This is a genomic window from Rhodococcus sp. MS13, assembly GCF_013277835.1.
In the GTDB taxonomy this organism is placed as follows: domain Bacteria; phylum Actinomycetota; class Actinomycetes; order Mycobacteriales; family Mycobacteriaceae; genus Rhodococcus_F; species Rhodococcus_F erythropolis.
In genome coordinates this window covers 1-461,373 of sequence record NZ_VBTL01000004.1, presented here as the reverse complement: position 1 = coordinate 461,373, position 461,373 = coordinate 1, and the positions used below count along the sequence as shown (strand labels likewise).

At 62.0% G+C, this 461,373-nt stretch carries 439 protein-coding genes, 4 tRNA genes, 2 pseudogenes and 2 riboswitches (1 of these 447 only partly in view); of the genes and pseudogenes, 247 read left to right on the top strand and 198 right to left on the bottom strand.

The window, feature by feature from the left end; translation table 11 throughout:
• Positions 1–620 carry the 5' portion of a TetR/AcrR family transcriptional regulator gene (locus tag FEZ59_RS10560; protein ID WP_070386443.1) on the bottom strand. The gene continues 67 nt to the left of window position 1, outside the view, so only the first 620 of its 687 coding nucleotides appear in the window; it begins with the start codon at positions 618–620; its stop codon lies off the left edge, out of view.
• Positions 621–843: 223 nt separating this feature from the next.
• On the opposite strand from FEZ59_RS10560, the gene FEZ59_RS10555 reads away from it, so the two are divergent.
• The 14 genes from FEZ59_RS10555 to FEZ59_RS10490 all read left to right on the top strand — a co-directional run bounded on the left by FEZ59_RS10555 (position 844) and on the right by FEZ59_RS10490 (position 14,219).
• Positions 844–1,647, top strand: coding sequence for an SDR family oxidoreductase (locus FEZ59_RS10555; RefSeq protein WP_019745372.1), 804 nt, complete (start codon positions 844–846; stop codon positions 1,645–1,647).
• 57 nt (positions 1,648–1,704) lie between these two features.
• Complete coding sequence (locus tag FEZ59_RS10550; RefSeq protein ID WP_042952971.1) at positions 1,705–2,826, top strand: DUF5938 domain-containing protein; 1,122 nt, start codon at positions 1,705–1,707, stop codon at positions 2,824–2,826.
• A 73-nt stretch (positions 2,827–2,899) separates the two neighbouring features.
• Entirely contained in the window at positions 2,900–4,420 is a 1,521-nt protein-coding gene (locus FEZ59_RS10545) for an AMP-binding protein (RefSeq protein ID WP_029256300.1), read from the top strand.
• A 205-nt stretch (positions 4,421–4,625) separates the two neighbouring features.
• On the top strand, positions 4,626–6,005 hold the full coding sequence (locus FEZ59_RS10540; protein WP_172932616.1) for an MFS transporter: 1,380 nt from the start codon (positions 4,626–4,628) through the stop codon (positions 6,003–6,005).
• 136 nt (positions 6,006–6,141) lie between these two features.
• On the top strand, positions 6,142–6,684 hold the full coding sequence (locus FEZ59_RS10535) for a VOC family protein (RefSeq protein WP_020909194.1): 543 nt from the start codon (positions 6,142–6,144) through the stop codon (positions 6,682–6,684).
• Positions 6,685–6,686: 2 nt separating this feature from the next.
• On the top strand, positions 6,687–7,451 hold the full coding sequence (locus FEZ59_RS10530) for an SDR family NAD(P)-dependent oxidoreductase (RefSeq protein ID WP_019745367.1): 765 nt from the start codon (positions 6,687–6,689) through the stop codon (positions 7,449–7,451).
• Positions 7,441–8,361, top strand: coding sequence for a 3-keto-5-aminohexanoate cleavage protein (locus FEZ59_RS10525; protein WP_019745366.1), 921 nt, complete (start codon positions 7,441–7,443; stop codon positions 8,359–8,361). Before FEZ59_RS10530 ends, FEZ59_RS10525 begins: the two co-directional genes overlap by 11 nt.
• Positions 8,362–8,419: 58 nt before the next feature.
• Entirely contained in the window at positions 8,420–8,776 is a 357-nt protein-coding gene (locus tag FEZ59_RS10520) for a hypothetical protein (RefSeq protein ID WP_127160019.1), read from the top strand.
• A complete protein-coding gene (locus tag FEZ59_RS10515; protein WP_020909192.1) occupies positions 8,776–9,210 on the top strand; it encodes a hypothetical protein in 435 nt (144 codons plus the stop codon). Before FEZ59_RS10520 ends, FEZ59_RS10515 begins: the two co-directional genes overlap by 1 nt.
• Complete coding sequence (locus FEZ59_RS30020) at positions 9,207–10,202, top strand: dihydroxyacetone kinase subunit DhaK (protein WP_029256297.1); 996 nt, start codon at positions 9,207–9,209, stop codon at positions 10,200–10,202. The genes FEZ59_RS10515 and FEZ59_RS30020 overlap by 4 nt, the downstream gene beginning before the upstream one ends.
• A gap of 29 nt (positions 10,203–10,231) precedes the next feature.
• A complete protein-coding gene (gene dhaL / locus FEZ59_RS30015) occupies positions 10,232–10,864 on the top strand; it encodes a dihydroxyacetone kinase subunit DhaL (RefSeq protein WP_020909190.1) in 633 nt (210 codons plus the stop codon).
• Complete coding sequence (locus tag FEZ59_RS10500) at positions 10,861–11,754, top strand: 3-keto-5-aminohexanoate cleavage protein (RefSeq protein ID WP_020909189.1); 894 nt, start codon at positions 10,861–10,863, stop codon at positions 11,752–11,754. Before dhaL ends, FEZ59_RS10500 begins: the two co-directional genes overlap by 4 nt.
• Complete coding sequence (locus FEZ59_RS10495) at positions 11,747–13,477, top strand: IlvD/Edd family dehydratase (RefSeq protein ID WP_029256295.1); 1,731 nt, start codon at positions 11,747–11,749, stop codon at positions 13,475–13,477. The genes FEZ59_RS10500 and FEZ59_RS10495 overlap by 8 nt, the downstream gene beginning before the upstream one ends.
• Positions 13,464–14,219 carry an SDR family oxidoreductase gene (locus FEZ59_RS10490; RefSeq protein WP_007732761.1) on the top strand — a complete coding sequence of 252 codons (756 nt, stop codon included), beginning with the start codon at positions 13,464–13,466 and terminating at the stop codon, positions 14,217–14,219. The genes FEZ59_RS10495 and FEZ59_RS10490 overlap by 14 nt, the downstream gene beginning before the upstream one ends.
• A gap of 5 nt (positions 14,220–14,224) precedes the next feature.
• On the opposite strand, the gene FEZ59_RS10485 is transcribed toward FEZ59_RS10490, so the two are convergent.
• From FEZ59_RS10485 to FEZ59_RS10475, 3 genes are all read right to left on the bottom strand, one after another.
• Positions 14,225–15,010 carry an IclR family transcriptional regulator gene (locus FEZ59_RS10485; protein WP_019745363.1) on the bottom strand — a complete coding sequence of 262 codons (786 nt, stop codon included), beginning with the start codon at positions 15,008–15,010 and terminating at the stop codon, positions 14,225–14,227.
• 92 nt (positions 15,011–15,102) lie between these two features.
• The gene (locus FEZ59_RS10480; RefSeq protein ID WP_242459771.1) at positions 15,103–16,644 is read right to left on the bottom strand and encodes an alpha/beta fold hydrolase; all 1,542 of its coding nucleotides are present in this window, start codon (positions 16,642–16,644) and stop codon (positions 15,103–15,105) included.
• Positions 16,645–16,743: 99 nt separating this feature from the next.
• The gene (locus FEZ59_RS10475) at positions 16,744–17,559 is read right to left on the bottom strand and encodes a MerR family transcriptional regulator (protein WP_019745361.1); all 816 of its coding nucleotides are present in this window, start codon (positions 17,557–17,559) and stop codon (positions 16,744–16,746) included.
• A 128-nt stretch (positions 17,560–17,687) separates the two neighbouring features.
• Between FEZ59_RS10475 and FEZ59_RS10470 the strand changes: the two genes are divergently transcribed.
• The 4 genes from FEZ59_RS10470 to FEZ59_RS10455 all read left to right on the top strand — a co-directional run bounded on the left by FEZ59_RS10470 (position 17,688) and on the right by FEZ59_RS10455 (position 21,174).
• Entirely contained in the window at positions 17,688–18,638 is a 951-nt protein-coding gene (locus FEZ59_RS10470) for a TauD/TfdA family dioxygenase (protein WP_172932614.1), read from the top strand.
• Between the two features lie 143 nt (positions 18,639–18,781).
• Positions 18,782–19,912, top strand: coding sequence for an ABC transporter permease (locus tag FEZ59_RS10465; protein ID WP_020909183.1), 1,131 nt, complete (start codon positions 18,782–18,784; stop codon positions 19,910–19,912).
• Complete coding sequence (locus FEZ59_RS10460) at positions 19,909–20,595, top strand: ABC transporter ATP-binding protein (RefSeq protein ID WP_172932613.1); 687 nt, start codon at positions 19,909–19,911, stop codon at positions 20,593–20,595. Before FEZ59_RS10465 ends, FEZ59_RS10460 begins: the two co-directional genes overlap by 4 nt.
• Positions 20,596–20,622: 27 nt before the next feature.
• On the top strand, positions 20,623–21,174 hold the full coding sequence (locus FEZ59_RS10455) for a TetR/AcrR family transcriptional regulator (protein ID WP_021331952.1): 552 nt from the start codon (positions 20,623–20,625) through the stop codon (positions 21,172–21,174).
• A gap of 9 nt (positions 21,175–21,183) precedes the next feature.
• On the opposite strand, the gene FEZ59_RS10450 is transcribed toward FEZ59_RS10455, so the two are convergent.
• Complete coding sequence (locus tag FEZ59_RS10450; protein ID WP_172932612.1) at positions 21,184–21,558, bottom strand: nitroreductase family deazaflavin-dependent oxidoreductase; 375 nt, start codon at positions 21,556–21,558, stop codon at positions 21,184–21,186.
• Positions 21,559–21,668: 110 nt separating this feature from the next.
• On the opposite strand from FEZ59_RS10450, the gene FEZ59_RS10445 reads away from it, so the two are divergent.
• Positions 21,669–22,322 carry a TetR/AcrR family transcriptional regulator gene (locus FEZ59_RS10445; RefSeq protein ID WP_172932611.1) on the top strand — a complete coding sequence of 218 codons (654 nt, stop codon included), beginning with the start codon at positions 21,669–21,671 and terminating at the stop codon, positions 22,320–22,322.
• Here the strand turns inward: FEZ59_RS10445 and hutG are convergent.
• The 11 genes from hutG to FEZ59_RS10390 all read right to left on the bottom strand — a co-directional run bounded on the left by hutG (position 22,319) and on the right by FEZ59_RS10390 (position 35,953).
• Positions 22,319–23,287: a formimidoylglutamase gene (gene hutG / locus FEZ59_RS10440; protein ID WP_172932610.1), complete on the bottom strand. Its 969-nt coding sequence runs from the start codon at positions 23,285–23,287 to the stop codon at positions 22,319–22,321. The genes FEZ59_RS10445 and hutG overlap by 4 nt on opposite strands.
• A gap of 23 nt (positions 23,288–23,310) precedes the next feature.
• Positions 23,311–24,504, bottom strand: a complete 1,194-nt coding sequence (gene hutI / locus FEZ59_RS10435; protein ID WP_172932609.1) for an imidazolonepropionase — start codon at positions 24,502–24,504, stop codon at positions 23,311–23,313.
• A gap of 37 nt (positions 24,505–24,541) precedes the next feature.
• The gene (gene hutU, locus FEZ59_RS10430; protein ID WP_172932608.1) at positions 24,542–26,215 is read right to left on the bottom strand and encodes a urocanate hydratase; all 1,674 of its coding nucleotides are present in this window, start codon (positions 26,213–26,215) and stop codon (positions 24,542–24,544) included.
• Positions 26,216–26,258: 43 nt separating this feature from the next.
• Entirely contained in the window at positions 26,259–27,695 is a 1,437-nt protein-coding gene (locus FEZ59_RS10425) for a cytosine permease (protein ID WP_020909179.1), read from the bottom strand.
• 202 nt (positions 27,696–27,897) lie between these two features.
• A complete protein-coding gene (locus tag FEZ59_RS10420; RefSeq protein ID WP_172932607.1) occupies positions 27,898–29,262 on the bottom strand; it encodes an FAD-linked oxidase C-terminal domain-containing protein in 1,365 nt (454 codons plus the stop codon).
• A 16-nt stretch (positions 29,263–29,278) separates the two neighbouring features.
• A complete protein-coding gene (locus FEZ59_RS10415; RefSeq protein WP_172932606.1) occupies positions 29,279–30,352 on the bottom strand; it encodes a histidinol-phosphate transaminase in 1,074 nt (357 codons plus the stop codon).
• Entirely contained in the window at positions 30,349–31,917 is a 1,569-nt protein-coding gene (hutH, locus tag FEZ59_RS10410) for a histidine ammonia-lyase (protein ID WP_172932605.1), read from the bottom strand. Before hutH ends, FEZ59_RS10415 begins: the two co-directional genes overlap by 4 nt.
• Before the next feature lie 109 nt (positions 31,918–32,026).
• Positions 32,027–32,818 carry an IclR family transcriptional regulator gene (locus FEZ59_RS10405; protein ID WP_047888945.1) on the bottom strand — a complete coding sequence of 264 codons (792 nt, stop codon included), beginning with the start codon at positions 32,816–32,818 and terminating at the stop codon, positions 32,027–32,029.
• 111 nt (positions 32,819–32,929) lie between these two features.
• A complete protein-coding gene (locus tag FEZ59_RS10400; RefSeq protein WP_020909174.1) occupies positions 32,930–33,592 on the bottom strand; it encodes an IclR family transcriptional regulator in 663 nt (220 codons plus the stop codon).
• 37 nt (positions 33,593–33,629) lie between these two features.
• Positions 33,630–34,772, bottom strand: coding sequence for a CoA transferase (locus tag FEZ59_RS10395; protein WP_092764119.1), 1,143 nt, complete (start codon positions 34,770–34,772; stop codon positions 33,630–33,632).
• A gap of 11 nt (positions 34,773–34,783) precedes the next feature.
• Positions 34,784–35,953 (bottom strand): acyl-CoA dehydrogenase family protein, encoded by a 1,170-nt coding sequence (locus FEZ59_RS10390; protein WP_019745344.1) that lies wholly within the window; start codon positions 35,951–35,953, stop codon positions 34,784–34,786.
• A gap of 234 nt (positions 35,954–36,187) precedes the next feature.
• Here FEZ59_RS10390 and FEZ59_RS10385 point away from each other — a divergent pair, with 234 nt between their 5' ends.
• The 6 genes from FEZ59_RS10385 to FEZ59_RS10360 all read left to right on the top strand — a co-directional run bounded on the left by FEZ59_RS10385 (position 36,188) and on the right by FEZ59_RS10360 (position 46,051).
• Positions 36,188–40,834, top strand: coding sequence for an NAD-glutamate dehydrogenase domain-containing protein (locus tag FEZ59_RS10385; RefSeq protein ID WP_242459770.1), 4,647 nt, complete (start codon positions 36,188–36,190; stop codon positions 40,832–40,834).
• A gap of 109 nt (positions 40,835–40,943) precedes the next feature.
• The gene (hutC, locus tag FEZ59_RS10380; protein ID WP_024487384.1) at positions 40,944–41,699 is read left to right on the top strand and encodes a histidine utilization repressor; all 756 of its coding nucleotides are present in this window, start codon (positions 40,944–40,946) and stop codon (positions 41,697–41,699) included.
• A 217-nt stretch (positions 41,700–41,916) separates the two neighbouring features.
• Entirely contained in the window at positions 41,917–43,311 is a 1,395-nt protein-coding gene (locus FEZ59_RS10375) for a serine hydrolase domain-containing protein (RefSeq protein ID WP_283568134.1), read from the top strand.
• 98 nt (positions 43,312–43,409) lie between these two features.
• Positions 43,410–44,489 carry a dipeptidase gene (locus tag FEZ59_RS10370; protein WP_019745341.1) on the top strand — a complete coding sequence of 360 codons (1,080 nt, stop codon included), beginning with the start codon at positions 43,410–43,412 and terminating at the stop codon, positions 44,487–44,489.
• A gap of 32 nt (positions 44,490–44,521) precedes the next feature.
• Positions 44,522–45,457: an alpha/beta hydrolase gene (locus tag FEZ59_RS10365; protein WP_029256278.1), complete on the top strand. Its 936-nt coding sequence runs from the start codon at positions 44,522–44,524 to the stop codon at positions 45,455–45,457.
• Positions 45,458–45,544: 87 nt separating this feature from the next.
• Positions 45,545–46,051 (top strand): ClbS/DfsB family four-helix bundle protein, encoded by a 507-nt coding sequence (locus FEZ59_RS10360; protein WP_029256277.1) that lies wholly within the window; start codon positions 45,545–45,547, stop codon positions 46,049–46,051.
• Here the strand turns inward: FEZ59_RS10360 and FEZ59_RS10355 are convergent.
• Positions 46,042–46,620 carry a GNAT family N-acetyltransferase gene (locus FEZ59_RS10355; protein ID WP_019745338.1) on the bottom strand — a complete coding sequence of 193 codons (579 nt, stop codon included), beginning with the start codon at positions 46,618–46,620 and terminating at the stop codon, positions 46,042–46,044. The two genes, FEZ59_RS10360 and FEZ59_RS10355, sit on opposite strands and share 10 nt — an antisense overlap.
• 214 nt (positions 46,621–46,834) lie before the next feature.
• Between FEZ59_RS10355 and FEZ59_RS10350 the strand changes: the two genes are divergently transcribed.
• Positions 46,835–47,629, top strand: a complete 795-nt coding sequence (locus tag FEZ59_RS10350; protein WP_134999021.1) for an SDR family NAD(P)-dependent oxidoreductase — start codon at positions 46,835–46,837, stop codon at positions 47,627–47,629.
• A 1-nt stretch (position 47,630) separates the two neighbouring features.
• Here the strand turns inward: FEZ59_RS10350 and FEZ59_RS10345 are convergent, their stop codons facing one another.
• The 4 genes from FEZ59_RS10345 to FEZ59_RS10330 are packed head-to-tail and all read right to left on the bottom strand — an operon-like array spanning position 47,631 to position 50,397.
• Positions 47,631–48,089 (bottom strand): nuclear transport factor 2 family protein, encoded by a 459-nt coding sequence (locus FEZ59_RS10345; RefSeq protein WP_021331968.1) that lies wholly within the window; start codon positions 48,087–48,089, stop codon positions 47,631–47,633.
• 51 nt (positions 48,090–48,140) lie between these two features.
• Positions 48,141–48,929: an SDR family NAD(P)-dependent oxidoreductase gene (locus tag FEZ59_RS10340; RefSeq protein WP_020909164.1), complete on the bottom strand. Its 789-nt coding sequence runs from the start codon at positions 48,927–48,929 to the stop codon at positions 48,141–48,143.
• A gap of 30 nt (positions 48,930–48,959) precedes the next feature.
• Entirely contained in the window at positions 48,960–49,256 is a 297-nt protein-coding gene (locus tag FEZ59_RS10335) for a hypothetical protein (protein WP_019745334.1), read from the bottom strand.
• Entirely contained in the window at positions 49,234–50,397 is a 1,164-nt protein-coding gene (locus tag FEZ59_RS10330; protein WP_172932603.1) for a Rieske 2Fe-2S domain-containing protein, read from the bottom strand. The genes FEZ59_RS10335 and FEZ59_RS10330 overlap by 23 nt, the downstream gene beginning before the upstream one ends.
• A gap of 237 nt (positions 50,398–50,634) precedes the next feature.
• Between FEZ59_RS10330 and hsaA the strand changes: the two genes are divergently transcribed.
• From hsaA to FEZ59_RS10295, 7 genes are all read left to right on the top strand, one after another.
• Entirely contained in the window at positions 50,635–51,801 is a 1,167-nt protein-coding gene (gene hsaA, locus FEZ59_RS10325) for a 3-hydroxy-9,10-secoandrosta-1,3,5(10)-triene-9,17-dione monooxygenase oxygenase subunit (protein ID WP_020970820.1), read from the top strand.
• 38 nt (positions 51,802–51,839) lie between these two features.
• Positions 51,840–53,132 carry a glutamine synthetase family protein gene (locus tag FEZ59_RS10320; RefSeq protein ID WP_172932602.1) on the top strand — a complete coding sequence of 431 codons (1,293 nt, stop codon included), beginning with the start codon at positions 51,840–51,842 and terminating at the stop codon, positions 53,130–53,132.
• Positions 53,133–53,197: 65 nt separating this feature from the next.
• Positions 53,198–53,557: a metalloregulator ArsR/SmtB family transcription factor gene (locus FEZ59_RS10315; protein ID WP_133727114.1), complete on the top strand. Its 360-nt coding sequence runs from the start codon at positions 53,198–53,200 to the stop codon at positions 53,555–53,557.
• Positions 53,550–54,011, top strand: coding sequence for an SRPBCC domain-containing protein (locus FEZ59_RS10310; protein ID WP_021345567.1), 462 nt, complete (start codon positions 53,550–53,552; stop codon positions 54,009–54,011). Before FEZ59_RS10315 ends, FEZ59_RS10310 begins: the two co-directional genes overlap by 8 nt.
• Before the next feature lie 82 nt (positions 54,012–54,093).
• On the top strand, positions 54,094–54,975 hold the full coding sequence (locus FEZ59_RS10305; protein ID WP_172932601.1) for an SMP-30/gluconolactonase/LRE family protein: 882 nt from the start codon (positions 54,094–54,096) through the stop codon (positions 54,973–54,975).
• A 1-nt stretch (position 54,976) separates the two neighbouring features.
• Positions 54,977–55,993: an LLM class flavin-dependent oxidoreductase gene (locus FEZ59_RS10300; protein WP_134999022.1), complete on the top strand. Its 1,017-nt coding sequence runs from the start codon at positions 54,977–54,979 to the stop codon at positions 55,991–55,993.
• Positions 55,994–56,023: 30 nt separating this feature from the next.
• A complete protein-coding gene (locus FEZ59_RS10295) occupies positions 56,024–56,575 on the top strand; it encodes a pyridoxamine 5'-phosphate oxidase family protein (RefSeq protein ID WP_172932600.1) in 552 nt (183 codons plus the stop codon).
• 79 nt (positions 56,576–56,654) lie between these two features.
• Here the strand turns inward: FEZ59_RS10295 and FEZ59_RS10290 are convergent, their stop codons facing one another.
• Positions 56,655–58,187, bottom strand: coding sequence for an FAD-dependent oxidoreductase (locus FEZ59_RS10290; protein ID WP_020909157.1), 1,533 nt, complete (start codon positions 58,185–58,187; stop codon positions 56,655–56,657).
• 153 nt (positions 58,188–58,340) lie between these two features.
• Here FEZ59_RS10290 and FEZ59_RS10285 point away from each other — a divergent pair, with 153 nt between their 5' ends.
• From FEZ59_RS10285 to FEZ59_RS10255, 7 genes are all read left to right on the top strand, one after another.
• Positions 58,341–58,967 carry a TetR family transcriptional regulator gene (locus FEZ59_RS10285; protein ID WP_019745323.1) on the top strand — a complete coding sequence of 209 codons (627 nt, stop codon included), beginning with the start codon at positions 58,341–58,343 and terminating at the stop codon, positions 58,965–58,967.
• Between the two features lie 193 nt (positions 58,968–59,160).
• Positions 59,161–60,324, top strand: a complete 1,164-nt coding sequence (locus tag FEZ59_RS10280; RefSeq protein WP_020970810.1) for a steroid 3-ketoacyl-CoA thiolase — start codon at positions 59,161–59,163, stop codon at positions 60,322–60,324.
• 34 nt (positions 60,325–60,358) lie between these two features.
• Positions 60,359–62,539 carry an acyl-CoA dehydrogenase gene (locus FEZ59_RS10275; RefSeq protein ID WP_172932599.1) on the top strand — a complete coding sequence of 727 codons (2,181 nt, stop codon included), beginning with the start codon at positions 60,359–60,361 and terminating at the stop codon, positions 62,537–62,539.
• A 7-nt stretch (positions 62,540–62,546) separates the two neighbouring features.
• On the top strand, positions 62,547–63,749 hold the full coding sequence (locus FEZ59_RS10270; protein ID WP_047889698.1) for a lipid-transfer protein: 1,203 nt from the start codon (positions 62,547–62,549) through the stop codon (positions 63,747–63,749).
• Entirely contained in the window at positions 63,749–64,618 is an 870-nt protein-coding gene (locus FEZ59_RS10265) for a MaoC/PaaZ C-terminal domain-containing protein (protein WP_021331978.1), read from the top strand. Before FEZ59_RS10270 ends, FEZ59_RS10265 begins: the two co-directional genes overlap by 1 nt.
• Positions 64,618–65,268 (top strand): PaaI family thioesterase, encoded by a 651-nt coding sequence (locus tag FEZ59_RS10260; RefSeq protein ID WP_021331979.1) that lies wholly within the window; start codon positions 64,618–64,620, stop codon positions 65,266–65,268. Before FEZ59_RS10265 ends, FEZ59_RS10260 begins: the two co-directional genes overlap by 1 nt.
• A 22-nt stretch (positions 65,269–65,290) precedes the next feature.
• Positions 65,291–66,079 (top strand): SDR family oxidoreductase, encoded by a 789-nt coding sequence (locus FEZ59_RS10255; RefSeq protein ID WP_021331980.1) that lies wholly within the window; start codon positions 65,291–65,293, stop codon positions 66,077–66,079.
• Positions 66,080–66,110: 31 nt separating this feature from the next.
• On the opposite strand, the gene FEZ59_RS10250 is transcribed toward FEZ59_RS10255, so the two are convergent.
• Positions 66,111–66,935, bottom strand: a complete 825-nt coding sequence (locus FEZ59_RS10250; protein WP_021331981.1) for a mycofactocin-coupled SDR family oxidoreductase — start codon at positions 66,933–66,935, stop codon at positions 66,111–66,113.
• A 135-nt stretch (positions 66,936–67,070) separates the two neighbouring features.
• Between FEZ59_RS10250 and FEZ59_RS10245 the strand changes: the two genes are divergently transcribed.
• Positions 67,071–67,229 (top strand): hypothetical protein, encoded by a 159-nt coding sequence (locus FEZ59_RS10245; RefSeq protein WP_021331982.1) that lies wholly within the window; start codon positions 67,071–67,073, stop codon positions 67,227–67,229.
• Between the two features lie 63 nt (positions 67,230–67,292).
• Here FEZ59_RS10245 and FEZ59_RS10240 read toward each other — a convergent pair whose 3' ends face one another.
• The 5 genes from FEZ59_RS10240 to FEZ59_RS10220 form a co-directional block, all read right to left on the bottom strand.
• Complete coding sequence (locus FEZ59_RS10240; protein ID WP_172932598.1) at positions 67,293–68,789, bottom strand: DUF222 domain-containing protein; 1,497 nt, start codon at positions 68,787–68,789, stop codon at positions 67,293–67,295.
• 78 nt (positions 68,790–68,867) lie between these two features.
• Positions 68,868–69,383 carry a nuclear transport factor 2 family protein gene (locus FEZ59_RS10235; RefSeq protein ID WP_021331984.1) on the bottom strand — a complete coding sequence of 172 codons (516 nt, stop codon included), beginning with the start codon at positions 69,381–69,383 and terminating at the stop codon, positions 68,868–68,870.
• Position 69,384: 1 nt separating this feature from the next.
• Entirely contained in the window at positions 69,385–70,281 is an 897-nt protein-coding gene (locus FEZ59_RS10230; protein ID WP_021345554.1) for a TIGR03619 family F420-dependent LLM class oxidoreductase, read from the bottom strand.
• Between the two features lie 10 nt (positions 70,282–70,291).
• Positions 70,292–70,762, bottom strand: coding sequence for a nuclear transport factor 2 family protein (locus FEZ59_RS10225; protein WP_020909146.1), 471 nt, complete (start codon positions 70,760–70,762; stop codon positions 70,292–70,294).
• Positions 70,759–72,420, bottom strand: coding sequence for a class I adenylate-forming enzyme family protein (locus FEZ59_RS10220; protein ID WP_007732670.1), 1,662 nt, complete (start codon positions 72,418–72,420; stop codon positions 70,759–70,761). The genes FEZ59_RS10225 and FEZ59_RS10220 overlap by 4 nt, the downstream gene beginning before the upstream one ends.
• A 182-nt stretch (positions 72,421–72,602) precedes the next feature.
• Here FEZ59_RS10220 and FEZ59_RS10215 point away from each other — a divergent pair, with 182 nt between their 5' ends.
• Genes FEZ59_RS10215 through FEZ59_RS10205 form a run of 3 tightly spaced genes read left to right on the top strand, consistent with a single transcriptional unit; the run spans position 72,603 to position 76,035 of the window.
• On the top strand, positions 72,603–74,306 hold the full coding sequence (locus FEZ59_RS10215; protein WP_051636507.1) for an AMP-binding protein: 1,704 nt from the start codon (positions 72,603–72,605) through the stop codon (positions 74,304–74,306).
• 20 nt (positions 74,307–74,326) lie between these two features.
• The gene (locus tag FEZ59_RS10210; protein WP_020909144.1) at positions 74,327–75,157 is read left to right on the top strand and encodes an SDR family oxidoreductase; all 831 of its coding nucleotides are present in this window, start codon (positions 74,327–74,329) and stop codon (positions 75,155–75,157) included.
• The gene (locus FEZ59_RS10205; protein ID WP_019745306.1) at positions 75,154–76,035 is read left to right on the top strand and encodes an LLM class F420-dependent oxidoreductase; all 882 of its coding nucleotides are present in this window, start codon (positions 75,154–75,156) and stop codon (positions 76,033–76,035) included. Before FEZ59_RS10210 ends, FEZ59_RS10205 begins: the two co-directional genes overlap by 4 nt.
• 12 nt (positions 76,036–76,047) lie before the next feature.
• Here the strand turns inward: FEZ59_RS10205 and FEZ59_RS10200 are convergent, their stop codons facing one another.
• Positions 76,048–77,310, bottom strand: coding sequence for a TetR/AcrR family transcriptional regulator (locus FEZ59_RS10200; RefSeq protein ID WP_134999027.1), 1,263 nt, complete (start codon positions 77,308–77,310; stop codon positions 76,048–76,050).
• 210 nt (positions 77,311–77,520) lie between these two features.
• Here FEZ59_RS10200 and FEZ59_RS10195 point away from each other — a divergent pair, with 210 nt between their 5' ends.
• Positions 77,521–77,760, top strand: coding sequence for a LuxR C-terminal-related transcriptional regulator (locus FEZ59_RS10195; protein ID WP_020909141.1), 240 nt, complete (start codon positions 77,521–77,523; stop codon positions 77,758–77,760).
• 37 nt (positions 77,761–77,797) lie between these two features.
• On the opposite strand, the gene FEZ59_RS10190 is transcribed toward FEZ59_RS10195, so the two are convergent.
• Both FEZ59_RS10190 and FEZ59_RS10185 read right to left on the bottom strand, forming a co-directional pair.
• Positions 77,798–78,361: a GtrA family protein gene (locus tag FEZ59_RS10190; protein WP_029256256.1), complete on the bottom strand. Its 564-nt coding sequence runs from the start codon at positions 78,359–78,361 to the stop codon at positions 77,798–77,800.
• 65 nt (positions 78,362–78,426) lie between these two features.
• Positions 78,427–79,782, bottom strand: coding sequence for an enhanced intracellular survival protein Eis (locus tag FEZ59_RS10185; protein WP_172932597.1), 1,356 nt, complete (start codon positions 79,780–79,782; stop codon positions 78,427–78,429).
• Between FEZ59_RS10185 and FEZ59_RS10180 the strand changes: the two genes are divergently transcribed.
• On the top strand, positions 79,766–80,986 hold the full coding sequence (locus FEZ59_RS10180) for a fatty acid desaturase (RefSeq protein WP_003939858.1): 1,221 nt from the start codon (positions 79,766–79,768) through the stop codon (positions 80,984–80,986). The genes FEZ59_RS10185 and FEZ59_RS10180 overlap by 17 nt on opposite strands.
• A 4-nt stretch (positions 80,987–80,990) precedes the next feature.
• Here FEZ59_RS10180 and FEZ59_RS10175 read toward each other — a convergent pair whose 3' ends face one another.
• The 4 genes from FEZ59_RS10175 to FEZ59_RS10160 form a co-directional block, all read right to left on the bottom strand.
• Positions 80,991–81,659 carry a methionine ABC transporter permease gene (locus tag FEZ59_RS10175; protein ID WP_007732650.1) on the bottom strand — a complete coding sequence of 223 codons (669 nt, stop codon included), beginning with the start codon at positions 81,657–81,659 and terminating at the stop codon, positions 80,991–80,993.
• Entirely contained in the window at positions 81,656–82,675 is a 1,020-nt protein-coding gene (locus FEZ59_RS10170) for an ATP-binding cassette domain-containing protein (protein WP_172932596.1), read from the bottom strand. The genes FEZ59_RS10175 and FEZ59_RS10170 overlap by 4 nt, the downstream gene beginning before the upstream one ends.
• 12 nt (positions 82,676–82,687) lie before the next feature.
• A complete protein-coding gene (locus FEZ59_RS10165) occupies positions 82,688–83,545 on the bottom strand; it encodes a MetQ/NlpA family ABC transporter substrate-binding protein (protein WP_172932595.1) in 858 nt (285 codons plus the stop codon).
• A 115-nt stretch (positions 83,546–83,660) separates the two neighbouring features.
• Positions 83,661–84,119, bottom strand: coding sequence for a nuclear transport factor 2 family protein (locus FEZ59_RS10160; RefSeq protein WP_141488376.1), 459 nt, complete (start codon positions 84,117–84,119; stop codon positions 83,661–83,663).
• Between the two features lie 130 nt (positions 84,120–84,249).
• Here FEZ59_RS10160 and FEZ59_RS10155 point away from each other — a divergent pair, with 130 nt between their 5' ends.
• The 6 genes from FEZ59_RS10155 to FEZ59_RS10130 are packed head-to-tail and all read left to right on the top strand — an operon-like array spanning position 84,250 to position 89,914.
• Positions 84,250–85,416, top strand: coding sequence for an acyl-CoA dehydrogenase family protein (locus tag FEZ59_RS10155; protein WP_172932594.1), 1,167 nt, complete (start codon positions 84,250–84,252; stop codon positions 85,414–85,416).
• Entirely contained in the window at positions 85,413–86,360 is a 948-nt protein-coding gene (locus tag FEZ59_RS10150) for a MaoC family dehydratase N-terminal domain-containing protein (protein ID WP_172932593.1), read from the top strand. The genes FEZ59_RS10155 and FEZ59_RS10150 overlap by 4 nt, the downstream gene beginning before the upstream one ends.
• Entirely contained in the window at positions 86,360–87,475 is a 1,116-nt protein-coding gene (locus FEZ59_RS10145; RefSeq protein WP_172932592.1) for an acyl-CoA dehydrogenase family protein, read from the top strand. Before FEZ59_RS10150 ends, FEZ59_RS10145 begins: the two co-directional genes overlap by 1 nt.
• On the top strand, positions 87,472–87,900 hold the full coding sequence (locus FEZ59_RS10140; RefSeq protein WP_172932591.1) for a MaoC family dehydratase: 429 nt from the start codon (positions 87,472–87,474) through the stop codon (positions 87,898–87,900). Before FEZ59_RS10145 ends, FEZ59_RS10140 begins: the two co-directional genes overlap by 4 nt.
• Complete coding sequence (locus FEZ59_RS10135) at positions 87,900–89,078, top strand: lipid-transfer protein (protein WP_020909132.1); 1,179 nt, start codon at positions 87,900–87,902, stop codon at positions 89,076–89,078. The genes FEZ59_RS10140 and FEZ59_RS10135 overlap by 1 nt, the downstream gene beginning before the upstream one ends.
• Before the next feature lie 14 nt (positions 89,079–89,092).
• Positions 89,093–89,914, top strand: a complete 822-nt coding sequence (locus FEZ59_RS10130; protein ID WP_020970788.1) for a MaoC/PaaZ C-terminal domain-containing protein — start codon at positions 89,093–89,095, stop codon at positions 89,912–89,914.
• 110 nt (positions 89,915–90,024) lie between these two features.
• Here the strand turns inward: FEZ59_RS10130 and FEZ59_RS10125 are convergent, their stop codons facing one another.
• A complete protein-coding gene (locus FEZ59_RS10125) occupies positions 90,025–90,801 on the bottom strand; it encodes an SDR family oxidoreductase (RefSeq protein WP_003940546.1) in 777 nt (258 codons plus the stop codon).
• 198 nt (positions 90,802–90,999) lie between these two features.
• On the opposite strand from FEZ59_RS10125, the gene FEZ59_RS10120 reads away from it, so the two are divergent.
• Complete coding sequence (locus FEZ59_RS10120; protein WP_020909130.1) at positions 91,000–91,761, top strand: SDR family oxidoreductase; 762 nt, start codon at positions 91,000–91,002, stop codon at positions 91,759–91,761.
• 15 nt (positions 91,762–91,776) lie between these two features.
• Here FEZ59_RS10120 and FEZ59_RS10115 read toward each other — a convergent pair whose 3' ends face one another.
• The 3 genes from FEZ59_RS10115 to FEZ59_RS10110 are packed head-to-tail and all read right to left on the bottom strand — an operon-like array spanning position 91,777 to position 92,937.
• Complete coding sequence (locus FEZ59_RS10115; RefSeq protein ID WP_019745294.1) at positions 91,777–92,121, bottom strand: SDR family oxidoreductase; 345 nt, start codon at positions 92,119–92,121, stop codon at positions 91,777–91,779.
• A gap of 1 nt (position 92,122) precedes the next feature.
• On the bottom strand, positions 92,123–92,302 hold the full coding sequence (locus FEZ59_RS30010; protein WP_020909129.1) for an SDR family NAD(P)-dependent oxidoreductase: 180 nt from the start codon (positions 92,300–92,302) through the stop codon (positions 92,123–92,125).
• Positions 92,299–92,937: a hypothetical protein gene (locus tag FEZ59_RS10110; RefSeq protein WP_172932589.1), complete on the bottom strand. Its 639-nt coding sequence runs from the start codon at positions 92,935–92,937 to the stop codon at positions 92,299–92,301. Before FEZ59_RS10110 ends, FEZ59_RS30010 begins: the two co-directional genes overlap by 4 nt.
• 188 nt (positions 92,938–93,125) lie before the next feature.
• On the opposite strand from FEZ59_RS10110, the gene FEZ59_RS10105 reads away from it, so the two are divergent.
• The 5 genes from FEZ59_RS10105 (at position 93,126) to FEZ59_RS10085 (ending at position 98,079) form a co-directional block, all read left to right on the top strand.
• Positions 93,126–94,025 (top strand): LysR family transcriptional regulator, encoded by a 900-nt coding sequence (locus tag FEZ59_RS10105; RefSeq protein WP_021345537.1) that lies wholly within the window; start codon positions 93,126–93,128, stop codon positions 94,023–94,025.
• A gap of 84 nt (positions 94,026–94,109) precedes the next feature.
• A complete protein-coding gene (locus tag FEZ59_RS10100; RefSeq protein WP_021345536.1) occupies positions 94,110–95,141 on the top strand; it encodes a hypothetical protein in 1,032 nt (343 codons plus the stop codon).
• 5 nt (positions 95,142–95,146) lie between these two features.
• Positions 95,147–96,133, top strand: a complete 987-nt coding sequence (locus tag FEZ59_RS10095; RefSeq protein WP_031333795.1) for a hypothetical protein — start codon at positions 95,147–95,149, stop codon at positions 96,131–96,133.
• 12 nt (positions 96,134–96,145) lie between these two features.
• Complete coding sequence (locus tag FEZ59_RS10090) at positions 96,146–97,432, top strand: adenylosuccinate synthetase (protein ID WP_021345534.1); 1,287 nt, start codon at positions 96,146–96,148, stop codon at positions 97,430–97,432.
• Positions 97,429–98,079, top strand: a complete 651-nt coding sequence (locus FEZ59_RS10085; protein ID WP_020909123.1) for an NUDIX hydrolase — start codon at positions 97,429–97,431, stop codon at positions 98,077–98,079. The genes FEZ59_RS10090 and FEZ59_RS10085 overlap by 4 nt, the downstream gene beginning before the upstream one ends.
• 6 nt (positions 98,080–98,085) lie before the next feature.
• On the opposite strand, the gene hppD is transcribed toward FEZ59_RS10085, so the two are convergent.
• Positions 98,086–99,291: a 4-hydroxyphenylpyruvate dioxygenase gene (gene hppD, locus FEZ59_RS10080; protein WP_007732631.1), complete on the bottom strand. Its 1,206-nt coding sequence runs from the start codon at positions 99,289–99,291 to the stop codon at positions 98,086–98,088.
• A gap of 195 nt (positions 99,292–99,486) precedes the next feature.
• On the opposite strand from hppD, the gene FEZ59_RS10075 reads away from it, so the two are divergent.
• A complete protein-coding gene (locus FEZ59_RS10075) occupies positions 99,487–99,999 on the top strand; it encodes an Lrp/AsnC family transcriptional regulator (RefSeq protein ID WP_003939810.1) in 513 nt (170 codons plus the stop codon).
• On the opposite strand, the gene FEZ59_RS10070 is transcribed toward FEZ59_RS10075, so the two are convergent.
• Positions 99,987–101,531: an MFS transporter gene (locus tag FEZ59_RS10070; protein WP_019745285.1), complete on the bottom strand. Its 1,545-nt coding sequence runs from the start codon at positions 101,529–101,531 to the stop codon at positions 99,987–99,989. The genes FEZ59_RS10075 and FEZ59_RS10070 overlap by 13 nt on opposite strands.
• A 56-nt stretch (positions 101,532–101,587) precedes the next feature.
• On the opposite strand from FEZ59_RS10070, the gene FEZ59_RS10065 reads away from it, so the two are divergent.
• Positions 101,588–102,238 (top strand): TetR/AcrR family transcriptional regulator, encoded by a 651-nt coding sequence (locus FEZ59_RS10065; protein ID WP_019745284.1) that lies wholly within the window; start codon positions 101,588–101,590, stop codon positions 102,236–102,238.
• Positions 102,239–102,242: 4 nt separating this feature from the next.
• Here FEZ59_RS10065 and FEZ59_RS10060 read toward each other — a convergent pair whose 3' ends face one another.
• On the bottom strand, positions 102,243–103,373 hold the full coding sequence (locus tag FEZ59_RS10060) for an adenylate/guanylate cyclase domain-containing protein (protein ID WP_081341447.1): 1,131 nt from the start codon (positions 103,371–103,373) through the stop codon (positions 102,243–102,245).
• A gap of 161 nt (positions 103,374–103,534) precedes the next feature.
• Here FEZ59_RS10060 and FEZ59_RS10055 point away from each other — a divergent pair, with 161 nt between their 5' ends.
• Positions 103,535–104,254, top strand: a complete 720-nt coding sequence (locus FEZ59_RS10055) for a DUF6319 family protein (protein ID WP_080909614.1) — start codon at positions 103,535–103,537, stop codon at positions 104,252–104,254.
• A gap of 74 nt (positions 104,255–104,328) precedes the next feature.
• Positions 104,329–104,985, top strand: coding sequence for a hypothetical protein (locus FEZ59_RS10050; RefSeq protein WP_020970777.1), 657 nt, complete (start codon positions 104,329–104,331; stop codon positions 104,983–104,985).
• Positions 104,986–104,998: 13 nt separating this feature from the next.
• Here the strand turns inward: FEZ59_RS10050 and ilvD are convergent, their stop codons facing one another.
• Positions 104,999–106,693 (bottom strand): dihydroxy-acid dehydratase, encoded by a 1,695-nt coding sequence (gene ilvD / locus FEZ59_RS10045; protein WP_003940201.1) that lies wholly within the window; start codon positions 106,691–106,693, stop codon positions 104,999–105,001.
• 142 nt (positions 106,694–106,835) lie between these two features.
• Here ilvD and FEZ59_RS10040 point away from each other — a divergent pair, with 142 nt between their 5' ends.
• From FEZ59_RS10040 to FEZ59_RS10030, 3 genes are all read left to right on the top strand, one after another.
• The gene (locus FEZ59_RS10040; protein ID WP_021345529.1) at positions 106,836–107,177 is read left to right on the top strand and encodes a hypothetical protein; all 342 of its coding nucleotides are present in this window, start codon (positions 106,836–106,838) and stop codon (positions 107,175–107,177) included.
• 103 nt (positions 107,178–107,280) lie between these two features.
• Positions 107,281–108,969 carry an alkaline phosphatase D family protein gene (locus FEZ59_RS10035; RefSeq protein ID WP_172932588.1) on the top strand — a complete coding sequence of 563 codons (1,689 nt, stop codon included), beginning with the start codon at positions 107,281–107,283 and terminating at the stop codon, positions 108,967–108,969.
• Positions 108,966–110,240 (top strand): alkaline phosphatase family protein, encoded by a 1,275-nt coding sequence (locus tag FEZ59_RS10030; RefSeq protein ID WP_172932587.1) that lies wholly within the window; start codon positions 108,966–108,968, stop codon positions 110,238–110,240. Before FEZ59_RS10035 ends, FEZ59_RS10030 begins: the two co-directional genes overlap by 4 nt.
• Here the strand turns inward: FEZ59_RS10030 and FEZ59_RS10025 are convergent.
• Positions 110,237–110,794 carry a TIGR03086 family metal-binding protein gene (locus FEZ59_RS10025; RefSeq protein ID WP_020970773.1) on the bottom strand — a complete coding sequence of 186 codons (558 nt, stop codon included), beginning with the start codon at positions 110,792–110,794 and terminating at the stop codon, positions 110,237–110,239. The genes FEZ59_RS10030 and FEZ59_RS10025 overlap by 4 nt on opposite strands.
• Before the next feature lie 101 nt (positions 110,795–110,895).
• Here FEZ59_RS10025 and FEZ59_RS10020 point away from each other — a divergent pair, with 101 nt between their 5' ends.
• From FEZ59_RS10020 to FEZ59_RS09995, 6 genes are all read left to right on the top strand, one after another.
• Positions 110,896–111,891, top strand: a complete 996-nt coding sequence (locus tag FEZ59_RS10020) for an aldo/keto reductase (RefSeq protein ID WP_020970772.1) — start codon at positions 110,896–110,898, stop codon at positions 111,889–111,891.
• A gap of 45 nt (positions 111,892–111,936) precedes the next feature.
• Positions 111,937–113,208 carry an MFS transporter gene (locus FEZ59_RS10015; RefSeq protein ID WP_021345525.1) on the top strand — a complete coding sequence of 424 codons (1,272 nt, stop codon included), beginning with the start codon at positions 111,937–111,939 and terminating at the stop codon, positions 113,206–113,208.
• A 70-nt stretch (positions 113,209–113,278) separates the two neighbouring features.
• Entirely contained in the window at positions 113,279–113,707 is a 429-nt protein-coding gene (locus tag FEZ59_RS10010) for a DUF6325 family protein (RefSeq protein WP_020909115.1), read from the top strand.
• Between the two features lie 24 nt (positions 113,708–113,731).
• Entirely contained in the window at positions 113,732–114,052 is a 321-nt protein-coding gene (locus FEZ59_RS10005; protein WP_019745273.1) for an SHOCT domain-containing protein, read from the top strand.
• A 68-nt stretch (positions 114,053–114,120) separates the two neighbouring features.
• Positions 114,121–116,028 (top strand): alkyl sulfatase dimerization domain-containing protein, encoded by a 1,908-nt coding sequence (locus FEZ59_RS10000; RefSeq protein ID WP_021345523.1) that lies wholly within the window; start codon positions 114,121–114,123, stop codon positions 116,026–116,028.
• A gap of 114 nt (positions 116,029–116,142) precedes the next feature.
• Positions 116,143–117,381, top strand: a complete 1,239-nt coding sequence (locus tag FEZ59_RS09995; protein ID WP_021345522.1) for an HNH endonuclease signature motif containing protein — start codon at positions 116,143–116,145, stop codon at positions 117,379–117,381.
• 70 nt (positions 117,382–117,451) lie between these two features.
• Here FEZ59_RS09995 and FEZ59_RS09990 read toward each other — a convergent pair whose 3' ends face one another.
• Both FEZ59_RS09990 and FEZ59_RS09985 read right to left on the bottom strand, forming a co-directional pair.
• Positions 117,452–118,447: an endonuclease/exonuclease/phosphatase family protein gene (locus tag FEZ59_RS09990; protein ID WP_051296084.1), complete on the bottom strand. Its 996-nt coding sequence runs from the start codon at positions 118,445–118,447 to the stop codon at positions 117,452–117,454.
• Positions 118,448–118,514: 67 nt separating this feature from the next.
• Positions 118,515–119,936 (bottom strand): short-chain fatty acyl-CoA regulator family protein, encoded by a 1,422-nt coding sequence (locus tag FEZ59_RS09985; protein WP_019745269.1) that lies wholly within the window; start codon positions 119,934–119,936, stop codon positions 118,515–118,517.
• 167 nt (positions 119,937–120,103) lie between these two features.
• On the opposite strand from FEZ59_RS09985, the gene prpD reads away from it, so the two are divergent.
• From prpD to FEZ59_RS09955, 6 genes and pseudogenes are all read left to right on the top strand, one after another.
• The gene (gene prpD, locus FEZ59_RS09980) at positions 120,104–121,606 is read left to right on the top strand and encodes a 2-methylcitrate dehydratase PrpD (protein ID WP_070795682.1); all 1,503 of its coding nucleotides are present in this window, start codon (positions 120,104–120,106) and stop codon (positions 121,604–121,606) included.
• On the top strand, positions 121,606–122,523 hold the full coding sequence (gene prpB, locus FEZ59_RS09975) for a methylisocitrate lyase (RefSeq protein WP_020909099.1): 918 nt from the start codon (positions 121,606–121,608) through the stop codon (positions 122,521–122,523). Before prpD ends, prpB begins: the two co-directional genes overlap by 1 nt.
• Positions 122,520–123,641: a bifunctional 2-methylcitrate synthase/citrate synthase gene (locus tag FEZ59_RS09970; RefSeq protein ID WP_021345519.1), complete on the top strand. Its 1,122-nt coding sequence runs from the start codon at positions 122,520–122,522 to the stop codon at positions 123,639–123,641. The genes prpB and FEZ59_RS09970 overlap by 4 nt, the downstream gene beginning before the upstream one ends.
• A 190-nt stretch (positions 123,642–123,831) precedes the next feature.
• Positions 123,832–124,614, top strand: a complete 783-nt coding sequence (locus tag FEZ59_RS09965) for an enoyl-CoA hydratase (RefSeq protein WP_021345518.1) — start codon at positions 123,832–123,834, stop codon at positions 124,612–124,614.
• Between the two features lie 60 nt (positions 124,615–124,674).
• Positions 124,675–125,535: pseudogene (locus FEZ59_RS09960) on the top strand (SDR family NAD(P)-dependent oxidoreductase).
• Positions 125,536–125,545: 10 nt separating this feature from the next.
• Positions 125,546–126,019 (top strand): MerR family transcriptional regulator, encoded by a 474-nt coding sequence (locus FEZ59_RS09955; protein WP_134999037.1) that lies wholly within the window; start codon positions 125,546–125,548, stop codon positions 126,017–126,019.
• 6 nt (positions 126,020–126,025) lie between these two features.
• Here the strand turns inward: FEZ59_RS09955 and FEZ59_RS09950 are convergent, their stop codons facing one another.
• On the bottom strand, positions 126,026–126,535 hold the full coding sequence (locus tag FEZ59_RS09950) for a MarR family transcriptional regulator (RefSeq protein WP_060937999.1): 510 nt from the start codon (positions 126,533–126,535) through the stop codon (positions 126,026–126,028).
• Positions 126,536–126,630: 95 nt separating this feature from the next.
• On the opposite strand from FEZ59_RS09950, the gene FEZ59_RS09945 reads away from it, so the two are divergent.
• Complete coding sequence (locus tag FEZ59_RS09945) at positions 126,631–127,599, top strand: NAD(P)/FAD-dependent oxidoreductase (protein WP_060938000.1); 969 nt, start codon at positions 126,631–126,633, stop codon at positions 127,597–127,599.
• Here the strand turns inward: FEZ59_RS09945 and FEZ59_RS09940 are convergent.
• Both FEZ59_RS09940 and FEZ59_RS09935 read right to left on the bottom strand, forming a co-directional pair.
• The gene (locus FEZ59_RS09940) at positions 127,557–128,477 is read right to left on the bottom strand and encodes a TIGR01777 family oxidoreductase (RefSeq protein WP_134999038.1); all 921 of its coding nucleotides are present in this window, start codon (positions 128,475–128,477) and stop codon (positions 127,557–127,559) included. The genes FEZ59_RS09945 and FEZ59_RS09940 overlap by 43 nt on opposite strands.
• Positions 128,474–129,151 (bottom strand): TetR family transcriptional regulator, encoded by a 678-nt coding sequence (locus tag FEZ59_RS09935; protein ID WP_095968852.1) that lies wholly within the window; start codon positions 129,149–129,151, stop codon positions 128,474–128,476. The genes FEZ59_RS09940 and FEZ59_RS09935 overlap by 4 nt, the downstream gene beginning before the upstream one ends.
• A gap of 145 nt (positions 129,152–129,296) precedes the next feature.
• Between FEZ59_RS09935 and FEZ59_RS09930 the strand changes: the two genes are divergently transcribed.
• Together FEZ59_RS09930 and FEZ59_RS09925 are read left to right on the top strand one after the other, a co-directional pair.
• A complete protein-coding gene (locus FEZ59_RS09930; protein ID WP_134999039.1) occupies positions 129,297–129,701 on the top strand; it encodes an EVE domain-containing protein in 405 nt (134 codons plus the stop codon).
• 12 nt (positions 129,702–129,713) lie between these two features.
• Entirely contained in the window at positions 129,714–130,160 is a 447-nt protein-coding gene (locus FEZ59_RS09925) for a MarR family transcriptional regulator (RefSeq protein WP_042952904.1), read from the top strand.
• 21 nt (positions 130,161–130,181) lie between these two features.
• Here FEZ59_RS09925 and FEZ59_RS09920 read toward each other — a convergent pair whose 3' ends face one another.
• Positions 130,182–130,820, bottom strand: coding sequence for a TetR/AcrR family transcriptional regulator C-terminal domain-containing protein (locus FEZ59_RS09920; RefSeq protein WP_134999040.1), 639 nt, complete (start codon positions 130,818–130,820; stop codon positions 130,182–130,184).
• Between the two features lie 93 nt (positions 130,821–130,913).
• Between FEZ59_RS09920 and FEZ59_RS09915 the strand changes: the two genes are divergently transcribed.
• From FEZ59_RS09915 to FEZ59_RS09875, 9 genes and pseudogenes are all read left to right on the top strand, one after another.
• Positions 130,914–131,375, top strand: a complete 462-nt coding sequence (locus FEZ59_RS09915) for a MaoC family dehydratase (protein ID WP_020909091.1) — start codon at positions 130,914–130,916, stop codon at positions 131,373–131,375.
• 28 nt (positions 131,376–131,403) lie between these two features.
• Positions 131,404–132,576, top strand: coding sequence for an acyl-CoA dehydrogenase family protein (locus FEZ59_RS09910; protein ID WP_134999041.1), 1,173 nt, complete (start codon positions 131,404–131,406; stop codon positions 132,574–132,576).
• A 9-nt stretch (positions 132,577–132,585) separates the two neighbouring features.
• Positions 132,586–133,719 (top strand): acyl-CoA dehydrogenase family protein, encoded by a 1,134-nt coding sequence (locus FEZ59_RS09905; RefSeq protein ID WP_070795688.1) that lies wholly within the window; start codon positions 132,586–132,588, stop codon positions 133,717–133,719.
• 131 nt (positions 133,720–133,850) lie between these two features.
• The gene (gene htpG, locus FEZ59_RS09900) at positions 133,851–135,779 is read left to right on the top strand and encodes a molecular chaperone HtpG (protein WP_019745254.1); all 1,929 of its coding nucleotides are present in this window, start codon (positions 133,851–133,853) and stop codon (positions 135,777–135,779) included.
• Between the two features lie 158 nt (positions 135,780–135,937).
• Complete coding sequence (locus tag FEZ59_RS09895) at positions 135,938–136,477, top strand: DinB family protein (protein ID WP_134999042.1); 540 nt, start codon at positions 135,938–135,940, stop codon at positions 136,475–136,477.
• A gap of 92 nt (positions 136,478–136,569) precedes the next feature.
• The gene (locus FEZ59_RS09890) at positions 136,570–138,150 is read left to right on the top strand and encodes an FAD-binding oxidoreductase (RefSeq protein ID WP_134999098.1); all 1,581 of its coding nucleotides are present in this window, start codon (positions 136,570–136,572) and stop codon (positions 138,148–138,150) included.
• Positions 138,147–139,064, top strand: coding sequence for a diacylglycerol kinase (locus FEZ59_RS09885; RefSeq protein WP_003940547.1), 918 nt, complete (start codon positions 138,147–138,149; stop codon positions 139,062–139,064). The genes FEZ59_RS09890 and FEZ59_RS09885 overlap by 4 nt, the downstream gene beginning before the upstream one ends.
• Before the next feature lie 46 nt (positions 139,065–139,110).
• A pseudogene (locus tag FEZ59_RS09880) lies at positions 139,111–139,939 on the top strand (ion channel).
• A gap of 47 nt (positions 139,940–139,986) precedes the next feature.
• On the top strand, positions 139,987–140,673 hold the full coding sequence (locus FEZ59_RS09875) for a TetR family transcriptional regulator (protein ID WP_134999043.1): 687 nt from the start codon (positions 139,987–139,989) through the stop codon (positions 140,671–140,673).
• A 6-nt stretch (positions 140,674–140,679) separates the two neighbouring features.
• On the opposite strand, the gene FEZ59_RS09870 is transcribed toward FEZ59_RS09875, so the two are convergent.
• Positions 140,680–141,864 carry a metallophosphoesterase gene (locus tag FEZ59_RS09870; RefSeq protein WP_029256218.1) on the bottom strand — a complete coding sequence of 395 codons (1,185 nt, stop codon included), beginning with the start codon at positions 141,862–141,864 and terminating at the stop codon, positions 140,680–140,682.
• 123 nt (positions 141,865–141,987) lie between these two features.
• Between FEZ59_RS09870 and FEZ59_RS09865 the strand changes: the two genes are divergently transcribed.
• Positions 141,988–142,620, top strand: coding sequence for a GyrI-like domain-containing protein (locus tag FEZ59_RS09865; protein WP_134999044.1), 633 nt, complete (start codon positions 141,988–141,990; stop codon positions 142,618–142,620).
• Between the two features lie 17 nt (positions 142,621–142,637).
• Here FEZ59_RS09865 and FEZ59_RS09860 read toward each other — a convergent pair whose 3' ends face one another.
• From FEZ59_RS09860 to FEZ59_RS09835, 6 genes are all read right to left on the bottom strand, one after another.
• Complete coding sequence (locus tag FEZ59_RS09860; RefSeq protein WP_029256216.1) at positions 142,638–143,030, bottom strand: S4 domain-containing protein; 393 nt, start codon at positions 143,028–143,030, stop codon at positions 142,638–142,640.
• Positions 143,031–143,054: 24 nt separating this feature from the next.
• Positions 143,055–143,930: an oxygenase MpaB family protein gene (locus FEZ59_RS09855; RefSeq protein ID WP_134999045.1), complete on the bottom strand. Its 876-nt coding sequence runs from the start codon at positions 143,928–143,930 to the stop codon at positions 143,055–143,057.
• Between the two features lie 164 nt (positions 143,931–144,094).
• Positions 144,095–144,943 (bottom strand): 3-hydroxybutyryl-CoA dehydrogenase, encoded by an 849-nt coding sequence (locus FEZ59_RS09850; RefSeq protein WP_020909078.1) that lies wholly within the window; start codon positions 144,941–144,943, stop codon positions 144,095–144,097.
• A gap of 92 nt (positions 144,944–145,035) precedes the next feature.
• On the bottom strand, positions 145,036–146,193 hold the full coding sequence (locus FEZ59_RS09845; RefSeq protein WP_003939784.1) for an acyl-CoA dehydrogenase: 1,158 nt from the start codon (positions 146,191–146,193) through the stop codon (positions 145,036–145,038).
• A gap of 159 nt (positions 146,194–146,352) precedes the next feature.
• Entirely contained in the window at positions 146,353–147,045 is a 693-nt protein-coding gene (locus FEZ59_RS09840) for a TetR family transcriptional regulator (protein WP_134999046.1), read from the bottom strand.
• 72 nt (positions 147,046–147,117) lie between these two features.
• Positions 147,118–147,738, bottom strand: coding sequence for a TetR/AcrR family transcriptional regulator (locus FEZ59_RS09835; protein WP_021345503.1), 621 nt, complete (start codon positions 147,736–147,738; stop codon positions 147,118–147,120).
• A gap of 91 nt (positions 147,739–147,829) precedes the next feature.
• Between FEZ59_RS09835 and FEZ59_RS09830 the strand changes: the two genes are divergently transcribed.
• Entirely contained in the window at positions 147,830–149,197 is a 1,368-nt protein-coding gene (locus FEZ59_RS09830; RefSeq protein WP_134999047.1) for a cytochrome P450, read from the top strand.
• A 15-nt stretch (positions 149,198–149,212) separates the two neighbouring features.
• Here FEZ59_RS09830 and FEZ59_RS09825 read toward each other — a convergent pair whose 3' ends face one another.
• Entirely contained in the window at positions 149,213–150,817 is a 1,605-nt protein-coding gene (locus FEZ59_RS09825) for an acyl--CoA ligase family protein (protein ID WP_080909594.1), read from the bottom strand.
• A gap of 131 nt (positions 150,818–150,948) precedes the next feature.
• Between FEZ59_RS09825 and FEZ59_RS09820 the strand changes: the two genes are divergently transcribed.
• The 4 genes from FEZ59_RS09820 to FEZ59_RS09805 all read left to right on the top strand — a co-directional run bounded on the left by FEZ59_RS09820 (position 150,949) and on the right by FEZ59_RS09805 (position 154,920).
• Positions 150,949–151,815, top strand: a complete 867-nt coding sequence (locus FEZ59_RS09820; protein ID WP_042952912.1) for a response regulator transcription factor — start codon at positions 150,949–150,951, stop codon at positions 151,813–151,815.
• A gap of 114 nt (positions 151,816–151,929) precedes the next feature.
• Entirely contained in the window at positions 151,930–153,357 is a 1,428-nt protein-coding gene (locus FEZ59_RS09815; RefSeq protein WP_172932586.1) for an amidase, read from the top strand.
• Between the two features lie 125 nt (positions 153,358–153,482).
• Positions 153,483–153,938, top strand: coding sequence for a DUF6069 family protein (locus tag FEZ59_RS09810; protein ID WP_020909071.1), 456 nt, complete (start codon positions 153,483–153,485; stop codon positions 153,936–153,938).
• 13 nt (positions 153,939–153,951) lie between these two features.
• Positions 153,952–154,920 carry a TIGR00341 family protein gene (locus FEZ59_RS09805; protein WP_020970736.1) on the top strand — a complete coding sequence of 323 codons (969 nt, stop codon included), beginning with the start codon at positions 153,952–153,954 and terminating at the stop codon, positions 154,918–154,920.
• A gap of 2 nt (positions 154,921–154,922) precedes the next feature.
• Here FEZ59_RS09805 and FEZ59_RS09800 read toward each other — a convergent pair whose 3' ends face one another.
• From FEZ59_RS09800 to FEZ59_RS09745, 12 genes are all read right to left on the bottom strand, one after another.
• Complete coding sequence (locus FEZ59_RS09800) at positions 154,923–155,603, bottom strand: 3'-5' exonuclease (RefSeq protein ID WP_019745237.1); 681 nt, start codon at positions 155,601–155,603, stop codon at positions 154,923–154,925.
• A gap of 122 nt (positions 155,604–155,725) precedes the next feature.
• The gene (menC, locus tag FEZ59_RS09795) at positions 155,726–156,859 is read right to left on the bottom strand and encodes an o-succinylbenzoate synthase (RefSeq protein ID WP_019745236.1); all 1,134 of its coding nucleotides are present in this window, start codon (positions 156,857–156,859) and stop codon (positions 155,726–155,728) included.
• Positions 156,849–157,670: a GNAT family N-acetyltransferase gene (locus FEZ59_RS09790; protein WP_029256203.1), complete on the bottom strand. Its 822-nt coding sequence runs from the start codon at positions 157,668–157,670 to the stop codon at positions 156,849–156,851. Before FEZ59_RS09790 ends, menC begins: the two co-directional genes overlap by 11 nt.
• Complete coding sequence (locus FEZ59_RS09785) at positions 157,648–158,811, bottom strand: M20/M25/M40 family metallo-hydrolase (protein WP_134999049.1); 1,164 nt, start codon at positions 158,809–158,811, stop codon at positions 157,648–157,650. Before FEZ59_RS09785 ends, FEZ59_RS09790 begins: the two co-directional genes overlap by 23 nt.
• Positions 158,808–162,167: a serine hydrolase gene (locus FEZ59_RS09780; RefSeq protein WP_172932585.1), complete on the bottom strand. Its 3,360-nt coding sequence runs from the start codon at positions 162,165–162,167 to the stop codon at positions 158,808–158,810. Before FEZ59_RS09780 ends, FEZ59_RS09785 begins: the two co-directional genes overlap by 4 nt.
• Positions 162,164–162,955, bottom strand: coding sequence for an ATP-binding cassette domain-containing protein (locus tag FEZ59_RS09775; RefSeq protein WP_020970730.1), 792 nt, complete (start codon positions 162,953–162,955; stop codon positions 162,164–162,166). The genes FEZ59_RS09780 and FEZ59_RS09775 overlap by 4 nt, the downstream gene beginning before the upstream one ends.
• Positions 162,952–164,832 carry a dipeptide/oligopeptide/nickel ABC transporter permease/ATP-binding protein gene (locus FEZ59_RS09770; protein WP_230091001.1) on the bottom strand — a complete coding sequence of 627 codons (1,881 nt, stop codon included), beginning with the start codon at positions 164,830–164,832 and terminating at the stop codon, positions 162,952–162,954. The genes FEZ59_RS09775 and FEZ59_RS09770 overlap by 4 nt, the downstream gene beginning before the upstream one ends.
• A 1-nt stretch (position 164,833) precedes the next feature.
• Positions 164,834–165,847 carry an ABC transporter permease gene (locus FEZ59_RS09765; RefSeq protein WP_019745232.1) on the bottom strand — a complete coding sequence of 338 codons (1,014 nt, stop codon included), beginning with the start codon at positions 165,845–165,847 and terminating at the stop codon, positions 164,834–164,836.
• Positions 165,848–165,907: 60 nt separating this feature from the next.
• Positions 165,908–167,512, bottom strand: coding sequence for an ABC transporter substrate-binding protein (locus FEZ59_RS09760; RefSeq protein WP_113682526.1), 1,605 nt, complete (start codon positions 167,510–167,512; stop codon positions 165,908–165,910).
• Positions 167,513–167,739: 227 nt separating this feature from the next.
• Positions 167,740–169,344, bottom strand: a complete 1,605-nt coding sequence (locus FEZ59_RS09755) for an ABC transporter substrate-binding protein (RefSeq protein ID WP_172932584.1) — start codon at positions 169,342–169,344, stop codon at positions 167,740–167,742.
• A gap of 144 nt (positions 169,345–169,488) precedes the next feature.
• On the bottom strand, positions 169,489–171,090 hold the full coding sequence (locus tag FEZ59_RS09750) for a helix-turn-helix domain-containing protein (protein ID WP_037120543.1): 1,602 nt from the start codon (positions 171,088–171,090) through the stop codon (positions 169,489–169,491).
• A gap of 49 nt (positions 171,091–171,139) precedes the next feature.
• Entirely contained in the window at positions 171,140–172,054 is a 915-nt protein-coding gene (locus tag FEZ59_RS09745; RefSeq protein WP_172932583.1) for an SDR family NAD(P)-dependent oxidoreductase, read from the bottom strand.
• A gap of 100 nt (positions 172,055–172,154) precedes the next feature.
• On the opposite strand from FEZ59_RS09745, the gene FEZ59_RS09740 reads away from it, so the two are divergent.
• Together FEZ59_RS09740 and FEZ59_RS09735 are read left to right on the top strand one after the other, a co-directional pair.
• Positions 172,155–172,772, top strand: a complete 618-nt coding sequence (locus tag FEZ59_RS09740) for a TetR/AcrR family transcriptional regulator (protein ID WP_172932582.1) — start codon at positions 172,155–172,157, stop codon at positions 172,770–172,772.
• A gap of 302 nt (positions 172,773–173,074) precedes the next feature.
• Positions 173,075–174,226, top strand: coding sequence for a magnesium and cobalt transport protein CorA (locus FEZ59_RS09735; RefSeq protein ID WP_007731382.1), 1,152 nt, complete (start codon positions 173,075–173,077; stop codon positions 174,224–174,226).
• Between the two features lie 120 nt (positions 174,227–174,346).
• On the opposite strand, the gene FEZ59_RS09730 is transcribed toward FEZ59_RS09735, so the two are convergent.
• Positions 174,347–174,964, bottom strand: coding sequence for a hypothetical protein (locus FEZ59_RS09730; protein WP_019745226.1), 618 nt, complete (start codon positions 174,962–174,964; stop codon positions 174,347–174,349).
• A gap of 109 nt (positions 174,965–175,073) precedes the next feature.
• Here FEZ59_RS09730 and FEZ59_RS09725 point away from each other — a divergent pair, with 109 nt between their 5' ends.
• The 13 genes from FEZ59_RS09725 to FEZ59_RS09665 all read left to right on the top strand — a co-directional run bounded on the left by FEZ59_RS09725 (position 175,074) and on the right by FEZ59_RS09665 (position 187,866).
• The gene (locus tag FEZ59_RS09725) at positions 175,074–176,120 is read left to right on the top strand and encodes an ATP-dependent DNA ligase (RefSeq protein ID WP_172932581.1); all 1,047 of its coding nucleotides are present in this window, start codon (positions 175,074–175,076) and stop codon (positions 176,118–176,120) included.
• Positions 176,120–177,160 carry a non-homologous end-joining DNA ligase gene (ligD, locus tag FEZ59_RS09720; protein ID WP_003940248.1) on the top strand — a complete coding sequence of 347 codons (1,041 nt, stop codon included), beginning with the start codon at positions 176,120–176,122 and terminating at the stop codon, positions 177,158–177,160. The genes FEZ59_RS09725 and ligD overlap by 1 nt, the downstream gene beginning before the upstream one ends.
• Before the next feature lie 93 nt (positions 177,161–177,253).
• Complete coding sequence (locus FEZ59_RS09715; protein WP_052740980.1) at positions 177,254–177,754, top strand: DUF6764 family protein; 501 nt, start codon at positions 177,254–177,256, stop codon at positions 177,752–177,754.
• 109 nt (positions 177,755–177,863) lie between these two features.
• Positions 177,864–179,075 (top strand): serine hydrolase domain-containing protein, encoded by a 1,212-nt coding sequence (locus FEZ59_RS09710; RefSeq protein ID WP_041815251.1) that lies wholly within the window; start codon positions 177,864–177,866, stop codon positions 179,073–179,075.
• A 15-nt stretch (positions 179,076–179,090) separates the two neighbouring features.
• Complete coding sequence (locus FEZ59_RS09705) at positions 179,091–179,309, top strand: dodecin (RefSeq protein WP_003939815.1); 219 nt, start codon at positions 179,091–179,093, stop codon at positions 179,307–179,309.
• Between the two features lie 10 nt (positions 179,310–179,319).
• Positions 179,320–180,201, top strand: coding sequence for a hypothetical protein (locus FEZ59_RS09700; protein WP_172932580.1), 882 nt, complete (start codon positions 179,320–179,322; stop codon positions 180,199–180,201).
• A gap of 81 nt (positions 180,202–180,282) precedes the next feature.
• Positions 180,283–181,965, top strand: a complete 1,683-nt coding sequence (locus tag FEZ59_RS09695; protein ID WP_019745220.1) for an FAD-dependent oxidoreductase — start codon at positions 180,283–180,285, stop codon at positions 181,963–181,965.
• Between the two features lie 216 nt (positions 181,966–182,181).
• The gene (locus FEZ59_RS09690) at positions 182,182–183,105 is read left to right on the top strand and encodes a L,D-transpeptidase (protein WP_019745219.1); all 924 of its coding nucleotides are present in this window, start codon (positions 182,182–182,184) and stop codon (positions 183,103–183,105) included.
• 74 nt (positions 183,106–183,179) lie between these two features.
• The gene (locus FEZ59_RS09685) at positions 183,180–184,154 is read left to right on the top strand and encodes a sugar ABC transporter permease (protein ID WP_019745218.1); all 975 of its coding nucleotides are present in this window, start codon (positions 183,180–183,182) and stop codon (positions 184,152–184,154) included.
• A complete protein-coding gene (locus FEZ59_RS09680) occupies positions 184,151–185,053 on the top strand; it encodes a carbohydrate ABC transporter permease (RefSeq protein ID WP_097386916.1) in 903 nt (300 codons plus the stop codon). The genes FEZ59_RS09685 and FEZ59_RS09680 overlap by 4 nt, the downstream gene beginning before the upstream one ends.
• A gap of 37 nt (positions 185,054–185,090) precedes the next feature.
• Entirely contained in the window at positions 185,091–186,422 is a 1,332-nt protein-coding gene (locus FEZ59_RS09675) for an ABC transporter substrate-binding protein (protein WP_172932579.1), read from the top strand.
• Between the two features lie 15 nt (positions 186,423–186,437).
• Positions 186,438–187,523, top strand: coding sequence for a sn-glycerol-3-phosphate ABC transporter ATP-binding protein UgpC (gene ugpC / locus FEZ59_RS09670; protein ID WP_019745216.1), 1,086 nt, complete (start codon positions 186,438–186,440; stop codon positions 187,521–187,523).
• A 16-nt stretch (positions 187,524–187,539) separates the two neighbouring features.
• On the top strand, positions 187,540–187,866 hold the full coding sequence (locus tag FEZ59_RS09665) for a YnfA family protein (protein WP_003940244.1): 327 nt from the start codon (positions 187,540–187,542) through the stop codon (positions 187,864–187,866).
• A gap of 68 nt (positions 187,867–187,934) precedes the next feature.
• Here the strand turns inward: FEZ59_RS09665 and FEZ59_RS09660 are convergent, their stop codons facing one another.
• Positions 187,935–189,893 carry a M13 family metallopeptidase gene (locus FEZ59_RS09660; protein WP_172932578.1) on the bottom strand — a complete coding sequence of 653 codons (1,959 nt, stop codon included), beginning with the start codon at positions 189,891–189,893 and terminating at the stop codon, positions 187,935–187,937.
• 113 nt (positions 189,894–190,006) lie between these two features.
• Here FEZ59_RS09660 and FEZ59_RS09655 point away from each other — a divergent pair, with 113 nt between their 5' ends.
• The 3 genes from FEZ59_RS09655 to FEZ59_RS09645 all read left to right on the top strand — a co-directional run bounded on the left by FEZ59_RS09655 (position 190,007) and on the right by FEZ59_RS09645 (position 193,303).
• Positions 190,007–190,456: a helix-turn-helix transcriptional regulator gene (locus tag FEZ59_RS09655; protein ID WP_019745214.1), complete on the top strand. Its 450-nt coding sequence runs from the start codon at positions 190,007–190,009 to the stop codon at positions 190,454–190,456.
• 5 nt (positions 190,457–190,461) lie between these two features.
• Positions 190,462–190,872 (top strand): VOC family protein, encoded by a 411-nt coding sequence (locus FEZ59_RS09650; protein ID WP_020909044.1) that lies wholly within the window; start codon positions 190,462–190,464, stop codon positions 190,870–190,872.
• A gap of 70 nt (positions 190,873–190,942) precedes the next feature.
• Positions 190,943–193,303, top strand: a complete 2,361-nt coding sequence (locus tag FEZ59_RS09645) for an excinuclease ABC subunit UvrA (RefSeq protein ID WP_172932577.1) — start codon at positions 190,943–190,945, stop codon at positions 193,301–193,303.
• Between the two features lie 13 nt (positions 193,304–193,316).
• Here FEZ59_RS09645 and FEZ59_RS09640 read toward each other — a convergent pair whose 3' ends face one another.
• From FEZ59_RS09640 to FEZ59_RS09615, 6 genes are all read right to left on the bottom strand, one after another.
• A complete protein-coding gene (locus FEZ59_RS09640) occupies positions 193,317–194,300 on the bottom strand; it encodes an intradiol ring-cleavage dioxygenase (RefSeq protein WP_007731412.1) in 984 nt (327 codons plus the stop codon).
• 66 nt (positions 194,301–194,366) lie between these two features.
• Positions 194,367–195,293 (bottom strand): hotdog fold thioesterase, encoded by a 927-nt coding sequence (locus FEZ59_RS09635; protein WP_029256191.1) that lies wholly within the window; start codon positions 195,291–195,293, stop codon positions 194,367–194,369.
• Between the two features lie 44 nt (positions 195,294–195,337).
• Positions 195,338–196,120 (bottom strand): pirin-like bicupin family protein, encoded by a 783-nt coding sequence (locus tag FEZ59_RS09630; RefSeq protein WP_020970714.1) that lies wholly within the window; start codon positions 196,118–196,120, stop codon positions 195,338–195,340.
• 114 nt (positions 196,121–196,234) lie between these two features.
• Positions 196,235–196,981 carry a pirin-like bicupin family protein gene (locus FEZ59_RS09625; RefSeq protein WP_020970713.1) on the bottom strand — a complete coding sequence of 249 codons (747 nt, stop codon included), beginning with the start codon at positions 196,979–196,981 and terminating at the stop codon, positions 196,235–196,237.
• 1 nt (position 196,982) lies between these two features.
• Complete coding sequence (locus FEZ59_RS09620) at positions 196,983–197,948, bottom strand: pirin family protein (RefSeq protein ID WP_020970712.1); 966 nt, start codon at positions 197,946–197,948, stop codon at positions 196,983–196,985.
• A gap of 131 nt (positions 197,949–198,079) precedes the next feature.
• Positions 198,080–198,802 (bottom strand): helix-turn-helix domain-containing protein, encoded by a 723-nt coding sequence (locus tag FEZ59_RS09615; RefSeq protein WP_029256190.1) that lies wholly within the window; start codon positions 198,800–198,802, stop codon positions 198,080–198,082.
• Positions 198,803–198,940: 138 nt separating this feature from the next.
• Between FEZ59_RS09615 and FEZ59_RS09610 the strand changes: the two genes are divergently transcribed.
• From FEZ59_RS09610 to FEZ59_RS09585, 6 genes are all read left to right on the top strand, one after another.
• Positions 198,941–199,390, top strand: a complete 450-nt coding sequence (locus FEZ59_RS09610; RefSeq protein ID WP_021345469.1) for a nuclear transport factor 2 family protein — start codon at positions 198,941–198,943, stop codon at positions 199,388–199,390.
• A 49-nt stretch (positions 199,391–199,439) separates the two neighbouring features.
• The gene (locus FEZ59_RS09605; protein WP_007731420.1) at positions 199,440–200,276 is read left to right on the top strand and encodes an SDR family oxidoreductase; all 837 of its coding nucleotides are present in this window, start codon (positions 199,440–199,442) and stop codon (positions 200,274–200,276) included.
• A complete protein-coding gene (locus tag FEZ59_RS09600; RefSeq protein ID WP_020909036.1) occupies positions 200,269–201,051 on the top strand; it encodes an SDR family oxidoreductase in 783 nt (260 codons plus the stop codon). The genes FEZ59_RS09605 and FEZ59_RS09600 overlap by 8 nt, the downstream gene beginning before the upstream one ends.
• Positions 201,048–202,505 carry an FAD-dependent oxidoreductase gene (locus FEZ59_RS09595; protein WP_020909035.1) on the top strand — a complete coding sequence of 486 codons (1,458 nt, stop codon included), beginning with the start codon at positions 201,048–201,050 and terminating at the stop codon, positions 202,503–202,505. Before FEZ59_RS09600 ends, FEZ59_RS09595 begins: the two co-directional genes overlap by 4 nt.
• Before the next feature lie 76 nt (positions 202,506–202,581).
• On the top strand, positions 202,582–203,895 hold the full coding sequence (locus tag FEZ59_RS09590; protein WP_007731424.1) for an MFS transporter: 1,314 nt from the start codon (positions 202,582–202,584) through the stop codon (positions 203,893–203,895).
• Positions 203,896–203,922: 27 nt separating this feature from the next.
• A complete protein-coding gene (locus FEZ59_RS09585; RefSeq protein ID WP_141488412.1) occupies positions 203,923–204,411 on the top strand; it encodes a nuclear transport factor 2 family protein in 489 nt (162 codons plus the stop codon).
• Between the two features lie 68 nt (positions 204,412–204,479).
• Here FEZ59_RS09585 and FEZ59_RS09580 read toward each other — a convergent pair whose 3' ends face one another.
• Together FEZ59_RS09580 and FEZ59_RS09575 are read right to left on the bottom strand one after the other, a co-directional pair.
• Positions 204,480–206,120 (bottom strand): ABC-F family ATP-binding cassette domain-containing protein, encoded by a 1,641-nt coding sequence (locus FEZ59_RS09580; RefSeq protein WP_172932576.1) that lies wholly within the window; start codon positions 206,118–206,120, stop codon positions 204,480–204,482.
• Between the two features lie 208 nt (positions 206,121–206,328).
• Positions 206,329–206,886 (bottom strand): TetR-like C-terminal domain-containing protein, encoded by a 558-nt coding sequence (locus tag FEZ59_RS09575; RefSeq protein ID WP_003940110.1) that lies wholly within the window; start codon positions 206,884–206,886, stop codon positions 206,329–206,331.
• A 51-nt stretch (positions 206,887–206,937) separates the two neighbouring features.
• Between FEZ59_RS09575 and FEZ59_RS09570 the strand changes: the two genes are divergently transcribed.
• The 11 genes from FEZ59_RS09570 (at position 206,938) to FEZ59_RS09520 (ending at position 218,444) form a co-directional block, all read left to right on the top strand.
• The gene (locus tag FEZ59_RS09570) at positions 206,938–207,897 is read left to right on the top strand and encodes a DMT family transporter (protein WP_172932575.1); all 960 of its coding nucleotides are present in this window, start codon (positions 206,938–206,940) and stop codon (positions 207,895–207,897) included.
• Positions 207,894–209,489: an amidohydrolase gene (locus FEZ59_RS09565; protein WP_019745199.1), complete on the top strand. Its 1,596-nt coding sequence runs from the start codon at positions 207,894–207,896 to the stop codon at positions 209,487–209,489. The genes FEZ59_RS09570 and FEZ59_RS09565 overlap by 4 nt, the downstream gene beginning before the upstream one ends.
• 728 nt (positions 209,490–210,217) lie before the next feature.
• Positions 210,218–211,159 (top strand): Ig-like domain-containing protein, encoded by a 942-nt coding sequence (locus FEZ59_RS09560; protein WP_037133753.1) that lies wholly within the window; start codon positions 210,218–210,220, stop codon positions 211,157–211,159.
• A gap of 218 nt (positions 211,160–211,377) precedes the next feature.
• A complete protein-coding gene (locus tag FEZ59_RS09555) occupies positions 211,378–211,887 on the top strand; it encodes an alternate-type signal peptide domain-containing protein (RefSeq protein ID WP_020909027.1) in 510 nt (169 codons plus the stop codon).
• A 15-nt stretch (positions 211,888–211,902) separates the two neighbouring features.
• Positions 211,903–212,445, top strand: a complete 543-nt coding sequence (locus FEZ59_RS09550) for a hypothetical protein (protein WP_019745195.1) — start codon at positions 211,903–211,905, stop codon at positions 212,443–212,445.
• A 65-nt stretch (positions 212,446–212,510) separates the two neighbouring features.
• Positions 212,511–213,182 carry a signal peptidase I gene (locus tag FEZ59_RS09545; protein ID WP_223257981.1) on the top strand — a complete coding sequence of 224 codons (672 nt, stop codon included), beginning with the start codon at positions 212,511–212,513 and terminating at the stop codon, positions 213,180–213,182.
• Between the two features lie 9 nt (positions 213,183–213,191).
• Positions 213,192–213,797, top strand: coding sequence for a SipW-dependent-type signal peptide-containing protein (locus FEZ59_RS09540; RefSeq protein ID WP_019745193.1), 606 nt, complete (start codon positions 213,192–213,194; stop codon positions 213,795–213,797).
• A gap of 8 nt (positions 213,798–213,805) precedes the next feature.
• Positions 213,806–214,405 (top strand): signal peptidase I, encoded by a 600-nt coding sequence (locus FEZ59_RS09535; RefSeq protein WP_020909024.1) that lies wholly within the window; start codon positions 213,806–213,808, stop codon positions 214,403–214,405.
• A 1-nt stretch (position 214,406) separates the two neighbouring features.
• Entirely contained in the window at positions 214,407–215,480 is a 1,074-nt protein-coding gene (locus FEZ59_RS09530) for a hypothetical protein (protein ID WP_242459768.1), read from the top strand.
• A gap of 295 nt (positions 215,481–215,775) precedes the next feature.
• Complete coding sequence (locus tag FEZ59_RS09525) at positions 215,776–217,059, top strand: hypothetical protein (RefSeq protein WP_019745190.1); 1,284 nt, start codon at positions 215,776–215,778, stop codon at positions 217,057–217,059.
• The gene (locus tag FEZ59_RS09520; RefSeq protein ID WP_019745189.1) at positions 217,056–218,444 is read left to right on the top strand and encodes a lipase family protein; all 1,389 of its coding nucleotides are present in this window, start codon (positions 217,056–217,058) and stop codon (positions 218,442–218,444) included. Before FEZ59_RS09525 ends, FEZ59_RS09520 begins: the two co-directional genes overlap by 4 nt.
• A 6-nt stretch (positions 218,445–218,450) precedes the next feature.
• Here FEZ59_RS09520 and FEZ59_RS09515 read toward each other — a convergent pair whose 3' ends face one another.
• On the bottom strand, positions 218,451–219,674 hold the full coding sequence (locus FEZ59_RS09515; RefSeq protein ID WP_172932574.1) for a cytochrome P450: 1,224 nt from the start codon (positions 219,672–219,674) through the stop codon (positions 218,451–218,453).
• Between the two features lie 185 nt (positions 219,675–219,859).
• Here FEZ59_RS09515 and FEZ59_RS09510 point away from each other — a divergent pair, with 185 nt between their 5' ends.
• Positions 219,860–220,414 carry a helix-turn-helix domain-containing protein gene (locus FEZ59_RS09510; protein WP_019745187.1) on the top strand — a complete coding sequence of 185 codons (555 nt, stop codon included), beginning with the start codon at positions 219,860–219,862 and terminating at the stop codon, positions 220,412–220,414.
• A 10-nt stretch (positions 220,415–220,424) separates the two neighbouring features.
• Here FEZ59_RS09510 and FEZ59_RS09505 read toward each other — a convergent pair whose 3' ends face one another.
• Positions 220,425–221,378, bottom strand: a complete 954-nt coding sequence (locus FEZ59_RS09505) for a TauD/TfdA family dioxygenase (protein ID WP_081098297.1) — start codon at positions 221,376–221,378, stop codon at positions 220,425–220,427.
• A gap of 184 nt (positions 221,379–221,562) precedes the next feature.
• Here FEZ59_RS09505 and FEZ59_RS09500 point away from each other — a divergent pair, with 184 nt between their 5' ends.
• Entirely contained in the window at positions 221,563–223,008 is a 1,446-nt protein-coding gene (locus FEZ59_RS09500) for an aldehyde dehydrogenase (RefSeq protein ID WP_172932573.1), read from the top strand.
• Between the two features lie 64 nt (positions 223,009–223,072).
• Here the strand turns inward: FEZ59_RS09500 and FEZ59_RS09495 are convergent, their stop codons facing one another.
• Positions 223,073–224,230, bottom strand: coding sequence for an acyl-CoA dehydrogenase family protein (locus tag FEZ59_RS09495; RefSeq protein ID WP_060938042.1), 1,158 nt, complete (start codon positions 224,228–224,230; stop codon positions 223,073–223,075).
• Positions 224,231–224,449: 219 nt separating this feature from the next.
• Here FEZ59_RS09495 and FEZ59_RS09490 point away from each other — a divergent pair, with 219 nt between their 5' ends.
• From FEZ59_RS09490 to FEZ59_RS09470, 5 genes are all read left to right on the top strand, one after another.
• Complete coding sequence (locus FEZ59_RS09490; RefSeq protein WP_242459767.1) at positions 224,450–225,598, top strand: TetR/AcrR family transcriptional regulator; 1,149 nt, start codon at positions 224,450–224,452, stop codon at positions 225,596–225,598.
• A 111-nt stretch (positions 225,599–225,709) separates the two neighbouring features.
• The gene (locus tag FEZ59_RS09485; protein ID WP_046379231.1) at positions 225,710–226,837 is read left to right on the top strand and encodes an acyl-CoA dehydrogenase family protein; all 1,128 of its coding nucleotides are present in this window, start codon (positions 225,710–225,712) and stop codon (positions 226,835–226,837) included.
• Complete coding sequence (locus tag FEZ59_RS09480) at positions 226,834–227,904, top strand: acyl-CoA dehydrogenase (RefSeq protein WP_020909014.1); 1,071 nt, start codon at positions 226,834–226,836, stop codon at positions 227,902–227,904. Before FEZ59_RS09485 ends, FEZ59_RS09480 begins: the two co-directional genes overlap by 4 nt.
• The gene (locus tag FEZ59_RS09475; protein ID WP_070386426.1) at positions 227,901–228,668 is read left to right on the top strand and encodes an enoyl-CoA hydratase/isomerase family protein; all 768 of its coding nucleotides are present in this window, start codon (positions 227,901–227,903) and stop codon (positions 228,666–228,668) included. The genes FEZ59_RS09480 and FEZ59_RS09475 overlap by 4 nt, the downstream gene beginning before the upstream one ends.
• Positions 228,669–228,696: 28 nt before the next feature.
• Positions 228,697–229,344 (top strand): GntR family transcriptional regulator, encoded by a 648-nt coding sequence (locus tag FEZ59_RS09470; RefSeq protein ID WP_172932572.1) that lies wholly within the window; start codon positions 228,697–228,699, stop codon positions 229,342–229,344.
• Between the two features lie 83 nt (positions 229,345–229,427).
• On the opposite strand, the gene FEZ59_RS09465 is transcribed toward FEZ59_RS09470, so the two are convergent.
• From FEZ59_RS09465 to FEZ59_RS09415, 11 genes are all read right to left on the bottom strand, one after another.
• Positions 229,428–231,098, bottom strand: a complete 1,671-nt coding sequence (locus FEZ59_RS09465) for a class I adenylate-forming enzyme family protein (RefSeq protein ID WP_134999071.1) — start codon at positions 231,096–231,098, stop codon at positions 229,428–229,430.
• Between the two features lie 31 nt (positions 231,099–231,129).
• Positions 231,130–232,296: a thiolase family protein gene (locus tag FEZ59_RS09460; RefSeq protein ID WP_172932571.1), complete on the bottom strand. Its 1,167-nt coding sequence runs from the start codon at positions 232,294–232,296 to the stop codon at positions 231,130–231,132.
• A 49-nt stretch (positions 232,297–232,345) separates the two neighbouring features.
• Complete coding sequence (locus tag FEZ59_RS09455) at positions 232,346–233,503, bottom strand: acyl-CoA dehydrogenase family protein (RefSeq protein WP_020909009.1); 1,158 nt, start codon at positions 233,501–233,503, stop codon at positions 232,346–232,348.
• A 24-nt stretch (positions 233,504–233,527) separates the two neighbouring features.
• Positions 233,528–233,908, bottom strand: a complete 381-nt coding sequence (locus FEZ59_RS09450; protein WP_042952859.1) for a MaoC/PaaZ C-terminal domain-containing protein — start codon at positions 233,906–233,908, stop codon at positions 233,528–233,530.
• 1 nt (position 233,909) lies between these two features.
• Positions 233,910–235,097, bottom strand: coding sequence for a lipid-transfer protein (locus FEZ59_RS09445; protein ID WP_172932570.1), 1,188 nt, complete (start codon positions 235,095–235,097; stop codon positions 233,910–233,912).
• Between the two features lie 30 nt (positions 235,098–235,127).
• A complete protein-coding gene (locus FEZ59_RS09440) occupies positions 235,128–235,931 on the bottom strand; it encodes an SDR family oxidoreductase (RefSeq protein ID WP_020909006.1) in 804 nt (267 codons plus the stop codon).
• A 19-nt stretch (positions 235,932–235,950) separates the two neighbouring features.
• The gene (locus FEZ59_RS09435; protein WP_019745172.1) at positions 235,951–237,078 is read right to left on the bottom strand and encodes a CaiB/BaiF CoA-transferase family protein; all 1,128 of its coding nucleotides are present in this window, start codon (positions 237,076–237,078) and stop codon (positions 235,951–235,953) included.
• Positions 237,079–237,108: 30 nt separating this feature from the next.
• Positions 237,109–237,912: an SDR family oxidoreductase gene (locus FEZ59_RS09430; protein ID WP_019745171.1), complete on the bottom strand. Its 804-nt coding sequence runs from the start codon at positions 237,910–237,912 to the stop codon at positions 237,109–237,111.
• 37 nt (positions 237,913–237,949) lie between these two features.
• Complete coding sequence (locus tag FEZ59_RS09425) at positions 237,950–238,402, bottom strand: MaoC family dehydratase N-terminal domain-containing protein (RefSeq protein ID WP_020970684.1); 453 nt, start codon at positions 238,400–238,402, stop codon at positions 237,950–237,952.
• A gap of 164 nt (positions 238,403–238,566) precedes the next feature.
• Entirely contained in the window at positions 238,567–240,099 is a 1,533-nt protein-coding gene (locus FEZ59_RS09420) for a long-chain fatty acid--CoA ligase (protein ID WP_020970683.1), read from the bottom strand.
• A 37-nt stretch (positions 240,100–240,136) separates the two neighbouring features.
• Complete coding sequence (locus FEZ59_RS09415) at positions 240,137–241,303, bottom strand: thiolase family protein (RefSeq protein WP_019745168.1); 1,167 nt, start codon at positions 241,301–241,303, stop codon at positions 240,137–240,139.
• A 280-nt stretch (positions 241,304–241,583) separates the two neighbouring features.
• Between FEZ59_RS09415 and FEZ59_RS09410 the strand changes: the two genes are divergently transcribed.
• From FEZ59_RS09410 to FEZ59_RS09390, 5 genes are all read left to right on the top strand, one after another.
• Positions 241,584–242,996: an MFS transporter gene (locus tag FEZ59_RS09410; protein WP_134999073.1), complete on the top strand. Its 1,413-nt coding sequence runs from the start codon at positions 241,584–241,586 to the stop codon at positions 242,994–242,996.
• 10 nt (positions 242,997–243,006) lie between these two features.
• Positions 243,007–243,888 carry an acyl-CoA thioesterase domain-containing protein gene (locus FEZ59_RS09405; protein WP_134999074.1) on the top strand — a complete coding sequence of 294 codons (882 nt, stop codon included), beginning with the start codon at positions 243,007–243,009 and terminating at the stop codon, positions 243,886–243,888.
• A 42-nt stretch (positions 243,889–243,930) separates the two neighbouring features.
• Positions 243,931–245,625 carry a class I adenylate-forming enzyme family protein gene (locus FEZ59_RS09400; RefSeq protein ID WP_172932569.1) on the top strand — a complete coding sequence of 565 codons (1,695 nt, stop codon included), beginning with the start codon at positions 243,931–243,933 and terminating at the stop codon, positions 245,623–245,625.
• Between the two features lie 67 nt (positions 245,626–245,692).
• A complete protein-coding gene (locus FEZ59_RS09395; RefSeq protein ID WP_202022750.1) occupies positions 245,693–246,739 on the top strand; it encodes a phosphatidylinositol-specific phospholipase C domain-containing protein in 1,047 nt (348 codons plus the stop codon).
• Positions 246,740–246,783: 44 nt separating this feature from the next.
• The gene (locus tag FEZ59_RS09390) at positions 246,784–247,560 is read left to right on the top strand and encodes a trans-aconitate 2-methyltransferase (protein WP_020908998.1); all 777 of its coding nucleotides are present in this window, start codon (positions 246,784–246,786) and stop codon (positions 247,558–247,560) included.
• A gap of 27 nt (positions 247,561–247,587) precedes the next feature.
• Here FEZ59_RS09390 and FEZ59_RS09385 read toward each other — a convergent pair whose 3' ends face one another.
• The 11 genes from FEZ59_RS09385 to FEZ59_RS09335 form a co-directional block, all read right to left on the bottom strand.
• Positions 247,588–248,583 carry a glycine betaine ABC transporter substrate-binding protein gene (locus FEZ59_RS09385; RefSeq protein WP_019745161.1) on the bottom strand — a complete coding sequence of 332 codons (996 nt, stop codon included), beginning with the start codon at positions 248,581–248,583 and terminating at the stop codon, positions 247,588–247,590.
• Positions 248,580–249,359, bottom strand: a complete 780-nt coding sequence (locus FEZ59_RS09380) for an ABC transporter permease (RefSeq protein WP_007731455.1) — start codon at positions 249,357–249,359, stop codon at positions 248,580–248,582. The genes FEZ59_RS09385 and FEZ59_RS09380 overlap by 4 nt, the downstream gene beginning before the upstream one ends.
• A gap of 41 nt (positions 249,360–249,400) precedes the next feature.
• On the bottom strand, positions 249,401–250,612 hold the full coding sequence (locus tag FEZ59_RS09375) for an ATP-binding cassette domain-containing protein (RefSeq protein WP_007731456.1): 1,212 nt from the start codon (positions 250,610–250,612) through the stop codon (positions 249,401–249,403).
• Complete coding sequence (locus tag FEZ59_RS09370; RefSeq protein WP_019745160.1) at positions 250,609–251,256, bottom strand: ABC transporter permease subunit; 648 nt, start codon at positions 251,254–251,256, stop codon at positions 250,609–250,611. The genes FEZ59_RS09375 and FEZ59_RS09370 overlap by 4 nt, the downstream gene beginning before the upstream one ends.
• A 315-nt stretch (positions 251,257–251,571) precedes the next feature.
• Positions 251,572–252,192, bottom strand: coding sequence for a malonic semialdehyde reductase (locus tag FEZ59_RS09365; protein WP_020908996.1), 621 nt, complete (start codon positions 252,190–252,192; stop codon positions 251,572–251,574).
• Between the two features lie 122 nt (positions 252,193–252,314).
• Positions 252,315–253,520 (bottom strand): TetR/AcrR family transcriptional regulator, encoded by a 1,206-nt coding sequence (locus FEZ59_RS09360; RefSeq protein WP_070795732.1) that lies wholly within the window; start codon positions 253,518–253,520, stop codon positions 252,315–252,317.
• 25 nt (positions 253,521–253,545) lie between these two features.
• The gene (locus FEZ59_RS09355; RefSeq protein ID WP_172932568.1) at positions 253,546–255,093 is read right to left on the bottom strand and encodes a long-chain-fatty-acid--CoA ligase; all 1,548 of its coding nucleotides are present in this window, start codon (positions 255,091–255,093) and stop codon (positions 253,546–253,548) included.
• 29 nt (positions 255,094–255,122) lie between these two features.
• Positions 255,123–255,926 (bottom strand): SDR family oxidoreductase, encoded by an 804-nt coding sequence (locus tag FEZ59_RS09350; protein WP_020908993.1) that lies wholly within the window; start codon positions 255,924–255,926, stop codon positions 255,123–255,125.
• Positions 255,927–255,955: 29 nt separating this feature from the next.
• Positions 255,956–256,336, bottom strand: coding sequence for a MaoC/PaaZ C-terminal domain-containing protein (locus FEZ59_RS09345; protein ID WP_020908992.1), 381 nt, complete (start codon positions 256,334–256,336; stop codon positions 255,956–255,958).
• Positions 256,333–256,788 (bottom strand): MaoC family dehydratase N-terminal domain-containing protein, encoded by a 456-nt coding sequence (locus FEZ59_RS09340; RefSeq protein WP_020970674.1) that lies wholly within the window; start codon positions 256,786–256,788, stop codon positions 256,333–256,335. The genes FEZ59_RS09345 and FEZ59_RS09340 overlap by 4 nt, the downstream gene beginning before the upstream one ends.
• 1 nt (position 256,789) lies before the next feature.
• Positions 256,790–257,974 (bottom strand): lipid-transfer protein, encoded by a 1,185-nt coding sequence (locus FEZ59_RS09335; RefSeq protein ID WP_172932567.1) that lies wholly within the window; start codon positions 257,972–257,974, stop codon positions 256,790–256,792.
• Between the two features lie 380 nt (positions 257,975–258,354).
• On the opposite strand from FEZ59_RS09335, the gene FEZ59_RS09330 reads away from it, so the two are divergent.
• From FEZ59_RS09330 to FEZ59_RS09295, 8 genes are read left to right on the top strand one after another with little or no spacing between them, the layout of a single operon-like run.
• Positions 258,355–259,677 (top strand): MFS transporter, encoded by a 1,323-nt coding sequence (locus FEZ59_RS09330; protein WP_202022749.1) that lies wholly within the window; start codon positions 258,355–258,357, stop codon positions 259,675–259,677.
• 39 nt (positions 259,678–259,716) lie between these two features.
• Complete coding sequence (locus tag FEZ59_RS09325; protein WP_020970671.1) at positions 259,717–260,874, top strand: acyl-CoA dehydrogenase family protein; 1,158 nt, start codon at positions 259,717–259,719, stop codon at positions 260,872–260,874.
• A 17-nt stretch (positions 260,875–260,891) separates the two neighbouring features.
• Positions 260,892–261,683: an enoyl-CoA hydratase-related protein gene (locus tag FEZ59_RS09320; protein WP_029256164.1), complete on the top strand. Its 792-nt coding sequence runs from the start codon at positions 260,892–260,894 to the stop codon at positions 261,681–261,683.
• Positions 261,684–261,729: 46 nt separating this feature from the next.
• Positions 261,730–263,262 carry a long-chain fatty acid--CoA ligase gene (locus FEZ59_RS09315; RefSeq protein WP_172932566.1) on the top strand — a complete coding sequence of 511 codons (1,533 nt, stop codon included), beginning with the start codon at positions 261,730–261,732 and terminating at the stop codon, positions 263,260–263,262.
• A gap of 38 nt (positions 263,263–263,300) precedes the next feature.
• Positions 263,301–264,446, top strand: coding sequence for an acyl-CoA dehydrogenase family protein (locus FEZ59_RS09310; protein WP_172932565.1), 1,146 nt, complete (start codon positions 263,301–263,303; stop codon positions 264,444–264,446).
• 51 nt (positions 264,447–264,497) lie between these two features.
• On the top strand, positions 264,498–265,592 hold the full coding sequence (locus FEZ59_RS09305; protein ID WP_113682500.1) for a CaiB/BaiF CoA-transferase family protein: 1,095 nt from the start codon (positions 264,498–264,500) through the stop codon (positions 265,590–265,592).
• Positions 265,589–266,482, top strand: coding sequence for an acyl-CoA thioesterase domain-containing protein (locus FEZ59_RS09300; RefSeq protein WP_172932564.1), 894 nt, complete (start codon positions 265,589–265,591; stop codon positions 266,480–266,482). Before FEZ59_RS09305 ends, FEZ59_RS09300 begins: the two co-directional genes overlap by 4 nt.
• A gap of 9 nt (positions 266,483–266,491) precedes the next feature.
• Positions 266,492–266,845 carry a helix-turn-helix domain-containing protein gene (locus FEZ59_RS09295; protein ID WP_019745158.1) on the top strand — a complete coding sequence of 118 codons (354 nt, stop codon included), beginning with the start codon at positions 266,492–266,494 and terminating at the stop codon, positions 266,843–266,845.
• Between the two features lies 1 nt (position 266,846).
• On the opposite strand, the gene FEZ59_RS09290 is transcribed toward FEZ59_RS09295, so the two are convergent.
• Complete coding sequence (locus FEZ59_RS09290) at positions 266,847–267,263, bottom strand: PPOX class F420-dependent oxidoreductase (RefSeq protein ID WP_019745157.1); 417 nt, start codon at positions 267,261–267,263, stop codon at positions 266,847–266,849.
• Positions 267,264–267,502: 239 nt separating this feature from the next.
• Here FEZ59_RS09290 and FEZ59_RS09285 point away from each other — a divergent pair, with 239 nt between their 5' ends.
• The gene (locus FEZ59_RS09285) at positions 267,503–268,351 is read left to right on the top strand and encodes an alpha/beta hydrolase (protein ID WP_069145660.1); all 849 of its coding nucleotides are present in this window, start codon (positions 267,503–267,505) and stop codon (positions 268,349–268,351) included.
• Between the two features lie 190 nt (positions 268,352–268,541).
• The gene (locus FEZ59_RS09280) at positions 268,542–268,745 is read left to right on the top strand and encodes a PspC domain-containing protein (RefSeq protein WP_019745155.1); all 204 of its coding nucleotides are present in this window, start codon (positions 268,542–268,544) and stop codon (positions 268,743–268,745) included.
• 9 nt (positions 268,746–268,754) lie between these two features.
• Here the strand turns inward: FEZ59_RS09280 and FEZ59_RS09275 are convergent, their stop codons facing one another.
• On the bottom strand, positions 268,755–269,414 hold the full coding sequence (locus FEZ59_RS09275; RefSeq protein ID WP_019745154.1) for a TetR/AcrR family transcriptional regulator: 660 nt from the start codon (positions 269,412–269,414) through the stop codon (positions 268,755–268,757).
• Positions 269,415–269,513: 99 nt separating this feature from the next.
• Here FEZ59_RS09275 and FEZ59_RS09270 point away from each other — a divergent pair, with 99 nt between their 5' ends.
• Positions 269,514–271,010, top strand: coding sequence for an MFS transporter (locus FEZ59_RS09270; protein WP_003940566.1), 1,497 nt, complete (start codon positions 269,514–269,516; stop codon positions 271,008–271,010).
• Positions 271,011–271,059: 49 nt separating this feature from the next.
• Here FEZ59_RS09270 and FEZ59_RS09265 read toward each other — a convergent pair whose 3' ends face one another.
• The gene (locus tag FEZ59_RS09265; protein WP_020970663.1) at positions 271,060–271,767 is read right to left on the bottom strand and encodes a TetR/AcrR family transcriptional regulator; all 708 of its coding nucleotides are present in this window, start codon (positions 271,765–271,767) and stop codon (positions 271,060–271,062) included.
• A 141-nt stretch (positions 271,768–271,908) separates the two neighbouring features.
• Here FEZ59_RS09265 and FEZ59_RS09260 point away from each other — a divergent pair, with 141 nt between their 5' ends.
• Together FEZ59_RS09260 and FEZ59_RS09255 are read left to right on the top strand one after the other, a co-directional pair.
• Positions 271,909–272,346, top strand: coding sequence for a GtrA family protein (locus FEZ59_RS09260; RefSeq protein WP_172932742.1), 438 nt, complete (start codon positions 271,909–271,911; stop codon positions 272,344–272,346).
• Positions 272,347–272,396: 50 nt separating this feature from the next.
• On the top strand, positions 272,397–273,167 hold the full coding sequence (locus FEZ59_RS09255; RefSeq protein WP_172932563.1) for an ABC transporter permease: 771 nt from the start codon (positions 272,397–272,399) through the stop codon (positions 273,165–273,167).
• Here FEZ59_RS09255 and FEZ59_RS09250 read toward each other — a convergent pair.
• The 3 genes from FEZ59_RS09250 to FEZ59_RS09240 all read right to left on the bottom strand — a co-directional run bounded on the left by FEZ59_RS09250 (position 273,145) and on the right by FEZ59_RS09240 (position 276,194).
• Complete coding sequence (locus tag FEZ59_RS09250; RefSeq protein ID WP_020908977.1) at positions 273,145–273,858, bottom strand: NAD(P)H-binding protein; 714 nt, start codon at positions 273,856–273,858, stop codon at positions 273,145–273,147. The genes FEZ59_RS09255 and FEZ59_RS09250 overlap by 23 nt on opposite strands.
• 320 nt (positions 273,859–274,178) lie before the next feature.
• Positions 274,179–275,660, bottom strand: coding sequence for an NAD(P)/FAD-dependent oxidoreductase (locus FEZ59_RS09245; RefSeq protein WP_172932562.1), 1,482 nt, complete (start codon positions 275,658–275,660; stop codon positions 274,179–274,181).
• A 75-nt stretch (positions 275,661–275,735) separates the two neighbouring features.
• Positions 275,736–276,194, bottom strand: a complete 459-nt coding sequence (locus tag FEZ59_RS09240; protein ID WP_172932561.1) for a DUF5990 family protein — start codon at positions 276,192–276,194, stop codon at positions 275,736–275,738.
• Positions 276,195–276,232: 38 nt separating this feature from the next.
• Between FEZ59_RS09240 and FEZ59_RS09235 the strand changes: the two genes are divergently transcribed.
• Positions 276,233–277,387, top strand: coding sequence for a lipase family protein (locus FEZ59_RS09235; protein ID WP_172932560.1), 1,155 nt, complete (start codon positions 276,233–276,235; stop codon positions 277,385–277,387).
• Between the two features lie 33 nt (positions 277,388–277,420).
• Here FEZ59_RS09235 and FEZ59_RS09230 read toward each other — a convergent pair whose 3' ends face one another.
• The 5 genes from FEZ59_RS09230 to FEZ59_RS09210 form a co-directional block, all read right to left on the bottom strand.
• Positions 277,421–277,753, bottom strand: coding sequence for a CD225/dispanin family protein (locus FEZ59_RS09230; protein WP_003940071.1), 333 nt, complete (start codon positions 277,751–277,753; stop codon positions 277,421–277,423).
• Positions 277,754–277,825: 72 nt separating this feature from the next.
• Positions 277,826–278,353 carry a hemerythrin domain-containing protein gene (locus FEZ59_RS09225; RefSeq protein ID WP_021345440.1) on the bottom strand — a complete coding sequence of 176 codons (528 nt, stop codon included), beginning with the start codon at positions 278,351–278,353 and terminating at the stop codon, positions 277,826–277,828.
• Entirely contained in the window at positions 278,350–278,916 is a 567-nt protein-coding gene (gene msuE, locus FEZ59_RS09220) for an FMN reductase (protein ID WP_019745144.1), read from the bottom strand. Before msuE ends, FEZ59_RS09225 begins: the two co-directional genes overlap by 4 nt.
• A gap of 8 nt (positions 278,917–278,924) precedes the next feature.
• Entirely contained in the window at positions 278,925–279,983 is a 1,059-nt protein-coding gene (locus tag FEZ59_RS09215) for an LLM class flavin-dependent oxidoreductase (protein WP_021332078.1), read from the bottom strand.
• An 11-nt stretch (positions 279,984–279,994) separates the two neighbouring features.
• A complete protein-coding gene (locus tag FEZ59_RS09210; RefSeq protein ID WP_134999081.1) occupies positions 279,995–280,498 on the bottom strand; it encodes a MarR family transcriptional regulator in 504 nt (167 codons plus the stop codon).
• 158 nt (positions 280,499–280,656) lie between these two features.
• Here FEZ59_RS09210 and FEZ59_RS09205 point away from each other — a divergent pair, with 158 nt between their 5' ends.
• Complete coding sequence (locus FEZ59_RS09205; RefSeq protein WP_172932559.1) at positions 280,657–281,961, top strand: HNH endonuclease signature motif containing protein; 1,305 nt, start codon at positions 280,657–280,659, stop codon at positions 281,959–281,961.
• Between the two features lie 88 nt (positions 281,962–282,049).
• On the opposite strand, the gene FEZ59_RS09200 is transcribed toward FEZ59_RS09205, so the two are convergent.
• Positions 282,050–283,012, bottom strand: coding sequence for a GGDEF domain-containing protein (locus FEZ59_RS09200; RefSeq protein WP_070385771.1), 963 nt, complete (start codon positions 283,010–283,012; stop codon positions 282,050–282,052).
• Positions 283,013–283,187: 175 nt separating this feature from the next.
• On the opposite strand from FEZ59_RS09200, the gene FEZ59_RS09195 reads away from it, so the two are divergent.
• Positions 283,188–284,456: a VWA domain-containing protein gene (locus FEZ59_RS09195; protein WP_172932558.1), complete on the top strand. Its 1,269-nt coding sequence runs from the start codon at positions 283,188–283,190 to the stop codon at positions 284,454–284,456.
• Position 284,457: 1 nt separating this feature from the next.
• Here FEZ59_RS09195 and FEZ59_RS09190 read toward each other — a convergent pair whose 3' ends face one another.
• The 4 genes from FEZ59_RS09190 to FEZ59_RS09175 form a co-directional block, all read right to left on the bottom strand.
• Positions 284,458–285,549, bottom strand: a complete 1,092-nt coding sequence (locus tag FEZ59_RS09190) for an alpha/beta fold hydrolase (protein WP_029256148.1) — start codon at positions 285,547–285,549, stop codon at positions 284,458–284,460.
• 184 nt (positions 285,550–285,733) lie between these two features.
• On the bottom strand, positions 285,734–286,360 hold the full coding sequence (locus FEZ59_RS09185; RefSeq protein ID WP_003940303.1) for a superoxide dismutase: 627 nt from the start codon (positions 286,358–286,360) through the stop codon (positions 285,734–285,736).
• A complete protein-coding gene (locus FEZ59_RS09180) occupies positions 286,353–286,925 on the bottom strand; it encodes a flavin reductase (RefSeq protein WP_021332083.1) in 573 nt (190 codons plus the stop codon). The genes FEZ59_RS09185 and FEZ59_RS09180 overlap by 8 nt, the downstream gene beginning before the upstream one ends.
• Positions 286,926–287,030: 105 nt before the next feature.
• Entirely contained in the window at positions 287,031–287,876 is an 846-nt protein-coding gene (locus FEZ59_RS09175) for an LLM class F420-dependent oxidoreductase (protein WP_020908963.1), read from the bottom strand.
• A gap of 88 nt (positions 287,877–287,964) precedes the next feature.
• Between FEZ59_RS09175 and FEZ59_RS09170 the strand changes: the two genes are divergently transcribed.
• The 5 genes from FEZ59_RS09170 (at position 287,965) to FEZ59_RS09150 (ending at position 292,210) form a co-directional block, all read left to right on the top strand.
• The gene (locus FEZ59_RS09170; RefSeq protein ID WP_134999084.1) at positions 287,965–288,876 is read left to right on the top strand and encodes a class I SAM-dependent methyltransferase; all 912 of its coding nucleotides are present in this window, start codon (positions 287,965–287,967) and stop codon (positions 288,874–288,876) included.
• Positions 288,877–289,120: 244 nt separating this feature from the next.
• Positions 289,121–289,978, top strand: a complete 858-nt coding sequence (locus FEZ59_RS09165) for an ABC transporter permease (protein ID WP_021332086.1) — start codon at positions 289,121–289,123, stop codon at positions 289,976–289,978.
• Positions 289,975–291,090 (top strand): aliphatic sulfonate ABC transporter substrate-binding protein, encoded by a 1,116-nt coding sequence (locus tag FEZ59_RS09160; RefSeq protein ID WP_172932557.1) that lies wholly within the window; start codon positions 289,975–289,977, stop codon positions 291,088–291,090. Before FEZ59_RS09165 ends, FEZ59_RS09160 begins: the two co-directional genes overlap by 4 nt.
• Positions 291,074–291,901 (top strand): ABC transporter ATP-binding protein, encoded by an 828-nt coding sequence (locus tag FEZ59_RS09155; RefSeq protein ID WP_019745131.1) that lies wholly within the window; start codon positions 291,074–291,076, stop codon positions 291,899–291,901. Before FEZ59_RS09160 ends, FEZ59_RS09155 begins: the two co-directional genes overlap by 17 nt.
• A gap of 81 nt (positions 291,902–291,982) precedes the next feature.
• Positions 291,983–292,210 carry a hypothetical protein gene (locus tag FEZ59_RS09150; protein ID WP_021345436.1) on the top strand — a complete coding sequence of 76 codons (228 nt, stop codon included), beginning with the start codon at positions 291,983–291,985 and terminating at the stop codon, positions 292,208–292,210.
• Between the two features lie 23 nt (positions 292,211–292,233).
• Here FEZ59_RS09150 and FEZ59_RS09145 read toward each other — a convergent pair whose 3' ends face one another.
• From FEZ59_RS09145 to FEZ59_RS09120, 6 genes are all read right to left on the bottom strand, one after another.
• Positions 292,234–292,422 (bottom strand): helix-turn-helix transcriptional regulator, encoded by a 189-nt coding sequence (locus FEZ59_RS09145; protein WP_019745129.1) that lies wholly within the window; start codon positions 292,420–292,422, stop codon positions 292,234–292,236.
• Complete coding sequence (locus FEZ59_RS09140; RefSeq protein ID WP_020970646.1) at positions 292,422–292,832, bottom strand: hypothetical protein; 411 nt, start codon at positions 292,830–292,832, stop codon at positions 292,422–292,424. The genes FEZ59_RS09145 and FEZ59_RS09140 overlap by 1 nt, the downstream gene beginning before the upstream one ends.
• Positions 292,833–292,922: 90 nt before the next feature.
• On the bottom strand, positions 292,923–293,441 hold the full coding sequence (locus tag FEZ59_RS09135) for an N-acetyltransferase (RefSeq protein ID WP_020970645.1): 519 nt from the start codon (positions 293,439–293,441) through the stop codon (positions 292,923–292,925).
• Between the two features lie 19 nt (positions 293,442–293,460).
• A complete protein-coding gene (locus FEZ59_RS09130; protein ID WP_134999085.1) occupies positions 293,461–294,339 on the bottom strand; it encodes an SDR family oxidoreductase in 879 nt (292 codons plus the stop codon).
• Positions 294,336–295,877: an NAD(P)/FAD-dependent oxidoreductase gene (locus tag FEZ59_RS09125; RefSeq protein WP_134999086.1), complete on the bottom strand. Its 1,542-nt coding sequence runs from the start codon at positions 295,875–295,877 to the stop codon at positions 294,336–294,338. The genes FEZ59_RS09130 and FEZ59_RS09125 overlap by 4 nt, the downstream gene beginning before the upstream one ends.
• A 13-nt stretch (positions 295,878–295,890) precedes the next feature.
• Entirely contained in the window at positions 295,891–296,886 is a 996-nt protein-coding gene (locus FEZ59_RS09120) for a patatin-like phospholipase family protein (RefSeq protein ID WP_172932556.1), read from the bottom strand.
• Positions 296,887–297,015: 129 nt separating this feature from the next.
• Between FEZ59_RS09120 and FEZ59_RS09115 the strand changes: the two genes are divergently transcribed.
• Positions 297,016–297,606: a TetR/AcrR family transcriptional regulator gene (locus FEZ59_RS09115; RefSeq protein ID WP_019745124.1), complete on the top strand. Its 591-nt coding sequence runs from the start codon at positions 297,016–297,018 to the stop codon at positions 297,604–297,606.
• Here the strand turns inward: FEZ59_RS09115 and FEZ59_RS09110 are convergent.
• Positions 297,542–298,666, bottom strand: a complete 1,125-nt coding sequence (locus FEZ59_RS09110) for an alpha/beta hydrolase (RefSeq protein WP_230090997.1) — start codon at positions 298,664–298,666, stop codon at positions 297,542–297,544. The two genes, FEZ59_RS09115 and FEZ59_RS09110, sit on opposite strands and share 65 nt — an antisense overlap.
• Positions 298,667–298,685: 19 nt before the next feature.
• Here FEZ59_RS09110 and FEZ59_RS09105 point away from each other — a divergent pair, with 19 nt between their 5' ends.
• The 3 genes from FEZ59_RS09105 to FEZ59_RS09095 are packed head-to-tail and all read left to right on the top strand — an operon-like array spanning position 298,686 to position 300,696.
• Complete coding sequence (locus FEZ59_RS09105) at positions 298,686–299,450, top strand: MBL fold metallo-hydrolase (RefSeq protein ID WP_080909541.1); 765 nt, start codon at positions 298,686–298,688, stop codon at positions 299,448–299,450.
• Positions 299,447–300,094, top strand: coding sequence for an alpha/beta fold hydrolase (locus tag FEZ59_RS09100; RefSeq protein WP_113682487.1), 648 nt, complete (start codon positions 299,447–299,449; stop codon positions 300,092–300,094). The genes FEZ59_RS09105 and FEZ59_RS09100 overlap by 4 nt, the downstream gene beginning before the upstream one ends.
• Positions 300,095–300,144: 50 nt before the next feature.
• Entirely contained in the window at positions 300,145–300,696 is a 552-nt protein-coding gene (locus FEZ59_RS09095; RefSeq protein WP_029256137.1) for an SRPBCC family protein, read from the top strand.
• Positions 300,697–300,700: 4 nt separating this feature from the next.
• Here FEZ59_RS09095 and FEZ59_RS09090 read toward each other — a convergent pair whose 3' ends face one another.
• The gene (locus FEZ59_RS09090; RefSeq protein ID WP_020970637.1) at positions 300,701–301,771 is read right to left on the bottom strand and encodes a LacI family DNA-binding transcriptional regulator; all 1,071 of its coding nucleotides are present in this window, start codon (positions 301,769–301,771) and stop codon (positions 300,701–300,703) included.
• Between the two features lie 159 nt (positions 301,772–301,930).
• Here FEZ59_RS09090 and FEZ59_RS09085 point away from each other — a divergent pair, with 159 nt between their 5' ends.
• On the top strand, positions 301,931–303,103 hold the full coding sequence (locus FEZ59_RS09085) for an acyl-CoA dehydrogenase family protein (protein ID WP_046380332.1): 1,173 nt from the start codon (positions 301,931–301,933) through the stop codon (positions 303,101–303,103).
• Positions 303,100–304,248: a CoA transferase gene (locus FEZ59_RS09080; protein WP_084324880.1), complete on the top strand. Its 1,149-nt coding sequence runs from the start codon at positions 303,100–303,102 to the stop codon at positions 304,246–304,248. The genes FEZ59_RS09085 and FEZ59_RS09080 overlap by 4 nt, the downstream gene beginning before the upstream one ends.
• A 54-nt stretch (positions 304,249–304,302) precedes the next feature.
• Here the strand turns inward: FEZ59_RS09080 and FEZ59_RS09075 are convergent, their stop codons facing one another.
• On the bottom strand, positions 304,303–305,304 hold the full coding sequence (locus tag FEZ59_RS09075; protein WP_020908948.1) for an NADP-dependent oxidoreductase: 1,002 nt from the start codon (positions 305,302–305,304) through the stop codon (positions 304,303–304,305).
• A 111-nt stretch (positions 305,305–305,415) separates the two neighbouring features.
• Here FEZ59_RS09075 and FEZ59_RS09070 point away from each other — a divergent pair, with 111 nt between their 5' ends.
• Complete coding sequence (locus FEZ59_RS09070; RefSeq protein ID WP_019745115.1) at positions 305,416–306,339, top strand: alpha/beta hydrolase; 924 nt, start codon at positions 305,416–305,418, stop codon at positions 306,337–306,339.
• The gene (locus FEZ59_RS09065) at positions 306,336–306,767 is read left to right on the top strand and encodes a nuclear transport factor 2 family protein (protein ID WP_046379194.1); all 432 of its coding nucleotides are present in this window, start codon (positions 306,336–306,338) and stop codon (positions 306,765–306,767) included. The genes FEZ59_RS09070 and FEZ59_RS09065 overlap by 4 nt, the downstream gene beginning before the upstream one ends.
• A 32-nt stretch (positions 306,768–306,799) precedes the next feature.
• Here FEZ59_RS09065 and FEZ59_RS09060 read toward each other — a convergent pair whose 3' ends face one another.
• Positions 306,800–307,573, bottom strand: a complete 774-nt coding sequence (locus tag FEZ59_RS09060) for an SDR family oxidoreductase (RefSeq protein WP_134999090.1) — start codon at positions 307,571–307,573, stop codon at positions 306,800–306,802.
• 213 nt (positions 307,574–307,786) lie between these two features.
• On the opposite strand from FEZ59_RS09060, the gene FEZ59_RS09055 reads away from it, so the two are divergent.
• Positions 307,787–308,713 (top strand): hypothetical protein, encoded by a 927-nt coding sequence (locus FEZ59_RS09055; RefSeq protein ID WP_134999091.1) that lies wholly within the window; start codon positions 307,787–307,789, stop codon positions 308,711–308,713.
• Here FEZ59_RS09055 and FEZ59_RS09050 read toward each other — a convergent pair.
• Positions 308,701–309,312 carry a phosphoribosylanthranilate isomerase gene (locus tag FEZ59_RS09050; RefSeq protein ID WP_134999092.1) on the bottom strand — a complete coding sequence of 204 codons (612 nt, stop codon included), beginning with the start codon at positions 309,310–309,312 and terminating at the stop codon, positions 308,701–308,703. The genes FEZ59_RS09055 and FEZ59_RS09050 overlap by 13 nt on opposite strands.
• 86 nt (positions 309,313–309,398) lie before the next feature.
• On the opposite strand from FEZ59_RS09050, the gene FEZ59_RS09045 reads away from it, so the two are divergent.
• The 3 genes from FEZ59_RS09045 (at position 309,399) to FEZ59_RS09035 (ending at position 312,744) form a co-directional block, all read left to right on the top strand.
• The gene (locus tag FEZ59_RS09045) at positions 309,399–310,700 is read left to right on the top strand and encodes an alpha/beta hydrolase-fold protein (protein ID WP_134999093.1); all 1,302 of its coding nucleotides are present in this window, start codon (positions 309,399–309,401) and stop codon (positions 310,698–310,700) included.
• Positions 310,701–310,791: 91 nt separating this feature from the next.
• A complete protein-coding gene (locus tag FEZ59_RS09040; protein ID WP_007733810.1) occupies positions 310,792–312,021 on the top strand; it encodes an acyl-CoA dehydrogenase family protein in 1,230 nt (409 codons plus the stop codon).
• Positions 312,022–312,147: 126 nt separating this feature from the next.
• Positions 312,148–312,744, top strand: coding sequence for a CatB-related O-acetyltransferase (locus tag FEZ59_RS09035; RefSeq protein WP_070796070.1), 597 nt, complete (start codon positions 312,148–312,150; stop codon positions 312,742–312,744).
• A 12-nt stretch (positions 312,745–312,756) separates the two neighbouring features.
• Here the strand turns inward: FEZ59_RS09035 and FEZ59_RS09030 are convergent, their stop codons facing one another.
• Complete coding sequence (locus FEZ59_RS09030) at positions 312,757–313,362, bottom strand: hypothetical protein (protein WP_047889833.1); 606 nt, start codon at positions 313,360–313,362, stop codon at positions 312,757–312,759.
• A 67-nt stretch (positions 313,363–313,429) separates the two neighbouring features.
• Here FEZ59_RS09030 and FEZ59_RS09025 point away from each other — a divergent pair, with 67 nt between their 5' ends.
• Positions 313,430–313,783 (top strand): VOC family protein, encoded by a 354-nt coding sequence (locus FEZ59_RS09025; RefSeq protein ID WP_020970627.1) that lies wholly within the window; start codon positions 313,430–313,432, stop codon positions 313,781–313,783.
• A gap of 88 nt (positions 313,784–313,871) precedes the next feature.
• Positions 313,872–315,164: a M18 family aminopeptidase gene (locus tag FEZ59_RS09020; RefSeq protein ID WP_029256132.1), complete on the top strand. Its 1,293-nt coding sequence runs from the start codon at positions 313,872–313,874 to the stop codon at positions 315,162–315,164.
• A gap of 11 nt (positions 315,165–315,175) precedes the next feature.
• Here the strand turns inward: FEZ59_RS09020 and FEZ59_RS09015 are convergent, their stop codons facing one another.
• A complete protein-coding gene (locus FEZ59_RS09015) occupies positions 315,176–316,153 on the bottom strand; it encodes a Dyp-type peroxidase (RefSeq protein ID WP_021332102.1) in 978 nt (325 codons plus the stop codon).
• 250 nt (positions 316,154–316,403) lie between these two features.
• On the opposite strand from FEZ59_RS09015, the gene purL reads away from it, so the two are divergent.
• The 9 genes from purL (at position 316,404) to purM (ending at position 326,716) form a co-directional block, all read left to right on the top strand.
• On the top strand, positions 316,404–318,692 hold the full coding sequence (gene purL / locus FEZ59_RS09010; protein ID WP_019745104.1) for a phosphoribosylformylglycinamidine synthase subunit PurL: 2,289 nt from the start codon (positions 316,404–316,406) through the stop codon (positions 318,690–318,692).
• Between the two features lie 3 nt (positions 318,693–318,695).
• On the top strand, positions 318,696–320,480 hold the full coding sequence (locus tag FEZ59_RS09005) for an alpha/beta hydrolase (RefSeq protein ID WP_134999095.1): 1,785 nt from the start codon (positions 318,696–318,698) through the stop codon (positions 320,478–320,480).
• Positions 320,477–321,133, top strand: a complete 657-nt coding sequence (locus FEZ59_RS09000) for a CPBP family intramembrane glutamic endopeptidase (protein ID WP_134999096.1) — start codon at positions 320,477–320,479, stop codon at positions 321,131–321,133. Before FEZ59_RS09005 ends, FEZ59_RS09000 begins: the two co-directional genes overlap by 4 nt.
• Complete coding sequence (locus FEZ59_RS08995; RefSeq protein WP_003939745.1) at positions 321,133–321,522, top strand: sterol carrier family protein; 390 nt, start codon at positions 321,133–321,135, stop codon at positions 321,520–321,522. The genes FEZ59_RS09000 and FEZ59_RS08995 overlap by 1 nt, the downstream gene beginning before the upstream one ends.
• A gap of 126 nt (positions 321,523–321,648) precedes the next feature.
• Positions 321,649–323,226, top strand: a complete 1,578-nt coding sequence (gene purF, locus FEZ59_RS08990) for an amidophosphoribosyltransferase (RefSeq protein WP_003940541.1) — start codon at positions 321,649–321,651, stop codon at positions 323,224–323,226.
• Between the two features lie 153 nt (positions 323,227–323,379).
• Complete coding sequence (locus FEZ59_RS08985) at positions 323,380–323,988, top strand: AIM24 family protein (RefSeq protein ID WP_020970622.1); 609 nt, start codon at positions 323,380–323,382, stop codon at positions 323,986–323,988.
• A 3-nt stretch (positions 323,989–323,991) separates the two neighbouring features.
• Positions 323,992–324,669 carry an AIM24 family protein gene (locus FEZ59_RS08980; RefSeq protein ID WP_047889835.1) on the top strand — a complete coding sequence of 226 codons (678 nt, stop codon included), beginning with the start codon at positions 323,992–323,994 and terminating at the stop codon, positions 324,667–324,669.
• 13 nt (positions 324,670–324,682) lie between these two features.
• Entirely contained in the window at positions 324,683–325,429 is a 747-nt protein-coding gene (locus FEZ59_RS08975) for an AIM24 family protein (RefSeq protein WP_019745100.1), read from the top strand.
• A 207-nt stretch (positions 325,430–325,636) separates the two neighbouring features.
• On the top strand, positions 325,637–326,716 hold the full coding sequence (gene purM / locus FEZ59_RS08970; RefSeq protein WP_003940225.1) for a phosphoribosylformylglycinamidine cyclo-ligase: 1,080 nt from the start codon (positions 325,637–325,639) through the stop codon (positions 326,714–326,716).
• Positions 326,717–326,866: 150 nt separating this feature from the next.
• Here purM and FEZ59_RS08965 read toward each other — a convergent pair whose 3' ends face one another.
• The 4 genes from FEZ59_RS08965 to FEZ59_RS08950 form a co-directional block, all read right to left on the bottom strand.
• Positions 326,867–327,070, bottom strand: coding sequence for a DUF3073 domain-containing protein (locus FEZ59_RS08965; RefSeq protein ID WP_003940337.1), 204 nt, complete (start codon positions 327,068–327,070; stop codon positions 326,867–326,869).
• 202 nt (positions 327,071–327,272) lie between these two features.
• On the bottom strand, positions 327,273–328,226 hold the full coding sequence (locus FEZ59_RS08960) for an asparaginase (protein ID WP_003940365.1): 954 nt from the start codon (positions 328,224–328,226) through the stop codon (positions 327,273–327,275).
• Positions 328,223–328,882, bottom strand: a complete 660-nt coding sequence (locus tag FEZ59_RS08955) for an MOSC domain-containing protein (protein ID WP_031330855.1) — start codon at positions 328,880–328,882, stop codon at positions 328,223–328,225. The genes FEZ59_RS08960 and FEZ59_RS08955 overlap by 4 nt, the downstream gene beginning before the upstream one ends.
• 5 nt (positions 328,883–328,887) lie before the next feature.
• Complete coding sequence (locus FEZ59_RS08950) at positions 328,888–330,009, bottom strand: folate-binding protein YgfZ (protein WP_020908934.1); 1,122 nt, start codon at positions 330,007–330,009, stop codon at positions 328,888–328,890.
• Between the two features lie 79 nt (positions 330,010–330,088).
• On the opposite strand from FEZ59_RS08950, the gene FEZ59_RS08945 reads away from it, so the two are divergent.
• The 5 genes from FEZ59_RS08945 to cydC all read left to right on the top strand — a co-directional run bounded on the left by FEZ59_RS08945 (position 330,089) and on the right by cydC (position 337,084).
• Positions 330,089–330,952, top strand: a complete 864-nt coding sequence (locus tag FEZ59_RS08945) for an aminodeoxychorismate lyase (RefSeq protein ID WP_019745097.1) — start codon at positions 330,089–330,091, stop codon at positions 330,950–330,952.
• Positions 330,953–331,106: 154 nt separating this feature from the next.
• Positions 331,107–332,606, top strand: a complete 1,500-nt coding sequence (locus FEZ59_RS08940; protein WP_021332106.1) for a cytochrome ubiquinol oxidase subunit I — start codon at positions 331,107–331,109, stop codon at positions 332,604–332,606.
• Between the two features lie 9 nt (positions 332,607–332,615).
• Positions 332,616–333,659, top strand: a complete 1,044-nt coding sequence (cydB, locus tag FEZ59_RS08935) for a cytochrome d ubiquinol oxidase subunit II (RefSeq protein WP_172932555.1) — start codon at positions 332,616–332,618, stop codon at positions 333,657–333,659.
• Between the two features lie 58 nt (positions 333,660–333,717).
• Positions 333,718–335,406 (top strand): thiol reductant ABC exporter subunit CydD, encoded by a 1,689-nt coding sequence (gene cydD, locus FEZ59_RS08930; RefSeq protein ID WP_172932554.1) that lies wholly within the window; start codon positions 333,718–333,720, stop codon positions 335,404–335,406.
• Positions 335,396–337,084, top strand: a complete 1,689-nt coding sequence (gene cydC / locus FEZ59_RS08925; protein WP_172932553.1) for a thiol reductant ABC exporter subunit CydC — start codon at positions 335,396–335,398, stop codon at positions 337,082–337,084. The genes cydD and cydC overlap by 11 nt, the downstream gene beginning before the upstream one ends.
• 233 nt (positions 337,085–337,317) lie before the next feature.
• Here the strand turns inward: cydC and FEZ59_RS08920 are convergent, their stop codons facing one another.
• From FEZ59_RS08920 to FEZ59_RS08890, 7 genes are all read right to left on the bottom strand, one after another.
• The gene (locus FEZ59_RS08920; RefSeq protein ID WP_172932552.1) at positions 337,318–338,358 is read right to left on the bottom strand and encodes a type IV toxin-antitoxin system AbiEi family antitoxin domain-containing protein; all 1,041 of its coding nucleotides are present in this window, start codon (positions 338,356–338,358) and stop codon (positions 337,318–337,320) included.
• Positions 338,359–338,492: 134 nt separating this feature from the next.
• Positions 338,493–339,131: an FABP family protein gene (locus FEZ59_RS08915; RefSeq protein ID WP_172932741.1), complete on the bottom strand. Its 639-nt coding sequence runs from the start codon at positions 339,129–339,131 to the stop codon at positions 338,493–338,495.
• 258 nt (positions 339,132–339,389) lie between these two features.
• The gene (locus FEZ59_RS08910) at positions 339,390–339,695 is read right to left on the bottom strand and encodes a DUF1416 domain-containing protein (RefSeq protein WP_003939797.1); all 306 of its coding nucleotides are present in this window, start codon (positions 339,693–339,695) and stop codon (positions 339,390–339,392) included.
• 2 nt (positions 339,696–339,697) lie between these two features.
• A complete protein-coding gene (locus FEZ59_RS08905) occupies positions 339,698–340,531 on the bottom strand; it encodes a sulfurtransferase (protein ID WP_020908929.1) in 834 nt (277 codons plus the stop codon).
• A gap of 74 nt (positions 340,532–340,605) precedes the next feature.
• Positions 340,606–341,076, bottom strand: coding sequence for a DUF4395 domain-containing protein (locus FEZ59_RS08900; RefSeq protein WP_134999855.1), 471 nt, complete (start codon positions 341,074–341,076; stop codon positions 340,606–340,608).
• 227 nt (positions 341,077–341,303) lie between these two features.
• Complete coding sequence (locus FEZ59_RS08895; RefSeq protein WP_020970612.1) at positions 341,304–341,780, bottom strand: thioredoxin family protein; 477 nt, start codon at positions 341,778–341,780, stop codon at positions 341,304–341,306.
• Entirely contained in the window at positions 341,777–342,556 is a 780-nt protein-coding gene (locus FEZ59_RS08890) for an LmeA family phospholipid-binding protein (RefSeq protein WP_003939847.1), read from the bottom strand. Before FEZ59_RS08890 ends, FEZ59_RS08895 begins: the two co-directional genes overlap by 4 nt.
• A gap of 141 nt (positions 342,557–342,697) precedes the next feature.
• Here FEZ59_RS08890 and FEZ59_RS08885 point away from each other — a divergent pair, with 141 nt between their 5' ends.
• From FEZ59_RS08885 to FEZ59_RS08825, 13 genes are all read left to right on the top strand, one after another.
• Positions 342,698–343,450: a response regulator transcription factor gene (locus tag FEZ59_RS08885; RefSeq protein ID WP_003939728.1), complete on the top strand. Its 753-nt coding sequence runs from the start codon at positions 342,698–342,700 to the stop codon at positions 343,448–343,450.
• A gap of 1 nt (position 343,451) precedes the next feature.
• Entirely contained in the window at positions 343,452–344,351 is a 900-nt protein-coding gene (mshD, locus tag FEZ59_RS08880; protein ID WP_021345410.1) for a mycothiol synthase, read from the top strand.
• A 193-nt stretch (positions 344,352–344,544) separates the two neighbouring features.
• Entirely contained in the window at positions 344,545–345,663 is a 1,119-nt protein-coding gene (pstS, locus tag FEZ59_RS08875; protein ID WP_019745088.1) for a phosphate ABC transporter substrate-binding protein PstS, read from the top strand.
• A 62-nt stretch (positions 345,664–345,725) separates the two neighbouring features.
• Positions 345,726–346,817, top strand: a complete 1,092-nt coding sequence (gene pstC, locus FEZ59_RS08870) for a phosphate ABC transporter permease subunit PstC (RefSeq protein WP_007733846.1) — start codon at positions 345,726–345,728, stop codon at positions 346,815–346,817.
• 3 nt (positions 346,818–346,820) lie between these two features.
• Positions 346,821–347,729, top strand: a complete 909-nt coding sequence (pstA, locus tag FEZ59_RS08865) for a phosphate ABC transporter permease PstA (protein WP_172932551.1) — start codon at positions 346,821–346,823, stop codon at positions 347,727–347,729.
• A 58-nt stretch (positions 347,730–347,787) separates the two neighbouring features.
• Positions 347,788–348,564: a phosphate ABC transporter ATP-binding protein PstB gene (pstB, locus tag FEZ59_RS08860; protein ID WP_019745087.1), complete on the top strand. Its 777-nt coding sequence runs from the start codon at positions 347,788–347,790 to the stop codon at positions 348,562–348,564.
• 281 nt (positions 348,565–348,845) lie between these two features.
• On the top strand, positions 348,846–349,148 hold the full coding sequence (gene ureA, locus FEZ59_RS08855; protein WP_003939800.1) for an urease subunit gamma: 303 nt from the start codon (positions 348,846–348,848) through the stop codon (positions 349,146–349,148).
• The gene (gene ureB / locus FEZ59_RS30405) at positions 349,145–349,615 is read left to right on the top strand and encodes an urease subunit beta (protein ID WP_020908924.1); all 471 of its coding nucleotides are present in this window, start codon (positions 349,145–349,147) and stop codon (positions 349,613–349,615) included. The genes ureA and ureB overlap by 4 nt, the downstream gene beginning before the upstream one ends.
• Positions 349,612–351,321, top strand: coding sequence for an urease subunit alpha (locus FEZ59_RS08845; RefSeq protein WP_019745084.1), 1,710 nt, complete (start codon positions 349,612–349,614; stop codon positions 351,319–351,321). The genes ureB and FEZ59_RS08845 overlap by 4 nt, the downstream gene beginning before the upstream one ends.
• 4 nt (positions 351,322–351,325) lie before the next feature.
• On the top strand, positions 351,326–352,015 hold the full coding sequence (locus FEZ59_RS08840; RefSeq protein ID WP_069145682.1) for an urease accessory UreF family protein: 690 nt from the start codon (positions 351,326–351,328) through the stop codon (positions 352,013–352,015).
• Positions 352,008–352,751: an urease accessory protein UreG gene (gene ureG / locus FEZ59_RS08835; protein WP_020908922.1), complete on the top strand. Its 744-nt coding sequence runs from the start codon at positions 352,008–352,010 to the stop codon at positions 352,749–352,751. Before FEZ59_RS08840 ends, ureG begins: the two co-directional genes overlap by 8 nt.
• Positions 352,751–353,488 (top strand): urease accessory protein UreD, encoded by a 738-nt coding sequence (locus tag FEZ59_RS08830; RefSeq protein WP_202022744.1) that lies wholly within the window; start codon positions 352,751–352,753, stop codon positions 353,486–353,488. Before ureG ends, FEZ59_RS08830 begins: the two co-directional genes overlap by 1 nt.
• A gap of 90 nt (positions 353,489–353,578) precedes the next feature.
• Positions 353,579–354,325, top strand: coding sequence for an SDR family oxidoreductase (locus tag FEZ59_RS08825; RefSeq protein ID WP_134999853.1), 747 nt, complete (start codon positions 353,579–353,581; stop codon positions 354,323–354,325).
• A gap of 58 nt (positions 354,326–354,383) precedes the next feature.
• Here FEZ59_RS08825 and phoU read toward each other — a convergent pair whose 3' ends face one another.
• The 5 genes from phoU to FEZ59_RS08800 all read right to left on the bottom strand — a co-directional run bounded on the left by phoU (position 354,384) and on the right by FEZ59_RS08800 (position 360,523).
• On the bottom strand, positions 354,384–355,079 hold the full coding sequence (gene phoU / locus FEZ59_RS08820; RefSeq protein ID WP_003940130.1) for a phosphate signaling complex protein PhoU: 696 nt from the start codon (positions 355,077–355,079) through the stop codon (positions 354,384–354,386).
• Between the two features lie 72 nt (positions 355,080–355,151).
• Complete coding sequence (locus FEZ59_RS08815) at positions 355,152–357,182, bottom strand: LCP family protein (protein ID WP_257237282.1); 2,031 nt, start codon at positions 357,180–357,182, stop codon at positions 355,152–355,154.
• 150 nt (positions 357,183–357,332) lie between these two features.
• Positions 357,333–358,475 carry a tRNA dihydrouridine synthase DusB gene (gene dusB, locus FEZ59_RS08810; RefSeq protein WP_003939756.1) on the bottom strand — a complete coding sequence of 381 codons (1,143 nt, stop codon included), beginning with the start codon at positions 358,473–358,475 and terminating at the stop codon, positions 357,333–357,335.
• An 81-nt stretch (positions 358,476–358,556) separates the two neighbouring features.
• Positions 358,557–359,516 carry an acyl-ACP desaturase gene (locus FEZ59_RS08805; protein WP_003940492.1) on the bottom strand — a complete coding sequence of 320 codons (960 nt, stop codon included), beginning with the start codon at positions 359,514–359,516 and terminating at the stop codon, positions 358,557–358,559.
• A gap of 128 nt (positions 359,517–359,644) precedes the next feature.
• On the bottom strand, positions 359,645–360,523 hold the full coding sequence (locus tag FEZ59_RS08800) for a LysR family transcriptional regulator (protein WP_134999851.1): 879 nt from the start codon (positions 360,521–360,523) through the stop codon (positions 359,645–359,647).
• Positions 360,524–360,637: 114 nt separating this feature from the next.
• Between FEZ59_RS08800 and FEZ59_RS08795 the strand changes: the two genes are divergently transcribed.
• Entirely contained in the window at positions 360,638–361,855 is a 1,218-nt protein-coding gene (locus FEZ59_RS08795; protein ID WP_172932550.1) for an MFS transporter, read from the top strand.
• Positions 361,856–361,911: 56 nt separating this feature from the next.
• On the opposite strand, the gene FEZ59_RS08790 is transcribed toward FEZ59_RS08795, so the two are convergent.
• Both FEZ59_RS08790 and FEZ59_RS08785 read right to left on the bottom strand, forming a co-directional pair.
• Complete coding sequence (locus tag FEZ59_RS08790) at positions 361,912–362,502, bottom strand: DUF937 domain-containing protein (protein WP_029256116.1); 591 nt, start codon at positions 362,500–362,502, stop codon at positions 361,912–361,914.
• A gap of 99 nt (positions 362,503–362,601) precedes the next feature.
• Positions 362,602–363,048: a hypothetical protein gene (locus FEZ59_RS08785; RefSeq protein WP_134999850.1), complete on the bottom strand. Its 447-nt coding sequence runs from the start codon at positions 363,046–363,048 to the stop codon at positions 362,602–362,604.
• Positions 363,049–363,147: 99 nt separating this feature from the next.
• Here FEZ59_RS08785 and FEZ59_RS08780 point away from each other — a divergent pair, with 99 nt between their 5' ends.
• Both FEZ59_RS08780 and FEZ59_RS08775 read left to right on the top strand, forming a co-directional pair.
• On the top strand, positions 363,148–363,525 hold the full coding sequence (locus FEZ59_RS08780; protein WP_007733864.1) for an MmcQ/YjbR family DNA-binding protein: 378 nt from the start codon (positions 363,148–363,150) through the stop codon (positions 363,523–363,525).
• A gap of 45 nt (positions 363,526–363,570) precedes the next feature.
• Positions 363,571–364,155, top strand: a complete 585-nt coding sequence (locus FEZ59_RS08775; protein ID WP_020908915.1) for a hypothetical protein — start codon at positions 363,571–363,573, stop codon at positions 364,153–364,155.
• A gap of 1 nt (position 364,156) precedes the next feature.
• On the opposite strand, the gene FEZ59_RS08770 is transcribed toward FEZ59_RS08775, so the two are convergent.
• From FEZ59_RS08770 to FEZ59_RS08760, 3 genes are all read right to left on the bottom strand, one after another.
• A complete protein-coding gene (locus tag FEZ59_RS08770; RefSeq protein ID WP_080572253.1) occupies positions 364,157–365,356 on the bottom strand; it encodes a low temperature requirement protein A in 1,200 nt (399 codons plus the stop codon).
• An 84-nt stretch (positions 365,357–365,440) separates the two neighbouring features.
• The gene (locus FEZ59_RS08765; protein WP_031333781.1) at positions 365,441–366,529 is read right to left on the bottom strand and encodes an NAD(P)-dependent alcohol dehydrogenase; all 1,089 of its coding nucleotides are present in this window, start codon (positions 366,527–366,529) and stop codon (positions 365,441–365,443) included.
• A gap of 29 nt (positions 366,530–366,558) precedes the next feature.
• The gene (locus tag FEZ59_RS08760) at positions 366,559–367,032 is read right to left on the bottom strand and encodes a DUF4334 domain-containing protein (protein WP_019745072.1); all 474 of its coding nucleotides are present in this window, start codon (positions 367,030–367,032) and stop codon (positions 366,559–366,561) included.
• 120 nt (positions 367,033–367,152) lie between these two features.
• Here FEZ59_RS08760 and FEZ59_RS08755 point away from each other — a divergent pair, with 120 nt between their 5' ends.
• The gene (locus FEZ59_RS08755; RefSeq protein ID WP_029256113.1) at positions 367,153–367,695 is read left to right on the top strand and encodes a TetR family transcriptional regulator; all 543 of its coding nucleotides are present in this window, start codon (positions 367,153–367,155) and stop codon (positions 367,693–367,695) included.
• A gap of 94 nt (positions 367,696–367,789) precedes the next feature.
• On the opposite strand, the gene FEZ59_RS08750 is transcribed toward FEZ59_RS08755, so the two are convergent.
• Together FEZ59_RS08750 and FEZ59_RS08745 are read right to left on the bottom strand one after the other, a co-directional pair.
• Positions 367,790–368,983 carry a PrsW family intramembrane metalloprotease gene (locus FEZ59_RS08750; RefSeq protein WP_134999849.1) on the bottom strand — a complete coding sequence of 398 codons (1,194 nt, stop codon included), beginning with the start codon at positions 368,981–368,983 and terminating at the stop codon, positions 367,790–367,792.
• On the bottom strand, positions 368,983–369,654 hold the full coding sequence (locus tag FEZ59_RS08745; RefSeq protein WP_046379179.1) for a hypothetical protein: 672 nt from the start codon (positions 369,652–369,654) through the stop codon (positions 368,983–368,985). The genes FEZ59_RS08750 and FEZ59_RS08745 overlap by 1 nt, the downstream gene beginning before the upstream one ends.
• Before the next feature lie 425 nt (positions 369,655–370,079).
• Between FEZ59_RS08745 and FEZ59_RS08740 the strand changes: the two genes are divergently transcribed.
• On the top strand, positions 370,080–370,346 hold the full coding sequence (locus FEZ59_RS08740) for a hypothetical protein (protein ID WP_134999848.1): 267 nt from the start codon (positions 370,080–370,082) through the stop codon (positions 370,344–370,346).
• Between the two features lie 62 nt (positions 370,347–370,408).
• Positions 370,409–371,260: an alpha/beta fold hydrolase gene (locus tag FEZ59_RS08735; RefSeq protein ID WP_134999847.1), complete on the top strand. Its 852-nt coding sequence runs from the start codon at positions 370,409–370,411 to the stop codon at positions 371,258–371,260.
• An 88-nt stretch (positions 371,261–371,348) separates the two neighbouring features.
• Here FEZ59_RS08735 and FEZ59_RS08730 read toward each other — a convergent pair.
• The 3 genes from FEZ59_RS08730 to FEZ59_RS08720 all read right to left on the bottom strand — a co-directional run bounded on the left by FEZ59_RS08730 (position 371,349) and on the right by FEZ59_RS08720 (position 373,313).
• Positions 371,349–371,421: transfer RNA gene (locus FEZ59_RS08730), tRNA-Lys, on the bottom strand.
• Positions 371,422–371,433: 12 nt separating this feature from the next.
• Positions 371,434–372,825: an MFS transporter gene (locus tag FEZ59_RS08725; protein WP_134999846.1), complete on the bottom strand. Its 1,392-nt coding sequence runs from the start codon at positions 372,823–372,825 to the stop codon at positions 371,434–371,436.
• Positions 372,822–373,313, bottom strand: a complete 492-nt coding sequence (locus FEZ59_RS08720) for a MarR family transcriptional regulator (protein ID WP_021345391.1) — start codon at positions 373,311–373,313, stop codon at positions 372,822–372,824. Before FEZ59_RS08720 ends, FEZ59_RS08725 begins: the two co-directional genes overlap by 4 nt.
• 406 nt (positions 373,314–373,719) lie before the next feature.
• On the opposite strand from FEZ59_RS08720, the gene FEZ59_RS08715 reads away from it, so the two are divergent.
• From FEZ59_RS08715 to FEZ59_RS08670, 10 genes are all read left to right on the top strand, one after another.
• Positions 373,720–374,373 (top strand): TetR family transcriptional regulator, encoded by a 654-nt coding sequence (locus FEZ59_RS08715; RefSeq protein WP_019745065.1) that lies wholly within the window; start codon positions 373,720–373,722, stop codon positions 374,371–374,373.
• A gap of 111 nt (positions 374,374–374,484) precedes the next feature.
• Positions 374,485–374,557: transfer RNA gene (locus FEZ59_RS08710), tRNA-Glu, on the top strand.
• Positions 374,558–374,692: 135 nt separating this feature from the next.
• Positions 374,693–374,766, top strand: a tRNA-Asp gene (locus tag FEZ59_RS08705).
• Positions 374,767–374,836: 70 nt separating this feature from the next.
• A tRNA-Phe gene (locus FEZ59_RS08700) sits at positions 374,837–374,913 on the top strand.
• Positions 374,914–375,154: 241 nt separating this feature from the next.
• Positions 375,155–376,783, top strand: a complete 1,629-nt coding sequence (locus FEZ59_RS08695; protein ID WP_019745064.1) for an ABC transporter substrate-binding protein — start codon at positions 375,155–375,157, stop codon at positions 376,781–376,783.
• A 179-nt stretch (positions 376,784–376,962) separates the two neighbouring features.
• Positions 376,963–377,058: riboswitch (SAM riboswitch) on the top strand.
• Positions 377,059–377,062: 4 nt separating this feature from the next.
• A complete protein-coding gene (locus tag FEZ59_RS08690; protein WP_134999845.1) occupies positions 377,063–378,142 on the top strand; it encodes an LLM class flavin-dependent oxidoreductase in 1,080 nt (359 codons plus the stop codon).
• 29 nt (positions 378,143–378,171) lie between these two features.
• Positions 378,172–379,566 carry an NtaA/DmoA family FMN-dependent monooxygenase gene (locus FEZ59_RS08685; protein ID WP_134999844.1) on the top strand — a complete coding sequence of 465 codons (1,395 nt, stop codon included), beginning with the start codon at positions 378,172–378,174 and terminating at the stop codon, positions 379,564–379,566.
• A gap of 69 nt (positions 379,567–379,635) precedes the next feature.
• Positions 379,636–380,997, top strand: a complete 1,362-nt coding sequence (locus FEZ59_RS08680; protein WP_164840885.1) for an MFS transporter — start codon at positions 379,636–379,638, stop codon at positions 380,995–380,997.
• Between the two features lie 224 nt (positions 380,998–381,221).
• Entirely contained in the window at positions 381,222–382,598 is a 1,377-nt protein-coding gene (gene ftsW / locus FEZ59_RS08675) for a putative lipid II flippase FtsW (RefSeq protein WP_042952802.1), read from the top strand.
• A gap of 108 nt (positions 382,599–382,706) precedes the next feature.
• Positions 382,707–383,345 (top strand): TetR family transcriptional regulator, encoded by a 639-nt coding sequence (locus FEZ59_RS08670; RefSeq protein WP_020723603.1) that lies wholly within the window; start codon positions 382,707–382,709, stop codon positions 383,343–383,345.
• A gap of 3 nt (positions 383,346–383,348) precedes the next feature.
• Here FEZ59_RS08670 and FEZ59_RS08665 read toward each other — a convergent pair whose 3' ends face one another.
• Positions 383,349–384,107, bottom strand: a complete 759-nt coding sequence (locus tag FEZ59_RS08665) for an SDR family oxidoreductase (protein ID WP_021332128.1) — start codon at positions 384,105–384,107, stop codon at positions 383,349–383,351.
• Positions 384,108–384,237: 130 nt separating this feature from the next.
• Here FEZ59_RS08665 and FEZ59_RS08660 point away from each other — a divergent pair, with 130 nt between their 5' ends.
• Entirely contained in the window at positions 384,238–384,978 is a 741-nt protein-coding gene (locus FEZ59_RS08660; RefSeq protein ID WP_021332129.1) for a VIT family protein, read from the top strand.
• 54 nt (positions 384,979–385,032) lie between these two features.
• Here the strand turns inward: FEZ59_RS08660 and FEZ59_RS08655 are convergent, their stop codons facing one another.
• The 3 genes from FEZ59_RS08655 to FEZ59_RS08645 form a co-directional block, all read right to left on the bottom strand.
• Positions 385,033–385,923: a universal stress protein gene (locus FEZ59_RS08655; protein ID WP_019745056.1), complete on the bottom strand. Its 891-nt coding sequence runs from the start codon at positions 385,921–385,923 to the stop codon at positions 385,033–385,035.
• A 48-nt stretch (positions 385,924–385,971) separates the two neighbouring features.
• Complete coding sequence (locus tag FEZ59_RS08650; protein WP_134999843.1) at positions 385,972–387,507, bottom strand: CYTH and CHAD domain-containing protein; 1,536 nt, start codon at positions 387,505–387,507, stop codon at positions 385,972–385,974.
• A 75-nt stretch (positions 387,508–387,582) separates the two neighbouring features.
• Positions 387,583–388,506, bottom strand: a complete 924-nt coding sequence (locus FEZ59_RS08645; RefSeq protein ID WP_021345384.1) for a pseudouridine synthase — start codon at positions 388,504–388,506, stop codon at positions 387,583–387,585.
• 140 nt (positions 388,507–388,646) lie between these two features.
• Here FEZ59_RS08645 and FEZ59_RS08640 point away from each other — a divergent pair, with 140 nt between their 5' ends.
• From FEZ59_RS08640 to puuE, 4 genes are all read left to right on the top strand, one after another.
• Positions 388,647–390,674 carry a CocE/NonD family hydrolase gene (locus tag FEZ59_RS08640; protein WP_021332131.1) on the top strand — a complete coding sequence of 676 codons (2,028 nt, stop codon included), beginning with the start codon at positions 388,647–388,649 and terminating at the stop codon, positions 390,672–390,674.
• Between the two features lie 62 nt (positions 390,675–390,736).
• The gene (locus FEZ59_RS08635; protein WP_021332132.1) at positions 390,737–391,981 is read left to right on the top strand and encodes an aldolase/citrate lyase family protein; all 1,245 of its coding nucleotides are present in this window, start codon (positions 390,737–390,739) and stop codon (positions 391,979–391,981) included.
• A gap of 3 nt (positions 391,982–391,984) precedes the next feature.
• Positions 391,985–392,971 carry an allantoicase gene (alc, locus tag FEZ59_RS08630; RefSeq protein ID WP_020970582.1) on the top strand — a complete coding sequence of 329 codons (987 nt, stop codon included), beginning with the start codon at positions 391,985–391,987 and terminating at the stop codon, positions 392,969–392,971.
• Between the two features lie 16 nt (positions 392,972–392,987).
• Positions 392,988–393,917, top strand: coding sequence for an allantoinase PuuE (gene puuE, locus FEZ59_RS08625; protein ID WP_021332133.1), 930 nt, complete (start codon positions 392,988–392,990; stop codon positions 393,915–393,917).
• Positions 393,918–393,924: 7 nt separating this feature from the next.
• Here the strand turns inward: puuE and FEZ59_RS08620 are convergent, their stop codons facing one another.
• Positions 393,925–394,701 (bottom strand): class I SAM-dependent methyltransferase, encoded by a 777-nt coding sequence (locus FEZ59_RS08620; RefSeq protein ID WP_019745049.1) that lies wholly within the window; start codon positions 394,699–394,701, stop codon positions 393,925–393,927.
• Between the two features lie 46 nt (positions 394,702–394,747).
• Positions 394,748–395,995, bottom strand: coding sequence for an MlaD family protein (locus FEZ59_RS08615; RefSeq protein WP_031330861.1), 1,248 nt, complete (start codon positions 395,993–395,995; stop codon positions 394,748–394,750).
• A 342-nt stretch (positions 395,996–396,337) separates the two neighbouring features.
• Here FEZ59_RS08615 and FEZ59_RS08610 point away from each other — a divergent pair, with 342 nt between their 5' ends.
• Positions 396,338–396,649, top strand: coding sequence for a metalloregulator ArsR/SmtB family transcription factor (locus tag FEZ59_RS08610; protein ID WP_021345375.1), 312 nt, complete (start codon positions 396,338–396,340; stop codon positions 396,647–396,649).
• Between the two features lie 99 nt (positions 396,650–396,748).
• Positions 396,749–397,924 carry an MFS transporter gene (locus FEZ59_RS08605; RefSeq protein ID WP_031330862.1) on the top strand — a complete coding sequence of 392 codons (1,176 nt, stop codon included), beginning with the start codon at positions 396,749–396,751 and terminating at the stop codon, positions 397,922–397,924.
• On the opposite strand, the gene FEZ59_RS08600 is transcribed toward FEZ59_RS08605, so the two are convergent.
• The 3 genes from FEZ59_RS08600 to FEZ59_RS08590 all read right to left on the bottom strand — a co-directional run bounded on the left by FEZ59_RS08600 (position 397,891) and on the right by FEZ59_RS08590 (position 401,032).
• On the bottom strand, positions 397,891–398,619 hold the full coding sequence (locus FEZ59_RS08600) for an aspartate/glutamate racemase family protein (RefSeq protein WP_021332136.1): 729 nt from the start codon (positions 398,617–398,619) through the stop codon (positions 397,891–397,893). The two genes, FEZ59_RS08605 and FEZ59_RS08600, sit on opposite strands and share 34 nt — an antisense overlap.
• A gap of 5 nt (positions 398,620–398,624) precedes the next feature.
• Entirely contained in the window at positions 398,625–400,199 is a 1,575-nt protein-coding gene (locus FEZ59_RS08595; RefSeq protein WP_021332137.1) for an NCS1 family nucleobase:cation symporter-1, read from the bottom strand.
• Between the two features lie 107 nt (positions 400,200–400,306).
• Positions 400,307–401,032, bottom strand: a complete 726-nt coding sequence (locus FEZ59_RS08590; RefSeq protein ID WP_020908886.1) for a GntR family transcriptional regulator — start codon at positions 401,030–401,032, stop codon at positions 400,307–400,309.
• A 197-nt stretch (positions 401,033–401,229) separates the two neighbouring features.
• On the opposite strand from FEZ59_RS08590, the gene FEZ59_RS08585 reads away from it, so the two are divergent.
• Positions 401,230–403,563: a LuxR C-terminal-related transcriptional regulator gene (locus FEZ59_RS08585; RefSeq protein WP_070795780.1), complete on the top strand. Its 2,334-nt coding sequence runs from the start codon at positions 401,230–401,232 to the stop codon at positions 403,561–403,563.
• An 88-nt stretch (positions 403,564–403,651) separates the two neighbouring features.
• Positions 403,652–406,012, top strand: coding sequence for a LuxR C-terminal-related transcriptional regulator (locus FEZ59_RS08580; protein ID WP_031330863.1), 2,361 nt, complete (start codon positions 403,652–403,654; stop codon positions 406,010–406,012).
• On the opposite strand, the gene FEZ59_RS08575 is transcribed toward FEZ59_RS08580, so the two are convergent.
• On the bottom strand, positions 405,987–406,223 hold the full coding sequence (locus FEZ59_RS08575) for a hypothetical protein (RefSeq protein ID WP_020970572.1): 237 nt from the start codon (positions 406,221–406,223) through the stop codon (positions 405,987–405,989). The two genes, FEZ59_RS08580 and FEZ59_RS08575, sit on opposite strands and share 26 nt — an antisense overlap.
• A 190-nt stretch (positions 406,224–406,413) precedes the next feature.
• Positions 406,414–406,953 carry a C40 family peptidase gene (locus FEZ59_RS08570; protein WP_021332140.1) on the bottom strand — a complete coding sequence of 180 codons (540 nt, stop codon included), beginning with the start codon at positions 406,951–406,953 and terminating at the stop codon, positions 406,414–406,416.
• A 299-nt stretch (positions 406,954–407,252) separates the two neighbouring features.
• Between FEZ59_RS08570 and FEZ59_RS08565 the strand changes: the two genes are divergently transcribed.
• Entirely contained in the window at positions 407,253–408,143 is an 891-nt protein-coding gene (locus tag FEZ59_RS08565) for an alpha/beta fold hydrolase (RefSeq protein ID WP_167548958.1), read from the top strand.
• Here FEZ59_RS08565 and FEZ59_RS08560 read toward each other — a convergent pair.
• A complete protein-coding gene (locus FEZ59_RS08560; protein ID WP_346343224.1) occupies positions 408,085–409,551 on the bottom strand; it encodes an MFS transporter in 1,467 nt (488 codons plus the stop codon). The genes FEZ59_RS08565 and FEZ59_RS08560 overlap by 59 nt on opposite strands.
• Positions 409,552–409,754: 203 nt before the next feature.
• Here FEZ59_RS08560 and FEZ59_RS08555 point away from each other — a divergent pair, with 203 nt between their 5' ends.
• The 4 genes from FEZ59_RS08555 (at position 409,755) to FEZ59_RS08540 (ending at position 412,988) form a co-directional block, all read left to right on the top strand.
• Positions 409,755–410,651: a LysR family transcriptional regulator gene (locus FEZ59_RS08555; RefSeq protein WP_021332143.1), complete on the top strand. Its 897-nt coding sequence runs from the start codon at positions 409,755–409,757 to the stop codon at positions 410,649–410,651.
• A gap of 34 nt (positions 410,652–410,685) precedes the next feature.
• Positions 410,686–410,991: a DUF6412 domain-containing protein gene (locus tag FEZ59_RS08550; RefSeq protein WP_021345368.1), complete on the top strand. Its 306-nt coding sequence runs from the start codon at positions 410,686–410,688 to the stop codon at positions 410,989–410,991.
• 113 nt (positions 410,992–411,104) lie between these two features.
• The gene (yidC, locus tag FEZ59_RS08545) at positions 411,105–412,061 is read left to right on the top strand and encodes a membrane protein insertase YidC (protein ID WP_020908879.1); all 957 of its coding nucleotides are present in this window, start codon (positions 411,105–411,107) and stop codon (positions 412,059–412,061) included.
• Positions 412,062–412,112: 51 nt separating this feature from the next.
• Entirely contained in the window at positions 412,113–412,988 is an 876-nt protein-coding gene (locus FEZ59_RS08540) for an oxidoreductase (RefSeq protein ID WP_020970568.1), read from the top strand.
• Between the two features lie 78 nt (positions 412,989–413,066).
• Here FEZ59_RS08540 and FEZ59_RS08535 read toward each other — a convergent pair whose 3' ends face one another.
• From FEZ59_RS08535 to FEZ59_RS08510, 6 genes are all read right to left on the bottom strand, one after another.
• Positions 413,067–414,074: a zinc-binding dehydrogenase gene (locus FEZ59_RS08535; RefSeq protein WP_019745038.1), complete on the bottom strand. Its 1,008-nt coding sequence runs from the start codon at positions 414,072–414,074 to the stop codon at positions 413,067–413,069.
• On the bottom strand, positions 414,071–414,499 hold the full coding sequence (locus FEZ59_RS08530) for an organic hydroperoxide resistance protein (RefSeq protein WP_003939720.1): 429 nt from the start codon (positions 414,497–414,499) through the stop codon (positions 414,071–414,073). Before FEZ59_RS08530 ends, FEZ59_RS08535 begins: the two co-directional genes overlap by 4 nt.
• Complete coding sequence (locus tag FEZ59_RS08525) at positions 414,496–414,957, bottom strand: MarR family transcriptional regulator (RefSeq protein WP_003940568.1); 462 nt, start codon at positions 414,955–414,957, stop codon at positions 414,496–414,498. The genes FEZ59_RS08530 and FEZ59_RS08525 overlap by 4 nt, the downstream gene beginning before the upstream one ends.
• Positions 414,958–415,035: 78 nt before the next feature.
• Positions 415,036–416,418: a condensation domain-containing protein gene (locus tag FEZ59_RS08520; RefSeq protein ID WP_021332145.1), complete on the bottom strand. Its 1,383-nt coding sequence runs from the start codon at positions 416,416–416,418 to the stop codon at positions 415,036–415,038.
• Entirely contained in the window at positions 416,418–417,890 is a 1,473-nt protein-coding gene (locus tag FEZ59_RS08515) for a condensation domain-containing protein (protein WP_031330866.1), read from the bottom strand. The genes FEZ59_RS08520 and FEZ59_RS08515 overlap by 1 nt, the downstream gene beginning before the upstream one ends.
• The gene (locus FEZ59_RS08510; RefSeq protein ID WP_172932549.1) at positions 417,823–419,337 is read right to left on the bottom strand and encodes a condensation domain-containing protein; all 1,515 of its coding nucleotides are present in this window, start codon (positions 419,335–419,337) and stop codon (positions 417,823–417,825) included. The genes FEZ59_RS08515 and FEZ59_RS08510 overlap by 68 nt, the downstream gene beginning before the upstream one ends.
• A gap of 471 nt (positions 419,338–419,808) precedes the next feature.
• On the opposite strand from FEZ59_RS08510, the gene sthA reads away from it, so the two are divergent.
• Positions 419,809–421,221, top strand: a complete 1,413-nt coding sequence (gene sthA / locus FEZ59_RS08505) for a Si-specific NAD(P)(+) transhydrogenase (protein WP_007733953.1) — start codon at positions 419,809–419,811, stop codon at positions 421,219–421,221.
• Positions 421,222–421,372: 151 nt separating this feature from the next.
• Entirely contained in the window at positions 421,373–422,275 is a 903-nt protein-coding gene (locus FEZ59_RS08500) for a hypothetical protein (RefSeq protein ID WP_019745033.1), read from the top strand.
• Between the two features lie 325 nt (positions 422,276–422,600).
• Here FEZ59_RS08500 and FEZ59_RS08495 read toward each other — a convergent pair whose 3' ends face one another.
• Together FEZ59_RS08495 and FEZ59_RS08490 are read right to left on the bottom strand one after the other, a co-directional pair.
• Positions 422,601–423,035, bottom strand: coding sequence for a hypothetical protein (locus FEZ59_RS08495; protein WP_134999105.1), 435 nt, complete (start codon positions 423,033–423,035; stop codon positions 422,601–422,603).
• Positions 423,036–423,085: 50 nt separating this feature from the next.
• On the bottom strand, positions 423,086–424,087 hold the full coding sequence (locus FEZ59_RS08490) for a helix-turn-helix domain-containing protein (RefSeq protein ID WP_021332148.1): 1,002 nt from the start codon (positions 424,085–424,087) through the stop codon (positions 423,086–423,088).
• A 364-nt stretch (positions 424,088–424,451) separates the two neighbouring features.
• Between FEZ59_RS08490 and FEZ59_RS08485 the strand changes: the two genes are divergently transcribed.
• Positions 424,452–426,971, top strand: a complete 2,520-nt coding sequence (locus tag FEZ59_RS08485) for a LuxR C-terminal-related transcriptional regulator (protein ID WP_021332149.1) — start codon at positions 424,452–424,454, stop codon at positions 426,969–426,971.
• Between the two features lie 6 nt (positions 426,972–426,977).
• Here FEZ59_RS08485 and FEZ59_RS08480 read toward each other — a convergent pair whose 3' ends face one another.
• Positions 426,978–427,733 (bottom strand): MerR family transcriptional regulator, encoded by a 756-nt coding sequence (locus FEZ59_RS08480; protein WP_021332150.1) that lies wholly within the window; start codon positions 427,731–427,733, stop codon positions 426,978–426,980.
• A 321-nt stretch (positions 427,734–428,054) separates the two neighbouring features.
• On the opposite strand from FEZ59_RS08480, the gene FEZ59_RS08475 reads away from it, so the two are divergent.
• The gene (locus FEZ59_RS08475; protein WP_134999106.1) at positions 428,055–431,510 is read left to right on the top strand and encodes an indolepyruvate ferredoxin oxidoreductase family protein; all 3,456 of its coding nucleotides are present in this window, start codon (positions 428,055–428,057) and stop codon (positions 431,508–431,510) included.
• A gap of 94 nt (positions 431,511–431,604) precedes the next feature.
• Here the strand turns inward: FEZ59_RS08475 and FEZ59_RS08470 are convergent, their stop codons facing one another.
• From FEZ59_RS08470 to FEZ59_RS08460, 3 genes are all read right to left on the bottom strand, one after another.
• A complete protein-coding gene (locus FEZ59_RS08470) occupies positions 431,605–432,264 on the bottom strand; it encodes an LppP/LprE family lipoprotein (RefSeq protein WP_021332151.1) in 660 nt (219 codons plus the stop codon).
• A gap of 97 nt (positions 432,265–432,361) precedes the next feature.
• Complete coding sequence (locus FEZ59_RS08465) at positions 432,362–434,026, bottom strand: amidohydrolase (RefSeq protein WP_134999107.1); 1,665 nt, start codon at positions 434,024–434,026, stop codon at positions 432,362–432,364.
• A 16-nt stretch (positions 434,027–434,042) separates the two neighbouring features.
• Positions 434,043–435,293 (bottom strand): MFS transporter, encoded by a 1,251-nt coding sequence (locus tag FEZ59_RS08460; protein WP_019745023.1) that lies wholly within the window; start codon positions 435,291–435,293, stop codon positions 434,043–434,045.
• A gap of 216 nt (positions 435,294–435,509) precedes the next feature.
• Here FEZ59_RS08460 and FEZ59_RS08455 point away from each other — a divergent pair, with 216 nt between their 5' ends.
• Positions 435,510–436,139 (top strand): TMEM175 family protein, encoded by a 630-nt coding sequence (locus FEZ59_RS08455; RefSeq protein ID WP_019745022.1) that lies wholly within the window; start codon positions 435,510–435,512, stop codon positions 436,137–436,139.
• On the opposite strand, the gene FEZ59_RS08450 is transcribed toward FEZ59_RS08455, so the two are convergent.
• On the bottom strand, positions 436,136–436,720 hold the full coding sequence (locus FEZ59_RS08450) for an ABATE domain-containing protein (RefSeq protein ID WP_021332152.1): 585 nt from the start codon (positions 436,718–436,720) through the stop codon (positions 436,136–436,138). The two genes, FEZ59_RS08455 and FEZ59_RS08450, sit on opposite strands and share 4 nt — an antisense overlap.
• Before the next feature lie 102 nt (positions 436,721–436,822).
• On the opposite strand from FEZ59_RS08450, the gene FEZ59_RS08445 reads away from it, so the two are divergent.
• From FEZ59_RS08445 to FEZ59_RS08430, 4 genes are all read left to right on the top strand, one after another.
• Positions 436,823–437,725, top strand: coding sequence for an NAD(P)-dependent oxidoreductase (locus FEZ59_RS08445; protein WP_021332153.1), 903 nt, complete (start codon positions 436,823–436,825; stop codon positions 437,723–437,725).
• The gene (locus FEZ59_RS08440) at positions 437,722–438,921 is read left to right on the top strand and encodes an MFS transporter (protein WP_021332154.1); all 1,200 of its coding nucleotides are present in this window, start codon (positions 437,722–437,724) and stop codon (positions 438,919–438,921) included. Before FEZ59_RS08445 ends, FEZ59_RS08440 begins: the two co-directional genes overlap by 4 nt.
• 12 nt (positions 438,922–438,933) lie before the next feature.
• Complete coding sequence (locus FEZ59_RS08435) at positions 438,934–439,449, top strand: hypothetical protein (protein ID WP_019745018.1); 516 nt, start codon at positions 438,934–438,936, stop codon at positions 439,447–439,449.
• A gap of 114 nt (positions 439,450–439,563) precedes the next feature.
• The gene (locus FEZ59_RS08430) at positions 439,564–441,987 is read left to right on the top strand and encodes an ATP-dependent Clp protease ATP-binding subunit (protein ID WP_021332155.1); all 2,424 of its coding nucleotides are present in this window, start codon (positions 439,564–439,566) and stop codon (positions 441,985–441,987) included.
• Positions 441,988–442,039: 52 nt separating this feature from the next.
• Here FEZ59_RS08430 and FEZ59_RS08425 read toward each other — a convergent pair whose 3' ends face one another.
• From FEZ59_RS08425 to FEZ59_RS08405, 5 genes are all read right to left on the bottom strand, one after another.
• Positions 442,040–443,932: an FAD/NAD(P)-binding protein gene (locus FEZ59_RS08425; protein WP_269576984.1), complete on the bottom strand. Its 1,893-nt coding sequence runs from the start codon at positions 443,930–443,932 to the stop codon at positions 442,040–442,042.
• Between the two features lie 176 nt (positions 443,933–444,108).
• The gene (gene fahA / locus FEZ59_RS08420; protein ID WP_134999109.1) at positions 444,109–445,299 is read right to left on the bottom strand and encodes a fumarylacetoacetase; all 1,191 of its coding nucleotides are present in this window, start codon (positions 445,297–445,299) and stop codon (positions 444,109–444,111) included.
• Positions 445,296–446,165 carry a hypothetical protein gene (locus FEZ59_RS08415; protein ID WP_019745014.1) on the bottom strand — a complete coding sequence of 290 codons (870 nt, stop codon included), beginning with the start codon at positions 446,163–446,165 and terminating at the stop codon, positions 445,296–445,298. Before FEZ59_RS08415 ends, fahA begins: the two co-directional genes overlap by 4 nt.
• Entirely contained in the window at positions 446,162–447,361 is a 1,200-nt protein-coding gene (locus tag FEZ59_RS08410; protein WP_134999110.1) for a homogentisate 1,2-dioxygenase, read from the bottom strand. The genes FEZ59_RS08415 and FEZ59_RS08410 overlap by 4 nt, the downstream gene beginning before the upstream one ends.
• Positions 447,362–447,470: 109 nt before the next feature.
• On the bottom strand, positions 447,471–448,022 hold the full coding sequence (locus tag FEZ59_RS08405) for a MarR family transcriptional regulator (RefSeq protein WP_021332159.1): 552 nt from the start codon (positions 448,020–448,022) through the stop codon (positions 447,471–447,473).
• A 104-nt stretch (positions 448,023–448,126) separates the two neighbouring features.
• Between FEZ59_RS08405 and FEZ59_RS08400 the strand changes: the two genes are divergently transcribed.
• The gene (locus tag FEZ59_RS08400; RefSeq protein ID WP_021345338.1) at positions 448,127–448,741 is read left to right on the top strand and encodes a TetR/AcrR family transcriptional regulator; all 615 of its coding nucleotides are present in this window, start codon (positions 448,127–448,129) and stop codon (positions 448,739–448,741) included.
• A gap of 174 nt (positions 448,742–448,915) precedes the next feature.
• Positions 448,916–450,514, top strand: a complete 1,599-nt coding sequence (locus FEZ59_RS08395; protein WP_021332161.1) for an ABC transporter substrate-binding protein — start codon at positions 448,916–448,918, stop codon at positions 450,512–450,514.
• Positions 450,515–450,573: 59 nt separating this feature from the next.
• Here FEZ59_RS08395 and metE read toward each other — a convergent pair whose 3' ends face one another.
• From metE to FEZ59_RS08360, 7 genes are all read right to left on the bottom strand, one after another.
• The gene (metE, locus tag FEZ59_RS08390) at positions 450,574–452,838 is read right to left on the bottom strand and encodes a 5-methyltetrahydropteroyltriglutamate--homocysteine S-methyltransferase (protein ID WP_031330868.1); all 2,265 of its coding nucleotides are present in this window, start codon (positions 452,836–452,838) and stop codon (positions 450,574–450,576) included.
• Positions 452,839–452,996: 158 nt separating this feature from the next.
• Positions 452,997–453,198, bottom strand: a riboswitch (cobalamin riboswitch).
• Positions 453,199–453,303: 105 nt separating this feature from the next.
• Positions 453,304–453,741, bottom strand: a complete 438-nt coding sequence (locus FEZ59_RS08385) for a helix-turn-helix transcriptional regulator (RefSeq protein ID WP_019745008.1) — start codon at positions 453,739–453,741, stop codon at positions 453,304–453,306.
• Between the two features lie 220 nt (positions 453,742–453,961).
• Entirely contained in the window at positions 453,962–454,591 is a 630-nt protein-coding gene (locus FEZ59_RS08380) for a response regulator transcription factor (RefSeq protein WP_019745007.1), read from the bottom strand.
• A complete protein-coding gene (locus FEZ59_RS08375; protein ID WP_021332163.1) occupies positions 454,588–455,712 on the bottom strand; it encodes a histidine kinase in 1,125 nt (374 codons plus the stop codon). The genes FEZ59_RS08380 and FEZ59_RS08375 overlap by 4 nt, the downstream gene beginning before the upstream one ends.
• The gene (locus FEZ59_RS08370; protein WP_019745005.1) at positions 455,713–456,507 is read right to left on the bottom strand and encodes an ABC transporter permease; all 795 of its coding nucleotides are present in this window, start codon (positions 456,505–456,507) and stop codon (positions 455,713–455,715) included. It lies immediately after the preceding gene.
• Positions 456,507–457,463: an ABC transporter ATP-binding protein gene (locus tag FEZ59_RS08365; protein WP_021332164.1), complete on the bottom strand. Its 957-nt coding sequence runs from the start codon at positions 457,461–457,463 to the stop codon at positions 456,507–456,509. Before FEZ59_RS08365 ends, FEZ59_RS08370 begins: the two co-directional genes overlap by 1 nt.
• A 45-nt stretch (positions 457,464–457,508) precedes the next feature.
• Positions 457,509–458,456, bottom strand: coding sequence for a DMT family transporter (locus FEZ59_RS08360; protein WP_097386986.1), 948 nt, complete (start codon positions 458,454–458,456; stop codon positions 457,509–457,511).
• Between the two features lie 68 nt (positions 458,457–458,524).
• Between FEZ59_RS08360 and FEZ59_RS08355 the strand changes: the two genes are divergently transcribed.
• Together FEZ59_RS08355 and FEZ59_RS08350 are read left to right on the top strand one after the other, a co-directional pair.
• A complete protein-coding gene (locus FEZ59_RS08355) occupies positions 458,525–459,070 on the top strand; it encodes a CGNR zinc finger domain-containing protein (protein WP_020908856.1) in 546 nt (181 codons plus the stop codon).
• Positions 459,071–459,183: 113 nt separating this feature from the next.
• Positions 459,184–460,482, top strand: coding sequence for an NtaA/DmoA family FMN-dependent monooxygenase (locus tag FEZ59_RS08350; protein WP_021332166.1), 1,299 nt, complete (start codon positions 459,184–459,186; stop codon positions 460,480–460,482).
• Here the strand turns inward: FEZ59_RS08350 and FEZ59_RS08345 are convergent.
• Positions 460,479–461,373 (bottom strand): proline dehydrogenase family protein (locus FEZ59_RS08345; protein ID WP_172932548.1); only part of this gene is annotated, 895 nt, incomplete at its 5' end. The two genes, FEZ59_RS08350 and FEZ59_RS08345, sit on opposite strands and share 4 nt — an antisense overlap.

The following is a 461,373-nucleotide window of genomic DNA, read 5'->3' as shown; positions in this document are numbered from 1 at the left end:
TGATCACCGGACAGATGGCGCAGCAGACTCTGCTGGAACAGGCCGTCGAAGATCGCGTACATCGCCGGCGAGGTGACCGAGGGCTCCACGTCGAGAAGCTCGGCATAGCGAGAAACGATGCGCCAGATCATGTTTTCGAGACTCTCGTCGATCGCGGCCACGTCGGTTCGGAACGACTCCTCGAACATCGACTGCGCGCGCAGGTCGTACCAGAGGCGGTGCATCGTCGGCTCGTCGATCATGGTCTCGGCGAGCAGCGCGCCGAAACCCGTTTTCAGTTCCTCCGGCGTCTGAGCGGTGGCGACGATGCCGTCGTAGCGGGTGACGCAGCGTGCCTTGTAGTGGCGCACGCAGTGGGTGATGAGATCGACCTTGTCGCTGAAGTAGTAGTGCAGGACGCCGTGGGAGAACTCCGAATTCTGGGCGATTTCGCGCAGGCTCGTGCGTGCGTAGCCCAGTTCGGCCAGCGTTTGCAGTGCGGCCTCGGCCAGTTGATCACGTCGCTCGGAGAATTTGTCGACCTGACGACGTGACACCTTGTCTGCGTTGGACCGCTTCTCCGAAGAGACAGGAACTGCCTTTTTTCCTGCCCCACTTGGCTTCTCGACTGTCGTGGTCACGATGGCACGTCCTGTTCCCTGCGGTTTCCACAGCGGCACGATCGCCGCGTCCGAATCAGTGTAACCCCTGGTCTTTGACGAGCGTGTAACAAAATCTTGACAGTCGTCAAGATTTCTCTTGACACTCGTCCAAAGTTGAATACTCTGTGACTCACACCACTTGGCAGCGTCGCTGTGAACGGTGGCATCGCGAGAGTCGTTTCAGTCATGGAGGCAGTCGAAAATGAGCGTGTTTGATCTCGAGGGACGAAAAGCACTGGTCACAGGTGGTGCCAAGGGGCTCGGAGCCGGAATGGCTGAGGCGTTGGCGAAGGCGGGGGCGTCGGTGATGATCGGCGATGTTCTCGAAGACGAAGGTCGTGCCACCGCAGAGGCCGTTGGTTCGGGCGGAGTCAAAACCGGCTTCGTAAAGCTGGACGTCACCGACGACGCCAACTGGGAAGAGGCAGTCGCCGCCACCGCGGAGACTCTCGGCGGCTTCGACATCCTCGTCAACAACGCAGGCATCGAGATTTCCTCGCTGGTGGTCGACCTCGATCCGGGCGACATCCGCCGTATGTGTGAGGTCAACATCCTCGGAACAGCGCTCGGAACCAAACACGGACTGCGCAGCATGCGTCCGGGTGGCGTAGCCGGAACCGGCGGCTCCATCATCAACATCTCTTCAGTGGCCGCAACCATTCCGTTTCCCGGGATCAGTGGATACTCCGCGACCAAGTCCGCGGTCGATCGCTTCACCAGAGTTGCCGCCGCCGAGTCGGGCAAGCTCGGATACGGAGTCCGCGTCAACTGCATCTATCCGGGCCTCGTCGCCACGGAGATGGGTCTCGGACTCGCGGCGGACATGGAGAAGCTCGGCCTGTGGCCCAGTGCCGAAGCGGCAGTCGGCGACGTCATCGGTCTCACCCCGCTCGGCCGCCTTGGTGAAGTGAACGACATGGCTGACGCCGTGGTGTTCTTGTCCTCCGACGCCGCGCGATTCATCACCGGAATCGGCCTACCGGTCGACGGTGGCATGGGCATGTAACTCGCCCTCCCCATTCGCACGTACACCCTCCTCACGTCTTCGAAAGGTTCCACGAACATGTCCGAAAAGAAGCCAGTCATCGTCTACGGCGTCTCCGGGTACACCGGCCGTCTGGTGTGTGAATACCTGCGCGAGTTCAACATCCCGTTCATCGCGGCCGGTCGCGACGCCGCTCGCATCCAAGAGGTCCTCGACAAGATCCCCGGTTTGGACACCGTCGATCACGAGGTCGTCGAGGTCGAGCACACCGTCGAGGCGCTCACTGAACTGTTCACCGGCGCAAAGGTTGTCAGCAACATGGTCGGGCCGTTCATCAAGCTTGGCGGCACCGTCGTCGAGGCTGCGTTGAATGCCGGTTGCCACTACATGGACACCACCGGTGAGCAGGACTGGGTACTCGACGTCCAGGAGAAATTCGGCGACAAGTACCAGGAGAAGGGTCTGCTTCTCTCGCCCGGTATCGCGCAGATGTACACCACCGGTGAGATCGCGGCCAACATCGCACTGGAAACGCCGGGTCTCGATACGCTCGACATTCTCGTGCTGTGGAAGGGATTTCCCACCTACGCCTCCACTCAGACGATCTTCACCATCCTCAAGGCGAACTGGTACTACCTCGAGCAGAACAAGTACGTGCAGTGGGCGCCCGGCCAGACTTTCGACGTCGTCGTTCCCGGCCAGCACGAAACTGCGCTTGCATTGCCGTGGGGCGGAACTTGCCACCCCGTGTGGTTCAAGAACGATCCGCGAGTTTCCAACGTCAAGGCTGCGGGCGGGGTGTTCGACCGCACCGTGATGGAAGGTGTTGTCGCGACACAGAAGATCGTGGAGGAGCAGATCAAGACCCTGCCCGCCGACGAGCAGGAAGCCGCCTTGGCCGAGATCGCCGGTTCGGTTCAGGCGGGTATGCCCCCTCGTGAAAATCCGCGCATCAACACCTCACTCGACTCCGTCTACGCGTCGGGACCGCTGGGTCGCTCGCACGTCGTGATCCACGGAAACTGCAACTACAAGCAGACGGGCCTCCTGCACGCTTATGCAGCGCATTCGTTGCTTCAGCAGGCGCCCAAGAGGACCGGGCTTGCCTCGGCCTGCCAGGCGTTCGGCCATCGCGAACTACTCGGCGCGCTGCGTAGTTTCGGGCTGGCTCTGGAGCCGGAAGTAACCATCAACGCCTAGCTCGTCGCCCTCGTCATCATGTTCACGGCTCCCGGCGTGCATCGCGCCGGGAGCCCCGCCCCGGAGGCTCCCCATGCGTTTGACCGACTATCTCGACAAGGGAGCCTCTCTTGGTTCCACCGCACCGTGTTTGACGATGGGGGAGCGCACTCTCTCCTACAGTGAGGTGCAACAGTTCAGCCGACGCTTCGCAGCTTCGCTCGCTGCTTCGGGCATCGCGGCGGGCGAGAAGGTCGCGATTCTGTCCGGCAATGACCCGATCTCGTTCTCCTGCGTATTCGGTATCAGTAGGGCTGGCGCGGTCTGGTGCCCGATTAACCCTCGCAACGAAGCTGCGGAAAACCGAGACCTGTTGGATCTGTTCGATTGTCGTGCTCTCTTCTTCCAGAAGTCCTATGCGCCGCTCGTCGACCAGATCAAGGACGCGCTTCCACAGTTGGTGACGCTCGTCTGTATCGACGGCGAATGGGATTCGGCACAGTCCCTCGAAAGCTGGCTCGGGGAAGAAGAACTCGACGCCGCGGCGCCCGGCGACGTCACCATGCTGGTCGGCACCGGTGGTACGACGGGCCGCCCCAAGGGCGTGATGTTGACCGGGCACAACATCGAGACGATGACCGCAATCACTTTGATGAGTTATCCATTCGAGGGGCGCCCGGTGTATCTGGCGTTGGCGCCGTTGACTCACGCCGCCGGTGTTTTGTGCTTCCCGATCATGGCCCTCGGCGGCGAAGTGGTGATCATGCCGAAGCCCGATCTCGGGTACTTCCTCGCGAACGTTCAGAAGCACAAGGTGACTCACACCTTCCTGCCGCCGACGCTCATCTACATGTTGCTCGAGCACGAGGACCTCGCGGTAACGGATCGTAGCTCGCTGCAGTGTTTCTGGTACGGCGCGGCACCGATCTCCCCGACCAGGCTAGAGGAGGCGATCGACAAGATTGGACCGGTCATGGCTCAGCTGTTCGGGCAGAGTGAAGCCCCCATGATGATCTCGACGATGTCACCGAAGGAGCATTTCGGCCCGGACGGCACTGTCGCAACGTCACGACTTTCGTCGGCGGGTCGACCTTCGCCGCTGGTGACCGTGGGGATCATGGATGACAAAGGCGCGCTGCTCGGACGTGGCGAGCGTGGTGAGGTGGTGATTCGCAGTTCATTGGTGATGGCGGGTTATTACAAGAACCCCGACGCAACCGCGGAAGCGTCAGCCCACGGCTGGCATCACACCGGCGACATCGGGTACCTGGACGAGGACAATTTCCTGTTCATCGTCGATCGTGCGAAGGACATGATCATCACCGGCGGTTTCAACGTCTATTCGGTCGAGGTGGAGCAGGCACTCATGGCGTATCCGGGGATTCAGGACTGCGGAGTGATCGGGTTGCCGGACGACAAGTGGGGCGAACGTGTTGTGGCAGTGGTGCAGCCACACCTCGGCGCAGACATCGACGGCGCCGAGGTGATGGCTTTCGTGAAGTCTCGCATCGGAAGTGTGAAGACTCCGAAGCAAGTCATCGTCTGGGACGATCTACCTCGCTCCAAGGTCGGCAAAGTTCTCAAGAACGAGATCAAGAGCGAGCTGACTGGCTGAATACCCCCGGAACGCCTATGTTTCACCGCGCGGAGTGCCTGTCGAAACCGACAGGCACTCCGCCTTCTTGTCACCGCGGCCGGTCGATTGCTCACGAATCGAGTACCGATCATCGGGAATCGTGTCTGTGAAGTTCGAATCGCGACCCGCATCGTCTCTGTGTCAGCCATCACAATGATGTGTTCGAATGAGTACGAGGTGAATCATGCGTCACGAAAGAACAGTCACCGAGCAACTTCCCCTTCCGGCCAGGACCGTCCGGAAGGTCATGCTCCGCTTCATGCCGGTCATCGGATTGGCATACATCGTCCTGTATCTCGACCGATTGAACATCGGCGTTGCAGCATTGACGATGAACAAAGAACTCGGAATATCGGCCTCGATGTTCGGGTTTGCGGCCGGAATCTATTTCTGGAGTTACACGATCTGCGAACCCCCCAGCAACTACATCCTCACAAAGGTCGGTGCGCGGCGCTGGATCACACGAATCATGATCACGTGGGGCGTGGTCACCATCGGAACCGCGTTCGTTCAGGGTGCCAGCGGATTGGTGGCAGCACGATTCCTGTTGGGTATTGCCGAAGCAGGCTTTTCGCCCGGCATGCTGTTCTTCGTCTCGAAGTGGTTCCCGAATCGGGATCGAGGCAAAGCAATGGCGTGGATCGTGACCTTCATCTGTATCTCCGGCCTGGGTACTCCGATCACCACACACCTGATGGCTATCGACGGCTTTCTCGGGCTTTCCGGATGGCGATGGGTATTCATTCTCACCGGCGTCCCCGCCGTGGTCATGGCGTTTGTGATCTACAAGGTTCTGCGGGACAAGCCTTCCGAGGCGGAGTTCCTCTCCGAGGAAGAACGCGGTTGGCTCGCCGATACGCTCGAGTCGGAGGCGCAAGAGCGCGAAGCGGTCGTCGGTAAGCACAGCTTCCTCCAGGGACTCGTGCACCCACGAGTACTGGTGTTGATCGCCGTGTTCATCTGTTTCACCTTCAGCCTCAACGGTTTCCAGATTTGGATGCCGCAGATTTACGCGCAATTCGGGATGAGCACCAATCAGATCGGATGGGTTGCCGCACTACCTGCACTGATTGCGATCGGACCGATGATCTGGTGGACGCGCCATTCGGACCGCGCCGGAGAGCGCCCCGTGCACTTCGCCATCGCCGCATCGGTCGCAGCACTCGGTTTTGCTATTGCTGCGCTGTTCTTCACCACACCGGTTGTCGCCATCGTCGGATTCTGCATCGCCGGGATCGGTCTCTACAGTTCGATGAGCATCTTCATCACCATGCCTTCGAGCTTCCTTACCGGCGCTGCCTTGGCGGCAGGTTTCGGTGTCATCAACGGAATGGGTAACCTCGGAGGCTATTTCGGTCCACAGGTCACCGGCTGGATCAAGGACGCGACCAACAGTTTCACACCGGCAATCGGGGTGTACTCCGCGGTGCTGGCGACGGCAGCATTGATCGTGCTGCTGCTCAAGGTGATCACCAGAAAGGCCGACAAGGCCAACGCCCAACTGACTCTGGATTACCGGGCGGAGCGCGACGCCGGAACCTTGGTTGCACCTGAGCAGGTTTGAGCCGAGTCTCGGCCCGGAAGATTCCCGATCAACGGGAATTCTTCATTCTTCAGGCGAGCATGCGCAGGACATCATCACTTATCAGGATCACAGTCGTCGACCGTGGTTTCGTCGGCAACGAACAAACGAGGACTTCGTGAGTAGATACTTCGGGCCTTTGCGCCAATTGGGTTTTGTGGTCAACGACATCGACAGTGCGCTGAAGCATTGGATCGACGTTGTCGGCGTTGGCCCCTTCTTCTTCGTGGAGGACCAACCGTTGAACGACTTCGTCTTCCGTGGCAAGTCGAGTGCGCCTCGATTCAGTGTGGCGCTCGCGCACAGCGGAAGCGTGCAGATCGAGCTGATTCAACAACACAACGATGAGCCGTCGGCATTTCGCGAGTTCGCCGATCGCGGGCTCGAAGGACTTCAACATGTTGCCTACTGGACAACGGATTTCGATCGATATATGGAGGAATCCAAGAACCGAGGGCTCGTCGAATTGCAGAGTGGTAGGTCCGGTAGTGGCGCTCCGGACGAGCGATTCGTGTACTACGAGGACGGCCCGTATCCGGGAACAGTCATCGAAATCTCGGAGGTCAGCGGAAGGAAGGGTGATCTGTTTCGCGCAGTCGAGGCTGCATCGAAGGAGTGGGACGGGTCGAATCCCATTCGCGACATGAGGAAGGTGCTGTAGTCGTGAGTAGGAAGGTAGCGATCGTCACTGGTGGCGCATCGGGGATCGGCCTGGCAACGTGCAAACGATTCGCCGACTTGGGTTGGAATGTCATCTCTGCCGACCTGTCGCATACATCCGGAGACACTGCGCCAGAACCAGATACACGGACAGTCGGCGTTCGAGTGGATGTCACCGATGAGGGGGATATCCGACGGCTTCGCGACGTCGCCGAAAAGCTGTTCGGTCGTGTCGACACGGTTGTGACCTCGGCGGGAACCGCGGACAACGCGCCGATCCGGCACACCACACCCGATCGATTCAGGCGAACCCTCGAGCTGAACCTCGTTTCCACGTTTGCGGTGGTCAGGGAGTTCGTGGATCTGCTCGCCGGAGATGGCGGCGGATCGGTGGTGACAATTGCCTCGGTTTCCGGCCTACGCGGCAGCGTAGACCGTGCCGCGTATTCCGCCTCGAAAGGTGGCGTGGTCGCGTTGACCACACAACTCGCGATCGAGCTCGCCGGCGAGGGGATCCGAGTCAATTGTGTTGCACCGGGTTCGACGCGGACACCGCTTGCAAGTCGGGCCCAGAGCCCTGAAATGCAGAGCGCCATCTTGCAGTCGATCCCGTTGAGCCGTTACGCGGAGCCGGCTGAGATTGCCGAAGTCGTGACCTTTGTCGCTGGTCCCGGCGCCGGTTTCGTGACGGGTCAGACGTGGACGGTCGACGGAGGTCAGTCGATGACAGCCGGTTGGAATCTTGCGAAGGAGCGACATGACTCTTGACGCAACGTCCAATACAACGGAGAAACCGGTAATCATCGGAGTGCACGTCAACGAGAACACCATGCGCGCACCCAATCCCCACATTCCGTGGACGCCCAGCGAAATAGCCGACACTGCTCGCGCTTGTGAGGATGCGGGGGCGTCGTTGATGCATTTTCACGGTCGAGCCGTGGACGGCGGCGTGGATCACTCGGCGGCGACCTACGGAGAGATCGTCGAGCGGGTTCGGGCGGTATCGAATCTGCTGCTTGCGCCGTCGATGGCCAATGTTCCCGGCTACACGATAGATGAGCGGCTGTCGAATCTTGCCCCGAACCAAAGTGATCCGAAACGACGTTCCGACTTCTTGGTCGTCGATATGGGCTGTGCGGCGATGGACTTGATCGATGCGACGACAGGCTTGTTCGCAACCGATTCCAGGGTCTTCGTCAACGACACTCGAACACAGATCGAGTTACTTTCGCGCGCTGGTGAATTGGGTCTGGTGCCGTATCAGACGTCATTCAACGTGAGTTGGACGCGCGCGATCTTCGCCCACGCAAGGGTGCGGAATCCGTCGTCACCATTGGTGATCGCTTTCATTCTCGGTGGTGACGAGTTTCCGGCTGCACATCCGGCGACAGCAGCAGGGCTACGTGCGCAACTGGACCTCCTGCCGACTGATCTTCCAGTGGAGTGGATCGTCTCGGCCTACCGAGGCAATGTTCTTGCAGCAGCGGAGGAGTCGATCAAGCGCGGGGGCCATGTAGCAATCGGTGCCGGTGACTACCACTACGAAGAACTGGGATACCCCTCCACACCTGATCTGGTCGCCGAAGTTGTTTCGATCGCTCGGCGGTACGGGCGTGAACCCGCAAGTCCTGATCAGGCACGTCGAATTCTAGGGGTGGATGTCCATGCGAGTAGTTGAAACCGAAGGTGCCGAACCTACTTTGGTTCATTCCTCTAACGGAAAGAGAGTGTGGATCATGGATTCGATTGCGTTTGCTTCCTCGGCTCAGGCCGGTGATGTGATCGTGACCGGATCACACGGAGGGACGAGTGCTGGAGAGTACGCCGTCGGGTTCGGGGTTCGTGTTGTGGTGTGCAATGACGCCGGCATAGGGAAGAACAAGGCAGGAATCGCAGGTTTGGCTGCGATCGACGCCCAGAAGATCGTCGGCATTGCAGTCGGACACGAGAGTTCGCGTATCGGAGATGGCAAGGACGTGTGGGAGTGCGGCATCGTGACGTATGCCAATCCGACTGCAGTCGCAGCGGGTGTGCGTGTGGGCAGCCGCGTTTCCGAAGAAGTGCTGGCACTGATAGAGAGGAGCGTCGACTGATGTTTCGGAACATTGTCGGTGTGGAGAACGGTAGACAGATTGTCGTCATGGACAGTATGTCGCAGATCGAACGGTCGGACCGCGACCGCATCGTCGTTGCGGCATCCAACGGCGGTCAAGAGTCAGGGCGGATGGCGATTGCGACGGGCTGTGCGTTGGCTGTGCTGAACGATGCCGGAATCGGCAAGGACAACGCGGGGATCATCGGAATCGTCCGCATGGGAGATTCGGGACTTGCCGGCGTAGCGGTCAGTCACGACTCTGCCGAGATCAGCAATGGAATGGATATGTGGCACAACGGAACTGTTTCGTATGTCAACGAGCCCGCAGCGGCGGCTGGGATACGGGTCGGTGACAACGTTCGCACGTGTGTGAGTGCGTTTGCGGTTCGCTTCCCTGTCGGCCCAATGTCGGCGTCCGAGAGTTCGTCATGATCGGCCATGTGGTCAACCGGCCCGAGGATGTAGTCCGCGAAGCGCTCGAAGGACTTCAGATCCTGCACCCGGAAATGCTCTCCTACCACCGAGATCCATTGTTTGTGACTCGCGCGGTTGTCGCCCGAGACAAAGTTGTGTTGGTCTCAGGTGGCGGGGCCGGGCATGAGCCGTTACACGCGGAGTTCGTCGGATCCGGCATGTTGGACGCCGCAGTTCCTGGGTCGGTCTTCGCCAGTCCCACAGCCTTTCAGATCCGTGCTGCGGTCAATGCTGTCGAGACCGGACGGGGTGCACTTCTCATCGTGAAGAACTACACCGGAGACAAACTGAATTTCTCGATCGCGGCCGAGTTACTCGGAACTGAGCGGCAAGTGGAGATCGTGATGGTCGACGACGACCTCGCGACGACGACTGCAGACGAGGGTGGACCTGGACGTCGTGGTACCGCTGCGGTAATCGCCGTGGAGAAGATTTGTGGGGCGGCCGCGGAACGGCACTGGGCGCTTTCCGAGATCGCTGACCTGGGGCGCCGGGTGGTGGCGGCGTCGGCGACGTTGGGTGCAGCTTTCCGCTCGTGCACGGCTCCCGGACAGGATCGTCCGTCCTTCGAACTGGCGCCGGGGGAGATGGAGTTCGGCATCGGAATCCATGGCGAGCGTGGACGTGAGACGCGTCCGACGGTTCCTGCCGCCGAACTCGTGGCGCAGTTGTCGGAGCCGATCCTCGATGCTGTCGGGGTGGAGCGCGGGGATGGTGTGATAGCGATAGTGAATGGGCTAGGGGCAACCCATGGACTCGAATTATCGATTGCCACTGCAGAATTGAAGTCTTTCCTCGGGGATGCCGGTATCGGTTTGGATCGGGTGATTGCAGGTTCTTTCGTCACTGCATTGGATATGCACGGGCTCTCTATCACCCTTCTCCGTTCGACCGAGGAGTTTCTGGATCTTTGGGATGCAACGGTACGCACTCCCGCACTCGCTTGGTAACTCGAATATGCACTACTGAAAAGAGTTTCATGATGACAACGTTGAGCGTTGGGGACACTCGGGCGTGGATCGATCGATTTGCCGACGCCGCCGAAGATCAATTCGATTCCCTCACAGATTTGGACCGGCTTGTCGGAGACGGCGATTTCGGAATGAATCTGCGGACGGGCCTGCGAAGTGCGGTGCAACGACTTCGTTCCGACCCGCCGACCAGTCCTGGTGAAGTGTTCGCCCGTACGTCGGATGCGTTTCTCGGCATCGGTGGGACAAGCGGACCACTTCTCGGTCTGTGGTTCGGCCGGATCGGAGCAGTCTCTGGAGTTGAAGTGACCGCAACAGACTTGGCTTCTGCCCTAGGTACGGCGACAGCTGCGGTGCAGCGTCTCGGCAATGCCCAGGTGGGTCACAAGACCATGGTCGACGCCATGGTCCCCGCAACCAGCGCATTGACCGAGGCGGCAGTCAGCGGGGCAACCTTGTCTGCTGCCTTGAGCTCTGCGGCCACGGCTGCGAGGCTCGGCGCCGAATCGACTCGCGCGATGCTCGCCCGCCGCGGACGCGCGACCTACGTGGGAGAACACGCCAGGGGCGTCGAGGACCCTGGGGCATCGGCGATTGCCATGTTCTTCGCCGCATCCAGCTACAAGAGCGTTCCGGCATGAGCGATCTGCGAGACAAGGTCATCGTCACAGTTGCCCCGACGGGTGGCTTCCTCACTGTTGCCGACAATCCGTTCATTCCGACTCAGCCTGAGCAGATTGCGGCGGATGTGGCACGCTGCCACAGCGCTGGAGCCAGCGTGGCAGCACTTCATGCTCGACGACCGGACGATCAAGCGACCTGTGATGCCGCAATCTATCGGCGGATGAATACGCTTGTCCGCCAAAGCTGCGACATCGTGATCAACAACTCGACCGGCGGCGGAGTCAACGGTGACATGGTGAGTGTTCGCAGTGACGGAACGCGCGTCGTGGACTGGGACGCGAGGCTGCAGGGCCTGCATGGCGGAGCAGACACATGCACGCTCGATGCCATCACGGCCTATGTGACATCACCGGTCGGTGAGGTACTGATGGACACGCCGCCCAGTCGTGCCGCCGAACTGGCAGCGTCAATGCGCGAACTAGGAATCAAACCTGAATGGGAGGCCTTCAGCCCGTCACATCTGCTCCAGGAGATACGTACGTTGACCGAAGAGCAGCCTGGCCCGCACCTCGTCAATCTTGTACTGGGACTTGATCGAACTTTTCAGAATGCGATGCCGTACTCCCCGCAGATCTTGCAGCAGATGGTGGAACACCTACCGGAGAAATCGGTCTTCTCCGTGAGCATCAGCGGGCCAGATCAACTGCGTGGTCTGACTCATGCACTCGTGCTCGGTGGGCACGTGCGTGTGGGAATCGAAGACTATCCGTTTCTCGCGAATGGGGAGCCGGCCGAGAACGTTCGTTTGGTGGAGAACATCGTCGACATCGTCCAGCGACTCGGAATGCAGCCTGCAACACCTGGGGAGGCAAGGGCAATCCTTGGTTTGGAGGGTTCGGATGAGTAGAACACCGACGAGTAGAACACTTCGCTCGCAGGATTGGTTCGGAGGCAATGATCTCAATGCATTCATCCACCGCTCGTGGATGAAGAACCAGGGTATCCCTGATCGGATGTTCGACGGCCGACCGGTTATCGGTATCTGCAACACGTATTCCGAGCTCACGCCGTGCAACGCTCACTTCAGAGATCTGGCCGAGCAGGTGCGACTGGGTGTCATCGAAGCGGGCGGATTTCCAGTTGAGTTTCCGGTGATGTCATTGGGTGAGACGATCATCCGCCCCACCACGATGCTCTATCGGAACCTCGTCAGCATGGACGTGGAGGAGTCGATTCGAGCCAATCCGATCGACGGCGTCGTACTGCTCTGCGGCTGCGACAAAACCACCCCGGCGCTGGTAATGGGCGCAGCCAGTTGTGACCTTCCCACCATTGTCGTATCCGGTGGGCCCATGTTGAACGGCCGCCATCAAGGTAAAACTGTCGGATCTGGAACCTCGGTGTTCGAGATGAGTGAAGCAGTGCGAGCGGGGTGCATGAGCGAATGTGAGTTCAGAGCAGCGGAATCGGCGATGTCTCGATCGCCTGGTCACTGCAACACTATGGGCACCGCGTCGACGATGGCTTCGATTGTCGAGACTTTGGGCCTCACGCTGCCCGGTAATGCTGCGATCCCGGCAGTGGATTCACGGCGACGTGTACTTGCACGCGACAGCGGCGTGAGAATCGTGGAGATGGTCGTCGAGAACCTGACGATGTCTTCGGTCGTCGACCGAAATTCATTCGAGAATGCGATCAAGGTGAACACGGCTATCGGTGGGTCCACCAACGCTGTGGTGCACTTGCTTGCCATCGCCGGGAGGCTGGAAATTCCCCTCGAACTCAGCGATTTCGGGGAGCAGAGTCGTGACGTTCCCCTGCTGGTCAACCTCATGCCTTCGGGTACCTATTTGATGGAAGATTTCTTCTACGCAGGCGGACTGCCCGCGGTGATCGCCGAGCTCGGAGACATCCTCCATCTGGATGCCGCCACGGTTACCGGAAAGACTCTCGGTGAGAACAACTCCGGCGAAACGATTTGGGATGACGACGTAATTCGTAGCACGGCGGCACCGTTGCTGGAGCAAGCCGGCATAGCGGTATTGACCGGCAATCTCGCGCCGAACGGTGCAGTGATCAAGCCGTCTGCGGCGTCGCCCGAGTTGCTCAGCCACGTGGGTCGTGCGGTCGTGTTTCACGGAATGGACGACTTCTCGGCGCGCGTCGACTCGCCGGATCTCGACATCGAAGCCGACGACGTCATCGTCCTCACCGGTGCTGGGCCGAAGGGGTTTCCGGGTATGCCAGAGGTAGGTAATCTGCCACTCCCTCGAAGGCTGCTCGAGCAGGGTGTGCGAGACATGGTCAGGATCTCGGATGCGCGAATGAGCGGAACAGCCTTCGGCACAGTCGTTTTGCACGTTGCGCCTGAAGCGGGAGCCGGTGGGCCTCTCGGCGCGGTCAGGGATGGTGATTTGATCGAGTTGGATGTTGCTCGTGGAGTCTTGCGTGTACTCGTCGACGACGACGAGCTGGCCAGGCGTCTCGAGGCGTTGCCGCCACGCGTACAAAAGAGTACGAGTGGGTATCAACGACTGTTCGTGGATCATGTGATGCAGGCCGACCGCGGAGTCGATTTCGATTTCCTGGTGGGCAGGCGTGGAACGGAGGTACACGGTGACAATCACTGAGCGTGTCGGCCGAGTCGTGGTCGTGACCGGTGCAGGGTCGGGACTCGGCCGCGCAATGGCCAGAGGTCTACTCGATGCAGGACACCACGTTGTATTGGCTGGTCGAAACAGCGTGAGCTTGGAAGCGACAGGTGGGGGTCACGAGCGTGCAGTGGTAATTCCCGCTGATGTTTCCTCGCCCGAATCGGTTCACCGGTTGTTCACATCCGTGACTGAGCGTTTCGGCAGACTCGATGTGCTTGTCAACAACGCAGGGACATTCGGGCCGTCGGGGAGTGTGGACGAGATCGATCCTGAAGCGTGGAACGCGACAGTCGCAGCCAATCTCACCGGCGTATTCCTTTGTGCGCGTGAAGCGATTCGTATCATGAAAACACAGGATCCGAGGGGAGGCCGGATCATCAACAACGGGTCGCTCTCCGCTCACACGCCCCGGCCTGACAGTGCCGCCTACACCGCGACCAAACACGGTGTGTCAGGTTTGACGAAGTCGATCTCTCTCGACGGCCGAGAATTCGACATCTGTTGCAGTCAAATCGACATCGGCAATGCGGCAACTGACATGACAGCCGGAATCGGCCACTCGGCACGACAAGCTGACGGCACCACCAGGCCCGAGCCGACATTCGATCCTCGTCATGTCGCGAACACCGTTGTGCAACTGATAGATCTACCACTCGACGTGAATGTCCCGACTCTGACGATCATGGCAAACCGGATGCCGTACGTCGGGCGCGGTTGACGGCGTCAGCGTCGTTGTAGGACAGGGCGGACGACGGACTGGGCGCTCGAGAGATCGCGTGAGATGGCGATTGCCGTCGTCCGCACCGCCGCGTCGATACGGGTCAGATTGATTCGGCCTGCCATACCGGAAATGGAGATGGCGCCGAGGACGTCTTCGTCCGGGCCGAATATTGGTGCTGCGGCGCCGACGATCCGGGGAAATGCTTCCTGGCGGTCGAAGGCGACACCACGCTTGCGAACACGATCCAGTTCTCGGTGGAAGAGTTCGGGGTCGGTGATGGTGTTCTCGGTGTGTGCTTCGAGGACAGTGGGCATCGTGAAATCCCGAGAGTTGGTGAACGCCAATACTGCTTTGCCGGAACAACTTGCGTGTGCAGGCCACCGACCACCGATTTGCTGCGGAAGGCGTGGTCCGTCGTCGCCACGGAAGACATCAAGGTAAACCACGTCGAAACCGTCCAATACAGCGAGTCCCACGTTGTGCCCCGTTGCTTCACGCAAGGCCGAAAGGTGGCGCCGCGCTGCTTCGCGGAGGTTTCGCTGCCGTGGAACAGATTCGCCGATCTCGAACAGGAGGAGACCCAAGCGGTAGTTGGTTCCTTGCCGTTCGAGCAACCCGACTCGGACGAGATCGTCGACCATTCGATACACCGTTGTTTTGGCCATGCCTGTCCGTCGAACAAGCGCGGCTGCGCTGAGAACGCCTGAGCTGTCACGAAAAGTCTTCAGGATCTCGGTGGAACGACCAATTGCGGAAACCTCGCCATCGGCCCGATGAATGGGACTCACCGAACTATTCTGTCTGCCTGATGCGCGATTGTCGAGGGGCAATCGCGCATCAGATCACGCAGGTCTTCCGGTGATGGGATCGCCGGATATCGTCACGACTCGCACACCACGTCTTCGGCGGGCAGTGAGCCGTCGAGCAGGTACGAGTTGACGGCGGCGTTTGCGCAAGTATTCGCGTAGCCCGGGAACACCGCATGAGTGCGGCCTGGAACTGTCACGAGCCGTGAGCCTTTCATCGCTTCATGCATGCCGAGGCCTTCGTCGTACGTCGTGCGGGTGTCACCGGTTGCCTGGATCTGCAATGCCGGAACGTTGTTGTCGATGTCGATCCGCTTCAGGGCCTCACTGCGCCAGAACGCGCAGGGCATGATCGTGTTGTGCGTGCCGGCGAAGATCGGCTGATCACCACGGTGCTCCTCCAACTTGTTGCGATACCACGCGGGATCGCTCGGCATCGACACGTCTCCGCAGACAATGGCGATCGTTCCGGCATAGTCAGGGCCGGTCCCCAATTCGGTCTGGAACCATGCCTGCATCAGTCCCGTCAGCTGGGGATGGATGTTCTCGACGGTCCTGCCGGCGGCGAGTTCGCGCAACTGAACCAATACCTGCGCGAATGCCTCGCTTTCCTTTTCGGTGTCCCCGGTTCCGTTGACGTACATCAGGAATGGAAGGACGTGATCGTCGACGGCGTAGTCACCGATCTGAATCGGAGTGGTGGCCGCGTCCGAGATCAGCTTCTCGATGAGGGCGCGAACTTCGGCGGGCGTCGATCCGAGTGCATAGGTGGAATTGCGTTCTGCTGCCCACTGCGAGAATTCGTCGATCGCTTTCTCGTTGGCCGGGCCCATGTCCTGGAACATCTCGTATCCGTATTTCTTCGGGTCCGGTGCACTGTCGAGAACCACACGGTCGATCCTGTCTGGGAACATTTGAGCATAGGTCGCACCAAGATATGTGCCGTACGACCACCCGAAGTACGACGCCTTCTCCTGGTCGAGGGCGCCACGAATCACGTCGAGGTCGCGGGCGATGTTCTGAGTATTGATGTGCGGCAGATAGTCCGGGTACTTGTCCCAGCATGTGTCAGCGGCCTCGCGTGCGAGCGCAACACTTTCGTTCCACCCTTCCTCTGTGGTACCCGGTGAACGCATCCATGTCATCTGCTCGACGCCGCAGTCGATCGGCGTGCTCTTGCCGAGCCCTCGGGTGTCCATGCCGATGACGTCGTATGCCGCTGCGACTTCCGGTGTCATCCCGGCATTCAGAATCTCGGGCAATCCCAGTCCTCGGCCGCCCGGGCCACCAGGGTTGGTGAGCAAGATCCCGCGTCGCTGTGCAGGGTCGGTGGACGCGACCCGCGAGATCGCCACTTCGATCGTCTTGCCGTCAGGGGCGGAATAGTCCAAAGGTACTGTGACCATGGCGCAGTCACTTGCCGTCGATGTTCCGGTGTCTGTGGCGCATGGCCCCCATTCGACATCCTGGTCGTAGAACGCGCTGAGATTCGATTGTGGATCTTCCTGCGGAGCAGCAGGATCCGAGCACGCCGCCAGTGCAGGTACTGCGAGTGCGGCGGCGGCGATTGTGGTAGCCAGCCACTTTCGTGGTCGAGGCGTGCGTGATCTGGGCATGATGGATCCAGTCATTGTCGTGTCGTGTCCTTGTTTCGAGCCCATTTTCGGGCAGCGTTGATCACCCCACTTCCGATGTGGGGATTCAGTGGCGGAGTTTCAGGGTCGAGACTGGCGGGCAGCGAACTCGGCCGCTACAGCCTTCGCGAATCTTTCCTGGGTCGGGGTTCTTCGATCTGCTTGGTGCTCGCGCAGCACCGCTACCAACCGGGTGGGTGAAGGGCGTTCCGGTGCGGCCTGTTCAGGAAGCACTCTCTCGGTGAAATCGCAGAACTGAATGGCAAGGGCCGCAATCGTGTCGGCGTCCGCCGGAGCGTCGGTGAGGGCGTACATGCGAGTAATCAATTCGATTGCCTGCTTGCGGTTCGGCTTCGCCAACGCCCGGCGGTGTGCGCTCAGGAGTGAATCGCAGACTTCGGGATCACCCCCGGAGACGGTGAGCGCGAGAATCAGGAGTTCGCGCTCGTTGTCGATCCACGCTGTCGGTGCACCGGCAACGACGTACTGTGCGAGCACTTCCGAAAACGCGTCGGGTAGTTCGGGATCGGCGTTGCGGCGTAGCGACTCGATGTGAGCACGTTGAACCGCGATCTGTTCGGCCTTGGCTGCCAGTTCCTTGTCGAGTGCGTCGAGTGCGGACCGGGTGTCGTGAGCGTCGCCGTCGAGCAGTTCGGCGATCTTGGCAACAGGAATCCCCAGATCGCGCAGGCGGCGGATGCGGCTCAGTCGTGCCAGGTCCACCGCCCGGTACATGCGGTAGCCGTTGGGTTGGCGTTGTGGTTCTTCGAGAAGCCCGTTCGAGTGGTAGTAGCGCACGGATCTGACGGTGGTGCCGGCCAGATTCGCCAGCTCGCCGATGGTCATCATCGCCTCGCCCTCCCGTTTGTCGATTCGGATTTCGTCTGTGGAAACCATTCTCCAACCCTGACGCGGCGTCAGGGTCAAGGTGCGCGCCGGAGAACGTGACCGTTGACATGTTAAGGACATAGCCTTAATCTAGATTTTGTCCGTTACGACATCGTCGATTCCGAGGAAGTGCCTTGATGGCTACCCTTTTGCCTGCGGCAACGATCTTTCCGATCCCCACCGATCCGCTTGCTGCCTATGGTCCACTTGTCGCTCGCCGGAATCCCGAGTCCGTAGTTCCGGTGCCGTACGAACACTGTGCGGTCAAGGCGGTCACGCCGACGATCGGAGCGGAAATCTCCGGCATTCGACTCGGTGGGGACCTGTCTGATGCCGTGATTGCGGAACTTCGCCGCGCTCTCCTCGAATGGAAAGTCCTCTTCTTTCGGGATCAGGACCTCGGCCGAGCAGAACATCGAGCTTTTGCCGAGCGTTGGGGCGATCTCGAACAGCATCCGTTCTTCAAGTACACGCAGCCAGGGCAGACGGACGTCGATGTCACGACGCTGGCCAAGGATGCAATGGTTGGCGGCGTCGAGAACAACTGGCACAACGACGTGACGTGGCACGAGTTTCCTTCATTTGCCGCCGTGCTTCGTGCAGTCGAGGTGCCAGAGGTGGGTGGTGACACGTTGTGGGCTGACACCGCTGCTGCCTACGATCTGCTTCCGGAAGACGTCAAGAAGCGTATCGACCCGCTTGTTGCAGAACATGATTGGATCAACTCGTTCGGCAGGTCGATGCCGGCGGATGCGGTCGAGATGTTGCGTCCGAAGTTCTCCGCGGTGCAGCATCCGGTGGTTCGGGTCATTCCGGAAAGCGGCAGGCGGGTGTTGTTCGTCAACATGACCTTCACGCAACGGATCTTGGGCGTATCCGAAGAGGAATCGAACGAACTTCTCACGATGCTGTATCGCCACGTCAATCGTCCGGAATTCCAGGTCCGACTGAAGTGGGAGCCGAATACTGTTGCCTTCTGGGACAATCGGACCTGCCAGCATTACGCGGCCAGTGACTACTTCCCGGCTCGTCGTGTGATGGATCGAATCTCGATTGTCGGCGATCGGCCAGTGGGCGTCGGGGACTGATACGACGCTCAGTGCCTCACGATGTCTACTACGAATAGTAGTAACGCACCTCACATAGTTTTTCGACGCCTTGTCGATATGATTTCGACAAGGCGTCGATAAAAGTCGGCGTAACTCGCACCGACGACTTTGGAGCTTCCCGAATGTTCCTCGCCCTGCGTGAACTGTGGTTTGCGCGAAACCGATTCCTCTTGATGGGCGCCGTGGTTGCCCTCATCTCGATCTTGATGGTGATCCTGTCCGGCCTCTCGTCCGGCCTGGTCAACGACGGTGTCTCCGCTTTGCAGCGGACGCCGATCCAGTCGTTTGCCTTCGCCCCGGACACCAAAGCCGACTCGGCGTTTTCGCGCTCGGTCGTCACCGAAGAGCAGGCGCAGGCATGGCGCATGCAACCCGATGTCCAAGACGCCGAGCTCTTCGGCAACATGATCGTCAATGCAAAAACTCGCAGTGGCACGCCTGTCGATCTCACGCTCTTCGGTATCGAACCTGGCTCCTTCCTCGAGCCCGTCACCGCCGACGGGAGGGGACTGCAAGCCGATACGGACATCATCGTCAGCTCTACCTTCCGTGATGATGGTGTTGCGATCGGTGACACGGTGATACTCGATCGACTCGGTACGGAACTGACAGTTGTCGGATTCACCGAAGACAAGCGCACTTTCGGGCACGTAGACGTCGCCTACCTGCCCCTGCGTACCTGGCAGGAGGTTCACGCCGGTGCCAAGATCGGCGAAACCGCCAACGCCAGTGCCTATTCCGAAGCGAGTGTCGTTGCGATTCGGGGCCTGGACGATGTAGTGCCGGACCTCGTGTCGGGAGATGCGGCGGCGGGAACGTCTGCAAAGACGCTCGAGGAATCTTTCGACTCCTCACCGGGCTTCTCCGCGGAAATGATGACAATGTCGATGATCAAGGCGTTTCTGTACGCGATCTCCGCACTGGTCGTCGGCGCATTCTTCAGTATCTGGACAGTTCAGCGTGGTCGCGAACTCGCAGTGTTGCGTGCGATGGGAGCCTCCACCGGCTTTCTGCTTCGCGACGGCATGGCACAGGCACTGGTAGTGCTGCTTGGTTCCATCGGCATCGGTGTGTTGCTGGGCTTGGGGCTCGGCTCGGGACTCGAAGGCGGTGGGATGCCGTTCGCTCTGGAGTCCGGCCCTGTCGTCAACGGCGCAGTGCTCTTGGCGGTACTCGGGCTGATCGGCGCAGCCGTTTCCATCGTCCGCGTTACTCGTGTCAACCCGCTCACCGCATTGGGAGAAAACCGATGACCACAGTCGAAAAAACCACTACCGGACTGGTATTGACCGCTGTCAGTCTTCACTTCGGTGACGGTGACTCCACCGTGCTCGCCCTCGACGACGTGGACCTCGAGGTCACGGGCGGTGAACTTGTCGCGATCGTCGGGCCGTCAGGCGCTGGAAAGTCGAGCTTGCTCGCTGTGGCCGGCGGACTCGGTCGGCCGTCGAGTGGAACGATTGTCATCGACGGCGTCGACGTGTCGGCGATGCCGGCCCGTGCATTGGCCAAACTGCGACGAGACAAGGTCGGCTTCGTCTTTCAATCGGGCAATCTGATTCCAGCGCTGACGGCGCGCGATCAGCTTCGGCTGATTCCCAAGCTCACGGGGCGGCCTGGTCGCGATCCCGAGGAATTGCTCGACTCGGTCGGTATGAGCCACCGTGCGGATCGTCGACCTGGTCAACTCTCCGGCGGTGAACGACAGCGCGTCGGTATCGCTCGGGCATTGATGAGCAATCCCTCGCTACTGCTCGTCGACGAGCCGACGGCTGCTCTCGACCGAAAACGTAGCCATGAGGTGGTTGAACTGCTCTCGCGCGAAACTCACGAGGCCGGCGTCGCTACGATCATGGTGACCCACGATCACGACGTGCTCGGGCACTGCGACCGCATCCTCGAAATGGTTGACGGTCGATTGCGTCAGAGCGAGTAAGCCCGCAAGGGGACTGGAGGAGATTCGGTGCCGAGGATCGATGCCCCCACTGTGGTCGAGCATCGTGCTGCTCAGCGCCGTGCCCTCCTCGACGCTGCACACGCTCTTCTGTCCGAGACCCCGGACCGGCCGCCAGGGCTCGGTGAGGTGGCAGCGAAGGCCGGGCTCGCCAGGTCGAGTGCCTACCACTACTTCCGGTCCCGAGAAGATCTCCTCAGTGCCGTCGTCGAAGACATGTTCCCGCGCTGGAACGACAAGATCGTCGAGGCGATGGCAGGCGCAGACGATCCGGTATGGGCGTACGTCGAGGCAAACCTCCAACTGGTTGCCGACGGGGAGCATGCGATAGTCGGAGCGCTGGCGACGCTGACCCCGCAAACGTTTCGAGATTCGCGGATCATGGAAATGCACGACAGTCTTGTGCTTCCGCTTGTCGAGGCCCTTCGCCTCCGTGGCGTGTCGGACCCGAAGCTCACCGCCAAGTTGATCAACTCGCTGGTGCATACGGGTACTGAACTGATCGAATCCGGTTGCAGCATGGACGAAGTCAGGTCCGCCGTGCGTGAGGTCCTCGCGTGACGGGCAGCCTCAGGCCGTAATCAGATCCATCCGAAGGTACTCGGTGATGCGGAGCAGCCTCGGGGGTTGGAACACGTCTGAGGAAAGTGCTTGAAATGCTTCGTCTTTCGCGACGAGGCGCGGGGCGCCGAGGCTCACCTCCGTCTCGTCGACCGACAGTCGAGCGCTCCCCGCTTTCAAGACGTTCTGCACCCAGTCCGAGCCTGATCCGTACACCAGAATGAAGACGTAGCCACCCTCGACCGGATAGGCGTCGAGAGGTGTCCGGTAGGTCGTGCCGGATGTGCGTCCGACGTGTGTCAGTACCGGCCATTTCCCGCTCGAGATCGCGCGAGGATTGAACACTCGCTTGTTGACGTGTCCCCACCATCTCGGCATCGGCATTGCGGTCTCCCTTCGCGAGCGCCTTACGAACGTAAGGCTGGCTTACACCTGTAAGGGTGACTTACGGATGTAAGGTTGTCAACGTATTCGTTCCTCGGAGGGGAGTCTGTGTGCCACGGCAGCCGCGACAGTCGCTGAACAGGACTCGCGTAATCGAGGGTGCGATCCGCGTTGCCGACGCGGGTGGTGTCGAGGCCGTCACGATGCGACGGGTGGCCCAGGAGTTGGGCATCGAGGCGATGTCGCTCTACCACCACGTGCCCAACAAAGATGCGATTCTCGACGGCCTCGTCGATGCGGTCTTCGAGGCGATCGACCTACCCGACGGCGAGTGTGCGGATTGGCGAGATGCAATCCGTGGACGCGCCTTTTCCGCTCGCACAGTCCTGTCGCAGCACCGTTGGGCTCTCGGTTTGCTGGATTCGCGACGCAACCCTGGCTCGGCGACCCTGCGTCATCTCGACGCTGTGCTCGGAGTCCTCCGGAAGGCCGGGTTCACGCTGCCGATGGCCGCCCACGGAGCCTCGCTGATCGACAGTTACATCGGCGGATATGTTCTCCAGGAGGCGAATCTGCCGATCAGCGGGCCCGTCGACGTCGAAGAAGTTGCGAGTGACATCCTCGAGCACCTTCCGGCTGGAGAGTTGCCCTTCCTTCACGAGATGATCGTCGATCACGGTCTGAGTCCGGCTTACGACCACACGAGTGAGTTCGCCTACGGTCTCGATCTCATTCTCGATGCGCTGGAGGCGCGCCGAGGCTAGCGCTGAACCGGCACGTGCTTCGTGACTATCCGGTGGATCAGGCGAGCAGCGGTCCGGGCAGTGCGATTGTCGATGTCGAGGCTCGGGTTCAGTTCGGCGACATCGAGAACCGCGAGCTTTCCGCTGGATGTGACTCGATCACATACGTATTGGATTGTTTCCAGGCTGACGCCGTAGGCCGCGGGTGCGCTGACGCCCGGCGCCACGGCGGCGGGAAGCACGTCGAGGTCGATGGTCAGGTAGACCAGATCGACGTCGTCGAGGAAGTCTGCGAGGAACTGATCCACGACGCCTCGACCGATCACTCCGCATTCTTCGTCGAGCAGATAGCGAACGCCAAGGCGGTGAGCCGTGTCGAACAGAGCAGTGGTGTTGCTCGGTTGGCTGATTCCGATCACGCTGTACTGATGTGAGGTGCCTGCCACGGCTTCGTCCTCGGCGATCTGACGAAAAGGCGTGCCGGAACTGGGGATCGGGTCGCCACGTAGATCGAAGTGCGCATCCAAGTTGAGGATTCCGAGTTTGGCTCCGGCTGTTCGCAACTCGGAGCCCGCGACGCCGAGGTATGTACCGTAGGCGATTTCGTGTCCTCCCCCGAGAACCACGGGGAAGTGTCCCGAATCGAGCGCGGCACTGACGGCGTTCCCGAGTGCGGACTGACCGGCCTCGAGTTCTTCACCCGACACGGCAACGGTTCCCGCGTCCTGAATCTGCAGTGGTTCGGCCAGCGCCATGGAAGCCAACCCGGCTCGCAACGCGTCCGGGCCATCCGCGGCGCCGCGGCGGCCCTTGTTGCGGCGGACTCCTTCGTCGCTGGAGAATCCGATCAGAACACAGTCGCCGGGAGCTGTTTCGGCTGAATACGGTTGCACGGCATGATGCCACCGCAGATGCTCGGCAGTGGTGCCGTCGGAGCGCCCGGTCCACGGCTTGGGTTCGATGTCGACTGCGATCTGATGTGCCACGACGGCCTCCCGGTGAGTGTATTTCAGTAGCTTGTGGCGAGTACGCCGTTTTTCCAGACCTCGCGCACCAGAGGGACGCCCGGGCGGTAGGCGAGGTGGAGGTACGACGGTGCATCGAGCGCGATGGCGTCGGCACGTGTTCCGAGAGAAAGGGTTCCGACGTCGGTGCGCTGTAGCGCCCGAGCGCCACCTGCAGTGGCTGCCCAGACTGCCTCAGCGGGCGTCATGTGCATGTCTCGCACCGCAATTGCGATGCAGAACGGAAGGCTCGTGGTGTAACAGGTACCGGGATTGCAGTCGGCGCCCAGAGCTACGGTGACTCCAGCGTCGAGCAGTGCGCGGGCGTCGGGGTACTTGTTGCGGGTGGAGAAGTCGGCGCCGGGCAACAGCGTTGCGACGGTAGAACTCTGAGCCAGGGCATCGATGTCCTCGGCGGTGACGTACGTGACGTGGTCGACGGACGCTGCTCCCATCTCGACGGCGAGCTGGACTCCTGGCCCTTCGCCGAGCTGATTGCCGTGGACGCGGGGGATCAGTCCGGCGGCGACGCCTGCGCTCAGGACTGCATGAGCCTGTTCGCGGTTGAATGCTCCTCGCTCGCAGAAGACATCGATCCACTTCGCGTGTGGCGCGCAGGCAGGGATCATCTCGTCGCACGCCATGGCGACGTAATCATCGGCGCGGCCGGCATATTCGGGTGGTGGAACATGGGCGGCCAGCAGTGTGACCTCGTCGGTGAACTGTCCGGCGATCAGTGCGCTGCGTAGTTCGCTCTCGGTGTTCTGCCCGTACCCGGTCTTGCATTCGACGGTTGTGCTGCCCGAGCGCAGGGATTCGTCGAGTAGGCGTCGAACATTGGCCTGCAATTGTTCGTCGGTGGCCGAGCGCGTCGCTTCGATGGTGTTGCGAATGCCGCCGGCGGCGTACTTCTCGCCCGCCATGCGAGCCGCGAATTCCTCAGCCCGCTCGCCACCGAACACCAGGTGTGAGTGACTCTCCACGAAGCCGGGGAGCAGGGCCCGACCGCCGATATCCTGACCGATATCGGCAGCCGGGGCGTCGGCGGAATCGCCGACCCAAGCAACAACGCCGTCGTCGTCGAAAACGATTGCCGCGTCGTGTCGTACGCCGAGCTTGCCCTCACCCAGAGTCGGGTCATTGGTGACGAGGGTTCCGATGTTGGTCAGAACTGTGGTTCGAGAACCATTCGTGGTCAATGTAATTCCTAACTCAGTGTGAGGTGGTGGAGCTGTTTCAGTTCTCGGTCATCGGGATACGGACGCCGCGCGTGGCCGCCGTGTCGATGGCGTGGTCGTATCCTGCATCCGCATGCCGGATGACGCCCATCCCGGGATCGTTGGTGAGAACCGCTTCGAGCTTCTTGGCCGCGAGTTCGGTGCCGTCGGCGATGCACACCTGTCCCGCGTGGATGGAGCGTCCCATACCGACGCCGCCGCCTTGGTGAAGTGAAACCCACGAAGCGCCGGACGCGGTGTTGACCAGGGCGTTGAGCAGCGGCCAGTCGGCGATCGCGTCGGACCCGTCGATCATCGATTCGGTTTCGCGGTACGGCGAGGCGACCGATCCCGAGTCGAGGTGATCGCGGCCGATGGCGATCGGCGCGGACAGTTCGCCCGAGGCGACCATCTCGTTGAACTTGAGGCCCGCGAGGTGGCGCTCACCGTATCCGAGCCAGCAGATGCGGGCCGGAAGGCCCTCGAAGGCAACCTTTTCGCCTGCCATGGTGATCCAGCGACGCAGGTGCTCGTTCTCGGGAAAGAGTTCGAGGATGGCCTTGTCGGTGGCCTCGATGTCCTTGGGATCACCGGAGAGAGCTGCCCAGCGGAAGGGGCCGAGACCTTCTTCGAAGAGCGGGCGGATGTAGGCGGGAACGAATCCGGGGAAGTCGAAAGCGCGGTCGTAGCCGGCCTTGCGGGCCTCGTCACGGATGGAGTTGCCGTAGTCGAACACCTCGGCGCCGGCGTCCATGAATCCGACCATGGCCTTGACGTGCGCGGCCATCGCGTTGCGGGAATCTTCGGTGAACTTCTGCGGATCCTTCTCCGACATGATCTTCATGTCGGGGAAGTCGATCCCGATCGGCAGGTAGGCGAGGGGATCGTGCGCCGAGGTCTGGTCGGTGACGATGTCGATGGGGGCCTTCATCTCCAGCAGAGCCGGGAAGATCTCTGCCGCATTGCCTTCGAGGCCGATGGAGAGCGGCTTCTTGGCGTCACGTGCCGCTGTCGCCAGTTCGAGCGCGTGCTCGATGCTGTCGGCCTTGGTGTCGAGGTACTTGTGGGCGATGCGACGGTCGATGCGGGTGATGTCGCAGTCGACGCAGATCGCGACGCCGTCGTTCATGGTGACGGCGAGAGGCTGGGCGCCGCCCATTCCGCCGAGACCTGCAGTGAGCGTGATCGTTCCGGCGAGCGATCCGTTGTAGCGCTTCTTCGCAATGGCGCCGAAGGTCTCGTAGGTGCCCTGCAGGATTCCCTGGGTGCCGATGTAAATCCAGGAGCCTGCGGTCATCTGGCCGTACATGGTCAGGCCGAGGTCTTCGAGACGGCGGAACTCTTCCCAGTTCGCCCAGTCACCGACGAGGTTGGAGTTGGCGATCAGCACTCGCGGTGCCCACTCGTTGGTGCGGAAGACACCGACCGGCTTGCCGGACTGCACGAGCATGGTCTCGTCGTTCTTCAGCGTCTTCAGCGTGGCGACCATGGCGTCGAATGCCGCCCAACTACGTGCTGCGCGACCGGTTCCGCCGTAGACGACGAGGCTGTTCGGGTGCTCGGCAACATCGGGGTCGAGGTTGTTCATGAGCATGCGCAGGGCGCCCTCCTGCTGCCAACCGAGCGTCGTGAGCTCGGGGCCGCGGGGAGCACGGACGGGGCGCGGCTCGTGGCCGGGGGTGCTGATTTCCATGGTGTTCTCCTTGCTTAACTGAAGTTCGAAAGATGTTGGGGGATCAGACGCGAGAGTCGGTCATCGCGGTGTGATCGGGGTAGATCATCGACGAAGGTGGATTGCTGGTGCGCTTGGCGAGCGGGTAGTAGATCAGGCCGGTGAACACGATGCCGACGATCCAGGAGATGTCGGCGCCGCCGAGCATGTCCGTGACGGGGCCGGTGTACATCTTCTGGGCGAGGAACGGGATCTGGGCGAGAACGCCGGCGGCGTAGCAAGCCAATGCGGTGAAGTTCCATGCTCCGTATCGACCGTTGACGTCGTAGAGCGCCGGAATGTCGATGCGCTCCTTGGAGATCAGGTAGTAGTCGATCAGATTGATCGCACTCCACGGCGTGAACACCATCAGCAACACCAGGACGAAGTTCTTGAAGTTGTCCAGGAAGTCGGCGCTGGCGGCGATGGCGATCAACACCGAGACAGCGGTGAAACCGAGAATGTAGAGGGTACGGGCGGTGCTCGAGATTCGTGACTGGCCGTTGAAGGCTGTGACGGTGGTCAGGATCGACATGAATCCGCCGTACGCGTTGAGCACGTTCACGGTCAGCTTGCCGACCAGGATGACGAAGTAGATCAGGAAGGCGATGGCAGCGGGTCCGGCCAGATCTCCCATGAAGCCGACCTGGTTACCCAGGAACGCGTCGCCGGCGCAGGCCGCGACGAGGGCGCCGAAGGTCATGGACCACTGTGATCCGATGACGCTACCGAGGAACGTCGACCAGAAGGTAGTGCTCTCGGAGGTGCTGCGCGGCAGGTAACGCGAGTAGTCGGCGACGTACGGGCCGAACGTGAGCTGCCAGCCGGCGCCCAGCGAGATCGCGAGCAGGAAGGTGACGATGTCGAAGCCCTTGATACCGACGTACGAGGCGACGTCGTACTCGAGGAACAGTCGAACGGCCAGGTAGGAGAATCCGACGATGCCCACGACGGTGGCGATCCTGCCGACGATGTGGATCAGCTTGTAGCCGGTGACCGCGACGAATGCGGTGAGGAGACCGAAGACGACGATGCCGACGGTGGGGCTGTCGATGTGCAGGATCTTGTTGACGGCTTGGCCGGCCAACACGGTGCCGGTGGCAGCGAAGCCGAGGTACATCAGGATGACGAGAACTAGCGGTACGACGGCTCCCTTGACGCCGAACTGGGCGCGACTCGAGATCATCTGGGGGAGGCCCATGCGCGGGCCCTGTGCGGAGTGAAGCGCCATGACAGCGCCACCGAAGATGTTGCCGATCAGAAGTCCGACGATTGCCCAGATGGCATCCGCGCCGAATACGACGGCGAGAGCACCGTCGACGATTGCCGTGATCTGCATGTTGGCGCCGAACCAGAGAGTGAACTGGCTGCGCGGGGTGCCGTGTCGTTCTGCATCCGGGACGACGTCGATAGTGCGTCGTTCCGGAGTGAGGATGACCTCGGCCGGTCCATCGTGAGTCATAGGCCTGTCTTTCTGCTGCGAGCCCGTCGAGCGACGGAATCGACGTCGGGGTATTGCCCACCTTCTTCGTGCTTGGTGCTTTGCGCCTGGTGCTCTGTGCGCTGGGTCACTGTCACTGCGGATAAATGTATATGCCTGTATATACAGGCGTCAATACCTGAAACCCGATTTCGCGTAAATGCTGTGTAACACCGCTCGAGAATCAGAAACCCTTACCAGGGTTGAGGATTCCGAGTGGATCGAACGCGGCCTTGATCGATCGGTGCAGTTGCATGCTGTCCTCACCGAGCTCGAGAGAGAGCCAGCGACGCTTCAGAACGCCGACGCCGTGCTCTCCGGTCAGAGTTCCGCCGAGTTCGAGAGCACGCCGGAAGACCTCGTCCGCGGCGGTCCACACGGCTTCGGGGGCCGAGCCGTCGGCAGTGCGGTCGAAGACGAAGGTCGGATGGACGTTGCCGTCACCCGCGTGCGCGACGGTCATGATCTTGACCGAGTGCTCGGCGGCAGCCCGGTCGATACTTTCGAGCATGTCGGGCAGTTTCGACCGCGGGACCCCGACGTCTTCCACCAGACATTGCCCGAGTCGTTCGGATGCAGGATAGGCGAGTCGGCGAATCTCGAGTAGCTGTGCGGCTTCTGCTGCGTCCTGTGAGACGGCGACAAAATCGGCGCCGGCCTGCTCGAAGTGCTTCTGCATCGCCGCGGCTGCTGCGTCGGCGTCGACCCCATCGGCCTGTGCGATCAGCATCGCGGCGGTGTTGTCTTCCAACCCGATTCGTTTCCAGTCGTCGACTGCGCGAAGGGTTGCTCGATCGATCAGCTCCAGCAGGCTCGGCCCGATCCCGTCGCGAACGACCGCGGCAACCGCGTCCGCTGCGGAGCGGAGAGAATCGAAACTGCCGACGACGGTGACCGGTGCTCTCTTGGGCTTGGGCTGCAACTTGAGCGTGGCACTCGTGACGACTCCGAGTGTTCCTTCCGAACCGACGAGAAGACTGGTCAAGTCGTATCCCGCAACACCTTTGACGGTCCTTCGGCCTGTCCGCACGATCCGACCGTCGGCGAGCACAACCTCGAGACCCAAGACTGAATCGCGGGTGACGCCGTACTTCACGCAACGAAGTCCACCGGCGTTGGTGGCGATGTTTCCGCCGATCGTGGAGATCTCGAAGCTGCTCGGATCGGGGGCGTACATCAGCCCGTACTCGTCTGCTGCTCGGCTGATGTCAGCGTTGATCACCCCGGCTTCCACGACAGCCAGCTGATCGTCCGGATTGACCTCGAGAATCGAGCGCATGCGAGTGGTCGAGATGACCAGGCAGCCCTCGACGGCTGCCCCGCCACCCGCCAAACCGGTTCCCGCACCGCGGGTTACCACCGGGACACGGTGAGCAGTAGCCCATTTCAGAGCCTCGGAAATGTCGGCCGCAGTTTCAGCGAGCATGACGGCTGCCGGATGGCCGGGTTCGGCGAGATGGGCCTCGTCGCGACGGTACGAGTCCGTTACCGCCGGGTCGGTGATCAGGCGACTCGAACCGATCGACCGAGCGAGTTCGTGGACGGACATTCTTATCTCCAGTCGGTCAAAGGTTTTGTGCGAGAGCGTCCACAGCTGAGATCACGGCGTCTTCTGCGGCCCGCTCGCCGACGGTGACCCGCACCCCCTCGCTAGGGAACATCCGGACCGAGACACCCTGGGTGACGCAAGCCGCTTCTAGTGCAGAAGCTCTCTCGCCGAGAGGGATCCACACGAAGTTGGCGCCGCTCGGGACCGTCTCGACGCCGCGCAGAGCCAATTGCTCACGTAGGTGAGCGCGACCCGCGGTTACCGTTTCGACTATCGAATCGGTGTGCGCCGGATCGGTCAACGCTGCGCAGGCCGCGGCCTCGGCAACGGCGCTGAGCCCGAAGGGCGGTGCCGCGCTGGAAAGATCCGCTGCGATCGCCGGATTGGTGATGGCATAGCCGGCCCGAAGGCCGGCCAATCCGTAAGCCTTGGAGAAGGTTCGGAATACGACGATGTTGGGAAAGGCTCGAAGCAGGTCGACGCCGTCGACATCGCTGGTCGCGAACTCCCGGTAAGCCTCGTCCAGAAGGATGAGGACGTCACCCGGGATCGAGCGGGCGAACGAGACGAACTCGGCGGTCGAGAACTCGCTTCCGGTCGGATTGTTGGGGTTGCAGACGAGTACCGCGCGGGTCTGCGGAGTCACGGCTGCCGCCATCGCACTCAGATCGTGCCGATGTTCGGAATCGAGTGCGACGGGTACACCGCTCGCCCCGGCGATTCCGATCAGAATCGGGTACGCCTCGTAGCTGCGCCACGGGTAGACGACTTCGGTGCCCGGGCCCGTGTATGCGGTCAATACCTGCTGGAGCAGCGCCAACGACCCGGCGCCGACCAGTACCTGGTCGTCGCCGACGCCGAGGCGGTCGCTCAACCGGGCGATCAGCGTGTCGCCGAACAGCGACGGATACAAGTGCGAGTGTGAGGCCGCGAGATTGACGGCCTCGAGAATTGCCGCGGAGGGTGCAACCGTCGACTCGTTGCTCGACGCACGCCACCGAACCTGCTCGAGGCCGGCGGCTTTGGAGTATCGAGGGAGTGCTTCGATTTCGGGTCGGGGGCGAGGCCGCAGCGCTCCGGGCGCGCTCATACCAGGACGCCGATCGCGTTCTCCGCGGCCGCAACGAGTGCACCCGATGCCGCCAAGTCCACCGCGGCCTCGATCTCGGGGGACAGGAAGCGATCGGTGCCCGGCCCCTGCACCTTCTCGCGGAGGGCCCGAAGGACGGCTCCGGTGGCTGGTGAGGGTTCGAGTGGGGAGCGCAAATCGATTCCTCGTGCTGCAGTGAGTATCTCGATCGCGAGAACCCGGGTAAGACCGTCGATGGACCGGCGGAGCTTACGTGCACCCGACCATCCCATGGAGACGTGATCTTCCTGCATGGCCGAGGAGGGAATCGAATCGACGCTGGCGGGGCTTGCGAGTCGCTTGAGTTCGGACACGACGGCAGCTTGTGTGTACTGCGCGATCATCAGTCCGCTGTCGACTCCGGGGTCGTCGGCAAGGAAGGGAGTCAGACCGTGGTTGCGTGCTACGTCGAGGAAGCGGTCGGTGCGGCGTTCGCTGATCCCCGCGACATCCGCGGTCACGATGGCGAGGAAGTCCAAGACGTAGGCCACGGGAGCTCCGTGGAAGTTTCCGTTGGATCGAACCCGTCCGTCGAGGGTGACAACGGGATTGTCGACAGCACTGGCCAATTCGCGCCCGGCGACGAGGCGGGCGTGATCGACGGTGTCGCGTGCGCCGCCGGCGACCTGCGGTGCGCACCGCAGTGAGTACGCGTCTTGAACCCTGGTGCAGTCAGGGCCCGCATGGCTGGCGACGATCGGGGAATCGGCAAGCAGACGCACCATGTTCGACGCGGCCGCGCCCTGGCCGGGGTGGGGGCGAAGCGTTTGGAGGTCCGCGGCGAACACCTGATCGGTGCCGAGCAAGCCCTCGACGCTCATGGAGGCAGCGATGTCGGCCAACTTGAGCAGATGATCGAGATCGGTGATCGCAAGGGCCAGTTGGCCGAGCATCCCGTCGGTACCGTTGATCAGTGCGAGGCCTTCTTTCTCGGCCAGAACCACCGGTTCGAGGCCATGGGCAGCCAATGCTGTTGCCGCATAGGTGAGTTCACCGTCGGCGGTGCGGACGGAACCTTCGCCGATGATTGCCATCGCCACATGAGCCAGTGGTGCCAGATCTCCCGAGCATCCGAGGCTGCCGTATTCGTGCACCACCGGGGTGATGCCTGCGGTGAGTAGGTCGGCGTACGCCTGTGCGACCACGGGGCGCACTCCGGTCCTTCCGGTGGCGAGCGTCGACAGGCGCAGAAGCATCAAGGCCCGGATCACTTCGCGTTCGACTTCCGGTCCCGAACCTGCCGCGTGTGAGCGGATCAGGCTGCGCTGCAACTGCGTCCGCAGATGCGCCGGAATGTGCCGGGTGGCAAGTGCGCCGAATCCGGTGGAAACCCCGTAGACCGGCGTGGGATCTGCGGCCAGGGCCTCGATGCGTGCACGACTTTCGGCGATCGCGGTCAGTGATTCCGCGGTCAATGCGACGCCGTAACCGTTGCGCGCGACGTCGACGACGTCGGCGATGGTGACAGCGCCGATTCCGACCTCAATGGTTCGGGTGGCTGTATGGGTGGCAGGGGTGGCGTTCATGGGACTCCAATGATGATGCGGCGGTGTTCCAGCAAGTCTTGTATACGAGACTCTAGTCTTGAATATGAGACGAAAACAAGGCCCGCAAAGTACGGAACGGAGAAATTGGCTACATGTCTGCGGGCGGGGTCTCCACCATTCGATCTCCGAGATCGGCGGAGAACTCGGCGCTGACGGCGCGCACTCGGTCGGCGATCAGGGCACTCTCCTCGGCCGATTTGGAGCCGGAGAGGAAGGTGACGCCGAGAGCTGCGACCGGACGACCGTCCCGCGTGATCACGGGGCTGGCGATGCAATTGATCCCGGATGTCGTCGCATTCTCTTCGACCGCATATCCGCTCTCTCGTGCTGCGGCGAGCAGTTCTCGCAGTTCGGCGAGCGTCGACGGTCCCGTTCCGGTCCGCGTCGGCCAGGTGTATCCCTCGTAGAGCGCGCTGATCTGTTCCACGTCCAGACGGCTCAGAATCGCGCGCCCGACTGCGGTGAGATGCGCTGGAAGGCGAGTCCCGATTTCGGTCACCAATCGCACGCCCGGCTTCAGTGGTTCACGTTTGTCGAGGTAGATGACGTCAGACCCCTGTAGTACCGCGAGATGGGACGTCTCATCCGTCGACTGAGTGAGTGCCAGCATGAATCGTTGGCCCTCACGGTGAAGTGGGCCCGAGCGCATGTACGACGCACCGACTTCGAACGCCGAGACACCCAGGGTCCAGGCGCGTTGATCAGCCCAGTACGAGACGAACCGTCGATCTCGCATGACATTGAGTAGATGATGCGTCGTACTCTTCGGCAGGTCGAGGGCGCTCGAGATTTCGGCCGTCGCCAGCGGCACACCCCGGCGGGCCAGGAGATCGAGCACGTCGAGCACGCGCTCAGCAGATTTCACGCGACTCGTCGTCATGTGGGGTGTGTCCTTACGAGTAGGTAGGAAATCCGGAGCGGGGAACCACATTGTCTCGGATACGAGACTGAATCGCCAAGCGCTCGGATACGAGACTGAATCGCCAAGTGCTCAGGGTGCCTGGCTGCCGAGTTCCGCGGACAACCGTGCGCAGTGCTCCACCAAGACGCGACCGTGGCTGGCGCAGACCTCGTCCGTCAGACGGAATGTCGGGCCGACGACGCTGAGCGCTCCGGCTATCTGACCGACTGCGTTGTAGATCGGCGCGGCAACTCCGGTCGAGTGATCCTCGATGGTGTCGTGCGCAATGGCGTACCCGCTCTCACCTACCTTGCCGCTCAACGCTGCGCCGACGGCGGTGCCGTCCAGGGGAACGCTCTGTCCCACCCACCCCATGTGGCGGATCGCGTGCGTGCCCTCGATCTGATCGAGATACAGCGCAGTGTCTTTCGGTCCCATCGTCGACAGGTAGGTCGATTCCCTCGTGGTTTCGGCGATGGCCTTCATCGCGGGCCGGGCTCTCGGCAACAGTTGATTGTCGCCGAGAGCGCGAGCTCCGATCTGCAGTAGCCGCGGGCCGACGCGATAGACGTTGTCCTCGCCGCGAACGACGAACTCGGTTTGTTCGAGGCTTCTGATCAGGCGAAGGGCGGTACTGGTTGCCAGGTCGGTTGCCTTGGCGGCGTCGCCGAGCGTCAATCCGCCGTGCTCGACGATCGCACCGAGAAGTTCGAACGTGCGATTCGCGCTGCGGGTCACGTCGCCGGGGGCCATGTCCTACTCCAAGTGCCGAGGGATGTCTGCGCTGAATCTATCGCGAGCCCGGCAGTACCTCACCGTGGTGCTCGTCCAGCAGGGGACTGCGGCGGACATCGGGGCGTCGGCTCTCACCGAACACGACGGGTTGTCGTACGTAGGAGATCTTTCCTGCTACCGGGTGCTCGAACGATTCGACGACTCCGCGATACTCGGCCTGTGCGGAGGTGAGTGCCTGCTGGACGTCCCAGATCTCCGAGCCGGCGAGGCCCGCGTCGCCGAGAATGCCGACCACGTCGGCGACGGTCTTTCCGGCAGCCCAGTTTTCGATCTCCTTGCGCAGTGCCGGCTCGTTCTCGGTCCGGGCGGTGTCGTCGGCAAATCGAGGATCTGCGATCAGGTCGATGCGATTCATCGTCTGCGCCAATTTCTCGAAGCCGGATTGGCTGGCAACCGCGAGGACAAAGAGTCCGTCGTCGGCCCGATAGGTGTCGAACGGTGTTGACACCGGATGACGGTTACCGACGCGTGGGGGAGTGAGCCCGGTGGATTGCAGTTGGCTGTGTGCTGTCGGCAGCATGGCGAGCATGCTGTCGAACATCGCGACGTCAAGGTGCTGCCCGAGTCCGGTCGCCCGTGCACTCAGCAGGGCGGTACTGATTCCCCAGGCAGCGAACAGCCCGGCGACCAGGTCTCCGAACGACTCACCCAACCGTGTCGGCCCGGATTCCTCCGAACCGGTGATGCTCATGATTCCCGAAAGAGCCTGGACTACAAGGTCGTAGGCGGCGGCGCCGGACATGGGCCCGTCCTGGCCGAAACCGGAGATGGACGCGTACACGATCCGCGGATTGCGAGCCCGCGCAGCCTCGTAGTCGATTCCCAGGCGCTTGGTGACGCCCGGGCGAAAGTTTTCCACGACGACGTCGGCGGTCTCGATGAGCGTCAGCAGCGCCTCACGGTCCTCGTCGTTCTTGAGGTTGAGTGCCACCGAACGCTTGCCACGATTGAGCACGTTGAAGTAGATGCTTTCACCGTCGCGGAACGGGCCGAGGTGCCTCGAGTCTTCACCGTGTTCGGATTCGATCTTGACGACGTCCGCACCGGCGTCGGAAAGCAGTGCGGTGCAGTAGGGTCCGGCGAGGACGCGCGAGAGGTCGATGACCCGGATGCCGTCGAGTGGGGGTAGTGCAGACATGTCCGTGCCTTTCAGAAATCGGTGGAACGCGGCGACGGAGCATTGCCGGCAATGGTGAGCAATTGGATCTGCGAGGTGCCCTCGAAGATGCGGAGAATGCGGCAATCGCGGTACAGGCGTTCGATTTCCGATTCGCGCATGAAACCTGCGCCGCCATGGATCTGTACGGTTTGATCGACGATCGAGAAGCAGGCCTCGGTGGCGACGTACTTCGAAATCGATGCGGCGCGGCGGATGTCCTGACCGGCATCCTTGACGTCGGCGGCCCAGTCTGCGGTGACGCGTGACGCGACCAGTTGCGCGTCGCAGCCACCGAGGAGTAGCTGGATTGCCTGGAAGTCGAAGATCGGCGTGCCGAACTGCTTTCGCTCCGTTGCGTACTCGCGTCCCAGTTCCCAAGCGCGCAAAGCGATGCCGTTTGCCATTGCCGCTACGTCGATGCGTGCTCGGTTCAGGGCGGTCAAGGCGATGTTGCCGCCGCGACCTTCGGTGCCGATCACCGAGTCGAGCGGCAGCACGACGTCGTCGAGGTAGACGGTGTATGTCGGAGCCGAACGAATTCCCATCTTGTCCTGCGGCTCCGAGTAACTGATTCCCGGAGTGCCCTTGGGGACGACGAAGGCGGTGATGCCGCGGAATCCTGCGCTCGGGTCCGTCTTGGCGAAGAGCACGACCAGGTCGGCTTCCTTCGCGTTGGAGATGTACGTCTTGGATCCGGAGAGATGCCAGCCGTCGTCCTCGCGTCGAGCGACGGTACGCATCGAGGCGATGTCGGAGCCGGCGTCGGGTTCGGTGAGTGCAAATCCGGCCAGCAGTTCGCCCGACGCGAGCTGGGGCAACCAGCGGTGCTTCTGCTCTTCGGAACCGCCGACGAGAATCGGCTCGAGGCCCAGGTAGTGCGCGGTGTAAATCGATGCCAGTGCGGCGTCGGTGCGTGCAACTTCTTCGATGGCGACCAGTTGGGTTCGTGTCGACAGGCCCAGACCGCCGAATTCCTCCGGCACGGAAATGCCCATGAGGTCCTGCTGTCCGAGGCGCTTGACCAGCTGCGCCGGGAACTCTTTGGATTCGTCGCGTGCGGCTGCTCCGGGTTGGATCTCGGCGTTGGCGAAGGCTCGGACGGTGCTGCGGAACTCAGCGAGATCAACGCTGTCGATGTCGTGCGCGGTCTGGGTGGTCACGGGGGCTCCTTCGAAGCGAGGTAGTTCACGAATTTCATCTAATGGAATCTAATTGCCACTAGTTGGCACGACTGACTATGGCTGAGGGTGGCGAATTTGTCCAGGGGTGGAGCTGTTGTGTCGCGGCTCACGTTCTGCAATGATCAACTTGTCTAAACCTGTATAGACAAGTTGATCGCGGATCGAACCCACTACAAGTCGGAAGCAGCGTGGCTTTCGGCGGAAGGTGCTGACATGAGCCTCGTTTCAGTCGACACGACACCGGACTCCGAGAATGTGAGGAGGGTGTGCAGTAGGTATTTCGAGGGCTTGTCGGCTGATCGATACGCGGCGCTCGCCGAAGACCGCAAGCTTGCGATGGTCGCCGCGCACATGGATCTTTCGCGCCGACGGGGACACAACTCGTCGATCTCGAGACTCGCGCCGGCCGGGGAGCTGGGGGACGGGCCGGCAATTCAATACGTCGGCGACGACATGCCGCAGCTCGTCGAAGCGGTTCTGGCGACACTTGCCCGCGCGCGCATGGAGCCGGAATTCGTGGTGCACCCAGTGCTTCGCACAGTCGTGCAACCGGCGCACAGCACTGAAGACACCCGGGTCGGGGAGCGTGCCGAATCATGGATCCACATAGGACTACCCGCACATTGTTCGGACGCGCAGGCGCAGGTGATCGCTGATGACGTCGCCGGAATCCTCGACCGTATCGCGCGTGCCTTCCGCGATACCTCGCCCCTGCGGGATCTCGTCGACGAGGCGCGCGGGCAACTGGCCTCGGGCGGTCACGCCGAAGAAGCTGACTTCCTCCAGTGGTGCAGTGCCGGAAACTTCAGTGTCGTCGGCGGTGCGCGAACAATCGACAGGCACGAGCCGTACACCCTCGGCGTGCTCCCCGATCCAACCGGCTCTTCGGATTCGAAGGCAGTGCCCCTCGCGATCGGAGTGGTGTACCTCGGGCAAGGGTTCGGTGGATCCGCATACGCCACAGAGATCGACGTGTCAGTCGGTGACCGTGAATACCGATTCATCGGGTCCTTCACCTCGACCGGACTTGTCGCAGACGTCAGGCGGACCCCCCTCGTGCGAGGGCGCGTCGCAGACATCTTCGACGCCTCCGGATCCACCGTGGATTCGTTTGTCGGACAATCGATGCTGGCGGTGATTCAGTCGATTCCGATCACAGTCCTCTTTGCCGCCGACCCGGCCCGAATTGCGGACGCACTGGACGAACTCACTTCTGTGGACGGCCGCACGTCGTTCCATCTGTTCCTGCAACCCGTGGGATGCTCTCCGACGACGGGGCAAGACCAGGAGCTGTCGGCTTTGCTGTTCGTTCCGCGCGAGAAATTCAGTACGACGATCAGAACAACGGCCGAGTCGGTACTCGCCGAGGCGCTTGGTGCCCGCACCATCGAGTTCTCCAGTCGAGTATCGGAATCTCCCTTGGCTGTCGTGCATTTCACGGCCACAGTCGGCGGCGGCGCGAACTTTGCATCGGCGCGACAAGCGCGGGAGATTCGGGATCTCGTCGTCGACGCGTGCCTGACGTGGGACGAGCGATTCGTTCTGGATGCTTCGCACTACGACGAGCAGCGCAGGCGTGCTCAGTTCGCCGAGCAAGTTCCGGTGGCATACAAGCAGGATTTCGACGCCGTCCGCGCCGCCGAGGACATGGCGGTATTCGACGGCCTCGAACTCGGAGAGGTGAGCCCACGGTTGGCCCGATCTGTCGACGGACCCGGTACTCACCGACTCGGGCTGTACGTATCGGGTGACCCGCTCTCGCTGGGCGAGGTGCTGCCCGTATTGCAGAGCCTGGGGGTCGACGTGGTCGACGAGCGTCCGTACGAGCTCGTCTCGGCAGGCTCGGAACAGTCCTGGATCTACGAGTTCACGCTCGACTATCCGAGTGCGCCGGTCGAAGGCTTCGACAACTTTGCCGCGCGGTTCGCGGCGACGTTTGCCGCGGTTCGAAACGGCTCCGCCGAGCCGGACTCGTTCAACGAACTTGTCGCGATCGCCGGACTCGGTTGGAAACAAGTAGTGGTGCTGCGGGCATACGCGGAGTTCTTGCAGCAAGCAGGATTTCCGTACAGCACCAGTCGCGTCGCCGAGGTACTTGCCGATCATCCCGAGATCGCCGCCGGTCTGTGCGAATTGTTCGAGAGCCGTTTCGATCCCGACGTCGTAGACGGAGATCGAGGTGCGCGTGCAGCAGCGGAGGTGGAAACAGCCGTGGCACAAGTGCAAGGACTCGACGCCGATCGGATCCTGCGCGCGTTGTCCGAGCTGGTCCGTAACACGTTGCGTACCAACTACTTCGTTTATGGCACCGAATCGCTCGGCGCACTCTCGTTGAAGTTCGATTCGGAGAAGCTGTCCGTATTGCCCTTCCCTCGACCGAAGTTCGAGATATTCGTGTACTCACCCGATGTAGCAGGTGTGCACCTTCGCTTCGGTACGGTTGCCCGCGGCGGCTTGCGCTGGTCGGATCGGAAAGAGGACTTCCGCACCGAGGTCCTGGGATTGGTGAAGGCGCAGGCAGTCAAGAACGCGGTCATCGTGCCTGTCGGTGCGAAGGGCGGATTTGTCGTCAAACGCCCGCCGGTTCCAGGACAGGGTGTAGACGCGGACCGAGAAGCCACGTTGGTGGCCGGGATCGAGTGCTACCGATCCTTCATTCGCGGACTACTCGATCTGACCGACAACGTCGACAAACAGAGCGGCGCCGTTGTCGCGGCGCGAAGGGTCGTTCGCCACGACGGGGACGACACTTATCTTGTTGTCGCCGCGGACAAGGGCACTGCAAAGTTTTCCGACATCGCGAACGACGTTGCCGCGCAGTACGGATTCTGGCTCGGCGACGCCTTCGCATCCGGCGGATCGGTCGGCTACGACCACAAAGCCATGGGTATCACGGCGAAGGGCGCCTGGGAGAGTGTCAAGCGGCACTTCCGGGAATTCGGCGTCGATACCCAGCACGACGACTTCACCGCGGTGGGGATCGGAGACATGAGTGGTGACGTCTTCGGCAACGGTATGTTGTGCAGCAAGCACATTCGTCTCATCGCGGCGTTCGATCATCGGCACGTGTTCGTCGACCCGAACCCGTCACCTGAGCGCTCGTACGACGAGCGATCACGTCTCTTCTCGCTCCCACGATCGTCGTGGGCCGACTACGACCCGACCTTGATCAGTGCGGGTGGCGGAGTGTGGGAACGCTCGGCGAAGCGCGTTCCGATCAGTGACGAGATGCGACAGGCACTGGGTCTCGACGCCGACGTCACCGAACTGACTCCACCGCAACTGGTTCGGGCGATTCTGCGGTCCCCGGCAGATCTCTTGTGGAACGGCGGCATCGGAACGTACGTCAAGGCCTCCGGTGAGTCCGACCTCGAAGTCGGCGACAAGAGTAATGACGCGGTTCGGGTGAACGGCAACGAAGTGCGTGCACGTGTGATCGGTGAAGGAGGCAACCTCGGCCTCACCCAAGCAGGACGAATCGAATACGCGCGTATCGGCGGACGGATCAATACAGACGCCCTCGACAATTCCGCGGGAGTCGATTGCTCCGATCACGAGGTGAACATCAAGATCCTTCTCGACTCCCTGATCAGCTCAGGCGTCGTCGCGGACTCACATCGCGACGCACTGCTCGAATCGTTGACCGATCAGGTCGCCGAACTCGTTCTTGCAGACAACCGTTCACAGAACGAACTGATGGGCACCACGCGTGCGGATGCGGGGGCAATGATCGGCGTGCACGGCAGAGTGATTTCGAACCTCGAATCTCGCGGAATCGTCGACCGCGTCATCGAAGGGTTTCCGACCAAGAAGCAGTTCGCCGCGGCCGAGAAGACGGGAACGGGGCTGACGTCGCCGGAACTCGCCACACTGATGGCCCACGTCAAACTCGATCTGAAGTCCACGCTGTTGGCGGGAAGCTCGATCGACAACCAGATCTACCGCAAGGCGCTGGTGAACTACTTTCCGGAGGGCGTTCGAGATGCAGGGGGCGACGCTCTCGACCGGCACCCATTGCGGCGCGAGATCGTCGCGACCGTGCTGACGAACAACGTCATCGATCGGGGCGGCATCACCTATGCGTATCGGCTCGGTGAAGAGGTCGGCGCTGATCCGGAAGACGCGGTACGTGCCTTCACCGTGGTTTCCGAGGTGTTCGGACTGTGGAAGTTGTGGCACGACATCAGCAAAGCCTCGATCTCGACCGCCGTATCCGACGAGTTGATCCTGCTCACCAGGCGACTGCTCGACCGGGCGTCACGGTGGATGCTGACGCGTCGGCCGCAACCGCTGGCCGTCGGGGCCGAGATCAGCAGATTCGGTGATCGCATCGCGGAGGCGTCGACCGAGCTCGATGACTGGCTGGTAGGCGCAGATCAGCGGAACCTGGCTGCGCGAACGGTCCTCATCACGGACAAGGGCGCGCCGGAGAACCTGGTCAGGCGAGTGGAGATCTTGCTCGATCAGTTCGGACTGCTCGATGTGGTGGAGATCGCTGACCTCGCCGATCGCACTATCTCGGAGACCGGTGAACTCTACTTCCGGCTCGGTGAGCATGTTGGGCTCGTCCCGATGCTCAATCGAGTGTCGGCATTGAGCAAGGACGGAAAATGGAACGCATTGGCGAGGTTGTCGCTGCGGGACGAGTTGTACTCGACGGTGCGGGCCTTGACCCTCGACGTCTTGGCCGACGCGGAAGCGGGTGACTCGACAGCGGAAAAACTCTCCAGGTGGGAAGAAAGGAATGCGTCGAGAATCGAGAGGTCGACTCTCGCGCTCGCCGAGATCGAGGCATCGGGGCAACACGATCTTGCTGCGCTTTCGGTTGCGACGAGCCAATTGCGGCGCATGGTGGGCTAGGCCCGGCGCGGACGCCCGCGGATTGATCGGAAAGGTGCGCGAGACGGATAGACTTCGAAGGCCGACCGGGAGAACCGACTCGGTGGTTTTCGACGAACGGGTGGTGGCGATGGCGATTGCTGAAGTGGACGCAGAACTCGCCGTGCTGTTCAACGAGGCAGGCGGCGAGTCCGCCCCTGCGTACGAACGGGTGAAGAACCTCGTGGTCTCGCAGATCAATTCGGGGCGGTGGACCGAAGGCGATCAGCTGCCTTCGGAAAATCAACTGGTCAGTGCGCTTGGGTTGTCACGTATGACGATCAACCGAGCGCTTCGTGAACTCACCAGCGACGGTCTGATCGTGCGGATGATGGGGGTCGGTACTTTTGTCGCCGCCACGAAGACCGCGTCCCCGCTGTTCGAAGTAAAGAACATCGCCGACGAGATTCAGCGCCGCGGCCACCGTCATCGAACCGAGGTCGTGTTCGTTCGTGAGGAAGAAACCGACCACGGGCAGACGTTCCTTCGTGAATCGGTGGGCAAACGGGTGTTCCATTCGCTGATGGTGCACTTCGAGGACGAAACCCCGATTCAGGTGGAAGACCGGTTCGTGAATCCGAACGAGGCGCCCGACTATCTGCGCCAGGACTTCACCGCGATCACCCCCAACAACTACTTGAGTGACGTTGCGCCTCTGGTTCGCGGCGAGCACGTCGTGGAAGCAGTGCTAGGGAGCCCGGACGAATGCGAGCTGCTCCGCATCGATCGAGGGGAACCGTGTCTGTTGATTCGCCGCCGCACCTGGTCGGCCAACGGGTTGGTCAGTGCGGCGCGCTTGATCCACCCCGGTTCACGCAATCGCTTGGAAGGAACCTTCGAGCGCTGATCGTTTCGAGTGGCGAGTCCTGAACGCAGGCTCGTCCGATCGCACCATTTTCGGGGTCGAGTTCGGTGCAATCGACCAGGACGTGACTGCGAGCACACTGAGATCATGGGTGGACGGTTATTGCTTCCGCAACCTCACTTCCCGACGAGTGAGACCTGAGCGGATCGCAGCAACGCTGTCTACGCCACTGGCTTCCATGATCGAAGGAGTTCGACCTGTGACCGAATTGCCCAAGGACCTACTTGTCGCCCCGAAGTGGCAGGAACGCCTCGACGAACTGGCAGCCAAGCATTCGGTACCTGGCGCGCAGGTCGGTGTGATCGCGCTGGGCGAAGACGGTGCAGCGGATATCCGTGTCATCACCACCGGAGTGACGAGCCTGAACACGCGTGTCGACGTCGACGCCGACACCCTGTTCCAGTACGGATCCGCGAGCAAGATCTGGACGACGACGCTGATCATGCAGCTCGTCGACGAGGGCAAGCTGACGCTGGACACCCTGGTGGTGGAGGTGCTTCCGGAGTTCACGATCGCGGATCCTTCCAACACGAAGGAAATCACGATCCGCCAGTTGCTCACGCACACAAGCGGTATCGACGGAGACCTGTTCAACGACACCGGCGACGGCGACGACTGCGTCGAGAAGTACGTCGACGAACTCGCGACCGCGATCAGCGTCACCGAGCCCGGCGGGCATCTGAGTTACAGCAATGCAGGTTTTGCCGTTGCCGGCCGTATCGTCGAGGTTCTTCGTGAGATGACGTGGGACGAGGCGTTGGTCGAATACCTCTGGAAGCCACTCGGATTGACGCACATCATCACCAAGGCCAAGGATGCCCCGCTGTTCCGCACCGCCGTCGGTCATGTGGCGAACCCGGATCGGACGTCGCCGGACAAGGTGGTTCCGACCAAGCAGTGGCTGCTTCCGCGCGGTATCGGTCCGGCCGGGATCATCACCGGATCCGTCAGCTCGCTTCTGACCTTCGGTGCTGCACACATGCGTGACGGCCTCGCGTTGACGGGTGAACGCATCCTGTCCGAAGAATCCGCGCGTCTGATGCGCACCCCACAGTTCGACCTGACTGCGGTCTCGAGCGTCGATCAGGCCTGGGGGCTCGGCTGGATCCTGTCCGACTGGGGCGGTGTGACGTCCGCGCAGCACGGTGGTGCGACGATCGGCCAGATCACTCGTTTTCACACCTTCCCCGAGCTCGGCCTGGCCATGGCAGTTGTCACCAACTCGCGTGGTGGCGGCGCCCTGGCTCACGACATCGAGAAGGAGATCGCTAAGGAACTCGATCTCGTTCTGCCGGAGCCGAAGTCCGAACCGGATGCAGCAGACATCGATCTGTCTCACATTCTCGGGACCTATGAATCGACAACCGTTCGAATCGAACTCACGCGTGGCGACGACGGCGGATTCCAGGTTCAGAACTTCGCCAAGGTCGAGATCGACGGCGAGCCGCCGGCCCCGCCCACCAAGGTCGTGCCTCTGTCTGCTTCCCGGTTCTCGATCAGTAACGAGAGCGCTTCTGGCGAGATGGCTCACCTCACGATCGATGGCGAGGAATATCTGTACATGACACGGCTTTTCAAGAAGATTTCCGACTAGCCGCGGCGAGATAATTCTCTCCGCTGAATGAAATCTCGGGCAGGTCGAGGGCGATGAGGGCCCTCGACCTGCCCGCACTACTTTCTCGAGGAAAACTCATGTTGAAACCTCTCGCTCCTTTTCCGGACGTGAATCACCCAGCGGCACTGGATGCTTACGGCCTTGCGCCGGTCATCGACGGTCACAACGATCTGGCATGGACGGCTCGCGAAACTGCCGCATACTCGGTGGAAAATCTGGAGAAGGATTCCATATTCCAAACCGACATCGACAAACTCGGTCGCGGTGGCGTCGGTGCGCAGTTCTGGTCGGTTTACACCCCGTGTGACAGGACGGAGGCCGAGGCTGTTCAGTACACACTCGAGCAGATCGACTACGTGTACCGGATGATCGAGCGGTACCCGGATACTTTCGAATTCGCGCGCACCGGTGACGACGTGCGTCGCATCTGGAGCGAGGGCAAGGTCGCGTCATTGTTGGGTGCGGAGGGCGGTCACAGCATCGGCAGTTCGCTCGGCGTTCTGAGAATGATGGCGCGCCTTGGTCTTCGGTACATGACTCTGACGCACAACGACAACACCGGGTGGGCGGACTCCGCGACGGACACTCGAGTACACGGCGGGCTGACCGACTTCGGTCGCGAGATCGTGCGCGAAATGAACCGGCTCGGCGTGCTCGTCGACCTGTCGCACGTCTCGGTGGAAACGATGAGAGATGCCATCGAGACGTCGTCGGCGCCGGTGATCTTCAGCCATTCGTCCTGCACTCAGCTATGCGGTCACCCCCGCAATGTTCCCGACGAGGTCATGAGGCTGCTCGCGGACAACGGCGGGGTCATCATGATCGCCTTTGTGCCCATGTTCCTTTCCTCCGAGTACAACGAGTGGTTCAAAGGCGGGCGGGTCGGCCCACGGCCGGCGATGACGGTGGACCATCTGGCCGATCACGTCGAGCATGCCCGAGACGTCGCGGGCATCGATCACATCGGTTTGGGTAGTGACTACGATGGGTTCGACGACTTTCCGGACGGTATGCAGGACGTATCCGGTTTCGCGGTGTTGATAGACCGTCTGGCGGAACGCGGTTGGTCCGCGGAGGACTTGGCAAAGCTGATGGGCAACAACGTGTTGCGTGTGCTCGACGAGACCAGTGCGGCCTCGATATCGAGCCTTTCCTAGCCGTATCGACGCCCGAGAAGATGAGGATGAGAATGAAGAAGATTCGTACCGTTGCACTGAAGGTGGTTGCTTCGGTGTCCGTAGTTCTGGTTGTGCTGGTATCGATAGCGCTCGTATTCAACGTCGGCTCCAGCAAGGCGAACGTTCCGACCGCGGAAACGGGCAACCAGTTCGTGTCCGTCGACGGCAAGAACATGAGCTACTCGATTCGCGGCAGCGGTGATCGGACCATCGTGCTGCTGCCCGGGTTCGGAACGTCCGCACCGATCCTCGACTTCAAATCACTCATCGACGAGCTTGCACCTGACTACCGCGTTGTCACGATCGAGCCCTTCGGCTACGGATACAGCGACGCAACCGACAAGGACCGCACGGCTGAGAACATCGTCGAAGAGATACACGAGGCTGTGCAGGCCTTGGGGATTGACGAATACATCCTCATGGGTCACTCCATCACAGGTGTTTATGCCTTGGACTACACCGCGAAGTACGGCGACGAGGTCACCGCTTTCGTGGGCATCGACAGCAGCGTCCCAGGGCAGCCGAACATGGACACCAAGTTCCCGATCGAAGTCTTCCGCGTTGCAAAGAAATTGGGCTTCTCCGACGTTCTGGCGAAACTCGGTGGCAGTGAGGAAACCGATGCCTACCTCGATGAAGCCGAGAAGGCAGAGATGAGCCGACTGGTCGCGAAGAACAACTTCAGCGACACGTATCTCAACGAAATGGATCACCTTTCCAGCAACTTCGCCGCGGCAATCGGCAAGACGTTCCCTGCCGATCTCCCGATTCTGTTGTTCGCTGTACAGAATTCCAAGGTCCAGGGCTGGACAGAGCTGCACGAAGAACAGGCAGCATCGGTCGATCATGGTGAATTGGTCTTGCTGGACGGAGACCACTACCTACACCACACCAAGTCGAAGGAGATCGCCGAGAACCTCGAAAGGTTCCTGGGCGAGCTGAACTGAAACTCGTAGGACGTTAATGTTGAATGCGGGGCCATCGAGTCGAGATGGTCCCGCTTCTTCTTTCTCTACTGATCGTTCGGAGGCATTGTGGCGCAGACCTTGTCACGTGAGGAACTGGCGAGTGCGCTGGACTCGGCGTATTCGAAACTCGACGCGTTACTCGACGGCGTCGCCGAGGCCGATGCGTTCGACGCCGTTGCCGTCGATGCGTGGACGGTGCACGACGTACTCGCTGTGCGTGTCTGGTGGGCAGAGGCCGTCGTAGAGTGGATAGGTGCCGGACTGCGAGACGAGACACCGCAGACGCCGGCTGCGGGTTACAGGTGGACGCAAACACCCGCGCTGAACCAGTCGGTGGTCGAGGCGAGTGCAGGTACCTCGGTTCGAGAGCTTCGGGATCGTTTGCGCGCGGCTGTCGCAGCGCTGCGTCGATACGTGGGAACTCTCGAAGACGATCAACTGCTGTCGGTCGGGGTTTTCTCGTGGACCCGGACGTGGCCGGTCTCGAGGTGGATCGCCGTCAACACGATCACCCAATACGCGTCGTTGTCGAAAATGATTCGGCGAGTGCTGAAGTCGAACAATCAGCCCTGAAGTCGATGCATCCGCCATACGTCCGGTCCGTCGGGGAGCGAGGTCTGGCCGACGATCGTGAAACCGAACCGTTGGTACAGCGGGAGATTTCGTTCGGTCGACGTGTCGAGCCAGCAAGCCTGTTCGGTTCGATCCAGTTCCGCCAAAGCATGTTTCAGTAGTGCAGAGCCCAATCCACTGCCCTGCGAATGCGGTGTCGTACCGATCGTTGCCAACGACCACGCGTGCTCGAGGGCGGGAAGCGCAGACAGTTGTTCGTCAGCCTGGAGAACGCGCTCGAACCGATCTCCGTGCAGTTCCACGATCTTCTCGACAGTCGCTTCATCAGGCTCCGGGGCGTCGGGCGGCAGGACTGCGATGACGCCGTTGCCTGAATCATCGATGTATGAACGTCCGAACGGTAGTGCCAGGTGTTCGAGGTAGATCCGTTGCAGAGCGGCGACCCGTTCCACGTGAGAGTCTTCGGCGACGCACCAGTTCGTCCAGGGATAGTCGGCAAAAGCCTCGCCGAGAACCTCGGCGGCACGGTCGAGGTCGTCGATGGACAGCGGTCGAACAGAATTCTGCATAGTGCCACTTCAGCACAGTAGAGTCTTCTGTCGCCACTCGATTTCGGCGGTGTAGCAGGTGCGCGGGCCGTGGTCACGTACTTGTGAGTTCATTCAAGAAAGTTGGACGCGGCTGTCGATCCTGCGTTCACTGGTAGTGATCGGGTAATCGCCGAGCTGTCAATTTCGGGCACATGAGATCCGGGTACGGCGATTCCCCGCGAAGGGAATGAATATGAACAGGCTCGAAGGCAAAAATGTAGTGATCACCGGCGCCGCCAGCGGAATCGGGCGTGCAGCAGCACAACTCATGGCGGCAGAAGGCGCCAAGGTGCTGGTCGCCGACCTCGATCCAGCGCGAGCGGAGGAAGCAGCGGCGGCGATGCGCGAGACCGGTGGCACTGCGCTGGGTTTCGGCGTCGATGTCATGAACGAGGAGTCTCTGGCAACGATGATCGAAAGGGCGGTCGCCGAATTCGGTGGCATCAACGTCTTGTGCAATCACGTGGGCGGTAGTAATCCGCGCAAGGATCTCGACCTGCTCCGGATGGACCTGGACGAGTGGGATCGCGTGATGTCGCTCAACGTCCGCAGCACTGTCGTCGCTTCACGACTTGCCATTCCGCACATGAACAGTACCGGTGGAGGATCGATCGTCAACACGGCCTCGGTAGGTGGATTGATCGGGGATTCCCTGCAGTCTGCCTACGGATCCGCCAAAGCGGCAGTCATTCGTCTGACGCAGTACATCGCAGTCCAGTACGGAGCAAACGGTGTTCGATGCAACGCCGTAGCGCCGGGCGCGATCATGACACCCGCACTCGTGGACAACATCCCTGCTGATGTCATCGACGGCATGAAGCAGGCAAACGCGCTGCCCTACCTCGGTGAGCCCGAAGACATCGCACACGCCATGCTCTACCTGGCCTCGGACGAATCTCGCTACATGACGGGGCAGACCTTGGTGGTCGACGGTGGACTCACCAGCAAGAGTCCACTCGCGACCGGCCGTTCGTCGATGTTGAGCTGAGTCAGCTCCGCCAACCGCTGGGGCCGGCACCCAGAACCTCGATGGATCCCTGACTGGCGTGTGAATGCTTGGTGCGGTGCGTCATTCGCCACCTTCCGTCGATTCGGGTCCACGAATCGTGGTAGTCGCCGAGGGTGAAGAAGTTCAGGTGAGCTTTGCTCCCGGTGCCCACATGCATGTCGCTGACATAGGAGCGGCTGGTGGCAATATCACCGACCACCTCGACCAGCACGTTGCCGATCAGATGTTGGGTGGGACCGCACTCGTCGAGGAACGAGCGGATGGAAGCCACTACCTCGGCAGGTCCACGAAGAGTTCCGGTTCCCAGTTCTGCCGTAGCGTCCGGAGTCATGATCCGGTGGAGTTCATCCCAGTCCCGCGCGTCCATGGCTCGGGCGAACTCGAAAATGGAGCGGGTGATCTCGCGTTCGTCGAGAAGAGTGGTGATGTCGACGCCCATGCTGTGCGCCTTTCTTAACGTCGGGGGGTTAATAAAGGCGCACAGCAGAAGTCAGCGGTTCAGCAGCTTGCGCATCGCTTCGGCAGCGCCCTTGACCATCTTGTCTCGGGGGAAGCCGCTGCGCTTCTTGGCGCCTTCGTAGTTTCCTGCAGCAACCCAGATCGGGCCGTCGGCAAGGTGTTCGAGGCCTTCGCGTGCAACATCCTCGGGCTCTGCGACGTTCATGCCCGGGATGTCGAAGTTCAATCCCGCGCGAATCATGGCCGGCGTGCGAGTGACACCGAGAATGAACTCGACGACGTGAACGCCGTACGGCTGAAGTTCGAGCCACAGGCTTTCGGCGAAGATGCGACCGAAAGCTTTCGAGGCCGCGTAGATGCTCTGGTGCTCGGAGCCCATGAATCCGGCCAGCGAACCGAGCAGCATGATGCCGCCTCGTCCGCGATCCTTCATCAAACCGCCGAAGTGGTGCGAGAGTTCGAGCTGCTTGTTGATGTTCAGCTCGATGACTCCGGCAAATCCCGTCAGATCACCGGTCACGAACTCGTGGCCGTAGCTGTTGGCGCCGGCGTTGAAGATGAGCAGGCCGACCTCGACGTCGTCGGTGACAGCCTTGATCTGGTCGAGCGCGTCGGGAACCAATAGATCCAGTGCGAGAGTGCGTACTTCGACGCCGTTGGCGCGTGCCTTGGCCGCAGTCTCCTCGAGCGGCCCCGGCTTGCGGGCGATGAGAACGAGGTTGATGCCGATCTTGCTGAGCTCGTCGGCGAACCCTGCGCCGACACCTTCGGAACCGCCGGCGATGACTGCCCACGGGCCGTAGTACTGGGGATCGATCATTACTACCTTCTTCGAAAGATGTTGGCTCGGCTAGTGAAACGGAGCGGGTACTGGTTCGCTGTCGTCGACGATCGGCTGAGGCACCGGCTCGTCGTTGAGAATCTCGAGCTTGCCGGCCGTTGCAGCGTTCACGATGGACGCGATCAAGGCGCCGCACTCCTTGCGGGGAGCACCGGGTCGTCCCTCACGTTGCCCGAATTCACGGTCGTCGGCGATTTCGAGGCACTGGGCGCGGGCCTGGTCACTCCACTGAACGGTGGTGTGTTCCCAACTGTTCTTCTGGACCAGGACCTGCGCCTTGCACTCAGCGCACTGAAGAGGCTGCATCTTCGTCTGCCTTCTTCGCAGCTAGGTTGTCTTCGACTTCCTTCTGCCAGGCGGCGACGGGTCGCGCGGTGTCGAGTTCGAATTCGAAGCGTTCGGTCATCTCGGGAGCGATGTCCGCGACGTCGACGTAGAACTGCTCGTACCAGCGGCGGAGCTGGTAGACCGGGCCATCCTCTTCGCACAGGAGCGGGTTCTCGATGCGAGTCTTGTTCTTCCAGATCTCGACGTCCTGCTCGAAGCCCTTGGCGATGAACGTGCCGAAGTTCGCGGCCATCGCATCGGCGGCTTCACCCTGGAAGCGATCCGACTTCTTGACGATGATGCCGTACTGGAGCACGAACTTGTCAGCGCTGACCGGGTAGTGGCAGTTGATGAGCACAGAGTCGACGTTGTAGTCCTCGTACTCGTAGGTCAGGTCGTCGACCATGAAGGAGGGGCCGAAGTACGTGGCAACCGAGTTGCTGCCGACCATCTTCGGGGTGCCTGCTGCGTGGGGACGCATATCGGAGCGAGCGACGCCGCGCATGTACTGCGTTGCGGCGTGGCCTTCGAAGACGTTCTTGAAGTACGTCGGGAAGGAGTAGTGCACGTAGAAGAAGTGCGCCATGTCGACGATGTTGTCGACGATTTCACGACAGTTGGTGTCGACGGTCGTGGTGTACCAGACCCAGTCGCTCCACTCGTCGCTGAGCGCGCCTTCGATACGGGGGATGGCTACGTCGTCGGTCGGCGGGTTGCCCTCGGGGTCGTGCCAGACGAAGAGCATGCCGTCCTGGTCGAGGGTCTGCCATGCGCGCGTCTTGGCCAGCGGGGGAACGCGGCGTGCATAGGGAATCTTTTGGCACTTGCCGTTGCCGCCCCAGCGCCAATCGTGGAACGGACAGGCAATGGCGTCGCCCTTGATGGTGCCCTGGCTCAGGTCGCCACCCATGTGACGGCAGTACGCGTCGAGGATCTTGACGTTGCCTTCACTGTCGGCGAAGACGACGAGCTTGGTGCCGAACGCCTCGATGGAGTGCGGCTGGCCGTCCTTGAAGGACTCCGTGAGCCCAATGCAGTGCCATCCACGTGCAAAGCGAGTAGGCGCGGTTCCAGCTTGGATCTCGCGAACTTCGTCGTCGTCGGACTGATTGATCGTCACGATGAGTCCCGTCCTTTCCAGGGTCAGTGTCGACGCCCGACGCTAGGGGAGCGTGAATTACCGCTGGGGCCTCGTCTCACTGGCCGGGACCAGCGGCGAGCGAGTGGATCCGGCGGCTGATCCCGGCCTCCGGGACTTCCGATCATCGGAACGCGTGACCGACATATCGTGACGGGGCAGCCGTTATGTCTATCTGCCGATCCGCTCCCTCACGGTTCGGTGCGAGGAGTGTCTTCCATGGTCAACAAGGTTCTGAGCTCAGTCCGTGATCTGCTTCCGAAGATCGCGGCCCGCGCTCAGAAGGTCGACGATTCGCGCAAGATCTCCGAACGGACCATCCGGGAGCTTTCCGAAGCCGGCGTCTTCTCCATGCTGGCGCCGAAGAGATATGGGGGCGCCGAGAGCGACCCGGTCCACTTCTACGAAGTGGTCAGGGCAATCTCCGCTGCCTGTGGTTCGACCGGTTGGGTCGCGTCGGTGGTGGGAGTGCACCCGTGGCATCTGGCGCTTTTCGACGACCAGGCACAGGCCGACGTGTGGGGAGAGGATCAGACGACGCTCATCTCGTCCGCGTACGCGCCGGTCGGTCGACTGACGGCGGTGGACGGTGGTTACGAACTGTCGGGCCAGTGGGGCTTCTCTTCCGGCTGTGATCACGCGAGTTGGGCATTGCTGGGCGCGATGGTGGTCGGGATGGACGGCCGGCCGGTCGATTTCATGACGGTGTTGGTGCCGCGTACGGATTACGAGATCCGAGATGTCTGGGATGTCGTGGGGATGCGCGGCACCGCGAGCAACGAGATCGTGGTCGACAAGGCCTTTGTGCCCGAGCACCGATTGAAGCGCAACTACGAGACCGCACAACTTCGCGGCCCAGGCCAAGCAGTCAATCCTGGTCCGCTGTACAAGCTTCCGTTCGGGAGTATCTTCACCTCGACGGTCGCGGCTCCGTGTGTGGGCATCGTCGCCGGTTGTTACGAGGGGTACCTGGACGTGATGCGTGAGCGGGTCCGTCTGAGCTTGGGTGGTGGACGGTTCAGTGAGGACCAGTTCGCTCAGGTTGCCGTCGCGCGTGCGTCGTCGGAGATCGATGCCGCGATTCTGCAGATGGATCGCAATATCCGGGAGATGTACGAACTTGCTGTCGCCGGCAAGGAGCTTCCGCTCTCGATGAGGCTGCGCGCGCGTCGTGATCAGGTTCGCGCGACGGAACGTTCGGTGGAGGCGATCGACATGCTGTTCAAGACGGCAGGCGGGAACTCCCTCTCTCGCGGAAACCCGATCGAGCGTGCGTGGCGAGACGTTCATGCGGGCAGCGTTCACGTTGCCAACGAACCCGAGCGCGCGTTGGCGCTGTACGGCCGGGCGGCGTTCGGACTGCCGGTGGAGGACAACCTGATCTGACCGGTTGGCGCGCCGCCGAGTGGGGTATTTGCCTCTGGATGAGGGAAGTTCCGGCGCTGACTATCGGCTCGATCGTGGACATGGCGGGTGTCGCGCGGGCGAAAGTGATGCCGGCAGGCCGAAGCGGTGTCTTCGAGGAAGTCGGTGCGGGGGTCTCGCCGAGTTGGAATGTTTTCTGCAGCGACGATCGGATTGCCTTCACCGATTCCTTTTCCGTCGTGGGTGATCTCCGGTTGCGTATCGACCGCTCCGACCTCCGCGATCTCGGCGGGGGCGTGTCGTGGGCGCCGGCCACTTTGTACGAGCAAGACGGTTCGACGGCTGCCGTGTGCACTCGGTCCGCACTCACTGCCGTCGTGGCGCGGCTTGCTGCCGACGGACTGGAAGCTCGCGTGGGTCACGAGATCGAATTCACTCTTTTCGGTGATGCGTGCGACGGAGCGTGGTCGGCGTACGGGTTAGGTGAAGTCCTTCGCCGCGAGGACTTCCTCAAGGACCTTCTGCGCAATGCCGAACGCGCACAACTTCATATCGAGCAAGTTCATGCGGAGTACGGACCGGATCAATTCGAGATCTCCATCGCTCCGAGCGCTCCTGTTCAAGCGGCCGATCTTGTGGTGCTGGCCCGGATCTTGATCAGCCGCACTGCCAGAGCCCATGGATTGGCGGCATCGTTTTCACCGATACCTACGATCGGAGGTGCCGGGAACGGTGCACACCAGCACTTTTCGTTGATCTCAGGTGGGCGGCCCGTCTTCTCCGGTGGTGGTCAGGACTACGGGATGACAGACGAAGGATCATCAGCTTTGGGTGGAATCCTTTCTCACCTCACGGAATTCACGGCCGTCTTTGCTTCCTCGCCGCTCTCCGGCCTCAGGCTGCGTCCGGACAATTGGTCGGGGGCCTACGTCTGTTGGGGGCTCGAGAACCGGGAAGCGGCACTGAGGTTCTGCACGGAGTCACCGTCGAATCCACACGGCGCCAACGCCGAAGTCAAGATCATCGATCCATCGGCCAATCCGTATCTGGCCACCGCTGCGGTACTCGGTCTTTCGCAGATCGGTATCGACAATGCCGCGCCATTGCCGCCTGAAATCGTGGTGAACCCGTCGACTCTCACAGAGGCGGAACGTGATGAGCGCGGGGTGACCCGAGTCCCCACCGATCTCGGCGAGATCGTGCAGAAGTTCAACTCCTCCTCGGTGGCGAGGGAAATCTTCGGGGAGTCGATCATCGAAGCGATGGTGTCCGTGAAGGGAGCTGAGCAGGAGACGTTCTCCCAGATGGACGAGGCGACAACCGTCGAGCGGCTTCGATACACCTGGAGTTGAAGGGGTTGACGCTTAGGATCGTGAGTTCTATGTTTAAGTTATTCCTTAATTAAGGAGTTGCTTACATGGACGAGCGAAGTGGTCGACTCGATTCAGTGTTCAGCGCACTGGCCGACCCGACGAGGCGTGAAATGCTCTCTCGCCTGAAGAATGGTTCGATGACCGTCGGTGAGCTGGCCGAGCCGTTCGAGATGAGTCGGCCCGCCATCTCGCAGCATCTGAAGGTGCTCGAGCAAGCCGGTCTCATCGAACGAACCGCCACCGCGCAATGGCGCACGTGCACCCTTCGCGCGGAGGGGCTCGACGACGCCAGCGCATGGGTCGACGAACACCGGCGCGGTTGGAACGAACGCTTCGACCTCCTCGACGAGCGTCTACGTGAGCTGAAGCAACGTCGACCGAAGAAGGAGAAGGACAATGAGTGACCAGAATGCCGATGCCACCGCAGAATTCACCATCACCCGGATCTTCGATGCGCCGCGTGACCTTGTCTGGCAAGCGTGGACCGATCCCGACGAGGCGGCGCGGTGGTGGCACCCCGAGGGTGTCAGCAGCCCTCGGGAGCACGTCACGATCGACCCCAGAGTTGGCGGAACGTACCGCTACCTGATGATCAACGACGAGAATGGTGCCGAGTTTCCCACCGGTGGAACCTATCTCGAGGTCGACGAGCCGAAAAAGCTAGTCTTCACCTGGGGGGATCCGGGAGATTCGGTGGACACCGCGCCTCGAATCACGGTCACGCTCGCAGATCGGGGAGACAAGACCGAGATGACATTCCATCTGGTCGGGATCCCGGGTTTCAAGGGCGACGGCAACGTCTACGACGGGTGGGAATCCGCGTTCGACGTGCTGGACAAGGTATACCGCGGCGAGTAGTCGGGAATCGGACACCGCCACCGGGGCACCGGTGATTGAATGGAGTGAACACACCATTCAATCACCGACGTGGGAGAGCCTGATGGCACCAGAGGTTGCGGTAGTTCTCGAGGGATATACCTACTTCGAATGCCCGCGCTGGCACGAGGACCGAATTTGGGTGTCGGACTTCTATACCTACCAGGTGATTTCAGCCCGTGAGGACGGGACCGACGTACGCGTCGAGGCGGAGATTCCAGGGCAGCCGTCCGGGTTGGGGTGGCTTCCGGACGGCAGATTACTGGTCGTCTCCATGCGGGACCAGAAGATTCTGCGGCGAGAATCCGATGGCGATTTGGTGGTGCACGCAGACTTGTCCGGGTACGTGAGTGCCAACGTCAACGACATGCTGGTCGACGCGCAGGGACGAGCGTACGTGGGCAACTTCGGGTTCGACCTGATGAACCTGGCCCCCGTCGAGACGGCAGATCTCCTCCGCGTCGACCCGGACGGATCGGTGCACGTCGTGGCGCGAGATCTTTACTTCCCCAACGGGATGGCTCTGGCGTCGACCGGAGATCTGCTCGTGGACGAAACGCTGGGAAATCGAATCAGTGCGTTTGCCGTCCAGCCCGACGGCTCTCTGGGCGAACGCCGTGATTGGGCGTCGTTCGGGCCGGTACCTGGTGGACCCGAGATGGAGACCACCCTCGCTGAGATCGTCGTTGCGCCCGACGGATGTTGCATCGACGGAGACGATTCGATGTGGGTGGCCGACGCACTCGGAAGTCGAATTCTCCACGTCGACCCGTCTGGCAAGACAATCGATGAAATTGCCTTCGACAGCGGCGTCTTCGCTTGCGGGCTCGGCGGTTCCGACGGTCGTACGCTGTTCGTCTGTGCCGCCCCGGACTTCAACGAACACGCTCGCAAGGTGGCAACAGAAGGAAAGCTGCTGTCGATTCGTCTGGAGCCTTTGGGCTGACATGGAATTGGTGACCTCGCTACCTGCCGACACTCCGCTGCGGCAGGTGGCTCAGCACGTCGAACGCATCGAGAACCTCGGTTTCGACACGGTGCACATCTCCGAGACCATTCGCGACCCCTTTGCCGTGGCGGCACTGGCCGTCGAGCACAGCAGTACTCTCACTGTCCGGACGTCGATGGTTGTCGCGTTTGCGCGCAGTCCCATGGTGACGGCTTTGGCTGCCTGGGATCTTGCAGGTTTCTCGGGTGGGCGATTTCAACTGGGGCTCGCAACGCAGGTGCGCGGGAACATCGTCGGGCGGTACTCGATGCCGTGGACCAATCCTGTTGCACAACTGCGCGATTACGTCAGTGCTGTACGGGAGATATTTCAAGCGTTCCAGACAGGCGGCGAACTCGACTATGCCGGCTCGCACTACACCTTCAACCGACTGCAGCCCTACTTCAATCCGGGGCCGCTCGACGTTCCAGCTCCCGAGATCTGGACCGGGGGAGTGAACTCCCGCATGTGCTCACTGGCAGGAGCCGTCGCCGACGGCTTTGTTGCTCACCCCACCAGCTCCCATCCGAAGGTGCTCGCGGAGAAGATCATTCCATCATTGACGGCAGGAGGAAGGAAGCCGCGGCTGATTGCCGTTCCGAAGACGATCACCGGCAAAGATCGTGCCGCGATACTTGCTCGACGAGAAGCGGTGCGCAGTGAACTTGCCTTTCTCTACTCCACACTGGCATATCGAACCGCGCTCGAGGTTCTCGGCTTGGCGGGAATCGGCGAGAAGCTGACTGCGATGGCACGAACGGGTGATTGGGATCGACTACCAGCGGTGCTCACGGACGATGTTCTCGACATCTTGGTCACGCAATGCACCTACGCCGAACTCCCCGGGGTGCTGAGTTCGAAATACGCGAGTCTCTGCGACGGCATTGCACTGGCAGTGCCGGCGGATCCCGCCGACGACCGCGCCTTCGCAGCGATGTGTGAGGAGATTCGAGCCGCCGCAGCGTCTGCCTCGTGACGTCCAGTCGGCGCGAACTACACTCTCGACATGGGGCGCGTCTACGAAGGCATCGATGAAAAGCTCACCACGTGGTTGCAGGCCCAACCGCTGTTCGTCGTTGCTACCGCACCGTTGTCTCCTGACGGGTTGATCAATTGCTCACCCAAAGGGGGAGTCGGATCGTTCGTGGTGCTGACATCCACCCGCGTGGCGTACCTCGATCTCACTGGCAGCGGTGTGGAAACCATCGCGCACGTGCGCGAGAACTCGCGAATAACCCTGATGTTCATGGCATTTGACGGACCACCGAAGATCGTTCGACTGCACGGTCACGGACAAGTTCTGCCCGCAGGGTCGGAACCGTTCAACGAGCTTGTCGGTAGGTTCCCCGAGCACCCGGGACTGCGGTCGATCGTCGTGGTCGATCTGACGCGCATTTCGGATTCGTGCGGATACGCAGTACCGCTGATGGACTACCAATCCGATCGTGACGTGCTCGACCGCGTAGCGGAGAAGAGGGGTCCGGAGCGGCTCATCGCCTATCGCGCCGAGAAGAACGCGAAGAGTGTGGACGGCTTACCTGGCATCGACGCGGAGTGATACAACATCGCGACGCCGTGAGAAAGAGTGTGGGGCAGGTGATTCTGACATTGCCTGCCCCACGACCTCGTTGTGCTGGTTACTTCGCCATGTCCTGAGCTGCTCGGTACGAGAAGACCATGGCCGTGCCGAGTGGAACTCCGGGGCCGGGGTAGAAGCGGCCGCTCAGTGACGCGCTCGTGTTGCCGGCGGCGTACAGGCCGTCGATGGCGCTGCCGTCAGCACGCAGGACTCGGCCGTTGACGTCGGTGACCAATCCGCCCTTGGTGCCGAGGTCACTGAGGACGATGCGGGCCGCGTAGAACGGTCCGTTCTCGATGGCCGTCAGTGCCGCATTCGCGCCGCCGTTGGGTGGGCAGAAGAACGCGTCGTACGGGTCTTCGCCGCGATGGAACTCTTCGTCGACGCCCAGTTTTGCGGCATCGTTGAACTTTTCGACAGTGCTGCGCAATGCGTCGGCCGGTAGTCCGGTCTTGGCAGCGAGTTCTTCGAGAGTGTCGGCACCGACCCACGTTCCGGCTTCGAGGTGCTTTGCGGGCGCCGTGTTCGGGATGCAGATGGCGGGCAGTCCGCCACCCTCGCGCGAGTCGAAGATCATGAACGACGGCACGGCAGAGCCGTTGTCGTCGTGAGCATCCATGGCTCGTCCGAACTGGTCGTACGGAAGCGACTCGTTGAGGTAGCGCTCACCGGCGCTGTCGACGACGAGCCCACCGCGAACGCCGACCATGAAGGCGGCGCTGCCGTCGGGCTGCTCGACGCCGGGGCAGAACCACGCCTGATCGAGCAAGGCTGTTGCGCCGCCGACAGCAATACCGGCAGAGATCGCGTCGCCGGTGTTGGCGCCGAAGGGACCCATACTCCAGATCGCCTTGCCGGGGGTGCCTGCCTGCTCACGCATCTCGGCGTTGCCTTCGATGCCGCCTGCTGCCATCAGGACACCGCGGTTCGCCTTGATTCGCTGGGTTTCGCCGCCGGATTCGACCTCGGCGCCGACAACACGGCCGTCTTCCACGATCAGGGAGGTGAGGACGGATTCGGTGCGAAGTTCTGCCTTACCGGTGCTCTGAACTGCGGCCAGCAGACGGCCGATCAGTGCGCGCCCACCGATCATCGGGCCGGGAGCATGATCCTGACCGGTGCGGTCTTGGTCCAGTTCCGGACGCACCTTGCCGGCGAGGTCACCGATGTCGGCGGGATCGAGATCTAGAGGGTTGATGGATCGTCCCGTGTCCATCCGGCCTTCGGCTTTGTAGTAGTCGGGGAACGCACGGAACTCGAATTCGATGTTCGGGTTCTGCTCGAGTAGAGCGACGACAGCGGGAGCAGTCTCGACGTAGGCGTCCTGGCGCTCGGACTCGGCGTCACCGAGCAACGCGCGCAGATAGGTGCGGGCATTCTCGGTCGAGTCGGGAAGTCCGGCGCGTTCCTGCACCTGGGTACCTGGGAGCCAGATCGAGGCGCCCGAGTAGGCGGAGGTCCCGCCGAAACGATCGGTTTTCTCGAGGACGATCGTCGTCAATCCCTGAGCAGCGGCGGTATATGCGCCGGTCAGCGCTCCGCCGCCGGAGCCGACTACCAACACGTCGCACTCGCTGGTCCAGTCCTGCATCATTGCGTCCTTACTCCAAGAGGGTGGGGTGTCCACGGAATACCGCACGGCACTGGAAGGCCATGCCAGGTCCCACTGAGCGGGCAATATGCCGAGATGGGTGGTCCAGGTGAGAGAATTAGCGCGGTCGTTCGCGGCCGGGACACATAATCGATGATGGGGGCGACGTTGCCGAGAATTGCCGAGGTCAGGGACGCTGCTGAGCCCAGTTCGGACGAGCAGCGGGCGCGCCATGTGCGGATGCTGGAAGCGGCCGCCGAATTGGGGACCGAGAAAGAACTCTCGCGGGTTCAGATGCACGAAGTTGCCAAGCGGGCAGGCGTGGCCATCGGCACTCTCTACCGTTATTTCCCTTCGAAGACGCACCTCTTCGTCGCTGTGATGGTCGAGCAGATCGATCAGATCGGCGACAGTTTCGCCAAGCATCAGGTGCAGTCGGCCAATCCGCAGGACGCCGTGTACGAGGTCCTGGTGCGCGCGACTCGCGGGTTACTGCGTCGGCCGGCCCTTTCGACTGCGATGCTGCAGTCGTCCAGTACCGCCAACGTCGCGACGGTGCCGGACGTGGGCAAGATCGATCGCGGCTTCCGGCAGATCATCCTCGATGCGGCCGGGATCGAGAACCCGACCGAGGAAGACAACACCGGGTTGCGTCTGCTGATGCAGCTGTGGTTCGGGGTCATCCAATCGTGCCTCAACGGTCGAATTTCCATCCCGGATGCGGAGTACGACATCCGCAAGGGGTGCGACCTGCTTCTGGTGAATCTCTCACGACACTGACGTGACCTCGCCCCTTCTCGGGGTGGGTTCGTCATGTCCTCAAAATTGAAATCAATTCTATTATTCGAGTCAGACTTGGTTCAAAGATGACGTTCATTCCGGCATTGCCCTGACATCAACAATAGAATACATTACAGAAAAGTTGACGGTGAGTCAGCTCACCGACCGAAAACTCCACGAAGGAGCGCACATCATGGGTCATGCAGTCATCGTCGAGGCCGCTCGGACACCGATCGGCCGTCGTCGCGGCGCCCTGGCGGGGCTGCACCCCGCCGAGATTCTGGGAGCAGCGCAACTCGGCGTTCTCGAACGGGCAGGCGTCGCACCGGAAGACATCGGGCAGATCATCGGCGGCTGTGTCACCCAGGCAGGTGAGCAGTCCAACAACGTCACGCGGCAAGCGTGGCTGCACGCCGGATTGCCGTACAGCACAGCGGCAACCACCATCGACTGCGCCTGTGGATCTGCCCAGCAGGCAGTGCATTTGATTTCCGGCCTGATTTCCTCAGGTCAGATCTCGGCCGGTATCGGCTGCGGCGTCGAGGCGATGAGCCGTGTGTTTCTGGGCCAGGCAAACGCGCCCGGTACGGGAAACCCGTACCCGGACGACTGGACCATCGACATGGGTGACCAGTTCACTTCTGCGCAGCGTATCGCCGAGAAGCGTGGCATCACACGCGCCGACGTCGACGCCTTCGGCCTGGAATCGCAGCGCCGCGCAGCCCAGGCTTGGGCCGAAGGACGCTTCGACCGTGAGATCGTGCCAGTCAAGGCTCCCGTCGTCACCAAGGAAGGTGTGCCGACCGGTGAGATCGCCACTGTCACCCGCGACGGTGGCCTGCGCGCGACGACAGCCGAGGCGCTGGCCGGACTCAAGCCGGTCATCGAAGGCCATATCCACACCGCCGGCAACTCGTCGCAGATCAGTGACGGCGCGGCTGCGGTACTGCTGATGAGCGAAGAGCGCGCACAGGAACTGGGATTGAAGCCCCGCGCGCGGATCGTCGCGTCCGGCATGGTCGGATCCGATCCCTTCTATCACCTGGACGGACCGATCGAATCCACCCAGATGGTGCTCGACAAGGCCGGAATGACTCTGAACGACATCGATCTCGTCGAAATCAACGAAGCGTTCGCCTCGGTAGTGCTCTCCTGGGCGCAGGTTCACGACGCAGATCTGTCCAAGGTCAACGTCAACGGCGGTGCGATCGCACTCGGGCATCCCGTCGGTTCGACCGGCGCTCGTCTGATCACGACCGCGCTGCACGAACTCGAGCGCTCGAACAAGTCCACGGCGCTGGTCACGATGTGCGCCGGTGGCGCTCTCTCTACCGCCACCATCATCGAACGCATCTGACCCGTACTCACACTGTCGAATTGACGAGGTAGACATGACCATTGGATTGAGTGAAGAAGATCGTGACCTCCGCGACTCCGTACGGGGCTGGGCGGCACGTCACGCAACACCCACCGCTATCCGTGAAGCGGTCGAGGCGAAGGTCGAAACTCGCCCACAACTCTGGAGCGGGCTTGCCGAGCAGGGACTTCTCGGACTACACGTGGCCGAGGAATTCGGCGGCGCTGGATACGGATTGGTCGAGCTCGCGATCGTCGTCGAGGAACTCGGGCGCTCCATGGTTCCCGGCACGTTCCTGCCGACAGTCGTGGTCAGCGCCGTTCTCAGCGACGCCGGAGTCACCGCTCCGCTGGCCGGACTGGTCGACGGCAGCACGCTCGGAGCCGTTGCACTGCAGCCGGGTTCGCTGAAGATCGCCCGCGACGGCGACACCGCCACCCTCAGTGGAACGTCCAGCCAGATTCTCGGTGGCCATGTCGGCGACGTGTTCCTCCTCGCGACGGACAGCGGATTCGTTCTGCTCGGACGTGACCGCCTCGAGGTCACGGACTTGGCCAGCTACGACGTCGTACGTCGTAACTCCGAGATCACCGTCGACGGACTGGTCCTCGCTGATTCCGAGATCCTCACCATCGATACGCAGCGTGTACTCGACATTGCCGCAACACTGTTCGCGGCCGAGGCATCAGGCTTGGCCGACTGGGCCGTCACGACCTCGGCCGACTACGCGAAGGTGCGTCAGCAGTTCGGTCGCCCGATCGGCCAGTTCCAGGGCGTCAAGCACAAGGCCGCTCGGATGCTCGCTCTTGCCGAGCAGGCGCGCGTCTGCGCGTGGGACGCTGCGCGCGCACTGACGCCCGCCAACGGCGTCGGTGCCGAAGAGGCTTCTCTCGCAGCAGCCGTCGCCGGAGCCACGGCCCTCGAAGCAGGCTTCTCCGTCACGCGTGACTGCATCCAGGTGCTCGGCGGAATCGGCTACACGTGGGAGCACGACGCGCACCTGTGCCTGCGCCGCGCGCAGTCCCTGCGAATTCTGCTGGGTTCCACGGCATCCTGGCGTCGTCGCGTTGCCGAGCTGACCATTGCCGGCACCCGTCGCGTGCTCAGCATCGAGTTGCCGCCCGAGGCCGAGGCGGTCCGCGCCGACGTTCGCGCCGAGCTCGGTCCTGCGCTCGAACTCGAAGGTGCCGCGCAGAAGACGTACCTCGCGGAAAAGGGCTACACCGCACCGCACTTCACGGCTCCGTGGGGCAAGTCCGCCGATGCCGTCAGCCAGCTGGTCATCGCCGAAGAACTGCGCGCTGCGAAGATCAAGCCGCACGACATGATCATCGGCAACTGGGTCATCCCGACGCTCATCGCGCACGGCAACGAAGAGCAGCTCGCCAAGTTCGTCCCGCCGTCACTGCGCGGCGATATCGTCTGGTGCCAGCTCTTCTCCGAGCCCGGCGCAGGTTCCGACCTCGCGGCTCTGAGCACCAAGGCCACCAAGGTCGACGGTGGCTGGAAGTTGCAGGGCCAGAAGGTGTGGACGTCGATGGCACGCGACGCACACTGGGGAATCTGCCTCGCGCGCACCGACGCCGACGCCCCCAAGCACAAGGGCCTGTCCTACTTCCTGATCGACATCAAGAACAGCGGCCTCGACATTCGCCCGCTTCGCGAGATCACCGGTGAAGCACTGTTCAACGAAGTCTTCTTCGACGACGTCTTCGTCCCCGACGAGTGCCTGGTCGGCGAGCCGGGGGACGGCTGGAAGCTCGCTCGCACCACACTGGCCAACGAGCGTGTCTCGCTGTCCAACGACTCGTCTCTCGGATCGGGTGGTGAGGCTCTTCTGAGTCTGGTCGACGGACTACCCGGTGGCATCGACGACGAGCAGCTGACGGTGCTCGGAAAGGTGCTGTGCGACGCGCAGTCCGGCGGTCTGCTCGGTCTGCGCACCACGCTGCGCTCGCTCACCGGCGCGCAGCCGGGGGCCGAATCCTCGGTGGCGAAGTTGATCGGTGTCGAGCACATCCAGCAGGTCTGGGATGTGGCAATGGAGTGGGCCGGGCCGAGTTCACTTCTGGGCGAACAGCATCGGATGTCTGCAACCCAGATGTTCTTGAACTCGCAGTGCATGTCCATCGCGGGTGGTACAACCAATGTTCAGCTCAACATCATCGGTGAGCGAATCCTGGGTCTGCCTCGCGACCCCGAACCGGGAAAGTGACCTGCACATGAGCAATCGCACCTTCGTCATCGGCGTGGGCATGACCAAGTTCGAGAAGATCGAGACCCGCGACTGGGAATACCCGGACATGGTGACCGAAGCCGTCTCGAATGCACTCACCGATGCCGGGATCAGCTACGACCAGATCCAGCGTGCTGCAGTCGGTTACGTGTTCAACGCGTCGACAGCAGGCCAGCGTGCCCTGTACGAAACGGGTCTGTCCGGTATCCCGATCTTCAACGTCAACAATAACTGCGCCACCGGCTCGACGGCACTGATGATGGCGCGCGAGTGGGTACAGGCCGGACAAGCGGACTGCGCACTGGCCGTCGGCTTCGAAAAGATGACCAAAACGGCGCTGACCGGAACCGGTGAGATGCCCAAGGTCACCACTTTGGATTCGCAGCTGAAGATCATGGTCGAGGACTACGGCTTCGCCCGATCGCCCATGACCGCTCAGTTGTTCGGTAATGCCGCCGTCGAGCACATGAAGAAGTACGGCACTACGGTCGAGCAGATTGCAGCCGTGGCGGTCAAGAACCACAAGCACTCGGTCAACAATCCGTATGCGCAGTTCCGTGACGAGTACACCCTCGAACAGGTGCTCGGCGACAAGATGATTCACGAGCCGCTGACGCGCTCGCAGTGTTCACCGACTTCGGACGGTGCCGGTGCTGCCGTCGTCGTGAGTGAGAAGTTCGTCCGTGAGCACGGACTCGAGGACCGTGCGATCGAGATCGTCGCTCAGGCCATGACCACCGACACCTCGGCAGCGTTTGCCGAGAAGTCGATGATCGACGTAGTCGGCGCGCCGATGACGGCTGCGGCCGCCGAGCAGGTCTTTGCCGAAGCCGGCATCAGCATCGACGACGTCGATGTCATCGAACTGCACGACTGCTTCGCGATCAACGAGATCATCACCTACGAAGGTCTCGGAATGTGTGGCGCCGGTGAAGGCGGAAACCTCGTCGAATCCGGTGCCACTACGTACGGCGGCCAGTGGGTCGTCAACCCGTCTGGCGGTCTGATCTCGAAGGGCCACCCGCTGGGTGCCACCGGGCTGGCACAGTGCGCCGAACTGACGTGGCAGCTTCGCGGGACCGCAGACGCTCGCCAGGTCGAAGGCGCACGAATCGGATTGCAGCACAACCTCGGACTGGGCGGCGCGTGCGTCGTGACCGTCTACCGAGCCGGAACTTTGGAGAACTGATGGCTATCGATCTCGAGGTGGCATTGTCCGCCGAACCGACTGTGCGCGAAGCGTCGTGGACGGACCGCGACGTCATGCTCTACCAGTTGGGGCTCGGCGCCGGCGTGAACGCTCTGGATCCCGCCGAGCTCACCTGGGTGTACGAAAATGGTCTGAAAGTGCTCCCGACCTTTGCAATGGTTGCAGGCCAGGGAGTTTCGGCGGGTGTACTGCCCGCAGCGTCGATGAGTATGCCGGGAATCGACATCGACCTGCGCAAGATTTTGCACGGTGGGCAGTCGCTGACACTTCACGCGCCGATCCCGTCGACGGGTGCTGCTCGTATTTCCACTCGCATCGCTGACGTGTGGGACAAGGGCAAGGCTGCCGTCATCGTGCTCGAGACGGCGGCCGAGGACCTTGACGGGAATCCGTTGTGGACCACCGGAATGCAGATCTGGGCCCGCGGCGAAGGTGGCTTCGGCGGCAGCGCCGGTCCCGAAGTTGTTGCCGGGGTGCCTGACCGGGCGCCCGACAAGGTACTGACGTCGAGCACGAGTACCTCACAAGCTCTGGTGTACCGACTCAGTGGAGACATGAACCCGCTGCACGCTGATCCCTCCTTCGCGAAGATGGCGGGATTCGACGCTCCGATTCTGCACGGTCTGGCGTCGTACGGCATCGTCTGCAAGGCGGTGGTCGACGGAATTCTCGACGGAGATCCGACGCGGGTGAAGAACTACTCGGTGCGGTTCGCCGGTTCGCTGTTCCCCGGCGAATCCATCACCACATCGGTATGGCAGGACGGCAACACACTGACCTTGGCGGCGACGTGCCCCGAGCGCGAGAACTCCCCGGTTCTCACACACGCAACAATGGAGATCAACTGATGGACCTCGGCACGCACCCCACGGCAGCCACACACCCGGGCGGCACGGTTTTGACGTCGCCGCCGCAGGACGCCCCGGTCGACCGGGCCACGGCAGCAGCGCGTCGCGTTGTCGACGCGATGCTGCGCACCGACCGCGGAAACGCCAATCTGGATCGGGTTGCGGAGGAGCTAAACAGCATTGCCGAGCACCTCGAGCAGCACTCGCCCGAGGTGGCCGAGCGCTTGATCGACATGTGGAACGGTGAGGGCGTGACTCGTCACGATCCGGTGACCGGCCCCGAGAATGCCATTGCGCCGCCGCTGGTTTTGGAAGGGCTCGCTGACGGGTCGGTGCAGGGAGTGGTCACGTTGACGCTGCCGTACCAGGGCCCTCCCGGCCACGTACACGGCGGTGTTTCGGCTCTGCTGCTCGATCACGTTCTCGGTGTGGCCAATGCCTGGGGTGGAACTTCAGGCATGACAGCACAATTGAGCACTCGGTACCATCGCCCGACTCCGCTGTTCGAGCCCCTCACGATCAGCGGCAAATTCCTTTCCAAGGACGGCCGCAAGATTCACACCGTCGGTGAGATCAAGACTGCGGACGGCGAATTGTGTGTGTCGGTAGAGGGATTGTTCATCGACAAGACCGTGCCGCGCCCCAGGTAGGGGTCTGACGAAGGAGGGCCCAGTGGGCAAGCTCGACGGACGTGTAGCAGTGGTCACCGGTGCCGGTATGGGCATCGGGCGCGGAGTGGCAGGCGCGTTCGCGCGTGAAGGCGCGTCGGTGTTGGTTGCCGAGATCGACGAGGCAGCGGGCCTCGAAACCACCCAGTGGTTGCGGGACGAATGGGGTGCGGAGGCGGAATTCGTCCGGACCGACGTCACCGACAAAGCTCAGGTTGTTGCCATGGTCGACAAGTCCGTCGAGCGGTTCGGACGCCTCGACATCCTGGTCAACAATGCTTGGCGGACTTTCGGTTTCGCTCGGCTCGAGAAGATGACCGACGAGCAATTGCGCGGCGGTTTCGACATGGCAGTGATGGCCGCTTTCTGGGCCATGCAGGCTGCGTTGCCGGAACTCGAGCGTCACGGCACCGGCCGCGTGATCAACATGTGCAGCCTCAACGGCGTGAATGCTCACATGTACTCGGTGCAGTACAACGCGGCCAAGGAAGCATTGCGAACACTGACTCGCACTGCTGCCCGCGAGTGGGCTCCCAAGCACGTGAACTGCAACGTCATCTGTCCCGGTGCGCAGAGTGCGGCGTACAAGCGTGTCGCCGAAGCCAATCCGGAAAACGTGGCAGTGATGGCCGCCCAGAACCCGATGGGGCGGATCGGCGATCCCCTCGACGACATCGGCCCCGTTGCGGCCTTCCTGGCGAGCGACGACAGCCGTTACGTCACCGGCAACACTCTCTTCGTCGACGGTGGTGGGCACATCAACGGTGTGCAGTGGGCGCCGACCGTCGACTGATCGGCAGTAATTCGGCTCGAGAATCCGGCGTCTATTTGGCCGTGAATCCCGCATCGACCGGCAACGCGATACCTGTGACGTATCGAGCCTGATCCGAGACCAACCAGGCTATCGCGTTGCTGACGTCGGAGGCTTCGATCAGCCCGACGTCCAAGAGATTGCCGACGTCTGCTCCGCTCGATGCGGGGGAGTCTGCGAACAATTTCGCGACGGCATCGTTGACGACCATCGGTGTATTCGCTCCCGCCGGATGCACGGAGTTGACACGAATGTTGTGGGGAGCAAGCCAGTGCGCCCACGTGCGCCCCAACCCGACGATGGCGTGTTTACTCGCGCAGTAGCCGTCGGATCCGCCGGTTCCATCACCTCCGCGGCCGACAAGTCCCAGTGTTGATCCGGTCAGGACTATTGCGCCGCCTGTCCCTTGCTCGATCATCGCGGGCGCTGCGGCCTGGACGGTATTCCAGACGCCGAAAAGATTGACCTCCATCTGGTCGCGGAAGGCGCGGGCATCGTCGATGTCCGGGGACATCATGCCGATACCGGCGTTGGCCAGGACGATGTCGAGGCCGCCCAACACTGCGATACCTTCGGCCACTGCGGCTCCCAGCGCGGGTAAATCGCGAACGTCGACTTCTCGCGCGACGACATTTCGCCCGACCGCCTCGATCATTGCCGTTGTCTGCCTCAAATCCTCGGCGGTACCCATCGGGTAGGCCACCGATTCGATCTGGCGGCAGATGTCGAGTGCAATGATGTCCGCACCCTCCTGCGCCAATCGCACGGCATGGCTTCGGCCCTGACCTCGGGCGGCTCCGGTGATCAGTGCGGTTTTGCCTTCCAACTGTCCGGGCATGGGGGCTCCGTCCGTCGTGAATCATGAGTACTCGGTCATGAGTACTGACTCGAGGGGACGGCGAAACTCGTCGCCGGCGACGTAGTCTGAGTTCAGATACAGCGGGAACTCGCTTCGGAAGAGAAGAGGCTCGGTATGTCCGATTGGGAGAAGAAGTTCGAAGCTGAAGCCAAGGGCCTCCTGGCAGAGGTTGAAGAAGAGCTGACCGTCCTCGAAGGTGTCGACACCATCGATCCGTTTGGTGAAGACGATCCTCCAGCGGGAGATGACGACACCAAGCCTGCCTCGGACTGACCCCTGCGACACGTCGACCTGACCCCTGCGACACGTCGACGCGCCTCGACGCCGCTCGGTATCTCAGAACGGTGGTGGGTCGTCCCCGTAGTCGATGGGTTCTCGGTGGGCTCGCGGTGATTTCCGCCGCTTGCATTGAACGTGCTCCTCAGCTCGTTTCTGAATCCGTCGGCGTTGACGATTGCGTTCGGACTGGATACGGGCGGCCTTGTTCTCCGCCTGGGTCCGCCGATCTCGACCGCACTGCGGCGGTATCGGGCCGTGCGGCCCGGCCATCAACCCTGCGGGGCGTGTTCGGTAGCAATGCCCAGTCGGCGATGTCAGCGACATGGTCCGATCCTGGTTCGACGCGAATTGCCACCGGTCGGAATGCTTGAGGCGATGGTGGTTGCGGCAGAACGCACTCATATTCGATTCGACTGTCTTGCCGCCGCGTTCGGGGTCGCCATGATGGAACGGTTCATTGTGGTCCAGATCGGAATTCCAGGCCGGGACATCACAATGCAGCCATTGGCAGCTGCCCGCGATGATCCGCAACCAGGTATCGAGAACTGAACCAGGCCGGTAGACGTACGCCGAACCGGGCACCGATTCGGTGGCGGTATCAGCGGGTACTCGGACGTTTCGAATTACGGCGTCTTGGGCGATGTCGCGAGCATGCTCAGCGCTGATCACCCCGTACCCGTCGAGGTGAGCGGGCTCGCCGCCTCCGCGCAGAGTGGAATCAGTCATCACGACGTGAACCACGGGCCGACGAACGACAACACCACCGCTACGATCCTGCGGGCAATCAGCTCGGCCACAGTTGCACGGCAAGAACGGTGATCCGTTGGTCAACTCGAAGAGCGCGTCGGCTCGTCGCTGCTCGTATGTTCGAGAGTCGTTTCGGCATACCGACATTGCCAACTCGCGTAGTCGGCCGTCGAATGCCCGAGCCTGCTCTGCCGGAATGCTGCCCAAGATCTTTGCCATCCCGTCCTCGGCAGCGCTGACCCCGACGAACCGATCGGTGAGAGCACGGCGTCGACGTTCTCGCATACCTTCCGGGTCCACCATCGCCACGATCCGATCGATCGCCGCTGTCAGTCGCCTTCCCGTCAAGCCCGTTCCGCCGGCTACTGGTGGGGCGAGAACCTGCTCGAGCAGTAGTCGTTCCACTTCGTCGATCAATTCGTCTTTCACGTTCGCGGTCGCGGAATCGATCAAACCAACTCGGTACAGATCCAACTCGCCACGCGCCATCGCCGCTCGAGTGCGATGCAAACGAGTCTTCAACGAGAACCCCAACCCGATCAGCTTGCCGGCAGCCGCGCGGCCCATCGTCAGTGACGCACCGACTTCCGATTCAGCCAACTCGTGTGCGGTCGACGACCACGCACCACTGGCGGCATGCTCTGAGCTTCGCCGCGAAAAGAACTCGGCAATCACAGCGAGCTTGCGTTCGACCAGCATCGCCTCACATGCGTGCAGATCTGTCATGAGATCAACCAGCGCACAATCAGTTTCGGTACCGGTCAGCTGCGCTGAGATACCGAAGAGCTCTGTTGTCGGGTTGAACATGCATCCATTCTATTCGAATGTGTGTTCGATATGAACTGAATTCTCAAATCAGTCGGAATAGTCCGAGTTTTCTGATTCTCAGCGAATTTCCAAGGCCTGTCGTAGTGCGCTCAGAGGATCCGAGGCGTCACGACGCCCACGCGGACCAGGCCCTTCTGGGTTGACGAAGCGGCCCTCGTCCGAGCGAGTCCACTCTCGTACGGCCCATCGCTCCTTGATCGCCCAGCGACCGTTGCGACGCTCCATGTGGTCGATGAATCGCGCACCGCTGGTGAAGTTGATCATCCCGATGCCTTCGGGCCCACCCCAGTGTGTGGACATCGAATACGCCTCGCTGATCGCGTGGTCGCCGTGCAGTTCGACCAGATGGTTGCCGATGTGATGCATCGTGCCGCCGATCGCCGAGAGTTTTGGTGTCACCCAGGCGATGTACTGGTCGATGTTGCCGTCGAATCCGGTGTGATGGTCGATCGCATCCGGGTGGTAGGCGCTGCGGACGAGATCGAAGTCGAGGCGGTCGATGCCACGGCAGTACGTCAGAACCACCTCACGGATTGCCTGCTTGTCGATGAGATCTTGCAGTGCCCGGTCCATGTCACGCCTCCTTGATGCTGGTCATCCAGTCGAGTAGTTCTGGTAGTTCTTCGGCGGCGCAATCGAATACGGCGGGTCGGAGAACGACGACGGACGCGCCGCGGGCGAACCAGTCCCGGGCCTTGTCTGCGGTTGCCGAGAGGTCGACGGACCCGTTGTCGCGTCGAACCGGCGCCGCAGACACTTGCACGCGCGCCGACTCCGGGTCACGTTGGTGAGCTTCGAACGTGTTGCGCAACAGTGCAACACTGTCGGTGAACGTTCCCAGATCGGTCGGGTTCACGGTCCAGCCGTCTGCGACGCGTGCGATGCGGTCGAAGTTCCGCCGGCTTGGTCCGAAACCGAAGAGCACCGGTATTCGGGGTTGGATCGGCAGCGGGAGGCTGTGGTAGTTCTCGAAAGCGAAGTCGCGCCCCTGGAAGGTGGCCGGTGCATTGGTCCACAGTTCGCGGCAGGCTGCGACGGTCTCCTCCATGCGCCCGAATCGCGCGTCGAAAGGCATGTTGGTGGCGGTGTATTCAGCTTCTTGCCATCCAACGCCGAAACCCATGACAGTTCGACCTTCGGACAATGAGTCGAGAGTGGCAACCTGCTTTGCAAGCAGGGCCGCCGGGCGAACAGTGGCGATCAGAACCGATACTCCGAGGCGAGCTCGTTCCGTCACCGCGGCGATCGAAGACAGAAATGAAATCGGTTCGTACCAAGGGTGATCCAACGGGAACAGGAAGTTGTGTTCGACTACCCGCTGGGCGTGAGCGTCGGCATTGAACCCGAGGTGGTCGCCGGTGCAGATCAGATCGATCCCGGCACTGTCAGCACGCGCGGCGAAGTCCAGGACCGGGCGGACCTTGCCGTCGAACAGGGCCTCGAGACCCAAAACGTTGACACCGATTTCCACAGTCGTTCCTCTACAGTGCCCGCTTGGCATGAGCGGACATGTCGCCCATGTTGTCCAAACAGAAGAGCCTCGAGCTGAACTGCCACGACCCGTCGATGCACGTGAAGCGATCGAAGTAGCGCCCCGACAAAATAGGTTGCAGGGCAAGATCTTCGGTACCTTGTATGACCGTTACGTACGAGAGCGCCGTCGCTGATTCACCGTCGACCGAGATTCGCGTGTTGGTCAGCAGATGTTTGGTGCGTGGAACCGGCGGATCTCCGTACATCCGAATGAAGCCGCTGCAGGCTGCGAACACTGCGTCGGCGTCGGACGAAATGAGAGTGGTGGCAACCCCGTCCGGTCCGCACTGCCCGTAGTCGGACTGGGCGAACAATGCAGCGACTTCACCCAATCTGCCCTGATCGATCAAATGCGTGTACTCACAGAGCAGGTCACGGATCGCAGACTCGGCGACGATCCGTGACAGCTCCGCGGTCATACGGTGATCTCGCGCCGAACCATCTTGCCGGTTGCGTTGCGAGGCAACAGATCACTGGTGATGCGCCACTTCGACGGCACCTTGAAGTAGGAAAGTCGCTCGGCGGCGTAGTCGCGCAGCTCCGCCTCCGTGGTGGCAGCCCCGGGACGCAGTACAACCACGGCGGACACTTCCTGGCCGAGGTCGGGGTGCGGCATGCCGATGACAGCGCACTCGATCACGTCGGGGTGTTCGTCGAGCGTCTGCTCGATCTCGGTGGGGTAGACGTTCTCGCCACCACGCAGGATCAGGTCGGAACGACGACCGGTGAGACGGAGACGTCCGTTCTCGATGACGCCGAAATCGCCGGTGCGGAGCCAGCGTCCCGGTGCAATTGCAGACTCGGTCGCCTCGTCGTTCTCCCAGTATCCGAGCATGACGAACGGGCTGCGCACGCACACTTCACCTTCGATGCCGTCCGGCAGCCACTCGCCGAAGGGATCGCGAATCTCCATCGAGACGGTGATGATCGGACGTCCGAGAGTACCTGGGAACTCTTCGAGTTCGGCGCCGACGGCGACCGCAATTGCGGTGCTGCATTCGGTGAGGCCGTAACTGTCGACCAGAGCGTTGCGTGCGAACGGCACCTGCTCCTTGAGGCGTTCCTTGAACGCGGGCGACGACGGCGCGGACGCCAGCGAGAATGCAGTCAACGAAGAGACGTCGTACTTGGCGATGTTGCCGTGTTCGAGTAGCCGCGATGCCATCGTGGGGACAGCACCCCAGTTGGTGACGCGCTCGCGTTCGACCAACCCGAGCACCTTGTCGACGTCGAAGCCGCCCTCGGTCAGGATGACGGCGCTGCCTGTCGCGAGACGGGGGACCACCAGATTGTGCAGGCTGGCGATGTGGAAGAGCGGGGAGGTGAGTAGATAACGCAATGGGCTCGGCTTGGAAGCGTCGTACTCACGGCCGGTGAATGCAGCGCCGATCGCGTCGCTGTATTTGTGGTAGTCGACGACGGCCATCACGTTGCGGTGCGAGTGGAGTGCGCCCTTGGGGCGGCCACTGGTACCGCTGGTGAACAGGATGACGGCGGGGTCGTCCTCGTCGATGTCGGTGCTCGGCACGTCGGAGCCTGCATATTCCGCGATGAGCGCGGGCAGATCCTCTTCCATGGTGAGGACCGTGATGTCTGCCGGCAGTTCGGGGAGGGCGGCGCCGCGCTTGGCGTCCACGACCAGAACCTTCGGGCGTGAGAGCTCGATCCCGTGGGTGACCTCGCGCGGAACCCACCAACCGTTGAGACCGACAGCGATCGCGCCGAGCGCCTGCGTCGCGAAGAACGTCATGACCCATTCGGGAGTGTTGGCAGCGAGGATGCCCACACGGTCGCCCTTGCGGACTCCGTACTTGTCCCGCAGAGCAGTTGCCAGCGCGGCGACGGAATCAGCGTGCTCGGTGAACGAGATTCGACGATCGCTGGTGACGAGATAGTCGCCGTCGCCCCAGGCGCGAGATGCCGAGATGAGTTCACCGATGGCGTGACCACGGTTCTTCATCACGGGCATGACGGTGCCGAGAACCTCTTCTTCGACGATCTCGAATGGCCCACCTGGACCGGTGAGGCGTGAGACCGCCTGGTCCAGAAGCAACTGCGGATCTGCGGGGGCAGTCATGGAATGGCCTTTCGTATTGTGGCGCTTTTCACGTCACAAAATCTCACGAGAAAATCATATCTGTGGCGGCGGTTACCACTGAGCGAGACTGGGACGGTTCCGGCATTGAGGCGTCGATACGTTCGAGTCGTATCGCAGTTGGAGTAATCGACATTCCGATATCGACTAGGACACAGGACACGATGACGAACACCGCCACCGAAGCATCTTCGAATGCAGCTCTTGCAGCTCCTCAGCGCGAGGACGTCGCGCAGATGTTGATCGACCGTCTCGGTGATCAGCACCTGGGTCTGCGGACGCGGACGCAGGACTGGAGCTGGGACGAGGTGGTGCGCGAGAGCGCGGCGCGCGGCTCGCTTGCGAAGTCGCTTCGCGCGCCTGGACCGTTTCACATCGGAGTACTTCTGGAGAACGATCCCGAGTTCCTGTTCTGGCTCGGCGGCGCGGCCCTGACCGGGGCCACGATCGTCGGCATCAATCCGACCAGGCGTGGAGCTGAACTCGAGGCTGAGGTTCGGTACGTCGACTGCCAGCTGATCGTCACCGACAAAGCGGGCTACGAGAAGTTGTCCGGCCTTGACCTCGGACTGACCGAAGATCGTTTTGTTCTGGTCGACGACGCGTCATACCCGGACAAGATTTCCGCTCACCAGGTCGAGTCGCCTCAGGTCGACCTCGGCGTCGACGCGTCGACGCTGTTCTTGCTTCTCTTCACCTCGGGCACCACCGGAATGTCCAAGGCAGTGCGGTGCAGCCAGGGGCGTCTGACGCGGTTGGCCTACGCGAACTGCGCCAAGTACGACATCGACCGCGACGACGTCTGCTATTGCTGCATGCCGCTCTTCCACGGCAACGCGTTGATGGCTCTGTGGGCGCCGGCCCTTTCGCAGGGAGCTACGGTCTGCCTCGTTCGTAAGTTCACCGCCTCGGGATTCATGCCGGACGTTCGGTTCTACGGCGCAACATATTTCACCTACGTCGGTAAGGCTTTGGGGTATCTCATGGCGACGCCGGAACTGCCCGACGACATCGAGAACACCCTCACGCACGGCTTCGGGACCGAGGCGTCGCCGGGGGACAAGGCAGAGTTCATCCGTCGTTTCGGTGCGCAGCTTTTCGAGGGATACGGTTCGAGTGAAGGTGCCGGTTCGGTCGTGCTCGATCCGAACCAACCTGCCGGCGCGCTTGGCCGTCCCGCGAGCGAGAACATCGTCATCGTCGATCCCGATACCCGCGAAGAGCGACCCCGCGCAATTCTCGACGAGCACGGTCACGTGCTGAACCCCGACGAATCCATCGGCGAGATGGTCGACAAGGCCGGATCGAAGAAATTCGAGGGGTACTACAAGAACGAAGACGCAATTGCCGAGAAGATTCGCCACGGTTGGTACTGGACAGGCGATCTCGGCTACGTCGACGAGGCCGGGTTCATCTACTTCGCCGGACGTAAGGGTGACTGGATCCGCGTCGACGGTGAGAACACCTCGGCTTTGATGATCGAGCACATCTTGCGTCGGCACCCCAAAGTGATTGCCACGGGCGTCTTCGCGGTACCGGATCCGCGTTCGGGCGATCAGGTGATGGCAGCTGTCGAGGTCGCCGACTTTGCCGATTTCGATCCGGCCGAGTTCGCTGCCTACCTTGCCGCGCAGGCGGATTTGGGTACCAAGGCAGCGCCGCGATTTGTTCGTGTTTCGACTGATCTGCCCGTCACGGGCTCCAACAAGGTACTCAAACGTGAACTTCAAGCCGACCGCTGGCGGACCGACGAACCAGTGTTCCACTGGGTGGGCCGCGGTACTCCCGAATACACGTTGATGACCGAAGCTGACGTGGTGGACCTGGAGAAGGAGTTCGAGACGCACGGCCGCACGCGGTTCCTATGACACGGCCGCACGCGGTTCCTATGAGTGGTGTTGCGCTGGTTACCGGCGCTTCCCGAGGGATCGGCCGTGAGTGCGCGCTGGCATTCGCGCGCGCCGGATTCGACGTTGCAATCACTGCTCGCACCGTTCGTGAAGGCGAAGGGCGGGCGGCCCCGCGAACGAGGCAGGGGGAGCAGGTCATTCCGGTACCCGGCAGTCTGGAGACGACGGTTGCCGAGATCGAGTCCTTCGGTGTGCGCGCATTGGCCGTTCCGATGAACCTGCTCGATCTGGCCTCCGTCCGCGGCGCCGGTGAACGGGTGCTGGCGGAGTGGGGACATGTCGACGTTTTGGTGAACAACGCCTACGCACAGACGGTCGGAAACATGGACCGGGTGCTCGACATCGAGATCGACGACGCCCAGGCGATGGCGATCGGCAACTATCTGCACCAGCTCGCGTTGATTCAGGTGATACTGCCGTCGATGATCAAGAGCGGCAACGGGGTGGTCGTCAACCTCGCATCTGGTTCGGCGACCCTGGATCCGCCTGCGCCTCCCGGCGAGGGTGGTTGGGGTTTGTCGTACGCCGCGTCGAAGGCGTCGTTCGGACGTATCGCCGGAGCGATCAACTCGGAGTACCGAGGCGCCGGAATCAAAGCGTTCAACCTGAGTCCGGGATTTGTCATCACGGAATCAGGGAAAGCCCGTGGTGGCGCGGACGCGATAGTGGAAGCCGGATTTGCGGCCACACCGGCATCCGTGCCCGCCGCTGCTGCGGTGTGGCTTGCAACAGATCCGGATGCGGACCGGTTCCTCGGTCGCGTCGTGGACGGTCCGAAATTGATGGCGACACTGGAGGAAACGGTATGAAGCTCGGCGTAGTTGTTCCGGTCGAATTGGGTCGAAGTGGAGATCCCGACTGGATTCTGCAATTCGCCCGTGCGGCTGAATCGTTGGGTTTCGACGAGATCTCGGCCGTGGAGCACTCGGTGGTCATCGCGGATACGGCGAGCGAATACCCGTACTCTCCGACCGGAAAATCTCACCTACCCGATGACTGTGACATCCCGGATCCACTGGAACTACTGTCATTTGTTGCCGGCGCCACAACGACTTTGGGTCTGTCCACCGGAGTTCTGGTGCTTCCCAACCACAATCCGGTAGTGCTTGCCAAGCGCTTGGCGACGCTGGATCGACTTTCGGGTGGGCGATTGCGCATCTGTCTCGGTCTGGGCTGGATGAAAGAAGAGATCGAAGCGTGCGGCGGTGACTTCGAGCGCCGCGGCAAGGTAGCCGATGAGGCCATCGCGGTGATGCGTTCACTCTGGGAGGGCAAGGAAGCAGTCGATTTCGACGGCGATTACTTCTCGTTCAAGGGTGCGTACAGCTGGCCGAAGCCGCACCGCGAATCCGGAGTTCCGCTCTACATCGGTGGACACAGTCTCGCTGCTGCTAGGCGAGCAGGCCGGTTGGGTGATGGTTTCCAGCCGCTGGGACTGGCCGGTGAAGATCTCGACAAGGCTGTAGCGGCGATGAAAGCGGCTGCGGTGAAGGCAGATCGAGATCCTGCCGACGTATCGCTGGTACTCGGTGCGACACTGCCCAGACTCGACGAAGCGAAACTCGAGTGGGCACGCGGGTTGGGAGCCGATCGAATCGTGTTGTCCGCGAGCCGTCGTGGCACGTCGTTGGAATTGATCATCGACGAAATGGCTGAATGCTCGAAGCGGCTGGGGCTCGGCGCGTAGTCCTTTCTCTGATCAGGGATGCGCCAGCCCGTTCAGGACCATCGCGCCGACGAAGGCAGCGTTGTCGGCTGGGCTGTCCGATCGGCGGGTGAAGCACCTCAGTAGGAGGGTGTTGGTGATGCCTGCGGCGATGTCCATCGGAGCACTGATGGTCGACATCGCTCCGTTGTCCTGGCCGCGCTGCACAATCGGCGCGATGATCGAGGGAATGTTGAGTTTCTCTTTGAGCGAGAGCAGGCTCTCGGGCTCGCCGTAGGTGTCGTGGGCAACGGCAACCAGCAGTGCATCCATGAACTCGGTTTCGTCAGAGGCTAGTTGTGCGCAGCGGAGTAGGAAGTTCTCGATGATCGCGACGTCACCGAGACCGATCAGGATGTCGTCGGCAACGGTTTCTCGCAGTGAGTCCACGCGACTCTGAAGGGCTGCCACCAAGATGTGGGGCTTGGTGGGAAACAGTTTGTTGGCGGCGGCGCGGGGAACTGCCGCCGTGTCGGCGATGTCGTTGATCTGCGTCATGAAGTATCCGCGCTTGCCGAATTCGCTACGCGCAGCGGAGAGAAACGCCGCTCGCGGATCACGCGGCAGTGGACGCGGCTCGGCGGGCTGATCGATGGGACCGACAACGTCATCGAGGTGTTGGTGAAGGCCAGACATGTCGACGACGGCGCCCAGTATCGCGAGCAGTGCGTCGGACATGATGTCGGGTGAGACGGAGCGGGAATCGATGCGGCTACGAATGCGGAAGCCGTCGATCACCGCGTTGACCGTGACAGCGAAGGTCTTGGTGGTGAACGGCCTTCGGAGTGTTGCGTCGGTTTTCTCGAAAAGGGCCTCGTAGGCCGCGGATACGAGCTCGTCGCGTCGACGATATTCGTTTTCCAGAGCAGTGGAGGTTCGCCGGTGTGAGCCCGCAAAAATGTGTGAGAGAAGGCTTCTTGCAGTCGACGCGTCGTTGACGATTGCGTCGAATGCCTCTTTGACGAGAGTGGTGACCGTCGGACGAAGCGCGTCGTCGTTTGCGGCCAGCTGTGCACGCACGGTCTGCTTCACTTTGTCTGCGCTGTGCAAGGTCGATTCGGTGAGGCTGGTGATCACGGCCTCGATGAATTCGGATTTGGTGCGGAACTTGCGAAAGAACGTGGCCTGCGACGCACCGGCTTGGTTGACGACCTGTTCGCTCCGAAGTCCGCGTTCGAGAATGTCTCGAGGGGCCTCGACGAGAGACGTCACGCCGGCATCGACGAATTGCATGGTGGAGGCGTCGCGGTCAGTCATCGCCGGTCCTTCGGTCGTTCGACAGTCTCTCCCGCACATAACGGGCAAACAAGACTCTACCGAGGTCAAGGCCCACTCGAGTGGTGTTCTGAGAGTGTTCACTCTCGCTCGAGAGTTATCTCAGTCAACAAACGGAGTGACCCTGCGACCATGCTCCGTTTCCATGGGAGTTCGACCGCGCGAAAAGCCTGGAAGTTAGGGACACCACCGATGAAGACTGCTGACTCACCCAGCCTCAGTAGACGTGAAGTACAGGTGCTGTTGACCTGGATTCGCTGCGACTCGAAAGCCGAAGTCTCCCGTGAGTTGTACATCGCGGAGGGGACGGTGAATACGCATCTCGCGCGTATTCGAGGGAAGTACGACGAAGTGGGCCGGACAGCCCCGACGAAGATGGCGCTGCTTGCACGGGCCCTTCAGGACGGGCTGATCGGTATCGACGAACTCTGATCGAAGCGCGAGCGATCGGGTGCGTCGATCCGGGAAGTCAGTCGAGGGCGGTGGCGTCGGTTGTCGGCGTCTTGGTGCCGGGAGTCGCTTCGATGTCGAGAACGACCTGGCTGTCGGTGGCTTCTTCGGGGAAGACGTACCGACGCATGGCCCACCAGCGGAAGGCCGTCGCCAGCAGGGTCCCGATGATCGATCCGCTGATGAAGTCCGCGAAGTTCTCCATCAACACCGACACCTCGGGTTGACGCAGGTGGAACACGTACCTGGAGGTCCAGAGAGGTACCTGGTTGATGGCCAAACCGATACCCGCGACGATGAAGAACAGAGCGGCCTCGTGATGGCGCTGTCGACCACCGCGCTGAGCAAACGACCATTCGCGGTTGAGGACGTAAGACAGAACCGTCGCGATCAGGACCGCAAGGATGTTGGCCGTCACCGGGTGCTGAGGCAGAACCGTCCACTTGATGCCGAAGAACAGCACCGTGGTGACGATGAAGGCGATGCCGCCGACCACCAGGAACTTGAGCATTTCTGCGTGCGGCAGGACGCGCACGAGAATCCGCTCAGGAAGCCTATTGACCATCTTTTCGACAAACGCCATTGTTCGAGGCTAACCCTGAATACGACCGACGGCACAAATCGTCGATGCCCGTGTCGGCAAGATCATCAGAATCCGTACCCGAGAATTGCGGGCTTCTCTGCGTTGAAGGCGAAGTCGAAATTCCGGATTTCCCGCGGATCGGACGCGTGGAGTCGGTGCGCCGCCGCGAAGGTCTTGGCCTGGTGCTCGCCCAGGTACAAGCTGCTCAGGACATCAGAGGGCATCGTCATCGCGGGCTCCGCGTCAGTGGCCGTACAGGTGGCCTTGCCACCCTTGACCTGAAGTGCAAAAGTTCCGCCGGCCTTCAGGAACGGATCTTCGACCTTGATGACGGTGTCCAGGTCAGCAGCATATTCACGAGCCTCGAGAGCCGCGGGCACGTCCATGATGCGCAGCCACAGTCGATCGGAGCGCGTCGTCGTTCGGGCAAGGCGGTAGTCCGTCAGCATCAGCCGGAGTGGATCGGCAGGATGTTGGCGTGTCTCGATCCGGGTGACGAGGTCGAGGCCGCAGATCGTGCGCCACAGCGCCGCGTGCGCGTCTTCGGTGATCGTCACGAACTCGTCGATCCGGGCGATGCTGTCGCGGCCCTCGCTCGTGTGCCGGTAAGCGATGTATCCGTCCGCGTGTGTCAGAAAGAACAGTCCGGAGGCGCCGTCACGATCCTCGGACGGGTCGGCGAACATGTGGTCCCAGAGCGGTTGCGGACGCAATTGAGCGCCGGGTGTCAGCAGTCGCCAGCGGTCGTAGATCTCGGGTAGAAGCGTCGAGGCAGCTTTGACGTCGACGATCGACACGCCACCGTTGTCGGGCACCTCGGGGCGGAACCGCGCGAAGCGGCGATCGAGGGTGATGCCCTCGCTGAAGGTGGCCGGGCCGTATCCGAAGCGGTTGTAGATGCCGGCCTCGCTGGCCGTCAGGGCGGCAAGTGGTGCTCCGGTCGACTCGATGTGGGCGTGAAGTGCAGTGAACATCGAGCGTAGGACGCCACGGCGACGGTGAGTCGGTGCGACGGATACCCAGGTGATCCCACGCGTGGGGAGCTGGCGTCCGCCGGGCACGGTGAATTCCATGTCGATTTCGATGGCCACGCCGACGGGTAGGTCACCGTCGACGGCGAGGATGATGTCCTCGGGCTTGTAGAGAGCCTTCGTCAGTTCGCTGACCGCGGGAGACGGGTGAAAACCGAACCCCACCGAGTCGAGTAGTTGGAGAGCCGGCCAGTCGCTCTCGGTAGCGGTGCGGATGGTGATCTTGTTTTCGGGGCTCACGTATATCGACTTTGGCATAGATTGCGTGAAGACGCACATGAATATCGGGGCTGACGTTTCCGCACCGGCTCCCAGGGGTACCGCCCGACGGACCAGTCCTGCGGCACGGAGAAAACCGATACGGAGAAACACTGTGGCGATCACCGACATCAAGGAATATGCCCATCTCACCGAGGAAGACGTCGAAGCGCTCGGGCGCGAGTTGGACGCCATTCGGCTCGACATCGAGGAGAAGCGCGGCGCGCACGATGCTCGATATATCCAGCGGACGATCGCGTTTCAACGCTCTCTGATGGTGGCCGGCCGCATCGTCTTGTTCGCCAGCAAGAAGAAGCCTGCCTGGATTCTGGGGACTGCGCTGCTTGGGGTCGGCAAGATCATCGAGAACATGGAACTCGGCCACAACATCATCCACGGTCAGTGGGACTGGATGAACGATCCCGAGATTCACTCGAGCAACTGGGAGTGGGACAACACCTGCCCGTCCTCGGGATGGAAGCACTCGCACAACTTCACTCATCACAAGTTCACCAACATCGTCGGCCTCGACAACGATGTCGGCTACGGCATCATGCGCGTCACGCGCGATCAGAAGTGGCACGCCGACTATCTCTTCCAACCGATCACGAATTTCGTGCTGGCGACCCTCTTCGAGTGGGGCGTCGCACTGCATCACCTCGAGACCGACAAGCTTCGCAAGGGCGAGGTGAAGTGGTCCGAGAAATCGGAGATGGCCAAGGACGTCGGAAAGAAGATCGCGCGACAGGTGGCGAAGGATTACATCCTGTTCCCCGCCCTGACCGGCCCGGCGTGGAAGACCACGTTGACGGCCAACGCCGTTGCAAATCTCATCCGCAACTATTGGAGTTACGCCGTCATCTTCTGCGGGCACTTCCCCGACGGTGCCGAGAAGTTCACGCTCGAGGAATTCGAGAACGAATCCCGCGCTCAGTGGTACTTACGACAGATGCTGGGGTCCGCCAACTTTCATGCCGGCCCCGTCATGGCCTTCATGAGCGGCAACCTCTGCTACCAGATCGAGCATCACTGCTTCCCTGACCTGCCGAGCAATCGGTACTCGGAAATCGCGGTGCCGCTGCGGGACTTGTGTGACAAGTACGACCTCCCGTACACCACCGGGCCGCTGTGGAAGCAGTACGGATTGACGTTGCGGACCATCTGGAAGTTGTCGCTGCCCAACAGGTTTCTCTCCGCGTCCCAGGACGATGCTCCGGAGACGCACTCGGAGTTGAAGTTCCGCATCCGCGGCGGAATCAAGGAAGTCTTCGGCGTCGATCCGCAGACCGGTAAGCGGCGAGGCCTGCGAACTGCGATCGCGATGGTGTCGAGCTGATCGGTTACCGCTTGTGGGCCATCGAACGAACTACGAGATCGCCGGTCGACTGGATCGCCTGAACCAACACGATCAAGATCACGACAGCGACGAACAACACCGGGGTGTTGAATCGTTGGTAGCCGTACTTGATCGCGAAGTCGCCGAGACCGCCGGCGCCGATGGCGCCTGCCATGGCTGAGAAACCGATCAGCATCACCGCCGTCAGGGTCGCTCCGGCTACCAATCCCGGAACTGATTCGGGCAGTAGGACCTTGGTGATGATGTCCTTGTCGGTGGCGCCCATGGATCGTGCTGCTTCGACGCGTCCGGAATCGACCTCACGCAGTGCGTTCTCGACGACGCGAGCGAAGAAGGGCACCGAGCCGATGGTCAGCGGGACGATCGCTGCCGTCGCCCCGAGCGCTGTTCCGACGATCGCCCGCGTCGCCGGGATGAGGAGGACCAACAGAATCACGAACGGCAGCGAACGGCCGATGTTCACCACGGTGCCCAGTACCGAATTGAGAACGCGGTTCGGACGGATTCCGTCGGGCGCGCTCGCGTGCAACAGAACGCCGAGGGCGATACCGATGATCACGGTGAGCACGAACGAGACGCCGACCATGTAGAGCGTGTCGAGTAGGGCTTCCCATGCTTCGCCCAGGGAATCCTGCCAGGACGTCTTGTTCATGAGAACGTCACCTTCACTCCGCGCTGCGAAAGATGTTCTTCGACAGACTTTCTTGTCTCTTCGTCGTTGGCGAGTCCGGTGTGCGAGGCGAACTCCACGCGAAGGCGGCCGACCTGATGGGTTCCGATGTCCTCGATACCGCCGGAGATCACGGTGACGTCGACATCGAGATCACGCGAGAGTTGGGAAATCACGGGCGAGGTCGACAGCGAATCGACAAAGGTGAGGAGTGCCGGAATTCCGGTCGGGGACGTTCGCACCGTTCCGGTCGGCAGTAGCGCCTCGCCGAGGGGTGAGTCCGGGTCCGCAACCAGTTCGGTGAGCGTTCCCTCGTCGACGATGCGTCCCTGGTCGATCAGGGCGGCGCGGTGACAGATCCGTCGAACCACGTTGAGCTCGTGGGTGATCAGAACGATGGTCACACCCAGACGTCGATTGAGGTCGGCGAGCAGGTCGAGGATCGAATCGGTCGTATCCGAGTCGAGGGCGCTCGTGGCTTCGTCGCACAGGAGGACATCGGGAGAAGCCGCCAAGGCCCTCGCGATCCCGACCCGTTGTTTCTGTCCGCCGGACAGTTGCGAAGGGAAGGCGTCACGTCGGTCTTCCAGGCCGACCAACTCGATCAGCTCGTCGACGCGGGCACGGCGATCTGCCCGCGAGTACCCCGCCACTTCGAGAGGAAAGGCGATGTTGGCGGCGACCGAGCGGGAGTGCAGCAGGTTGAAATGCTGGAACACGACACCGATCCGCTTGCGTGCATCGCGCAACTGCGCCGGGCTCAACGCGGTCAGATCGGTGTCGCCCAACAGAATCCGGCCACTGGTCGGGCGTTCGAGCAGGTTGAGGCAGCGCAGCAGAGTCGATTTACCGGCGCCGCTCTTGCCGATGATGCCGAAGATCTCGCCGTCTTCGATTTTCAGGGACACGGAATCGAGTGCATGCAGAACCTTTGTGCCGCTGCGGTATTCTGTGCCGCTGCGGTATTCCTTGGAGACCGATTCGATCGAGAAGACCATGACGGGTCTCGATCAGGTGGCGCTGGCCGGAATGACCGAGCCCTGGTAGGTCTGCTCGATGAACGTCGCGACGTCGGTGGACGTCAATGCCTCGGCCAACTTCTGCACTCGCGCATCGTTTTCGAGGGAGGTACGAACCGTCAGGACGTTGGCGTACGGGTTGCCCTCGGCCTTCTCGAGCACCAGTGCGTCCTTGGCGGGATTGAGGCCGCCTTCGATTGCGTAGTTGCCGTTGATGATTGCGAGATCGACATTTCCGTCGTCGAGAGTGCGCGGAAGCTGCGGGGGATCGACCTGGGTGAACGTGAGTCCCTTGGGGTTGTCGATGATGTTCTTCTCGCTGATCTGCGTGATGTCGGTGCCGGGGGCGCCCAACTGCTGATCGAGCTTGATCAAACCGGCCTGCTGCAGCAGGTACAGCCCACGGGCGAAGTTCGTCACGTTGTTGGACAAAGCGACCGTTGCGCCCTGGCGCAGGTCGGCCAGGTTGGTGACCTTCTTGGAATATGCACCGAGGGGCTCGACGTGGACCTTCGCCACGGCGACCAGGTCGTCGACGCCCTTTTCCTTCGACCACGATTCCTGGTACGGCACGTGCTGGAAGAAGTTGGCGTCGGTGTCGCCCGCTTCGAGCACCTCGTTGGCGTCGAGGTCGCCGGTGATCTCGCTGACCTCGATCTTGGTGTCGCCGAGCAGGCCCTTATCTTCGACGAACTTCAAGATCTCGGCGTGCGGAACCGAAGAAGCGACGATGCGAAGGGGCGCGTTCTCATCGGAGGAAGTGTCGCTCGAGCACGCTGCGACGGTTCCGACTGCGACGGCGGCCACTGCGAAGGCAGCGAGGAATCTTCTGGTGCGCGAGCGTGACATGTGAATCTCCAAGACATAGCCGAATGTCACGCCGAGATGGCGTGACAGTTGCTGAACGCTAGCCCGGTAAACCTCCCGTGAGGAGATACAGAATCACCGCGATTTTTTCCTGTACCTATTGTCCGAGCAGGATGACCGGAACGTCCTCGGCAAAATCGACTACCAATTCACGACGCGAGAACAACCAGGTGCCGTCGACCTTTTCGAAGCTGTCCTGATAACGAATCTCGATCCGGTTGTCCCGGTGGCCCTCGCCCCGCGGATAGATGTGGTGAGCGGAGCAGTAGGCCTCACCGTGCGCGGTGGTGGGGCTGTCGAGGTCGAGGATCTGCTGCTCGACGATGTGCCGGGTCGAGTGCAGATGTGAGACGGCGTCGACCACCGAACTGCTGACGACGGTGTTCCCACGTATCTCCGTCGGCGCATCCGTTCCGTTCAATGCCGGCGGCAAGACGAATGCCACGTCGTCAGTGAAGAGAGCCGCAAGCGCGGTGGTGTTTCGGCGGTCCACGGCCTGTGCATACCTGGCGGCCAAGTCGGTGAGAGCGACGCGATCCGAGGAGTCCATGGGCATATCTCACCCTATGTGACGCCGCTCATGTTTCGGCTTCCCGCTCAACGAGACATTCACAGCGCCCACCTGGGCATCTGGTTAGCGTCCAGACCAAGAGTTGCCAGCCATGAATGCCATAGGAGAAACAGCGATGGATCTGAGGGAATCGCCCGAGCAGCAGGAGCTCCGCAAGGAGTTGCGCGCGTACTTCGCGGCGCTGCTGCCGGAAGAGAAGCGTCGCGCGGCCGGCGAGCAAGGTGTGGGCGGCGAGTACTTCCGCGAGATCGTGAAGTTGCTGGGTAAGGACGGCTGGCTCGGCATCGGTTGGCCCAAGGAATTCGGTGGACAGGGCCGCTCCATCGAAGAACAGTTCGTGTTCTTCGACGAGGTTCAGCGCGCGGGACTGCCGTTCCCCTTCGTGACGGTCAATACCGTCGGGCCGACGTTGATGAAGTACGGCACCGAAGAGCAGAAGGAACGATTCCTGCCCGGCATTCTTGCCGGCGACATCGTCTTCGCCATCGGCTACACCGAGCCCGAGGCCGGCACCGACCTCGCATCACTCAAGACTCGTGCGGTTCTCGACGGTGACGAGTGGATCGTCGACGGCAACAAGATCTTCACCAGTGGCGCAAACACCGCCGACTACGTGTGGCTGGCCTGCCGCACCGACGCGGACGCCCCCAAGCACAAGGGCATCTCGATCCTGATCGTCCCCACGGAGGACGCAGGCTTCGAGTGGTCACCGATCAACACCGTCGGCGGTTTGATGGTGACGTCCACGTACTACTCCGGCATTCGTGTTCCGTCGAAGGACGTTGTCGGCGAGGTCAACGGCGGCTGGCAGCTCATCACCGCTCAGCTCAATCACGAACGAATCGGCTTGGCGGCCATCGGTGGTCGCACGTACGGTCTGTGGAACCTGGTTCTGGACTGGGCCAAGGAAAACGGCGCCATCAACATCCCGTGGGTGCAGCAGGACTTCGCTCGTACACACGCCAAGCTCGAGGCCATGCGACTGCTGAACTGGAAGATGACGGCAGCCGTCGCACAGGACACGCTCTCCGGAGCCGACGCCGGCGCTACCAAGACGTACGGGACCGAGACTCACGTCGACGTCTACCGCACTCTGCTCGGAATTCTCGGCTCCGCCGGACGCATCCGCCCCGAGTCTCCGGGCGCTTTGCTTGCCGGTCAGATCGAGCAGATCTCGCGTCAGGGTGTTGTCAATACCTTCGGCGGCGGCGTCAACGAGGTTCTGCGTGACATGGTCGGCACCATCGGCTTGGGACTCGTTCGCGAAAAGAGGGGCAAGTGAGCGACATTTCGGCGCAACTCGACGCTTTTGTCGGCCAGACGCTTGTTCCCACAACCTGGGGACCCGACGAGGTCAACATCCCCATGATCCGGCATTGGGCCGAGACCATGGGCGATACCAACCCCGTCTACCTCGACGACGACGCTGCCCGCGCCACCGGCCGTGACGGCGTCGTCGCTCCGGCTCAGATGCTCCAGGTCTGGATCATGCGGACGTTCACCGACAAGATGGCGGGCAACGACCCGTCGCAGGTGTGGACCGATCTGATCGCCACCCTCGACGCGGCCGGCTACAGTTCCGTCGTCGCCACCGATTCCGATCAGGAGTTCTTCGCCGAACTGCGCCCAGGCGATCGCGTGAACTACACCGAGGTCATCGAGTCGATTTCCCCTGAAAAGAAGACCGGACTCGGCGTCGGACACTTCGTGACGACGCTCAAGACGTACCGCAACGGCGACGACGAAGTTGTCGGCACGCAGCGGTGGCGGACACTGCGGTTCAAGCCGCGGGAAGCCAAGGCTCCGGAGGCTCCGCGCGCACTGCGTCCGCGTCCGGCTCTCAACGGGGACAACGCTTTCTGGTTCGAAGCGGCCAAAGAGCACCGTCTGGTGATCCAGCGCTGCACGTCCTGCAAGACGTTGCGTCATCCCACCGGCCCGATGTGCGGCGAGTGCCAGTCACTCGAGTGGGACACGATCGACGCGTCGGGGCGTGGCACGGTGTACAGCTTCGTGGTCAATCATCACCCCAAGATCGACGCGTTCGACTACCCGCTCATCGTTGCGGTAATCGAACTCGAAGAGGGAACCCGATTGATCGCCAACATGGTGGGTATCGCGCCCGAAGATGTCGTGGTCGACATGCCCGTGGAACTTGACTGGATCGACGCCGACCCGGATCTGACGCTTCCCGCGTTCCGGCCGGCCGTACGCGAGGAGCACTGATGGACTTCAATTTCAGCGAAGAGCAGGACGCGATTCGCTCACTGGCCGACGAGGTCTTCACCAGCAAGGCAACGATCGAGCGCACCAAGGAGATCGAACTCTCCGCCGAGCGTGTCGACCGCGAACTGTGGCGAGAACTCGCGAGTACCGGCCTGCTCGGTATCGCACTGCCCGAGGAGTTCGGCGGCGGCGGACTCGGCTTGTCCGAGCTGTACGCACTGCTGGAGGAGCAGGGCCGTCACGTTGCGGCCGTGCCGATCTGGGAAACGACCCTTGCGGCATTGGCTGTCAACGAGTTCGGTTCCGATTCCCTTCGTGCCGAGCTCCTTCCGAGTGTTGCCGACGGCAGTCGATTCCTGACCGTCGGGCTCGAGGAATTCGGGCCGTACACGGGCGGCGACCCGCTGACCACGGCCGAGCAGGACGCCGACGGCAACTGGACCGTGACGGGTGAGAAGGCAGTAGTGCCGATGACTCACGTCGCGAACCTTGCTCTCGTTTCGGCAACCGCTTCCACCGGTACGGCACTGCTGCTTGTGGACCTGAATGCCGAAGGAGTGACGCTCGAACAGACGCAGTCCACCAACTGGGAGATCTGTGCCAACGTCACCTTTGCCGGTGCCCCCGCGCAGCTGATCGGTGCGGCTGACGGCACCACGGTTCCGTGGCTGATCGACCGAGTTGAGCTGGCATTGGCCGCAATTCAATGGGGTGTCGGCTCGGGTGCAGTCGTGCAGGCTGTCACGTACCTGAACGGCCGCAAGCAGTTCGGCCGTCCGCTGGCGACCTTCCAGGCCGTCAATCATCAACTCGCTGACTGCTACATCGATCTCGAAGCGATGAGGGTGACACTGTGGCAGGCCGCCTGGCGTATCTCCGAGGGATTGGATCTCGGCACCTCGGTACTGGTCGCCAAGTGGTGGGCAACCGACGGCGGACAGCGCGTCGTGCATCGCACCACGCATGTCCACGGCGGTATGGGCGTCGACACCGACTACCCGGTTCACCGTCACCTCCTGTGGGGCAAGCAGATTGCTGCCACCCTCGGCGGTTCCAGCTCCGATCTCGCGCGTCTGGGTGCGCAGCTCGCATCCGGTGTGGAGGTGCTCGCATGACCGTTCTTGCCGGTCGTAGCTACGCAGACGTCGTTGTCGGAGAGGCATTGCCCGAGTTGACGATCCCGCTGACCCGCACGTTGATCGTCGCCACGGCAATCGCCACTCGCGATTTTCAGGACGTGCACCACGATCCGAGCCTGGCCCAAGAGCGCGGATCCAAGGATGTCTTCATGAACATCCTCACGAGCAACGGTCTTGTCGGTCGATACGTCACGGACTGGGCCGGATCTGCATCGACCTTGCGCCGCATCGCCATTCGTCTCGGGGCGCCCAACTACCCGGGTGACACCATGACGATGACCGGTGAGGTCGTGTCCAAGGAAGACGGAGTGGTCGTGGTCAAGGTGCAGGGTGCAAACAGCCTCGGCAACCATGCATCCGGCACCGTCGCAGTCGCTTTCAAGGAAGAGGAGAGGCCCTGATGGCGATCAGCCCACTCTCGGGAGCCGCCGCCATCGTCGGCATCGGATCCACCGAGTTCTCCAAGAACTCCGGCCGCACCGAACTGCAGTTGGCGTGTGAGGCCATCGTCGCGGCACTCGCTGACGCCGGTATCGATCCGTCCGAGGTCGACGGTCTGTCCACCTACACGTCGGAGACAAACGGCGAAGCCATTGTGGCTCGCAACTGTGGCCTCGGCGAGCTGAAGTTCTTCTCGCGCATTCACTACGGTGGCGGCGCCGCGTGTGCCACCGTGCAGCAGGCGGCCATGGCAGTTGCGACGGGTGTTGCCGACGTCGTGGTTTGTTACCGCGCCTTCAACGAGCGCTCCGGTGTGCGCTACGGCCTTGGGCAGCACGATCGCCCCATGGACAGTACCGCGGATCGCGCGGCATATGCGTGGATGACTCCGCAGGGATTGTCGACTCCCGCTCAGTGGGTCGCCATGTTCGCCCGCCGCTACATGCACCAGTACGGTGCGACGAGTGAGGACTTCGGACGAGTTGCAGTGGTGGCGCGCAAGCATGCCGCCAACAACCCGGCTGCCTGGTTCTACGAGCGTCCGATCACACTCGAAGACCATCAGAACTCGCGCTGGATCGCCGAGCCTCTGCATCTGCTCGACTGCTGCCAGGAAACCGACGGCGGCCAGGCATTGGTCATCGTCTCTGCCGAGCGTGCAAAGGATCTGGCCAACAAGCCCGTCATCATCAAGGGCGCCGCTCAGGGCAGTAGCAAGGATCAGCACATGATGACCAGCTACTACCGTCCTGACATCTCGGGTATCCCGGAGATGGGCCTGGTTGCTCGTCAGTTGTACGGCCAGAGCGGCCTGACCCCTGATGACATCAACGCCGCGATTCTGTACGACCACTTCACCCCGTTGGTGCTTCCGCAGCTCGAAGAACTGGGCTTCTGCAAGCCAGGCGAAGCCAAGGACTTCATTCGCGAAGGCAACCTCGAGATCGGTGGACGCTTGCCGTCCAACACTCACGGTGGTCAGGTCGGCGAGGCATACCTGCACGGCGTCAACGGAATTGCCGAAGGTGTGCGACTGGTCCGAGGAACGTCGACCAATCAGCCCGATGGCGTCGAAAACGTCTTGGTCACAGCCGGAACGGCAGTGCCCACCAGCGGTCTCGTTCTGGGCGCTGTTTAAGAGAGGAAATGACAGTGACAACTTCGGAAGCTGCGAAGACCGCCGGCGATTGGCGCGGAGCCGATCTCGGCACCCGCACCGTGGCGTACACCGAGCGCGACGCGATCTTGTACGCACTCGCCGTGGGCGCCAAGTCAACCGAGCTGGACCTCGTCTTCGAGGATCAGCTTCGGGTACTGCCGACTTTTGCTCTGACGCTGGCACAGTGGGCTCCCGACGCTCTGGGCTCGGCGGGCGCCTTCGACACCTCGACGGCACTGCACGGCTCGCAAGAGTTGAAAGTGCTTGCTCCGCTTCCGCGTAGCGGTGAGGTGACGTTGAAGGCTTCGGTCGGCGAGGTGTGGGACAAGGGCGCAGCAGCGGTGTTCGAAGTGAAGGTGGAATGCGAATACTTCGTCGCGACCTGGTCACTTTTTGCTCCCGGTGCCGGTGGATTCGGCGGAGAACGTGGACCCTCACGTCCGGCGGAGCCGACCGGTGAGCCTTCGCTGACCGGTGTGCTGACCACAGCGGAGAACCAGACGGCGATGTACCGGCTCCTGGGCGACAAACACCACATCCACATCGATCCCGAGGCTGCGGCGCGGATCAACCAGCCGCGTCCGATCATGCACGGGCTGTGTACGTTGGCCGCCAGCACACTCGAGCTTGCTCGGGTCGCCGGAGTGCATCCGGCTGATCTTGTCAGTCTCGAAGGTCGATTCGCTGCGGCGATCCATCCGGGTGAGTCGCCGTCCATCATTGCGTGGGGAACTCCCGACGACTTGGCTTTCCAGGTCACCAAGGGTGATCAGGTAGCGATTTCCGGTGCACGAGTGAGCTTCTCCGCTCACTAGTCCCTCCAGACTCAACTGCGGGGTGCTTGACCCCTTGTCGCGCCCCGCAGTTGTTTGCACGAAGAAGCAGCCCCTGAGCGATTCGCTCAGGGGCTGCTCTGTGCTTGTGTTCAGTCCTGATGGGTCGCCATGTAGCGAGCCGGGTACTCACCGCCGCCGTGAACGGCGATGTCGGCGCCGTTGACGTACGAGGAGAGTGGGCTCGCCAGGAACAGGCAGGAGTTTGCGATATCGGCCGGGACGGCCATGCGCTCCATCGGAATGGTCCTGGTGACCGCCGCGCCGCCGTCGGCGCCGTAGACCTCGGCGGCAGCCTCGGTACGGATCAGGCCGGTGGTGATGTGGTTGATCCGGACCTTCGGCGCCCATTCGAGGGCCAATGCCTTGGTCAGAACGAGGAGGCCGGCCTTGGCTGCGCTGTACGCCGCGGTTCCGGGCTGCGGATCGATTGCCGAGACACTGCCGATGTTGATGATGGCACCGCCGTCGTCCTGAGTCTGCATCACTGCGTTGGCGGCCTGGGCAACGTTGAAGGGTGCCAACAGGTTCAGGGCCACGATCTTCTCGACGAAGCGGGGTGACACCGTCGCAGCATCGGCATCGGGGGAGCCGCCGGCGTTGTTGACCAGGACGTCCAGACGGCCGAAGCGCTCGACGGCATCCTGGACGAGGGCTGCGGCGTCGGCGGGATCGCGGACGTCCGTGGCGCGAAAGGCTGCGCTACGGCCGTCGGCGGTGGGTAGGTTTTCGGGCTCGTTACGGCCACAGACCAGCACGTTCGCACCCGCGGCGAGGAAGGTTTCGGCGATGACGTAGCCGATGCCTTTGGTGCCGCCGGTGACGATCACCGAGCGTCCGCTGAAATCGACGGGGTTGGGCAGTGTCACGGTGGAGCCTTCCTGGTGCGGTGCCGAGCTGAATTGCCGCCCAATGTGATTGACGCGACGTGGTCGCACACCTTAGGGTCAAGCAAGTGCTTGGTTGTTTTGTAGGTCGAGTGTAGACGACAAACGGCGGCAGTCACCAGAATCGACCGGTCCTTCCCGCAAAGGGACCTCTGCGTCGACAGACATTGGAGTAGTCACATGGGCAAGCTCGAAGGCAAAGTTGCACTCATCACGGGTGCGGGTCAGGGAATCGGGCAGGGGATTGCCCTGGCCTTGGCCAAAGAGGGCGCCGTGATCGCCGTTGCCGGTCGCACCGAATCCAAGTTGCACACCACCTGCGGACTACTCGCTGACATCGGTGCGCGCGGTGAGGCCGTGGTTTGTGACGTCAGCAAGAAGGACGACATCACGGCGGCCGTGGACCGTACCGTCGAACTGTTCGGCGGAATCGACATCCTGGTCAACAACGCCAACGACTGCAAGCCCGGCCCGCTCTTGAGCGTGCTGGACGAAGACTTCGAGCGTTCTTTCGCGACGGGCCCACTCGCCACCCTGCGCATGATGCAGGCGTCGTACCCGCACATGAACAGTCGTGGGGGCGGCGTCATCATCAACATGGTCACCTCGGCCGCCGTGCGCTGGGATGCCAGTAACTACGGCGCTTACGGTTCCATCAAGGAAGGCATGCGCTCGTTGACCCGCGCTGCCGCCTGTGAATGGGGCAAGGACAACATCCGCGTTCTCAATGTTGCCCCGCACGCCAAGACCCCCGCGTTGCAGTGGTGGATGGACAAGAATCCGGAAGAGGCTGCGGCTTTTGTCGCGGGTATCCCGCTGGGACGCGTCGGAGATCCCGAGACCGACATCGGTCGTGCCGTCGTCTTCCTCGTCAGTGAAGACGCCGGTTACCTGACGGGTGCCACGATCCCGCTCGACGGCGGTCAGTCGCGCTGGGGCTGACCGCCATCGACTCGATCAGGTCATCACGGCGCCGCCGTCGACGGCAATCGTCTGCCCGGTGACGTTGCGAGCCTTGTCGCTGAGCAAGAACGCGACCATCTCGGCGATGTCTCCGGGCGTCTGGGCTCGACCCATCGGAACCATTTGGGCAACAAAAGAATCGAAGACATCAGCATCGGAAACGCCCGCTAGTGCAGCATCGCGCCGACGCAGTTCCTTGATGGTTCGCAGCCACATGTCGGTGAGGATCAGCCCGGGCATGACCGTGTTCGAACGGAGCCCTCGAGTCGCGCCGATCCGGGCGACGCTGTGACTCATCTCGATCACGGCGGCCTTCGACGGTCCGTAGTGCGCGAGCATGTCACCGCCCAAGCGGGCACCGATCTACGCCAAGGCTTTCCAGGCGTGCTGCGGTGTCGGCGAGTGCAGCCTCTTCGATGTCGAGTAGAAGCAGGGTGCCGAAGTCCTCGGCAAGCCGCTCGGCAATAGCGGCGCCCAACCCGGCCGCTGCGCCCGTGACAATGGCTACGGGCGCGCTCACGGCAGGTGCGTTTCGAGCAGTGGGGCAAGCAGTTCGGCTGCGCGCGCTGCCGTGATGACCTCGCTCGGATCCACCTTGGTGACGACTTTCGAAGCAGAATCTTCGTAGACGTGCTCACCGATGAGTCGACCCTGCTCGTCGTACGGCCAGACGAATGCCAAGGTCCGACGTACGAGATACCAACCGTCGGAGTCGATGCCCGACGACTGTTCAGGGGCTGCGGACGTGGATCCGCCCGATTCGTGCACCGCGCCGAACACCCTGTCTCCGAGGATCGATCCAGGAACGAATTGACTGAAGAGTGTCTCACCCGAGAACCCGCTGTCCGATACCGCGAAGTCGGACTTCCCGGTCCACATGACAAGGGTGTCCGTCTCGGCGAGTGACTGGTAGAAGTTGGTGACGGCGTCCATGCCGTCGAGGACAATCGACTGACCGTCTTCGAACAACCGGTAGACGGGTTCTTCGACGGTCATGTCCGGCGAGAGGATTTCCTTGTAGCGACCGGAGACCTCGAGCAAGGCGTGGCGTCGGTAGTTACGGAGGATCTTCTGGTGCCGCGGATTGTCGATGGTTTCCAATTGCTTTTCGACGCCATCCATCATGTGGACGAATTCGTGCTCGTACTTGCTCATCACATCTCCTGGTTTCGCAGATTCGGCGGGCTGTCCGGATCTGCGACAACTGTGACCTGGCGAGGCATTCGCTGTACATGTAGATCTTCGTTCGAGAATTGCCAGTTTGCTTAACTCCGCTGTTCAGATACCGTGATGGTCGTCACTTTAAGTCGGTCGGCGGGTCGAAAACAACCGAATGGACGGTAATGAAGAAGGCGAGAAGAGGCGAAGATCTGAATCTGCGTTTGGTGTCCTCGTTGCTCGTCGTCGTAGCGGAAGGGCACTTCGGGCGAGCGGCAGACCGGCTGTTCGTCACCACGCCCGCCCTCAGTCAGCAGATTCGTCGACTCGAGGAGCAGGTGGGAGTCGAGTTGGTCGATCGCAGTTCGCATCCGGTGGTGCTCACCGCCGCGGGTGAGGTGTTCGTCGCGGATGCGCGGCCCGCTCTCGAGTTTGCCGTTCGCGCGATGAACGGTCTCGACGCACTCGAGCGTCGGCGGGCCAGGCGGTTGCGGATCGGATTCATCAACGGGGCTGCCGGGAGTTTGGGGCGTGCGGTGATCGATTCGTTGCATGCGGAGGTGGAGCTCGTCCAGTTGGATTGGTCCCAACAGGTTTCCGCGGTGGCGAGCGCGACCGTCGACGCGGCATTCGTGCGACCGCCACTGCCGGTGCTCGACGGTGTGGTGCTCGAACGGATAGGCGTCGAACCGCGGGTGGTGGCTCTGCCTCGAGGGCACCGACTGGCGGGCCGTACGAGCATCGAGATTTCTGAAATAGATGGGATGGTGCAGGTTTCGAGTGACGGTGCACCACTCGAATGGGTGAAATGGTGGTCGGTGGACCCGCGCCCGAGTGGTGTACCCGTCCGGTACGGTCCCTCGGTCCGCACGATGGACGAAGCACTCGAGGTTGTCGCCAACGGTCGGGCGGTGGTGATAACGGCAGCAACCATTGCCGAGTACTACACCCGCTCGGATATCAGTTTCGTGCGCATTTCCGACATCGAGCAGTGTTCGATCGATCTGTGTACCCGCGAGGGCGACAGCAGTCCGGCAGTGATCGAGCTACGCAAAGCTGTTGCGGCCCAGGGTGCCGCCAGGTGATTGCCGTGTCCTGATGTGATGCGCATGTACTCGGATGAAATACGCATTCTTGCCGTCTTCGTTTTAGTCAGTTAGACTAAAACCATGAAAACGATCAGCACGGCACTTGAAATCGTCGAGGCAGCACGAGTTTCGGCCGATGTGTTCGGGGGAGGCTCCAGCGATCTCGACACCCGTCGCGCTGCGAAGCGTCGTTTTCATCGGCTCGCCTCCGCCATTCATCCGGACCGGGCGAAGCCCGAAGATCGGGTGCGATACTCGGCCGCAACATCTCGGTTGAACGAGCTATACCGCAGTTGGGCAGCGGAGTTCGAGCCGGCAGATTCTCGACCCGTTTATGTAGGCGAGCGGGGCGAGTACACGTTGGGTGGACTGGTAGCGCGCGGCTCGGTCGCTAACCTGTACCGGTCCGATGCCGGTGTCGTACTGAAGATTCCGCGAAACCCTCGGGCGAACTCGATGATCGAGGCCGAACGGAATGTGTTGACGGACATCGAGAATTCGTGCGAAGCCGGTTGGGCAGTCTCGTACTTCCCGCGATTGATCGATCGAATCACCCATGTGGGCAGCGGCACGAGACGTCAGATCGATGTGTTGGACGATCTGACCGAAGGTTTTGTGAGTCTCGCCGACGTCCGTGAGGCGTATCCAGGTGGCCTCGATCCACGGGACTGGGCGTGGATGCACCGACGGCTACTTCGGGCTCTGGCAGCAGCGCATACGACTGGTTGGGTGCACACCGCGATTACCGCGGAGAACGTGCTTATCGAGCCTGACCGGCACGGGGTGGTGCTGGTCGGCTGGTCCTTTGCCACCCGTACGGGCAGCCGCCCGGTGGCGACGATCGGTTCCGATCGTGATTCGTACCCACCGGAACTCGGCGAAGGAGCGTCTCCGGCCTGGGACGTCTACATGGCTCATCATTTGATGCTCCGAATGCTGGGCGAGCAGGCCCACGAACGGATGAAGGCGTTTGCCGACGGCTGCATGCAGGACAACCCGAGATTGCGTCCCGACGCGGTCGACCTACTTGGCGAGTTCGACGAACTCCTCGATCTTCTCTATGGCCAGCGGACATTTCGTCCGTTCGCCGTTCCATCCACGAAAGGACAGTGATTGTCATGGGCTACGGATACTGGGACGACAACACCTATTTGGCGGGCAAGACTTTTCGTGCCGCACGCGGTGTCGACGATTTCGGTTACACCGATTCGCTTCGGTCGCGTCCGCGAAGCAGTTGGAAAGCGGACCCGACCCTCGACCCCTTCGGCGTCGACAAGCGTGAATGCCGAGACTCGGACGGGCACCCCGATTCTCTCCCGATAGCAGTGCTTTTCGATGTCACCGGCTCGATGGGCGCCGTTCCTCGAATCATGCAGGACAAGCTCGGAAAGCTGCACGGGCTGCTGCAACGCAAGGGATATGCGGATGATCCGCAGATCCTGTTCGGTGGTATCGGCGACGCCGATTCCGATCAGGTGCCACTACAAGTCGGCCAGTTCGAGTCGGGTAACGCGATGGACGAGCAGCTTCGGACGATCTTCCTCGAGGGCAACGGTGGTGGACAGAAGTCGGAAAGCTATGAATTGGCAGCGTATTTCATGGCGCGCCGCACCAGTACGGATGCCTGGGAGAAGCGTGGAAGGAAAGGCTACCTCTTCATCATCGGTGACGAGCTGAACAAGCCGCGGCTCTCGGCTCGTCACATCCGTTCGGTGATCGGGGACAAGGTACGTCAGGACGTATCGGTTCCGTCGATCTACCGTGAACTCGAAGAAAGATGGAATGTCTACTTCGTTCTGCCTGATCAGTCGTCGTACTTCAACGATCCGGAAATCGCGGATCACTGGAAGACGTTGCTCGGTGAACGTTTCGTCAAACTCGACGATCCCGCTGCGGTGTGCGAACTGATCGCGCTGACGGTCGGAATCGGCGAGGACCGCATCGACCTGCGTGACGGACTGGCGGATCTCCGCGACATCGGTTCAAGAGCTGAAGCCGAGACTGTCGGCAAGGCTCTCGCCCTGATCCCAGGGCGCAGCACCGCGACGGTGGCCGGGTTGCCCCGCGATCTCGGAACCGGCACGGACGATGTCGATTTCGCCTAGAAGGAGAACATGATGGAGCCGTTCGAAGACCGCGATATCGTCGTCGTAGACCTCGGGTTCGGAGATGCAGGGAAGGGAGCAACCGTCGATTGGCTTTGCTCCGATCGAGCCGATCTGGATGTGGCCGCAGTGGTCCGCTTCAACGGTGGGGCACAGGCAGCGCACAACGTGACGGCCGGCGAGCGCCACCACACGTTTTCGCAGTTCGGCTCGGGATCGCTGTCCGGCGTCCCGACGTTTCTCTCGAAATTCGTGTTGGTCGAGCCCATCGCGCTCGCACGGGAAGCACGTGCACTGGAAGCGCTCGGAGTTCGAAATCCGTTCGATTTGATACGGATCGACGCGCGCGCATTGTTGACGACGCCGATCCACGTGGCCGCCAACAGGGCCCGTGAGGATGCTCGCGGCGATAACCGACACGGCTCGTGTGGCAAGGGGATCGGTGAGACGGCGGCGTATGCGCTCGAAGTTGCGAGTGCGCCTACGGTGGGAGACTGCCGGCGACCTGAGTCCTTGCGTCGTAAGTTGTCGGCGTTGGCCACATTCTACGGACCGTTGATCGCGGAGAGTCGCCACGGGTTTCCGCCGATCGACGACATGGTCGACATGTACGCCGAATTCGGTGCCGTCGTGGACATCGCCGACCCGGATGCGCTGGGCGCGTTGGGTGCCGGTGGTCGTCTGGTGTTCGAGGGGGCACAAGGTGTCCTTCTCGACGAGTGGCGGGGGTTTCACCCGCACACCACGTGGTCGACGGTCGAGCCGTCCAACGCGCGAGCGATGATCGACGAGTTGGGCCGGGACAGTTACGTACTCGGCGTCACCCGCACCTACATGACACGACACGGAGCTGGGCCGTTCCCGACGGAGGATCCGGAGCTGGCGAAGGTGTTGCCCGAGCTGCACAACGGGACGGGTGAGTATCAAGGCGGATTCCGGACGGGCCACCTCGACGAGTTGTTGTTGCACTACGCAATCGAGGTGAGCGGTGGCGTCGACGGCTTAGCGCTTACTCATCTCGACGCGATGGATCGCGTGCGGGCTGCAGGCATCCCGATCCACGGGGTGCACGCGTACGAAGGATTGCCGTTCGTTCCCGTCGGAGAGTGGAAGGATCTCGATCACCAGCAGGCGCTGACAGATTCCCTGAAAGCCGTAGGGGTCGTGCCCAAGGAACTTCCGGCCGACCCGGAGGATTTCGCCCGGTATCTGAGCGAGGAAATGGGTGCGCCGGTAGTGCTGACCGCGAACGGTGCCGACCGGGTCGATCGTCAGGTGCGATGCCCAGTGCCTGCATGATGGACGGTGTGGACCAGTCACTTGTCTCGATCGATGTCATCGCGCTCCGGTTCGGCAATCCGGAACCCGGGATGTTGCGATTTGCCGTCACTCCGCGGCAAGCGGAGCCGTACACCGGGCAGTTGGCGCTGCCCGGTGTACTGCTGGGCGCCGGTGAGCGGTTGCAGGACGCCGCCAGGCGAGCCGTGACCACCAAGCTCGGAATTCCCGACGAGAAGATCCTCGTCAGCGGTCAATTGACCGTGTTCGACGAACCCAATCGCGACCCCCGCGGTCCGACGCTCTCGGTGACCATGTGGGCAGTGATCTCGTCGGACGAGGTGCCGGGTTCGGCCGAATGGGTGAGCTGGGACAACCCGGGAGACCTTGCGTTCGACCACAATCGGATAGTCGCCGATACCCGCCCGATCCTTGCTGACACCCTGTTGTGGCGAGATCAGGCTTTCACGCGTGCATTACTGGGTCCGTCGTTTCCGGCGTCGTACGCGCTGGCCGTGGCGGAGGAGCTTTCCGGTGTGCGTCCGGACCCGGGCAACTTGAATCGGACGCTCAAAGCGTTGCCAGGGCTGGAACGTACGGACGAACGAGTCCGGGTCAGTGCCACCGGGCGACCCGCGGTGGTCTGGGCGTGGACCGAAAACAGCTGACCTGCCTCAGAAGTTGCCCCGCGCGGCCTGCTCACGCTCGATCGCTTCGAACAGGGCTTTGAAGTTTCCCAGTCCGAATCCCAGTGAGCCGTGGCGTTCGATGATCTCGAAGAACACGGTGGGACGATCTCCGATCGGCTTGGTGAAGATCTGAAGAAGATAGCCGTCCTCGTCGCGGTCGACGAGGATGCCTCGCTTCTGCAATTCCTCGATCGGAACTCGAACCTCTCCGATACGCGCGCGCAGTTCGGGATCCTCGTAATACGAAGCAGGAGTGGAGAGAAACTCGATTCCTTCGTCGACCAGAGCGTCGACTGCTCCGAGGATGTCGTTGGTCGCAAGTGCGAGATGCTGAGCGCCGGGACCTTGGTAGAACTCGAGGTACTCGTCGATCTGTGACCGCTTCTTCGCGATGGCAGGTTCGTTGAGTGGGAACTTGACTCGGTGATTGCCGCTCGAGACGACCTTGCTCATCAGCGCGGAGTAGTCGGTGGCTATGTCGCCGCCCACGAACTCGGCCATGTTGGTGAATCCCATGACCCGGTTGTAGAAGTCGACCCACTGGTCCATCTTGCCGAGTTCGACATTGCCGACGACGTGGTCGAGGGCCTGAAAGATTCGCTTGGGCGCGCCGTCACGCTTGCGGTACGACGACGTCCGTTCGACGTATCCGGGAAGGTAAGGGCCGGTGTAGCGGGAACGGTCGACGAGGGTGTGCCGAGTCTCGCCGTACGTCGCGATGCTGGCCAGGCGAACGGTGCCGTGCTCGTCGGTGACGTCGTGCGGTTCGCTCAACACCGTCGCGCCTTGGGTGATGGCGTGTGCGATGCACTTGTCCACGTCAGGGACGCTGAGCGCGATGTCGCGGATACCGTCGCCGTGACGGCTGTGATGTTCGATCAGCGGACTTGCCGGATCCACAGCGCCCTTGACGACAAACCGCACGGCCCCGCTTTTGAGTACAAACGCGTGGTGGTCGCGGTTTCCCGTCGACGGGCCTGAATAGGCCACCAATTCCATGCCGAACGCGGACTGGAAGAAATGTGAAGTCTGCGTGGCATTTCCGACGATCCATTCGAGGCCGTCCCAACCGCTCACGGGGAAGGGATCGTGATCGCTGTCGTACTCGACCAAGCCGACCAACTGGCGCAATTGCTCCAGATCCAGGCCGGCCAGCTGTTCGTCGTCGGTGAGAGTCTGTTCGACGGTCATGATGAGTCCCCTCTGAGTGCGATGTACACAGCGCGGTGCTCGAGTTATGTTCGGCACTGCCAGTACAAACAGATAAGTCCTTCAGAGGTTGGGTAGTCAACGGAGGTAGTTGAAAGTAGACACAGCGCCGGAATGCGAAGATGGTGGCACTGTTTTGTAGGCAATTTGCATAGTTGAACGACGGGTGGAGCGGACGTGAATCTCGACGCAGTGGATCTGGCTCTGTTGGACGCGATGAACAAGCACCCGAGGGCCGGTGCGTTGGAGCTTTCGCGTCAGGTCAAGGTGGCGCGGGCGACAGTGCAGGCGAGATTGAAAAGGATGGAAGATGCGGGCGTCATCGCCGGATACGCGCCACACATCAATTTGGCTGCAGCGGGTTTCGGAGTACAAGCATTCGTGACTTTGCAGATCGCCCAGGGGGCGCTCGACACCGTCACCGCGGAACTCGAGGCAATCCCCGGTGTGCTCGAAGCCTTTGCCACCACAGGCTCCGGCGACGTGCTGTGCCGGATTGCCGCTGCGTCGCACGAGGATTTGCAAGCGACGCTGCTCGAACTGAATCGGTCGGGGATAGCCACCCGGTCGACCAGCGTCATGGTTCTCTCGGTTGTGGTGCCGCTCCGGTCGATGCCCCTCCTGCAGACTCTGCAATCGGAGCAGACGACCAAGGCCCCGGCATACCGACGAGGCGGTCAGTCTCGCTGACGACCCGGAGCCCAGAATCCCAGAACGATCGCGGATACCCACATGATCGCGGCGAGCGTGAGTGCTCCTTGATCCATGCCTTTGATGAAGGCTTCACGGGCGAATTCGGCCAACTGGGCACCCTGCGGTCCGGCTGCTTCGGCGACATGGAGAGCGGCGGCCAGAGAACCGGATACCGGTTCCTTGGCGGGTTCGGGCAGCAAGTCGACCGCGGGCTGGACGTGATTGCCATAGCCGGCGGCGAGGATACTTCCCGCCAGTGCAACGCCGATGGCAGAGCCGATCTCACGGGTTGCGTCGTTGACTGCTGAGGCAACACCCTGTTTGGAGTCTGGTGCGTTGGAGACGATCGCAGCAGTGGCGGGGGTTGTCGACAAGCCCAATCCGATAGCGGCTACTACCAAGGGGACACAGACCTCGGCGTAGGTCGAACTGGCGTCCAAGCGCGTCAAGAGTGCAATTCCGGTTCCGAGGAAGGCAACACCGGTGGCGGTGAGAGCGCGAAGGCCGATACGCGGAATCAGTAGGGGCGCAACCACGGACAACGCCATCACTGGCACAGCGATCGGCATGAGGGCGAGCGCCGATTGCAGTGGGGAGTAGTCGAGCACCAGTTGGAGATACTGCACGATCAGGAAGAACAAGCCGAAAGTCGCCAGGAATTGCAGGGTCAGTGACGCTGCGCCGCTGCCGAATGCGCGATTGGCGAACAGTCTCACGTCCAGAAGTGGATGGCGAGTACGTAATTCGACCCAGCTGAATACCGCGGCCATGGCAATTCCGCCGACCAGCAACGCGAGAACTACCGGATCGAGCCAACCACGGGCCGGCGCCTCGATCATCCCCAGGACGAACAGTCCGATCGAGCCGGCGATCAGCGCTGTACCAGGTAGATCGAGTGGAGTTGCCTCCGTGTCCTTCGACGTCACGATCGTGAACGACACCACGAGGATGAGGACCGAGACGACGGCCAGGCTGACGAAAATCGAATGCCAGGACCATTTTTCGAGGAGTAGCCCGGAGACGACGAGTCCGGCGATTGCACCGGACCCTGCGACGCCGGACCAGACTCCGACGGCACGGGCACGCTGCGCCGGCGGGAAACCTGCAGTGAGTAGAGACAGCGTCGCCGGCATGACAAATGCGGCGCCGACGCCGGAGATCACGCGGGAGACGATGATCCACGACGGTTCGTCCGCGAAGACCGGAATCGACGAGCCGGCAGCAAAAACGAGTAGTCCGAACATGAGCAGTTCTCGTCGACCGTATCGATCGCCGAGTGCGCCCGCCGGCAACAAGAGACAAGCCAGCGTGAGCGTGTACCCGTCCACGATCCACGTGAGCTGGCTCTGTGTTGCACCGGTATCGCGGGCCAAGTCGGGAAGGGCCGTGTTGAGAGCGGCCATCGCTGCGACGACCAGCGCGACGGCGCAGCACGCGACCGTCAGCATCCAGATCTGTCGGATGGTCCACGTGGACTGTTCGAGCGTCGTATCGCTACTCACGAAACCTCCCGATAGAAACAAGACCATCAGTATCGTTACAAGAACAGAAGTTCCACAACCCCCAAGTGGGTATAACTGAGGTTGTGACGGCGGGAATCGACAAGCAGGAAATCGACAAGCAGGTCAGCGACGAGGATCCGCGTAAACAGCGTTCCAGGTCCAGGTTGCTCGACGCGGCGACCAAGCTGCTGGCAGAAGGCGGCGTGGACGCGGTGACGATCGATGCCGTCACCAAATTGGCCAACGTCGCACGTGCGACGTTGTATCGGCATTTCGACAGCGGCACGGAGTTACTCGCCGCGGCATTTGCTCGCCTCTTACCGCCGGTGCCCGAGATGTCCGGGGAAGGTGACCTCCGCGCGCAATTGCTCGAGTTGTTGACCAGTCAGGCCAAGGCCATCGAAAGCGCACCGATCCAGGTGACGGCCATGTGCTGGCTCGGCTTGGGGCCGGAGCTGAAGGGTTACTCGAGCGTCGACGCCCTGTCGACGGACAAGCCCGAATTGCGATCGTTGCGCCAGACGGTCTTCGAGCAGTACCGTCACGCGTTCGATCGGATCCTGCGCTCGCCGGATGCGATCGAAGCGTTGGGGGAGTACGACTACGACGTCGCACTTGCTCAGTTGGTCGGACCTTTGGTGCTCACCAAGCTGGCCACGCTGACGCCTCTCGGGGAGGCCGCGTGTGAGCAGATCGTGGACGATTTTCTGGCTGCACGCGGAGTGTCGAGCTGACAGCTCACGGCTCCAGATTGCGTCGTAGCACGTACTGCTCGAGGCGGTCGATGCCGCGCACTCGTCGCGGACGAAGGTGTCGCAGTTTGAAATTGGCGTCCGAGCCGAGCTGGGTGGCCAGCTCGGAGTCGATCAGCACGGTGCCGGGGCGAGCGGAGCTGGTCAGGCGCGCGGCCTTGTTGACCACCGAACCGTAGAGATCTCCGAAGCGAACCAACGTCGGACCCATGGCCAGACCTACCCGAAGCTGTGGATCGTCGTGATCGGCGAGGACCGCCTGCTGGATCTGCAAGGCGATCTCGGCGGCGTGGTGGGGGCTCTCGGCGGCAAACATGACCTCGTCACCGACGGTCTTGACCACCCAGCCGTAGTTGCGTCCGATGATTTCGGTGGACGCGGACTCGAACCGCTCGAGCAGATCGTTGAGTTCGGCGGAGTCGAGGCCGCGAGTCAGCGAGGTGTACCCGACGATGTCGGCGAAACCCACGACCAGAACGCGACTCGCGACTTCTTCGCCCGGGTTTCCCACGTTGCGGCCCGTCGACGACGCGACGTGACGCTTCCATACGTACGTCTGCAGAGATTCGACAGCGGGAATGATCTCGGCGCCGAGGCTCAGAACGACATTTCTGATGGCGTCGGGTTCGTGATCCACCGAGTCCGCAAGCTGATCGATGATGTGTGTGCTGATCAGCGATACCTGCCACTCCGCCAACCTCGACATCGACTGTCCGAGAGAACGGGCAGCTGCCACCTCACTGTTCTGTGAGATGACGCCTCGATTGACCATGTCGGTGATGGTCTTGAGGGCGTCGGCGTCTTGCTGCGTGAACATGACCGCGTCGGGATCCTCGTCGACGGCAAAGCCCATCGCCACCCACAGACGATCGGCGCGCTCGCGTGTCACCCCGGCGAATTCCGCGATCTGCGACTGTGTGAAGCAGCGCGGTCCGCCGAGGAGGGACTCCTCGATGTCGGCTTGAATCCGGCTGAGCAGATGAGCATCGACGTCGATCGGCTCAGCAGCGTGAGATTCAGCAGGGGCGGGTTCGGTGACCTCGTCGATCCACTCTGACTCCGAACTGCTCACCGTGCTCCTTCTTGCCGCAACAAATTTCTGTCCACCATCTTCCACGCGGTGCCCCGAGAACAGTACTGAATTGGCCGAACCGCCTACGGATCCTCGGGCCCAGGCGGGCGGTGAGAGTCAACACGTCGGTGGCTTGTGCAAGAGTTGCCCCGAGAAAAGCACTGTCGATACTGAAATGCACGAGATACTTCTGAAAGGACCTGCGCATGCCACCCCGTAGACGTTCCGGCGCTGCCGCATCAACGCCGGATCACCTCACTGCGGACAATCTGGCAGCGCTCGCCACGGCTGTCGCCGAAGGCAAGCGCGCCACCGTCTATCTGCGCGAGGCGACTCCCAGCCTGGGGATCGAAGCCGGTACCTCGGCGAAAGTCGTGTCGGTGGACGGCAACACCGTGATGATCCGCCCCAAGGGCGTGAACGACGAATTGCCTTTCGAGGCAGAGGAATTGCGCATCAACCGCGTCTCCGCGGCGCCGGCCAGACCGGCGCCACGGCCCAAACCAGTTGTGGAGTCCGAGCCCCTGATGGAGCCACTCGTAGAGCCTGTTCGACCGAAGCCGCGTGCGCAGCCTGCACCCGCTCCGGTACCGACTACCACTGCTGCCCCTGCCGCGACACCTCGTCCGGCCGTCAAGCGTGCGAAGAAACTGCCGGCCGGCATCAGCGTCACCATCCATGCGGGCGCGGACAACGACTGGAGCGTGACGGTCACACAGGGCGCCAAGCGTCCGGGCAAAGCAGTTCCGGTCGCACCCGATGCAGTCGAGCGAGCTGTCCGCGAGTTGGGTGAGCCCACCGCCATCGAAGCTGTCGAGTCCATCATCGTCGCTGCACGGGACATGGCTGCAGCGCGAGTCGACGAGTTGAGTCGCCAGCTCGAGGAGGCACGCAAGATGCTCGAAGCGCTCGGAGCTACCGACTAGAAACGCTGCGTAGGTCCGCACTTTCCGGGGTATGCGTTTTTTGCAGCGGGGAGATTACCGGCGGAGAGATTGTGATGTTGCAGCGAATTGTTTCGGCTCTGGCAGCGTTGGTCTTGGCACTCGGACTCGGGTTCATCGTCAGCAGCAACGCGGTTGCTGCACCCACGCCCATGGGTGGTGGTTCGGGCATCATCGTCGACAATCAGCTGGTCTGCACGTTGACCACTATCGGGCACGACAACGGCGGCAGACTCGTGGGTATCACCGCAGGTCACTGCGGTGGTCCTGGATCGTTCGTGATCCCGGAAAGCAACGAGGACGCAGGCGTGGTCGGCACGTTCGTCGAGTCGAACCCGGACCTGGACTACGGGGTCATCCAGTTCGATCCGGGCAAGGTCACGCCAGTTCGAACGGTGGGCGCGGCAACCATCACCTCGATCGGCGCTCCGGCCAGCTTCCCGGCTACAGCCTGTAAGGAAGGCCGTACGACGGGCACGACCTGCGGCGTCGTCTGGGGAGACCTGAGCGCCGACGCATCCACCTGGACTCAGATCTGCGTCGACCACGGTGATTCGGGAGCCCCGGTCACGGTCGGCACGACGCTGGTCGCGATGGTCAACGCCTACCTCTGGGTGCCGTGCCTGGGGCCGGAACTCGGCACCAACATGACCTCCATCGTGGACACGATCAATGCCCACGGAGGCGTCGGCGCCGGGTACCGGCCCATCTAGCTGCGAGCTGGGATCAGCCGCACACTGCTCCACCCGAGGCTGATCCCACGAGCTTGGAGTACTTGGCCAACACACCACGTGTGTAGCGAGGCGGCAACGGCTCCCAGCCCTTCTTGCGGGCTTCCAATTCGGAGTCGTCGACCAACAACTCGAGTTGTCCGGTACCCACGTCGAGCCGGATCTGGTCGCCGTCGCGAACGAACGCGATGGGACCGCCGTCCACGGCCTCGGGCGCAACGTGTCCGACACACAGGCCGGTGGTGCCGCCCGAGAATCGTCCGTCCGTCAGCAGCAGGACGTCCTTGCCGAGACCCGCACCCTTGATCGCGCCCGTGATGGCCAGCATCTCGCGCATTCCGGGACCACCCTTCGGGCCCTCGTAGCGGATGACGACGACGTCGCCACCAGTGATGGTCCCGTCTTCGAGCGCGTCCATTGCGGCACGTTCACGTTCGAAAACCCGTGCAGTGCCGACGAATACATCAGACTCGAATCCTGCCGATTTGACCACCGCGCCGCCGGGAGCGAGCGAGCCCTTCAGGATCGTGATGCCTCCGGTCGGGTGAATGGGCTTGTTCATCGCCCGCAGGACCTTGCCGTCCGGATCGGGCGGGGTGATGTGCGCCAGGTTCTCCGCAACAGTCTTGCCGGTGACGGTCAGGCAATCTCCGTGCATGAGTCCCGCGTCGAGTAATGCCTTCATGATGACGGGGACGCCGCCGATACGGTCGACGTCCGTCATGACGTGCTTTCCGAAGGGCTTGACGTCGGCGAGGTGCGGGACCTTCGCGCCGACGCGAGCGAAGTCGTCGAGCGTCAGCGGGACGTACGCTTCGTGCGCGATCGCGAGGAGATGGAGCACCGCATTGGTGGATCCGCCGAACGCCATGACTACTGCGATGGCGTTCTCGAACGCTTCCTTGGTGAGGATGTCCCTGGCGGTGATGCCCCGACGAAGGAGTTCGACAACGGCTTTGCCGCTCTCGCGGGCGAATCCGTCGCGGCGACGGTCCGGTGCGGGCGGTGAAGCGCTGCCGGGCAGCGACATTCCCATGGCCTCGGCGGCGCTGGCCATCGTGTTTGCGGTGTACATGCCGCCGCACGCGCCTTCGCCCGGGCAGATCGCCCGTTCGATGGTGTCGACGTCGGCGCGGCTCATCAGTCCACGCGAGCAGGCGCCCACAGCCTCGAACGCGTCGATGACGGTGACTTCCCGCTCGCTGCCGTCGGAAAGTTTGGCGACGCCGGGGAGGGTGGAGCCGGCGTAGAGGAACACGCTGGCGAGGTCGAGGCGGGCCGCCGCCATCATCATGCCGGGCAACGACTTGTCGCAGCCGGCGAGAAGAACCGATCCGTCGAGGCGCTCGGCCTGCATGACGGTCTCGACGCTGTCCGCGATCACTTCACGGGAGACGAGGGAGAAGTGCATGCCCTCGTGACCCATCGAAATGCCGTCGGAAACGGAGATGGTGCCGAATTCGAGGGGGAATCCACCGGCCTCCCGGACACCTTCCTTGACGGCCTTGGCCAGGCGATCGAGGGACAGGTTGCACGGTGTGATCTCGTTCCAGGACGAGGCGACGCCGATCTGCGACTTGACCCAGTCGTCGTCACCCATTCCTACTGCACGCAACATGCCGCGCGCTGCGGTCTTTTCGAGTCCGTCGGTGACGTCACGACTTCTGGGCTTGATGTCGGGTTCGGTCATTTTCCAAGCATAGGCGTCAGCAGGATGTCTTTCCGGCAGACGAGCGACTCGAGTTGCCAACAGACGTCGTCCGTCGTGAATAGACTCGTCGCATCGCAGTCGGGGCTGAGTGTGCAGGTGATTGACGTACAGGGGGATTCAGGTGGAGTCGGAACTGATTTCAGCTTTCGGGTTTGCAGTTCTGGCGGCGGTCTTGACCGGTAGTGGCGTCTTCCTGGTTGTTCTGACGGTTCTGCACGAGATTGCCCGGTGGAAGGGCCGCTTCGTATCGGTGTGGGTGACTTTCTTTGCCGCACTGCTGATACTGCCCGTGCTGTTCGGTGCGTTGATCGTCGGCTATTCCGCGTTCTCCGAGATCGACGGGTCCGAGGCACTGATTCCGCCGGCGTTCTGGATCCTGATCGCGGCCGGGGGTGCACTCGGCGGTTACATCGGAGTCAAGGTCGGTGTGGTTCGAGGCTCGGCCCTCGACTACCGGTTGTGATCGGGATCGACTCGGTCAAACTTTCAGAGAATCGCAGGCGAAGCCTGGGTGAACATCCCGAAGCTCTCTTGAACGGCCGTTCAGGTGCGGGTTCACTCCTAGCGTGCACACGAATGCCTTCGATCGAATATCCAGACGTGGCCTACTGCAGGGATCGGCGGCTCTCGCCGGCGCAGTAGGTCTCGGTGTCGCTTCGGCGAGCCACGCCGGTGCCGAGGTTCCGGGTGGCAGCCCGGGATTCGCGCACGGCGTGGCATCCGGTGACCCGTTGCCGGATGCCGTGATCATCTGGACCCGCATCACCCCAACGGCGGACGCAACGCCAGGTTCGGGCGTCGGGGCGGCGGTGACGCTCAACTGGCAGGTCGCGACCGATGAGGGGTTCGCGAGCGTTGTGGCGTCGGGAAGTGTTGCTGCTTCGGCAGAATCCGATCACACCGCGAAGGTCGACGTCACCGGACTCGATTCGTCGACGACGTACTGGTACCGATTCACTGCGGGTTCGGCTGTTTCTCCGGTGGGCCGCACCCGTACGGCACCGTCGAACTCGGCAGATCTCGATCGTCTCCGCTTCGGCGTCGTGTCCTGCTCCAACTGGGAAGCAGGGTATTTCGGTGCTTATCGCCACCTCGCATTCCGCGAAGACCTCGACGCGATCATTCATCTCGGTGACTACATCTACGAGTACGGGCAGGGGGAGTACGGCGCGAGAAACGGATCTGTTCGCCTTCACGAGCCGGCCCACGAGATCATTTCGCTGGCCGACTACCGAATTCGGCACGCGCAGTACAAGACCGACCCGGATCTGGCTGCTCTTCACCTGAAACTCCCGTTCATCACTACGTGGGACGACCACGAATCGGCCGACAACGCCTACCGGGACGGCGCCGAAAACCACACTCCCGGTGTCGAAGGCGATTGGGCAGATCGAAAGGCGAACTCGGCCAAGGCGTATTTCGAGTGGATGCCCGTCCGCCCGTCGGGTAGTGGTTCGAGCGTTCAGCTGTATCGACGGTTCCGCTTCGGGAATCTGGCCGAGATCTCGATGCTCGACCTGCGTACCTACCGCGACGAGCAGCCGACGATGAAGCAGGTCGACGATCCGTCACGCACCATTACCGGACGCGCACAGATGGATTGGTTGACCAACGGAATCGTCACCTCCCCGACGCAGTGGAAGATCGTCGGCAATCCGGTCATGATCACGCCCTGCGTGTTCCCGCCGCTGGAACCGGCGACCACCGCGGCGTTGACCGAACTGGTGGGAGTGCCGCAGGCCGGTGTCCCGTACAACACGGATCAGTGGGACGGGTACACCGCCGACCGCACCAGGCTTTTCGATGCGATCACCTCGAACGGTGTGGACAACACCGTCTTCATCACCGGTGACATCCACACGTCGTGGGCTTGCGACCTACCGACCAATGCCGCGAATTACCCAGGCGGGCCGACTGTCGGCGCTGAGTTCGTCGTCCCGTCGGTGACGTCGCCCAACATCGACGACATGCTGAAAGTGCCGCCGCGAACGGTAACCGTTGCGGCAGAAGAAGCATTCAAGGCAGTGAACCGACATGTGCGGTACGTCGAACTGGATTCGCACGGCTTCGGCGTATTCGAAATCGCCCGCGAAGGTACTCAGATGGATTGGTACTACGTCGACGATCTCACCAATCCACAGAGCAATGCGCACTATGCCGTGAGCTACCGTCTACCGGCAGGCGCGGGCAGTAGAGTCTCGCCCACTTCGGCCGCCCTCGATCAGGCCTCGTACCGACCAGGAGTCGACCAGTGAGTATCGAAGTTTCGCGTCGTAGCGTTCTGATCGGTGGAAGTGTTGTCGCCGGAACGGCATTGCTCGGAACGCCCGCTCGCGCGAGCGTTCCCACCAGCGCAGGCATCCCAGACCTGGACGTGCATGTCATCGTCGTCGACGGCATGCGTCCGGACGAGCTGCGATCGGAGCTCACCCCGACGCTGACCGGGCTTGCGGCCGGCGGTATTCACTACCCGGACGCCAGCGCCATCACGATCGCGGAGACGCTGCCGAATCACACGGCGATGATGACGGGAGTGCTGCCGGCGCGTTCGGGAGTGCCTGCAAACTCCGTCTACGATCAGTCCATCGACAAGAAGCGTGACCTCGATCGGCCTTCCGACCTGCAGGCATCGACGGTTCTGGATCGGGTGCGCGCCGAACTCGGATTGACCACTGCGAGTGTGCTGTCGAAGCGCTACCTTCACGGGTTGTTCGGTGACCGCGCCTCACTGGTGTGGGATCCCCAGCCACTCGTTCCCGGCACGGAGCACGCGCCGGACAACTTCACGATCGACGCCTTGATCCGTATCGTCGGCGGGAACTCGCCGCGGCTCTCGTTCACCAACCTCGGTGACGTCGATCGGGTTGGGCACCTGGATCTGTCTGGTCCGTCCATCCGGATCGCTCGCACGGCCGCACTTCAGAACACCGACAACCAGGTTCGCCGCTTCGTCGACTTCCTTCATGACACGGGTCGCTGGAATCGGAGCATTCTGATCGTGTTGGCCGACCACTCCATGGACTGGTCGGAGCCCGCGCGGCTCATCGGACTCGATCGACCGCTGAACGCGGACCCGTTGCTCGCAGGCAAGATTCGAATCGCCCAGAACGGTGGCGCAGACCTGATCTACTTCGTCGGACCCGATGGCGAACGGGCGGAAGCCGTCAGCCGGATTCAGCAGATCGTGGATGGTGTGGACGGCGTCGAATCCAGCCACCTCCCCGCCGAATTCGATCTCGGCACCAATGCCGGTGACGTCGTTGCGTTTTGCGCTCAGGGCTGGCGGTTCAGTGATCCGACTCCACTGTCCAACCCGATTCCCGGCAACCACGGCCATTTCGTGACACTGCCCATCCCGTTCTTCCTCAGCGGCGGGCATCCCGCTCTCGACGGTGGACGGAAGATCGACACGCAGGCTCGCACGATCGACGTCGCGCCGACGGTTGCGGCTCTGCTCGGCCTCGGTGCACCTGCCGGCGGCTGGGACGGCGTCGCCCGCACGACGGGCGTGACGCTGAACGTCTAACGAGGATCGCGGCCGGTCAAAGCAATCAGCTTGTCCTGCAACGACGCATCGTCAGGAAGATCGACGGGAGCGGAGAACAGGCCGCTCTCGGCGAGCATGTCGCGCTGCCCGTCGAGGTCGGACCAGACGGCCTCGACGAGGTCTGGATCGAGTCGCTCGTCTGCTCCGACCGCTCGCGCGAGATCCCAGGTGTGGATCGTGACGTCCGAGGTCTGCTGGCGCAGATAGGGTTCCACCTTCACTGTGCCGTACGAGAGGTGAACGTGGGCACTGAGGTCCGTCGATTTCCACGCTTTGATGGCGGCATCGGAGTACTTCTGCCATTCGGTCCACAGGTCGTCCCCGACGGGAACGATGTCCGGTGTCGCCTCGCCGACCGTCAGTCCGGCCAGGAGCGGCGGTACCCACTGCTGCTCCTCGATGACGTGGCGGACGAGGTGTTCGACGTGCCAGTCGGAGTCGGGCGTGGGTGCGTTCCAGTCCTCGACTGCGGCGAGTCGTGAACCGAATTCGCGGTGGGCGGTGAGCACGAGTTCGAGCCAATCGAATGCCATCACTCGAGGGTAACCCGATCAGCGTGACGTTAATCGGTGCGTGAGGCTTCGATTCGGTGAAGACTGTCGAGGTTGTCGCTTAGTCGAATCGAGGAGTTTTCATGACCGTCCCCACCGTCACTCTGGCCGAAGGTCTCACTGTCAGCGCCCAGGGATACGGCGCGATGTCCGTCGCCCCTGTCTACGGCCCGGTGGATCCGGCCGAGGCGCTTGCCACATTGCACCATGCGGTGGACATCGGGATCACGTTCATCGACACCGCCAACGTGTACGGCGAGGGCTCGAGCGAGCGTGCGGTGGGAGAGCTTCTCAAAGACCGCCGGGACGAAGTGCAGTTGGCGACGAAGTTCGGTCTGGTCGGCAACATCGCCAACGGTCAGCGCGGGATCAACGGAGACCCGGCCTACGTACCGCAGGCACTCGACGAGTCTCTGGGACGACTCGGCGTCGATCATGTCGACCTCTACTACTTGCACCGGGTCGACCCGAACGTTCCGATCGAAGACACCGTCGGCGCGATCGCAGAGCAGGTGAAGGCGGGCAAGGTCCGCAACATCGGCCTGTCCGAGGCGACCGGCGATGAACTGCGTCGTGCGTACGGGGTGCATCCGATCGCGGCGATCCAGTCGGAATGGAGCATCTGGAGTCGGGACGTCGAGAACAAGGTAGTACCCACCGCCGCGGAACTCGGAGTCGGATTCGTGCCCTTCTCACCTGTGGGCCGAGGCTTCCTGGCGGGATCGTTCGATGCGGAGACGCTCGGTGACAACGACCTGCGCCGACGCTTCCCACGCTTCTCGGACTCCGCGCTCCCTGCTAATCAGAAGGTTCTCGACGTGGTCCGCGCCGTCGGTGAGGAGCTCGGCGCGACGCCTGCACAGGTTTCCCTGGCATGGCTCGATGCCAAGGGCCGTCAGTACGGGTTGCCTTCCGTTTCGATTCCCGGCACGCGGTTCGCTGCACGAGTCACGGAAAACGCCGGAGCGTTGGACATCGTTCTGACCGAAGACCAGATCGCTCGCCTCGACTCCCTCGCCGCGATTACCGAAGGCTTCCGTTCGGCTGATTTGAATTGGGTCTCTCAGGGCCGCGAATAATCATGTCCTGAGCCTTGCGAAAGACAGGAGTAACATACAGACCCGATGAAAAAAGTGTGGTTGGTCTGGGGTGTCGGTGTTTTTGCCTACGTGATCGCCGTGCTTCACCGCACTTCGTTCGGTGTCTCGGGTCTGTCTGCTGCTGATCGGTTCTCGATCTCGCCCAGCGTTCTGTCGAGCTTCGTCGTGCTGCAGATCGTTGTGTACGCCGGTATGCAGATTCCGGCGGGAGTTCTCCTCGACCGCTACGGTTCGCGGATCATGATCGCAGTCGGTGCGTTCATCATGATGTCCGCGCAGTTGGCTCTCGCCTTCACCGAATCGCTGCCCCTCGCGATCGGTGCACGTATTGCCGTCGGTGCCGGGGATGCACTCACCTTCATCTCGGTGTTGCGGTTGGTACCGCAGTGGTTCCCGCCCCGGCAGGTGCCGTTGGTCTCGCAGTTCACGGGCATCCTCGGTCAGCTGGGCCAGGTGATGTCTGCGCTTCCGTTCATGTTGCTGTTGTCCGGACCGGGCTGGACTTTTGCCTACGGCAGCGCTGCCGCTGTCGGACTGTTGGCGTTTGCACTGGCGTTGAGTGTCATCCGCGACGCGCCTCCCGGTGCCGACGTGGTCGCCGTGCCGGCCGGCGCCAAGGAGATCGGGCGACAGATCAAGACGGTGTGGATGCGGCCCGGCACCCGCCTCGGGTTCTTCAGCCACATGGGGACTCAGTTCTCGATCACGACGTTCGCGCTGCTGTGGGGCGTGCCGTACCTGAAATCGGCTCAAGGCCTCGACTCCACGACGGTCGGCTCGCTGCTGACGCTGTCGGTCATCTCGGCAATCGTGGCCGGCCCGATCCTCGGCATTCTCACCGGTCGCTTTCCCATGCGTCGATCGTGGTTGGTTCTCACCATCATGGTGGCCAGCGCGCTCATGTGGACGATCGTGCTTTCACGAAGCGAACCGTCTCCGCTCTGGTTGTTGACGATCCTGGTGGTCGTCATCTCGGTGGGTGGGCCGGGTTCGGTGATCGGCTTCGACTACGCGCGTACGTCCAACCCGAGTTCGGCGATGGGCACCGCGCAAGGCATGGTCAACATCGGGGGATTCCTCGCTTCCCTCATCGTGATTCAAGTGATGGGCGTGATCCTCGGACACATGGGCGGGTACACGTTCGACGGATTCCGCGTCGCCTGGATGGTGCAATATCCGGTCTGGGTTCTCGGTATCGTCGGTGTGCTCGTCACTCGAGGCAAAGCCCGGCGAGCCCTCGCGGCAGAAGGCGTACACGTACGGCCGATTCGCGAAGTCATTCGTCGCAACAAATAACTCGATCGCATCGGGTAATTCATCCCCTGCGGGTGAGGTTCCCAAGCGTCCGAGCCACCAGGCTTGATGGATGAACGACGCAATGAACATCGGACCGGTCGAGCTCGTGGTGCTGGCATTCCCAGGTTCCACTGTGGATCCTGAAGCCGTCGCCGCGCTGCAAAACGTGGTGGAACGAGGTTTTGTCACCCTGCTCGACCTCGTGTACATCGCCAAGGACGCTGACGGACAGGTGTCGCAGATCGACGTCGACGAAGATCTCACAGAGATCGGACTGGCGATTCTGTCCATCGAAGCCAAGGCATTGATCAGTGACGAGGATCTGGACGTGGTCCGTGAGTCACTCGAACCAGGAACGTCCGCCGCAGTCATCGTCTACGAGCAGACGTGGGCGCGTGAGCTCGCGTCGACGGTTCGCGGTGGCGGCGGCGATGTAGTCCTTCACGTTCAGATACCGCGCGAGGTAGTCGTCGCAGCGGTCGAAGCAGCATTTCAGTAGCGACAATTACCCAAGGAGTTCGGCATGGTTTTTCGAGGTGGACGCAGAGGGCGGCCGGGGTTGCTCGGCACGGTGGCGCGCACTGCGGTAGTGGCTGGAACCGCAAAAGCGACGTCCAACGCCATGGATCGACGGAGTCAACGGAAGGCCAGCGAGCAGCAGCAGGAATACCAGCAGGAGTACCAGCAGCAACAGCCGCCGCCGCAGGTCGCACCCGTGCAGTCCGTTCCCCCTTCTGGCGCGGACGATCTGGTCTCCAAGCTGCAGGAGCTGGGTCAGCTTCATCAGTCCGGCGTGTTGACCGACGCGGAGTTCGCCGCGGCAAAGTCGCAGTTGCTGAGCTAGTGCCTGCTGGTTCTTGAAGCCTTGAACGGGTTTACCACACCAGGCAATTGAGCATGAAAGGCTGATCTATGATCGACCCACGCGCAGCATCGGACGCAATCGAAGCGGCGAACTCCCGAGTCACCGAGACCCTGCCGTTCTCCGACAAGACCGATTTCACCGATGCCGAGCGCGGGTTCATCGGCGCGCTCGATCCCGGCGTGGTAACCGGACCCGACGGAAAAGTGCTGTGGGACAACGACTCGTACTCATTCCTGGATGAAGAGTGCCCGCCGACCGTCAATCCGAGCTTGTGGCGTCAATCGAGGTTGGTGGCCAAGCAAGGACTATTTGCGGTGACGGATTCGATCTATCAGATACGCGGACTCGATCTGTCGAATATGACCCTGATCGAGGGGGAGAGCGGGATCATCGTCATCGATCCACTGATTTCTCGGGAAACCGCGGCCGCTGGTCTCGCGTTGTATCGGGAGCATCGTGGTGATCGACCGGTTGTCGCGGTGATCTACACGCATTCGCATATCGACCATTTCGGTGGGGTCAAAGGGGTGACCACCGACGACGACGTCGCTGCCGGGCGATGCGTGATCTTTGCGCCAACGGGGTTCGTGGAGCATGCCGTCGAGGAAAACGTCTATGCGGGAACGGCAATGGCTCGACGCGCGGCATACATGTACGGGGCGGCATTGCCTCGAGGTCCTCGAGGTGGCGTCGGTGCAGGATTGGGCCAGACCACCTCCACCGGTACACCGACGCTGATTTCACCGACGGTGTCGATCTCGAAGACTGGTCATACAGAGACAATCGACGGCGTTCGGATCGAGTTCCAGATGACCCCAGGCACCGAGGCGCCGTCCGAGATGAACTTCTACTTCCCGGACTTTCGCGCACTGTGCATGGCGGAGAACGCAACTCATAATCTGCACAACCTGCTCACACTTCGTGGAGCGTTGGTGCGAGATCCGCATGTGTGGTCGGCGTACCTGACCGAATCGATCAATCGCTACGCCTCACGATCCGATGTCGTGTTTGCATCCCACCATTGGCCGACGTGGGGGACCGAACGGCTCACCGAGTTCATGTCATTGCAGCGCGATCTCTACGGGTACCTTCACGATCAGACACTTCGTCGAATCAATCAGGGGTGGACCGGTCTAGAGATCGCCGAATCCATCGAACTGCCAGCCGCCTTGGCACAGGCGTGGCACACACACGGGTACTACGGTTCCGTCAGTCACAACGTCAAAGCCATCTACCAGCGCTACATGGGATGGTTCGACGGCAACCCAGCGCACCTGTGGGAGCATCCACCCGTCGAATCGGCCAAGCGTCACGTGGAGTTCATGGGCGGATCGGCAGAGGTGCTCCGAAAAGCTCGGGAATCGTACGAGAGCGGAGACTTTCGGTGGGTCGCGCAGGTGGTGAACTACGTCATCTTTGCTGAACCGGACAACGCGGAGGCCAAGACCCTGCAGGCCGATACCTTCGAGCAACTCGGGTACGGCGCAGAGAACGGCACCTGGCGAAACTTCTACCTCACGGGTGCATACGAACTGCGCAACGGTTCGGTGGGTACGCCCACAGTTGCTGCAGCTCCTGATATCACCGCAGCGTTGTCGGTGAAGCAGGTGTTCGACGCCGTGTCGCTCCGCGTCGACGGAGTGAGTGCAGCGAATTCCCACATCGTCATCGATTGGAACATCACCGACGAAAACATCGTGCACCGAACGGAACTGAGCAACGGAGTGCTGATCCATTTCGACGTGGAAGGTGGGTCTGCAGATGTTGGGTCTGTGGATGCGACGTTCAGTTTGAGTCGTCTCGGCTTACTCGGTGTGCTGCTCGGTGGTGCGGACCTGGGCGCCGAGATTGCGAATGGCAGTATCACGGTGGCCGGCGACCCGGCGAAGCTTGCAGAACTTGCGGGGCACCTTGACGAGCCTGACCCGAACTTTGCGATAGTCACGCCGACGTAGCAGTTTGTGGCAGTCGAATAAGGCTGTATTTCAACGAGTCTCGACTTCTGGGCGCTCCTGAAGTTGTCCGTTTTGTCTCTGGTTATCGAAAGTATGTTCGATTAAACTTTCGGCATGGACAGTCGGGAAGCATGGCAGCTGGATGGTGAGGACCTCAAGGGTGAGGTTCTCGATCTGGTGCGTGTCCGGCATGAGTTGCAGTCGCGGATGGTGTTGTTGATCGTGGAGATGTTTGCCCGTGAGGTTCTCGGGGGGAAGGGGTTTCGGGTGATCGCGCAGTGGTTGCATGGTTCGACGAATTTGGAGATCGGTGAGTGCAGTCTGCTGGTCGGGTTGGCGCGGTTGTTGATGCTCGAACCTGTTGTGGCGGATGCGTTTCACCGGGGTGATGTGGATGCGTTGAAGGCGCGGCAGGTGGCGTCGTTTTGTCAGCATCCGCCGAAGAACATGACCCTGGCGGATGTGGACAAGGCCCGTGGGATTTTGTTGTCGTTGGCGTCGAAGAATATTGCGGATTGTGATGCGGTGCGGGCGGCGATTCGGCGGATTGAGAAGCAGTACGGCAAGCGTGAGGATGGTGTTCCGGTCGGGGAGGATTCGGAGCGTAACGAGTTCTATGCCTCGAAAGGCTTGTACGGGCGGGTGTCTGTGAAGGGTGATCTGGATGCTGTGAACGGGGCGCGTCTGATCACGTTGTTGTCGAGCCTGTCGGCTCCGACGCCGGAGAAGGACGGTGTGAAGGACACGCGTACTCCGGCATTACGGCGGGCGGACGGGTTTTGCGAGTTGTTGCGCCGTTACGAGGGGGCGGGGTTGGGTCCGATCGAAGGCGGCGTGAAACCGCACATCACGGTCACCGCGTCGGCGAAAGACATGACGGATCTGCAAGCGTTGAAAGACCTCCTGCCGTCGACCGATGAACTGGGGTTTGCGTGGACGGATTGGGTGGGTCCGATCAGTATCGACACTGCCCGGATGCTGGCGTGCGACTGCACCGTGACGCGGATCTTGTTGGATGAGAATGGTGTTCCGCTCGACTGCGGTAAGGAAGTAAGAACAGCGACGGTGCCGCAGCGGCGGGCGTTAGCGGTTCGTGATGGTGGGTGTGCGTTTCCGGGGTGTGGGACTCCGTCGGGGTGGTGCGATGCTCATCATATTGTTCACTGGAACGATGGTGGCCCAACGGATCTCGACAACCTGGTTCTGTTGTGCGGTCATCATCATCGGACGATGCATCACACGGAGCGGCGGGTGGAGATCGGCCCGGATCGAAAGACGGTGTTCTATCCGCCGATGTCGGTTGATCCGTATCAGCAGCCGATCGGCGGGAACAGCCCGCCCACAGCAGCCTGAACGGGCGCAACTGAATACGTACACACCGGGGCACAACAATGCCCCGGTGCTCGCTCGATCCAGGATTTAGTCAAGACAACGTGATGTCGGCAATCAGGCCGTGGTGATCGGATCCCTCGATCTCGATCCGTTCCAAGGATGTCGCCACGGCGCCTTTGGTGATGATGTGGTCGATACCGACCACCGCCGGATACCACTTGTCGGTCGGGTACGTCGGGATCAGGCCGGAACCCAATTGATCGGCGGCGCTGGTGTATCCGTTGCTGAGGAGATTCCGGAACTGTTTGTTCGAGTACGACGCATTGAAATCGCCGCTGACTATCACATTGTCCATCCCGGCGACTTCGTCCATGTAAGACCCAAGCTTTTGCTGCTCGGCCGCCCACACCGAAGCCGGCGAGATGTATGCCGGTGCCGGATGCACGGCGAACAATGTGGCTGGCTGCGCCAAGCCGACATTCAGCTCTGCGGACAGCGTTTCGGGTGAGAACCCGTCGAGGCTACGTGGATTGGAGAGAGGAAAGCGACTGTAGATTCCGGCCCCGCCACCGCCGTCGGCGTAGGGGATCAGGAACTGGTGGCTCAGAACCTCTTCAAGCCCGGCGGCTTCGAGCGCCTCGGCTTCCTGGTACGTCAACTCCTGGACCGTCACCACGTCGACGTTGCGTTCGCGGACCATCGCCACAAGCGACTCCGGATCCGCTGCACCGACCATCAAGTTGGCCTGCATCAACCGAATCGATGGACCGTTCGCAGACGTCGACTCCCCAGTTCCGCCGATGTACAGCGGGCTCACAGACCATCCGAACAGTGCAAGGACGACAAGGGATGCGGCGCATACGATCCACTGACGCCCGATACCCGAGACGACGGCACCGATCAGCGGAGCAATCATCAACAAGGGTGCCACTGACGCCAGAACGATCACGATGTTGTGATCGACGTCCAGCTGAGTTGCGATCAAGGCAACCAAACCCGTCACGATTCCGGCCACACCAACCACGGCCGAAAGGCGGCGAAGAACCAGTCGACGAGGGGTCACGGTATCGGGTTGCATGACATCCATCGAAGCAGAAAGGCGCCGTAGCTCCGGGGAAGCGCAGGTGGAGTCGGTGCGCCCTATTGTTTGCGCCCTACTGTTGCGGATACGGCAGATGGCTGCTGCTGTTCTGACTGACGGAGATCGAGCGGCCGAGTTGGGGGAAGGCGCGTTGAGAGCACGCCGGTCTGTCACAGACTTTGCACCCCGCGCCGATCGGCACGATGGTCGCGGGGTCGTCCGTCTGGATTCCGTGGGAGTAGACCATGCGATCGGCGTAGCCGATGTCGCAACCGAGTCCGACGGCGAAGTTCCGCTCGGGGGCGAGGTACCCGAGCCCGCCGCTGTGGGTAGTGCGCGCCACCCAGAGGTATGTCCGGCCGTCGGGCATCTTCGCGACCTGGGTGAGGATGCGCCCTGGGCTCGCGAACGCCTCGTGGATGACCCACAGCGGGCAACTGCCGCCGACTCTGGAGAAGTGAAAAGCGGTAGCGGACTGTCTCTTCGAGATGTTTCCGGCGCGATCGGTTCTGACGAAGAAGAAGGGAATGCCGCGCTGGCCGTGCCGTTGGAGTGTGGACAACCGGTGGCAGACGGTCTCGAAGCCGACCTCGAACTTGAGGCTCAGCAGATCGATGTCGTATCGCAAGGCCTCAGCGGATTCCAGGAATTGGGTGTACGGCAGTAGTAGCGCGCCGGCGAAGTAATGCGCGAGTCCGATGCGGGCGAGAGCTGCGGATTCGGCACTCAATGATTCATCCTCGGCGACAAGAGAATCGATCACGTCGGCTTGGGTGAAGAAGGCCAACTGCATCGCGATCTGGAACGCGCGTTGCCCTGCCGACAGACGACGGGCGAGGGTGAGTACCGACTTGTCCGGATCGTAGAAACGCTTGGGGCCGAGCTTGTCTGGTTCGTCGGTACGGATCGTCACGGTGACGCCGTGCTGATCGCGAAGTAGTCGTGCCAGTTGCAAATCCACTGCGCCAACGGACAATCCGTTGTCCACGAACATCTGCTCGGCAGCGTCGTCCAGAACGGCGATGTGATTCTTTCGGTCGTAGAAGAAGTCCCGAACCTCCTCGTAGGGCATGGGTACGAGCGACACATCAGATGCGGCCTCGCCGGACAATTGCGTCGAGAACTGGTCCAACTGCTCGGTTGCGGCGTGCAAACGACGGTGCAACATCACGAGGGTGCGTCCGACCGCGGGCATTCGGGCCACCAATTCGTCTACCTCTGCCAGCGATACGTCCCCGGATTCCGAGGTTTCGGCCAAGGCGTGATGAACGTCAGCCACGAGGCGTGCGTCGGAATCGGAGGCGAAGAATTGCACGTCGAGATCGAACTCGGCGTTGAGCTTGAGAAGAACGGGGACCGTCAGCGGTCGTTGATCGTTCTCTAGTTGATTGACATAGCTGGGGGAGAGTTCGAGTGCCTTCGCCAGTGCGGACTGTGACAGGTTTCGTTCTTCCCGCAGCCGTCGCAGCCGCGCTCCCGCGTACATCTTCTTCATCGAATCTCCTCGGTGCCGATCGCGTTCACCCTACCGAGGAGCCATTCGCAACATTCGCAACATTGCAGGATCGTTATTGCACAAATAGGCAGTTGCGAGGGCCTATCCCGAGGTGAATGAGCTGCGTAGCGTGCAAATAGATACCGAAGCACGTGAGAAGAGGATCGATGAAGACGCATCTCGTACGCACCCACCGCTCTGCCGAAGAGTTCCCCAAGGAAGACCACCTCGCGTGGAAGATCGCGGAAGTTGCGACGGATTCCGTCGAGGTCACCGACGCCACGTCCGACATGATCGTCAACCGGATCATCGACAACGCGGCAGTTGCCGCAGCTTCCCTGGTGCGCCGCCCCGTAGTGAATGCGCGTGCACAGGCGCAGTCTCATCCGTACACACCCGGTTCCACCGTGTTCGGTATCTCGGGTACCTTCTCGCCTGAATGGGCCGCCTGGGCAAACGGCGTAGCGGTTCGTGAACTCGATTTCCACGACACGTTCCTGGCCGCCGAGTACTCGCACCCCGGTGACAACATCCCGCCGATCCTTGCCGTCGCTCAGCACGCCGGGCGTGACGGCAAAGTCCTGATTCGTGGTCTGGCGACTGGCTACGAGATCCAGATCGACCTGGTTCGGGCTATCTGCCTGCACGAGCACAAGATCGATCACGTCGCACACCTCGGCCCTTCGGCCGCGGCAGGTATCGGAACCTTGCTCGGCCTGGGCACCGAGACGGTCTACCAGGCAATCGGTCAGGCGCTGCACCTCACGACGGCTACACGGCAGTCCCGCAAGGGCGAGATCTCCAGCTGGAAGGCCTACGCGCCGGCGCTGGCCGGCAAGGTTGCCGTCGAGGCAGTCGACCGTGCGATGCGCGGTGAAGGTGCGCCGTCACCGATCTGGGAAGGCGAAGACGGCGTGATCGCCTGGCTGCTCGGTGGCCCGGACAAGGAGTACCACGTTCCGCTTCCGGGTTCTGGTGAGGCGAAGCGCGCCATCCTCGACTCGTACACGAAGGAACACTCCGCGGAGTACCAGAGCCAGGCACCGATCGACCTCGCTCGCCGGATGCGTTCTCGCGTCGGTGATCTCGACCAGATCGCCTCGATCGTCTTGCATACCAGTCACCACACCCACGTCGTCATCGGCACCGGTTCCGGCGATCCGCAGAAGTTCGACCCCACCGCATCGCGTGAAACTCTCGACCACTCGGTGATGTACATCTTTGCCGTTGCGCTGCAGGACGGTACGTGGCACCACGAGCATTCCTACGCGCCAGAGCGTGCACAGCGCCCCGACACGATCGAGCTGTGGAACAAGATCTCCACGCGCGAAGATCCCGAATGGACACGCCGTTACCACTCGACGGATCCGGACGAGAAGGCTTTCGGTGCTCGCGCCGAGATCACCTTGAAGAGCGGTGAGGTCATCGTCGACGAGCTTGCGGTGGCTGATGCGCACCCGCTCGGCGCACGTCCGTTCGCTCGCGATCAGTACGTCGCGAAGTTCCGCACCCTCGCCGAGGGCGTCATCGAGCCGAGCGAACAGGACCGCTTCCTCGACGCGGCACAGCGCACCGCCGAATTGAAGGCAGGCGAACTCGATCAGCTGACCTTCACCGTTTCCGAAGACGTTCTCGCTCGGGCCCCCAAGGTCGCCAAGGGACTCTTCTGATGACGGGCCTCATTGCCGCATCGACGTCTGCAGCCGACAAGCGGATTGCCTTCCGGGCCGGGCTGACGTCCGGAAAGATTCAACGACTCCCCGGTGCGATCAATCCGTTGACAGCCAAGCTCATTCAGGAAATCGGGTTCGAAGGTGTCTACGTTTCGGGTGGTGCGTATTCCGCCGGATTGGCGCTTCCCGACATCGGGCTGACCACGTTGACCGAGGTCGCCGCCCACAGCAAGCAGATCGCGCGGGTCACCGACCTCCCGACGCTGATCGATGCCGACACCGGTTTCGGTGAACCCATGAGTGCTGCCCGCACGGTCACGGTCTTCGAGGACGACGGTATAGCCGGTCTGCACCTGGAGGATCAGATCAACCCCAAGCGCTGTGGGCACCTCGACGGCAAAGCGATCGTGCCCACCGAAGACATGGTTCGCCGAGTTCGTGCTGCAGTCTCGGCACGTCGCGACCCGAACTTCGTCATCTGCGCGCGCACCGATGCTGCCGGAATCGACGGTATCGACGCAGCGATCGAGCGAGCAAAGGCCTACGCGGATGCCGGCGCTGATTTGATCTTCACAGAGGCTCTTGCCACCGAGGCCGACTTCGAGAAGTTCCGCGCAGCAGTCGACACTCCGTTGCTCGCCAACATGACCGAGTTCGGAAAGTCGAACCTCATTTCGGCGAAGACATTGGAAGAGATCGGTTTCAACGCCGTCATCTACCCCGTGACCACCCTTCGTCTGGCGATGTTCGCTATCGAAAAGGGTCTGCGCGAGATTTTTGCGGAGGGCACGCAAGAAGGACTGCTCGGCGAGATGCAGCAGCGCAGCAGGTTGTACGAGATTCTCGAGTACGAGCGTTACAACGAATTCGACAGTGGAATTTTCAATTTCAGCGTGGAGGGGAGTAGGACATGACCGAACAGATTCCGACGATCTACAAGGGCTTGGCCGGGGTTGTCGTCGACACGACGGCTATCTCCAAGGTAGTGCCCGAGACGAATTCGTTGACGTATCGCGGTTACGCAGTGCAGGACCTCGCCGCGAATTGTAGCTTCGAAGAAGTTGCGCACCTGCTGTGGTACGGCGAACTGCCGACACCCGAGCAGCTCGAATTGCTCTGTCTGCGTGAGCGTGCGGCTCGCCGTGCCGATCGATCACTGCTCTCGCTCCTGACCAAGATGCCGGACAACTGCCACCCCATGGATGTGGTCCGTACGGCGATCAGCTACCTCGGCGCCGAGGATCCGGCGGAGGACGACAACTCGGAGAAGGCCAATCTGTCCAAGGCACTGCGGATGACGGCTGTGCTTCCGACCATCGTCGCAGCCGATTTCCGCCGCCGGCGCGGCCAGGATCCCATCGCGCCGCAGTCGGACCTGGGTTTCGCCGAAAACTTCTTGAACATGTGCTTCGGTGCTGTTCCGGAGCCGGCGATCGTGAAGGCCTTCGAGGTCTCGCTGATCCTGTATGCGGAGCACTCCTTCAACGCCTCGACGTTTGCCGCTCGTGTTGTGACGTCCACACTTTCGGACATCTACAGCGCAGTGACGGCTGCGATCGGCACGCTCAAGGGCCCGTTGCACGGCGGCGCAAACGAAGCTGTCATGCACGACATGCTCGAGATCGACGACCCCGACCGCGCAGAAGCCTGGATGTCGGAGAAATTGGCTGCCAAAGAGAAGGTCATGGGCTTCGGGCACCGTGTCTACAAGAACGGTGATTCGCGTGTTCCGACCATGAAGCAGGCGCTCCTCGACGTAGCGGCAGCGACGGACGGCGAGAAGTGGGTGCAGATGTACGAGATCCTCGAGAAGACGATGGTCAGTGCCACCGGAATCAAGCCGAATCTCGATTTCCCCACGGGCCCTGCGTATTACCTCATGGGCTTCGACGTCGAGATGTTCACGCCGATCTTCGTGATGAGCCGCATCACCGGATGGACGGCGCACATCATCGAGCAGGGGCAGTCGAATGCACTGATCAGGCCGCTGAGTCAGTACTCCGGTGTGCCACAGCGGACCGTTGTGGCATAACGCTTTCAACTATCGTGGCCTGACGACTCTTCCAATACTGCGTCGGCGAGGTTCGGTTCTGGCATCACCGTCTCCTGGCCTCGTCGACGCTTCTCCGTTCGCACTATCTGCAACTTCGCACCGAATATTCGCAAAGATACTCGAGTGCAATGTGTTTCGTTTGTTCCTTGCCGGTAATAGCGTCAGTGTCATGACTGAAACGCACGAAGACATCTCGATCATTCGTCATGGCGACACGCTTGACGGCGTGTTCAACCGGCCGGAAAAACACAACGCATTGACTCCTCAGATGTACGACGCCATTGCCGGAGCCTGCCGAAGCGCCGACTCCGACCGCGAGATCCGGTTACTCACTCTCCGAGGTGCTGGGGGAGAGGCGTTCTCGGCGGGTTCCGACATAGGCCATTTTCAGACCTTCTCGAGTTTTCACGACGGGCTCGACTACGAAAGTCGGTTCGTCGGCGTGCTGACCGAACTCGAGAAAGTGCGGGTTCCCACGCTGGCGGTCATCGACGGTGTGTGCGCGGGAGCCGGGCTGTTGTTAGCGGCAGCGTGCGATGTGCGGATCGCGACGCACGGGTCCCGCTTCTGCCTCCCGATCGCGCGCACGCTCGGAAACTCGTTGTCGGTCCATTCCGTGGCGTTGCTGGCGGACAGGATCGGCAGTTCGCGTCTGATGTCGTTGGTCGCTCGGGCGGGGGTCATGTCGAGCGACGAGGCTCTGCGGAACGGCTTCCTCAGCGACTGTGCAACAGAGACAGAGTTCGCGAGCCTGACTGCCCAGGTATCGCGGGAACTCCTTGCGGCTGCCCCGATGACCGTGTGGACGATTCGAGAGTCCCTGCGCCGCATCAGGACCCGATCGATCACCGACAACGATGATCTGATGCGCATGATCTACAGCAGTGACGACTTCAAAGCCGGTGTCGACGGTTTCCTTCGCGGCGAGCGACCGGTTTGGGCCGGCGTGTAGCTCGGCTGTAGAACCAAAGGCTTGCGTTGGAGCGCGCTCTAACCCCTAGCGTTGCCGACCATGACAACAAAAACCTGGATCATCACTGGAGTTTCTCAGGGTTTCGGCCGCGAGCTTGCAGTGTCCGCACTTCGAACCGGGGACGCGGTAGTCGCGGCAGTTCGTAGGCCCGAGTCCGTTGCAGATATCGCGTCGGAGCATCCGGATCGGTTCTCGGCGGTGACGTTCGACGTCCGCGACACCGCGGCGGCACCCAGCGTCGTCGAACATGCGCTCGAGCATTTCGGTCGCGTCGACGTGCTGGTCAACAATGCCGGTCGTGGGATGGTCGGCGCGGCGGAGTTGGTCGACGATTCGACCTTGCGGGATCTCATGGAACTGCACCTGATCGGACCCGCCGCGTTGGTTCGCGCCGCCCTCCCTTCGATGCGAGTGCAGGGAAGTGGGACGATCGTGCAGATGAGCAGCCAAGGCGGCCGGATGTCGTTTCCCGGTGTCGGGGCGTATTCGGCGTCGAAGTTCGCGCTCGAGGGTTGGTCGGAGGCTCTCGCCGGTGAGGTCGGGCAGTTCGGCATCTGAGTGATGATCGTCGAGCCCAGCAGATTCCGCACGGCATTCAACACCCCCGGCGTTCTGAGTTTCGCCGAATCTTCATCGGACTACCGTGAAGTGCTCGATCCGGTTCTGCGTGACATGGCGGCGGCAGACGGTGTTCAGGAGGGCGATCCGGAGAAAGCAGCGGTAATCATCAATGCGCTGGTACACAGTGAGAACGTGCCACTGCGTCTGCCGCTGGGAAAGGAAGCCGTGGAGCGGATATCCGCGTCGTATCGGAAGAATCTGGCCGAGGTATCCGTCTGGGCCGACCTGGCTCGCAGCGCCGACTTCGCGGATGCTGCCGGACCTGTCCGCCCGTTCTAGGCTGGGAGTCATGGCTACCGAAGACTTGATGCGTAAGGCGCTCGAGGCACTTGGGGAAGTGGACGGGCCCATGTCGATCGAGGTCATTCACCGGCTCGTCGATGCAGGGGACGTCGAAGATCCGATGTCGATCGCCGAAGTGTCAGACCTGCTGGATGTTTCGGCACATACCCTGCGCTACTACGAGAAGATCGGCTTGGTTGCGGTGGATCGTGATTCGAGCGGGCATCGTGTGTACGGGCCGGAATCTATTCGCAGGCTGGTGTTTCTGACCCGCATGCGTATCTCAGGCATGGCGATTCGCGACCTGCAGCACTACGTTGAACTGGTCGACGCCGGTGAAGGGACAGTTCCGGAGAGGCTCGACATGCTGCTCGAGCACCGGGACACCGTTCGTCGGCAGATCAAGGAGCTCACGTTGTCTTTGGCTGCGACGGAGTACAAGATTGCGACGTACGGCGGGCGGACCGGAGAGCAGAAGTAGCGCGAGCTACTTGTCCTGCGTTCGATCCAGCCCGCCTTCCATGGATAGCGCCAACTGCTCGAGTGCCGCGAGAATTTTTCCGCGGCCCCGTCCGAGTTCGGTGAACAATTCACCGTGAGCGGCGAGTTCGCGAGGAAAGACATCATCGACGACAGCGTTTCCCTGGATCGTCATCGTGATCAGTGCAGATCGCCTGTCTTCGGGATTTCTCGTGCGGGAGACAAGGCCTCGCTTCTCCAATCGTGCGAGTGCCTTGCTGACTCCGGCCCGAGACATACCGAGGCGTTCGGCGAGACGAATCGCGGTGACCGGTTCCTCGGCGTATCGAAGCGGCACAAGCAGTTCGACTTCCGAAACGGTGAGGTCCGCGGATCGGTACACCGGTTCGACGGCGAGTTCGAGAAGCGCCGTGATCCGCTTGAGTTGCGCGACAACTTCCATGGGCGACGTGTCGAGGTCAGGATTGTTTTCGGCCCAAAGGTTGCACGTACGGGAGCGGAGTGTTGGTTCGTTCACGATTCCTCAGTTTTGTTAACTGGTAAACAAATTTGCTAGATTGCCAGAATAGCTCACCGTCTGGGGTGGGACGAACTGCGGGACTGGGGGAGTGCATGAGGTTCGATGTGGTGATTGTCGGTGGCGGTGCGGCGGGGTTGAGTGCCGCGCTTGTTCTGGCTCGGGCTCGGCGGCGAGTGATGATCGTCGATGCTGGTAACCCGCGCAATGGTGTCTCCGAGCACCTGCACGGGTACCTGACGCGGGACGGGCAGAGTCCGACGCAATTACTTGCGGCCGGACGCAAGGAGGTTCTCGAGTACGGCGGCGAAATGACGACTGGCACCGCAATCGGAATCGAGCAAACGGAGGACGGTGGATTTCTTGTGCAAACCGACGCGACTGCGTCGCTGGAGGCACGGACTGTTCTGGTGGCGACGGGGTTACGTGACGAGCTGCCGAACATCGCTGGGCTGCAGGATCGCTGGGGAGTCGACGTTTTGCATTGTCCCTACTGCCACGGGTACGAGGTTCGTGATACGCCGATCGGTGTACTCGGGGGTGACAACAGGCCGTTCACCATTCATCAGGCGTCGTTGGTGCGCCAATGGTCGGACGATGTTGTCTTCTTTCCGAATCGCATCGAGCTGACCGGCACCGAGCGGGAGCGGCTGACTGTGAGGGGGATTCGCATCGTAGAAGGCGACGTGGCCGGGGTCTCGGTGGCAGACGGTCGATTGGACGGCGTCGAGTTGGCCTCCGGTCAGGTTGTTCCGCGGAGTGTGGTGTTTGTCGGTCCACGGTTTGTTCCACGCGACGCTTTGCTGACTGACCTGGGATGTGAAGCTGACGAAAATGGTTGGGTGGTAACTGATCCTGCGGGAAGTACCAGCATGCCTGGTGTATGGGCCGCTGGGAACGTGTCGGACTCGCCTGCACAGTTGATCACCGCCGCCGCCGCTGGGTCGAAGGCTGCGATTGCCCTGAATCACTATCTGCTCGAGCAGGATATCGTGCGAGCGGTCGCGACCGCGACCGAACTTCAGCCGAGTGTGACCGGAAGCAGCCCTCGCGGGGTCTCCTGAGCGATCTGTTCCAGCGCAGACTCCAACGTCGGAAATTGATACTGGAAGCCGCTGTCCGCGAGCACCCCTGGTAAAATCCAGCGACTCTTCGTCACCAATTCAGCCTCGGTGCGGATGATTCGTGCGCCGAACTCGAGCATCCAGCCCGGCGTCGGAAACCCGTATTGTCGGCCAAGTTTCGCTCGTACCACCCGCATCATGTCGGTGTTGGTTACCGGATACGGGGATGCGATATTGACCGGGCCTGAGATCTCCGGATGCTCGTAGATGTGGATGACCGAGCGAACGACATCGGCGATATGTATCCAACTGAACATTTGTCGTCCGTCGCCCATTCTTCCGCCGAAACCCATTCGGGCCAGGTTCACGATGGGGTTGATTGCTCCGCCGCCGGCTCCGAGAACGATCGACATTCGTAGCGCTACTTTTCGAACCGGGGTTGGGGCGGAGAACAATTCGTGCTCCCACGCTCGCGCGACAGCGACGGAGAATCCCTTACCCAGTTCTCCGTTCTTCTCGTCCATCGGTCGATCCCTCGCGTCTCGGTAGATCGTGCCGGTACTGGCATTCGCCCAGAGCGAAGGTGGCTGCGGCGTACGGGCCAGTGCGCGACCCAGCAGTGCGGTCGTTTCCACGCGGGAGGAGAAGATTTCGTCGGCATTGCGCTTGTTGTATCGGCAGCTCACAGAGCGTCCGGCGAGGTTGATCAGCAGGTCCGCGCCGCTGAGTACGTCGGCAACACCTTGCTCGTCGGACCAGGTGGCATCGCTCGTTCCTCCCCGGCCGATCGTTCGTACGTCCACCCCGTTGGGTTCGAGCGCTCGAACGAAAGATTGCCCTATGTAGCCCGACGCACCGGATACAACGACAGTCTTCATGATTTTGTGTTCCCCTCTGGAGAAACGACTTTGGTCATCAGGGCGGCGACGTCACCGACCAGGCCGCGGGCCACCGGTAGCCGGGCGAGGGCGAGTGTTTTCGCGATGATCGGGACCAGTCCGTCGACCAGGGAACGAGTGCGCGTTTGCCCCGGAGACGAGTCGGTGACCCAATGCAGCGTCACGCCCAGGTAGCTGAGCCACAAGAGTGTGGGGAGCTGGGTCTCCAATGACGCCGGCGTCTTCTGCTTCGACGCCGCCAGTGCTTCGCGCATCAATTCGACGGCCATCGATCTCGCATCGCTCGACTCGGCCGAGAACGGGCTGGACGGCGATGCGGTGGGTAGGGCAACGTGCAGAAACGCGCCACCGAACCCGTGATATGGCCCCATGACATCGAGTCCGGTGTGCAGAACGATCGCGAGATTTTCTGCGAGTGAGCCACCCTGCCGCAGGAGTGGAAGCGCACGCTCTCGGTGATCACGTTGGATGACGAGATACAGCTCGTGAACCAGTTCGTCCTTGCTGGCGAAGTAGTAGTAGGCATTCCCGAGGGAGACCTCCGCTTCGGTCGCGATCTTGCGCATGGTCGTCGCTGCGAAGCCTTCGTCGCGGAAGAGCCGCAAAGCTGTTGCCACCAGCTTTTCCCTGGTTTCGATCCCGCGACTGCTCATGGGCTCCCTTCCTTTGAACGTGTTCAAGTTCAGCATACGCCCAGAAGTTGAACACGTTCAAGAGACGATCTGTTGCGCGGAATATAATAAGCGCGCATACTAAATTCATGATTGAACTTGCGATCGGTTCGCCAGGTGGTCGGCGATGAACGCCTGGTTAGGGGTTGTCTCGGCCGAACATGTGTGTCGTGCAGTGGATCTTGGGATCGCGCAGATCGGGCACGGGAAGAGGTCCGGATTGGCGCGGATGAAGGCGGGCGATGTGCTTGTCTACTATTCGCCGGTCGAGTCCATTGGTGATCGAGATCCGTTGCGCGAGTTCACAGCCCTCGGCGTGATCGAAGAGGGTGAGATTTGGCAGGCGGACGAGGGGTGCTTCAAGCCGTTTCGGCGTCGAGTGCGATACGAGCCGTTCACGCCCGTTCCTCTCGGCGACGTACGGAGTCGATTGGCATTGACCTCGACACCGAACTGGGGGTATCAGCTCCGCCGAGGCTTGATTCCGTTGGATGGCAACGACGTCGAGATTCTGCGCTCGACAACGAGCTGACACACTGACGCTGTGGCGAAGAAACTGGAAACCGACTTCGAGGATGCTGGCGACAGTCCGGGGCTGATGTTGTGGCGTGTCACCAATGCTTGGCAGGCCTCGATTCGCGCGGCGCTGCGGCCTTTCGACCTGACTCACGTGCAGTTCGTTCTGCTCGCCGCACTGACGTGGCTGGACGCGGAAACACCGATAACTCAACGCGATCTTGCCGAGTACGCGCGCACCGATCCGATGATGACGTCACAGGTGATACGGACCCTCGAATCCAAGAAATTGGTCGAACGACGTCCACACCCGACCGACGCTCGGGCACGTTCAGTGGTGGTGACCCAGGCGGGTGCGGCCCTGGCAGGCAAGGCAAATCGTGCGGTCGAAGCATCGGATCGGGAATTCTTTGCCGCTCTCGGGGATCGTCAGGCGGCCTTCGTTGCGATGCTCGGCATGCTCGACCGAAAGTAGCAACCCCCAGTTTTCAGGGGATTACTCTGAAGTAATCTGCAGCAGTGCATATTTGGCTTCCAGCCCGTCCAGCAGGGATTCCAGCGCGAGTTCGAAACTGGCACCGTCGATTTCCGTTGCACGCTCACGCAACAGATGTGCTCGCGTGAGGTGCGGGTAACGCTCGGCGTAGATCGCAGGATCGTCCACGAATCCGCCGGAGAACGTCGCTGTCGCAGCACCCATGACCACGTACTTGACGGAAGCGCCGATCAGTGTTGCCGTGCGCTGCGGCCATCCGGCCCGCACCAACCCGCCATGGATGGCGTTGGCGCGGTCAAGGGCGATGGGCCTGACGCTCGGACCGTAGGCCAAGTAGGGAACGATATTGGGATGCTTGCCCAGGGCAGCGTGGTAGGACCGCGCCCACGTGCGAAGCGCACCGCGCCAATCGTCAGAGTCGAAGCCGCTCACGTCGACGGACTCCATGATGACGTTCGCGACGTCGTCGAGTAGCTCGTCCTTGTTGGCGTAATGGCTGTACAGCGATGGTGCTTGCACGCCGAGAACGGTGGCGAGTTTGCGCATCGAGAAGTCGGTCAAACCGTGCTCGTCGACCAATTTCAGGGCGGTGTCCCTGATGATCGGCTTGCTCAGTAGTGGAATCCGCGGTCGCGCCATCGCACACCCTTTCGTGTGAAAGTACTGGACAACCTTACACCGTGAGTTTATTATCCAATTAACCTAACAGTGTTCGGGAACGTGGAGGATCAGATGACGCGGGTGTTCGAGAACAAGGCCGATCTCCTGGGGGCGGTCGGTGAAACGCTGGGCTCGAGCGAGTGGGTCGAGGTCACCCGCGAGATGGTCCATCAATTTGCCGACGCGACCGGTGACCATCAGTGGATTCACGTCGACGACGAAAGGGCAAAGCGTGAATCACCTTTCGGCGGTCCGATTGCCCACGGGTATCTGACTCTCTCGCTCCTGCCGCTTCTGTCGAAGTCCGTGTACCGCATCGACGGGGCGAAGATGGTTATCAACTACGGGTCCGACAAGGTTCGATTCCCGAGTCCGGTGCCGGTTGGAGCCAAGGTTCGAAACACTGCAGTGCTCTCTGCGATCGAAGAGTTGCCGAACGGTTCGCTGCAGAGTCAGATCACCAACACCGTCGAGATCGAAGGCGTGGACAAGCCAGCCGTTGTTGCGCAGACCGTCGCACGAATCTTGTTCTGAAATCCTGCCAGAAGAAAGCAGACTCCATATGAATCTCGAATTGACCGGTGAGGAATTTGCGTTCCGCGAGGAGATGCGAAAGTTCTTCACCACCGAATTCTCGCCCGAACTTCGTGCACGTGCAGCGGGATTCGGAAAGCTGACGCGTGAAGACATCGTTGCGGGCCAACAGATTCTGAACGCACACGGACTGGCGGTTCCGCACTGGCCGGTCGAATGGGGTGGCAAGGACTGGACTCCGGTACAGCGCCACATCTATTCCGAGGAAATGCAGTTGGCGTCGGTACCCAACCCGTTGCCGTTCAACGTGAGCATGGTTGGGCCCGTTATCGCAGCCTTCGGCTCGCAGGAGCAGAAGGAGAAGTTTCTCCCGGCGACGGCTAACGCCGATATCTGGTGGTGCCAAGGTTTTTCGGAACCAGAAGCCGGTTCGGATCTCGCTTCACTCAAGACGGCTGCTGTCCGTGACGGCGCGGATTACATCGTCAACGGTCAGAAGACGTGGACTACTCTCGCGCAGCACGCCGAGTGGATCTTCTGTCTGGTTCGGACAGATGCCAGTGCCCAGAAGCGTCAGGCAGGAATTTCGTTCCTGCTCATCGATTTGGCGACTCCCGGCATCACGATTCGTCCCATCAAACTGATCGACGGCAGCGTCGAGGTCAACGAGGTGTTCTTCGACAACGTCCGTGTTCCTGCGGAAAATCTTGTCGGCGAGGAGAACAAGGGCTGGGACTACGCCAAGTTCCTGCTCGGCAACGAACGCACGGGGGTCACACGGGTCGGGTTCTCCAAAACCCTTGTCGCCACGGCAAAAGAGAAGGCGCGGGAGGTTCGCGTCGGAACCGGCACCCTCCTCGAGGATCCGTTGTTCGCGGCTCGGTTGGCCGAGTTGGAAAACGAATTGCTTGCACTGGATCTGACTCAACTGCGAGTTGTGGCGAGTTCGGCAGACGGAAAGCCGAATCCGGCATCCTCGCTGCTCAAGCTCCGTGGCTCCGAATTGCAGCAGGCAGCAACGGAATTGCTGATGGATGTCGCCGGACCGGACTCTCTGCCGGTAGACATCGCCGACATCGACTCGCCGGAGTGGGCGCAGCAGGCGGCGCCGCGCTACTTGAACTACCGGAAGGTTTCCATCTACAGCGGATCAAGTGAGGTGCAGCGCTCCATCATTGCCTCCTCGATCCTCGGATTGTGAGCATCTGACATGAATTTCGAACTCGACGACGAACAGACGATGCTTCGCGACACAACGCGCGAATTACTCAGCCGCAGCTACGACGCGGAGAAGCGCAACGCCACCTCGGCCACTGACGAGGGATGGAATGCCTCGGTGTGGAAGCAGTTCGCCGAGCTCGGGCTGCTCGGCCTGCCATTCGCGGAGGCCGATGGCGGGATGGGCGCTGGGCCGGTCGAGACCATGGTGGTGATGACCGAACTGGGCCGCGCGCTTGCACCCGAGCCGTATTTGGGTGGTGTTCTGATCCCCGGTGGATTGATTGCTGCGATCGGTTCGGCAGATCAGCGGGCGCGACTCCTGCCGGCGCTCAGCGACGGGACCACGTTGTCGGCCTTTGCCCATACGGAACCTGGCACGCGCTGGCCGGTCGCCACTGTCACGACCGCGGCATCGAAGGCGGGATCGGGGTGGACGATCACCGGCGTCAAGAACCCGGTTCTGCAGGGCGACAGCGCGCACGTCGTGATCGTCAGTGCCACACTTCCAGGCGGCGGCACCGGGCTCTTCCTGGTGGATGCAGAAGGCTCGGGTGTCACACGGAGCACGTACGCCACCCACGACGGCCGTCGCGGCGCGCAGTTCACGTTCACCGATGCCGCGGCCGAACAACTTGGTGAGGGCGGCGATGTCACGGCGGCGATCGTTGACGCAGAGGTCCGGGCGCAGGCAGCTCTGTGCGCCGAGGCGATCGGAATCATGACCGAGGCGCTGCGACTGACGACGGATTACCTGAAGCAGCGCAAGCAGTTCGGTGTTCCGCTCGCGAAGTTCCAGACGCTGACTCATCGTGCGGCTGACATGTACGTGGCGCTCGAACTGGCGAGCAGTATGAGTCTGTACGCGACCATGGCCATCGCCGACGGAGTGATCGATCCGACCATCGCGTCGCGAGCGAAGCTGGCTGTCGGTCGTGCCGCGCATCAGATCGGTCAGGAAGCAATTCAAATGCACGGTGGTATCGGTATGACAGCCGAGTATCCGGTCGGGCACTACGTCTCGCGGCTGGTGGCCATCGAACACACTTTGGGCGCATCGGACGATCACCTCAGGGTGCTGGCCGGCGGCGTCTCGAACTATTCGATGGTTGACGTCACCGAGTAGATCGGTGGGTGAAGATAACGGGAGGTCATGCGCAGGTCGCGTGGCCTCCCTTGTCTGTGCGGGGGCCGGCCCGCGGTATTCGAGGTCGAGTAAAATCCCTGTGATCAGTCCGAGAAGAGAAAGGGATCGAAGTGACCGCGCATACCGAGCAGCTCGAGTTCCAAGCAGAAACACGTCAGCTGCTGGATCTGATGGTTCATTCAATCTATACGAACAAGGACAGCTTCCTTCGTGAGTTGATCTCCAACGCTTCGGACGCGCTGGACAAACTCCGCCTCGAGTCGTACCAGGACAAAGACCTCGACGTCGACGTCTCCGATCTGCATATCGAGATCGACATCGACAAGGCGGCACGCACCCTGACCATCCGCGACAACGGCATCGGAATGTCGCGTGACGAGGTCGTCGACCTGATCGGCACGCTCGCCAAGTCCGGCACCGCCGAGGTGCGTCGTAAGCTCAAGGAAGCCAAGGATGCAGCGGCATCGGAAGAACTGATCGGTCAGTTCGGCATCGGCTTCTACTCCACGTTCATGGTGGCGGACAAGGTCACGCTGCTGACCCGCCGCGCCGGTGAAGATCACGCGACGCGCTGGGAGTCGACCGGCGAAGGCACGTACACGCTCGAGCATGTGAATGAGGCGCCGCAGGGCAGCTCCGTGACCCTGCACCTGATGCCCGAGGATTCCGAGAACGGCCTGCACGACTACACGTCGGAATGGAAGATCAAGGAACTGGTCAAGAAGTACTCCGACTTCATCGCGTGGCCCATCCGCATGGATGTCGCTCGTACGTCGACGCCGGCGGAGGGCGAAGAGCCCGAGGTCACCATCGAGACCGAGACGATCAACTCGATGAAGGCTCTGTGGACTCGCTCCAAGGACGAGGTGTCCGAGGACGAGTACAAGGAGTTCTACAAGCACGTCAGCCACGCCTGGGACGAGCCTCTCGAGGTCATCCCGATGAAGGCCGAAGGTACTTTCGAATACCAAGCGCTGCTGTTCATTCCGTCGACGGCGCCGTTCGATCTGTTCATGCGTGAGCGCAAGGCCGGCATCCACCTCTACGTCAAGCGCGTCTTCATCATGGACGACTGCGAAGAGTTGGTGCCCGATTACCTGCGCTTCGTCAAGGGCGTGGTCGACGCACAAGACCTCTCGCTCAACGTCTCTCGTGAAATTCTGCAGCAGGACCGGCAGATCGCTGCCATCCGTCGTCGTCTGACCAAGAAGGTCCTCTCGACCATCAAGGACATGAAGGCGAACGAGCCCGAGAAGTACTCGACCTTCTGGACCGAGTTCGGACGCGCGCTCAAGGAAGGCCTGATGGCCGATGCCGACAACCGCAAGACGCTGCTCGACATCTCTTCGTTTGCCTCGACCAACAGCGAAGAGGGCGTGACCACTCTCGCCGAGTACGTGGAGCGCATGAAGGACGGCCAGGAACAGATCTACTTCATGACGGGCGAATCCCGTCACCTCATCGAAAGCTCCCCGCACATGGAGGCTTTCAAGGCCAAGGGCCTCGAGGTTCTGGTTCTCACCGACCCGGTGGACGAGATGTGGGTCGACGCTGTCTCGGACTTCGACGGCAAGACCTTCCAGTCGATCGCCAAGGGCGAGGTCGACCTCGACACCGAGGACGAGAAGAAGGCGGCCGAGGCCGAGCGCGAAGAGAAGGAGAAGGAATTCGGCGAGCTGCTGACGTGGCTGACCGAAACCCTGTCCGACGACATCAAGGAAACGCGTCTCTCGACGCGACTGACCACCTCGGCTGCCTGCATCGTCGGCGACGCGTTCAGCATGTCTCCGACGCTCGAGAAGATGTACAAGGCTTCGGGTCAGCCTGTTCCGCACAGCAAGCGCATCCTCGAGCTCAACCCGGAGCACCCGCTTGTCTCGGGTCTTCGGGAGGCGCAGGCCGCCAACGACAATGCGGAGAACCTGACGGAGACGGCTCAGTTGCTCTACGGCATGGCGTTGCTTGCCGAGGGCGGCGAGCTGAGCGACCCGGCGCACTTCACGCGCCTGCTGGCCGATCGTTTGGCCCGCACAGTCTGATCTCGTTCTAGCTCGCTCGAACTCCCGGCACTCACCCTCATTGGTGAGTGCCGGGAGTTTTTTCTTTGATCGTTTTCTAATGAGGACCGTTTCTGTCCGCAATGACTTCTAACGTAGTTCTCACAGGGCAAAGAACCCACGAGCGAAGGAAAAACATCATGAACGCATCGACTGTCACCGTCACCGGCGAGCGCGCGGATCTCCTCCAGAGCCTGCGTCAACATCGTGAATTCCTGCTCTTCACCGTCAAGAACCTCACCGACGACCAGGCTGCTTCGAGGCCGACCGTGAGCGAACTGTGCCTAGGCGGATTGATCAAGCACGTGGGTCAGGCGGAGAAGGGTTGGGTCGACTTCATTCTGGAAGGGCCGGCCGGACTTGGCGGGGACTTCGACCCGACCCAGTGGTCGGAAGAGATGCAACAGGAACGGGCGAACGAATTTGCCATGGTCGAGGGTGAAACCTTGGCAAGCATCGTTTCCGAGTACGAAGGGATCGCGGCCAGGACCGACGAGTTGGTGGCCTCGCTGGACAGCCTCGACATCTCGCATCCACTTCCGAGCGCTCCGTGGTTCGAAGCCGGCGCTCGCTGGTCAGCGCGGCGCGCATTGCTGCACATCATCGCCGAGACGGCCCAGCATGCGGGCCACGCAGACATGCTTCGTGAAGCCATCGACGGATCCAAGACGATGGGTTGATCGACAGCTCGATCAACCGGGATGTTTACACATCACACAAATATGTAACACTAGTGTCTATGAGCACCGAAAAGTCTGCCTTGCAACCGCCGATGCAGTGGGACGCCTGGGGCGATCCGGCCAAGAAGCGTGAACTGTCGGACGCAGTCACATCATTGTTGACCGGATTTCTCGGTGTGTCCGCACCGACTCGCTCGCGCCTCGCCATCGAAGACGTTCAGGTGACTCCGTCCGCCCTGGCTCAGTCGCACGTCGAGGCGCTGGCTGGGCTGGTCGGGGCCGAGTACGTCAGCACAGAGGATTCGGATCGAATCCTTCGGGCCGGTGGCAAGAGCACCCCGGATCTGCTTCGCCGTCGTAGCGCCGAGCCGCAGGACGCACCGGACGCAGTCGTCACTCCAGGGACAGACGCAGAGGTCGAGCAGGTTCTCCGATACTGCTCTGCCAACCGGATCGCAGTGGTCCCGTTCGGTGGTGGCACCAGCGTCGTCGGCGGGCTCGATCCCATTCGTGACGGGTTCGACGCAGTTCTATCTCTCGATCTGCGCAGGTTCGATCAGCTCGTAGGGTTGGACGAGGAATCGGGCATCGCGACGTTCGGCGGCGGAACGACCGGCCCACGGGCCGAGGAGCTTCTGCGTGAGCACGGTTTCTCGGTCGGGCACTTCCCGCAGAGCTTCCTGTTCGCCACTCTGGGCGGGTTTGCCGCCACCCGGTCTTCGGGGCAGGCGTCGGCTGGGTACGGACGTTTCGAGGACATGGTTCAGGGCCTCACTGTTGTCACCCCGAGTGGTGTGGTCGAGACCGGGCGTGCGCCGGCATCTGCCGCAGGCCCCGATCTGGGTGAGCTTTTTGTCGGCTCCGAGGGCACGTTCGGCGTCATCACGCACGTGCGTGTGCGGGTTCACCGCCTGCCCGAGACCACCGTGCGCGAAGGGTGGAGCTTCCCTGACTTCGCCACCGGCGCAGCAGCATTGCGTGAGCTGGTCCAGGAAGGATCGGCTCCGACAGTATTGCGGTTGTCCGACGAGGCCGAGAGTGGCGTGAATCTGGCGACTACCGACAAGATCGGCGAGAACGCTTTCACGGGTGGTTGCCTCGGCATCACCACCTACGAGGGCACCGCTTCGCACACCGCTGAACGGGTGGCGGAGGCCCGAGCAATTCTCACCGCTCACGGTGGGACTTCGCTCGGTGAGGAGCCCGGAAACAGTTGGGAACACGGTCGATTCGATGCGCCGTATCTGCGTGACGCTCTGCTCGACGTCGGCGCACTGTGTGAAACCCTCGAGACAGCAACCACCTGGGGTAACCTCGCGAACTTGCGCTCCTCGGTCACCGAAGCGCTGACCAAGGCTCTCGTCGAGCAGGGGACTCAGCCGCTCGTCATGTGCCACATTTCTCACACGTACAAGACCGGTGCTTCGCTGTACTTCACAGTAGTCAGCGCGCAGACCGAGGATCCGATCGCTCAGTGGCACAAGGCGAAAACTGCCGCTGGCGATGCGATCATCGCCGCCGGTGGCACGATCACCCATCATCACGCAGTCGGAGCTGACCATCGCCCGTGGATGAAGGACGAGATCGGCGAATTGGGCGCGAATATCCTTCGCGCAGTGAAGAATGCAGTTGACCCTGCCGGCATCCTCAATCCTGGAAAGCTGATTCCGTGACCGAAACCCGCAGTCAGATCGAGAAGGTTACCGTCCTGATCAATCCGATGGCGGGACATGGTCACGCGCCTGCGGCCGGACGCAAAGGTGTTGCGCGACTGCGTGCTCGGGGAGTTGCCGTCACCGAGATTATCGGAACCGATGCCGACGACGCCAAGAAGTTGGCGCGTCGTGCGATCGAGGAGGGTACCGACGCGCTGGTGGTGGTCGGCGGTGACGGTGCCATCAGCATCGGATTGCAGGCTGCCGCGTTGACCGATACTCCTATCGGACTCATCCCGGCGGGCACCGGTAACGATCACGCCCGTGAGTTCGGCATTCCCACAGGCGATCCCGAGGCAGCCGCCGATGTGATCGCCGACGGCGTCGTGCAGCAGTCCGACCTGGCGAAGATCACGCTTGCCGACGGTTCCGTCGTCTGGTCGGGAACGATCATCGCGAGCGGATTCGATTCGCTGGTCAGTGAACGGGCCAATCGGATGTCGTGGCCCAAGGGACCGATGCGCTACAACTTGGCGATGCTCGCCGAGTTGGCGAAGATGAAGCCGCTGCCGTACCGGATCGAACTCGACGACGAGGTCATCACGGTGGACGCGACGCTCGTGGCTGTCGGCAACGGCCGCTCGTACGGTGGCGGCATGCTCATCACTCCGGGCGCGTCGAAGTCTGATGGGTTGCTGGATCTGACCGTCGTCGGGCACGGTTCGAGGTTGCGTCTGGTGCGCCTGTTTCCGCGGGTGTACAAGGGAACTCACGTCTCCTTGGATGCGGTACAGACGTATCGGTCGAAGAAGGTCCGGTTGGTCTCCGAGGGCATCATCGCCTACGCGGACGGCGATCGGGTGGGGCCGTTGCCCATCACGATCGAGGCAGTTCCCATGGCGCTCAACATCTTGACGCACACTCGGATCTGAGTTGGTTCTGCCGGTCACGCGGTAGCAGTGGTGTAAGACTTCTCGGATGAACGAATCGAGGAAGTCGGTGCACCGCCGCACTGCGTGGACGTCGGAGCGGTGGCAGCTCACCACCGACATCCCCTTGACCGCTGCGGCCGGCCTGTTCTTGGTGGCGTACGCGTACCAAGTCCTGGCGCAACCGACTGGCTTCCCGCATCGCCTGACCGAAATGGATCATGTGGGCCGCGTGGTTCGTATTTGCCGTCGACTACGCAGTTCGCCTGTGGTTGGCTCCTGCACGCGGTCGCTGGTTCGTCAGGCATCTCTTGGATTTGGCGATGGTGGTGCTACCCATGCTGCGTCCCTTGCGCCTCCTTCGATTGGTCACCCTGCTTGCAATAGTCCACCGCTCGAGCGGGCAAAGCTTGCGTGGACGAGTGGTTGTTTACGCCACCGGGGCTACGGCCTTGCTGATCGGTGTCGCGGCACTGGCCATGCTCGACGCCGAGCGGCACGCTGAGGGCGCCGCCATCACGTCGTACGGGACGGCGTTGTGGTGGGCGATGGAGACGGTTACGACCGTCGGTTACGGAGACATGGCTCCTGTCACTACAACCGGGCGCCTGATCGCCGGAGCGTTGATGATCGGCGGAATTGCATTGCTGGGCATCGTGACTGCCACACTCGCTTCCTGGTTGGTCGAGCGAGTGGCGGAACAGGACGAGGCAGGGCAGGCCGCGACGCGTAAGCAGGTGGCAGATCTGTCCGTGGAGGTCCGAGCTTTGGCCACCCGCACGCACCGAGTCGATCTCGCGTCCGTCGATACCGATTCGCTGCGTCGCGAGCTGGCGTCGAGGGGAGTCGTGGCGCAGCATGCACCTTCGGACAATTGACCCGCAGTACAGCAAACAATAGAACGATGGTCTGATAATCTTGCGTGATGGTGGCGACCCATGGATTCCAGCGCGCGCGCAGGCCCGAGCAGATCGAAGCACGTCGGTGCGCGATTCTCGACGCAGCTCGCGCGATGCTCGGGTCCAAGCCAGTCGCAGACATCAGTCTGCGTGAGCTCAGTGAGAGCGTCGGCCTCGCGAAGTCGAACGTGCTCCGGTACTTCGACAGTCGCGAGGCCATCTTTCTCGAAGTGCTCGACGAGAACTGGGTAGCGTGGCTGGACGGGTTGTCCGAGTCGTTGACTTCGACCGGTGGCGACTCACCGTTTGCCGCTGAAATTCATGTGGCATCCGCGGTTGCGGAATCGCTTGTCTCACAGCGATTACTGTGCGAGTTGATGAGTGTCATGGCCGGTGTCCTCGAAAGAAACATCTCCGTCGACTTCGCCCGTGACTTCAAGAAGCGGGCGACGGTCAACTCGGGAAGGTTTGCGTCGCTGGTTCATTCGCAACTGCCCCATCTCTCGGAGGGCGACGCCGCTCAATTCGCCAAGGTAACCCTGGTGATCGTTGCCGGCTTGTGGCCGACTGCCGAGCCGACTGAATCCATGGTCGTCGTACTGAACGAGATGCAGGCGCCCCCGGCCTCCGACATGTTCGCAGTCGGCCTGCGTGAAGGTCTGATCAACCAGCTCGTCGGGTTGTCGGCGCGAGCGGCAACCCGAACGAGCTGAGAACGATCAGGCGCTGTGCAGCGTCAGAACGGTTATCTCGCTCGGTGCGAACACCCTGAAGGGTGGACCCCAGAATCCGGTTCCCCGGCTGGTGTACAGCTGCGTACGTTCTCCGTGCCTGGTAAGCCCGTGCACCGACGGTTGATCGAGTTTCACCAGAAAGTTGAAGGGCCAGATCTGTCCGCCGTGGGTATGACCGGCGAGCTGCAGATCCACTCCCGCGGAAGCGGACTGAGTAACCTGCTTCGGTTGGTGGGCGAGCATCAGGATCGGCAATTCGGGGTCGGAGCCGGCCAGGGCCATGTCGAAGTTCGCGCCGTGCCCGTCCAGTTTCGATCCCAACGCTGTCGCATCGTCGACTCCGGCGATGACCAGTCTGTCTCCGCCCTTGGTGACGACGAGGTGGCGGTTGTGCAGCGCGTCCCAGCCGATCGAGGTCATGTAGTCGAGCCACTCCTGAGCCTCGTGGAAGTACTCGTGATTGCCGGTCACGTAGACGCGAGCGAGCCCGGCTTCGACCGATGCGAGGGGGGTCGCTTGGCCGAGGCGCTGCTCTACCGTTCCGTCGGCGATGTCACCGACGTGGGCCACGATGTCGGCGTCGAGATCGTTGACTGCCGCGATCACGCGCTCGGACCACTTCTCGCGATTGATCGGCCCAAAGTGAGTGTCGGTGATCGCGACTACCCGAAGTTTGTCCATCCCCGCACCAAGGCGGGGGATGGTGACGTCGACCTGCTTGATCCGTGGCAGTCTCATGGCTTCCCGGTAGCCCCAGATCAGCAGAAGGGCCGAGATGATCAGTGCGGCAACGGCGACGATTCTCGATCGAAGCGGGTCATCCACGCCGCCGACGAGCAGTCCGAGCCTCAGAACTTCGCCGAGCAGGGTCCACACGAACACGACCCAGATGATTCCGAGGAGTGCGTCGCCGATCAGGCGAACTGGATCGCGGTCGGTGTGTCCGTGGCTGAGCACCATGCTCGCAGGCAGGGCGATCAAGAGGGTGGCAAACAGAACGGTGCCGAAAACTGCCACCGCCGTCGGCCAGTCCGGCCGGATGAACAAGCTCCACCATGGGTACACGAACAACAGAGCCAAGATCGACGCGACAATCGCGGATATGGCAACGATCCGCAACGGTCTGCGGCGCGGAACTCGAGCGACGTCGGTCGCCTGGGGTGTAGTCACCCCGTCCAGAGTAAAGGTCCACTGGTCTATTAACAAGGGGACAGTGGTCCGCTATCGGGATGTCGGTGTTCTCGGATAGGTTTCCGAACGTTGAAACTCGGCCAGTGATCAGGTGGGTGGCGCATGGAGAAGTACGACGTCAAGAAGGCATACAAGGATCTCTACTCGCCTGGGCGCCGCGATTTTGCCCTCGTGACCGTTCCCCGCTTCGGCTACTTCGCCGTCGACGGTCACGGCGACCCCAACACTGCCACCGAGTACTCCGAGGCGCTCGAAGCGCTGTATTCGGTGTCCTACTCGGCAAAATTCGCTAGCAAGAAGGAATTGGATCGCGACTTCGTCGTTGGCCCGCTGGAAGGGTTGTGGCGGGCAGATGACCCCGAGGTGTTCGTGACACGGGACAAGGCGGCCTGGGATTGGACGATGATGATCTCGCAACCGGAGTGGATCACGGCGGCCGAACTGTCTGCGGCGATTGCAGCAGTCCGAGCCAAGGCAGTGCGGGCCAAGAAGGAGATTGCCGCTCTCGACAAGGTCAGGTTTCTCGAGTTGGAGGAAGGTCTGTCCGTCCAGATTCTTCACGTCGGCTCGTACGACGACGAAGCTCCCACCTTGGACCGGCTGCACAACACGTTCATCCCGTCGAACGGCTTCAGTTTCAACGGCGATCATCACGAGATCTACCTCAGTGATGCGCGCCGGACGCCGCCCGAGAAACTGAAGACGGTTCTGCGTCAGCCTGTTTCGAGGTCGTGACGCGTTCGAGGCGGTGGTTACGGCTCGAGGCCGCGCAACTTCTCGAGGTCACGTCGCTCGCGCTTGGTCGGTCTGCCGGCGCCGCGATCACGTCGCGGAATGGACGCAATCAGTTCGGGCGGTGGTGGGGGTGGCGAATTGTCCTGCAGGCAATCGGCGGCCAGCACCGCGCTGACTCGCTTCGTGATCGGCTTGACCACGACGACAATGCGTTCGATGCCGGATACACGCACCCGCACCTCGTCGCCGGCTTTCACCTGCTGAGCCGCCTTTGCCGACGTTCCATTGACCCGAACGTGTCCCGATCGGCAGGCGGTCGCCGCCTGCGAGCGTGTCTTGAACAGCCGAACCGCCCACGTCCAGCTGTCCACGCGGACACTGATCGCGTCGGAGGGGAGTTGGGCTGGCACGCACTCCAGCCTACCGACGAGTGCTCACAGACCCTGCGCGCGGATGCCCGAGTAGGCGCGCGGTGCATACCGCAGTCGTAGCGGCAGCAGATGCCAGAACCGATCTGTCAATGTCAGGAAGCGGGCGAACCAGAAGTACATCCGTTCGTCGCGCGGAGTCCATTCCCATTCAAGGGTCTTGCGTGCCTTCTCCGGCATCAGTGCCTTGCCGATCCAGTTCGCCACGGCCATCGTGGGGCGAGAGCTAAGACGCCACAGCCATGTCGGAACCTTCGGAGCCGGTGCGATGTCGTGCTCGGCGATGTGTGTCGACCACTTCGTGGTGTGGGTGTTGATCAACTGGTTGTCGAGCATGTCTTCCCAGTACATGCGGAAGCTGGCGTAGTCGTCGAAAGCCGGCCGATCGGTGAGTCCGTAACAGCGCCACCAGGTTACGGCCTCACGGACAAGTTGGTCCTTCTGCTCCTGCGTGAACTTCTTGTACGCGAATCGCTCGTTGAAATCGAGAATCACCTCGAAGAACGTGACGTGTGTCCACCAGAAAGTGTCAGGAGCGAGGGCGTGGTAGCGCCCGCCGGTTTCGTCGATTCCTTTGAGATCGGTGTGGAAGTTGCGAACGAGCGTGCCTGTGCCCTCTTCGGTCCGGTCGTACACGACGCCGTAGATGGGCGGCAGTGAGCGGAACAGGCGGTCGAGTGGGTTGTCGAAGAAATTCGAATGATCTTGCAGCGCTCCGCTTACCGCGGGGTGCATGTTCTGCAGGGTGCCTGCGCGTCCGAGGTACAGCAGGCCGCGAACGTCGCCGAAGTGTGTCCATGTCAGAGAGCCGGGGCCGATCGGATCGGCTAGTAGTTCTCGAGGCTTCGATCGACGAGTGCCCGTGTCTGCGTCGCTGCTCATCAGGGTGCCCCTCCGCCTGCCATCATGTGACAACGGTTGTTGTCACATGATGACTTTTACTGCGCTACGCGAATTTGTCAATCGATTCGACAAGATCTGTCCGAAAACAACTCCGGCCCCTCACCTGCAATAGGTGAGGGGCCGGAAGAGTGAAGCGGTCGGACTCAGGCGTATTCGTAGAACCCGCGACCGGTCTTCTTGCCGAGACGACCGGCGTCGACCATGCGGCGAAGCAGCGCCGGCGGAGCGTAGTGCGGTTCTGCGAATTCCGCGTACAGGGACTCTGCCGCTGCGAGGGCAATGTCGAGACCGACGGTGTCGAGCAGCGTCAGCGGACCCATCGGGTAGCCGCAGCCGCCCTTCATGGCCTCGTCGATGTCTTCTGCTGTGGCGTAGCCGGATTCGAGCATCCGGACTGCCTGGCACAGGTAAGGGATGAGCAGAGCGTTGACGATGAAGCCCGAGCGGTCGCCCGCGCGAACCGTCTTCTTACGCAAGGTGTTCTTGGCGTAGTCGGTGACGGCGAGGACGGTCTCTTCGGACGTCGTGAGGCTGACCACGATCTCCACGAGCGGCATGACCGGCACGGGGTTGAAGAAGTGAACGCCCACAACCTGGCCGGGGCGCGAGGTGGCCTTGGCGATCTTGATGACGGGGATCGACGAGGTGTTGGTCGCCAGAATGCCTGCAGGCTTGACGATCTTGTCGAGCTTGCCGAAGATCTCGTACTTGAGAGCTTCGATCTCGGGAGCCGCCTCGATCACCAGGTCGCGATCGGCGAACTCTTCCATGTCCAGGGTGACGCGAACGCGTGCGATGGCGGCGTCGGCGTCTTCCTGCGTGATCTTGCCCTTGGCTACGCCGCGGTTGATCGACTTGGCGATCCGTTCGCGAGCAGCGGCGGCAAATTCTTCCTTGGTTTCGAGCACCAGTACCGAGCTACCGGCTTTTGCACAAACTTCGGCAATGCCGGCACCCATGGTGCCGCCGCCGATTACGCCTACGAGTTCCACGATTCTCCTCAAGATTCTTCAGACAGGGGTCAAGCCCCCGTGCGCGGTTAAGGAGTCTATGGACTGCCTGACCGCGCACAGGGCCGGAGGCCCTACTTCAGTAGCGCACGCGACATCACGACGCGCTGAATCTGGTTTGTGCCTTCGTAGATCTGCGTGATCTTGGCGTCGCGCATCATGCGCTCGACCGGGAAGTCGGTGGTGTAGCCGGCGCCACCGAACAGCTGCACGGCGTCGGTGGTGACCTCCATGGCAACGTCGGAAGCGAAGCACTTCGCGGCAGCGGAGATGAAGCCGAGGTTCTTCTCTCCGCGCTCGGCGCGAGCAGCGGAGGTGTAGACCATCAGACGTGCGGCTTCGACCTTCATTGCCATGTCGGCGAGCATGAACTGCACAGCCTGGAAGTCGCTGATGGACTTGCCGAACTGCTTGCGGTCCTTGGTGTATGCCAGAGCCGCGTCGAGTGCGCCCTGAGCAAGGCCGACGGCCTGTGCGCCGATGGTGGGACGCGTGTGGTCGAGGGTTTCGAGTGCCGTCTTGAAGCCGGTGCCCGGTTCGCCGATGATGCGGTCACCGGGGATGCGGCAGTTCTCGAAGTACAGCTCAGCGGTGGGAGAGCCCTTGATGCCGAGCTTCTTTTCCTTCGGTCCGACGACAAAGCCCTCGTCGTCCTTGTGGACCATGAAGGAGGAGATGCCGTTTGCGCCCTTGTCGGGATCGGTGACAGCCATGACGGTGTACCAGGTCGACTTGCCGCCGTTGGTGATCCAGCACTTGGAACCGTTGAGGATCCAGTCGTCGCCGTCAGCCTTCGCGCGGGTACGCATCGAAGCGGCGTCGGATCCGGCTTCACGCTCGGACAGTGCATACGACGCCATTCCGCCGTTGACGAGGTCCGGGAGCACCTTGGACTTGAGCTCTTCGGAACCCTTGAGGATCAGGCCCATGGTGCCGAGCTTGTTCACGGCGGGGATCAGCGAGGAGGAGCCACAGACGCGGGCGACTTCCTCGATGACGATGCAGGTGGCGACGGAGTCGGCGCCCTGGCCGTCGTAAGCCTCGGGAACGTGGATGGCGTTGAAGCCAGACGCGTTGAGAGCGGTGAGCGCTTCCTCGGGGAAACGTGCGTTCTCGTCGACGTCCTTGGCGTACGGCGCGATTTCCTTCTCGGAGAGTCCGCGGATAGCAGCCCGCAGTTCGTCGTGCTCTTCGTTCAGCGCGAAGAGATTGAAATCCGGGTTTCCTGCCATGGGAACGCTCCTTGGTGAAGGTGGCTTGAAGGCGGTTGGTGCGGCTCCGGCGTTACCAACGAGATTCGCGGACAGACCGGTGCCAATGACCCCAGTCAAACACGGCACTGAGTGCCAGGTCAAGGGATGGGAGTGTGAAGTTCCGGTGCACGAGCGGTGTCAGCCGAGTTGTTCGTGGATTTTTCTGCTGATCTCCTCGGCGGACGTGCCCGGGGGAAATGCTACTACCAGCACAGAATTCGATTCTGGCGTGCTGGTCTTGGACCCGGATGCCACGCCGTACGTCCGCCGAACGTCGAGCAATGCCTGGCTCAGCGCTTCGGCTGTGGCGTCTTCGTCGCCTTTGATCATGCTTCGCAAGAGGTAGTTGTGGCACGCGGTGACAGCTGCGGCAAAACCGACAACCTCGAGGACCGGTTCGCGGGGAACAGCGCTGCGCAGGTAGTCGACGAATAGGCGCTCATAGCGGAATCCGGTGACGAGTTCGCGGTCGCGAAGAGCCGGAACATGCTGTACGACGCGGTATCGCCGCATCGAAAGGTCACGGTTCCGGCGGAAGAAATCGAAGACCAGTCCCGCGGCCTCGCACACCGACGCCCAGGGGTCGGCGGAATCGGACGCGAGGAACTCGGCCACGTGTTCGAGGAGGGACTCGTGATCGGCGAAGATCACGTCTTCCTTGGAGCGGAATTGCCGGAAGAACGTCCGGCGCGACACACCGGCGGCAGCGGCGATCTGCTCGACGGTGGTGGCTTCGTACCCGTTCTCCGAGAACAACCGGATCGCTTGAGACGCGACGTGTACCCGAAACTGTGCGGGGTCAGTTCCGGGCAGGTCTGCGCGTTCACTCATGGGGACAAGTATTGCGCCTGTTCGCGCCATTCCAGTGTGGCGGGCAGCAACCGCATGCCGATCGGTTCCATCTCAACGGTGTGCGGTGGACGTGAATTGGTAGGTTGCCGCCTCGACGATCTCGTCAGGGGTAATAGCGATCTCCTCGTTCAGCCACGCGGTGACCAATTCGGCAAGGCCCCCGACGAAGAGCAGTCCGTTGATCTGACCTTGATGAGATGGCCAAGCTCGGTCGCCGTACATTCGCGAGGCTTCGTCCGCGACCATTTGCGCGAAGCCGTGCAGTACCGCGCGCCGGTGTGCGCGAAGGGGCTCGTATGCAGCGGATTCGATCATTGCCACACGCCCCTTGCGGGGATCGTCGGTGAGGAGGGTGACGAACGACGTGATGGCATCTCGTACGCGCTGCTCGAGCGTCCCGTCGCTCGCTCGTAGTGCGGTCAGGCCGGCGTCGCGAACCTCGTCGGCAATTCCGTCCAGGATCGTTTTCAGTAGTTCGTCTCTGCTGGAAAAACTTTCGTAAAAGTAGCGTTCCGTCAACTTGGCCCGCGCACAGATCGCGGTCATCGTGGCGCCTCGACTGCCTGCGACAGCGAATAGTTCCAGCCCTGCCTCTAGCAAGCTCTCGCGCCGCAATGCTGAGCGCTGGTCGCCGCTGAGGCCGGCATACCGCCGCGGCGTCGGAGAAGTCATAGGTCGATATTGACAGACGCAACCACTGTGACGCAGACTACAGTCAATCTGACAGGATGTACTGTCAGATCGAGCGAGAGTAGAGGTCGCAGTGTCCAAGATCCTGGCTCGTCCCCCCATGAACTCGCAGTTGCACCCGATTTCGGGCCGTTCCGGGCTGCCTCTCGTCGGGCACGCTCTTGCATACATCCGCGATCCACTCGCATTGATGCAAGAGAACTGGGATCGATACGGCGAGGTCTCTTGGTTCTCGATGGTCGGTCGGCAGTGGATCGCTGTTCTCGGACCCGACGCGTGCCAGGAAGTGCTGCAGAACAAAGATCGGGCTTTTGTGAACAGCGACGGCTGGTCGGTGCTTATCGGCCCCTTTTTTCACGGTGGGCTGATGCTTCTCGATTCGGAAGAACATCTACGGCATCGTCGAATCATGCAGCAGGCGTTCACTCGGACCCGGATCGAGAAGTCTGTCGACGTTCTCAATCCGGCAATCGACTCGGCGCTCGACACATGGACCCCCACTGACGGATTTCGTGCATACACAGCGCTGAAGACACTCACCCTCGATCTCGCCACCGACATCTTCATGGGCGGTGCGGAAGAAAGTACCGAAAGCGAAATATCTTCGGTGAAAAAGGCTTTCGTGGATTGTGTGCAGGCGGCTACTTCTCTGGTCCGCTACCGCGTGCCGGGGACCAGATGGAAGCGAGGACTCGACGGCCGCCGGGTCCTGGAAGACTTCTTTCGTCGCTACCTGCCGGCGCGTCGAGCTCGCGCAACCGATGATTTGTTCTCCGTGCTCTGTCACATCGAATCCGAAGCGGGACAACGCTTCAGTGACGACGAAGTGATCGACCATATGATCTTCCTCCTGATGGCCGCACACGACACTTCGACGATCACCCTTTCCACGATGATGCAATATCTAGGTCAACATCCGAAGTGGCAGGACAGGTGCCGTGCCGAGTCGCTCGCTCTGGGGACCTCGACGCCCAGCTATGCAGATCTCGACGGCCTGAGCAGCCTTGACCTGGTGATGAAGGAATGCCTCCGACTCGTCTCTCCCGTACCGGTCATGGCGCGGCGAGCGGTCCGCGACACTCAAGTACGGGGTCACTTCGTGCCTGCGGGAACGTATGTTTCTGTCGCCCCTCACTTCACGCACCACATGGCGCAGTACTGGCCTGATCCCGAGCGTTTCGATCCCGAACGTTTCGCCGAGAATCGACGCGAAGACAAGGTTCATCGGTACGCGTGGGAACCGTTCGGAGGTGGAGTGCACAAATGCCTGGGAATGCACTTCGCCGGCGCCGAGATCAAGGCAATCATGCACCACCTCCTCATGCGCTTCGACTGGAACGTCGACGCAGATTACGTCGCTCCGCTCGACTTCACGTCCTTGCCGTTCCCTTCGGACGGGCAACCTGTCGATCTGCGCCGGCGTCACAGTTCGGTGCGCTGAGACCCTACGGCCGAATTACTTCGACGCACGCAATTGGAACTTGAGAACCTTGCCGGTCGGGGTGCGAGGAAGGTCGAGTGGAAAGACGATGTCGCGGGGAACCTTGTACCCGGCCAGCAATGCACGGGTGTGCTCGACGATGTCTTCGGCGGAAGCCTGTAATCCCTTGCCCAGCACCACGAATGCCTTCGGGCGCTCGCCCCACTTCTCGTCGGGAACGCCGACGACTGCCACGTCGATCACGGCAGGGTGACTCATGATCGCCTGCTCCACCTCGACGGTGGAGATGTTCTCACCGCCCGAGATGATGATGTCCTTCGCGCGGTCCTTGAGCTGGATGTAACCGTCGGGATGCATGACGCCGAGGTCGCCGGAATGGAACCAACCACCGGCAAATGCTTCGGCGGTCGCGGCCTCGTCACGGTAGTAACCGAGCATCACGTTGTTGCCGCGGAGCACGATCTCACCCATGGTCTGGCCGTCGGCGGGAACGTCGTTCATCTCGGCATCGACAACGCGAGCATTTTCGGCCTGCACCATGCCGACTCCCTGACGGGAGAGAAGTGCGGCGCGCTCGGACTGCGGCTTGTCGTCCCAGGCTTCCTGGTACTCGCAGATCGTGTAAGGGCCGTATACCTCGGTGAGGCCGTAGACGTGGACGACGGTGACACCGATGTCTTCGAGTTTTCCGATGATCGTCGGTGACGGGGGAGCGCCGGCGGTGGTGATGCGCAGGGCTTCGACCTTGTGGGCCTGGTCCGCGTCGGCGATGGTGGAGCAGACGGTAGGAGCGCCGCACAGATGCGTCACGCCCAGATTGTCGATGGCGTCCCAGATCGCGTCGGCGCGGACCGCGCGCAGGCAGATGTGTGTGCCCGCGGCCTGCGTGACGGCCCAGGGCGTGCACCACCCGTTGCAGTGGAACATCGGCAGTGTCCACAGATACTTCGTCGATCCGTCGAAGCCGTTGTGGAAGGTCTCGCCGAGCGAGTTCAGGTACGCCCCGCGGTGGGAGTACATGACGCCCTTGGGTTTTCCGGTGGTGCCAGAGGTGTAGTTGATGGCGATGCACTGCTGCTCGTCGTCGACGCCCCAGTGCAGTGGCTGATCGGTGAGAGCCTGACCTTCGGCAATCAGATCGGCGTACTGCCCGGTGACGATTCCGGTGGGAACCTCCGGGGACGGGACGGTGGAGTCCGGGATCTCGATGATCTCGCGCAGGCTCGTCACGTTCGCCTTGGACGAGGTGACCGAGCCGACGAATTCGGAGTCGACGAACAGGATCGTGGTTCCCGAGTGATCGAGGATGTACTCGAGTTCGGGACCGGCGAGGCGTGAGTTCAGGGCGATCAGGACTCCGCCGGCGAGTGGGACGGCAAAATGCGCGAACAGCATCTCGGGAACGTTCGGCGCCAGGTATGCAACGCGGTCACCGGGCTGAATGCGTTCACGCAGGACGCGGGCCAGCGCTGCGACCTCGTCACCGAACTCTCGGTACGTGTAGGTCCGGTCGCCGTGAATGACGGCGGTGCGATCGGGGAACACCGCAGCGCTGCGCTCGAGAAAGCGCAGCGGACTGAGCGGGGTGTTGTTGGCTGCGAGAGCTGTCGAGACAGACACGGTTCCTCCGAAGGCGACGTGACACGGTTGGTGTCACGGTAGTTGTGATCGGCACTACAAATGGCCTGGATGCACGCTATTGCCCAGTCAAAGGTGCCGCTACCCTCTGAATTGGGTATGTGGAGGTGAGAGTGAGCAGGGTACTGAGACCGAGCGACGACGACGCGTTGCGCGCCGAACTGCGTCGACTGCACCCCCGAACCGAGTTGCCGGTTCTGTTCGGCGGTTGTGTCGACGACCGGTCGCTGACCATCACCGGCTACGTCGGGACTCGTAGCAACATCCTGCGAAATTTGAAGATCGACGCCGAATGCGGACTCGGTGGTCGTGCGATCGCAGAACAACGACCGGGCGCGGTGCAGGACTACGCGAACTCGTCGCACATCACCCACGACTACGACTACGAAGTGGGCACCGAAGCGATCGAATCCTTGATGGCAGTCCCGATCGTCGTACGCGGGGTTACTCGCGGAGCGATCTACGGAGGACTGCGTGCCAACCTGCCGATCGGCGACGTGATCGCCGAGACGATGATGCGATCGTCGTACGCGTTGGCCCGCGAATTCGAGATTCGCGACGAAGTGGATCGTCGGGTGGCGATGCTCGATACCGCTGCGGTGGAACATGGTTCGAATCGCGATGCCCAGATATCCGAAGGGTTGACCGAGAGCGTCCTGGCGCTCGGCGAGATCGCGGCGAACCTCGAGGACATGGCTCTCAGCGCGCAGGTCCTCGCCGTCGAGGCAAAGTTGCGGGCGTTGGCGTCGCCGAAACCTTCCGCGAACACTCCAGTCGCGAACACCGTTGTCCTGTCGCCCCGCGAGCGGGAGGTGATGGGCTACGTAGCTCTGGGACTGCGCAATGCCGAGATCGCTGAGAGGTTGTCCCTGAGCGTCGAAACGATCAAGACGTACATGCGGAATCTGATGGGAAAACTCGACGTCCGCAGTCGGCACGAAGCAGTTGTGGAAGCGCGGCGGCAGGGCTTGATTCTGTAAGGCTGAATCGGTGGGCCGGTCCCGCCAAGCGGAATTTCAAAGCTACGCCTTCGCCATGGTTGGTATGACGGACCTCACTATCGGCAGAGTTCGACACGAGTGATGAGGGCATCGATGCAGGATTTGTTCGACAACAACGACATGACCGGCCTGGCCGAAGCGATCAAGAGCGGCGACGTCTCCGCCAAGGAAGTTCTCGAGTTCAGCCTGGACAGACTCGACGAGCGCAACCCGGCAGTCAACGCGGTGATCAGTGAGCGTCGCGAGGAGGCACGCAACGAGGTATCAGGCGGCTTGCCGGAAGGTCCACTGCACGGCGTCCCGTTCGTGATCAAAGACCTGGGCATGGACGTCGCAGGATTGCCGAGCACCAACGGATCTCGATTGTTCGCCGATGCTGTGGCAGAAAAAGATTCGACGCTCGTGGAGCGGTACCGTGAGGCTGGTCTGGTTGTCATCGGCAAGACGAACACCCCGGAGTTCGGTAAGAATGCGAGTACCGAACCTGCGCTGTTCGGGCCTACCCGCAACCCTTATGCCCTTGATCGTTCACCCGGCGGATCTTCGGGTGGCACAGCTGTAGCTGTTGCCGTCGGGATCGTGCCCGGCGGCCATGCCAGTGACGGCGGTGGATCGATCCGTATTCCCGCATCGGCCTGTGGCTTGGTAGGCCTCAAGCCCAGCCGTGGACGTACTCCGACGGCACCGGCGCGCACGCTGTTCTCGTCGCCGATGAGTGTTCATCACGCACTCACCCGAAGTGTCCGCGACACTGCACTGCTTCTCGATCTCTCCGCCGGACCGACTGTCGGCGATCCTTACGTGATCCTGGCGCCGAAGCGGCCGTACGTCGAGGAAGTTGGTGCGGATCCCGGACGGTTGCGGATCGGTCTGAGTAACACTCTTCCTGATGGCACCCCGGTGGACCCGGAGTGCTCGGCCGTCACAACCAGTGTTGCCGGCCTGCTCGAAGACCTCGGTCACGATGTCACCGAGAGTGCCCCGAACTTTCCGCTCGATGCGCTCACTGCCGGGCTTTCCGTGTTGATGGGCATTCCGATGACGATCGAGGTCGACGAACGACTCGAGGCCCTGAACCGCGCAATCCGCGACGACGACCTCGAGCCGATGGCTCGGATGATCTACGACCGCGCGAAGTCCGAAAGTGCGACGAACGTCGTCAAGGCATTGCAGGAACTCGAGCGGGCAGCCCAGGTGATCGGTGCGTTCTTTGTCGATCACGACCTGTTGCTGACGCCGACGATGGCTCGACCGGCAGCTCCGCTCGGTCTGCTCGACACGGCAAATCCCATGTCGATCTGGGAGCATTCGGCCGGGTACAGCGGCTTGACCAGTCCGTTCAACAGTTCAGGTCAGCCCGCGATTTCCTTGCCGATGGGTCATGACACGGCCGGCGTTCCTATCGGCGTGCAGTTGGTCGGAGCGTTCGGGCGTGAAGATTTGCTGATCCGGGTTGCGTCGCAGCTCGAGGTGGCGCGCCCGTGGAGCATTGCCCCAGTGTGGCCGCCCGTCCCGGCGTAGCCCCGGCACCGTCGAAGAGTCGAGAGCGCCGTGTTTTTCACCCGTCGAGGGTGAATGTGTGCCGTCCCGAAACGCATACAGTTCGGAAGGACAGCCCTACCCGGTATCGGTGAAGGAGTCTCTCGATGAGCCAGTTCCAACCAGACAGTCCGGCGACTCCCGCCGTCAATGCACAACGACTGTGGGCGGGCGGGGCCGCAACTGCGCTCGTCGCGGCCCTGGCCGCGGTCGTAGGACTACTGATCGTACGGGGAATCCTCGACACTCCGGTCATCACACCGGAGCGGATGCCGGGGAATTCCCAAGCCGGCTCGCTTGCCCTCAGTGCCGCGATCGCAGCGCTGGTCGCTACCGCACTTCTGCATGCGTTGATGGTGTCGACGCCACGTGCGTCGAACTTCTTCGCGTGGATCGGAATCCTCGCAACGATCGCCACCGCGCTGTGGCCGTTCACGATCGCAGCGACCACCGCATCGCGAGTCGCCAGCGCCGCAATCTACTTCGTCGTCGGAATCGCGATCGTCTCGTTGCTCACCGGGGTCGCAGGGTCAGCGCAGACCACCCGCCGTATCGGCGTGTGATGGAGTATCGACCGTGAACGGGGTGGTTCCGCAAGCACAACGGCGCACATTGGCGGAGCTCGACGAAAAGCTCAATTTCTCGGTGGGGGACCGAGATTCGAAGCGATCCGCCTTCTGGGTGATGCTGACGCTGTCTGCCGTGATCGCCGTGGCCGGTGTCGTGGGCGATTCCACGGCAACCGTCATCGGAGCAATGATCGTCGCTCCCTTGTCGACGCCGATTCTCGGGGTCGGGCTGGGCATCACAACTGGCCAAGGCGCTTTGGTCGGGCGGAGCCTGGTCTATGTCGTCGGTGGAATCTGCCTCGTCGTCGTATTGGGTGTCGCGTTCGCTCAGGTATTGCCGAATCCCTCCAACGTGCTGACCAATTCCCAAGTGCTTGGGCGTACTTCGCCGACGTTGATGGACTTGACGGCAGCACTTGCGACCGGTTTGGTCGGGGCCATCGCGATCGCGCGCAAGGATGTCGGCGACGTACTTCCCGGTGTCGCCATTGCAATTTCGCTTGTCCCACCGTTGGCGGTGGTAGGTGTCTGTCTCGGCTCGGGGTCACCGAGTTTGGCGGTGGGCGCGTTTGTACTGTTCGCATCGAACGTGGTTGCCATGATCATCACTGCGACAGGCGTGTTCGTCGCAGCTGGGTACGCGCGCGACGCCGGGATCTTGAAGACGTCGCGGCGGCGGGCATACCTCGTGCTTGCCGCTCTGTTGATCGTCGTCGCGATTCCGATGGTCGGCAATTCCCTGTCGTCGTTGTGGGCGAGGCAGATCGGGAGCGCGGCGCAACAGTGGCTCGCAGACACTCCGGGAGCCGAGGTCACCGATGTCACCTGGCAGGGCAGCACCGCCACCATCGACGTGCTCGGCCCGGAAACCCTTCCCCCACTGGATGAACTGGAGGCATCGATCGACGCGCTGATTCCGTGGAACCCGGACGTGCAGATCGTCCATACCGTCGGGACGAGGATCGCGGCGGGGTGAGGTCAGGCGATAACGCGAATCGGCCACTGGCCGTTGACGTCTCCCACGTCCCGGCCCTGGCTGAGTAGGTACTCGGCGAAATCACGCTGGCGCTCGGCGTGCCAATCGGCTTGATCGACCATGAGATCGAGCCCCAGGAGGTCGGGGAACCGCACGGCCAACTCGCGGGCCAACGCCGCCGCCGCTTTGGCATCGGCCTCGGCTTCGTGCGCCGACTCCAATGAAATTCCGTAGTGCTCGCACACAGCCGCAAGCGTTCGCTTGCCCTTGCGGAACGTATCCATCGCCCGATCGATCACGTACGGATCAATCACCAACCCGGGAACGAATGCGGGCTTGCCGATGCGCAGACCCTCGGCATGCATGACCGTCAGATCATAGGAGGCATTGAACGCCACGACGGCGTGATCGCGCGCCCAGGAATTGTGCAGAGCATCGCGAATCTCTTCGTAGCCCTCGGCGTAGTTCTGGCCGTGCCGCGCCGCGTACTCGGTGCTGATTCCGTGAATAGCCGAAGCGTCGGCGGGGATATCGACGCCGGGATCGAGTAACCACGTGCGTGTTTCGACATTCGAACCGTCGATGACCGCGACGCAGGCACTGACGATGCGAGCGGTCGACGGATCCCGCCCCGTGGTCTCGAGGTCGAACGCGCAGATCGGGCGATCGGACCAGCTACTCATCGGGGGCCTTTCGGTGCAGAACGTCATGTCCGAATCACTATGCACCTCCCTACCGACAGAAACGACGAACAGCCACCTCCGCCGGGTGAAGGTGGAGGTGGCTGCTGCGTGACTGTGTGGACCTACAGAGTCTCGGTTCCGACCGTGAAGCGATCCATGACGTCTTCACGTGGAGTCACACCGAAGCCCGGTCCCTGCGGCACGGCGATGTGGCCGTCCTCGATGACAAACGGTTCGGTGATGTCTTCCTTGTAGAAGCGATCGGACGCCGAGATGTCGCCGGGCAGCGTGAACCCGTCCAGCGCCGCGAGGGCCGCGTTGGCGGCGCGGCCGATTCCGGTCTCGAGCATTCCGCCGCACCACACCGCAATACCGTGTGCCGAGGCGAGATCGTGGATGCGCTTGGCTTCCAGATATCCACCGACACGGCTCGGCTTGATGTTGATGACCGAAGCGGCACCGAGCGTGATGGCATCCGCCGCATCCTTGGCCGACTCGACCGACTCGTCGAGGCAGATCGGAGTCGAGAGGGACTGGGCGAGCTTGGCGTGCTGCACCAAATCGTCCTCGGCCAGCGGCTGTTCGATGAGGAGCAGTGCGAATTCGTCCAGGCGACGGAGCAACTGCGCGTCGACGAGGGTGTACGCGGCATTCGCGTCGACCTGTAGAGGAACGTCGTAGCCGAACTCCTTGCGCACCGCAGCCACGGGAGCGATGTCCCAGCCCGGCTTGATCTTCAGCTTGATTCGCACGTACCCCTGCGACAGATAGTTGCCGACGGTCTCGAGCAGCTGAGGGATGCTGTCCTGGATGCCGACGGACACTCCCGAGGGAACTCGCGTGCGAGTGGCACCGAGGTACCGAGCGAAAGACTGTCCGCGAGCGCGTAATTCAGCATCGAGAATTGCCATTTCGATAGCCGACTTGGACATCTGGTGACCCACGATGTGGTGAAGTACGCTGCCGACCGTCTCGGCGGTGAGCGGTTGATCCGACTGCGACTTACGTAGCGTCGGAACGAGATACTCGCGAAGCATCGCCCGCGCACCAGCTGTGTACTCCGAGTTGTAGTACGGATCGCTCAGCGAACCGCACTCGCCCCAGCCGACAGTCTCCACCGGACCGTTGGGGCCGTCGGTGGTGCCGCTCACCTTCAGGACGAGGGTGTTGCGCTCGAGCTGGGTGCTGAATGACGTGGTGAAGGGGGAGACGAGAGGGATGCGCAGTTCGCGCAATTCGACGGACTCAATGTGCATGGACTTGCTCTTCTCCGGTTGTCTCGCAGATTTTCGTGAACGTGTAATAGCCGCTGGGGTCGAAGCCGGTCGATTGCCATTCCTTCGAGGCGATCAATGGTTCGAGGTACTCGCGAAGCGCGTGTCGCCAGGCAAAGGCAGAGGCGCGGTCGACTGTTCTCAGATGCTCTATGTCTCGGGGTATTCCGACTGCGATATCGATGCAGTCGGGCGGGATCGGGAGCATTCGAGGCGTACCGTCCTCGGTGGGTTGAAGCACCTTGAATGTATCATTCACGGCCACAGCAGAACTCGGAGATCCATCGACGTCGAGATCCCAACTGACGAGCATACGATCGCTGGCGTCGCCTGCGTTGATGCCGTCTGCCATCGAACCGTAGAAATCCGGGTTGTATTCGGTCGGTGCGGCACCGAGACGCTGAATGTTGAAATAGGCATTTCGTGCGACCAGTGGATCGAAGGTCCACCGGATCGTCCTGACACCGCGCTCGATGCACCAGTCTCGCTGATGATGCTTGAGGGCGCGGCCGATTCCCTTGCCTGCGTGTCCCGGTAGTACTCCGGCGATGTGTGAGTGCAGAACCTCGCCGAGAGGCTCGACGAAGAATCCGACACAACCACCGATCATTTCGCCTTCGGAAAAGGCTCCCACCACGTAATGACCACCGTGATGAAGCGCAACCAACATCGCCGTGCCGAAATGAGCCGGTCCGGGACTGGTAGCCCAGATCTCATCGAAAACGGCGGAAAGATCGGCTATTTCGCGATTGTCGACCAGCTCTCGAAACTCAACCGCTTTGCTTTTCGACACGAGGGCCCCCTTCAGACGTGATCGAACGAATAAGGCCCGCAACCAACGCCGTCCTCGGAGCGATCGCGGACACGAGCGCATGCTCGGTCTCGGCGTGTGCACCGCCGCCGACGCCACCGAGGCCGTCGAGGGTGGGGATACCGATACCGGCAGTGAAGTTTCCGTCCGAGGCTCCGCCTACGGCGAGCCCGACGGGAGGAGTCAGATCATGCTCGAGCGCAACACGTTCCGCCAACGCCAGCAACGGTGCGGACATCGTCGCTTCGAGAGGTGGACGGTTGACACCACCCGAGACCGTGACTACGGCTTCGGGGTGGATTGCCTGCAGGGCTCGGATATTCTCATCGACCCGTTCCTGCTCGGCAGCGCTGGTTGCGCGCACGTCCACGTCGACAAAGGCTTCTGCCGGAACGGTGTTGGTCGTAGTTCCGGCTGAAATGACGGTCGGGGTGACGGTGGTTGCCTGCGCCGGCGAGGACAAGTCGTTGATCTCGATCACGAGACGAGCCAGTTCTACTGCAGCGTTGACGCCCTTTTCCGGCTCCAGCCCGGCGTGCGCGGCGCGACCGGCAACATGGATCCGATACAGCGACACTCCCTTGCGGACAGTCTTCAGTTCGCCGCCGTCTCCGCCGGCCTCGAGAACCAGTACCGCGCCCGCCGCGAGGTCCTCGATCAGTGACCGCGACGTGGGCGAACCGATTTCTTCGTCACCGGTGACCAGGAGAGTGATTCCGTCGAGTGCATCGTCGCCGTGCAACTCTCGGACGATGGCGAGGGCGTGGATTGCCTGAACGACACCAAGTTTCATGTCGAGGCCACCCGGACCTCGAAGTGCGCCGTCGGTGACCGCTGCGGGTAGGCGCGTCAGGGTTCCGATCGGCCACACGGTGTCGTGGTGACCGAGCAGCATCAGCCGCGTCGGTGAGCTGCCGAAACGGGTCACCAGATGGGTTCGGCCTTCCGTCACTATCGACTCCGGTGTCACTCCGAGTCGTTCGTGGACAAGGTCTGACGTCCACTTCGCGCTGCGGGCAACAGCTTCGAGATCGTGCGACGGCGACTCGACTTCGATGAGCGCGATGGCGTCCTCGAGGATCTGAGGAAGTTGGCGCTCGGCCAGATCGCGGAGAATGGTCATCGGTTGTTCACTCGCGGATACGCGCGGCTTCCGACGTGTAGCAATTGTGTACTCCCGGTGTCGGAGAAAGTGATCCGGATCCAACCCGCTGATTGAGGTAGTTGGGTCGCGAATACTCCAGGCTGAACTTCGATCAGGCTGAGAGAGACGGACTCTGCGCTTTCGGCGTTGACCGAAGGGTCGATGTGGTCAGTGCGGCGGGCGGTCAAGGAACTCCCGGTTCTTTCCAGGACGAAATCGGCAGCAGCATCGCGGTACAGACCGCACAGCGCATCGAGTTCCTCAGGTGAGGACGTGGTGCGGGTGGCAGGGTCTCCAGGCGAAAATGCCGGTGTCACGGCGACGCCGCCGATGGAACCGATCACCTCGGCGAGAAGGTCGCCCGAGAGAGCGTCCATCGCACCGCCGTTGGCCATCAGGACTACCGCAATGCCGCAGGACGGGACCACCCGCAAGAAGGACTGCTGTCCGAGGGTTCCACCGTTGTGACCATGCGCCAGCACCCCGTCCCAATTGTGCAGCAGCCACGTGGTTCCCATGATGTCTGCAGATGACACCTCTCCGATCTGGCGGCGCTCCTCGAGCATCGCCAGATGGGTGGACCGCTGAAGCAGAATCGGATCCTCGCGCATCGAATCCTGCGCGAACAGAAGAAGGTCCTCGGCGGTGCTGTTGATGAGACCGGCGGGGCCCATCGAGCGAGGGATGAGGAATTGTGGTGTCTGCGCGAGATTGTCGGCACCGCCGACATGCCCGACCGCAGCGCGGTGCAGTGCCGTCTCCTCGGGCAAGGTCGTGGTCTTGGTCAGGCCGAGAGGCTCGATGATCCGCTCACGCAGAACCGCGTCCCAACTCTTGCCTCGGAGAACCTCGATGATTCGTCCGGCGATGACGAAGCCGGTGTTGCAGTACGACCAATCGGTACCGGGTGCGAAGAGCTGCACCGTCGATGTCAGGGCTGCGACGTATCGCTCGACGCAGTCGTCGCCGCGTCCGCCGTCGATGAAGACGTCACCGTCGATGCCACTGGTGTGAGTCAACAGGTGGCGAGTGGTGACTGTTTCGGTGGCTACCGCGTCGGCAACTGCGAAGTCCGGCAGAACATTCCGGACAGGCGAGTCGAGGTCCAGTAATCCTTCTTCGACGAGTTGCATGATCAGGGTGGCCGTCCAGACCTTGCTGATCGAACCCATCTGGAACAACGTGTCGGGAGTGGCCGCGACACCGGTGCGGGTACTGACGACACCGGACGTCACCACGGTGCGGTCGAAACCGCTGCGGGTAGTGGTCAGAATTCCGAGCGAAGCACCGGGTACCCGGTACTTCGCGCTCAGGGTGTCGAGTCGGTACTGCCAGTAGTCGGGATCGACCGTGGTCAGTGCCGGCGTAGGCGAGAGATGACGTTCGATCCAGTCGACGAGACGGGTGCTGTAATCCAGACGGTGGGAGGGTCGACCCGTCAGCACAAAGGCATGCGACGCGCCCGGGAAGACCACCAGTTCGGTCGGGGTGCCGGCCAAACGCAGTCCACCGAACCACTGTTCTGCCTGGTTGACCGGGCAGCGGACGTCGCTACCGCCGTGAAGTATCAGCGTCGGTGTCGTCACCTGGCAGACTCGCCCCAGCGGCGAAAGTTCCTGTACCCGAGATGACTGCGGGTCGAATTCGACCGTCTGCAGCAAGATGCCTTCGTCCGAGGGGCCCGCCGTGTTCGCGATGTCGCAGACAAGGCCGCCAGCGACTGCGACGGCAAACCGATCGGTGACGGACGTCAGGGCGCACGTCATGAATCCGCCGTAGCTGTAGCCAGTGAGCACCAGTTGCTTCGGATCGGCCATCCCTTCGGCGACAAGGGTTTCGACTGGTTCGAGCAGGTCGGCGCGATCCGCCTCACCCCAACCGTCACGCACACCGTCGAAGAACTCGTTGCCGTAGCCGTCGCTTCCCCGCGGATTGATCATCAAGACCGTGTATCCGAGCGCGACCAGTTCCGCGTGGTACGCGTGCATCGGGGTGGGTGTACCGGTCCAGGCATTGTGTGGTCCGCCGTGGACGTCCAGAACCAGCGGACCAGCGCCCGTGACGTTCGGGTCGCGCAGGATCCAACCCTGAACACGGGTGCCGTCGCTGATGTCGAACCAACGCTCGGAGGCGACTGGAAACGCGACGGAAGTTGTCAGTTCCGTGTTCAATTCGGTGACGGTTTCGACTGCACGAGTCTCGAGGTCGATGACGGCGACCTCACCGAAGGACGTCGCCGTTGCAAGCGCGACGACGGCCTTCTCGGACGTCAGGGCAAGACCGAAGACCACTGTCTGTTCTCCGGTGAGAAGTGGTGAGACGGAGCCTGATCCGAAATCGACCTTGTGCAGTTCGGTGGAGCCGTGGTTGCGGATGCAGAAGACGATGTCGCCGTCGGCGGTGAAACACGGTGCGCCACCGGGATAACCGGTCCCGCCGGGCATGACGTTTCGGTTGAGTTCGGATGTCAGACTGCGGTCTTCCACTCGCTGGTCGCGGTGCAGGACAAGAAGTTCGTTGTTGTGAATGATCGGCGTGTGCCAACCGACTGCTACGACGGCGTCGCCGACAGGTGTCCACGTAAGTGGTCCGGCGATGCCGCGTGCGTGCCCCAGCATCCGCGGAGCCGAGGCGAGATCAGTCAGCGATACGGTCCACGCGGAGCTCGCCCGTGTCAGATCGGCATTGCCGTCCATCGCCGCGGTGAAAGCAAGTTCGGTGCCGTCGGGGCTGTACGCGGGATGCGAAGCGTCCCAATCGCCGTCCGTCAGTTGCCGAAGCGAGCCGGCGGCCAGATCGAACTCGAACAAGTGCGCCCGAACGCTGCCCCGGACACCGGATCCGTCGACCTTGTAGTTAAGGCGTTTCGCCACCAAGAGGTGTGACGATCCGGCGGCAGTGCGGTCGACCGGGGCACTGAAGGCGATTCGAGCACCGTCGGGAGAGAACACTGGTGCCCCAGCGCCGAGCGGGAGCTGCGCCGTGGTGGTCATCTGAACGGCGGGCCCGCCGGTGGCGTCGACCTTCCACAGTTGCGGTGTGCCCGAGGAATCCGGCCGAACGAAGACCAACAGCGTGGAAACGGGATGCCATGCCGGCGAGGTGTCGGCAGGTCCCGCGGTGAGCTGTAGTTGCGGGGAAGCCAACCAGATCGAGTGCTCGTTGGTATCCGCGGCCGGATTCGCTTCGGTACGTACGTATGCAATGCGTCCCGACGCCGAGACGGCGATGCTGGTCGGTGTAACCACGGACGCGTAATCCTGGATTCTCGCCGAACGACGTTCTTCGGCACGGGCTACGGCAGCGGGGGAGTCGAGAGTGGTCGGCGTTGTCATTGGAACATCGGCTCCCCGAAGGTCGGGATCGCGGACAACAGCTTGGCCGTGTACGGCTCCTTGGGCGAATCGATCACGTCGAGAACCGGCCCGTGCTCGACGATCTCGCCGCCGAGCATGACTGCGACGTGGTCACAGACATAGCGGATCACCGCCAGGTTGTGGCTGACGAACAGAACCGTCAGACCCAGCTGCTTCTGCAAATCCACCAACAGATTCAGAACCGCGCCCTGCACGGACACGTCCAGAGCGGAGGTGATTTCGTCGGCAAGCAGAACTGCCGGTGCGGCTGCCAAAGCCCGCGCGAGGGCAACGCGTTGGCGCTGCCCGCCTGACAGCGAGGACGGGTATTCGTGCGCCTTCTCCACCGGCAGTTGGACGGTGGTGAGGAGTCGAGCCACCTCGGCAGCGCGGTCGCCGCGGTTGCGGCGAGCTTTGTCACGACGCTCGGTGGACCGCAGCGCCTCGGCGAGTGACTGGCCGATGGTCATTCGCGGGTCGAGGCACGAGTACGGATCTTGGAAGACCATCTGGATCCGGTGGCGCAGACGAGCGGTCGCGCCGCGGGCGTGAGCGACGTCCACACCGTCGAGAAGGATCTGGCCGGAACTGGGCTCGGCCAAGCCGACAGTTGCTCGCGCCAGTGTCGACTTTCCGGAACCCGATTCACCGACGAGACCGACCACCGATCCGGAGGGGATGTCGAGATTGATGTTCTTGACGGCGTGGAATTTTTTCGAACCGCTACCGAGGTGGACGTTGACGTCACGGAATTCGAGCCTGCTCATCGGATCTCCTCTGCGACAGCCAACAGTTCTTCCAACTCGATGTCGGCGGTGCTCTCCTCGGCATCGAGGCTCTCCACCTGCCAGGCTTCGTCGACGGTGGCAAGCGGCTTGTCGCGATCGGTGCTCATGGTGGGGACCGCGGCGATCAGCGCGCGGGTGTACGGATGCTTTGCACGACCGGCGATCAGATCGTCGACTGCGATGTCTTCGACGATTTCGCCGGCAAACATGACCAGGACACGGGTGCACATGCCGGTGATGACGGCCATATCGTGCGAGATGAGAAGGATTGCGGCGCCGGTTTCTTCGCGAACCTCGTGGAGCAGTCCGAGAACCTCACGCTGAACGGTCACGTCGAGCGCAGTGGTGGGTTCGTCCGCGATGATCAGAGCGGGCTTGCCCATCAGACCCATGGCGATCATCGCGCGCTGACGCATACCGCCGGAGAACTCGTGGGGGTACTGCTTCGCACGCCTGGGCGCGTCGGGGATCTTGACGGCGTTCAGTCGCTCGACTGCCGCCTTCTTCGCGTCGACCTTGCTCATACCTTCGTGGAGCCAACCGATCTCGGCGACCTGGTATCCGACCTTGAGAGACGGATTCATGGACGACATCGGATCCTGGAACACCATCGCCATACGTGTGCCGAGTTGGCGGGCAACCTTGCGCGAAGCCGCGTTGTCCGGCCGCTTCCCGTCCTTCATCAGCACGGTGCCGTCGAACTCGATGAGCCCGGCGTCGACCACGGTGGGGTGGTCGGTCAGCTGCGCGATTGCCATGCAACTCAGTGACTTTCCGGAGCCGGATTCACCGACGATGCCCACGGTTTCGCCGCGATGAACTGTAAAACTGATGTTGTCGACGGGGCGACGCCAGTCGTCACCCGCGGGGACTGCGACGGACATGTTGAGGACGGTGAGAACTGCGTCCTCGTCGCTGGGCGCCGAATCGGCCTGAGCAGTTTTCCGGTTGATCGGCTTCCACTTCGGCAGGCGACTGCTGATCGGGCTGCGAACTCCCGCGCCGCGAGCAATGGCCTCGCCGAGCAGCGTGAAGGTCAAGCCGGCGAGCACGACGGCGATGCCGGGGGCAAGTGCGGTGGCCGGGTTGACGAAGATCTTCGACAGACCTTCGTTGAGCATCCGGCCCCAGTCGAATGCAGGTGGCTGAATGCCCAAGCCGAGGAACGAGAGTCCGGCGAAGACCACCAGGCCGCTGCCGACAGCGATGCTGGCATTGACGATGAGTGGTTCACGGATATTGGGGAGAATGTGGCGGAACAGCAGCCCCGGCTTGGTGACCCCGAGGATGCGTGCTGCGTCGATGAAGTCGCGTCCGTTGACCGACGAAGCCAGTGCGTACGTCAACCTCGCGAACGGCGAGGCCAGGGCGAGGCCGATGGCGATCACCGCGCTGCCCGCACCCTGTCCGAGAACGACCAACAGGAAGATCGCGAGGAGCAGTCCGGGGAATGCGATGGCGAAGTTGAGGAATGCCACGACCATGCGTCCGACCCAGCGGGGAGCGAGCGTCGGGAGCGTACCGAGTATCAGGCCAATTGTGACACCGAGTGCGACGGCTCCGAGAGCCATGAGCACCGACAGTCTCGCGGCGGTCATCGTGCGCGCGAAGACGTCACGCCCGCCGGCGTCGGTGCCGAAGATGTGCTCGGAACTCGGTCCCTGAGACAGTGCCTTCGGGTTGGCTGCGACAGCGGCGTCACCCCAGATCATCGGTCCGAAGATGACGAGGGCGATCAGAGCGGTCAGGAAGGTGAGGGCCAGGATTCCCAATGGGGTGCGGAACGTTCCGACGATCCAGTGTCGTCGCGGGGGCGTCTTGGGGGCCGCAGTGGGGGCCGTAGGTGAGGTGCTCAACTCAGTTCTCCCGAATTGTGGATCGTGGGTCGATGAGAGCGAGCACCACGTCGACGATGAAATTGATGAGAAGGACGATGGCGCCGTAGATCACGACCAGTGTCTGGGCGAGCGGGTAGTCCTTCTCGGTGATGGATTTGACCAGCGCCATGCCCATACCGGGCCAGGCGAAGATGCTCTCGATGAGCACGGTGCCGGCAATCAGACCACCCAGGAGGAGTCCGGCGAGCGTCAGCGTCGACGTCATGAGGTTGGGCATTGCATGACGGAAGTAGATTCTTGCCACGGGCATTCGCTTGGCGCGCGCCGTACGGATGTAGTCCATGTCCAACACGCCGAGTGCCTCTGCACGGACGATGCGCGACATCGAGGCGATGGCACCGATCGACATGGCCGCGACCGGGAGGATGTAGCTTTCCGGTCCACCTCGGCCGGCGACGGGCAGTACCGGGAACGTGACGGCAAAGAGGTAGACCAGCGCCGTACCGAACATGAACTCGGGGATCACGGCGATAGTGCCTGACGTTGCGGTGTAACCGATCTCGACTCCGCGTCGTCGACCGTTGCGGGTCAGTGCAGCGAAGATGAGGCCGATCGGAATGCCCAGTAGCAGCACCGTGACGACTGTGAGTACAGCCAGTTCGAGTGTTGCAGGGAGGCGGGACGCGATCACCTCGAAGACCGGAGTCCTCAAGGTGATCGAGTCACCGGGATTCCCACTCAGCAACCCGCCGACGAATCGGAAGTACTGCTGCCACAAGGGAAGGTCGTAACCGAGCTGAGACCTCGTTGTCTCGACCAGTTCGACCGGTGCGTTCATTCCCAGAGCCAACCGAACCGGGTCGCCCGGAATCAGTTGGAGCATCAGGAACGCCGCAGTCACCAGCGCCCAGAGTGAAATCACGAAGGTGCCGAAACGACGCAGAAGATATGCGGGCCAGCTGTCGGACTCGAGCCACTTTGCTCGAGCCTGAGGCGCCGCTTCTGGTTTCGCGGCTTCAATAGTTTGACTCATGGGCTGTCTTTCCGGAGGGCGGGATGCTGGGGCGGGAAGATCTTCAGTGCGGGATGCTGCCTACTGGTACAGACGCAACGCAGAACCGGTGTAGGACTTACCGAATGCGAGTCCGGCCTTGTTGAAGTACACGTTCATGACGGAATCTGCGAAGGGCACGGCCGAGATCGTCTTGGTGATCTCCGACTCGGCGTCGGCCCAGGCGTCACAAGCGTCGCTACCGGTCAGACCGGAAGCCTTGGTGGCTGCTGCTTCGTAGGCGGGGTTGCTGATCGACGCGAAGTTCTTGCCTGCTGCGGGAACCGGCCCGGCGAAGTACGCGGCGAAGGTGCTGGGGAGCGGAGTGTTGATCTGGACCCAGGCGATGTCCCAGGCAGTGTTGTCCTTACCGCTGAGGATGACGTCGATGATCTTGTTCGAGTCGCCCCCGGTCACCTCGACGTTTGCACCGAGTTCGGACCACGCCGACTGAGCGAGTTCTGCTGCTGCATTGCGCGGATCGTCGGTGCCGTCGTACACGAGGCGAAGGTTCAGCGGCTTTCCGTCCTTGCTTCGCTTGCCGTCAGAACCGGCGGTCCAACCCGCAGCGTCCAGTGTTGCCTTTGCAGCTGTGAGGTCGAAGTCCGGAATGTTGCCTGCGACAGAGTCGTAGACACAGGCGCGCGGTTCGACGCCGACGAGACTGGTGGCCCGGACACCGCGCCCTGCAGTGATGACCTGGGTGAGGTCGTCGAGATTGACTGCTTGGATCAGTGCCTTACGCACTGCGGGATCACTGGTGGGATTGCTCGCGATCTGATTGAAGTACATCTGACCGGCGGGATTCGGCCTCAGGACTGAGTCCAGGTTGGCGGCGTCGACGCGGTCCTTGTCCGGCCCGGCGATCGGGGCGGCATTGAGCTCACCCGAGAGAAGCTGATTTGCGGCGGTGCTGACATTGGGTGCCATGGCGGCGACGACGGTCTTGGGGACACCGGGGGTGTCGGAGGTGGTTCCGTCCGGGCCCCAGTTGTAACCCTCACGACGCTGGAACGTGTAGTGGTCGTTGGGGACAACTTCGGTGAGTTCGAACATGCCGGTACCGAGAGACTTCTTGTTCGAAGCGGTCGGGTCCTTGAGCCCGGCGTCACACATGATCGCCAGACGGGCGCCGACGTTCAGAAGAAGGAACGGGCTCGGCGCCGCAGTGGTCACCGTGACAATGCGCGTTGCCGGATCGGCGGTTGCAGTCGCGCCAGTCGGCACGGTCTGGCCGCGCAACTGTGAACCGTTGTCCGGGTTGGCCACGAAATTGATGTTGTCGGCAACGGTCTGCGGGGTCAGTGTTGATCCGTCGGTACAGGTCACACCTTCGCGGATGGTGAAGGACGCCGAGGTAGGGGTCTCCTCCCACTTCTCTGCCAACCACGGTTTGATTTCACTGGTATCGGGGTCCTGGTAGATCAGGTAGTCGTACGCTAACTTCGACATCTCGCCAGTTGCCGAGGACGCCGCCATGATCGGGTTGAGTGCGCCCGGATCGGCCTGCATCGCGAACCGGAAGGTCCCGTCCGTGGCCGGTTCACCGCCACTGGCGCCCGAGGACGTGCCTCCCGAGCCACAAGCAGACAACACAAGCGTGAGCCCTGCGGCTGCCGCAAGTGTTGGATAGGAGCGGTGTTTCATGGTGCCTCCGGGATGGAGCTGGGGCCCGAGCGAAAAACGTGAGGGCGCGATTGAGTGTTGACTGCTAAATCTTGGCGCATGACGTGACGCGCATCTCTGTCGATCCTCACGAAAATCGAGTCGATTTTCGTCCGCTCCCACGAAAACCGCCTGGATCGGTGAATACCTGTCCGTATACCGACAGCGACCTGCGAAACACGACGATTTCCCCGGTCGCTACCGGCGGTCTACTGGTACAGGCGCAGGGCCGAACCGATGAAATTGCGGCCGAATGCAAGACCCGCATTGTTGAAGTAGAGAGTCGTGATCTTGTCGGCAAAAGGTACCGCCGAGTTTGCTTTGATGATCTCGGACTCAGCGTCTGCCCAAGCGGCACAAGCGTCCTCGCCCGTCAGCCCGGAAGCCTTGGTGACGGCTGCGTCGTAGGCCGGGTTGGAGATCGACGCAAAATTCATTCCCGCAGCGGGCACAGGACCGGAGAGGAAGGGGACCAGCATGCTGGGCAGCGCGACGTTGATCGGCTCCCACACAACATCCCACGCCGTGTTGTCCTTGCCGCTGAGTGCTACATCGAGAATCTTGTTCGAGTCTCCACTGGTGAGTTCAATGGTGGCGCCCAGGTCGTTCCACGCGTTGACCGCGACGTCGGCGGCAGCATCGGTCGCGTCACCGAACGTCTCGTAGACCATCCGAATTCGGAGCGGTGTGCCGTCCTTGCTGCGCTTACCGTCCGCGCCGACCTTCCAGCCCGCAGACTCGAGAGTTGCTGCGGCTGCACTGGTGTCGAAGTCCGGCAGGTTTCCGGCTACAGAGTCGTAGATGCAGGCCCGCGGTTCGATGGACACCATCGTGGTCGATCTGGTTCCGCGGCCGGCCGTGAAAATCTCGGCGAGGTCGTCGAGATTGAGAGCCTGGACCAGAGCCTTGCGGACGGCAGGATCGCTCGTCGGATTACCGGGACTGTGGTTGAAGAACATCTCGCCCGCCGGAGCAGGCTGCTTGACGGTATCCAGGTTCGCGGCGTTCATGCGATCCTGGTCGGGGCCCGAAACTGCTGCGGCATTCAGATCACCGGACAACACCTGGTTGGCCGCTGTGCTGTTGTTCGTGATGATGGACGCGACGACATTCTTGGGTACTCCAGCCGTATCCGAGGTGGTGCCGTCCGGTCCCCAGTTGTAGCCGTCGCGCCGGACGTAGGAGTAATGATCGTTGGCGACTGCCTCGGTCATCTGGAACATGCCCGACCCGAAGGTCGTCTTGTTTGCCGCCGTCGGATCCTTCAACCCGGCCTCGCACATGATCGGTATTCGCGCCAGGTTGAGAAGCAGGAACGGAGAGGGCTCCGGAGTCGTGACCGTCACTGTCCGTGTCGCCGGGTCGGCGGTGGCGCTCGCAGTTGCCGGTGCGTACACCCCGCGGAGAGCAGATTTGTTTGCTGCATTGGTGATGAAGTTGACGTTGTCGGCGACAGTCTGGGCAGTCAGAGCGGATCCGTCGGTACAGGTGACGCCGTCGCGAATGGTGAAGGACGCGGAAGTGGTTGTCTCTTCCCATTTCTCGGCGAGCCAGGGCTTGGTGACACCGGTATCGGGATCCGGGTGGAGCAGATAGTCGTAGCTCAGACGCGCCAGCTGGTGCGCCGGCGATGCGGCCGTCATCAGCGGATTCAGAGCGCCGGGGTCGGCCACGAGAGCCAATTTGAAGGTGCCGTCCGTGACGGGTTCACCCGAACCCGAACCCGAACCCGACGAGCCACCCGATGAGCACGCGGTCAGGGCAAGAACGGTGCCAGTTGCCGCAGCCAGCAGTGCGTAGGACCGTTGTTTCATGGTGCCTCCGGAAGGTGTAGTCCCGCCCGAGTGACGCGAGGTCTGTCGGGTCAGGAGCAATAAACGATTGCTTGAATCCTCACCCAACAAAAGGAGGAGAACATCGTCCGGATTTACGAATGTTTCGTGAGACTTGGTAGATCGCTACAACGCTGTCGGATAGAAGAGACGAAGCTGGAGCATCAGGCTGAATCGAGTTTCCGGATCATCGAGATCGATTCCGGCAATCCCGGCAAGCTTCTTGAGGCGGTATCGAAACGTGTTGACGTGGATGTGAACCAACGACGCAGCCGCCGGAATGTCGCCGAACGTGTCGAGCCAGGCTCGAAGGGTGTCCACGAGGTTGATGTCGTGAGTGCGGTCGTACTCACGCAGTACCGCGAGCGGACCCGACGCGGTCTCGTTCTCGTCCGCCAGGGCGTCGGAGAGGCGCAGAAGTAGGGAATTGATCTGCACGTCGTCAGCGCGCGCGACGGTCCGGCCCGAGGAATTCCACGTCGACCTCAGAACGCGAAGCGCTCGGTCGGCTTCGTCGCGTGACTTCTCCAGCGTCATCACGTCGGCCACTGTCGCACCGATTCCGATGACCACCGACTTTTCCGAACGGGAACGGTCTGCAAACTCCGACGCGATCCGACGCACGTAGTCGTCGTCGGTCTGGTGCCGGGTGTGTGGGATGACGGCGTAGACGGTGCCGCCGATCGCTGCCGCCACCGACAGCGGAAATACTTGGTCGAGATAGGTATTGAGTGTCAGGGCCAGTTGATCGACGTCGGCTTCGGCCTCCAACGATGCGCCGGCGCCGCTACGGAAGCCGGCCGCAAGTACGTTTGCTTTCGAGCGGCCGTAGCCCAGTCGCTCGGCCGCTTCCTTGGCCGAAGTGCCGCCACTCAGTAGCGTGATCACCTCGCCCAACCTCAGCCGTCGTGCGGAATCGGCGGCCAGCTTGGCGCGAAGCAAACTCATCGCGGCTACCCCCGCCGCCTCGACGAGCGTTTTCACCTGCAATTCGTTCGGCTCCTCGTCCAAGATCACCCAGATCGAACCGAGGATCTGGGATGCCGCATGTATTCGCATGCCGACCCGGGGCCTGATGCCCGGCCCGATACCCGGTAGAAATACCGGCAGGGTAGAGCCGTAGATCTTGTTGAAGTACCCCATTGACCTGAGCCGGTCGGAATAGTGCTGCGGCACTTGATGTCCGAGGACGCTCTGCTTACGTGCCTCGTCGCCGAAGGCTTGATCCGCCGAAAACGCGAGGATCCGGCTCGACTGATTCTCGATGGTGACCGGGCCGTTCAATACCTGAGCGATCGAGTTGGCAAGATCGAACAGGTCGGCGTCGGCGGCGGACGTGCGGTCCCCGTTGTTGCCGGATTCGAGGATCTCGTTGATCAGCGACGCACTTTGCAGCCAGCTTGCATCCTTGACCATTCCCAGTAGTGCGATATCGGCTTCGGCGACCGCCCGTGCGACGCTTTCGTCGACGGCCAATGGCTCCCTGACGATCAGCGCGACGGCTCCGGCCGAACCGTATTCTTTTACTGCAGTGGCAATGTCGGCCGACTCGGCCAGTCCTGCGCCGAGCACGACGGCGCCCGCACTGCCTTGCGTCACTCCGGACCCTTCGTGCAGGGTCACTCGGCTGACAGTGCGGGCGTCGTCGACGGTGTCGCCTCCGCTGAGGAACGTCATTCCCAGTCTGTCGACGATGTCGACGATCGAAACTCCCGTTGGTGTGGTCACCACCACACCTTAGGGGGAGCGGGATCGATCAGTTGGCTGGTTGCCCTGCTCAGTTGGCAGGCTGCTCGGCTACAGCTTTCTCGACGAACCGGCGGGTCTGATCGAACGCCGCGGGCACCTGGACGGAATTGGTCATGTCACTGATCTCGGACCACCGTTCGGCGACGACCTCAAGGGAGAGTGCGCCTTCGGGGATGTACACGCCCTGCGACTCTTCCATGCGAGCGATCGCGAAGACACCGGCACCAGCGCTGAGGATGGTCTTGGTCGGTGCGTCATCGGAGACCATGAACAGTGCGCCGGGTGAAATCGATTCGGGTGCAAGCAGAGCGAGAGTCTTCTCGTCGAGGAGGTCTTCGGTCATGCGGGTCGCGGCGGTCGGGGCCAGCGAGTTGACGCGGATGCCCTTGCGTTCGCCCTCGATAGCGAGAACGTTCATCAGGCCGACGACGCCGGACTTCGCGGCGCCGTAGTTTGCCTGGCCGAAGTTGCCGTAAATTCCCGATGCCGACGTGGTCATGAGGATGCGTCCGTAGTTCTGTTCGACCATGTGCGGCCAGACTGCCTTGGAACAGATGACGGAACCCATCAGATGCACGTCGATGACTTTGCGGAAGTCGTCGAGCTCGGCCTTGATGAACGACTTGTCGCGCAGGATTCCGGCGTTGTTGATCAGGATGTCCACGCGGCCCCACTTGTCCACGGCCGTCGCGACCATGGCGGCGACGGCGTCGACGTCGGTGATGTCGCAGTGGTCCGCGATGGCCTCGCCACCCAGCTCGACGATTTCCGCCACTACTTTGGCTGCTGCGGTATCAGCGCCGCCACTGCCGTTGACCGAGCCACCCATGTCGTTGACGACGACGCGTGCGCCGCGTGCGGCGAGGGCCAATGCATGCGAACGGCCGAGTCCGCCGCCTGCGCCTGTGATGATCGCTACCTTGCCGGAAAAATCCAACGACATTGGAAAACCTCTCTGATCTGGGATACTACTCAGTATTACTATGCGATAGCGTGGAAACAGTCAAGGGCCGGCAGGCAGTGCGAATGGGAGTGGAAGTCGAATGAGTAGTGATCTTCCGGACGTGCGATCCGCGATCATCACCAGCGCCGCCGACGCCTTTGCCGAAGACGGTTACGCGGCCACGACCATGGATTTGCTGGCCGATCGAATCGGGGCCACCAAAGGTCTTGTCTACTACCACTTTCGTTCGAAGTTCGACATCTACCTGGCAATCTACGAGCGCGGGATGAGCCTGCTCCGCGCGGAGGTCGAGTCTCGGATCGACGGGGCAGACAGCGGCCTCGCGCGTCTCGAAGCGATGTCGCACGCCCACCTGGTCAATCTCATGACACATCTCGGGTACCACCACACGATCCACCAAGGTGTCCGGGGCCAGATGAACTCCGCGCTCAAGCCGAGGCAACAGCAAGTCCTCGCGGAACTGAATTCGCTGCGACTCGACTACGAGAATCTGTTCGTCGACGTGATGACCGAAGGTGTCGCGGATGGTTCCATTCGTGCGAGCTTGCCGCGAATGGCGGCAAAAGTACTCCTCAGCAGTCTCAACGGCATCGACCTCTGGTACCGAAGGCGTGAAGGGCAGACTTTGGCGGAGACGGAGTCGTTGGCGGACCAGATCGTCGAACTCTTGATCGGCGGATTGCGCGCTGCGAACTGACTGAAAGCTGCATTCGTCGAGCGGGTTTCCTCCGACCGGTTCGTGCTGTCCTGCGGCTTGTCGTTCGGTTTGTCCCGCTCTGACAGTCGGGGTAGCATGTTGGCGTCGTGCGCGGACTTGCGTAGGAATTCAGGGAAGAGGAGGTGTGGCTGTAATGCGTGGCCAACCTCCGAGTACCAACTGAAGCTGTAGCCGCCCGGGTTGTTCCGGTATTTTGCTGCAGCTTCATCGTGTGTTCATCGGCTTCGGCTTTGCTGTGAAGCAAGCGTCGTCGTTCACTCTTCCCTCGAAAGCTGTTCAGCATGCGCGAATTTCGTCGTTCACGGTCGGTACTGCCACGTCGTTCCGCGGGTCTCGGTGACTCACATCCCGGGCACTCGCGTGCCGCACGCACCGTCGTCAAGGCTGCCCCGCCCGAGGCGGTGGCGCCCGTCGAATCGACCGTCGTCAACAGTGGCGTGTACCGCGACGGCGAGCGGATAGCGTCGCCGTCCACGCTGGCGGAAGCACTGTCATGCCTTCCGGATTCGCAGTCGATGGCGTGGATCGGCATGTACCGGCCCGACGACGCCCAGTTGTATGCCGCTGCACAACATTTCGACCTCCACGAACTGGCGGTCGAGGATGCGATTGTCGCGCACCAGCGCCCCAAGCTCGAGCGCTACGGCAAGACACTGTTCGTGGTCCTGCGTGCTGCGCGGTACCGCGACGAGACCGAGCGGGTCGAATTCGGCGAGTTGCACATCTTCTGTGGTCCGAACTTCATTCTGACCGTCCGTCACAGTGAATCGCCGGATCTCTCGGCGGTGCGGACTCGCATGGAGAACGATCCTGACCTGTTGCGGTTGGGTACCGAGGCCGTTCTCTACGCCATTCTCGACGCAGTCGTCGACGGATACGCCCCGGTGGTGGCCGGCCTGCAGAACGACATCGACGAGATCGAAACCGAAGTGTTCAGTGGCGATCCCGGAGTTTCGCGTCGCATCTACGAACTGACCCGTGAGGTGATCGAATTCCAGCGGGCGACGCGTCCGCTGCTGGGAATGCTGCGTGGGTTGTCGGCGGGGTTCGACAAGTACCACACGGACGAGGAACTCCAGCGTTACCTCCGCGACGTCACCGACCATGCGACGACTGTGGTGGAGCGGGCCGACGGCTTTCGTCAGTTGCTCGGAAACATCCTCACGGTGAACGCAACTCTGGTGTCGCAGAACCAGAACGAGGAGATGCGCAATCTGACGCAGGCGAGCTACGCGCAGAACGAGGAGATCAAGAAGGTCTCGGCGTGGGCGGCAATTCTCTTCGCGCCGACGCTTATCGGAACCGTGTACGGAATGAACTTCGACGACATGCCGGAACTGCACTGGCACTTGGGCTATCCGTTTGCTCTCTCGATGATGTTCTTGACGTGTGGAAGTCTCTACACGATCTTCAAACGTCGGGGCTGGTTGTAGAAAGCGCCGGCTGTAGAAAGCGCCGGCTGTAGAAAGCGCCGGCTGTAGAAAACACCTGTGCGCCTTGCCAACCGAGATCGGTTGACAAGGCGCACAGGTGTTTTCGGGAGGGCGCTCGAATCAGAGCGTTGCGACGCAGACCGTGAACTTACGTTCCGGGTGCTCGAATCCCGAGTCTGCCCCCGAACCGCATTCGTCGATCGAAGTGGAGTTCTGCAGGATTTCGACGACCTCGACTACATTGGTGCCGCTGGTATCCGAGCATTCGATGCGGGCGGGCTCGTCCATTCCGCTGCCGAGGTCCATGCATCCGCCGACTACCCAGTCGACGTCGAGACAGACAGCGCCCTGCTCGTCACCCGCGAGGGTCTCGTAGTAGTACGAGTCGACATCGGAGGCACACTGATCAGAGGTGGGAACCTTGGCGACCACCTTGTAGTTGGAATCCTTGCTACCGCAGTCCGCGTTGTCGATTTCCGCGGCCGTCGTGGTACCGCCGAGCTTGACGCAATCACCGATCGACACGTCGATGTCGACGTCGCCGCCGTCGTCCGAGCCCTCCTGGCCGGTGATCTTCGAGGTGGTCGGGGCTGCGGAGGTAGTGGTCGAATCGGCAACCGAGGAAGATGATTCCGCAATGGCTTTCGGCTCGATGTCGGAACCGCAACCGACGGTGAAGGCGGCGATTGCAGAAGTTGCGATCACCGCAGTGCAAAGTCGCCGGACGATTCCGGACATAAGGACCCCTTTGTTGATTCTTGGATAATTCTGTTGGTTCGTAGATTGTTCGGGACCTATTCCAATACATCGGTAGTCGAATTGCCAACCGGACTGTCAGTATGGGTAGGTGGAGCTACCCCTGATGCCGCCGCTTGCCCCGATGCTCGCGAAGGCTGCGGCCACTGTGCCGCCTCAACCCGAGTCCGGTGACCCGACGTGGTCGTACGAGCCGAAATGGGACGGATTTCGAGCAATCATCTTTCGTGACGGTGACGAAGTGGTGCTCGGATCGCGAGGAGGAAAGGACTTGGCGCGGTACTTTCCCGAGGCGGTGGAAGCCGTCAAGTCTGAATTGCCCGAAAAATGTGTGGTGGACGGAGAACTGGTGGTTCCCCGTGAGATCGACGGTGTGACGCGCCTGAGTTGGGAAGCGCTCTCCGAGCGGATTCACCCCGCCGCGAGCCGCGTCGCATTGTTGTCGGAACAGACGCCCGCGCAATTTGTCGGGTTCGATTTACTGGCGCTCGGGGATCGCGACGTCTCGATCGAGGACTTCGGTGTGCGACGTGCGTTGCTCCTCAATTGCGTCGGTGGCGGGCCGAGTTGCCACGTCACGGCAGCGACGGCCGACAGCGCCGAAGCAATGGCCTGGTTCGAAACCTTCGAAGGCGCGGGTCTCGACGGGGTTGTCGCCAAGAAGCTGGCGGGACCGTACCTGCCGAACAAACGCGAGATGATCAAGGTGAAACACGCCAGGACCGCGGATGTCGTACTGCTGGGCTACCGTCCGCACAAGAGCCAGCCGGGTATCGGGTCGATGCTTCTGGGTCTGTTCGACGGTTCCGAATTGAAGATGATCGGTGGCGCTTCGGCTTTCACCGCGGCGCGGCGGATCGAGTTGTTGGCCGAACTCGAACCTTTGCGCCTCGGGGACGACGTTGTGGCCGAGGGAGAGGCCAGCCGGTGGAGATCGGCCGCAGACCGCTCCTGGATTCCGCTTCGTCCTGAGCGGGTGCTGGAAGTGGCGTACGACCAGATGGAAGGGGAACGCTTTCGGCACGCCGCGCGGTTCCTGCGCTGGCGTCCGGACAGGGTGCCCGACGAATGCACTTTCGATCAGTTGGAGGTTCCGGTGCGATACGACTTCGCGGATGTTCTTGCAGGTGGTAAGTGATGGCGAGTCCCGCAGAGGAACTGGACGTCGACGGGATCGCGGTCCGGTTGTCGAGCCCGGACAAGATCTACTATCCGCAGTTGGGTGAGGACGGCGGAACCAAACGGCATCTTGTCGAGTACTACCGAACGGTGGCGCTGCAGGGTGCAGCGTTGCGGGCGCTCCAAGATCGGCCAACGCATCTTCAGCGATTCCCCGACGGCATCGAGGGCGAAGAGGTTTACCAGAAGCGGCTGCCGGCAAAGCGGCCCGAGCACGTCGAATCCTGCGAGGTCACGTTCCCGTCGGGTCGCAAGGCCGACGTCCTTCGAGTGCGAAGTGCTGCGAACATCGTGTGGGCCGCCAATCTCGGGACTGTCACGTTTCATCCCTGGGCCGTGCGGTGCCCGGACACCGACCACCCGGACGAACTCCGCATCGATCTCGATCCGCAACCGGGGACCGGGTTCGACGAGGCCGTTGCCATCGCGGACGAGGTCCTTCGCCCTCTGCTCGCCGAGTTGGGATTGGAAGGATTTCCCAAGACGTCCGGTGGCCGAGGCCTTCACGTCTACATCCCGCTCGAGGCGCGCTGGGATTTTGTCGAGGTCCGCCACGCGGGTATCGCCCTCGCCCGTGAAGTCGAACGGCGTAGTGCCGATCGCGCCACAACCGCGTGGTGGAAGGAAGAGCGGGGTGAACGGATCTTCATCGACTTCAATCAGAATGCCCGTGACCGGACGATCGCGGCGGCGTATTCGGCTCGGAAGACGCCGATCGCAACTGTGTCCACGCCGGTGACCTGGGACGAACTGCGGGACGTGCATCCAGACGACTGCACCATCGCCACGGTTCCCGGCTTGCTCGCCGATCGTGGTGATCCGATGGAAGCGATGCACGACAAGGCCTTTGCCCTCGACGTTCTGTTGGAGATGTGGGAGAAGGATCTGGCGGCGGGACTTGGCGATCTGCCGTACCCGCCGAACTATCCCAAAATGCCCGGTGAACCCAAACGAGTTCAACCGAGCAAGGACCGCGATCGGAAGAACAAAGACGGGTAGCGTCAGAGGCGGACATATCGGGTAATTCGATTAGACGTCGAATGTACGTTCACGTCGAATGCACTGTGGGGGTTGGATATGGATCGCCGGAAAATGCGAGCAGCAGGCTTAGCGGCGGGTGGCGTGATTCTTGCCGCCTTCGGATTGTCACTCGGTAGCGGAACAGCGTCGGCCGCGACGCTGGATTGTTCGGCGCGCGGCCAAGATCAGACGATCGTCGACGGGTCATCCGCATGCCGAGCGGTGGCAGATCCCTCCAGTTACGCGATTTCATACGTGGAGGGCGATGGCGTCGGCGTCGCCGATTCGCGAGACGGTGGCCGGTCGGCGGGCGTCGGACTCTTCGGCGGCGTTGCTGCAGCGGAGTCGCGCGGTGGGCTACTTGCCGCCGTTGCGTACGGCCCGGGCTCGCTCGCACTCGGTCGCACAGACTCCTCACCCTTTGCCGTGGTGCTCAGCGGACCTGGCGGCAGAGCGGCGGTGGGTGACGCGGACGTCGGGGCGATCTGCTCGGGTGGTCCCACCCTTGTTTTCAACCTTGCCACAGGTCAGGGATGTGTCAGCGACGGCACTTCGACGTGGGTCACCCCGTGAGTGCACCCCGGCCCTGAGCCTCTTGCGTGACAGTGGTCACAATGGTGTCAAGCTCCTGCCACCGATCCGGTGACCGGACAACTTGAATCAGCGGGGATCGGAGGACGCGATGGCTCCCAATGCACGACGGGGTTCGCTCGCCCGGGTGGAGGTGCCTTCACGCACCGAGCTGTATGTGGACCGGCGATTCCTTCCCTTGGCCGACCGCTTCTTCGCGATGTATCGCCAACCGCAACAAGGCGGCGGCGCGCTGGTCGTGTACCTGGGCGGCGAGAAAGTTCTCGACATCTGGGCCGGCAATGCCGACCGCGACAGGCGCTGGGACCACGACACGGTGTCGCTTTCCTTCTCGACCGGCAAGGGCGTGGCCAGCACCGTCGTTCATCGACTCGCCGAACGCGGGCTGATCGACTACGACTCTCCGGTTGCTCAGTACTGGCCCGAATTCGCAGCGGCCGGCAAGGACAAGATCACCGTCCGGGAACTGATGTCACATCGCGCGGGCCTTCACCGCGTTCGCGGCCTGATGCCGCATCCCCTCGACCTGATGGACTACGACGCGGTCGTTGCCGCCCTGGCTGCCGAGAAGCCGGATCCGCGTCGGCTTCGAGGCCCCGGCTATCACGCTGTGACCTATGGCTGGTTGGTAGCCGAACTTGTGGCCAGGGTGTCCGGTCAGCCGTTCATCGACGTCGTACAAGCGGAGATAGCGAAGCCCCTCGGAGTCGACGAATTCTGGTACCGCGTACCCGAAACCGAGCGTCCACGGATCGCGAAGCTGTTCCCACATATCAACCCTGCCGGCTTGAACTGGGCCTTCGCGTCGACCGTGCTCTCACACGTCGGTCCGACTCGCGGACTCGCGGAGGCCGCGATGCCGGACGGTTTCGACGTCATGGTGCGCAACCCGGCTGTCCATGACGCCGTCATGCCGGGCTGGAACGGAGTGTTCAGCGCGCGCGCTCTCGCGAAGATGTACGGCGCCATTGCGAACGGCGGCGTGATCGACGGGAAGCGGTTCCTGAAGGAATCGACCATCGACCAGATGTCGACCATCCAGACTCGCGATCGGGATTACGTGCTGGCGGTGCGGCCCAACTGGACTCTCGGTTACCACCCGCCGATCATTGCCGCGCGGCGGCAGCCGCGGAATGCGATAGGCCACTACGGAGTCGGCGGTTCAGGCGCGTATGCGGACCTGTCCAGCGGACTCTCGCTCGGTTTCACCACCAACAGGTTGGGTAGTGCTGTGACAGCTCTCGGTGATCTTCGCCTTGCGAGGCTCGGCGCCGAGGCGCAGGAGTTGGTTCGTCGAATCTGACACGAAGGGAATGCCATGAGCAGCAACGTGTACCGGGTGACCGAGATCGTCGGCTCGTCCACCGAGAGCAGTGACGCGGCAATTCGCACCGCCATCGCCCGGGCGAACGAGACGGTGCGCAACCTCGAATGGTTCGAGGTGGTGGAAACTCGCGGCCACATCGAGAACGGCGCCGTGGCGCATTTCCAGGTCACGTTGAAGGTCGGCTTCCGGCTCGACGGCGACGAATCCTGAACCGTTCTTCATGACTGTTGATCTCACGGCAGCCGTCGGGTTCATGGCGGGACATGCCAGGACTCTCGATCGGCATCGGCTGAATTTGATTCTCGGACAGGGTGACCGGGCCGCGGCTTGTGCGGCCGTGGACGGTTATCGCAACCCGGACGGTGGGTACGGCTGGGGACTCGAACCGGATCTTCGCTCGGCAACCAGCCAACCCGGCGGAGCGCTGCATGCCTTCGAAGCCTTTGCCGACATCGGAACGCCGACGCCCAGAGCGGTCGAACTGTGCGACTGGTTGCAGACCAATTCGCTGGCAGGCGGCGGTTTACCCTTCGCCTTCCCGATTGCAGACCCAGCCGGGTGTGCGCCCTTCTGGGTGAGCGCGGACCCGTCGGCGCCGTCGTTGCAGATCACCAGCATCGTGTGTGCTGCAGCGGCTCGCGTTGCCGAATTCGACGAGGCCGTCGCCGAACATCCGTGGTTCGCCTCTGCCGTTCGATATTGCCTCGACGCGATCGACGGGGCGGATTCTCTGCATGCCCTCGAGCTCGCCTTTGCCTTGCAGTTTCTCGACGCGGTTCACCGGAACAGTCCCGAAGCGTCGTCGTTGGTGAGCACTCTTGGTTCGCGTATCCCGGCTGACGGCTTGGTTCACGTGGACGGGGGAGCCGAGGGCGAATTCATGCGGCCCCTCCATTTCTCACCGCTTCCTGGTGGTCCGACTCGCGCGTTGTTCGATGCAGCGGTGATCGACTCCGAACTGTCCGCGCTCGCTGCACGGCAACACGACGACGGCGGCTGGGCGGTGGATTTCGACAGCTATTCGCCCGCCGCGGCGTTGGAATGGCGAGGTCACGCCACCGTGCAGGCGGTATGGCTGCTGAAGCGCAATGGGGTGATCTGAAAACGATTCTCGCGCCAAATTGGAACACGTTATAGTCTGGGAATCAGTTCGTGCTTCGTGTTTCAGGGATAGGGGAATGTCATGGCGTATGTGATCACGCAGCCGTGCTGCAACGACGCCTCGTGTGTTGACGTGTGTCCGGTCAATTGCATTCACCCGACACCGGACGAAGCTCCGTTCGCGACCACCGAAATGCTCTACATCGATCCCGACACCTGCATCGATTGTGGTGCGTGTGTGGACGAGTGCCCGGTCGAGGCGATCTTCCCGGACAACGAACTCGACGAGGACGACGCGCCGTACCTGCAGATGAACGCGTCGTACTTCGAGAAGCATCCGATGGGCCCGGATTGGCCCGAGCCGATCACGATGGCCAAGATCGATCCCGAACTGGGAACGCTGAAAGTGGCGATCATCGGCTCCGGCCCCGCAGCCTGCTATGCGGCGATGGAACTGACCGGCAAGCCTCGCGTCGAGGTCGACATGTTCGATCGGCTTCCCACTCCCTACGGATTGGTGCGCGCCGGCGTGGCTCCGGATCATCCCGGAACCAAAGGCGTCACCGACCAGTTCCGCGCCGTGGTCGCGAAAAAGACCGTGCGCTGCCACTTCAACGTCGAGGTGGGTACCCACATCTCGCATTCGGAACTCTTGGACCATCACCACGCAGTGATCTACGCGGTCGGCGCTGCCGGGGATCGCAAGCTCGAGATCCCGGGCGAGGAACTGCCGGGAAGTCACGCTGCCACCGAGTTCGTCGCCTGGTACAACGGCCACCCGGGATATGCCGATCGGACTTTCGATCTGTCCGGCGAGCGAGCAGTGATCGTCGGAAACGGCAACGTCGCACTCGACGTCGCTCGCATCCTGGTGACCGACCCGGACCAGCTCGCGAAGACGGACCTCGCCGAGCATGCATTGGAAGCGCTGCGTAACAGCAAGATTCGTGAGGTCGTCATTCTCGGGCGGCGCGGGCCGGCGCAGGCCGCGTACACCAATCCCGAACTGTTGGCCCTCGGACAGATGGCGAACGTGGACGTAGTCGTCGACCCGATCGAAGCCGAACTCGACGAGGCCAGTCAGGCGTTCGTGGACAGCGATGCCGCGGAGCCGTCCGTGCTGCTCAAGGTCAAGCAGGCGCAGGAATTTGCTTCCCGTACCGCAGATCCTTCCCGCAAGCGGATCGTTCTCCGGTTCCTCACCTCGCCCGTCGAGATCCTCGGTGACGACGCAGTCGCACAGGTGCGGATCGTGAAAAACGAGTTGGTGGCAACGCCGACCGGTCAGCTCTCCGCCCGGCCTACCGAAACCGAGGAGACGATCGACACCTCGCTGGTGCTTCGGTCGGTCGGATACCGCGGTACACCGATGGCCGACTTGCCCTTCGACGACGCTCGCGGCGTGATCCCCAACGAGAACGGTCGCGTGATCGACACCGACACCGGCACGCCGATCCCGGGTGTCTACGTCGCGGGTTGGATCAAGCGCGGACCGACCGGCGTAATCGGCACCAACAAGTACTGCTCCGCTGAGACCGTGTCGATGATCTTCGACGACTTCGCTGGTGGGCGCCTCGCCACGCCGACCGAGGACGCTGACAAGTTGCAGGTTCTGCTGGCAGATCGGTCGCCGGATCAGGTGGACTACCAAGGTTGGCAGCGGATCGACAAGGCAGAACGAGCATCCGGTGCCGCCGCCGGTCGACCGCGAACCAAACTCATCTCCATCGAATCGATGTTGGCGGCTGCTCGCAGCGAGGGATAGCAACGTTTGGGCGAACATCCGAATTGCTCGATTGCCGCATTTGTGTGTTAATGACTATGGAAATGTGCGGTTTGCTCTCTTTGGCGTGCTCGGGTGTGTAGGTGTGCGCCCGGCGGGCGCGTCCGGATGGTGCATCGGCATCGGTACCAGGCGGGTATCGATGCCGGCCGCGCAAAACCCACGTGAGTACGTGGTCATTCGAGCGAAGGTAGTGACATGGGCAGCAAACAGGGTCGTCGGACGTCACGGGTTGCCGTGGCAATCGTCGGAGCGGTGGCTGCCGGCCTGGCTCTTGCCGGACCTTCCGCGGCCGTTCCTCTCTTCCCCGGTGGACCGGACATTCCGTTGCCCGTCATTCCCGGAGTTCCGTACCTCGATCCGGCGATTCCGGTTCCGGGCATCCCGGGTACACCGATTCAGGCTCCCATCGGCGCTCCCAACTTCTCCGCGCCGTCGCTCAACCCGTCGGCGGGTGAGACAGTCGGCATCGCGCAGCCGATCATCATTCGTTTCAACGAGGCAGTCGGCGACCGTGCGACGGCCGAGCGCGCGATTCGCGTGACCACCGATCCTCCGGTCGATGGCAGCTTCTACTGGATCAACGACAGCCAGGTCCGTTGGAAGCCGGCACAGTTCTGGCCGGCGAACATCTCCGTGACCGTCGACGCCGGTGATTCGCACTCCACGTTCAACATCGGTGACGCACTCGTCACCGTCGCGGACGACAACACCAAGCAGGTCACCGTCACCCGCAACGGTGAGGTCGTGCGCACCATGCCGACGTCGTTCGGCAAGCCGGGGCACGAAACACCGAACGGCACGTACATCGTCGGCGAGCAGCTGCGCGACATGTACATGGATTCGTCCACGTACGGCGTTCCGATCGATTCTCCCGAGGGTTACCGCACCTACGTCGAGTACGCGACACGAATTTCCTACAGTGGCATCTTCGTCCATGCCGCTCCGTGGTCGGTAGCGCAACAAGGTTTCACCAACGTCAGCCACGGCTGCCTCAATGTCAGCACCGAGGACGCCAAGTGGTTCTTCGAGAACGCAGGCAAGGGTGACCCGGTGATCGTGCAGAACACCGCAGGTGGAGTCCTCAGCGGCGCCGACGGATTGGGTGACTGGAACCGCTAGACATCGACGAGGAAGGCCCTGCGCGAGAAGTATTCGCGCAGGGCCTTTTTCGTGTCGCGTTCAGCTCGAGTGTCTTGTACGTTCACCATTCATTCGTTGCGAGCGGTCAGACTGCCTCAGTGAGATCGAGTCCGGAAAGAACGCTGCCCACATCAGGCAAGCCAGGTCTGTGGGGCAGACCATGGCGTGATTACGCGCTCTTTGCGCTCTTGGTAGGTCCCAATCTCGCGTTGCTGATCTTGTTCACCTATCGCCCGCTGGTGGACAACATCCGACTTTCGTTCTTCGACTGGAACATTGCGGACCCGAAGGCGACGTTCATCGGGCTGAGCAACTACCGCGAGTGGTTCGGACGAAGCGACACCTGGCAGATCGTCACCAACACAGTGGTATTCACATTGGTCACAGTGGTGGGTTCGATGGTCATCGGTCTGGCGTTGGCCATGCTGCTCGATCGCAAGCTCGTCGGGCGAAACCTGGTCCGGTCGGCGATCTTCGCGCCGTTCGTGATCTCCGGTGCAGCGATCGGTGTCGCGTTTCAGTTCGTCTTCGACCCCAACTTCGGTCTGATCCAGGATCTCCTGCACCGCGTCGGACTCCAATCGCCCGACTTCTATCAGGACCCCCACTGGGCGCTGTTCATGGTGACGGTGACTTACATGTGGAAGAACCTCGGCTACACGTTTGTCATCTACCTCGCTGCGTTGCAAGGAGTTCGGCAAGAATTGAACGAAGCAGCCGAAATCGACGGCGCCAAGCCGTGGACCAAGTTCCGCCGGGTTCTCCTACCTCAGTTGCGCCCGACGACGTTCTTCCTCTCCATCACCGTCATGCTCAACTCGCTCCAGGTCTTCGACATCATCAACGTCATGACCCGTGGTGGCCCGCTGGGTACAGGGACGACGACGATGGTCTACCAGGTGTACAACGAGACATTCCGAAACTTCCGGGCGGGCTACGGCGCGACGGTTGCCACCATCATGTTCTTGATCCTGCTGATCATCACCGTCTACCAGGTTCGTGCCATGGATCGGGGAGAAGAGAAATGACAGCGGTAGAGGAAAAGAAAAGCGCTGCTCCGACTTCCGTCGTCCGGCCCGGGCCGGATCGCAAGAACGTGGACCGGCGTGAGGTCGGTGTGAAGATCCTCGGCTACGCGGCAATGGTGATCGCCTTGGTCATCATCGTCCTGCCGCTCTACTGGATCGTGATGACCTCGTTCAAGGAGCGTCCGGAGATCTACACGCAGCCGGCAACGTGGTGGCCGTCGTCGCTGCATCCCGAAAACTATTCCGAAGCAACGACATCGGTTCCGTTCTGGATGTTTCTGCGGAACTCGATAGTGATCACGACGATACTGTCCGCGGCGAAGTTCGTTCTGGGGACTCTCAGTGCCTATGGGCTGGTGTTCCTGCGCTTCCCGGGGAAGAACTTCGTCTTTCTCGGAATCATCGCCGCATTGATGGTTCCGAACCAGATCACCGTGATCTCGAACTACGCGCTCGTGGCAGAGTGGGGCTGGCGTAACACGTTCCAGGGCATCATAGTCCCGCTTGCGGGTGTAGCCTTCGGTACGTTCCTGATGCGCAACCATTTTCTCTCGATACCTTCGGAGATCATCGAGGCAGCGCGGATGGACGGCGCCGGCCACTGGCGGCTTCTCTGGCGCGTGGTGCTCCCCGTTTCCGGGCCCACGATGGTGGCGTTCGGCATCATCACGGTGGTCAACGAATGGAACGAGTACCTGTGGCCGTTCCTCATGTCCGACGATTCCTCGGTGGCGCCGCTGCCGATCGGATTGACCCAACTGCAGAACAACGACGGACTCACCAACTGGGGTCCCGTCATGGCAGGAACGGTACTGACGATGCTACCGATCCTGGTGATTTTCCTTCTGCTGCAACGACACATGATCAAAGGCCTCACCTCCGGTGCGGTCAAGGGCTGACAGCTTTTCCGTCACATTTCTTTCTCGAGGAGCAGTAATGGCAAACATGAACAGGCGCGGATTTCTGAGCCTCGGCGGTGCAATCGCCGCCGGCGCAGCACTGACCGCATGCGCGGGATCCGGTGGTTCCAGCGCTGATGCTGCGGGAACATCCGGTGCGTCGGGTGATTCCAACACCATCACCTTCTGGTCGAACCACCCGGGTAAGTCCACCGATGTGGAGAAGGAACTGATCAACCGCTTCCAGACCAAGTACCCGGAGTTGAAGGTCAACTTGGTGGACGGCGGCAAGAACTACGAAGAGGTGGCGCAGAAGTTCAACGCTGCCCTCTCCGGCGGAGATGTTCCCGATGTGGTTGTGCTGTCGGATGTCTGGTGGTTCAACTACGCACTTGCCGGGGCAATCGAGCCGCTCGACGGACTCTTCTCCGAGGTGGGCGTCGACTCGGCCGACTACGTCGATTCGTTGCTCGCCGACTACCTGTTCCAGGGCAAGCACTATGCGCTTCCCTACGCGAGGTCGACGCCGTTGTTCTACTACAACAAGGCGGTCTGGTCGCAGGCCGGACTTCCCGACCGTGGGCCTGCAACGTGGCAGGAGTTCGACGAGTGGGGACCTGAGCTGCAGAAGGTCGTGGGCAACGGCAAGTTGGCACACGGGTGGGGCAACGCGAAGGATTACCTCGGCTGGACCTACGAAGGCCCCATCTGGACCTTCGGCGGATCGTACTCCGACCAGTGGAATCTGCAGCTCGACAACGAGAAGACCATTGCCGCAGGGCAGTTCCTCTCCAGCATGATTCACGACAAGAAGTACGCCGCGGTCTCCACTGACATCGCAAACGAATTCGGTACGGGCATCCTGGCGTCGACCATCGCGTCGACGGGTGACCTGTCCGGCATCAAGAAGACTGCGAACTTCGACTTCGGCACCGCTTTCCTCCCGGCAGTGGACGGAACTCCCGGTTGCCCCACCGGCGGCGCCGGGCTCGCCATCCCGTCCAAGATCTCCGATCAGCGTAAGAAGAACGCGCTCAAGTTCATCGACTTCATCACCAATGGTGAGAACACGGCGTACTTCTCGCAGAACGTCGGCTACATGCCGGTCCGCAAGTCGGCAACGTCGGAGCCGAGCATGAAGGCATTCCTCGACGCGAATCCGAACTCCCGTACCGCTGTGGATCAGCTTTCGCGTACGCGCTCGCAGGACTACGCACGCGTGTTCGTCCCGGGTGGCGATCAGATCATCGGCACCGGACTCGAGCAGATCGCTCTCCAGAAAGCCGACGTCGCATCGACATTCGCCGGCGTTGCCACCCAGTTGCAGCAGATCATCGACCGGCAGATCACCCCAAAGCTGCCGAAGTAGTAGGAGAGAACACTCATGGCCAACGTGCAATTCGCGGGAGTCACGCACCGCTACGAAGGAACCGATCGACCGGCAGTCGACCGTCTCGACCTCGACATCGCCGACGGTGAGTTCCTGGTACTCGTAGGGCCTTCCGGTTGCGGTAAGTCCACCAGCCTGCGAATGCTCGCCGGTCTCGAATCCGCGTCGGACGGCCGGATCGAGATCGGCGGCACGGACGTCACGCATCTCGCGCCGCGAGCACGTGACGTCGCCATGGTGTTTCAGAGTTACGCGCTGTACCCGAACATGACCGTCGAGCAGAACATGGGTTTTGCGCTCCAGAACGCGGGAGTGGGAAAGTCCGAACGGCGCGAGCGGGTACTCGAGGCAGCACGGATGCTTGAACTCGAACCGCTGCTCGGACGTAAACCGGCCAAGCTGTCCGGTGGGCAACGTCAGCGAGTTGCCATGGGTAGGGCCATCGTTCGCCATCCCAAGGTGTTCTGCATGGATGAGCCGCTCAGCAATCTGGACGCCAAACTACGCGTGAGCACGCGGTCGCAGATCGCTGCCTTACAGCGTCGACTCGGCACCACGACGGTCTACGTCACCCACGATCAGGTCGAGGCGATGACGATGGGGGACCGGGTGGCGGTGATGCTGGACGGTCGTTTGCAGCAGGTGGCGAAGCCGCGGGAACTTTACGACAACCCCGTCAACACCTTTGTGGCCGCCTTCATCGGATCGCCCGGCATGAACCTGATCGAAGCGCCGGTCGAGGGTACCGTCGCAGTGCTCGGTGACCTGCGGATTCCGCTGCCCACCGGGGCGTCCGAGCGGGAGCGGGTCGTCGTGGGAGTGCGTCCCGAGTCGTGGGATCTGGTGGGAGCGTGGCGAAAGGGCTCGCTGGCCGTGGATGCCGACCTGCTTGAAGAGCTGGGCGCCGAATCGTTCGTCTATGCAAAGGGTGCCCCGGATTCGCAGTGGCAGAGCCGATCCGGCCGAATTGTCATTCGCGTCGATCGGAAGATGTCGGTGGCACCGGGGGAGTCGCTTCATCTGCTGCCCAAGGCCGGCGAGGTGTACTTCTTTTCCGCGGAGACCGGGGTACGTCTGTAGCGATACTGTGTGCGGCATGACCGTCGCACGTTCGCTATTGCTGTTCGTACTCGCCGCGCTGCTCGAGATCGGGGGCGCGTGGTTGGTGTGGCAGGGAATTCGCGAGCACAAGGGCTGGATCTGGGTAGGGCTCGGCGTCATCTCGCTCGGTCTCTACGGTCTGGTCGCGACCATGCAACCCGATGCGAACTTCGGGCGCATCCTCGCCGCGTACGGCGGGATCTTCGTAGCGGGTTCACTGCTGTGGGCGGTGGTGATGGACGGATTCCGCCCGGATCGTTTCGACATCGCCGGTGCGCTGATCTGTCTGGTCGGCGTCGGGGTGATCATGTACGCCCGGTAGGGCCTTCGGCCCCGTGCGCGCTCAGGGAGTCCAGGGGGTCCTTAAGCGCGCACAGGGGCTTGCCCTTGCTACCAGATCTTCACACGCTTCTCCGGCTCCAAATACAGTGCGTCACCGGGCTTGACGTCGAACTCCTCGTGGAACGTGTCGAGGTTGCGGACGACGCCGTTGCACCGGAACTCCGGCGGCGAGTGGGGGTCGACGGCCAGACGGCGAAGCGCTTCGGCCTCACGGGCCTTCGTGCGCCATACCTGCGCCCACCCGAAGAACACGCGCTGCAGACCGGTGAGTCCGTCGATGACCGGAGGTTCGGTACCTTCGGTCGCGATCTTGTACGCCGCGATCGCGATCGACAGCCCGCCGAGATCGCCGATGTTCTCGCCGATCGTGAATTCACCGTTGACGTGGTGGCCCGGCAGTTCCTTGGGCTCGAACTCGTTGTACTGCTCGATGAGAGCCTTTGTGCGCTTGCCGAATTCGCTACGATCCTCGTCGGTCCACCAGTCGACCATGTTGCCGTCGCCGTCGTACTTGGCGCCCTGATCGTCGAAGCCGTGCCCGATCTCGTGGCCGATGACGGCGCCGATACCCCCGTAGTTGGCGGCATCGTCGGCTGCGGCGTCGAAGAACGGCGGCTGGAGAATGGCTGCGGGGAACACGATTTCGTTCATGCCCGGGTTGTAGTAGGCGTTGACGGTCTGCGGCGTCATGAACCACTCGTCACGGTCCACGGGGCCACCCAGCTTGGCCAGGTCACGGTCGTACTCGGCGGCGTATCCACGACGGTAGTTGCCCACCAGGTCGGTAGCCGAGATATCGAGACCGGCGTAGTCGCGCCACTTGTCGGGGTAACCGATCTTCGGGGTGAACTTCTCGAGCTTGGCCAATGCGGCCTCACGAGTCTGCGGGCTCATCCACTCGAGGTCGGAGATGTTGCGGCGGTACGCCTCCTGTAGGTTGGCGACCAGTTCCAGCATGCGGGTCTTCGCCTCAGCGGGGAAGTGACGGTCGACGTAGAGCTTGCCGACGGCCTCGCCGAGCAGATCCTGAACCAGGCTGACCCCGCGCTTCCAGCGCTCACGGTTCTCTTCGGTACCCGAGAGCGTGGTGCCGTAGAAAGCGAAGGTCTCGTCGACCAGCGCGGAATGCAGGTAGGGGGAGCGAGCGTGCAGCACCTTCCACGCCGCCCATGCCTTCCAATCGTCGAGTGACTCCGACGCCCAGAGTGCGGTGAAGGTGTGCAGGAAATCGGGCTGACGGACCACGATCTCGGCGAACTTCTCCGAATCGGCGCCGAGACCGGACAGCCATGCCGCCCAGTCCAAACCGGGGTTCTGCTCGGTCAGTTCCTCGAAGCCCACGAGGTTGTAACTCAGATCTGCGTCACGACGCTTGACGACGTCCCAATGCCCGGCCGCGATCTTCTTCTCGAGTTCGAACACACGCTGTGCGTCGTAGCCGACGCCGGCGAGGGCGAACATCTTGTCGATGTGCGCGACGTACTTCTCGCGGATCTCCGCGTAGTTGTCCTCGCGGTAATACGACTCGTCGGGCAGGCTGATTCCCGACTGGCTGAAGTGGATCAGGTACCGCTCCGAATTCTTGGCATCGGTGTCGACGTAATGCGAGATGGCACCGCCGACGCCGACGCGCTGGTGGCGTCCGATCACGGTGGCCAACGACGACCGGTCCGGCGCATCGGCGACGGCGTCGAGCTCGTCGTCGATGGGGCTGAGGCCCGCGGCCTCCACGGCGTCGGCGTCCATGAAGCTCGAGTACAGGTCGCCGATGCGCTGTGCATCGGTACCGGCGGCAGAGTTGGACTCCGCGGCTTCGGTGATGATGGTCTGTACGTCTTCTTCGGCCTTGTCGTAGAGCGTCCGGAAGGCCCCGTCGACTGCGCGGTCTGCCGGAATCTCGTATTCGGCGAGCCATTTTCCGTTGACGTGGACGAACAGATCGTCCTGCGCCCGTGTGTCGCCGTCGAGGTGGGTGAGGTCGATGCCTGAGCGATGAGCCGTGGTCATTTCTCCATCCTTACACGATCATGACGAACTGCTCGGTGTGTGCGTGATCGCTCCACACCCCAGTTCATCTCTTGTGCTGGGCAACGTCGGTACCGCATGGCACGATCGAATACGTGACCAGCAGACCTGCCGCAGATCCGCACCTGCAGGACCTCGCGCGACTACGACGCGTGCGTGACCGTATCGACCGGGAGTACGCGCGGCCTCTGGACGTGGAGGCGCTCGCGCGGGGAGTGAACATGTCTGCGGGGCATCTCAGTCGCCAATTCCGTCAGGCGTACGGCGAACCGCCGTACGCATACCTGATGACCAGGCGAATCGAGCGCGCAATGGCGTTACTGCGCCGCGGGGACCTCAGTGTCACGGACGTCTGCTTCGAAGTCGGCTGCAGCTCTCTCGGCACTTTCAGCAGTAAGTTCACCGAATTGGTAGGGGTCCCGCCCAGCGTCTATCGGCGCGAGGCCGAGCAGTCGACGGCCGGAATGCCGTCCTGCGTGTCCAAACAAGTCACCAGACCGATCAGGAATCGAGAAGCGCAGAACCCACAACCGCAATTAACGTGATCGCCATGGACATCACCATTCACTCGAGTTTCCTTCCGCAGGACGACCCTGACGCCGCCCTGAACTTCTACCGCGACACCCTCGGCTTCGAGGTGCGCAACGACGTCGGCTACGACGGGATGCGTTGGATCACGGTGGGGCCGCCCGGCCAGCCCGGCACCTCCATCGTGTTGCATCCGCCGGCCGTCGATCCCGGAATCACCGACGACGAGCGCCGCACCATCATCGAGATGATGGCCAAGGGCACGTACGGCGGACTTCTTCTGGCCACCAAAGATCTGGACGATACGTTCGAGCGGCTTCAGGCCGGCGACATCGACGTCGTCCAGGAACCGACCGAGCAGCCGTACGGCGTTCGCGATTGCGCCGTCCGCGACCCAGCGGGAAACCTGATCCGTATTCAAGAACTGCGCTGAGACCGTCAACTGCGCTGAGACCGTCAACTGCGCTGAGACCGTCGGCGATCGACTGACAGATGGAGACACGATGACTGCCCTGCACACTGCAGACAGCCACGATTTGATCCGCGTGCAAGGCGCGCGGGTGAACAATCTCGAAGACATCAGCGTCGAGATCCCGAAGCGGAGGCTGACGGTATTCACCGGCGTCTCCGGTTCGGGAAAGAGCTCGCTGGTGTTCAGTACGATCGCCGCGGAATCGCAGCGGATGATCAACGAGACCTACAGCGCTTTCGTTCAAGGATTCATGCCGACGCTCGCGCGGCCGGACGTCGATGTTCTCGACGGCCTGACCACCGCGATCATCGTCGATCAACAGCGGATGGGCGTCGACCCGCGCTCGACAGTCGGAACCGCCACCGACGCCAACGCGATGCTCCGCATCTTGTTCAGCCGTCTCGGAAAGCCTCACATCGGTTCACCTCAGGCGTTTTCGTTCAACGTGGCCTCGATCTCCGGAGCAGGCGCGGTCACGATGGAACGCGGTGGACGTCAGACGAAAGAGCGTCGTAGCTTCAAGATCACCGGCGGCATGTGTCCGCGATGTGAGGGACGAGGGGCGGTCAACGATTTCGATCTGACCGCGTTGTACGACGACACCAAGTCGCTCAACGAGAGTGCGATCACGGTCCCCGGCTACAGCATGGAGGGTTGGTACGGCCGGATCTACCGCGGCTGCGGTTTCTTCGATCCCGACAAGCCGATCAAGAAGTACACCAAGAAGGAACTGAACGATCTGCTCTACAAAGAGCCGACCAAGATCAAGGTCGAAGGCATCAACCTGACGTACACGGGTCTGATTCCGCAGATTCAGAAGTCGTTCCTCGCCAAGGACGTCGACGCGATGCAGCCCCACATCCGGGCATTCGTCGAGCGGGCGATCACGTTCACCACCTGCCCTGAATGTGACGGGACGCGACTGAGCGAGGGCGCGCGGTCGTCGAAGATCAAGGGCGTCAACATCGCCGACGCCTGCTCGATGCAGATCAGCGATCTCGCGGAATGGGTCAGCGGTCTGAAGGAACCAGCGGTCGCGCCTTTGCTCACGACGCTCGGCGAAACGCTCGACTCTTTCGTGGAGATCGGACTCGGCTACCTCAGCCTCGACCGTCCGTCGGGAACGCTGTCCGGTGGTGAAGCTCAGCGCACCAAGATGATTCGGCACCTGGGTTCCTCGCTCACCGACATCACGTATGTATTCGACGAGCCCACTACCGGCCTGCATCCGCACGACATCGCGAGGATGAACGATCTTCTGCTGCGCCTGCGGGACAAGGGCAACACCGTGCTCGTTGTCGAGCACAAGCCGGAGACGATCGTGATCGCCGATCACATCGTCGACCTCGGGCCAGGCGCGGGTAGCGCCGGTGGAAACGTCTGCTTCGAGGGCACAGTCGATGGCTTGCGAGCCAGCGATACGGTCACCGGGCGTCACTTCGACGACCGGGCCGCCCTCAAGGAGACCGTGCGGGAGTCCACCGGAGCAATCGAGATTCGTGGAGCGAACTCACACAACCTCCAAGATGTAGATGTCGACGTACCGCTCGGTGTACTGGTCGTGGTGACTGGTGTGGCCGGATCGGGTAAGAGTTCGCTGATCCACGGCTCGCTCGCGAAACGCGAGGACGTGGTGTCGGTCGATCAGAGTGCGATCCGCGGCTCGCGTCGGAGCAACCCGGCAACGTATACCGGGCTGCTCGACCCGATCCGCAAGGCATTCGCGAAGGCCAACGGCGTGAAGCCGGCGCTCTTCAGTGCCAACTCCGAAGGCGCCTGCCCGACGTGCAACGGCAACGGCGTCATCTACAGCGACCTGGCGATGATGGCCGGCGTTGCCACTCTCTGCGAGGAGTGCGAAGGCAAGCGCTTCCAGGCGGAAGTTCTCGAATACAAATTCGGTGGCAAGGACATCAACGAGGTTCTCACGATGTCGGTGGCCGAGGCCGAGGAGTTCTTCGGCGACGGTGAGGCGAAGACGCTCGCTGCGCACAAGATCCTCGTCCGACTGGTCGACGTGGGGCTCGGGTACCTCACGATCGGCCAGCCGTTGACGACGCTGTCCGGCGGTGAACGACAGCGAATCAAGCTGGCTACGCACCTCGGCGAGAAGGGTGGCGTGTACGTCCTCGACGAGCCGACCACCGGACTGCACCTGGCCGACGTCGAGCAGCTGCTCGGTCTACTCGATCGACTCGTCGATTCCGGTAAGTCCGTCATCGTCATCGAGCACCATCAGGCCGTGATGGCGCACGCCGACTGGATCATCGACCTCGGCCCTGGTGCCGGTCACGACGGCGGTCGGATCGTCTTCGAAGGCACTCCCGAGGAGCTCGTCGCCGACGGCTCCACCCTCACCGGAAAGCACCTCGCGGCATACGTCGGCGGCTGAGTCGGCTCCTACCTCAGGCGTCGATACCCAGGTTGATGACGGCGAGGTAGGAACCGTCCGACTGCTTCTCGACGGTCATGAGGCCGGTGTCGTCGTAGATGCCGTCACTGGCGTTGTTCGTGTTGTTCTCACGACCGGTGTGCTCGCTGTACGGGGACTGCGAGTACACCTCGTCGAGAAGGGTCTCGTCGAAGAAGGTCTGCGACGTGAGGACCGTCTTCTTGTCGATGTGCACCTTGACGTGAATGTGGGTGGTGCGGCCCATGTACCAGCCGGGAAAGATCGTGGTGAACTGCGCGATGCCGTTTGCATCGGTGGTCTGGGCGCCGCGCAGGTAGGTGCCGTCGTCGGTGGTGGTGGCTTCGGTGTCGCCGACGCTGTACGAACCGTCGGAGGTCTCGCCGGAACCGCCCATGCCGCCGCCCATTCCTCCGGGGGCGCCTGACGGAGGTTCGCCCATTCCACCTCCGGGTGCACCTGACGGAGGTTCACCCATCCCGCCGGCCGGGGGAGTTCCGCCACCGCCGCCGCCGTTGGCGCTCAGCGACCCGGATTCGAAGCCGGAGTACACGCCGCCGGCGTCGCAGTGCCAGATCTCGACGACGGCGTTGGAGACCGCGCCGATGCTGCCGTCGACGTTGCACTGGCTGTTGTCCTGCACGCGCATTGCCACCTGCAGTGTGGTGCCCGGACGGTCTTCGCGGATGTCGCCGCGAATGGAGTCGACGTCGAACCAGTAGGGGCCCTGTGTCTCTTCCTTGCTCATGACGCACTGCGGTGCTTTGGCCAGAAGTGCGGTGACGGCATCGCCGGACGTGGCCGCTGCGGAAGCGCCGGAAGTGGTTGTCGTCGATGCAGCCGCGGCCGAAGTCGTCGTGGCGGTGCCACTGTTACCGGAACAGGCTGCGATGAGCCCGCCGAGACTGATGGTTCCGCCGAGAGCGAGGGCCCGTCGACGGCTCACGCGTAGCCTGCTCGCTTCGATGTCTTTGTTCACGCCGCTGTACCTCCATTGTGTGGGCTGTTGTCTCAATGGTGGACGGGCGACCTGGTGCGGAACTGGTTATCCGCTGTGAACTTGCTGGGAGAGCATCTGGATGCTCGAGGTGGCCCGTACGTAGACCTGCCCGCCGGCGTCGACGATGCGAGTTTCGATCAGCGCGAGCCTGCGCCCGGCGCGAATCACGGAGGCTTCGGCGCGCAAGACCGGCCCACCGATGTCGGGTGATCGCAGGAAGTCGATCTTGTGGTCGAGGACGCGATAGTCCTGATCGGCGCTGGTCAGGGTCTGTGCTGCCAGTCCCGTAATGGCGTCGACTGCCGAGATGAGGACACCACCCTGCACGGCGCCCAGCGGGTTGGCCATCCAGGCCACGGGTGAGAACTCACCGACGACGGAACCTGGCGTCACGTCGACGACAGCAAGATCGAGTAGCCCGGCGAGCGGTCCGCGTTCGAGTTTGCCGCCTCGGATACCTTCGACGACGTCGGACCCCGACAACCCACTCAGGTTGCTCGTTTTCTCCGGCGTCGGGACCGGTAGCGGCGCACCGTCCACGTAGTCGTCGATTCCGACGACGGGTGGACGCGAGACCACCATTGCGCGGCCGGCCATCACGGCCAGGAGGGTGCCGTTCTCGTCGCGAAGTTGACCGGACGCGAGCCCGACGCCGTCGTCGAGATGCACGAGCGTGCCGGTGGCGCCGACGTCTGCGAGAGCGGGAATGTCGGCGCCCGCGCTGACCGTGACCTGCGCGAGCACGGATTGATGGCCCGAGGTCAGCCCCGAGTACACCGCGCCGCCCATGGCACCGTCGATCATGACGCCGATGGAACCGAGCACCGTCTTGCCACGGTGATCGTGGAAGCGCGGGCCGACTGCCTGCGCGAAGGCCAAATCGCCCGGCACGACCGATACGGCGCGCACACCCATCAAGGTGTTGAGGGGGTCAAGTTGCGTGACGGGTGCGGCGGAGTTGTCGATGCTCATCCGTCGAGTATCTCCAGCGCACCCAGTCCTGCCGAGACCGGGTCTCAACCACCGATACGTGAATGCATCTCCCAGACGAGGACTTCCGCCCCGGCGTCGGAGGTCAGTTGCTGCCCACCCGAATCGCTCAACCGGACGGCATCACCCTCGTACAGTGTGCCGACGCCCTCCATCTCGGCAGTGCCCTGCGCAACGAAGACGTGCAGGAACGGTGCGCTGGGAAGATTCACGGAGGTGCCGGGCAGAATCCGCGCGACGTGCATGGCGGCGTTCTTGTTGTTGATGCGAATCGCCGAATGATCCTTGTAGCGCTCCATTCCGGAGGCCACCGGGATCAGACCGCCGCGCAGCAGTTCGTCGTCGATCTCGAGTTGTTCGTAGCCGGGGGTCAGTCCACCTTCGTCGGGTACCACCCACATCTGGATGAAATGCACGGGGTCGGAATGCTGTTCGCCGCCAATACGCCACGAATCGTTCTTCTCACTGTGCATGATTCCGGTGCCGGCGCTCATGCGCTGGGCGAGGCCTGGATAGATGACGCCGGTGTGGCCGATGGAATCCTGGTGCACGAGCGAACCGCGAAGCACCCAGGTCACGATTTCCATGTCCTTGTGCGGATGGGTATCGAAACCGGTTCCCGCCAGTACGGTGTCGTCGTTGTTGACGAGCAGCAATCCGTGATGAGTGTTGTCCGGATCGTAATGCTGTCCGAACGAGAACGAATGTTTCGAATCCAGCCAGGAGACGCGGGATTTCAAGCGATCACCGGAGCGGTGCACATCGATGTGCGGTGTCGTCCGTGGGGCCTGTGCTCGACCAGATGCCATGGCTCCTCCTTCTGTGCCACCGGGATCCATCACTACCGGATCCACCACTACCGGCATCCACCCTACGACGAACCTGCTGTGTAGTCCGAACATTGGGCGTACTCGGTGGTGTCGTCAGTTCGTCGACGCGTGCATCTCCCACACGAGTATCTCCGCATCGTCGATTCCCTCGACTCGTTGACCGCCAGTGTCCTTGAGTCGCAACGAATCTCCTGGTCCCAGCAATCCGACTCCCTCGACGTCGACAGTGCCGCTGGCGATGAACCCGTGCACGTACGGCGCATCCGGAAGAGATACCGACCCGCCGGTCTCGAGGCGAGCAACATGTAGTGCCGCATGTTTGTTGTGCAGGCCGATGGCGCTGTGACCGCGATGCGCAGGCATCCCCGATGCCAGGGTGATCAGGCCACCGCCGTCGAGTTCGGAGTTGATGTCGAGTTCCTGATAGCTCGGGGTCACTCCGGATTCGTCCGGCGGTATCCACATCTGAACGACGTGAACGGGTTCGGTGACGCGTGAGCCGTCGGCCCGGAAGCGATCGTTGCGCTCGGAGTGCAGGATTCCGGTACCGGCGCTCATTCTCTGCGCGAGTCCGCGATGGATGACGCCGGAGTGCCCAGCGGAATCCTGGTGAACCAGAGATCCGCTGAGCACCCACGTCACGATCTCGGTATCGCGGTGCTGATGAGTGTCGAAACCGGAGCCGGCTTCGATGATGTCGTCGTTGTTCACCAACAGAAGTCCGTGCGCGTACGCGGCGTGATCGAAGTTTCCGGCGAAGGGGAAACTGTGACGCGCGGTGAGCCAGCCGTAGTTGAGGTGCGCACGTTCGGCTGCTCGTTGGACGACCACCGACGACATGTCAGCTCAGCTTTTCGTGTGCTGCCGGGATGGATCCGAGGCGTCCGGCCTGGAAGTCCTCGAAGGCCTGCATGACCTCGGACTTGGTGTTCATGACGAACGGCCCGGCCATCGCGATGGGCTCACGAATCGGTTTGCCACCGAGGATGAATACCTCGAGGGATTCGGTCCGCGAATCCTGGCGATCGGAAGCGGCGACGGTGATGGAGTCACCGCGTCCGAAGACAGCCGTCTGCCCTACTCGAATGGGTCGACGCTCGGCTCCGACCGTTCCTTCGCCGGCGAGCACGTAGACGATGGCGTTGAACTCGGGGTTCCAGGGCAGAGTCAGGCTCGCACCCGGGGCAATAGTGGTGTGGGAGAGCGCGATGGGTGTGTACGTCGATCCGGGTCCGGCGTGGCCGGCGATGTCTCCGGCGATGACGCGCACCAAGGCTCCGCCGTCCGGCGAGGAAAGCAGGGCCACCTTGTTGCCCGTGATGTCCTGGTACCGCGGAGATGCCATCTTGTTGTCGCGAGGCAGGTTGACCCACAGTTGGACGCCGTGGAACAGGCCGCCGCTGAGGACGAGGTGCTCCGGCGGAGTTTCGATGTGAAGGATGCCGCCACCCGCGGTCATCCACTGGGTGTCGCCGCCGCCGATTACACCGCCGCCACCGTTGGAGTCCTGGTGCTCCATGATGCCGTCGATCATGTAGGTGACGGTTTCGAAGCCGCGGTGCGGGTGCCACGGAGTGCCCTTGGGCTCTCCGGGTGCGTAGTTGACTTCGCCCATCTGGTCCATGTGGATGAACGGGTCGAGGGCGGAGAGGTCGATGCCGGCGAACGCGCGGTGGACGGGAAAGCCTTCACCTTCGTATCCGACCGGTGCGGTGGTGATGCTCTTGACGGGGCGGTCGACTGCTGACTCTGCCGGCTCGTCGAGGCGGGGCAGGGCCAAGATGTTCTCGACTGTCACAGCAGGCATGTCGTACTCCTTGTATCCGTGAAGCTGATGTCAGGTAGTTGATTGTTCAACTATCTCATTCGGAGTCAACAAAGTCGAGCCCCGGGTATTCCCGGGGCTCGACTGGTGTTCGGATCAGCCTGTTGTCTGGATCAGCGCAACATGCTGCCGAGGGTTTTTGCCGCTGCCATGACCTCGGCGCCCAGGGCTGCTTGATCCTCGGAGTCGAACACGGAGATTCCGAGGCTGGAGATGGCGTCGCGGCGTCTGCCGGGGATGACTGCCGAGATTCCCAGGACGGACGGGATGACCTCCCCGACGGTCACTGCGTAACCCCGTGCGCGGGCCGCCGTCACTTCCTCTCGTTCCCCGCTCACCGGTGGGAGTGAGGCAAGAATGGAAAGCCCGGCGGAGCCGCGGTCGATCGGATCAACCTGCCCTGGATGAAACGCGACGTGAACCTTGGCGCTGCGCGGTTCGACCACCATCAGTGCGCGCACTTCGGTGTCGCTCTCGCGGACCACCAGGTGTGCTGTCGCCTCGGTGGCCTCGGCAAGTTCTTGAAGTATCGGGCGGGCCAGGGTTCGTAAATCCTGTTCCACCGGTTCGGCGAGGGTGACCAGTCCGGCGCCGAGAGTGACGCGCTTGAAGGAGTCTTTGCGGCACAGGTGATGAGCCTCGAGCGTGCGGATCAACCGATGTGCGACAGTCCGGTGGACTCCCACTCCGTCGGCAATGTCCGTGACTGACAAACCGTGCGGATAGGACGTCAGGAGTTCCAAGATCTCGAGTCCGTGGTGCAGCGTTTTCGACATGCTCGAGTCCACTTGAACTGCGCTTTTGCGCGGTCGGTGTTCCTCGCTCAGCTCTGACATCAAATCCCTTTCTTGACGTTTGTGAGGTATGCCACCTACGCTTTGAACATATCGCACAGTGTGTGCGATTATCGCACACTTTACGGAGCTGCACAACCTTCGGGTGGATGCAGCGCAGCGTGTTCGGAGAGAACCTTCATGAGCAACTATCGCGTCGTGGCAACGGAGGATGTTGTCGCAATCCAACAGCTGTACGGCCACCAGAGTCATTGCATAGACTCTGGGCGCCAGCAGGATTGGGCGCAGACATTCACGGCCAACGGTGAATTTCATTCACCCAGTTATCCGGAACCCGTGGTCGGTTTCGGCGACCTTGCAGCGTTTGCTGCTCGCTTTTACGCTGCTGCGGAAGCCGTCGACGAGGTGCATCGGCACGTTCTGACCAATCTCGTAGTCGAGGCGGTGGACGAGAGTGCTCTCGCAGTGCGCGGGTACCTGCAGATAGTTGCCACCGCTCGCGGCGGCGAATCGCGACTGGTGCGGATGACGACTGTCGATGACCGCGTGGTTCGGGTCGGTGAGGAATGGAAGATCGCCCGCCGCACCGTCTCCCGAGACGACGCACCTCGAGTGTCCGAACAAGGCTGAAGTACCGAAAAGTTTCTTGCACAACAATATTCAGTAGGAGAAGTACATCATGACCGAAAGCTCTGACCAGACGAACCCGGGCCGCACCGTTGTGACGCAGATGTCGGCGGTGTACCCGGAGTTGGCAGGCAAGGTCGCAGTGGTGACCGGCGCGGCTCAGGGTATGGGTGCGACCTTCGCCGAAGGGCTGGCAACACGCGGCGTACATGTCGTCGGCGCCGACATCAACGAAGAGCAGATGCTCGCCACGGCCGCACGAATCAATACGGACCTGGAATCGAATGCACTGGCGGACAAGCCGGGTCGCGTCGTCGGAGCTCGGGTCGACGTCACCAAGCCGGACGAGCACGAACTGCTTGCGCAGTTGGCGTTGAAGGAGTTCGGCCGGGTCGATTTCTGGATCAACAATGCGGGTATCTTCCCGTTCGCGCTGGCCGAGGAGATTACCCCGGAGCAGATCGGCGCAACGCTGAGTGTCAATGTCGAAGGAGTGCTCTACGGTGCTCAGGCTGCGGCACGCCACCTCGGTCCCGGCGGCGCCATCGTCAACATGTCCTCGGTATCTGCGCTGCGTGTGCGGAAGGGGCGAGGCGCTTACTGCACGTCGAAAGCTGCCGTCGCGCACCTCACGGAGTCTCTCGCAGTGGAGTTCGGGGACAAGGGTATTCGGGTCAACTCCATTGCGCCCGGCTACATCGACACGGCGATGACGAAGTGGGTTCAAGAAGATCCGATCGCGCTCGCGAACGCACTCGACGCGGTGCCGCTGCATCGTCTGGGCTCGCCCGAAGAGGTCTTCGGCCCGCTGCTGTTCCTGCTCTCGGACAGCGCGCGCTACGTCACCGGGCACAGCATTGCGGTGGACGGTGGTTCGCGGCATGTCTGAGTCCACGAAATATCCCGGCGTCGTTCTCGTTACCGGCGGTGCTGCCGGGATGGGAGCGCATCACGCGCGCACTCTCGCCGCGCGCGGTTCGCATGTCTGCATTGCCGATGTTTCGGATTCATCCGGCGTGGTCGACGACATTGTCTCCGCCGGCGGATCGGCGTCCGCTCATCTTCTAGACGTCACCGATGCCGAGGCCTGGGACCGGGTTGTCGACGAAATTCGCACCACCCGTGGGGAACTCGGGGGACTGGTCAACAACGCCGGCATCTCGCGTCGGCTCGAATTCATGGACACCCCGAACGACATCTGGGAACTGACCATGAAGATCAACCTCTTCGGTCCGTTCTACGGTATGAAGGCGGTGGCGCCGCTGATGCGCGAGAGTGGTGGCGGATCGATCGTCAACATCTCGTCCATCGCCGGTCAGATCGGATACTTCTCTCCGGCTTACTCGTCGAGTAAGTGGGGTTTGACCGGTCTGTCGAAGTCGGCCGCGGGCAACTTCGCGCAGTGGGGGATTCGCGTCAACTCTGTGCACCCGGGACTGGTCGGTACGGCGCTGCTCGGCGGCGCAAACGACTTCGTCGCCGCGTCACTGAAGTCGGTTCCCTTCGGACGCATGGGAACTCTCGACGAGATCACCGAAGCAGTGCTGTTCCTGCTCTCGAACAGTTCGACCTACACCACCGGTACGGAGCTCACCGTCGACGGCGGGTTGGTGTCGAACGGTCTTTACCACCGCATCATCGCGGAGACTGGAGAACTTTCATGACCGAGCACTGGGACGTCGTTGTCATCGGTGGCGGCGGAGCAGGCCTCGCGGCTGCGGTGTCCGCGGCAGAAGAAGGTGCATCCGTTCTGCTGTTCGAGTCCGAAACCGAACTCGGTGGTTCCACTGCGCTCTCGGCCGGAATCTTCACGGCCGCCGGAACAAGCGTGCAGGCCGGACTCGGCGTCGACGACTCGGCGGAGAAGTTCTTCCAGCACTACATGGACCTCAACCAGTGGATGCTCTCACCCGGATTGATTCGTGCGTTCTGCGAAAACGCGGGTCCGACACTGGAATGGCTCATCGGACTCGGCGTCGAGATTCCGGCGGCGATCTCGGGTAACGCTCACCAACCGGGACTCGCCCAGGCCGGCGTCGAGGACGTCTGGCGCGGCCATGTGCCCAAGGATCAGGGATACGGACTGATTCAGGTGCTGGACAAGGCTCGTCGTAAGCACGGGATCGAGGTCATCTTCGGAACACGGGTGCAGAAGCTGATCGAGGAAGACGGTCGGGTTGTCGGTGTTGTCGCCGACGACATCGAGGTACATGCGGGCGCCGTCGTTGTTGCTTCCGGTGGATTCGCGCAAGATCCGGGCTTGGTGGCGCGCCACTTCCCGGACGCGAACAAGGCCGGAGACGCCTTGTTCGTCGTCGCAGCCGAGGGGAGTCGCGGAGACCATCTTCGTTTTGCCGAAAACCTCGGTGCTTCCGTGGCGGGCGACGGCTGGGGTCTGATGCTGCCCACGGTCTACTTCCAGCGATTCCATCACTGGCAGGCCGGTTTTCCGCCGAAGTCGCGGATCTACGTCAACCAGGACGGCCGTCGATTCATGGACGAGGACAGCTCGTACGCCGTCTCGACCGGCATCATCGACCATCAGGGTGGATACGGTTGGATGATCTTCGACGAGAACGCTCGCGTGAATCTGGCTCCGGGATATGCGGATTGGAATCCCGAACGCATCGAGGAAGAAGTTGCCGCCGGTGGCACGATTCGCGCGGATACGATCGAAGACCTCGCAGTGGCTACGGGTGTTCCGGTTGCGACGTTGACGCAAACCCTGCGTCGATGGAACGACCAACTGCCCAGCGGTCACGACGACGACTTCCTCCGTCATCGCACGCTGCGAAACAAGGGTGCCGTCGGCAACCCGGATCCTATTGCGACAGCACCGTTCTATGCCGCGAAAATCCTTCCGGCGGAGCTCGTATGCACGCATGCGGGAATGGAAATCAACACCGATGCGGCCGTGCTCGGCAGCACCGGAGTACCTATCGAGGGTCTGTACGCGGCCGGTGAGGCCGGCGCCGGAATCCTCGGACTGAGATACGTGGGCGGCGGCAATGCAGTTGCCAACGCTTTGACCATGGGCCGCGTAGCGGGACGTAATGCGGCGAATTACACCAGGACCAGCGCTGAGAGCGCACCGGTCCATTCCATCGCGCACTCCTGACGTCCGACGTCTGCGCGGCACCGAATCCAGTCAGTATCCAATCCAGGCAGGGAACAACATGTCAGAGAATGAGACCATGGCGAGAGCCGAATCCACCGAGGGCAGCAGCGTGGCAACCGAACGACAGTCGACGACGAAGGTAATTCGCGCGGCCATCGTCGGTACCGTCGTCGAGTACTACGACTTCGGTATCTACGGATACATGGCCACGACAATCGCCGCGCTGTTCTTCGTTTCCCACGACCCGAACGCAGCACTGCTCGGTACCTTTGCAGCATTTGCCGTGGCCTTCTTCCTACGCGTACCCGGCGGAATCTTCTTCGGCCACATCGGCGACAAGTACGGCCGAAAGAATGCTCTCTCCTGGACCATCCTTCTGATGGTTCTGGCGACAGCAGGCATGGGCTTGCTGCCGACGTACGCCACGTTGGGTGTGTGGGCCACGTCCATCCTCGTTCTGGCTCGTTGCCTGCAGGGCTTCGCGGCCGGCGGTGAACTCGGCGGTGCCAACGCTTTTGTCTCCGAGTCCGCTCCCAAGCGGTGGCGAGCGACGCAGACGTCGATGGTCAATACCGGCACCTACCTGGGTTCGCTGGCTGCTTCGCTCATGGCCCTCGGCCTGACGTCGGTATTCTCGCAAGAGCAGATCCTCGAGTGGGCTTGGCGTATCCCGTTCCTGCTCAGCCTGCTGATCGGCGGCATCGGTATCTGGATCCGTAGCCAGATGGAAGACACTCCTCAGTTCGAGGAGCTGCAGGACAAGGGTGAGACCAAGAAGCTTCCCATCCGTGAGCTGCTCAGTACCTCCGGCGGCAGCGTCGTCAAGATCATCCTGTTGGGCGCACTCATCACCGGTGGCTACTACATCGCCTCGGTGTATGCCGCGACGTACCTGCAGACCACCGGCGGTCACTCGTCGCGCGTTGCCTTCCTTTCCACCTCTCTTGCACTGGTTCTCGGCGTCATCACGTTGCCGATCTCGGGATACATGGCCGACAAGTACGGGCGTCGGCCGGTGCTGTTCGCCGGTAGTGCCGCCGCAGTGGTTCTCGGAATCCCGATGTTCATGATGATGGCCGGTTCTGGTATCTGGCAGGCGGTTGTCGGTCAGTCGGTGCTCTTCATCTGCGTTTCCGTTGTCAACGGTGCTTCGTACGTGACCTATGTCGAAATGCTGAAAGCATCTGTGCGGTACAGCGGTCTGGCCTTGGGCAACAACGTCACCAACATGTTCCTCGGTGGCACCGCGCCCTTCATCGCCACCTATCTCATCAGCCTGACCGGTAACTCTCTCGCCCCGGCCGGATACTTCGTGTTCTGTGCCGTGATCACCCTCGTCACGGTCTTCTTCATCAAGGAGACCAAGGGCGTTGAACTGCAGGTCGATTGATCACCTCGGGAGAACAGGAGACGCGTTGTGTCCCTCGCTGACAAGCAAGAAATCACCGAAGTTCTGTATCGCTACGCTCGGGCCGTCGATCGGAAAGATTTCGACAGCGTAGCCTTCTGCTACTTCGACGACGCGATAGACAACCACGGTGGTTACATCGGAACTGTCGACGGGCTCATCGAAGACATGAAGCTCAGGCACAAGACGATCGACTCGTCGATTCACTGCATTTCCAACATACTGATCGACGTCAACGGCGATGTCGCTCAGTGTGAGTCGTACTGTTTGTGTTTTCTGCGGCAGGAGCGTTCCGGTACGGATTCGGTGCAGACGCTTGCCACGATCAAGTGCCGTTACGTCGACAGGTTCGAAAGGCGCCGTGGTGAGTGGCGAATCGCCGATCGGATCGTCGTGTTCGACGAATCCCGTGAAGACATGATCGAGAACATCCTGCCCACGGACTGGGTGACGCAACGTCGATCCTTCGACGATCCGGTGTACACCAGGACGCCTTGACCAGTAGTGCAGACGAAGGCCTTCACACACGATGTGTGTGAAGGCCTTTCGCCTGTTCACTGGTCGTGTCAGCCCACTGCGTCCGGTGCGGCGACCTCGGTCAAACGGCCGTCCGAGAGCCTGAGCCAGCGTTCGACCTTGACCTCGGCCAGGAATCTCTCGTCGTGGCTGACCACCACGAACGCCCCCTGATATGCATTCAGGGCACTTTCGAGTTGAGCAACGCTCACCAAGTCGAGGTTGTTGGTCGGCTCGTCGAGAAGAAGCAATTGCGGGGCCGGATCGGCGAAGAGAACGCATGCCAACGTAGCCCGCAGCCGTTCACCGCCGGAGAGTGCAGCGACGGGTAGGTGAGCACCCGCACCCCGAAAGAGGAAGCGTGCCAGGATGTTCATGCGTTCCGGGGCCGGAAGGCCTGGAGCCGACAATGCAAAGTTCTCGGCGACGGTGCGTGCGGGGTCGAGTAGGTCGAGCCTCTGCGACAGATATGCCACCCGGCCGTCGGCTCGCTTGACCTCACCGGAAGTCGGCGCAACATCCCCGTTGACGATGCGAAGTAGCGTCGACTTTCCGACGCCGTTCGGCCCGGTCAACGCGATACGCTCCGGTCCTCGAATGGCCAGGTCAATGCCGGGGTCGGCGAAGATCTCACGATCGCCGAACGCGAATTGCATTCGCTCACCAAGGAACACCATGCGTCCGGCGGGTACGTGAGTGCCTGGCAGTTCGAGCGAAATTGTCTGGTCGTCTCGAAGAGCGCGGCCCGCTCTGTCGAGTCGGTCCTTTGCCGCGTCGACCCGGGCGAGGTGTGTCTCGTTCGCCTTGCCGGCCGACTCCTGAGCATTGCGCTTCATGGTCCCCGCAAAGATCTTGGGCAAGCCCGCGTTCCCGAGATTGCGGGCAGCGTTACTTGCGCGTCGTGAAGCGCGTTCTCGGGCCTGCTGCAGTTCGCGCTTCTCGCGTTTGACGTCCTGCTCGGCGTTGCGGATGTTCTTCTCCGCCACCTCGCGAGCCGAGCGTGCCGCAGCTTCGTAGTCGGTGAAATTGCGACCGTAGAAGCTGATCTCGCCGCTGTGAAGTTCGGCGATGCGGTCCATGCGGTCGAGTAGTCCTCGATCATGGCTGACTACCAACAGACAGCCACTCCAGTCGTCGAGAACGTCGTAAAGTCTGCGGCGCGCGTCAAGGTCGAGATTGTTGGTGGGTTCGTCGAGGAGAAGGACATCGGGGCGTCGCAGGAGTTGAGCCACCAGTCCGAGCGAGACGACCTGCCCGCCGCTCAGAGTGTCGAGACGACGATCAAACGTCATGTCACTCAAACCGAGTCGGCCGAGTTGGGCTCGGGTCCGCTCTTCGATGTCCCAGTCGGACCCGATTGTCGTGAAGTGTTCTTCTCGTGTGTCTCCGGATTCGACAGCGTCCAGCGCAGCGAGCGTCGGGGCGATGCCCAAGACCTCGGCAACGGTCAGATCGCCCGTCAGTGGAAGGTCTTGCGGAAGGTATCCGAGAACGCCGTCGACGGACATACTGCCGGCGCGTGGGCGGAGTTGACCGGCGATCAATGTGAGCAGAGTGCTTTTCCCGACGCCGTTCTGGGCAACCAGCCCGGTTCGACCACCGGGCACGGTGAAGGACAATTCGTCGAAGACCGGAGTGTCGTCCGGCCAGGCAAAAGACAGATTCGAGCAAACGATGTAGGTATCGGACATGAATAGACCTCAGGTGTCGTGCGGGCGCGGCAACGCTGCTCCGCAAAAAGTCGGGTAAGTGAACGACAACATGGCCACTACGGCAGCGCTCCGAGGCGTCTGCCGGTGGCCGTCATGCCCGGTTTTATCCGGAGATGTCGAGTTCACCAACCATGTCTGATCCTTTTTGGTCTGTGCGGTTTCATCCGACGATAACAGGAGCCGGTATTTACATACGAGCAATACCGGCGCAGAGAAGTTCGACCAGTCTTCGGTAAACCCGATCCGGGTCGGTGCCGGCCGGTTGGCCCTCTACCGATTCGAGGATGCAGAAACCGTGCAGCGCGCTACGAAGAGACCACGCCGCCTGCTCCGAATCATCCGGGCTCAGACCGTATCCCGCGATCACCTTGTTGATGACGTCTACCACCTCGCCCACGGCGGAGACCAGATCGGGATGCGGAGCAGTGGGGTAGCGGTCGGTGATGGCGTAGAGCCCGGGGTGCACCCGGACGAAGGCACGCCATGCGTCTGCGAGCGCCATGACGGCGTCGTCGCGCGAGAGACCAACCGCGGCGGCACGCAGTTGTTCGGCGAGAAGGTTGCGTGCGAGGAGGCTGAGTTGATGGTGGACGTCGTCGACCCCGTCGACGTGTTTGTACAGGGCTGACTGCCGGACGTCGAGGGTCTCGGCGAGTTGACTCAGTACCAGAGCGTCGGCGCCTTTGCTGTCGACCAGGTCGGCTGCGGCAGCGATCACGCGTTCACGGGTAACCGGAGTTCTCATGCACGCATCTTCCCTGTATGACAGGCTTTGCGTCGGTGATACATTATCACCATGAGTGATGAAGTACCGCCACGCGTGCCGTCCGGCGATCAACTACGCCGTCGTGACCTGCGCGTAGTCGTCACCGGTGCATGCATCCTCGGGTTGACCTCGGTGCTCTATGAACTCTCAGGAGTGTCTCCGTCGACGGGTGCCTTCTTTCGGTGTCTCTATGCGCTCATCCCTCTCGGCATACTCGTGCTCGTTCAGCGTCGTCGGTCATCCCGGCCTTCGATCTCGGCGCCCTGGATCGTGAAGTCTTTGCTTGCCGGCGCGTTCCTCGGAATCGATCTGGTGCTCTGGCACGAGTCGATTCATTCGATCGGGGCAGGTCTTTCGACTGTGATCCTGAATTTGCAAGTGCTGTTCGTCGCAATCCTCGGCTACGTTGTTCTGCGCCAACGGATCGGCCGGGAACTGGTCGCCAGCCTTCCGTTGCTCTTCGTCGGAGTTGCTCTGGTAGCCGGGGCGAGCACAACGCTCACGGGGTCGAATCCTGCTGTCGGAGTGTCGTTTGCCGTGATCGCTGCAGGCGCCTACGCGGTCTACATCTTCCTGATGGGTCTGGCTACTCGGGCGGCGGGTAGAACGGCTCTGCCGATGTTCGTCTCGACGGGAGCCACTGCCCTCACTGCAGGTGCATACGGCCTCGTGAGTGGAACTTTGGATCTGACGCCTTCGCTCGTAGCTCAAGGCTGGCTTGTCCTGCTCGCGTTGGTATCTCAGGTGATCGGGTGGCTCCTGGTGGCAAGCGCCAGTCAGCGTCTGCCTGCCAGTGCAGTCGCCGCCAGCCTGGTGTTGCAATCGGCGTCGGCACTGCTGTTCGGCGCGGTGATGCTTGCGCAGACCCCAACTCTCGTCCAACTTGCAGGTGCCGGAATGATTTTGGCCGGAGTGGTTGTGGCGTCGCGGATACCTGCGAAGAAGTCCTCGACGACTGTAGTCGGAAAACGAATGGAGACAAGCGTATGACACCGGTGGCTGACCACATCTACATCAACGGCGAGATCAGGACCATGGACGGTGCTGTCAGCGATAACGCGACCGCTGTGGCCGTCAAGGACGGCAGATTTGTCGCTCTCGGAACTGATGCCGAGATCTCGGCGCTGACCGATTCCGAAACCTCCGTTGTCGATCTCGCCGGAGCGGTGATTGTTCCGGGGTTCATCGAGACGCACCTTCATCCGATGATGTGGGGTTTGATGCTCAGTGGGGTCGACGCAACGACGAGTGCGTGCCCGACCATCGAGCAGTTGATCACGGCGTTGGCCGCGCGGGCCGCGATCACACCAGTTGGCGAGCCCATAGAAGCGTGGGGCTTCGACGACAGCCTCGTGGCGGAAGATCGAGGTCTGACCGCAGCTGATCTGGACAAGGCATCCACCGAGCATCCGATTCTGGTGCGGCACTTGTCTGCTCACGGGATCTATGTCAACTCGGTCGCACTGGAGAAGGCCGGGATCGATGTCACCACGGTCGATCCGGAGGGTGGTGTCATCGTTCGGGACAGCGCCGGTGTACCCACCGGTGAACTGTGCGAGGTTCCGGCAATGTCTCTGGTGCACGGACTTGTTCCGGATATGAACCCGGATGCGTCCAAGATCGCGATGCTGCGGGCGCAGGAAGTCATGGCTTCGGTGGGCGTGACAAGTTTTCACGACATGTACGTCACAGCCGAGATGTACGAGGCGTACCGACAACTGGACGCTGATGGTGAACTGCGTCTGCGTGCGCGCCTCTACCTCGGCCACGGGGTTCACGATCAATTGGGTGAACTCGCCGATTCGACAGACCGAGTTCGTGTGGGCGGCGTCAAACTCATTTCGGACGGGTCGATTCAGTTGCACACCGCTGCGCTGACCGAGCCGTACCACGATCTGGGCGGATGCCACTGCGGCGGAATGGCAATCCCGGCAGGTGCACTCGGGGTGCTCGTCGCGGAACATCACGCTGCCGGCCGGCAGGTTGCGATTCATACCAACGGTGATCAAGCCATCGATTTTGCACTGGACGCAATTGCAGCGGCACGGACGGCACACCCGGACGTCGAAGTTTCGCATCGACTCGAGCACGTTCAGACGTTGCGGGAAGATCAGATCGTGCGGATGGTCGAACTCGGGGTGGTGGCGTCGATCTTCGTGAACCACGTCTACTACTGGGGCGACCGGCACCGTGATCGGTTCCTCGGACCGGGTCGTGGCGAGCGGATCAGCCCCGTGGCGTCGGTCGTGGCGGCGGGGCTTGCCTACGCGCTGCATTGCGACTGCCCTGTCACTCCCGTGAACCCGCTCTTCACGATGAACACAGCCGTACACCGTGTGACGCGAGAAGGTCATGTTCTGGGTGCAGAGCAACGGGTTTCCGCGTCCGATGCGTTGGCCGGTTACACAAGCGCTGCCGCCCGTCTCACCGGTGAGTCATCGGACAAAGGTCGGATAGCGGTGGGACTTTTGGCGGATTTTGTTGTGCTCGACGGAGATCCGTTGCGGAGCGCTTCTCAGGAATTGAACGAACTGTCGGTCCTGCGCACGGTTGTCGGCGGTGAGACCGTCTTCGAGGTGTAGGTGCTCGTAGTTTTACCTTGGGATTGGGTGCCGGTAGTCAACTCCTTACCGGCTTCGCAACTGTAGACGCACGTGGGCCGGGTAGCGAATTTGCTTCCCGGCCCACAGCTTTGGACGCACCAGGGGGCAGTCGCTATTCGATGGTCGGACAAAGTTATTGGTGGAGTGCTGGTTTCGGAGCGTGCGAGGGTTTGTCATGGCCGTCTGATCCGGCGAGGCGCGGCGATCGATGATGCCCGTGTCCGTGGCGTTCGTGAACGAAATGCAGCACGTGCTCGAAACGGTTCGATCCTTCTGTTTGCTCGAGGGTCGCTGTTCTCGACGAGTTCGTTCGTGAATATCCTCGGACATACCAAGAGTATGTAGAACGTGTTCTCATATCGAGTGGAACGAATCGCCCGTTCGGCGCCAAAGGGTTTTTCGGGAACAAGTTACGAAGCGCAGCTAACTGTTTCTAACAGTACTGGTCAGCGCGCATAATTCACCCGCATGGAGTGTTCGAATTCCTCCTGAACGTTTGACCAGTAAAACCGCCACAAAAGCTGATACGTGTGATAAAAATTGATCCGAAGCGGAGCAGTAGCTATGTATGAGCGAGGGCATGCACAGCGTCACGGTTCGGCTCGCAAGCCTTCTGCAACATGTTCGGCACCGATGGCGGATGTACCTGGATCTGTCGTCTTATCACCCCAATGCCCGGCAACGGGACAGACGAAATGAGTCTTCACATGCCTCGATTTTTCCCGGTCGGGGACGGACGCGAATCCCGTCTCCCCCGGCGCGCCACTGCTGTGTTGGCGGCGCTGCCGGCTGCATTGCTCCTCGCGACCTCGGGTGCGCTGCTTGCTCCCGGTAGCGCCGTGGCTGCCCCGGGCGACGACATCACTGACCAGTGCCTGGAGATGTCCCAGAACGGTGGACCCTGGGTCAAGCCGCCAGCCTTCGGGCCTAATGGAACCGACTACATCCCGATCCCCGGAGATGAGGGCACGCAGATGGCCTTCGACGTCCGCAATGTCTGCGACCTTCCCGCCACGCTCACACTCTTCAGCGAGGGCTGGTCCGTCTCGGGCGGCGGCACCGCGACAGTACGGGGCAAAATCGGCAGCCAGGTCGGCCAGCAATTCGTGATCGGACCGGATGCGAATTCCGCGACTCGGATCGAGTTGGTGAAGACGCCTCTCGCGCAGAACGTCAACGTGATGGTCGGTTTCATGATTGGTATCCCGGCCAGCGAAGTCCTGCAGGGATACGAGATCAACCCCGGCTGGGGTCTGGTCCTGGTGGAGGGCGAGCCTGCTGTGGTCGCTCCCAGTGCTCCGACCGACTTGTCTCTGGGCGCCGCCGAGGTAGAGGCGGGTACACCCGTCAAGGTCTCCGGCAAGGCAGAGCCGAACAGCACCGTCACTGTCACCGGAGGGGGTGCCACCTGCACCGCCACCGCGGATGCGAGTGGGGACTTCAGCTGCAACCTGACTATTACCACACCCGGCAGTCATCCGATCACCGCCACTGCGACAAATGCGGGTGGGACCAGCCCCGCCTCCGCGGGAGTCACGGTCAAGGTCACGGCGAAAACTACCGATCCGGGTGGCAGCAGCAGCGGTTCGCTCGGCAGTAGCACCGGTTCGCTCGGAAGCCTGGACCTCTTCGGAAGCCTCGGCGGATAACCACTCCGGCCCAACCGGCCACTTAGAACTCGCGATGCGAGGGGCGATCTCGACCATCTCCGCGCATCGCCGGCATTCTCGGTCACCGAATTCAATTCGGCGGCTTCATTTCCCATGCCCCTTCCTGGGGCTGTTTCACCGGAGTGCACATCCGCACGGCCCGGGCTCAACCAAGCGCGTCGGATGTCCCGCCGCGAACTGCACAGGAGGAATACCAGATGAACAAGACCACAAAGGGTGCGATCGCCGCAGGTGCGGCTGCCGTTCTGCTTGCAGGCGGTGCCGGAACCATGGCCGCGTGGAACTCGTCCACCAACGGCGGCGCTCCGCAGACGGTTGGCGCAGGTTCGCTGTCGGTCGAGCAGGTCGGCGCCGGCGTGTGGACGTGGGCAAACGGCAGTACCTTCAATCCCGCGAGCGACCTGATTGTGCCCGGTGATGTCGTCACCTACACCGCGAACTACAGCATCGACCTCGTTGGCACGAACCTGAAGGCGAAGTTGACGCCTTCGCTCACGGGGGTCACCGGAGACCTCGTCACGCTGAATCAGCTGACCGTGGCCCCGGCTAGTGGCACCGTGACGACGTACACCGCCGGCCTGGATCAGGCGGCAACGTTCACGACCACCATCACATTCAACGCGGGGGCCGCGGGCGACAACACCGGTCAGACGAAGACCGCCAGCCTCGCCGGCGGCGCGGTCACCCTCGAGCAGACGCTCAACTAAGCCAAAGAAGGTCACGTGAAGACCCAGTACAAATGGGCGATCGCAGCGTCGTCGGTTCTGCTCATCGGGTTCGTCTCGGTGCAGCAGACCGGCGCGCTGTGGCGCGATACCGCAGAATCGACCGGCGGCACTATTCAGGCAGGCATGCTCGATATCTCTGCCGGCGGTGAAGGGGTCAAGCAGTTCAACCTCGATGGGTTCAAGTTGGACAACAAGGGCCCGGGCGACAGCATTCAGATGCCCTTGCCGGTGATCAACTCCGGCAATGTGCAGATGAACTACGTGCTTTCCGATGTTGTACTCAACGGCGCCACCCCACCGCCGCTGAGCCTGCGCGTGGCCAAGGTAGCCAACGAGGCGGCCTGCACCGCCACTGGTGACGTGGGCACTGAGCTCTACAACGGCGCCATGGACGGTGCGGCCTTTTCGGAGCAGCTGGTTCCGGCCGGGCAGATGCAGGTGTTGTGCCTGCGGGCCACGCTGGGCCAGGGCGCGGCAGCGAGCCAACAGTCCAACGCGACGTTCACCTTCGACGCAAGCTCAGTGAGCCAGTCATGACCGTCACCGCGAGAAGCCGGCGCGCGGGCGAACGTGCCGAGTATCGACCCCGGCACAGCGCACACGTGGAAACATCTGAGCGGCAACATGATCCCGAACAAGACTCAGGAGAGAAGACCACCCTCTGGTGGTGGACTCGCACCATCGTCTCGTGGGTGCTGTTGCTGTTGATGATCGGCGTTCTCGCGGTGATGGTCGTTATCCCTCGACTCACCGGCTCCACCGCGTACACGGTTCTCACCGGCTCGATGGAACCGACCATGCCCCCTGGCACGCTCATAGTGGTCAAGCCGACTCCTAACGAGGATCTGACCACCGGGGACGTGATCACGTTCCAGCCCGTCTCCGGCGATCCAGCGGTGGTCACCCACCGCATCGAGGGCATCTACTACACCGGGGAAGGGGAGCGTCGCATCCACACTCGCGGCGACAACAACCCCGTCGCCGACTCGTGGTCGCTGGTGCCCGAGCAGATCCGTGGTCGGGTCATCTACTCGGTGCCGTATCTGGGCCGGGTGAACTCGGTGATCAACGGGCAATCGCGTTCGATTCTCACCACGGGCGTGGCTGCGGGCCTGGCTGTATATGCCGTGTGGATGGTCGTCAGTGGCATCCGCGACAAGCGGGGCAAGGCCGATGACGACGAAAGTGGCACCGACCCGACTCTTTCCGGCCCTGAACTCGGCGCGCCGGTATTGCCCGCCGATCCATCGGCACCAAACTCCGAATCGAAATAGGACAGCAGAATGTCTACAGAACAGAAATCGGGCGGCGGCGCGCGTCTCGGGGCGCGGATGCGAAGCCGTCTGGGCGAGACCGGTTGGATACGTACCCGGGCCGTGCTCTCACTCGGCATGGTCCTGGGCCTCGGAGCGGTCGGCACGATGGCGGCGTGGTCCGACAGCGCTACCGCGACCACCGGCATGTTCAGCACTTCGTCGGTCCAGCTGAAAGTCGACAACCAGCGGCCCGCACACCAATTCACCGAACTCAAGCGCAACAGCATGCTGCCAGGCCAGAGTGAGGCCGGGGCATTGACGGTTCAGAACACCGGAACGGCCGACTTCCAGTGGGCAGTATCGGCAACGGCCACCGGCTCGTCCGCGCTGATCGGGAAGCTCAAGGTTTCTCTACATCAGAGCGGTGCCAACGACGGCAGTACCTGTTCAGGACCGATCATCGGGACGCAGCAAGCGTTCTCCGGCAACCCGACACTCGTCTCCGGCAGATCACTCGCTGCCGGTGTTTCGGAGCAGGTGTGTATCAAGGTGACCGTCGATTCGACCGCAGGTCAGACGGAGCAGTTCAAGATCGCCGATCTGGGCTTCAACTTCACCGCAACGGGGCAGTGATCATCGCGATGGACAGCACCGATGAGGAGGTGACCGTGGGACGCAGTCGCGGCAAGGAAATTGCCCTGAATGTGGCTGCGGTCGCCGGGCTCATCTGCATTATCGCCACTCTCGCGTCCCTGATATTCGGGATCAAACCACTGGTGTTCCGCTCGGGTTCGATGGAACCTGCAATCTCCACCGGTGCGCTGGCGCTGGCGAAGACCGTGCCTGCAACTGAACTCGCTGTCGGCGACGTGATCAGCGTCGACAACGACCAAGGCGTGCGTATCACCCACCGCGTGGTCGAACTCGAATCGGCAGGAGCGGACACCGTGCTCGCCACGCTCAAGGGCGATGCCAACAATGTGGCTGATCGGCTGCCGTACACCATTACCGAGGCAGACCGCGTGTTCGCCAGCGTCGGTGGGCTCGGCTATGTCGTTGCTTGGCTTTCCAGTCCGCTCGCAACTTTCCTCGGCGGCGGATTGGTAGGCGCGGTGCTGGTCATCGCATTTGGACGAACTAAAGACCGGCGTCTGGAGAATGCCCGCGCCGCCACTACAAATGACGCCCGCGTCGATGCTGACGAAACCTGCGGGGAGCTTCAGGAGGCTCATAATGATTGAAATGCGTCGGGCTAGCACCCGCATGAAGTCGCTGCGGTCGTTGATCGCCATCGGCGGCGCTGCTGCAATGGCTTTCGGCCTGGCTCAGACCACCGGGACGTTGGCCAATTCGACTGACGCGGTCAATTCGACCGGCGCACAGGTGGCGACGGGCAACTTCTATCCAACTCCGCTGACCTCGTCAGTGACCTGCGCGACAAACCCTGACCGTTGGTACGACTTGACGGCTAATCGGGCAGAGATCACCTGGGCTGAGGTTCCAGGTGCGACAGGCTATGTGGTCGAGCTTGTCGATCGCGGTAGTGGTGTGGTCCGGCAAGGACCTTTCTCGAAGGCTGCGAATGATCGGAAGATCAGCGGCATCACAGCTGTCAGTCCGCGAGGTGACGGGCTCTATGCCCGGGTGTATACGGTTAATGGCCCGGCGAGATCGTCAGGTTACACAGTTTCGAACAAGGGGATGTCGCACAAAGACGTAGTTTCCAACCGCACAGAGTGCGAAGGTAGTACCGGAACAAACAAGGCCAACCAGGCATGGGAGAACGTCTCCACCTGGAATCCGACGACACCGGCACCCAACGGGGCGAACCCTCTGAGCAGGATGCAGGCCGAAGCGATGGTGCCGAACGAGCCGGATGCGTTGGAGACGACCACTACCCAAGCTCCGTCCACGAGCGAGACCGTCGATCCGACAACGTCCACCGAGCCGACCAGTACAACCGAGGCCACGACCACGACGGCACCGAGCACGACAACTCCGGCACCGACCACCCCGGAAACCACGTCGCCGGAGACCACTCCCTCGGCTGATCCGAAGCCGGTTCTGACGGACACAGTCGAGAGTGGCGGCCTCACCGGCGGCTGGACTGCGGGTGGCAACAAGGTTGCAGTGGTCGACGCCGACGGCAACGAACTCGCAAGTGGCCGTGTCGAATCGGGTTCCACTCTGCACTGGTACGACGGCCAGTTGTGGATTGTCGGGGCAACCGAGGTCTACCGCATCATGGAGTCGCCGCAGGACGGCACGTGGAAGTTCTACAAGGACAGCGGGCAGAACATGCCTGACTTCGGGTAGCGGCTGATCACTCGATATCTCGCCTGTGCCCCCGAGTCTGCGGACCCGGGGGCACAGGCGTGGATCCGCATGCTCTGATCGTGTCGGGTAACAGGTAACCGGCCGGTCGCTGGCTGGTGAGGTTTCGGCGATTCGGGAACGGGATAAGCAACTGCAGGTGGCAACGACGTGTAGAGGTGCCAAGAGTGCTCGTACGGAATTGGTATTCCTTCAGGTCTCGAGCTATCTTACTGCAAAGTAAGTTTGGTGTCGGTGATCGATCGGGGCGATTGCCGACCTGAGTACGAGGACCGATATGCGGTTAAACCTGGGGGCCGTAGTTCGGCGACGTCGTTGGGCGCGCGACGTATTGGCAGCCACGGCGGCATGTGCGCTGGCGATTTCCGCGTTGCTGTCGGTCCAGACATCAGCCTCGGCGTCCGAACTGGACGAGTACGTGAATTTGCCTTTGGTGAATCGGAATGCCGAACACGGTCCGGGCGGTGTCCATCCCGCTTTGCCGACTGATCTCGGCACCTTGCAAGCCCTTGTGGAAGAAGCCCGCGCCAGTGGTCGCAGTCCGGAATCCTATGCGGCCTTGCTGTTTCAGTATCGATTGGTCGCTGCCACGGAAGCCGCCGGAATCGATCTCTCATCGTGGAATCCGCGCGCCGGAGTGTCGGCTAATCGCACGAACCTGGTGAAGTCGTACCGCTTCTACGAGGATCTGCAACTCGGTCACCCGGAATTGCAGTGGGCGGGCATGGGCGGACAGGTAGGCGCAGACTTCGGCGGGGGATTGATCGACTTCGAACTGATGGCGGACGTGTACTCGTTTCCGAATCTGCAGCAGGTTGCCAATTCGATAGTTTCTCAGGTCACGGATCAGGTTGGCGTGCAAGCGCTGAACCAATTGCCGGCAGGGCTGCGCGCACTCGCGGCGGTGGGCAGGAACGTCACTGCGGACGACTTGGATTATGCGCTGGGGATGATCCTGGTGATGCAGAAGAACATCTTCTCGGATCTGATGCCGATGCATCAGGCATACGTGGATGAAGGGCTTCCCGCACTGGAGGAAATGCAGAGTGCCGGACTATTCGGCAAGGATGTCATGGACGCCTGGCGTGATGTCGCGTCCGGCGATCCGGATCGAATTGCACTGGGGAACGCGGCGCTGCTCCAGCGTGAGCAAGGGGTGATCATCCGCGACCAGTGGGATACCGTGCGCGCCTACAAAGGTGATGTGGGAGAAGCGATCACCTACGCATCGACCGTTGCCGGCTCGCCCTCGGTCGCCGGCGTGGTCCCGCCTCGCTCGTTCCGGCCCCTCGAGTTCACGACGACACTTGCCGACGGACGCACCGCGAACGTGACGATGCCACTGCCGGATTGGAACTGGTCGGTGTACGAGGACCGGTGGGACTACATCACCTCACAGCTATTGCCGAAGTACCGAGCGATGGTCGAAGAAGATTGGCCACGGCTCGTAGCCACATTGAGTGTTCCCTACGAAATTCAATTGGAGAGCCACCGCCCGATGATGACCCTCCCACAAACTCTCGAATCGGCCCTCTCCAGTTTGAAAGTGACGGTTCAGTGATGTCGTCGGCCACATTCCGAAGGTTGGCGCCGCTGGTGGCGCTGACCGTTGCGCTGGTCCTGCCAGCAACGGCTGGAGCTGAGGTGCCGGACAGTGATGTCCCGAAAGACGTGCAAACTCCTGTATCCGAGGAGTTTCGGACCGACACCCCAACTCTGGGAGAGGTATTCAACGGGTTCACCGTCGGTGCTCTCAGTTCAGGGGAGTTCGCATCCGAAGAGGAGATCTTCACTGCACTCACCGCCGATGATCCGTTTTACGACGAGCCGGTGTTGACCGGCGCCGAGCGTCCCGGTGATCTCCTGAAGTCGAAGAAGGTGGATGTACTGTTCACCGGATACAAACCGGGACAGCTCGACGCCTACAAGATCATGTATGTCACAACCGGAATCGACGGTTCGACGCCGGTAGTGAGCACTGGAATCATGATGATCCCGATCGACGGAACGCCGGCGTCGGAGAAGAAGATCATCAGCTATCAGGAGGCCAACGACAGCGTCGGCGGCTACTGTCATCCGAGTTCACACTGGACCGGCGGCGATCCGCTGGACGGCGCCTCCTGGTCGGCCTTGGGTCCACTGGCGCTGATGTTCGGAAAAGGCTATGCCGTAGTGATTTCCGACGTCGGGAACAACGGAGACCGTGATCCCCACGGTGTCTTCGCGGGTAAGTTCGCCGGGCACGCCCAGTTGGATGCAGTGCGCGCAGCATTTCAGCTGCAGGATTCCGAGCTGAATCCGGAGGCGGAGATTGCGTTGTTCGGAATCGCTGGTGGTGGAGTCGGTTCGGCATTCGCCGCAGAATCTGCGCAGTCCTACGCGCCGGAACTCGATATCGTCTCGACAGTCCTCGAGGGCATGGTGATCAAGCCCCGAACATTCATGGAGACAACAGATTCCTCGGTCGGCGCGGGCTTCGGATTTGCGACGCTCCTCGGTCTCGAACCGTGGTATCCCGAGATGAAGTTGAACGACAAGCTCAATCCCGTGGGCCGAGTGATTGCCGACGTGTACCGGGGTGAGTGCCAGATGCCGGCGTACTTCACGCTTCCGTTCGTACCGTTGGCAAGCCTTTTCGCGCCGGGAATCGATCCGATCACAGAACCCAGCTTCCAGCGTGCGTACGACGACAACGTATTGGGCCACGGCGCTCCGGCGTCGAAGGTATTGATAACTTCGTGCGCAAAGGACGACTCCCCGATGTCACTTGTACCGGCAGCTGATGCGCGAGAACTGGCGGACACGTACAGAAGCCGAGGGACGGACGTGAGCTATCAGCCCACCGACTGCAGTATGGATCGCGCATTCGCGGATCCATACGGTTGGGGGACAGACCTGTTCGGAATGCAGACAATCGATTGGATTGCCCACAATTTCGACAACTGAGTGAAACTATCCGGTGACAGCGAGACGCAAACTCTGATGGCGGCGTACGAACATGCTGGGGACCCAACGTGGCGGGAATTCGGAATCGACTGTGACATGCGAACTGTTTTCGAGAAGTACACCGATGGCGGTCTTTGCTTCCAGTCTGGCCAGCGCGGCCCCGACACAGAAATGTGCTCCCTTGCCGAAGGCGAAATGCGCTCGGAGATTGGCCCGGTCGAGGTTCATCGCGTGTGGCTCGGCGAACGACTCCGGGTCGCGGTTCGCCGAGCCCCACAGCAGTATGAGATGACTGCCGGCGGGGAGCGCCACACCGCCGAGTGTTGTGTCCGCATTAACATGTCGGTGGTGTCCGCGAAAAGGCGACTCGAGTCTGAGCGTCTCCTCCAGGAATGCGCTCACGAGTAGAGGGTCCTCGCGCAGCTGCGTCTGTATCTCGGTGCGCTCGGCGAGTAGCCGTGCAGAGTTGGCGATCAGTCCGGCGGTTGATTCGCCACCCGCACCGACGAGTTGCACCAGCATCAGCACGGCCACGTCTTCGCTGAGTTCGCCTGCGTCACAGCAGTGGACGAGGTCTCCGAGTAGATCGTCGACCGGGTTTGTCCGCGCCTCACGAAACTTGCCGTAGAGGTACCCGGTGAGCTCGGCCGCCGAGGTGACGACGTCTGTCAACCGTTCCGCCGTCACGATGCCGCTGAGAAGTTCGGTGCTGTCGTAAGACCACGCCAGCAATTGGGGGACGTCGTGTGCCGGCAGGCCGATCAGTGTGGCAAACATCTGCAGCGGCAGTGTGTCCGCTACCGACGTGACCCATTCGATCTGTCGACCGTCGAAGCCGTTGTCCCACAACTGCTGCGTGTACTCGAGCATCGTCGGCTCGAGTGCTCGTATGCGTTTGGCGACCAGTGTCGGCAGGACAAGTTTGCGATGGTGCTGATGGTCGGGTTCGTCGGCGGTCGCGAGGACATGAACGGCTTGCCCGCCGCCGTTCATGTCGAACGTCACGGCCGATCCGTCCGGTGTTCGAACCAGTACGCCGGTGAGGTTGGAGGAGAAGTCCTCGGTACGGGAAACGGCTTCGGTGACAAGTTCCCACGTCGACACCAGATAGAAGTCGGTATCGGGTATTCGATACACGGGGTGCTCGCGCCGGAGTACGTCGTAGAGCGGGTAAGAGTCGTCGATATTCGACGGGAGGAAGGGGTTGATGTCCAGCGTCGGTGGTGTCACGAATGGAAGATTTCACGGCCGTCGAGGAGAAGTCAACAGGTGGGAAATGCCTCTGAACTGGCATTTTGAGAAAATCTCACGCACTTCAACCCCCTCGTACTTCTCCCAGGTCAGAGGCTCGCGGCCTTCCGTAGCGTTGAGATTTCTGATTCAATCTGTCTCGAGATGAGACGAGGTGACGGAGAGTGACCGGTGTGAACGAGCGCCGCGCCGCCGACTGGTTGGCCGGCGGTAACCGCCGTGAACTCGCAACCGAGCGCATCTTCGCGGCTGCAGCAGAGCTGATTCGAGAACAGGGATTCGATCGGTTCAGTGCCGACGACGTCGCTTCGCGCGCAGGCTGTTCGCGGGCGACGCTCTACCGCTACGTGGGTGGCAAGTCCGCGATCCGTGAGGGGTTGTTGTCGCGAGGTGCGGCGTCCGTGGCGAGCCAGGTTGCGGCTGCCGTCGAATCACTGCGCGGCGACGAGCGGATCGTGGAGTCGATCCTCGTCGCCGTCGACGCGATCAGAGCCGACGCCGCCATGAGCCATGGCCTTGCGGCGGCGCGGGCCAACGGTATCGACGAGTATCTCGTGTCTTCTCCGTTGCTACCGCGTACTGCACTCGAACTTGCTGGATTGGATCCCGAAGGTCAACAGTCGCAGTGGGTGGTTCGGATCGTGTTGATGCTGTTGGCGTGGCCACTGGCCGACAGGGCAGACGAACGACGGATGGTCGAGTCGTTCGTCAGCTCCTGAGGCTGCCGCGTCAGCGAGTGCCCACGGGTCTGTCGCCGACTATCGAGATTCGATCCATCACTCTGCGGGCGGGGAAGTAGTCGCTGGCCGCGTAGTGCTGACAAGTTCGGTTGTCCCAGAATGCAATCGTATTCGTCCGCCACTTGAGTCGTACTTGGAACTCGGGACGATGTACGTGTCGGTAGAGCAGGGTGAGTAGCTCGTCGGACTCGGCTTCGGACACCCCGACGATCCTCTGGGTGAAGCTGAGATTGACGAAGAGAACCTTTCGGCCGGTCTCGGGAATCACTCTCACCACCGGATGTCGAACCGCCGGGAACTGTGGACGCAACTTCGCCACCGTCGACGGATCCATGTGCTTGCCGAACGAATTGATCCAATCATGCTCGGCAACAAGCTGGTCGATGCGTTCTTTGATGCCCTCTGGGAGTAGCTCGTATGCCGCTCCGGTATCGGCCCACAAGGTATCGCCTCCGACCGGGGGTACCTCGACTGCGCGCAATACCGCTGCGAACGAGGGGAATTCGTGCCAACTGACGTCGTTGTGCCAGTTGTTCTCGACCCCGCCGGTCATCGCATCTTTTGCAAGTGTGACTATGTCGGCTTCGCTTTGACCGGGTTGGGTGTACTTGAAAAACGGATGCTGTTCCAGTGAGCCCCATCGACTCGCGAAATCTCGGTGTTCGCTGCGATCGATAGTTTGATCGCGGAAGAAGAGTACTTTCCATTCGAGTAGCGCTCGGCGAAGTTCCGACATCGTCTCATCCGAGAGTTGGCCGCTCAGTTGGATTCCCGAGATTTCTGCACCGATGGTAGGCGTCGTCGGAGTGAGTGTGAAACGAGTGTACGGCAACACTTCGAATCCCTCCGCGGTGCGAGAGGCCACGAGCGGCCCGTAGGCGGCGAGTGGATCGGTTGCTATCGGATAGATCTGTCCGCTCACGAATGCCGTCATGTCCGTCATCCTTACTCGTTCGGGTGGGGTCTTACGCCACGGTAAGGCAATATCCTTAAATGTGTCAAGGGTGATTGAAAAGCATGGTTGCATTATTGAGAATTAACTTTATGATCTGAATCTGATGGTCTGCGGCAGATTCGATGGTTCGAAACACTGATCCGTTGAACACTAATCCTAGGAGTGGACGAGCATGGAAACACGTGTCGAGTACACGGAACTATTCATCGGCGGTGAATGGGTGACGCCGTCCGGTAGTGGAGTCATCGAGGTGATGTCGCCGCACACGGAGCGCGTGATCGGTTCGGTCCCAGCGGCGTCGACGGCGGACGTCGACCGCGCAGTGGAGATCGCGAGGGTGGCATTCGATTCCGGGGAGTGGACACAGACACCTCTTGCTGATCGCATCGCGGTCGTCACTCGCATCAAGGACGCGATCCTCGCCAGGAGTGAGGAATTCGCAGCGCTGATCTCGCGGCAGAACGGTGCTCCGGCCAGTTCGGCGATACGCACCCAGGTGTTGGGAGCCGTTGCGGCCTACGGCGCGGCGTGTGCCGTTGCGGCGCAGTTCCCGTTCGAAGAGTCGCGTGCGGGCGTCGGCGGCCCGATGTTGATCCGTCACGAACCGGTGGGTGTCGTGGCCGCAATCGTTCCGTGGAACGTGCCACAGTTGGTGATCGCTGCGAAACTTGCTCCGGCACTCTTGAGTGGATGCGCGGTGATCTTGAAACCGGCTCCGGAGACACCGCTCGATTCGAACTTGCTGGCCGAGATCTGTTCACAGGCAGGGCTTCCAAAGGGAGTGCTGACCGTCTTGCCTGCCGAACGAGACGTGAGCGCTTATCTGGTTGCCCACCCCGGAATCGACAAGGTGGCCTTCACCGGTTCGGTGGCAGCAGGTAAGGCGATCATGACCGCTGCGGCGGCGAATCTCACGCGGGTGACCCTCGAACTCGGTGGCAAGTCGGCTGCGATAGTCCTCGAAGACGCAGATGTCGATCAGGCGCTGCCCAATATCTTGGCCGGATCGTTCGCCAACAGCGGTCAAGCCTGCGTCGCGCTGACGCGTATTTTGTTGCCGGTCAGCAGGTATGACGAGATCGCGGAGAAGTTCGCTGCCGCAGTCGCGGCGATGAAGGTCGGCGATCCTACCGATCCGGCGACTGTGATCGGCCCGATGACAAGTGCGGCGCAGCAGCGACGAGTGCTCGACTATGTCGGAATCGGCGAGGCAGAGGGTGCGAAGATCTTGACGGGAGGGTCTGTTCCGGAGGGGCTTTCGACGGGCTGGTACGTCGAACCCACGGTCTTCGGCAACGTCGACAACTCCATGCGGATTGCTCGCGAGGAAATCTTCGGGCCGGTCGTCTGCCTGATTCCTTTCGAAGACGAAGCCCACGCAATCGCGATTGCCAACGATTCCGATCTAGGACTCTCCGGAGCAGTCTGGACCGCGGACACTGAGCACGGCGTCGAGGTGGCACGGCAGATTCGCACCGGCACCTTCTCGGTCAACTGCCAACGATTCGACGTCGTTGGTCCCTTCGGCGGTTACAAGAATTCGGGAGTGGGGCGCGAATTCGGCCCGGAAGGTCTGGCAGCGTACCTCGAAGCCAAGAGCATCTTCCTCCCTGCTTGATCAGGCGAAATCACAAAGATTCAGCCCCACTTCGATTGTCGAGGTGGGGCCGAATCAGCTTGAGTCAGATGCCAATGTCCTTGGCGATGATCGTCTTCATCACTTCACTCGAACCCGCATAGATTCGGTTGACCCGTGTGTCCGCATACAGACGTGAGATCGGGTATTCACGCATGTAGCCGTATCCGCCGTGTAGTTGCAGGCACTTGTCGATGACGCGGCCGGCCATTTCAGTACAGAAGAGCTTGATCCTCGCGGCGTCCGCGACGGTCAGCTCGCGGATCTCGTCCAGATCGAGTGCTCGGTCGACCGCAGCTTGCGCGGCCGCGACTTCTGCCGAGCATTCTGCCAAGACGAATTTCGTGTTCTGGAACTGAGCCACGGGGGTGCCGAAGACCTCGCGCTCCTTGACGTATGCGGTCGCGAACTCGATTGCTGCGCTCGCATTCGCGTAAGACCCCACGGCGGCGCCGAGTCGTTCCCGGACGAGATTTCGGGTGAGGTAGCCGAACCCGGCACCTTCCTCTCCGAGGAGGTTCTCGATCGGCACGCGGACATCGGTGAACGACAGTTCTGCGGTGTCCTGCGCTCGCAGCCCCAACTTCTCGAGCTTGCGACCGACGCTGAAGCCTTCCGACGTGGTGTCGACGCAGAGAATCGACAGACCAGCGCGGCGGTCCGCATCGCCTGCAGGACTGGTGCGGGCGACCACGAGAATCAAGTCGGCCTGCACTCCGCCGGTGATGAACGTCTTGGATCCGTTGAGCACGTAGTGGCTGCCGTCACCGGACAGTTTCGCAGTTGTCTTGATCCCGGCAAGGTCGGAACCGGCGCCCGGTTCCGTCATCGCGATGGCGGTCATCAGTTCACCGGAGAGGAAACCGGGAAGCCACCGAGCTTTCTGTTCGTCGTTGCCGTACTCGACCAGATAGGGAAGGACGAGGCACGTGTGGACGACGTCGGCGCCGAAAGTGACCCCTGCCCGTGCGGTCTCCTCACGGATCACTGCCTGATACTTGAAGCTCGTCTCCCCGCCGCCGCCGTATTCCTCGGGTAGCTCGATTCCGAATATTCCGAGGTCACCCAACTGTCGATACAGTGACCGGGGAACCATGCCGGCTTCCTCCCATTCTGCGAAGTGTGGGACGACCTCACGGGCGATGAACGTCCGAATCATGTGACGGAACGTATCGTGATCGCTGTTGTAGACGGTTCGTTGCACGTGATTCTCCTTGGGCTCGGTACCCTGAAGTCAGGTGTCCGGTTCTGAGGTGAGGTAAGGTTCTCTAACCAGATGTTGAGAGAAAATTGCGGAATGAGCTGTTGTTTTCCGGCAATAAGTGAATAATAACTCATAGACGTGTGTTTGACGATGCAACACTGGTTGTTCGGAATTCCGGTTTGTTCGGAAATTCCGGTTGTCGCGAAGGAGAGAGTCAGGATGGTCGTACGTCGGCCCCACGACCGCAAGCAGCAGATACTTGCTGCTGCTGGTGAACTTTTCCGTGAGCACGGCTATCACAACGTGTCCGTTGCGCAGGTGGCTGCGGGAGTTGGAATCACGGCGCCTGCCCTGTATCGGCACTTCAAGAACAAGCCGGATCTTCTCTACGCCGCGGTCAACGCGGGCATCGAATCGCTCTACGACCGGGTCGCCGGGTCCGAGGATCTGAAATCGATGATCGCCGAGCTTGCGGTTTCGGTATCTCGTCGTCGAGGGCTCTCGCTGCTGTGGCAACGCGAAGCCCGCTACCTACCCGACGAGCAACGGGAAGAAATGCGCGCGACGCTCAAGAGTGCCGCCGCACGCGATGCTGCGCTGATCCGAACGGAACGCCCCGAACTCGACGAGGAAGACAGCTATCTACTCGCCTGGGCTCTCATCGCTGTCTTCAACAGTGTGTCCTCGCATCGGGTGTCCCTGCCGAGACGTCAGATGGAACTGCTGCTGGCGGAGTTGGCGGAGCGGGCGGTGCATACGGAACTCGGCCACTCCGAGGTGAAGGTGGAGACGCCGACCGGTCACGTTCCGTTGGCGATGCCCAGGCGTGAACTCTTGTTGACCGAAGCAATTCGTCTGTTCGACGAGCGTGGGTACCAGGCGGTCAACACCGAGGACATCGGTGAGGCTGCCGGAACTACGGGCCCCAATGTGTACAACCACTTCGATGCCAAGATCGACCTTCTGATCGCGGCGGTTTCGCGAGGTGGTGAGCGGCGGCGGATCGGTGTTGCGCAGGCGCTCGCTGCCGCATCGGGACCGGAGGATGCGTTGTCCGGATTGCTTGCGGCACATATTGATTTCGCGATCAACGAGCGTCATCTGATCGGACTGTTGATCAGTGAACTCGACCAATTGCCGGACAAGTTCCGCCGCACGTGCGAACAGAATCAGCGTGAGTACGTCGCGTTGTGGGTCAAGATGCTCGACGACGTTCGTCCGGGGCTCGAACCCGCGACGGCCAGAATAACCGTCAATGCCGCATTGACCGTTGTGGAAAACGCGGTGCGTATCGGCCGGCTACGTCGTCGTGACGACCTGCCTGAGCGCCTGTTCGAGATCGGCTCCGCAGTTCTGCTGGGCGGCTAGTCGAGAGAGTAGCCGGGTACTGTTGGCGGACAGTCACATTCAAGATGGTATACATTTTTGTATATGTTTCTTGAGAACCTAGTCGATGAATTCAACTGATCGGAGACGTCCATGCGTTTCGACGCAACAGAACTGACGATCGAGGAACTCGAACTTCAGGCAGAAGTGCGGGAGTACCTCGACGAGCGGCTCACCCCCGGTAGCTACCCGCTCGGACTCGGGATGTCCGGGGCAGTGGATCCGGAGTTCTCGCGAGATCTCGGTAGCCGTGGCTGGCTCGGAATGTCTCTGCCGAAGGAATACGGCGGGGGCGGGCGGTCGGCAGTGGATCGATTGGTCGTCGTGGAAGAACTTCTCGCGCGCGGGGCACCCGTCGGTTATCACTGGATCGGAGACAGACAGTCAGGTCCGAGCATCGCAGCCAACGGCACGGAAGAACAGAAGCGGCACTTCCTGCCAGGTATCGCGAACGGTGAGTTCTCGTTCTCGATCGGAATGAGTGAACCCGACTCGGGTTCGGACCTGGCATCGGTAAGAACTCGCGCCGAATGTGTCGAGGGCGGATGGAAAGTCAACGGAACCAAGATCTGGACCACCGGTGCCTTCCACGCCACACACATACTCGCCCTGCTTCGAACCTCGGCAGACAAGCACAACGGACTCACTCAGCTGATCGTCGATCGCGACAGCGATGGCCTGACCGTCTCACCCATTCCGTTCATCGACGGAAGCGAGGACTTCTGCGAGGTGTCTTTCCAGGACGTTTTCGTGCCGGACTCGCGTCGCCTCGGCGACGTCGGAGCGGGCTGGGGACAAAACACCGGTGAACTCGCACTCGAGCGAGGTGGCGTCGACCGTTGGATGTCGCTGATGCCGGTCCTCGAGAACTGGGCAGCCAACCAGGCGGCGCAGGGCGGCCCCGCGGCCCTGGCCGATCTGGGCTCGATTGCCGCGCGCTGCTGGGCTTTTCGTGGGATGTCGCTGTCCATTGCACGAATGGTCGACGCGGGTCGCTCGCCGGTCACGGAGGCCGCGCTGATCAAGGAAATGGCAACACGCTTCGAACAGGACTGTGTTGCCACCGTGGCACGGCACCTCGGCCGGGCTCCGGACCTTGCATCCGACGACCCGTACGAGTCACTGCTCGCCCGGGCTGTGCTGGTGGCACCGTCGTGGTCGATTCGCGGTGGCACAAACGAAATTCTCCGCACCGTGATCGTGAAAGGGTTGAACCGATGAATTCGGGGTCAGAGATCAACGCGTACACATTCGACGCCGACCTCGAAGCGATGGTCGAGCAATTCTTCGCCGAGAAGTCCGGCACCGAAGTGGTGGCGCAGGCCGAGATCGACGGTCTTCCCAGCGAACTTTGGAACGCAGCAGTGGAACTGGGGTTGCCGCTGGTCGGTCTTCCCGAATCTGTTGGTGGTTCCGGTGGCTCGCTCCTCGACGCCGTGACTGTGCAGCGCGCTGCTGCGAGGCACGCTGCGCCGTTGCCTCTCGCCGAGACTTACCTCGCGGGCAGGCTGGCAGCAGCGGCCGGGCTACCGGTGCCCTCCGGAATCGCAACCGTCGCCCCGGGATCGCAGCGCGACGATGCGCGTCGGATCGGCGACGGCCACGTATCGGGAACCTTTCACGATGTGCCATGGGGGAGCGCAGCATCAGTGCTGGCGGCAGTTCTCGGTGATCGAGTTGTACTTCTGGACATCTCCGATGCCGAGATCGGGTCCGGGACGGATTTCGCAGGGCAACCGCGTCAGAGTCTGACGTTCACCGAAGCGCGCACCGTCGACGGTGACAACCCGGTCGATGCCCGGATTCTCAGTAGACTCGGTGCCTTCTTGCGCTCGGTACAGATGGCAGGAGCCATGGAGTCGGTGTCGACGTTGACCCGTCGCTACGTTTCGGAGCGGGTGCAGTTCGGCAGGCCGATTGCGCAGTTCCAAGCCGTCCAGCAGCACATCGTCACCCTCGCACAGATGGCATCGATGTCCACACTGGCCGTGGATCGCACGGCGCACGCGCTAACCCGTCGCGACGCCGACTTCGAAGTGTGTGCAACCAAATTGGTGGTTTCGCAGAATGCGCTCGCGAGCGTGCGCGCCGCCCACCAGGCACACGGTGCGATCGGCATGACCCGCGAATACCGCTTGCAACAACTCACCCGACGACTGCATGCCTGGCGATCGGAGTTCGGCGACGACATCGCGCTTGCAACGCAACTCGGAAGTGCTGTCGCGACGAGGCCCTCCCTGCCGCGCTTGATCACCGACCCACAACCGACCTTGGAGCTGAAGTCATGACCGATGCCGTGCACGTGGAAATCGACGGACACGTCGGAACCATCGAGTTCTCACGCCCGCCCGCCAACTACTTCGATCAGGAGATTCTGCAGCAGATCGCCGATGCGGCAGCCGGTCTCGTCAACGGTGGAGACATTCGCGCGATAGTTCTCGCCTCGGCGGGCAAACACTTCTGTGCCGGCGCGAACTTCGGTGAGGGTGGACTGGGGCCCGATCGCGCCGACACGGTGCGCGCGATCTACACCGAGGCGTTGCGGCTGTTCGAGATTCCGGTTCCCGTGATTGCGGCAGTGCAGGGATCCGCGGTGGGCGGTGGTCTCGGCCTCGCCTGCGCCGCGGACTTCCGCATCGCCGGGCCGTCGACACGGTTGCACGCGAACTTCGCTGCGTTGGGGTTCCACCAGGGATTCGGCCTCAGCGTCACCTTGCCCCGAATCGTCTCGATGCAGTCTGCAGCGGATCTGCTGTACACGGCGCGGCGGCTGACGGGCGTACAGGCGCACGAACTCGGTTTGGTGGACCGATTGGCCGAAGATGCGAACATTCGGCAAGAGGCACTGGCGTACGCCCACGAAATTGCCTCGAGTGCACCGTTGGCCGTCCGCTCCATGAAGGCGACGTTGCGCGCGGGGCTACGGGACGAGGTTGCCACTGTTCTCGAGCGCGAGTTGGCGGAGCAGGTTGTTCTGTGGGGGACCGAGGACTGCGTCGCCGGCATCGAGGCCAACCTCGCACGAGTGCAACCGCAGTTCAACGCGAGGTGAAGTCGACGCGACCACTATCGTATCCACCGTGAAGGAACCAACCGGTGCGCAACGCTGCCTGCAACAGATCCGGCAGATGATCGTCTCGGGTGAGCTGCTGCCTGGACAGAAAGTCCACCAAAGCGAGCTCGCCGAGCGGTTGAACGTCAGCCGAATTCCGGTCCGTGAGGCACTTTCGACCTTGCAGGCAGAGGGCGTCCTCGAACACAAGTCCAACACTGGGTACACCGTCGCCAGATTCAGCAGCGAAGATCTTTCCGAGCTCTACCTGATGCGACGTCTGCTCGAAACGGAGATCCTGGCGTCGATCGATCTCGGTGGCGTCGACGTCGCCGAGTTGGAACGAATCCAGGAGCACGTCGACCAGGCGGAACCGAGCGAGCAGGGTCCAGAGTTTCAGGAAGCCAACCGCGAGTTCCACTTTCGTCTGTTCTCGTACTCGCCCCTGCAGCGTGTGCTGCAGGAAGTGGATCGGCTCTGGTACATGTCGGACTTCTATCGTGCCCTGTACATCCACGAGCCGTCGTCGCGTCGGAAGGTTTCCGAGGACCACGGCCGGATTCTCCAGGCCGTTCGCGATCAAGATTCGGCCGAACTGATCCGGGCGAGCGACGAACATCGATCTGCTACAGAAGATCTGGTCGTACGAAGGCTGGGTCGCAGTCGACCTCGCTGAGCGAGGACGAAGAGCAAACAGGTGCGCGGTATCCGTCCGGTTCTCGGATACCGCGCACCTGTGGTCGTGGGACGGCCGAACGCTCAGGGCGCCAGAGTGTCGCGAAGTTCGTTCTTACGGATCTTCCCGGTCTGCGTCGACGGTAGCTCGTCGAGTACGTATACCTCGCGTATCTTCTGGTACGGAGCAACCTGCGTGGCAACGTGATCCATGATCTCGGTCGCAATCTGCTCGATGCGATCGACCGACTCCGGGTTGACCACGACGAAGGCCACCGGAATCTCCCCGGCCAGTTGGTCGGGCGCGCCGACCACGGCCGCCTGCAGTACGTCGGGGTGCGTGCACACCAACTCTTCGAGCGGTTGCGGGTAGACGTTGTACCCCTTGTAGATGATCAAGTCCTTGGAGCGGCCGCCGATGAACAGGTTGCCATGCTCGTCACGCCAACCCATGTCTCCGGTATGAAGCCAACCGCCGATGAACTGACCGGCGCTGAGTTCGGGTTCGTTGTGGTATCCGTCGGTGATCTGTGGCCCGCGGGCCCAGATCTGCCCGGTCTCACCCGTAGCCAGGACGGCTTCGGTGACTTCGTCGCGGATCTCGATCTCGGTGTCGGGGAAGGGGAGCCCGACGCTTCCCAACGGAGTGGGGCGTTCGTCGCACGGTGAACCCATGGTCAGACCCATTGTTGCTTCGCTGAGCCCGTACCCTTCGGTGACGAGCGCGTTCGGGAAGACCTCTCGCAGTGTACGGATCGCCGTCGTGTCGAGTGGGGCTGCTCCGGATCCGAGAATCCGAACCGAACCCAGACCGTGCTCACGCAGAGTCCGTGCGCGTAGCAACGCGTAGTACATCGTGGGAGATCCGCCGATGTACGTCACCTGATACTTGTCGACGTCGGCGAGAAATCGGTCCGGATCGAAGCGCGTCCCTAGTATCACCGTGCCACCGAGCAAGGTGGTGAAGTTGTGACTGACCAGACCGAGGCCGTGGAACAGAGGCGCGATCGAAATCGACGCGCCTTCACCCGGAACGATGGAGTAACGCGTGACTGCGCCCTCGATCGGCCGAACGAGAAGTGCCCCGTCGACGAGTTCGGTTCGATGCCCGGAGCGCCAACAGGCGGATTGGAGCACGTTGGCCACGAGATTCCGGTGAAGTACCCGTACGGCCTTGGACTTTCCGGTTGTGCCGCCGGTCAATTGCAGGTGAGCAACAAGGTTGGGATCCACCTGGTAGTCGGCCAATGGTTTCGACGAGGCGAGGTCCGTGATGGAGGTGAGGCCTTCGCAATGGCCTGACTGCGCGCCGACTCCCGGAACCAGTACCAGGATGCGAGGCGGTGCGGACAGTGTGTTGGCCTCGATTGCCGTTGCAGCACAGATAGGATGGGTGAATACGACCTTGGCGTCGACGTCGTCGAGCTGGCGCTTCAATTCGGTCACAGGCTGCGCCGGATTTATCGGAGCTACTGCTGCTCCGGCGCACAGTGCGCCGTAGTACGCGACAATGAACCAGATCGAGTTCGGCATGTGCAGTCCCACTGCGTCACCCGGCTGGACACCACGCTCCCGCAGACCCTGCGCTACGCGCAGCGCTTGATCATGCAATTGCGAGTAGGTCAGTGACGTGTCGCCGTCGACGAGGGCGAGACGTTCGGGGTACGAGCGGGCCGCTCCGGCCAGAATCGCGTCGGCACCGCATTCGGGATATTCCAAGCTGCGTGGCAGTCCGAGCGGCCAACTCGAACTCATGTCAGGGCTCTGAATTTCTGTAGCCGTCATCTCAGATCAGCTCGAGAATCGTGGCATTGGCCATTCCGCCGCCTTCACACATGGACTGCAATCCGTAGTGGATGCCGTTCTCTCTCATGTGATGTACGAGAGTGGTCATCAGACGTGCGCCGGAACCACCGATCGGATGACCCAATGCCATCGCGCCACCGTTTGGGTTCATGCGTTCGTAATCGGCGCCGGTCTCACGGAGCCAGGCCAGCGACACCGAGGCGAAAGCTTCGTTGATCTCGAACGCACCGATGTCACCGATCGAGAGACCGGACTTCGCAAGAGCTTTCGCCGTAGCCGGAATGGGACCCTCGAGCATGGTGACAGGATCCGTACCGGTGACCACCGCGGTGTGAATACGTGCGATGGGTGCCCAACCTCGAGATTTCGCGAACTCGCTGGTGGTCACGAGCAGCGCGGCGGAACCGTCGGAGATCTGCGACGAATTGCCGGCAGTGATCGAGCCGTCTTCGGAGAAAGCAGGTTTGAGCGATCCGAGCTTCTCGAGAGTGCCACCGCGACGCACCCCCTCGTCCTTCTCGAAGACACTGCTGCGGCCGTCGGCGTCGGTCACCGTCACAGCAGTGATCTGATCCTTGAAACGACCTTCGTCGATCGCGGCGGCGGCGCGCTCGTGCGAATCCAGCGCATGCTGATCCAGTTCGGCCCGCGAGATGCCGTACTTTTCGGCAATCATCTGGGCGCCCATACCCTGGTTGAAACGAATACCGTTGTAGCGCTCCCAGACAAGCGGCCCGTGCGGCTCACCGAAACGTGCGTCGGCACGTGCGGAGCCCATCGGTACGGTGCTCATCATCTCGACGCCGCCCGCGATTGCGACATCGTACTGGCCGGAGATCACGCCGGCGGCCGCCTGGTGAACTGCCTGTTGGGACGATCCGCACTGGCGATCGACGGTTACCCCTGGCACATGTTCGGGCCAACCGGCCGCCAGGACCGAAGACCGGGCGATGCACCCGGACTGCATCCCGAGCGTGCCGACGCAACCCCAGATCACGTCGTCCACGAGCGCCGGATCGAGATCGACTCGATCGGCCAAGGCCTCGAGAACATGTGCAGACAGCGAGACTGCATGCATTCGGGAAAGTGCACCGTTTCGTTTACCGACTGCGGTTCGGACGGCGTCGACGACGACTGCGTCACGCATGGGAACTCCTTCGATCGTTCGTGTGACTGGGAAGATCTGGATCCGGTCTCTACAGACCCATGTCCTTGGCGATGATCGTCTTCATGACTTCACTTGTACCGCCGTAGATACGGCTCACCCGAGTGTCTGCGTACAAACGTGCGATCGGGTACTCGAGCATGTAGCCGTATCCGCCGTGTAATTGCAGGCACTTGTCGATGACGCGCGCGGCGACCTCGGTACCGAACAGCTTGATGCGCGCTGCGTCGGCGGCGGTGAGTTCGCCTGAGTCGTCGAGTTCGATGCCTCGATCGGCGAGTGCCTGCGCGGCCTCGACCTCGGCAGAGCACTCCGCGAGAACGAACTTGGTGTTCTGGAACGCCGCGACGGGCTTGCCGAACACCTGGCGTTCCTGGACGTAGGCCTTCGCGAATTCGATTGCAGCCCGGGCAGATGCCACACCACGACTGCCGATCGAGAGGCGCTCTCGCGGCAGGTTCTGCCCCAGGTACGAGAAGCCCTTGTCCTGCTCTCCGAGGAGATCGGCAACCGGAACCTTGACGTCGGTGAACGAAAGTTCGCTGGTGTCACTGGCGCGCAGGCCGAGCTTCTCGAGTTTGCGACCGTATTCGAAGCCGGGTGCGTCGGTGGGAACCACCATCAGGCTCAGCCCGAAGCGTCGATCGTCCTCTGCGGGCGCGGACGTGCGTGCAACCACCACGCACAGTTCGGAATTCACCGCACCGGTGATGAAGGTCTTCGCTCCGTTGAGGATGTAGTGAGTGCCGTCGTCGGAGAGCTTGGCAGTGGTGCGGATGCCGGCCAGATCTGATCCGGTACCGGGCTCGGTCATGGCGATGCACAGCGTCTTCTCACCCGTGGCGATCGAGGGGAGCCAACGCTGCTTCTGCTCTTCGTTCGCCAGACGCAGGAGGTACGGCAGGACGATTCCGGTACTGACCGTGTAGTGGCCGAAGCTGACTGCAGCGCGCGAGGTTTCCTCGTCCATCACGGCCTGGAACTTGTAGCTGATCGTGCCGGTTCCGCCGTATTCCTCGGGGATGTCGAAACCCATGACACCGAGATCGCCGAGTTTGTGGAACAACTCGCGTGGGACGCGGTTGTCGCGTTCCCAGTCTGCGTAGAACGGAGTGACTTCCTTCGCGATGAACGTGCGGATCGTCTCGCGGAAATCCTCGTGCTCCTGGGTGAAGAGGTTGCGCTTCATCTCGTCCTGCTTTCTCGTGGAGGGTTAGTTGACCGCGACGACTGCGGAACCGCGCAGTGTCACGGTGCCGTCGGGCAGCGTCATGGTGAGGTCGAGGTGACCGAGGCCGTCTTCGACCTTGACGACCGTCCCGGTGCACCGTGGCGTCGAGTTCACCGGGGTGATCGCTGAGAACCTGACCGAGAAGGAACGGATGCGCTCCTGCTCGTAGTGATCGGTGAGTAGTCGTCCGAGGTACGCCATGGACAACATGCCGTGGGCGAAGACGTCGGGGATACCAACTGCTGCACAGGCATCCATGTCGATGTGGACGGGATTGTGGTCTCCCGAAGCGCCGGCGTACAGAGCGAGTGCGGTGCGTGTGATCTTCGGGACCGTCAGGTCCAGGATGTCTCCGGTATTCAACTCAGCTCACCTTTTCGTAGAGGGTGACGACTCCGGCACCGCCGAGGCCGAGGTTGTGCTGCAGCGCGAGGGTTGCACCGTCCACCTGACGTGGACCGGCGTCGCCACGAAGCTGCCATACCAACTCTGCGCATTGGGCGAGGCCGGTGGCGCCGAGTGGGTGGCCCTTGGACAGAAGGCCGCCGGACGGGTTGACCACCACTCGTCCGCCGTAGGTGTTGTCGCCGCTGAGGATGAACTGCTCGGCGCCGCCCTCTTCCACGAGTCCGAGAGCTTCGTAGCAGAGCACCTCGTTCACCGTGAAGCAGTCGTGAAGTTCGACGACCTTGATATCGCGGGGGTCGACGCCCGAGGCCTCGTAAACGTTACGAGCGGCCGAGGCGGTGACGTCGTAGCCGACGGCCTTCATCATGCTTCCTTCGTCGAAGGTGCTGGGTAGATCGGAAGTCATCGACTGCGCCTTGATCGCGACGTCTGTACGAAGTCCGTTGGCGCGGGCGAATTCTTCGGTGCAGATGATCGCTGCCGCGGCGCCACACGTGGGTGGGCAGGCCTGATACCGCGTGACGGGTCCGAAGAGCGTCGGCGCTGCCAGCACTTCTTCTTCGGTGAGTTGTGTGCGGAACACCGCGTACGGGTTGTCGGCCGAGTGCTTGCGTGCCTTCACCTGAATCTTGGCGAACGTTTCGGCCTTCATACCGAACTTCTCCATGTATTCCATACCCGCCACACCGAAGTACTGCGCAGCCCGCGGAACTGATGCGTCGATCCCGGCGGCGGCCTCTAGTACCTCGTCGAAGCGACCGAGGGGGCGTGGGCGGTCCGTCCAGGCACCCTTGAGGGCGCCGGGTTGCATCTGTTCGAAGCCGAGCGCCAGAGCACATTCCACCGCGCCGCTCTCGACTGCCTGGCGGGCCAGCCAGAGCGCAGTCGAACCGGTGGCGCAGTTGTTGTTGACGTTGATCACCGGGATGCCGGTCTCGCCGAGGTTGTACAGCGCGCGCTGGCCACTGGTGGAATCGCCGTACACATACCCGACGTAGGCCTGCTGAACCTTCGAGTACTCGAGGCCTGCGTCCTCGAGTGCCGCGGTGGCCGCGCCTGCTCCCATGACGTCGTAGCCGTCGCTCTTACCTGGCTTGGTGAAAGGGATCATGCCGACCCCGGCTACAAATGCTTTACGGCTCATCATTTCTCCGAATGATCGAGGGGAGCGGTATCAGACTCGTCCGCCGTCGACAACCAGGCACTGGCTGTTGACGTAGTCGGATTCCGGTGTGCAGAGCAGGTATACGGCACCCGCGGCTTCCACCGGAGTCGCACCTCGACCGAAGGGGATGGTGGTTGCCATGGCTGCCATGCGGTCGGGATTGACTCCGACACGAATGTCGCGACCGTCGATCGTGATCTTGGTGTCGGAATCGGCTGTCACCTCGGTCATTCGGGTGACGACGAAGCCGAATGCAACCGCGTTGACATTGACCTTGTAGCGGCCCCACTCCTTGGCCAGCGTTTTGGTGAGACCGACGATGCCGGCTTTCGCGCTACCGTAATTGGATTGTCCTGCATTGCCGAAGACACCCGAAGTGGAGGAGATGTTGACGACCTTGCGGTGGTAGTCGGTGGGATTGGCCTTGATGTACGGCTGGGCGGCACGCAGGATCCGGAACGGCGCCTTGAGGTTGACGTCGAGGATGGTGTCCCACTGCTCGTCGGTCATTTTCTGGATCACGCTGTCCCAGGTGTATCCCGCGTTGTTGACGATGACGTCGAGTCCGCCGAATGATTCGACTGCAGTGTTCACGAAGCGTTCGGCGAACCCCTCCTCGGCAACGGAGCCGACGCACGAGACAGCCTGTCCACCTGTGGCTTTGATATCGCGCTCGGTCTGAGCGGCAGGTTCGGGATCGAGGTCGTTGACCACTACCGAGGCGCCTTCGGAAGCGAGCTTGAGAGCGATTTCACGGCCGATCCCGCGTCCCGAGCCAGAGACGATGGCAACTTTGCCGTCGAGTGTTCCCATGATGCGATCCTTTTCGTTTTCAGCTTGCGGCAGTGACTACGCCGATTTCGGCGAGCACTTCGTCGGTGTGTCGGCCGATGACGGGTGCGGGACGCGGGTCGTCGGCCGGTGTATCGGAGTAACGCGGAGCGGGATTCGGTTGGATGTGACCGTCGCCGAGTTTTCCGAATGTCGCTCGGAAGGCATTGTGCGGGTGTACCGCTGCTTCGTCGAAGTTCAATACCGGGGAGACGCAGGCGCCCTGCATGTCGAATGCAGCGTCCCATTCGTCGCGGGTACGGGTCGCGAAGAGATCGGCAAGCCGGTCCGCCATTGCCGTCCATGCTTCTCTGTTGTGCTGCTGTGCGAACAGTGGATCTTCGGTCAGTCCGAGCACTCTCATGGTTGCGGCATAGAACTGTGGCTCCACGCAACCCACCGCCATGAATCCACCGTCGGCGCAACGATAGTTCCGGTAGAAGGGAGCGCCGCCGTCGAACATGTTGGATGCGCGCTCGTCCACCCAGCGATCTCGCGCGAGTAGTCCGTGGATCAATGCCAGCTGCACGGCGGTGCCGTCGGTCATCGCCGCGTCGACCACTTGTCCGCGGCCGTCGATTCGTGCGCGCAACATTGCGGTTGTGATGCCGAGTGCCAGCAGCATTCCGCCACCGCCCATGTCTCCGACCAGATTCAGCGGAACCGGAGGGACCTCCCCGGGGGCTCCCATGGCCCCGAGTGCGCCGGTCAGGGCAATGTAGTTGAGATCGTGGCCCGGTTCCTGTGCCAACGGCCCATTCTGGCCCCACCCGGTCATCCGGCCGTACACGAGCTTCGGGTTCCTGGCGAGGCAGGTGTCCGGGCCGAGCCCCAAACGCTCGGTGACTCCCGGCCGGAAGCCCTCGATTACCGCGTCGGCGGTGTCGATGATCTTCAAGACGGTGTCGACGTCGTGAGGATCCTTGAGATCAAGAGCAACCGAACGCCGGTTGCGATGCAGCACAGGATGTCCGGACTGCTTTCCGGCCTCGGTGCTTCGGTCGATCCGAATCACGTCAGCGCCTTGATCGGCAAGTAGCATGCCGCAGAACGGGCCTGGCCCGATACCGCCGAGTTCGACGACACGAAGGCCGGCGAGCGGACCGCTGGGACTGGCGTCAATCGTCATGGAAATAGACATCTTTCGCTGGTAGGGAGACTAACGCGAGCCGGCATCGACGGTCAGGCACTGCCCACTGACGTAGTCGGTGTCCTGCGTGCAGAGCACGTACACGGCGCCGGCAGCCTCTGCGGGAGTACCCGGGCGACCGAGTGGGTTGGACGTCTTGACTCGTTCCATGACGGCCGCGCTGACACCGGCCTTGATCTTGCGGCCGCCGATCTCGACAAACGAATCGTCGCCGGCAACTGCTTCGGTCATGCGGGTGAGGATGAACCCGTAGGCAACCGCATTGACGTTGACCTTGTAGCGTCCCCATTCCTTGGCGAGAGTCTTTGTCAGTCCGACGATTCCGGCCTTAGCGGCTGCGTAGTTGGACTGTCCGGGGTTTCCGTAGAGGCCGGCCACCGAGGAGACGTTGACGACCTTGCGGTGGTAGTCGGTGGGGTTGGCCTTGATGTACGGCTGGGCGGCCCGAAGAATACGGAAAGGTGCCTTGAGGTGGACGTCGAGAATGGTGTCCCACTGCTCGTCGGTCATCTTCTGGATGACGGTGTCCCAGGTGAATCCCGCGTTGTTGACGATGATGTCGAGTCCGTCGAACGCATCGATCGCGGTGCCGACGAAACGCTCGGCGAAATCGGCGTCCGTCACGGATCCGACGCAGGCGATTGCGTGTCCGCCTGCAGCCTTGATGTCTTCGACCGTTTCGTGGGCCGGTTCGGGATCGAGGTCGTTGACCACTACGGATGCGCCTTCGGAAGCGAGGCGGAGTGCGATGTCGCGACCGATTCCGCGGCCGGAACCGGAGACGATGGCGACCTTGCCGTCGAGAGTGCCCATGTTCGATGTCCTTGCAGTCTAGGTGGAATGAGTGTCGTCAAGCTCGAGGATCACGGATGACCGTGGTGGAGCGGAGGGTCGCAATCGGTTGCCCCTCGCGTGTCACCTCGGTGGTACGGACCAGAAACTGCAGTGCACCAGCCTTTTTCGCGTAGCAATCCGTGACCGAAGTGGAGAAAAGGAGAGTGTCACCTGCATACGCGGTCTTCAGGTAGGTGAACTCCTGCTCGCCGTGCAGGATCGTCCGGATGTCGATTCCGAGATCCGCGTAGAAGGTGGAGGGATTCGGTCGCTCCATGTCGAGGCAGAACAAGAACGTCGGTGGGACAGGGATGTCGCGGTGTCCGGCCTGTTCGGCGGCGCTCCGGTCGGTGTAGATCGGGTCGTCCTGTCCGGTGGCGCGGGCAAAGAAGGCGAGTCGCCCGCGCTCGACCTCCACCGAGTGCTCGGGAATTCGGGTGCCGATGACCCCGGCGTCGAGGCTGGTCATGACAAACTCCTCGGAATCTGGGCGAAAGTGTCCGCCATCTGATGAATGAGTTTCGAATCGCGGTTAGCGCATATTCACTTTGACCCAGATATGTGCAGTTGTCAAGGAGTCTGAGAACCTAATCCGAGTGATGGGTGATTCCCGAGCCTGGTGGAGAGGACAGACTAGTCCGACGTGGCGGCCAGGGCACGCAGATCGCGTTTGAGTACCTTGCCGGCACCGTTGACCGGCAACGCATCGACGAACTGGAAGGAGCGAGGAACCTTGTACCCGGCGATGAGTGTCTTCACATGCGCGCGCAATGCGTCGACGTCGACGTTCGAATCCGCTCGAAGGACGACCACGGCATGTACGCGTTCGCCCCACTGGGAATCGGGTAGGCCGATGACAGAGCACGCTGCCACGGATTCATGTCGAGCCAAGGCGTTTTCGACCTCGGTGGAGTAGACGTTCTCGCCTCCGGTGACGATCATGTCCTTGATGCGATCGACGATGAACAGGTAACCGCGCTCGTCGAGGTATCCCGCATCGCCCGTGTGCATCCAGCCGTCGCGTAGTACCTCGGCGGTCTCGATCGGTTTGTTCCAGTATCCGAGCATGATGTGGCTGCCGAACGTGACGATTTCGCCTACCTCACCCGGAGGCAGTTCCGTGCCTGCCGGATCGACGATCCGGACCTCGCAGTGCGGGAGAATGCGACCGGCGCTACGGAGCAACTCGCCGCCTTCCAGATGATCAGCGGGGCTGAGAACACTGATGTGGGCGGTCTCCGTCATCCCGTAGCCCTGCGCGAAGGCGCTGTTGGGGAACATCTGCATGACTTGCCCCAGAAGCGTCGGAGAAATGGGGGAGGCGCCGTACCTCAGGACTCGAACACTGGTCAGATCGTAGGAAGCCGTGTCCTCGTGCGAGATCAACATCTGAAGCATCGTCGGGACCAGGCCGACGGTCGTCGGCCGATGGCGGTCAACTGCTTCGAGGAATATGCCCGGACTGAATCTCGACAGGAAGACCTGAGTGCCACCCATCAGCGACTGGGCCAGCCACCCGACGATCCCAGCGATGTGGAACAGAGGGTTGACCGCTAGGTTCACTCCACCACTGACAGCGACATTTCCTGCGGCGAGTGTGCCCAAGGCAGAGGTGATCAGCGATCGATGGCTGACCATCACACCTTTCGGTACGCCCGTCGTACCACCGGTGTACAGCAGGAGTGCCAGGGTGTCGCCGCCGACGCGTAGATCGGCGACAGGTACCGATTCCGAGATCACCCGTTCGTAGTCGAGCATTCCCTCGGGGGCCTGTCCTTCGCCGCAGTAGATCACAGTCGCCAGACTTGGGCACGATTCGCGGAGGGCGCTCGCGGCGGGAGCGAAGTTGTCGTCGACCAGCAGGAAGGTCGAGCCGGAATCCTCGAGTGCGTAAGTGATTTCCGCTGGGCTCCAACGGGTGTTGACGGGACTCGCCACCGCTCCCGACCACCAACAGGCGACGAGCGCCTCGTGGTACCAGTCGGAATTCAATGCCAGAATCGCGACGCGATCGCCGGGTTGCAGGCCCATCGCCTGCAACCCGCCCGCCAGCTTCGTGATTCGTTCGACCGATTGTCGGCAGCTTCGGACTCGATCTCCGAACACTGTCATCGGGGTTTCCGGGGCTGCTCGCATGGATCGGTGAACGAATTGAGTCAGTTGCATGTGCTTCCTCCAAGGAGTCCGGGGCGCGTGGCCTGATTCAGATCAGTTCCAGGATCATGGCATTGGCCTGACCGCCAGCCTCGCACATCGACTGCAATCCGTACCGAATGCCGTTGTCGCGCATGTGGTGTACGAGGGTGGTCGTCAGACGTGCGCCCGAACCGCCGAGAGGATGACCGAGTGCCATCGCGCCGCCGAGAGGGTTGAGCTTGGCATAGTCGGCGCCGGTCGCCTGCAGCCAAGCCAGAGTGACCGAAGCGAAAGCCTCGTTGATCTCGAATGCCCCGATGTCGGACAGTGACAGCCCCGAACGCTCGAGGACCTTGGCGGTGGCCGGAATGGGACCGGTAGCCATGGTGATCGGGTCGACGCCTGCCAATGCCACGGTGTGGACCCGGGCGATGGGCTTCCACCCTCTGCGAGCCGCCAATTCGCTGCTGGTGACCAGAAGCGCAGCGGCGCCGTCGGAGATCTGTGACGAGTTGGCAGCGGTGATACGTCCGTCGTCCTTGAACGGGGTAGGGAGCGCAGCCAATCGCTCGAGAGTCGATCCGCGCCGGACCCCCTCGTCGGTGTCGACCATGGACACGGTGCCGTCTTCGGCCGTGGTCTTCACCGGGCTGATCTGACTCTCGAATGCGCCCGAGTCGATTGCCGCGCCAGCTCGCTCGTGGGAATCGAGAGCGTGCTGATCCAGCTGCGTTCGGGTCAGCCCGAAGTTCTCGGCGATCATTTCTGCGCCCACACCCTGGTTGAATTCCACTCCGTTGTATCGCTTGCGGACCAGCGGGCCGAACGGCTTGCCGAATTGGGTGGCGCTGCGTGCCGAGCCGATTGGGACGCGGCTCATGCTCTCGACGCCTCCGGCGACGGCGATGTCGTAGTGGCCACTGATGATTCCGGCCGCGGCGAAATGCAAGGACTGCTGCGAGGATCCGCAAGCCCGGTCCACGGTCACACCGGTGACCGATTCGGGCCAACCCGCGGCGAGTACGGCGTATCGGCCGACGCCGCCGGCTTGTTCACCAACCTGGCTGACGCAACCCCACAAGACGTCGTCGACTGTGCTCGGATCCAGGTCGTTGCGTTCGGTGAGGGCGCGAAGGACATGTGCGGACAGGTCGACGGGGTGAATCCCGGACAGCCCTCCGTTCCGCTTTCCGATCGGTGTGCGAACTGCGTCGACGATGACGGCGTCGTTCATGGCGTGCTCCTTCGTTGCCGACTTCGAGGTCGGCGTCTTTGTGGTTGGACAGATAAGTGAATTACCAATAACTTTTGTTTGGATGTCGATCCATTTCGATCATTGACCCTGCATCTAGTTATGGCAAATTCACATTATTCATTGAACTGCTTGCTAGGAAGCTATTTTAGTGATTGAATCCTGCCCAGCAGGCAATGTGACGCCCATCACCGAATCGGGCATGTCGGGCGCCAACGGCGAAGTCGTGGCGAATCTTCCCTTACCAGTTTAAGGAGATTTAGTGGTACTCGAACAGCAGGTGAACCGGCCTCGGGCCAAGCTCGGAGAAGCAGGCGAATCCAGGACAGTGGCCTGGGGGATGACCAGCGTGCTGGTCGCCATGTATGTCATCAACTTCGCCGACAAAGCAGTTCTCGGCATCATCGCTCAGCCCTTGGCCAAGGAGTTGGGACTCTCCGCTTCGGATATCGGTCTGACCGGTAGTGCCTTTTTTCTGATGCTCTCGCTCGGTGGCTTGTTCTCGGGCGCTCTCGACAAGTGGCTCGGACTGCGCTGGGCGCTCGTCCTGCTGGTCGTCCTGTGGTCCGTGGCGATGTTGCCGCTCATTCTCTCGGCCAGCTTCGTGACCCTGCTGGTGAGTCGGATGATTCTCGGCTTCGCCGAAGGACCCAACTCGCCCCTGCTGTTCTCCGCCGCGTACTCCTGGCATGCGCCGGCGCGACGCGGACTGCCGGGAGCCGTCCTGACCTGCTCGGCGTCGATCGCGAAGATTGCGATCGCACCCATCCTCGCGTACGTGGCCGTCACCTGGGGTTGGCGTTCTGCGCTGGTCGCATTGGCGATCGCGGGTCTGTTGTGGGCTGTGCTGTGGCTGGCAATGTGGAAGGAAGGTCCGTACGGCCGCAGTGGCAACTCGGGTAAGGCCGATAGCGTCGACTCGCGCCCTGAAGAATCGGGCCCTGAAGACTCGGATCCGGCATCGGCATCGGCATCGGCAACGGCAACGGCGCCCACGACCGACGCTGAGCCGGCTGTGCCCTGGCTGCACATCTTCCGTACCCGCACCTTCATCGGCGGAGTTCTGCTCATTGCAGCCGCCTATGCACTCGCAGCAGTGGTCCTCACCTGGTTGCCGTCGTATTTCGAACTGGGCCTTGGTTATTCACGGCTCCAGGCCGGTTCCATGTTCTCCATCCCCAGCCTCATCGGCCTTGTGATCATGTTGAGCAGCACGTGGCTCAGTGACAGGCTCATCACCAAAGGCGTCAGCATGCGGGCTGCTCGGGTGGTCTTTCCTGCGGTCGGCATGCTGATCGGCGGCACGATGTTGGTCTTCCTGCCGTTCGTCAGTGCGCCCGTCATGGCTGTGTTCATGGTGTCCTTGGGCTATGCGATATGCACTCCGGTGCTGCCGCTTCTCAATGCCTGTGTGAGCGAATTGTGCCCGCCGAAGCAAATTTCCGGGGTACTCGGGGTGTTCCTGTCGCTCATGGCGTTCGGTGGTTTCATCGCGCCGTACATGATGGGACGCATCGTCGATGCGACCGGCGACGGTGGTGACGGCTACGCGACCGCCTTCCAGATCCTCGGTGGGGTTGCACTCGTCGTGGCCGTTGTCGGCATCGTCATCATCGACCCTGCCCGTGACAAGAACTTGGTGCGCCCCAACGCTCCTGTTGTTGCTGCCCGATAGGCCGATCTCGATGACCTTCGTACTCGATCATCATGTTTCGCCTGACTTCGAGAGCCTACTCACTTTGGAAGAGTTGAGCAGCAACGATTTTCGCGGCTACTGCCATGCCGGGCATCCGATGAGGGCGTTCGGCGGGCAGGTGGCGGCTCAGGCTCTGACCGCCGCCGGCTGTACCGTTCCACCGGAAAATCTTGCGCATTCGCTGCACGGTTATTTCCTCAGCGCGGGCGATCCCACCAAACCGATCGTCTACGAGGTGGAACGACTCCGAGACGGGCGGTCGTATCGCTCCCGTCGAGTCACTGCGAGACAAGATGGCGAACCGATCTTCACGTCGTCGGCCTCCTTCAAACTGCCCGAAGGCGGCGCGGATCGGCAGTTGACGATGCCCGAAGTGCCGCCACCCGAGGAACTTCCGGATCCGTACGAGCACTGGGCGCAAGAGCGGCCTGAGGAGTACCAGGCCGCGACAACAGTGCGAGTGATGTCCCTGCGCTTCGTTCCGCAGGATCGGGTATCGGACCACCGTGCAGTACCGGGACTTTCAGAGCAGACGGTGTGGCTCAAACCCGCTCGAGCCTTGCCCGACAATCCGTTGCTTCACGTCTGCGCCCTCACGTACGGCTCCGACATGACATTGGCGTCGACAGCGTCACTGGACATCCAACCGCATCGCTCGATGCTCAAGGGTCAATCCAGGGCGATCGTGACTTCCCTCGATCACGCTGTGTGGTTCCATCGACCCTTCCGCGCTGACGACTGGATGCTCTTCTCGCAGAGCAGCCCATCGTCCTGCGACGGGCGCGGACTGTCGAGTGGGCACTTCTGGAGTAGGGAAGGAGATTTGGTAGCCACTGTTGTCCAAGAGTCGCTGGTTCGCCGACTCGACTAGAAGATTCTTTCCATCCATTCCGAACAGCTGGAGGTTCTACTCATGACGCTCGCCTGGCCGACCGATATGCCTCGGTGCCTCGACTATCCGACGACGGGAATCGACGCAGTTCTCGCGGGAGCTGCGCGCGCTTACCCTGATCGAATCGCGTTGCAAGACGGCGCCCTTGCACTCACCTTCGCCGAGTTGCATGATCGTGCACAACGAGCGGCCGGGGGATTGCGTGCACTCGGAGTGCAACCGGGGCACGTCGTGGCGCTCCATATGGCGAACAACCTGTGGTACGTCGTGGCGTACTACGGTGCGTTGTGTGCGGGTGCTGCTGTGGCGCCGGTCAATCCGACTCTCCCGCCCGCCGGTCTCCGCGATCAGTTGGACGATGTGAAGGCCCGGGTGGTCATCTCGCACCCCGAAACCGTCGGCATCGTTCTGGCAGCGGACGCGCAGTGCGTCGACGCAGTGGTGTGCGTATCCGCGACACCCTCGGCGCCGGCGACCGAAACGGTTCTGCCAGAGGGCGTTCGTGCATTCGGCGATCTACTGCAAGCGCAGCCGTTGGTGTCGTACCGCGTCGATCCGGAGCTCGTCGCCCATCTGCAGCTGACCGGTGGTACGACCGGACGCTCCAAAGCTGTTCGCGTACTTAACCGTAACCTGGTTTCGAATGTCATCCAGATGGCGTCCTGGCGATCGGGACTTCTCACCGAACTCGACGAATTCGGTGGGCTTCGCATGCAGTCGACCGTCGATCGCGGTCCTCACGCGCTGGTGCCTGGCGAAGGCGTCAACATCGCAGTGGCGCCCCTCTTCCACGGTCTGGGCTTGGTCGGACAGAACGTCAGTACGCTGCTCGGATCGACCGTTGTCTTCACCGGCCGCTTCGATCCGGACCGGATGTTGGCAGACATCGAGCGCCTCGGCGTCACGCACATCACCGGTTCGCCTGCGATGTACTACGCATTGTTGGCGAGCAGCAGGATCGGAGCGCACGACTTGTCCTCCGTGCGTGCGATCAACTCCGGCGCAGCCCCGTTCGACACGACATCGCTGCGGAGCCTTCAAACGATCTTCGGCAACGCCTGGGTCACGGAGGGATACGGCCTGAGCGAAGCGACGATGGGCCTGACCGGTGCGCCTTTGAACAGTGATGTCGCGACGCCGCCGGACAGTGTCGGTGTCGCAATCTTCGACACCGAACTCGAGATCCGAGACGAGAATTCGGCAGTCCTCGGGCCCGGCGAGGTCGGTGAGGTCTGGGCCCGCGGGCCCCAGATCACCGACGGATACCAGAGCCAGCCGGAGCTGACCGCGGTTCAGTTTCGCGATGGTTGGCTCGCGACCGGCGACATGGGGCGGCTGGACGATGCGGGGCACCTGTTTCTGGTCGGGCGATCGAAGGACATGATCATCTACAAGGGCTACAACGTGTATCCGCAGCCGCTCGAAGAGATTCTGTGTTCGCATGCTGCCGTTGCGCAGGCAGCCGTCGTCGGCGAAAAGGTGCCGGTGGTCGGCGAGCGTGTGACGGCCTTCGTTCAATTGAACCGCGACTTCGCGTCCGAATCTGCATCGGACCTGCAATTGCTGGAACGGGAATTGACGGACTACGTGGCCGCGAAGGTGGCTCCGTATCAGAAGGTTCGTTCGATCAGATTCGTCGACCGGCTGCCTGTCACCGCAACGGGAAAAATACAGAAAAACGTATTGCGGAACAGTCTTACCGTCGACACAGCCTAGGACGTTCGTCCAGTTGTCTCTTCCGATTCCGTCCTGCAGCGGCGTGATTTCTGCGAGAGTGTCGAACATGCGTGGAATTCTGGTAGCCGGTGTGAGTGCATTCGCGGCGGTCGTCTCGGTCGTCTCGGCTTCCACCGTCGGTGCCGAGACGACTGCGGACCGAGCTCGCTCGTTCTCCGAGACCACGTCCGTCGGCGTCCACAACTCCTACGAGAAGGCGACGTTTCCGTACTTCGCCGACGCTTTGGACTCCGGGGCCTCGCTGCTCGAATTGGATCTGTGGACCAACGGCGGTGGTCCGGACTGGCGTGTCTCGCACATGAATCCGGTGGTGAGTGACAGCAACTGCGTCGGTGCGCAGGACGCATCCGGGTTGCGAAGTGGTCAGCGAGATCAGGGACTGCGCGGATGCCTGGCAGATATGCGGGCGTGGCACGAAGCCGACCCCGAGCATCCTCCGGTGATGATCAAGTTGGAACTCAAGGACGGTTTCACCACCGGCTACGGACGCGGACCTGCCGATCTCGACGCCTTGATCCTCGGGACTCTCGGCGACGCGGTCTTCACTCCATCCGATCTGATGGGTGAGTCCTACTCGACCCCGGATGCCGCCGTCACCGACCGTGGATGGCCGACCATGTCCGAGATGAGCGGCAAATTTCTGTTCGAGCTGATTCCGGGAACGATCGAGGAGGGAAACCCGCTCGACACGGAGTGGACCGACCGGCAGTACGCGACGCACTTGCGAGATCTGTCCGCTGCCGGACTCGTCCAACTCGGCGCCGCCTTTCCCGCTGTTCACCGGGCGTCACCGGGAGACCCACGAATCGACCGTTACGCCGACCCGGGCATCCGCCCGTGGTTCGTGATCTTCGACGGCGACGCCCTCGATTACACCTCGGGCGTTGTGGATCCGCAGTGGTACCACGATCGTGGCTACCTGCTCGTCATGACCGACGCGCACAAGGTCGCTCCACAGATCGACGGTGCGCACGCCACCGAAGCCGAGGCGAGCGAGCGTCTCGACCGGTTGGCGGGTGATCACGCAAGTTACATCACCGCGGACTGGTCGAGGTTGCCGAACGTACTGTCCACCGTGGTGCCGCGTCGGTGATCTAGAGGGCGGCAATTCTCAGGAACAGGGTGCAGGATGGGTTCATGCGCACTGTCACGTGGAATCCCGAAGTCTACGGCCGCTATTCGGGTGAGCGGTCACGCCCGTTCGTGGACCTGGTGTCACGGGTGGCGACCGAAGACCCGACGCGGGTAGCCGACCTCGGCTGCGGATCAGGTAGCTTGACCGCGATGCTGGGGGAACGATGGCCGGACGCCTCGGTATCCGGATTCGACTCGTCTCCCGAAATGGTGGCGCAGGCCCCGACAGACCTACCGGGAAACGTCACCGTCGAGTTGGGGGACATCATGTCCTTCGATGCCACGGGTTACGACGTGGTCGTCAGTAACGCTGCATTGCAGTGGGTTCCGAGCCACCGCGAGCTGATCGACCAGTGGGCGGACACCCTGGCATCCGGGTCGTGGCTGGCGTGGCAGGTTCCGGGAAACTTCGATGCACCGTCACATGCGCTCATGCGAAGCCTCGCGGAGTCCGCGGAATGGAGCGAGCGACTGGGTGGCGTCCTACGCGGCCCGGAAGGCGTCGACAGTCCGGTTGCGTACGCGCAGCGTCTGCAGGAGCACGGATTCGACGTCGACGCCTGGGAGACGACGTACGTACACGTGCTGGCCGGTGCTGATCCGGTGCTCGGATGGGTTCGGGGGACTGGACTTCGGCCGGTGCTGGACGTTCTCGGCGAGGCCGACGCTCCGGAGTTCGAGCGCCAGTATTCGGATCTGCTGCGGGAGGCGTATCCCGCAACAGCCGCCGGAACGCTGTTTCCGTTCCGGCGGGTGTTCTGCGTGGGACGCAAGCGGTAACTACTCGGCTGTGCTGCGGTCCGCCGATCACTCAGCGGTGACAAAGCCTTCCGAGACCAGCCAGTCGCGAGCCACGTCCGCCGGCTCCTTGCCGTCGACGTCGACCTGCCGGTTGAGCTCGGTCATCACCTCGTTGGTCAGTTTCTCCGAGATCGGCGCCATGACTTCGGCAACCTCCGGATGTGCTTCCGCGAAGTCCTTTTTCATGACCAATGCCGGATTGTATTTCGGGAAGAACTGCAGATCGTCTTCGAGCAGAACGAGATCGAGTGCGATGATGCGACCGTCGGTGGTGAACACCTCGCCGAACTTGCACTGATCGCTGTCGGCTGTGGCCTGGTAGATGATGCCGGTCTGCAGGATCTGGCGTTGAGCACGCGAGGCGTCGAAACCGTATTTCGCTGCCAGGCCGGGGTATCCGTCCTGGCGGACGTTGAACTCGGTCTCGACGCACGTCACCGCGGCGCCGGGATCGGATTCGACCAACTTCGCGTAGTCGGAAACCGTCTTGACACCGGTCTTCTCAGCGGTCTCCTTGCTCATCGCCAATGCATACGTATTGTTCATCGGCGCCGGATCGGTCCACACCATGTCGTTCGCAGCAAGGTCCGCATCACGGACGGCCTCGAACTGCGCCTGCGAATCGGGAAGAGGAGTCTCGTTGCCGAGGTAGTTGATCCAGCCGGTCCCGGTGTACTCGTACGCAAGGTCGATCTGCCCGTTCAACTGTGCGTCACGGGTGCTGTTCGAGCCCTGGATGTTCGTGAGATCTCGAACATCTGCGCCCGCAGCGGCCATCGCGAATTCGATGACGTATCCGAGCACGATCTGCTCGGTGAAGTCCTTGGAGCCGACGGTCATCTTCACACCCTCGAGCTCCGGAACCGGCTCGATGCTGCCGGGACCGACAGCCAGGGGCAGTGCGCCACCGGACTCGAGGCCACAGGAAGCGACAAGTGTGAGGCCGATCGTGGCAACCGCGACTTTCCAGCCCCACGTTCTGGTGATCGAAGTCTTGGTCATCGTAATCCCTTGGGCCCGAGATAAGTTTCGGCGAGCGCGCCGAGCCAGTCGATCAGCAAGGCCAACGACACCGCCAATACGGCACCGACCACGAGGGTGACGTTGTCGCGGAGCTTGTATCCGGTGTCGATCAGAATGCCGAGCCCGCCGGCACTGACCAGGAAGCACAGCGTCGCGGTGCCGACTGCCAGAACGAGCGAAGTGCGCAGTCCTGCAAGGATGTACGGGACGGCCATCGGGAATTCGAGTTGACGCAGGACCGTGAGCGAAGACATTCCCTGCCCGCGCCCGGCATCGATCAAGGTCTTGTCCACTTGCTGGTAGCCGAGGATGGTGTTGCGCAGCACCGGGAGCAGCGAATAGAACGCGATGGGAAATACGCCGATCCAGAAGCCCGTCGTTCTTGTTGCGAGATAGAACAGCACGAGCAGGCCGATGGCAGGCGCCGCGGCTCCGATGTTGGCTATCCCCACGAAGAACGGTGCCAATCGGGTGAATTTCGGCCTGGTCAGCAGAGTTCCGAGTGGAACTGCGATGGCGACGACGATGATGACCACGGCGGCCGTGATCAGTACGTGCTGCCAGGTCAGTGTGACGATGTTGTCGAGATTGATGCTCGCCTTCTGCGTCGCGTTGAGATCTCGGCTGAATGCCCAGATCAACACGCCCGCAACCAGGATCAGGACGATGACCGGTTGCACATACAGTCGCATCCGTTCCGCACGGCGCGTGGCGGCGTTCTCGGCCGCACCCAGATCGGGGGCGTCCGGTTCCATCTCAGGCGCGGAGACGCGCTCCTCTGTCGTGGCAGTCATGTTCAACCCTCGACGTTCTCGGTGTCTGGCTCTTCGTCGTGGTCGTGCGCATGCTCCTCGCGCATCTCGGAGAGATGGCTGACCAGTGTGTCGATGGTGATGAGACCGACATACTCGCCGCGCCGTCCGGTGACCACAGTGGACGCATTGCTTTCGGCGAGAAGAGCCTCCAAGGCATCCTGCAGGGTGGACTGGATGGACACGGCTTCGCCGATCTCGTTACCGACACCTCGAAGCGTCGACGCATGGGCGAGGTGGCCGGGCGAGACCCAGCGAAGCGGCCGTCCACGCTGATCGAGAATCAGGGCCCACTTCCACTTACGCGCTGCGAGTGCGGTTCTCAAATCATCGACCGAATCGGTTTCGCGGGCGGTGAGGCACTGCTTGAGTTTGATCTGGCGCACGCGTGTCAGGGTCAGCTGCTTGAGCGAGGCGTCCGCCCCGACAAATCCCGCGACCATGTCGTTTGCGGGATTGGCGAGAATCGCCTCCGGAGTGTCGTACTGCATGATGCTGGACTGATTGCCCAGCACGGCAATACGGTCACCGAGTTTGACTGCCTCGTTGAAATCGTGGGTGACGAAGACGATGGTCTTACCCAACTCCGACTGCAGACGCATCAGTTCGTCCTGCAGCAGGCCGCGGGTGATCGGGTCGACGGCACCGAAAGGCTCGTCCATCAACAAGACAGGGGGATCGGCAGCCAGCGCCCGCGCCACGCCCACACGCTGTTGCTGGCCACCGGACAACTGGCGAGGGTAGCGGTCGCGATAGGTATCGGGATCGAGGCCGACGAGGTCGAGCATCTCGTCGGTGCGAGCTGCGATACGTTTCTTGTCCCAACCGATGAGGCCGGGCACCGTCGCGACGTTCTTCGCAATGGTGAAGTGCGGGAACAATCCTGCCTGCTGAATCGAGTAGCCGATGCCGCGGCGAAGCTTGTCCGGGTCGATGGACAGCGCGTCCTTGCCGTCGATGGTGATCTTGCCCGAGGTGGGTTCGATCAGACGGTTGATCATGCGCATCGTCGTCGTCTTGCCGCAACCCGAAGGTCCGACGAAGACCACGATCTCACCGGCCGGAACAGTGAGTGAAACATTGTCCACCGCTGCAGCTTTCTGGCCCGGGTAACGCTTGGTCACGGATTCGAGAACGATCTCGACCCCGGATACCTTCTGATCTGTGGATACGTCAGACGGAATGGTTTCAGTCATTGCAGCCCCTTCGAAGTAGTGAGACGACCGATGACGACGTAGATTCCGTCGAGAATCAGAGCGAGAATGACGATCAGTACGGTGCCGACCAGCGCTTGAGGAACAGCGTTCGGGCTACCGACGCGCGAGAGTCCGGAGAAGATCAGGTTTCCCAGACCAGGACCCTTGGCGTACGCCGCGATGGCCAGGATGCCCATGAGCATCTGTGTGCTGACCCGCATGCCGGTGAGGATCGACGGCCACGCGATCGGCAGCTCGATTCGACTCAGAACATGCATGCGATTCATTCCGACACCGCGGGCTGCGTCCGTGATCGCCGGGTTGACCGCATCCAGACCGATGATCGTGTTCCGAATGATCGGGAGCAGGGCATACAAGATCAACGCGGTGATCGTGGGAGCGACGCCGAGACCGAGAATCGGAATGAGCAGTCCGAGGAGGGCGAATGAAGGAACCGTCAGGATCGTGCTGGCCAACGCCGTAGCGATGGAGGATCCCGCCGGGCTCCGGTAGACGAGAATGCCGATGATCACGGCGGCAATCGTCGCGATGATCACGGACTGGATAACTGCTGAAACATGTAGGTACGAGTCGGTCATCAATTGTTGTCGTCGTGCAACGACAAAATCCCATAGGGCGCCCATATTTCCGAACCCACTTTCTTCGGACTTCTGCTCGCTCGAACGTCTTCCCTCGACACCGACCGGCGCACAAGGGCTTTCCCCGCAGCCTCCGTAGGCCGAGGGTTTCCCTCGACTGTCGTCCAAAAACTGAGATACTGCAACTAATTCCGATTGCAGCGTGTCGGATGTTGTTCTGGACGTGAGATTTTGCGGGACGCGGGTAGGTACCCACTGCGTGCGGAGTTGAAACGTGCTGGAGACAGTAAACGCTCGAGACAGCCATGCGGGAGGGCTCCGGAGAACCCTCCCGCATTGTGGGAACTGTACGAATCGGCCTCAGGCCCAGCTGAGCGCATCCTCATTGGACAGCCGCGGCAGACGGTCGAACCACGGGTTCTCGCCGGGATGGCCGATGTTGACCACCAGGGTGGTCTTGAAGCGTCCGTCCGCGAAGAACTCGCCGTCGATGCCGTCGGCGTCGAAGCCGGCCATCGGGCCGGCGACCAGGCCCTGCGCCCGAATCGCGAGGATCACGTAACCAGCCTGCAGTGCGGCGTTGAACTTGCTGCTCGATGTGGCGGCAGCGTCGTCGGACTCGAAGTAGTCCTTCATCTCCGGACGGATGGGGAACAGTGCCGGAATGTGCTCGTAGAACTTGGTGTCAACGGCAAGAACCGCGACAGCAGGCGCCGATGCGGTCTTGGCCTTGTTGCCGTCGGACATGTGCTCGACGAGGCGCGCTTTGCCCTCCTCCGTACGCACGAACAGCACGCGCAGTGGATTGGTGTTGGCCGCGGTCGGTGCCCACTTCGCGAGCTCCCAGATCGCAGTCAGTTCGTCGTCGGTGACCGGTTCGTTGGAGAAGGAGTTTGCCGTGCGGGCTGCTGTGAAGAGCAGTTCACGGCCGGCTGCGTCGAGCTGCTGTGCGGTAAATGGGGTGGCTGCGTCGAGTGACATCGGTGGTTCCGTTTCCGTTGTAGCTCATCCGAGCGTTACCCGGTAAAGCTAGTTGCTAGTAAAAAGAAAGTACTTGGATACGGTAGCACCAGTCGTAGGGTTCAGCGCTGGGGAGTGACGAGTCAGACCGTCTGGGTGGCGAGAATCCTCACCGCCAGATCCTCGATCGCGCACTGTCGTGATTCGAGTCGGACGCGCGTGAGGTCGTTGATCATGCTGATGGTTGCCAACACCGTCGCCCGTGCATCCGCGGTTTCGTTACCGAGCAGGTGTACCCACTCGTCGATGTACTCGCGTTGTGCAATGTGCGTCGAGGCCTGCGCTTCTTCGGGCAAGTTCGCTGTTTCTTCGATGAGAATGGCAATCGCGCTGTCAGGTGAGATCACCGAATTGGTGTACGAATGTACGACGCGGGCAATCGCGTCTTCCCGTGAGTCTGCGTTCCTCAAAGCCTGGACCAGGCCGAGTCGGAGTGTTTCGTTCCCGCGGGCCAGAATTGCTTGCAGCACTTCGGCTTTACTTCCGAAATGGGTGTAGATGCTCGAACTCGGAACACCGGCGGCGCTGCCGATGTCGTCCATTGTCACGGATCGGTAGCCGCGTTGATCGAACAGCGTGATTGCGGCGCCCATCAAACTTTCGCGACGCGAAGTGTGGCTGAAGTTCGAAGTCGGCTGGGGCTGTGCCGCCGGCTCCTCGGGAAGGACCGGAGCGGTACGAACGACATCGAACAACCTGGCCAACAATGCCTCGAAGCGCTTTCGCGGAAGCGTCGTGCGGTGTCGAGCGGGGCTGAACGCGATACTGGTGAGTGCCCACCCCAGAACGACGGAATCGGGAACCGACAGGTCGGGACGCTCGTGTCGAAGGGCGGCTGCGACCCGGCTCGTGACTTCCCGAACTCCGGCACGCGCCTCCGTTCTGCGCTCGGGGGTCAGGTTACGGGCCTCCTGATCGAAGAGAAGGCTACGGAAGTTGTTGTCGAGTCCGTAACGAACCAGTGCCGTGAAGACCACCTTGGAATCGGTTCGATCGACCTCGTCGAGGATCGCGAGGATCGAAGACGAGCCGTCGAGCATTGCCTGCGCGAGGAGTTCCTGCTTGTTCGGGAAGTGGCGGTACAGCGCGCCTGCGGTGATGCCCACCGCAGACGCGATGCCTTCCATGCTGACGTTGTGGTACCCCGAGCGGCCGAACTGTTCACGAGCCACGGTGATGATCTGCGCCTTGCGGTTGCGTGGGCGCAACGTCTTCTTCGGGGTCGTTTTCGGCGCGGCCGGCCGGTCCGGCGAGGCCGCAGGTGTGCCGTCCGATGTATCGATCGTCATGGGGCCCTCGAGGTCGGTGGCGTGGTCAGGTGATGGTGCTGGTTGCCAAGTCGGAGAACTGCCTGCGGAGTTCTCTCTTGAGTATCTTGCCAGCCGGGGACACGGGCATTTGCTCGACGATGGTGATACTTCGCGGAGACTTGTAGCCGGCAATCAGCGTCTTCGAGTGTGCGCGGACTTCTTCGCACGTCAGAGACACCCCGGGACGCACGACCAGGACCGCGTGGACTCGTTCGCCGTACTGATCGTCGGGTACGCCGATCACAGCGCAGCTGATTACGTCCGGATGTGTGGCCAGAGCGTTTTCGACCTCCGTCGAATAGATGTTCTCGCCACCCGAGATGATCATGTCCTTGAGCCGATCCACGACGAAGAGATACCCGGCTTCGTCCATGTAGCCTCCGTCGCCGGTGTACAGCCAACCGTCGCGCAATGCCGATCGTGTTTCTTCCGGCCGATTCCAGTAGCCGCACATGATGTTGCCGCCGCGGGCGATGATTTCGCCGACCTCACCGCGAGGAAGCTCGTTGCCGTTCTCGTCGACCACCTGAATCTCGACGTGTCCCATCGGCCGACCGGCAGATTTCAGGCGGGTCGCGTCGACGTGATCTTCTGCGCTCAGGCTGGTGAGTCCGGGTCCGGCCTCGGTCATGCCGTACCCCTGCATGAAGGCTGCCTGCGGAAAAGCCTGTTGCGCTTGCCGAAGCAAGGTTTCGGAGATCGGGGAAGCACCGTACTGCACGGCCAGGATGCTGGACAGGTCCCGGTTCGTCCGGTCCGGATGACGAATCAGCATTTGAATCATCGTGGGTACCAACAGCATCGACGTAACTTTGTGCTGCTCGATCAAGCGCAGTGCGGTGGCCGGTTCGAAACTTGGCTGAATCACCAACGTCGCCCCGACAGTGTTACGGCCGATCCAATTTGCCAGCGACGCAAGATGAAACATCGGGGCGGTGATCAGAGCCAGGCCGTCGGTACCAGGCGTTCTGTTACTGGCCACTGCGCCGAGGCTCGACGTCACGAGGTTGGCGTGGGTGAGCATGACCCCCTTGGGGTGACCGCTGGTTCCGCCGGTATAGAAGATTCCGGCCAGGGTGTCACCGCCGAGTCGCAGGTCCGGTGTGGGTTCGCTCGAGGCGATCAGATTCTCGTAGTCGAGAGCGCCGGCCGGCGTCGGCAGTTCGCCGGCATGTATCACTACGGCGAGCTGTGGGAACAACACCCGTACCTCGTCGAGTAGCGGCAGAAAGGTGTCGTCGACGACCAGCACTCGTGTATCGGAATCGTCCAGCGCAAAAGCGATCTCGGCAGCGCTCCATCTGGTGTTGAGCGGATTGACCGCGCCTCCCATCCACCAGGTGGCAAAGAAGTACTCGTGATAGCGGTCGGAGTTGAGCGACAGTATCGCGACGCGATCGCCTACCTGCACACCGAGGTCACGGAAAGCGCCCGCAAGACGGGTTACTCTCCCGCCGACCTCGGCGCAGGTGCGGAAACGGTCCCCACATACGGTCATGGGCTGGTCAGGGCGTTGCTGCATTGATCGTTGCAGAGACTGAGTCAAGTACATGGGGACCGCTCCTTTCGGGAAACGTGAGGTCAGCGACTGCCGCCGTCGCACACCAGGCATTGGCCGCTGACGTAGTCGGTTTCGGGCAGGCAGAGCGCAAATACCGCGCCGGCCGCTTCGTCCGGACGTCCGGCGCGGCCCAGTGGGATGGTCCGCTCGGCTGCCGCCAGGAGCTGCGGGTTGACGCCGACTTTGATCTCGCGACCCTCGACGTCGATGGTCGAGTTACCGTCCGCCGACGCTTCCGTCAGGCGGGTGTTGATCAGACCGTATGCAACGGCATTGACGTTGACCTTGTAACGACCCCACTCACGCGCAAGGGTCTTGCTCAAGCCGATGATGCCGGCCTTGGCGGCTGCGTAGTTGGACTGTCCGGCATTGCCCACCACTCCGGCGTTGGACGAGATGTTGACGACCTTGCGGTGGTAGTCGGTGGGATTGGCCTTGATGTAGGGCTGAGCGGCGCGCAGGATCTGGAACGGTGCCTTCAGATGCAGATCGAGAATCGTGTCCCACTGCTCGTCGGTCATCTTCTGGATGACGTTGTCCCAGGTGAACCCGGCATTGTTGACGATGATGTCGAGGCCGCCGAAGGTATCGATTGCGGTGTTGACGAATCGATCCGCAAAACCTTCTTCGGTGACCGAACCGACGCACGCCACTGCCTTGCCACCGGCCGCGATGATCTCCTCGACCGTCTCCTTGGCCGGGCCCGGATCAAGATCGTTGACTACGACGCTCGCGCCTTCCGCGGCGAACTTCATGGCGATGGCGCGGCCGATACCGCGGCCGGATCCGGTGACGAGTGCTGTCCTGTTGTCGAGCTTGCCCATGTCGGGGTTCCTTTCGGTAGAGAGAGTTTTCAAGCGGCTACGACGGCGTCGCCGCGCAGGGTGACGGTGCCGTCGGAGAGAGTGACAGCAATATCGAGATGGGCCAGGCCGTCCTCGACCTTGGTGACGGTCCCGGTGCACGTCGGCTTGGCGTGCAGCGGTGTGATGGAGGCAAAGCGAACACTGTAGGTGCGGATGCGTTCCTGCGGAACGTAATTGGTCAGCAATCGACCGAGGTAGGCCATCGAGAGCATGCCGTGTGCGAACACGTCGTCCATTCCGCCGGAACGAGCGACGTCGAGATCGATGTGCATCGGGTTGTGGTCACCCGAAGCGCCGGCGTAGAGCGCGAGAGTGGTGCGACTGATCTCGGGCAATTCCAGGGAGGGAAGAACGTCTCCTGTTTTCATTTCTGCGCCTTAGGGTTTCGAACGACCAGGGTGTTGGTGAGGCGGGCGATCAACTCGCCGTCGCGGGTGACCTCGGCGGTCCGGACAAGGAAGTCCAAGGCGCCGTTCTTCTTCGAGTACACGTCCGTGACCTTGCCGTTGTAGGCAAGTGTGTCGCCGGCATAGGCGAGTGCGTGATATTCGAAGGACTGCTCGCCGTGCAGGACGTACCTCATGTCGATTTTCAGCGATCGGACCAGGGCAAACGGGTCCGGTTTTTCCATGTCGAGGCAAAACAGGAATGTCGGCGGTACCACCAGGTCACGATGCCCCGCAGCCTTGGCGGCCTCGACGTCTCCGTAGATCGGGTTGGTCTCACCGATGGCCTGGGCGAAGAAGCGCAGGCGTCCGCGCTCGACCAGTGCCTCGTGGCCCGGGATGATCGTTCCGACGACGGACGGATCGAGCGCCATGTCAGCCCACCTTCTTGAAGATGCTGACCACACACGCACCGCCGAGTCCGAGGTTGTGCTGCAGTCCGATTCGTGCTCCTTCGACCTGCCGCTTGCCGGCCTGACCGCGCAGTTGCCAGACCAGTTCGGCGCACTGGGCAAGACCGGTGGCGCCGAGGGGGTGGCCCTTTGACAGCAGGCCTCCCGACGGGTTGGTGACTACTCGTCCGCCGTAGGTGTTGTCGCCGTCCAGGATGAACTTCTCGGCAGTACCTTCGGGCGTGAGGCCAAGACCTTCGTACGTGATGAGTTCGTTGGCGGAGAAGCAGTCGTGCAGTTCCACGACCTGAACGTCCTCAGGTCCGATGCCGGCGGCTTCGTAAACCTGCGAGGCTGCGGCAGCCGTCATGTCGTAGCCGACGACCTTCATCATGTCGCGGTCCTCGAAAGTGCTTGGTGTATCGGTGGTCAGGGCCTGTGCCTCGATCACTACGTCAGCCGCCAGCCCGTGCTTGCGGGCGAACTCTTCGCTGCAGACGACAGCGGCAGCGGCACCACAGGTGGGTGGGCAGCATTGGTAACGAGTGAGCGGGCCGAAGATGTGCGGTGACTCCAGTACCTGCTCTTCGGTGAGAAGATCACGGAAGACCGCGTTGGGATTGTTGGCCGCGTGCTTACGTGCCTTGACCGAGATCTTTGCGAAGGTCTCGGGCTTGGTGCCGTACTTCTCCATGTGCGAAAGTCCTGCGCCACCGAACATCTGGGCTGCGCGCGGTGCGTCGTGGACGCCTTGGATCTCGGTCATCAGATCGTCGAAACGGTACATCGGGGCAGGGCGGTCGTCCCAAACTCGCTTGAGCGCACCGGGTTTCATCTGCTCGAAGCCGACAGCCAATGCGCATTCGACGGCGCCACTCGCGACGGCTTGGCGTGCGAGGAAAAGGGCCGACGAGCCTGTGGCGCAGTTGTTGTTGACGTTGATGACCGGGATTCCGGTGAGCCCGAGACCGTAGACGGCGGCCTGTCCGGCAGTGGAATCGCCGTAAACGTAGCCGGCATAGGCCTGCTGGACCAGCGAGTAGTCGATACCGGCGTCGTCGAGGGCGGCACGGGCGGCCGTCTCTCCCATGACGTTGTAGTTCTCACTCTTGCCCGGCTTGGTGAACGGGATCATTCCCACTCCGGCAACATGGACTTTTCTGGTCACGATTGTCTCCTAAATGATCGGATGAAGATTTACTTAACACCACGATTCGAGTTTTGTCTACTGGGTCACAATGCGTATTTACGAGGGACTTTCGTCGCGATATCCGGCAGATTTTCGACGAAGGTGGACAATTTCACGAGGCTATTGCGTCGGAGTATCGATTGATGATTTACTTTCTGGGCGGCAAGGTGGCGTGCGTCACAGAGTAGGTGCCCGGCGGTTGAATCGACCACGAATCGACCACATCGGGTTCGCACCGGACCGGTCTCCGAGTCCCGCATCCAGTACTTCGGTGCTGAGATCAGTTCACCCAGCTTCTGTTTCGCATTGCGCTCACTCCGTGGCGCAGTTGTCGCACTTGCCTGAGAGGATCGATGAGAATGACGTTGAGCAAGCCGGCTCTTCCCACCGCCGCACCACCGCGAGAAGTAGGGGAATCCCGAGTGCGGGCGTGGGGGCTCACCGGAGTTCTCGTTCTCCTTGTCGTCGTCAACTGGGCTGACAAGGCAGTCTTCGGCCTGGTTGCACAGCCGCTGGCCAAGGAATTCGGGCTGACCTCTGCACAGATCGGACTGGTCGGCAGTGCATTCTTCCTGGCCTTCACCGTCGGTGGCTTCTTTGCCGGGGTACTGCACAAGTGGATGTCGCTGCGGTGGTTGCTGGTTCTGCTCTCACTGGGGTGGGCAGCGTCGATGATCCCGCTCGTCGTGGTTGCCGGTTTCGGCATGCTTCTGTTCACGCGCATGATGCTCGGATTCTTCGAGGGACCAGCGGGTGCGCTGGTTCACACGGGTGTCTACTCGTGGCATCCTGCGGAAAAGCGTGGTCTGCCAGGAGCTTTCCTGGCTTCCGGTGCCTCTATCGCGAAGATCGCGATCGCGCCGCTGATGGCCTTGGCTGTAGCCAGTTGGGGGTGGCGAGCAACGTTCGTCATCCTTGCCGGGGTCGGCGTGGTCTGGTGCGTCCTGTGGTTGTTCACCTGGAAAGAGGGGCCGTACATGCAGCGGCCGGTCAGGAAGTCCGAGCGGGAGACCACAACGGCCACAGACTCGGTGGTTGTCGCCAAGGTGCCGCTGACGAAGATCTTCTTCACGCCGACATTCCTCGGTGCGCTTGCCGCGGTGTTCACCATGTACGCTCTCATCACGGTGGTGCTCACGTGGCTGCCGTCGTACTTCGAAGTGGGACTTGGATACTCGCGGGTTCAGGCGGGAACCATGTTCGGCATTCCCAGCATCGCGGGACTGTTCTTCATGTTCCTGTGCACGTCGATCAGTGACAGGCTGATGGCGCGGGGTGCCAGCTCTCGGATCCTGCGCGGCATCGTTCCCGGAATTGCCCTGCTGATCTGTGGGCTCGCCCTGGTCACCATGCCGTTCATCAAGACTCCGATCGTTGCGGTGCTCGTGGTATCAGTGGGTTACGGCATCGGGACGGTCATCATTCCGCAGTTCAACGCAGCGATCTCCGAAATCTGCCCACCACAGCAAATGGCCTCGGTACTGGGTGTTTTCATGGCTCTGATGGCCACCGGCGGTCTGATCGCTCCCTACCTCACCGGCGTCATCGTCGACAGCGCCGCAACCCCGGCCGAGGGATACGCCACCGCATTCCAGATCTTCGGAATCGCGACTGTCATCGGTGCCGTCATCGCGCTCTGCGCCGTCAACGCCACCCGCGATCGGGTGCGAATCCTCGGCTGAGCACTACTCACTTTCATTTCACAATATCCAGGAGAAACAATGCAGCGCACAGTATTCAACGAAGAGCACGAGGATTTCCGCAAGGTCATCCGTAGCTTCATCGAAGCCGAGGTAGTGCCCAACTTCTCCGACTGGGAGCGCGAGGGCATGGTGCCCCGCGACTTCTATCGCCAGCTCGGCAAGCTCGGCGTTCTCGGAATGACGGTTCCCGTGCAGTACGGCGGAGCGGGTGAAACAAGCTTCAAGTTCCAGGCTGCCCTGACCGAAGAGACGGCTCGTGCGGCAGTCAGCTTTGGCGCATTCGGTGTACACACCGGCCTGGTCCTGCCATACATCCTGACCTACGGAACCGAAGAGCAGAAGCAGCGTTGGCTGCCCGATTTCATCAGTGGCGACATGATGACTGCCATCGCGATGACCGAACCGGGCACCGGCTCGGACCTGGCGGGCATCAAGACCACGGCCAAACGGTCCGAGGACGGCACTCACTATGTTCTCAACGGCGCAAAGACATTCATCACCGGCGGCGTTCAGGCCGATCGGGTTCTCGTGATCTGCCGAACGTCACCGCCGACGGTAGAGAATCGTCGCGCCGGGTTGAGCATCCTCGCAGTGGACACGTCGAGCGAAGGCTACGAGGTCGGTCGCAAGCTCGAGAAGATTGGCATGCGCACTTCGGACACGGCAGAGCTTTCCTTCACCGACGTACGGGTGCCGGCCGAGGATCTACTCGGTGAGGAGGGGGCTGCCTTCGGCTACCTGGCCAACAACCTTCCGCAAGAGCGACTGATGATCGCAGTCACCCAGACTGCGGCGGCCGTCGGAGCCATCGACTTCGCCTCTGCCTACGTGCGTGACCGCAAGGTGTTCGGCCAGGCGGTGGCGGAGTTCCAGAACACCAAGTTCGTCATCGCCGAGTGCATCGCCAAGGTGGAGGCTGCTCAGTGCATGGTCGACCGGGCTCTGGAATTACACGAGACCGGCGACCTCAGTGTTGCCGACGCCGCCAAGGCAAAGCTGTTCTGCACCGAGACGGCAGCCGAGGTCATCGACAAGTGCTTGCAGCTTCACGGGGGCTACGGCTACATGCTGGAATACCCCATCGCGCGTCTGTACGCGGACACCCGTGTGTCGCGCATCTACGGCGGAACCAACGAAGTGATGAAGACGATCATCGCCAAAGCGGCCGGGTTCTGAACGAATCGAGGGAAACCATGGCAGAGCTTCTCTACGACGTCGATGACGGTGTCGCCACGATGACTCTGAACCGACCGGATCGACGCAACGCGATTACGTACACGCTGCTCACCGAGCTGCAGAACGCGCTTACGTCGGCCGCCGGTGACGAGGCCGTGAGAGTCGTCGTGCTCACGGGCGCTGGAGGGAACTTTTCGGTCGGTCGCGATCAGTCCGGTGATCGGTCGAGCCGTGTAGTGCGGGGTGATTCACAGCAAGAGGATCGCACTCGCTTGCTTGATGTTTCACGGGTGATACCAACTTTGGTGCAGCATCCCAAGCCTACGGTGGCGGTGATTCGCGGTGGCTGTGCGGGCGCCGGCTTGAGTCTCGCTCTGGCGTGCGATCTTCGCTATGCCGGAGCCGATGCGATGTTCAACACGGCCTTCCTGGGGGCTGGAATGTCCGGTGACATGGGAATGGCGTGGTTGCTGACCCGCGCAGCGGGCACATCGAAGGCGCGGGAATTGATGCTGCTGTCCGAACGAATCAAAGCTGATCGCGCTGCCTCGTTCGGAATGATTCACGAGGCTTTCGCCGAAGAATCGCTGGAAGCGAGGACTACGGAAATTGTTCAGCGGCTCTCTGTTTCGGCACCGTTGGCAGTGCGTGGTGCAAAGCTGAACCTCGATTCGGCGATGTCGCGGCCGCTGTCCGAATTCTTGATGGACGAAGCCGACCGGCTGATCACGTGCGCGTATTCCGAAGACGTGGAGGAAGCGCGCTCGGCATTCCTCGAGAAACGAGTACCGCACTTCACGGGCCGCTGAAAAGAACTGGAACACATTGTTATCGGGATCAGGAGAGTGAACGAGAATGTACTTGACTCAGGGTTTACATCGGTCGGTCCAGCGTGAACCCGACGCGATCGCCGTCGTTGACGGGCAGCGCCAGTTGACGTTCGCTCAACTGGAGAGTCGCGTTGCGCGATTGGCCGGTATGTTCACGTCGTACGGGCTCGACCGAGGTGACCGGGTAGGGATACTGGCCACGAACTGTCTCGAGTATGTCGAATACTCCTTCGCCTGTGCCTGGGCGTCGATGGTCGCGTCCCCGGTGAACAACCGCTGGAGTCCCGACGAGATGGCATTTCACATCGAAGACGCCGGAATCACAGTGCTTCTCGTGGACGGACCGCGCCTGGCCGCTGCGCTGGAACTGCGTGAACGGTGCGCTGTACTGGAGACCGTGATCGTATTCGGTGCGGCGGATCTGCCCGGCGATACGGTCGACTACGACTCTGCTTTGGCGCTGCACGGTCCGATTCCCGATACTCATGCAGATCCCGATGCATTGGCGCTGCTCATGTACACCGGCGGAACTACAGGCCGCCCCAAAGGTGTCATGCTGAGCGCAGGCCAGATCCTGACATCGGTGCTCGGAGTCCTTGCCGGTAGTGGTGAGCCGAATCTGCCAGGCCGCTCCCTGCACGTGGCGCCCCTGTTCCACCTCGCAGCCTTCGCCGGTTTGGTCCAGGCCTCGGTTACCGGATCCGTGCACGTTTTGATGGGGGACTTCACCGTCGAGAAACTCGTCGAAACCATTGCAGAGAAAGAAGTTACACAATCTCTGCTCGTGCCGACAATGGTGCAAGCGATGCTCGAATACGCTGATCGGACAGGTCTGCCGATCGACAGTCTCACCTCGATCACCTACGGCGCATCGCCGATGCCCGAACCACTGGTTCGGCGCTTGATCGAACGATCACCTGATCTTCGACTGCGCCAGGGCTACGGAATGACCGAGTTGGCCCCGGCAGCAACACTTCTCCGCGACGACGACCACCGCAATCCTGATCACCCGGAACGACTTCGATCAGTGGGACGTGCTGCGCCACATACCGAGGTGCGGATTGTCGACGCAACCGGCACAGAGCTTCCGCGCGGCGATATCGGTGAGGTCGTCGTGCGGGGTTCGAACGTCATGATGGGTTATTGGAACAACGAGGCGGAGACGGCGCACGCGGTGCGCAGTGGATGGATGCATACCGGTGACCTCGGCTTCATGGACGAGCATGGCTACGTGTTTCTCGTAGACCGACTCAAGGACATGATCATCTCGGGCGGCGAGAACGTCTACAGTGCCGAAGTCGAAGCCGCCCTGTCCCAGCATCCCGGTGTAAGCAGTTGCGCGGTCATCGGAGTACCCGACGACAAATGGGGAGAACGCGTCCATGCAGTGGTGGTGCGCACACCTGAAAACAATTCGAGCGGTGATGAACTCCGAGATTTTGTCGGTGAGCGTATAGCTCGGTACAAGGCGCCGCGGTCGGTCGATTTTGTCGAGGCACTCCCGCTGTCGCCGGTAGGGAAGATCCTCAAGCGCACTCTGCGTGAGACCTACCGGTGACACAGCCATCTTCCCAACATGCTTCCAGGAGTAGAACCGTGATCGACCCACAGATTCGCGACCTCGATTTCGACGCCTACCGGCAGGTGATCCGCGACTTCACCGACAATGAGCTCATTCCTCGTGAGAACGAAATGGTCTCTGCTGGTGAGGTTCCCGCCGACCTCGTGACAAGGATGGCCGAGGTCGGACTATTCGGCATCACGCTTCCGAGGAGCGTCGGCGGATTGGGGTGGACCGTCGAACAGCAGGTGCTGCTGACTTTCGAGTTCACCCGGTCATCGGCGGTGTACCGTTCCCGATTCTCGACCAGTATCGGACTGGCTTCGCAGATCCTCCTCGAATACGGCACCGACGCTCAGCGTGAACAGTATCTACCGGCGATGGCGGCGGGGGAGTGCGTCATGGCGTTTGCTCTCACCGAGGAGCAGGCGGGTAGTGACGCCTCCGCCGTGCGCGCCACCGCTACCCACACCCCGGACGGCTACGTCATCAACGGTGAGAAGCGCTTCATCACCAACGGAGCGTGGGCTGATGTTCTGGTGGTGTTCGCCCGCACCGCGGACGGCGAGATTTCATCCTTCCTCGTAGATCGGGAATCGCCGGGGGTACAGACCCGGGTGCCTGAATTGATGAACGGTCATGCCGAAGGCCCAGTCGCCGAGATCAGCTTGCGTGACGTTGTGGTGAGCGCCGACCGGTTGATCGGCGGTGCAACAGGTTTGGGGATGATTCACGCGATGCGCGGAATCAACCAGGCTCGCACCCACGTTGCCGCGACCGCAGTCGGTCAGGCGACTCGGATGCTCGCGGAGGCAATGAAATACGCGGGTTCTCGTGAGCAGTTCGACCAACCTTTGGCCGAGTTCGGTGCCGTGCAGGCGATGCTCGGACGCAGCTATGCGGAACTCGAGGCAGGACGAGCGATGATTCTCGACTGCGCCCGTGAGTTCGACCGCGGAACGCCGCCGCGTCATCGGATTGCCGCGGCAAAGCTGTACTGCACCGAGATGGCGTCGGTGGTCGGGGACCGGGCGGTGCAGGTGCTCGGCGGGGTCGGCATCGTCGGCAATCACCCGGTACCGCGTATGTGGCGGGATGTGCGTGCCTTGCGAATCTACGAGGGCGCCTCCCAGATTCACGAACGCAACCTCGCCCGGGCGCTGCCGTCATTGCTCGGCTGAAACCCGTACTTACACAAATATTTCGAGACGAGAAAAAACCGAGGGACAATCATGGGTACCACCACAGGCCGCGGACCGCTCGCCGGACTTCGCGTCGTAGAGCTTGCCGGAATCGGTCCAGGTCCCCACGCAGCGACGTTGCTCGCTGATCTCGGCGCTGACGTCGTCCGTGTTCAGCGCGCCGGTCGGATCCCCGGTCCCGGTCAGCCACGGGATCAGACCCAGCGTGGGCGTCGTATCTGCGAGGTGGACCTCAAGGACCCTGCCGGCGTCGACATCGTTCTGGGATTGATCGAGCGTGCGGACGTGCTCATCGAGGGTTTCCGTCCCGGGGTCACCGAGCGGCTCGGTCTCGGCCCGGATGTTGCGCTGGAACGGAATCCGGCCCTGGTGTACGGCCGGATGACAGGATGGGGTCAGGAGGGGCCGCTGTCGCAGGTTGCCGGACATGATATCAACTACATCTCGCTGACCGGTGTCCTACACGCGATCGGTCGTGCCGGTGAGCGTCCGGTTCCCCCGCTGAACATGGTGGGGGACTTCGGTGGTGGCTCGATGTTTCTGTTGTTCGGAATACTTGCCGCGCTCTTCGAGCGACAGAAGTCCGGGCAGGGTCAGGTTGTGGATGCCGCCATGGTCGACGGGACGCTGGCGCTGTCACACATGATGTGGAGTTTCCGCGGTCTCGGACGCTGGTCTGACGAACGCGGTGTGAACATGCTCGACACCGGCGCCCCGTACTACGACACTTACGAGACATCCGACGGCAGATACATGGCAGTCGGTGCCGTCGAACCACAGTTCTATGCACTACTTCTGGCCGGTTTGGGACTTGATCCCGCGACGTTGCCGAGCCAGAACGACAAGAGTGCATGGCCGCACACGAAGAAGGTGTTTGCCGATGTGTTCGCGTCCAAGACACGCGACGAGTGGGCGGCGATCTTCGACGGCACCGATGCATGCACGACACCGGTTCTGACGTTTGCGGAAGCCTCATCCAATCCCCATGTTGCCCAGCGTGGTTCGCTCGTGGAACTGGACGGGGTCACTCAGCATCGTCCGGCGCCGCGATTTTCCCGCTCCGATCCGGGTCTGCCGTCGGCCCCTGCCGCTGAAGCCGTTGACGCAGGGACGTTGTGGACGTGACGCTCACCGAATCTCGAGAACTCGAGTCCTTCGATCTACACACGTTGCTGAGCCTGGACGACGTCGGACCCGACAGATTCCATGGGTACTGCCACGCTGGCTCTCCCGGGCGCATCTTCGGCGGGCATCTCGCGGCACAGGGCTTGACCGCCGCTGGTCGGACAGTGCCTGCGACTGCGGTGGTGCATTCCCTTCACGGATACTTCCTCAGCTCAGGCGATCCGCGGCAGCCCATCACCTACGAAGTCGGTCGTCTTCGTGACGGACGTACGTACTGGTCCCGTCAGGTCACTGCCCTGCAACTGGCCACGCCGATCTTCACACTGTCCGTGTCCTTCAAACTTCCGGAGGACAGCACCGATCGACAGGGGGAGATGCCCGTCGTACCTGCTCCGGAGGACCTTCCCGATCCATACGAGCGCTGGGCGAGTGCGCGCGCCGACGAGTTCCGCGACAACAAGACACATCGTGCGATGGACATGAGATTCGTTGCCGACGAGGGTGAGCGCGAGCGGGGGTCGGTCGCACAGTCGGTGTGGTTCAAACCGAATCACGCTTTTCCTGACGAACCGTTGTTCCACGCTGGTGTGCTCACCTACGCGTCGGACTTGTCCTTGGCATCGACGGCCTCACTCGACATCCAGCCCCACCGGTCGTTGATGGTCGGACCTTCGCGAGTGCTGATGGCGTCACTCGACCACGCGATCTGGTTTCACCGACCCTTCCGGGCCGACGAGTGGATGCTCTTCGCTCAGGAAAGCAACTCCGCCACTGACGGTCGGGGATTCTCGGCGGGCCACTTCTGGACACGCGACGGCGTCTTGGCTGCAACCGTCGCCCAGGAGTCCCTCTTGCGGAGAGTTGACGGGCCACCGTGGCCTCGGGCCTAGGATGAAGCAATGCCTGGGAAGAGTGAAGCCGAGCACCAACCACGCGTCTGTGACGCGGCGTTGGCTCGCGCTTTCAGCTTTCTCGGCAAACGCTGGAACGGTGTGATCCTGGCGACGCTCCTCGGTGGTCCGGCGGGATTTGCGGAACTCAAGCGTGCAGTCGGCAAGATCAGCGACTCCGTGCTCTCGGACCGATTGACCGAACTGGCTGGTGCGGGCCTGGTCACGCGGACCGTCGACGCCGGCCCGCCCATCGCTGTGGAGTACGAACTCACGGCGTCGGGGCAGGCGCTGCTCCCCGCTCTCAGTGAACTGACAACGTGGGCCGCCGAAAACCTGCCACCCGAGAGTTGCCCGAACTGACCTATTGCGTGTGAACAGTCTTGTGAGATTCGTACCAGGTGTCACCTGCCGGTTCTCCCGCCAAGTTCCAACTCCACGAGACTGTCGGCGTGATGCGTGAATAGATTCCGGGACCGACCATTCCTACCCTTTCGATCGGCCGCTCAGCGACTCCGTAGATCCTGATCCCGCGCGCGACAAACGGCTCGAATGACGGCATGTCGTCGATGACGAGGGCTACTTCGAGTTGTCCTGACCCGATATTGCGGAACTTCCTGGTTTTCAGGACACTCTGGCCGCCCCCGCCGATCCAGAAGTGGGCCCCGTCGTATTCGAAGGCCAATGGAACGACGTCTGGTTGCCCGTGCGGTGAGAGCGTCGCAACGCGCGCCAGTGGCTGCGACTGCATGTATGCGATTTCTTCTTCCGTGAATGCCATCTGTTCTCCTTCGGGGACGAAACACGTACGCAACGTAGATGCAACGTAATCAAAACTAGTGTTCTGGATCACACAGTGTTCGTGTGGTCGAGAGGCCTTTGGTCACGAATCTGTGGGCAGAACGGGTCCTGGTTCGCTACCGGTGGTGGATGAGGACAAGGTTCCGCGGGTTGAGCACACAGCTCGCGGAACCGCCCCACCACACGCCCCGACGAGGGCACCGGCCGACAGGAGTTCAGGTGTCCGTAGTTGCGGAAGTCTCGGCGATCGATTTCGCGGAGACCGAATTCGATTGGGCGCAGCGATCGACGCGGATTCGTGAAGTCGACCCACTCGTTCCGGGGCCACCATCCTTGGCGATGTGTCTGAGCGAGCCGACGCGCGGACTGGTCGACATCGCTTCACTGCTTCTCGCGGCTCCTTGGTTGCTTCGATCGCCGCGTGGGGACGGGCATCCGGTCCTCGTTCTCCCCGGATTGCTGACTTCGGACGTGTCGACTCTCGCCTTGAGGACGTACCTGAGCTTTCTCGGATACCGGGTTCACGGTTGGAATCTGGGTCTGAACACCGGTCCGACGGCGACGGTGGTCGACGGATTGCCTGCCGCATTGGCCGAGGTAGCAGATCGATACGAGCAGAAGGTGTCGGTGATCGGCTGGAGTTTGGGCGGTATCTACGCCCGAAAGCTGGCGAGGGATCTGCCGGATTCGGTACGTCAGGTAGTGACACTCGGAAGTCCTTTCGGTCTCACCAGTCTGGAGCAGACGAGAGTCGGATCTCTCTACGCTCGCTTGTCCGGTAATCACGCGATACTGCCTCCGGTCGACGGCATCGAATCCGAACAGGGATCGCCTATTTCCGTTCCTGCCACGTCGGTCTACTCCAGGCACGACGGTATCGTTCCATGGCAAGCGTGCTGTGAAACCTCGGCAGGCCTGTCGGAAAGCATTGCGGTGCAAGGCAGTCACATGGGGCTGACCCACAACCCGTCGGCGTTGTGGACGGTTGCCGATCGTCTGGCGCAGGACGTGGACAACTGGCAACCTTTTGCGGCTCCGAAACGGCTTCGACGCATGTTTCCCTGCTGAGGTACGAGGCTGGGGTTCGAGGCTGGGGTGTGGGGGAGAACCCTGAGTCCGACGCGGGGACGGACTCGTACCTGAGGACACACCGCGTCGGAAAAGATGGGTCCATGGCCTGATGCGCACAGGTGGATCGGCGGCGGATAGTGGAGGTCGACGCGGATGAACCGCGAGTTCCGTTGAAAGGAAACAGCACATGACCTCCCCGATGAAGACCCGCAAGCTCACCCGCGCCCGCTCGGGAGCAATGTTCGGTGGGGTGTGCGCCGGAATCGCTCGATACTTCGGTTGGAAGTCGTCGACTGTCCGCTTGCTGTTCGTGCTCTCGTGCCTGCTGCCCGGCCCGCAGTTTCTGATCTACATCGTGATGTGGATTTTCATTCCTCGTGAGCAGATCTGACCGAACCGCTCAACGGCGGCGGTCTTTCAGGCATTGCTTGGCCTCGTGCAATTCCTCCGAACTCAGTGGAGGAAGGGGGAGTGCGTCACGGTGCAACCCCTCCGTGCGTAGACCGTCGAGCATCACCGAGAGGTATCGACGCCACACGGTCGGGTTGACGGGCTGAGCAAATTCGGTGACTGCGCCCACCATGAAGATGAGGCCGAACAGGTCCGTCGGTACGGCGTCGGGGCGCAGCATCCCGGCCTCCTGGGCCCGGTAGAAGATCCTCTCGACCGACGGTTCGATGATGGATCGTTGGCATGCGACTTGCTCGCATCCCTCGTCGGTTCCATTCAGGACGTCTTTGAGCCCGCGGTTGACCGACATACGGCTGCAGGCGAATTCGGCAAAGGTGACCAGGCCGTCCCACGGATCCGGATTGGCGAGTGACGCGTCCGCGGCCGCCGCCATGTCGGCGAAGTTCTGTTGGAAGACTCCGTCGATCAATTCTTCTTTGCTGGCGAACCGCCGATAGACCGTTCCGACGCCGACACCCGCGCGCCGGGCGACGTCGTCGAGTGTGACGTCGATCCCTTCTTCGGCGAACAATTCACGTGCGGCGTCGATGATCAACTGCCGATTACGTGCAGCATCGGCGCGAAGGGGGCGCTCCATTGCGGTACTCATGTCCCCACTCTACCCGCCAAGTGGAGACAGCCTCTCCGTTTTCGTGTAGCGTTTTTGCTAACCGGAGAAGCCATCTCCGCATAGGTTGGGCGAGGGACTATGTCAGACATTGCTGAACGGACTGAATTCGAGCAGTCCTCAGCGCCTTCAGGGGACAACCACGCAAAGCGGTGGCTGGTTCTCGCGGTTCTGGGAATTGCGCAGCTGATGGTGGTCTTGGATGCCACCATCGTCAACATCGCGCTGCCTGCTGCGCAGCGCTCACTGGAGTTCGGTGATTCGGACCGCCAGTGGATCATCACGGCATACGCATTGGCGTTCGGCAGCTTGCTGCTACTCGGCGGTCGATTGAGCGACTTGTTCGGGCGCAGGCGAACTTTCATCGTCGGCCTGATCGGCTTCGCCGTGGCTTCCGCCATCGGTGGCGCAGCCGTCAACTTCGAAATGCTTGTTGCCGCTCGTGCCGGCCAGGGCGTATTCGGTGCGCTCCTTGCCCCGGCAGCCCTGTCGCTGCTGTCCGTGACATTCACGGATCCCGGTGAGCGTGCCAAGGCTTTCGGTATCTTCGGTGCCGTTGCCGGCGGCGGTGGCGCCATCGGACTGCTGCTCGGCGGAGCGCTCACCGAGTGGGTCGACTGGCGTTGGTGCCTCTTCGTGAATCTCTTCTTCGCGGCGATCGCCCTGGTCGGAGCAGTCCTGTTGCTCGCGCCGCACACCAGTGACTCGCGACCCAAGCTCGACATCCCGGGAACGATCCTGGTGTCGATCAGCTTGTTCAGCATCGTCTTCGGATTCTCGAAGGCCGAATCGGACGGGTGGAGTGCAACTCCCACCATCTCGTGGCTCGTTGCCGGCGTCGTGTTCATGGCGGCGTTCATCTACTGGCAGACCAAGTCCGAGCACCCGCTCCTGCCGCTGCGGGTGGTTCTCGACCGAATCCGGGCTGGCTCTTACCTGGCGATCTTCCTTTCCGGCGCAGGCATGTTCGCAGTCTTCCTGTTCCTGACGTACTACATGCAGCTGATCCTCGGGTACAGCCCAATCATGACCGGCCTCGCATTCATGCCGATGGTGTTCGGAATCGTGACAGCGGCAACGCTTTCGACAGCGGTTTTGCTACCGCGCGTCGGTCCGCGAGTGCTGATCGTGAGCGGAATGGTCATCGCGGCGATCGGAATGACGCTGCTGGCCCAGATTTCCGTGGACAGCACCTATGCAGTCCACATTCTGCCGGGGCTCGTTGTCACCGGACTCGGCATGGGCAGCATTTTCGCCCCGTCGATGCAGGGAGCAACTTCAGGCGTGCACCACGAAGATGCCGGCGTCGCATCTGCCACGGTCAACACGATGCAGCAGGTGGGCGGCTCGATCGGAACTGCACTGCTCAGCACGATTGCAGCCTCGGCTTCCACCAACTACCTGGTGGGCCGCGAGATGAATCCGCTGACCCAGGCACAGGCTGCCGTCGAGAGTTACACCACCACGTTCTATTGGGCCGCAGGCATATTCGCGGTCGGTGCGGTCTTGACCGGACTGGTTCTTCGGAGTGGACTGCTTCCGGATTCGCCGGAAGGTGAACCGGTAATCGCTCACTGACAGCAAATTTCGGGGTCGACGCCATTGCGGCGTCGACCCCGAAATCGAGTCAGCAGTTCTTATCGGGCGATGCCTGAAATCGATGAAGGACGTGATCGAGTTGTTCGGAGGAAAGCGCCGGGACGGGCAACTCGCGATGGCCGGTGCGGGACGCGCAGAGTCCGTCGATCATGAACCCGAGTGCGCGGCGGTAAGCCTGAGGGGCCTCGTCGCCGCCGAACTTCTGGGCCATCTTGACGACCTGCATGAGAAGCGGAATGTCGTTGACTTCGAAGTCGCTCCGCAGGGTGCCCTGTTCCTTGGCGCGATTGACAAGTGCCGCGGTGTGCTGAGCGATCCCGGCGCGCGCGCGAGCGAAAGTGTCGGACGCGAAGCGCCCGTCCATCAGGAGATCGCCGAATCCGCGGTTGTCTGCCATGCGCAGGGAGATCACGTCGAGAAAGTAGACAAGACCTTCCCAGGCGTCTGGCATCTCCCGGGCGGTGGCGGCAATCGTTTCGATCTCGGAGCACCGTGTGTCGAACAGGGCCTGGATCAGCTCGTCCTTGCTGGCGAACCGGCGATAGACGGTGCCGACGCCGACGCCGGCGTGCTTGGCGACGTCCGCCAGCGTGGCGTCGAGTCCTTGGGCAGCGAACACTTCGCGAGCGGAGTTGAGGATGCGCTCGAGGTTGGCCTTGGCGTCGGACCGAAGGCGCGGCTGTGAGCAGTCGGCCGAGGTCCCCGCATGAGAAGCGTCGGGGTGTGTTGTCGGCATCCTCACAGTCTACGGCACTAAGCGGAATGATCGATTCCGTTAGTGCTATATTACTAAGCGGAACGTGTGGTTCCGATTGTCCGTATGAGAGAAGCCGATATGAGCACGTCTGACATCTGGGTCGGGAGCAATCCGATCTCGATGGTGGGTGCGCGGAGTGCAGGTTTCGCGGCAACGAGGCTTCGCGCTCTTGCCGGCGACGGCGCCTTTGCTCAGCTCGTTCGTTTTGCCCTCGTCGGCGGAGCCAGCAATATCTTGTACTTTGCCGCTTTTCTGGCGCTGCGCGGTGACGGAGCGCTGGTCGCCAACGCCGTTGGTGCAGTCTTGAGCACCATTCTGGCCAACGAGCTGCATCGCCGGCTCACCTTCCATGCCGCGGATCGCGTCAACTGGTTCACCGCGCAGTGGGAAGGCGGTGGACTCGCTCTGGTCGGGTTGATCGCCAGTTCGGCCGCCATCAGTGCGCTCGGCTTCCTTCTCCCCGGCGCCGACGGACTTCTTCAAGCCGGGCTTGTGATCGCAGTGAGTGGAATTGTCGGTGGCCTGCGATTCGTCGCTCTTCGCGGTTGGGTTTTCTGAGCGGTTCTCGAATTCGAATCGGACTCGGCTCGTAGGGAACACTGTGACCTATGAGCCTTTCGATAGCCGACTCCGGCATCCGTCTGGCTGTGCTCTGCATCGTCATGGCTCTTGTCGCCACGCTCGTCTACCGATTCACCTCTCTCGGTAGCGTTCGGGTAGTCCCCGGCGCACTCGCTCGTGGCGCTCTTCAGTTGGCTGCGATTTCGTTGATCCTCGCCGCAGCCTTGGCTCACATCTGGTCAGCGCTCCTCGTGCTCGTCGGCATGTTCGCTGCGGCGTCGTTCACCGCTGCACGACGCTCCGGCGCAGGAACGTCCGGAGCGTGGCTGACCATCGCCTTGGCGTCGGGAATCGGTGTGGTTCTGCCACTGATGCTGCTGTCCGGAGTGGTTCCGCTGGAAGGCATCGCTCTGGTGCCGATCGGCGGAATTGTTCTGGGCGGCGCGATGACTGCAACATCGATGGCAGCCAAACGCGGACTCGACGCCGTCGATGATCGATACGGGGAAGTCGAAGCCGCACTGAGCCTTGGATTTTCCCAGCGCGATGCACGGTGGGAAGTAGCCCGCACCGCAGCCTCCGACGCCCTGCTACCGGGAGTCGACCAGACGCGCACCGTCGGCCTCGTGACATTGCCGGGAGCTTTTGTCGGCGTTTTGCTCGCGACGGGGTCGGCCGTTCAAGCCGGTGCCGTGCAAATTCTTGTGCTGGCAGGGCTGCTGTTGGCGCAAACCTGCTCGGTCGCCGTGGCGTTGGAACTCGTCGCCCGCGGCTTCGTCTTTCGAGGTAAGACTGTCAGGCCTGCGCGAGTTCGTTGATCTTGTCGCTGCGAAGGACGCGGTCGGGAAGATCGGGCGTGTTTGCCGCGAGGGTGATCATTGCCCTGCCGATGTTTTCACTGGTGGTCACGCTGCTGGGCCAAACCTTGCGCAAGAGTGGGTAGAGAGGCACGGAGATTTGATAGAAGGCCTTGTACCACCACGTCTTCGACGGCGATCCCGGGCGCGGACGGATGAATCCCGGCCGGAGGATGTAGGTCGTGAGAGGGAGGGCGAGTAGCGCATTTTCGGTCGCGCCACGTACTCGCTTCCACATGGTCTTGCTGGTTTCGGTGGAGTCGGCGCTTTCGCCGGACACGTAGACGAACACCATCTGAGGGTTCACACCCGACAGTGTCGTGGCGGCGGCAAGCGTGATGTCATGCGTGATGCGGGTGTAGTCGGCTTCGTTCATGCCGGCAGAGGAGACACCGAGGCAGAAGAAGCAGGCATCCGCGCCGGTCAGATCGGCTTCGATCGCCGAGAAGTCGAGCATGTCGCGGTGAACGATGTCGACGATCTTCGGGGCGGTTGTACCGGACGGATTGCGGCCGACGGTCACGACTTCGTCGATTCGCGGGTCGTCGAGGCATTCCCTCAGGACGCTGCTGCCGACCATTCCTGTTGCCCCGAAAACGACGACCTTCATGATGTTCCCCCCGGCGTTGGTTCCACTTTCTGTGATGCGCACACTACGGAACGGTCTGCAGTTCATCCGACCGGCCGTGGCCAACTGAACGCTTGACCTGCAATTATGAGTCCATTTCGACCCGACTCGTGACTAAAGTCCCTACAAACCGGCTGGACGGTTGGCTGAAAATAGTTTTATGAACGAAGGAGTTGATGAAATACACGTTCTGGGATCGGAGTCAGCCGGTCGAATGGTAGAGGCGTCGACGATCATCGTTCTCGGTGCGCTCTGTGCCGTGGTCGCAGGTTCTGGCGTGTTCTTTGTCGTCGGATCGATTGGTGGCTTCGCCAGACTGCTCTACCTGGTTGTTCGTGGTCCGCTCAACTCTTGCTCGGTACCGGCGTCGAATGTCGAGCTGGTGCCTTCGAGAACGTCATGTGGTCGTTGATGCTCCCGAACGTGGAGTGAAGACGGTCAAGGATGTAGTTCTGACGCATGTTCCACGGTGACTTCGATCCCTGCTTCGGGAACTGTTCCACGGCACGCATGACATACCCCGACGCCATATCCAGGATCGGCCGCTGGTCCATTTCTTCGGTCGCGTGCGGCACGCACTTCGAATAGTCGCGCTTGTCCATCTCCGTCAGCAGTCGGCACACGTACATCGACGTGAGATCTGCTCGCAGAGTCCACGAGGCGTTGGTGTAGCCGACGCACATCGCGAAGTTCGGTACGTCGCTGATCATCATGCCCTTGTAGACGTAACGATCACCGAGGGTGACGAGTTCGCCGTCCACTTCGATGGACATCCCGCCGCACGCCTCCATCTTCAATCCTGTTGCAGTGACGATGATGTCAGCTTCGAGTTCGCGACCTGACGCGAGAAGGATCCCGGTCTCGGTGAAGGTGTCGATGTGATCGGTCTCGATCGAGGCCTTGCCGGATCGGAGGGCTTTGAACAAATCGCCGTCGGGTACGACGCACAAGCGCTGGTCCCAGGGATCGTAGGAGGGTGTGAAGTGAGGATCGAGGGGGATGTCTTTCGGGAGTTGACGACTGATCGCGAGGTTCAGCATCCTCTTTGCACGCGCCGGACTGCGTCGGCACAGTTGGTAGAAACTCAGGTTCACTACGACGCTCTTCCATCGAGCGATGCTGTGTGCGAGTTGATTCGGCAGTACCGCGCGAATGGTGTCCGATAATTTGTCGCTGGACGGCAGCGCCAGAATGTACGTCGGTGATCGCTGGAGCATCGTGACGTGGCTTGCGTCCCGTGACATCGTGGGGACCAAAGTGACTGCGGTGGCGCCGCTTCCGATCACAACGACCTTCTTGTCGGAGTAATCGAGTTCTTCGGGCCAGAACTGAGGGTGCACTACCTCACCGGCAAACGATTCACGTCCGGGGAAGTCGGGGGTGTATCCGCCCTCGTAGCTGTAGTACCCGCTGCAGAGATAGAGGAAGTTACAGGTCAATGTTTCGTCTTCGTCGCCGGTCGTGACCGTGACTGTCCAGGTCGAGTCCGCCGACGACCATGATGCGGCCGTCACCTTCCGGTTGTACCGAATCTTCTTGTCGATCCCGTTCTCTCGCGCGGTGTCGCGCACGTACCGCAGGATCGAATCACCGTCGGCGATTGCTTTGGCATCTGTCCACGGGCGAAACGGGTAGCCGAGCGTGAACATGTCGGAATCCGATCGGATGCCGGGATACTTGAAGAGGTCCCAGGTTCCGCCGCTGTTCGCTCGGGCCTCGAGGATTGCGTACGACTTTCCTGGGAGCTCGGTCTGGAGTCGATAAGCAGCACCGATGCCGGACAAGCCGGCGCCGACGATCAGGACATCGAGGTGTTCGGTGCTCATCAGTTCGGACTCCGTATCGACTATGTGGGGCCACCGGCAGAGTTAGTGCTCGATCACCACACTACTGAACGATGCTCAGTAGGGCGAGGAGGACCAGGTGATCGTTGGTGGTCGGATTGCCGCGCACAGTGGTTTACCTGCGGCGTCGGTGAGCCCGAGGTCTCCGTGGAGCACACCGGAAGCGTCGGCCTGCTCGACGATGTGCTCGGGGATCGCGTCGAGCATCAGCTTTGCGCGCCGAAACATCTCGAACGTCTGGTCATCGGATACCGTCACCCAGGACAGGTAGATGAAGCGTCCGCGAGGTGGACCCTGGATGTATGGACCGAGAATGTCCCAGGCACCGGACTTTCGCTCCTGGCTCGCTGTCAGTTCCCATCGCACTGTCTCGGTATCTCCCGGTACGAGGTCGAGGATTTCGTGTGGCTTGCCTCGGCGCTGAACGCCGACGTGGATGTTGCTGCGCCCTTCGAAGGTTGCGGTTTCGGAACACTCACGTCCGGGCAGGCTGTGACCGGTGATGATGATCTGCATATCGACATCATGCTCTGCATAGGTCGGGAGGGGTTGGCGTGGTGAGTCGTTCGGGTAGAACCTTTGTTGCGGCCGTGGTGGCGAGCATTCTGTTGTCGAGTCTCGGGTGGGGGTCAGGGGCTGCCGCGGCGACGACGGACGAACCGGAAGTCGCGGGCGCGCTGGAGTCCTATGGCGAACTCTCGGCCGCAGTGTTTCCGGTCGGCGCCGGTGAGACGCAGCGGGTCGTGTATCGCACTCTGCGTACCGCTGGCAGATGGGGGGAGTCGTCAGGGTCCGTGTTTCTGCCGGAAGGCGCCCCACCGGCGGGCGGTTGGCCCGTCATCTCCTATGCCCACGGAACTTTGGGCAGTGCGGATCAGTGTGCACCCTCGTCGACCGGATTCGGTCCGGGCGAGATCGAACCGATCGAACGCTGGTTGGAACAGGGATACGCGGTAGTAGCTACCGACTACTCGGGACTTGGTACCGACGGGGTGCTGGCCTATCTCGACGGACATGCCGCCGGCGCGAATGCGGTCGACATCGTGCGGGCTGCGCACGAGTTGTACGGCAGTGTGCTGAGTCCGCGGTGGATGGTTGCGGGTTTGTCCGAAGGCGGTCATGCGGCGTACTTCGCGGGACACGAGGCCACCACTCGTGCACCGGAATTGGATTTCCGCGGCTCGGTCGTTGTTGCCGGCCCCACCCATATGGAAGGTTTGTTTCCGTTGGGCGGACCGCTGTTTCCCGACATCGGCATCACCGGGTTGGTGGGATACGCGCTGTACGTTCTGGCCGGGATCGACGATCAACGACCCGAAGAGAACATTCGGGAGGTTCTCTCGCCGCAGGGGATCGAGTGGATGGAAAAGGCTCGGACACTGTGCGCCGGAGAACTCGGCCGCCACATTCGCGCCGAACGAATCCAGTTGAGCTCGTTGTTTTCTCGGTCGGTGTGGACGCCACGCTTCCACGATCTGTTTCGCGAGATGATGCAGGTGCCGGTCGACGGCTACGACCGGTCACTGCGTGTGGTGCAGAGCGTGTCGGACACAACGGTTCCTGTCGCCCTTACCTGGGCGCAACTGGTCGACATGCGTTCGCGAGGAACGCAGTTCGAGTATCAAGAACTCAGCGGAATCAACCACGGCCAAACGACGGTCGCTTCGATGGACCAGACCATGGAGTTCATCGATCGATTGATGAGGTGATGTTCGGCGGTGTTGTTGTTTCAGGGTGGTTTTTCAGCGCATACGTCGCGGCCCGTAATCGTGGCCACCGTTGGCGAACCACACGATTGCCGCAATCGCGTACAGGATGCAGACCAGGAGTAGTAGCCCGCCTGCGATCCACAGCGAGATCTGACCGAGTCGTTTCACTCGATCGGACGCGTACCGCGACCCGGCCACATCGCCGTCGGCCCACAGCGGATACACGTTGAAGGCGTGCGTGAAAGCGGAGAAGGAGAGCGGCCAGAAGAACAGCAGCGAGACCACTGCCCAACCCGCATTGACGGGCGGTCGAATCGGGTGCTGAGGAACGGATTGCTGGACGGTGGGTTGATCCGGGTTGGTCATGGGGGCTCCTGACATGAGGTGGCCCTTTCGACGCTACTGCGATGGAGCTGAAGAATCACTGAGTGTGCACGATCAGCCGTAATGCCAGTCGCGATCCATCCGTCGGAAGTACGGAAAGAGTGTGGCCTCCTCGAAATCGAGGTGCGACTGCATATGATCCGCCAATTCGGAGATTGCGGCGTGTGCCCGATTGACCGTGGAGGATTCGGTGCTCAGCGCGAGTGACGCACGCTTGGCTTCCGACACGATCTCCCCGACAAGCTTGTGTTCTGCCTGCAGTCGTTCGACCGCAGGGGCCAACTCGGGAAAGTTCCTGGTCATTACGGGGAACATACGTTGATCTTCGATGGTGTGGTGCAGAGTCAGCGTGTTGCAGTAGAAGTCGCAGTTGACCCGTAGTTGCCAGACGAAATCCGCGATCGTCAGATTGTCGATCATTTCGGGTATCCGAGTCAGATCGGCGGTTTCGTCCGACAACTGTTGCAGGGCGTTCTCGAGTACCTCGATATCGGCTCGTAGAGGTTCGTGAACCTGACGTAGCTGTTCGATCATCCTCAGACCGGCAACTGTTGCCGTGTTGTGCGAATTAGGGGCGTTCACGTCAGCGCAACTCGATCCCGCTCCGCGAGCATCCTCGCTACCGGCAGGACGTCCTTTGCTGCCATCTCGATACGCTCGAATACCTCGGGGTTGAGGATAGTCGTTCCGTCGAAATCACCTGAGCTGAGATAGATCCCGACCGGAGCGGTCAGCGCTTGGAAGAAAGCGAACAGTGGACGCAGGGCATGGTCCAACACGAGAGCGTGGCGGTCGCTGCCACCTGTCGCAGCAAGAATCACCGGAGTGTTGGCAAGCGCGTACTGGTCCACGAGATCGAAGAAATGCTTGAACATTCCCGTGTACGAGCCGCGGAACACCGGTGACGCCGCGATGACGATATCGGCGGACTCGACTGCTGCCAGCGCTTCGGCGGTCACTGAGTCGACGTGATCGCGATCCAGAGCAGATGCAAGACCTGGAATCAGATCCACGATCTCGAAAACTCGTGTGTCGATCTGCTCGAAGTCTCCCAAGGTTTCGACGATCAGGTCGACGAGGGCACGAGTCTTGGAGGGTTTTTGAAGGTTGCCGACAACGGCAACAATTTTGAGCGGTGTGCTCATCGAAACTCCTATTTTTGGGACGACTTCAGTGATTCGATTTCCTTACGCACAACGGGGGCTACTTCGGTGCCGAGGATCTCGATCGCACGCAGCATGTCCTTCTGTGGCACGTTGCCGAACCCCATCTGGATCATGATGCGGTCATGATGGAACAGTTCGTACTGCGCCATCGTCTTGTCGATGATTTCCTGCGGGCCGCCGAGGAAGAACGCACCCGCGGTGGTTGCCTGCGCTTCGTATGCCCTGCGCGGCATGGGAACTCCGTTTCCCCGCTGATGATGATTCTGCATCCACCCGGCCTGGAAGTACGGGTACGACGTGTCGAGTGCTGTTTGCTTCGAGGTATCGACAAATCCTGGCGAAGCAATCGAGACAGCCAGCTTCTTCGGATCGTGTCCGAACTCCGCTGCAGCCCTGCGGTACAGATCGACGAACGGTTCGAACTGTTGGTAGCTTCCGCCGATGATGGCAAGCGAGAGGGGCAGGCCCAGTTTCGCGGCACGGACGACAGAGGCCGGAGTACCTCCGACTGCGATCCACACCGGAATCTGACGGTCCGGGCGGGGCGTCACGTCACCGTCGATCAGTGGTGCGCGAAGTTGTCCTTCCCAGTTGATCGGGTTCTCGTCGCGCAGTTTCAGTAGTAGATCGAGCTTTTCGGCGAAGAGCTCGTTGTACTGGGACAGGTCGTACCCGAAAAGCGGAAATGACTCCGTGTACGAACCTCGGCCGGCAATGATCTCGGCACGGCCTTCGGAAAGCAGGTCAACTGTCGCGAACTGTTGGAACACACGGACGGGATCGTCGGAACTGAGTACAGTTACGGCGCTGGACAGCTTGATGTTGTCGGTAGCCTGAGCCATTGCCGCGAGCACAACTGCCGGGGCTGAGACTGCGAAGTCGGTGCGATGGTGCTCGCCGACGCCGAAGACATCGAGTCCAACCTGATCGGCAACGGTTGCCTGCTCGACCAAATGGCGAAGGTGGACACCGGGATTCATCATCGCGCCGGTAGTGGGATCTGGGGTGAGTTCACCGAAATGGTAGACGCCCAATTCGAAAGCCATGTTGTTTCTCGCTATCTGTTCGTGGGGGTGATGGAAAGCTGTTCTACGTGCGCATCGCATGCGCCGCCTTGATTCGTGTGATGTGCGGCAAGTCGGGAGAAGAAGCGTTCGAGTACCGGAAGCTCCTCGGTTTCAATGAGATCGGAGAAGTATTCGGCGATCCCTCGGGTGTGTATGGCGGACGCTTTTCGAAGCGTCTTCTTGCCCGCAGGCGTCATTGACACCGTCACGACGCGTCGATCGTTTTCCGGGCGAACGCGCTCTGCCAGTCCTGCCTCGACCAATCGATCGACGACGCGCGTCACGCCACTGGTGGTGACCAGGACCAGTTCGGTCAGATCGCCCATTCGGATCGTGTTTCCCGGCGCTTCGTGCAGTCGGAGCAGAACGTCGTACTGGCCAAGGGTGAGCCCGGTGGTGGTTCGAAGGTCCGCCTCCATCTTGCCGAGGATGACGCTGTGGCTGACCACTAGGTCACGCCAGACGGAACCGCGTCGACGTTCATCGGTAGTCATCGGTGACAGCCTCCATTTATTTGCGCTCGCAAGTATTGCTTACTCAAATAATACGCCTGGATCGATCGAACTATTCCCCGCTCTCATTTGTGCTGGTAGCAAGGTATTGACTCGAACACGTGTTCGAGTATTGTTGGGGGTGGGGATCGGGGGATTCAATGAGTGTTCTGTTGTCGGATGTGGTGTCTGGTTCTGCGGTGGGGTTGCGCGGACGCCTGTGGCGGTTGTCTGCTTCTGAGTTGCGTGCTGCTGCTATCGGGGCGAGTGCGGAGATTCTGCGTCTCGAGGCTGTTCGTGTGGCGGTGGTGGACGAACTCTCGATGCGTCCTGATGATCAGGTGATCGCGAGCCGCGGGGTGGGTTGCTGGTTGGCGGCAAACACGATGCTGCAGGTTCGGGACGGGAAGAAGATCGCCGCCCTGGGTGCGGCGCTGCGGCCTTTTCCCGCGGTGGCTGCCCGGTTCGATGGCGGGGACTGCTCCTTCGATCATGCCGTGTTGATCGTGGCGTTCTGCGAATCACCACCAAAGGGCATGCCGGACGAAGCGCTCCCTCGCTGTATCGATTTGTTGTTGGCTGCGGCATCCGGTGTGGAGGCGACGACCACGAAGGTGCGGAATGTGATCGCGACTTTGGAGCGAGTGTTCGAATCGGATGAGATTCCGCCCGCCGAAGACATCGACCGGAACGAGCTCCGGATCGCGTCGACGTTGAACGGTCGGGTGGTGGTGCGCGGAGATTTCGACGCCCTCACCGGTGAAATGTTGCTCTCCGCCCTGTCGAATCTGACGATGCCCACCCCGGCACCGGATGGAACCCCGGATTCTCGGTCGGCGGCGAAGCGGACCGCGGACGGGTTCACCGAACTGATCCGCCGCTATCTGGACTGCGCGAAGACCGGTGTCGATGGTGGGCAGCGTCCGCACGTGAACGTGCACATCAACGCGCGTGATCTGGCGGAGCATCGGGATTGCGCCGCCGCGCCCTCGCCCGATGGTGTTGCTGTGGCTGTGTCGGATCTTGATGTCGGGCACATGCCGTGGCTCGGACCACTGTCGGTGTCGCAGACCAGGCTTCTCGGCTGTGACTGCTTCCTGTCCACGGTGCTGCTCGACGATCACGGGGCGCCGCTCGATGCGAAACCCGGAAAGCGATTAGTGTCCGCGGAGCAGCGAGTGGCGTTGATCGCCCGAGACAAGGGCTGCGCGTTCCCCGGCTGCACGTGTGTACCGGCCTGGACCGACGCGCACCACATCCGGCACTGGGCCAACGGCGGCCCGACGGTGATGAACAACCTTGTCCTACTGTGCCGTTCACATCACCGGCTGATGCACCGCAAGTCCGGATTCGTCGGGAAATGGGTGATCCGCATCGGGGTCGACAACAAACCCTGGTTCATCCCGCCGCCCTCGATCGACCCCGGCCAGCACCCACGGCCCGCGAACACCACCTTCAAAACCTGAGAAGAACCTCGGGCACAACAGAACACGGGCCAGCACCGCATCGAAGGGATCCTCCGATGCGGTGCCAACAGGCCGTGGGGGAGTCGAATCAGTGCTTCGAGCGCTTGTGGCGGTACATCTCGGCATCGGCCGTATCCCAAGTCTCGGAAAGGCTTTGGAACATGGAAAAGTCGGCTCGGCCGATCGAACAACAGACGTCGGCATTCCGGAACGCCTTCTCCAAACACTCGACCAGGTAGTCGACGGCGCGCGGCTGTGTATCGGGCAGAGCGATTCCGAACTCGTCTCCGCCCAACCGTGAAACCACCGCACCAGGGTGCGCGCATGCTGCCAAGATCTTGCCGGCCCGTTGAACATATTCGTCACCCGCGGCGTGACCGAGTTCGTCGTTGATGGTCTTCATGCCGTCCAGATCGACGATGATGATAGATCCCGGATCGGCGAATTGGCGGTACCGAGTTTGCTCGGCCTCGAGGATGCGGTTCCACCCGCGCCGATTGAGAAGACCTGTCAACGGGTCGGTCTCGGCATCGAGTTGCGCAGTTTCGGCCAGTCGCACTGACTGCGCGCGCTGATAGTCGACATCGAGAATCGTTCCGAGGAGTCGGCACAGGAGAGTGAGGAGGGCCAGGTTGTCCTCGAGTACGGAGTCGCCCGTAATCGGGTCGGCGCCACACAGAGTGCCGAAGAGACTGCCGTCGTTGTGAAGGATTGGGATGCTGACGTATGCGCCTATGCCTTCCCACCTGTCATCTCGGGAAAGTGCAGGTACGAGTGCGCGATTCGATGAGGCTGGCGGCGCATTTCCGAGGACTACCTCGCTGCACATGGTGTTTTGCCAAGTCCGGGTCTCGCCGACTTCGATGTGAAGTGGGTTGGGTGAGACGGTGAGAAAGATTTGATTCGACCCGTCGAACCGCGTGATCGACCACAGTGCCAGCGGAAGATATTCGTCGAGGTAGGACACGATCGAGCGACTGGCGTCGTCGAAATTCGTCAGTGGTGGCAGGAGTGGCAACATCGGGATGGTGCGCGCCTGGCCGTGCGGCATTTGGTGACCTCCTGATCGACCCTAAGATTCTGTCGATGTTCAGGCTCTTGGTCCCGCGTGCGACAAATCTTCCACGAACAGTCTGCCTCGAGAATCCTGGCGATTGCTGAAAGTGTGCTGTGATTCTTCCGACCGCGGGGCCGTTGATTCTTTGGTGGCCCGCTAATCTTCAGGCATGGAGCTGGCGCGTGGAGCGAACACAGTCGTTGACGGAACTTCGCTGAAGGTGGCGGTGAACGGTAGCGCCCCGGGCACGGTGGACCTGATGGTGTTCCAGCTCGACGAACGGAACCAGGTGCGGAACGACGCAGATTTTGTCTTCTTCAATCAGCCGGTGTCGCCCGAAGGTGCGGTGCGCTTGGAGTCCGGCGGCGTCATCGAAATCGACATTGCGAGGTTGCCCGCCGACATCCACCAGCTGAGTGTTGCCGTGGCGCTTGATGCGGCGGCAAACGGAACCCTTTCTGCTGTCGGGGGCCTTGGTGTCGTGGTGGAGCAGGCTGGTTCCACCGCTATCGTGGCTCAGGCTTTGGGTTTGACGAGTGAGAGGGCAGCGGTCCTCGTCGAGATCTATCGCCGCGGCACGGACTGGAAGGTTCGGAACGTTTCGGCGGGTTGGGACAGTGGATTGGCAGATCTGGTCACTGCATTCGGAGTCTCGGTCGACGAGGAACCGCAGAGCCGACCCGCCGGCTCCGCTGAATCGGCAGATGGCATTCGGACCGTGCCCGACGAAGCCAAACTCTCGATGGTGAAGCGGGAAAAACTGGACCTCCGAAAGCGCGAAGTGGCCAAGGTCCTGCTGACCAAGGGTGGCAACGGAATTCGGGCGCGAGTGGTCCTGGTGATCGACAAAACCGGAAGTATGGCCAAGCAGTACCGCACCAGAGTGGTGCATCGTGTTGTCGAACGCATGGTTCCCGTTGCGATCCAACTCGATGACGACGGCAAGCTCGAGCCGTACTTGTATGCAGTCAGCTTCGTCAAGCTTCCCGAGATCTCTGTCCATGACGCGGAAGAGTGGTCGGATACCTACCTGCACTTGCGCGGCTCGCACGGCGGATTCAACTATGACCACATCGGCGCCGCAAATCGTGAAGTGCCGATCATGACTGAGATTCTCTCCGGCCTGACACGTGGTTCGGCGCCGACGCTCGTCCTGTTCTTCACCGACGGAGGCTTCAGCGAGCGCAAGGAAATCACGAAATTGATGCGCGAAGCGTCTGGGCTCCCGGCCTTTTGGCAGTTCGTCGGAATCGGCAAGGCCAACTACGGAGTGCTGGAGAAGCTCGACGACCTCGACGGCAGGGTGGTCGACAATGCCGGATTCTTCGCGCTGGACGACATCGACACCGTCGACGATGCCCAGTTGTACACCCGTTTGCTGAGTGAATTCCCGGATTGGCACAAGGCAGCTGTAGCCGCGGGCATCACGACGCCGTGATTTAGCTGGTCGAAACCAACTGCGGTGCATTCTCTTTCAAGAATTCGTCGATGTGCGCCCAGGTGGAGTCTCTCGCGGTGGGGCCGGCAACGAGCCCGAGGTGACTTCCCGGCGCCTTCTCGAACCGGACCGACGGCGCGCCGGTGAGGACCGACGTGATTGCTTCCACCGAAGCGATGGGTGCAATCACGTCAGTGGTGCCGCCGATCGCGAGAACGGGAACGCTCAGAGCTGACAGTTTGATCTCGCGTCCGGCAAGCGTGACGGCGTCGTTGTAGAGATTGTTGCCGAGCATGAGTTGTTCGCAGATCTGCTGAAATGCCTTGCCAGGGTATCCAGGCATGGCTGCCATGAACTTGTCTATCGATTCCATGCGAGCCAGGGTCTCGGTGTTGTGAAGATTGCGGACGATGAACCATGGCTTGAGGACCTCGCGCTGCAACGCCGTCACCTTGTAACTCGCCTGAACGAGTGGAGCAGGTAGTCCGCCGACCAGATTGGTCGCGGAGGTGAGCGGGGTATCGCCCGTGTATTTGCCGATCAGCCTCAACGGGCTGATAGCGGGAATCTTCGTGTAGTCGATTGGCGTGCCGATTGCCGTGATCGATGCGATCGGAAGGTCGGAGTGAGCGGAGCCCGTGAGCAGAGACATGGTCCCGCCGAGGCTCCACCCGATCAGCGAAACAGGTGCGCCGTCATGTAAGTCCGAGATCGTACGGATCGCTTCCGGGATGATGTCGTCGACCCAGGCCTCGAAACCCATTCCGCGGTCGGAGTACCGCATGGTCCCGTAGTCGAGGAGGTAGGGCGTGTTTGCGCCATCCAGTAGGTGTGCGGCGAGGCTCTGGCCTGCACGAAGGTCGTAGCAGTCGGCTGAAACCGCGAGGGGAGGTACGAGGAGGACCGGATTGCCTCTGGGCGTCCACAATGCGCCGAAGCGATACAGATCGCGGTGTAGACCTTCGCTGATCAGTACCGACGGCGTGCGTTCGGCCTTTTCGACACCGTCGCCGAACGAGAGTCCCCATGCATTGCGCGCTGCGGTGTCCAGCGTCGGACGCCACGTCGCGATCAAACCACTGATATCGAGCACTGGTTCCCCTCGGAGTCGAATCGGCGGACGGCCGAGTCAGCCGCGCTCGGTGTATGTTACCTGCCTTCACATACATCGATCTCGGGGGTGCAAAAACCCAGCTCGGCAACGGAGCCACCGTGCCGAGCTGGGCTGATCGGGGTGATATGGCAGTGATCAGGTGGGGACGATCAGGCGGAGACGATCAGGCGGGGACGATCAAGCCGGTCGAGGCTGTGGCCGTCGCGTATCGCTGTGCAACGTCTTCCCAGTTGATGACGTTCCAGTAGGCCTTCACGTAGTCGGCCTTGACGTTCTTGTACTGCAGGTAGAAGGCGTGCTCCCACATGTCGAGCATGAGCAACGGAACGATACCGATGCTGATGTTGCCTTGCTGGTCGGTGAGTTGCTCGATGACCAGGCGCTGCCCGACCGTGTCGTAGGCCAGTACCGCCCAGCCAGACCCCTGCAAAGTCGTTGCTACAGCGGAGAAGTGGTTGACGAATGCGTCGAAGGTACCGAAGTGCTCGTCGATCGCGGCTGCCAACTCGCCTTCTGGTCGCTCACCGCCGTTGGGGGAGAGGTTCTTCCAGAAGATCGAGTGATTGGTGTGGCCGCCGAGGTGGAAGGCGAGGTTCTTACTGAGCAGCGGCGCCTTCGCAGTGATCGTGCCGTCTTCGCGTGCAGCAGCCAACTGCTCGATTGCGCTGTTGGCGCCCGCCACGTACGTGGCGTGGTGCTTGCTGTGGTGCAGTTCCATGATCTCGCCGGAGATGTGCGGTTCGAGCGCGGCGTAGTCGTAGTCCAGCTCGGGGAGAACGTATTCAGTCATGTGACATGCCTTCCTTTGAGGAAATGTTGTGAGACGAGAGATTTCGATAGGTTCGATCGTGATAGACGAGCGGCGCTGACACGTGCTGCGGATCGATGACGTCGACGACGCGGGCGGTGACAATCACTGCGGAGCCACACGTCGTGGCATTCAAGGGAACCGCCCGCAAGGCGTGGCCCGTGCCGTGCAGGAATGGTTCACCCGTCGACAGAAACGACCAGCGCATGTCGTCTCCGAAGCGCACAGCGCCGCGGGTCGCGAACGTGGCCGCCAGTCGCTCGTTCGCCGAATTTGCCAGGTGAACAACAAAACTGCTTGCGGAAGCAATGACGCTCGCAGAACCACGCAACGACTGCAGTGAGAACGCCAGAACTGCCGGATCGGCGCTGATCGAGATCACCGAAGACGACGTGATGCCGGCCGGGCCGTCATCGCCCGTCGCGGTGATGATCGAGACGCCGGCGGGATGATTTCGGAATGCCTCGACGAATGCGCTTCGGATGGACGGCGCCGAATCAACAGCGACATCCGAAACAGGTTGGGTGCCAACCAATTTTGTCGTCACACTTAGCACCTCTTCTGACTCGGGTTTTGCTGTCGTTGCACTGTCTTGTGCAATACCGACGTTAAAACCTCGAGTGCAGTTGAGGTCAAGGTGCTGTGGCGGACCTCACCGTCCGAGCTTGGCTGCCAGACGTTCCATGTATCCGACCACCTCTTCGGGGCTCTTGTCCGGAGTGCCGAACATCGCCTCCGTGACACCGATATCTGCCCAGTGGGCGAGCTTCTCCGGATCGGGTTTGCCTGCCAGGACGGTTATTTCAGGCTCGCCGACTCTACCTGCTTCGGCCCAGATCTTTCGGAGCAGTTCCACGTTTCCGTCGATCTCCTGCTCGATCGGTGTGGTGATCCACCCGTCGGCAGACTTTGCGATCCACTTGAAAGTCTTCTCGTTGCCGCCGCCGCCCAAGAGGATGGGCGGACGGGGCTTCTGAACTGGCTTGGGCCAGGCCCAACTTGGCCCGTACTTCACGAATTGGCCGTCGTACGAAGCTTCTTCCTTCGACCACAGTTCACCCATGGCTTCGAGATACTCCCGGAGTGCGGTCCGGCGTTTGTTGGGCGGTACGCCGTGGTCGGCGAGTTCCTCTGCATTCCAGCCGAATCCGACTCCGAAAACCACGCGTCCGTCGGAAAGATGGTCCAGCGATGCGATGGTTTTCGCGAGAGTGATCGGATCGTGTTCGAGGGGGAGGGCCACCGAGGTGCCCAATCGGATGGTGCTCGTGACCGACGCGGCGGTGCCGAGGGCAACCCAGGGGTCGAGTGTGCGCATGTAACGGTCGTCGGGCAATTCTGCCGACTGGGTTCCGGGGTGATCGGAATCCCTCGATACGGGGATGTGAGTGTGCTCCGGAACGTAGAAAGCGTCGAATCCATTCGCCTCCGCAGCCTTTGCTGCATCGGCAGGGCGGATGCCGCGATCACTGGTGAACAGGCTGAGTCCGTAGCGCACTGGTTCTCCTTCGATGGTCCGTCGAAAAACTGTAACCTGTTGCATCTTCGTTCGGATAGGTTTCCAGCCCAGTAAATCGATTGCCGACGTGACCGGGGGCGTGGTGAACTCGGGCGGAGTTGTTGTGGGCCGAGAGGTGGATGCAGTAGAGATGGACGCAGTGGAGATGAATCGGTTGTCGTGGAATGCGGCGACCGTCGCTCACAACAGTCACAAAGGTGACCAAGCACAGTTCTTTCGCAACGGCGGGTCGACCTTGTTTCCGGAAGAAGTGGCGCTGCTCGGCGAGATCGACGGCTCCTCGATTCTTCATCTGCAGTGCAATTCCGGTCAGGATTCGTTGAGTTTGGCTGCTCTCGGTGCCGCGGTGACCGGCGTCGACATCTCGGATTCTGCGATCGACTTCGCGCGAACATTGTCTGCGGAATCCGGCATTGCCGCCGATTTCGAGCGAGCGGATGTATCTGCGTGGCTCCGAGATGCCGGCGCTACCGGGAGGACGTTCGATCGAGTCTTCTCTTCGTACGGAACGGTGATCTGGTTACCCGATCTCGACGAGTGGGCCGAGGGGATTGCCGGTGTTCTGGCGCCGAACGGTCGATTCGTTCTGGTGGAGTTTCATCCGTTTGCCATGTGTTTCGACGAGAAGTGTTCGCTGACATACCCGTACGGAGGCGGGACTCCCGTGACCGAACCCGGTGGCGTCGGCGACTACGTGGCAGATTCAGCCGATCTCGTCTTGCCGGGCGCTCAGGGAGACGGAGTCGAGAACTTCGAAAATCCCTTCCCTTCATGTGAATTCAACTGGTCCATCGCCGAGGTGCTCGGCGCCCTGCGGCGTGCCGGATTGACGCTCGAGTCCTTCGACGAGTACCCGTACGCCAACGGTTGGCAAGGATTCGAGGAGATGGCAGAACGCGGCGGCAAGCGTTGGGGAGTCCCGGCCGGACGACCAGAGATACCGCTGATGTATTCGCTGTCTGTTCGCTTGGCCGACTGACGCCTATTTCCCCCGCATTTGCGGGTAATTGCAGACACAGGTAGTAATTACCCCCATGCCCACGACGCCACTGACACGACGCATCGCCGTCGACCTGTGCCGTCTTGGTGCCAACTGCTGTTGCTGTTGATTCCTTCCGACTCTCCTGAGTGAGAACGGCGCCGCTCTGTGCGCCTTCGCCCCTGCATATGCGCTCGTTGCTGCATGTGTGCCGGAATTTTCCGTACGTCGAGGAAGAACAGCGATGTCGACTCCTGTCGAAGCAATAGAACCAACACCAGTCGCGGAACCGAACCGTGAACCGCGTCGGCCGTGGACTTCGAGTGTGACCACTGTCGGACTGCCGGTGCTTTCCGTGATCGCATTCTTGGCCTTGTGGCAGGTCGCCGCGGCGAGCGGCACCTGGAGTGAGACCTTCGTGCCCTTTCCGAGCACGGTCTGGCATGCCTTCGTCAACACGATGACCACGCACGACGGAGTGCGTGGCTACCAGGGGTATTTGCTCTGGGAGCACCTCTACATGACGCTGCGACGGGTGCTGGTCGGTGTGATCATCGGCGTCGGCTTGGGCGTGATCTTAGGTTTGGCAATGGGATCGGTGACGTGGCTGCGGAGCCTGCTCGAACCGTGGTTGACCTTCCTGCGGGCACTGCCGCCCTTGGCGTACTTCTTCCTGCTGGTGATCTGGCTGGGAATCGACGAGGCGCCGAAGATCACGCTTCTGGCGCTGGCTGCCCTCCCGCCGGCAGCAGTGGCCACCACAGCTGCTGTTGTCGCGGCACCCGTCGGGCTGGTCGAAGCTGCCAGGGCGCTGGGAGCCTCACGGGCACAAGTGATCCGAGACGTGGTTGTCCCGTCGGCGCTGCCTGAAACTTTCACGGGCATTCGCTTGTCGGTGGGTATGGCGTACTCGTCAGTTGTCGCGGCCGAATTGTTCAACGGCATCCCCGGAATCGGCGGAATGGTCAAGGATGCAAGCAATTACAACAACACTCCGGTAGTGCTGGTGGGGATCTTCGCCATCGGATTCTCCGGTTTGATCATCGACGGACTGTTGCGGGCTGCTGAGCGCCGCGCCGTTCCCTGGAGGGGAAAAGTATGACCGACAACGAGATATATGGCAGCATTTCCGAGCCCAGCGGCAATCTGAAGCGCAACAGCAATCCGAACCGCAACGAGGGAAGGGCTTCCCGGACGGCGTTCACGGTGCTGATCGGCGTTCTTGCCCTTGTTCTCGGTGCGTGCTCGGTGGATCATTCGGGCCAGGATTCGTCCAAGGAAACGATCCGTATCGCTTACCAGTCGTTCCCGAGCGGCGACTTGATAGTCAAGAACAATCGCTGGCTCGAAGACGCACTGCCCGAGTACAACGTGAAGTGGACGAAGTTCGATTCGGGAGCCGACATCAACACCGCCTTCATCGCCGGTGAAATCGATTTCGGCGCAATCGGTTCGAGTCCGGTTGCTCGTGGCCTCTCGGCGCCGCTGAACATTCCGTACCAGGTCGCGTTTGTTCTCGACGTGGCCGGCGACAACGAAGCCCTGGTGGCGCGCAACGCAACCGGAATCAAGACCGTCGCAGATCTGCGTGGCAAGAAAGTGGCCACGGCATTCGCCTCTACCGCGCACTACAGTCTGCTGGCAGCACTGAACCAGGCCGGACTCAGTGCTGACGACGTCCAGTTGGTGGATCTCCAGCCGCAAGCATCCCTCGCTGCCTGGCAGCGAGGTGACATCGATGCCGTCTACACCTGGTTGCCCACGCTCGACGAACTCCGTAAGGACGGAACACAGTTGATCGCCAGCCGCGAGCTCGCGACGGCTGGAAAGCCGACACTCGATCTTGGTGTGGTGTCGACCGCGTTTGCCAAGGACCACCCCGAGATCGTCGACACCTGGCGCCAGGTTCAGGCCCGCGCGCTCACGACAATCGCCACAGACCCGGACGCGGCAGCGGAAGCTGTTGCCGCGCAATTGGGCGCCTCGAAGGAAGACGCGGCAGCGCAACTGAAGCAGGGAGTGTTCCTCACTCCCGAGCAGATCTCCTCGCCGGAATGGCTGGGCACCGAAGGCGCTCCCGGGAATCTGGCAGTGAACCTGCAGAGTGCAGCGCAATTTCTGGCCGAGCAGAAGCAGATCGACAGTGTGCCTGATCTGGCGGTCTTTCAGAATGCTCTCTATGTGAAGGGGCTTCCCGATGTCCTTGACCAGTAGCGAGACCGCACAGCAGGCCGCGGGAGGATTCGCTGCCGACCGCCCGGGCGCGATCCGAATCGACACCGTCTCGCACAAGTACGGCCACGGTCGAGAGTCCGTCACGGCACTCGGGCCGGTATCGATCGACGTCGCCCCTGGTGAGTTTCTGGTCCTCGTCGGAGCGTCGGGTTGCGGCAAGAGCACATTGCTGCGGCTGATTGCGGGTTTCGAAAATCCTTCCAGTGGAACAGTTCAGGTATCAGGATCCGACCCGATTCCAGGGTCGAGTGCCGGCGTGGTGTTTCAGCAACCACGACTGTTTCCGTGGAAATCGGTGGGCGGCAACATCGATCTGGCACTCAAATATGCCGGGGTGACGAAGAGCGAACGCGGGCGAAGGCGCGACGAGCTTCTCGACCGCGTCGGTCTGGGCGGCACAGCGGACCGGCGTATCTGGGAAATATCCGGCGGGCAGCAGCAGCGGGTGGCAATTGCCCGGGCCTTGGCGGCCGAAACGTCGTTGCTGTTGCTGGACGAGCCCTTTGCCGCATTGGACGCCCTCACTCGCGAGCGTCTGCAGGAGGACCTCCGCAGTGTCAGTGCCGAATCGGGGCGAACAAGTGTCTTCGTCACTCACAGTGCCGACGAGGCGGCCTTTCTCGGCTCCCGCGTCGTAGTTCTGACAAGCCGGCCCGGCAAGGTCGCACTGGACCTGAAAATCGATCTGCCACGAACCGGCGTCGATCCCGACGATCTCCGAGGCTCACCCGAATACGCGGCATTCCGAGCCGAAGTCGGCCATGCGGTCAAGGTTGCTGCTGCAGCGTAGGTACCCTGCGCGTCGACTACCAGGTGGCCGCGTCGATAATAGGAAGGAGAACGTGCAGGACACGACGAACAAGGAGTGGTCATGGCAACTGAGGTGGAGTCCGGTGACCTCGTGCAGGCAGCCGGCCATGCGGGTCCGTGGACGGTAGTCGAAGTTCGCCAGGGCATGGCGTTGCTCGAACACAGTGACGGGCACAGGTTGTCGCGTCGAACGACGACGTTGACCGTCGTCCGCAAGGGCTCGGGCAAGAAGACGACGGCGGTCGACGACGGGAAAGACGAAAACGGGTCGCCTACCCTGTTCGACTGACCTTCTGTCAGCCCGAGACGGCGTCAGCTGGAGAAGACGTCGTCGACGCGTTTGTCGAAGTACTCGGCGATTCGGAACGCCAGCGACAGACGCGGGTCGAAGTGTCCCTTCTCGATCGAGATGACGGTTTGGCGCGTGATTCCGAGTGCGTCGGCGCACGCTTGCTGTGACAATCCGGCCGCCGTCCTGAGTTCTTGAAGATTGTTGCGCATCAGATCTCGATCGTGGGGGCGCGGTCCCTCGACACCGCCCAGTACCGAATTCCGAAGTCGACCAGGCCGAGGGCAGTGAAGATCAGGAGCGGCAGTTCGGGAGCGCCGAAGACATTGTGCGCGATCAGCGCGATTCCCATGGCAGTGATCAAGTCTGTGAACGCGCCGAATCCGGCCTTGCGACTCCATTCTGTTTCGACGGTGTCCTCGGGATAGGCGGGAGCCTTGTTCTTTTCCGATGGGAAAAGGGCCCATACCGATCCGATGCAAGCCGGCGCCATGACGATTGCGAAGACGACGAAGGTCAACGTCTTCTGGTCGCCGGCGGTCAGTGCTGCGAAAAAGCCGAGGGTCAGCGTTACTGCGACGCCGATGCCGATAACCAGGCTCCACCGTGCCGTGGTGCTCATGAAGCCTCCCGGATGTAAGAGTTCTTTGACAGGGTTGAGCGTAGATTCACGCACGCCGTATGTCAAAGAACTCTTACATCGCGCTCCGGGTCACGCGATTCCGAAAGGCGCTGCGTATGAAAACTTCCCCGTCTGATCAGCGCGATGTGTGGTGAGCGTTCTGATCTGAAAGTGAGCGCCCCACTCAGCTTCCGGAGACTCCACTCCGACGTCCGTGCTGGTGACGAATCCGAACCGCGGGTAGTACTCGGTGCTGCCCAAGAGTGCGATCAGCGGCACGTCCAGGGCGTCGCACGCGCCGACCACCGCGTGCATCAGTGCCGAACCAACCCCGCTGCGCTGGTTACCCGGGGTGACAGCCAGCGGGCCGAGGCCAACAGCCTCCACGGGACCTACCCATCCGCGTGTCCCGATCACGAAGCCGACGATCTCACCGCCGGCTACGGCGACCAGCGACAACTTCGGTAAGTAGTCGTCCGAGGCGAAGAGTTGGCGTGTCAGTTCGATCTCGTAGGGAGTCTCGCCGGGCGGTGCCTGGTCGCCAAACGCCGCCCCGAGCAGTGAATAGATGGCGTCACGGTCGGAAGAAGTTTCGCGGCGGATGTACATGGCCACGAAACTACCCGGTTCACTTCGGATTGTGCTCCCCGTTTTCGGCCTGACGTGCCACTCGCTTTTCGTAGTCCGCACGCCCGTTCGGATCTACCGATGTCAGTGCGCGGCGATCGTCGATCACCCGGCGGCCGATGTTGATGATCCATTCGGGGACCAGTGCGTCGACGAGATCCCAGCCCGCAAGGTAACGGGGAACTGCAGTTTCGGCTCGCCGATGCGCGACCGTGTCGACGACGGCCTTGGCCACTACCTCGGGCTCAACCGTCGGCATTCCCTTTCCGAGTGGCACGCCTGACGAGAGGCCGGTCCGCACCGCGCTGGGCAGGATCGCGCTGACGCTGACCCCGGAATCTGCGAATTCGACACGGGCAGAAGCCGAAAGACCCACTGCGCCGAACTTGCTGGCGTTGTACACGGCCATCCCGGGTACCGGAAGTTTGCCTGCCATCGATGCGATGTTGACGACGTGCCCGCGTCGTCGATCCACCATGCCGGGCAACACGGCGCGCATCCCGTGAATAGGCCCCCAGATGTTGACGTCGAGGGTGACTCGACTGGTGGCGTCGGACTCGTCGAGGAAGCTGCCGAGCGGCATCACTCCCGCGTTGTTGACGAGAATGTCGATGTGGCCGAATTCGCCGATCACCTTGGAGACGAACACATCCCAGGAATCGCGTGAGGTGACGTCCAGCAGGTAACCGCGGGCACGTGGGCCGATGGACTCCGCTGTGTCGGCGGCCGTCTCCTCGTCGAGATCGCCGACGCATACGAGTGCACCGCGAGTAGCGAACAACTTGGCTGTCGCCCGGCCGATTCCGCGGCCACCGCCCGAGATGACGACGACCGCTCCGTCGAGATCGATCGGCGGGTAGGTGGTGCCGAAGAGGCTCATGCGGTGTACTCCGGTTCCGGACTGGTGGTGGGTTCAGACGGCGTGGGTTCAGGGGGCGTGTTGTCTGACTCAGGGTTCGACGTGTGGTTGTAGGCATACGGATCGAAGTCCCGTAGCCGTCGACGCATGGCGCCGGACGACCACGGCCAGTTGAAACTGTTGCGGCCGTTGACGTCGAAGAAATAGCTTTCGCAACCACCGGCGTTGTAGACCGTGGTCCCCAATGCCTCCTGAACCTGAGAGTTGAAGGCTGCCTGAACTTCCTCTCGCACGTCGATGGTCTGCCAGCCGTGACGACGGGCGTGGCCGATTGCCTGCGCCACATAGTTCAGTTGGGCTTCCAAGATCATGAACGCCGATGTGTGCCCGGTGCCGAGGCTGGGGCCCAGCAGAATGAACGCGTTGGGGAATCCACTGACGGCGGAACCGAAGTACGCCTGCGGGCTTCCCTGCCAATGATCGTCGAGTGATCGACCTTCTCCGTCGAATACCTTGGATGCGATGGGCATGTCGAGGATGTGGAAGCCCGTTCCGAAGATGATGGCGTCCACCTCCGCCTCCACTCCGTCGGCGCCGATCACGGTGTTACCGCGGATCTGCTCGACGGCGTTGGCATGGACGCTGACGTTGGGTTTGCCGAGGGCCGGATAGTACGAGTTCGACATGAGCAGTCGCTTGCAACCGAGGGTGTAATCGGGAGTCAATGCCTTGCGCAGCTTCGGATCGCGTACCTGCAGGCGCAATTGGGCTGACCCGAGTTTCTGCACGATTCGCAGGATCCACGGATTACGGAATCCCAATCCGAGCGCTTCCATGATTCCGTATTCGATGCTGCGCAAGGCTTTCTGTGCTCCCGGCACGAATCGCATGACGGACCTTTCGATCCGCGGTACGTAGTGATCGGGTTTGGGAAGAACCCATTGAGCGGTTCGCTGGTAGAGGTGAAGGGCGGAGACCTGGGAAACGATGCGCGGAACGAACTGGACTGCCGAGGCTCCGGTTCCTACGACGGCGACGCGTTTTCCGGTCAGGTCGTAGTCGTGATTCCACTGCGAGGAATGAAACACCTCTCCCTCGAACGCTTCCAGTCCGGGGATCGCCGGTGTCAGGGGTTCGTTCCATGGGCCGGCAGCGGCTATCACGAAGCGAGCAGTCAGTTCGCCGATGGAAGTTGTTATCTTCCAAAGTGATTGCGACGCATCCCATCGCGCGGAGAGCATTTCGACCCCGAAGCGAACGTGTTTGTCGACTCCGTGCGTGCCCGCCGTGGTCTCGATGTATTCGCGGATCTCCGGTTGCTCCGCGAACAAGCGCGTCCAATCCGGATTGGCGGCAAAGGAGTACGAGTACAGACCGGATGGAACGTCGCAGGCGCACCCGGGATAGGTGTTGGCGCGCCAGGTTCCACCGAGGGAGTCGGCCTTCTCGAGGAGTGCGAAGTTGTCGATTCCGAGACGCTGCAGGTGGATAGCCGCGCCGATTCCGGAAATTCCACCGCCGATGATCACGACCTCGAAGTGGTCAGATTCGTTGTTCACTGAGTCTGCGCTTTCACTGGTGGGAACGAGTGGGCTGGAACGGGTGCACATCGAGTTCGCGCTTGACACTCGCACGTGTTGTACGCAGCGATGATTCGAAGGTGGCGAGCCGTCGGCGGCCGTCCATGAAGTTGGCGCCCATCACGGCAAGGTCGTCGTCGGTGGCATCGATTCGTATGACTCTGGTACCCGCGGAGCGGACCAGTTCGATCTCCTGATCGAGCCCCTTGGACATGGCATTGCGCAGGGCACTGCGTTCGATACGGGCGGCGCCGCGCGCCGGCCTCAGGGTTCGAGAAGCCATGGGCGCCAGTACAACCAGCTCGTCCAGTTGAAGGGGGAGCAGAAGGTCTACCGAAGCCGTGGATGCGGCGCCGCCGTCGATGTACCTGACGCCGTCGATCGTCACGGGTGGAAACCAGCCGGGAATCGCCCATGACGCTCGGAGCGCTTCACCGACGGTCACTTTCGGAGCCCCCTGTGCCCCGAATGCGACCCGTCGCCCCGTTCTGTAGTCCATGGATACCATGTACGCGTTCGGATGTGGGAGCCACGAATTGCCCGGAGCAAGTGATTCGGCGAGCGTAGTGAGCCAGGACGGGTCGCCGCCACCAACCGGTGCGATTCCGCTCATCCGGCTCAGAACCGGAAGGTCTCGACGCGTGAGGAGTCGTGGATTGCCGACGCCCAGTCTCGGAAGTGGCGGGAGCTTTCCGGGCGCCGACGCGATGTGGGTGAGGAGCTCGGGGCGTGCGGCGGCGTTGCCGAGTTGCATGGCAACCAACTCGTCGACACCGACTCCGCTGCCGAGCATCGTCACGAACTCGGCGCCGGCGGACGTCCCGATGATGGCTGTGGCTTCCCGTGGGTCCCAGTCGAGTGCATCCCGGACCGAGGCGAGCGCGGCAACAGTCCAGGCAAAACCGAGAGTGCCGCCGCAGCCGATGGCCAAGCCGCGTCTCGGTGCGCTGTTTTGGCGCACGGTGGTACCGGTCACATCTGAAGTCATGTTTCGGAGACTATCAGTATCCGAATAACGTTGGTACCCCAAAATTGGTTTCAGTACTCCACTCGACGACCGTCCGCGATATTCGGCTACCGTGGGAATCTCGATACCGAGGACCACTGGGAGGTTCCGATGGCGCGATTGACCAGGCAGGAAGCGCAGGCGCTGACCCGCGAGACCCTGTTGGCGACGGCCGTCGAGCACTTTCTCGATCGCGGATACGCCGCGGCCTCTCTCGATCAGATCGCCGAGGACGCCGGGTACTCCAAGGGGGCGGTGTACTCGAATTTCAAGAACAAGGATGAATTGTGTGCCGAAGTTCTCGGCCGGATCAGGCTGACCAAGGTCGGTGAGATCACTGCGCAACTCGGGGCGAAATCGACCCTCGACGATGCGGTGGCTGAATTCGCGCGGTGGGCCGAGCGAACAATCGGGGACCAGAGGTGGACGCTGCTCGAGGTCGAGTTCTCGGTGAGATCGCGGCACAGCGAGGACATTCGGGAGAAGATCGCGGCGGGTGCCGACCAGGTGCGCGGACTGATCGCCGGATTGGTCCAACACCTCACGGAATCCAACGGGGTGACGCCGACGCTGGATCCGGACGCAGCCGCGCTGCGAATGCTCAGCGTCGGAATCGGTTTGGGGCTACAGCGCGCAATCAGCCCAGAGCTTCCCGTCGATCCGCTGGTGGATACGGTGCGGGAGATTCTGTCGGGCGGCTGAGGAGTGCGCGGAGCATGCCGCCGATCTCGGCGACCGCTGCACGGGATCCGGCACTGGGCCCCAGAATGTTGACGAAGCCGTGGATGAAGCCGGGATAGCGTCGATCCGTGACATGAACACCGTTGTCTCGCAATCGTGCTGCGTACGCTTCGCCTTCGTCTCGGAGTGGATCGAATCCCGCCGTGATCACGATGGCTGGTGGCAGTCCGGCCACGTCGGGGGCGCGTAGCGGCGACACCAACGGGTCGAGTCGATCGGCATCCTTGCCGAGGAAGCTGGACTCGTAGAAGTTCATATTGGCCTCGGTCAGGAAGAAGCCTTCACCGAACGTCGTTCTCGAGGGAGCCTTCTCGTGAAAGTCGGTCGCGGGGTAGATCAACAGCTGTGCTGCCGGTGGGGTCTTGCCGTCGTCGCGGGCACGCAACGCCACCGTCGCGGACAGGTGCCCGCCCGCACTGTCTCCTCCGACAGCGATGCGTGTCGGGTCTGCCCCGAACTCTTCGGCGCGGTCGACGATATCCTGGTACGCGGAATAGGCGTCGTTTACCGGTGTGGGGAAAGCGAATTCGGGTGAAAGCCGGTAGTCGACCGAGATGACCCGTGCGCCGGAGGTCTCGGCCAACAGGCGACACGGAGCGTCGTGGGATTCGATGCCGCCCTGTACCCAGCCGCCGCCGTGGAAGTAGGCGAGCAGAGCGCCGGAGTCGGCAGTCGGAACGTAGAGCCGGGCGCGGAGCGGGCCGTCGGAGCCCGAAACGGAGATCTCTTCGGTGCGGACCTGCGCGGGCCTGCCACCCATCATGATCGCGGTTCGGGTGAGATTGGCGCGAGCAGCGGCGAGTGACTGGGGATCGGTGGAATGTGAGGGGAGTGGCCGCGTCTTCGCAAGCGTGAGCAGCAGGTGTGCGTCGGCGTCGAGCGTGTTGCCCTCGATGACGACGGGTGGCCCGGTGATTCGACGTTTCACCGCGCTGGGCAGCGCGAATGCGGCTGCTACCAAGGACGCTTCGGCGCGATCTCGAATGCTGCGGCTGCTGGCCTGCTTCACGGATTCCGACACGTGGCGCAGACTACCAAGCATGACTACTGCGGCACTGTCGATCACGCAGATCGAGAACACACATCTGGTTCGGTGCGGTCACGCCAATTGGGTCCTGGTCGAAGAGGGGGCCGATCTGACGTTGATCGACGGCGGATACCCGGCCAACGGCGCCGACGTCGAACGCTCGATCGAGCAGATCGGTCACCAGCTCGGGGATGTTCGGGCAATCCTCGTCACTCACGCGCATGTCGATCACATCGGTGGAATCGCGGACATCGTGACTCGGCTCCAGGTTCCGGTCCTGATGGATCCGTTGGAAGTGCCCCACGCGAAGCGGGAGTACCTGCAGCAGTTGTCGCCGGCCAAAGTTCCGTTGCTGTTGTGGCGGCGAGGCGCTCCGAAGTGGCTACTCGACGTGATCGGAGCAGGCGCATTGAGAGGCGCGGAACTGCCTCGCGCACAGGCCTTTGCGGCAGGTGGTGCGCTGGACGTTCCCGGTCGGATCGTACCGATTCCTACCCACGGGCATACCGACGGCCACAGCGCTTACCTTGTCCCCGAGGCAGGAGTCATCGCGTCGGGTGACGCTCTGGTGACCGGACATGCGACGTCGAGCGTCGCCGGACCACAATTTCTGGTGTGCCCCTTCAACCATGACCGTGGAGCGACGGACCAGGCGTTGGACAATATTGCCGCTGCGCCCGCCGGCGCGCTGTTTCCCGGACACGGGCCGGTCTACGAAGGCAGCTTGGCTGCCGCAGTCGAACAGGCCCGAGCGGGCCGGACAAGGATGCGTCCATGAGTACTGTCGAAACGGTCGACGAAGGCGCGGTGCACGGTTTCCTGCACCGCCCCGAGTCAGTGCCCGTCGCAACCCTGGCATTGACCCACGGCGCCGGAAGTAATTGCGACACTGTGCTGTTGCGTGCTGTCGCCGACGGCTTTGCTGCAGCAGGAGTGCAAGTTCTGCGCTTCGATCTCGCGTTTCGGGTGCGTCGAGCTTCGGGGCCGCCGCATCCGTCGCGTGCTGCGGAGGATCGTGCGGGCATTGCCGAGGTGATTGCCGCTGTTCGCTCGGACTACTCGGTGCCCGGACCCGTTCTGCTCGGCGGACATTCGTACGGCGGTCGGCAGGCGTCGATGCTGGCAGCGGAAAACCCGGGACTTGTCGACGGCCTGGTCCTGCTGTCCTATCCACTGCATCCACCGAAGAAGCCCGAGAAGCTCAGAACCGAACACCTGCCCGACCTGAACACACCCGCCGTTGTCGTCCACGGATCGAAGGACGAGTTCGCGACGACGGAGGAGATACAGGCAGCACTCGACCTGGTTCCCGCCGCGACACGTCTGGTGGAGTTCGAAGGAGCGCGACACGACTTGTCCGTGGTGAAATTTCCGGTGGTGGAGGCGACAGTCGCGGCCGTATCGGCTTTGTTCGTGTTCTGAACGCCGAGCGGGCAGTTGCCCGTGTCGGTGGTTCCTGGTGAGATCGAATCATGAGTGCCCAGCCGTATCAGCCCAGTGCCCTGTCCGACGTCACGGTGAGCGTCGACGGGGACGACACAGTCGTCAGCTTCCCTCGGGTGCTGCCGTATCCCGTCGAGAAGGTGTGGGAGGCGATCACCGACCCGGAGATGTTGGCGCAATGGACGCCGTACACCGCCGATCGGAATCTGAGCCGTACCGGTGACGCCGTGATCACCATGCTCACCGAGGACGGTGCCCCCGAAATGTCGCTGCCGGTCACCGTTCACGTTGTGGAGACCACTCGGCGGCTCGAACACGAGTGGGGCCCGGACGAATTGGTGTGGGACCTGACCTCGGTCGAGGGCGGCACCCGCGTCGCACTTACACAGAGGTCGCGCGCCGAGGGGATGGCGTCGGCACTCGCTGCCGGATGGCATTTGTGCTTCGACGTACTCGATGCCCTTCTGGCAGGCGAGCCCTTCGGACCGATCGTGGGCGAACGGGCGCGCGAGTACGGCTGGGACGCACTCAACTCCGGTTACGCGCGACAGTTGGGCATCGACGAATCTCAGGTTTGGTAGCTGCTCAGAGTTTGCGACTGGCAGGCTTTCTGGTGGAGGCTCGCACGATCAGTTCGACGGGAAGTTTCACGGATTCGACGTTCTTGCCGGAGATAAGTGCGAGTAGGTGCTCGAGCCCGGTCGCGCCGATCTTTCGGGCGGGGGACCTCACCGTTGTCAGGGGCACCGGGAGTTGCGAGACAACCGGAATGTCGTTGTAGCCGACCAGCGCAAGATCGTCGGGAATGCTCAACCCGAGATCACGGGCCACACCGAGTACGCCGATCGCGATGGTGTCGCTCACCGTGAAGACGGCGTCGGGGCGTGAATCCCCACCGAGCAATGTGGCCGCCGCATCGACACCCCCTTGAACTTCGAACTCGGACGCCACTATTCGGTTCGGCGGCAGTTCCAGACCGGCTTCGGTCAGGGCATCGCGGAAACCCGCGACGCGTTCCCGCGACGTGCTGGCGTGATCCGGCCCCGCGATCACTCCGAGATCGCGATAGCCGCAGTCCAGAAGATGCTTCCCCGCGAGGTAGCCGCCGAGGCGGTCGTCGCCGCTGACAAAGGGAAGACCTCGGTTCGGAGACGACGTCGCCGAGTCGATGTGCCGGTTCAGCAGCAGGATCGGGAGTGAGCGCAGGGGGAGCGAGTCGACGAAATCGGTACCCGGCAGGTGGATGCTGCTCAGCATGAGACCGTCGACCTGTCGGCTGACCAGGAACTCGACCGCTTTGCGCTGCGCGTCCAGATCGTCGGGTGGGCTGGAGAGAAGGACGGAGTACCCGGCTGCGGTGGCGGCTTCCTCGATGCCTTGGAACATCGTGGCCACCACGACGTCCGTCAGCCTCGGCATCACGACGCCGATGGTGGTGGTCTTGCGGGTACGCAGGCTGGCCGCCCACAGGTTCGGTTGGTAACCGAGTTCCTCGGCAACCTGACGAACTCGGAGTGCGGAGTCGGACCAACCGTCGGCGGGCTCGGGCTGACGGAGGACCCGCGACGCCGTCGAGATGTGGACCCCGGCCTGGTCGGCGATTTCGCGCAGCGTTGGCGGACGGCCGTTGCTGCGGTTCGACGGATCGGGCGTCATCTGCGTCGGGGCTCCTGGTGTGCGTCGGTTCTGAGCTGGTTCTGAGTCGGTTGGCCGTCCGGGGATTGACGGGTGTGCAACCGGGCTCTACTCTAGGCGATGCAAACGATTGCGCAATCGTTCTCGCAAAGGATTGCGCCCGAGAACACTGGAGGCCCTGTGACCACGCCGCAGTCCCTGTCCGAGCTTTTTGCCATCGACACCCTGCTGGACGCCGAGGAGATCGCGATCCGCGACACGGTCCGCAAGATGGTCGACGATCGCATCCGCCCGCACATAGGTGAATGGTTCGAAGCGGCAGCACTGCCGGCGCGTGAGCTGGCCAAGGAACTGGGCGCGCTCGGCGTTCTGGGCATGCACCTCGAGGGCTACGGCTGTGCCGGAATGAGCGCCACGGCGTACGGGTTGGCCTGCCAGGAACTCGAAGCTGTCGATTCGGGCATTCGCAGCCTCGTCTCGGTCCAGGGCTCACTGGCCATGTTCGCGATCCACCACAACGGAAGTGAAGAGCAGAAGGAAGAATGGCTCCCCCGGATGGCGGCGGGTGAAGCCATCGGCTGCTTCGGTCTCACGGAACCCGATTTCGGATCCAACCCCGGCGGTATGCGAACCAACGCCAAGCGCGACGGCGACGACTGGATCCTCAACGGCACCAAGATGTGGATCACCAACGGCTCCATTGCGGACGTCGCCGTGGTCTGGGCGCGAACAGACGACGGCGTGCGCGGATTTGTCGTTCCCACCGATACTCCGGGATTCTCCGCCCCCGAGATCAAGAACAAGATGTCGCTGCGCGCGTCGGTCACCTCGGAACTGGTGCTCGAGGACGTGCGTCTTCCTGCCTCGGCGATGCTGCCCAAGGCACGCGGACTTTCCGGGCCCCTCGGCTGCCTCAACGAGGCACGCTTCGGCATCATCTTCGGCGCGATGGGTGCCGCACGTGACTGCCTCGAGACCGCGATTTCCTACGCGCGTGATCGCAAGGTCTTCGACAAGTCGCTCGCCGCGTACCAGATCACCCAGGCCAAGATCGCCGACATGGCAGTCGAATTGGGCAAGGGGCAGTTGCTCGCCATCCACCTCGGACGCCTCAAGGACGCCGGGACGGTTCGCCCCGAGCAGGTCAGTACCGGCAAGCTCAACAATGTCCGCGAGGCCATCAAGATCGCCCGTGAATGCCGCACCATTTTGGGCGCCAACGGCATCACGCTCGAGTACCCCGTGATTCGCCACGCCAACAACCTCGAATCCGTTCTCACCTACGAGGGCACCTCCGAGGTTCACCAGCTCGTGATCGGTCGCGCTCTCACCGGTGAAGAAGCGTTCCGGTGACGGTCGACGCTGTCGGAGCACTCGACGGGCTGGTGATCGCGGATTTCGGTCGCGTCCTCGCCGGCCCGTACGCCACGATGATTCTCGCCGACCTCGGCGCGGAGGTAGTCAAGATCGAACGTCCGGGTGTCGGCGACGACACTCGTAGTTGGGGTCCGCCATGGGTCGGGGACGAGTCGAGTTACTTCCTGTCGGTGAACCGCAACAAGAAGTCGGTCACTCTGGATCTGCGCGAGCAGGAGGATCTGGAGAGTGCGCGTAAGTTGGTTCGCGGCGCGGATGTAGTGGTTCAGAACTTCCTGCCGGGAACGATGGACCGGCTGGGATTGGGTTACGACTCTGTGCGAGAAATGAATCCGCGTGCGGTCTACTGCTCGATCAGCGGCTTCGGTGGCAACAACTCTTTGCCGGGATACGACCTGTTGATCCAGGCGGTGGGCGGATTGATGAGTATCACCGGCCCCGATTCCAAGACTCCCACCAAGGTCGGCGTCGCGGTGGTCGACGTCATCACGGGCCTACACGCCAGCGTGGGAATCCTTGCAGCGCTGCGCCATCGCGATCGAACGGGCGAAGGACAGCACGTCGAGGTCAATCTGTTGTCCTCGTTGCTCTCCGCGCTCGCCAACCAGTCGTCCGGCTATGTTGCCGCGGGCGTGGTGCCTCAGGCAATGGGCAATCGACATCCGAGCATCGCACCATATGAGGTGTTCGACACCGCGGACCGTCCGCTGGTCCTCGCTGTCGGCAATGACCGGCAATTCGGTTCGTTGACAGAGGTTCTCGGAGTTCCCGAACTTGCCGCGGATGTGCGGTTCATCTCGAACCGGGATCGGGTCGCGCATCGAGAAGAGTTGTTCGATGCCGTCACTGCTGCGTTGGCCAAGGGCACTGCAGACTCGTGGTTCGAGGCGCTGACCGAGCGAGGTGTCCCGTGTGGACCTCTCAACGACATCGCCGACGCGATAGCGCTGGCGGAGCGACTGAATCTCGATCCGGTGGTGTCCATCGACGACCCGCGTCGCGATGCACCGACCCGCCAGGTAGCCAATCCGATTCGGATGAGCGGCACGCCGGCAACCTATCGGTCGGCCCCGCCGCGGTTGGGGGAGGACAGCGTTCCCACTCCGTCGGGAGTCAGTTGACCCAAGCGAATCGGCCACCGGAATACCGGTGGCCGATCTGCGTGTGTGGGTGACTCAGATGACCTTCAGGACCAGCTTTCCGGTGTTCGCACCGGCGAAGAGAAGGTTGAGGCTGTCGCCGAACGCGTCGATACCCCCGTCGACGACGTGCTCGCGGGCAGTCAATTCGCCACTCTTGATCCACTTTCCGATCTGCTCCTGCGCTTCTGCGTAGCGATCGAGGTAGTCGAAGACCACGAAGCCGGCCATCGTGGCCCGATTGACGAGAAGTGACAGGTAGTGCGCGGGGCCTGGCTGAGGCTCGGTGGCGTTGTAACCCGCGATGGCGCCGCAGATGACCACCCGAGCGCCCAGGCGCAAACGGGAGAGAGCAGCGTCGAGAATTTCTCCGCCGACGTTGTCGAAGTACACGTCGATACCGTCGGGAGCGTTGGACTTGAGCGCCTTGTAGACGGATTCGTTCTTGTAGTCGATGGCGACATCGAAGCCGAGGTCCTCGGTGAGCCACGCGCACTTCTCCGGACCGCCGGCGATGCCGATGACCTTGCATCCGTGGAGCTTTGCGATCTGACCGACCAGGCTGCCGACCGCGCCCGCAGCACCGGATACGACGACGGTGTCACCGTCTTTCAGCTTTCCGACGTCGAGCAGTCCGAAATATGCGGTGACGCCGGGGAATCCGAGAGCTCCGAGCCAGGTCGGTAGGGGAGCGATCGATTCGTCGACCCGGGTCACATCTGTTCCGTCGGACACTCCGTACTCGGAAGCGCCGAACGATCCCGCCACGATGTCCCCGACCTGGTAATCGGGGTGTTGGGATTCGGTGATGCGTCCGACGCCGTGGGCGCGCATGACGGAACCGAGCTTGACCGGCGGAACGTACGACTTGACGTCGTTGAGCCAACCGCGCATCGCGGGGTCGAGGGAGAGGTATTCGACCTTGACGACAAACTCACCCGGCCCGGCGGACGGGATCTCGGCGTCGACATATTCCCAGGTGGAAGCGTCGGGAAGTCCTGTCGGGCGGGCGGCGAGGCGTACTTGGCGGTTGGTCATCTCTCCCCTTCGGCGAAACGAATTGAACTTGAGGCCGGATTCAATATAGGTGATGGATCACGAACTGGGAAGAGTTGGATGAACCGATTGACGACTATGTATGTTCGATCGATGAGCAATGTCGTCGAAGACGCGCCTGGTTGGTTCACTCGGGCGCTGGAAGCGCCGGTCGAGACGGGGTCGGTGGAGGTCGAGGGCGCTTCGGTGCACTTTCGGGCTTGGGGGTCGGCGGGGCCGGGAATTGTGCTGATCCACGGCGGCGCAGCCCACAGTCGCTGGTGGGATCACATCGCGCCGCAGTTCGCCGAGGGGCGGCGCGTCGTCGCTCTCGATTTGACGGGCCACGGAGACAGTGACACTCGCGATGCCTACGCGATATCCCAGTGGGCTCGCGAGGTGCTGGCGGCGGCCGAGGCCGGGGGAATCGACGGCAAGCCGATTCTGGTGGGGCACAGTATGGGTGGGATTGTTTCCTTCGTGGCCTCGCATCTGCACGGCGAACTGTTGGACGGCGTTGTCATCATCGATTCGCCACTCAAGGCGCGGACGCCCGAAGAGGAGGCAGCTCGACGCCAGAATGCGTTCGGCCCCAAGAAAGTTTATCCCACCAGGGAAGACGCGATGGGTCGATTCCGCTTCGTTCCGCCCCAGGATTCGGGACTGCCTGCGGTGCGTGACCATGTGGCAGCCACGTCCATGGAGGAAGTTGATGGCGGTTGGTCATGGAAATTCGATCCGAACTTCTTTCTCCGAGTTGGCGCCGAAGATGTTCTCGACAGTGAACCACGTTGCCGCGTAGCCTATTTCCGAGCTGAGAACGGTATCGTGTCCGATCGACTCATGGAGCACATGCGTGGACTGTTCGGACCGGAGGCCATCGTGGCGGAGATTCCCGAAGCCGGCCATCACGTCATGATCGATCAGCCGTTGCAACTCGTGACCGGGGTGCGAACTGTGTTGAGTGCGTGGGCCGTCGCAAGTCAAGTGCCGGTAAATCAAGCGGCAGGTAACATCGAGGAAAGGGTAGAAGCATGAGCACGGAATTGACTCTCGAACCGAAAGTTGAAGCTGCACTGCAGTTGTGGCACACCATGATCGAAACCGGTGACCTGTCGGCACTACCGACCATTGTCGCGCCCGACGCGCAGTTCCGATCGCCCACCGGATTCAAGCCGTACCAGTCCGCGGATGCCGTTGTGCTCATTCTCAATACGGTGATCCAGGTGTTCGAGAATTTCGAGTACCACCGTCAGTTCGCCGGAGCCAACGGTCGGCAGGTCGTTCTCGAATTCAGTGCGAACATCGGAGACAAGAGCCTCAAGGGAATCGACATGGTCGAATTCGACGAGGACGGCAAGATCGTCGATTTCGAGGTCATGGTGCGTCCGGCCAGCGGGCTCGCCGCATTGGCTGCCGAGATGGGCCGCAGGCTCGGGCAGACGCTACCGACCTACAAGGCCTGACCTGAGTCCGGGCGCGGGCCCAGTCTGCCTGCTCAGCTGGTGCGGAATCCACCGTTGGAGTGAAGGAGTTGTCCTGTTATCCAGCCTCCGGCGTCGGACATCAGAAATCGAACGAGGTCTGCAGTGTCGCCGGGAGTACCCAGCCGGCCGGCAGGGGTCTGGAGGGTTGCGGCCTGTCTGATCTCCGGTGTCATCCATCCTGTGTCGATCGGTCCTGGGTTGATGACGTTTGCCCTTACGCCGCGTGATCCCAGTTCGACTGCGGCGGCGATGACGATGCGGTCGAGAGCGCCCTTGCTGGCCCCGTACGGAAGATTATGGGCCGCATGGTCGCTGGTGAGTGCGATGATCCGCCCAGTCACCTGACTGACGTCGCGTTGCTCCGGAAGGCGTTCAGCGAACGCTTTGATCAGCAGCCAAGAGGCGCGGGCGTTGACGGCGAAATGTCGTTCCCAGCTCTCGACGGTGGTATCGAGGATCGAGCTGTCGACGCTTTCGCAATGCGAGAGAACCAGCCCACGAAGGTCATTCCGCGATGCGGCAGCGTCAACGAGCTGTGCAGCCGCATCCGGCGAGGCCAGATCTCCGGGAACCAGGTCGACACGGCTCCCGAGTGCGCGACACTTCTCGGCAACGTCCTGCGGATCGTGCGCTCCGCGGACGAACCCGACGCGTTCGTCATAAGGCGCCCAGTAGCCGATCGTCAGATCCCAACCATCCTCGGCTAGACCCAATGCGAGGCTTGCTCCGATCGACTTGCTCCGGCCGACGCCGGTGATCAACACGGTCCCGCGCCTGTCAGACATTGCTCGCCTCCAGAGATGTCCTGCAATTCAAATGGGGTGAGGTCACTTCAGTTGGAAGCATCACTGTAGCGGGCGAGCTGTCGACTGTATCGAGCGAGCTGTCGCCGTAGGTGCCTCGACCTGACCAGTGTCTTGACACGGCGCTGGTCACAGCGTTTGACTGAGATGCAAGCTCGAGTTGATTCGCCGGACTGTGTCCCGGGAGGTTGACCTATGCGCGGCAATGGAATTGCAGGCAAGGCTTTCTCAGGCGAGGGCTGTAGACGTGGACAAGAATCTCACCGAGCAAGGTCTCATCGCGGGACCGTCTCGGTTCTGGCTTTGCTTGGGGTGTGCGTACTTTCGTTTGCCACCACGCAGATGGCCGGCGCTCAACCGGTTACAGAGAATGTCGATACCGGGTTCGTGATCCCTTTTGCCGGGGCACCGGTCTACGAGAGCGTCGCGCCCACGCAGATGACTACTCCAGATCAACTCAACCAGCCACTCGGTCAGCAGACTGCGGAAGAGATTGCCGCGCAGATCGGACTCGAGCCAGCCGACGCTTTGACCGAGGAGCAGTATCGCGACCTCATGACCGGCGGTGGGATCGGTGGCAATCTCGAGGATGCCGAGGTGATCGACGAATGCGCTCGGATTCTCACCAATACGAACGGGCGGCCCCTCTATTCCGGCACTTCGCCGTCGGTTCTGGCCAGTTACGGGTTGTACGTGAATCCCGACGGATTGCTGGAGAGTCCGGCCAACGCGGATGCGCCGACGCGACAGGTGAATACGCTGATCGCCCCTGGCGGTTTCGTGGGCACCTGGTTGCGCAACAACGGTGCAACGCACACTCTGATTGCGCTCTATCAGTCGGCATACACGGTGCAGGCAGTCTACGGATTTGCAGCGCAACAGATTTCGGGAGCAGCGCAGCTGGTGACCAACACCAAAGGCGATGTGAGTTCGGAAGTCGGCATGTCGATGGCGCCGCCGCTCTGGATAGTGAACTTCGCACTGCTCTACATCTTGAAGCCGTCACTGGCGGCGGCCATGCCTGCGCACTGGGCTCCCATTCCGCCTGCCGTTGCCGACGCCGTGAAGTCCAGTCCCACCGGCCAAGTCGCCTTCAGTGACTATGCGTCCTATTTCGAGTGATCGGTCTGCCGGACAGCGCTGACGAACTTCTCGATCAAAGCGTGGTCCTTGACGCCGCGGGAAGACTCGACGCCGCTGGAGACATCGACGCCCCAGGCACCGGTGGCATCCAGCGCGTCACGGACGTTCTCCGGGGACAGTCCGCCCGCCAGGATCCACTGGCCTTGGGGGCGCGATTGCTGTTGTGCCCAGTTCCACGGCACCCCGGATCCGGCGTCGGCGCCGTCGATCAGGAGCTCGTCCTCACCGAGGTCGAGGTTGTAACCGTCGCGGACGTTGCTGGAGACAACAGCGCGGATGACAGTGAGGCCGGCGTCGTGCAGCCGCTGCACTTGCTCGGCGTCGACCAGATCGTGAATCTGCACGGTACGAAGACCGGTGATCTCGGCGATCTCGAGGACCTGATCGATCGGGTTCCCGAGAAATACTCCGATTGCCCGGATGTGTTCGGGGATTCGTGCAAGAAGATCGACTGCGAGTGCGGGGTCGACTTTGCGGACGCTCTCGGCGAAGACGAAACCGATGGCGTCGACGCCCAGGCCCACCGCGAGGTCGACCGTGTCAGCGTCCCGCAGCCCACAGACCTTGATGAATGTCACCTGATACACAGTACTAGCGTCGTCGCCGTACCAGCGTCGTCGTCTAGCCTCGTGCGTGCGACATTTCTACGTGCGAGAGGCTTGACGTGGACTGGCTCTACCGAATCAGTTTGATCTCGGGACCACTGCCGGTGATCCTGACTGTGCTCGGGGTCCTGGGTGGTGTGTGGCTGCTCGGTTCGAACGTCCGCTGGTACTACCGCAGAGCGGTACCGATCGCGGGGCTGATCGCACTGGTGATCATGATCGCCGTCTGGATCACCGTCGAAAAGGTGATCGTGCCGTTCCCGGATCCCATCGAGATGTCGATCTACGTGTGGATCGGTATCGGTATCTACGCGGTGCTACTTCTCGGACCGCGAATCAAAGCGGGCGGAACCGTAGCCAAGGCGGCGCTGTCTGTGGTTGCGACTTTGCTGGTCATCGTCACCGCCGCGACGCAGATCAATCTGGTCTTTGCTGCCTACCCGACAGTGGGAATTGCCTTCGGACACGACGATTTCGACCGCATTTCACTCAGCGAAGTTCCCGGTCCGACGGATCCTGTTGTCACCGGCGATCCCACCGACACGGTGTGGAAAGCGCCGGAAGGCATGCCGATTCGCGGACGAGTCACGACTTTGCCTGTTCCCGGAACGATTTCGGGATTCTCCGCGCGCGATGCCCAGGTGTATCTGCCGCCGTCGTACTTCACTAATCCGCGTCCACTTCTTCCCGTGCTCGTGCTCATGGCCGGTCAGCCTGGCAAGCCCGAGGACTGGCTCCAGGGCGGAAAGCTCACCGCGACAATGGATGCTTTTGCCCGGGATCACGAGGGGTTGGCTCCGGTCGTCGTGATAGCCGATGGAACAGGTTCGCAGATGGCCAATCCGCTGTGCACCGACTCGTCGCAGGGCAAGGTCGGCACGTACCTGGCAAAGGACTTGCCCGCTGCAGTGGCGAATGCGTTCCAGATCGACACGAACCCGAGGGCGTGGGCCATCGGCGGACTCTCTTACGGCGGTACCTGCTCGCTGCAGATGGCTACCAACTACCCCGACGTGTATCCGACGTTCCTCGATCTCTCCGGTCAGTTGGAGCCCTCGCTCGGTGACCGACAGCGAACCGTCGACGAGATATTCGGCGGCGACGAGGCGGCATTCGTGAAGGTGAATCCGATGGACCTGCTGGCGACCCGGAAGTTCCCGAACTCGGGCGGAGTGTTCGTGGTCGGAACAGATGACAACGAGTTCAAGCCCGGCCAGCAAAAGGTGTACGAAGCGGCCAAAGCGGCCGGAATGGACGCCAGGTATCTCGAGCTTCCCGGTGGTCACAGCTTTTCGGTGTGGTCGGCCGGCGTCGAGCAGGAGCTGACGTGGATCTCGCAGCGAATGGGACTGATCAGCTGAATCCTGTTCCGGTTTTGGAACGTGTTCTATATTCGGTGTGTGGCTGCCGTTCGGCAGTCTCTCGATCGTTCACCGACTGGAGTTCAGGCACATGTACGAGTGGTCCGACACCGACCTGATGTTCCGCGACGCCTTGCGGGGCTTTATCGACAAAGAGGTGCGACCTCACGTCGACGAGCTCGAAAGTGGTGCGCTGCCGCCGTTCGACATCATTCGCAAGCTGTACTCGACCTTCGGTCTGGCCGACATGGCACGCGAGGGCCTCGAGAAGTCGCTCGCACGCGAGCGCGGCGATGCTCCGTCCGGTGACGGTGAGAAGTCGAGCGCCTTCAGTGGCGCCGGCAGCATGGGCGTTGTGCTCAACAGCGAATTGGCCGGCGTCAGCCTCGGTCTTGTCGCGTCGTTGGGCGTCAGCCTCGGATTGGCCGCCGGAACTATCCGTAGCCGCGGCACACTCGCGCAGAAGGAACGCTGGCTCCCCGGCTTGGTGACATTCGAAACCGTCGGTGCATGGGCGATCACCGAACCGGACTCCGGCTCGGATGCCTTCGGCGGTATGAAGTCCTACGTACGCCGCGACGGTGACGACTACATCCTCAACGGCAACAAGACCTTCATCACCAACGGTCCGTACGCCGACGTGATGATCGTCTACGCAAAGCTCGACGAAGGGGACGCTTCGGTTGATCGTCGTGACCGCAAGGTGCTCGCCTTCATCCTCGACAAGGGCATGGAGGGGCTCACGCAGAGCCCGCCGTTCAAGAAGATGGGAATGAACTCCTCGCCCACCGGTGAGCTGTTCTTCGACAACGTCCGCATCACCAAGGATCGTCTGCTCGGCGAAACCGAGGACAGCGGAAAGTCCGACGGAAAGTCCAGCGCCAAGGAGAGCTTTGCCGCCGAACGCATCGGCATCGCGTCGCTCTCGCTGGGCATCATCAACGAATGTCACCGTCTGAGCATCGAATACGCGAAGTCCCGCAAACTGTGGGGACGTGAGATCGGGCAGTTCCAGCTCATCCAGCTCAAGCTCGCCGAGATGGAGGTCGCTCGAATCAACGTGCAGAACATGGTCTTCAACGCGATCGAGCGCACCGCGGCCGGAGACAAAGTGAGCCTGGCGGAGGCGTCGGCGATGAAGCTGTACTCGTCGCGCGCAGCGACCGAGGTCGCGATGGAAGCCGTACAGCTGTTCGGTGGAAACGGCTACATGGCCGAATACCGAGTCGAGCAGTTGGCGCGTGATGCCAAGTCGCTCATGATCTATGCGGGCAGCAACGAAATTCAGGTCACCCATATCGCCAAGGGCCTCCTGGGCTGACACCGGAACGTTTTCGCTGGTCGGTCGACCGCAGCAGGAACCGGATAGTCTTGCTGCGGTCGGCGACACCGCGCCGGCGGATCGGAGTAAGCAGTGAACGCGCCAGATCCCACAAATGTTCATCCGATGGCCGGGCAACCACGAGTGGTGTTGCTGAAGCCGTTGATCGACAACCCGTTGATCGAGGTAGGGGAGTACACCTACTACGACGATCCGGAGTTCGCCGAAGAGTTCGAGACTCGAAACGTGTTGCATCACTACGGTCCCGACAAACTGGTGATCGGAAAGTTCTGCGCCCTGGCCACCGGTGTCACCTTCATCATGAACGGCGCAAACCATCGTATGAACGGTGTCTCCACTTACCCGTTCCCGATCATGGGCGGCGATTGGGCCCGGCACATGGATTTGGTGCAGGATTTGCCGTCGCGCGGTGACACCGTCGTGGGGAACGACGTGTGGTTCGGCGGGAACGTGACAGTCATGCCCGGTGTCCGGATCGGCCATGGGTCGATCGTGTCCACCGGCGCCGTCGTAACGCGCGACGTCCCGGACTACGCAATTGTCGGCGGCAACCCGGCGATGGAGATCAAGCGCCGCTTCAGCGCTGAAGACATCGAGAAGTTGGTGCGAATTGCGTGGTGGGACTGGCCGATCGAGAAGATCACCCGCCACGTCCGAGTGATCTCGGACGGTAGTGTCGCGGAACTCGAAGCGGTCGAGTGATCTCCGCGCCCGCTAGTTCGTTCGTGTGAGCGAGTAGTTCCGGACATAAAGCAGGGCGGCCGCGAGAAGGCCGACGGCAAGACCTGTTGCGGTGAAGGTGATCAGGTTCGGCTCGAGGTCGAAGTGGATAACGGCCGATGCCGGGTAGGGGTTCTGAGGGTCGCGCGGTTCGGGAAGGACCACCGAATAGAAGGTGGGCGGCCAGATTCGTCCGACAACGGCAACCGCGAGTCCGTAGGCTGCGCCGAAAGCTGAAAGGGCAAGCGGAAGAGCAAATTTTCTACCGTGCGCGTCGCGGGCCAGTCGCCATCCCGTCGCGTTCAGTATCGCCGAGACGACAACGGCGACAGCCGTTCCGACCATCAGGAACCAAGCGGCCGCGGGGAACCAATGTGGTGCGTCGGAGTAGCTGTAGCCGTCGATCACCCACATGTACCCCGTCTTGCCGTCCTCTATCGGCGGCGGTGGTGGAGGTTGGATGCCGATATGTTCTGTCCGCGTGGATGGCGTGGCAAATCGCCAGGCGAGCACTCCGAGGACGCTCAGGAGTAATCCGGTCGCGATGAAAACTGCGAAGAGTGGTTCTGCAACGCGGTTGCGAAGCGTAGTGAGTCGCATTCGAGGATCGTCTCATCTCAGCCCGAGATCGAGACTCTTTGTCGGTGGCTTGCATTAGCTTGTGCGCATGACTCTCACACTCGGCATGATCACTTTCGACAGTCTCGATCCCGGTCCGCTCGCAACGTGGTGGGCGGCGCAGTTGGGCGGAAACATCGTCGAGGAGAACGACGGTTGGTTCTACATCGTCGCGGTCCCTGACAGCGCCACCAACTTCGCATTCCAGAAGGTCCCGGACCCCACTGCCGGCAAGAATCGCATCCATCTCGATTTGGGGAGTCCGGATCTCGACGCCGAGGTGGCGCGGCTCGTCGAGGCCGGAGCAACCGAGCACCACCGGGAGAACATGGACGGTTTCCGCTGGGTGACGCTCCTCGATCCTGATGGGAACCAGTTCTGCGTGTCCGGTCCTCACGCCTGAGCTGACAGGTTCTGAGCTCACCCGATTCGCGCCCACTGATTTCGTGCCCACTGATTTCGCGGGCACCGATTCGGGCATGATGAGGGGCATGACTTCTCAGACTTCTCGGACCGGGGCCGACGCAGTCGGCCTGTGCAGCTTCGTCGATTCGTCACCGTCGCCGTTCCATGTGTGCGCGACGGTGGCGACCGAGCTGACGGCCGGTGGGTTCGTCGAAGTCCACGAAACGCAGTCGTGGCCCGCCGAGCCCGGACGGTACTTCCTCGTGCGCGGTGGTTCGCTGATTGCCTGGAGCACCGAGGGCGTGGAAAACGCCGCTCCGTTCCGGATCGTCGGAGGTCACACCGACAGCCCGAATCTGCGGGTCAAACAGCATCCCGACCTCACTTCGGCCGGGTGGCAGATGGTGGGCCTCGAACCGTATGGCGGTGCGTGGCTGAACTCCTGGCTCGACCGCGATCTCGGTATCTCCGGCCGATTGAGTGTCCGGGTGGGAAACACGGTGGAGCAGAAGCTGGTTCGCATCGACGACCCGATTCTGCGTGTTCCGCAGTTGGCTATCCACCTGTCCGAAGATCGCAAGGGCGTGACGCTGGATCCGCAGCGGCACCTCAACGGAATCTGGGGAGTGGGTTCGAAACCCAAGTCGTTCATCGGATTTGTCGCCGAGCGTGCGGGTGTAGCCGCGTCGTCGGTTCTCGGCTGGGAATTGATGACACACGATCTTGCGCCCAGCGCAGTCGTGGGGGTGGACAAGGAATTGGTCAGCGCCCCTCGGCTGGACAATCAGGGCACGTGTTATGCAGGGACACAAGCACTTCTGGCCGCAGTCGAGTCACCTGGTCAGCAGGTCCCGGTGCTCGCACTCTTCGATCATGAAGAGGTCGGCAGCATGTCCGACCGTGGAGCTTTCTCAGATCTGCTGAACACCGTGCTCGAACGGATCGTGTTGGGGCGCGGTGGTGGCCGCGAAGAATTCCTGCAGGCGATGGCGGGCTCGGTGTGTGCGTCGGGCGACATGGCTCACGCGACGCACCCCAACTACCCGGACCGCCATGAGCCCGCTCATCGGATCGAGATCAACGGTGGGCCTGTACTCAAGGTGAACCAGAACCTGCGATACGCCACCGATGCGGCCGGTGCAGGCGAATTCGCGCTCGCGTGCGATCAGGCGGGAGTGCCGATGCAGCGCTACGTCCACCGCGCCGATCTGCCGTGCGGCTCCACCATCGGACCCATCACGGCATCACGGACCGGACTGTCCACCGTCGACGTCGGCGCACCCCAGCTCGCGATGCACTCTGCCCGCGAGTTGATGGGCGCGGCAGACGTCCGCATGTATGCCGACGCGCTCGGTGCCTTCCTCACGCCGCGAAGTTAGAGGTCGCGTAGTCAAAGTGCCGAGAGCCCGGCGGGTGCGGCCGGGAGACCCTCGAAGAAGTCGGCGCTCGGTGTGAAGAACATCGAGCCCGTCACGGCCGTCGAGAAGTCGAGTAGTCGGTCGTAGTTGCCGCGGGGGTCGCCGAGAAACATGTTCTCCAGCATCCGTTCGGTGATCGCAGGCGTGCGGCAGTAGCCGATGAAAAAGGTGCCGATCTCGTCGTCACCGAGGCGCCCGTACGGCATGTTGGCACGCAGGATCTCGAGAGCCTTGCCGTTCTCGTCCTTGATCGCGTTGAGCGCGACGTGCGAGTTGGCCGGCTTCACGTCGGACGTCATCTCGATGTCCTCGAGCTTGCTGCGCCCGATCACACGCTCCTGCTCGTCGACGGTGATTGCTTCCCAATCGCGCATCTTGTGGATGTAGCGCTGGATATGGACGTAGCTGCCGCCGGTGAACGCAGGATCCTCGTCGCCGACCGTCACTGCGGCGACGGCGTCGCGGCCGACCGGATTCTCGGTGCCGTCGACGAAGCCGATGAGGTCGCGGTTCTCGAAGTACTGGAAGCCGTGAACCTCGTCGACCACCGTGGCCGCGCCGTGCAGTCGCTTCGTGATCTGCCGAGCCACCTCGAAACACGCGTCCATACTCATCGCGCGGATGTGGAAGAGCAGATCACCGGGAGTCGACGGCGCCGAGTGAACGTCACCCTGCAAAGCGGTGAACGGGTGCAGCAGCGCAGGGCGCTGACCGGCGAACAGTCGATCCCAGGCCAGCGAACCGATGCTCGTCACGACGTCCAAACCCGATCCAGGGACACGCAGCCCCACAGCCCGCTGCAGACCGGCGACATCGGCGAGCAGTTCTCGTGTGGTGTTCTCGCCACCCGGATTCACGGTCGCGACCAGGAAAATTGCAGCCGGAGTGAGGGGAGTGGTCACCGACTGGGACTGTGCCGTGAGGTCGGCTTGACGAACATCCTGGGGCATGCGAGACCTTTCGAGGGAAAGAATGAACCGGCCTGACCTTAAGAAAACCGACCGGATTACCCAAACCGGGGCGGGTGTGACGGGCGATACTTCGCAGGCCCGGAGGTGTTGCGGGTGCTGCCGTCTGCGGAAGTCGTCAGCCCACACCGATAGACTGTCCCCCGGCACGTTCTTTCGTTGGGCACATTCGTGGTGTCCCGCTCCGCGCCGGCTTGCCTCTTGACTCCCGTAGGGAAGGGACCACTCTCCAGTGTCTGCTCACCAGGTCGATACCGTCACGCACGCATCGGCTGATCCCGATGCCGCTCAGCCGTTCAAGGAGCTCGGTCTCAAGGACGACGAATACGCACGCATCAAGGAGATCCTGGGCCGCCGTCCCACGGACGCCGAACTGGCGATGTACTCGGTGATGTGGAGCGAGCACTGCTCGTACAAGTCCTCGAAGGTCCACCTCGGATACTTCGGCAAGACCACCACCGACGAGATGCGCGCCAACATGCTGGCCGGAATCGGCGAGAACGCCGGCGTCGTCGACATCGGTGACGGCTGGGCAGTCACGTTCAAGGTCGAGAGCCACAACCACCCGTCGTACGTCGAGCCCTACCAGGGTGCGGCAACCGGTGTCGGCGGCATCGTCCGCGACATCATGGCCATGGGTGCGCGTCCGATCGCCGTCATGGATCAGCTTCGGTTCGGTGCTGCTGACGCCCCCGATACCCGTCGCGTCGTCGACGGTGTCGTGCGCGGTGTCGGTGGATACGGAAACTCCCTCGGCCTGCCGAACATCGGCGGCGAGACGGTCTTCGACGAGTCCTATGCCGGTAACCCGCTGGTCAACGCACTGGCAGCCGGCGTCATGCGCGTCGAGGATCTGCATCTGGCCTTCGCTTCGGGTGCAGGCAACAAGATCATCCTGTTCGGCGCACGCACCGGTCTCGACGGCATCGGCGGCGTCTCGGTCCTCGCGTCGGCGACGTTCGACGACGAGGGTGGAGACACCGGCGGACGTAAGAAGCTGCCCGCGGTTCAGGTCGGCGACCCGTTCACCGAGAAGGTGCTCATCGAGTGCTGTCTCGACCTCTACAAGGCCGGCCTCGTCGTCGGTATCCAGGACCTCGGCGGCGCCGGACTGTCCTGCGCCACCTCCGAGTTGGCTGCAGCGGGTGACGGCGGCATGCACATCAACCTCGAGAAGGTTCCGATGCGCGCCACCGGCATGACCCCGGCCGAGGTGCTCTCGAGCGAATCGCAGGAGCGCATGTGCGCCGTGGTCACGCCCGAGAACGTCGATGCGTTCATGGAGGTCTGCAAGAAGTGGGACGTCCTGGCCACCGACATCGGCGAGGTCACCGACGGTGAGCACCTCACCATCTCCTGGCACGGCGAGACCGTCGTCGACGTTCCCCCGCGCACCGTCGCTCACGAAGGCCCGGTCTACAACCGTCCCGTCGAGCGCCCGGCAAGCCAGGACGCGTTGATCGCGAACACGACCGCCGGACTGAAGCGTCCCGAAACCGACGCCGAGCTCGAAGCGACCCTGCTGAAGATGATCGCCTCGCCTGCCCTGTGCAGCCGCAAGTGGATCACCGAGCAGTACGACCGCTACGTCCGCGGTAACACCGTCCTGGCCGAGAACGCCGACGGCGGTGTCATCCGCATCGACGAGAAGACCGGACGCGGAATCGCACTGTCCACCGACGCTTCGGGCCGCTACACCGCGCTCGATCCGTACACCGGTGCGCAGCTCGCATTGGCCGAGGCTTTCCGCAACGTGGCAGTCACGGGCGCAACGCCCAAGGCCGTCTCCAACTGCCTGAACTTCGGTTCGCCCGAGGACCCGGGTGTCATGTGGCAGTTCCAGCAGGCTGTTCGCGGCCTCGCCGACGGTTGCGCCACCCTCGGCATCCCCGTCACCGGCGGCAACGTCAGCTTCTACAACCAGACCGGATCCACGGCCATCCTGCCGACGCCGGTGGTTGCCGTCCTCGGTGTGATCGACGACGTTCACCGCCGTATCCCGACGGGCCTCGGACTCGAGCCTGGCGAGACGCTGATCCTGCTCGGCGACACCCACGACGAGTTCGACGGCTCCATCTGGTCGCAGGTCGAGCACGGTCACCTCGGTGGCGTGCCGCCGAAGGTCGACCTCGCCCGTGAGCAGCTGCTTGCGGACATCCTGCTCGCCTCCTCGCGTGACGGACTGGTCACCGCAGCTCACGACCTCTCCGAGGGTGGACTGGCCCAGGCTGTCGTCGAAGCCGCGCTGGCCGGCGAAACCGGTTGCCGCATCCTGATTCCCGAGGGCGCAGATCCGTTCGTGACCCTGTTCTCGGAATCGTCCGGACGCGTCCTGGTTGCGGTTCCTCGCACCGAGGAGACCCGCTTCACCGGTATGTGCACCGCTCGCGGCTTGCCGTGGACGCGTATCGGAGTCGTCGACGAGGGCAGCGACTCCGTCGAGGTCCAGGGACACTTCTCCGTCACGATGGCCAAGCTCCGTGAGGCCTTCGAGGGAACGCTGCCCGCACTGTTCGGGTGATAGATGGTCGATTCCGGAGAACTGACTTCTTCTGACAGCCAGCCGCAGGAACACCACCTGCGGCTGGCTGTTCCCGCATCTCTCGAGAAGTTCGACAACCGCTTCACCGAGTGGGCGTGGGGGCTCCTCAAACTCGACTTCACCGGCATCGCGTTTGCCGCGTTCTTCTTCTGCTGGTCTCTGACGCCGTCGTTGCTGCCGCGCGATTGGCTCTTCCAGGGTCTGATCGGCGGCATCAACTCGGCCATCGGCTACGGCGTCGGCACCGCGATCGGTTGGGCTGTGGAGCGATACCTGCTCAGCGGTCGACGGTGGTGGCCCCTGCCCGAGCCGGTGCCTTCCGCGATCAAGGTCTTCGTACCGGTCGCATCCATCGTCGCGGCGATCATCATGCTGGTCTACGCCGCCGGGTGGCAACGCGAAATTGCGGCGCTGACCGACGCCGAAGGCACGACCACCTCCGGCTACATCCGAACCCTCGGATTGAGCCTCTTCATCGGCGGCCTGCTCATCTCGATCTGGCGGGTCCTCCACGATCTGGTGAAACTGATTGCCCGACAGTTGATGCGGCGGTTCCACTGGTCGCGGTCTGTGGCCAATGGTGTCGGCGTCCTGGTTGTCACCGTCCTGTTCTTCATGTTGGTCGACGGCGTTCTGGTCCGCGGAATCTATGCCGCGACCAACTCGATCTTCAGTCTGCAGAACTCGACCACTCGCGACGGCGTCGTCGAACCGCAGGATCCGATGAAATCGGGTAGCCCCGAATCTGCTGCTCCCTGGGACACATTGGGGTTCGAGGGACGAAACTTCGTCTCGCGTGGACTGGACGCCCAGGAACTCGAAGCGGCAACCGGTAAGCCTGCGATGGATCCGATTCGCGTGTATGCCGGACTCGAAAGCGCCGAAGATTCCGAAGAGCGCATGGATCTGGTCATCAAGGAACTGGAGCGAACCGGCGCCTTCCAACGCAAGGTCCTTGTGGTCATTCCGACGACAGGTACGGGGTGGGTCAATCCCACTGCGGCACAGGCAATCGAGCTTGTACACGGCGGCGACACTGCTCTTGTCGCCAGCCAGTACTCGTACCTGCCGAGTTGGATCTCGTTCCTCGCAGACCAGGAGAAGGCGCAAGCTGCCGGTCGCCTGTTGATCGAGCGGGTACACGAAAGATGGCTTCAGGAACCGGAAGCCACCAGACCGAAGTTCATGGTCTACGGCGAGAGCCTCGGCGTCATGGCCGGCGCGGGGGCATTCGACACACTGCAAGTGGCGCGCGATACCGCCGACGGAATTCTGTGGGTAGGTCCACCGAACGCGACGCAGTTGTGGCGTTCGATCGAGAAGAGGCGCGATCCCGGCACTCCCGAAGTGGCGCCCGTGTACGCGGACGGTCTGGCCGGAGTCCGGTTCGCGGATCGCTCCGAAGACATTCCGACCGACGGTATGACGTGGCCGCAGCCGCGAGTTCTGTTTGTCCAGCATCCTTCCGATCCGGTGGTGTGGTGGTCACCCGACCTCATGTTCAACCGGCCCGAGTGGCTCAAGGAAGTACCGGGATTCGACCGCTCACCGTCGATGAAATGGTTCCCGGTCGTGACGTTCTGGCAGGTGTCCGCAGACCTCGGTAACGCCGCGGGAGTTCCGGACGGTCACGGTCACAATTACGGAACCTCCGTTCTGGACGCCTGGATCAGCGTCGCCCAGCCCGAGGGATGGACGGCCGCAGAAACCGAGCGGGTGCGGTCGGCGTTGGTTGTCGCCGTGAAATCCGAGGGCCCCGAGAAGTGAAGAGAGTCGCCTCGATCGCGCTCTCCGCCGCCGCGATCACCTGGAGCAACGTCGTGCTTCCGGCATTCGGTCTTTCGCCTCGCGCTCGCGCCGTGGTCAACACCGCGGCCGGTCTGTCGGCCATCGGAGTCTTACTCGCACGTGGTTACACCCTCGAGGAACTCGGATTGGCACACACCGGAATTCGTGGTGGTGCCCAGTTCGGCGGAGCCGCGGCCGGGGCGGTCCTCACCGGCTACAGCGTCGCTCTGGTTGTCCCGTCCTTGCGTGCGACACTCGCTGCCGACGAGCGAGCAGACGGCCGTGAGGACTTCCTCGAATGGATCATCTTGCACATCCCCTTCGGCACGGTGCTTTCCGAGGAACTGTTGTTCCGTAGCGCGATGTCCGCAGTCTGGAATCGTGAGCTGAACCGTCCCACCGCGCAGGCTGTTCATGCACTGACTTTCGGGTTGTGGCACGTCGCCCCCGCCCGCGGTGCCGGCGACAACGTTCCCGCTGCAGTGGCATTCACCGGCGCGTCGGCACTGCTGTTCGAGTGGCTGCATCGCAGGGGTGGCAGCGTCCTCGCACCGGCATTGCTGCACCTCGCGACCAATGCCGGTGGCGCACTTGCCGTTCGTATCGCTACTCGAAGACAAGGAGTGAACTGATGCCGCCCCGCCGCGCCGTCGACCCCGCCGAATTCCGTGCCGCCGTCCTGGCTGTCGGCCCGTGGCTTCGCGATCCGGAACTTCCGAAGCCTTCTCGCGCTGAACTCGGCGCCGCAGTGAAGATGAGTGCGCGCACTCTCGAACAGATCGCCCCCGGATCGAGCGTCGAGGTGCGCGTGCCGCCGTTTGTCGCAGTGCAATGCATCGAAGGTCCACGTCATACGCGCGGAACCCCGCCCAACGTCGTCGAGACGGACGCTCGCACGTGGTTGCAGATGGTCACCGGACTGCTCGAGTTCTCCGAGGCCGCAGGTGACGGACGAGTCGACGCATCAGGTAGCCGCGCCCCCGAAATTGCGCACTGGCTCCCACTGCTCCGGTTGGCGTAGTGACAGAGACCATCCGGTTCGCTTCGGCGTGATCTGAGGCCCAAGGCTGCCCTCAGGGGAAGTGTGTCCCAAAATGGCCGTAGACTGTGGATGCCCCCCAACCCCTGCCCACAAAGGGAGCGCCCGGTGACTCGTGCCGATCTGTCGGTCAACAGTCCAAATCTCCTCGCTTCGAACCCGTCCGACGAGGACGAGAACGAGCCCCGCGAAGAATGCGGTGTATTCGGCGTCTGGGCGCCGGGAGAGGATGTGGCGAAGCTCACTTATTACGGCCTGTACGCACTTCAGCACCGTGGTCAAGAAGCTGCCGGCATTGCGGTAGCCGACGGCTCCCAGGTGTTGGTGTTCAAGGATCTCGGCCTGGTCAGCCAGGTATTCGACGAGCAGACTCTCGCAGCGATGCCGGGACATGTCGCCGTCGGACATTGCCGTTACTCCACCACCGGTTCCACGACGTGGGAGAACGCGCAGCCCATCTTCCGTACGACCACTGCCGGTACCGGCATCGCGCTCGGCCACAACGGCAACCTGGTCAACACCGCTGAACTCGCGAGCCGCACCCGTGCAGCCGGCCTGGTCAACGACAAGCGCCCCAATGCCGCGACTTCCGACTCCGACCTCATCGGTGGTCTCCTGGCACACGCTGCCGGCGACAGCACCATCGAACAGGCCGCGATGGAATTGCTTCCCACGTTGGAGGGCGCGTTCTGCCTCACCTTCATGGACGAGCACACGCTGTACGCAGCGCGCGATCCACACGGCATCCGCCCGCTCTGCCTCGGTCGACTCGACCGCGGTTGGGTAGTCGCCAGCGAGACCGCAGCCCTCGACATCGTCGGCGCGTCGTTCGTTCGCGACATCGAGCCCGGTGAGCTACTCGCGATCGACGCAGACGGCGTCCGCTCCTCGCGTTTCGCGAACCCGACTCCCAAGGGTTGTGTCTTCGAGTACGTCTACCTCGCGCGTCCCGACAGCGTCATCGGTGGCCGTTCGGTCCACTCGACCCGCGTCGAGATCGGCCGTCTGCTCGCCAGCGAGCACCCCGCCGAAGGCGACCTGGTCATCCCCGTTCCCGAGTCCGGCACCCCCGCCGCCGTCGGGTATGCCCAGGGTTCGGGCATTCCTTACGGCCAGGGTTTGATGAAGAACGCTTACGTCGGCCGTACCTTCATCCAGCCGTCGCAGACGATCCGTCAGCTCGGTATCAGGCTCAAGCTCAACCCGCTCAAGGAAGTCATCCGCGGCAAGCGGCTTGTGGTGGTGGACGATTCGATCGTCCGCGGTAACACTCAGCGTGCGCTCATCCGGATGCTCCGCGAAGCCGGCGCCCTCGAAATTCACGTCCGTATCGCCTCGCCGCCGGTCAAGTGGCCCTGCTTCTACGGCATCGACTTCGCCTCACCGGCCGAATTGATTGCCAACGGCGCAGGCGGACAGGATGCGACGTTCGAGGAAATGCTCGACGGTGTGCGACGTTCCATCGGAGCGGACACGCTCGGATACATCTCCACCGAAGGCATGATCGCCGCGACCGAGCAGCCGGCCAGCCGTCTGTGCGCCGCGTGCTTCGACGGGACCTACCCGATCGCGCTTCCCAAGGAAACCTCGATCGGCAAGAACGTCCTCGAGGGGATGCTCGAGAGCACCGCAGGTTCGACGGCCACTCGCGACAACGACAACGCGAGCGCGCTCAGCCGCCCCTGAACACCGAAAGCTGCTAAGCGCCGAAAATCGATAGCCGAGAATCTGCCGTCCACAACATGTGGGCGGCAGATTTTCTGTTCCACGACTTTCCGTTCGACGACACGGCATACGTCGTGAGCATCTGGCATAGTGCCCTCCGTGGCGCAACTGAGAATGGATGGGCACCGGGTACTGGTCGCAGACCTGGTGGGGGACACCATCAAAGCGATCAACGGTTCGATGGTGGCGTACGAGGGTGCGATCACCTTCAAGAACGCCGGAATGGGCGGTGGCGGAGGGTTACGTGCCGCGCTGAAACAGAAGGCGGCAGGTGAATCGCTGTCCCTGATGGAAGTCAGCGGACAAGGCACCGTCTACTTCGCGGTCGACGCCCAGGACATCACGATCATCGAACTCGACAACGACGCTCTGCACGTGGAAGCGTCACAGTTGCTCGCACTGGTCGGACAGCTGCGAACCGATGTGAAATTTGCCGGCCTCCGCGGCGCAGGTTCCGGACAGGGCTTGTTCACGACGGTCGTCAGCGGCACCGGTCTGGTGGCCGTGCTGTCGAAGGGCGGACCGATCATCGCGCTCGAAGTCAGCCCGCAGTATCCGCTGGTTGCCGATCCCGACGCATTCGTCGCTCACCGTGGCCAGCTCAACCAGAGCTTCGTCACCGACGTCACCTGGCGCTCCGCGATCGGCGGTGGCAGCGGTGAAGCGTTCTCGCTGCGATTCGACGGATCCGGAGTCGTCTACATCCAGCCCGAGGAGCGCTGAACCATGCCGTTGGAATTGGTGAACAGCAAGGTCGTCAAGTCGACCCTCGCGCCTGGCCAGAACGTGCTCGCCCGCACCGGGTCGATGCTCTACTACACCGGTGACGTCCGCTTCGTCCCGCACAGCATGGGCGGTGGGCCAGGCGCCATGCCGAACATGGGCGGTATCGCCGGGATGGCCGGCCGCATGATGTCCGGCGAGCATGCACGCATGATGGCGGCCGAGGGAAACGGTGAGGTCTTCTACGGGCACGCCGGTTTGTATGTCGAGGTCATCCACCTCGACGGTTCGTCGATGCTCACGGTCGAAGCCGACCGACTCCTCGCACACGACGGTTACCTCCAGAGTTCGATAGTCGCTCTCACGTCGCAGGGCGGTGTGCGCGGAGCGGTACGCGGAGCGATGACCGGTCAAGGGCTGTTCACGACGCAGTTGCACGGACAGGGAAGCGTCGCGGTTCTCTCGCACGGGGGCGCGATTCCGTTGCAGGTCGGTCCGAACAATCCTCAGGTCGTCGTCGACCCGCAGGCATACGTGTGCCACATCGGTCAGATCAACGTCGACATCTCCGCGAACGTCGGCTGGCGCGAGGCCGTCGGCAAGGGCTCGGGGGAGTCCATCCAGCTGAAGATGACCGGCGCCGGCACCGTCTGGGTCCAGGCGTCCGAGCAGAAGTTCTGAGAGGGCAACGAGCATGGGTATCGAAATTCACAATCCGGCAACTCTGCCCGCCAACGACAACGTCCCGGGCAACGACTACGCCTTCTGCGTCGAGATGGCCGGACAACCGTGGTTCACGTCCAAGGGCGCGATGATCGCGTACTACGGAAACATCAACTTCGAGCCGCTCGGGCGCACGAGTATGACGGCGATCGTCGCGGCCAGGTTCTCTTCGCCGCTCTACGCGGACGACTGGGTGCTCGCCCAGGGGCAGGGCAAGTTGATCCTCGGCGACCGCGGATTCAACATCAATTCCTACGACCTCGACGACGGCAACCTCACGATTCGCGCGGCCAATCTCCTCGCCTTCGAGACGAGCCTGGACCTCAAACAGTCCATCGTCCCAGGCTTTTTGACGCTGCTGGGAACGGGCAAGTTCCTGGCGTCGTCCAACGGCCCGGTCATGTTCGCGGAGCCGCCGCTGCGCATCGACCCGCAGGCGTTGGTGGGTTGGGCCGACTGCCCGTCGCCGTCCCATCACTTCGATGCGGACTGGATGCAGAGCTTCCTGGGCGCGGTTCGGGGAAGCATGTTCGGCGCGAATACCGGTGAAGAACGCCAGTTCGATTTCACCGGAGCCGGCACGGTGCTGATCCAGTCGAGCGAGAAGGTCGTCCACGACGGGCACCTCCTCAAACACATCGAATCCGAGACCGTTGCACTCGGGCAGAACAGTCTGCGAGCGCTGCACTCCTCGATCGGTGCGCGGCTGCAGAACTGACGTCTCGGGGTACGCGAGGTCTCACCGAGGGGGCCGGTCCGGTAGCGTATGGGCGTAATCGTCGGTATTTGTGTGCGCGCTCTGGGTCTCGAGTCGAACGATCCATCTCGCGTCACGAGGATTGCAAACACTTCACATTGCAAGACCACTTACCTGTGCACGAGCAATACGTGCTCGCGAGAAATACAAGGCTGGAGTAGTAACCCGATGACCGAGGACAGTCACCGCACCGCAGGCGCCTCCTACGCGGCAGCAGGAGTCGATATCGCCGCAGGCGACCGGGCGGTGGAACTCTTCGCCCCTCTGGCCAAGAAGGCCAGCCGCCCCGAGGTCATGGGTGGCCTCGGTGGTTTCGCCGGCTTGTTCTCCCTCAAGGGTGACTACAAGGAGCCGCTGCTCGCCGCATCGACCGACGGCGTCGGAACCAAGCTCGCTGTCGCGCAGGCGATGGACAAGCACGACACGGTCGGACTCGACCTCGTCGCCATGGTTGTCGACGACCTCGTCGTCTGTGGCGCCGAGCCGCTGTTCCTTCAGGACTACATCGCTGTCGGCCGGGTCATCCCCGAGCGCGTCGCGGAATTGGTCAGCGGCATCGCCGAGGGCTGCATCCAGGCCGGTTGCGCTCTCCTCGGAGGCGAGACCGCCGAGCACCCCGGCATCATGGCCGACGGTGACTACGACCTCTCCGCCACCGGCGTCGGTGTCGTGGAGGCCGAGAAGCTGCTCGGACCGGACCGCGTTCGCCCCGGCGACGTCGTCATCGCCATGGGCTCGTCGGGACTTCACTCCAACGGTTACTCGCTGGCCCGCAAGGTCCTGCTCGAGATCGACCGCATGAACCTGAGCGCACACGTCGACGAGTTCGGCCGCACGCTCGGTGAGGAACTGCTCGAGCCCACGAAGATCTACGCCAAGGACTGCCTGGCACTCGCTGCCGAGACCGACGTGCGCACCTTCTGCCACGTCACCGGTGGCGGCCTCGCCAACAACCTTGCACGCGTCATGCCCAAGGGCTTGGTCGCCGAACTCGATCGCGGAACCTGGAGCCCCGCTCCGGTGTTCGCGATGATCGCGCAGCGCGGACGCGTCGAGCGCGCCGAGATGGAGCAGACCTTCAACATGGGCGTCGGCATGGTTGCCGTCGTGGCGCCCGAGGACGTCGACCGCGCACTTGCCGTCCTGACTGCACGCCACATCGACTGCTGGACGCTCGGTAGCGTCAAGAAGGCGTCGGACGCCGCTGCAGAGCGTGCGTTCCTGGCCGGAGACCACCCGCGCTTCTAGGCCGCAACGTCAGCTGCCCCATCGGAGAGATCCGGTGGGGCAGTTTTGTGTGTCCGTACAAGCAGGCGCGGGGCAGAAAATGGAACGCAAAAATGAGGAAGAGCGATCAGCTCTTCCTCATTTCACAGTCTGCGCGGTGGCAGTGCGCGGTCAACGCCGCCAGTCGTCGTAGTCGTCCTCTCGCGCATGCCCTTCCCTATCGGAAGTCTGGTCCGATCGGACACTGCTCCGATGCGAGTTGGTCGATCCACCTGCGAGCTCTCTTTGCAGGCTGTCGAAATCCGTGGTCGGTACGCTGTACTTCAATTCGCGTGCAACCTTGGTCTGCTTTGCCTTAGCCCGGCCGCGGCCCATGGCTGACCCCCTCGCGCTTTCGCGGGGCGGCCTGGGGAATTTGGCGGCCCCGTTTGAGTGTGTAAGTTTCCTGACACACACTCTAGCGTGGAAAAGTCGCTTCCGCTTCCACGAACGCCTCACCGCCGTGTCTGATTGCTCTCACTATGGCCGCGAGCTGCCAGGATGCTGAAAGAACTCGTCAGAACTTTGTGAGAACTGCTCAGAAGTTTCCGGGAATTGCGCGAATCGTCCCCACTCGGGCGTCCCCGCCGAAGACCGGAGCGGATGCGAGAGCCGCCAATTCCTCGGTCCACTCGGTGTTCATTCGCTTGAGCAGAGCTGCCGCCAATGGCAGGAGCGCCCGCTCGTGGCCGTCGTCGATCTTGAGGGCGAAAGCGGAACCGTCGGGAAGCGCTCCGGCGTAGATGCCGTCGTATCCGGTCTTGGAGAACAGACCCGGCACGGCGGACATCAGGCGCTGATCGTTGCGGCCCGTGCCCGAGACGAGGAAGGGGTTTTCGCGGACCGCGTCGGCCACAGCCCGTTCAGGGGAGTCCGGCTCAGCCGAGGGCAGGCGTCCGAATGCCCGAGCCAGGTTCGTGAGCGAAAGCGGGACGATCGGGAGACCACAACCGTCGATGCCGAGTTCCTGCTCTTCCTCGCCGCTGAGATCGAAGATCGTCTCCTGGATCGCGAGTTGGAGGGGATGGGTCGGCTCCATGTACGTCTCGAGCGGCCAGTCGTTCACGACGCACGTCGCGAGCATCGCGGAGTGCTTGCCCGAGCAGGTCATGTAGATCGGACTGGGAAGTTCGCCCGCTGCGATCAGTTCGGCTCGGGCCAGCTCGTTGCCCGGCAGATCGGAGGGGCACTGCAACTGGTCGACACCGAGTTGGTAGCGAGCGAGAAGCGCGGCGACCAATTCGATGTGATCGGCCTCGCCCGCATGTGAGGACGACGCGACGGCCAACTCTTCCGGACTGGTGGGTGCAAAGCCGTTACGAAGCGCAGCGACGGCTTGCAGCGGCTTGTTCGCCGAGCGCGGGTAGATGGGTGTGTGAATTTCCCCGAGTCCGACAACGACCTCGCCGTCGGCGCCCAGAATGACGGCCGATCCGCGATGCACGCATTCGCGGAATCCGGAGCGGACCACTTCCACCAATTCGATACTCACGAGTGCACCTGCGCTTCTGCTTGTTCGATGAACCTCTGGACGCGCGCGGCGACGTTCGGTGCAAGATCGGTGTGTTCTGCGAGGAGCCGTCGGAGTCTCTCGGGGTCGGTTCCGGCAAAGACTTCTCGAACAGTCACGCCGTGATCCGGTACGTGGACTCGGGTGACCGAGTCGCCCGCGGCGATCGTGCCGGTCCGGTTGACGCGAAGGTATGCGCCGACGTCGGTCCGCTCGGTGAATCTTTTGACCCAGCCCTTTTCCGCGGCCCAGATGCCGAAGGTGCCGCACGGGACGCGGGGAGCGGTTACCTCGAGTTCGAGAACGTCCGACGCCTCGGCTCCGGTGATGTGCCAACGCTCGCCGATCACGGCGTCCGTGACGAGCATTCCGCTGATGTGGAGGTTCTCGCCGAACCACCCCGGGGCGAGCGGTCGGCCCAACTCGTCCGACCATCGCTGCGCTTCGTCGCGCTGATACGCGTAGACAGCTTGGAAGGCGCCGCCGTGGAATTCGGTGTCGCAGACGTAGTCGCCACCCAGGCCGAGTCGGCCGACCGCTACGCGGCCGTCGACGGGACGCTTGTCGATCGCGGTTCGGGGGACTCGCCTGACGCCACTGTCACGTTCGGTGTGGACGACGCAGACCGCGTCGACCATGCCCGTCACTTTCCGCGCAATCGGTTGACAGCCTCACGTCCGGCCTGGGGTGCGTCGTCCGCGACGATCGAATCCGGATCGATGGACGCAGCGCTGGGGCCGGCCATCAGTTCGGTGTCGACCGGAATGTTGCGCTTGATCAGAGCGAGCGCGATGGGGCCGAGTTCGTGATGATTGACGACGGTCCCGACACGTCCGACTGCTCGTCCGCCCGCCGTGATCGGGTCACCCGGTTCCGGGACCGCTTCGGCGCTGCCGTCGAGGTGCAACATGACGAGATGGCGCGGGGGCTTGCCGAGATTGTGAACCCGGGCGACGGTTTCCTGACCGCGGTAGCAGCCCTTGTCGAGGTGGACGGCGCCGTGTTCGGCCGGCCCGCCGATCCAGTGGACCTCGTGCGGGATCGTCCGCTCGTCGGTGTCCAGTCCGAGGCGAGGCCTCCTCGCTTCGACGCGGAGCGCCTCGAAGGCCCAACTTCCGGCGGGCTTGGCACCGGCATCGGTCAGCTTGGTCCACCACGCCGCCAGTTGCTCACGTGGGACGAGCAGATCGAAAGAGTCCTCGGTGGGCCACGGCATGCGGCGGACGAACCCGCCGTCGGCCAGCGCGAGAGCGTCGTAGGCATCGGTTGGTGTCTGCACGCCGATCGCAGAGAGGACAGCTGGGGATTCGGGACCGACCAGGCTCAATACCGCGAGCTCGTTGCCGTCCCGAGGCTCGGCCTTGGACCAGAACACCATCTTCTTCAAGAAGGAGAGGAGGTCGGGTCCGCGGTCGGCTTCGGTGTCGATCCAGGTGACACCGGCCAGGTCCGTCTGCACGAAGTGGTGCTCGACGCGTCCGTTGACATCCAGGCTCAGGTTCTCGGCACTCTTGCCGTCGGGGAGCGCGGCGATGTGCTGGCTCGAAATCGTGTGCAGCCACGTGAGGCGTTCGTCGCCGGGAATGGCGATCACGAATCTGTGACTGCGGTCGACCACCACTGCTGCGCGCTGCGCGGTTCGCTGTTCACCGAGGGGATCGCCGTAGTGCCATGCGACACCGATGTCGGCCGAACCGTCCGGTGCGGTGACCGCGCCGGGGGAAGTCAGGAGTGGGCTGTTGGGCACAAGAGCGTTGTCGACCACAAGACCAGTCTAGGAGTGTGGGCGGGATCGCGGTTACAGGGCGGCCCCGGCGGCTTGGCGGATCGTTAGGGTTGATGGCATGCCTGATCGCGTATTGGTGACTCTCGACCATGAGGTGCTCGATGCTGACGCACCGTTTCTGCACGCCGACGACCTGGCGGTGGTGCGCGGCGACGGAGTCTTCGAGACGCTGTTGGTGCGCGACGGTAGGGCGCGGGTGGTCGAGGGACATCTGAGTCGACTGGTTCTGAGCGCGCGGGCACTGGGTCTGCCCGCCCCCGTTCTCGATGACTGGCGTCTGGCGATCGAGATGGCTGCCGAGGAGTGGGGGACAGAGAAGGAAGGCGCTCTTCGTCTTGTTCTGACCCGCGGCCGTGAGAGCGGTGACAAGCCGACAGCCTTCGTGATGGTCGGTCCGGTGGCCGATCGGGTCAGACAGGTCCGCGAATCGGGGCTGTCGGTGATGACTCTCGAGCGAGGTTTCTCGGTCGATCTCTCTGCCCGGGCACCCTGGCAGCTACTGGGCGCGAAGACGTTGTCCTACGCAACCAACATGGCAGCGCTCCGATATGCGGCGAATTTGGGTGCCGACGATGTGATCTTCGTCAGTTCCGAGGGCAATGTGTTGGAGGGGCCACGCTCGACGGTGGTGATCGTTCGGGACAGGACTTTGATCACACCGCCTCCCGCACAGGGCATTTTGATGGGTACGACGCAGCGTGCTCTGTTCGACGTTGCCGGCAGTGCTCGCTTCGATTGCCGATACGAAACCCTCCGACCTGCGGATTTGATTGCGGCCGACGGAGTGTGGATGGTTTCGAGCGTCACGCTGGCCGCACGCGTCCATACACTCGACGGGCTCGCATTGCCAGAGCCGAAGGTCTCCGAGGAATTCGCGGAATTGGTTGAACGTGCAATTGATTCGGATTCAGCAGGGCGATAGGCGAATAGGAATCGCGACAGGTCTCTACTACATTTGGTAGTAGCAAAGTCCTGCGGTCCAAACCGGACAGCAGTACCGTGTCCGCAGGGGCCGAGCGACTGCCCGCGTCTCGAACCCCGAAGCCTGTCCCAGGGCCCTACTCTCGGAGTAGCCAATGGATACTTTGGACGTCTCCAGGTGGCAGTTCGGTATCACTACCGTCTACCACTTCATCCTTGTTCCGCTGACCATCGGACTTGCACCGATGATCGCGATCATGCAGACGATGTGGGTGGTCACCAAAAAGGACCACTGGTATCGGCTCACCAAGTTTTTCGGCAAGCTCTTTCTCATCAACTTCGCACTCGGTGTAGCCACCGGCATCGTGCAGGAGTTCCAGTTCGGCATGAACTGGAGCGAGTACTCGCGATTCGTCGGTGACGTCTTCGGAGCTCCACTCGCGTTGGAAGGCCTGGTCGCATTCTTCATGGAGTCCGTCTTCATCGGACTCTGGATCTTCGGTTGGGGCAGGCTGCCCAAACTTGTACACCTGGCGTGTATTTGGCTCGTGGCGATCGGCGTCAACGCGTCGGCGTTCTTCATCATCGCGGCCAACTCGTTCATGCAGCATCCGGTCGGTGCGACGTACAACCCTGAAACGGGTCGTGCCGAACTCACCAGCATCTGGGAGTTGTTGACCAACAACACCGCTCTTGCTGCCTTCCCGCACGCGGTTGCCGGCGCCTTCCTGACGGCGGCGACGTTTGTTGCCGGCATCAGTGGTTGGTGGATGGTGCGGAACATGCGCCGCGCCAAGCAGGCTGAGGCCGCCGAAGCCGAGCGTCTCGAAACCGACGCACGAACGATGTACCGCCCGGCAACACGATTCGCCTTGCTCGTCATGATCGTGGCCGGAATCGGCATCATCTACACCGGTGACGTTCAAGGCAAGCTCATGTTCCAGCAGCAACCCATGAAGATGGCGTCGGCAGAGTCGCTGTGCGACACCGAGATGGATCCGGATTTCTCGATTCTCACCATCGGTACACACAACAACTGTGACAGCGTGACGCACGTTCTGAAGGTGCCGTTCGTTCTACCGTGGTTGGCCGAGGGCAAGTTCACCGGCGTCGAACTGCAAGGCGTGAACCAACTGCAGGAGCAGGCGGAGCAGGACTTCGGACCGGGCAACTACCGACCGAATCTCTTTGTCACGTACTGGTCTTTCCGCGCCATGATCGGTCTCGCCGCCGGTTCGGCAGCACTGGCTCTCGCGGGACTGTGGGTCACACGGAAGGGGCGGGTCCCGGACCAGAAGTGGTTCGGAATCCTCAGTCTCGTCGCGATTCCCACTCCGTTCATGGCGAACAGCGCGGGCTGGATCTTCACCGAGATGGGCCGTCAGCCCTGGGTGGTGCATCCCAATCCGACCGGCGTCGACATGATCAGACTGACTGTCGACCAAGGTGTTTCGGACCACGCGTCGGCTACCGTCTGGGTTTCGCTGATCACCTTCACCCTCCTGTACGGAGCGCTGGGTGTGGTCTGGTTCAAGCTGATCGTGCGGTACGCGAAGGAAGGTCCGTTGGAGCACGACATGCATCCGCCGGGCGATACGGATCATGACGAGCCGGAAGATCCGGACAAGCCCAAACAACTGTCGTTCGCGTACTAGGAGGCGATCATGGGACTTCAAGAAGTATGGTTCGTGCTCGTCGCAGTACTGTTCATCGGTTACTTCGTCCTCGAAGGATTCGACTTCGGTGTCGGAATGCTCATGCCGATCGTCGGCAGAGGCAGTGACCTCCCGGCAGATACGCGTCGACGGGTGGCGCTCAACACGATCGGCCCGGTGTGGGACGGCAACGAGGTGTGGCTGATCACCGCCGGTGGCGCGATGTTCGCGGCATTCCCGGAGTGGTACGCGACATTGTTCTCCGGGTTCTATCTACCGCTGCTGATCATCCTGGTGGCCTTGATCGTTCGAATCTGTGCCATCGAATGGCGAAGCAAGATCGACGACGACAAATGGCGTCAGCGCTGCGACTGGGGCATCATCTTCGGCTCCTGGGTCCCGGCAGTTCTCTGGGGCGTGGCTTTCGCGAACATCGTTCGGGGCGTGGCGATCAACGCCGACAAGCAGGTCGAGTCGGGATTCTTCGATCTGCTCAATCCGTACGCACTGCTCGGCGGTCTGACCACCGCACTGGTGTTCGCTCTCCACGGCGCTGTGTTCCTGGCGCTCAAGAGTGCCGACGAGGTTCGTGAAGACGCAGTGAAAATTGCTGCACGACTCGCAATTCCGGCTATTCCCGTCGCCGGCGGATTCGTCCTGTGGACGCAGCTCGCCTACGGCAAGGGATGGACGTGGATTCTGGTAGCCGGCGCTGCTGCTGCACTGATCGGCGTCGTCTTCCTGACGCGGGCCGAGCGCGAAGGCTGGGCCTTCGTTCTCACCTGTGTGGCCGTCATCGCCACCGTCGTGCTGCTGTTCGCCTCGCTGTTCCCGAACGTCATGCCGTCGACGCTCGATCCGGCGTACAGCCTGACCATCGAGAACGCGTCGTCGAGTCCGTACACGCTCAAGGTGATGACGTGGGCCGCGGCATTCATGACGCCGGTGGTGATCATCTACCAGGGTTGGACGTACTGGGTGTTCCGACAGCGCATCTCCTCGAAGCAGATTCCGGCGTCGATCGGTCTGCGATTCAAGGAGAAGACGTGGTAGTGGCAAACCCGCAATCACAAAAGATTCGAAACACGAAAGAACTGACGGTCGAATTCACGTGACTATCGAAGTAGGCGACGCTCCCACCACTCGGGAGCGTCGCCGGGGGCCGATCGACCCGCGACTGTGGCGCCATTCCGCTTCTGCGCGCGGCTATCTGATCCTGACGGTCGCTCTGTCGATGGTGAACGTCGTGATGGTCATCGTCGCGGCGCTCATGATCGGCCGAGTCTTGGCCGGAGTGATCACCACTCGAACTGTGGATGTTTCTTCGTGGACAACCGAATTGGTTGTTCTGGCCGCAGCTGTGGCGGTCAGGGTTCTGGGGACCTGGCTGCAGACCAGATACGCACACCGGGCGTCGACTCGCGTCGTTGCCGAGATCAAGAACGGCGTGCTGACGTCGGCGACGGCGATGAGTCCGCGTGATCTGGATCCTCGGCGTGACGAGATCGCGACCGTGGTCACCCGCGGTGTCGACGGCCTCGGTCCGTACCTGACGGGATACCTTCCGGCTCTGGTCCTGTCGGTGACACTGACGCCTATCACCCTGATAGTCATTGCGGTGCAGGACATGACGTCCGCGGTCATCATTTTCGTGACGCTGCCGCTGATCCCGATCTTCATGATTCTGATCGGCTTGCTGACGAAGGGTAAGTCGGAGAAGACGTTGGCAGCAATGACCACGCTGTCTTCGCAACTGCTCGATCTACTTGCCGGACTGCCGACACTGCGAGCGCTCGGTCGTCAGCAAGGCCCTGCCGAGCGTGTCCGTGAACTCGGTGACGCCCATCGACGGACAACCATGTCTGCTCTGCGCGTAGCGTTCCTGTCCTCGATGGTGCTTGAACTGCTCGCAACACTCTGCGTCGCATTGGTGGCCGTGAGCATCGGCTTGCGACTCGTGTATGGGGACATGTCACTCGAGCCGGGGATAGTCGCGTTGATCCTCGCACCCGAGGTGTATCTGCCACTTCGGATGGTGGGAACCCAGTTCCACGCCGCCGAGGACGGAATGGCAGCAGCCGACAAGGCATTCGAGGTGATCGAGGCGGATTCTGCGGCACCGGAGGGTGGTAGCACGACGGTGGTCGCTTGCGGCGCCGACATCGTCTTCGACGGACTCGGCGTGACCTCTCGTGGGGGAGTCGCACCGTCTCAACTTTCCGCCGTGGCGTCACCAGGGGCGATCACCGTGCTCACCGGTCCCAACGGCTGCGGCAAGTCGACGGCAGTGCACGCGCTACTCGGACTGATCGAACCGAGCAGTGGCCGCGTGACGGTCGCCGGCGTCGATGTCCGAGACCTGGACGAGCACGCGTGGTGGAGTCAGTTGGCATGGCTTCCCCAGCATCCGGTCCTCCTACCTGGCACCGTTCGTGAAAATCTCGATCTCACCGGGGTCGTCGATGCGCAAGCATTGGCTCGCGCCGCTGCTGCGACGGGATTCGACGCGGTATTGGCCGAGCTGCCTGCGGGTGTCGAGACCGTTATCGGCGTCGGCGGCACAGGTTTGTCGCTGGGGCAGCGACAACGACTGGCGCTGACACGCGTGCTCGCCTCGGACCGCGCACTTCTTGTCCTCGACGAACCCACCGCTCACCTCGATTCCGATTCTGAAGGGACAGTGTTGGCTTCTCTGAGAGCACGGGCGGAGCGCGGCGACACCGTCGTCGTGATCGGCCACCGTCCGAGTGTGCTCGCCGCAGCTGACCGGATCGTCGAGGTGCGCGCTCATGAGAAGTGACGCTCACGATCCGCTTCTGCGTGCTCTTCGGCTACTGGAACTTCGACCACGACGCGTACTGACTGCGGTGGCCGCCGGTGTGGCAACACTCGGTAGCGCACTCGCCTTGGCCGCGCTGTCCGCATGGTTGATCACGCGCGCATGGGAGATGCCTCCCGTTCTCGATCTCAGCGTCGCCGTGGTTGCCGTACGCGCATTGGGAATCTCACGTGGTGTCTTCCGCTATCTCGAACGATTGACGACGCACGACGTCGCATTGCGCGGCACCACCGCAGCGCGGTCGAGGATCTACCAGCAGTTGGCAGCGGGAGATCCCGCGGCTGCCGCCGGACTACGACGCGGTGACCTGCTCTCCCGTACGGGCTCCGACGTGGACGCACTGGGCGACGTCGTCGTCAAAGCGCTGATCCCGATTGCTGTTTCGGTTGTCCTCGCCTTCGCCGCGGTGGGAATCCTGTTGTTCATCTCGATTCCGGCCGCACTCATTCTGGCTGTTGCGCTGGCGGTGTCCGGGATTGCGGCGCCCTGGCTGTCGGCGCGAGCTGCTCGACTTGCGGAGGCCGACAGTTCAGCTGCCGCAGCGCGATTCAGTGCGTCAGCGGTGACCGCGCTCGACCATTCCGCTGAGCTTCGAGTATCAGGTCGCTTGGATCAGGCGGTGAGCGAGGCTGTGTCCGCCGAGAACGAGGTGGTCGATGCAACCGATCGCGCGGCGGTACCGAGTGCCTTTGCCGCCGCTGCGACGCCCCTGGCAATCGGCGTGAGCGTCCTCGGTGCCCTGCTGATCGGAATTACGCTGTACGGAACCACCGACATGTCACCGATGTCCATGGGAATCCTTGTACTGCTTCCGCTGTCGGCTTTCGAGGGAACCGCGATACTGCCCAGCGCGGCAGTTGCATTGACCAAGGCGCGGCTGGCGTCGGCTCGCATCATGGCGGTACTCGATCGAGCCGACGCGGAACACGTCGAAGGAAATCGTGCGTGGCCGGAGAACGGGATTCTCAGCGTGCATGCATTGCAGGCGGGTTGGCCCGGGGGAAAAGAGACCGAACCGCTCTCCGTCGATCTTCCTCGCGGTGCCCGCGTTGCCGTCGTCGGGGAGAGCGGATCCGGAAAGACCACCGCACTGATGACGACGGCGGGGTTGCTGCCGCCCGTCGCGGGAACAGTTCGCGTTGGCGCAGTGGATATTTCGGATATCGATCCGGCCGACCTGCGCAGGCACGTGGGGTACTTCGCCGAAGATGCACACCTCTTCGAGACGTCGGTACTCGAGAACCTGCGCGTTGCGCGGGGTGACCTCACCGCCGAGGACGCGGAGAAGGCACTTGCCGCAGTTGGTCTCGGCGACTGGCTGTCGGAACTGCCGGAAGGGCTCGATACCTACCTGGTCGGCGGTATGCGAGCGGTTTCGGGCGGTGAGCGTCGTCGGTTGCTGTTGGCACGCGCGATCGTCTCGCCTGCGGAGGTGCTGCTGCTCGACGAGCCGACCGAGCACATGGACGCGGAGGCCGGCGCTCAGTTGCTCCTCGAGTTGCTCGCTCGCGACGCAACGCTGGTCGATTCTTCGCGAACCGTTGTTGTCGTCACCCACCAACTTCCGGACGGCACAGCAGCTGACCAGGTGATATGCGTCGGAAAAGTTTCTGTGGAAAATACGTTGCCGTCGTCGTGAAGTGGGCGTACTTTCTCCTTTACACAAGGAAGGAGGTGGTCTGAAATTGAAGTACAGACGGACGCGTGAGGTGGCTGCCAGCTAGCCGCAATCGCTGATGGAATTCACTTACCGCGTGAGCGGCCGGCGAATCCCAGGCAGCCACCCGACCCCCGAGCCCCCGATCAGTCCGACCGGGATCCGCGCGAAAGCGTGGGTGTGGCTCGGGGGTCGCTTCGTGCTGTGCGCCTTTATTAACCCCCGGCGGTTAATAAGGGCGCACAGCGTGGACAAGGATTAGGCCCCCACCAACCACCGCGCTCGAGGATCGCTCTGACCTCGGCTGCAGTTCGGCACGAGGCCCCCTCCACCTCCTCCCAACCGAAGACCAGTGTGGCGTTGCCTGACAGTTCGGATGCGTTACCTCGCCGCCGATCCCGCAGTGCAGTCGCCCGAGAAGAGTGGAAGGCAAAACCGTCGAGTCGAACGATCAGTGCGACACCGCAATTGCGGTAGTCGACGTCCTCGTAGAGAGTTCTCCCATCGACGAGGACCGGCGATTGCCGTCGCGCTTCCGGTAAACCGTGTGCGCGCTCGACTTCGATTGCGTAGCGATGTTCGAGTACCGACTGGACGCCGCGATCCAAGAGGTCCAACGTCGAGGACAGCGCTTTGACATATCGCCTCGGCCGGCGGCATTCCATTCGGGTGCGTAGTTCCATCCGGGACACCTTGCACGCCGTGGCCGATCGGACCAGAGAACGAGCGGCGTCGCGAGCCGACGGCTCTGCAAACGCCAGGTCAATTGCGGTGTCGGCCAGCGAAGTACGAGCAGGCTGAGTGGCAACGCCGATGTGGGCCTGAGCGCGTGAACGATGAACGATCACTCCGGGATGGGCAGTGGACCACCCCAACGGAACGGGGCGCGCCGGGGAGCGTTCGGGTCTGACCGTCGGCCTCTGACAGCGTGAGGATCTGCCGTATCGGACAGTGATGTGGACCGGCAGTTCGGACTCGATGTGCGTGAGCCCCCACTCTTCAGCAGCAGTCCGGTGACTCAGGTAGGTCTCTCCGCCGCCGAACAGAAGGGCGGCCTCGAGAATCATTGCTCGGTTGAGTGGGCCGTTGGTGCTGGATTGAACGCCGTGGAGGACGGAAGTCCATTGACCCGATTCGACCAGATGTTGGATGCGCCGCGGTGAATAGCCGAAAGGGCGTAGTTGTTTATTGGTCGCGAGTCCGTGTTGGAAGTCGAAGAGTCTTCGGAGATCAGGATCGATGTAGTCGCAGTTCATGCGAATACCGTGAGATCGCGGTCCGACAGGAATCGGTCGAAACTGCCGCTCCAGTGCCCGCCTGTGGAATTTGTCGGTGCCTGTGGATGGATCTGCTGTGCGCCTTTATTANNTAATAAAGGCGCACAGCAGAACTAGCCGATGTAGCGGGTCAGCCGCGCCGAGAGGCGCGGTTCCAGGCCACCGTCAGACATGATCCGCTCTTCGACGTACGCGAGGTCGCCGCCTTCGACGATGCCGTAGAGGCGCTTCGCGCCGCCGTACAGTGCACCGGACTGGCTGCGGATCACCACGTCGGTGGCAAGTTCCCACGACGCCTGGGTGAGCGCACGACCGTAGTACATTTCGACGACGCCGGAGCTGTGGCTGAGCAGGAGTTCGACGACTTCCTGGTTGACGCTGCCGGGGATGCCGTCGCCGCCCATGCGCCAGTACCCGCTCTCGCGCAGATCAGGGCTCACGTACTTGCCGTCGGCGTCGAGACGCCAAGATCTGGACTCCCAATTGAGGTAGGGGCCGCCGTCGTGAGAGATGACGATCTGCTGACCGAAGGCGTAGTCGCCGGTCTCGTCGTGCCCTTCGCCTTCGCCGCGCCAGACGCCGACGAGGGGGAGCAGTGCGAGGAGTTCGGGATTGATGTCCGGGCCGAGGCGCAGGTTTGCGGTGTCCTCGGGCAACGGAAGGTCCGGCAGGGTCGGAATGTTGAGCGACGCCGTCGACTTGGAGCGCTCGACGGCGATGGCGACAGCTTCGTCCCCGCTGCCGCGCCTCACGGCACCTGCAGCGGCGGAATCGTCAGCGGTCGCGTCGGACCCTGAATCCGGAGCCTGACTCACGACTCGTCGGTGACCAAGCGGTACACGACGTACACGGAGAACCAAGCGATCATGACGGATGCGAGTGCGAGGAGTACCTCGAAGAAAATGACCACGGGTACATCTTAGACCGCGGCGACCGACCGGAAAAATCGGGAGCCGGAATGCAGAAGGCCCCGCACCGAAGGGGTGCGGGGCCGCCTGGAAAAGCAGGAATTACTTGCTGACGGTCACGTCCACGTTGTGCACGCCCGAGCCCTCGGGAGCGACGGTGGATGTGCCGTTGCCCGAGCTGGACAGTGCACGCACGGTCCACTCACCCGGAGCGGCGAAGAAGCGGAAATCGCCGGTTCCCGATGCCACGACCTCGGCCGTGAACTCTCCGGAGCCGTCGAGCAGACGCACGAATGCGCCGCCGATGGGCTGGCCGTCAGCGGCGAGAACGCGGCCGGTGATGACCGTTTCCTTCTCGACGTCGACGCCGGCAGGCAGGGTCTGCCCCTGGGTAGGTGCTCCACACATGATCAGGCTCCCAATTCGATCGGTGCGCCGACGAGTGAGCCGTATTCGACCCAGCTGCCGTCGTAGTTCTTGACGTTGTTCTTGCCGAGGATCTCCTGCAGTACGAACCAGGTGTGGCTCGAGCGCTCGCCGATGCGGCAGTAGGCGATCGTTTCCTTGGTGTCGTCGAAGCCCTTCTCCGCGTACAGCTTGGTGAGGTCGTCGTCCGACTTGAAGGTGCCGTCCTCGTTGGCGGTGGTGCTCCACGGGATGTTGATGGCTCCGGGGACGTGGCCACGCTGCTGCGCCTGCTCCTGCGGAAGGTGGGCGGGAGCGAGGATCTTGCCGGAGAACTCGTCAGGGCTACGAACGTCGACGAGGTTCTTGCTGCCGATGGCGTCGATGACCTCGTCGCGGAATGCGCGGATCGAGAAGTCGGGGGTCTCGGCCTTGTACTGCGTGGCTTCGCGGTTGACTGCGTCCTTGGAGAGCGGGCGTCCGTCGAGTTCCCACTTCTTGCGGCCGCCGTCGATCAGCTTGATGTCCTGGTGGCCGTACAGCTTGAAGTACCAGTACGCGTAAGCGGCGAACCAGTTGTTGTTGCCACCGTAGAGAACGACGGTGTCGTCGTTCGCAATACCCTTGGCGGAGAGCAGGTCCGAGAACTGCTCCTGGTTCAGGAAGTCGCGTCGGACGCCGTCCTGGAGGTCCTTGCGCCAGTCGAGCTTGACTGCACCCTCGATGTGGCCGCCGTCGTATGCGCTGGTGTCCTCGTCCACCTCGACAAAAACGGTCTTGGGGGTGTTGAGGTTCTGCTCAGCCCAGTCAGCGGAGACTAGGACGTCGGAGCGAGCCATGGTGTTCCTTTCGATGTGGTCTTGCATCGGTCGATATCTAGCAGGGGTTCAGCGGGGTTGTGTGGCAAGCGTTTTCACGCGGTGGTCGCGCGGCCGGTATTTCGCAGCCTGGCGACGAGTGGGTAGATCTGGCAGCCGAGGCAGATGCCGAACGCGGCGTTGAGCAGGGCCGCGAACAGGGCGAAGCCGGTGGCAACGGTGCCGACGATCGTCGACCCGGCCAGGAAACCGACCGTGCCTGCCAACGCGAAGACGAAGCCGACGAACTGAGCGAAGCGCAACGGCGCCACGGGTTCGCGTTCGCTGACCGGCGAGAGTCGCGGGGTGACGAGCTTGCCGAAGATCTGGCCGTACGGGCTGCGCTTGGGGCCGAGTACCGCTCCGACTGCGAAGACGATCGCCTGCAATGCGAGAACGACGGTGGCGGCGGGCAGAGAGAAGGTCGAGAGGATGAGCGTGAGAACGAGAACGCCGGTGGTGACCCACGCGGCGAACCGAGGTCCGCGGACGTCGACTTGCTCGAGCTGGGCTGTGGTTGTGGACATCGGGAGTGCTCCTGCGCTGGATTGCATGGTGCTTGCCTGGACCGAGAAAAGGGGACGCAAAAGTCCCACTCGGTGGATTGATCACGTGAGCGAAAGCTCGAAGGTCAGAGAGATCTGACGGATGTGGTGATCAGCAACAGGTACAGCAACAGCCCCCGAGGCGGCACAGGTCTACTGCGCGGCGTCGGGTGAGCATCAGCTCGTGGCGGGTTTGCACGTCGGCGAGTTTACCCCGAATTCTCGGATTTTGGCTCGTGGGGTCCGGATAGTGGTACGAGCGCAGCTTTCAGATCGGCTGCGGACGGAACTCCGGACACTCGGAACTGTTCCTCCAGGCCACCGTCGAGGATGAACGTGGTGGGCAGCGACAGGACGCTCATTTCGCGTGCCAGGGCCGGTTCCTTGTCGATGTCGAGCTCGATCTCCACCGGCGGACGGGGAGCGTCCGCCATCGAAACCACAACCTGGCCGACGACGCGGCGTACTGCCGCGCACGGTCCGCACCAGTCGGCGGAGAAATGCAGTACGACGGGTCCGCCGTTCGGCGAAGAGACTCCGGCAGAACTCAGCAGTTCGAGGCGACTGTCAGCGGCGCCGGCTGCGGCAGGCGTGGTGACTCGGACCTTCCCGTTGCGTGACTTGAGAAAGAGCCCGACCGCGACGACGGCGACAAGCGCGACCAGCAGAATTGTGATCCCGGTCATCGGTTCTGCAGCTCTGCGAGATCGATCGTCGTGTTTTCGGCGCTGCCTTCGATCACGATTCTTCCGCCTTCCGCGTAGACCAGGCTCGGCTGAATTCCGTAGGGGAGTGCTTGCGGATCGATCGTGTAGCTGAACAATCCGAGGACCACGGGTTCGAGTGCTGCGGGGATCGAGAAATCGGCTTTGCCCTCCGGACCGAAGTACAGGTTGCTTGCGACGATCTTGACCTGCCCACCTTCCAGAACCAGGTTGGCCTGGACGCTCACTGCAGTCTCGACCGGACCGACGGCAACCGTTCCGGTCAGCACGACGGCCCCCGCGGTGCTCGCCCCCGTTCCACCGCTGCCCCCGGTGCCATCCGACTTGTTGGCCGGCGGTGAAGATACCTGCAGGTCAGGGATGTTGAGCAGCTTTCCGAGGTCGGTGGCGTTGATTCCCATCCGGCCGTCGAGTTTGTCGACGGGGAGCTGGGTGACATTGCCGTTCACGATGTCGGAGAAGGGAACGGTGACCCCGCGCAGGTCGGCTTCGACGGTCACTTCGCCGACCACGTCGCTCTGGACGCCGGTAGCCCTGACGTAGACGTCCTTGTATTTCCCGCCGAGTGCTTGGGTGAGGAAGGGGAACCCGTTGAAGGTGACCTCCGGATCCGACTCGAGTGATGCGCCGGTTCGGAGCTCGCGGGAAACCCGGTACTCGGCGTACGCGGCAGCGCCGAAATCGGCCACCAGTCCGAGGCCGAGGAGAAAGACGATGCCGATGATCAGTTTGCGCACCGCACCATTGTGACGGACTCCGGTCGGGGTTCGATGCGACGGCCCCGGTACCAGGCACGCTAATGTAGGGACCGACCAAAAGCGTCGAACTACTCGAGCGTTGCCCTCACGGGTTGCGCGGGCTACTAGATAGGAGGCCGTGTGGAACTGCTCCTCCTCACCTCCGACCCCAACCCGGAAGCTGTACTACCGGCGTTGGCGTTGCTGGCGCACTCGGTTCGGCCTGCCCCCACAGAGGTTTCCTCGCTACTCGAGGCAAGTTCCGCGGACGTGGCATTGGTGGATGCGCGCACTGATCTAGCTGCCGCACGCGGGTTGTGTCGATTGCTCGGAAGCACAGGATCCGCAGTACCTGTGGTCGCCGTCCTCACCGAAGGCGGACTCGTTGCCGTCAACGCCGACTGGGGGTTGGACGACATCCTGCTTCCCGGTACCGGTCCGGCTGAGGTGGACGCCCGATTGCGGTTGTTGGTCGCCCGCAGCGGCGGTGTTGCCAGTCCGGAAGCGTCAGGAAAGATCACGCTGGGCGAACTGGTTATCGACGAGGGGACGTACACGGCACGACTGCGTGGACGGCCCCTTGATTTGACTTACAAGGAATTCGAGCTGCTCAAGTACCTCGCGCAGCATGCCGGTCGGGTATTCACCCGGGCACAGCTGTTGCAGGAAGTGTGGGGCTACGACTTCTTCGGCGGTACCAGGACGGTCGACGTCCACGTGCGTCGTCTGCGGGCGAAACTCGGCACCGAATACGAGTCCTTGATCGGTACAGTCCGAAATGTCGGATACAAGGCAGTGCGTCCGACCAGGGCCAAGGGCGGCGCAGCTGCTCCCGTTCAGTTCGAGGACGACGAAGACGTCGACTACGACGCGGCCGACGGATCGGTGGTCTGACGTGGGTTGGACAGATTCACTGCCGGCCGGATCCGCCGAGCAGGTTTCCGCGCTTCTCGATCGCGCGACCGAGTTCGACGGCAAGGCGCCCGTGTCGGAACAGGGGCGCCATGCCGTTGCCGGGCGTGGCGCAGCACGACACTTTGTCGAACTCGACGGCGATACGGTCGTCGGTTATGCACAGCTGCAAGCCGGTTCGGACGAGCATCCCGACATGGCCGAGTTGGTGGTCGACCCGCAGGCGCGGCGCCGCGGTATCGGAACCAGGCTTGCCGCAGCGGTATTCGACGAAGGTCGGCCGGGTACGCGAGTCTGGGCGCACGGAAACGTCGACGCTGCAGTGGAATTCGCCAAGAGTCTCGATCTGGTCAGCGTTCGTGAACTCCTCCAGCTGCGTCGACCGCTCGATGCTCCGCAGCTTCCGGAAATCGTTGTGCCCGAAGGTATAACGATGCGGACGTACCGTGGGCCCGAAGACGATTCCGAGATCCTTCGCGTCAACAACGCGGCCTTCTCCTGGCATCCCGAGCAGGGTGGCTGGACCCAGGCGGAGATCGACGAGAGAACGGCCGAAGGTTGGTTCGACCCGGCCGGTCTGTTCATGGCGTTCGCGGACACCGATCCCGATACTCTTCTCGGCTTTCACTGGACCAAGGTGCACGCACCCGAAGGTGACGATCCCGAGCTGGGGGAGGTGTACGTCGTGGGGATCGATCCCGCGGCGCAGGGACGTGGTCTCGGCCGAGTGCTGACTCTCGCAGGCATGCATTACCTGCGAGATCGCGGCCTCGGAACGGTCCTTCTGTACGTCGAAGGTGACAACACTGCCGCCCTCCACACGTACGAGCGACTCGGCTTCGATCGGTTCCACGTGGACATGGCTTACGCTCGCGCGCTCTGACGTCACAGTCGAACACGCAGAAATGTCCAGTCTGTTCATTCTCTGTTAACCATGTGTGGTCCAACCGGACACCGCGCCCGCCTACTTTTCTCTGTGGGCAGCGCCGTGTTGCCTGATGCAGATTTCAATCATTTTGCATCTCATGTCGCCGCCCGATCGTGGGCGTGGCGGTAGCGATTTCCGGAGGATCTTGGTGAATCTCAAGCGCAGTGGTGCTCTGCTCGGTGTAGTGGCCGTGGGCGCCATGACCTTGGCCGCATGTGGCAGCGACAACAACTCGTCGTCGACGGGTGTGGACGCGTCCGCATCGAACGCAACGTGCGAAGGCAAGAGCAACCTCTCTGCCGCTGGTTCCTCGGCACAGAAGAATGCCATGGACCAGTTCGTCGCCACCTACATCTCCGTGTGCCAGGAAAAGGGCAAGACCGTCAACGTCGCCTACAACCCCAGCGGTTCGGGCGACGGTCGCACGCAGTTCATCGCCGGCCAGATCGACTTCGCCGGCTCCGACTCGGCCATCAAGGACGAGCAGGCCGACAAGGCCAAGGAGCGTTGCGTCGGCGGCGAAGCCTGGAACCTTCCCCTCGTCTTCGGCCCGATCGCAGTTGCATACAACCTCGACGGCGTCGACAAGCTCGTTCTCAACGCAGAGGTTCTCGCGAAGATCTTCAACGGTGGCATCACCAAGTGGAACGATCCGGCAATCGCCGCGCTCAACTCCGGTGCTTCGCTTCCCGACGAGAAGATCACCACCGTGATCCGCTCCGATTCCTCGGGCACCACCGACAACTTCCAGAAGTACCTCGACGCGGCATCGAACGGTGCTTGGACGTCGGGCGCAGGGTCCGACTTCACCGGTGGCGTCGGTGAGGGCGCCAAGGGTTCGGCGGGCGTTGCACAGGCAGTTGCCACGGCGCCGGGTTCGATCACCTACGTCGAGAAGTCGTTCGCCGATCAGAACAAGCTCTCGGTTGCAGAAATCAACACCGGCTCCGAGGCAGTCGCACTGACCAACGACTCGGCCGCAAAGTCGATCGCAGGCGCGAAGTTCAAGTCCGACGCAACCGGCGACCTGACGCTCGACCTCGCGTCGATCTTCAAGACCAACGAAGCCGGCGCATACCCGCTGGTTCTCGCCACGTACTCGATCGTCTGCTCCAAGGGCTACGACGCGGACACCACCGCAGCAGTGAAGTCGTTCCTGACGAGCGCGGCCAACGAGGGTCAGGCCAACCTGGCCGAGCAGGGTTACGTCCCGCTGCCGGCCAACGTCCAGGATCGCCTCAACGCGTCCATCACGGCAATCAGCTGACCTAGAGACTCGTGCGGACAAGCTCATGGATCTACATTCAGACGTGAAGGAAGTGAGCGCACATGAGTGACGCGCCCATCACCTCGACATCTCGTTCTCCCGGCCCCGCAACCAGCGGGGCCGGGGTGGGCGGTCCGAACGGCACCACGGAGGACACGATTACTTCCACCAAGGCTCCAGAAACCGAGCATCCTCCGAAGGGTGACGGTCCGGGAAGCGGCAACAGCAAGACGGTGACCCGTCCGGGTGACCGCATCTTCAGCTCGCTCGCATCCGGTTCGGCAATCTTCATCACGGTTGTCATCGCGGCGATCGGCGCGTTCCTGATCTGGCGTGCAGTTCCTGCTTTGAGCCGGAACCAGGTCAACTTCCTGACCAGCCGTGAATGGGTGACGCAGAACATCAACGCGATGGCGTTCGGTGTCCTCGATCTTTTCCAGGTCACAGTGTTGGTCTCGTTGTTCGCACTGGTGCTCGCGATGCCGATCGCACTGGGCATCGCGATCTTCCTGACTTCGTACTCACCCAAGTGGCTCACGCGGCCACTGTCGTACACGATCGACCTTCTCGCGGCCGTGCCGTCCATCGTCTACGGCCTGTGGGGACTTCTCGTGTTCGCTCCGGCGATCACCCCGGTCGCGGTGTGGCTCAACGACACACTCGGCTGGTTCCCGCTCTTCGCCGACGGCAGCGGATCGATCACCGGCGGCGGCACCATCTTCACCGCAGGCATCGTCCTCGCCGTGATGATCCTTCCGGTCATCACCGCAGTGACCCGCGAGGTGTTCATCCAGACCCCGCGCTCACAGATCGAAGCAGCACTCGCTCTCGGCGCCACGCGCTGGGAAGTTGTGCGCACCACGGTCATCCCGTTCGGTAAGTCCGGCTACATCAGCGGCTCGATGCTCGGTCTCGGACGCGCACTCGGCGAGACGATGGCGCTGTACCTGATCCTGCGCACCACCTCTCAGGCCTTCGGCTGGTCGCTGTTCGACGGCGGCTCGACCATCGCCTCCAAGATCGCCCTCGGCTACGCGGAGTTCAACAACGACATCCAGGCAGGCGCGTACATCGCGGCCGGACTGGTGCTGTTCGTACTGACCTTCGTCGTCAACGCGGCTGCCCGCGCAGTGATCGCCGGAAAGAAGGACTGACCCATGACCTCCACTCTGGACCGGCCGGTCAAGGCCCCCACTTTCCAAGGCGTCGGCGCCCGTCGTCGTGCCAAGGACGTCATCGCGACCATCCTGGTGAGCTTGGCAGTCGTCATCGCGCTCATCCCGTTGGTCTGGGTGCTCTTCACGGTCATCGCCAAGGGCCTGCCCGCTCTGACGTCGCCCACGTGGTTCACCAACTCGCTGAGCGGATTGACGGCGTCGGCCGACGGCGGCGGTATCTATCACGCATTGATCGGCACCCTGCTGCAAGGCATCGTGTGTGCGGTCTTCTCCATCCCGCTCGGTATCTTCGTCGCGATCTACCTGGTGGAGTACGCCGACCGGAAGTCGAAGCTGGGCAAGCTCACCACGTTCATGGTCGACATCCTCAGCGGTGTTCCGTCGATCGTGGCTGCGCTGTTCATCTACGCACTGTGGATCGCGACCTTCGGCTTCCCCAAGTCCGCGTTCGCCGTGTCGCTGGCTCTGGTCCTTCTCATGGTCCCGGTCGTCATCCGCTCCACCGAGGAAATGCTGCGCATCGTCCCGATGGATCTGCGCGAGGCGTCGTACGCGCTCGGTGTGCCGAAGTGGAAGACCATCTCGAAAATCGTTCTGCCGACGGCGCTTCCCGGCATCATCACCGGCGTCATGCTGGCCCTGGCCCGCGTGCTCGGTGAGACCGCGCCGCTGCTGATCCTCGTCGGCTACGCGCCGTTCATCAACTTCGACCTGTTCAACGGCGAAATGGGCACTCTGCCTTCCGTCATGGTCGCCGAGATGAACAACCCCACCGACGCCGGCACCAACCGCATCTGGGGCGAAGCACTGACCCTGATCCTGCTGATCGCGATCCTCAACATCGTCGCGAAGCTGATCGGTCACTTCTCACAGGTCAGAAGCAAGTGATGCGGCCTCGGAACATGTTCGTACTCAACAGCGTCAACAACTCAGTAGGGAGCCGGTAATGGCCAAGCGTCTGGATCTCAAGGACGTCAACATCTACTACGGCAAGTTCCACGCCGTCGCCGATGTGGGCCTGTCCGTCCCGCCCCGGAGCGTCACCGCCTTCATCGGCCCGTCCGGTTGCGGCAAGTCCACCGTTCTCCGTTCACTCAACCGCATGCACGAAGTGATTCCCGGTGCGCGCGTCGAGGGTTCGGTCCTGCTCGACGGCGAGGACATCTACGGCTCGAACGTCGATCCTGTCGGCGTCCGCAAGACCATCGGCATGGTGTTCCAGCGACCCAACCCCTTCCCGACCATGTCCATCAAGGACAACGTCGTCGCGGGCTTGAAGTTGCAGGGCGAGCGCAGCAAGAAGAAGCTCGACGAGGTGGCCGAGCGTTCGCTGCGCGGTGCCAACCTGTGGACCGAGGTCAAGGATCGCCTCGACAAGCCCGGTGGCGGCCTCTCAGGCGGTCAGCAGCAGCGTCTGTGCATCGCGCGTGCCATCGCGGTCTCGCCCGACGTTCTGCTCATGGACGAGCCGTGCTCCGCGCTCGACCCGATCTCGACTCTCGCGATCGAGGACCTGATCACCGAGCTGAAGAAGGACTTCACGATCGTCATCGTCACGCACAACATGCAGCAGGCTGCGCGTGTGAGTGACCAGACGGCATTCTTCAACCTCGAGGCAACCGGTAAGCCCGGTCAGCTCGTCGAGATCGACGACACCGAGAAGATCTTCTCGAACCCGACGCAGAAGGCCACCGAAGACTACATCTCCGGCCGCTTCGGATAGCCCCTGGGATTGCACACTGCACGATCATGTTTCACCCCCGTTTCCAACAGGAGACGGGGGTGAAACTTTTTGGTTGTGGTGATAGTTCCCACTCCGGGGCGCAGAGCTGAGCGTCGTTGGGCGCCCGAATAATTCGATGAGCAGCGCAAGTGCGCCGAGTGGGCGCTGAAGTAGCCGACGATGTGAATCTCGTGGATACTGACGACGCTTCGGGCAATGCTAATCTCGGCCCGACAGCACGCTGTCGATCGATGTCGTTTCACAACCGGAAGGGCTTGTCAGTGCACCTCACCCCTTCAGATACCGAAAAGCTCCTCCTGAGCGTTGCGGGCATGGTCGCCCGCGACCGCCGCGAGCGCGGGGTACTGCTGAACTACCCCGAAGCGATGGCCCTGATCTCGTGTTGGATTCTCGAGCGTGCGCGTGACGGAATGACGGTTGCGGAACTGATGAACGCCGGTCGGCAAGTGCTCACCCGCGACGACGTGATGGAAGGGGTACCCGAGATGATTGCAAACGTCCAGGTGGAGGCCACTTTCCCGGACGGTCGCAAGCTGGTCACCGTGACGGAGCCCATTCGATGATCCCCGGTGAGGTACGTGTGTCCACCGAACCGCTCGAGTTCGGCACTGACGCGGAAAAGATCACGATGGTCGTCGTCAACGACGGCGATCGCCCCATTCAGATCGGTTCACATCTCCACCTTCCAGCGGCCAACCCGGCGCTGACCTTCGATCGCGAAGCGGCAGACGGCTTCCGGCTCGACATCCCCTCGGGAACGTCGGTTCGGTTCGAACCCGGGGTAAGCAGGACGGTGACACTGATCGCGCTCGGCGGACTCAAAAGGGTTCCGGGCCTGCAGATCGTGCCGGACGAAGACCTACCGACGCATGCGCGTGAGCCCAAGACCGTGATGCCGTTCGGCACGCCCGGTGTCGAGGTCGAAGAACCTTTGCGAGCCTCTTCGGTGAACGTTCGTGTGAGTGATGTTCCAGTCGAGGCGGATTCACCGGACGATGCCGCGACGCCAGTTGAGAGGACAGCCGAATGAGCAGGATCGATCGACGCGGTTACGCCTCCTTGTACGGCCCGACCGCTGGCGACCAGATCCGTTTGGCCGACACAGATCTGTGGATCGAGATCGAGCACGACTACACCGCGACCGGCGACGAGATGGTCTTCGGCGGCGGCAAGAGCATCCGCGAGTCGATGGGCCAGGGCCTGACCACTCGCGATCAGGGCGCTCTCGACGTCGTCATCACCAACACGGTGATCCTCGATCACTGGGGAATCGTCCGGGCAGACGTCGGAATTCGCGACGGACGCATCGTTGCGATCGGCAAGTCCGGTAACCCCGACATCATGGATGGCGTGCACCCCAAGTTGCTCATCGGGCCGAGCACCGACGTGATCGCCGGCGAGGGGAAGATCCTCACCGCGGGTGCGATCGACACTCACGTGCACTTCCTCAGTGAAATCGAGATGATGGAAGCGCTCGCGACCGGTACGACGACGGTGGCGGGCGGCGGAACGGGCCCAACCGAGGGAAGCAAGGCAACCACCGTCACGCCCGGCGCCTGGTCGCTGACGATGATGCACCGGGCCCTCGACCACATCCCGCTCAACGTTCTTCTCCTCGGCAAGGGCAGCACCGTCAGCCATGAGGCCATGCGTCAGGAAGCTCTCGCCGGCGCAGGTGGATTCAAGGTCCACGAGGACTGGGGTTCCACTCCGGCCGCAATCGACGCAGCTCTGCGAGCAGCCGACGAGTTCGGGCTCCAGGTGGCGCTGCACGCCGACAGCCTCAACGAAACCGGCTACGTACAGCACACTTTGGACGCGATCGCCGGACGCGGGATCCACGTGTTCCATGCGGAAGGCGCCGGCGGCGGGCACGCTCCGGACATCATCGTGACGGCAGGTGAGCCGAACGTTCTTCCGGCATCGACCAATCCGACGTTGCCGCACACCGTCAACACGGTTGCCGAGCACCTCGACATGCTCATCGTGTGTCATGCGCTCAATCCCCGGGTTCCGGAGGATCTTGCCTTTGCCGAGTCCCGGATCCGGCCGACAACTATTGCAGCCGAAGACTTTCTGCACGACATCGGTGCCATCTCCATCACCTCGTCCGACGCCCAGGCGATGGGCCGTATCGGTGAGGTGACCCTGCGGACATGGCAGGTCGCCCACGTCATGAAGGCCCAGTACGGCAAGCTGGGCACCAGCATGCCGGCCGACAACGAGCGTGCGCGGCGTTACGTCGCCAAGTACACGATCTGCCCCGCGGTGGCTCACGGTATCGATCACGAGATCGGATCGGTCGAGGCCGGGAAGATGGCGGACCTGGTGCTGTGGGATCCCGCGTTCTTCGGTGTCCGTCCTTCTGCCGTGATCAAGGGTGGGGCGATAGTTGCTGCGCCGCTGGGTGATCCGAACGCTGCTATCCCGACCCCGCAGCCGGTGTTCGTTCGGCCGGCCATCGCGGCAACTCCGGGATCAGCCCCGCACCTGTCCACGACGTTCGTCTCGCCGATGGCGATCGAGGACGGTCTGGCCGGTCGTCTCGGTCTCACGCGCACCCTTACCGGTGTTCGTCCGACGCGGCACCTCACCAAGGCGGATATGCCGAACAACACGGCACTGCCGTCCATCGACGTCGATCCGGAGACGTTTGCCATCAAGGTCAACGGCGACCTGATCGCTCCCAACCCCGTTGACGTAGTGCCGATGGCTCAGCGCTACATGCTGTTCTGAAACCATGTCAATCGAGATGGCGTCTGCCGAGATAGCATCGATGCTCTTGGCAGACGGGCGTCTGCCTACCGGCGGTCACGCTCACTCGTCGGGGTTGGAACCGGCACTGGCGGGCGGACTCCTACAGAGTCAGGTCCCCGACTTCATTCGCGGTCGACTCGAAACAGTGGGACTTGTCGAGGCCGCTGCAGCGGTGGTCACGCGCCGCTGGGCCGTAAGTGCCGGTGGTGCAGGCGAACTCGAGGACATCTCGCGGGAACTGCTCGCTCGGACCCCCAGCGCACCGCTGCGTGAGGCGTCGATTCAGCTCGGGCGTGGACTGGCCAGGCTGGCGTCGCGATTGTGGCCGCAGCACCCCGCGGTGCAGATGCTCATGGCGCTGCCTGGGCATCCGATGCGTCCGCTCGCGTTGGGAGTCTTCACGGCGATCTCCGGGATGGACGACCTACAGGCAGCTAGATCTTGTTTGTACGACGACGCTCAAACAGTGGCGTCGGCGGCACTGAAGCTACTGCCGGTGGATCCGGCAGAACCGGTCGAATGGTTGCTCCGAGCAGCCCCGACCATCGAAACCGTCGCCGCGGCTGCCGTGGCAGTCGAAGGCGTCACAGATATACCCGCAACAACAGGACCGTTGGTCGAACAATGGTCACTCGAACACCACGCTCGATCCAGGAGGATTTTCCGTGCTTGACAACCTGAACAACACCACCACTGCTGCAAGAGGTTTGAGGCTCGGAGTTGCCGGCCCCGTCGGCACCGGAAAAAGTACCCTCATCGCCACCATCTGCCGCGAGCTCGCGTCGGAGTACGAGATCGCGGTGGTCACCAACGACATCTACACCGACGAGGACGCGCGACTGTTGCGCGCGGCCAACGTACTTCCGATCGAGCGCATCGTCGCAGTCGAGACCGGAGCGTGCCCGCACACGGCCATCCGTGACGACGTGACGCCGAACCTCATTGCGGTCGAAGACCTCGAGCGTCAGTTCCATCCCCTCGACATGGTGATCGTGGAAAGCGGCGGTGACAACCTGACCGCCACGTTCAGCCCGGCACTGGTCGACGCCCAGATCTTCTGCATCGACGTCGCGGGCGGCGGAGACGTCGCACGTAAGGGTGGTCCCGGAATCGAGCGGGCAGATCTGTTGGTGGTCAACAAGATCGACCTGGCCCCGTACGTCGACGTCGACGCGGTCCAGATGGTGGCCGATGCCACGGCCGCGCGAGACGGACTTCCCGTGCTCGCGCTCAGCCAGAAGGATCACGCGACGATCGACCAGCTCAGTGCGTGGCTTCGCCAGGTCATCGCAGCTCACCGCGCGGGTAGTCACACCCCGCAGGATCCGGGCCCGATGGCGCCGCACTTCCATGCCGATGAAGAAGACCACGGACACGGTCACGGGCACAGCCACTCTCACGCTCACTGATGCGCACCGGAGCTACGCGGGTCGTCGTCGAGAGAGTGGGTGACACCGCTGTTGCGCGAGAGCTGATCTCGGGCGACTTCCTGGCCCCGCGGTTCGTCGACGCTCGCGGGCTCACCGTGCGAATTGCCTTGGTAGGGCACAGTGCAACGCTGCTGGCCGGCGACGACCTGCGTATCGAATTCGTAGTCGCTCCGGGTACGTGCCTCGAGGTGATCGAGCCGTCGGGGACCGTCGCGTACAACGCGCGTGGCGGCCGGGCGTCGTGGTCGGCTTCGGCGAGCGTCGGCGCCGGTGCGGCGCTGATCTGGCGCGCGGCACCGTTTGTCGTCGCGGGCGGCGCGGATGTGACCAGGCGCGTGGATATTTCACTGGAATCCGATGCGGTTGCGCTGCTCGACGAGATGATCGTGTTCGGCCGGACCGGCGAAACCGGCGGTGCCCTTCGCTCGGATCAGCGCATTACCGTCGACGGTGACGCGCTGCTCGTGGAAACACTCGACCTGCGTAGCGTGCCGGGCCGTTCGCTGCCGGGAATTCTCGGTGGCCATCGCGTGCTCGGTACGACCATGCTGTTGGGGATCAAGACTTCCGACGACGTCGAAGGGCACGTGACGCCGCTGGCGGGAGCAGGGATGCTGGCGCGGGCCGTCGCCGATCACGCACACGAGGCGAGCGCAGCGTTGGATCCGATCTGGTCGCAGTGGCGTGGGCGGGTTTCGCAGAAGTACACCGACTGATTCGCCCGACCGTCACACTTCGGGAGGCTGCGTCGTCCAGTATGTGACCAGGCCGAAGAGAGCCGGGCGCACGGGTTTGACGGAGGCATCATGCGAATTGTTGTTCTGGGCGGAACCGGCCAGATGGGAAAGCTGGTCGTCGAGCAGGCGAAAATCGGGGGCCATGACGTCGTCGCCGCCGCTCGATCGACGGGAGTCGACATCTCCACGGGTGCGGGGTTGGACGAAGCATTTGTCGGTGCCGACGTTGTCATCGACGTGAGTGATCACGTCACCAACAGTGCCAAGAAGGCGATCGAGTTCTTCGAGACGGCAGCGAAGAACATCGCCGCAGCCGAAGCCAGAGCGGGCGTTAAGCATCACGTGCTGCTCTCGATCGTGAACTGCGACGATCCGCAGTTGAAGTCCTTCGGGTACTACCAGGGAAAGGCCGCGCAGGAACGCGCGGTGGAAGCGTCGGGCATTCCCTTCACGATCCTGCGATCCACTCAGTGGTTCGAGTTCGGCGAGAAGACCATCGCGCTCTTCGGACTGGGGCCGGTCGCGATGGTTCCCCGGATGCGCTCCCAACCGATAGCGGCGAAGACCGTCGCCGAGGCTCTGGTGACATGCGCTCAGAACGGTCCGACCGGGAGGGCTCCAGATCTCGCCGGGCCTGAGGTCCTCGAGATCCCGGCCATGACGCGTGAGATTTTGAAATACCGTGGCCGGCGCAAGTGGCTGATCCCGATCTCGATGCCGGGAGCGGGTAAGGCGATGAAGGGTGGGTCGCTGCTGCCCGGGCCGGGATCCACAACTGCAGGACCCACGTTGAAGACCTGGTTACACGAGAACTGAATAGGAAAGGCGGCCGCGCAAGTGCGCGGCCGCCTTTTACTCACGTGGACGGTTGGGTTCAGAGATCCGGGTACGAGGTGAGGTTGTCGACCTTCTCGGTGGTTTCCGGCTCTTCGGGCAGCTTGCCGGTCACCAGGAAGATGACGCGTCGGCCGACCTCGACGGCGTGGTCGGCGAACCGCTCGTAGAAGCGGCCGAGCAGCGTGACGTCGACTGCGGCGGCAACGCCGTGCTTCCACTCGCGGTCCATGAGGACGGTGAAGAGGTGGCGGTGGAGGTCGTCCATCGCTTCGTCTTCTTCGCGCAGGCGGGCAGCGCGCTCGGGGTCGCGGGTCTCGAGGACGACCTTGGCGGCCGCACCGATGGAGACAGCGATGCGTCCCATCTCGGCGAAGTAGCCGTTGACCTCTTCGGGAAGCACGTGGTTGGGATGTCGGCGGCGCGCGATCTTCGCGACGTGCAGGGCGAGTGCACCCATGCGGTCGATGTCGGCGACGATCTGGATTCCGCTGACCACCGAGCGCAGATCTCCGGCAACGGGAGCCTGCAAGGCGAGCAGCGCAAACGCGCGCTCCTCGCAAATGGTGCTGAGTTCGGTGATCTTGTCGTGTTCGCCGATTACTTGTTCTGCCAGGGACAGGTCTGCCTGGAGCAGGGACTGGGTGGCGCGCTCCATAGCGGCACCTGCCAGTCCTGCCATCTCGCCGAGCGTGTCTGCAAGCTCGGTCATCTGTTCGTTGTAAGCCACGCGCATGAGGTCAGAGCCTACGTGCCGTGAAAGACCAAGTCACAAGCACCAGGTGAACGCAAGGTGAATGAACGCGTGTCAGTCGCAGGTGGTGTCGCCGGCGTTGACGCTGGCGATGTCGGCGGGCAGAGCCGTCGAGGTGCTGGTGTCGACCGATGTCGGATTTGCCGCCAGGATGGTCCCCGGGTCCGCGGGGGCGACGACGGTGCCGGCGAAATTGCTTCCGACGACGACCTCGATCATGTCTCCCATGCTCGGAGCGAGAACGAGAACCGCACCGGGAATCGACGACGCGACAGTGACCGCTTCAGCCTCGTAACCTGCTGCGTAACGCACGACGGTGGTCGACGCTTGAGCATTCGCCAGGCCGGTGGCTGCGCTGAAGTTGCCGACCGTGGAGATCTGGAAACCGTAGGCAGCGAGGCTGTCGGCGATCGTCGCGGCCTGCCCGGCGATTCCCGACGCGTTGGAGACGTCGACCGAGATGTTGTAGGCACTCATCGCTTCGACGGAAGTGGCGGCGGGCGGCGTGCTGGATGTAGGAGCGGTTGTCGTGGAACTGGTCGACGACGGTGTGGTGTCCTCGCGCTCTTCACCCGGAAGCGGTTCGTCGTCGATGATCGCCTGGAAGAGGGACTTGATCTCGTCGGTGCGAGGAATCTCGTTGCCCCAGTCGTTGGTGCCGTCCGTGGGGACCGTCAAGAACGTGACCGCGCCCGCGTCGACGTTCTGCAGCGAACGGCCGAGGGTGACCAGCGACTTCGTGTCGATGTTCTCGACGAACGTGTCGCTGGTGAAGGCGTTGATGAATCCGTTGAGCTTGCTCGGATTCAGGAGGACCTGGTTGGACAGGGCCGAGCGGAGCAGCGCCGACAGGAACTTCTGCTGACGGGTGATGCGTCCGTAGTCGCCGTTACCCTCGGCTTCGACGTGGCGCGCACGCACATAGTTGAGGGCGGTACGGCCGTCGAGCATCTGTGTTCCGCCGGATGCGAGGACGGTTCCGAGGATGCCGTCCTCGATCGGTCCGGGGGAGCAGACGTTCACGCCGCCGACGGTGTCGACCATGCGCTCGAAACCGGCGAAGTCCATTCCGACGAAGTGCCCGATTTTCAGGCCGGACATCTTCTGGATGACCTTGACCAGGCACTTGGGACCACCGAGTGCATACGTCGCATTGAGCTTGTCGCCACTGGCTGCCGGGAAGGTTTCGCTGGTGTACTTGCCGGCGTCGTTGTCCCAGCCCTGGCAGATCGGACGTTCGACGTCGAGGTCACGCGGGAAGGAGACGGCGACGACGCGGCTTCGGTCGGCGGGAATGTTCACCAACATGACCGTGTCGGCGCGCGCGCCCTCGGCGTCTTCGACGGTTCCGGCGCCGATCTCACCGCTCGCACCGGCGCGGGTATCGGTGCCGATGATCAAGTACGTCTCGTCGCCGAGCTGGCCCCCGGCGTCGATGATGTCGTCGGACTCGGTGTCGAGTGCCGCAATCTGATCGAAACCGCCTTCGACTGACCGCAGATAACCCCAGACGACGCCGGTCAACGCGAGAGACATGACGGCCAGGAACGCTACTGCCGATCGGCCGATCACTTTTGCGCGATGGCGGCGGCGAATCTTGCTTTGCGCCAGACGGGTAGCGCCGGTGTCACCGACTACCCGCGGCACTGCGGAGGTGACGGGATGTTCTTCGGTGATCCAGTCCGCAGCGGCGGGCGGGACTGTCGGACGCGCGGGAATCGGCCGGGCCGGGGGCGGCGCGGACGCTGATGGAGGTGGAGTCCTGGGTGGCGCGGATTTGGTCGGCGCTGCCTTGGGCGGCGCAGCCGGGGCAGGTGGCGGCTTCTTGTCGCCTACCCGACGGACCAACTCGGCGACCGAAACAGAGTCGTCGGTCGGAGGCGAATCCCGGCGGCCGGTCCGTCCACTGCTGCGACGCTCCGGGGGACTGGGTGGTTGCGGTGCTGGTCGCTGGGGTGTGGCAGGACGCTGGGGAGCTGCCGGTTGGTCCGGGCGGGCGTTGCGGAACCGCTTGTCTGCGAGCGGACGTTCCCAGGGGGCGCGGCTCTCGGGCGGAGGTGGGCCCGAATCGTGATCATCACCCACCGATGCAACCTGTCCCGTCGTCGACTGTCAGTAACTCGTCATTCAGATGCCGGCGTCAACCGGTTGTCGACGAAGCTGGAGCCATATTACTGGTGAATCCTGAGTGCTTCACTCAGAAAGTGATGAGAGTAATCCGACGGCGTGTTCTCGCTAGCCACCGGAGTGCATCATGTCAGCCCCCACCGGCACAAGATCGTCCTCGGGATCGTCGAGCCAACCTTCCGGAAGTGCTACCTGACCGGGCGAGCCTTGGCGACCCCGCGGGCCTTCGGCGTCCTTGGGGAACGGGACGTCGTGATCGAGCTGTCCGAGCAGGTCGTCCAGTTCGGACAACGTGCTGACCAACGCCATCGAGACCCGCAGATCCGATCCGACCGGGAACCCACGCATGTACCAGGAGACGTGCTTGCGAAGTTCGCGCAAGCCCTTCATCTCACCGTGGTGTGCGGCGAGCAGCTGGGCGTGACGGGCGATGATCTTGGTGACTTCGCCGAGCGTCGGCGGCGTGGCGATCTGTTGTCCGTTGAGAGCTGCGCTGAGTTCCGCGAACAGCCATGGCCGTCCGAGGCAGCCACGTCCGACGACGACGCCGTCGCAGCCGGTCTCGTTCATCATCCGGGCAGCATCCGAAGCATCGAAGATGTCACCGTTGCCGAGGATCGGAACGTCGGTGACGTGTTCCTTGAGACGCGTGATCTCGTTCCAGTCAGCAGTGCCGGAGTAGCGCTGCGACGCGGTACGTGCGTGAAGTGCGACGGCAGCAGCGCCTTCAGCTGCGGCGATCCGGCCGGCGTCGAGGTGCGTGTGATGTTCGGGGTCGATGCCGACGCGCATCTTCACAGTGACCGGAATATCGGTGCCCTCGGTCGCGCGCACAGCAGCCGCGACGATCTGTCCGAACAGCCGACGCTTGTACGGCAGCGCGGAGCCACCGCCCTTGCGGGTCACCTTCGGGACGGGGCAGCCGAAGTTCATGTCGATGTGATCGGCCATGTTCTCGTCGACGATCATCTTCGCCGCGGCGTAGGTCGTATCCGGGTCGACTGTGTAGAGCTGCAGCGACCGGGGCGTTTCGGTCGGGCCGAACGTGGTCATGTGCATCGTGGCCGGCTGGCGCTCGACGAGCGCACGTGCGGTGACCATCTCGCAGACGTAGAGGCCGGACGTGCTGCCTGCACGTTCGAGTTCGAGTTCACGGCACAGCGTGCGGAAGGCGACGTTGGTGACGCCCGCCATGGGGGCGAGGACCACGGGGCTGTGCAGCTCGAGTGAACCGATACGTAGGGATGACATGTCTACCTCTGAACAAATACTTGTGACAATTGGAAGTGCCCGGTACCGAATCCGGTACCGGGCACAGAATAGCTGGTGAAACTAAGAAGCCTGCTGTTCGCGTTTGGCGGCTTCGCGTGCGAGCATGCGATCGCGCTGTTCCTCGAACTTCGTCGCGTTGGCGGCGAGGGTCTCGAGGAAGGCCGCCAACTCTTCGCGCGTGTTCTCGCCTTCAGCGCTGAAATCGTTGCGCTCGAAGATGTTCCACTTGCGCAAAACGGGCCAGACGACCTCGTCGAGGTGCTGGCGAAGGTCGTAGATGCCGTGCTTGGCCATGAGAGCGCCGTTACGACGGAAGTTCGGCATGCCGGCGCCCGGCATCTGGAAGTTCTGGACGATGTTCGCCACAGCCTTGAGAGCCTGATCGGGAGCAAGATCGAGCGCGGCGGCGCAGATGTTGCGGTAGAAGATCATGTGCAGGTTCTCATCAGCGGCGATGCGCTGAAGCATCTTGTCGGCAATCGGCTCGTCGCAGGCCTTGCCGGTGTTGCGGTGGCTGACGCGCGTCGCGAGTTCCTGGAAGGTCACGTAGGCGACCGAGTGCAGCAGGCCGGCGTCGCCCTCGTCGATGGGTGCGCTGTAACCGTTTGTCATGTGTTCCATGCGGAAGCGCTCGAGCTCGACGGGGTCGACTGCGCGCGTGACGACGAGGTAGTCACGCATCACGATGCCGTGACGGTTCTCCTCGGCGGTCCACCGGCCGACCCACGTTCCCCAGGCGCCGTCCTGCGAAAAGTTCTCGGCGATCTCGCGGTGGTACGAGGGCAGGTTGTCCTCGGTGAGCAGGTTGGTGATCATCGCGGCGCGAGCTACCTCGCCGAGCTGTGACTGCTCGAGGCTCCAGTCTTCGCCGCCCATGGCTGCGAAGTTACGACCCTCGTCCCACGGAACGTAGTCGTGTGGATGCCATTCCTTGGCCATGGAGATGTGGCGGTTGACGTTCTCCTCGGCAACCGGCTGCAGCTCTTGTAGCAGCTCCAGCTGCGTCAGAATCCTCGTCATTTCTTGCCTCCATGTTGAGTGAATGCGCGACTTCGCCCCAGCCTACGGCACCGTAGGTTTGAAAAGAATGGCATGAAAATTGCTCCCCTCGAGGGATGTTACCGATCCGTAGTTATCCGGGGGCACTTTCACGACCAAGTCGTTCTTTCGACGTAGTCGCGGAACGTCCGAGAGGGATCGGACAGCTCGCGGCTCTTCGACCAGATCAGCCCTATTTTTCGCTGTGCTCCTTCGATCGGTACGTAGACGACTCCTTCGGCCCAGATCGGTGGATCCTGCACCGGCATGACCGAGACACCGAAGGACGCGGAGACCAGTCCGCCGACCGTTGCCAGCTCGCTGCTCTCGAAGACGAAATTCGGAATGAATCCTGCGGCCGCGCACAGTTCATCGAGAATTCTTCGCATCCCGAAGTTCGGATGCATACCGATGAACGGTTCGTCGGCCGCGTCCGCAAGCTCGACCGAATGCAACTTCGCAAAGCGATGATCAGCCGGAACAGCCAATGCCAGTGACTGCTGGGCGATCTGCATCCATGCCACCTGCGGATCGCGCGGCTGCGGCGAGACGACGGCCAGGTCGGACGTGCCGGCGGCAATTCTGTCGACCAGGAACTGCGCACTGTCCTGATGCAGTTCGAATCGCACTCCGGGATGCTCGACGCGGTATCCGCGCAGCATGTGCGGCACCAACCAGGTGCCGAACGAGTGGAGGAAGTCGAGCCGGACCGTGCCGCTTTCGGGGCTCGCCAGCGACTGGATTTCGCTCTGCGCCGCGTCGAGTGAGTGAAGAGCGGTGCGAGCGTGTCGGTAGAGGATCTCGCCGTACCGGTTCAGTTCGAGCCGGCGTCCCTGACGGTCGAAGAGCGTCACTCCGATCTGTCGTTCGAGGCGTGCGAGTTTGCGCGAGAGTGTCGGCTGCGACAGGTGAGTCAGATCCGCGGTAGCGGTCACCTGTTGGGTTTCGGCGAGAACGACAAACCATTCGAGGTCTTCGGTCAGCATCACGAACCCAATCTATATACCTATGACGCATATAGAACTCCAAGTTTATGCATTTTCTTTTGTGGAAGCGCGGCGGGAGGATTCTTACCGGAGGTAAGCGATGCCTGGAGGTATGTGGTGACTGTCGAGAACGTGATCGAATCCGAAGTGGTGCCGCTTCGCCGCGGAACACCGGGGTATCGCACGGTGACCGTTGCGTTGTTCGCGGCCGGGCTGTCGACATTCATCTCGATGTACGCGGCACAGGCATTGCTGCCTGCGTTCGCCGAAGGCTTCGACGTCTCGCCCGCGGTGTCTGCACTTTCGGTCTCGGCGACGACGGGCATGTTGGCGTTGGCGATCATTCCGGCCAGTGCGCTCTCCGAGCGGTTCGGTCGCACACGGGTGATGATCGCGTCGGCGTCGGCATCCTGTGTGATCGGTTTGCTTCTGCCACTCAGTCCGACGATCGAGGTTCTGCTGATCGGACGCGCGGCGCAAGGCTTGGCTCTGGCGGGGGTCCCGGCGGTGGCGATGGCCTATCTGGCCGAGGAGGTCGATCGCAAGGACCTCGGTGCAGCGATGGGAAGGTACGTAGCCGGCACGACGATCGGTGGGCTGATCGGACGGCTGGTTCCGTCGGCCGTCGTCGATTTCAGTACGTGGCGCTGGGCATTGGTGACTGCGGCCTTGCTGTCAGCGTTGTTTGCGCTCAACATGATCCGGAAGCTCCCCGCGTCGAAGTTCTTTCGCCCGCAACCGGTGTCGGTGCGTGCGATCGCGTCGAATCTACGGCGCCACCTTGCGAACCCGTCGCTGCGCACGCTTTTCGCCTTGGGGTTCATCCTCATGGGCGGATTCGTCTCGATCTACAACTTCCTCGGGTTTCGGCTCACGGCAGCACCTTTCGGACTTTCCGAAGCACTTGTCGGCCTGGTCTTTCTTTTCTACCTCGCCGGAACTTTCACCTCAGCGGTAGCCGGCGGGGCCTCGGACCGGCTGGGTAGGCGCAGTGTTCTGCTCGGCTCGGTTGTTGTCATCGGTATCGGGCTGGCACTGACCGTTCCGGACAATCTGGCGTTGACTCTCGTGGGGATGCTGCTCTTCACCGGAGGATTCTTCGCGGCGCATTCGGTGGCCAGCGGTTGGGTGGGGCTGATCGCGACCGATCACCGGGCCGAGGCGTCGGCGTTGTATCTGTTTGCCTACTACGCGGGTTCGTCCGTGGCGGGCGCCCTCGCTGGTCTCGCATACGCGGGCGGCGGTTGGGGTGGGGTCAGTGCCTTTGTGGGCGCGCTGCTGTTGGTTGCGTTTGCATTGTCGCTGAAGATGTTTCGATCTTCGACGGTCGAATGACAGAGCACTGCGGCGACCCCGAACGGGATCGCCGCAGTGCGAATCTGTCGAGCGTCTTACTTCTTGCCGCCGCCGAGGAGGCCGCCGAGCAGGTCACCGAGGCCGCCGCCACTGGATCCACCCAGGATGCCGCCGAGTGCGCCGCCGATGCCGCCGCCGGAATTGCCGCCACCGCCGAGAATTCCGCCGAGGAGATCCCCGAGCCCGCCGCCACCGGAGGCCTGGGTCTGCGCGCCGGCGCCGCCACCGGTGAACTGCTTGGCGAGGTAGGCCAGGACGATGGGAGCGAGGATCGGCAGCAACTGCTTCACCAGATCGTTTCCACCGCCGCCACCGACACCGCCCAGTGCGCTGGCGACCTGATCGGTGTTGCCGCCGAAGATGTTCGAGACGATCTTCTGACCGTCAGCGGTGTCGACTTTGCTGATGTCGACGCCGTCGTCGAGAAGGCTGGTGTCGGCGTGCGACTGCAGCGCACTTTCGAGTGAGGCTGCGCCTGCGGGATCCTGAGCGTTGGCGCCGAGGCCACCGACGAGGGTCGGAAGTGCAGTCTTGACCGCCGATTCGGCAGTTGCCTGGTCCACGCCGAGTTGCTGCGCGATCTGGTCGATGGGGATCTGGGATAGAAGGTCGTCAAGCGATGCCATTGATGCCCTACCTCTTCTGGGGTACTACTCGTCAGTACCCGGCTGTTGCAGACACTAGTGAATGTCGGCGTCGACGGTAACCCTCCGGTTGCCGAGCGGTCAGGCTCGGGTCTTCTCGCGGGGGACCAGACACGCTAGGAGAGCGAGAATCAGTCCGCCGGCCGTCAAGATGAATCCTGTCTGATTTGTCAGGATCGTGGAGTAGTTTTCCCTGATGACATTGTCGAATTGATCGTTCACTCGGTAGTAGAACGTGCCCAGAGTTCCCAATCCCAAGATGATTCCGATCCACGCTGAAATACGAGAACCGAACAAAGCGGCGATCAGAATCAATACGGCTGCAGCGAGCAGAAGTATCGCCATCGAACGGTAGAAGGTCACGGACTGATCGCCGAGTTGCTCGATTGCCCACCCGGCCGGAAAACCGTCCCGCAGGTCCTCGAGGCGAATGTTGTTGGGTTTGACCCCGGCCAGTACGTACATGAACGAGCCGACGGCAACGGCGATTCCACAAATGAGCAGAACCAGATGAACTAACGTGCGCATGCCACTCTCCCTGTGTTCGGAGTTCGGTAACGCGGTCGTCGCCGAGCCTAGCTGTGTCGCGGGTGTCAAGCTCGGTATCGAGCGTGCAGAATCGTCTCCATGCCCGACAACATGCGTCGACTCGAAGAGATCTCGTTGTCCCTGCCGGAGGCTGAGCGCGTCGACATCGAAGCGTGGGACGGTCACCCGACCTTCCGGGTCCGCGGCAAGAACTTCGTGTTCTGCAACGTCGAAGCCACCTCCTTGACCGTCAAGTTGAGCAAGGAGGAAGCCGAAGCGGTGGTGGCCACCGAACCAGGTGCAAGCGCTGCCGGCTACGGTCTCGGTCGACACGGGTGGGTTGCGCTCGACATCGGCACCGACGTTTCCGAGGAGAAATGGTCGCAACTGGAGGAGTGGATCTACACCTCGTTCACCCTCGTTGCTCCGAAGCGGCTTGCCCGGATCGTTCTCGATGCGGATGAGGAACGCCCGTAACGGATAGATTCGTCAGTACAGACGCCGACTAGACGAGGATTTGTCATGACGACACCGGAAACTTCACCGGCCACCGCAAAACCGGGCATGCCGCCGTGGGCGAAGAAGGCCATCGGGATCGCAGTGATGGCGGTGGTCCTGGTCATCGCTTACTTCATCCTTGCCGCCTTCCTTCCGCGTTGGTGGGCGCAGCGAATTGCGTCGTTGGCGAACGGCAGCTTCAGCGCCGGAATCGCGTGGGGACTGCTGTTCGGTCTCGTCTGCACCCTGGTCCCGCTCATCTTCTTCCGAGCGGTCTGGCAGGTGCGCAAGCGCAAGCATGCTCGAATCATCCAGATCACGGCTCTCGCGTTGGGTGTGATCTTCGCGCTGCCGAATCTTCTCTCTCTGACAGTTGTTCTCGGCAACAACAATGCAGCGCATGCGGGCGAGCGGATCCTCGACGTCGACGGCCCCGGTTTCCGCGGAGCCTCCGTTGTCGGTGCAGTCCTGGGCGTTGCGTTGTTCCTGGGTCTTGTTGCGCTCGGCTATATGTACAAAAAGCGTGGCAAGGATCTCGACAAGATGCGCGGTGAGCTCAAGCAACACGAGCCGCAGAGTAAGGGCGAGGCTCCAGCCCCGGAAATCTGAGTCAGCTCTTCGACCGAGTACTCAGGCCGACACCGACTCCGACGGTTCCCGCCGCCACCAGTCCGGCGAGCGGGACCGCCCAGTGTCCGGCAAATGTGCAGGCGAGAACCAGGATTGCGCTCACCGGTAGAACAGCCTGCTCGATCCTGTCACGCTTGAAGTGTCGTGAGTGCATGAGCCACACGAAGATCAGGAACATCGCGGCGGGGATCGTGACCGCGGCAGATGCTGCGAACGTCGAAATGTGCGCCTCGCCAACTGCTTCCTCGACGGCTACTTCGATGCCGGCGCCGATGGCCGCAGCGGATCCGAATACGAAGTAGTGCCCGTATCCCCACAACAGGACGGCGCGATTGCCCTGGTCTGCGAGGTACTCGTGGATCGGGACGGCGAAGTAGATCCACAACGCGGAGAACACGATCAGAACTCCGCCGACAGCAATCGGAATCAATAGGTCGGCGGCGTCGAAATCACGAATGCCGGATTGGACCGCGATGGTGGCGGCAGCAATGGTTTCGCCGAGCATGATGATGGTGAAGAGGCCGTAGCGTTCGGCGATGTGTTGCGGGTGCCACGGCGTCTGGTGGTTGCGCTCGGCGATTGCCGGCACGGCGAGTTCGGCGATCATGAGAACGAAGAAGCCCGGAATCCACGCCGACGCCGGCATCAGGAGCAGCACGATCCAGCCGGCCTGGACGATCACGAGCCCGGCGGCATATTGCAAAGCAGTGGTTCGCGCTGCACCGGATTCACCGCTGGCGGCTCGAAGCCATTGGCAGGTGAGCGCAATTCGCATGATGAGGTAGCCGACGATGGCCGTCGTACGGTCGGTTCCGTCGAACGCATCGGGGATTCCGGCGGCGAAGACGAGCACGCCACAAATCTGTACGAAGGTCGCGATCCGGTAGGGGACGTCGTCCGTGTCGTAGGCAGACGCGAACCAGGTGAAGTTCACCCACGCCCACCAAAGCGCGAAGAAGACGAACATATAACCGGCGATGCCGTCGACGTAGTGGCCCTCGGCAACAGCATGCACCAGTTGAACTCCGGCCTGTGCGGCCGCAACCACGAAACACAGGTCGAAGAACAGTTCGAGTGGCGTCGATGCGCGATGGTTCTCGTCGCGGCTGCGTGCGCGCATCCGGATGATCGGCATAACGGCCCGGCCGTGGCCCGCGCCTGTACTGGTGTGTTCTGTCATCGTCCCCACCTTGCTCCGACGTCTAGTGCAGGAGCGCAGTCTAGGGCGAATTCCGTCGGGTCGACGAATGAGACATTTCGCCCCTCACCACACGAGAACGGGTTTGATGACGCGCCCCGACGCTTGATCTTCGACGGCTTTGTTGATGTCGGCGAATGCGTAGCGCGTCACCAAGCGGTCGATCGGAAACCGGCCACCAGTGAAGAGTTCGACGAGTTCGGGGATGAACGTCGAGACTTCCGACTCTCCTTCGATGCATCCTCGAATTGTCTTTCCGCTCAGCATGATGTCGGCCATGTTCACCTCGACCGTGGATGCTCCGAGTCCGACTACCGCCAGTGTTCCCCGTGCTCGAAGTGATGTGACGGCTTGATTGATCACGGAGCCGATTCCGGTGGTGTCGAGGGAATGCGTCGAACCTCCGTCGGTGGCGGCGCGGACCGCGTCGAGCGCATCTTCATTCGAGGGATCGACAGTGACGGCGCCGAATTCCTCGGCGAGTTCGCGCCGCTGCGCAACGGGGTCCACGGCGACCAGGGTGGAAACGCCGGCAGCCCTCGCCGCCAGCAGCGCTGCGAGTCCGACGCTGCCTGCCCCGAAAACGACAAACGTCGAGTCGGGCTCGGGGCGAAGTAGATTCAGCACGGCACCCGCGCCGGTTTGAAACCCGCAGCCGAGCGGAGCCGCGACGGTCAGGTCCACCGCAGGATCGACGACGACGGTGTTGTCGGCAGAGGCGATGACGTATTCCGCGAAGCTGGACTGGCCGAAGAATGCGGACCGTATCGGAGTTCCGTTTCGCCGGACCGGCGTCGAGCCGTCGGTGCGTGCGCCAGAGCTGTTGAGCCCGTGTGAGCTTTCGCAGTACGCCCGATGGCCGCTGAGACATTGCCTGCATACACCGCAACTGCGGTAGCTCAGCAATACGTGATCACCAGCCGCGATGTTGTCGATCGACGAGCCAACGGCTTGCACGACGCCGGCGCCTTCGTGTCCGAACACGCAGGGCCCGAGCTTTTCCGGTAGCACCGTCTTCGTGAACAGATCCGTGTGGCACAGGCCTGTCGCGACGATGCGAACCAGGATCTCGTCTGCGCGGGGTTCGTCGATCTCGACGGTGTCGAGGGTGAAGGGGGAGTGCGGGCCGTGTGAGAGCGCCGCTGTCATCTGCATGGCGGACGTCGAATTCTGTTCGGCGCGAATCACGCTCGCTCGAGCAGGAAGTAGTAGTGCTGTCCGCCGTCGAGAACCAACGCCGATTTTCCGTTCATGATGCCCATGAGCGTCGAATCGTCGACTTTCTTGAAGTGGTCGAAGATCGGCGCGCCGTCGTAGACCATCGTCGCCGTGACTTCGCCACGAAACTCGATGTTCCACAGGCTTGCCTCGCCATTGCCGCTCTTGACGTCGGAGTAGAGGTTGCCGTCTTCGTCTCGGCAGATCAACGGCTTTGCATCCTCGACGGAATTGAAAGTCTTGCCGTACCAGCGGCTCGCGAACAGTTTTTCGTGCAGACGATGACCGGTGGCGAAGTCGTCGCCCTTCCATTCGCCGAGGATTTCTTCGGCGGCGACGGTTTCCAGCGCGGCCCACACTTCGTCGAGTTCTGCTGGTGAAACACCACTTTCCGATCCACGGAGCCGGGTGAATGCGGTTCGAGCGTCATCGAGATTCATGTCTCTCCTTGCGTCGGCGGGTGAGTTGGCCGAAGTTCGCGAACCAAATTGTTCGTCAACTCTGCACGCTACGCCGAACCGGATGGTTCGGCAACGGTCGATTCGTTCTAGGCTGTGAACATGCGCTCAGCAGGGGAAGCCACGAGAGACCGCATTCTGGCGGCCGCAAAGGACGAATTTGCGACGTACGGCCTGGCCGGCGCGCGGATCAATCGGATCGCCGCGCAAGCGCGTGCCAGCAAGGACCGTCTCTACGCGTACTTCGCGAGCAAGGAAGAGTTGTTTTCTGCCGTCACTGAGCAATGGACGTCCGAAACCACAGCGGAGACAGCGCTACGAGGTGATGATCTGCCGGGGTATGCAGGTCGACTCTTCGACAACTACGTAGCGCATCCCGAGAACGCTCGATTGCAGCAATGGGCGGATCTCGAAGCACCGGACGTCATGAGCGAGGACGACATACGAAGCAAGACGTTCCGGCCGAAGGTAGCCGAGATTCGCAAAGGTCAACTCGAGGGACACATCGACCCCGAGTGGAATCCCGCGGAGTTGATTCTGTTGATCACCGACATCGCCCGGATGTTCGCGCTCAAGTCGTCCCGTCCCGTCGCTCAGCGTCGCGAGGCTGCGGTCGGGGCGGTTCAGCGGTTGATCGCGACGTGACGAACCGGATGTGCAACGTGATCAATGGCCAACGCCGCGTTCCCTTGTGCTCTCGCACGAGGGGACGCGGCGTCGAATTCCAGTTCGGAGCGGGTCAGAGCTTGACCGACGGCTGACCACTCCTGATACGACTTACCTCGGATCGAGCGAATTCGACTCGGCCGGTGTTGGTTCCGTGGGAGTCTGCCAGAGCGTCGGCGAGGTCTGCCGCGGCTTCGAGGACGTATTCGGCGCGTTTACGGGCCGCGTGTCCGCCTGCAGATTTGCGGAAAGCCCTGCGTGCCTTGTGGTCGCCGCACAGAGCGACGAATTCTTCGTCCGTGATGACACCACGGCCGACTTCCGGTGTCAGGATGTCGCTCAGGAACTGGCGTTCACGTGGAACCGTCATTCGAAACACGCGGACCACGAGGGTCAATGCGGCGGCGACCATGACAAAGAAGAGCGGAAAGAGGAGTGCATTCTTGCCTTGTGTCAAGGCACCGGCGGAATCCCACAGGCCGTGGAGCAGCATCGCGGTCGCCATCAGCGCGAGTCCGCGCCCCACACGACGCGGTTCCGCCGGCCGTCCCAGTAGATAGACGAGTCCGGCACCGAAGATCGCACTGTACAGAGTGTGTGCGGCCACTCCGAATACCATGCGGAGGATGATCGTCGGCATCGCAGCGCCGACCGGATCGGCTCCGAACTGCGACGCGGCCGAGTTCAAGGCGTACAGAACGTCTTCGAAGATCTGGAAGCCGAGTCCGATGAAGGCGCCGAGGATGAATCCGTCGAATGCGGTGCGCACCAATCGAGATGCCAGTGCGATGAGCAGGAGCAACCCGATGCCCTTGGCGATTTCTTCGGTGAACGGAGCTGTCAGGCCGGGGCCCCAGTCCGATGCCCACGCCTGTCCGAATGTCTTGGCGTACAAGGACAAGATGGCGTCGTTGGCGTTTGCGGCCATCACCCATGTAGCGGCGAAGCTGCCCCACAGGAACGCAACGACGATCAGTTTGACCGGTTGGCGCGCGTACCTGTCGATGTGCTGCGTGAACCACCAGAAGATGGCGCCGTACACACCGAACAGCACCAGCGAAAGCGCGATGGCTTCTCCGTAAGCGCCGGCGGACGACGACAGCAGCGAGAAGAATTTGAAGGCGCCGCTCACCACCAAAGCGAGGTAAACCCAGAAAGCGGCGTTGCGCGGCTGGTAGAACGTGAACGACCTACCCCAACCGGAGTTCTCGATCGCACCGGCGCGGGTGAGGAGATCGTTTGCGGGTTGTGTTGTGGGAGTGCTCATCAGGAACCCTCTCCGGCTCGGTGGCTGATGCTCACGATCATGTGAGCAATGTCGTCCGTGATGGTCGGAGCCACATCGCTCGGCCCGGTGGAGACAACTTCGATGCCTTTTCCGTCGACGACAAATGCTGCGATCACGCCGTCGGCAGTCGAGTTCGAGTAGCTGGTGATGACACCACGAATGCCGCTCGCCGTGGTGATCGAGGAAGAGTCGCCGCTGACGCGCAAAGACTCTGCTGTTGCCAGGGCGTCCGAGGTCTTCTTGATCTGTTCGAGTAGAGCGTTCGCGTCACCGGCGAAGGGTGCCGTGTAGACGGTGAACAGTGCACCGCTGTTCACCAGAGTTGCGCGCTGCGGGAACGAACCGGAGACGGGAGCATCAGTTTCGCGGACCCCGTCTGTGATTCCCCAGCCGACGGCGGGAACGAAGGTGATGCCGTCTTTGAGTTCCATGACATCCCCGGCCACGACTTCGTCGTCGTAGGCGACAGAGTTGTTGACGGCCGGGATGAGGATGCTCATGACTATCGCAACGGCCAGCACTATCGCTGCCGGGATGATGGTCGCTCGGTCCAGGCCGAACCATCTACGGTCGACGGGAACCCAGCGATCCTCGGGTTCGAATGGCGTCCGCGGCGGGTCGTCCCGCACTGTGGTTTCCGTTTCGGTCATGTTTGCCCGGGCTTTCGTGAGTGCTTGGTAAGGCGTTCGCGGGCCGCAGTATCCGATTTGTACTGCACGCCGTTTGTGCTGGGTCGACAGCGAATCTGAGGAGTGCGCCTCAGGGGGTAAAAGTACCAAACAGAACGATTCAGGCAGGACGTGAACCTGGACATCGCTTTGGGGGATTTTCGAAAGGCGCCGGCCCCGGCGTCTGCACGATGTTTACGTGATTCTCAGTATTGGTGCGTAGCTTGGTCGTTGGCTCGTTGACGCCCTCGGGATGTTGACGTGCCGCCCAAACTTTTGTTGTCGACTGTTCAGATACTGGTGAGCTAAAGGATCGCGGCCGGCCACCCGTACTGAATATCGTCGACACTCAGCGTGTTCCTTCGGCGCGCGCACCTGTTCAGTATCTGGAGTGGAACCGTGTCTCAGTGGCCGTGCCAATGAAGATCTCGAAGAAGGTAGCCCTGGTGCTGGTGGCTGCATTCGCGTTGGCGTTGGGTTCGGCGGAAGTCGGAACCGCCCGCGCAGACACGTCTGTCCGGGTGAGTGTGGCCGGTCATGTTGTGAGCGCCGGACACTTCGAGCAAGTGCGGCGCCCCAACCGATGTGTGAAGGCTGGGCCGGGGAAGTCGAAACCGAGCGAGCAGAAGTCCACGAATCGCAGTGGGCGTCGAGGTAGCGGGGGATGCTTCTGACGGTGGTTGCGAAGTTCCGCAATCAGCCGTCCTGAATCTGTAACACGTTCTAATCTTGCGTGATGGACGTGACCTATGAGGGGACCAAACGCGAAGTCGCTACCGACAAGGGGACTTTGCGCTTTCACGAGGCGGGCGATGGTCCGCCGTTGATCCTGTTGCACGGCTCAGGGATCGGTGTGAGTGGTTGGCGGAACTATCGGGGGAACCTCGAGGTATTCGCGAAGCATTTCCACTGCTACATCCTCGAGTTCCCGGGTTTCGGCGTGAGCGATCCCGTCGACGGCCATCCGGTGATCACGGCAGCGTCGTCGGTGATCCGATTCATGGACGCGCTGGGAATCGAATCGGCTGCGATGATCGGCAATTCGATGGGTGGGGTAGTCGGCGTCAACGTCGCGATGAGGTTCCCGGAGCGTGTCTGCAGGCTGGTCACCATCGGTGGCGTCGGCCCGAACATCTTCAGTCAGAATCCAAGTGAAGGTACCCGTCTCCTGCAGGACTTCGCCGACGCTCCCAGCCGTGAGAAGTTGGTTCGATGGCTCGAATGCATGGTGTACGACAAGACCGTCGTCACCGAGGCGCGGATCGAGGAACGATGGGAAACGGCCAACGATCCGGCCTCGCACCAGGCATTGACCGCGATGTACGGATCCAAAGCCTTTGCCGCTCAGCAGCAGATGATGTCCAACTCGGATGTGCCGCCGTACTGGTCGATGATGCACAAGGTGCAATGCCCGACCTTGCTGACATGGGGGCTCGACGACAGGCAGTGTCCACCGGACATGCCGATGATTCCGATGCGACTGATTCCGAACGCCGAACTGCATGTATTCCCGAACTGCGGGCACTGGGTGATGATCGAAGCCAAGGAGGCATTCGAGCGCGTGACCCTCGAGTTCCTGCTTCGATGACCTGCTGATGCATTGATGTGGCACGAATTGATGTGGCATGAACGCACAAGACCCGGCGCCTCCGAATGAGGCGCCGGGTCTGTGTTTGTGCCCCCAGTAGGACTCGAACCTACGACCTGCGGATTAAAAGTCCGTAGCTCTACCAACTGAGCTATAGGGGCGCGGCGCAGAGTCTAACGGGACCGCAGAGTCCGTGAAAACACCACCCCCACCAGAAGGGCGATTCCGATGACGGCGATGGTCCCGCCCGTGCGATGCAGACCCGGGTCGTCGATGGTTCCGCGCATGGTCAGCTCGATGACGACGGCCGCAAGGTTGGCGCCGATGTACTGGATTGTTCGGTACAGGCCGATCGCGGTCCCGACGTCGGCGGAGGTGGTCACCGAGTTGATCAGGTTCTGGTTTCCCATGTTGTTGAAGCCGTTGGGGATGCCCAGGATCGCCGCTATCAGCAGGAGTGCCACAAGGGGAGTCGAACTGGATTCGACAAAGGCGATCAGAATCCCGCCGACAGCCAACGCGGCGGTGCCGATCAGGAGGGTGATTCGTGCGCCGAATTTCCCGTACACCCTGGACGCGGACATGGTCGCGAAGATCCCGACCGCAGCGACGGGCAGCATGAAGAGCCCGGCGCTGATCGGTGACATTCCGCGGGCTACCTGTAGCCACTGGGGGAGTCCGAAGAAGATGCAGTAGAACGCTGTGTAAGTCAGCAGGGTCCGGCCGAGAGTCATGCTCAGTGCGCGGTTTCGGGCGACGGCACGGACGTCGATGAACGCCGAGGCGGTTCGACGTTCCCACCAGACGAACAGGAACGCGAAGAGTGCGGTCGACGGGACGAGATACCACTTCGCGTGCTCGGCGAGAGACAGGAGAAAAAGCATCGTCGACGTCGTCAGGGCCAGGAACAGCGTGATACCGAGTGGGTCGAGAGACTTGAACAACGCAGCGGCGCCGGCCCGGTCGGGCAGGGCGGAGGCGCTCGGAGCGGCGAAGAAGACCCATATGGCAGTGACGACGACAAGCGGGAGGTTCACCCACATGATCGACTGCCAACCGAGTGTGCCGACCAGCAACCCGCCGAGAGTAGGCCCCAGCGCGACGACCGATTGAGCGCAAATGGTGAGTGTTGCTATAGCTGAACGGGTTTGAGCCCGGTGACGGTCAGCGTATTCGCGGATGACGGTCATCGCATTCGGATACTGTGTCGCCGTGCCGATTCCGAGCAGAATTCGCGCCGCGATAAGCCAACCCAGCGACGGGGCGAGCGAGCCGAGGATCGATCCGGCAGCGATCAGACCCAATCCCGCCAGATAGACGCGTTTGGCGCCGAGGATCGATCCGAGTCGCCCCGCCGCCGGTGCCGTGACTGCAGTCGCGATGTAGAGAGCCGAGATGACCCACGCTGTGCCCGAACTGGAACCGAAGTATGTGGCGATCGGGACGATTGCCACCGCAATCATCGACGAGTTCAGTGCCTGAAGAACGGTTCCCGAACCGAGAGCAAGACTCAGTTTCAGGGGAACGGAGGCTTGGGGTGTCGACGTTTCGACGACGGCGGTCACGGGTTCATCAGTGACTCCTCTGATATCGATGTCGATGCTGGGGACGCGCCCTGGCCTAGTCTGCGCAGGATTCGGCCGGCGATCAGAAGCAAGTCACGCTCGGCTTCGGTGCACTCGGCGTCGATGACCTCGGCCAGCCACTGCGTGCGTTTCGTTCGGTCTTCGTGAAGGGTCGACGTGCCTAGTTCGGTCATCGTGACCAAGGCCGCGCGGCCGTCCGATGGATCCGCCCTTCGCGTCACCATGCCCTGTTCCTCGAGCGCGGCCACGGTCTTTGCGATGGATTGCGGTGTGACGCGCTCGAATTTCGCCAACTCTTTTGCGGTCAACGGACCTTGTCGGTCGAGGTGGCCGAGAGCTTGGATCTGGCTCGGCGTGAGTTTGTGGTCGTGGCGTTTGGTGCGGAGACGCCGGACGAAGGCACCCAGATCGTCCCAAAGTACGTCGATCTCGTCCCGAGTCTTGCTGCGACCTTCGCCATCGTTCATTTAGACAGTCTAACTGTGTTATTTCGATGCTGCCAGCACGGTTTCGACAAAAACTGGGGAATAAACAATCGCATTAGTTGTTTAAAACCTTGGGTTTGCCGTTCATCCGTCGGCGAAGCAGTTCCGTCTGCGAGGTCGGATTATCGGAATCTCGGACACGAAAAAGCTCGGATGCGCACCCCCCTGCAGCGCACCCGAGCGGCCGAAACCATACCACTTGGTGTCTTTTGGGCATAAAGTCGGTTGTTGTCCCCCGAACAGCCGATTGCCTCTAGTACTTTTGGCGGGTATCGCTCTAGTCCTTACGTAGGGTGTGTTGGAGGGGATATTGTGAGGTTTCGGGGGATGACAGGCGCCGATCACGGCGATTCTGCGTACCAACTCTGCGAGAGGCACAACACCGTAAATGGCACGTCAACAAGAGCGTGCGCGGCGTACCCGCGCCGCCCTGGTCGAAGCGGCTGCAGTCGAATTCGCCAAGCGCGGCTATGCAGCTGCGTCGGTGAACACGATCCTCGAGGGCTCCCGCGCCACCAAAGGCGCCATGTATTTCCATTTCCAGTCCAAGGAAGAGTTGGCGCGAGCGGTTCTGACCTCGGCTATCGAAACCTTCACTGGAATCACTGATCGTTGGGCCAAGAGAACAGACCTCGATCCATTCGTCGCTTTGCACGGGCTTGTGCTCGACATTGCCGAGGTCTTCCGTACCGAGGTAATCGTGCAGGCGGAATTCCGGCTGATCATCGAGCCGGAGTTCTACAAGGATGTGCAATCGGGTGGCGGGCAGGTCTGGGGAAAGACCGCCTACGAGTTGGCATTGCGCGCCAAGGACGACGGTTTGCTCCGCGAAGACGTGGACCCGGAGAAATTCACGCGCGTACTGGCAGCGAGCCTTGCCGGCCAGCGGTACATGGCGGACCTGATTGCCTCGAGTGGTGATCTGGGTGTGTGGTTCGAGGAGTCCCTCGAAGTGGTGCTCGAAGCCATGGCCACGCCGGAGTGGTTGGAGAAGTTTCATCGCGACGGCTGGCCACAAGTGGAGTTCCCCGACGCGGAATAGTCCATTTTTCGCCCATGACCAGGCGATTTGTGATTTCCGAACGCTGTGCCATAAGCTATCCAAGCTCCCAACGGAACGCCGTTGGGGTACTAGTTCGGAGAGATCCGGCGGGCCCCCTTCGTCTAGCGGCCTAGGACGCCGCCCTTTCAAGGCGGTAGCGCGGGTTCGAATCCCGTAGGGGGTACGTTTTGCGAAAGCGAAACGATGCAGTATGGTTTGACCCGCACGACACGCTTTGAGATGCACAAATGCCAGGCCAGGACAGTGGTTTGGGAGCGGCTCGAAGATGTAGTACGGTTTCACAGCAAGGAAAAAGCAAGGCCCTGTGGCGCAGTTGGTTAGCGCGCCGCCCTGTCACGGCGGAGGTCGCGGGTTCGAGTCCCGTCAGGGTCGCAAAGCTTTGTTCTCAATCAATTGGTTGAGAACAAAGCAATGCGATAGGCATTCGGTTCGGGTGCCGTCCGGCCAGGTAGCTCAGTTGGTACGAGCGTCCGCCTGAAAAGCGGAAGGTCGCCGGTTCGATCCCGGCCCTGGCCACCATAATTCTTATCGACAAGCTCCAATCTCATGTTCTTCGAACATAAGGTTGGAGCTTTTTCGTGCTCGGATGTCAGTCGCCGTCAACCACTCGGCCTGATCATCTCAGTTGTGCGCATCCTTTGTCTCCGTGAATGTTTCCGGTCACCGGGAACGTGCTGGGCGTCACTCCACGGAGGACATCACTATTAGCCGATTGCGGCCGATCCGTGGCTGCGTCTACTGGAAGTGAGGTGGAATCTCCGTGTCGCACTCGAGATCTTGGCGCATCGGGAAAGTCAGCCGGGTCGCCGTCGCATTGCTCGGTACCGGGGTTCTGTTGGTGGGCTGCGCGAGCAACGGTGACGACAGCGGAACCGATACGACGAATACGTCGGGGGACGTCGTGACCGGCATGGTCAACGAGCAACCGGACCCAGGCGACGCGGTCGCCGGCGGGACCATGACGTACGGCGTGCAGGTTCTCGTTCCCTCACTTGACCCGACCAAGACGGCAGCGCGCGGCGGTTCCGGCGGTGAGGCCTTTGCTGCGGTGTACGACGTCCTGATGAGTTACGACACTGCGAGCGGCGAGTTCGAGCCCAAGTTGGCTGAATCGCTCGATACCAGCGATGACGGAAGCACGTGGACGTTGAAACTTCGCGACGGTGTGAAGTTCAGCGACGGTTCCGCGCTCGACGCCAACGCCGTGATTGCAAGCATCGATCGGTACAACGCGGGCAAGGGCAATGGCGCCGAGTTGTGGCTGGCTTCGGTGGAATCGGCGCAGGCAAGCGGTCCCACGACGGTCGACTTCAAGCTGAAGACGCCGTGGATGCGCTTTCCGTCGATGCTCGCTCTCGGGCACGGGATGATCGTCGCCCCGAGTTCGCAGCAAGGCGACAAGTTCACCGCCGTGGGTGCCGGACCCTTCACCGAAGATCTCTTCACGCCGAGCGTCGAGCGAATCTTCAAGGCCAACCCGTCCTACTACGGCGGTGCTCCCAAGCTGGACAAACTGCGGATGGTTGCACTCAACGGTCCGCAGGCCAATCTCGAATCATTGAACAGCGGTCAGCTCGATGTTGCCTACATTCGCGGCCTTACTTCGGCGATCAATTCCGCCAAGTCCGCTGGTTACCCCGGCTACATCGACGTGCTCAACGCCGGTAGTGCCGAGATTGTCAACAATCGTGAAGGCCGACCGGGCTCGGATGTTCGCGTTCGCCAGGCTATCGGCTACGCGCTGGACACCACGTTGATCGATCAGCGCGTGGAAAACGGTGAGGGACTGCCTGGCTCGGAGTTGTTCGGTCCGACGTCGCAATGGCACGTAGACACACCGGGTATTGCCTACGACCCCGAAAAGGCCAAGGAGCTTCTGAATCAGGCGAAGGCAGACGGATACGACGGCACTCTCGACTACGTCGTGCTCAGTGAGCCCAAGGACCACGCGATCGGCCTCGCCGTGCAGTCACTGTTGCAGGCCGTCGGGTTCGAGGTGAACTTGATCTTGGCCAACAACGCCGGCGACATCGTGCAGAACGTCTACGTCAAGCACGATTTCGACCTCGCGCACGCGGGCATCGGAATGTACGAGTCGATACTCGATCTCGGATTGTTCTCCACGACCAACAGCACCTCGATGGCGAATACTGCTGGATATGCGAACCCGGCGATGGATCAGCTGATCGCAGATCTACAACAAGCCAAGGATAATTCGTCGACCCTGGCGATCATCGGCAAGATTCAGACGCTGTGGAACGAGACGGTTCCGTCGGCGCCGATCGGCGGGCTCACGTCGTTCTGGGCTTGGCAGAAGAACGTGCACGGTGTGGTTCCGACTGCAACCGGCATCATGCTGTTCGATCAGGCATGGATGGGCGCGAAGTAGCGTTCCAGCGCACACCGAGAGCCCCGTCCGACGCGAGTCGGGCGGGGCTCTTTCGTGTCTACGTCGGCTAGCGTTGCGCAACCCTTTCGATCAGGATGATTGTATTGAAATATGTTGTAGGTCAATATGATTCGTCAAGCGCGATTTGACTTGTTCAGCGTCGCCCGCATAGATTGCATCCACCATCCAGAGTGGCTGAGAGACCTGGCTCGATGATGCCGCAGCAACCCGCTACCTAACCGCAGTGTGGGTGCTACCGCCAGGACCGATGGAGGACACATGACTGTATTTGCCGTGGGTATCGAACTGGACGGCGAGGGCACTCACCCCGCTGCCTGGCGCCGAAGCTCACATCGCCCGGATCAGTTGCTCACGGGTAAGGCTGTGCGCGATCGCGTCGCGGCTGCCGAGAATGCGGGCTTCACCTTCGCGACGTTCGACGATTCCATCCTCCCTCCGAGTGGTGACGTTGTCGGCCGCATCGATGCCGTCTCCAGGGCGTCATACGTGGCGGCGACGACCAGCACGATCGGACTGGTCCCCGTCGTCGGGACCACGTACGCCGAACCGTTCCACACCTCTTCGCAATTGGCGACATTGGACTACTCCTCGCGTGGGCGTGGCGGCTGGCTTGCTGTTCCGGTCGAAGACGATGCCGCGGCGAGGGCGTGGGGGAGGGCTCCGGTAACGACGGAGTCGGCGCGTCAGCAGGAGCAGCGGGATTCGGTTACCGTCGTGACAGATCTCTGGGATTCGTGGGAGGACGACGCCGTCGTCCGTGACTATCTCAGTGGGCGTTTCCTCGAGCGTGATCGTCTGCATTACGTCAATTTCGAGGGCGACACCTTCTCGGTGAAGGGGCCGTCAATCGTTCCGCGGCCGCCGCAAGGCCAGTTGGTGGTGTTCGGCCGCTACGGCGCCATCGAACCACACCAGGCCGATGTTGTTCTCGTTTCCGGTGATTCGGTGGAGGCCATTGCACAGTCGGCTGCCAAGGCGCGCGATGAGGGCGCGTCATTGGTGGTCGCCGAGGTCGATGTGGCATTCGATACGCCGAATCTGTCTGCGGCGCAGCGGTTGATCGAGCTGAACTCGTACGGGAATGCCGTCGTCACTGGCCGACTGCTCCTGGCTGCAGATCCGGGGGAAGCGGCCGTGGTTCTGAAGGAATTGGCCGGACACCTCGACGGTGTTCATTTCCACGCTCTCGTGATCGACGAGGACCTTCCGGTGCTGGCCAAATTCGTGCTTCCGGCGCTGTCGAAGTCCGGATTGGCGCGACGCCCGGTTCCGGGATCGACTCTGAGGGGCAACCTCGGCCTGCAGCGGCCCGCAAATCGATTCGTCCACTCCTCCTGACTTGACTTCGCGCTAAGGACATTTCGGCTATGACTGCATCACGCTCCGCCGTACCTCGACCCGACGCACACGTTCACTTCGGCGTCTTCTTCCAAGGGGTCAACCACACCACCATCTGGTCCGATTCCTCGAGCGGATCCCAGATCGACTTCGAGACGTTTCGGCGGTTGGTACTCACCGCCGAGCGAGGTCTGTTCGACGCCTTCTTCCTCGGTGAGGGCCTTCGTCTTCGCGAGCAGAACGGCAAGATTCTCGATCTGGATATCGCCGGCCGCCCCGACGCCATTGCGCAGTTGGCCGCCCTCGCCGGTATCACCGACAAGATCGGGTTGGTCGCGACACAGAACACCACGTACAACGAACCGGCCGACCTCGCCCGTCGACTCTCCGGCCTCGATCTACTTTCCGACGGACGGGCCGGCTGGAACGCGGTCACCACTGACAACGCTTGGACGGGAGAGAATTTCCGTCGCGGTGGTTTCCTCGACCACGCCCTGCGTTACGAGCGTGCCGGGCAGTTCATCGAAACTGCACGGGCACTGTGGGATTCGTGGGCCGACGACGCGATCTCGGACTCTCGCACGTCCGAGAACTGGTCGACTCCGGGAGCCGTGAGCGACGTACGCCGCCAGACTTCGCAGTTCGACATCACCGTGACGCCGACGCTTCCCCGCAGCAGACAGGGACATCCGGTCATCTTTCAAGCGGGCGATTCGCCGACTGGACGCGATTTCGCGGCGACGCACGCCGACGTCATCTTCTCGCGACACGGGACGCATTTCGACGGCGCGCTCGACTTCGCCGACGACATTCGGGCTCGGCTGCGTAGCGTCGAGCGACCGGAGGACGACGTCAAGATCCTGCCCAGCACGCAGATCGTGTTGGCGGAGAACGAGTCCGAGGTCGAAGAGAAGGCGCGGTGGGTCCTCGAAGGTCAGTTCACCGGCCAAACCGCACTGTCCCTTGTCGGATTGGTGTGGGGGAAGGACCTTTCCGACCGAGACCCGGACGGTCCACTACCGGAGGAAGATCCGGTTGCCCGCCCGGTGTCCGAGACGCGCGGTTCCGCACGAGACGGCAACGACCCCATTGCGATTGCACGTGAATGGCGGGCTCTCGCCGAGGCAAAGAATCTGTCCCTACGTCAGGTCGCCATCGAGACCTCGCAGCGTTCGGGTTTTGCGGGCACTCCGGGGCAGGTGGCAGATCAGTTGGTCCATTGGGTGCGCAACGGAGCTTCGGACGGCTTCAACATCTCGCCGTACCTGGTGCCGACCGGCCTCGACGAGATCGTGGACTGGTTGATCCCGGAACTGCAGGAGCGTGGGGCGTACCGCACCGAGTACTCCACGTCGACGCTGCGAGAGCACTTGGGGTTGCGACCGCCGCTCACGCGTCGGGCCGCGTCTGAAGCTGCGGGGTAACGGGTCCTGTCCCACACGGTCACAGCGGCGGCCGAATCCACCAAGCTCGATTCGGCCGTCCGCTGGGAGATCATCGTCTGCGTAGCCGCGGGCTTCACCACCCTTCTCGATTCGGCGGTGCTCGGAATCGGGGTTCCGTCGATCCGGGCGTCGCTGGGCGCGTCGACCTCCGAGGTGCAGTGGATCCTTGCGAGCTATTCGCTGACTTTCGGCTTGGCCCTTGTGCCGGCGGGCCGACTCGGTGACGTCGTCGGGCGTCGACGCTTGTTCTTGGCGGGGCTGAGCATTTTCGCTGTGATGGGAATCCTCGGAGCATGTGCGTCGGATCCGTCGATGATCGTGTTGGCTCGTCTTGGGCAGGGGATCGGCGCAGGCACCATCAGTTCGCAGGTGCTCGGCATCATCACCGACCGGGTGTCCGGAAAGGCTCGGGCGAAGGCGTTAGGCGCGTACAGCACCGCGGGTGGTCTGGCCGGCGTTTCCGGACCGATCCTCGGTGGCGTTCTGCTGAAGTATTCCGACGCCGACTTCGGATGGCGGTTGCTTCTCGTTCTCAACGTGCCGTTTGCCGTGATCACTCTGATTTTGGCGTTTCGCTTTCTGCGCCGTGATCGAACTACCCGATCGGGCGCATCGATCGATCCGGTTGGGCTGTGTCTGCTGGCGACTACGACCGGGCTCCTGTTGTGGCCCATCGTGACCCGAACCAGTGTCACTGTGGCTGCGGCTTTCCTGATCGGTGCGTTCGGCGCTGCCGTTGCCTTCTGGTTCTGGGAACGTCGGTACGCCGAGCGCGGCGGGACGCCGGTACTGCTTCCGTCGTTGATCGCCTCACGGGGCTTCCGGTTGGGTACGACGGTTGCACTCTTCTGGTTCGGATCCATCCTCGCCGTCAACGCGGTGCTCAGCCTCTATCTGATCGAGGGTTTGGGCTTCGCCCCGCTGAGTGCGGCGTTGATCATGACCGGTAGCTCACTCGCGATGGCATTGACGTCGGCTTTCGGATGGCGGCTGGTTGCCAGGTTCGGCCGAAGTGCGGTGGTTTTTGCCATAGTCGGCGAGATCCTTGTCATCCTCGGCTACATCGCAGCGGTCAATCTGATTCCGCGGGAACATCTGATCCCGGTGCTGGTGGTCCTGGCGGTGTTGTCGGGAGTTGCCAGCGGTTTGGTCGACGCGCCCAATCGGGTGCTGACTCTCGAATATGCACCGCCGGGCGCGAACGGTGTTGCGGCGGGTTTCCTTCAACTGTCTCAGCGCCTGTCAGCGACCATCTCGCTGGCCGCGGTATCGGGGTTGTATCTCGGTGTGCTCGGATCGTCGCCCGACGGATACGGACGTGCGTTCGGGATCGCGCTTGCCGTCTGCGTGGTCATGTTGACGCTCTCGTTGGCGGGAGCGGTGGCAGACCGACGCCGGCGAAGGACGTGACCTGGTATTTCGTGGGTCTACATGGACCTCGGGAGGCCGAGCCCGTGTGACTCATGGGACTTGTGTTACCCATGGGTTAGGAGTCGTGGGACGATACTTGTGTGGTGACCGGTCGCAGTGAAGACAAGCCCAACGGTCGCGGGAGTGGAGAGCCAGTTAACTCACCCCGTGGATCGTCGGACAAACGTGACCGCACATCGACACCCTTCCGCGCTCGAACGGCGATGTGGACGAATCGGCCACTGTTCGATTTCCATATGATCGTCGGTCTGGTCGTGCTGATCGTCGCGTTCGGACTGCTGATGGTGCTGTCGTCTTCGGGCGTCGAATCCTATGTTCTGTCCGGGACGTCCTACGCCCGCTTCTGGCCGCAGTGCATGTTCGCAGCGATCGGTTTGGTGATGTTCGTGGCGGTCGTGCGGTTGCCGACCGAAACGATGCGTAGAGCCTCACCATGGCTGCTGATCCTGTGTCTTGTTCTGCTTGTCCTGGTGCTGATTCCAGGTATCGGCTCGGAACAGATGGGTGCTCGCAGCTGGTTTGTGATCGCGGGTATTTCCTTCCAGCCGTCGGAGCTGGCCAAACTTGCTCTGGCGATCTGGTCCGCGGCGACGGTTGCGTCGTTCATGAACGCGCGGATGGATGTCAACCGTGCGCTGCCGGTGATCGGCGGTACGACGCTGCTGGTTCTGGTTCTGGTGGTGTTGGAGAAGGACCTCGGAACCACGATCACCATCGGCATCATCTTCATGTCGGTGCTGTGGTTCGGGCTGTTCCGGATGAAGACGTTCATCAGCCTCACGCTCGGTTCCGCAGTCGCATTTCTCGTGCTCGGGCTTACTGCTGGTTACCGCTCGGATCGCATCAAGGCTTTCCTCAATCCTGATCTCGACCCGCAAGGCTTGAACTTCCAGAGCACTCAGGCCAAGTACGCATTGGCTAACGGCGGCATCTTCGGTCGCGGTCTGGGGCAGTCCGACGCCAAATGGAGCTATCTCCCGCAGGCGCACAACGACTTCATTTTTGCCGTGATCGGTGAAGAATTGGGTCTGGTCGGTGCGCTGATCGTCGTTGCTCTCTTCGCCGCGGTTCTGATCGTCGGACTGCGAATCGCGAAGCGGTCCACCGATCCGTTCCTCAAGGTCATGACGGCGACGGCAACGACGTTGATCGTCGTGCAGGCGTTCATCAACATCGCCTACGTCGTTGGCCTGATTCCGGTGACCGGTCTGCAACTACCGCTCATCTCGGCGGGCGGAACGTCGATGATCACCACCTTGCTGATGTTCGGGCTCATCGCGCACGCAGCCTTCCGTGAGCCCGAGGCTGTCGCCTCGGCCGAGAGCAGCGGTCGCGGTTGGATTCCGCTGGTCTTCGGCAAGCCTCGGTTCGGCATTGCCAAGAAGCCACAGACTGACCGACGTCGGCCGCCTGCTCGCCGCGCCCAGCCGACCCCTACTGGTCAACGCCGACCGGAGCGACGGGCGCCGCAACCCGACAGGCGCCGGACTCAAGCGCCGGGCCGACGCGCACCGTCGCGCGACTGGTCGGAAGATCCACGTAGACGCGGCCGATCCGATCGGCCGCGGCGCGCTTCCTGATCTCGGCCAGTCCTACTGGCGGCCAGCTCGGAAGCGGGCAGTCATGCACCCGACGATTGCGTTGGGCGGCTACATTGGGAGTCGGCAAAACGACGTCTAATTAGGGTTGTGGACATGGCAGGTGGCGACAAGGCAGACCAGTCGGTGGTCGAACGTAGCTCGGTGACCGGACGTCGTACGACGCCGTCGCAACGAGCGCGTTTTCGCCGGATTGTCGACGCCGCAATGGAATCCGCCTCCGAAGGCGGCTACGACGCGGTGCAGATGCGATCGGTGGCCGATCGCGCCGGCGTCGCGATCGGCACTGTTTACCGGTATTTCCCGTCCAAGAACCACATGCTTGTCGTCGCATTGTTGTGGATGTTCGAGGGTTTGCGTGACAGATTCCAAGACTTTGTAATCCCGGGGGAGACTCCGTCGGACCGGATTCTGTTTGTGCTGCGCAAGAATACGGAGGTCCTCGAGACCGATCACCTCCGTTACGAAGCGTTGGTCCGGGCGTACATGTTCGCGGACGCGTCGGCGACTCCGGAACTCAACGCGCTCGGTGGGGTCGTGACCGAGATGTTCGCGAAGGCGATCGGCGTCGAGGAAGTCTCGCAACAGCAGATGGATGCGGTGAAGGTCATCGACGACGTCTGGATGTCGAGTCTGGTCTCGTGGGTTGCCGGCCGGATGACGACGGACGAGGTGATGGCGCACCTCGAACTTGCCGTGCGACTGGTCTTTCGCAAGTTGGGTGGATAGCGCTCAGACGGTGTAGCCGCCGTCGACGTTGAGCTTTTGACCGCTGATGAATCCGGCCGCGTCGCTTGCGAGGAAACATACTGCTTCGGCGATGTCGGCAGCTGATCCGAAGCGCTTCAACGGAATTCGGCTCATTGTCACGTCGAGTGCGCTCTGGTCGAGTTCGGCGGAGTTGATCAGTCGCTCCGCCATTCCGTCCGTCAACATGCCTGGTCCTACCGCGTTGAACCGAACGCCGTAGCGTCCTTCCTCTGCGGCGAATCCGCGAACAAGTTGTTCGACAGCCCCTTTGGTGCCTGCGGAGAGTCCGTCGCGCACGGGAAAACGATCCGTTGCCGCGGTTGTCACCGCTACCACCGAACCCGAAGATGCACGCAGCGCAGGCAGGGCGGTGTGGACGAGTGTGAAGAACGCCGCGGCTTCCTGGTTCAGTTGTTCGGTGAAGAACGCCGGCGTCACGCGCGAGAGGTGTGTCATCGGGACGTGCGGTCCCGCAGCGTGGACGAGGGTCGTCAATGCGCCCAGATCACTGACCGCATCGCGGACGGCGGCGCTGATCGACAGCTCGTCGGTCAAGTCGAGAGAATACGAGTGGACGAGCACGCCATGCGCTCGAATCTGCTCGCTCAGTTGCTCGGCAGCGTCCTTGTTATTTCGGTAGGTGAAGGCGACGTCGTGCCCGCGTTCGGCGAGAGTCAGGGCGATCGCCGACCCGATTCCACCGGTTCCGCCGCTGACAAAAGCGGTGCGTGCTGCGCTCACAATGCCTCCAGAGGTGTGCCGTTCATAACCTAGCAAATGCTTGGTTGGGTTCTGTCTGGGAATATATCAGTACGCGAAGGACAGGCTCAGATTGCTATCGCAACCGGACTGATCGTCCTAATCTGTTGCCATGTCCGGAGACAGTGTGCAGTTGACCGACGGGGCGCCCGGTGGGGAATCGGAACCTCACGCACCGAGTTTGAACAATCGCCTGAATTGGCTGCGTGCAGGTGTTCTGGGGGCAAACGACGGAATCGTCTCGACCGCAGGCCTCGTGGTCGGTGTCGCGGCAGCCACAACCGAGCGCTCCGCGATCTTCACGGCCGGTTTCGCTGGTCTGGTTGCCGGTGCTGTGTCCATGGCGTTGGGTGAGTACGTCTCGGTCAGCGCTCAGCGAGACACCGAACGCGCACTCCTGCAGAAGGAGAAGAAGGAACTCCTCGAGACACCGGAGGCGGAACTCCAGGAACTGACCGAGATCTACGAGAACAAGGGATTGAGTCCGGAGACGGCCCGCCGCGTCGCCGAAGAATTGACCGAGCACGATGCTTTTGCGGCACACGTCGAAGTCGAATTGGGTATCGACCCGGACGATCTCACCAATCCATGGCATGCGGCGATTTCGTCGGCAATCTCGTTCACGATCGGTGCGGCGATCCCGTTGGTCGCAATTCTGTTGCCGCCGACGGGTATCCGCGTCCCCATCGCCTTCTTTGCAGTGCTGATCGCACTTGCACTGACGGGGACGATCAGCGCGGCGCTCGGCGGAGCCCGCAAGACCAGAGCGGTGCTGAGAGTGGTGATCGGCGGCGCGCTCGCGATGGCTGTGACGTACGGAGTAGGTCAGCTGGTGGGCACGGGCCTCGCCTGACCCCTGCTGTGCGCCTTTATTAACCGCGGGGGGTTAATAAAGGCGCACAGCAATTCAGGCGCGACAGATCATAACCGGCCCTGGTGCATGGTGCAGCAGATTCTGGCTGGTCGAGCCCATCACGGCGGCGGCCATCGCACTGCGGCCATGGCTTCCGACAACTATCAACTGCGCGTCGTCGGCGTACTTGAGCATGACGGGGGCGGCGGCGCCGGGTTCACTGATGCGGGTGACCGGCACGTCAGGGTACTGATCGGCCATGCCGGCCAGGTTCTCTGCCAGCAGTGCCGATTCCTCCTGCTCGACGGCCTCCCAGTCGATGAGGATTCCCGCTCCGCCTTCGCGGAAGGTGGACGAGCCCTGCCAGGTGTGGACCGCGATAAGCGGCGCGTCGAACTGATCGGCATAACGAAACGCGTACTCGACGGCCTTCTTGCTCAACGCACTTCCGTCGACTCCGACGATGACGGGACGTTGATCCGGACCGGGATTCTCCGCCGAACCACGCCAGACAGTGACCGGACAGGTTGCGTGATTTGCCACCTTCAGTGCGGTCGATCCGAGCAGCCGCGAGCGCAGTGCACCGGATCCGGTCGACCCCATCACGATCAGGCGTGCGGTACCCGAGGATTCGAGGATGTGCGTCGACGCCGGGCCCGGTGCGATCTCGGATTCGATGGTCAGTTCCGGGAATTCAGCTGAAATCACCGCGGCGGCGGCATCGATGATCGCTTCGCCGTCTTCGCGGATCTGGCTGAGGAACTGCGACTGCAACATCACTGCAGCGGGACTGTAGATCGGGCCCTCCTGCGGCAGGGCATGCGCCAGAATCAGTCGTGAGTTCACCGCGTTCGCGACCGAGGCTGCCCACCGGGCCGCCGCCGTCGAGGCCTCGGATCCGTCGATACCGGCGACGACGTCCTGGTGTCCTGCAAGTGTGTTCATGTCTACTCCTCTGAAATGATCGAGATCGGTCGACTGGTTGCAGCCTGGTCACCAGAGTGACGACGCTGATTTGACGGCTTCCTTCCACGTCTTGCGGAGCAGTGTTGATTGCCCGTCGGCGATTTCCAGTTCTCGTCGGTAGGCCATGCCCAATCCGAAACTGGTGAGCGAGGTGTGCTCCTGCTCCGCAGCAATTTCGAGCAGGTGATGTTGGGCTACAACGGAATCCTGATGCTCGCCGAGAACATCCTGGAAGTGGCTGAAATGCTTCAAGGCGCGCTTGGCCCGGCTCTTCGACACCGGTTCCATGACCTCGATCGCGTACTTCATCCGCTTGGCGCCCTTGCGTGCGCGGTGCATTCGCTCGTCACGCTCGGTGCGGGTATCGGCATCGAAGACGTGATCGACTCGCTTACCGACCTTGTGAGCTAGATGGCGCAGGGTATGCGCCAGCTCTCGTGCCGACGCCTTTTTTCCTACACGGTGGGCGGCAGTGTCGAATTCGAGGTCGCCGACGTACTCGTCGAGTCGATCGAGCAGTGTGGTGTAGCGCTCGGAATCGAGCGCTTCGAGGGCGGTTTCCTGCGCGGTTTCACCGCGGGCCGAGAAGTACTCGTCGATTCGAGCGCGCACTGCTTCTCGCTCGGGCATCTCGTCGATTTCACCGAGTCGTTCCACAAGACGCTCCCACTGGACCTCGACGTCGCGGGCGTCACCGAACTTTCCACCGATCCACCGAAGATCCGTGATGAGATCGTCGGTCTTGGGGGAGTGACCGGCGTACGACTGTAGAGCGCTGCGGATACGACGTGCTGCGACCCGGAAGTCGTGAACGGCTTCGTCGTCGGCGCGGCGCGTGCCGAGATCCGCGGCGACCAGTGCGCGCAGTTGTTCGATGAGGTAATTACGCAACAGAATTCGCGGATTCGACGCTTTGCCAGTGGTGACCTCGTGGCCGACGTATGGAGTGACCGAAGTGCCCAGTGCTCGTTTGAGTTTGGACGGACTCGCAGAACGCTCGAGCCCCGCGTCCAGTAGAACCGACTCGATTGCATCGGCCAGGGCTTGCCCGCCTGCGCCTTGTTCGACCTCGACTTCCTGCCACGTCGACTCACCGGAACCGTCTGCCTTGCAGGCGATGACGGTGTCGGAGACCACTTCGGCAAGCAGAACACCGTTTTCGCCGTTGAGTCTGGTGCGCTCCCGATCGGTGATGATCAGGGCGACCGGCACCAGATCGTGACCGCGGATGACCGCCCGGATCAGACTCGCCAGCGGCGAGGGCACATCGGTGCTCTCGTCCGGGGGAAGGTGGATTTCGGTTCTAGTGTCCTCGCCTGCGGGAAGTTTCATGTGCCACCCCGCGTCGTCGCCGCCCTCACGCTTGCGCAGCGTGATCTTCTCGGCGAGTAACCGGTAGTCGGCGGTGTCGAAGTAGGTGGCAGAGAGCTGTATCGAGTCGTGGACCGGTTCGCCGACGACACCGGGAAGTCCACCCAGCGCGGGAACTTCCTGCTCGGCCGGCGCCTCGTACTTGCGCTCGATCTCCCGTACGGCTTCGGGTACGACGGCGGTCTTGCTCATCTGGTCTCCTCTTGCGGTGCGGTCTGCGCTTCCATCCTCCCGGTATCGGAGGCGCAGTGGAAGGGTCCGGGGTCCCTACGGCGAGTCGCCACGGCCTGATTCGTCCGGCCAGGACAGGGTCCGCCGACTTTCGAACCGTTGCAGCCGGCCGGTCGTGGGATCCTCGAACTCGAGAACCTTCGACAGCAGGCGCAGCGGGTTCGAATAATCCTCTGCGGCAACGTCGTAGAAGTCGGGATAGAAGTTGTCGCCGTGGATCGGGAGCCCGAGCGAGGTCATGTGCAGGCGAAGTTGATGGGTCTTGCCGGTATGGGGAATCAACCGGTACCGCGCGAAGCCGTCTCGCGTCTCGATCAGTTCGATCCGCGACTCGCTGTTGGGTTCGCCCTCGATCTCCGCGGCCTTGAGCACGCCCCTTTCTTTCACGATGCGACTGCGCACGACCGCGGGAGTGCTCACCTGCGCGTCGTAACGCGCGATGGCCTCGTATTCCTTGGTGACGCGGCGGTCGGCGAACATGGTCTGATAGCCGCGCCGGGCCGCCTGATGCACGGTGAACAGCAGCAGTCCTGCCGTGACGCGGTCGAGGCGATGCGCTGGACTCAACTCCGGCAGATCGAGATCCCGACGCAACCGCACCAAGGCCGATTCGGCGATGTATCGCCCGCGTGGCGTGCTCGCGAGAAAGTGCGGCTTGTCCACGACCAGGATGTTTTCGTCCCGGTAGAGGATGTCGATCTCGAACGGCACCCGCGCTTCGACCGGAGCGTCGCGGTACAGGTAGACGAAACGCCGGGGAGCGAAAGCGCTCGCCTCGGTGATCGCGACGCCCTTCTCGTCGACGACCTCCCTGGCTGCGACTTTCTCCCGTAGGCGGACGGCGTCCTGGGGAAACCGTTCGAGCAGATAGTCGAGCGTCGTCGCCCACATGCCGTCGTCTGGCTGACGGATGCGACTCGGGTTCAGGCCGTCGCGGACGGGAAGGGGAGATCGTGACACATCTTCAAAGCTAGCCGTCCGGGCGGCATCGAGACCTATTGACGACATATGGGACGGAAGTTACTATCCGGTAAGTTCGTGACGCCGGTCACTGTCGTGGGGGCAGGGCTGGGTCATCACAACAGAAAATTGGGGTTTTCGTGAGGACACGACTTCTACGTCGAAGGTCGACAACGATTGCGGTGGGGCTGTGCGTCGTGGGATTGACGGTGCCGAGCGCTGTCGCTTCCGCGGATCCGACGGGAGGGTCGGACGGACAGGCCTGGCTCGCGGCCACGGAGGCTGCGCCGCAGTATCCGGGCGTCTCCGTCGAGTGGGACGTACCCATCACGATGAGTGACGGCACGGTTCTGCAGGCAAATGTGTACCGACCGGCGGATGCGTCCGGGCGCGCTGTGGAATCGAAGGCGCCTTCGGTTCTCAACATAACTCCGTACACGAAACTGCTGGACACGTTGGTGGATTCAGCTCTGTCGATCCCGCAGGTGGGTGAGACGTTGATGGACGTGGCGAACTCGCTCGACCTCGCGGCGCCGTTCGACGGAGTCTCGGAGTTGACGGGCGTCATTGCCGGCGGAGGCGCCAGGGTTCTCGGCGTCAACCGTGATCTGGTCCAGAACGGATACACGCAGGTAGTGGTCGACGCACGTGGAACCGGCTTCTCCCAAGGTAATTGGGACGTGCTCGGCAAGCGCGAGCAACAGGATTCGGTCGAAGTCATCGATTGGATGAGCAAGCAGGGGTGGTCCGACGGCAAGGTGGGGATGGCCGGAATCTCGTACTCCGCGATCAACTCCGTACAGGCCGCGAGTAACAATCCGCCTGCGTTGAAGGCAATCTTCCCAGTCGAACCCGGCAACGATCTGCTACGCGACATCGTCGGAACCGGTGGCGGACTCGGGGTCGGGTTCATGCCGTTGTGGCTGACCGCGGTCAACGGGCTCAAACTCATTCCGAACGTTCAGGACATCCTGCAAGGCAACTTCGATCCACTGTGGTTGGCGAGCCGCCTCGAGGATCCCGGCACCCTGATTCCTGAACTGGTACAAGCGATGACGGCCCAGAGAATCGAGGACGTGTCACCGTCGACTCTGCAAGTCGCACAGGACGGTCAGTTCTATCAGGACCGATCCGCTGACGTCGGCAACATCACTGTTCCGACGATGGTCTACGGCGGTTGGCACGACATCTTCGCCAACAGCGAGCCGCGGATCTACAACGGAATCGATCTGCCGGCGGGGCAGAAGCAGTTGATCATGGGCAACGGCTATCACGTCACTCCCGGTGGAGGATTCGGCAAGGACGGTGCGCCGCCTCGCCTCGACGTACTCGAACGCGCGTGGTTCGACAAGTGGCTCAAGGGCATCGACAACGGAATCGAGCGATACGGTCCGGTGACGATGTTCCAGCAAGGTGGCGGATGGATCACGGATGATCAGTTCCCGCGAGCGGGCGCGACGTACGAGCGTATGTATCTGAACTCCGCGCCCAGCGGAACTGCCGCCCATGCGGCCTACGACGGTTCACTGACCAGTGACCAGCCCAGTGCCGCAGCGCGATTGACAGTCGCACCCGGACTGCGAGGCTTCTGCTCCGGTGACGGAACTCAGGGCACTGCCGGGATCTCCGTGGTGCTCGGTGCGTCGTGTTCCAAGGATTCCCGATTCCAGGAAGCGGAGGGTCTGACGTTCACCGGTGAGGCAGTCACGGAGCCGACCTCACTCTCGGGCCCGATCAACGTCCACCTCGAGACAGTCCTGGACGCGACGGACGGATTCTGGGCAGCGACGGTCAACGACGTAGCGCCGGACGGAACATCGAGACCGATCACGAACGGCGCTCTGACTGCGTCGCTCCGGGCGGTCGACGATTCCAAGAGCACTCGCTCGGCCAACGGTGACTACAGTGAACCGCACCACTATCTGACGATCGACACGCGTCAGCCGGTGGTTCCCGGTGAGGTCACCGCCGTCGACATCAAGATGCTCCCGACGGACGCAGTGCTACAACCCGGTCACCGGCTCCGCGTCGACGTCTACGCTGCCAGCGTGCCGCGATACCTGGCGCTCGGGCCGATGCTTGCCGACAGCCAACTGAAGCCGCAGCACATCGAATTGGCTGCGGATCGGCCGAGCTTCGTCAACGTTCCGTTCGTAGGGGGTCGCTGACCCGGACTGGATCGGCGGCGTGAGAACCTGCGGGCTCGCGGACGTTCTGCGAAGATCGTCCGATGACAGAATCCCGACTCTCCGCCGCCGTCCACGATCGTCTGGACGGACTTCTGGATCCGGTGGACGAGCGGCTCGCGGCCCAGTACCCGGGAAACCGTGACGAGATCCAGCCCGTGCACACGATTTACGTCAGTGCCGCGGATGCAACCGTCGACACCCCTCGTCTCTGGGGTGAGCAGGCGATCGCGCTGCTCGATTCCCATGCGCATGTGTTCGCCGATCTCGACACGGAGAATGCGCTCGCAGCTGTGCGAGTTCAACTCGGCCGCAAGCCGGTCCAAGACTTTCGGATCGATTTCGAGGACGGGTACGGACGCCGCAGCGACGAAGAAGAAGACGCAGCAGCGACGTCGGCCGGGCGGACACTTGCAGCGTTGAGCGCTGATCCTGCCGGGCCGAACTGGGGCGGCATCAGGTTCAAAGGGCTGCCGGCCGGTGAGCGTCGACGCTCGATCAGGACGCTCGAGCTTGTGCTCGACGCGGCCGGCGGAGTGCCGGACGGATTTGTCTTCACCGTTCCCAAACTGCGCGCGGTGGAGCAGGTCACGGCGACGGTGGCGCTCTGCGAAGAACTGGAGAAGGCGCACGGACTCGAGACCGGTTCGCTTCGGTTCGAGCTGCAGATCGAGAGCCCGCAGGCGGTCATCGCTGCCGACGGAACTGTGGCAGTTGCTCAGGCCATCCATCGCGGTGCCGGCCGTCTGACCGGTTTGCATTACGGCACTTACGATTACAGTGCGGCTTGCGGAATTGCATCGCGTCATCAGTCGCTCGAACATCCGGTGGCAGACCACGCAAAGGCTCTCATGTTGGCTGCTGCCGCGCAGACCGGCGTCTGGGTGTGCGACGGGTCAACTCAGGTCGCGCCCGTCGGGAGCGCCACGGCGATCCGCGACGCGATCACTCGGCACCATCGTCTCGTCACGCGGTCCCTTGAACGCGGTTACTACCAGGGGTGGGACATGCACCCCGGGCATCTGGTCACCCGCTGGCTCGCCACGTTCGGCTTCTACCGCAACGCACTCGGCGCCGCTGCCCCGCGCATCCAGTCGTACCTGGGGCGCCAAGGTGGCGACGTGATGGACGAACCTGCAACTGCCCAGGCGCTGGCAGCGGTGGTACTGCGCGGGCTCGACGCGGGGGCTTATCCAGAATCCGACGTTCTCCGGCTCGCCCCGAGCGCGGACACCAACGCACTCCACCACCTCGTAGGACGCACCACACCGATCACAGGAGAACACTGACCGATGAGCACCACCGAATTCACCTTGCTGCCCGACCTGGCACTGCGCACCCTCGGCGGAGCCGTCATCTGGGCGAACGACGAGGCATTCGCCGAGCGCGAGGCCCTGATCCGACCAGGTAAAGCCGGATACCAGCCGGCGACGTTCGGACACAAGGGGCAGGTGTACGACGGTTGGGAGACGCGTCGTCGCCGTGTGGCAGGTCATGACGAGGCGATCGTGCGCCTCGGTGTTCCTGGAGTGGTGCGGGGCGTCGTGGTCGACACCGCGTGGTTCAAGGGCAATTACCCGCCCGAGATCTCGGTGGAAGCAATCTCCGTCGACGGGTATCCGGATCCCGTCGACCTGGCCGGATCCGGCGAGTGGACAACCATCGTCGAACGCTCGACCGTGCACGGTGACTCGGAGAATCCGTTCTCGGTGGTTTCGGAGGATCGATGGACGCACGTCAAGCTGACCATTTATCCGGACGGCGGCGTTGCGAGATTCCGTGTTCACGGTGAAGCGCGGCCAGACCCGCGTTTCCTCGATGCCGGGCCGTTGGACCTCGCAGCACTCGAAAACGGTGGCCGCGTGACCGATTGCTCCAACATGTTCTACAGCTCACCGCAGAACATTCTGTTCCCCGGCCGCGCTGCTTCGATGGGGGACGGGTGGGAGACCGCCAGGCGCCGCGACGACGGAAACGACTGGGTGCAAGTACAACTCGCGGGTGAAGGCGTGTTGAGTTTCGTCGAGATCGACACCTCGTACTTCCTCGGAAACAGTCCAGGTGAGGGCGCTCTGACCGGCCGAACTCCGGAAGGGGAGTGGATCGAACTGTTGCCGCGTACGACGCTGCGTCCGGACACGCGCCATCGCTTTCCGATCGATTCCGAAGTTCCGGTCACCGATGTCCGTCTGGACATCTTCCCGGACGGTGGCCTGGCGCGGCTGAGAGTATTCGGCGTACTCACCGACGCTGCTCGCGCTGTGATCTCCGGGCGCTGACGGTAAAGTTGTTGCCATGAGCGACTATCCGCGCGACGACTATCCCCGGGACATGGTGGGGTACGGCCCTCATCCGCCGCATCCGCACTGGCCCGGCGACGCGCGGATAGCGGTTCAGTTCGTACTCAACTATGAAGAGGGAGCCGAGAACAACGTCCTCGACGGGGACGCGGCCTCGGAGACTTTTCTGTCGGAAATGACTCCGGCGGAGGCATTTCCGAATCGACACATGAGCATGGAATCGCTGTACGAGTACGGCTCCCGGGCCGGGTTGTGGCGTGTCCTGCGGACCTTCGAGCGGCGAAACCTGCCTCTCACGGTCTTTGCGGTGGCGCGGGCAATGCAGCGTAACCCGGAAGCAGTCAGTGCTTTTCAGGAGTTGGGTCACGAGATCGCGTGTCACGGATTACGTTGGAAGTCTTACCAATCCGTGGACATCGAGCGTGAACGCGCCGACATGACCGAGGCAGTCCAGATTCTGCAAGATCTGACGGGTTCGGCGCCTCTCGGTTGGTATACCGGACGCGATTCACCGAACACCCGCGAATTGGTGGTCGAGCACGGCGGCTTCGACTACGACTCCGATTCGTACGCCGACGATCTGCCGTACTGGGTAGACGTTCCGCGTGGCACAGAGTCGGTGAAGCATCTCGTCGTTCCGTACACGCTCGATACCAACGACATGCGTTTCGCCTCTCCAGCAGGATTTCCCAGCGGCGATCAGTTCTTTGCGCACCTACGTGACGCCTTCGACGTGCTGTATGCGGAGGGAACGGCCGGATCACCGAAGATGCTCTCCGTCGGGTTGCACTGCCGCATAGTCGGACGCCCTGCCCGAGCTGCCGCCCTCGAGCGTTTCCTGGACCATGTGCAGTCACACGAAAAGGTCTGGATCTCGCGGCGAATCGACATCGCCGAGCACTGGAAGACCATTCACCCCGCGTAATGCGGGGCTATTTGCGCGCCTCGATCAGAAATCGACTCGAGTACGCGACAAAAGATCCGTCTCGACGGATCTGCTGATCGAGTTCCCGGAGCCGGTCCAGATACTGCGCGACGGTGAATCCCGGAACCATCCAGATCACCTTGCGTAAGAAGTAGACAACGGCGCCGATATCGAAGAATTCCATGCGCAGACGCTCGAAACGAAGGTCGACGACGGTGAGCCCGGCCGAAATCGCGTCGGCGCTTTCGTCCTCGTAGTGCCGTCCGCGACGAGCCTGCGGCTGAGGACCGAGGAAGAACTCGACGAGTTCGAACACGCTGGCGTGACCGACATGTTGAGCGAAGTACGTTCCTCCCGGTTCGAGTACCCGAGCGATCTCGGCCCACCACACCGTCGCAGGGTGTCGACTGGTCACCAGATCGAAAGCCGAATCGGCAAACGGTAGCGGTGGCTCGTCCGGATCCGCGACCACCACCACACCTCGGGGACGCAGAAGCGCGGTGGCCTTGGTTACGTTCGGTGGCCAGGATTCGGTTGCCGCCATCACCGGCGGGAGTGTCGGTGCAGCGGCGAGGACTTCGCCGCCGCCGGTCTGGATGTCCAGCGCAGCGCCGGCACCACCGAGACGTTCACCCATCAACCTCTGATACCCCCACGACGGACGCTGCTCCGTGGCGCGCCCGTCGAGCCACGAGAAGTCCCACCCGTCGACGGAGGCGGATTCGGCTTCGGCGACAAGTTCCTCGAAACTTCGTGACGTCCTCTCAGGCGTTCCTTGCGACATCACATCATCATCGTCGCGGAGCGTCGACGGTGCCAGTTTTTTACGGCTACTTCGGGGTGGCACCGAGCATCGGTGCGAGTTGTGTGGCAATCGGGTTCAGGTTGAGCTTGTCCGGGTCCACCTTGGGCTTGCTGTCCCACGGTTGCGAGGTGTTCGGGTCGGCGAACGCGATGCGGTTGGCGCTCCGAACTCCCGTTTCGCTGCCCTGGGGTGCCTGGCAGTTGGCGGCTGTGTTCAACGGGAAGTTCTGCGTCGTGTCGTCGAAGTTCGGGTCCTTGCGCTTCATCTCGTCGAGGATCGCCATGGTCCCTTCGTAACCGACGGTGCACGAGAGCGGGTTGTTGGTCTCGAGTACCAAGCCCAGATGTACTGTGCCGTCTCCCGGTGCAACGGTGGGCGCCGCCCCGGCGAGGGCAGGCAGGAAGAGCAGGAAGGGCTGCAGCGAGGGCAGTGTCGGGGCGGCTGCCGCTGCAACGGCGGAGAGGTTGGAGAGGTTGGTCGTGAGCGCGGGGCCGGCTTCGGTGACGAGAGAGCCGACTTGTTCGCTGGCCGGTATGCCGTTGTCGATCACGCGTCGGATGTCGGGGTCGCTGGTGCGCAATTGCGCAGCCAGTGCGTCGAGGTCGGTGCTGAACTGCTTGATCGCCGACGATTGATCGGACTGGGTCGTGAGTACCGTCTGGCTGTCGCGGATCAGTCCGAGGGTCTGGGGAAGAGTGTCGAGGCCCGACTGGGAAATCCCCGACAGCGAGTCGGCAAGTACCTGCAGATCTTCGCCCTTGCCGTTGAATGCCGCGCCGAGTTCCTTCGCGACGGTGTGGAGTGCGTCGACCGGAACGGAGTGCACCAGACCGTTCGCGCTGGTCAAGACGTTCTCGATGGGGATCGGCGTGGTGGTCTCGCCCACGGCGATCACCGAGCCGTCTTCGAGGAACGGGCCCTGGTCGGTATCGGGCTGAAGGTCGACGTACTGCTCACCGATGGCTGAGCGATTGGCCACCACGGCTCGCGCGGATGCGGGAATCTGTGGAGCACTGCTGTCGATCAACAGGTCGACTTCGATTCCGTCGGACGTGAGCGACATGTCGCCGACGCGTCCGACGGGTACCCCGCGATAGGTCACTTCGGCGTTGGTGAAGATGCCACCGGACGTCGCCAGTTCGGTTTTGACCGTGTATTGGCCGAATCCCAGAAGATTGTCCAGCCGTACGTATTTCGCTCCGACATAGATCAAACCCAGGAGTGCAACCACGACGAGTGCGACCAGCTGCCACTTGGCGAGCTTCGACATCACCATGTGGGGACGGCCCTGAACTGATGCGGTGTGTTCATGGTTCGACTCCCGAATGACTAGCCGGGTACGGCTGGTGTTGAGCGAATTGTGTTCACCCGCGAGCATTCTCGGGCGAACCGGAAACTTCCGGCAATTCGTTGTTGGCGATAACTATAAACAAGTCGTCACAGATAGAAAGTCGGCGCTGAGATTTCCGCAGGTCGTCGAAACGTAAGTGGCACAGCTCACTTCAAATGCGTCGATGTGACGTACGTAGCTTTGCGTCCGAATCGGGCTTGACTTCGCCAAACATATCCATAAAAGTAGATGCGTTCCGGTTGGCGAGGAGAAGGGGTGCGGTCCATGGATGCTTTGGCGATCTTCAAGGCGCTGTCCAACCCGACTCGTCTGCAGATCTTGGAGTGGCTCGCGCATCCGGCGAAGTATTTCGACGAGGACTCGTACACGCAACAGGATCTCGGGTTTCATATCGGAGTCTGTGTCGGTGATATTCAGGGGCGGTCGGGACTTGCCCAGTCGGTGATCTCGGGGTACCTGCAGGGCATGAAAGATGTAGGTCTGCTCGAGTCCGAGCGCATCGGGAAGTGGACGTACTACCGACGAAACGAAACCGTGATCGGCGAGTTCAGGGAATTCGTTCGCGAAAAGTTGTAGCGGTCGGATTGCCCTCGACGGCCGGTTTTGCTCAATCAAACATATCTATATATCTAGATATGTATCTGTCTTGTGTGGCGTAGTAGTAAGGAGTGTGTCGTGAAGTCGAAATTGTTGATACCGGTTCTGGCGTTGGGTGTATTCGGAATCATCACTACGGAGATGGGCATTATCGGGGTTCTGCCTCAGGTCAGCGAAAAGTTCGGTATCACCGCGTCCACTGCCGGATGGTTGGTCGGTGTGTTTGCGCTCGTCGTGGCGGTGACCGGTCCGTTCACGACGCTGATCACCTCGGGAATCAACAGGAAAACCGTTCTGTTGGTGGCGATTGCAGTCTTTGCGGTCTCCAACATGGTGTACGCGAGCACGTCGAGTTTCGAGGTGATGTTTGTATTTCGGATCATTCCCGCCGTGGTTCACCCGGTCTTCTTCGCGCTCGCACTCGCGAGTGCAGTTCGACTGGTGCCACCGGAGGAAGCAACTGCAGCTGTGACGAAAGTATTTGCGGGTGTCACAGTAGGATTCGCATTCGGTGTACCGCTGACGTCGTATCTGGCCGAGAACTTCTCGGTGTCCACGGCTTTCGTTTTCGGTGCCGTGGTCAACGTTCTCGCGTTTCTCGGGATTGTCGTACTTCTGCCCTCGGCTCCGGTGACACAACGCCTGTCGTACGGCGCACAGGTCGGGATCCTTCGCCGGCCGCGCGTGTGGTTGACCATCCTTTCCGTCACCTTCGTCTTCGCAGCCATGTTCTCGGTGTACGGATACTTCGCCGAATACCTCGGCGGAGTGACGGGCATGAGCGGATCGTGGATCAGCGCGATGCTCTTGGCTTTCGGTGTCGTGATGATCTTCGGCAACTTCGTCTTCGGGGCGGTGCTCGCCAAGAGTGTGGTGCGCACGGTTGTGGCTTTTCCCTTGCTGTACATCGTCGTCTACGTGATGCTCTATCTGGCAGGCCCGTACTTCGGTGCGATGGTTGTAGCCGTGTTGGTTTGGGGTGTAGTGCATTCCGGTGGTCTGGTGGTTTCGCAGAGTTGGATGGGGCGAGACGCAGTCGACGCGCCTGAATTCGGCAACAGCCTTTTCATCTCGTTCTCCAACTTGGGGATCACGCTCGGAACTGCGGTCGGTGGACTGTTTCTCGCGCATTTCGAAACCCGCCAATTAGTCTGGGCCGGAGTATTGTTCTCGGTCCTGGCACTGGTGACGATCGGTGCTCGACTCTCGCTCGGGCACGTTCACAGCGAGAACGGTGTCAGTGCGCCGGTGTAGATTTTGGGCAGTGGCCGTGTGAACTCGCCGCGCGCACTGGTCGACAGTCCGAGGGTGACCAACGATTGAACCATCGTGACCCCAGCGGCAACGCCGTCGACTACCGGGACACCGAGTTCGTCGGACAAGTCCTGGCACAGGTCCGCCATGCCGGCGCAACCCAGCACGAGGACGTCCGAGTCGTCTTGCTCCAATGCGTCGAAACAGGCTTCCAAGATCACCTTTCGCGCGTCGGGATTACGATCGAGTTCCAGAACCGGAATCTCGCAGGAGTGGATACCCCGGCACCGAGCCTGCATGCCGTACCGGTCCACCAGATCGGCTGCGCGGCCGCGGGTTCGACCGAGGGTGGTCACGATGCTGAATCCGCGTCCCAGGAAACTTGCGTAATTCATTGCCGCTTCGGCAACAGCTACGACGGGGCCCTTGGCCAGCTCTCTGGCTGCATCTAGGCCTGGGTCACCGAAGCAAGCAATGACGTAGCCGTCGACTTCGTTCTTTTCTCCGGCGGCGATCTCGGCCAGGATTCCGGGGATGCTGAGAGCTTCGTCGTAGTGGCTTTCGATCGACGCGGGACCCATCGCAGGGCTGACGGCCTCGACGAATGTGCCCGAGCCCGCGACGGCCCGAGCACATTCCTCGATCTTGGCGGTCATCGCCCACGTGGTGTTGGGGTTGATCACCTTGATTCTCATGACGATCAGTCGACCGTCACAGTGCCGGGAGAAGAAGCATTCCGGACAGCCAGGGAAGTGCGCGTGGCGAGTAGGTAGTAGACGGCAAATCCGAGCCCGCAACCGATGAACCAGCTGTACTGCGCTGCGGTGTACATCCCGGTGAGGTCCTTGCCCAGGACCGGGACCATCGCGACGACGGCTCCCACCACGGTGGCGATCACTGCAGCAGGATTGTATCCCTTGCTGTACCAGTAGGTTCCGGTCGGCGACATGCTGAACAGTTCGTCGACGATCACCTTCTGCTTGCGCACGAGGTAGTAGTCGGCAATCAGGATTCCGAACAGCGGACCGATGAAGGCTCCGAGGGTTTCGAGCGTGTAGTGGATGACGTCGGGATTGTTGTAGAGGTTCCACGGGGTGATGAGGATCGAGCCGATCGCCGCGATCATCCCGCCGGCGCGCCAGCTGATCTTCTGCGGGCTCACGTTGGAGAAGTCGAAGGCCGGGGAAATGAAGTTGGCCACGATGTTGATGCCGATCGTGGCAATGGTGAAGGTGAGTGCGCCGAGGACGATGGCGAAGGTGCTGTCGATTCGTGCCACTGTTGCGACGGGATCGGTGATCAGTTCGCCGTACACCGGCAGTGTCAACGACGCCGTGACGACGACCAACACCGAGAATACGAGGAAGTTCAACGGCAAACCGAGGAAGTTGCCCTTCTTGACTGCAGCGAACGACTTCCCGTAGCGGGAGAAGTCACCGAAGTTGAGCATCGGTCCGGAGAAGTACGAGACAACCAGAGCGATCGCACCGAGCATGACCGGCACGGCGTCGAAACCGGAGTACTTGACGTCGCCGAGTGTGAGATCGACAGCGCTCCAGCCTGCCTGGTAGATGAGGTACCCGCACAGCATGAACATCACGACGTACACAGCCGGCCCGCAAAAGTCGATGAAGCGGCGGATCGATTCCATGCCTCGCCAGAAGACGCAGGCCTGAAGTACCCACAGGAGCATGAAACTTCCCCAGCCCAGTGCGGAGAGTCCGGCGAATCCGTAGTCTTCTACGACGGCATACGGTGCGAGTGACGGATAGAGTTTGATCAGTACGACATCGAGGGCTGCCGAAGCGAGAAAGGTTTGAATCCCGTACCAGGCCACGGCAATCAGGCCACGAATGATTGCCGGGATGTTCGCGCCGAGGACACCGAACACGCTGCGGCAGATCACCGGATACGGTACGCCGGTAACTTGGCTGGGCTTGGCGACGAGATTGCAGAAGAAGTAAACGATCGTGATACCGACCAGCAGGGCGACGAGTACTTGCCAGCTGGCCAATCCCAGTGCGAAAAGACTACCGGCAGTGACATATCCGCCGACGCTGTGTACGTCGGACATCCAGAAGGCGAAGATGTTGTACGACGACCAGGTCTGCTTGCGAAGCGGCGCCAGATCCTCGTTGGTCAAGCGAGGGTCGTAGCCCGGTTTGATCAGTCCGCCGCCGACCGGGTGGCCCGCGGCTTCGACGAGGTCGGCCGAGCCGGTTTCCTTTGGGGGAGTTGGGGTAGTGGTCGTTCGGGACGGAAGAATGTCGGTCATGACAGCTCCTGTGCATCAGTGCAGGAAATCAGCGGACAGTGCACGAGCTCTCAGCGTCAGTGATGAAAACTGTGTTGAGAGAAAGGTATCGACGCTGTGTTGCACAGCTATTGCGCAATCGGTATATCTTTCTCGGCCAGTAGGCCGGTGTCTGTCGGCAGAGTCGCGATCACGGTGTTGAGTCGGCGATGATGGATTTCGGAAGCACTCAGAAGAGCGGCTGCGTCCCGACGCAGGAATGCGTCCAGCATCGCGGTGTGATCGGAGTGCAGAACCTGGCGATCGACGCCGGCAACATGGACCATCGGCTGTACCGGTTCGGTGATGTTCCAGGCAGCTTCGAACATGTGCAGAAGTCGAAGCATTTGCGACGGTCGGGTCAGTGCGAGGTGAAAGTTTCGGCTCTCACAGTGATAGGACTGAGAGTCGTCGTAGCGCAACGCGATCTCCAGACGGGAATTCACCTCGACGGCGTGTTCGTGATCCTCTTCGGTGGCCTGCTCGACGGCGACGGCCAATGCAGCTGATTCGAGAGTTTCGCGGACGATGTACATCTCGCGCAGTTCTGCCGGCGTCAACTGAGCAACGGTGTAGCCGAATTGGTGGCGGTGGTCGACCAACGACTCTCCGACCAGGGTCTTCAGCGATTCCCGCACTGGTATTCGGCTGACCCCGAACACATCAGCCACGTCGCCGAGGGGGATCGGGGTACCCGGAGGCGCCGAACCCGACAGAATCACTCGGCGCAGTTCGTCGAGGATCGTTTGTTGTGGACTGCCGGGAGCATCGATTACCAGTTGCGTCAGTAGTACCGATCTACGGCGCGGTGGCATGTCGGTCTCCCTTCTCGTCGCTGCCAGGGTAGAAATCCGTTGTTTCGGGCGCGTGACACCGGCATGGCCGTCGTGAATCGCATGCGTGAGGGGCCGTCATTTCGACTGCGATGACGAAGCACAAGTGAGCGCTGCTCAGGGCGACGAACGCGGGGGTAGCGTTGATTTGTAGTGGTTGGCAGAAAGCGAGTCGGTCGATGGCATCCGTTGTGCGATCAGAAGCCGACCAGCGAGTTGTCGGCAACTTGCCCTTGGAGCTGACGAGTTTTGTCGGCCGACGGCGTGAGTTGGCCGAAGCCAGAAGATTGTTCGAGTCGTCCCGTTTATTGACGCTCACCGGTATCGGAGGTGTCGGCAAGACGCGGCTCGCGATCCGGCTTGCGAGTGCGCTCCAGCGGGTGTTCCGAGACGGCGCGTGGTTGGTGGAGTTGGGGGAGCAGACGGATCCAGAACTCCTCGAGGATTACGTCGCCGTGATTTTGGGGGTGCGGCCGGTGTCCTCGTCGGACCCGCTGCACACTGTGATCGACTACTGCTCCGATCGCAGTCTGCTGTTGGTACTCGACAACTGCGAACATCTGGTCGATGCCGTCGCTCTGTTTGCCGGTGCGATCCTACGGCGATGTGCCGGTGTCAAGATCTTGGCGACGAGCAGAGAATCGCTGGGAATGGGCGGTGAGGTGACGATGCGCGTTCCCTCGCTCACCACGCCGCAGCAACAGCCGCGCGAATTCGAGGGACTTGCCCAGTACGAATCCGTGTCGTTGTTCACCGAGCGCGCGGCTTCAGTCGTCCCCGGTTTCACCCTCACTGAGGAGAACAAGCGCGCCGTTGCTCATATCTGTCACGACCTGGATGGACTCCCGCTTCCGATCGAGTTGGCGGCCGCTCGCCTGCGCGGTATGTCGGCGGAGCAGATCATGGATCGGCTCTCGGATCGTTACCGCCTGTTGACTTCCGGTGGACGCGACGTACCGAGTCGTCAGCAGACTCTCCGATTGTCGATCGATTGGAGTTACGACTTGTGCTCGCCTCCGGAGCAGCAGCTGTGGGGTCGGCTGACCGTGTTTTCCGGCGGGTTCGAGCTGGACGCTGCCGAGGGAGTGTGCGGGCAGGATTCGAGTTCGACGGAAGTGCTCGATCTCGTCACTGCGTTGGTCGAGAAGTCGATCCTCATTCGTGAGGAGATCGACGGCACTGTTCGCTATCACCTGCTCGACCTCCTGCGGGAGTACGGACGTGAGAAGGCCGAGTTCTCGAACGACTACGTGGAACTTCGACGGCGCCACCGTGATTGGTTCGAAGCGCTGGTCGTTCGTGCGGAATCCGAGTGGATCAGTGACCGGCAAGCGGCGTGGATCGCAAGGCTGGGTCGCGAACAGCACAACGTTTACGACGCGCTGGAGTTTTCGATTTCCACTACCGGAGAGGCGCGATCTGCAACGCGAATGGTCGGTGCGTTGTACAGATTCTGGCTTTCTGGTGGATTGCTTGTGCAGGCACGGTATTGGACGGATCGAGCTCTGAATACAGAGGATCGGGAGCTCGACCCGTTCCGCGTTGATGTCTTGGCCATCGACGCTGTGAATCACGCGATGCAGGGGGAGCTCGAACGGGCACAAGCGCTGGTCGACGAGAGTTGGCTCCTGGCGAATGCCTTGGCGGACGTACGCTCACGCGGTCTGGCGGCATGGGGTGACGGATACGTCGATACCTTCAGAGGCAACTTCGATACCGCAACGGCCAAGTTGGAATCCGCGTTGACGTTGTTTCGATTGGACGAAAATCTGCTGCATGTGGTGATCGGCCTGGACACCCTGGGGATTGCGTACTTTCTTTCCGGGGCCCTCGATCGCTCGGTGGAGTGCAACGAAGAGACTCTCGCGATCACCGTGCCCGCCAACGAAGTGATGTTCCAGGCTTTTGCGTTGGGAACCCTCGGGCTGGTGGGCTGGCTCCGAGGTGAATTAGATGACGCACGTGATTATTTGACGCGGAGTCTGAGAATTCTCGATGCCCCGATGAACTCGGCGTGGTGTATCGAACCACTGGCGTGGATTGCTGCAGCGCAACGTGATTGGAAGAATTCCGCGGTTCTGCTCGGCGCGGCAGCCATGTATTGGCAGAAGGTCGGGGGTCGTCTGGCGGGCCTGCCGGGTTTGTCGCCTCATCACGACACTGCGGCAGAGACTGCTCGTAGGGCTATGGGTAAGAGTGCTTTCGACAAGTCGTTTCGCAACGGATTTGTGATGTCCGAGGGTGAAGCTGTTGCGTATGCGCTCGACGAGCGTCGCAGTGTTCCGGGTTCATCGTCAACGGAGGCACCTCACCTGACTCGTCGTGAGCAGCAAGTTGCGGAACTCGTTGCGCGGGGCCTGACCAATCGCGCTATCGCGGAACATCTCGTGATCTCGCTTCGCACGGCTCAGGGTCATGTGGAGCATGTGCTGACCAAATTGGGTTTCACCTCCAGAGCGCAGATCGCGGCGTGGTTCGTGTCGACCGAGCAGGAGACCGACTCCCGAGGCTGAGATCGCAGGCAGTGGTGAGCGCTTCTCGGGTGCAGTTCGCGGGGGTAGCGTTGGTTTTGGAGTGGAATCGCAGAAAGCGAGTCGGTCGATGGCATCCGCTGTGCGTGCAGAAGCCGATCATCGGGTTGTCGGTAACTTGCCGTTGGAGTTGACGAGTTTTGTCGGTCGGCGGCGTGAGTTGGCCGATGCCAGAAGATTGTTCGAGTCGTCCCGTTTGTTGACGCTGACCGGCGTCGGGGGCGTGGGCAAGACACGTCTCGCGATTCGGCTTGCGGGTGCGCTGCAGCGGGTGTTCAGCGACGGTACCTGGTTGGTGGAGTTGGGGGAGTTGTCGGATCCGGATCTGCTCGCGGATTATGTCGCCGTGACTTTGGGGGTGCGGCCGGTTTCGTCGTCTGATCCGCTGCGCGCTTTGATCGACTTTTGCGCCGATCGGAGTCTGCTGTTGGTGTTCGACAACTGTGAACACCTGGTGGATTCGGTTGCCCGGCTTGCCGGGGCGATCTTGCGTCGGTGTGCCGGTGTGAAGATTCTGGCGACGTCGCGAGAGTCTCTGGGTGTGGGCGGTGAGGTGGTGATGCGGGTTCCTTCTCTCACTACGCCGGAACTGCGGGGGCCGCGCGCTTTCGACGGGCTGGCTCGGTACGAGTCTGTTTTGTTGTTCGCAGAAAGAGCTGCGACTGTGGTGCCGGGTTTCGTGTTGACCGAAGGGAACCGGAATGCCGTTGCCCGTATCTGCCACGATCTGGACGGATTGCCGTTGCCGATCGAGTTGGCTGCTGCTCGGCTGCGATCTATGTCGGCGGAGCAGATCATGGATCGGCTCTCGGATCGTTACAGCCTGTTGACTTCTGGTGGGCGTGATGTTCCCAGTCGTCAGCAGACCCTGCGGTTGTCGATCGATTGGAGTTACGACTTGTGCTCACCTCCGGAGCAGCAGCTGTGGGGTCGGCTGACAGTGTTTTCCGGCGGGTTCGAGCTTGACGCTGCCGAGGGAGTGTGCGGGCAGGAATCGAGTTCGACGGAAGTGCTCGATCTCGTCACCGCGTTGGTCGAGAAGTCGATCCTCATTCGTGAGGAGATTGATGGCACTGTTCGCTATCACCTGCTCGACCTCCTGCGGGAGTACGGACGTGAGAAGGCCGAGATCTCGAACGACTACGTGGAACTTCGATGGCGCCACCGTGATTGGTTCGAAGCGCTGGTCGTTCGTGCGGAAGCCGAGTGGATCAGCGACCAGCAAGCTGCGTGGATCGCACGGCTGGGTCGTGAACTGCACAACGTCTACGACGCGCTGGAGTTTTCGATCTCGACGCCGGGTCAGACGCGATCAGCGACGCGAATGGTCGCGGCGCTGTACCGATTCTGGGTTCTCGGCGGTCGGATCGCTTCGGCGCGGCACTGGGCGGATCGAACCCTGAGAGCTTCCGATGGGGAGCCGGACACTTATCGCGTGGAAATTCTGTGTATCGACGCCGTAGCGCATGGGATGCAGGGTGACCTCGTCCGGGCGCGCGGACAGGTAGCGGAGAGTTGGCGCCTTGCCGAGGTCGTGGGAGATGTACGCTCTCGAGGCCTGGCTGGATGGGCGGACGGATATGTCGACACGTTCAACGGCGAATTCGACACTGCCGCCAGGAAGTTGGAGGCTGCCGTATCGCTTTTCCAATCAGCTGAGAATCTGGAGCACAAAGTGGCCGGCTTGATTACCCTCGGGCTCGCTTGCATCTTTACCGGCGCGCTGGAGCGGTCGGTGGAGTGTTTCGACGAGTCCCTTGCCATCACCGGACCGCCGCACGAAGTGATGTATCAGGCGTCGGCGCTTAGCAATCTAGGGCTTGTGGACTGGTTTCGAGGTGACCTCGAGCGCGCACGTGACCATTTGGCGCGAAGTCTGCGGGCCACGGCCGCTTCAATGAACTCGGCGTGGTGTATCGAACAGTTGGCGTGGATTGCTGCAGCGCAACGTGATTGGAAGCAATCGGCGGTTCTGCTCGGCGCTGCGGCGATGTACTGGCAGAAGGTCGGGAGTCGGCTCGCGGGGCTTCCGATCTTGTCACCCCACCATGACAAGGCGGCAAACGATGCTCAAAAGGCATTGGGTAAGAGTGCTTTCGACAAGGAGTTTCACCGGGGAATTGTGATGACCGAGGGTGAAGCTGTCGCGTACGCGCTCGACGAGCATCGCAGAGTCCCGGACACATCGTCGACCGAGGCGATTCGACTCACCCGTCGTGAGCAGCAAGTTGCGGAACTGGTTGCTCTTGGCCTCACCAACCGCGCTGTCGCAGAGCACCTCGTCATTTCGCCACGCACAGCACAGGGGCACGTGGAGCACGTGCTGACGAAATTGGGTTTCACCTCCAGAGCGCAGATCGCGGCGTGGGTGGTATCGACTGCGCAGGAGCGTGACTCGCGCGAGGTCAATGGTTCAGCAGATCGGAACTGAAGTCCGATTGCAGTTCTCCCCGATCGTCGCCGCACAGGCAGAACACCGGGTACCGCTTACCTAATTCTCGCCGTTGAAACAATACTCGCAGCGGTCCGGACGCATCCGCGCGCGGGGATTCCGTGAGCAACGTGTACAGCCACGGCCCCTCGTCCAATTCGACGATGGCGAGAACGGTCGTGGGGTCGCCGTGAACCGTTCGCCAGGACACGACAGTGCCGTCTCCGCAACACCGCGTTACGTCCAACCGCGCTCCGCGACACCTGGTGCAGACCGCGCTCGCGGGGGAGAGGATGGCATCACATTCCGCGCATTGGGGGAGTGTCAAGCATTCGGATCGTGATGAACGGTCCGAATATCGTTGCGATACAAGACTTTTTGTCAAGTTGACGTGATACATGTCAGTAGCGCCGGGCGAGATAGTATGGCATCGAGTCCACGGGTGCGCGTTTGACCGACTCCCCGGACGTCGGGGCGTGAAGGACCTCACCGCCTCCGGCATAGATCCCCACATGTTCCCCGCCGTAGTACAGGACTACGTCACCTGGCTGGAGATCGTCCCGGGAAATCGGAGCTCCGCCGACCGCCTGGTCGTAGGTAGTTCGCGGAATTGAAACGCCCGCTTGTGCATAGGCCCATTGAACGAGGCCGGAGCAGTCGAACGAGTCCGGTCCGGTCGCGCCCCAGACGTACGGTGCGCCGATCTTGGACTCTGCGGCTGCCAATGCGCGGCCTCCATCCGAGGAAGCGAAAGCTGACACTTTCGCCGGATTCGTGACGACGGAAACTCCGGCGGTGTTCCAGTCCGGAAGCAAGGGGGCCTGAGCGTTCGCGGTGTCGATACTGACGGCAAGGGTTGTCAGTGAAAGAGCGCCGATGACAAGCGCCCTTCCGAGTGCGTTCTTCGTCGTGCTGGGGCTGGTGAATCGGTGGTGCGACATTTCTCGTGTTGCCTTCGCGTCGGTGCGTCCCGAAGCAGGTATCCGGCTGGGCGTGATCGGGCTTCGGCTTGTGACACACAGCCTGGTTTCGCCTCGACGTGTTCGCGCCGGTCAGTTGGACGGGATGCATACCTGTTTTCGAGTGGCGTGTCGGCAATCGTGACGTCTCGCGAAGTGGCAGAAGAAAGAAGTAGGTACCGATGCAGGTACTACGGTCGTCGCCGCGCCGGTGCGTGCGCGGCAACATCGAGTTCGATACTTCACCCGGAGAAAAACCTCACCTGAACTGGGATTTGATCATGATTGTCTCCGCAAGTCGAACCGATGCATTCATCGAGTGGCGCACCGCCGTGGTCGATTCTCGACCTGTCGACTTCGGCGTCGGTGGGCACGGCGAGACAGTGCTGTTTCTGCACGGTTGGGGGTTGTCCCCTCGCGCCTATGGATCTGCGCTTGCTGCCGTCGTTCACCGGGGATCCAGGGTGATTGCGCCTGCGCTTCCGGGACTTGGCGGTACGGCTGAACTAGACCGAGCCGATCGCAACTTCGAAGGTTATGCGGCGTGGGTGACGCGGTTTCTCGACGCGGCCGGAGTTACCGGTCCGGTGACCGTCGTCGGGCATTCGTTCGGCGGCGGTGTAGCGACAGCAGTGGCGCGGGACTTCCCCACGCGAGTCTCGCGCTTGGTTCTGGTGAACTCGGTTGGTGGTGGCGTGTGGTCGAGTGCTGGTGGTCAGGAGCGCCCGATTCGTGAACGTCCGTGGTGGAACTGGTGTGGGTCGGCGATGGTCGAGGCTGCCGAGTCGGTACACGCTCGCAGAATCCCGCAGTTTCGACTCGACGAGTTCGCGTTCAACGCGCTTCGCAACGCCCGTGGAGTGTGGCAAACGGGCAACCTCGCGCGGACTGCGGATCTCATCGATGCACTCGAAGAGATCGCAGTCCGCGCGATGCCTGTTGTCGTGTTGTGGGGAGCTGATGATCATGTGATTCCGCGAACGAGTTTTCATGCTGTCTGCGCCGCCTTGGGTGATCCCGAGGTTCGCGAGGTTCCTGGCAATCACAATTGGCTTATCGACGATGCGGAATTGTTCGGCCAGGTGCTGACGGAATCACTGGCCGGACGCGCTGTCAGTGCGCCTGTTCTGTCTCCTTCGTTCGCGTTCTGTTCGACCACGCGGATTGCGTAGTGACCAGGCAGCCGGCGATCAGGGTGATGACCGCGATGACGCGCACGGCGCTGTCCGCGCCGGTGGTGAAGGCACTCAGGACGGCGTCGTGAGCGAGGGGAGTGTCGGCCATCTCGAGTCCGTCTGCGACCGTGCGCGGCGCGGCGCCGTCTCCATTGCGCATCGAGTCGGGCAATGCGCTGATGAAACGGCTGGTCAAGATGGTGCCGATGACGGCGACGCCCAAGGCGCTGCCGAATTCTCGTGCCGTCGCCTGCAGTCCTGAACCGACGCCTGCCTGTTCGAGGGGCAGCGAGTCCGCGATGTCGTGAGTCAATACGGGGAGCGCGGCTGCCGCGCCGATGCCGATGACGACGAGCCACAACGCGTAGGCGATATAGGGAGTGTGGGCTGTGCTGGTCGACAGCCCGAACATGCCGACCCCGATGAACGCGAATGCTGCCGCCACGGTGATGGTGGAACCCAGACGAGCCGAGATCAGCGGCACGAAGCGAGCACCGAACAGCAGTGGAATGGTCAGCGGTATCACCGCCAGGCCGGTGGTGAGAACGCTGAATCCCTTGGCGTACTGCAGAAATGATGCGTTGACGTAGAACAGTGCGAACAGACCGAAGAACGCGACGGTCATTCCCAGGCATCCCGCGCGAAGCAGAGGAAGGCGGAACAACCGCGGATCCAGCAAGGGTTGCTCGACGCGGAGTTCGACGATGATCCATGCCGCATAAAGCGACGCCGACGCGACGAACGCTGTGATCACCGTGGTACTGCCCCAACCACTTTCGGGTCCTTCGATGACGCCGACCAGCAACCCGAACGTCGCCGCCGTCAGCAAGACGGTTCCGACGGGGTCGAGACCGCGGTGATTTCGAGGGGTGCGAGGAGCAAGGTTGGCGACTGCGGCAGCACCTGCCAACGCGATGGGTACGACGGCGACGAACAACCAGCGCCAGGACCCGGTCTGCAGAAGCGCGCCACCACCGACATTCCCTGCCACGCCGCCGAATCCGGTCGACGATGCCCAAATGGCAATTGCGCGAGGACGCTTCTGTGGGGGAGTCGCGTGCATGAGGATTGCGAGGCTGTTCGACAGAACACAGGCGGCTCCGACTCCGGTGACGCAGCGGCCGATCAGCATCACCGCCACTGTGGGGGAACTCGCGGACACGGCGGCGCCTGCTGCGAAGAGGATCAACCCGATGGTCAGCACCCCTTTGCGTCCGAAGCGATCACCGAGTGCCCCGCAGGGGATCACCAGACAGGCGAAGACCGTGACGTAGGAATCGACGATCCATAGAAGCTGCGTCGAGGAAGGATGCAGAGAACCGGACGTCAGGAGCGGAACTGCCAGTTTGATGGCCGCGACGAACGCAATAACGAGGACGGTGACCGCGCACAACGTTGCGAGCACCAATCCTTGTCGCGCGTCCGAGTTCGCCCGACCCTCCGTCGGTATCGAAGTATATGTGGACAAGACGCACCTCTTTGCGGAAATTTGTTCTATTGCGGGAGTTGTTGATCGACAGCCAATTCGGCTACTGAAACGACAGTAGGGATCTCGGTAACGTGCGTCTACTGCAAAGATTGCAGTAGATAGTTGCGTATGGTGCAACTATGGCGATGGATATGGACCTCAATCTTTTGAGAGTGTTCGACGCTCTGGTAGCGGAGGGCAGTGTCACCGGCGCGGCCGAGCGATTGAACTTGTCGATACCGGCAACCAGTAGGGCTTTGGGGCGTCTCCGGCGTGCGATGGGTGACCCGATCTTTGTTCGTGCCGGGCGTGGGTTGGTACCGACGCCCTTTGCGTTGCGTGCAGCACCTCAGGTCCGATCGCTCCTGGAAGGGGCGCAAGGCCTGTTGATCGACCGCAAGAACTTCGAACCAGCAGAGCTCGAGCGGACTTTCGTGATCCGAATCAACGAGGGCACGGCGGCCAGCCTCACCCCGGCTCTGGTCAGGCGTTTCGCGGCGGAAGCGCCGAACGCTGTAATCCGTTGTGTCGGAGAGGGAAACGAGGACGTCGACTCGCTGCGGAACGGTTCGATCGATCTCGATATCGGCGCTGATCCGTTGCCGTCCTCTGATGTGTGCAGTGAGATTCTCTACCGAGAGGGTCATGTGGGCTTGGTATCGAAGTCGTCGCCGTTGGCCCGCACGGCTCAGCCGACACTCGCGCAGTTGTGTGAGCATCCACATGTCTCGACATCCAGACGTGGCCGGACACACGGACCGATCGACGACGCGTTGTCCGCAGTCGGCATGCGCCGGCGGGTGATCGCGGTGGTTGCCTCGCCCGTTGCGGCGGCGCTCATGGCGGCCGACAGCGATCTCGTTGCACTGGTGCCGGAAAGGCTTGCCCGATACTTTGCCGCTCGCCTCGATGTCGCCTGGTTTGCGGTGCCGACCGAACTACCGGCCGTCACCATCCACCAACAGTGGCACGGTCGGCTGGACCACGATCCAGCACACAAATGGCTGCGCGAACAAGTACGTGAGGCAAGCGTCTAGCTGGATTCGGCAGATGTTCTGTACTCTCGCAGTCATGCAACAGCGGAGCACGGGAACGGTGACACGGTCACTGTTGCTGCTTCTGCTGCCGTTCATCGCTCTTCTCGCCGTGCCTCCGCTTGGATCGTCGGGTAGCGCCGCGGTGCTGGGAACTGCGATTGCCGTCTTCGTGGTCGCAGCCCTCGCAACGTCGTCGAAGTACGAACTTCTGCAGCTGTGCACGGTTTCGGCCACTGGCCCCTCTGATGACGAACGCTGCCTGCGTGGCGCTTTCCGCAGGCAGAGCAGCCCGGACGCGCCCGGCCGTCCACAGCCTCGAGCTCCGGGAATCGGTCTGTAGATCGGCCGTCGGCGGGTGTGAACTCGTCGTAGGTCGGTCAGACGTCTTGCGTCCACGACCATTCCCGCGCTCTCATCTCCTGTGAGCGTGCCTCTCGGTGAGGTTCATTCGTCATGCTCGATTTTGTCTACTACCCCGTGTCCGGAATCCTCTGGTTCTGGCACAAGGTCTTTTCACTGATCTCCGGATCACCCGACAACGGCGTCGTATGGGCGTTGTCGGTCGTATTTCTGGTCTTCACGCTCAAGGCTTTGCTGTTCAAACCCTTCGTCAAGCAGGTCCGCACCCAACTGGTGATGCAGAAGCTGCAACCTCAGATCAAGGCGTTGCAGAAGAAGTATTCGGGTGACCGGCAGAAACTCACTGTCGAGATGGCCAAGCTGCAGAAGGAACACAACTACAGTCCGTTGCTCGGCTGTCTGCCGATGCTCGTTCAGGCACCGGTGTTCATCGGCCTTTATCACGTCCTGCGATCGTTCAATCGGACTGGAGCGGCATCGCACGTCCCGTTTCTGAGCCCGACCGAACCGATGTCGGTGGCGGACAACGCGAATACGGCCAACTACTTCTTCAGTGCCTCGGACGTGCAGTCGTTTCTCGACGCCAAACTGTTCGGCGCGCCGTTGTCCGCCATGATTTCGAGTCCGGCAGCGCAACTGGAAGCGTTCGGCGACGTCAGCCGTATCTCCATCATTCTGGTTGCCGTACCGCTGATGATCTTCGCCGCCGTCGCTACACATTTCACGTCGCGGGCGTCCATCGCGCGCCAAGTGGACACCGGAACCGTCAACCCTCAAACAGCGATCATGAACAAGCTCGCATTGTGGGTGTTTCCGGTGGGTGTGATCGCTTTCGGTGCTTTCGCGCCCGTGGCGATCCTGCTGTATTTCGTGAGTAACAACTGCTGGACGCTGGGACAACAGCATTTGGTCTACGGCCGGATCGCGGCGGAGCAGAAGGAAGCTGAATCGTCGCCGACACCCGGAGTGACTGCGCCCCCGTCGCCCAGGGTGGCTGCAGCACCGCCGCTGCCGGGTGCAAAGCCGATCCGCGCCAAACGCAAGCGATGACAGAAAAGCGACCCCTCCCTACCGGCGGGTAAGGCACGTACGCTGGAATGCATGACCAAATGGACCGCAGAAGACGTAGTCGATCAGACCGGCCGCACATTTGTCGTCACGGGGGCGAACAGCGGACTGGGTGAGGTAGTCGCACGGGCGCTTGGCAAAGCCGGGGCCGACGTCGTCCTCGCCTGTCGTGACACCACGAAGGCCGATGCCGTGGCCGCCGAGATCGGACCCAACGCGGTTGTCCGCAAATTGGACCTCTCGGATCTGTCGTCGGTACGAGCCTTTGCCGACGCAACGGAGAAGGTCGACGTCCTGGTGAACAACGCCGGCGTGATGGCGGTTCCGTTTCGCCGGACTGTCGATGGATTCGAAATGCAGATCGGCACAAACCATCTCGGGCACTTCGCGTTGACCGGATTGCTGAAGGACAAGCTCACCGACCGTGTCGTGACGATGTCCAGTGCCCTGCATCAGCTCGGAACTGTCGATCTGGACGATCTCAATTTCGAGCGTCGGAAGTACAACCGCTGGTTGGCCTACGGGCAGTCCAAGCTTGCCAATTTGTTGTTCACGTACGAACTTCAACGCAGGCTTGCGGCCTCGGGATCTTCGCTCAAAGCGCTTGCTTCGCATCCGGGATACGCGTCGACGAACCTGCAGGGTCACACCGAGTCGATCCAGGACAAGCTGATGGGAATCGGCAATTCGATCTTCGCGCAGTCCGCGGAGATGGGTGCCCTTCCCGAACTGTGGGCGGCAACCGCGCCGGATGCCTTCGGCGGCAGTTACATCGGACCGGACGGTCCGTTCGAGCAGCGAGGTTATCCGAAGGTCGTGGGGTCGAACAAGAAGTCACACGATTCGAAGACAGCCTCGGGTTTATGGACACTGTCGGAGAAGTTGACCGGAGTCTCGTTCGGGATCTGATTCAGATATGAAGGTGGCCGCGAACTTCGAGAAGTTCGCGGCCACCTTCATATTCGTGCGAGCCAGATGTTGTTCGGGTTACAGCGTGACAACCATCTTGCCGGTGTTTGCGCCGCGCATCAGGTCGATGAACGCTTGCGGTGCATTCTCCAGGCCTTCGACGATGGTCTCGTCCCACTGAATCTTGTTGTCGGCGAGCCACCCTGCCATGTGGGTGCGGAATTCGCCACCGAGGTGACGGTAGCCGCCCACGAGGAATCCGCGCAGTGTGAGCTGCTTGCCGATCACCAGTGCCAGGTTGTGGGGAGCGGTGGGCTTCTCGGTGGTGTTGTACTGAGCGATGGCTCCGCACAGGGCAATCCGGCCACCCTGGTTCATGGCATCGATGGCGGCTTCGAGATGCTCGCCACCGACGTTGTCGAAGTACACGTCGATGCCGTCAGGGGCGGCAGCGGCGAGCAGTTCGGTGATCGGGCCGTCGTGGTAGTCGAATGCCGCATCGAATCCGAGTTCGAGAAGTCGGGCAACCTTCGCCGGTGAACCGGCGCTACCGATTACTCGCTTCGCTCCGAGCAACTTGGCGATCTGACCGACGAGCGATCCGACGGCACCGGCTGCGCCGGAGACGAATACGGTATCGCCTTCCTTGAACTCCGCAACCGCGGTGAGGCCGGCATACGCGGTGAGGCCAGTCATGCCGAGGGCACCCAGGTAGGCCGTCGCCGGCGCGATGGACGTGTCGGCCGGAGTCACTGCGGATCCGTCGAGGATGGCGTATTCACGCCATCCGAGGCCGTGGACGACAACGTCGCCCACAGCGCGATCAGCCGACTTGGATTCGACGACCTCGCCGACAGCACCACCGTCGAGCGGCGCACCGACCTGGAACGGCGGAAGGTAGGACTTCACGTCGTTCATTCGGCCGCGCATGTACGGGTCGACGGAGATGGCGATGTTGCGGACCAGGATCTGGCCGTCTTCGAGTTCGGGGAGTTCTACTTCGGCGGTGGCGAAGTTCTCCGAGGTGGGCCAACCGTTCGGGCGTGAAGCGAGACGGATTTCCCGGCTGACAGTGGTGGTGCTCATTCGTCGTCCTTACTTACTTCGAGGGTGACCTCGATGTTGCCGCGAGTTGCATTGGAGTACGGGCACACCTGGTGCGCCTTCTCCGTCAACTCGACGGCCTGATCATGGGGCAGATGGGGGAGTGAAACCTCCAGCGTCACAGCGAGTCCGAAGCCTCCTGCACCGTTGGGGCCGATGCCGACCCGCGCGCCGACTGCGGAATCAGCCACGTTGGCCTTCTCGGCGCGGGCGACCATCTGCAGAGCGGAGTGGAAGCATGCTGCGTATCCGGCGGCAAAGAGCTGCTCGGGGTTGGTGCCTTCGCCACTGCCACCCATTTCCTTGGGAATGGCGAGGCCGAGATCGAGGCGTCCGTCCGAAGTGCGAGCGTGACCGTTGCGGCCTTCGCCGGTGGCAAGTGCTTCTGCGGTGTAGACGATGTTCATGACTTCTTCTTTCCGTCGGAGTGGGCATTGGATGCTTGAAGTGACTCACCGAGACGAGTGAGAACGTCTCGAAGTTCTGTGAGTTCGTCGTTACTCAGACCAGTGGCGCCTGCGAGCTTGGCCGGGATGTCCTCGGCCTTGCTGCGCAAGGTGGAACCCGCCTCGGTCAGGTGAATCTCGACGCGACGCTCGTCCGTGGTGAGGCGTCGGCGTTCGATGAATCCCAGACCCTCCAGCCTCTTGAGCAGCGGCGACAGGGTTCCGGTATCGAGATCGAGTGCCTCACAGATCTCACGCACGCCCCGGCCGTCTCGTTCCCAGAGTGTCAACAGGACGAGGTACTGGGGATACGTGATTCCCAGGTCGTCGAGCATTGCCCGGTACGCGGCCGTAGTGGCCCGCGACGCCGAATAGAGGGCGAAGCAGACCTGGCGTTCGAGAGCGAGTGGGTTGGTCACGAGAACAACTGTAGCGCACAGTTAAGTTGTGCACAACAAAGAAGTGTCAAATAGATCCGCGGATGCACAGCCGTCTGGCTACGGCGTCGACAGAATCTCGGATACGCACCCGAGGAAGGTGAACACTGCCTGGGCCGCGGGTGCCGGAAATCGGGTGCGCACTGCCAGCCCGTCGTTGGTGCGCGAAAACCAGAACTGAACGTCGTCGGCGCTCGACACGCGACTGAGTTGCTGCGGATTGATCGGCGCAGGTTGTGAGTCGCCGGGCCGTGATTCGCGGGGGCGAGATCCACCGGGCATGGTCCGGTAGTCGGCGTAGGACACCGAGAAGATGTCTCGGCGAGTGGGCGAAACCTCGGGCCCCAAGCTCCTCAACACTTGTCTCGACGACACGGACGACAGTGAAAGTGCCTCGTGGAAAGCGAGATTGACTGCCCGAGCAGTGCTGTGAAGATCATCCATGCTCGTCACGGTGATGGGTGCATTGGCCACCAGCCAGCCGAAGGTGTGGTTGTGCCGCGGTTCCCGACGCGTGTGAACAGGGAACAGAAGGCGTGTGTCTCGCTTTTCGGTCAATTGTGTTGTGGCCAAACCGATCGACGCAAGAATCGCACCGAACGACGAGTGTCGATGATCGGCGCAGTTCTGGTCGAACAGCTCTGCTTCGTCGGCGTCGAGGAGCATTCGGGTGTCTGTGCCCTGGGGCGACATGGTCCCGGCGGGCAGCCCCAGATCTACGGGAAAATGGGGAGTGTCACCCCCGCAAGCTCGAAGGAAGGACCGCCACCCCGCAATGCGGTGGTCGCCGGGCTCTGGATCCGCGGTTGCCGATTCACGGAAGCAGTAGTTGAGGAAACTCCCGGGCTCGGGCAAGAGATCTGACGCGATCGGATTACGTTCCGCCCGCGTGTATTCACGATACAGAGTGCTGATCTCGGTAATTGCGATGCTCATGGACCAGCCGTCGCAGATGGCATGGTCGAATCCGCAGATCACTGTCGACTGGTCCTCGCGGGTGATGGCCCCGAGAAAGTAGGCGGGAAACGCAAAAGGATTGCACCATCGATCCAAGCGCTCGCCCAAGAGTTTTCGCACCTGTTCCGGCGTTCGCGCGTCCGCCACTGTTTCCTCACGGAGGCGCAGATCGACGACATCGGCGACGTCGACGAACAGCGCCGAGGATTCATCCGCTTCTTCGGCCTGGGAGAACGAGCACGACAGGGCGTCGTGACGGGACGTCCATTCCTCGAAGCTGGCCCGGAGTGCGTCCGTGTCGATCGGGCCGGGAACGTCGAAAGTGGCGGCGAGCCAAGTCGTATCGCCGCGGCTCCCGGCAAGATGCAGCTGCTGATTCGAGGTCGGAGGAACCGGATACGTCGATCCGGTGGAGATTTCGCTCGGCGTCCACTGCAGGATGCGGCCCGGCCGTGCCTCGAACCTGTCGAGAAAGGTGATGTGCATCAGGCGGTCTCCACTTCCTGACGTGCATCCGCCTTACGAACGACACGGTAGTCGCCGGTATCGGCGACCGTTCTCAGGACGTTGCGGAGGTGTCGAAGGTACCGATCCACCGATGTGTGCGCTTGCTCGGTATCGGGGAAACTGACCATCACGTACGTACGGTCTTCCTTCCGGTTGATCCACATCGACAGATCACCCGTCGTTCCTGGCCCACCAAGTGCGCGCGCTTCGAGTTCGTCGTGGTGCTCGGCACCTGGAATCAGGCGCATGTCGATGTACGACACCATCGGCGGGACCGAGGTTCCGCCGATGTCGGATCCGGTCAACTTCGACGCCTGGGCGATCACCGAGTGAATGGACACGTCCGCGAGTCCCTTCACGGCTGCGCGAGCAGCGTGAGCAAGGGGGAGTGCATCGGTGAAGGTGGTGACACCACTCAGCGTGAACGAGACCGGGACGAGATTGATGAACCAGCCTTGAGAAAACAGGTATCTCGGATCGGAACGAGTACCGACTGCGTTGAGCGCGAAGTAGTTCGCTCTGTCAGCAACTTCGATCTCGGTGAGGGCGAGGGCTGCGAAGATCCCCGTGGAGAATCCGACGCCATTGGACTTGCACAGCGCTGCGAACGCGGCTGACTCGTCGCTGTCGAGAACGTCGATATGTGTGCGGGTCGACCGGGTCTGTTCGCCCTGCGCGACGCCGAGGTCGAGGGGGAACGTCGGGAGTTGTCCGGCGTTGGCGGCGAGAATCGAAATCCATTGCTGCACAGGTTCTGCGGCTAGGTCGAGGTTCTTCGCCGCTGCCCGTTCTTCGCCGCTGTACTCGACGTAGCTACCGGGAGAGGGAAGTTGAGCGTCGATGCCGGCGCTTTCGGCGATGTACAGCGCACGAAGTTCTTCGACGCCCAGCATCAGCGACAGGCCGTCGGTGTGCGAGTGATCGACGCCGTAGTAGATGGTGAAACCGGCGCCGGTGCCGTGCTCGACGGCGCCACTGGTGAACGAAGGCCATTGCAGTGGGCTGGTATCGCCTGCGAAACTTCGGCTGACATGCTCGCGAACCGCATCGGTCGTGTTCAGGGAACCGACGCTGTGCGGCGCGAGTTCGATCGTCGATTCATCCACCACATGACGGTCGATGACCCCGCTGCCGCCAGGATCTTCGGATGGTCTCACCTCGAACCAACTGTGAAGTGTGTTGTGCCGCAAGACAAACGCCTGGACAGCCCGACGCAGTGCCTCCCGATCGAGATCACCGGGCAGAGTGAACGTGAATCCGATCCACGGTGACCAGTCGACGCCTTGTGCGCGCTTGTGATCGGCGGTACGAATGTGTCCCTCTTGGAGGAACGAGAGAGGTTGGTCGCTCAGTGGTGCTCGAGATGCTGCCGTCAGGGACTGCTCAGTAGGCCTGAACTCGGTGAGCGTCCCGGCTTTCGGTGCCCAGAGATCGATGGGTGTCATTTCCATGAGAGTTCTCCTCGATCGGTGCAGCGGTATTGATCGGTACAGCGGTGTTGGTCGGAGGTGAGCATGTGTCGGTCGAGAAGGCAAAGTCCTCCATTTCGCGGCGTAGGAGTCCCGCGAACTGATGGATGTGGCGGCTTGTGCGCGCGTTGCCTGGGTGGCGTATGGCCAGATTGAGCCCTTCGGGAGTCCGTGTGAGCCAGATGTAGACGTCGGTTCCCGAATGATCGCGACTACGAAGGCCTCTGGTCTGCCAGCTCGTCCATTGCTCGGCACCGGGAACGTGACGAACGTCCATGTACGAGAGCACGAACGGCAGGTGCTGCGGGGAGTCGATCAGCTCGCACACTTTCGAATACGGCAGGGCCGCTGCAGGACGGACGCGTCGCATCTCCGTGCCGGCAACCTTGGCCAGATCGCTCACGGTTGCTGCGGGGGCAATCGGAATCCTCACCGGCACAACACCGATGAACCATCCCAGCGACGCGGCCCATCGAAGCTCCGAACGGGTGTGTTGCGGCACCACGACGCGGAATTCGTCTGCACCGGTGAGATCGCCGGTCACCTTGGCCGCGCACGCGAGTATCGCGGCCAGGAATCCTTGGTTGCTGCGCTTGCTCGCTTCTGCCAGGCGTTCGGCTCCCCGGGCGCTCAGAAGCCAGGCGGACAGGCTCTGCTGAGGGACTCGGCGTCCGGCGACCGGTTCGGGCAGCGCTGGAAAGAGCGGAGCCTCGCCCTGCGCGTAGAACTCGCGCCACGTCTGCACCGCCGGGTGAGAGCAGTCCGCGTGTCCCACGAGATCTCGTTCCCTGGTGCCGAAGTCGATGTAGCTTCCGGTCTCCGGCGGCGAGGGAGGGCTTCCCTCGCTCGCCGAACGGTAGATCGTCTGCAGTTCGTGCGCGGTCAACGCCACCGAATATCCGTCCAGCAGAGCGTGATCAGCGGCAAAAACCACGGTGAAATGGTTGGGACCTTCAATTGTCGCGAACTGGTACGCAGGCCAGACAAGTGGATCGGTCGACCGGTCGAGCAGTTGCTGCAGATGCGTGAAGACGGACATCGAGGACGCAAGATGTCCGACTTCGTTACCCAGAATTCGGACGTCTCCAGGACCCGCGGTGCGTCGGACTATCGCTTCGCCCTCCATGGCGACTCGTGTTCGGAGCACTTCGTGGCGATCGATCCAGTGATCGAGAGTGGCCGCCCAGATCCTTCGGTCGAGTCGGTCGTGGATACGAAACGAGGTACCCAGCCACGACGGAGTGCATCCGTCGTTGTGATGGTGCGCCTGCCGTTTCGCCTGCTCGGCATGTTTCAAGTGTGCTTCGTGTATGTAGCTGGCGGGACGCTGGTCGACAGGCCACAGCTCGGGCGGATTCACTGCGGCAGGAGTCCACTCGGTGACGGTCCCAGGAGGTAGGGGATAGTCGGCAAGTTCCGTGAATTCCATTGGGAAACCTGATCTCTCGAGATGGCGAAAGGTGGGGATCGTGAACGGGGCGGATGTTTGTAACCGAGAGTGACAGATGATTAGTCAAGGCAAGTAGAACGCGACCCGAGGCTTCGCGCAACTGCTTCGGTCCGGGATGTGACGAGGAACATTCTGCTCGTTATTTCGGACAATTCGAATACTGGACATCCGGTTTACTGCCCTGGTCACCTGTCAGTTGATCGATCAATCACTCTGTGGTGAAACAAATTTCAACAGACCGTTGTGAATTCCGTCGGACGGCGAAGAATGTGCGCATGCGAATGTCGGAATATGTTTGTGTGTAGCAATTTTCGTAAGGGTTTGACTGTATCTCTTTTAATTGCAACAGGGTTCGTGTACATCCGTCGTGCCCGTTCGGCGCGCGGATTGTTCACCGAGTATTGACATGCTCGGCATCTGCCGGTCGTATGCAGACGGTATTTGTAAGCGATGACTGATCCGATGGAATACGACCTGGTTGTGATCGGCTCCGGCCCGGGTGGGCAGAAGGCCGCCATCGCGGCGGCCAAGCTGGGTAAACGGGTAGCGATGGTCGAGAAGGGCAACATGCTCGGGGGAGTGTGCGTCAACACCGGCACCATTCCGTCGAAGACGTTGCGCGAGGCGGTTCTCTACCTCACCGGGATGAACCAACGCGAACTGTACGGCGCAAGTTACCGCGTCAAGGAGAACATCACTCCGGCCGACCTGCTGGCGCGAACCCAGCATGTCATCACCAAAGAAATCGAAGTCGTGCGATCTCAGCTCCTGCGTAACCGCGTCGAATTGCTGGTAGGGGTCGGCTCGTTCGTCGACGAGCACACCATCCTCGTCGAGGACGCCTCGCGCGGAGACAAGATGACGATCACGGCAAAATTCGTTGTGATCGCGACCGGAACGTTGCCTGCCCGCCCGGCGGGGGTGTCCTTCGACAGTCACCGGGTGCTCGACTCCGACGGAATCCTCGATCTGACCTCCATCCCGACCACCATGGTCGTGGTGGGCGCGGGAGTGATCGGTATCGAGTACGCGTCGATGTTCGCGGCACTCGGCACCAAGGTCACCGTCGTCGAGAAGAGAACGTCGATGCTGGACTTCTGTGACCCCGAGGTCATCGAATCGCTTCGGTTCCATTTACGCGATCTGGCGGTCACTTTCCGATTCGGTGAAGAAGTGACGGCCGTCGACGTCGGAGCGAACGGAACACTTACGACGCTGCGCAGCGGCAAGCAGATTCCCGCCGAGACCGTGATGTACTCGGCGGGACGGCAAGGCCTCACAGCGCCACTCGCGCTGGAGAACGCCGGGCTCGAAGCCGACGAACGTGGCCGCATCTACGTCGACGACAATTTCCGCACCAAGGTCGAACACATCTACGCCGTCGGTGACGTCATCGGCTTCCCGGCGTTGGCGGCGACGTCGATGGATCAAGGTCGACTCGCGGCCTACCACGCCTTCGACGAACCAGGCGCGAAGCTGATGGATCTGCAGCCGATCGGCATCTACTCGATTCCCGAGGTGTCGTACGTAGGCGCCACCGAGGTCGATCTGACCAAGGAATCGGTGCCGTACGAGGTCGGGGTTTCCCGCTACCGTGAACTCGCGCGCGGGCAGATCGCAGGCGACACCTACGGGATGCTCAAGATCCTGGTGTCGACGGATGACCTGAAACTGCTCGGCGTTCATATCTTCGGCTCGGGTGCAACGGATCTCGTGCATATCGGCCAAGCGGTGATGGGGTGCGGCGGGACCGTCGAATACCTTGTCGACGCCGTCTTCAACTATCCGACACTGTCCGAGGCGTACAAGGTGGCGGCGCTCGACGTCATGAACAAGATCAGGGCTCTCAAGCAATTCCACTAGGGGTCGGGGTGTCCCCAGGTACCGGTCAGGGTCGGTCGGTGTACTTCTCGGGTAGCACTTGTTCGAATACCTGAGGGTGATGTCAGGCCTGGGAAAATAGGGCAGGGTCTATCTCTATGACCATTGCCCATGAACTTCGTGTGGAATTTCGATGCTGATCGGACTGATTGCCGCGATCGTGGCGTGCGTCGGATACGGCGTGGCGTCGGTGTTGCAGGCGTACGGCGCGCGCAAGTCGGCAGCGGCCGCCGAGCAGCGAGGCGAGGCCGGACACGTGACGGCGACGGGTGGCCCGACCTTGCGTTCGACGTTCGCCGCAGCGCTGACGGCGTCGTTCATCCTGGGCACCGTGCTCGATGCGGTCGGATTCGCCGGTAGTGCCATCTCCGCGCGGCTCATTCCACTGTTCTTGTCGCAGACAGTGGTCAGTGCCAATCTCGTCATCACGGCAGTGCTGGGGACCGTGGTCCTGGGCATCCAGTTGCATCGTCGCGACTGGTTCGCGATCGCCGCGGTGATCGGATCGCTCCTGCTGCTCGGTTTGTCTTCGGGTCACGCGGGCGGCGGGAGTTCCAACGACGTCGTCCACTGGGGTGTCCTGGTGGGCTCGGCGTTGATCTTGTCGATCGGTATCGGTTTGATCCGATGGTTGGGCTCACGCGCAGCAGTTGTCGCCGGGTTGATCTCGGGTGTGTTGTTTGGCTGTCTGGCCATTGCCGTACGCGTGGTCTACGGAATCGATCCGTTCGAAATCGGCACGATGCTCCGCGATCCGGCCGGCTGGGCAATCCTCGTCTCGGGCCTGGGCGGTTTCTATCTGCACACGGTGGCGTTGCAACTGGGATCCGTCAACGGAGCGACAGCGGCACTGGTTGTCGGCGAGACGGTCGTTCCGGGAATCGTCGGCGTCGTGGTGCTCGGCGACGCGTCGAGACCTGGCCTGGAATGGCTTGCCATCGTCGGATTCGTCGGAGCGATCGCGGGCGCCGTCGCCGTAGCCGTCTTCGGCGCGGCGAGCCACGAGGGGAAACCTGCCGAAGAAGTGACCGTCTGATGCGATAGCGAATGCGGTGCTGTTCGATCGGTCGAGCGGTAACGGAAGCCGCGTTCTTGCGGATAGTTCCAGTGCGCGACCGATGCCTCGCATACGTTGTGCGGTCACAGGCACCGGGTCGTAGACCGGAGGAAAGTAATGAGCAGCTTGGATATTCAACGTTGGTCGAACGACTTCACTGCGCTGACCAAAGTCATTTCGGAAGGCATCGAGCAGTTTGTTCTCCGGTTCATTTCCAGCTGAAGTGATCTGAGCTCGCTGCCTGGCAAGGAGTTATTGATCTCCACCGCGGTTCGGAGGCCGAATCGTGATGAAGCAGAGGTTCTTACGGGGTCTGGGAGGCCTGGGCGGGGGCGAGCAGGTAGGAGAACACGTACGTAACTGCGGCGATGACCGCCAGTACGATCAAGGACGTCGGGAACCCTGCGGCATCTCGCACCGGGGCACCTGAAGCGGTGACGGCCGCCATGAACACTCCGATTACCAACAATGTCACGGCCAAGGCCGAGCACGCAGCGAACCGATGCTTCCAGCAGCAGACTGTGCGCGCCGGCCATGTGTGGCTTGTTCTCAGGGCGCAGCGCCCGCCTACAACAGCGCTCGAGCCAACAATCAGCCCGACCAGCGCTCCGATGAAAGCGGGTATGAACAGTCCTACCCAGGACCAGGCTCCATCACCGATTATCGGGATCATCAAGGCAACACCTGTGACCGCGCCTGTGAGCGCAGCCAGACTCAGTTCCTTGTCGACCCAGCTCATGGAACAACTAGAACACAGGCGCGTTCCCGAGGCTGTGGAGTATTTCGGATTCAGGGGCTGAAGAACTCGAGTCGACGGTGCAGCCGTGCGATCGACGGGTCCCCGATCGTGCGCCTGCCATCGGTACGAGCTTGGCTCGGAGTCATCCCGTAGAAGTCTTTGAACGCGCGCGCCAATTGGGATTTCGAGGTGAAGCCACATCGCAGGGCCAACGCGTCGATCGTTTCGTTCGACATCTTGGCTCTGGTCAACTCGCGGTAGACGAGTTCGAGACGCTTGCGCCGTATGACAAGAGCGATTCCGCCGTCGGATGCGAATGCGCGGTAGAGCTGTGCTCGGGAGACCGACAATGCTGCGCACATGCTCGTCGGGCCGAGCCAGGTCTCCGAGAGATGCTCGGCGATGTAGGCGTACGCACGATCGCGGAGAGAGTGATCGGGCCGCGGCGACAGATCAGGTTCGGCGATACCCAAACTGACACGAAGGAGGGAAGCGACGACGTCCTCGTAGCCGGCCGTAGCATCGGGATCGAGATGCGGTAGCGCGAGTACGACCGATTGCATGCACTGAGCGAGCACGACGGCAGGAACTCCGCGCAGTACCGTCCCGTGTAGAGAACGACCCTTCGACTCCGCTTCGACGAGGGAGCGCGGTGCCAGGAGTGTGATGGTGCGTCCGGTCGCCTCGGTTTCGACGTCAGCAGTCCAGGTTCGCCCGAGGTCGAAGAACGCGATGTCCCCCGGGCGGGCGACAAAATCCACTCCGTCGGCGTCACCACTGACCTGTCCGCCGAGAACGACCTGGATCATGTACTGATCGTCGAGTCCGCTCTCGGCGATCACAACTTTGCTGCGGTGGTACTTCTGCGCGTTGAAGGTCGTTTCACCGATCAGCGAGGTCCCGATAGGCAGGGCGGAGATCGAGCCTTGGAGGGGCGTGTCGGCGCCTATCGGCTCGGTGACGAAGAACGGACGCGTGACGACACGCCAGAAGTCGTTGGCGTCCGCAGGGTCCACCGATCGAGTCGACACGCGAATGCGGGCGGAATTCATCGGCACGCGGGCATGATATGTCAGATCCCGCAGGTCGCAGTCACTCTCCCGCAAATAAATGTCAATAGTGACCGAGCCCACATAATGAGACAAATCGGGCGTATTTGTGAGACGGCCAGTGCTCGCGTGTCGCGGTGATTCTGTCTATGTTGTTCGTTATGGGTGGACAGGTTGGGAGTTCGATGCTCGAACGAAATCTCGAGTTCGGCGGGGATCGACTGCTCGTTTGTCGGCCATCATGACATCCACTTCGAATCGGTCGCAGCTATCTCGAGCAAAGCGAAATCCTCGAGGAAGGGGCACGCTGCAAAGACGGCTCGCCGGGCGTGGAGCCACGGCGATTCGTCCTCGTCTGCTCGGGTTGATGGAACGCTCGGCGGGCTTGACGGTCATCGATTCGCCGCGGGGGTTCGGGAAGACGGACCTCGCCGCGTTGTGGCTCACGACTCTCGGGCACATGCCCATCAGACCAGTTGTCTGGGTACCGGCGCCATCGAATCGGATGACCCCCCTCGAGTACTGGAACACTGCGCTCGCAGTGATTCAAGATTCTCTGGAATCACTCGAGGCCCCGCCACGAATGCGCGAGGATCCGGTGGGGGCAATCGAATCACTACTCGACTCGTCGCCCACCCCATTCGTGTTGGTGTTCAACCGCATCGACCTGGTTGAGGGTGACGAGGTGGGACGCCGAATCGTGGATCTGATCGTGCGGCTTCCCGGATTGAAAGTAATCGTCACGCTGCAGGATCGGTCTGCGACGGACTTACTCGAGGACGTCCGCGTGGACGAGTACCTGTGCGCGAACGACCTCAGGTACACGCTCGACGAGTCCACAGTTCTGTTCGCGGAGGCAGGGATCCACCTTCCCTCGGGCATCGTCCATTCGATCTGCGAGCGTGTTGCCGGCGTTCCTGTGCTGATGAAGGTTGCTCTGAGTGCGGTTGCGGGGCTGAGTGAACCGAGTCGTGGGCGCGAACGCGTTCAGCAGCGAGTGGACCAGGCGATCCACGCGTACGTCAGTCGGACCGCTCCTCGATCGGGCAAGTCGCTCGAGTTGTTCGACTTCGCGACCACGATCGCCGCCGCCCGCACCGTCACACCAGAGATCGCTCGTGTCTTGTCCGACGATCTTGACGTGGAGGGCAAACTGGACTTGCTCGAGTCTTTCGGTCTGATCTTTCGGGGCGGTCTCGAGGGAGAAGAATCCTGGTACTTTGCGCCGTCAGTTCGACTGGCATTCATGCAGATACGGACCGAACAAGGGGATGGATTCGACGATCCCTTCAAGATTCTCGTCGATCACGCTCTCGGGACTTCGGATATAGCCGGTGCCGTTCACTACGCCTTGGACGGACGCCATTGGACCAGGGTGCTCGACATACTCGAGCGTCACTGGGCCGATCTTCTGGTCGATCACACCGGATTGGTCCGGACTGCGTTGCAATCCATACCCGGCGACGTGCTCAGTTCGAACTCTTCGATTCTGGTGGGCCGTGACCTGCTCGAATCACGCCTGCGGCCGCAGTTGGTCAACGGCGATTCGTTGCCGACGGAACCGGCGGAATTGCGTGCGATAGGTGGTAGTTCGCATGCGCACAGCTTGTTGAACGTCGGGACGGTCCAATCGGTTGTGCTGAGAACATCCGGTAAGTACCAACGCTCTACCGAGATCACGCGCAAGTTGGCTCACGTCGTGTACGGACTCGGCGACGAGTCGTTGGGCGCGTTGGGGTCTCAACTGCCCGCCCTGCGCCTGATCTGGGGTGTTTCGCATCAACTGACCGGTGACCTCGGTGATGCCGCGGTGGAATTGCGACTCGCCTATCAGGGTGCGATGGAACACGGTCCGGAGTTCGTCCTGCGGCACGCCGCTGGCAATGCCGCGCTCAACTCCGCGCTGATCGGGGACATCGCGCACGCGACAGACTGGCTTCACCTCGAAAGCACACACCCGGACGTTTCGGGATGGTTGGGACCGCCCTCGCACATGGGGGGAGCGATCGCGCGGGCACTGGTGGCGTGCGATCGCGTGGACCTGAATGCCGGCGCTGCCGCGATGGACGCGCTCGCCGAGATCACACCGCCGGGCGACCTGTGGGCGTTCGCGGCCTACACTTACTCCAGATTCGCACTGCTGCAATCGGATCCGTTCTCGGGGCTGATTTCGCTCCAGCGCGCAGTGGCAACGCACGGGCACGTGAATCCGTGTGAACGGTCACTCGGTGACGCACTTCTCACCGCGGCGCGTATCGATCTTCTGTTGGCGTCCGGGGAGGGTACCAAGGCGCTGGAGGAATCAGTCGCTGCGTCACATACGTTTGCTGTTGTCACGGTTTCTGTCGCTCGTGCGCATCTCCTGACGGGGGCTCCGTCACAGGCATTGGAATTGTGTCGCGAAATCGACTGGAGCGAGCAGTATCTCACGAGGTTTCGGCTCGAGTCCCTGCTGATCGAATGCGCTGCGCTGTGCGAACTGGGCAGAATCCCCGCGGCCGCCAGTCCGTGGGAGGAGGCTCGCGGACTGCTCGAAACCTCAGGTGTCCTGTCGGCGCTGGCGACCATATCGCGTGATCTGATCAGGCAACTGGAAGAGCGGGCCGAGGGCCCGAGCAGTGCCGTCGCAACCTTTCTCGAATCCGAAGCGCCGCAGATGTATCCGGCGGCTATCGTTCGAGTCCAATTGACGAAGCGGGAGATGGACGTTCTCGTGGAACTGGGTCTCGGCATTCCGATCGGCGAGATAGCGCGAAAGTTGTTCGTATCCAACAACACATTGAAGAGTCACCTGCGAGCCCTGTATCGCAAACTCGGTGCGCATTCCCGCGAAGAGGCCGTTGCGGCAGCGCACCGACATAACCTCCTCGGCAGTGGGCAGGACTGATCGACGTCAGTGCAAATTGCGCTTGGAGTAGATCTTCATCGCGTCACGGACCAGCGAAGCGGTGCCTTCTCCGTACTTGTCGTAGTTTGCGGTGAAGCGAGGATCGTCGACGTACATCTGGCCGAGTCCGGTGAAGGCGTCGGCGCTGGGAGTCCTTCCCTGCCAACCGATTTTTATCCACTCGAACTGTCTCTGGGTAATCGTCTGGACGTCGTCGCTTTCCGCGGGTAGGCCCGCTGTCAGTGCTTTTCCGAATGCCGCTGCGATGTCAGCTTGAGCTTGCAGATGTGCTTTCCGGTCCTGCTCGGACATCGACCGCCACCAGTTGTCGCCGCTGGTATAGGCGTCCTTGCCCCAACGCTCGATGACCTCGTCCTTGTATCGGGTGTGGTCGAACCCGTCGAAAACATCTTCCGGCATGAGTGATTCACCTTTCTTCGTCTTGTTCAACGTCCTGTTGACCGATTCGATCTGTCTCGAGATCCGCGTGCGCTCTTGCTCGAGGAGTTCGAGGTGCGTACGCAGCGCGGCGGCCGTGTCGCGTTCACCGGTGAGGACTTCGGCGATGGCCGGCAATCCGAGTCCGAGTTCCCGAAGCAGCAGGATGCGTTGCAGTCGCACCAGGGCGTCTTCGTCGTAGAAGCGGTAGCCGTTGGCGCCGATGCGGCTTGGTTCCAGGAGTCCGAGATCGCCGTAATGGCGCAGCGTTCTGCTGGTGGTACCGGCGGATTTGGCGAGTTCTTGGATGGACCATTCGCTCACGTGGAGTTCCTACTCTCGGATCGGTTGTGCTCATTCAGCATGCAAGTTGACGTTGCGTCAATGTCAAGAAAGTTCTCGGTGTGCATTGTCGGGAACGTTTTATGTCCGTTTCGCCGTATCGCCACGAACGGGTCTCCAACTGATTGATTCGATGACCTAGGTCACGTGATTTGGCTCACAAATTGCCAATTTGAATAGTTGAACAAGCCTCTGTTGACGCTTTCACATACCTCGACCACGATCATCTGAACAGATCGAGTTACGCGGTTGTTGAAAATGCACGGTAGTTGAAATGCACTGCAGACGGAACGGTGGTCCACGATGACTGAACTGGTGTCGGGCGTAGCCCAGGCCAAGCCCTATGACCTCGATGATCGGTACCGGTCGGGATCGGGACCGGTGTTGCTGACCGGTGTTCAGGCAATCGCACGCGGTTTCGTCGAGCAGCACGTTCGCGACATCCGGGCGGGTAAGCGTATTGCCACTTTTGTCTCCGGTTACCAGGGCAGCCCCCTCGGCGGCGTCGACAAGATGCTCCACGGCATGCCCAAGGTTCTCGCGGAACACGACATCACCTTCATCCCCGGCTTCAACGAGGAGCTCGCTGCCACCGCGGTATGGGGAAGCCAGACGGATCTCCCCGCCGGAACCGCGACCCACGACGGCGTGACCGGCGTCTGGTACGGCAAGGGCCCCGGCGTCGACCGCGCTACCGACACCATTCGCCACGCCAACATGTACGGCGTGAACCCCAAGGGCGGCGTCGTCCTGCTGGTGGGCGACGACCCGGCGTCGAAGTCCTCCACGGTTCCGGCGGTCAGCGAGCGCTCGCTTGCCGCGATGGGTGTGCCGGTTCTCTTTCCGCGCAATGCCGAAGAGATCATCACGATGGGTATGCACGCCGTTGCACTTTCGCGGGTGTCCGGTTGCGTCGTAGCGCTGAAGATCGTCGCCGACGTCGCCGACGGTGCCTGGACGATCGACGGCAGCATCGCGGACTTCGACATCGTGGTTCCGGAAGTGCAGTTCGAGGGCAAGCCCTTCGTCTACAAGCAGCGTCAGATGGCTGCGCCGCCGGACAGTGTCATCGCCGAGGCCGATCTGTACGGCCCGCGATGGGATCTTGTTCACGCGTACGGAACTGCCAACAACCTCGATGTGATCGAGGTCAACCCCTCCGGTGCGAAGATCGGTATCGCCGCCACCGGTACAACTTTCGACTCCGTCCGCCAAGCTCTGGCAGACCTCGGCGTCGATGATGCGGCGCTGCACCGCGCCGGGATCCGTCTCCTTCGCATCGGAATGTGCTACCCCGTCGTTGGCGAGAAGATCAAGGAGTTCGCCGAAGGTCTCGAGCAGATCGTCGTGGTCGAGGACAAGACCGCGTTCATCGAAGCTCAGATCCGGGAAGTCCTGTACGGCACCGACGATGCTCCTCGCATCATCGGCAAGCGTGACGGCCAGGGCCGTCTGCTCATGCCTGCCAGTGGTGAACTGACCGCAGGCCGGCTGCTCGCCCCGTTGCGGCGCGTACTGAAGCCGCACGTCGAGCTCAAGCGCACCCTCCCGGCACCGCTGTCACTGAACGTGCTCTCCGCCAAGCGAACCGCGTACTTCTGCAGTGGGTGCCCCCACAACCGTTCCACCGCTATCCCCGAGGGCTCAATCGGCGGCGGCGGAATCGGTTGCCACACACTCGTCACCATGTCCGGCCGTGAGGACAGCGCTGTCACCGGCCTGACGCAGATGGGCGGCGAGGGCAGCCAGTGGATCGGGCAGGCACCGTTCACCGACGTGCCTCACCTGTTCCAGAACATCGGCGACGGCACCTTCTTCCACTCCGGTCAGTTGGCTGTCCAGGCATGCATCGCCGCAGGCGTGAACATCACCTACAAGTTGCTCTACAACGAAGTAGTGGCGATGACCGGTGCACAGGACGCAGAAGGTGCCCTCTCCGTTGCTCAACTCAGCCACAAGCTGACCACCGAGGGCGTCAAGCAGATCATCATCTGCGCTGACGAGCCTTCGCGCCACAACAAGCGCGCCCTGGCCAAGGGCACCAAGCTCTGGCACCGCGATCGCCTCGACGAGGCTCAGAAGAAGCTTCGCGAGATCAAGGGCGTCACCGTACTGATCTACGACCAGCACTGTGCGGCCGACGCTCGTCGCCAGCGCAAGCGTGGCACGCTGCCCACTCGCAACACTCGCGTCGTCATCAACGAGGCAGTGTGCGAGGGCTGCGGTGACTGCGGTGTGAAGTCGAACTGCCTCTCGGTCCAGCCCGTGGACACCGAGTACGGTCGCAAGACGAAGATCGACCAGACGTCCTGCAACACGGACTACACCTGCATGGACGGCGATTGCCCCTCATTCGTGACCGTCGAACTGGTGCCGGGCAAGAAGGCTCCCAAGGCCGCACGTCCCGTCCCGCCCGTCGTCGCAGATCCCGATTTCGGACCGCTCACCAGCACGCAGAACGTGTTCCTCGCGGGCATCGGCGGCACCGGTATCGTGACCGTCAACCAGGTGCTCGCAACGGCGGCACTGCGCGCCGGCCTCGAGGTGGAGAGCCTTGACCAGATCGGCCTGAGCCAGAAGGCCGGACCGGTTGTCTCGCACCTGCGTTTCAGCTCCAGCGCGCTCGAGCCGTCCAACCGCCTCACCCCGGGCAGCGCGGATTGCATCGTCGCCTTCGACCTGCTGACCGCGACGGACAACAAGAACCTCGACTACGGCAACGCCGAGAAGACGGTCTCCATCGCATCGACGTCGCAGACGCCGACCGGAGACATGGTCTACGACAAGGCTGTTCGCTACCCCGAGGAGACGTCACTCCTCGCCCGTCTCGACAAGGTGTCGCGCACCCTGCGCTCGTTCGACGCACTCGCCGCGGCACAGGAGTTGTTCGGTAACACCGCAGCCGCCAACTTCCTGCTGATCGGTGCTGCCTACCAGAGCGGTGGACTTCGTCTGCCGGCCGAGGCCATCGAAGAAGCGATCGGCATCAACGGCGTTGCCGTGGACGCGAACATCGCGGCATTCCGTTGGGGCCGTGCAGCAATTGCCGACACTGCAGCGTTCTCGGCCGTCACCACGCCGGCCAAGTCCGTCCGCGAACCCGTTGTCGCACCGGCTCACATGTTCGCCGGAACCACCTTCACCGGTGAAACCCTGCGACTGGTCGAACTGCGTGCGGCACAGCTCATCGAGTTCCAGTCCGTCAAGATCGCCCAGCGCTACATCGATCAGGTTCAGGCAGTCTGGACTGCTGAACGTGCCGCAACCGAGCGGACCGATTTCAGTGAAGCGGTCGCCCGCGGCCTGTTCAAGTTCACCGCGTACAAGGACGAGTACGAAGTTGCTCGCATGCTGGTCGATCCTGCCTTCATCGAAGACGTCAAGTCGCAGGTGCCGGCCGGGGAGAACCTGACCTACAAGCTCCACCCCCCGATCCTCCGAGTGATGGGCCGCAAGAAGAAGATCGGCCTCGGGCCCAAGTCGCATGTTGCACTGAAGGTTCTGGCCAAGGGCAAGAAGCTGCGCGGTACCAAGCTCGATCCCTTCGGCTACATGCACGTCCGCAAGGTCGAGCGTGAACTGCTCGCCGAGTACGAGGCCATGATCGCTGATCTCTCTCGTACGCTCGCAACCGACGGATACGATCGCGCCGTCGAGATCGCGGCGCTGCCGGACGTGGTTCGCGGCTACGAGGACATCAAGCTCGGCAACATCGAGCTGTACAAGACTCGCCTGCGCGAACTCGGTGTAGGTGAGTAGGAGCGTCGGCGAGTAGATTGAAGAAGACTGTGCCCCAGCGACCGTTGTCGCTGGGGCACAGTTGTATTCAGAGCTGTATCGTACGGAAACGGGTTCAGGAGGGCGGGAACTGGCCGTCGGCGACCACAGCGCTGCCGTTCCACGTGAAATTCACGATATTCGGTCCGCCTTGAGGGCAGCAGAATGCGTCGTCGTCGAGCAACCATCGGTATTGGACGGACACCGAATTCTTGTTGCTGTCGATGACGTGTGTGTACGAGTACGGCTTGCTGGTAGCCGTGCCCAGGTAAGTCCCGTCGTGGAAGAACAGGACGTGTGACTGATACGTCGCATCGCCCACGCCGTCACCATCGACCGAAACCCAGAGCAGGTCAGGACAATTACCGATCTGCTCCTCGCTCGCGGATCTCGGTATCCAGCTGCCGCCGTTGACGTCGGTTCCCAAGGTACCGATTGCGTCCGTGACGACCGGGGAGTCGACGTCGACACAGGGACCTGAAGCCGGGACTGCAGGCGTCGTCGCCGGCACGGATTCGCTTGCTGGGGTGCCCGATTGCGGCGGGGGAGAACTCGTTACCGTCGTCCCGGATTCGTTTGCCGTCGAGGTCGCCGACGCCGTTGAGCTTGACGCTGCTGAACTCGCCGCCGCCTCGGGTGTTCCTTCGGTCGACCCGCAACCGGCGACCATCAGGGCAGTGGCCGTCACCAGTGCCGAGACAGCGACGGCGGCCGAAATCGGAGCTTTCCTGCGCATGCGTCCTCCAGAGAGTGTGGGTTCACGTGTTCAAGTCCCTCCCTCGTTCTGTCGCCGGGCCGCATGCGTGCGTTATCGAACAACTGATAACGATCAGCTATCGGGCTTCGGTGTTGACGGCTTCGGCGTTTGTGGCGCGAGCGGAGTCGTATCGCACGGATCCGGCAACCACGGTCATCGCGATTTCCGTGGTCAGGAGAGAATCGACCCCTTCGGTGAACGGATCTTGTTTCAGTACGACAAAATCGGCTGCTTTTCCCCGAACCAGTTGGCCGGTCACATCTTCCCACCGGCACGAGTAGGCAGCGTCGCGGGTTGCGTGAGCCAGCGCGTCCGCGAGGGGGAGTGCGTACCCCGGCAGGTTGGGTGCCAGTGACGGATCGATTGCGGATCGACGGGTGGTGGCGATGAACATGTTCGGCAGCGGCGGGTGGGGCGCCGTCGGAGCGTCCGAACCCAACGCCAGAACCGCTCCGGCCTCGGTGAATTCGGGCCAGGGGTACGCGCGATTCACCCGGTAGTCGCCGAGCATCGCCTGCCAGTTCTCTTGGATAGCAGGGTCAGCGTGAACCGGTTGCATCGAGGCGATGATTCCCAGGCGGGCAAGCCTTTCGACGTTGTCCCGGGTGATGGACTCCAAGTGTTCCATTCGGTGCCTGCGGGGAATGTCTCCGTTGGCGGCGATCGCGTACTCGAGTGCCGTCAATCCGATCTCCGACGCCTCGTCGCCGATCGCGTGCATCGCGATCTGCAGGCCTGCGGCGTCAGCGGCTGTCACGACGGGGATCAAGGACTCGAGATCCCAGATGGGCTCGGCGTTGGTGCCGTCAGAGTACGGCTCTTTCATTGCGGCAGTGCAGCTGTCGATCACACCGTCGATGATGATCTTGATTCCGGCGATACGGAGCCACGGACCTTGCACGCGCTCGTGGAGTTCGATCACGTCGTGAACTTGTCGGACGTTGTCAGCCTCGTTGTCCTCGCGGGTCATCAGCCAGTGAGCCGCGACGCGCAGCGGCAATGTGCCGTCTCCTGCATCCAATGCTCTTTCCAGCGAAGCTAATTCGTCCGCGCCGAGAGCCATGTCGACCGCGCCGGTCACGCCGTCCTCGAGATAGTGGCGGAACGCGAGCGCGAGGGCGGCGTCCCGGTCCTCGTCGGATGCGAGCTCCGCCAGTTTCGGCCAGACGTAGAGCATCATGGCGGTCTCGTACAGCATTCCGGTGGCTTCTCCGGTGTCCGGATCCCGGCCGATACGACCGCCGATCGGATCGGGCGTGTCCGCGTCGATGCCGAGTTCTCGCAGTGCTGCAGTGTTCACCCAGACCGAATGTACGTCGTTGGCGTCGAGGTACACCGGGCGATCGGGCACGACGGCGTCGATCATCTCTCGCGTCGGGTGCCCTCCATCCAGCGCGGAGAACAACCAACTGCGACCCAGCAGGCGTGGTGCGTCCGGGTTCGATTCCGCGAATTGCTTGATGCTGGACTGAATGTCGGCGAGATCGGTGGCATCACGCAGATCCAACTTCTGCAGCGCGAATCCCATCATGACCAAATGTGTATGGGCGTCGACGAAACCGGGTAGCACGACGGCGCCTTGGAGATCGATCACCTCGGCGTCGGGAGCCAGGATATCGGCATAGACGGTTTCGCCCACGAATCTGAGCTTGTGGTCCTCGACGACTATCGATTCGGCCCATCCGTCGTCGGCAGCCGTGAAGATCTTTCCGTTGCGGTAGTGAGTGATGCTGTCATTCATGACTTCTACGTGATCCTTACGCGATGACGGTAGTAGTGATGGCGGCGCTGTGGTGACGATACGCACCCTCGGTACGTGCGGAGAGTCGGGAAACCAAGGCGAACGGGACTAATAGAACGAAGCTGATCCCGGAGATGATGACTCCGAAGGTCGGATACCCGAGGCTGGCCGTCACCGAAGTGCCGAACAGTGGCGCGAACGCGGAGCCGATGAGGTAGGTGCCCAGTAGTGGGGCCGACCATCGGCCGGCGGCGTCGAGCGCGGCCGAGATGGCAACCAAGACGATGAACGTGGCCGCGTAGACAGTGTTCCAGGCGATGACCAGTACCAGGTAGATCGTGGGATCGGTGGTGAGGCTGGCAGACAGCTTCAGGATTGCCCCGAGTATCAGTAGCACGGAGATCGATACTGTCCGACTGACCCGAGAACCCAACGCGGTCAAGGTAACAGCCGCGAGCACGCCACCCGCCGTTGATGCGCTCAGCGCGAGACTCATTTGTTGATCCGAGAGTCCGGCGTGCTCGGAACCCATGATGCCGAGTACTGCCCACAGTGAGTCTTCGCTGATCGCCCAGACTGCAAGCATCGCGAGAAATGCGGTTCCGGCAAAAGTGAGTCGTTTCGCGCTTACCCCGGCGGGGAGAGTGGTGGTCGTCTTGGCGGACTTCGCCGTCTCCGGCGACTCTTTCACCGGGGATGACGGCAACCAGGTGACCGTTGCTGCGGTAGCCAGTGCCAGGACTGCGACGATGCCGAATGCGTTGGTCATGTGTGTGCCGAGGATGGGTATGAGAGCGAGGACGGCTGTGACGACGACACGGTTCACGAGGCCGCTGATGCTTGACGCCCGGTCCGGGTTCGTGAGCGCGGCCAGTGCCGCTCCACCAACGGATGCAGATCCACCAGCGCCGATGCCGCCGACGATGATCGCGGTACACGCGATCATCGTGGACGGTGCGATGGCCGCAACGCCGAATGCGGCTGCCATTGCCATCAGGCTGACGCGGCCGAGGAGATGACGATGCCGACCCGATGCGATACGAGTGGTGGCGAGGCAGGTGAACGCGCAGACCAGCAGCGATGCGGTCAGGACGGCACCGGCGGCGGATTCGGTGACACCGAGGTCCTCGACCATTGCCACGATCATCAGGGGGATGAGGTTCGCGGTGATGAATCCCATGACACCGATGCTGAAGACGGCAATACCGCGGTTGGCGGTGAGTGGAACCCGGTCGGACTGCGTAATCGCAGAAGCGTTGATTGGCACTAGGGCAACCCCATGTCCTGAAGGGGGTGGCGGAACCGACCCCTGATGGCGTGATGCGAGTCACTTAATGAATGTGATTCGTTAAGTATGGGGATGGGCCCTGCCTCGGTCAAGAGGTATAACGAATTTGATTCGTTAATTGTATGTTTCGGGATACCGCCTCCCGCAAAGTGGCGTCGCCGGTCTGTTTCTTGTTGTGAGGCTTATGCTTCCGCAATGGCTGAGATTGCGGAACGCACCCGCTACTTCGAGCGCTACGTCACTTTCGTCGACGCGATTGTCGCCATTGCGATCACGCTGCTCGTCCTGCCGCTGGTCGAACTCACCAGTGACCACCACGGCACCACGTCGGAACTCCTGCGCGATCACGCTGCGCAGTTCTATTCGTTCGCCCTGAGCTTTCTGGTGATCTTCCGTCTCTGGTGGTCGCAGCATCGGCTGCTTCGTTTCGTGGTCGACGGAGACAAGGTGGTTGTGCGCGGGCTGGGGTTGTGGGTGATGACCATCGTGTTCTTGCCATTCCCGACTGCGCTCGTTGCAGCGCCGTCGCAGGATCTCGGAACCAGGGCTCTCTACATCGGGACAATGGCAGCCAGTGCTGCGTGCCTGGCGGTGGTCGCGTGGGGTCTGGTTCGCAACCCTTCGTTGAGCGAAGAGAATGCGAAGCCGCATTTCACCGCTGAAATCGTCACTTTCTTGATCATGGTGGTGGCGCTGCTCGTCAGTGTGCTCGTTCCGGTGACGTCGTACTTCCCGCTGTTTCTTCTCCTGCTGTCGACGCCGATCGAGAAGCTGTGGAACCGAGTGGCGGCGAAATGGAGTCGCGGTGAAGGTGAGATGAGCTAGTCGGCGCGAGCGGTCATCGCGGATTTCTTGGCTTTGTTTCCGCAGATGTTCATGGAGCACCAGCGTCGGTTGTTGCCGCGGCTGGTGTCGACGTAGAGGCCGGTGCACCCGTCGCCCTGGCAGGCTTTGACGCGGTCGTGGTCGGGTCCACCGAGCACCGCGATCGCGTCGGCAGCCACTATCGACAAAGCGTCGCGGATCGGATTGTCTCCGGCTGATTTCCAGAGGGCCCGGCCACTCTCGAGGACGAGGTGGGCATCACCGAGTTCGGATGCGGTGTTGACGATCCCGACATCGGCGCGTGAGGCGCGGCGGTCCTCGCATACGGCGGTTCCGATGCGATGAATGGCCTCACGTAAATCCTGCGCGCCGCGGAGGTCGTCTTCTGTCGCGGTTGCTGGGGTGTCCATCAGATCGTTGGCGCGTAACCATAATTCGAGTCGCTGCGGGCTCGTGAGTCGTTCGAACCTCGAGCCGTTCCGATTGGTGAGGGTGGCGGTGAAGCGGAAGGCGAGCGTGTCGTTGTCGAGTCGAAACACGTCCCGAGCGGATTGATCAGCTCCTGCTTCGTTCACTTTCATCCTCCTTTGTAGCGAACCATCTCAACCGGTTCGACAGCAACTGTACCTGTGTGAGAGTGTTGAACCGTCTTAGATGGTTCAACATTTTCGAGAGGGAAATCCATGACTTCTGTTTCCGTGGTCGGTTTGGGTGCGATGGGTCGTCCCATCGCTCGAAATCTGATGGGTGCAGGCTTCGACGTGACGGTGTGGAATCGCAGCCCTGAAGCGGTAGCCGAATTGGTCGCGGAAGGGGCGACCGGCGCGAAAACCGTTGCCGAGGCATTCCAGTCCGGTGTTGTGCTGTCGATGTTGGCGGATGATTCGGCCGTGTCTGCGGCCATTCTGGATCCCGCCGTACTCGCATCCGTTCCGACTGGAACCGTGCACGTCAACATGGCCACCGTCAGCGTCGGCCTTGCCAAGCGCGCCGCCGCACTGCACGCCGAGTACGGCATCGGGTACATCGCGGCGCCGGTATTCGGACGCGTTTCTGTTGCTCAGGCTGGCCAGTTGAACATCATCGCCGGCGGCGACAGTTCCCTCCTCGAGCGAGTGCAACCCTTCCTCGACGTCATCGGGGCTCGCACGTGGCCACAAGGTGAGCGTCCGGAGCAGGCCAACATCGTCAAGATCATCGGTAACTACCTCATCCTCGCCGCGATTCAATCCTTGGGTGAGGCAATCACATTGGGGGAGAGGTCAGGTGTGGACGGAAGCCAACTCGTAGAACTGCTGACCTCGACGATCTTCCCGGGGCCGGTCTACTCGAGCTACGGGAACCTCGTCGCGACGCGTCAGTACGAGCCTGCAGGATTCACCACCGCTCTGGGCCTCAAGGATTTGAGGCTTGCGCTCGACGCCGCCGACAGCGTCGATCTGGATTTGCCGTTCGGCGGCGTACTTCGAGGCGCGCTCGCTCAGGCTCTGGCGAACGGTCAGGGCGAGATGGACTGGGCGTCGATTGCAGAACTGGTCCGTTCCGGCCAGCCGGGTGAAGGCAGTCCCGAAACGCCGACGAGGTGAGCGCGAGCTCTGACGGGACTGCGACTTCGGCGCTGGCGGAGACCGATTCCGTCCGGACACTACCGCTGGCCGGGTTGTCGGCACTCGCAATGGCAGGTTTCATAGCAATCACAACCGAAACCATGCCGGCCGGACTACTGGTGCAGATCGGGTCAGGACTGTCCGTATCTGTCTCCGGCGCCGGGCAATTGGTCACTGCATACGCGTTGGGCTCTGTCGTCGGGGCGGTACCACTGATCGCATTGACCCGAGGACTGCGACGGCGTGCTGTCCTGGTGTCGGCGACTGTTGGATTCGGTGTCTTCAATCTGGTGACAGCGCTGTCGTCGAATCTTGTTCTCACCTTGGGTGTTCGGTTTCTGGCGGGCATGGCAGCAGGTGTGGTGTGGGGGTTGCTTGCTGGGTACGCACGCAGGATGGCGCCCCTTCGTCTGCAGGGGCGGGCCGTTGCGGTTGCCTCCGTCGGACAGCCGATCGCGCTGGCAATCGGCGTTCCGATGGGTGCATGGCTCGGGACCCTGGCCGATTGGCGCGTAGTCTTCGCCGTGATGTCGGTTGCTGCGCTACTTCTGGTCGTGTGGATACTCACGGTGATGCCGGACTTTCCCGGGCAACAAGCGGATCGGCAGCTGTCGGTGCGGAAAGTCCTGGTCCTGCCGGGCGTACGACCGATTCTGTTTGTCGCGTTCTTGTGGATCTTCGCGCACAACATCGTGTACACGTACCTGGCGGCGTTTCTGGATCGCATCGGTTTCGGCGATCGGTTGGGAATCGTCTTGTTCGTGTTCGGACTTTTCGCCTTCGTGGGCATCGGTGTGGTCGGGGTGTTTGTCGACCGGGCCCTTCGAAGTCTCACCGTGCTGAGCTTGGTGGTCTTTGCCGCAGCTTTGACCGCGTTGGGCGTCGGCGGTGACAGCTTCGCAGTGATCGCACTCAGCGTTGCGGTATGGGGCGTGGCATTCGGAGGCGCTCCCACTGTCCTTCAGACTGCGCTCGCCGACACGACGGGCGACGCTGTGGACACTGCGCAATCGGTTTTCGTGACGATCTTCAATGCGGCGATCGCAGCGGGCGGCGTCGTGGGCGGGCTGATCTTGGCGGACAGGGGTGCGGGAGCGTTGCCGTTGGTTTCGCTGGTGCTGATCGTCGTCGGTGTTCTTGTGGTCAGTATCCGACAATTCGGACATAGCTTGTGATTCACTTCACGCATGCGAAAGTCATTGCTGGTGGTTGCTCTCGTTGCTACGTGGTTTGTCGCCGGAGCGATGCCCGCGGGGGCTGCGGATGCGAACTGGTCCGGTGATTACTCGCTCAAGCGTTTCGCCGCGACCAAGACGGGCACAAGTCTGGCCGCCAGCCAGTGGGAGCCGGATTTCTCCGATACATACACGTTCGAGACGGATTGCTCGAGCGGAGTCTGTATCGCCACAGTGGTCGGCGGTCCGGCTCCCGCCAATCCGACGTTGCCGCAGCCTGCGCGATACACCTGGGACGGAACCAGTTGGGTGCACCCCTATGACTGGGAGTGGGATTGCTACCAGGGGGAAGGCGTGCCCAAGGTGTGGGCACCGGCGCACTCCGAGGCGTATTACACACCTCAGCCCGATGGCAGTCTGAAAGGTTCGTGGCGTACCGACATCGCGAGTGGTCCCTGCGAGGGATCGGTGATCATGCACGTCGAGGCGTACCCGGTCGGTCGATCTACCGGATCCTTCGGTAGTTGAGAACGATCTGTGGCCCGAAGGTGTTGAAACAAATCTGAGCCCGCGGGAATTGATCGAGCCCCATGCACGTTAATTGAGTCAGTAACGCTCAACTTTCTGCAAGGAGGCTTCGGAATGCCAGCATTCTTCGGGCCCGAGGGTCCCGGTCGCATCGATATTTCCCGGCTCATGAGCAGGGCCACCCAGCAACTCATGGCTGACGCTGCACGTGTAGCGGCTGCTCGCGGTGATTCGGATCTCGATGCACTGCACGTTCTCCGCGTCATGGCGGAGCAGGATCCGGTCCGCACGCTCATGCAGCGCGCCGGAGCCGACCCGAAATCCGTGGTCGACGCCGTCGACCTGCGGCTGCCACAAGGCCGTGAGCAGGGGGCCTACTCTGCTCCTGCGCTCAGCAGCGCCGTGAAAACCGCTCTACTCGAGGCTCATCAACTGGCCCGAGCCCTGGGATCGACGTACATCGATCCCGAACACCTCTTCATCGCATTGGCTGGTGACCCCGATCATGTTCCGGGTCGTCTGCTCGCTTCGGCCGGCATCACGCCGGAGAAGCTGCAGGCAGCGGTTCAGAATCCTGCAGCCGGTCCAGTCGAAGACGAGTCCACCACACCGACGCTCGACAAGTACGGCGTCGATCTCACCGATCGCGCACGCAACGGCGGCGTCGATCCGGTGATCGGCCGCGCCGACGAGATCGAACAGACCATCGAGATCCTCTCCCGCCGCACCAAGAACAACCCCGTCCTGGTGGGTGAAGCAGGCGTCGGCAAGACTGCCATCGTCGAAGGTCTCGCCCAGCGCATCGTCGACGGGGATGTCCCGGAATCGTTGGTGGGCAAGAGGATAGTCCAGCTCGAACTCTCGAGCATGGTCTCGGGTACTCGCTACCGCGGAGACTTCGAGGAACGGCTGACCAAGGTGATCGACGAGATCACCGCACACAAGGACGAGCTGATCGTCTTCATCGACGAGATGCACACCATCGCCGGTGCCGGAGGCGGCGCCGAAGGTGCGATGGATGCCGGAAACATCCTCAAGCCCAAGCTCGCTCGCGGTGAACTGCACATCGTCGGCGCCACCACGCTCGACGAATACCGCAAGAACATCGAGAAGGATCCCGCGCTCGAGCGGCGCTTCCAGCCCGTACAGGTCGGAGAGCCGTCGATCGAGGACGCGATCGCCATCTTGAGCGGACTGCGCAGTCGGTACGAGGATCACCACAAGGTCCACTACACCGACGAGGCGATCACCGCTGCGGTGGAGCTGTCGGCACGTTACATCGGCGACAGGTTCCTGCCGGACAAGGCAATCGACTTGATCGACCAGGCCGGCGCCAGGCTTCGGTTGAAGACGGCCACGGTAGACACCGCTGCTCTGCAGCAACGTCTCGAGCAGCTGGAGAGCGACAAGGAGAAAGCCGTCGCCGATGAATTGTACGAGAAGGCGTCGACCCTGCGTGACGAGATCAACAGCGTCGCAAAGCGTCTGGAGAAGGCAGGATCCTCGGTTCCTTCCGAGGAAACTCCGGATGTGACTGCTGAACAGATTGCCCAGGTTGTCGCCCGTGCCACGGGTATTCCGGCCAGCCAGATGACTCAAGCAGAGAAAGATCGCCTGCGCCGTCTGGAAGAGGAACTGCACGGTCGTGTCATCGGGCAAGATGACGCCGTTCGCGCAATCGCGCGTGCGGTGCGTCGTAGCCGGACCGGTATGAGCGATCCGGATCGTCCCGTCGGTAGCTTCCTGTTCCTCGGACCTACCGGTGTCGGCAAGACGGAGCTCGCAAAAGCTCTGGCTGCCACACTCTTCGGTGACGAGAACAAGATGCTGCGCTTCGACATGAGCGAGTTCGGTGAGAGGCACACGGTAAGCCGATTGGTCGGTGCTCCTCCCGGATATGTCGGCTACGGCGAGGCCGGACAGCTCACGGAACAGGTGCGTCGTAACCCGTACTCGGTGATCCTGCTCGACGAGATCGAAAAGGCACACCCGGACGTGTTCAACACCTTGCTCCAGGTGCTCGACGATGGGCGTCTGACCGACGGCCAGGGTCGAACGGTGGACTTCAAGAACACCGTCGTGATCATGACCAGCAATCTCGGCTCGGACATCATTTCGAGCAAGTCCGGTGGACTGGGCTTCACCACAGGTGATGCAGAGTCGGCGGAGAAGCCACTGCGCGACCGCGTGATGGCCAGGTTGCGCGAATCGATGCGGCCGGAGTTCCTCAACCGCATCGACGAGATAGTGATCTTCCGCAAGCTCGACACCGAGCAACTGCACCGGATCACTGATCTGTTGCTCGACGACAGCCGGAAGCGGTTGCAGTCCAAGGGCATCGACATCGAGTTCACCGCCGACGCAGTGGACTGGATTGCCGAGCACGGGCATCAACCCGAGTTCGGGGCTCGCCCGTTGCGACGTTCGATCCAGCGTGTGGTCGACGACAAGATCGCCGACATGCTGCTCGACGATCTCCTCGAAGAGGGCGGCAGCATCACCGTCGCGGTTGACGAGGGTGAGTTGGTGTTCAGCTAGGAGGGGCACAGCCCCCGTGAGCGGTTAGGGAGTCCCTGGACTCCCTAACCGCTCACAGGCGCGCAGCGCCCAAAATCTCCGCCGCCAGGGCGTCGTTGTGCCGGAAAAACCCCGCATTGGTACGGGGACGAGGGAAAGCCGCCGACCAGTTGTGGCCTGCAACCCACGGCCCGGCCGCGAAGCGGCGAGGATGAGCTGTGTTGTCCTGGTCGAGAATTCGTGAAGTACCGTCGACGGCGAGCTTCGCCGAACTGTCCACGGTCGCACGAAGTTCGACTGCCTCGCCTCGACCGTGAAGCGTCCGCAGGAGCGAGTCACCGCTCGCGCTGATGGAAGCAACCGGCAAGCGTGCTTCGACGAGGGTGTTCGCGGCCACGATGTCGGTGTGCGACGCACTGCGAGCGACAAAGATCCCAACCCCCGTTGCCGGGTCGATCTCGGTGGAGAACGCTGAATCCGGCCCGAGGAACTGGACGATGCCGACCTCGTTGAGCGCGATCAACTGTTCCAGTCGCTCGGGTGGCGGACCACTGGCGATGAAGCTGAAGAACGAATGAAGCCAACCCTCGACGTCCTTGGCGACGGATTCGGCCGGGATTCTGCCGCGCCGCAGCAATTCTCCGACAGTCATGTACGTCGACAGCAGCGCTGAGAAGACAGCGGCGTCGGCGCTGAAATACGGGTCCGACCTCCGCGCGACGTCTGCCGAGATGTATTCGTTGATCCGGGATTGGACCTCGGCAAGTCCGTCGTAGCGCTCACCGCCGAGTGGGCGGTTCAGTCGCTCGAGATCGATACGGTCTTCCGGCTTCGGAACTGCGTTCTCGACCAGTTCCTGCAATCGAGACGATCCCCAAGCCAGCGAGGCGAATTCGGCGTCGAACTCCTCCCAGGTGCCCACCGTCCGATCCGGGTGCGACGCGAACAGTTCGTGATAGTGGGCGCCTGCCAATTCTTTCGACGCCAGCGGCCAGATGTCGTTTCGGAAATCCAACGGCCCGTCGCCGGGCACAAGATCAGCGGTGAAGAACCGAGGTAGCGGTGGCCGCGCGTCGGCGATCGAGTACGAAATCTTGGAGTGGTACGGCACGCCTCGACGAGATCCGGCGTACAACAGCGGTTCCCGACCCGAGGGAGTGTAAGTGAGGGTGCCGTCCTCACCGCGTTCGAAGACGCCGCCGCGGCTCTCGGCGAGGAGAACCATCCAGTCGATGAAAGCCAGCCCGAGTCCGGCGATCAGAACCGGTTCGCGTTCGGGAATGACATCGGCGTCGAGGTCGGCGGTGTATCCCGGACCTACGTAGGTCAACCCGTGCTCGGACGCGAAGCTGGTCAGCGCGGTTTCACGCGGGGCAGCCAACGCATCGGGGTGCCCTTGCGCGAGAAGGACGGCCGTCGCTTCGATGACAACTCCGTCGTCCAGATGAACCGTCTGTATCTCGCCGACGTTCACGATGTCGACCACGGATCGTCGATGAACCCGAACGTCGACGTGCGCTGGTGCAGAGTCGACCGCAGTCTGGAACACCCAGTTCAGGTATCGGCTCTGCAGTGACCTCGATGCAAACGACGACGGGGTGATCATCGGAACTTCTGCCGCGATTTCGGGAAATTCGGCAAGTTCAGTCGAGTGCTCGGCGACCCATTCCGCGAGGGTCGGACCCGGCAGCACCGGGCCGGTCACGGCGGTGGTCTCGTCGGTGAACATCGTGACGTCCGCGGTTGTCGAATTCATCCACAGAAGCGGCGCCTGGCTGCCTCGCCAAATGCGGCCGGCGCCTGCCGGATACGGGTCGACGACGTGAATGTCGATCGGTACGGGATCGGCGTTCACCGATTCGTGAGCGAGGATTCGCTCGAGTACGCCGGTCCCGCGGGGGCCACCGCCCACGATCACGACGACAGCTGCTGTCCCCACTGAGGTACGGGGTCGATCGCCTGGCACGAGTCCTCCATCGGACCTGGCAGAAAGCACCCGCACCTCAGCAGAGGGGGTTGCTGCGACGTCACGGAGCCAGGACTCTCGATCGCTCTGGATGGTTAGTCCAGCTTATCTTCGGAGAATCGTGAGGCAAGGAATTCCGGACATCAGATCAGCGTGAATCAAACAGTTGTCAATCACTATCTTTCGGTTTGCGTTGCAGGCAGGATCCGAGCGTGAACATCCCCGAAGCCGATTCGTGATCCGCCGACGCCGGGAGCGGTGGCTGAGATGGCGATGGTGTCGCCGTCTTCGAGAAAGGTACGGGTCTCGGAGCCCACAGCCACGGGTTCCTTGCCGCCCCACGTCAGCTCGATGAAGGCGCCGCGCTGATCTTTGTCCGGCCCGGAAATGGTTCCGGACGCGAAGAGATCGCCGGTGCTCGCTGCTGCGCCGTTGATGGTGGTGTGCGCGAGCATCTGCGCAGGCGACCAGTACATCTGGGCGTAGGGCGGCCGGGAGACGACGTGACCGTTCCATTCGACGGCCAGGTCGATGTCCAGCCCCCACTTCTCTTCACCACGCAGATAGGAAAGCGGTTCGGGATCCTGCACCGGAGTGTCGATTCGGGCTGCTTCGAGAGCGAGCAAGGGTACGACCCACGGTGAGATGGAGGTCGCGAAACTCTTCCCCAGGTTCGGACCGAGGGGCACGTACTCCCACGCCTGGATGTCTCGGGCAGACCAGTCGTTCACGACGACGGCGCCGAAGACGTGCTCGGCAAATTCGTCCGGGGTGATGGAATCGCCCATCTTCGAGGGAGTTCCGACGATGAACCCCATTTCGGCTTCGATGTCGAGGCGGCGGGACGGTCCGAAGTCCGGGCTTTCCTGATCGGGTGCCTTCCGCTGTCCGCAGGGACGAACGATATCGGTGCCGGAGACGACGATGGTGCTCGAGCGCCCGTGGTATCCGACCGGAAGGTACTTCCAGTTCGGCATCAAGGGGGCAGCGTCGGGTCGGAACAGGCGTCCGAGGTTGGTCGCATGATTTTCCGACGCGTAGAAATCCACGTAGTCGGCCACCGCGATCGGCAAGTGCATTGTGACTGAGTCGACGGGAAACACTGCGTCCGAGTCTATTTCGCCGGTCACTAGATCCGTGATCCGATTACGCACCGATACCCACTGATCTCGGCCCAGCGCCATGAACGCATTCAGAGTCGGTTCGGCGAAGACGGAATCTCCCAGTGTCGCTGCGAGATCGACCACCGAGTCGGCGACCCGTACACCAACACGGGGTGATCCTCCGGCGGGGGAGAAGATGCCGTATGGCAGATTGTCGATCCCGAACAACGAGTCGGCGGGAATGTCGATGGTCGTGACGGTCATACGAGTGTTCCTTCGGTTTTGTCGGAGCGGACGATCAATCCGAGACCTTCGAGTTCGGTGAGAGGGTCCGAAATGCTACAGGTCCCGAACGAGAGGAAGCGGCGACGCACCTCGCCGGCCTCGTCCGCGGTCAGTTCGGCCAGGGCTTGCGCGATCGATTCGCCATCGCGTTGCGCCAGAGCAGCAACAACTTCCGAGCGGTCGGCGCCCCGCCTCACAGCGTTGACGGCCACCATGATGTTGAGGAAGCCGTGCTGCTCGAAACCTGTCTCCGGATCGGTATTGCGCACGCCGTGATGCAGTCCCGCGGTCGCCTTGAACGGGATACCCGCTCGGACAACGGATATCACGGCATCGGCGAGCTCGTCCTCGTCCGGGTACGCTTCGGCGACAATTCCTCCGGTGCGAAACTTCGCGGAGTACCCGGCGGTTTCGAGCGCCGTCAGAAAGTCCACGCGTCGATCACCGCGGGGTACCTCGACAAAAATGTCCAGGTCGGGATGAGCGGCATGGACGGGAGCGAGTTCCTCGAAGGCGGCTTCGGCGTCCAACCCGTCAGGAATTCCCACTTCGACGGCGGCGACGCTGACACCGGGGATAGCGAGCGCGTTCGACAGTGCCGCCGCCGTATCGGCTGGACCGGCCGGCACAGTCAGACTCAGCGTCACCGGGTTGTCAGCTGAAACGTACGCGGCCAGTTCGCTCAATCGCGGCGCGGGAAAGACGAAGGGCCCGACCAGTGCGTCATAGTCCGCCTGCTGGTAGGCCGCGTGGGCCGGAACTGCCTCGGCGAGAGGAGCATTGCCGGGTGGGAAGAGTGCTGCGTCGTCGCACAGGCCGCGCAGGAGTGGGGAGATGATCGTCATTGCTGAGGCCCCCGCCCTGCCCAACTCCAGGCGTACGCTTCGTCTTCACAGGCCAAGGCTCCCTCACCCAATTCGAGGGGCCGGAACGTATCGACCATCACGGCCAGCTCGTCGAAGTACTCGGCGCCGATGCTTCGCTCGTACGCGCCGGGTTGTGGGCCGTGGGCGTGGCCGCCGGGATGAATCGATATCGAACCCTGCCCGATGCCGGAACCCTTGCGTGCCTCGTAGTCACCGCCGCAGTAGAACATGATCTCGTCCGAGTCGACGTTCGAGTGGTAGTACGGCACGGGGATCGACAGGGGGTGGTAGTCGACCTTGCGGGGCACGAAGTTGCAGATCACGAAGTTGTTCCCCTCGAATGCCTGGTGCGCGGGCGGCGGCTGGTGAACACGGCCCGTGATCGGCTCGTAGTCGGAGATGTTGAAGGTGTACGGGTACAAGCATCCGTCCCAACCGACGACATCGAAAGGGTGCGTGGGATAAACCATTCGGGTGCCGACGATGCCCGCCGACGTGCGGTGCTTGACCAGTACCGCGATGTCGGTGCCTTCGGCGATCATGGGCGCGGTCGGTCCGTGCAGGTCTCGTTCACAGAACGGTGCGTTCTCGAGTAGCTGGCCGAAGCGGGAAAGATAGCGCTTGGGCGGGACGATGTGACTGTTCGCTTCGATGGCGTAGGCACGAAGTGGTTTGTCACCCTTGGGGATCCATCGATGCGTTGTGGACATCGGGATCAGGACGTAGTCACCTTCACAGGCCTCGAGTGTGCCGAAGACAGTCTCGACGGTCGCCTCGCCAGATTCGATGTAGACCATCTCATCGCCGATTGCATTGCGGTACAGGGGAGATGGCTCCGCCGCAACGACGTAGGACAGTCGCACGTCGGCATTTCCGAGGATGAGACGACGGCCGGTTACCACGTCGGTCTCGTTCCAGGTGCTTTCGGGAAACAGTGTGTGGAGTTTCAGATGGCGCGGTTTGAGGGGATGGTTGGGGGTTGTGCTCTGATCGCGCAGTTCCCAGACTGTTGCGTCGACGATGGCCGACGGGATCTCGCGGTGGTAGAGCAACGAAGAATCCGAGGAGAAACCTTCCTCGCCCATCAGTTCTTCGTAGTAGAGGTTGCCGGACTCGTCACGGTGTTGGGTGTGACGCTTCGGTGGGATGTTGCCGAGTTGTCGATAGAACGCCATGACGGGGCTCCTTCTGTGCTGTTCTGCCTGGCTCACCTCCACCAGATAGTAAATACATTAACTAAAATGATGTGATGGGCGCAACCCTTCAAGGGGGTTCGGGTCTATGTCAGTTACGTCCGCGTACGTCGAACTGGCTGCGGTTGGTGATCAGTTTGTCCAGGAGCATGACAAGAATTCGCTGTTCGGCCTCGCTCAGGACGCTGACCCAGGCGTGTTCGCGTTCGTTCTGCTCGCGAAACGCTTCGACCATGGCTTCTCGGCCTTTGTCGGTCAGGTACAGCTGGACCGAACGGCCGTCGTTCTCGGTGGGCCGACGATCGATCAATCCGTCTGCCAGCATCGACTTGGACAGATTGGAGACCGCTGCCCTACTCATTCCGGTGAGCTCGGCGGCAGCCTTCGGCTCGATCGGGCCGGCCAGCCAGGTGACGAACAACAGTCGGAAGGAGGACCATGACCAGCCTCGAGGGCGGTGGATCGACGACTCGAGATCGTACGTGACGACGTTGGAGGCTCGGTTGAGCGTCAGGAGAACCTCGGTGGCGAGCTGATCGCGAAAGCCGTGTTCGGTGGCCAGCTTTTTGTTGGCCAGTTCGATGAACGACCAGAAATTGAGTTCGCCGACGGTTGACTGGTCATCGGTTGTCCGGTCATTCATGGACTAACCCTAGCGCGATCGGCAGGTGATTAATCTATGTACTAGATTTCGGGGTTCTGATGAAACTTCGCAACCTGGCACTGCGGTCGAGGTTCTGAACTATCGTGACGCGCGTGACTGTGCGCAGCGACGAGTTTCCCCTGGATACCGACCTCATGTCGGTGGGGCAACTCGAGCGGAGACGACGATTGACCACGGCGGTGGTCGAGATGCTTGCAGAGATGCCGTCGGATCGAATCCAGATGAAAGAAGTGTCGGAGCGTTCAGGCGTGGCGCTAGGCACTCTCTATCGCTACTTTCCGACCAAACAGCAACTTCTTGCTGCGGCGATGACGGCGTGGAGCGGGCTCGAATCCGCTCGTCGTCCTGAGGAGTCGCAAACGGGCGGCGAAGAGAGCAACGCGTACGAACGGGTTCTGGCACTTCATCGCCGCGAGATGAAGGCATTCGAGCGTAGGCCTCACTTCGCTCGACTCGAGATCGAACTCCATTCGTCCTCGGATCAGTTCGTGATCGAGTCGTTGGATCAGCGCGCGGCTGCACATCGGAGAATGCTGTTCGAATTGATGGACGGTATTCCGGCCGAGACGGCGCGGGTTGCGGCCGTGGCAATGGGCGGCACGATGTTGACGGCCCTTGCACTGTGGACCAGTGGCCGGATCGGATTCGCAGAGGCCCAGCGGAACGTCGAAGACGTCATCGGACTGGTACTTCGATGAACGGTGTCACTCTAGAATTCAGTTCTTGTTTCTGTCGCTGTGAATGCGAATCATCGCTTCAGCTTCGTGAAAACGAAGACGCAGGAAGCGTCCTTACCTAGAATTCACTTACAAAACTGCCGGGATGTCCGATCCAAGGATCGACGTGTCCGTGAACTGTGAAAGTGAGTCGCAATGAAGCGCTCGTACCGAGCTCGCTCTCGAATCTGGATGGTTGTCCTGGCGTCGGCGACACTGGTGGTGACGGGGTGCGCCGGTAGCAGCCAAGGTACGACCACGGATGCATCGGACGTGACGGTCGGAGTTGTCGGTGACCAGAACAACGGGGGAGAGCCGCGCTCGGGTGGCACCGTGTCGTTTGCCACCTACAACGGGATCAGCAGTCTCGATCCGGCTGACCGTCAGGACGGCGGCGCTACCGGTGGTAGCGAAATGGCAGCCATCTACGACCTTCTGATGCGCTTCGATACGGCGGCGGGCGAATACGTTCCCCACTTGGCGCAGTCTTTGTCGGCCAACGGCAACAACACGGTGTGGACACTGAAATTGCGCGACGGCGTCACCTTCAGCGACGGCACTCCGATGGACAGTGCGGCAGTCCTGTGGAGCATCGATCACTATCTGCAGAAGAAGGGAACTCACGCGCTGGTGTGGAAGACCGCTGTGCGCGAGATGAATTCACCGGATCCGAGTACGGTCGTCTTCACATTGGCGCAGCCGTGGGACGAGTTCCCGATCATGTTCACCACCGGTCCCGGCATGATCGTCGCGCCCTCGGCGATGGCTACCGGCACGTTCACCCCGATCGGGGCAGGTCCGTTCACCGTCGAGAAGTTCGCCTCCCAGGACGAATTGGTGCTCGCTGCCCGTCCGACGTACTGGGACGGGGCGCCGTACCTCGAGAAGTTGCGCTTTCCGGCAATCGTCAACGAGAAGAGCAAACTCGAGGGATTGCACACCGACGGAATTCAAGTCGCCTATCTGAAGTCTCCCGATTTCATACACGAGGCTTTCGAAGCCGGTGATCCAGGATTTGTGTACTCGGCCAGCATGGCCGGCGTTCTGGCAATCAATCAGCGCGACGATCGGGCAGCGAAGGACGAGCGCGTGCGTAAGGCGATTGTCGCTGCGGTGGACCCGACTACGTTCAACGAGCGAGTTCAGGGCGGCTTCGGCGAACCCGGCACCGACATGTTCGCGTCGTGGTCGCAGTGGCACGGATCGGTGGCCGGGAACGGCTTCGACCCCGAGGCGGCGAAGAAGTATCTCGCCGAGGCGAAGGCCGACGGTTACGACGGAAAACTGACGTACGTCGGTATGAACGATCCGGCGACGCAGCGCAGCGCACTGACGTTTCAGTCGCTCTTGCAGGCAGTGGGTTTCACGGTCGAAATCACCTACGCAACCAGCATCAACGATCTGATTTCCATGCTGTACGCGAAGCATGACTACGACGTGTCCTACTTCGCGTTCAACGTGCTGGAAGAGTCACCGTTCGTGCGTATGTACGGCAACCTGTTCAGCGAATCGCCGTCGAACATTCTCGGCTACAAGAACGCTCGGATGGACGAGTTGCTCGGCAAGCTGCAAACAGCGTCGGGCGAGGATGAGCGGCGAGCCGTCATCGACGATATTCAAACCGTGGTCAACGAGACGGCGCCGATGGCCGTGGTCAACTCCGGCAAGGTTTTCATCCCGTGGCGCGAGAACGTGCACGGAGTGATGCCGAGTGCGGACGGGATTCTGCTCTTCGGCAACACGTGGTTGAGCTGACCCCCCGTGCGCCTTTTTGGTAGTGCCCACTACCAAAAAGGCGCACCGGGGCTTTGCCCCTAAAGCTCCGCTCGTACCAACTTCGCGGCTTCGACGAGGTTACGCAGTGACGCCTCGACCTCGACGGAACCGCGAGTCTTCAAACCGCAGTCCGGGTTGACCCACAACCGCTCGACCGGAACAGCTTTGAGTGCCTCACGCAGTGATTCGGCAATTTCGTCGACGCTCGGCACCCGCGGCGAGTGGATGTCGTAGACACCGGGGCCGACGCCGAGATCGAACCCGACCGAACTGAGATCGTCGAGGACCTCCATGTGTGAGCGTGCCGCCTCGATGGACGTGACGTCCGCGTCGAGGCCGGCGATGGCGCCGATCACCGCTCCGAACTCGGAGTAGCACAGGTGCGTGTGGATCGCGGTGGAATCCGCGACGCCCGAGGTGGCCAACCGGAAGGCGCCGACCGACCAGTCCAGGTAGGCGCGCTGATCCTCGGCACGCAGTGGGAGTAGTTCTCGCAGAGCCGGTTCGTCGACCTGGATGATTCCGATTCCGGCGGCCTGCAGATCGACGGTCTCGTCTCGAATGGCCAGTGCGACTTGATTTGCCGAGTCGGCGAGGGGTTGGTCGTCGCGGACGAACGACCAGGCCAGAATGGTGACGGGTCCGGTGAGCATGCCCTTGACCGGCTTGTCGGTCAGGGACTGTGCGTACGTGATCCAGTCGACGGTCATCTGCTTCGCGCGCGAGACGTCGCCGTACAGAATCGGCGGACGCACGCAGCGGGTGCCGTACGACTGGACCCAACCGTTGGCGGTGGCGAAGAATCCGTCCAACTGCTCCGCGAAGTACTGGACCATGTCGTTGCGTTCCGGCTCACCGTGAACAAGCACGTCCAGGTCCAGCTTTTCCTGGAGCGCAACAACTTCGGCGATCTCGGCGCGCATCCGGTTGACGTACTCGGCTTCGTCGATCTCACCTTTGCGCAGTGCTGCGCGAGCGATGCGGATCTTCGAGGTTTGCGGGTATGAACCGATGGTCGTCGTGGGCAGCGGCGGCAGAGAAAGCAGCTCGTCCTGGGCAGCGCGACGTTCGGCGGCGGGCGCGCGACCGGTCGCCGAGTTCAGCACCGCGTCCAGACGGCCTCGAACACTCGCATCATTGAGTCTGCGATCGTCCTTGCGGGTCGACGCGGCCGCTCGTGCCAGAGCGAACTCGTCCTCCACCGACTCTCGGCCCTGTGTGAGAGCGGTTGCGAGAGTTACTACTTCCTTGACCTTCTCGGTGCCGAACGCGAGCCACGAGCGCAGGGCCTTGTCGACATCGGATTCAGCGTCGAGTGTGTACGGAACGTGCAGCAGGGAGCACGACGTGGAGACGGCAAGCGTGTCGACGCTGCCGAGCAAGGCACCCAAAGTGCTCAGTGCCGAGTCCAGATCGGACCGCCAGATGTTTCGTCCGTCGACCACTCCGGCGACGATTAGTTTGCGGGCGAGTTCAGGTACGGAGCCGATCGAATCCTGACCGGCCACCAGGTCGACGGCAAATCCTTCGACGCCGGTGGACGCAAGCGCGGGCAACGCGTCACGCAGCGAACCGAAGTACGACGCCAACAGGATCGACGGCCGCTCGGACAGCGCTGAAAGCTGTTCGTACGCAGCGCGTGCCGCTTCGATTTCCTCGTCGGTGCGATCGCCCACGAGGGCGGGTTCGTCGAGCTGAACCCAGCTCGCACCGGCCTTCGCGAGCCGACCGAGTAGATCCGCGTAGAGGGGGAGTAGTTCGTCGAGCCGCGAGAGCAGCGGCTCGTCTGTGCCGACAGCCTTCGAGAGCAGCAGGAAGGTGACCGGTCCGATGACGACCGGGCGGGCTGCAATGCCGTCGGAAAGTGCTTCTGCCAGTTCGGACAAGACTTTGGACGGGTCGAGTGCGAACGTGGTGGACGGTGAAATCTCCGGCACCAGGTAGTGGTAGTTGGTGTCGAACCACTTCGTCATTTCGAGTGGCGCGATGGTGTCCGTCCCACGGGCGGCGGCAAAGTAGCGGTCCAACGGATCGGCGACCGACGCGACGCGGTCGGGCAGCGCGCCGAGAAGAACTGCGGTGTCGAGCATCTGGTCGTAGAAGGAGAAGGTATTGACCGGGATGGAGTCGAGGCCCAGGTCGCGGAGGTCGGCCAAGCCCTGCCGACGGAGGTCACGGGCGACAGCCTGCAGGGCGTCGGCGTCGATGCGCCCTGCCCAGTAGCTTTCGGTTGCCCGCTTGAGTTCTCGATGAGGACCGATGCGCGGTGAGCCCAGCACGGTCGAAGTGAATGTTGTTGTCACGGAGTTTCTCCAGATTGCCAATGCATTGATGGCCACTGCCGGCAGACGGGTACACCTCACGAGACCTCGAGTTTCGGCGGACAGTACTGCCCGCACCGCACACGAGGTCCGATGGAGATCTACACGCCCATTCCACGAGGCGGTGGACCGTCGGGCACGGCGTGCCCGACACAGTCGGCAGGTCTTCGGACTCGCGGGCACTCGATCGAGTTGGATCGAACCTACTGGCCGTCGCTTCCCAGGCGGATGCCCAGTGCACATAAACGGCGGTCGTTCCTGCTTACCGCTGCGGGACAGTCCCGGATTTTCACCGGGTTCCCTCTCACTCCGACAGCTTGCGCTGACGGGGCTTCGACGCCGGGAACGGTCTTCGGGGCTCCTCATGACCGCGCCGGGCGAACCAGCTGCATCGACCAGCATAAGGCCAACCCTCCCTGAGCAGTCAAGGAGAGTCGGCGAAGGGCGCTACGCGCGTGACATGTAGGAATTCGAGTCCGGTGGTACGCGCGGAAGATTCTCGGAGGAACGTAGATTCTCCGCCATTTCGACAAGCAGATCCTGCGAAGACGGCGATAGATCGACGACGCGAGAGGTGAGGTTTCGCAGGCGCACGTTGTGCAGCTGTTCGAGGAGAGAGAGGTCCGCCTCGCCGCCCGAGATCGCGGGCGGAGTTTGATCGGACGGGGCGTAGAAGTAGTCCGGATGGACGTTGAAGAAGTGGGCGAGGGCGGCAACCACTTCGGGTGACGGGTTGGTTCGGACGCCGGTGCGCAGTTGGGACAGGTACGGCGTCGAGATGCGGCAGCCGAACTCGGTCATGCCGCGAACGACCATCGCGTTGGTGACGTGAAAGTCGGCAGTCTCGAACAGCGAGTTCAAGCGATCGTTGAACTGGTTCGACATGAGACGTCCCTTCCCCCGTTACGCACAGGCTCCGTCGATTCAATTAACTGCATCATAGCCAGTTATCGAACGATTAGCTGTTTTGGATTCTCGCGAAGGGGTTTGTTTGCAGGGAAAACCCCTAGGGTAGAAGGTCCCTACTTTGAGTGATCTGGACAAATCGCCGTCAAGAATCGAACGGCGAACTATTTGCCGGGGAAGTGGATTCCGGCCATGCGGATCAGAGCCAGCCGTTCGACTCGGCGATTCTGACGGCTTCCGCGCGCGTCGACGCACCTGTCTTGCCCATCGCGGATGACAGATGATTTCGAACTGTCCCTGCGGACAAGAAGAGCGCCCCTGCGATGGCTGCCACGGGTGCGCCGTCGTGAGCGGCGCGCAGTACTTGGGTCTCACGCTCCGTCAGGGGCGACTCGCCGCTGACGAGGCTGTCGGCCGCAAGGGTGGGATCGACGACGCGCAGTCCGGCGTGGACACGCCTGACTGCGTCGGCCAACTGCCTGGCGGGTGTGTCCTTGACGACGAACCCGCCGGCCCCGGCGTGCAGGGCTTTGCGAAGAAATCCGGGACGTCCGAACGTGGTGACGATCAGGACTCGGGTGTCGGGTGCTGCCTCGCGAAGGGCCGCCGTCGCGGCGATTCCGTCCATGCCGGGCATCTCGACGTCCAGAAGCGCGACATCCGGGCGGTGTTCGAGAACAGCGGCCACAACCTCGTCGCCGCGACCGACCTCGGCCACCACGGAGAGGTCGGATTCCAGATCGAGTAGTGCGGCCAACGCTCCTCGCACGAGCGCCTGGTCGTCCGCCAAGAGCAGCCGTATGGTTGCTCGATCGCCCTGGCTGTTCACTCTGTCTCCTGTTCGACTACCTGAAGTGCAAACCCCTGCGGCTGGGGATGAGTGATGATCACTCGTGCGCCCGACGCTCCGGCGCGCTCGCGTAATCCGATCAGACCGTTGCCGGAAGACGTCGACCCGGCCCCTTGCCCGTCGTCGACGACCGACGCACTATTTTCGTCGACCGTGATCCGGCAGTGGGTCGCACCGCTGTGTCGAACGACGTTGGTGACGCCCTCACGGATCGTCCATGCAAAGAGTTCGCGAAGACGCGTGGGAACCATGTCGGTACTGCTCGGCACCTCGTCCTCGATACCAGCCGCACGCAATGCCTCTCGTGCTCGGGCTATCTCGACGGGAAGAGAAATCCCACGAAATCCTTCGACGGCTGAACGCACGTCTGCCAACGCGTCACGCGAAAGTCTTTCGAGGTCGTCGAGTTCGTTGCGCGCACGTTCGATATCGACATCGAGTAGGCGATTGGCCAGTTCGGCTTTGATCGTGATGACGGTCAGCGAGTGCCCGAGGATGTCGTGCAGATCGCGCGCCATCCTCGTTCGCTCCTCCATGATTGCCCGCTGCTCCTGCTCTTCGCGTTCATGGAGCATGGCGAAGTTGCGGCTGATCAGGGACATGATGCCCCAGGTCGCGAATGCGGCCGCGCAGACTCCGAGCGAGAGTCCGGAGTAGTTCCCCCACCCGGACGAGAGGCTGACTATCTCCACGGAGGCCGCGAACACCAAGGCGAGAATGCCGCCCGCGACGGTCGGCAGCAGCGTCACCGCTGTCACCGCGAGATACGGTGCGGCTGCCAAACCAGTCGGCCCGACGCTGACGATCATCACGGCGGCCAACGCGGTCAAGGCGGCCAAAGCCAGTGCAGCTTCGCGAATCGTCGGCCGAGTCATTGTCATTCGACGCCGCTGCTGCGTTGTGGCGAACGTGTAGAGATAGAGCGCACCGAAGGCGACCGTCGCGAGAATCCCTGTCCAGCCGCGCAGTTCGTCGCGCAGATTCCATCCCTCGATCAGCGGCCCGCCGAGAAATACCATCCAGACCGCAGCGAAGAGAACGCCGAAACGATTCCGCCGCGGGAGCGCGACGGAATCTTCTCGGTCAGTCGTTTGCGACAACTACACACGCTCCGTATCTCGTTGGAACCGCCAGATCGCTCCGCCGGCGAAGATGGCGAACCACACCAGGATATTGACGATCCAGGTCCAGTGAATGCTATTGCCCGTCAACGGCGCGTGGGCGAGGGCGTTGATGCCGAACATCGGGGTGAACTGTGCGATGGTCGCCCATACGGAACCGTCGGTGAGCGGCACGAAGAGTCCGCCGCCGAAGGCGAGCAGAGCCAGTCCCGGTCCGAGCAACTGCATGACGTTCTCACTGGGGAGTAGATACCCCATGAACAGGCCGAAGGCCGCGAAGATCGACGATCCCAACCAGGCGATCAATGCCGTTGTGAACCAGAGTGATCCGTCCATCTGCGCCGAGGTGAACGCGCCGACGACGTAGACGACAAGGATCGAGACGAGACCGAGCAGCATCGCCATGATCAGTTTGACGGCGATGTAGGCGACCGGGGTCAGGGGAGTCAGCCGAAGTTGACGGCTCCATCCCGACGCTCGCTCGATCGAGACCATCGCTCCGCCACTGGTAGTTGCAAGCATCGCGCCGTACAGGGCCATGCTGATCATGATGTACGCGGCGACATTGCCGTGCCCGATCCCGTGATCGTCGTCGCCTTGACCGAGCCCGAAGACGAGGAAGAAGACAACCGGCATGACGAGCGTGAAGATCATCGTGCGCCGATTGCGGGTCAGGCGACGAAATTCCAATCGCAGTAGCGTCGTGTTGAATCCGCCGAGAGGTACGACGGTTCGCTCGGCTCCGTAGGTGTTCGCTTCGGTTGCTGTGGTCATCACTTCTGTCCTTCGGAGTTGTTCGACGTGAGTGCGATGAATGCGTCTTCGAGGCCACGCGAGACGATTTCGAGATCGCGAGCCTGGGTATTGGTCAACAGGAACCGTGCAACGGCATCGGTGTCACCCGAGTGCACGAGCAGTGACTCACCGCGCACCTCGACGGCGTCGGAGTTCGGTATGGCTCGCAGGAGTTCGTCGGTGATGCCTGGAACAGTCGCGCGCAGGGTGCGTCCGGACGCCATCGCCTTGACCTCGGCGGTGGTCCCGTCTGCGACCACGGTGCCTTGCCTGACCAGGATGATGCGGTCGGCGTAGACATCGGCCTCTTCGAGGTAGTGCGTCGCAAAAAGCACAGTGCGACCGTGATCTGCGTCGGCGCGGATGGCGGACCAAAAGTCCCGACGCCCTTCGACGTCCATGCCGGTGGTGGGCTCGTCGAGAATGAGCAATTGCGGGTTCGACAGCAACGCCATCGCAAATCGCAACCGCTGTTGTTGTCCGCCTGAGCATTTGCTGACCAGGCGATCGGAGATGTCGAGGATTCCGGCTCTCCCCAGCACTTCGTCGACCGGACGGGATTGGGCGTACAGGCTGGCGGTCAGCTGCACCGTCTCGGTAACCGTCAGCTCTTTCAGTAGTCCGCCGGTCTGCATGACTGCGGAGACGAGTCCGCGGGCGATCGCCGATCGCGGTGACATTCCGAAGACGCTCACGTCGCCCGACGTCGGCCGGGACAGGCCGAGTATCATGTCGATGGTTGTCGTCTTGCCTGCGCCGTTCGGGCCGAGGAACGCGACGATCTCGCCGGGGCGGATGCTCAGGTCGATACCCTTGACGGCGTCGACGGTTCCGAAACTCTTGCGAAGTCCGGTCAACCGGACGGCGTCGTGTGCCGATCCTTCAGTGAGTGTGTGCAGTGCCTGTGGTGAATGCCGTGCCTGTGCTGAGGTCATACATAGAATCTGCTCGCTTCGAGGTCGTGATCCCTCGTCCGTCCGTCATTCTTCTGCCATGACATTTGTCATCGGGTCGGCCGGTATCTGATTCGGTGCAACCTGGCCGAGGCGCGCGAGGACCAACCCCGCGATGATTGCTGCGCCACCCACAGCTTGGAGTGCAGTGACGGATTCCCCGACCAGGATCCACGCGGCGAGGACCGCGCACAGCACTTCGGTCAGCGCTACGAGAGATCCGATTGTCGGCCCCAGCAGCGTGATTGCGGCGATGCCGGTGAGATAGGCAATGACAGTGCTGACCAGGACCAGGACCACCACCGGCAGCCATACGTTCACCGAATGGTCTGCCACGACGGCGTTCGAGGCCGAGAACTGGAGGGGGAGGACGCCGACGAGTCCGAGCGCGCCGATGACCACTGCACTGACCGTGAGCCCCGATGCCGCGAGCACAACAGGATGGAGATCACCGTCCGCACGTTCGGAAATGACGAAATAGACTGCAAGGCATGCCGCGGCGGCCAGTCCCCAGGCGACTCCGACGGCACTGATCTCTGCCGATCCGAAGACGTCGATCACCACGGCGGCGCCGATCATGGCAACCGCCGCACCGAGAAGCGTCTGCACGCTCGGACGCGCGCCCTTGGTTATCCACACCCATCCGATGACGATGATGGGAGCAAGGTACTCGAGAAGCAATGCGACGCCGACCGAAAGATGTTGCACGGCATTGAAGAAGCACAGTTGAACGCCCGAGATCGCGAACACCCCGTACAGCAGTACCGTTCGCGTGTGGGCGCTCACCTGTCGTAGGCGAGGCCATTGGGTGGCTACGGCGATCACCATCATCACCAGTGCGCCGCCGGCAACGCGCGCGAACACTGCGCCGCCGGGGGACCACCCCGATTCGATGAGAGACTTCGCGAACGGGCCCGAGACGCCGAACGTTGCCGCGGACAGCAGAGCGAAGATCAAGCCGTTGCGAGAGTTCACGTCGTCACCCGTCAGGAGTAAAAGCGATTACGATGCTGACATTAGGTTGATAGAGCTCAGGAGTCAAAGTGCATTTTGCTGGTGACACGGAATCGGCGCTCGTCTTCGCCGCGTCGTTGGTCAACACGGCCCGCGGCGGGGCTGAACTGCTTCCGGATCAAGAGGAGCTGACACGGTTTCTCGACGCGGATCATTGGACCGGCAGGCGGGACGGCACGCGGGAGGAATTGACGGCGGTTCGTGCGCTGCGTCCACGACTGCGAAAGTTCTGGGAAGCCGCGGGAGTGGACGACGCCGTCGAGGTGGTGAACACACTGCTACTCGAATCGGGCGCGAGGCCGCGGCTCACCAGGCACGACGACCTCGGCTGGCATCTGCACGTCACCGCTGACGATTCGCCACTGGTGGACCGGATGGCCGCAGAAGCGGCGATGGGTGTGCTCGATCTGATCCGTACCGACGAATTCTCGAGGTTGCGATGGTGCGAGGCCCCGGACTGCGAGGCGGTCTTCGTGGATTTGTCGCGCAATCGTTCGAAGCGATACTGCGACACCGGAAACTGTGGGAACAGGGCGCATGTCGCCGCCTATCGTGCCCGTAAATCCGGTGCGTGACCAAGCGGTGTGCGGAGGGATAGAACCAGGCTGAGTGAATACCTTGTCGGGAGCCAGGATCGGTCTAGCGTTGTTAATTCGGAACAGATTTCGCGAAGCCAGGAGGATGGTCGGTGGCCGATCGTAGGCGTCCACTCAAGACGGTGACCGGTGTCAGCGGGGCGGTGAGTATCTACGACGCAGCGATCGATCCGACGACTTCGACGGTAACGTCCGCGATCGACGTCGCAAAGACGGCCGAGGCGAACAAGATCGACGGACTGTTTGCCGCCGACCTGCTGAGTTTCGGCGCGCAGGGCGCGATCGGTGCGCAGGAGCCGTTGATCTTCCTTGCCGCGCTGAGTGCGGTCACCGCCCATGTGGGGCTGATCGCCACCGTCACGACGACGTTTCATCACCCTTTCAACCTGGCACGGTTGTTCGGCACCCTGGACCACGTCAGCAATGGTCGAGCCGCATGGAATGCCGTCACTTCCTCACTCGGAGAAGAGAACTACAGCGACCTGGACCTGCCGAGTCCGGAGGAGCGGTACGCCCGAGCGGCCGAATCGCTCGAGGTGGTCAACGCGCTTTTCGACAGTTGGAAGCCCGGCGCCCTGACCCGGGGAGAGGGCTCAGCGGTGCTCGATCCGTCGAGGGTGGTCCCCATCGAGCATCGAGGCAAGTACTTCACGGTGCAGGGGCCGCTGAACATCCCCTCCCTGCCGCAGCGTCGTCCGGTCCAATTCCAGGCAGGCCAATCTGCCGGAGGTATCGAACTGGGTGCTCGCTTCGCGGAGGTCGTATTCACTTCTCTCGCAACCTTCGAGGACGCGGTCACCTACACGAAGACGATCCGCGCCAGGGCGGCAGAGGTGGGGCGTGGGGACGAACTGCCACTGATTTTCAGCTCGTTCCACGCAACGTACGGCGCTACCGAAGCCGAAGTCGAACGATTGGTCAGAGAAGCCGAGGAATCGACGGACTTCGACGCCGGTCGCACGAGGCTTGCCGACATGTTCGGCGGTGACGTGGATTTCTCGGAATTGCCGCTGGACCGGCCGATCCCGGAGTCGTTGTTGCCGGACCCGTCGTCGGTGAATCGACGACGGGGCCGGGTCGAGATCTTCGGCAAGCTCGCATCACAAGGAAAGACTCTGCGTGAGTTGATCATCGCGTCCAAGGACACCGGCCACTGGGCAGCGGCGGGCACCCCGGAACAGCTCGCGGACGCGATCGAGGAACGATACGACGCGGGCGTACTCGACGTCATTACGCTCGGTGACCTTGCCGATCCGCGTACACGCGATTTCGTCACGAACGGACTGCTGCCGGAACTACGCAAGCGCAGAATCGTGGGAACAGATTACGTCGGGGGTACCTTCCGTGAGAACCTCGAGTTGCCACCGCTGCCACCGGTTTCCAGCACCTAGTTGTTGGAGGCGAGTGAGCGCATGAAGAACATGAGGTTGGCCGGCCGTTCCGCCAGGCGACGCATGAAGTAGCCGTACCACTGGCTGCCGTAGGGAACGTAGACCCGCAGGTGATTGCCTTCGGCTACCAATCTGCGTTGTTCGCCGTCGCGGATGCCGTAGAGCATCTGAAACTCGAAATCCTCGGCTGTCCGTGCGGTCAATGTGGCGAGTTCGAGGGCGGCGTCGATCATGGTGGGATCGTGGGAGGCGACCATCGGGTACCCGTCACCTTCCATCAAGACCTTCAGACAACGCAGGTACGACGCGTCGACTTCGCCGGGCTTTTGGAACGCAACGTCGGCCGGTTCCTTGTATGCACCCTTGCACAGCCGAATTCGTGAACCTGATCCGGAGAAGTGCCGGCAGTCGGCCTCGGTGCGGTGCAGATACGCCTGCAGGACCGTGCCGAGCGTCGGGAAGTCGCGGCGCAACTCTTCGACGATGGACAGTGTCGAGTCGGTGGTGGTGTGATCCTCCGCATCGACGGTGACCCACGCGCCCACTTCGTCTGCCGCTGTGACGATTCGGTGAGCGTTCGCCAGGGCGATCTTCTCGCCGTCACCGGGAAGTGACTGCCCTAACGCGGAGAGCTTGAGCGAAACCTCGAGGGTGTGTTGCGTCCCAGCCGCTTCGGAAAGCGTTGCGTACGAGCGGAGAAGGGAGAGATAGGCGTCGACGGTAGCTGTTGCCTGAGCTGGATCGGTAGTGTCCTCGCCGAGGTAGTCGACCGTCACGAACCGTCCACTGGTGAGGATGTCGCGTACGGCAGAGACCGCTGCGGGTTCCGCGTCCCCGGCGACAAACCTGTCTACCAGCTTGCGAGTCACGGTCATCCCGGAGACTGTCTTC

Coding starts and splice junctions, on each gene's coding strand:
- FEZ59_RS10555 (WP_019745372.1), top strand. CDS start 844: ATGAGCGTGTTTGATCTCGAGGGACGAAAAGCACTGGTCACAGGTGGT.
- FEZ59_RS10550 (WP_042952971.1), top strand. CDS start 1,705: ATGTCCGAAAAGAAGCCAGTCATCGTCTACGGCGTCTCCGGGTACACC.
- FEZ59_RS10545 (WP_029256300.1), top strand. CDS start 2,900: ATGCGTTTGACCGACTATCTCGACAAGGGAGCCTCTCTTGGTTCCACC.
- FEZ59_RS10540 (WP_172932616.1), top strand. CDS start 4,626: ATGCGTCACGAAAGAACAGTCACCGAGCAACTTCCCCTTCCGGCCAGG.
- FEZ59_RS10525 (WP_019745366.1), top strand. CDS start 7,441: ATGACTCTTGACGCAACGTCCAATACAACGGAGAAACCGGTAATCATC.
- FEZ59_RS10520 (WP_127160019.1), top strand. CDS start 8,420: ATGGATTCGATTGCGTTTGCTTCCTCGGCTCAGGCCGGTGATGTGATC.
- FEZ59_RS10515 (WP_020909192.1), top strand. CDS start 8,776: ATGTTTCGGAACATTGTCGGTGTGGAGAACGGTAGACAGATTGTCGTC.
- FEZ59_RS30020 (WP_029256297.1), top strand. CDS start 9,207: ATGATCGGCCATGTGGTCAACCGGCCCGAGGATGTAGTCCGCGAAGCG.
- dhaL (WP_020909190.1), top strand. CDS start 10,232: ATGATGACAACGTTGAGCGTTGGGGACACTCGGGCGTGGATCGATCGA.
- FEZ59_RS10500 (WP_020909189.1), top strand. CDS start 10,861: ATGAGCGATCTGCGAGACAAGGTCATCGTCACAGTTGCCCCGACGGGT.
- FEZ59_RS10495 (WP_029256295.1), top strand. CDS start 11,747: ATGAGTAGAACACCGACGAGTAGAACACTTCGCTCGCAGGATTGGTTC.
- FEZ59_RS10480 (WP_242459771.1), bottom strand. CDS start 16,644: ATGCCCAGATCACGCACGCCTCGACCACGAAAGTGGCTGGCTACCACA.
- FEZ59_RS10475 (WP_019745361.1), bottom strand. CDS start 17,559: ATGGTTTCCACAGACGAAATCCGAATCGACAAACGGGAGGGCGAGGCG.
- FEZ59_RS10470 (WP_172932614.1), top strand. CDS start 17,688: ATGGCTACCCTTTTGCCTGCGGCAACGATCTTTCCGATCCCCACCGAT.
- FEZ59_RS10465 (WP_020909183.1), top strand. CDS start 18,782: ATGTTCCTCGCCCTGCGTGAACTGTGGTTTGCGCGAAACCGATTCCTC.
- FEZ59_RS10460 (WP_172932613.1), top strand. CDS start 19,909: ATGACCACAGTCGAAAAAACCACTACCGGACTGGTATTGACCGCTGTC.
- FEZ59_RS10450 (WP_172932612.1), bottom strand. CDS start 21,558: ATGCCGATGCCGAGATGGTGGGGACACGTCAACAAGCGAGTGTTCAAT.
- hutU (WP_172932608.1), bottom strand. CDS start 26,215: ATGGAAATCAGCACCCCCGGCCACGAGCCGCGCCCCGTCCGTGCTCCC.
- FEZ59_RS10425 (WP_020909179.1), bottom strand. CDS start 27,695: ATGACTCACGATGGACCGGCCGAGGTCATCCTCACTCCGGAACGACGC.
- FEZ59_RS10420 (WP_172932607.1), bottom strand. CDS start 29,262: ATGTCCGTCCACGAACTCGCTCGGTCGATCGGTTCGAGTCGCCTGATC.
- FEZ59_RS10415 (WP_172932606.1), bottom strand. CDS start 30,352: ATGAGCGCGCCCGGAGCGCTGCGGCCTCGCCCCCGACCCGAAATCGAA.
- hutH (WP_172932605.1), bottom strand. CDS start 31,917: ATGAACGCCACCCCTGCCACCCATACAGCCACCCGAACCATTGAGGTC.
- FEZ59_RS10405 (WP_047888945.1), bottom strand. CDS start 32,818: ATGACGACGAGTCGCGTGAAATCTGCTGAGCGCGTGCTCGACGTGCTC.
- FEZ59_RS10400 (WP_020909174.1), bottom strand. CDS start 33,592: ATGGCCCCCGGCGACGTGACCCGCAGCGCGAATCGCACGTTCGAACTT.
- FEZ59_RS10395 (WP_092764119.1), bottom strand. CDS start 34,772: ATGTCTGCACTACCCCCACTCGACGGCATCCGGGTCATCGACCTCTCG.
- FEZ59_RS10385 (WP_242459770.1), top strand. CDS start 36,188: ATGAGCCTCGTTTCAGTCGACACGACACCGGACTCCGAGAATGTGAGG.
- hutC (WP_024487384.1), top strand. CDS start 40,944: ATGGCGATTGCTGAAGTGGACGCAGAACTCGCCGTGCTGTTCAACGAG.
- FEZ59_RS10370 (WP_019745341.1), top strand. CDS start 43,410: ATGTTGAAACCTCTCGCTCCTTTTCCGGACGTGAATCACCCAGCGGCA.
- FEZ59_RS10365 (WP_029256278.1), top strand. CDS start 44,522: ATGAAGAAGATTCGTACCGTTGCACTGAAGGTGGTTGCTTCGGTGTCC.
- FEZ59_RS10355 (WP_019745338.1), bottom strand. CDS start 46,620: ATGCAGAATTCTGTTCGACCGCTGTCCATCGACGACCTCGACCGTGCC.
- FEZ59_RS10350 (WP_134999021.1), top strand. CDS start 46,835: ATGAACAGGCTCGAAGGCAAAAATGTAGTGATCACCGGCGCCGCCAGC.
- FEZ59_RS10345 (WP_021331968.1), bottom strand. CDS start 48,089: ATGGGCGTCGACATCACCACTCTTCTCGACGAACGCGAGATCACCCGC.
- FEZ59_RS10340 (WP_020909164.1), bottom strand. CDS start 48,929: ATGATCGATCCCCAGTACTACGGCCCGTGGGCAGTCATCGCCGGCGGT.
- FEZ59_RS10335 (WP_019745334.1), bottom strand. CDS start 49,256: ATGCAGCCTCTTCAGTGCGCTGAGTGCAAGGCGCAGGTCCTGGTCCAG.
- hsaA (WP_020970820.1), top strand. CDS start 50,635: ATGGTCAACAAGGTTCTGAGCTCAGTCCGTGATCTGCTTCCGAAGATC.
- FEZ59_RS10320 (WP_172932602.1), top strand. CDS start 51,840: ATGAGGGAAGTTCCGGCGCTGACTATCGGCTCGATCGTGGACATGGCG.
- FEZ59_RS10315 (WP_133727114.1), top strand. CDS start 53,198: ATGGACGAGCGAAGTGGTCGACTCGATTCAGTGTTCAGCGCACTGGCC.
- FEZ59_RS10310 (WP_021345567.1), top strand. CDS start 53,550: ATGAGTGACCAGAATGCCGATGCCACCGCAGAATTCACCATCACCCGG.
- FEZ59_RS10305 (WP_172932601.1), top strand. CDS start 54,094: ATGGCACCAGAGGTTGCGGTAGTTCTCGAGGGATATACCTACTTCGAA.
- FEZ59_RS10300 (WP_134999022.1), top strand. CDS start 54,977: ATGGAATTGGTGACCTCGCTACCTGCCGACACTCCGCTGCGGCAGGTG.
- FEZ59_RS10295 (WP_172932600.1), top strand. CDS start 56,024: ATGGGGCGCGTCTACGAAGGCATCGATGAAAAGCTCACCACGTGGTTG.
- FEZ59_RS10290 (WP_020909157.1), bottom strand. CDS start 58,187: ATGCAGGACTGGACCAGCGAGTGCGACGTGTTGGTAGTCGGCTCCGGC.
- FEZ59_RS10285 (WP_019745323.1), top strand. CDS start 58,341: ATGATGGGGGCGACGTTGCCGAGAATTGCCGAGGTCAGGGACGCTGCT.
- FEZ59_RS10280 (WP_020970810.1), top strand. CDS start 59,161: ATGGGTCATGCAGTCATCGTCGAGGCCGCTCGGACACCGATCGGCCGT.
- FEZ59_RS10275 (WP_172932599.1), top strand. CDS start 60,359: ATGACCATTGGATTGAGTGAAGAAGATCGTGACCTCCGCGACTCCGTA.
- FEZ59_RS10270 (WP_047889698.1), top strand. CDS start 62,547: ATGAGCAATCGCACCTTCGTCATCGGCGTGGGCATGACCAAGTTCGAG.
- FEZ59_RS10265 (WP_021331978.1), top strand. CDS start 63,749: ATGGCTATCGATCTCGAGGTGGCATTGTCCGCCGAACCGACTGTGCGC.
- FEZ59_RS10260 (WP_021331979.1), top strand. CDS start 64,618: ATGGACCTCGGCACGCACCCCACGGCAGCCACACACCCGGGCGGCACG.
- FEZ59_RS10250 (WP_021331981.1), bottom strand. CDS start 66,935: ATGCCCGGACAGTTGGAAGGCAAAACCGCACTGATCACCGGAGCCGCC.
- FEZ59_RS10245 (WP_021331982.1), top strand. CDS start 67,071: ATGTCCGATTGGGAGAAGAAGTTCGAAGCTGAAGCCAAGGGCCTCCTG.
- FEZ59_RS10240 (WP_172932598.1), bottom strand. CDS start 68,789: ATGTTCAACCCGACAACAGAGCTCTTCGGTATCTCAGCGCAGCTGACC.
- FEZ59_RS10235 (WP_021331984.1), bottom strand. CDS start 69,383: ATGGACCGGGCACTGCAAGATCTCATCGACAAGCAGGCAATCCGTGAG.
- FEZ59_RS10225 (WP_020909146.1), bottom strand. CDS start 70,762: ATGACCGCGGAGCTGTCACGGATCGTCGCCGAGTCTGCGATCCGTGAC.
- FEZ59_RS10220 (WP_007732670.1), bottom strand. CDS start 72,420: ATGACTGCCCCCGCAGATCCGCAGTTGCTTCTGGACCAGGCGGTCTCA.
- FEZ59_RS10215 (WP_051636507.1), top strand. CDS start 72,603: ATGACGAACACCGCCACCGAAGCATCTTCGAATGCAGCTCTTGCAGCT.
- FEZ59_RS10210 (WP_020909144.1), top strand. CDS start 74,327: ATGAGTGGTGTTGCGCTGGTTACCGGCGCTTCCCGAGGGATCGGCCGT.
- FEZ59_RS10205 (WP_019745306.1), top strand. CDS start 75,154: ATGAAGCTCGGCGTAGTTGTTCCGGTCGAATTGGGTCGAAGTGGAGAT.
- FEZ59_RS10200 (WP_134999027.1), bottom strand. CDS start 77,310: ATGACTGACCGCGACGCCTCCACCATGCAATTCGTCGATGCCGGCGTG.
- FEZ59_RS10195 (WP_020909141.1), top strand. CDS start 77,521: ATGAAGACTGCTGACTCACCCAGCCTCAGTAGACGTGAAGTACAGGTG.
- FEZ59_RS10190 (WP_029256256.1), bottom strand. CDS start 78,361: ATGGCGTTTGTCGAAAAGATGGTCAATAGGCTTCCTGAGCGGATTCTC.
- FEZ59_RS10185 (WP_172932597.1), bottom strand. CDS start 79,782: ATGTCGGTGATCGCCACAGTGTTTCTCCGTATCGGTTTTCTCCGTGCC.
- FEZ59_RS10175 (WP_007732650.1), bottom strand. CDS start 81,659: ATGAACAAGACGTCCTGGCAGGATTCCCTGGGCGAAGCATGGGAAGCC.
- FEZ59_RS10170 (WP_172932596.1), bottom strand. CDS start 82,675: ATGGTCTTCTCGATCGAATCGGTCTCCAAGGAATACCGCAGCGGCACA.
- FEZ59_RS10165 (WP_172932595.1), bottom strand. CDS start 83,545: ATGTCACGCTCGCGCACCAGAAGATTCCTCGCTGCCTTCGCAGTGGCC.
- FEZ59_RS10160 (WP_141488376.1), bottom strand. CDS start 84,119: ATGCCCATGGACTCCTCGGATCGCGTCGCTCTCACCGACTTGGCCGCC.
- FEZ59_RS10155 (WP_172932594.1), top strand. CDS start 84,250: ATGGATCTGAGGGAATCGCCCGAGCAGCAGGAGCTCCGCAAGGAGTTG.
- FEZ59_RS10145 (WP_172932592.1), top strand. CDS start 86,360: ATGGACTTCAATTTCAGCGAAGAGCAGGACGCGATTCGCTCACTGGCC.
- FEZ59_RS10140 (WP_172932591.1), top strand. CDS start 87,472: ATGACCGTTCTTGCCGGTCGTAGCTACGCAGACGTCGTTGTCGGAGAG.
- FEZ59_RS10135 (WP_020909132.1), top strand. CDS start 87,900: ATGGCGATCAGCCCACTCTCGGGAGCCGCCGCCATCGTCGGCATCGGA.
- FEZ59_RS10120 (WP_020909130.1), top strand. CDS start 91,000: ATGGGCAAGCTCGAAGGCAAAGTTGCACTCATCACGGGTGCGGGTCAG.
- FEZ59_RS10115 (WP_019745294.1), bottom strand. CDS start 92,121: ATGCTCGCGCACTACGGACCGTCGAAGGCCGCCGTGATCGAGATGAGT.
- FEZ59_RS10110 (WP_172932589.1), bottom strand. CDS start 92,937: ATGAGCAAGTACGAGCACGAATTCGTCCACATGATGGATGGCGTCGAA.
- FEZ59_RS10105 (WP_021345537.1), top strand. CDS start 93,126: ATGAAGAAGGCGAGAAGAGGCGAAGATCTGAATCTGCGTTTGGTGTCC.
- FEZ59_RS10100 (WP_021345536.1), top strand. CDS start 94,110: ATGAAAACGATCAGCACGGCACTTGAAATCGTCGAGGCAGCACGAGTT.
- FEZ59_RS10095 (WP_031333795.1), top strand. CDS start 95,147: ATGGGCTACGGATACTGGGACGACAACACCTATTTGGCGGGCAAGACT.
- FEZ59_RS10090 (WP_021345534.1), top strand. CDS start 96,146: ATGGAGCCGTTCGAAGACCGCGATATCGTCGTCGTAGACCTCGGGTTC.
- FEZ59_RS10085 (WP_020909123.1), top strand. CDS start 97,429: ATGATGGACGGTGTGGACCAGTCACTTGTCTCGATCGATGTCATCGCG.
- hppD (WP_007732631.1), bottom strand. CDS start 99,291: ATGACCGTCGAACAGACTCTCACCGACGACGAACAGCTGGCCGGCCTG.
- FEZ59_RS10070 (WP_019745285.1), bottom strand. CDS start 101,531: ATGGTCTTGTTTCTATCGGGAGGTTTCGTGAGTAGCGATACGACGCTC.
- FEZ59_RS10055 (WP_080909614.1), top strand. CDS start 103,535: ATGCCACCCCGTAGACGTTCCGGCGCTGCCGCATCAACGCCGGATCAC.
- FEZ59_RS10050 (WP_020970777.1), top strand. CDS start 104,329: ATGTTGCAGCGAATTGTTTCGGCTCTGGCAGCGTTGGTCTTGGCACTC.
- ilvD (WP_003940201.1), bottom strand. CDS start 106,693: ATGACCGAACCCGACATCAAGCCCAGAAGTCGTGACGTCACCGACGGA.
- FEZ59_RS10025 (WP_020970773.1), bottom strand. CDS start 110,794: ATGGCATTCGATTGGCTCGAACTCGTGCTCACCGCCCACCGCGAATTC.
- FEZ59_RS10020 (WP_020970772.1), top strand. CDS start 110,896: ATGACCGTCCCCACCGTCACTCTGGCCGAAGGTCTCACTGTCAGCGCC.
- FEZ59_RS10015 (WP_021345525.1), top strand. CDS start 111,937: ATGAAAAAAGTGTGGTTGGTCTGGGGTGTCGGTGTTTTTGCCTACGTG.
- FEZ59_RS10010 (WP_020909115.1), top strand. CDS start 113,279: ATGAACGACGCAATGAACATCGGACCGGTCGAGCTCGTGGTGCTGGCA.
- FEZ59_RS10005 (WP_019745273.1), top strand. CDS start 113,732: ATGGTTTTTCGAGGTGGACGCAGAGGGCGGCCGGGGTTGCTCGGCACG.
- FEZ59_RS10000 (WP_021345523.1), top strand. CDS start 114,121: ATGATCGACCCACGCGCAGCATCGGACGCAATCGAAGCGGCGAACTCC.
- FEZ59_RS09995 (WP_021345522.1), top strand. CDS start 116,143: ATGGACAGTCGGGAAGCATGGCAGCTGGATGGTGAGGACCTCAAGGGT.
- FEZ59_RS09990 (WP_051296084.1), bottom strand. CDS start 118,447: ATGGATGTCATGCAACCCGATACCGTGACCCCTCGTCGACTGGTTCTT.
- FEZ59_RS09985 (WP_019745269.1), bottom strand. CDS start 119,936: ATGAAGAAGATGTACGCGGGAGCGCGGCTGCGACGGCTGCGGGAAGAA.
- prpD (WP_070795682.1), top strand. CDS start 120,104: ATGAAGACGCATCTCGTACGCACCCACCGCTCTGCCGAAGAGTTCCCC.
- prpB (WP_020909099.1), top strand. CDS start 121,606: ATGACGGGCCTCATTGCCGCATCGACGTCTGCAGCCGACAAGCGGATT.
- FEZ59_RS09970 (WP_021345519.1), top strand. CDS start 122,520: ATGACCGAACAGATTCCGACGATCTACAAGGGCTTGGCCGGGGTTGTC.
- FEZ59_RS09965 (WP_021345518.1), top strand. CDS start 123,832: ATGACTGAAACGCACGAAGACATCTCGATCATTCGTCATGGCGACACG.
- FEZ59_RS09955 (WP_134999037.1), top strand. CDS start 125,546: ATGGCTACCGAAGACTTGATGCGTAAGGCGCTCGAGGCACTTGGGGAA.
- FEZ59_RS09945 (WP_060938000.1), top strand. CDS start 126,631: ATGAGGTTCGATGTGGTGATTGTCGGTGGCGGTGCGGCGGGGTTGAGT.
- FEZ59_RS09940 (WP_134999038.1), bottom strand. CDS start 128,477: ATGAAGACTGTCGTTGTATCCGGTGCGTCGGGCTACATAGGGCAATCT.
- FEZ59_RS09935 (WP_095968852.1), bottom strand. CDS start 129,151: ATGAGCAGTCGCGGGATCGAAACCAGGGAAAAGCTGGTGGCAACAGCT.
- FEZ59_RS09930 (WP_134999039.1), top strand. CDS start 129,297: ATGAACGCCTGGTTAGGGGTTGTCTCGGCCGAACATGTGTGTCGTGCA.
- FEZ59_RS09920 (WP_134999040.1), bottom strand. CDS start 130,820: ATGGCGCGACCGCGGATTCCACTACTGAGCAAGCCGATCATCAGGGAC.
- FEZ59_RS09915 (WP_020909091.1), top strand. CDS start 130,914: ATGACGCGGGTGTTCGAGAACAAGGCCGATCTCCTGGGGGCGGTCGGT.
- FEZ59_RS09910 (WP_134999041.1), top strand. CDS start 131,404: ATGAATCTCGAATTGACCGGTGAGGAATTTGCGTTCCGCGAGGAGATG.
- FEZ59_RS09905 (WP_070795688.1), top strand. CDS start 132,586: ATGAATTTCGAACTCGACGACGAACAGACGATGCTTCGCGACACAACG.
- FEZ59_RS09895 (WP_134999042.1), top strand. CDS start 135,938: ATGAACGCATCGACTGTCACCGTCACCGGCGAGCGCGCGGATCTCCTC.
- FEZ59_RS09890 (WP_134999098.1), top strand. CDS start 136,570: ATGCAGTGGGACGCCTGGGGCGATCCGGCCAAGAAGCGTGAACTGTCG.
- FEZ59_RS09875 (WP_134999043.1), top strand. CDS start 139,987: ATGGTGGCGACCCATGGATTCCAGCGCGCGCGCAGGCCCGAGCAGATC.
- FEZ59_RS09865 (WP_134999044.1), top strand. CDS start 141,988: ATGGAGAAGTACGACGTCAAGAAGGCATACAAGGATCTCTACTCGCCT.
- FEZ59_RS09855 (WP_134999045.1), bottom strand. CDS start 143,930: ATGAGCAGCGACGCAGACACGGGCACTCGTCGATCGAAGCCTCGAGAA.
- FEZ59_RS09845 (WP_003939784.1), bottom strand. CDS start 146,193: ATGGCAGGAAACCCGGATTTCAATCTCTTCGCGCTGAACGAAGAGCAC.
- FEZ59_RS09840 (WP_134999046.1), bottom strand. CDS start 147,045: ATGAGTGAACGCGCAGACCTGCCCGGAACTGACCCCGCACAGTTTCGG.
- FEZ59_RS09835 (WP_021345503.1), bottom strand. CDS start 147,738: ATGACTTCTCCGACGCCGCGGCGGTATGCCGGCCTCAGCGGCGACCAG.
- FEZ59_RS09815 (WP_172932586.1), top strand. CDS start 151,930: ATGCAGGATTTGTTCGACAACAACGACATGACCGGCCTGGCCGAAGCG.
- FEZ59_RS09810 (WP_020909071.1), top strand. CDS start 153,483: ATGAGCCAGTTCCAACCAGACAGTCCGGCGACTCCCGCCGTCAATGCA.
- FEZ59_RS09800 (WP_019745237.1), bottom strand. CDS start 155,603: ATGAGTAGCTGGTCCGATCGCCCGATCTGCGCGTTCGACCTCGAGACC.
- menC (WP_019745236.1), bottom strand. CDS start 156,859: ATGCACATTGAGTCCGTCGAATTGCGCGAACTGCGCATCCCTCTCGTC.
- FEZ59_RS09785 (WP_134999049.1), bottom strand. CDS start 158,811: ATGACCATTCTCCGCGATCTGGCCGAGCGCCAACTTCCTCAGATCCTC.
- FEZ59_RS09780 (WP_172932585.1), bottom strand. CDS start 162,167: ATGACAACGCCGACCACTCTCGACTCCCCCGCTGCCGTAGCCCGTGCC.
- FEZ59_RS09775 (WP_020970730.1), bottom strand. CDS start 162,955: ATGAGCAGGCTCGAATTCCGTGACGTCAACGTCCACCTCGGTAGCGGT.
- FEZ59_RS09765 (WP_019745232.1), bottom strand. CDS start 165,847: ATGAGTCAAACTATTGAAGCCGCGAAACCAGAAGCGGCGCCTCAGGCT.
- FEZ59_RS09760 (WP_113682526.1), bottom strand. CDS start 167,512: ATGAAACACCGCTCCTATCCAACACTTGCGGCAGCCGCAGGGCTCACG.
- FEZ59_RS09755 (WP_172932584.1), bottom strand. CDS start 169,344: ATGAAACAACGGTCCTACGCACTGCTGGCTGCGGCAACTGGCACCGTT.
- FEZ59_RS09745 (WP_172932583.1), bottom strand. CDS start 172,054: ATGTCGTTGGATTTTTCCGGCAAGGTAGCGATCATCACAGGCGCAGGC.
- FEZ59_RS09740 (WP_172932582.1), top strand. CDS start 172,155: ATGAGTAGTGATCTTCCGGACGTGCGATCCGCGATCATCACCAGCGCC.
- FEZ59_RS09735 (WP_007731382.1), top strand. CDS start 173,075: ATGCGCGAATTTCGTCGTTCACGGTCGGTACTGCCACGTCGTTCCGCG.
- FEZ59_RS09730 (WP_019745226.1), bottom strand. CDS start 174,964: ATGTCCGGAATCGTCCGGCGACTTTGCACTGCGGTGATCGCAACTTCT.
- ligD (WP_003940248.1), top strand. CDS start 176,120: ATGGCGAGTCCCGCAGAGGAACTGGACGTCGACGGGATCGCGGTCCGG.
- FEZ59_RS09715 (WP_052740980.1), top strand. CDS start 177,254: ATGCGAGCAGCAGGCTTAGCGGCGGGTGGCGTGATTCTTGCCGCCTTC.
- FEZ59_RS09710 (WP_041815251.1), top strand. CDS start 177,864: ATGGCTCCCAATGCACGACGGGGTTCGCTCGCCCGGGTGGAGGTGCCT.
- FEZ59_RS09705 (WP_003939815.1), top strand. CDS start 179,091: ATGAGCAGCAACGTGTACCGGGTGACCGAGATCGTCGGCTCGTCCACC.
- FEZ59_RS09700 (WP_172932580.1), top strand. CDS start 179,320: ATGACTGTTGATCTCACGGCAGCCGTCGGGTTCATGGCGGGACATGCC.
- FEZ59_RS09695 (WP_019745220.1), top strand. CDS start 180,283: ATGGCGTATGTGATCACGCAGCCGTGCTGCAACGACGCCTCGTGTGTT.
- FEZ59_RS09690 (WP_019745219.1), top strand. CDS start 182,182: ATGGGCAGCAAACAGGGTCGTCGGACGTCACGGGTTGCCGTGGCAATC.
- FEZ59_RS09680 (WP_097386916.1), top strand. CDS start 184,151: ATGACAGCGGTAGAGGAAAAGAAAAGCGCTGCTCCGACTTCCGTCGTC.
- FEZ59_RS09675 (WP_172932579.1), top strand. CDS start 185,091: ATGGCAAACATGAACAGGCGCGGATTTCTGAGCCTCGGCGGTGCAATC.
- ugpC (WP_019745216.1), top strand. CDS start 186,438: ATGGCCAACGTGCAATTCGCGGGAGTCACGCACCGCTACGAAGGAACC.
- FEZ59_RS09665 (WP_003940244.1), top strand. CDS start 187,540: ATGACCGTCGCACGTTCGCTATTGCTGTTCGTACTCGCCGCGCTGCTC.
- FEZ59_RS09660 (WP_172932578.1), bottom strand. CDS start 189,893: ATGACCACGGCTCATCGCTCAGGCATCGACCTCACCCACCTCGACGGC.
- FEZ59_RS09650 (WP_020909044.1), top strand. CDS start 190,462: ATGGACATCACCATTCACTCGAGTTTCCTTCCGCAGGACGACCCTGAC.
- FEZ59_RS09645 (WP_172932577.1), top strand. CDS start 190,943: ATGACTGCCCTGCACACTGCAGACAGCCACGATTTGATCCGCGTGCAA.
- FEZ59_RS09635 (WP_029256191.1), bottom strand. CDS start 195,293: ATGAGCATCGACAACTCCGCCGCACCCGTCACGCAACTTGACCCCCTC.
- FEZ59_RS09630 (WP_020970714.1), bottom strand. CDS start 196,120: ATGGCATCTGGTCGAGCACAGGCCCCACGGACGACACCGCACATCGAT.
- FEZ59_RS09625 (WP_020970713.1), bottom strand. CDS start 196,981: ATGTCGTCGGTGGTCGTCCAACGAGCAGCCGAACGTGCGCACCTCAAC.
- FEZ59_RS09620 (WP_020970712.1), bottom strand. CDS start 197,948: ATGCCTGCTGTGACAGTCGAGAACATCTTGGCCCTGCCCCGCCTCGAC.
- FEZ59_RS09615 (WP_029256190.1), bottom strand. CDS start 198,802: ATGTCAGAGCTGAGCGAGGAACACCGACCGCGCAAAAGCGCAGTTCAA.
- FEZ59_RS09610 (WP_021345469.1), top strand. CDS start 198,941: ATGAGCAACTATCGCGTCGTGGCAACGGAGGATGTTGTCGCAATCCAA.
- FEZ59_RS09605 (WP_007731420.1), top strand. CDS start 199,440: ATGACCGAAAGCTCTGACCAGACGAACCCGGGCCGCACCGTTGTGACG.
- FEZ59_RS09600 (WP_020909036.1), top strand. CDS start 200,269: ATGTCTGAGTCCACGAAATATCCCGGCGTCGTTCTCGTTACCGGCGGT.
- FEZ59_RS09595 (WP_020909035.1), top strand. CDS start 201,048: ATGACCGAGCACTGGGACGTCGTTGTCATCGGTGGCGGCGGAGCAGGC.
- FEZ59_RS09590 (WP_007731424.1), top strand. CDS start 202,582: ATGGCGAGAGCCGAATCCACCGAGGGCAGCAGCGTGGCAACCGAACGA.
- FEZ59_RS09580 (WP_172932576.1), bottom strand. CDS start 206,120: ATGTCCGATACCTACATCGTTTGCTCGAATCTGTCTTTTGCCTGGCCG.
- FEZ59_RS09575 (WP_003940110.1), bottom strand. CDS start 206,886: ATGAGAACTCCGGTTACCCGTGAACGCGTGATCGCTGCCGCAGCCGAC.
- FEZ59_RS09570 (WP_172932575.1), top strand. CDS start 206,938: ATGAGTGATGAAGTACCGCCACGCGTGCCGTCCGGCGATCAACTACGC.
- FEZ59_RS09565 (WP_019745199.1), top strand. CDS start 207,894: ATGACACCGGTGGCTGACCACATCTACATCAACGGCGAGATCAGGACC.
- FEZ59_RS09560 (WP_037133753.1), top strand. CDS start 210,218: ATGCCTCGATTTTTCCCGGTCGGGGACGGACGCGAATCCCGTCTCCCC.
- FEZ59_RS09555 (WP_020909027.1), top strand. CDS start 211,378: ATGAACAAGACCACAAAGGGTGCGATCGCCGCAGGTGCGGCTGCCGTT.
- FEZ59_RS09540 (WP_019745193.1), top strand. CDS start 213,192: ATGTCTACAGAACAGAAATCGGGCGGCGGCGCGCGTCTCGGGGCGCGG.
- FEZ59_RS09535 (WP_020909024.1), top strand. CDS start 213,806: ATGGACAGCACCGATGAGGAGGTGACCGTGGGACGCAGTCGCGGCAAG.
- FEZ59_RS09530 (WP_242459768.1), top strand. CDS start 214,407: ATGCGTCGGGCTAGCACCCGCATGAAGTCGCTGCGGTCGTTGATCGCC.
- FEZ59_RS09525 (WP_019745190.1), top strand. CDS start 215,776: ATGCGGTTAAACCTGGGGGCCGTAGTTCGGCGACGTCGTTGGGCGCGC.
- FEZ59_RS09505 (WP_081098297.1), bottom strand. CDS start 221,378: ATGACGGACATGACGGCATTCGTGAGCGGACAGATCTATCCGATAGCA.
- FEZ59_RS09500 (WP_172932573.1), top strand. CDS start 221,563: ATGGAAACACGTGTCGAGTACACGGAACTATTCATCGGCGGTGAATGG.
- FEZ59_RS09490 (WP_242459767.1), top strand. CDS start 224,450: ATGGTCGTACGTCGGCCCCACGACCGCAAGCAGCAGATACTTGCTGCT.
- FEZ59_RS09485 (WP_046379231.1), top strand. CDS start 225,710: ATGCGTTTCGACGCAACAGAACTGACGATCGAGGAACTCGAACTTCAG.
- FEZ59_RS09480 (WP_020909014.1), top strand. CDS start 226,834: ATGAATTCGGGGTCAGAGATCAACGCGTACACATTCGACGCCGACCTC.
- FEZ59_RS09475 (WP_070386426.1), top strand. CDS start 227,901: ATGACCGATGCCGTGCACGTGGAAATCGACGGACACGTCGGAACCATC.
- FEZ59_RS09465 (WP_134999071.1), bottom strand. CDS start 231,098: ATGAGTTCGAGTTGGCCGCTCGGACTGCCACGCAGCTTGGAATATCCC.
- FEZ59_RS09460 (WP_172932571.1), bottom strand. CDS start 232,296: ATGCGTGACGCAGTCGTCGTCGACGCCGTCCGAACCGCAGTCGGTAAA.
- FEZ59_RS09455 (WP_020909009.1), bottom strand. CDS start 233,503: ATGAAGCGCAACCTCTTCACCCAGGAGCACGAGGATTTCCGCGAGACG.
- FEZ59_RS09445 (WP_172932570.1), bottom strand. CDS start 235,097: ATGAGCCGTAAAGCATTTGTAGCCGGGGTCGGCATGATCCCTTTCACC.
- FEZ59_RS09440 (WP_020909006.1), bottom strand. CDS start 235,931: ATGGGAACACTCGACGGCAAAGTTGCCATCGTCTCTGGCTCGGGACGC.
- FEZ59_RS09435 (WP_019745172.1), bottom strand. CDS start 237,078: ATGACGATTGACGCCAGTCCCAGCGGTCCGCTCGCCGGCCTTCGTGTC.
- FEZ59_RS09430 (WP_019745171.1), bottom strand. CDS start 237,912: ATGGGCACTCTCGACGGCAAGGTCGCCATCGTCTCCGGTTCCGGCCGC.
- FEZ59_RS09425 (WP_020970684.1), bottom strand. CDS start 238,402: ATGACCAGCCTCGACGCCGGGGTCATCGGCACCCGAATTCCCGAGCAC.
- FEZ59_RS09420 (WP_020970683.1), bottom strand. CDS start 240,099: ATGCAACTGACTCAATTCGTTCACCGATCCATGCGAGCAGCCCCGGAA.
- FEZ59_RS09415 (WP_019745168.1), bottom strand. CDS start 241,303: ATGAACGACGCCGTCATCGTCGACGCAGTTCGCACACCGATCGGAAAG.
- FEZ59_RS09405 (WP_134999074.1), top strand. CDS start 243,007: ATGACCTTCGTACTCGATCATCATGTTTCGCCTGACTTCGAGAGCCTA.
- FEZ59_RS09400 (WP_172932569.1), top strand. CDS start 243,931: ATGACGCTCGCCTGGCCGACCGATATGCCTCGGTGCCTCGACTATCCG.
- FEZ59_RS09395 (WP_202022750.1), top strand. CDS start 245,693: ATGCGTGGAATTCTGGTAGCCGGTGTGAGTGCATTCGCGGCGGTCGTC.
- FEZ59_RS09390 (WP_020908998.1), top strand. CDS start 246,784: ATGCGCACTGTCACGTGGAATCCCGAAGTCTACGGCCGCTATTCGGGT.
- FEZ59_RS09385 (WP_019745161.1), bottom strand. CDS start 248,583: ATGACCAAGACTTCGATCACCAGAACGTGGGGCTGGAAAGTCGCGGTT.
- FEZ59_RS09380 (WP_007731455.1), bottom strand. CDS start 249,359: ATGGAACCGGACGCCCCCGATCTGGGTGCGGCCGAGAACGCCGCCACG.
- FEZ59_RS09375 (WP_007731456.1), bottom strand. CDS start 250,612: ATGACTGAAACCATTCCGTCTGACGTATCCACAGATCAGAAGGTATCC.
- FEZ59_RS09370 (WP_019745160.1), bottom strand. CDS start 251,256: ATGGGCGCCCTATGGGATTTTGTCGTTGCACGACGACAACAATTGATG.
- FEZ59_RS09365 (WP_020908996.1), bottom strand. CDS start 252,192: ATGTCACTCGACGCAGCCACCCCATTTACCGCACAGCAGCTCGACGCA.
- FEZ59_RS09360 (WP_070795732.1), bottom strand. CDS start 253,520: ATGACGATCGATACATCGGACGGCACACCTGCGGCCTCGCCGGACCGG.
- FEZ59_RS09355 (WP_172932568.1), bottom strand. CDS start 255,093: ATGTACTTGACTCAGTCTCTGCAACGATCAATGCAGCAACGCCCTGAC.
- FEZ59_RS09350 (WP_020908993.1), bottom strand. CDS start 255,926: ATGGGCAAGCTCGACAACAGGACAGCACTCGTCACCGGATCCGGCCGC.
- FEZ59_RS09345 (WP_020908992.1), bottom strand. CDS start 256,336: ATGAAAACAGGAGACGTTCTTCCCTCCCTGGAATTGCCCGAGATCAGT.
- FEZ59_RS09340 (WP_020970674.1), bottom strand. CDS start 256,788: ATGGCGCTCGATCCGTCCGTCGTCGGAACGATCATCCCGGGCCACGAG.
- FEZ59_RS09330 (WP_202022749.1), top strand. CDS start 258,355: ATGACGTTGAGCAAGCCGGCTCTTCCCACCGCCGCACCACCGCGAGAA.
- FEZ59_RS09325 (WP_020970671.1), top strand. CDS start 259,717: ATGCAGCGCACAGTATTCAACGAAGAGCACGAGGATTTCCGCAAGGTC.
- FEZ59_RS09320 (WP_029256164.1), top strand. CDS start 260,892: ATGGCAGAGCTTCTCTACGACGTCGATGACGGTGTCGCCACGATGACT.
- FEZ59_RS09315 (WP_172932566.1), top strand. CDS start 261,730: ATGTACTTGACTCAGGGTTTACATCGGTCGGTCCAGCGTGAACCCGAC.
- FEZ59_RS09305 (WP_113682500.1), top strand. CDS start 264,498: ATGGGTACCACCACAGGCCGCGGACCGCTCGCCGGACTTCGCGTCGTA.
- FEZ59_RS09295 (WP_019745158.1), top strand. CDS start 266,492: ATGCCTGGGAAGAGTGAAGCCGAGCACCAACCACGCGTCTGTGACGCG.
- FEZ59_RS09290 (WP_019745157.1), bottom strand. CDS start 267,263: ATGGCATTCACGGAAGAAGAAATCGCATACATGCAGTCGCAGCCACTG.
- FEZ59_RS09280 (WP_019745155.1), top strand. CDS start 268,542: ATGACCTCCCCGATGAAGACCCGCAAGCTCACCCGCGCCCGCTCGGGA.
- FEZ59_RS09275 (WP_019745154.1), bottom strand. CDS start 269,414: ATGAGTACCGCAATGGAGCGCCCCCTTCGCGCCGATGCTGCACGTAAT.
- FEZ59_RS09270 (WP_003940566.1), top strand. CDS start 269,514: ATGTCAGACATTGCTGAACGGACTGAATTCGAGCAGTCCTCAGCGCCT.
- FEZ59_RS09265 (WP_020970663.1), bottom strand. CDS start 271,767: ATGCCGACAACACACCCCGACGCTTCTCATGCGGGGACCTCGGCCGAC.
- FEZ59_RS09260 (WP_172932742.1), top strand. CDS start 271,909: ATGGTGGGTGCGCGGAGTGCAGGTTTCGCGGCAACGAGGCTTCGCGCT.
- FEZ59_RS09255 (WP_172932563.1), top strand. CDS start 272,397: ATGAGCCTTTCGATAGCCGACTCCGGCATCCGTCTGGCTGTGCTCTGC.
- FEZ59_RS09245 (WP_172932562.1), bottom strand. CDS start 275,660: ATGAGCACCGAACACCTCGATGTCCTGATCGTCGGCGCCGGCTTGTCC.
- FEZ59_RS09240 (WP_172932561.1), bottom strand. CDS start 276,194: ATGCAGATCATCATCACCGGTCACAGCCTGCCCGGACGTGAGTGTTCC.
- FEZ59_RS09230 (WP_003940071.1), bottom strand. CDS start 277,753: ATGACCAACCCGGATCAACCCACCGTCCAGCAATCCGTTCCTCAGCAC.
- msuE (WP_019745144.1), bottom strand. CDS start 278,916: ATGAGCACACCGCTCAAAATTGTTGCCGTTGTCGGCAACCTTCAAAAA.
- FEZ59_RS09215 (WP_021332078.1), bottom strand. CDS start 279,983: ATGGCTTTCGAATTGGGCGTCTACCATTTCGGTGAACTCACCCCAGAT.
- FEZ59_RS09210 (WP_134999081.1), bottom strand. CDS start 280,498: ATGACTACCGATGAACGTCGACGCGGTTCCGTCTGGCGTGACCTAGTG.
- FEZ59_RS09205 (WP_172932559.1), top strand. CDS start 280,657: ATGAGTGTTCTGTTGTCGGATGTGGTGTCTGGTTCTGCGGTGGGGTTG.
- FEZ59_RS09200 (WP_070385771.1), bottom strand. CDS start 283,012: ATGCCGCACGGCCAGGCGCGCACCATCCCGATGTTGCCACTCCTGCCA.
- FEZ59_RS09195 (WP_172932558.1), top strand. CDS start 283,188: ATGGAGCTGGCGCGTGGAGCGAACACAGTCGTTGACGGAACTTCGCTG.
- FEZ59_RS09185 (WP_003940303.1), bottom strand. CDS start 286,360: ATGACTGAATACGTTCTCCCCGAGCTGGACTACGACTACGCCGCGCTC.
- FEZ59_RS09165 (WP_021332086.1), top strand. CDS start 289,121: ATGTCGACTCCTGTCGAAGCAATAGAACCAACACCAGTCGCGGAACCG.
- FEZ59_RS09160 (WP_172932557.1), top strand. CDS start 289,975: ATGACCGACAACGAGATATATGGCAGCATTTCCGAGCCCAGCGGCAAT.
- FEZ59_RS09155 (WP_019745131.1), top strand. CDS start 291,074: ATGTCCTTGACCAGTAGCGAGACCGCACAGCAGGCCGCGGGAGGATTC.
- FEZ59_RS09150 (WP_021345436.1), top strand. CDS start 291,983: ATGGCAACTGAGGTGGAGTCCGGTGACCTCGTGCAGGCAGCCGGCCAT.
- FEZ59_RS09145 (WP_019745129.1), bottom strand. CDS start 292,422: ATGCGCAACAATCTTCAAGAACTCAGGACGGCGGCCGGATTGTCACAG.
- FEZ59_RS09140 (WP_020970646.1), bottom strand. CDS start 292,832: ATGAGCACCACGGCACGGTGGAGCCTGGTTATCGGCATCGGCGTCGCA.
- FEZ59_RS09135 (WP_020970645.1), bottom strand. CDS start 293,441: ATGTACATCCGCCGCGAAACTTCTTCCGACCGTGACGCCATCTATTCA.
- FEZ59_RS09130 (WP_134999085.1), bottom strand. CDS start 294,339: ATGAGCCTCTTCGGCACCACCTACCCGCCGATCGATCTCGACGGAGCG.
- FEZ59_RS09120 (WP_172932556.1), bottom strand. CDS start 296,886: ATGACTTCAGATGTGACCGGTACCACCGTGCGCCAAAACAGCGCACCG.
- FEZ59_RS09115 (WP_019745124.1), top strand. CDS start 297,016: ATGGCGCGATTGACCAGGCAGGAAGCGCAGGCGCTGACCCGCGAGACC.
- FEZ59_RS09105 (WP_080909541.1), top strand. CDS start 298,686: ATGACTACTGCGGCACTGTCGATCACGCAGATCGAGAACACACATCTG.
- FEZ59_RS09100 (WP_113682487.1), top strand. CDS start 299,447: ATGAGTACTGTCGAAACGGTCGACGAAGGCGCGGTGCACGGTTTCCTG.
- FEZ59_RS09095 (WP_029256137.1), top strand. CDS start 300,145: ATGAGTGCCCAGCCGTATCAGCCCAGTGCCCTGTCCGACGTCACGGTG.
- FEZ59_RS09090 (WP_020970637.1), bottom strand. CDS start 301,771: ATGACGCCCGATCCGTCGAACCGCAGCAACGGCCGTCCGCCAACGCTG.
- FEZ59_RS09075 (WP_020908948.1), bottom strand. CDS start 305,304: ATGACCAACCGCCAAGTACGCCTCGCCGCCCGCCCGACAGGACTTCCC.
- FEZ59_RS09070 (WP_019745115.1), top strand. CDS start 305,416: ATGAGCAATGTCGTCGAAGACGCGCCTGGTTGGTTCACTCGGGCGCTG.
- FEZ59_RS09065 (WP_046379194.1), top strand. CDS start 306,336: ATGAGCACGGAATTGACTCTCGAACCGAAAGTTGAAGCTGCACTGCAG.
- FEZ59_RS09060 (WP_134999090.1), bottom strand. CDS start 307,573: ATGTCTGACAGGCGCGGGACCGTGTTGATCACCGGCGTCGGCCGGAGC.
- FEZ59_RS09055 (WP_134999091.1), top strand. CDS start 307,787: ATGCGCGGCAATGGAATTGCAGGCAAGGCTTTCTCAGGCGAGGGCTGT.
- FEZ59_RS09040 (WP_007733810.1), top strand. CDS start 310,792: ATGTACGAGTGGTCCGACACCGACCTGATGTTCCGCGACGCCTTGCGG.
- FEZ59_RS09035 (WP_070796070.1), top strand. CDS start 312,148: ATGGCCGGGCAACCACGAGTGGTGTTGCTGAAGCCGTTGATCGACAAC.
- FEZ59_RS09030 (WP_047889833.1), bottom strand. CDS start 313,362: ATGCGACTCACTACGCTTCGCAACCGCGTTGCAGAACCACTCTTCGCA.
- FEZ59_RS09025 (WP_020970627.1), top strand. CDS start 313,430: ATGACTCTCACACTCGGCATGATCACTTTCGACAGTCTCGATCCCGGT.
- FEZ59_RS09020 (WP_029256132.1), top strand. CDS start 313,872: ATGACTTCTCAGACTTCTCGGACCGGGGCCGACGCAGTCGGCCTGTGC.
- FEZ59_RS09015 (WP_021332102.1), bottom strand. CDS start 316,153: ATGCCCCAGGATGTTCGTCAAGCCGACCTCACGGCACAGTCCCAGTCG.
- FEZ59_RS09005 (WP_134999095.1), top strand. CDS start 318,696: ATGGTCGATTCCGGAGAACTGACTTCTTCTGACAGCCAGCCGCAGGAA.
- FEZ59_RS08995 (WP_003939745.1), top strand. CDS start 321,133: ATGCCGCCCCGCCGCGCCGTCGACCCCGCCGAATTCCGTGCCGCCGTC.
- FEZ59_RS08985 (WP_020970622.1), top strand. CDS start 323,380: ATGGATGGGCACCGGGTACTGGTCGCAGACCTGGTGGGGGACACCATC.
- FEZ59_RS08980 (WP_047889835.1), top strand. CDS start 323,992: ATGCCGTTGGAATTGGTGAACAGCAAGGTCGTCAAGTCGACCCTCGCG.
- FEZ59_RS08975 (WP_019745100.1), top strand. CDS start 324,683: ATGGGTATCGAAATTCACAATCCGGCAACTCTGCCCGCCAACGACAAC.
- purM (WP_003940225.1), top strand. CDS start 325,637: ATGACCGAGGACAGTCACCGCACCGCAGGCGCCTCCTACGCGGCAGCA.
- FEZ59_RS08965 (WP_003940337.1), bottom strand. CDS start 327,070: ATGGGCCGCGGCCGGGCTAAGGCAAAGCAGACCAAGGTTGCACGCGAA.
- FEZ59_RS08955 (WP_031330855.1), bottom strand. CDS start 328,882: ATGGTCGACGCGGTCTGCGTCGTCCACACCGAACGTGACAGTGGCGTC.
- FEZ59_RS08945 (WP_019745097.1), top strand. CDS start 330,089: ATGCCTGATCGCGTATTGGTGACTCTCGACCATGAGGTGCTCGATGCT.
- FEZ59_RS08940 (WP_021332106.1), top strand. CDS start 331,107: ATGGATACTTTGGACGTCTCCAGGTGGCAGTTCGGTATCACTACCGTC.
- cydB (WP_172932555.1), top strand. CDS start 332,616: ATGGGACTTCAAGAAGTATGGTTCGTGCTCGTCGCAGTACTGTTCATC.
- cydC (WP_172932553.1), top strand. CDS start 335,396: ATGAGAAGTGACGCTCACGATCCGCTTCTGCGTGCTCTTCGGCTACTG.
- FEZ59_RS08920 (WP_172932552.1), bottom strand. CDS start 338,358: ATGAACTGCGACTACATCGATCCTGATCTCCGAAGACTCTTCGACTTC.
- FEZ59_RS08910 (WP_003939797.1), bottom strand. CDS start 339,695: ATGTGTGGAGCACCTACCCAGGGGCAGACCCTGCCTGCCGGCGTCGAC.
- FEZ59_RS08905 (WP_020908929.1), bottom strand. CDS start 340,531: ATGGCTCGCTCCGACGTCCTAGTCTCCGCTGACTGGGCTGAGCAGAAC.
- FEZ59_RS08900 (WP_134999855.1), bottom strand. CDS start 341,076: ATGTCCACAACCACAGCCCAGCTCGAGCAAGTCGACGTCCGCGGACCT.
- FEZ59_RS08895 (WP_020970612.1), bottom strand. CDS start 341,780: ATGACCGGGATCACAATTCTGCTGGTCGCGCTTGTCGCCGTCGTCGCG.
- pstC (WP_007733846.1), top strand. CDS start 345,726: ATGAGTGACGCGCCCATCACCTCGACATCTCGTTCTCCCGGCCCCGCA.
- pstA (WP_172932551.1), top strand. CDS start 346,821: ATGACCTCCACTCTGGACCGGCCGGTCAAGGCCCCCACTTTCCAAGGC.
- pstB (WP_019745087.1), top strand. CDS start 347,788: ATGGCCAAGCGTCTGGATCTCAAGGACGTCAACATCTACTACGGCAAG.
- ureB (WP_020908924.1), top strand. CDS start 349,145: ATGATCCCCGGTGAGGTACGTGTGTCCACCGAACCGCTCGAGTTCGGC.
- FEZ59_RS08845 (WP_019745084.1), top strand. CDS start 349,612: ATGAGCAGGATCGATCGACGCGGTTACGCCTCCTTGTACGGCCCGACC.
- FEZ59_RS08840 (WP_069145682.1), top strand. CDS start 351,326: ATGTCAATCGAGATGGCGTCTGCCGAGATAGCATCGATGCTCTTGGCA.
- FEZ59_RS08830 (WP_202022744.1), top strand. CDS start 352,751: ATGCGCACCGGAGCTACGCGGGTCGTCGTCGAGAGAGTGGGTGACACC.
- FEZ59_RS08825 (WP_134999853.1), top strand. CDS start 353,579: ATGCGAATTGTTGTTCTGGGCGGAACCGGCCAGATGGGAAAGCTGGTC.
- phoU (WP_003940130.1), bottom strand. CDS start 355,079: ATGCGCGTGGCTTACAACGAACAGATGACCGAGCTTGCAGACACGCTC.
- dusB (WP_003939756.1), bottom strand. CDS start 358,475: ATGTCATCCCTACGTATCGGTTCACTCGAGCTGCACAGCCCCGTGGTC.
- FEZ59_RS08805 (WP_003940492.1), bottom strand. CDS start 359,516: ATGACGAGGATTCTGACGCAGCTGGAGCTGCTACAAGAGCTGCAGCCG.
- FEZ59_RS08790 (WP_029256116.1), bottom strand. CDS start 362,502: ATGGCATCGCTTGACGACCTTCTATCCCAGATCCCCATCGACCAGATC.
- FEZ59_RS08785 (WP_134999850.1), bottom strand. CDS start 363,048: ATGCGCACGTTAGTTCATCTGGTTCTGCTCATTTGTGGAATCGCCGTT.
- FEZ59_RS08780 (WP_007733864.1), top strand. CDS start 363,148: ATGCCCGACAACATGCGTCGACTCGAAGAGATCTCGTTGTCCCTGCCG.
- FEZ59_RS08775 (WP_020908915.1), top strand. CDS start 363,571: ATGACGACACCGGAAACTTCACCGGCCACCGCAAAACCGGGCATGCCG.
- FEZ59_RS08770 (WP_080572253.1), bottom strand. CDS start 365,356: ATGACAGAACACACCAGTACAGGCGCGGGCCACGGCCGGGCCGTTATG.
- FEZ59_RS08765 (WP_031333781.1), bottom strand. CDS start 366,529: ATGCAGATGACAGCGGCGCTCTCACACGGCCCGCACTCCCCCTTCACC.
- FEZ59_RS08760 (WP_019745072.1), bottom strand. CDS start 367,032: ATGAATCTCGATGACGCTCGAACCGCATTCACCCGGCTCCGTGGATCG.
- FEZ59_RS08755 (WP_029256113.1), top strand. CDS start 367,153: ATGCGCTCAGCAGGGGAAGCCACGAGAGACCGCATTCTGGCGGCCGCA.
- FEZ59_RS08750 (WP_134999849.1), bottom strand. CDS start 368,983: ATGAGCACTCCCACAACACAACCCGCAAACGATCTCCTCACCCGCGCC.
- FEZ59_RS08745 (WP_046379179.1), bottom strand. CDS start 369,654: ATGACCGAAACGGAAACCACAGTGCGGGACGACCCGCCGCGGACGCCA.
- FEZ59_RS08735 (WP_134999847.1), top strand. CDS start 370,409: ATGGACGTGACCTATGAGGGGACCAAACGCGAAGTCGCTACCGACAAG.
- FEZ59_RS08720 (WP_021345391.1), bottom strand. CDS start 373,313: ATGAACGATGGCGAAGGTCGCAGCAAGACTCGGGACGAGATCGACGTA.
- FEZ59_RS08715 (WP_019745065.1), top strand. CDS start 373,720: ATGGCACGTCAACAAGAGCGTGCGCGGCGTACCCGCGCCGCCCTGGTC.
- FEZ59_RS08690 (WP_134999845.1), top strand. CDS start 377,063: ATGACTGTATTTGCCGTGGGTATCGAACTGGACGGCGAGGGCACTCAC.
- FEZ59_RS08685 (WP_134999844.1), top strand. CDS start 378,172: ATGACTGCATCACGCTCCGCCGTACCTCGACCCGACGCACACGTTCAC.
- ftsW (WP_042952802.1), top strand. CDS start 381,222: ATGTGGACGAATCGGCCACTGTTCGATTTCCATATGATCGTCGGTCTG.
- FEZ59_RS08660 (WP_021332129.1), top strand. CDS start 384,238: ATGTCCGGAGACAGTGTGCAGTTGACCGACGGGGCGCCCGGTGGGGAA.
- FEZ59_RS08655 (WP_019745056.1), bottom strand. CDS start 385,923: ATGAACACACTTGCAGGACACCAGGACGTCGTCGCCGGTATCGACGGA.
- FEZ59_RS08650 (WP_134999843.1), bottom strand. CDS start 387,507: ATGAGCAAGACCGCCGTCGTACCCGAAGCCGTACGGGAGATCGAGCGC.
- FEZ59_RS08635 (WP_021332132.1), top strand. CDS start 390,737: ATGACAGAATCCCGACTCTCCGCCGCCGTCCACGATCGTCTGGACGGA.
- alc (WP_020970582.1), top strand. CDS start 391,985: ATGAGCACCACCGAATTCACCTTGCTGCCCGACCTGGCACTGCGCACC.
- puuE (WP_021332133.1), top strand. CDS start 392,988: ATGAGCGACTATCCGCGCGACGACTATCCCCGGGACATGGTGGGGTAC.
- FEZ59_RS08620 (WP_019745049.1), bottom strand. CDS start 394,701: ATGTCGCAAGGAACGCCTGAGAGGACGTCACGAAGTTTCGAGGAACTT.
- FEZ59_RS08610 (WP_021345375.1), top strand. CDS start 396,338: ATGGATGCTTTGGCGATCTTCAAGGCGCTGTCCAACCCGACTCGTCTG.
- FEZ59_RS08600 (WP_021332136.1), bottom strand. CDS start 398,619: ATGAGAATCAAGGTGATCAACCCCAACACCACGTGGGCGATGACCGCC.
- FEZ59_RS08595 (WP_021332137.1), bottom strand. CDS start 400,199: ATGACCGACATTCTTCCGTCCCGAACGACCACTACCCCAACTCCCCCA.
- FEZ59_RS08590 (WP_020908886.1), bottom strand. CDS start 401,032: ATGCCACCGCGCCGTAGATCGGTACTACTGACGCAACTGGTAATCGAT.
- FEZ59_RS08585 (WP_070795780.1), top strand. CDS start 401,230: ATGGCATCCGTTGTGCGATCAGAAGCCGACCAGCGAGTTGTCGGCAAC.
- FEZ59_RS08580 (WP_031330863.1), top strand. CDS start 403,652: ATGGCATCCGCTGTGCGTGCAGAAGCCGATCATCGGGTTGTCGGTAAC.
- FEZ59_RS08570 (WP_021332140.1), bottom strand. CDS start 406,953: ATGTCGCACCACCGATTCACCAGCCCCAGCACGACGAAGAACGCACTC.
- FEZ59_RS08565 (WP_167548958.1), top strand. CDS start 407,253: ATGATTGTCTCCGCAAGTCGAACCGATGCATTCATCGAGTGGCGCACC.
- FEZ59_RS08555 (WP_021332143.1), top strand. CDS start 409,755: ATGGCGATGGATATGGACCTCAATCTTTTGAGAGTGTTCGACGCTCTG.
- FEZ59_RS08550 (WP_021345368.1), top strand. CDS start 410,686: ATGCAACAGCGGAGCACGGGAACGGTGACACGGTCACTGTTGCTGCTT.
- yidC (WP_020908879.1), top strand. CDS start 411,105: ATGCTCGATTTTGTCTACTACCCCGTGTCCGGAATCCTCTGGTTCTGG.
- FEZ59_RS08540 (WP_020970568.1), top strand. CDS start 412,113: ATGACCAAATGGACCGCAGAAGACGTAGTCGATCAGACCGGCCGCACA.
- FEZ59_RS08535 (WP_019745038.1), bottom strand. CDS start 414,074: ATGAGCACCACCACTGTCAGCCGGGAAATCCGTCTCGCTTCACGCCCG.
- FEZ59_RS08530 (WP_003939720.1), bottom strand. CDS start 414,499: ATGAACATCGTCTACACCGCAGAAGCACTTGCCACCGGCGAAGGCCGC.
- FEZ59_RS08520 (WP_021332145.1), bottom strand. CDS start 416,418: ATGCACATCACCTTTCTCGACAGGTTCGAGGCACGGCCGGGCCGCATC.
- FEZ59_RS08515 (WP_031330866.1), bottom strand. CDS start 417,890: ATGGAAATGACACCCATCGATCTCTGGGCACCGAAAGCCGGGACGCTC.
- FEZ59_RS08510 (WP_172932549.1), bottom strand. CDS start 419,337: ATGGAATTCACGGAACTTGCCGACTATCCCCTACCTCCTGGGACCGTC.
- sthA (WP_007733953.1), top strand. CDS start 419,809: ATGACTGATCCGATGGAATACGACCTGGTTGTGATCGGCTCCGGCCCG.
- FEZ59_RS08500 (WP_019745033.1), top strand. CDS start 421,373: ATGCTGATCGGACTGATTGCCGCGATCGTGGCGTGCGTCGGATACGGC.
- FEZ59_RS08495 (WP_134999105.1), bottom strand. CDS start 423,035: ATGAGCTGGGTCGACAAGGAACTGAGTCTGGCTGCGCTCACAGGCGCG.
- FEZ59_RS08490 (WP_021332148.1), bottom strand. CDS start 424,087: ATGAATTCCGCCCGCATTCGCGTGTCGACTCGATCGGTGGACCCTGCG.
- FEZ59_RS08485 (WP_021332149.1), top strand. CDS start 424,452: ATGGAACGCTCGGCGGGCTTGACGGTCATCGATTCGCCGCGGGGGTTC.
- FEZ59_RS08475 (WP_134999106.1), top strand. CDS start 428,055: ATGACTGAACTGGTGTCGGGCGTAGCCCAGGCCAAGCCCTATGACCTC.
- FEZ59_RS08470 (WP_021332151.1), bottom strand. CDS start 432,264: ATGCGCAGGAAAGCTCCGATTTCGGCCGCCGTCGCTGTCTCGGCACTG.
- FEZ59_RS08465 (WP_134999107.1), bottom strand. CDS start 434,026: ATGAATGACAGCATCACTCACTACCGCAACGGAAAGATCTTCACGGCT.
- FEZ59_RS08455 (WP_019745022.1), top strand. CDS start 435,510: ATGGCTGAGATTGCGGAACGCACCCGCTACTTCGAGCGCTACGTCACT.
- FEZ59_RS08450 (WP_021332152.1), bottom strand. CDS start 436,720: ATGAAAGTGAACGAAGCAGGAGCTGATCAATCCGCTCGGGACGTGTTT.
- FEZ59_RS08445 (WP_021332153.1), top strand. CDS start 436,823: ATGACTTCTGTTTCCGTGGTCGGTTTGGGTGCGATGGGTCGTCCCATC.
- FEZ59_RS08435 (WP_019745018.1), top strand. CDS start 438,934: ATGCGAAAGTCATTGCTGGTGGTTGCTCTCGTTGCTACGTGGTTTGTC.
- FEZ59_RS08430 (WP_021332155.1), top strand. CDS start 439,564: ATGCCAGCATTCTTCGGGCCCGAGGGTCCCGGTCGCATCGATATTTCC.
- fahA (WP_134999109.1), bottom strand. CDS start 445,299: ATGACCGTCACGACCATCGACATTCCCGCCGACTCGTTGTTCGGGATC.
- FEZ59_RS08415 (WP_019745014.1), bottom strand. CDS start 446,165: ATGACGATCATCTCCCCACTCCTGCGCGGCCTGTGCGACGACGCAGCA.
- FEZ59_RS08410 (WP_134999110.1), bottom strand. CDS start 447,361: ATGGCGTTCTATCGACAACTCGGCAACATCCCACCGAAGCGTCACACC.
- FEZ59_RS08405 (WP_021332159.1), bottom strand. CDS start 448,022: ATGAATGACCGGACAACCGATGACCAGTCAACCGTCGGCGAACTCAAT.
- FEZ59_RS08395 (WP_021332161.1), top strand. CDS start 448,916: ATGAAGCGCTCGTACCGAGCTCGCTCTCGAATCTGGATGGTTGTCCTG.
- FEZ59_RS08385 (WP_019745008.1), bottom strand. CDS start 453,741: ATGTCGAACCAGTTCAACGATCGCTTGAACTCGCTGTTCGAGACTGCC.
- FEZ59_RS08370 (WP_019745005.1), bottom strand. CDS start 456,507: ATGACCACAGCAACCGAAGCGAACACCTACGGAGCCGAGCGAACCGTC.
- FEZ59_RS08365 (WP_021332164.1), bottom strand. CDS start 457,463: ATGACCTCAGCACAGGCACGGCATTCACCACAGGCACTGCACACACTC.